Annotated in this window: 367 protein-coding genes, 2 tRNA genes, 1 rRNA gene, 1 other RNA gene and 3 pseudogenes (1 of these 374 cut by a window edge); 196 read left to right on the top strand and 178 right to left on the bottom strand. The window is 60.8% G+C overall.

All coding sequences use genetic code 11. From position 1 onward, the window contains the following. The 4 genes from rrf (at position 1) to F7R20_RS11025 (ending at position 3829) form a co-directional block, all read left to right on the top strand. Positions 1-115 (top strand): 5S ribosomal RNA (gene rrf / locus F7R20_RS11040). A 148-nt stretch (positions 116-263) separates the two neighbouring features. Next, positions 264-923 (top strand): paraquat-inducible protein A, encoded by a 660-nt coding sequence (locus tag F7R20_RS11035; protein WP_003205598.1) that lies wholly within the window; start codon positions 264-266, stop codon positions 921-923. Continuing rightward, positions 910-1533: a paraquat-inducible protein A gene (locus tag F7R20_RS11030; protein ID WP_013694217.1), complete on the top strand. Its 624-nt coding sequence runs from the start codon at positions 910-912 to the stop codon at positions 1531-1533. The genes F7R20_RS11035 and F7R20_RS11030 overlap by 14 nt, the downstream gene beginning before the upstream one ends. Further along, positions 1526-3829 carry a PqiB family protein gene (locus tag F7R20_RS11025; protein ID WP_003205594.1) on the top strand — a complete coding sequence of 768 codons (2304 nt, stop codon included), beginning with the start codon at positions 1526-1528 and terminating at the stop codon, positions 3827-3829. The genes F7R20_RS11030 and F7R20_RS11025 overlap by 8 nt, the downstream gene beginning before the upstream one ends. Positions 3830-4044: 215 nt before the next feature. Here F7R20_RS11025 and mksF read toward each other — a convergent pair whose 3' ends face one another. Genes mksF through mksB form a run of 3 tightly spaced genes read right to left on the bottom strand, consistent with a single transcriptional unit; the run spans position 4045 to position 8853 of the window. Beyond that, complete coding sequence (gene mksF / locus F7R20_RS11020; RefSeq protein WP_003205592.1) at positions 4045-6885, bottom strand: Mks condensin complex protein MksF; 2841 nt, start codon at positions 6883-6885, stop codon at positions 4045-4047. Beyond that, positions 6882-7583, bottom strand: coding sequence for an Mks condensin complex protein MksE (gene mksE / locus F7R20_RS11015; protein WP_003205590.1), 702 nt, complete (start codon positions 7581-7583; stop codon positions 6882-6884). Before mksE ends, mksF begins: the two co-directional genes overlap by 4 nt. Beyond that, positions 7573-8853: an Mks condensin complex protein MksB gene (mksB, locus tag F7R20_RS11010; protein WP_013694216.1), complete on the bottom strand. Its 1281-nt coding sequence runs from the start codon at positions 8851-8853 to the stop codon at positions 7573-7575. Before mksB ends, mksE begins: the two co-directional genes overlap by 11 nt. Before the next feature lie 181 nt (positions 8854-9034). Here mksB and F7R20_RS11005 point away from each other — a divergent pair, with 181 nt between their 5' ends. Both F7R20_RS11005 and rimI read left to right on the top strand, forming a co-directional pair. Then, complete coding sequence (locus F7R20_RS11005; protein ID WP_013694215.1) at positions 9035-9814, top strand: hypothetical protein; 780 nt, start codon at positions 9035-9037, stop codon at positions 9812-9814. Beyond that, entirely contained in the window at positions 9807-10259 is a 453-nt protein-coding gene (rimI, locus tag F7R20_RS11000; RefSeq protein WP_003205585.1) for a ribosomal protein S18-alanine N-acetyltransferase, read from the top strand. The genes F7R20_RS11005 and rimI overlap by 8 nt, the downstream gene beginning before the upstream one ends. Positions 10260-10447: 188 nt before the next feature. Here rimI and F7R20_RS10990 read toward each other — a convergent pair whose 3' ends face one another. Further along, positions 10448-10852 (bottom strand): hypothetical protein, encoded by a 405-nt coding sequence (locus F7R20_RS10990; RefSeq protein WP_003205583.1) that lies wholly within the window; start codon positions 10850-10852, stop codon positions 10448-10450. On the opposite strand from F7R20_RS10990, the gene F7R20_RS32080 reads away from it, so the two are divergent. Further along, complete coding sequence (locus F7R20_RS32080) at positions 10851-10979, top strand: hypothetical protein (protein WP_256365268.1); 129 nt, start codon at positions 10851-10853, stop codon at positions 10977-10979. The genes F7R20_RS10990 and F7R20_RS32080 overlap by 2 nt on opposite strands. A gap of 5 nt (positions 10980-10984) precedes the next feature. Further along, a complete protein-coding gene (gene can / locus F7R20_RS10985; RefSeq protein WP_003205581.1) occupies positions 10985-11629 on the top strand; it encodes a carbonate dehydratase in 645 nt (214 codons plus the stop codon). Positions 11630-11639: 10 nt separating this feature from the next. On the opposite strand, the gene F7R20_RS10980 is transcribed toward can, so the two are convergent. From F7R20_RS10980 to F7R20_RS10970, 3 genes are all read right to left on the bottom strand, one after another. After that, a complete protein-coding gene (locus F7R20_RS10980) occupies positions 11640-12167 on the bottom strand; it encodes an SET domain-containing protein (protein WP_003205579.1) in 528 nt (175 codons plus the stop codon). A gap of 180 nt (positions 12168-12347) precedes the next feature. Continuing rightward, positions 12348-13508, bottom strand: a complete 1161-nt coding sequence (locus F7R20_RS10975) for a hypothetical protein (RefSeq protein WP_003205578.1) — start codon at positions 13506-13508, stop codon at positions 12348-12350. A gap of 112 nt (positions 13509-13620) precedes the next feature. Then, on the bottom strand, positions 13621-15039 hold the full coding sequence (locus F7R20_RS10970; protein WP_003205576.1) for a short-chain fatty acid transporter: 1419 nt from the start codon (positions 15037-15039) through the stop codon (positions 13621-13623). 169 nt (positions 15040-15208) lie between these two features. Here F7R20_RS10970 and F7R20_RS32285 point away from each other — a divergent pair. Both F7R20_RS32285 and F7R20_RS32280 read left to right on the top strand, forming a co-directional pair. Continuing rightward, positions 15209-16030, top strand: a pseudogene (locus F7R20_RS32285) (PAS domain-containing protein); the annotation flags it as partial. A gap of 108 nt (positions 16031-16138) precedes the next feature. Then, positions 16139-16570, top strand: coding sequence for a methyl-accepting chemotaxis protein (locus F7R20_RS32280; protein ID WP_370873836.1), 432 nt, complete (start codon positions 16139-16141; stop codon positions 16568-16570). Positions 16571-16741: 171 nt separating this feature from the next. Here F7R20_RS32280 and ggt read toward each other — a convergent pair whose 3' ends face one another. Then, entirely contained in the window at positions 16742-18598 is a 1857-nt protein-coding gene (ggt, locus tag F7R20_RS10960; protein ID WP_050516631.1) for a gamma-glutamyltransferase, read from the bottom strand. A 1005-nt stretch (positions 18599-19603) separates the two neighbouring features. Between ggt and F7R20_RS10955 the strand changes: the two genes are divergently transcribed. Beyond that, positions 19604-20776, top strand: a complete 1173-nt coding sequence (locus tag F7R20_RS10955; protein ID WP_162276484.1) for an SH3 domain-containing protein — start codon at positions 19604-19606, stop codon at positions 20774-20776. 69 nt (positions 20777-20845) lie between these two features. On the opposite strand, the gene F7R20_RS10950 is transcribed toward F7R20_RS10955, so the two are convergent. The 10 genes from F7R20_RS10950 to F7R20_RS10905 form a co-directional block, all read right to left on the bottom strand. After that, complete coding sequence (locus F7R20_RS10950) at positions 20846-22255, bottom strand: response regulator (protein WP_151180601.1); 1410 nt, start codon at positions 22253-22255, stop codon at positions 20846-20848. Beyond that, positions 22252-23136, bottom strand: a complete 885-nt coding sequence (locus F7R20_RS10945; RefSeq protein ID WP_081352584.1) for an ATP-binding protein — start codon at positions 23134-23136, stop codon at positions 22252-22254. Before F7R20_RS10945 ends, F7R20_RS10950 begins: the two co-directional genes overlap by 4 nt. Further along, positions 23137-24975, bottom strand: a complete 1839-nt coding sequence (locus tag F7R20_RS10940; RefSeq protein ID WP_081352583.1) for an AAA family ATPase — start codon at positions 24973-24975, stop codon at positions 23137-23139. 846 nt (positions 24976-25821) lie between these two features. Next, on the bottom strand, positions 25822-26679 hold the full coding sequence (locus F7R20_RS10935; protein WP_081352582.1) for a hypothetical protein: 858 nt from the start codon (positions 26677-26679) through the stop codon (positions 25822-25824). An 89-nt stretch (positions 26680-26768) separates the two neighbouring features. Continuing rightward, the gene (locus F7R20_RS10930; RefSeq protein ID WP_081352581.1) at positions 26769-29660 is read right to left on the bottom strand and encodes a DUF927 domain-containing protein; all 2892 of its coding nucleotides are present in this window, start codon (positions 29658-29660) and stop codon (positions 26769-26771) included. After that, positions 29657-29926 carry a DUF3077 domain-containing protein gene (locus tag F7R20_RS10925; RefSeq protein ID WP_010457913.1) on the bottom strand — a complete coding sequence of 90 codons (270 nt, stop codon included), beginning with the start codon at positions 29924-29926 and terminating at the stop codon, positions 29657-29659. The genes F7R20_RS10930 and F7R20_RS10925 overlap by 4 nt, the downstream gene beginning before the upstream one ends. Continuing rightward, positions 29923-30213 (bottom strand): hypothetical protein, encoded by a 291-nt coding sequence (locus F7R20_RS10920; RefSeq protein WP_081352580.1) that lies wholly within the window; start codon positions 30211-30213, stop codon positions 29923-29925. The genes F7R20_RS10925 and F7R20_RS10920 overlap by 4 nt, the downstream gene beginning before the upstream one ends. Before the next feature lie 531 nt (positions 30214-30744). After that, the gene (locus F7R20_RS10915) at positions 30745-31050 is read right to left on the bottom strand and encodes a hypothetical protein (RefSeq protein ID WP_009045447.1); all 306 of its coding nucleotides are present in this window, start codon (positions 31048-31050) and stop codon (positions 30745-30747) included. Next, positions 31047-31316, bottom strand: a complete 270-nt coding sequence (locus F7R20_RS10910; RefSeq protein WP_081352579.1) for a helix-turn-helix transcriptional regulator — start codon at positions 31314-31316, stop codon at positions 31047-31049. Before F7R20_RS10910 ends, F7R20_RS10915 begins: the two co-directional genes overlap by 4 nt. Further along, positions 31313-31561: a helix-turn-helix domain-containing protein gene (locus F7R20_RS10905; protein ID WP_081352578.1), complete on the bottom strand. Its 249-nt coding sequence runs from the start codon at positions 31559-31561 to the stop codon at positions 31313-31315. Before F7R20_RS10905 ends, F7R20_RS10910 begins: the two co-directional genes overlap by 4 nt. A 378-nt stretch (positions 31562-31939) precedes the next feature. Here F7R20_RS10905 and F7R20_RS10900 point away from each other — a divergent pair, with 378 nt between their 5' ends. Beyond that, on the top strand, positions 31940-32878 hold the full coding sequence (locus tag F7R20_RS10900) for a hypothetical protein (protein WP_151180600.1): 939 nt from the start codon (positions 31940-31942) through the stop codon (positions 32876-32878). Positions 32879-33087: 209 nt separating this feature from the next. Here the strand turns inward: F7R20_RS10900 and F7R20_RS10895 are convergent, their stop codons facing one another. The 4 genes from F7R20_RS10895 to F7R20_RS10880 form a co-directional block, all read right to left on the bottom strand. Beyond that, complete coding sequence (locus F7R20_RS10895; RefSeq protein WP_081352576.1) at positions 33088-33969, bottom strand: hypothetical protein; 882 nt, start codon at positions 33967-33969, stop codon at positions 33088-33090. A 312-nt stretch (positions 33970-34281) separates the two neighbouring features. Further along, the gene (locus F7R20_RS10890; protein ID WP_081352575.1) at positions 34282-35523 is read right to left on the bottom strand and encodes a tyrosine-type recombinase/integrase; all 1242 of its coding nucleotides are present in this window, start codon (positions 35521-35523) and stop codon (positions 34282-34284) included. Positions 35524-35689: 166 nt separating this feature from the next. Beyond that, a tRNA-Met gene (locus F7R20_RS10885) sits at positions 35690-35766 on the bottom strand. Positions 35767-35869: 103 nt separating this feature from the next. Continuing rightward, positions 35870-37927: a methyl-accepting chemotaxis protein gene (locus F7R20_RS10880; protein WP_013694212.1), complete on the bottom strand. Its 2058-nt coding sequence runs from the start codon at positions 37925-37927 to the stop codon at positions 35870-35872. A gap of 332 nt (positions 37928-38259) precedes the next feature. Between F7R20_RS10880 and F7R20_RS10875 the strand changes: the two genes are divergently transcribed. Then, the gene (locus tag F7R20_RS10875; RefSeq protein ID WP_003205547.1) at positions 38260-39477 is read left to right on the top strand and encodes an MFS transporter; all 1218 of its coding nucleotides are present in this window, start codon (positions 38260-38262) and stop codon (positions 39475-39477) included. Positions 39478-39720: 243 nt separating this feature from the next. On the opposite strand, the gene F7R20_RS10870 is transcribed toward F7R20_RS10875, so the two are convergent. Continuing rightward, the gene (locus tag F7R20_RS10870) at positions 39721-42021 is read right to left on the bottom strand and encodes a hypothetical protein (protein ID WP_003205545.1); all 2301 of its coding nucleotides are present in this window, start codon (positions 42019-42021) and stop codon (positions 39721-39723) included. Between the two features lie 923 nt (positions 42022-42944). Here F7R20_RS10870 and F7R20_RS32275 point away from each other — a divergent pair. From F7R20_RS32275 to F7R20_RS10850, 5 genes and pseudogenes are all read left to right on the top strand, one after another. Beyond that, positions 42945-44207, top strand: a pseudogene (locus F7R20_RS32275) (PDC sensor domain-containing protein); the annotation flags it as partial. Continuing rightward, positions 44202-45107 carry a methyl-accepting chemotaxis protein gene (locus tag F7R20_RS32270; protein WP_374046029.1) on the top strand — a complete coding sequence of 302 codons (906 nt, stop codon included), beginning with the start codon at positions 44202-44204 and terminating at the stop codon, positions 45105-45107. The pseudogene F7R20_RS32275 and the gene F7R20_RS32270, both read left to right, overlap by 6 nt. A 131-nt stretch (positions 45108-45238) precedes the next feature. Next, positions 45239-45673: a DUF3592 domain-containing protein gene (locus F7R20_RS10860; RefSeq protein WP_003205539.1), complete on the top strand. Its 435-nt coding sequence runs from the start codon at positions 45239-45241 to the stop codon at positions 45671-45673. A gap of 14 nt (positions 45674-45687) precedes the next feature. Next, positions 45688-46275: a hypothetical protein gene (locus F7R20_RS10855; protein WP_003205538.1), complete on the top strand. Its 588-nt coding sequence runs from the start codon at positions 45688-45690 to the stop codon at positions 46273-46275. A gap of 106 nt (positions 46276-46381) precedes the next feature. After that, on the top strand, positions 46382-46759 hold the full coding sequence (locus F7R20_RS10850; protein ID WP_003205536.1) for a c-type cytochrome: 378 nt from the start codon (positions 46382-46384) through the stop codon (positions 46757-46759). A 229-nt stretch (positions 46760-46988) separates the two neighbouring features. Here the strand turns inward: F7R20_RS10850 and ychF are convergent, their stop codons facing one another. From ychF to F7R20_RS10805, 8 genes are all read right to left on the bottom strand, one after another. Beyond that, positions 46989-48089 carry a redox-regulated ATPase YchF gene (gene ychF / locus F7R20_RS10840; RefSeq protein ID WP_003205534.1) on the bottom strand — a complete coding sequence of 367 codons (1101 nt, stop codon included), beginning with the start codon at positions 48087-48089 and terminating at the stop codon, positions 46989-46991. Between the two features lie 22 nt (positions 48090-48111). Further along, the gene (gene pth / locus F7R20_RS10835; protein WP_003205533.1) at positions 48112-48696 is read right to left on the bottom strand and encodes an aminoacyl-tRNA hydrolase; all 585 of its coding nucleotides are present in this window, start codon (positions 48694-48696) and stop codon (positions 48112-48114) included. Between the two features lie 166 nt (positions 48697-48862). Then, positions 48863-49465, bottom strand: coding sequence for a 50S ribosomal protein L25/general stress protein Ctc (locus F7R20_RS10830; RefSeq protein ID WP_003205531.1), 603 nt, complete (start codon positions 49463-49465; stop codon positions 48863-48865). Positions 49466-49608: 143 nt separating this feature from the next. Then, positions 49609-50550: a ribose-phosphate pyrophosphokinase gene (locus F7R20_RS10825; protein ID WP_003205529.1), complete on the bottom strand. Its 942-nt coding sequence runs from the start codon at positions 50548-50550 to the stop codon at positions 49609-49611. Positions 50551-50597: 47 nt separating this feature from the next. Next, positions 50598-50672, bottom strand: a tRNA-Gln gene (locus F7R20_RS10820). Positions 50673-50708: 36 nt separating this feature from the next. Continuing rightward, a complete protein-coding gene (ispE, locus tag F7R20_RS10815) occupies positions 50709-51560 on the bottom strand; it encodes a 4-(cytidine 5'-diphospho)-2-C-methyl-D-erythritol kinase (protein ID WP_003205527.1) in 852 nt (283 codons plus the stop codon). A 1-nt stretch (position 51561) separates the two neighbouring features. Further along, complete coding sequence (gene lolB / locus F7R20_RS10810) at positions 51562-52179, bottom strand: lipoprotein insertase outer membrane protein LolB (protein WP_003205525.1); 618 nt, start codon at positions 52177-52179, stop codon at positions 51562-51564. Between the two features lie 4 nt (positions 52180-52183). After that, the gene (locus tag F7R20_RS10805; protein ID WP_003205523.1) at positions 52184-53908 is read right to left on the bottom strand and encodes a tetratricopeptide repeat protein; all 1725 of its coding nucleotides are present in this window, start codon (positions 53906-53908) and stop codon (positions 52184-52186) included. 172 nt (positions 53909-54080) lie between these two features. Here F7R20_RS10805 and hemA point away from each other — a divergent pair, with 172 nt between their 5' ends. The 6 genes from hemA to F7R20_RS10775 all read left to right on the top strand — a co-directional run bounded on the left by hemA (position 54081) and on the right by F7R20_RS10775 (position 59459). After that, positions 54081-55370, top strand: a complete 1290-nt coding sequence (gene hemA, locus F7R20_RS10800; RefSeq protein WP_003205522.1) for a glutamyl-tRNA reductase — start codon at positions 54081-54083, stop codon at positions 55368-55370. Then, on the top strand, positions 55367-56449 hold the full coding sequence (gene prfA / locus F7R20_RS10795; protein WP_003205519.1) for a peptide chain release factor 1: 1083 nt from the start codon (positions 55367-55369) through the stop codon (positions 56447-56449). The genes hemA and prfA overlap by 4 nt, the downstream gene beginning before the upstream one ends. Before the next feature lie 14 nt (positions 56450-56463). Beyond that, complete coding sequence (gene prmC / locus F7R20_RS10790; RefSeq protein ID WP_003205518.1) at positions 56464-57294, top strand: peptide chain release factor N(5)-glutamine methyltransferase; 831 nt, start codon at positions 56464-56466, stop codon at positions 57292-57294. After that, a complete protein-coding gene (locus F7R20_RS10785; protein ID WP_003205517.1) occupies positions 57288-58043 on the top strand; it encodes a molybdopterin-synthase adenylyltransferase MoeB in 756 nt (251 codons plus the stop codon). The genes prmC and F7R20_RS10785 overlap by 7 nt, the downstream gene beginning before the upstream one ends. Then, the gene (murI, locus tag F7R20_RS10780; protein ID WP_003205515.1) at positions 58036-58827 is read left to right on the top strand and encodes a glutamate racemase; all 792 of its coding nucleotides are present in this window, start codon (positions 58036-58038) and stop codon (positions 58825-58827) included. Before F7R20_RS10785 ends, murI begins: the two co-directional genes overlap by 8 nt. 113 nt (positions 58828-58940) lie before the next feature. Next, entirely contained in the window at positions 58941-59459 is a 519-nt protein-coding gene (locus tag F7R20_RS10775) for an acyloxyacyl hydrolase (RefSeq protein ID WP_003205514.1), read from the top strand. Positions 59460-59583: 124 nt separating this feature from the next. Here the strand turns inward: F7R20_RS10775 and F7R20_RS10770 are convergent, their stop codons facing one another. The 6 genes from F7R20_RS10770 to F7R20_RS10745 all read right to left on the bottom strand — a co-directional run bounded on the left by F7R20_RS10770 (position 59584) and on the right by F7R20_RS10745 (position 65347). Then, the gene (locus tag F7R20_RS10770; RefSeq protein WP_003205513.1) at positions 59584-59889 is read right to left on the bottom strand and encodes a YkgJ family cysteine cluster protein; all 306 of its coding nucleotides are present in this window, start codon (positions 59887-59889) and stop codon (positions 59584-59586) included. A gap of 27 nt (positions 59890-59916) precedes the next feature. Further along, complete coding sequence (locus tag F7R20_RS10765; RefSeq protein ID WP_003205512.1) at positions 59917-60690, bottom strand: SDR family NAD(P)-dependent oxidoreductase; 774 nt, start codon at positions 60688-60690, stop codon at positions 59917-59919. Positions 60691-60813: 123 nt separating this feature from the next. Beyond that, positions 60814-62265, bottom strand: coding sequence for a deoxyribodipyrimidine photo-lyase (phrB, locus tag F7R20_RS10760; RefSeq protein ID WP_003205510.1), 1452 nt, complete (start codon positions 62263-62265; stop codon positions 60814-60816). 12 nt (positions 62266-62277) lie between these two features. Further along, entirely contained in the window at positions 62278-63225 is a 948-nt protein-coding gene (locus F7R20_RS10755; protein WP_003205509.1) for a MerR family transcriptional regulator, read from the bottom strand. Next, a complete protein-coding gene (locus F7R20_RS10750) occupies positions 63225-64187 on the bottom strand; it encodes a YbgA family protein (protein WP_003205508.1) in 963 nt (320 codons plus the stop codon). Before F7R20_RS10750 ends, F7R20_RS10755 begins: the two co-directional genes overlap by 1 nt. 173 nt (positions 64188-64360) lie before the next feature. Further along, the gene (locus F7R20_RS10745; RefSeq protein WP_003205507.1) at positions 64361-65347 is read right to left on the bottom strand and encodes an NAD(P)/FAD-dependent oxidoreductase; all 987 of its coding nucleotides are present in this window, start codon (positions 65345-65347) and stop codon (positions 64361-64363) included. A gap of 196 nt (positions 65348-65543) precedes the next feature. Between F7R20_RS10745 and F7R20_RS10740 the strand changes: the two genes are divergently transcribed. Beyond that, a complete protein-coding gene (locus F7R20_RS10740; RefSeq protein WP_003205506.1) occupies positions 65544-66443 on the top strand; it encodes a TIGR01777 family oxidoreductase in 900 nt (299 codons plus the stop codon). Positions 66444-66456: 13 nt separating this feature from the next. Next, positions 66457-67482, top strand: coding sequence for a ferrochelatase (gene hemH / locus F7R20_RS10735; protein WP_003205503.1), 1026 nt, complete (start codon positions 66457-66459; stop codon positions 67480-67482). 124 nt (positions 67483-67606) lie between these two features. On the opposite strand, the gene F7R20_RS10730 is transcribed toward hemH, so the two are convergent. Together F7R20_RS10730 and upp are read right to left on the bottom strand one after the other, a co-directional pair. After that, positions 67607-68881 (bottom strand): uracil-xanthine permease family protein, encoded by a 1275-nt coding sequence (locus tag F7R20_RS10730; RefSeq protein WP_003205502.1) that lies wholly within the window; start codon positions 68879-68881, stop codon positions 67607-67609. 2 nt (positions 68882-68883) lie between these two features. Further along, positions 68884-69522, bottom strand: coding sequence for a uracil phosphoribosyltransferase (upp, locus tag F7R20_RS10725; protein WP_003185330.1), 639 nt, complete (start codon positions 69520-69522; stop codon positions 68884-68886). Positions 69523-69686: 164 nt separating this feature from the next. On the opposite strand from upp, the gene F7R20_RS10720 reads away from it, so the two are divergent. After that, positions 69687-70244, top strand: a complete 558-nt coding sequence (locus F7R20_RS10720) for a hypoxanthine-guanine phosphoribosyltransferase (protein ID WP_003205500.1) — start codon at positions 69687-69689, stop codon at positions 70242-70244. A gap of 3 nt (positions 70245-70247) precedes the next feature. Further along, positions 70248-70721, top strand: coding sequence for a WbuC family cupin fold metalloprotein (locus tag F7R20_RS10715; RefSeq protein WP_003205499.1), 474 nt, complete (start codon positions 70248-70250; stop codon positions 70719-70721). A 165-nt stretch (positions 70722-70886) separates the two neighbouring features. Here F7R20_RS10715 and dauA read toward each other — a convergent pair whose 3' ends face one another. Further along, positions 70887-72629, bottom strand: coding sequence for a C4-dicarboxylic acid transporter DauA (dauA, locus tag F7R20_RS10710; protein ID WP_003205497.1), 1743 nt, complete (start codon positions 72627-72629; stop codon positions 70887-70889). Positions 72630-72832: 203 nt separating this feature from the next. On the opposite strand from dauA, the gene F7R20_RS10705 reads away from it, so the two are divergent. Both F7R20_RS10705 and F7R20_RS10700 read left to right on the top strand, forming a co-directional pair. Continuing rightward, positions 72833-73315, top strand: a complete 483-nt coding sequence (locus tag F7R20_RS10705; protein WP_003205495.1) for a hypothetical protein — start codon at positions 72833-72835, stop codon at positions 73313-73315. Positions 73316-73376: 61 nt separating this feature from the next. Further along, on the top strand, positions 73377-73664 hold the full coding sequence (locus F7R20_RS10700; RefSeq protein WP_003205493.1) for a PA4642 family protein: 288 nt from the start codon (positions 73377-73379) through the stop codon (positions 73662-73664). A gap of 116 nt (positions 73665-73780) precedes the next feature. On the opposite strand, the gene mqo is transcribed toward F7R20_RS10700, so the two are convergent. After that, positions 73781-75289 (bottom strand): malate dehydrogenase (quinone), encoded by a 1509-nt coding sequence (gene mqo / locus F7R20_RS10695; protein WP_003205492.1) that lies wholly within the window; start codon positions 75287-75289, stop codon positions 73781-73783. Between the two features lie 738 nt (positions 75290-76027). Next, entirely contained in the window at positions 76028-76261 is a 234-nt protein-coding gene (locus F7R20_RS10690) for a hypothetical protein (RefSeq protein WP_003205490.1), read from the bottom strand. Between the two features lie 205 nt (positions 76262-76466). On the opposite strand from F7R20_RS10690, the gene F7R20_RS10685 reads away from it, so the two are divergent. Continuing rightward, the gene (locus F7R20_RS10685) at positions 76467-77051 is read left to right on the top strand and encodes a YajG family lipoprotein (RefSeq protein ID WP_003205489.1); all 585 of its coding nucleotides are present in this window, start codon (positions 76467-76469) and stop codon (positions 77049-77051) included. 169 nt (positions 77052-77220) lie between these two features. Here F7R20_RS10685 and F7R20_RS10680 read toward each other — a convergent pair whose 3' ends face one another. Then, positions 77221-77427 carry a hypothetical protein gene (locus tag F7R20_RS10680; RefSeq protein WP_003205487.1) on the bottom strand — a complete coding sequence of 69 codons (207 nt, stop codon included), beginning with the start codon at positions 77425-77427 and terminating at the stop codon, positions 77221-77223. Between the two features lie 231 nt (positions 77428-77658). On the opposite strand from F7R20_RS10680, the gene F7R20_RS10675 reads away from it, so the two are divergent. Further along, positions 77659-77940: a hypothetical protein gene (locus F7R20_RS10675; protein WP_003205486.1), complete on the top strand. Its 282-nt coding sequence runs from the start codon at positions 77659-77661 to the stop codon at positions 77938-77940. Positions 77941-78128: 188 nt separating this feature from the next. On the opposite strand, the gene F7R20_RS10670 is transcribed toward F7R20_RS10675, so the two are convergent. Continuing rightward, positions 78129-79295, bottom strand: a complete 1167-nt coding sequence (locus F7R20_RS10670) for a 1-acyl-sn-glycerol-3-phosphate acyltransferase (protein ID WP_032833016.1) — start codon at positions 79293-79295, stop codon at positions 78129-78131. Between the two features lie 140 nt (positions 79296-79435). Here F7R20_RS10670 and F7R20_RS10665 point away from each other — a divergent pair, with 140 nt between their 5' ends. From F7R20_RS10665 to F7R20_RS10655, 3 genes are read left to right on the top strand one after another with little or no spacing between them, the layout of a single operon-like run. Further along, complete coding sequence (locus F7R20_RS10665; RefSeq protein ID WP_003205483.1) at positions 79436-79618, top strand: CPXCG motif-containing cysteine-rich protein; 183 nt, start codon at positions 79436-79438, stop codon at positions 79616-79618. A gap of 15 nt (positions 79619-79633) precedes the next feature. Next, entirely contained in the window at positions 79634-79894 is a 261-nt protein-coding gene (locus F7R20_RS10660; protein ID WP_003205482.1) for a putative signal transducing protein, read from the top strand. 39 nt (positions 79895-79933) lie between these two features. After that, a complete protein-coding gene (locus F7R20_RS10655; RefSeq protein ID WP_003205480.1) occupies positions 79934-80557 on the top strand; it encodes an SOS response-associated peptidase in 624 nt (207 codons plus the stop codon). Between the two features lie 115 nt (positions 80558-80672). Here the strand turns inward: F7R20_RS10655 and F7R20_RS10650 are convergent, their stop codons facing one another. From F7R20_RS10650 to algW, 3 genes are all read right to left on the bottom strand, one after another. Next, the gene (locus tag F7R20_RS10650; protein WP_003205479.1) at positions 80673-81392 is read right to left on the bottom strand and encodes a DUF4198 domain-containing protein; all 720 of its coding nucleotides are present in this window, start codon (positions 81390-81392) and stop codon (positions 80673-80675) included. A gap of 13 nt (positions 81393-81405) precedes the next feature. Then, positions 81406-83511 (bottom strand): TonB-dependent siderophore receptor, encoded by a 2106-nt coding sequence (locus F7R20_RS10645; protein WP_003205478.1) that lies wholly within the window; start codon positions 83509-83511, stop codon positions 81406-81408. 233 nt (positions 83512-83744) lie between these two features. Continuing rightward, entirely contained in the window at positions 83745-84905 is a 1161-nt protein-coding gene (algW, locus tag F7R20_RS10640; protein WP_003205476.1) for a Do family serine endopeptidase AlgW, read from the bottom strand. 104 nt (positions 84906-85009) lie between these two features. Here algW and F7R20_RS10635 point away from each other — a divergent pair, with 104 nt between their 5' ends. The 3 genes from F7R20_RS10635 to cysN all read left to right on the top strand — a co-directional run bounded on the left by F7R20_RS10635 (position 85010) and on the right by cysN (position 88846). Next, the gene (locus tag F7R20_RS10635) at positions 85010-85768 is read left to right on the top strand and encodes a Nif3-like dinuclear metal center hexameric protein (RefSeq protein ID WP_003205474.1); all 759 of its coding nucleotides are present in this window, start codon (positions 85010-85012) and stop codon (positions 85766-85768) included. 252 nt (positions 85769-86020) lie between these two features. Next, positions 86021-86938, top strand: a complete 918-nt coding sequence (gene cysD, locus F7R20_RS10630; protein WP_003178041.1) for a sulfate adenylyltransferase subunit CysD — start codon at positions 86021-86023, stop codon at positions 86936-86938. 9 nt (positions 86939-86947) lie between these two features. Continuing rightward, positions 86948-88846, top strand: a complete 1899-nt coding sequence (gene cysN / locus F7R20_RS10625) for a sulfate adenylyltransferase subunit CysN (RefSeq protein ID WP_003205472.1) — start codon at positions 86948-86950, stop codon at positions 88844-88846. A 158-nt stretch (positions 88847-89004) separates the two neighbouring features. Here cysN and F7R20_RS10620 read toward each other — a convergent pair whose 3' ends face one another. From F7R20_RS10620 to F7R20_RS10610, 3 genes are read right to left on the bottom strand one after another with little or no spacing between them, the layout of a single operon-like run. Then, complete coding sequence (locus F7R20_RS10620; protein WP_003205471.1) at positions 89005-89913, bottom strand: acyltransferase; 909 nt, start codon at positions 89911-89913, stop codon at positions 89005-89007. Next, a complete protein-coding gene (gene pta / locus F7R20_RS10615) occupies positions 89914-92013 on the bottom strand; it encodes a phosphate acetyltransferase (protein ID WP_003205469.1) in 2100 nt (699 codons plus the stop codon). It lies immediately after the preceding gene. A 54-nt stretch (positions 92014-92067) separates the two neighbouring features. Continuing rightward, positions 92068-92406, bottom strand: coding sequence for a DUF3565 domain-containing protein (locus F7R20_RS10610; RefSeq protein ID WP_013694198.1), 339 nt, complete (start codon positions 92404-92406; stop codon positions 92068-92070). Here F7R20_RS10610 and F7R20_RS10605 point away from each other — a divergent pair. The 3 genes from F7R20_RS10605 to F7R20_RS10595 all read left to right on the top strand — a co-directional run bounded on the left by F7R20_RS10605 (position 92375) and on the right by F7R20_RS10595 (position 94830). Continuing rightward, positions 92375-92860: an FKBP-type peptidyl-prolyl cis-trans isomerase gene (locus F7R20_RS10605; protein ID WP_003205467.1), complete on the top strand. Its 486-nt coding sequence runs from the start codon at positions 92375-92377 to the stop codon at positions 92858-92860. The two genes, F7R20_RS10610 and F7R20_RS10605, sit on opposite strands and share 32 nt — an antisense overlap. A 121-nt stretch (positions 92861-92981) precedes the next feature. Beyond that, entirely contained in the window at positions 92982-93464 is a 483-nt protein-coding gene (locus F7R20_RS10600) for a glutathione peroxidase (RefSeq protein WP_003205465.1), read from the top strand. A gap of 262 nt (positions 93465-93726) precedes the next feature. Next, positions 93727-94830, top strand: a complete 1104-nt coding sequence (locus F7R20_RS10595) for an NADH:flavin oxidoreductase (protein WP_003205464.1) — start codon at positions 93727-93729, stop codon at positions 94828-94830. 118 nt (positions 94831-94948) lie between these two features. On the opposite strand, the gene F7R20_RS10590 is transcribed toward F7R20_RS10595, so the two are convergent. Together F7R20_RS10590 and cysZ are read right to left on the bottom strand one after the other, a co-directional pair. Continuing rightward, positions 94949-96148, bottom strand: a complete 1200-nt coding sequence (locus F7R20_RS10590; protein WP_003205462.1) for a glycosyltransferase family 4 protein — start codon at positions 96146-96148, stop codon at positions 94949-94951. 40 nt (positions 96149-96188) lie between these two features. After that, on the bottom strand, positions 96189-96944 hold the full coding sequence (cysZ, locus tag F7R20_RS10585) for a sulfate transporter CysZ (protein ID WP_003205460.1): 756 nt from the start codon (positions 96942-96944) through the stop codon (positions 96189-96191). 311 nt (positions 96945-97255) lie between these two features. Here cysZ and trxB point away from each other — a divergent pair, with 311 nt between their 5' ends. Further along, positions 97256-98218 carry a thioredoxin-disulfide reductase gene (gene trxB, locus F7R20_RS10575; protein ID WP_003205459.1) on the top strand — a complete coding sequence of 321 codons (963 nt, stop codon included), beginning with the start codon at positions 97256-97258 and terminating at the stop codon, positions 98216-98218. 121 nt (positions 98219-98339) lie between these two features. On the opposite strand, the gene F7R20_RS10570 is transcribed toward trxB, so the two are convergent. The 7 genes from F7R20_RS10570 to F7R20_RS10530 form a co-directional block, all read right to left on the bottom strand. Further along, a complete protein-coding gene (locus F7R20_RS10570) occupies positions 98340-99590 on the bottom strand; it encodes a 2-aminoadipate transaminase (RefSeq protein WP_081352574.1) in 1251 nt (416 codons plus the stop codon). Between the two features lie 275 nt (positions 99591-99865). Next, positions 99866-100204 (bottom strand): HopJ type III effector protein, encoded by a 339-nt coding sequence (locus F7R20_RS10560; RefSeq protein WP_003205456.1) that lies wholly within the window; start codon positions 100202-100204, stop codon positions 99866-99868. Next, positions 100197-100493 carry a DUF1244 domain-containing protein gene (locus F7R20_RS10555; RefSeq protein ID WP_003205454.1) on the bottom strand — a complete coding sequence of 99 codons (297 nt, stop codon included), beginning with the start codon at positions 100491-100493 and terminating at the stop codon, positions 100197-100199. The genes F7R20_RS10560 and F7R20_RS10555 overlap by 8 nt, the downstream gene beginning before the upstream one ends. Before the next feature lie 104 nt (positions 100494-100597). Next, positions 100598-100969, bottom strand: coding sequence for a dihydroneopterin triphosphate 2'-epimerase (gene folX / locus F7R20_RS10550; protein ID WP_003178065.1), 372 nt, complete (start codon positions 100967-100969; stop codon positions 100598-100600). Continuing rightward, the gene (gene folE / locus F7R20_RS10545; protein WP_003205453.1) at positions 100970-101530 is read right to left on the bottom strand and encodes a GTP cyclohydrolase I FolE; all 561 of its coding nucleotides are present in this window, start codon (positions 101528-101530) and stop codon (positions 100970-100972) included. It abuts the gene before it with no gap. A gap of 20 nt (positions 101531-101550) precedes the next feature. Next, a complete protein-coding gene (gene folM / locus F7R20_RS10540) occupies positions 101551-102261 on the bottom strand; it encodes a dihydromonapterin reductase (protein ID WP_003205452.1) in 711 nt (236 codons plus the stop codon). A 210-nt stretch (positions 102262-102471) separates the two neighbouring features. Further along, positions 102472-103032, bottom strand: a complete 561-nt coding sequence (locus tag F7R20_RS10530) for an antibiotic biosynthesis monooxygenase (RefSeq protein WP_003205450.1) — start codon at positions 103030-103032, stop codon at positions 102472-102474. A gap of 220 nt (positions 103033-103252) precedes the next feature. Here F7R20_RS10530 and F7R20_RS10525 point away from each other — a divergent pair, with 220 nt between their 5' ends. Further along, positions 103253-104212, top strand: coding sequence for a MerR family transcriptional regulator (locus tag F7R20_RS10525; RefSeq protein ID WP_003205448.1), 960 nt, complete (start codon positions 103253-103255; stop codon positions 104210-104212). Between the two features lie 54 nt (positions 104213-104266). Here the strand turns inward: F7R20_RS10525 and F7R20_RS10520 are convergent, their stop codons facing one another. Further along, positions 104267-104872, bottom strand: a complete 606-nt coding sequence (locus F7R20_RS10520) for a hypothetical protein (RefSeq protein WP_003205447.1) — start codon at positions 104870-104872, stop codon at positions 104267-104269. 54 nt (positions 104873-104926) lie between these two features. Continuing rightward, a complete protein-coding gene (locus tag F7R20_RS10515) occupies positions 104927-105400 on the bottom strand; it encodes a PAS domain-containing protein (RefSeq protein ID WP_003205446.1) in 474 nt (157 codons plus the stop codon). A 153-nt stretch (positions 105401-105553) separates the two neighbouring features. Between F7R20_RS10515 and F7R20_RS10510 the strand changes: the two genes are divergently transcribed. The 4 genes from F7R20_RS10510 to F7R20_RS10495 all read left to right on the top strand — a co-directional run bounded on the left by F7R20_RS10510 (position 105554) and on the right by F7R20_RS10495 (position 108927). After that, positions 105554-106009 (top strand): flavodoxin, encoded by a 456-nt coding sequence (locus F7R20_RS10510; RefSeq protein WP_003205444.1) that lies wholly within the window; start codon positions 105554-105556, stop codon positions 106007-106009. A gap of 133 nt (positions 106010-106142) precedes the next feature. Continuing rightward, positions 106143-106925, top strand: a complete 783-nt coding sequence (locus tag F7R20_RS10505) for a class II aldolase/adducin family protein (protein WP_003205442.1) — start codon at positions 106143-106145, stop codon at positions 106923-106925. Continuing rightward, a complete protein-coding gene (locus F7R20_RS10500; protein WP_003205441.1) occupies positions 106925-107827 on the top strand; it encodes an alpha/beta fold hydrolase in 903 nt (300 codons plus the stop codon). The genes F7R20_RS10505 and F7R20_RS10500 overlap by 1 nt, the downstream gene beginning before the upstream one ends. Positions 107828-108015: 188 nt before the next feature. Next, a complete protein-coding gene (locus F7R20_RS10495; RefSeq protein WP_003205439.1) occupies positions 108016-108927 on the top strand; it encodes an SDR family oxidoreductase in 912 nt (303 codons plus the stop codon). 44 nt (positions 108928-108971) lie between these two features. On the opposite strand, the gene F7R20_RS10490 is transcribed toward F7R20_RS10495, so the two are convergent. Beyond that, complete coding sequence (locus tag F7R20_RS10490) at positions 108972-109736, bottom strand: N-acetylmuramoyl-L-alanine amidase (protein ID WP_003205438.1); 765 nt, start codon at positions 109734-109736, stop codon at positions 108972-108974. Positions 109737-110392: 656 nt separating this feature from the next. Between F7R20_RS10490 and F7R20_RS10485 the strand changes: the two genes are divergently transcribed. The 5 genes from F7R20_RS10485 (at position 110393) to F7R20_RS10470 (ending at position 117086) form a co-directional block, all read left to right on the top strand. Beyond that, entirely contained in the window at positions 110393-112186 is a 1794-nt protein-coding gene (locus F7R20_RS10485) for a DUF1302 domain-containing protein (protein ID WP_003205436.1), read from the top strand. 22 nt (positions 112187-112208) lie between these two features. Continuing rightward, on the top strand, positions 112209-113576 hold the full coding sequence (locus F7R20_RS10480) for a DUF1329 domain-containing protein (protein ID WP_003205434.1): 1368 nt from the start codon (positions 112209-112211) through the stop codon (positions 113574-113576). Positions 113577-113641: 65 nt separating this feature from the next. Continuing rightward, positions 113642-113809, top strand: a complete 168-nt coding sequence (locus F7R20_RS31620) for a hypothetical protein (RefSeq protein WP_155252599.1) — start codon at positions 113642-113644, stop codon at positions 113807-113809. A gap of 67 nt (positions 113810-113876) precedes the next feature. Continuing rightward, positions 113877-116426, top strand: a complete 2550-nt coding sequence (locus F7R20_RS10475; RefSeq protein ID WP_003205432.1) for a LuxR C-terminal-related transcriptional regulator — start codon at positions 113877-113879, stop codon at positions 116424-116426. 264 nt (positions 116427-116690) lie between these two features. Further along, complete coding sequence (locus tag F7R20_RS10470; RefSeq protein WP_050516632.1) at positions 116691-117086, top strand: hypothetical protein; 396 nt, start codon at positions 116691-116693, stop codon at positions 117084-117086. Here the strand turns inward: F7R20_RS10470 and F7R20_RS10465 are convergent. Then, entirely contained in the window at positions 117051-117872 is an 822-nt protein-coding gene (locus F7R20_RS10465; RefSeq protein ID WP_003205431.1) for an IclR family transcriptional regulator, read from the bottom strand. The two genes, F7R20_RS10470 and F7R20_RS10465, sit on opposite strands and share 36 nt — an antisense overlap. Before the next feature lie 151 nt (positions 117873-118023). On the opposite strand from F7R20_RS10465, the gene hmgA reads away from it, so the two are divergent. The 3 genes from hmgA to maiA are packed head-to-tail and all read left to right on the top strand — an operon-like array spanning position 118024 to position 121285. Further along, a complete protein-coding gene (gene hmgA, locus F7R20_RS10460; protein ID WP_013694190.1) occupies positions 118024-119328 on the top strand; it encodes a homogentisate 1,2-dioxygenase in 1305 nt (434 codons plus the stop codon). Positions 119329-119331: 3 nt separating this feature from the next. Further along, entirely contained in the window at positions 119332-120636 is a 1305-nt protein-coding gene (fahA, locus tag F7R20_RS10455) for a fumarylacetoacetase (protein WP_003205427.1), read from the top strand. Between the two features lie 10 nt (positions 120637-120646). After that, the gene (maiA, locus tag F7R20_RS10450) at positions 120647-121285 is read left to right on the top strand and encodes a maleylacetoacetate isomerase (RefSeq protein WP_003205425.1); all 639 of its coding nucleotides are present in this window, start codon (positions 120647-120649) and stop codon (positions 121283-121285) included. Between the two features lie 140 nt (positions 121286-121425). Here the strand turns inward: maiA and F7R20_RS10445 are convergent, their stop codons facing one another. Continuing rightward, positions 121426-122229, bottom strand: coding sequence for a SirB1 family protein (locus F7R20_RS10445; protein WP_003205424.1), 804 nt, complete (start codon positions 122227-122229; stop codon positions 121426-121428). A 187-nt stretch (positions 122230-122416) separates the two neighbouring features. On the opposite strand from F7R20_RS10445, the gene F7R20_RS10440 reads away from it, so the two are divergent. Next, positions 122417-123436 (top strand): Glu/Leu/Phe/Val dehydrogenase family protein, encoded by a 1020-nt coding sequence (locus tag F7R20_RS10440; protein WP_003205422.1) that lies wholly within the window; start codon positions 122417-122419, stop codon positions 123434-123436. 138 nt (positions 123437-123574) lie between these two features. On the opposite strand, the gene glyA is transcribed toward F7R20_RS10440, so the two are convergent. The 5 genes from glyA to F7R20_RS10410 all read right to left on the bottom strand — a co-directional run bounded on the left by glyA (position 123575) and on the right by F7R20_RS10410 (position 129008). Further along, positions 123575-124813 carry a serine hydroxymethyltransferase gene (glyA, locus tag F7R20_RS10430; protein WP_003205420.1) on the bottom strand — a complete coding sequence of 413 codons (1239 nt, stop codon included), beginning with the start codon at positions 124811-124813 and terminating at the stop codon, positions 123575-123577. 11 nt (positions 124814-124824) lie between these two features. Further along, positions 124825-126078, bottom strand: a complete 1254-nt coding sequence (thrC, locus tag F7R20_RS10425; RefSeq protein WP_003205418.1) for a threonine synthase — start codon at positions 126076-126078, stop codon at positions 124825-124827. 94 nt (positions 126079-126172) lie between these two features. Beyond that, positions 126173-126604, bottom strand: a complete 432-nt coding sequence (locus F7R20_RS10420; RefSeq protein WP_003205417.1) for a Rid family detoxifying hydrolase — start codon at positions 126602-126604, stop codon at positions 126173-126175. 29 nt (positions 126605-126633) lie between these two features. Beyond that, positions 126634-127806, bottom strand: coding sequence for an NAD(P)/FAD-dependent oxidoreductase (locus tag F7R20_RS10415; protein ID WP_003205415.1), 1173 nt, complete (start codon positions 127804-127806; stop codon positions 126634-126636). Then, positions 127803-129008 (bottom strand): benzoate/H(+) symporter BenE family transporter, encoded by a 1206-nt coding sequence (locus F7R20_RS10410; RefSeq protein WP_003205413.1) that lies wholly within the window; start codon positions 129006-129008, stop codon positions 127803-127805. Before F7R20_RS10410 ends, F7R20_RS10415 begins: the two co-directional genes overlap by 4 nt. Positions 129009-129350: 342 nt before the next feature. Here F7R20_RS10410 and F7R20_RS10405 point away from each other — a divergent pair, with 342 nt between their 5' ends. Then, positions 129351-130742: an aminotransferase-like domain-containing protein gene (locus F7R20_RS10405; RefSeq protein WP_003205412.1), complete on the top strand. Its 1392-nt coding sequence runs from the start codon at positions 129351-129353 to the stop codon at positions 130740-130742. 75 nt (positions 130743-130817) lie between these two features. On the opposite strand, the gene F7R20_RS10400 is transcribed toward F7R20_RS10405, so the two are convergent. Further along, on the bottom strand, positions 130818-131078 hold the full coding sequence (locus F7R20_RS10400; protein WP_003205410.1) for a YebG family protein: 261 nt from the start codon (positions 131076-131078) through the stop codon (positions 130818-130820). 322 nt (positions 131079-131400) lie between these two features. On the opposite strand from F7R20_RS10400, the gene F7R20_RS10395 reads away from it, so the two are divergent. Next, positions 131401-131901 carry a phosphate-starvation-inducible protein PsiE gene (locus F7R20_RS10395; protein WP_003205409.1) on the top strand — a complete coding sequence of 167 codons (501 nt, stop codon included), beginning with the start codon at positions 131401-131403 and terminating at the stop codon, positions 131899-131901. On the opposite strand, the gene F7R20_RS10390 is transcribed toward F7R20_RS10395, so the two are convergent. Continuing rightward, a complete protein-coding gene (locus F7R20_RS10390) occupies positions 131898-132215 on the bottom strand; it encodes a DUF3509 domain-containing protein (RefSeq protein WP_003205408.1) in 318 nt (105 codons plus the stop codon). The genes F7R20_RS10395 and F7R20_RS10390 overlap by 4 nt on opposite strands. A gap of 508 nt (positions 132216-132723) precedes the next feature. Between F7R20_RS10390 and F7R20_RS10385 the strand changes: the two genes are divergently transcribed. Further along, a complete protein-coding gene (locus F7R20_RS10385) occupies positions 132724-133134 on the top strand; it encodes an HPF/RaiA family ribosome-associated protein (RefSeq protein WP_003205407.1) in 411 nt (136 codons plus the stop codon). A gap of 135 nt (positions 133135-133269) precedes the next feature. On the opposite strand, the gene F7R20_RS10380 is transcribed toward F7R20_RS10385, so the two are convergent. Then, complete coding sequence (locus tag F7R20_RS10380) at positions 133270-134145, bottom strand: helix-turn-helix domain-containing protein (protein ID WP_003205406.1); 876 nt, start codon at positions 134143-134145, stop codon at positions 133270-133272. Positions 134146-134281: 136 nt separating this feature from the next. Between F7R20_RS10380 and F7R20_RS10375 the strand changes: the two genes are divergently transcribed. Beyond that, on the top strand, positions 134282-135184 hold the full coding sequence (locus F7R20_RS10375; RefSeq protein WP_003205405.1) for a DMT family transporter: 903 nt from the start codon (positions 134282-134284) through the stop codon (positions 135182-135184). A 41-nt stretch (positions 135185-135225) separates the two neighbouring features. On the opposite strand, the gene F7R20_RS10370 is transcribed toward F7R20_RS10375, so the two are convergent. The 5 genes from F7R20_RS10370 to norR all read right to left on the bottom strand — a co-directional run bounded on the left by F7R20_RS10370 (position 135226) and on the right by norR (position 140324). Continuing rightward, positions 135226-136197 carry a 2-hydroxyacid dehydrogenase gene (locus tag F7R20_RS10370; RefSeq protein WP_003205404.1) on the bottom strand — a complete coding sequence of 324 codons (972 nt, stop codon included), beginning with the start codon at positions 136195-136197 and terminating at the stop codon, positions 135226-135228. Between the two features lie 249 nt (positions 136198-136446). After that, positions 136447-137196, bottom strand: a complete 750-nt coding sequence (locus F7R20_RS10365; RefSeq protein ID WP_013694187.1) for a YkgJ family cysteine cluster protein — start codon at positions 137194-137196, stop codon at positions 136447-136449. Positions 137197-137276: 80 nt separating this feature from the next. Continuing rightward, complete coding sequence (locus tag F7R20_RS10360) at positions 137277-137603, bottom strand: hypothetical protein (RefSeq protein WP_003205402.1); 327 nt, start codon at positions 137601-137603, stop codon at positions 137277-137279. Between the two features lie 101 nt (positions 137604-137704). Continuing rightward, complete coding sequence (locus F7R20_RS10355; RefSeq protein WP_003205401.1) at positions 137705-138607, bottom strand: chemotaxis protein CheV; 903 nt, start codon at positions 138605-138607, stop codon at positions 137705-137707. Positions 138608-138767: 160 nt separating this feature from the next. Continuing rightward, on the bottom strand, positions 138768-140324 hold the full coding sequence (gene norR, locus F7R20_RS10350) for a nitric oxide reductase transcriptional regulator NorR (RefSeq protein WP_003205400.1): 1557 nt from the start codon (positions 140322-140324) through the stop codon (positions 138768-138770). A gap of 152 nt (positions 140325-140476) precedes the next feature. On the opposite strand from norR, the gene hmpA reads away from it, so the two are divergent. The 9 genes from hmpA to F7R20_RS10295 all read left to right on the top strand — a co-directional run bounded on the left by hmpA (position 140477) and on the right by F7R20_RS10295 (position 149042). Next, positions 140477-141658 (top strand): NO-inducible flavohemoprotein, encoded by a 1182-nt coding sequence (gene hmpA / locus F7R20_RS10345; protein WP_003205399.1) that lies wholly within the window; start codon positions 140477-140479, stop codon positions 141656-141658. A gap of 456 nt (positions 141659-142114) precedes the next feature. After that, complete coding sequence (locus F7R20_RS10335; protein ID WP_003205398.1) at positions 142115-142624, top strand: disulfide bond formation protein B; 510 nt, start codon at positions 142115-142117, stop codon at positions 142622-142624. Between the two features lie 776 nt (positions 142625-143400). After that, positions 143401-144348 carry a ubiquinol oxidase subunit II gene (cyoA, locus tag F7R20_RS10325; RefSeq protein WP_003205397.1) on the top strand — a complete coding sequence of 316 codons (948 nt, stop codon included), beginning with the start codon at positions 143401-143403 and terminating at the stop codon, positions 144346-144348. Between the two features lie 3 nt (positions 144349-144351). Beyond that, positions 144352-146382 (top strand): cytochrome o ubiquinol oxidase subunit I, encoded by a 2031-nt coding sequence (cyoB, locus tag F7R20_RS10320; RefSeq protein ID WP_003205396.1) that lies wholly within the window; start codon positions 144352-144354, stop codon positions 146380-146382. Positions 146383-146385: 3 nt separating this feature from the next. Continuing rightward, the gene (locus F7R20_RS10315) at positions 146386-147012 is read left to right on the top strand and encodes a cytochrome o ubiquinol oxidase subunit III (protein ID WP_003205395.1); all 627 of its coding nucleotides are present in this window, start codon (positions 146386-146388) and stop codon (positions 147010-147012) included. Next, positions 147013-147348 carry a cytochrome o ubiquinol oxidase subunit IV gene (cyoD, locus tag F7R20_RS10310; protein ID WP_003205394.1) on the top strand — a complete coding sequence of 112 codons (336 nt, stop codon included), beginning with the start codon at positions 147013-147015 and terminating at the stop codon, positions 147346-147348. It abuts the gene before it with no gap. Between the two features lie 11 nt (positions 147349-147359). Next, positions 147360-148247: a heme o synthase gene (gene cyoE, locus F7R20_RS10305; RefSeq protein ID WP_003205393.1), complete on the top strand. Its 888-nt coding sequence runs from the start codon at positions 147360-147362 to the stop codon at positions 148245-148247. Positions 148248-148386: 139 nt separating this feature from the next. Next, positions 148387-148731, top strand: a complete 345-nt coding sequence (locus F7R20_RS10300) for a toxin HigB-2 (protein WP_003205392.1) — start codon at positions 148387-148389, stop codon at positions 148729-148731. After that, complete coding sequence (locus F7R20_RS10295; protein WP_003205391.1) at positions 148728-149042, top strand: helix-turn-helix domain-containing protein; 315 nt, start codon at positions 148728-148730, stop codon at positions 149040-149042. The genes F7R20_RS10300 and F7R20_RS10295 overlap by 4 nt, the downstream gene beginning before the upstream one ends. Before the next feature lie 212 nt (positions 149043-149254). On the opposite strand, the gene F7R20_RS10285 is transcribed toward F7R20_RS10295, so the two are convergent. From F7R20_RS10285 to F7R20_RS10270, 4 genes are all read right to left on the bottom strand, one after another. After that, complete coding sequence (locus F7R20_RS10285) at positions 149255-149959, bottom strand: hypothetical protein (RefSeq protein WP_003205390.1); 705 nt, start codon at positions 149957-149959, stop codon at positions 149255-149257. A 121-nt stretch (positions 149960-150080) separates the two neighbouring features. Continuing rightward, positions 150081-150824: a DUF72 domain-containing protein gene (locus F7R20_RS10280; RefSeq protein ID WP_003205389.1), complete on the bottom strand. Its 744-nt coding sequence runs from the start codon at positions 150822-150824 to the stop codon at positions 150081-150083. A 91-nt stretch (positions 150825-150915) separates the two neighbouring features. Further along, positions 150916-151929: a sensor domain-containing diguanylate cyclase gene (locus F7R20_RS10275; protein WP_003205388.1), complete on the bottom strand. Its 1014-nt coding sequence runs from the start codon at positions 151927-151929 to the stop codon at positions 150916-150918. 149 nt (positions 151930-152078) lie between these two features. Next, positions 152079-152996: a LysR family transcriptional regulator gene (locus F7R20_RS10270; protein WP_003205387.1), complete on the bottom strand. Its 918-nt coding sequence runs from the start codon at positions 152994-152996 to the stop codon at positions 152079-152081. 99 nt (positions 152997-153095) lie between these two features. On the opposite strand from F7R20_RS10270, the gene F7R20_RS10265 reads away from it, so the two are divergent. Together F7R20_RS10265 and F7R20_RS10260 are read left to right on the top strand one after the other, a co-directional pair. Next, entirely contained in the window at positions 153096-154271 is a 1176-nt protein-coding gene (locus tag F7R20_RS10265) for an aspartate aminotransferase family protein (protein WP_003205386.1), read from the top strand. Positions 154272-154423: 152 nt separating this feature from the next. Then, positions 154424-155158, top strand: a complete 735-nt coding sequence (locus F7R20_RS10260; protein ID WP_003205385.1) for an OmpA family protein — start codon at positions 154424-154426, stop codon at positions 155156-155158. A gap of 224 nt (positions 155159-155382) precedes the next feature. Here F7R20_RS10260 and ehuA read toward each other — a convergent pair whose 3' ends face one another. The 4 genes from ehuA to ehuB all read right to left on the bottom strand — a co-directional run bounded on the left by ehuA (position 155383) and on the right by ehuB (position 158503). Next, positions 155383-156177, bottom strand: a complete 795-nt coding sequence (gene ehuA, locus F7R20_RS10255) for an ectoine/hydroxyectoine ABC transporter ATP-binding protein EhuA (RefSeq protein WP_027911433.1) — start codon at positions 156175-156177, stop codon at positions 155383-155385. Positions 156178-156251: 74 nt separating this feature from the next. Further along, positions 156252-156908 carry an ectoine/hydroxyectoine ABC transporter permease subunit EhuD gene (gene ehuD, locus F7R20_RS10250; protein ID WP_003205383.1) on the bottom strand — a complete coding sequence of 219 codons (657 nt, stop codon included), beginning with the start codon at positions 156906-156908 and terminating at the stop codon, positions 156252-156254. After that, positions 156905-157564: an ectoine/hydroxyectoine ABC transporter permease subunit EhuC gene (gene ehuC / locus F7R20_RS10245; protein WP_003205382.1), complete on the bottom strand. Its 660-nt coding sequence runs from the start codon at positions 157562-157564 to the stop codon at positions 156905-156907. Before ehuC ends, ehuD begins: the two co-directional genes overlap by 4 nt. Before the next feature lie 84 nt (positions 157565-157648). Then, positions 157649-158503 (bottom strand): ectoine/hydroxyectoine ABC transporter substrate-binding protein EhuB, encoded by an 855-nt coding sequence (gene ehuB / locus F7R20_RS10240; protein WP_003205381.1) that lies wholly within the window; start codon positions 158501-158503, stop codon positions 157649-157651. A gap of 290 nt (positions 158504-158793) precedes the next feature. Here ehuB and ehuR point away from each other — a divergent pair, with 290 nt between their 5' ends. The 8 genes from ehuR to F7R20_RS10200 all read left to right on the top strand — a co-directional run bounded on the left by ehuR (position 158794) and on the right by F7R20_RS10200 (position 168132). After that, the gene (ehuR, locus tag F7R20_RS10235; protein WP_003205380.1) at positions 158794-160188 is read left to right on the top strand and encodes a MocR-like ectoine utilization transcription factor EhuR; all 1395 of its coding nucleotides are present in this window, start codon (positions 158794-158796) and stop codon (positions 160186-160188) included. Between the two features lie 144 nt (positions 160189-160332). Further along, positions 160333-161304, top strand: a complete 972-nt coding sequence (gene eutB, locus F7R20_RS10230) for a hydroxyectoine utilization dehydratase EutB (RefSeq protein WP_003205379.1) — start codon at positions 160333-160335, stop codon at positions 161302-161304. Between the two features lie 21 nt (positions 161305-161325). Then, complete coding sequence (locus F7R20_RS10225) at positions 161326-162318, top strand: cyclodeaminase (RefSeq protein ID WP_003205378.1); 993 nt, start codon at positions 161326-161328, stop codon at positions 162316-162318. A 42-nt stretch (positions 162319-162360) separates the two neighbouring features. Then, positions 162361-163551: an ectoine hydrolase DoeA gene (gene doeA / locus F7R20_RS10220; RefSeq protein WP_003205377.1), complete on the top strand. Its 1191-nt coding sequence runs from the start codon at positions 162361-162363 to the stop codon at positions 163549-163551. Between the two features lie 3 nt (positions 163552-163554). Further along, positions 163555-164556 (top strand): N(2)-acetyl-L-2,4-diaminobutanoate deacetylase DoeB, encoded by a 1002-nt coding sequence (gene doeB, locus F7R20_RS10215; RefSeq protein WP_003205376.1) that lies wholly within the window; start codon positions 163555-163557, stop codon positions 164554-164556. A 96-nt stretch (positions 164557-164652) separates the two neighbouring features. Then, complete coding sequence (locus F7R20_RS10210; protein WP_003205375.1) at positions 164653-165132, top strand: Lrp/AsnC family transcriptional regulator; 480 nt, start codon at positions 164653-164655, stop codon at positions 165130-165132. Between the two features lie 130 nt (positions 165133-165262). Continuing rightward, positions 165263-166750 carry an NAD-dependent succinate-semialdehyde dehydrogenase gene (locus tag F7R20_RS10205; RefSeq protein WP_003205374.1) on the top strand — a complete coding sequence of 496 codons (1488 nt, stop codon included), beginning with the start codon at positions 165263-165265 and terminating at the stop codon, positions 166748-166750. Beyond that, a complete protein-coding gene (locus F7R20_RS10200) occupies positions 166747-168132 on the top strand; it encodes an aspartate aminotransferase family protein (RefSeq protein WP_003205373.1) in 1386 nt (461 codons plus the stop codon). The genes F7R20_RS10205 and F7R20_RS10200 overlap by 4 nt, the downstream gene beginning before the upstream one ends. Before the next feature lie 177 nt (positions 168133-168309). Here F7R20_RS10200 and F7R20_RS10195 read toward each other — a convergent pair whose 3' ends face one another. Further along, on the bottom strand, positions 168310-168747 hold the full coding sequence (locus F7R20_RS10195; protein WP_003205372.1) for a YhcB family protein: 438 nt from the start codon (positions 168745-168747) through the stop codon (positions 168310-168312). A 147-nt stretch (positions 168748-168894) separates the two neighbouring features. Between F7R20_RS10195 and F7R20_RS10190 the strand changes: the two genes are divergently transcribed. The 3 genes from F7R20_RS10190 (at position 168895) to zapE (ending at position 172101) form a co-directional block, all read left to right on the top strand. Then, positions 168895-169524 (top strand): alpha/beta hydrolase, encoded by a 630-nt coding sequence (locus F7R20_RS10190; protein WP_003205371.1) that lies wholly within the window; start codon positions 168895-168897, stop codon positions 169522-169524. Positions 169525-169548: 24 nt separating this feature from the next. Further along, entirely contained in the window at positions 169549-170904 is a 1356-nt protein-coding gene (locus tag F7R20_RS10185; protein WP_003205370.1) for a tryptophan--tRNA ligase, read from the top strand. Positions 170905-171006: 102 nt separating this feature from the next. After that, the gene (gene zapE, locus F7R20_RS10180; protein WP_003205369.1) at positions 171007-172101 is read left to right on the top strand and encodes a cell division protein ZapE; all 1095 of its coding nucleotides are present in this window, start codon (positions 171007-171009) and stop codon (positions 172099-172101) included. A gap of 184 nt (positions 172102-172285) precedes the next feature. On the opposite strand, the gene F7R20_RS10170 is transcribed toward zapE, so the two are convergent. Beyond that, complete coding sequence (locus tag F7R20_RS10170) at positions 172286-173182, bottom strand: GlxA family transcriptional regulator (RefSeq protein ID WP_172681420.1); 897 nt, start codon at positions 173180-173182, stop codon at positions 172286-172288. 244 nt (positions 173183-173426) lie between these two features. Between F7R20_RS10170 and F7R20_RS10165 the strand changes: the two genes are divergently transcribed. Beyond that, positions 173427-174563, top strand: a complete 1137-nt coding sequence (locus tag F7R20_RS10165) for an acyl-CoA dehydrogenase family protein (RefSeq protein WP_003205367.1) — start codon at positions 173427-173429, stop codon at positions 174561-174563. Between the two features lie 129 nt (positions 174564-174692). Here the strand turns inward: F7R20_RS10165 and F7R20_RS10160 are convergent, their stop codons facing one another. Continuing rightward, the gene (locus F7R20_RS10160) at positions 174693-175733 is read right to left on the bottom strand and encodes an NADP(H)-dependent aldo-keto reductase (RefSeq protein ID WP_003205366.1); all 1041 of its coding nucleotides are present in this window, start codon (positions 175731-175733) and stop codon (positions 174693-174695) included. A gap of 245 nt (positions 175734-175978) precedes the next feature. Here F7R20_RS10160 and rplM point away from each other — a divergent pair, with 245 nt between their 5' ends. From rplM to F7R20_RS10125, 7 genes are all read left to right on the top strand, one after another. After that, complete coding sequence (rplM, locus tag F7R20_RS10155; protein WP_003205365.1) at positions 175979-176407, top strand: 50S ribosomal protein L13; 429 nt, start codon at positions 175979-175981, stop codon at positions 176405-176407. 14 nt (positions 176408-176421) lie between these two features. Further along, on the top strand, positions 176422-176814 hold the full coding sequence (rpsI, locus tag F7R20_RS10150; RefSeq protein ID WP_003205364.1) for a 30S ribosomal protein S9: 393 nt from the start codon (positions 176422-176424) through the stop codon (positions 176812-176814). A gap of 256 nt (positions 176815-177070) precedes the next feature. Further along, on the top strand, positions 177071-177664 hold the full coding sequence (petA, locus tag F7R20_RS10145) for a ubiquinol-cytochrome c reductase iron-sulfur subunit (protein WP_003205363.1): 594 nt from the start codon (positions 177071-177073) through the stop codon (positions 177662-177664). After that, positions 177664-178875 (top strand): cytochrome b, encoded by a 1212-nt coding sequence (locus F7R20_RS10140; protein ID WP_003205362.1) that lies wholly within the window; start codon positions 177664-177666, stop codon positions 178873-178875. Before petA ends, F7R20_RS10140 begins: the two co-directional genes overlap by 1 nt. Beyond that, positions 178875-179657, top strand: a complete 783-nt coding sequence (locus tag F7R20_RS10135; RefSeq protein ID WP_003205361.1) for a cytochrome c1 — start codon at positions 178875-178877, stop codon at positions 179655-179657. Before F7R20_RS10140 ends, F7R20_RS10135 begins: the two co-directional genes overlap by 1 nt. Before the next feature lie 148 nt (positions 179658-179805). Beyond that, on the top strand, positions 179806-180423 hold the full coding sequence (locus F7R20_RS10130) for a glutathione S-transferase N-terminal domain-containing protein (protein ID WP_003178195.1): 618 nt from the start codon (positions 179806-179808) through the stop codon (positions 180421-180423). A gap of 16 nt (positions 180424-180439) precedes the next feature. After that, complete coding sequence (locus tag F7R20_RS10125) at positions 180440-180853, top strand: ClpXP protease specificity-enhancing factor (RefSeq protein WP_003205360.1); 414 nt, start codon at positions 180440-180442, stop codon at positions 180851-180853. Positions 180854-181077: 224 nt separating this feature from the next. On the opposite strand, the gene F7R20_RS10120 is transcribed toward F7R20_RS10125, so the two are convergent. From F7R20_RS10120 to F7R20_RS10105, 4 genes are all read right to left on the bottom strand, one after another. Next, entirely contained in the window at positions 181078-181656 is a 579-nt protein-coding gene (locus F7R20_RS10120) for a BON domain-containing protein (protein ID WP_003178201.1), read from the bottom strand. Then, on the bottom strand, positions 181653-182246 hold the full coding sequence (locus F7R20_RS10115) for a phosphoheptose isomerase (protein ID WP_007928463.1): 594 nt from the start codon (positions 182244-182246) through the stop codon (positions 181653-181655). The genes F7R20_RS10120 and F7R20_RS10115 overlap by 4 nt, the downstream gene beginning before the upstream one ends. A 102-nt stretch (positions 182247-182348) precedes the next feature. Beyond that, positions 182349-182711: a YraN family protein gene (locus F7R20_RS10110; RefSeq protein WP_003205358.1), complete on the bottom strand. Its 363-nt coding sequence runs from the start codon at positions 182709-182711 to the stop codon at positions 182349-182351. After that, positions 182711-184522 carry a penicillin-binding protein activator gene (locus tag F7R20_RS10105; protein ID WP_003205357.1) on the bottom strand — a complete coding sequence of 604 codons (1812 nt, stop codon included), beginning with the start codon at positions 184520-184522 and terminating at the stop codon, positions 182711-182713. The genes F7R20_RS10110 and F7R20_RS10105 overlap by 1 nt, the downstream gene beginning before the upstream one ends. Before the next feature lie 191 nt (positions 184523-184713). On the opposite strand from F7R20_RS10105, the gene rsmI reads away from it, so the two are divergent. The 18 genes from rsmI (at position 184714) to lpxC (ending at position 204192) form a co-directional block, all read left to right on the top strand. Further along, positions 184714-185619, top strand: coding sequence for a 16S rRNA (cytidine(1402)-2'-O)-methyltransferase (gene rsmI, locus F7R20_RS10100; protein WP_080561008.1), 906 nt, complete (start codon positions 184714-184716; stop codon positions 185617-185619). Between the two features lie 74 nt (positions 185620-185693). Beyond that, positions 185694-186047: RNase P RNA component class A (rnpB, locus tag F7R20_RS10095), an RNA gene on the top strand. Between the two features lie 309 nt (positions 186048-186356). Continuing rightward, positions 186357-186812, top strand: coding sequence for a division/cell wall cluster transcriptional repressor MraZ (gene mraZ / locus F7R20_RS10090; RefSeq protein ID WP_003205355.1), 456 nt, complete (start codon positions 186357-186359; stop codon positions 186810-186812). Further along, positions 186809-187756: a 16S rRNA (cytosine(1402)-N(4))-methyltransferase RsmH gene (gene rsmH, locus F7R20_RS10085; protein ID WP_003205354.1), complete on the top strand. Its 948-nt coding sequence runs from the start codon at positions 186809-186811 to the stop codon at positions 187754-187756. The genes mraZ and rsmH overlap by 4 nt, the downstream gene beginning before the upstream one ends. Beyond that, positions 187753-188046 (top strand): cell division protein FtsL, encoded by a 294-nt coding sequence (gene ftsL / locus F7R20_RS10080; protein ID WP_003205353.1) that lies wholly within the window; start codon positions 187753-187755, stop codon positions 188044-188046. The genes rsmH and ftsL overlap by 4 nt, the downstream gene beginning before the upstream one ends. Next, on the top strand, positions 188046-189785 hold the full coding sequence (locus F7R20_RS10075; RefSeq protein WP_162893922.1) for a peptidoglycan D,D-transpeptidase FtsI family protein: 1740 nt from the start codon (positions 188046-188048) through the stop codon (positions 189783-189785). The genes ftsL and F7R20_RS10075 overlap by 1 nt, the downstream gene beginning before the upstream one ends. Continuing rightward, complete coding sequence (locus F7R20_RS10070) at positions 189785-191248, top strand: UDP-N-acetylmuramoyl-L-alanyl-D-glutamate--2,6-diaminopimelate ligase (RefSeq protein ID WP_003205351.1); 1464 nt, start codon at positions 189785-189787, stop codon at positions 191246-191248. Before F7R20_RS10075 ends, F7R20_RS10070 begins: the two co-directional genes overlap by 1 nt. Next, the gene (locus F7R20_RS10065; RefSeq protein WP_003205350.1) at positions 191241-192608 is read left to right on the top strand and encodes a UDP-N-acetylmuramoyl-tripeptide--D-alanyl-D-alanine ligase; all 1368 of its coding nucleotides are present in this window, start codon (positions 191241-191243) and stop codon (positions 192606-192608) included. Before F7R20_RS10070 ends, F7R20_RS10065 begins: the two co-directional genes overlap by 8 nt. Beyond that, on the top strand, positions 192608-193690 hold the full coding sequence (mraY, locus tag F7R20_RS10060) for a phospho-N-acetylmuramoyl-pentapeptide-transferase (protein WP_003205349.1): 1083 nt from the start codon (positions 192608-192610) through the stop codon (positions 193688-193690). The genes F7R20_RS10065 and mraY overlap by 1 nt, the downstream gene beginning before the upstream one ends. A 5-nt stretch (positions 193691-193695) precedes the next feature. Then, positions 193696-195042: a UDP-N-acetylmuramoyl-L-alanine--D-glutamate ligase gene (gene murD / locus F7R20_RS10055; RefSeq protein ID WP_003205348.1), complete on the top strand. Its 1347-nt coding sequence runs from the start codon at positions 193696-193698 to the stop codon at positions 195040-195042. After that, positions 195039-196256 (top strand): putative lipid II flippase FtsW, encoded by a 1218-nt coding sequence (gene ftsW / locus F7R20_RS10050; RefSeq protein ID WP_003205347.1) that lies wholly within the window; start codon positions 195039-195041, stop codon positions 196254-196256. Before murD ends, ftsW begins: the two co-directional genes overlap by 4 nt. Next, positions 196246-197316: an undecaprenyldiphospho-muramoylpentapeptide beta-N-acetylglucosaminyltransferase gene (gene murG / locus F7R20_RS10045; protein ID WP_003205346.1), complete on the top strand. Its 1071-nt coding sequence runs from the start codon at positions 196246-196248 to the stop codon at positions 197314-197316. Before ftsW ends, murG begins: the two co-directional genes overlap by 11 nt. Continuing rightward, positions 197309-198769 (top strand): UDP-N-acetylmuramate--L-alanine ligase, encoded by a 1461-nt coding sequence (gene murC / locus F7R20_RS10040; RefSeq protein ID WP_003205345.1) that lies wholly within the window; start codon positions 197309-197311, stop codon positions 198767-198769. Before murG ends, murC begins: the two co-directional genes overlap by 8 nt. Then, a complete protein-coding gene (locus F7R20_RS10035; RefSeq protein ID WP_003205344.1) occupies positions 198766-199731 on the top strand; it encodes a D-alanine--D-alanine ligase in 966 nt (321 codons plus the stop codon). The genes murC and F7R20_RS10035 overlap by 4 nt, the downstream gene beginning before the upstream one ends. Positions 199732-199734: 3 nt before the next feature. Beyond that, complete coding sequence (locus F7R20_RS10030) at positions 199735-200601, top strand: cell division protein FtsQ/DivIB (RefSeq protein ID WP_013694173.1); 867 nt, start codon at positions 199735-199737, stop codon at positions 200599-200601. Between the two features lie 15 nt (positions 200602-200616). Next, the gene (gene ftsA / locus F7R20_RS10025; protein ID WP_003205342.1) at positions 200617-201876 is read left to right on the top strand and encodes a cell division protein FtsA; all 1260 of its coding nucleotides are present in this window, start codon (positions 200617-200619) and stop codon (positions 201874-201876) included. Positions 201877-201974: 98 nt separating this feature from the next. Next, positions 201975-203168 carry a cell division protein FtsZ gene (gene ftsZ, locus F7R20_RS10020; RefSeq protein ID WP_003205341.1) on the top strand — a complete coding sequence of 398 codons (1194 nt, stop codon included), beginning with the start codon at positions 201975-201977 and terminating at the stop codon, positions 203166-203168. Between the two features lie 112 nt (positions 203169-203280). Further along, positions 203281-204192 (top strand): UDP-3-O-acyl-N-acetylglucosamine deacetylase, encoded by a 912-nt coding sequence (lpxC, locus tag F7R20_RS10015; protein ID WP_003178240.1) that lies wholly within the window; start codon positions 203281-203283, stop codon positions 204190-204192. Between the two features lie 731 nt (positions 204193-204923). Here the strand turns inward: lpxC and F7R20_RS10010 are convergent. From F7R20_RS10010 to F7R20_RS09990, 5 genes are all read right to left on the bottom strand, one after another. Then, the gene (locus F7R20_RS10010; RefSeq protein WP_003205340.1) at positions 204924-206420 is read right to left on the bottom strand and encodes a sensor domain-containing diguanylate cyclase; all 1497 of its coding nucleotides are present in this window, start codon (positions 206418-206420) and stop codon (positions 204924-204926) included. A 231-nt stretch (positions 206421-206651) separates the two neighbouring features. Further along, the gene (locus tag F7R20_RS10005; protein ID WP_003205339.1) at positions 206652-208019 is read right to left on the bottom strand and encodes a heavy metal sensor histidine kinase; all 1368 of its coding nucleotides are present in this window, start codon (positions 208017-208019) and stop codon (positions 206652-206654) included. Continuing rightward, positions 208006-208689, bottom strand: coding sequence for a heavy metal response regulator transcription factor (locus tag F7R20_RS10000; RefSeq protein WP_003205338.1), 684 nt, complete (start codon positions 208687-208689; stop codon positions 208006-208008). Before F7R20_RS10000 ends, F7R20_RS10005 begins: the two co-directional genes overlap by 14 nt. 9 nt (positions 208690-208698) lie before the next feature. After that, positions 208699-211815, bottom strand: a complete 3117-nt coding sequence (locus F7R20_RS09995) for a multidrug efflux RND transporter permease subunit (protein WP_003205337.1) — start codon at positions 211813-211815, stop codon at positions 208699-208701. Next, on the bottom strand, positions 211812-212969 hold the full coding sequence (locus tag F7R20_RS09990) for an efflux RND transporter periplasmic adaptor subunit (protein WP_003205336.1): 1158 nt from the start codon (positions 212967-212969) through the stop codon (positions 211812-211814). The genes F7R20_RS09995 and F7R20_RS09990 overlap by 4 nt, the downstream gene beginning before the upstream one ends. Before the next feature lie 236 nt (positions 212970-213205). Between F7R20_RS09990 and F7R20_RS09985 the strand changes: the two genes are divergently transcribed. Then, on the top strand, positions 213206-213463 hold the full coding sequence (locus F7R20_RS09985; protein WP_003205335.1) for a hypothetical protein: 258 nt from the start codon (positions 213206-213208) through the stop codon (positions 213461-213463). Between the two features lie 27 nt (positions 213464-213490). Here F7R20_RS09985 and F7R20_RS09980 read toward each other — a convergent pair whose 3' ends face one another. After that, entirely contained in the window at positions 213491-214459 is a 969-nt protein-coding gene (locus tag F7R20_RS09980; protein ID WP_003205334.1) for a LysR family transcriptional regulator, read from the bottom strand. A 344-nt stretch (positions 214460-214803) separates the two neighbouring features. Between F7R20_RS09980 and F7R20_RS09975 the strand changes: the two genes are divergently transcribed. The 4 genes from F7R20_RS09975 to F7R20_RS09960 are packed head-to-tail and all read left to right on the top strand — an operon-like array spanning position 214804 to position 219559. Beyond that, positions 214804-216276, top strand: a complete 1473-nt coding sequence (locus F7R20_RS09975; RefSeq protein WP_003205333.1) for an efflux transporter outer membrane subunit — start codon at positions 214804-214806, stop codon at positions 216274-216276. 14 nt (positions 216277-216290) lie between these two features. Next, entirely contained in the window at positions 216291-218495 is a 2205-nt protein-coding gene (locus F7R20_RS09970) for an FUSC family protein (protein ID WP_003205332.1), read from the top strand. After that, a complete protein-coding gene (locus F7R20_RS09965) occupies positions 218485-218685 on the top strand; it encodes a DUF1656 domain-containing protein (protein ID WP_003205331.1) in 201 nt (66 codons plus the stop codon). Before F7R20_RS09970 ends, F7R20_RS09965 begins: the two co-directional genes overlap by 11 nt. 10 nt (positions 218686-218695) lie before the next feature. Then, positions 218696-219559, top strand: coding sequence for an efflux RND transporter periplasmic adaptor subunit (locus F7R20_RS09960; protein ID WP_003205330.1), 864 nt, complete (start codon positions 218696-218698; stop codon positions 219557-219559). 118 nt (positions 219560-219677) lie between these two features. Here the strand turns inward: F7R20_RS09960 and F7R20_RS09950 are convergent, their stop codons facing one another. Next, positions 219678-220502: an SDR family oxidoreductase gene (locus F7R20_RS09950; RefSeq protein WP_003205329.1), complete on the bottom strand. Its 825-nt coding sequence runs from the start codon at positions 220500-220502 to the stop codon at positions 219678-219680. Positions 220503-220538: 36 nt separating this feature from the next. Beyond that, a complete protein-coding gene (locus tag F7R20_RS09945) occupies positions 220539-221003 on the bottom strand; it encodes a hypothetical protein (RefSeq protein WP_003205328.1) in 465 nt (154 codons plus the stop codon). Positions 221004-221171: 168 nt separating this feature from the next. Here F7R20_RS09945 and F7R20_RS09940 point away from each other — a divergent pair, with 168 nt between their 5' ends. Beyond that, a complete protein-coding gene (locus F7R20_RS09940; RefSeq protein ID WP_003205327.1) occupies positions 221172-223889 on the top strand; it encodes an RHS repeat domain-containing protein in 2718 nt (905 codons plus the stop codon). Between the two features lie 71 nt (positions 223890-223960). Here the strand turns inward: F7R20_RS09940 and F7R20_RS09935 are convergent, their stop codons facing one another. From F7R20_RS09935 to F7R20_RS09875, 12 genes are all read right to left on the bottom strand, one after another. Further along, positions 223961-225412 carry a mannose-1-phosphate guanylyltransferase/mannose-6-phosphate isomerase gene (locus F7R20_RS09935; RefSeq protein WP_013694167.1) on the bottom strand — a complete coding sequence of 484 codons (1452 nt, stop codon included), beginning with the start codon at positions 225410-225412 and terminating at the stop codon, positions 223961-223963. A 217-nt stretch (positions 225413-225629) separates the two neighbouring features. Next, complete coding sequence (locus tag F7R20_RS09925) at positions 225630-226295, bottom strand: alginate O-acetyltransferase AlgF (protein WP_003205325.1); 666 nt, start codon at positions 226293-226295, stop codon at positions 225630-225632. 14 nt (positions 226296-226309) lie between these two features. Further along, the gene (locus tag F7R20_RS09920) at positions 226310-227485 is read right to left on the bottom strand and encodes an alginate O-acetyltransferase (RefSeq protein WP_003205324.1); all 1176 of its coding nucleotides are present in this window, start codon (positions 227483-227485) and stop codon (positions 226310-226312) included. Between the two features lie 11 nt (positions 227486-227496). Then, positions 227497-229062 carry an MBOAT family O-acyltransferase gene (locus F7R20_RS09915; RefSeq protein WP_003205323.1) on the bottom strand — a complete coding sequence of 522 codons (1566 nt, stop codon included), beginning with the start codon at positions 229060-229062 and terminating at the stop codon, positions 227497-227499. A 194-nt stretch (positions 229063-229256) separates the two neighbouring features. Continuing rightward, positions 229257-230393 carry a mannuronate-specific alginate lyase gene (locus F7R20_RS09910; RefSeq protein WP_003205322.1) on the bottom strand — a complete coding sequence of 379 codons (1137 nt, stop codon included), beginning with the start codon at positions 230391-230393 and terminating at the stop codon, positions 229257-229259. 11 nt (positions 230394-230404) lie between these two features. Continuing rightward, positions 230405-231853 (bottom strand): alginate O-acetyltransferase, encoded by a 1449-nt coding sequence (locus tag F7R20_RS09905; protein WP_003205321.1) that lies wholly within the window; start codon positions 231851-231853, stop codon positions 230405-230407. A gap of 11 nt (positions 231854-231864) precedes the next feature. Then, positions 231865-233454: a mannuronan 5-epimerase AlgG gene (algG, locus tag F7R20_RS09900; protein ID WP_003205320.1), complete on the bottom strand. Its 1590-nt coding sequence runs from the start codon at positions 233452-233454 to the stop codon at positions 231865-231867. A gap of 26 nt (positions 233455-233480) precedes the next feature. After that, positions 233481-234971, bottom strand: coding sequence for an alginate export family protein (locus F7R20_RS09895; RefSeq protein ID WP_027911418.1), 1491 nt, complete (start codon positions 234969-234971; stop codon positions 233481-233483). Between the two features lie 5 nt (positions 234972-234976). Beyond that, positions 234977-236461: an alginate biosynthesis TPR repeat lipoprotein AlgK gene (gene algK, locus F7R20_RS09890; protein ID WP_003205318.1), complete on the bottom strand. Its 1485-nt coding sequence runs from the start codon at positions 236459-236461 to the stop codon at positions 234977-234979. Positions 236462-236476: 15 nt separating this feature from the next. Beyond that, positions 236477-237646, bottom strand: a complete 1170-nt coding sequence (locus F7R20_RS09885) for an alginate biosynthesis protein Alg44 (protein WP_003205317.1) — start codon at positions 237644-237646, stop codon at positions 236477-236479. A 35-nt stretch (positions 237647-237681) separates the two neighbouring features. Next, entirely contained in the window at positions 237682-239163 is a 1482-nt protein-coding gene (gene alg8, locus F7R20_RS09880; protein WP_003205316.1) for a mannuronan synthase, read from the bottom strand. Positions 239164-239263: 100 nt separating this feature from the next. After that, positions 239264-240580, bottom strand: a complete 1317-nt coding sequence (locus F7R20_RS09875) for a nucleotide sugar dehydrogenase (protein ID WP_003205315.1) — start codon at positions 240578-240580, stop codon at positions 239264-239266. Between the two features lie 471 nt (positions 240581-241051). Here F7R20_RS09875 and F7R20_RS09870 point away from each other — a divergent pair, with 471 nt between their 5' ends. Beyond that, positions 241052-241306, top strand: a complete 255-nt coding sequence (locus F7R20_RS09870) for a hypothetical protein (protein ID WP_146002231.1) — start codon at positions 241052-241054, stop codon at positions 241304-241306. Between the two features lie 84 nt (positions 241307-241390). Here F7R20_RS09870 and yaaA read toward each other — a convergent pair whose 3' ends face one another. Then, the gene (gene yaaA / locus F7R20_RS09865) at positions 241391-242170 is read right to left on the bottom strand and encodes a peroxide stress protein YaaA (protein WP_003205314.1); all 780 of its coding nucleotides are present in this window, start codon (positions 242168-242170) and stop codon (positions 241391-241393) included. Between the two features lie 308 nt (positions 242171-242478). Between yaaA and F7R20_RS09860 the strand changes: the two genes are divergently transcribed. The 6 genes from F7R20_RS09860 (at position 242479) to F7R20_RS09835 (ending at position 247791) form a co-directional block, all read left to right on the top strand. After that, positions 242479-243609, top strand: a complete 1131-nt coding sequence (locus F7R20_RS09860) for a polysaccharide deacetylase family protein (RefSeq protein WP_003205313.1) — start codon at positions 242479-242481, stop codon at positions 243607-243609. 336 nt (positions 243610-243945) lie between these two features. Further along, complete coding sequence (locus F7R20_RS09855) at positions 243946-245340, top strand: PhoH family protein (protein WP_003205312.1); 1395 nt, start codon at positions 243946-243948, stop codon at positions 245338-245340. Positions 245341-245591: 251 nt separating this feature from the next. Then, on the top strand, positions 245592-246065 hold the full coding sequence (gene moaC / locus F7R20_RS09850; RefSeq protein ID WP_003205311.1) for a cyclic pyranopterin monophosphate synthase MoaC: 474 nt from the start codon (positions 245592-245594) through the stop codon (positions 246063-246065). Then, a complete protein-coding gene (locus F7R20_RS09845; RefSeq protein ID WP_003205310.1) occupies positions 246062-246304 on the top strand; it encodes a MoaD/ThiS family protein in 243 nt (80 codons plus the stop codon). Before moaC ends, F7R20_RS09845 begins: the two co-directional genes overlap by 4 nt. A gap of 3 nt (positions 246305-246307) precedes the next feature. Next, on the top strand, positions 246308-246760 hold the full coding sequence (moaE, locus tag F7R20_RS09840) for a molybdopterin synthase catalytic subunit MoaE (protein WP_003205309.1): 453 nt from the start codon (positions 246308-246310) through the stop codon (positions 246758-246760). Positions 246761-247014: 254 nt separating this feature from the next. Beyond that, positions 247015-247791: an ABC transporter substrate-binding protein gene (locus tag F7R20_RS09835; protein WP_003205308.1), complete on the top strand. Its 777-nt coding sequence runs from the start codon at positions 247015-247017 to the stop codon at positions 247789-247791. A gap of 106 nt (positions 247792-247897) precedes the next feature. Here F7R20_RS09835 and F7R20_RS09830 read toward each other — a convergent pair whose 3' ends face one another. From F7R20_RS09830 to F7R20_RS09810, 5 genes are all read right to left on the bottom strand, one after another. Beyond that, complete coding sequence (locus tag F7R20_RS09830; RefSeq protein ID WP_003205307.1) at positions 247898-248524, bottom strand: helix-turn-helix transcriptional regulator; 627 nt, start codon at positions 248522-248524, stop codon at positions 247898-247900. Between the two features lie 89 nt (positions 248525-248613). Then, entirely contained in the window at positions 248614-249741 is a 1128-nt protein-coding gene (locus F7R20_RS09825) for an NAD(P)/FAD-dependent oxidoreductase (RefSeq protein ID WP_003205306.1), read from the bottom strand. Between the two features lie 147 nt (positions 249742-249888). Beyond that, the gene (locus tag F7R20_RS09820; protein ID WP_003205305.1) at positions 249889-250836 is read right to left on the bottom strand and encodes an ornithine cyclodeaminase family protein; all 948 of its coding nucleotides are present in this window, start codon (positions 250834-250836) and stop codon (positions 249889-249891) included. A 163-nt stretch (positions 250837-250999) separates the two neighbouring features. Beyond that, positions 251000-252463: an ATP-dependent RNA helicase RhlB gene (rhlB, locus tag F7R20_RS09815; RefSeq protein WP_003205304.1), complete on the bottom strand. Its 1464-nt coding sequence runs from the start codon at positions 252461-252463 to the stop codon at positions 251000-251002. 98 nt (positions 252464-252561) lie between these two features. Continuing rightward, positions 252562-253218 (bottom strand): alpha/beta hydrolase, encoded by a 657-nt coding sequence (locus F7R20_RS09810; RefSeq protein ID WP_003205303.1) that lies wholly within the window; start codon positions 253216-253218, stop codon positions 252562-252564. Positions 253219-253691: 473 nt separating this feature from the next. Here F7R20_RS09810 and F7R20_RS09805 point away from each other — a divergent pair, with 473 nt between their 5' ends. The 4 genes from F7R20_RS09805 to F7R20_RS09790 all read left to right on the top strand — a co-directional run bounded on the left by F7R20_RS09805 (position 253692) and on the right by F7R20_RS09790 (position 257854). Beyond that, the gene (locus F7R20_RS09805) at positions 253692-254723 is read left to right on the top strand and encodes an amino acid ABC transporter substrate-binding protein (protein ID WP_003205302.1); all 1032 of its coding nucleotides are present in this window, start codon (positions 253692-253694) and stop codon (positions 254721-254723) included. A 65-nt stretch (positions 254724-254788) separates the two neighbouring features. Beyond that, positions 254789-255970 carry an amino acid ABC transporter permease gene (locus tag F7R20_RS09800; RefSeq protein WP_003205301.1) on the top strand — a complete coding sequence of 394 codons (1182 nt, stop codon included), beginning with the start codon at positions 254789-254791 and terminating at the stop codon, positions 255968-255970. A 10-nt stretch (positions 255971-255980) separates the two neighbouring features. Continuing rightward, positions 255981-257078, top strand: coding sequence for an amino acid ABC transporter permease (locus F7R20_RS09795; protein WP_003205300.1), 1098 nt, complete (start codon positions 255981-255983; stop codon positions 257076-257078). Positions 257079-257089: 11 nt separating this feature from the next. Beyond that, positions 257090-257854: an amino acid ABC transporter ATP-binding protein gene (locus tag F7R20_RS09790; protein WP_003205299.1), complete on the top strand. Its 765-nt coding sequence runs from the start codon at positions 257090-257092 to the stop codon at positions 257852-257854. Positions 257855-257921: 67 nt separating this feature from the next. Here F7R20_RS09790 and F7R20_RS09785 read toward each other — a convergent pair whose 3' ends face one another. Together F7R20_RS09785 and F7R20_RS09780 are read right to left on the bottom strand one after the other, a co-directional pair. Further along, complete coding sequence (locus F7R20_RS09785) at positions 257922-258410, bottom strand: type II toxin-antitoxin system MqsA family antitoxin (RefSeq protein ID WP_003205298.1); 489 nt, start codon at positions 258408-258410, stop codon at positions 257922-257924. After that, complete coding sequence (locus F7R20_RS09780; RefSeq protein WP_003205297.1) at positions 258407-258718, bottom strand: type II toxin-antitoxin system MqsR family toxin; 312 nt, start codon at positions 258716-258718, stop codon at positions 258407-258409. The genes F7R20_RS09785 and F7R20_RS09780 overlap by 4 nt, the downstream gene beginning before the upstream one ends. Before the next feature lie 166 nt (positions 258719-258884). Between F7R20_RS09780 and F7R20_RS09775 the strand changes: the two genes are divergently transcribed. The 5 genes from F7R20_RS09775 to F7R20_RS09755 all read left to right on the top strand — a co-directional run bounded on the left by F7R20_RS09775 (position 258885) and on the right by F7R20_RS09755 (position 262822). Continuing rightward, the gene (locus F7R20_RS09775) at positions 258885-259544 is read left to right on the top strand and encodes a FadR/GntR family transcriptional regulator (RefSeq protein WP_003205296.1); all 660 of its coding nucleotides are present in this window, start codon (positions 258885-258887) and stop codon (positions 259542-259544) included. Positions 259545-259580: 36 nt separating this feature from the next. Beyond that, positions 259581-260885, top strand: a complete 1305-nt coding sequence (locus F7R20_RS09770) for a CynX/NimT family MFS transporter (protein ID WP_050516655.1) — start codon at positions 259581-259583, stop codon at positions 260883-260885. Positions 260886-260972: 87 nt separating this feature from the next. After that, positions 260973-261443 carry a nuclear transport factor 2 family protein gene (locus F7R20_RS09765; protein WP_003205294.1) on the top strand — a complete coding sequence of 157 codons (471 nt, stop codon included), beginning with the start codon at positions 260973-260975 and terminating at the stop codon, positions 261441-261443. 40 nt (positions 261444-261483) lie between these two features. Next, positions 261484-261807: a GIY-YIG nuclease family protein gene (locus F7R20_RS09760; protein ID WP_003205293.1), complete on the top strand. Its 324-nt coding sequence runs from the start codon at positions 261484-261486 to the stop codon at positions 261805-261807. A 79-nt stretch (positions 261808-261886) separates the two neighbouring features. Next, positions 261887-262822, top strand: a complete 936-nt coding sequence (locus F7R20_RS09755; RefSeq protein WP_003205292.1) for a glutathione S-transferase family protein — start codon at positions 261887-261889, stop codon at positions 262820-262822. A 187-nt stretch (positions 262823-263009) separates the two neighbouring features. On the opposite strand, the gene F7R20_RS09745 is transcribed toward F7R20_RS09755, so the two are convergent. Both F7R20_RS09745 and yejK read right to left on the bottom strand, forming a co-directional pair. Continuing rightward, on the bottom strand, positions 263010-263369 hold the full coding sequence (locus tag F7R20_RS09745) for a glutaredoxin family protein (protein WP_003205291.1): 360 nt from the start codon (positions 263367-263369) through the stop codon (positions 263010-263012). Continuing rightward, positions 263369-264373, bottom strand: a complete 1005-nt coding sequence (gene yejK, locus F7R20_RS09740) for a nucleoid-associated protein YejK (RefSeq protein WP_003205290.1) — start codon at positions 264371-264373, stop codon at positions 263369-263371. The genes F7R20_RS09745 and yejK overlap by 1 nt, the downstream gene beginning before the upstream one ends. A 396-nt stretch (positions 264374-264769) precedes the next feature. On the opposite strand from yejK, the gene F7R20_RS09735 reads away from it, so the two are divergent. After that, positions 264770-265051, top strand: a complete 282-nt coding sequence (locus F7R20_RS09735) for an HU family DNA-binding protein (RefSeq protein ID WP_003205289.1) — start codon at positions 264770-264772, stop codon at positions 265049-265051. An 81-nt stretch (positions 265052-265132) separates the two neighbouring features. On the opposite strand, the gene rlmF is transcribed toward F7R20_RS09735, so the two are convergent. The 5 genes from rlmF to F7R20_RS09710 all read right to left on the bottom strand — a co-directional run bounded on the left by rlmF (position 265133) and on the right by F7R20_RS09710 (position 271857). Further along, positions 265133-266158, bottom strand: coding sequence for a 23S rRNA (adenine(1618)-N(6))-methyltransferase RlmF (gene rlmF / locus F7R20_RS09730; protein ID WP_003205288.1), 1026 nt, complete (start codon positions 266156-266158; stop codon positions 265133-265135). Between the two features lie 257 nt (positions 266159-266415). After that, on the bottom strand, positions 266416-269262 hold the full coding sequence (locus F7R20_RS09725; protein WP_003205286.1) for a valine--tRNA ligase: 2847 nt from the start codon (positions 269260-269262) through the stop codon (positions 266416-266418). A 241-nt stretch (positions 269263-269503) separates the two neighbouring features. Continuing rightward, positions 269504-269869, bottom strand: a complete 366-nt coding sequence (locus F7R20_RS09720; RefSeq protein ID WP_003205284.1) for a hypothetical protein — start codon at positions 269867-269869, stop codon at positions 269504-269506. Between the two features lie 8 nt (positions 269870-269877). Then, the gene (locus F7R20_RS09715) at positions 269878-270306 is read right to left on the bottom strand and encodes a DNA polymerase III subunit chi (protein WP_003205282.1); all 429 of its coding nucleotides are present in this window, start codon (positions 270304-270306) and stop codon (positions 269878-269880) included. A 60-nt stretch (positions 270307-270366) separates the two neighbouring features. Further along, a complete protein-coding gene (locus F7R20_RS09710; RefSeq protein ID WP_003205280.1) occupies positions 270367-271857 on the bottom strand; it encodes a leucyl aminopeptidase in 1491 nt (496 codons plus the stop codon). Positions 271858-272170: 313 nt separating this feature from the next. On the opposite strand from F7R20_RS09710, the gene lptF reads away from it, so the two are divergent. The 8 genes from lptF to pdxJ all read left to right on the top strand — a co-directional run bounded on the left by lptF (position 272171) and on the right by pdxJ (position 280626). After that, positions 272171-273292 (top strand): LPS export ABC transporter permease LptF, encoded by a 1122-nt coding sequence (gene lptF / locus F7R20_RS09705; RefSeq protein ID WP_003205278.1) that lies wholly within the window; start codon positions 272171-272173, stop codon positions 273290-273292. Beyond that, complete coding sequence (gene lptG, locus F7R20_RS09700) at positions 273285-274346, top strand: LPS export ABC transporter permease LptG (RefSeq protein WP_003205276.1); 1062 nt, start codon at positions 273285-273287, stop codon at positions 274344-274346. Before lptF ends, lptG begins: the two co-directional genes overlap by 8 nt. 198 nt (positions 274347-274544) lie before the next feature. Then, the gene (gene lepA / locus F7R20_RS09690; RefSeq protein ID WP_003205274.1) at positions 274545-276344 is read left to right on the top strand and encodes a translation elongation factor 4; all 1800 of its coding nucleotides are present in this window, start codon (positions 274545-274547) and stop codon (positions 276342-276344) included. Between the two features lie 5 nt (positions 276345-276349). Further along, positions 276350-277204, top strand: a complete 855-nt coding sequence (gene lepB / locus F7R20_RS09685) for a signal peptidase I (RefSeq protein ID WP_003205272.1) — start codon at positions 276350-276352, stop codon at positions 277202-277204. Between the two features lie 183 nt (positions 277205-277387). Continuing rightward, positions 277388-278077 carry a ribonuclease III gene (gene rnc / locus F7R20_RS09680; RefSeq protein WP_003205268.1) on the top strand — a complete coding sequence of 230 codons (690 nt, stop codon included), beginning with the start codon at positions 277388-277390 and terminating at the stop codon, positions 278075-278077. Further along, positions 278070-278972, top strand: a complete 903-nt coding sequence (era, locus tag F7R20_RS09675) for a GTPase Era (RefSeq protein WP_003205264.1) — start codon at positions 278070-278072, stop codon at positions 278970-278972. Before rnc ends, era begins: the two co-directional genes overlap by 8 nt. Before the next feature lie 171 nt (positions 278973-279143). Continuing rightward, positions 279144-279833 carry a DNA repair protein RecO gene (recO, locus tag F7R20_RS09665; RefSeq protein ID WP_003205262.1) on the top strand — a complete coding sequence of 230 codons (690 nt, stop codon included), beginning with the start codon at positions 279144-279146 and terminating at the stop codon, positions 279831-279833. Between the two features lie 49 nt (positions 279834-279882). Further along, positions 279883-280626 carry a pyridoxine 5'-phosphate synthase gene (gene pdxJ / locus F7R20_RS09660; protein ID WP_003205260.1) on the top strand — a complete coding sequence of 248 codons (744 nt, stop codon included), beginning with the start codon at positions 279883-279885 and terminating at the stop codon, positions 280624-280626. A 90-nt stretch (positions 280627-280716) separates the two neighbouring features. On the opposite strand, the gene mltF is transcribed toward pdxJ, so the two are convergent. Further along, positions 280717-282177 carry a membrane-bound lytic murein transglycosylase MltF gene (gene mltF, locus F7R20_RS09655; protein ID WP_003205258.1) on the bottom strand — a complete coding sequence of 487 codons (1461 nt, stop codon included), beginning with the start codon at positions 282175-282177 and terminating at the stop codon, positions 280717-280719. 288 nt (positions 282178-282465) lie between these two features. Between mltF and purL the strand changes: the two genes are divergently transcribed. Both purL and F7R20_RS09645 read left to right on the top strand, forming a co-directional pair. After that, positions 282466-286362 (top strand): phosphoribosylformylglycinamidine synthase, encoded by a 3897-nt coding sequence (gene purL, locus F7R20_RS09650; protein ID WP_003205256.1) that lies wholly within the window; start codon positions 282466-282468, stop codon positions 286360-286362. Positions 286363-286366: 4 nt separating this feature from the next. Further along, complete coding sequence (locus F7R20_RS09645; RefSeq protein WP_003205254.1) at positions 286367-286678, top strand: Nif3-like dinuclear metal center hexameric protein; 312 nt, start codon at positions 286367-286369, stop codon at positions 286676-286678. A 250-nt stretch (positions 286679-286928) separates the two neighbouring features. On the opposite strand, the gene nagE is transcribed toward F7R20_RS09645, so the two are convergent. From nagE to F7R20_RS09620, 5 genes are read right to left on the bottom strand one after another with little or no spacing between them, the layout of a single operon-like run. Then, on the bottom strand, positions 286929-288644 hold the full coding sequence (gene nagE / locus F7R20_RS09640; protein WP_003205252.1) for an N-acetylglucosamine-specific PTS transporter subunit IIBC: 1716 nt from the start codon (positions 288642-288644) through the stop codon (positions 286929-286931). A gap of 33 nt (positions 288645-288677) precedes the next feature. Next, the gene (ptsP, locus tag F7R20_RS09635) at positions 288678-291191 is read right to left on the bottom strand and encodes a phosphoenolpyruvate--protein phosphotransferase (protein WP_003205250.1); all 2514 of its coding nucleotides are present in this window, start codon (positions 291189-291191) and stop codon (positions 288678-288680) included. Positions 291192-291242: 51 nt separating this feature from the next. After that, entirely contained in the window at positions 291243-292265 is a 1023-nt protein-coding gene (locus tag F7R20_RS09630; protein ID WP_003205249.1) for an SIS domain-containing protein, read from the bottom strand. Continuing rightward, positions 292246-293352 carry an N-acetylglucosamine-6-phosphate deacetylase gene (gene nagA / locus F7R20_RS09625; protein WP_003205247.1) on the bottom strand — a complete coding sequence of 369 codons (1107 nt, stop codon included), beginning with the start codon at positions 293350-293352 and terminating at the stop codon, positions 292246-292248. Before nagA ends, F7R20_RS09630 begins: the two co-directional genes overlap by 20 nt. A gap of 17 nt (positions 293353-293369) precedes the next feature. Then, positions 293370-294101, bottom strand: coding sequence for a GntR family transcriptional regulator (locus tag F7R20_RS09620; RefSeq protein ID WP_003205245.1), 732 nt, complete (start codon positions 294099-294101; stop codon positions 293370-293372). 551 nt (positions 294102-294652) lie between these two features. Here F7R20_RS09620 and F7R20_RS09615 point away from each other — a divergent pair. The 3 genes from F7R20_RS09615 to F7R20_RS09605 all read left to right on the top strand — a co-directional run bounded on the left by F7R20_RS09615 (position 294653) and on the right by F7R20_RS09605 (position 296327). Continuing rightward, positions 294653-295291 carry a DUF6036 family nucleotidyltransferase gene (locus tag F7R20_RS09615; protein ID WP_027911407.1) on the top strand — a complete coding sequence of 213 codons (639 nt, stop codon included), beginning with the start codon at positions 294653-294655 and terminating at the stop codon, positions 295289-295291. Further along, positions 295275-295727 carry a hypothetical protein gene (locus F7R20_RS09610; RefSeq protein WP_027911406.1) on the top strand — a complete coding sequence of 151 codons (453 nt, stop codon included), beginning with the start codon at positions 295275-295277 and terminating at the stop codon, positions 295725-295727. The genes F7R20_RS09615 and F7R20_RS09610 overlap by 17 nt, the downstream gene beginning before the upstream one ends. A 243-nt stretch (positions 295728-295970) precedes the next feature. Continuing rightward, positions 295971-296327, top strand: a complete 357-nt coding sequence (locus F7R20_RS09605) for a DUF6124 family protein (RefSeq protein ID WP_003205242.1) — start codon at positions 295971-295973, stop codon at positions 296325-296327. A gap of 201 nt (positions 296328-296528) precedes the next feature. On the opposite strand, the gene F7R20_RS09600 is transcribed toward F7R20_RS09605, so the two are convergent. Beyond that, complete coding sequence (locus tag F7R20_RS09600) at positions 296529-297035, bottom strand: L,D-transpeptidase family protein (protein ID WP_003205240.1); 507 nt, start codon at positions 297033-297035, stop codon at positions 296529-296531. Positions 297036-297076: 41 nt separating this feature from the next. Further along, positions 297077-297628, bottom strand: coding sequence for an NUDIX hydrolase (locus tag F7R20_RS09595; protein ID WP_003205238.1), 552 nt, complete (start codon positions 297626-297628; stop codon positions 297077-297079). A gap of 145 nt (positions 297629-297773) precedes the next feature. Here F7R20_RS09595 and F7R20_RS09590 point away from each other — a divergent pair, with 145 nt between their 5' ends. From F7R20_RS09590 to F7R20_RS09580, 3 genes are read left to right on the top strand one after another with little or no spacing between them, the layout of a single operon-like run. Next, positions 297774-298373, top strand: a complete 600-nt coding sequence (locus tag F7R20_RS09590) for a CoA pyrophosphatase (RefSeq protein ID WP_003205236.1) — start codon at positions 297774-297776, stop codon at positions 298371-298373. 16 nt (positions 298374-298389) lie between these two features. After that, positions 298390-298914, top strand: a complete 525-nt coding sequence (locus tag F7R20_RS09585) for a gamma carbonic anhydrase family protein (protein WP_003205234.1) — start codon at positions 298390-298392, stop codon at positions 298912-298914. Then, positions 298911-299120, top strand: coding sequence for a DUF1289 domain-containing protein (locus tag F7R20_RS09580; protein WP_003205232.1), 210 nt, complete (start codon positions 298911-298913; stop codon positions 299118-299120). Before F7R20_RS09585 ends, F7R20_RS09580 begins: the two co-directional genes overlap by 4 nt. Positions 299121-299282: 162 nt before the next feature. Here F7R20_RS09580 and F7R20_RS09575 read toward each other — a convergent pair whose 3' ends face one another. Together F7R20_RS09575 and F7R20_RS09570 are read right to left on the bottom strand one after the other, a co-directional pair. Next, complete coding sequence (locus tag F7R20_RS09575) at positions 299283-299936, bottom strand: Pr6Pr family membrane protein (protein WP_003205230.1); 654 nt, start codon at positions 299934-299936, stop codon at positions 299283-299285. Positions 299937-299939: 3 nt separating this feature from the next. After that, a complete protein-coding gene (locus tag F7R20_RS09570; RefSeq protein WP_003205228.1) occupies positions 299940-300170 on the bottom strand; it encodes a VF530 family protein in 231 nt (76 codons plus the stop codon). A 498-nt stretch (positions 300171-300668) separates the two neighbouring features. On the opposite strand from F7R20_RS09570, the gene F7R20_RS09560 reads away from it, so the two are divergent. Continuing rightward, on the top strand, positions 300669-303083 hold the full coding sequence (locus tag F7R20_RS09560) for a glucose/quinate/shikimate family membrane-bound PQQ-dependent dehydrogenase (protein ID WP_003205226.1): 2415 nt from the start codon (positions 300669-300671) through the stop codon (positions 303081-303083). A 318-nt stretch (positions 303084-303401) separates the two neighbouring features. On the opposite strand, the gene purT is transcribed toward F7R20_RS09560, so the two are convergent. Continuing rightward, complete coding sequence (purT, locus tag F7R20_RS09555) at positions 303402-304583, bottom strand: formate-dependent phosphoribosylglycinamide formyltransferase (RefSeq protein WP_003205223.1); 1182 nt, start codon at positions 304581-304583, stop codon at positions 303402-303404. Between the two features lie 77 nt (positions 304584-304660). Further along, positions 304661-305137 (bottom strand): preQ0 transporter, encoded by a 477-nt coding sequence (locus F7R20_RS09550; RefSeq protein ID WP_003205220.1) that lies wholly within the window; start codon positions 305135-305137, stop codon positions 304661-304663. A gap of 196 nt (positions 305138-305333) precedes the next feature. On the opposite strand from F7R20_RS09550, the gene F7R20_RS09545 reads away from it, so the two are divergent. Further along, a complete protein-coding gene (locus F7R20_RS09545; protein ID WP_027911404.1) occupies positions 305334-307628 on the top strand; it encodes a hypothetical protein in 2295 nt (764 codons plus the stop codon). A 70-nt stretch (positions 307629-307698) separates the two neighbouring features. On the opposite strand, the gene F7R20_RS09540 is transcribed toward F7R20_RS09545, so the two are convergent. Together F7R20_RS09540 and F7R20_RS09535 are read right to left on the bottom strand one after the other, a co-directional pair. Then, positions 307699-308484 carry a siderophore-interacting protein gene (locus tag F7R20_RS09540; RefSeq protein ID WP_003205217.1) on the bottom strand — a complete coding sequence of 262 codons (786 nt, stop codon included), beginning with the start codon at positions 308482-308484 and terminating at the stop codon, positions 307699-307701. Beyond that, positions 308481-309056 carry a PadR family transcriptional regulator gene (locus F7R20_RS09535; protein ID WP_003205214.1) on the bottom strand — a complete coding sequence of 192 codons (576 nt, stop codon included), beginning with the start codon at positions 309054-309056 and terminating at the stop codon, positions 308481-308483. The genes F7R20_RS09540 and F7R20_RS09535 overlap by 4 nt, the downstream gene beginning before the upstream one ends. Before the next feature lie 433 nt (positions 309057-309489). Between F7R20_RS09535 and F7R20_RS09530 the strand changes: the two genes are divergently transcribed. The 7 genes from F7R20_RS09530 to F7R20_RS09500 all read left to right on the top strand — a co-directional run bounded on the left by F7R20_RS09530 (position 309490) and on the right by F7R20_RS09500 (position 317432). After that, positions 309490-309975, top strand: coding sequence for a CS1 type fimbrial major subunit (locus F7R20_RS09530; protein WP_003205213.1), 486 nt, complete (start codon positions 309490-309492; stop codon positions 309973-309975). A 126-nt stretch (positions 309976-310101) separates the two neighbouring features. Further along, positions 310102-312633 (top strand): CS1-pili formation C-terminal domain-containing protein, encoded by a 2532-nt coding sequence (locus F7R20_RS09525; protein ID WP_003205211.1) that lies wholly within the window; start codon positions 310102-310104, stop codon positions 312631-312633. A gap of 150 nt (positions 312634-312783) precedes the next feature. Beyond that, a complete protein-coding gene (locus F7R20_RS09520; RefSeq protein ID WP_003205209.1) occupies positions 312784-314031 on the top strand; it encodes a hypothetical protein in 1248 nt (415 codons plus the stop codon). A gap of 62 nt (positions 314032-314093) precedes the next feature. Continuing rightward, positions 314094-315326: a hypothetical protein gene (locus F7R20_RS09515; protein ID WP_003205207.1), complete on the top strand. Its 1233-nt coding sequence runs from the start codon at positions 314094-314096 to the stop codon at positions 315324-315326. A 60-nt stretch (positions 315327-315386) separates the two neighbouring features. Further along, the gene (locus tag F7R20_RS09510; RefSeq protein ID WP_028236683.1) at positions 315387-316130 is read left to right on the top strand and encodes a pilus assembly protein; all 744 of its coding nucleotides are present in this window, start codon (positions 315387-315389) and stop codon (positions 316128-316130) included. A 44-nt stretch (positions 316131-316174) separates the two neighbouring features. Continuing rightward, a complete protein-coding gene (locus F7R20_RS09505; protein ID WP_003205202.1) occupies positions 316175-316657 on the top strand; it encodes a CS1 type fimbrial major subunit in 483 nt (160 codons plus the stop codon). 286 nt (positions 316658-316943) lie between these two features. Further along, on the top strand, positions 316944-317432 hold the full coding sequence (locus F7R20_RS09500; RefSeq protein ID WP_003205201.1) for a CS1 type fimbrial major subunit: 489 nt from the start codon (positions 316944-316946) through the stop codon (positions 317430-317432). Between the two features lie 21 nt (positions 317433-317453). On the opposite strand, the gene F7R20_RS09495 is transcribed toward F7R20_RS09500, so the two are convergent. Continuing rightward, complete coding sequence (locus tag F7R20_RS09495) at positions 317454-320561, bottom strand: transglycosylase domain-containing protein (RefSeq protein WP_003205199.1); 3108 nt, start codon at positions 320559-320561, stop codon at positions 317454-317456. A 615-nt stretch (positions 320562-321176) separates the two neighbouring features. On the opposite strand from F7R20_RS09495, the gene F7R20_RS09490 reads away from it, so the two are divergent. Both F7R20_RS09490 and F7R20_RS09485 read left to right on the top strand, forming a co-directional pair. Beyond that, positions 321177-322598, top strand: coding sequence for an amino acid permease (locus tag F7R20_RS09490; protein WP_003205197.1), 1422 nt, complete (start codon positions 321177-321179; stop codon positions 322596-322598). A 199-nt stretch (positions 322599-322797) separates the two neighbouring features. Continuing rightward, positions 322798-324444, top strand: coding sequence for a glycosyltransferase family 39 protein (locus F7R20_RS09485; RefSeq protein ID WP_042956447.1), 1647 nt, complete (start codon positions 322798-322800; stop codon positions 324442-324444). Here the strand turns inward: F7R20_RS09485 and F7R20_RS09480 are convergent. The 6 genes from F7R20_RS09480 to F7R20_RS09450 form a co-directional block, all read right to left on the bottom strand. Beyond that, entirely contained in the window at positions 324365-325984 is a 1620-nt protein-coding gene (locus F7R20_RS09480; RefSeq protein ID WP_003205194.1) for an FMN-binding glutamate synthase family protein, read from the bottom strand. The two genes, F7R20_RS09485 and F7R20_RS09480, sit on opposite strands and share 80 nt — an antisense overlap. Before the next feature lie 239 nt (positions 325985-326223). Next, positions 326224-327630, bottom strand: a complete 1407-nt coding sequence (locus F7R20_RS09470; RefSeq protein ID WP_003205192.1) for an ATP-binding protein — start codon at positions 327628-327630, stop codon at positions 326224-326226. Next, entirely contained in the window at positions 327627-329429 is a 1803-nt protein-coding gene (locus tag F7R20_RS09465) for a DAHL domain-containing protein (protein WP_003205190.1), read from the bottom strand. The genes F7R20_RS09470 and F7R20_RS09465 overlap by 4 nt, the downstream gene beginning before the upstream one ends. Then, positions 329426-330385, bottom strand: coding sequence for a cytochrome-c peroxidase (locus tag F7R20_RS09460; protein WP_003205189.1), 960 nt, complete (start codon positions 330383-330385; stop codon positions 329426-329428). Before F7R20_RS09460 ends, F7R20_RS09465 begins: the two co-directional genes overlap by 4 nt. 42 nt (positions 330386-330427) lie before the next feature. Beyond that, on the bottom strand, positions 330428-332302 hold the full coding sequence (locus tag F7R20_RS09455; RefSeq protein WP_003205186.1) for a putative bifunctional diguanylate cyclase/phosphodiesterase: 1875 nt from the start codon (positions 332300-332302) through the stop codon (positions 330428-330430). Then, positions 332299-334590 (bottom strand): GGDEF/EAL domain-containing response regulator, encoded by a 2292-nt coding sequence (locus F7R20_RS09450; protein WP_003205183.1) that lies wholly within the window; start codon positions 334588-334590, stop codon positions 332299-332301. The genes F7R20_RS09455 and F7R20_RS09450 overlap by 4 nt, the downstream gene beginning before the upstream one ends. A 227-nt stretch (positions 334591-334817) precedes the next feature. Here F7R20_RS09450 and F7R20_RS09445 point away from each other — a divergent pair, with 227 nt between their 5' ends. From F7R20_RS09445 to F7R20_RS09415, 6 genes are all read left to right on the top strand, one after another. Next, entirely contained in the window at positions 334818-336185 is a 1368-nt protein-coding gene (locus F7R20_RS09445) for an HD domain-containing phosphohydrolase (RefSeq protein WP_003205181.1), read from the top strand. A 205-nt stretch (positions 336186-336390) separates the two neighbouring features. Then, positions 336391-336519, top strand: a complete 129-nt coding sequence (locus F7R20_RS32070; protein ID WP_003205178.1) for a hypothetical protein — start codon at positions 336391-336393, stop codon at positions 336517-336519. Between the two features lie 635 nt (positions 336520-337154). Then, positions 337155-337487, top strand: coding sequence for a DUF6124 family protein (locus F7R20_RS09440; protein ID WP_003205177.1), 333 nt, complete (start codon positions 337155-337157; stop codon positions 337485-337487). 542 nt (positions 337488-338029) lie between these two features. Next, positions 338030-338446, top strand: coding sequence for an NUDIX hydrolase (locus tag F7R20_RS09425; protein ID WP_003205175.1), 417 nt, complete (start codon positions 338030-338032; stop codon positions 338444-338446). Between the two features lie 24 nt (positions 338447-338470). Beyond that, a complete protein-coding gene (locus F7R20_RS09420) occupies positions 338471-339109 on the top strand; it encodes a LysE family translocator (protein ID WP_003205173.1) in 639 nt (212 codons plus the stop codon). Between the two features lie 2 nt (positions 339110-339111). Beyond that, entirely contained in the window at positions 339112-339657 is a 546-nt protein-coding gene (locus tag F7R20_RS09415) for a GNAT family N-acetyltransferase (protein ID WP_003205171.1), read from the top strand. A gap of 4 nt (positions 339658-339661) precedes the next feature. On the opposite strand, the gene F7R20_RS09410 is transcribed toward F7R20_RS09415, so the two are convergent. Together F7R20_RS09410 and metR are read right to left on the bottom strand one after the other, a co-directional pair. Next, a complete protein-coding gene (locus F7R20_RS09410) occupies positions 339662-340909 on the bottom strand; it encodes a hypothetical protein (RefSeq protein ID WP_039013834.1) in 1248 nt (415 codons plus the stop codon). Positions 340910-341059: 150 nt separating this feature from the next. After that, positions 341060-341977, bottom strand: a complete 918-nt coding sequence (gene metR, locus F7R20_RS09405; RefSeq protein WP_003205167.1) for a transcriptional regulator MetR — start codon at positions 341975-341977, stop codon at positions 341060-341062. A gap of 109 nt (positions 341978-342086) precedes the next feature. Here metR and metE point away from each other — a divergent pair, with 109 nt between their 5' ends. After that, positions 342087-344399 (top strand): 5-methyltetrahydropteroyltriglutamate--homocysteine S-methyltransferase, encoded by a 2313-nt coding sequence (gene metE, locus F7R20_RS09400; protein ID WP_003205166.1) that lies wholly within the window; start codon positions 342087-342089, stop codon positions 344397-344399. Positions 344400-344653: 254 nt separating this feature from the next. Next, positions 344654-345673, top strand: coding sequence for an alpha/beta fold hydrolase (locus tag F7R20_RS09390; protein ID WP_003205163.1), 1020 nt, complete (start codon positions 344654-344656; stop codon positions 345671-345673). Between the two features lie 133 nt (positions 345674-345806). On the opposite strand, the gene F7R20_RS09385 is transcribed toward F7R20_RS09390, so the two are convergent. Next, on the bottom strand, positions 345807-346715 hold the full coding sequence (locus tag F7R20_RS09385; protein ID WP_003205161.1) for a LysR substrate-binding domain-containing protein: 909 nt from the start codon (positions 346713-346715) through the stop codon (positions 345807-345809). 160 nt (positions 346716-346875) lie between these two features. Between F7R20_RS09385 and F7R20_RS09380 the strand changes: the two genes are divergently transcribed. From F7R20_RS09380 to F7R20_RS09350, 6 genes are all read left to right on the top strand, one after another. Next, positions 346876-348513 (top strand): 5-guanidino-2-oxopentanoate decarboxylase, encoded by a 1638-nt coding sequence (locus F7R20_RS09380; protein ID WP_003205159.1) that lies wholly within the window; start codon positions 346876-346878, stop codon positions 348511-348513. Beyond that, on the top strand, positions 348510-349958 hold the full coding sequence (locus F7R20_RS09375) for an aldehyde dehydrogenase family protein (RefSeq protein WP_003205156.1): 1449 nt from the start codon (positions 348510-348512) through the stop codon (positions 349956-349958). The genes F7R20_RS09380 and F7R20_RS09375 overlap by 4 nt, the downstream gene beginning before the upstream one ends. Positions 349959-350174: 216 nt before the next feature. After that, the gene (locus F7R20_RS09370) at positions 350175-351278 is read left to right on the top strand and encodes an ABC transporter substrate-binding protein (RefSeq protein ID WP_003205153.1); all 1104 of its coding nucleotides are present in this window, start codon (positions 350175-350177) and stop codon (positions 351276-351278) included. Between the two features lie 346 nt (positions 351279-351624). Further along, positions 351625-352533 (top strand): ABC transporter permease, encoded by a 909-nt coding sequence (locus F7R20_RS09360; RefSeq protein WP_003205151.1) that lies wholly within the window; start codon positions 351625-351627, stop codon positions 352531-352533. Continuing rightward, on the top strand, positions 352530-353378 hold the full coding sequence (locus F7R20_RS09355; protein WP_003205149.1) for an ABC transporter permease: 849 nt from the start codon (positions 352530-352532) through the stop codon (positions 353376-353378). The genes F7R20_RS09360 and F7R20_RS09355 overlap by 4 nt, the downstream gene beginning before the upstream one ends. A gap of 15 nt (positions 353379-353393) precedes the next feature. Beyond that, positions 353394-354449: an ABC transporter ATP-binding protein gene (locus tag F7R20_RS09350; RefSeq protein ID WP_003205147.1), complete on the top strand. Its 1056-nt coding sequence runs from the start codon at positions 353394-353396 to the stop codon at positions 354447-354449. A gap of 135 nt (positions 354450-354584) precedes the next feature. On the opposite strand, the gene F7R20_RS09345 is transcribed toward F7R20_RS09350, so the two are convergent. Continuing rightward, the gene (locus F7R20_RS09345) at positions 354585-355514 is read right to left on the bottom strand and encodes an AraC family transcriptional regulator (protein ID WP_003205146.1); all 930 of its coding nucleotides are present in this window, start codon (positions 355512-355514) and stop codon (positions 354585-354587) included. 328 nt (positions 355515-355842) lie between these two features. On the opposite strand from F7R20_RS09345, the gene F7R20_RS09340 reads away from it, so the two are divergent. Beyond that, positions 355843-356196 carry a putative quinol monooxygenase gene (locus F7R20_RS09340; RefSeq protein ID WP_003205143.1) on the top strand — a complete coding sequence of 118 codons (354 nt, stop codon included), beginning with the start codon at positions 355843-355845 and terminating at the stop codon, positions 356194-356196. Positions 356197-356239: 43 nt separating this feature from the next. Next, positions 356240-356485 (top strand): hypothetical protein, encoded by a 246-nt coding sequence (locus F7R20_RS09335; RefSeq protein WP_027912130.1) that lies wholly within the window; start codon positions 356240-356242, stop codon positions 356483-356485. A gap of 102 nt (positions 356486-356587) precedes the next feature. Here F7R20_RS09335 and F7R20_RS09330 read toward each other — a convergent pair whose 3' ends face one another. The 8 genes from F7R20_RS09330 to F7R20_RS09295 all read right to left on the bottom strand — a co-directional run bounded on the left by F7R20_RS09330 (position 356588) and on the right by F7R20_RS09295 (position 372113). Continuing rightward, positions 356588-357208, bottom strand: coding sequence for a flavin reductase family protein (locus F7R20_RS09330; RefSeq protein WP_003205140.1), 621 nt, complete (start codon positions 357206-357208; stop codon positions 356588-356590). Between the two features lie 297 nt (positions 357209-357505). Then, positions 357506-357955: a heme utilization protein gene (locus F7R20_RS09325; protein WP_151180599.1), complete on the bottom strand. Its 450-nt coding sequence runs from the start codon at positions 357953-357955 to the stop codon at positions 357506-357508. A 302-nt stretch (positions 357956-358257) separates the two neighbouring features. Next, on the bottom strand, positions 358258-359577 hold the full coding sequence (locus F7R20_RS09320; protein ID WP_003205137.1) for an MFS transporter: 1320 nt from the start codon (positions 359575-359577) through the stop codon (positions 358258-358260). A gap of 309 nt (positions 359578-359886) precedes the next feature. Further along, the gene (locus F7R20_RS09315; RefSeq protein WP_003205134.1) at positions 359887-361212 is read right to left on the bottom strand and encodes a sigma-54-dependent transcriptional regulator; all 1326 of its coding nucleotides are present in this window, start codon (positions 361210-361212) and stop codon (positions 359887-359889) included. Beyond that, positions 361205-362971, bottom strand: coding sequence for a sensor histidine kinase (locus tag F7R20_RS09310; RefSeq protein ID WP_003205133.1), 1767 nt, complete (start codon positions 362969-362971; stop codon positions 361205-361207). The genes F7R20_RS09315 and F7R20_RS09310 overlap by 8 nt, the downstream gene beginning before the upstream one ends. Positions 362972-363119: 148 nt before the next feature. Beyond that, complete coding sequence (locus F7R20_RS09305; protein WP_042956449.1) at positions 363120-365933, bottom strand: RHS repeat-associated core domain-containing protein; 2814 nt, start codon at positions 365931-365933, stop codon at positions 363120-363122. A gap of 10 nt (positions 365934-365943) precedes the next feature. Further along, positions 365944-370377 carry a SpvB/TcaC N-terminal domain-containing protein gene (locus F7R20_RS09300; RefSeq protein ID WP_003205129.1) on the bottom strand — a complete coding sequence of 1478 codons (4434 nt, stop codon included), beginning with the start codon at positions 370375-370377 and terminating at the stop codon, positions 365944-365946. 212 nt (positions 370378-370589) lie between these two features. Further along, complete coding sequence (locus tag F7R20_RS09295; protein WP_003205127.1) at positions 370590-372113, bottom strand: fumarate hydratase; 1524 nt, start codon at positions 372111-372113, stop codon at positions 370590-370592. A gap of 378 nt (positions 372114-372491) precedes the next feature. Here F7R20_RS09295 and F7R20_RS09290 point away from each other — a divergent pair, with 378 nt between their 5' ends. Genes F7R20_RS09290 through F7R20_RS09280 form a run of 3 tightly spaced genes read left to right on the top strand, consistent with a single transcriptional unit; the run spans position 372492 to position 375304 of the window. Continuing rightward, the gene (locus tag F7R20_RS09290) at positions 372492-373598 is read left to right on the top strand and encodes a GGDEF domain-containing protein (RefSeq protein WP_003205125.1); all 1107 of its coding nucleotides are present in this window, start codon (positions 372492-372494) and stop codon (positions 373596-373598) included. Continuing rightward, entirely contained in the window at positions 373591-374526 is a 936-nt protein-coding gene (locus F7R20_RS09285) for an iron-sulfur-binding ferredoxin reductase (RefSeq protein ID WP_003205121.1), read from the top strand. Before F7R20_RS09290 ends, F7R20_RS09285 begins: the two co-directional genes overlap by 8 nt. 28 nt (positions 374527-374554) lie before the next feature. Next, entirely contained in the window at positions 374555-375304 is a 750-nt protein-coding gene (locus F7R20_RS09280; protein ID WP_003205119.1) for an enoyl-CoA hydratase, read from the top strand. Positions 375305-375515: 211 nt separating this feature from the next. Here the strand turns inward: F7R20_RS09280 and pyk are convergent, their stop codons facing one another. Together pyk and F7R20_RS32065 are read right to left on the bottom strand one after the other, a co-directional pair. Beyond that, on the bottom strand, positions 375516-376967 hold the full coding sequence (pyk, locus tag F7R20_RS09275) for a pyruvate kinase (protein WP_003205118.1): 1452 nt from the start codon (positions 376965-376967) through the stop codon (positions 375516-375518). 55 nt (positions 376968-377022) lie between these two features. After that, complete coding sequence (locus tag F7R20_RS32065; RefSeq protein WP_256212897.1) at positions 377023-377157, bottom strand: hypothetical protein; 135 nt, start codon at positions 377155-377157, stop codon at positions 377023-377025. 120 nt (positions 377158-377277) lie between these two features. Here F7R20_RS32065 and F7R20_RS09270 point away from each other — a divergent pair, with 120 nt between their 5' ends. Both F7R20_RS09270 and F7R20_RS09265 read left to right on the top strand, forming a co-directional pair. Continuing rightward, complete coding sequence (locus tag F7R20_RS09270) at positions 377278-377652, top strand: tetratricopeptide repeat protein (RefSeq protein WP_003205116.1); 375 nt, start codon at positions 377278-377280, stop codon at positions 377650-377652. Positions 377653-377942: 290 nt separating this feature from the next. Beyond that, complete coding sequence (locus F7R20_RS09265) at positions 377943-378302, top strand: PilZ domain-containing protein (RefSeq protein WP_003205114.1); 360 nt, start codon at positions 377943-377945, stop codon at positions 378300-378302. Between the two features lie 138 nt (positions 378303-378440). Here the strand turns inward: F7R20_RS09265 and F7R20_RS09260 are convergent, their stop codons facing one another. Next, a complete protein-coding gene (locus F7R20_RS09260; RefSeq protein ID WP_013694123.1) occupies positions 378441-378809 on the bottom strand; it encodes a DUF6124 family protein in 369 nt (122 codons plus the stop codon). 1238 nt (positions 378810-380047) lie between these two features. Between F7R20_RS09260 and F7R20_RS09255 the strand changes: the two genes are divergently transcribed. From F7R20_RS09255 to F7R20_RS09240, 4 genes are all read left to right on the top strand, one after another. After that, positions 380048-382075 (top strand): hypothetical protein, encoded by a 2028-nt coding sequence (locus tag F7R20_RS09255; RefSeq protein WP_100264208.1) that lies wholly within the window; start codon positions 380048-380050, stop codon positions 382073-382075. Between the two features lie 132 nt (positions 382076-382207). Beyond that, entirely contained in the window at positions 382208-385819 is a 3612-nt protein-coding gene (locus F7R20_RS09250; protein WP_042956451.1) for a Tc toxin subunit A, read from the top strand. After that, entirely contained in the window at positions 385816-389925 is a 4110-nt protein-coding gene (locus tag F7R20_RS09245) for a Tc toxin subunit A-related protein (protein ID WP_033028143.1), read from the top strand. The genes F7R20_RS09250 and F7R20_RS09245 overlap by 4 nt, the downstream gene beginning before the upstream one ends. After that, a complete protein-coding gene (locus F7R20_RS09240; RefSeq protein WP_081352573.1) occupies positions 389918-394384 on the top strand; it encodes an Ig-like domain-containing protein in 4467 nt (1488 codons plus the stop codon). The genes F7R20_RS09245 and F7R20_RS09240 overlap by 8 nt, the downstream gene beginning before the upstream one ends. 9 nt (positions 394385-394393) lie before the next feature. Here the strand turns inward: F7R20_RS09240 and F7R20_RS09235 are convergent, their stop codons facing one another. From F7R20_RS09235 to F7R20_RS09200, 6 genes are all read right to left on the bottom strand, one after another. Beyond that, complete coding sequence (locus F7R20_RS09235) at positions 394394-395725, bottom strand: DUF58 domain-containing protein (protein WP_003205104.1); 1332 nt, start codon at positions 395723-395725, stop codon at positions 394394-394396. 799 nt (positions 395726-396524) lie between these two features. Continuing rightward, the gene (locus F7R20_RS09220) at positions 396525-397529 is read right to left on the bottom strand and encodes an AAA family ATPase (RefSeq protein ID WP_003205102.1); all 1005 of its coding nucleotides are present in this window, start codon (positions 397527-397529) and stop codon (positions 396525-396527) included. Beyond that, positions 397526-398689 (bottom strand): DUF4350 domain-containing protein, encoded by a 1164-nt coding sequence (locus F7R20_RS09215; RefSeq protein WP_003205100.1) that lies wholly within the window; start codon positions 398687-398689, stop codon positions 397526-397528. Before F7R20_RS09215 ends, F7R20_RS09220 begins: the two co-directional genes overlap by 4 nt. Beyond that, positions 398686-400230 carry a DUF4129 domain-containing protein gene (locus F7R20_RS09210; protein ID WP_003205098.1) on the bottom strand — a complete coding sequence of 515 codons (1545 nt, stop codon included), beginning with the start codon at positions 400228-400230 and terminating at the stop codon, positions 398686-398688. The genes F7R20_RS09215 and F7R20_RS09210 overlap by 4 nt, the downstream gene beginning before the upstream one ends. Further along, positions 400217-401191 carry a stage II sporulation protein M gene (locus F7R20_RS09205; protein ID WP_003205097.1) on the bottom strand — a complete coding sequence of 325 codons (975 nt, stop codon included), beginning with the start codon at positions 401189-401191 and terminating at the stop codon, positions 400217-400219. Before F7R20_RS09205 ends, F7R20_RS09210 begins: the two co-directional genes overlap by 14 nt. Further along, a complete protein-coding gene (locus F7R20_RS09200) occupies positions 401188-401913 on the bottom strand; it encodes an RDD family protein (RefSeq protein WP_003205095.1) in 726 nt (241 codons plus the stop codon). Before F7R20_RS09200 ends, F7R20_RS09205 begins: the two co-directional genes overlap by 4 nt. A gap of 331 nt (positions 401914-402244) precedes the next feature. Here F7R20_RS09200 and sbcB point away from each other — a divergent pair, with 331 nt between their 5' ends. Next, a complete protein-coding gene (sbcB, locus tag F7R20_RS09195) occupies positions 402245-403678 on the top strand; it encodes an exodeoxyribonuclease I (RefSeq protein ID WP_013694117.1) in 1434 nt (477 codons plus the stop codon). An 84-nt stretch (positions 403679-403762) separates the two neighbouring features. On the opposite strand, the gene mvaT is transcribed toward sbcB, so the two are convergent. Then, on the bottom strand, positions 403763-404140 hold the full coding sequence (gene mvaT, locus F7R20_RS09190; RefSeq protein ID WP_003205091.1) for a histone-like nucleoid-structuring protein MvaT: 378 nt from the start codon (positions 404138-404140) through the stop codon (positions 403763-403765). A gap of 305 nt (positions 404141-404445) precedes the next feature. Here mvaT and purU point away from each other — a divergent pair, with 305 nt between their 5' ends. Beyond that, a complete protein-coding gene (gene purU, locus F7R20_RS09185; RefSeq protein WP_003205089.1) occupies positions 404446-405294 on the top strand; it encodes a formyltetrahydrofolate deformylase in 849 nt (282 codons plus the stop codon). A 58-nt stretch (positions 405295-405352) separates the two neighbouring features. Beyond that, on the top strand, positions 405353-405526 hold the full coding sequence (locus F7R20_RS31615; RefSeq protein WP_003205087.1) for a hypothetical protein: 174 nt from the start codon (positions 405353-405355) through the stop codon (positions 405524-405526). A gap of 4 nt (positions 405527-405530) precedes the next feature. Here F7R20_RS31615 and F7R20_RS09180 read toward each other — a convergent pair whose 3' ends face one another. The 3 genes from F7R20_RS09180 to F7R20_RS09170 form a co-directional block, all read right to left on the bottom strand. Then, positions 405531-406526 carry a lysylphosphatidylglycerol synthase transmembrane domain-containing protein gene (locus F7R20_RS09180; RefSeq protein WP_003205085.1) on the bottom strand — a complete coding sequence of 332 codons (996 nt, stop codon included), beginning with the start codon at positions 406524-406526 and terminating at the stop codon, positions 405531-405533. Next, positions 406523-407287, bottom strand: coding sequence for a DUF2334 domain-containing protein (locus F7R20_RS09175; RefSeq protein WP_032833067.1), 765 nt, complete (start codon positions 407285-407287; stop codon positions 406523-406525). Before F7R20_RS09175 ends, F7R20_RS09180 begins: the two co-directional genes overlap by 4 nt. A gap of 179 nt (positions 407288-407466) precedes the next feature. Further along, the gene (locus tag F7R20_RS09170; protein WP_003205082.1) at positions 407467-408558 is read right to left on the bottom strand and encodes a glycosyltransferase family 4 protein; all 1092 of its coding nucleotides are present in this window, start codon (positions 408556-408558) and stop codon (positions 407467-407469) included. A 319-nt stretch (positions 408559-408877) separates the two neighbouring features. On the opposite strand from F7R20_RS09170, the gene F7R20_RS09165 reads away from it, so the two are divergent. After that, positions 408878-410365, top strand: coding sequence for a helicase HerA-like domain-containing protein (locus F7R20_RS09165; protein ID WP_003205079.1), 1488 nt, complete (start codon positions 408878-408880; stop codon positions 410363-410365). Between the two features lie 91 nt (positions 410366-410456). Next, positions 410457-410612 (top strand): annotated as a pseudogene (locus F7R20_RS09160) (helicase HerA-like domain-containing protein); the annotation flags it as partial. A gap of 136 nt (positions 410613-410748) precedes the next feature. On the opposite strand, the gene F7R20_RS09155 reads toward F7R20_RS09160, so the two are convergent. Further along, complete coding sequence (locus tag F7R20_RS09155; protein WP_003205074.1) at positions 410749-411204, bottom strand: DUF721 domain-containing protein; 456 nt, start codon at positions 411202-411204, stop codon at positions 410749-410751. A 307-nt stretch (positions 411205-411511) separates the two neighbouring features. Between F7R20_RS09155 and secA the strand changes: the two genes are divergently transcribed. From secA to F7R20_RS09135, 4 genes are all read left to right on the top strand, one after another. Beyond that, entirely contained in the window at positions 411512-414247 is a 2736-nt protein-coding gene (secA, locus tag F7R20_RS09150; RefSeq protein ID WP_003205071.1) for a preprotein translocase subunit SecA, read from the top strand. Positions 414248-414370: 123 nt separating this feature from the next. Next, entirely contained in the window at positions 414371-415588 is a 1218-nt protein-coding gene (gene argJ / locus F7R20_RS09145; protein ID WP_003205069.1) for a bifunctional glutamate N-acetyltransferase/amino-acid acetyltransferase ArgJ, read from the top strand. A gap of 163 nt (positions 415589-415751) precedes the next feature. After that, on the top strand, positions 415752-416384 hold the full coding sequence (locus F7R20_RS09140; RefSeq protein ID WP_003205067.1) for a glutathione S-transferase family protein: 633 nt from the start codon (positions 415752-415754) through the stop codon (positions 416382-416384). Further along, entirely contained in the window at positions 416381-417325 is a 945-nt protein-coding gene (locus F7R20_RS09135) for a Nudix family hydrolase (RefSeq protein ID WP_003205066.1), read from the top strand. Before F7R20_RS09140 ends, F7R20_RS09135 begins: the two co-directional genes overlap by 4 nt. Positions 417326-417460: 135 nt before the next feature. Here F7R20_RS09135 and F7R20_RS09130 read toward each other — a convergent pair whose 3' ends face one another. The 3 genes from F7R20_RS09130 to F7R20_RS09120 are packed head-to-tail and all read right to left on the bottom strand — an operon-like array spanning position 417461 to position 421045. Continuing rightward, complete coding sequence (locus F7R20_RS09130; RefSeq protein ID WP_003205064.1) at positions 417461-418042, bottom strand: cob(I)yrinic acid a,c-diamide adenosyltransferase; 582 nt, start codon at positions 418040-418042, stop codon at positions 417461-417463. 2 nt (positions 418043-418044) lie between these two features. Beyond that, positions 418045-420081 carry a sensor histidine kinase gene (locus F7R20_RS09125; RefSeq protein ID WP_003205062.1) on the bottom strand — a complete coding sequence of 679 codons (2037 nt, stop codon included), beginning with the start codon at positions 420079-420081 and terminating at the stop codon, positions 418045-418047. 46 nt (positions 420082-420127) lie between these two features. Continuing rightward, positions 420128-421045 carry a putative 2-dehydropantoate 2-reductase gene (locus tag F7R20_RS09120; protein ID WP_003205059.1) on the bottom strand — a complete coding sequence of 306 codons (918 nt, stop codon included), beginning with the start codon at positions 421043-421045 and terminating at the stop codon, positions 420128-420130. A gap of 142 nt (positions 421046-421187) precedes the next feature. Here F7R20_RS09120 and F7R20_RS09115 point away from each other — a divergent pair, with 142 nt between their 5' ends. Both F7R20_RS09115 and F7R20_RS09110 read left to right on the top strand, forming a co-directional pair. Continuing rightward, positions 421188-421673, top strand: a complete 486-nt coding sequence (locus tag F7R20_RS09115; protein WP_003205057.1) for a YajQ family cyclic di-GMP-binding protein — start codon at positions 421188-421190, stop codon at positions 421671-421673. A gap of 84 nt (positions 421674-421757) precedes the next feature. Then, positions 421758-422600 carry a mechanosensitive ion channel family protein gene (locus F7R20_RS09110; RefSeq protein WP_003205055.1) on the top strand — a complete coding sequence of 281 codons (843 nt, stop codon included), beginning with the start codon at positions 421758-421760 and terminating at the stop codon, positions 422598-422600. Between the two features lie 163 nt (positions 422601-422763). Here the strand turns inward: F7R20_RS09110 and F7R20_RS09105 are convergent, their stop codons facing one another. Further along, positions 422764-424047: an OprD family porin gene (locus F7R20_RS09105; protein ID WP_003205054.1), complete on the bottom strand. Its 1284-nt coding sequence runs from the start codon at positions 424045-424047 to the stop codon at positions 422764-422766. Between the two features lie 889 nt (positions 424048-424936). On the opposite strand from F7R20_RS09105, the gene F7R20_RS09100 reads away from it, so the two are divergent. Together F7R20_RS09100 and F7R20_RS09095 are read left to right on the top strand one after the other, a co-directional pair. Continuing rightward, positions 424937-425362, top strand: coding sequence for an HIT family protein (locus F7R20_RS09100; protein WP_003205052.1), 426 nt, complete (start codon positions 424937-424939; stop codon positions 425360-425362). 3 nt (positions 425363-425365) lie between these two features. Next, positions 425366-425408, top strand: partial view of a SlyX family protein gene (locus F7R20_RS09095; RefSeq protein ID WP_003205050.1) — the 5' portion only. The gene runs 164 nt beyond the window's last position; only the first 43 of its 207 coding nucleotides appear in the window; it begins with the start codon at positions 425366-425368; the stop codon falls past the right edge of the window.

The raw sequence follows: 425408 nt of genomic DNA, 5'->3' as shown, positions 1-425408 counted from the left end.
TTGACGACCATAGAGCATTGGAACCACCTGATCCCATCCCGAACTCAGCAGTGAAACGATGCATCGCCGATGGTAGTGTGGGGTTTCCCCATGTGAGAGTAGGTCATCGTCAAGATTAAATTCCGAAACCCCTATCTGCTGATGCAGGTAGGGGTTTTGTTTTTGCCCCCAGGAAAGTCTGCGAAAGCTCGTGATAAATTTGCACAGTTATTTCCGAGCCGGAGCACTAGAATAGCCCCACCTTAGCTGAGCCAGAGCTGTTTATGCCCGATCCGTCAGACATTGATAGGTTGTCAGATCTGCCCCTGAGCGATCTGGTGGCGTGTCATGAGTGCGACCTGTTGATGCGCAAGCCTCAGCTGGCCCATGGTGAAAAAGCCGAGTGCCGCCGTTGTGGCTATGAGCTCTATGCTCACCGGCACAATGTAGTTGAACGCAGCCTTGCCTTGGTTATCGCGGCCCTGCTGTTATATGTGCCGGCCAACTTCTTACCCATCATGGAACTCAATCTGCTCGGGCAGTCCTCCCAGGACACCGTTTGGAGTGGGGTGGTCGGGCTGTTTGATACCGGTATGCAAGGCATCGCGGCAGTGGTGTTCCTGTGCAGCATGGGCATTCCACTACTCAAGTTGCTTTGTCAGTTGGTGGTGCTGTTGTCCATTCGCTTGGACTTTGGCCGTAGTTACGGTTTGTTGCTGTATCGCATTTATCACCATCTACGAGACTGGGGGATGCTTGAGGTCTACCTCATGGGGGTGCTGGTGGCCATCGTCAAGTTGGCAGACATGGCGGCCATCACCGTAGGCCTTGGCCTGGTGTGCTTCATCAGTTTGTTGCTGGTCCAGGTCTGGCTGGAGGTGGTGATGTCACCCCATCAGATCTGGCAGGCGTTATCAGGAGAAGATGCCCATGCGGGCGATTGATGCAGGGATTCTGATCTGTACGGAGTGCCACGAGTTGAATCGGCAGGATGCTGAGGCCGATAACCAAACCTGTACTCGCTGCGGCGCGCTGGTTCACCCCCGTCGCCCGAACAGCTTGATGCGGACCTGGGCATTGTTGATCACGGCCGCGATTCTTTATATTCCGGCCAACATGTTGCCGATCATGACTATCAACTCGCTGGGCCAGGGCGCCCCGAGTACCATCATGGCCGGCGTCATCGAGCTGGTTCAACACGGCATGATTCCTATTGCTGCCGTGGTGTTCATCGCCAGCATCGTTGTACCCACTTTCAAACTGGTGGGCATCGCCTTGTTGTTGTTTTCCGTTCAGCGGCATCAGCCTATGTCGGCGCAGCAACGCATCCTTATGTACCGTTTCATCGAGTTCATTGGTCGCTGGTCGATGCTGGATATTTTCGTGATCGCCATTTTGGTGGCCGTGGTGAATTTCGGACGGCTCGCCAGTGTCGAAGCCGGTCTCGGCGCGATCGCTTTTGCCAGCGTAGTGATTTTGACAATGATTGCCGCAGTAACCTTCGATCCCCGACTGATTTGGGATAACACGGAGTCGGATGACGACCATGACTGATTTGCCTACCGCTAAAACTCGACCGGCTTCGAACTGGTCGGCCATCTGGGTCCTGCCGTTGATTGCCTTGATCATCGGCGGCTGGCTCGGCTGGCGGGCTTATAACGAGACCGGAATCGAGATCAATGTGCGCTTTGAGAGCGGAGAAGGCATCCAGGTCAACAAAACCGAAGTCGTCTACAAAGGGATGACGGTCGGCAAAGTGACGGCTCTTACCCTCGATGACGAAGGCAGCTCCAAGGGGGTGGTCGCGACCATCGAGATGAACAAGGACGTCGAGCAGTACCTCAAGACCGGAACACGTTTCTGGCTGGTCAAGCCGAGCGTGAGTCTGGCCGGGATCACTGGCCTGGAAACCCTGGTCTCGGGTAACTATGTGGCTATCAGCCCAGGTGAAGGGGAGTCGGCCCGTAAATTCAAGGCCCTGGCCGAAGAGCCGCCGCTGTCGGATGCCAAGCCGGGGTTGCACTTGACCCTCAAGGCTGATCGGTTGGGTTCGCTGAACCGTGGCAGCCCGGTGTTCTACAAACAGATTCAGGTCGGTCAGGTGAAGAGCTACCTGCTGTCGGAGGATCAGAGCAAGGTCGAGATCAAAATCTTCATCGAGCCGACCTATGCCAGCCTGGTGCGCAAACACACGCGTTTCTGGAATGCCAGTGGCATCAGCATCGATGCCAACCTCTCGGGCGTCAAAGTGCGCAGCGAGTCCCTGGCCAGCATCGTGGCCGGAGGGATTGCCTTCGCCACGCCGGAAAGCCGCAAGGACAGCCCGCCGACGGACCCAAGCCTGCCGTTCCGTCTTTACGAAGACTTTGACGCCGCTGCGGCGGGCATTCGAGTGAAGGTCAAGCTCAGCGATTTCGAAGGGTTGCAGGCCGGTCGTACGCCGGTCATGTACAAAGGCATCCAGGTCGGCAGCCTGAAGAACCTCAAGGTCGATCCGGACCTGGCCAGCGCCACGGCTGAATTGACCCTGGACCCCTTGGCCGAAGATTACCTGGTAACCGGCACGCAGTTCTGGGTCGTCAAGCCATCGATCTCGCTGGCGGGTATCACCGGCCTGGAAGCGTTGGTCAAGGGCAACTACATTGCCGTGCGACCGGGTGACAAGGGCGGCGCGCCGCAACGGGAGTTCGAAGCCCGGGCAAAAGCTCCACCACTGGACTTGCGTTCCCCGGGGCTGCACCTGGTCCTGCTGACCGAAAACCTCGGATCGCTGGAGGTCGGCAGTCCGATCCTCTACAAGCAGGTCAAGGTCGGGTCGGTGCAGAGCTATCAGTTCTCCCGCAAGAAGAAGCAGCTGATCATTGGTGTGCACATCGAGAAGGAGTACGAAGGGCTGGTCAACGGCTCGACACGTTTCTGGAACGCCAGTGGTATCACGCTTACGGGAGGTTTGACGGGCGGGATCCAGGTCAAGAGCGAGTCCCTGCAAAGCCTGATGGCTGGTGGGATTGCCTTCGAAACTCCGGAACCGAATGTGCCGCTGAAAAGACGCATCCCCCGTTTCCGCCTGTTCGCCGATCACGAAGCCGCACAACAGCGAGGCACTGAGGTCACGATCAAGGTCGATCGCGCCGATGGTTTGCGCAGTGGTACGCCGATCCGGTTCAAAGGGTTGGATGTGGGCAAGATCGAGGATGTTGATCTCAGCGCCGATATGCAATCGGTGCTGCTCACGGCGCGTATCACCGAAGTGCCGGAGCGCATCGCCCGGGTCGGGTCCCAGTTCTGGGTGGTCAAGCCGGAGTTGGGGTTGATGAAGACCTCCAACCTGGAAACGCTGGTAACCGGCCAATACATTGAAGTGCAGCCTTCGGCGAAAAACCTCGGGCCGCAGAAAAGCTTCGTGGCCCTGGCCAACCCACCGGAAAGCGCTGTGCCCGAAGCAGGACTGAGCCTGGTGCTGAGCGCGGCCCGCCGTGGTTCGTTGAAGATCGGCGTACCGGTGACCTATCGCGAGATTACGGTGGGCAAGGTCACCGGTTATGAACTGGGCCAGACCGCGGACCGGGTGCTGATCCATATCCTGATCGAGCCCAAGTATGCGCCGCTGGTGCGCAGCGGCACACGTTTCTGGAATAGCAGTGGTTTCGGTCTGGACTTTGGTCTGTTCAAGGGCGCGACGGTGCGCACCGAGTCGCTTGAAACGCTTATCCAGGGCGGCATTGCGTTCGCAACGCCGGATGGCGAACGAATGGGCAATCCGGCTCGACCGGAGCAGACTTTCCCACTGTTCGATAAGTTTGAAGATGAATGGCTGACTTGGGCGCCGAAGATCAGTCTCGGTAAGTGATTGGAGTGGCGTTAGTCTGTTCTGACGCCATCGCGAGCAGGCTCGCTCCCACAATGGATGAATGTCGTACTTGATTGCCATGAACGACGCCAAACCTGTGGGAGCGAGCTTGCTCGCGATGAGGCCATCAGTTGCACTGACGACTCAAAACCAGCGCAATAAAAAAGGCCGCGATCCAATGGATCGCGGCCTTTTTCATGCCCCGGTAATTCACCTCACACCGGATCCAGCTCCGGCTCGTCGGCCTGGACATTCACCGTGGCCTTCACCGCATCGTGACGGCGGATGTACTTCCAGTCCGCTTCGTCGATGTAGATGCCGTTCGGGCCGCTGCCACCTTCCAGGTCAATGGCGACACTGGCGCAGACTTGCGGCTTCACACTGGCCAGGATCGGCACGAAGCCCAGTTGCAGGCTGGTCTCCAGCAGGGCGGCCTGGTTTTTCTCGTCGATGTCCGCGGCTTCGTCCAGGTAGTACGGCAGACGCACGCGGCCGGCCTGTTCGCGGTCCATCAGGTGCAGCAACAAGTACATGTTGGTCAGCGCCTTGATGGTCATGGTGGTGCCGTTGGACGCCGCACCGTCGATGTCGGTGTGGATCACTGGCTGGCCGTTGACCTTGGTGATCTCGAACGCCAGTTCGAACAGGTCCTTGAGGCCGAGCTGGTTGTGGTTCGCCGCCACCAGCCGCGCCAGGTATTCCTTGGCTTCTTCGTTCTTGTTGTCCTGCTCGGCGCTCTGGCTGAGGTCGAACACCGACAGCGTCTCGCCTTCCTCGTACTGGCCGGCACTGTGGATGATCTGGTCGATGTGCTTGAGCGCTTCCTTGTTCGGCGCCAGGACGATCCGGAAGCTCTGCAGGTTGGACACCTGGCGCTTGTTGATCTCGCGGTTGAACAGCGCCAGTTGGTGTTCGAGGCTGTCGTAGTCGCTGCGGATGTTGCGCAGGGTCCGGGCGATGTCGGTCACGGCCGCACGGCGCGCCTTGCCCAGGGTCAGGGCCTCGTCGGTGCGGTGGGCATAGGCGTTGATCAGCAGTTGCAGGCGTCGCTCCATGTCGTCTTCGCTGTCGAACTTGGCCACGCCCTTGAGGCGCACCTGGGCATACAGCGCTTCGATCTGGCCGTCGACCCGCAGCAGCCCTTGCCAGCTGTCCTGGTAGTCATTGAGCAGCGGCAGCAGGTTGTCCATGGAATCGTCGACCGGGTCCATGAATGGCGTGCCGAACGGCAGGTCCGCCGGCAGCAATTGACGACGGCGCAGGGCATCGTCGAGGGTGCGTTGCTTGGCTTCCATGTCGGCGATCTGCCGGCCCACCAACTGCAACTTGGCGGACAGCTGCTGGACACGCTCGGTGAAGGCATCGCTGGAGCGCTTGAGTTCGTCCTGGGCGGCTTCCATCTGCGCCAGTTGCTCGAGCTTCTCGCCTTCTTCGGCACTCAGGGTCTGGCTGCGGCGGAAGTCTTCCAGGGCTTTCTGCGCATCGAGGACCTGCTGGTACAGCGCTTCGGTCTGGGTCTTGCTCGCGGCGCGGTCGGCGGCCACGGCTTGCTGGGTCTTGAGCTGCTTGAGTTCTTTTTCCAGGCGTTCTTTCTGGTCGCGCAGCGCGGCGCGGTCGGCCAGGGCTTGCAGGGCAGGCGGTTCGATGTGGGACAGGTCGATAGACAGGCCCGGCACTTCGAAACGCTCACCTTTGAAGCCGTCGAGGATCAGCTCCATGGATTTGACCCACTCGCCATTCTCGTCCAGCGCGATGCCGTGTTCGCCCAGCGGCAGGCTGAACAGGGCGCTGTTGAACAGGCGCATCAGGCGTTCGACGTCCTGCTGCGAGAACTCTTCCCGCAGGCGGGCATAGCTGTTGTTGTCGGCGTGATCGAGTTGCTGCTTGACCGACTTCAGGCGTTTTTCCAGGTCCCGCAGGCGCTCCTCCAGGTCCTCGGCGCTGAACTGCCGGGACTGGGCCAGGGCGCCGGCCAGTTCGTCGTGGGCGTCCTTGGCGGCGAGCAGTTGCTGCTCCAGGACCTTGACGTCATCCACCAGGGCAAAGCGATGCTTGAGCACCGACAGTTCGCCGAGCCAACGCTGGATGCCGCTGATTTCCCGCTCCAGGCGCATCAGTTCCTGAGTGCCGCCGCGCTGGTCGTTCTGCAGCGAATCCTGTTCGTTGCGGTAGTGTTCGGCCTGGATGGTCAGCTCTTCCTTGCGCGCACTGGCGTAGTCCGACCAGGTGCCGAGCAATGAGTCGAGCAATGGCGACAGGCGATGCAATTTGCCGCGCAGGATATCGCGCTGCTTCACGCCATTGGCCAGGGCTTCCACCAGCGGACCGGCCGCCACCAGGGAGTTGTAGTCCTGCTCCATGCGGCGTACGTCGCGGAAGGCTTCTTCGCACGCGGCGATGTAGTCCACGCTACCGGAACGCAGGCTGTGCTCGAACGCGTCGAGGAACAGTTGCTTGAGTTTGGCTGCGGTGATTTCGCGCATGTGCAGCAGGTTGATGAACAGCGCGCGGAAGGTCTTGAGGCTTTGCTCGCTGGTGGAGCGCAGCGGGATCAGCGTCAGGTCCAGCGGGATCGAGGTGTGGCCACCCACCAGCAGGCGTCGCAGTTCATCCGGCTTGAGTTCGTAGGCTTTCAGGCCTTCGCGCTCCAGGTTGGTGAACAGCTCTTTCTGACGCAGGCAGGTGTCATTTTTCTGATAGTGGGCCAAGTCCAGTTTGCCGGCGTAGGCAAAGAACTGGTGACCGAAACCGCCGCCAGGGCCGCGACCGACCACGCCAATCACGTGTGGGCCGTGGGGCAGGGCGACTTCCACCAGGATGTAGCTGGTGTCCGAGGCAAAGTAGAAACGCCGGGATTGTTCCAGGCTGTACTTGCCGAAGCTCATGTCCGACATGCGCGCCAGGATCGGGAACTGCAAGGCGTTGATCGAGGCGGATTTACCGAGGTTGTTCGCGCCATAGACCGACAGCGGTTCTTCCAGCGGGAACAGACCGAGGCTGTAGCCGGCGGTGTTCAAAAGGGCAAAGCGGCGGATGCCGTAGCGTTCCTTGCTCATGCGTCGGTCTCCTGTTCTTCGGCAATGGCGCGGGCCAGTGCGTCTTCTTCGCTCTCACCTTCAAATTCGCTGAGGTCCAGCGGATCATCGGTCTGCAGCAGTTTTTCGTCGCTGTCTTCGTCGATCAGCACGGGCACCGGCAACGGCAGCACGCTGTGCAGGCTGGCGGCCAGGTCGCGGTCCTGCTGGACCGACAGGCACACGTCGAGGAAGCGATGCATCGGCGGCAGGAAGCGGTACACGCCGTTTTCTTCGCTGGCAAAACCCAGTTGGGTCATGCGTCGCATGATTTTCTCTTCCAGTTCTTCCTGGGTCTGTACTTCGGCCTGGATGAACAGGTCGCGGTACTTTTCCAGCAGCGACGGCAGCTCATCGCGGCCCAGGCTGCCGCCGTCGAGCACGGCAATCGGGTCGCGGCCCTGGTCGGCCAGATGCTCGACCAGGATGAAGGTGAACAGGGCCAGGCGCTGGGCGGTCTTGTTCACCGCCGCGGCGGCCAGGTCCGGCACGAAGTAATAGAAGCCACGGGTATCGCACACCAGTTCGAAGCCCAGGGCCTTGAACAGCGTGCGGTATTGGTCCTGGAAGTTCGACAGTTGTGCGTACAGCTCCGGGTCGCGGCGGCTGACGTGGTAGCCCTTGAACAGCTCGCGGAAGATCGGCGCCAGCTGTGACAGTTCGGATAGATCAAGATGCATGGGGGATGCTCGCAGAATCCTCGGCGGCGGTGTCGCCGGCCGAGAGCAGGGCGAAGGAGCGCAGGCTGACCTGATGCTCGTGAGTGTGATAGTCGCGGCGTTCCAGACGCTCGCGCTTGAAACGTTTTTCCCGCGACAGGCGCGAGAACCAGTACAGCAATTCGTCGGTGGCGCCGTCCGGTTCCTGTTCCAGCAGCCAGCTCATCAGGTCCGGCATCGGCAGGGCGTCTTCGCAACGCTCGACCATCTCGCGCACGGTGCGTGGCGCACGCGGTGCCTCGCCGCCCTTGTGGGTCTTGTGGGACTTGGGGAAGCGCGCCGGTTTCGGCTCGAAACGGGCCAGCGCATAGACATAGGCTTCGACCTGGCTGGCGCTGCCCAGGAACGTGCTTTGCGGCCGGGTAAACATCGGCATGGCGGCCTGCGGCACGGCATCGATGCCTTTGCGACGAATGGCCGCCAGGGCCAAAGCCGCGCCACGGGTCACTGCGTTGTGCCGGCGAGCCTCTTCGCGCAGTGGCAGGAGCAGTTCACGGGCATGCCGCAGGGTCAACTGGGCGCTGGTCTGCATCTCGAGAATGCGCGCGTGGGTGCGCAGCAGCATGTCGTCGTCCACCAGGTGACCGAGGCGCTGCTGTTCGGTGAGCATGCGCAACAGCACGTTCTCGACCTTGCGCACGCCTTGCTCGAAGGCGCCGTCGGCGTTCACCAGTTGGATCATCGGCTCGACGTATTCGTCCCAGGTCGCCAGCACTTCGGCATAGCGTTGGCGCAGCGGGATCTGCCGGTCGCTGGTCTTGGCCCGTTCGGCGACGGCCACCAGGGCCTGTTCGTCGTTGGCGAGTTTCTTGAGCACGTCGCGCACGCGCATGTCCAGCAGGCGCAGTTGGCGGGCCAGGTCGTTACCGTCGCGAATGTCGAAGGCGTCCTGGATGTAGCCGGCCAGGCGCTCGAGGTGGCGCAGGTAGGCTTCGATCTCCAGGCACAGGCCCAGGCGGTGTTCGCGGCGCAGGTAGGCGAGGAAGTCATGGATCTGGGCGTTGAGCTCGAAGCGGTTCGGGCTTTTCGCCACCGGTACGAGGATGTCCAGGCGGATCCACACATCCAGCAGGCTTGTGATGTCCTGAGGCGTGCTGTCCAGTTGTTGGGCGGCCAGCTGTGAACGCAATTCGTTGAGGCTCAGGGTGCCCTGGTCGAAGTGCTCGCACAAAGGTTCCAGCAATGCCCAGTGTTCAGCGAGGGCGCGCAAGACGCGCTTGGGTTCGATCATCGCAATGGCCGTCGGGTTGGCAATTAAAAGCGGCGATTGTACTGCATCGGGCCGGTTGCGATTCACCCCTTGGACGGACTGTCGTTTGCTATCGATCAACTATTGGCTCAACAGGGAAGCGATCCGCCTCGAAGGGCGGTAGAATCCCTCCCACTTTCAGTTATCCACAAGTGGCCGACCCTTGCTTATCGAGTCCCGTCGCCGCGCCTATCTGACCGCCATGCAGGTGGTCAACTGGCTGCCGCGTACCGAATTGCCGTTCGCCGCCCCCTCGCGGCCCGAGCTGCTGGAAACGCCCGAGCCCGAGTACATCGCGCCGGTCGTGACCGCGCCTGAGGCCAAGACGGTTGCCGAGCCGGTGGCGCCCGTGGTCGAACGACCAAAAATCGAAGTGCCGCGTCCGAGCCTGGCCTCGACCCGTACCAATGCCAAGCCGGTGGAAGAAGTTGTCGAGGCGCCGCCCAAGGCGCCCTACGTCGCGCCGCCGCGTTTCGCCCTGCAACTGCTGCGGGCCGGGCGTTGCCTGCTGTTGGTGGAGTTGCCTACGGGGGAGCCGTTTCAAAGCCGCGATCCAGCCTACTTGCTGCTCAAGGACATGCTGCGCGCCGCCGGTCTGCCGGATAGCCCGCAGATCATTGGCGAACCGGTGCGCTGGCCGCTGTTGTCGCGCGGCACCATGGACCAGGGGCCCGAAGCGGCGCGGGATTTTGTCCAGGGGTTCGTTTCGGCGCGCCTCGAAGACGAGCCCTGCGTGTGCCTGTGGCTGATCGGCCTGCCGGCGGTGAAGTTTGCCGGCGAGGCGGATGCCGAAGCGTTCAATCGTGAATTGCAGGTCGAAGGCCTGGGCTCGGCCTGGGCGTTGCCCGGGTTGGAACTGTTAATGGAAACGCCACAGCGCAAGGCTGATGTCTGGCAAGCCATGCGCCGGCTGATGGCGCGCTGGAAAGAATCGAATGAGTGACGCTGTATCGTTCCGCCCGATGACCGAGGCGGACCTCGACGCTGTACTGAAAATCGAATACGCCGCCTACAGCCACCCCTGGACCCGGGGGATATTTCTCGACGGTCTGGGCAAATACCAGATCTGGCTGATGTTCGAAGGCCAGCAGCAAGTGGGCCATGGTGTGGTGCAGATCATCCTGGATGAGGCGCACCTGCTCAATATCACCGTCAAACCGGAAAACCAGGGCCGAGGCCTGGGTTTGCGCCTGTTGGAACATTTGATGTCGATTGCCTACAAGGCCGAGGCCCGGGAGTGTTTCCTGGAAGTGCGCGACAGCAACCGCACGGCGTTCCGGCTGTATGAGCGCTATGGCTTCAATGAAATTGGCCGGCGCCGGGATTACTACCCGGCGGTGGGTGGGCGTGAGGATGCGGTGGTCATGGCTTGTACCTTGGTGGACTGAACTGCCACGCCCCCCTGTGGGAGCGAGCCTGCTCGCGAAGACGGCGGTACATCCAACATTGATGCAAACTGAGCCACGGCTATCGCGAGCAAGCTCGCTCCCACAGGGGCTTGGCGGTGTACATTAAATCCGAGGCCAAACACAAAACCACTGTGGGAGCGAGCTTGCTCGCGATGGCGATTGTCGGGTCAGCGCTTGCCATCCAGCGGATCGATATCCGCCATTTCCGCTTCGTCCAGCCCATCGCCCCCGCCAATATCATTTTCATCCACCACGCTCAGGTCCCAGTCTGCCTGTTCGTCGTCCCCGGTCTCGTGGGCGTCCCGGGCGCCGTCTTCGTGGATGAGGGTTTCCGGGCTCATGTCGTCGTCGGTCGATTCGTGATCATCCGTCGAAGCCCCGGTCATCCCGGCTTCACGGACGCGTTCGCGAGGCATCAGGTGTTCGCGTTCGTTTTCCGGCAGTTCGTCACCGATTTTCGCGCTGGGTTCTTCTTCGTCGAACTCCAGTTCATGCATCGAGCCCATGCGATCCTCATTGTCGTCAATGGGTTCCGGTTGCGTCGCATCGAAGGGGCGTCGTGAATCATTCATGGCAATTCCTCATACTGTGGGCCTTACTGGTGTCGACCGGCAGCGCATCCAGGAATTCCAATGCATCGCCGACGTGACCTCGACCGGCGGTCGTTTGTCACAGTTGCGCACTCTCAATCGAGGCTAGACAGCATGAACGAATTACAAGATCTGATTGATAACAACGCGCGTTGGGCCGATGCGATCAAGCAGGAAGATCCTGACTTCTTCTCCAAGCTGGCTCGTCAGCAAACCCCGGAATACCTGTGGATCGGCTGTTCCGATGCGCGGGTGCCGGCCAACGAGATCGTCGGCATGCTGCCGGGCGATCTGTTCGTACACCGCAACGTGGCCAACGTAGTGCTGCACACGGATCTCAACTGCCTGTCGGTGATCCAGTACGCGGTGGACGTGCTCAAGGTCAAACACATCCTGGTCACAGGCCATTACGGCTGTGGCGGTGTGCGTGCCTCGATGCAGGACCGGCAACTGGGCCTGATCGACGGCTGGCTGCGCTCGATTCGCGACCTGTACTACGAACATCGCGAGGCGTTGGGCCAATTGCCGACCGAGGAGGAACGTGTCGACCGGCTGTGCGAGTTGAACGTGATCCAGCAGGTGGCCAACGTCGGCCATACCAGCATAGTGCAGAACGCCTGGCATCGCGGGCAGAAACTGTCGATCCATGGCTGCATCTACGGCATCAAGGATGGACGCTGGAAGAGCCTGGACACCACGATCAGCGGTTTCGAACAGTTGCCGCCACAGTATCGGCTGCGTCCGGTCGACGCGCCTTGAGTCCGGTTCGTCAGTCGCGGTGACATTGTCGGCGCCAGTGCCGTAGAAACTTCATTCCCTGCTCATTGGGCGGTTCGTCATAGCCGGTAATCCAGCCATGACAGTTGGGTGAACCGCACCGGCAGGCGAACTGTCGATACAGTTTCTGTTCGGTACTGGCGTAGTCCATCGTCAGGCAGTCACCTTCATCGATGTGGGCCAGTGACCACAGCCACAGTTCGCTCATGTCGAGGAAGACATTCGGGTTGCAGGAATGCAGCAGCAATCCGGCGAAGCGCGGGTCATACATGTGGACGTCCGGCAGGATCTGCAGCGTGTGCAGGCGCCGTCGGCTCACCAGCAGCCCCGAAACCCTGCACATCCTCTCCATGGGGGCGAATGATTTTCGGGCGATGATGGCGTTGCCGCGGCCGTCGGTCGTGCGACGCACTTCGAAGTCGTGCACCGAGGGGTAGCCCAGGCGGGTACTGAGTGGTTTTTCCGGGTAGATGCAATCCCGGTGCTGTGAACAGGCGCGATCTGTAATGAACGTGGTCATGACAGTCCTTGTCGGTGCTAAACACTCGACTTTCTGGCGCTGGCGATCCTGCCGGCGGTCGTTGAAAAAAACCTTGATAGCTTCGCCCAAGTCGGGGGCGTCATCTACTGTCGACTCTGACAGGTGCCAAAGGCGCTTCCCCGCGTCAGCGCCAGCCTACGCGGGAAGGCGCCTCAAGGTTTAGACCGCCTCGGCTGGCAGTGGCATGGGCACCTTCAGTTGTGGAAGTTGCGACTTGATCGCCGGTGTTTCGCATTTTTTCGCCGCTTCATCCGGCGTCAAGTTGCGAATGGAGGTGTAGAACAATTCGCAGGTCTTTTCCTTTTGCGTGACTTGCCAGGTTTGCGTGCACTGGTTCAGCAGTGTGCTCGGGTCGGTGCCTGGCTTGCTGCCCATGCCGGCCTGCCAGCATGAAGCACTCAGGTCCTGGCCCATGACTTTCAGGCCGGCGGCATCGGCCTTGGCTTCGTCACCGTCGTAGCTGTCCTTGTCGGCGGCGTACCAGATATAGCTCGGGTGGTTGGAGCCCAGGACCGGAACCTTGACCCCGCTGCCGGTTGTGATGGTCGCCAAGCTGAGCACATTCACGGTCTGGCCGTACTGGGTCTTGATCCAGTTCCGAACGGGCGCTCCGAAGGCCACCATCGGCAATGCGGCGCCGCTGGCGGTTTGGGTGACCTGTGTGACCATGGTGGTTTGGTAATCGTTGAAGTAGCTGTAGAGCCCTTCCAATGTGCTGCCAGCATTGGACGGTGCCGCGATGGGCGCGATGTCGATAATGGTCTGGTAGGCCGGCGTCTGTTCAACCGCAATGCCGTTGACGGTCAGCAGCGTGGCCCAACGGTCGGTGGTGGCCGACTCCAGGTAGTCCTGGGCCTGGGTCAGGGAGTAGTCCGGCGGGAAGTGCAGCAACTCGACACTCTTGCGGTTTTCCAGGGCCATGCCCAGCGGCAGGAACAGATACCAGTTGTAGGACCATTTCTTGTCGCTGTTGAGTTTCGAGGCACCGTTGTACGCCAGGTCACCGGCGTCGAGCAGGGCCTTGAGTGGTTGGCCGTAGCTCTTCGGTACGCCGCTGATGCTGGCATAGACCTTGTCGTTATCGATTTTGACGTGGACCTTGGCCGTGCCGTAGCCGTCGCGCTGCACGCTTTGAGTCAGGTAGTGCTCGACGGTCTGTTCCAGGGTCCAGTCGCGAAAGCAGATGACGTTGCAGTTATTGGGGAAGGCAAAGAGACGGGTGACGCGTTCGGTGCTACCCAGTTGTACGTCAATGTCGGTGGCGTGGGCGGCGGCACTGAAGGCCAGGGCGGCAAAAGAAAGTACGGCGATTTTGGACATGCTCAGATCCTTTTCAGCGTGTGGGCCCCTCGAAACAGGGCGCATCCATACTGAAACAGACCGGGCCGAAGAAGAAGTGGGCCGATGGAAATATCGGCCCTTTTTTATGGCTTTATGGCATCACTGGCGGCAAATAACTCAATGTTGTCCCCAGCGCCCATAGCAGCGCCAGCACCAACGGCGTATGCACCAGCAGCTGCACGAAGGAAAAACCGATCAGGTCCCTGGCCTTCAGCCCCAGGACCCCGAGCAACGGCAGCATGTAGAACGGGTTGATAAGGTTCGGCAGCGCTTCGGCGGCGTTATAGATTTGCACCGCCCAGCCCAGGTGATAGTTCAGGTCGTTGGCCACCTGCATGACGTAGGGCGCTTCAATGATCCACTTGCCGCCGCCAGAAGGAATGAAGAAGCCCAGTACCGCCGAATAGACGCCCATCAACAAGGCGTAGGTGTCATGGGAGGCGATTTGTACGAAAAAGGTCGAGATGTGGTGGGCCAGGGTCTGGGCATCGCTGCCTTTGACCGTGGTCAGCAGCGCGGCGATCGAGCCGTACAACGGAAACTGGATCAACACGCCGGTGGTGGTCGGCACCGCGCGAGCCACGGCGTCGAGAAAACTGCGCGGCCGCCAGTGCAGCAAGGCGCCCAGCATGATGAACAGGAAGTTATAAGTGTTGAGCCCGGAAATGGCACTGATCGCAGGCTTGGTCGAGAACTCGTGGAACAGCCAGCCGGCCGCCAACAGCACCAGGGCGATGATCAGCAGCGGACTGTGCTCCAGCCATTCTCCTGGGCGGGTACGCGGCTGCAACGCCGGCATGCTGAAACTGGGGTCGATACCACAAGCGGCGGCGTCACGGGCGCTGTTCGGCCCAGGGGCGGTGGCGTAGGCGACGATCAGGGAAATCACGATCAGCGCCAGCAACATGACCCCGGACTGCCAGAGAAAAATGGTCTGGGTAAAGGGAATGACGCCGGTAATGGACAGGATCGAGGGCGGCAGGCTGGCCGGGTTGGCCTGCAATTGCGCTGCCGACGAAGACAAGCCCAGGGCCCACACTGCGCCCAGGCCCAGGTAAGCAGCGGCCCCGGCGGCGCGATAGTCCATTTTCAAGTCGGTGCGCCGGGCAAGGGCGCGCACCAGCAAACCGCCAAACACCAACGACAGGCCCCAGTTGAGCAACGACGCGACCATGGAGATCAGCGCCACCCACGCCACAGCGGAGCGGCCGTTGGTCGGAATCCGTGCCAGGCGGTCAATCAATTTGACGGCCGGTGGCGAGCTGGCGACCACGTATCCGCCGATCACCACGAAGGCCATTTGCATGGTGAACGGGATCAGGCTCCAGAAGCCGTCGCCGAACGCCATGGCTGCCGCCGTGGGCGTGGCGCCGATGAATTGTGTCGCCACGGCGACCACCAGCACCGCCAGCGCGGCGAAGACCCAGGAGTCGGGGAACCAGCGCTCGGCGAAACTGGAACAGCGCAAGGCGAAGCGGGCGGAACGGCTGTCTTCGATGTCGGTGGTCACGGCAATTACCTCGTTTTTATGGTTATGGGTATTGATGGCAAAGGCTTCAAAGGTCAGGCGCAACAGTAGAACAATCCAGTGACCATGGGAGGCTTATCGGGTTCGAGGGCGTCCTGGAATATTTTCACCAGGGGCTCGTGGTGCTCTTTAGAAAAAAATCGCCGGGCCGATGGCTAGGGAACAGCATTTAATTCTCCTGCTGTCGGAGCTACCCATGTTCAACAACCGCCTGAAGCAGGAGCTGCTGGCTCTTCGCCAAGAACTGTCCAGCCTTGCGCAAGTCAAGGAAAGCCTGGATCGCGAAATGCTTGGCCTCACCCTGGATGCCGATGGACGGATTCAATCGGTCAATCAGAATTTCCTCGACGAGATGCGCTACAAGAGCCAGGACTTGATCGGCCGGCCAGTGGATGAACTGGTCCCTGCGTATTTGAAATCCAATGAGTTCCAGGTTCGTTTCAAGTCGGCGCTGACCCGTGGCGAGCACTTTTCCGGTGCCGTGCGCTTGCTGCGAGGCAATGGCCAGGAAGCCTGGCTGCGTTCGATCCTCCAGCCTGTACGGGGTGCAGACGGGCGGATCCGCTATTTTTCGATGTATTCCAATGACCTGACCCGCACCATCGAGGCCTCTCGCGAGCATGAAAACCTCATCGGTGCGTTGGTGCGTTCAACGGCGGTGATCGAATTCGATTTGGGTGGTCACGTGCTGACGGCCAATGATCGTTTCCTCAATGCCATGGGTTACAGCCTTGCGCAGATCAAGGGCAAGCATCACCGCACGTTTTGTGAACCCGAGGAATACAACAGTGCGGCCTACCAGCAGTTCTGGAAACGCCTGAACAGCGGTGAATTCGTGGCCGGCCGCTTCAAGCGTCTCGACAGCAACGGTCGTGAGGTCTGGCTGGAAGCCTCCTACAACCCGGTGGTCGATGCCAACGATCGACTGTACAAAGTGGTCAAGTTCGCCACCAACATCACCGACCAGGTCAACCAGGAAAAAGCCGTCGCTGATGCGGCCAGCATCGCCTACAGCACCTCGCTGCAGACCGACAACACCGCCCAGCGCGGCACGACGGTGGTGACCCAGGCCGTGGAGGTGATGCGCGACCTGGCCCGGCACATGCAAACCGCTGGTGAAGGCATCGAGGCGTTGAACGAGCAATCCCTGGTGATTGGTACCATCGTCAAGACCATCAGCGGCATCGCCGAACAAACCAACCTGCTGGCGCTCAACGCCGCGATCGAAGCGGCCCGGGCCGGCGAGCAAGGTCGCGGTTTTGCGGTGGTGGCCGATGAAGTGCGACAACTGGCATCGCGCACCAGCCAGGCGACCGATGAAATCGTTGGCGTGGTCCGCCAGAACCAGGACATGGCCCGCAATGCCGTGGCCCTGATGACCGACGGTCAGCACCAGGCCGAGCACGGCCTGGCCCTGGCCGCCGAGGCGGGCACGGTGATCGTCGAGATCCAGGACGGGGCGAAGAAGGTGGTCGATGCGGTGAGCCAGTTTGCCAACCAGCTATCGACCTGAGGAAAACTGCTGAGCGAGCCGCCACCATCGCGAGCAGGCTCGCTCCCACAGTTCTCCCTGAATAGCCTTGATATTGTGTTCGCCGCCACCTCCTGTGGGAGCGAGCTTGCTCGCGATGGCGGCCACACATTCAACATCCTTGCACGCTGACTCAACCTGATCGGCGAGCGCTCAATCCCCCAGCGCGGCACCTTCGCGCCGCGGGTCCGCGCCGCCGGCCAGCGACGTTTTCCCTTGTGCATCACGCACCCGGACGATCGCCTGGGTGCCGCTGTTCATGTCGATCTCGCTTACCGCATGGCCTTTGTCTTTCAGCGCCTGGATCAGCGTCGGGCTGAACTGCCCCTTTTCCAGTTCGGTGGGGCCGTTGCGGCTGCCGAAGTTGGGGAAGTTGATGGCGGTTTGCGGGTCCAGGTTCCAGTCGAGCAGGCCAATCACTGACTTGGCGACGTATTCGATAATTTGCGAGCCGCCCGGTGAACCAACAGCGGCCAGCAGCTCACCACTTTGACGATCGAAGATCAGCGTCGGCGCCATGGACGAGCGCGGGCGTTTGCCGGGTTCGACGCGGTTGGCGACTTTTTGCCCGTTTTCTTCAGGGATGAACGAGAAGTCAGTCATCTGGTTGTTGAGCATGAAACCCTGGACCATCAAGTGCGAGCCAAACGCCGATTCCACCGTGGTGGTCATGGACACTGCACCGCCCTGGTCATCCACCGCCACCACTTGCGAGGTGGAAATGCGCAGTGGCGAACGGTCCGGCGCATAGGCCACTTGAATGCCCGGCGGTGTCCCGGGCTTGGCGACGCCCATGCTGCGTGCGCCGATCAGGCCTGCGCGGCTGGCCAGATAGCCCGGGTCGACCAGGCCTTTGACCGGCACGGGAACAAAATCCGAGTCGGCGACGTACTGGGCGCGGTCAGCGTAGGCCAGGCGTTCCGCTTCAGCGATCAAGTGCGCCGCCTCGGGCGCGGGCTCGAGGCCGGCGGGTTTTTCGGTCTTGAGTGGTTTCAACGGCGCGAGGGCATTGTGGCTGTCGCGTTGTTCCAGGGCCTGCAATGTCCCGAGGATCTGCGCCAAGGCGATCCCGCCAGAAGAAGGGGGGGCCATGCCGCACACTTGCCAGCGCTTGTAGTCGGAGCACAACGGCGCGCGCTCTCGGGCGGCGTAGCCCTGGAGGTCATTGAGCGAAAGGCTGCCGGGATTGGCGTGACCTCGCACCTTGGCGACCATCTCCTCGGCCACCGGCCCTTTGTACAACGCATCCGGGCCTTCTTTGGCGATGCGCTTGAGCACGCCGGCCAAGGCTGGATTCTTCAGTGTCGTACCGGCGGCTTTCGGGCTGCCATCGGCGTTCAGGAAGTAGGCGGCCATATCCGGCGAGCCCGGCAGGGACGGATCGGTCGCGATCAACGAATGCAGCCTGGGCGAGATTGCAAAACCCTGCTCTGCCAGCGCGATGGCCGGCTCGAACAGTGTCGCCCATTTCAGGCGCCCGTGTTTGCGATGGGCCAGTTCCAGGGCGCGCAGCACCCCCGGCGTACCCACGGAGCGGCCGCCGATCTGAGCGGCGGTAAACGGCATGGGTTTGCCGTCGGCTTGCAGGAAAAGTCTTTCGGTGGCGCCAGCCGGTGCCGTTTCGCGACCGTCGTAGGTGCGCACGGCCTCGCCATCCCACAGCACAATGAACGCGCCGCCGCCGATGCCTGAAGATTGCGGCTCCACCAGCGTCAGTACCGCTTGCATCGCAATCGCCGCGTCGATGGCCGAGCCGCCACGTCGCAACATCTCCCGCCCGGCCTCGGCCGCCAACGGGTTGGCCGCGGCCGCCATGTGCTTGTCGGCGTAACGGGTCTGCACATCGGTGCGGTAGCCTGAGGTGATTTCCGGCGGAGCGGGCAATGCCGGTGTGGCGGAGGAGGAGGGCGGGGCCTTGCAGGCGCTAAGCGTTAGCGCGACAGCCAGCAACGAAACGGCTGAAAGACGATGAAGGTTTGGTTTCAGATCTATAAGCACGTGTCGCTCCATCCGTGGGCCAGGGGTATGGAGATCGACTGTAGCGATGCGAGGCGTGTGGCGCAAATCAACAAGGCCTCTCGCCACAGGGGGGCAACCAAATCCTGAGAGGACAGGCACTTTTCTCGAGGCATAAAAAAACGGCCTATCTTTCGATAGGCCGTTTTTAGTACTTGGTGGTACACATTCATTTGAACTGATATCGTAAGATGCTGTATTCAAATGGATTTTTGTGTTTGTTTTCAGTTGGGCATACATGTAGGCATACACGCCGTATGCTTCTGCCTATTGATATCGTGGTATCCCCGCAAGGTAAAGCCCCACCAGTTGGTTGGTGGTGCGTTGCCATTCTGCCTGGTAGACATTTCTTTGCCCGACCTTCTGCCGACAGTGAGGTGAGGGCAAGGGTGATGAAACCTGCATTCCCATCCAGTATGTCCAGCGCCCCTCGGATGTTCTGTGCCACCTCTGTAGATCCTCTTTGCTCAACCCAGTTCGACATCCTTTGTCAGCGGGTGAGGAGGGGCGGTGGATCAATTGGACGTCGCAAGGCGGAGCATCGGTGGGGGCTGTGACATTTTTGTGAGCGCTTTGCGCTCAGGCGGGAGCAAGCTCCCTCGCCACGGGTTCTTACTGGCCACAGATTCTTCCATGCCAGAGGTTTGGTCGTTGGGGTCGCTTCGCGGCCCAGCGGGGATAAATCCCTTCGCCACAAAAGCGGGTGGGGATTGGTTAGGAACTGCGTTAGCCGCGAAAAGCAACTTTCCTGCAGACGAAAAAAAGACCTTGAATTCAAGGTCTTTCTTTAAGATGGAGCCGAGGGAGACTCGACCATAGCACATAATCCGTGGCGCTCAGGGCCATTTGAACTTCGGGGATACAGTTAGCGATACACGCCTTCAGCTGCTGTGCTGATTCTCAACGTCTATGCATATACTGCTCGAAGTCGCGTCGGCGATGTCAATTTCCGTCCCCGTCTACGACGAAATATTATTAATCGTTAGAGAGAGAAGGCTGATGGCCAGTGAGAGAAAGAGCGGAAAGCAACCTAGCGAGGGGATTCATGCTGAAGCCCCAGGAAAGGTGAGTACCTCTGCGGCCGCGCCAACGGTGTCTTTAAATGCAGATGATCCCAATTGCTATGCGCCACATTGCCAAACACTCGGGATACAACTGTCTGCTCAATCCATCGAAAGATATATAGGCCAGTCAACGGAAATACAGAGGCTTACGGAGAAAATGGAAAAAATGCTTCGGCCCTCGGCGGCTGTCCAAGCCGTTATGGAAGCAACACAAAGGATTAGGCTTCCTTCCTTACAAATGCAATCGTTTTTGGAGGCAACGGATCGTCTGCTTCAGCCCTCTAGGGAACTATCTGCTGCGTTGCTCGCGACTGAGAAGATGCTGAAGCCTTCACGCGAGCTCCAGGAACTGGCTTCGCGGTCCGAAAAGCTTGCCTATTCATTTTCGCAACAAAGCGCTGCATCGCTCCACAGTTTGAATAAAGTAATGTTTCAAGCTGAGTCAGTTAAAGCGGTGACCGCAATGAGGGATGCGCTTAGCTTTTCGGCGTCTCTGAAATCTGTTTTGGGTAGTTTTGAAAACCTTCAACAACTACCAATTTTCGAACGCCTGTCGTCAATTGACCATGCAAGACTTCAAGCTTTGATCGACACGTACGGAGAAGAAGAGGTCTCTTATGATTTAACAGAAAATCCCCCTGATCTAAAGGGCATTGAGGCGGAAGTTGTTCAAGCTCTGGGGGGGAGTGGCAGCCAACAGAGGTTAACTGCACCTGCTGTGGCTCTCCTCTTATTACTTATCGGTAATCTTTACCTGTTATATGAAGGCATAAGCAAGTGGAATGATTTTCGTGAATCGGTCTGCGATATAGAACTGCGACTTCGTGCGTTTGATTCTTTAGCCCAAGCGCTTAAGTTTGTACGTCGTGAGCTATGCGATGTGCCGCCAGCACTTGCAAATAGCATTAGATTGACTAAAGCAGATAAGGTAAATCTTCGAGAAGGCCCAGCAATGAAGAGGGAGGTAATTATTACCCTACCTAAATTCGCTCCACTTGAGGTGGTTGACTCAGATAATCGTGATTGGTTACTCGTAATCTACAAGCATGAAGGAATTGAAATAGAAGGATGGGTGTCAAGAAAATTTGTCCGGCCGATATCCAAGTGAGCATAATACCGCCGCGTGGAATGGATGCCGGGTTCTTGATGCACGTTTATGGCATAGGAAATTAAGTCATCAGGTAGCGTCATACAATTGTTTGACGCCTAGAAGCAGCGCGTTCACTAATGACTGATTGCAGTCTGTATACTTTAGCTGTCGTACTAAATAGCCGTAAGCCACAGCAGAGCGCTCTCTTCGCCCGACTGCCGCTTTTATGGCCCATTCCCGGCAACTGTGGAAAAACTCAGGGGCAGGGCAGAGATCATCAACGTATCCCTCCTGCCCCCATAATAGAGCAGTTTCTTCTGAGGGCCAGTCGCCATCTTTAAATGGCCCGTTAACATGAAAAATAGAGCTTAGCTCTAACGTTATAGGGTCTACACTGCATGCGGATTCTGCGACGTCTCCGTAGTCAATTAGTATCGGTGCTCGGGTCTCACTCACCAATACATTGTAACCATGTAAGTCGCTGTGTGTGCATCCCCAATTAACTTGTATAAGATTTTCTTCAAAGTTTTCTATCCAGGCATGTTGGATCAGTTTGCGAATGTCTGAAAACTTTTCATCACTTATAAAGTGCCGGCGAATGTCTTTTATTGTTAAGCGTCTCTGGTAAGCGGCAGAGCGCCAATTGTTCATTAGCTCTATCGTTGATTCAATAAGCGGCGCCGGCTGATCTAATATGAAAGAAAAGGCATTGCGTGTATAAGCATTCGCTAAGCTGTAGAAGACTCCGGATATATCACGGGCGCCGTAATTCAAAACGTGAAGCTTTCTAGGTGTTGCCCTGGGATCTAAGCGCACAATAAAACGGTCATAGCGATCAACTTCATTTTGAATGGTTGATCGACTTCCAAGCTTTGCTATGGCGTCATGAATCTTCGCACCTTGCCCATCGGTAACCACCAGGCTGAAGACGTGCGCCCCCGACAAGCCGCCCGGGATGTTCTCGACAGCGCAGAAACAGCCGCCAACAGTCTTCGTAAATATTTTGATCAGTCTTGATACAGGGATGGGAAGATTCTGAGATGTATGGAGTTCTATGTCACAAGCATTAACGCATCCATGGATATAGGATGCTATTTTTCCGTCAAGTTGTGTAATGCGATGTTTTTGCTGGAAACCAATGATCTGCAGAGGCTCCCCTTGGCCCCAAATATCTACTTTGCTGTTAAGTTCCCAGATCTCTGGCAAAAAATCTTCCGCAGATGAGCCTGTGAGGATGAATAATGGGGTTCCGGGAGCATTAGCTAGAGAAAAATATAAAACGGCTCTGCCATTTTCTGGATCACTGTCCATGGCATTTTGCAAAGACGGAATGCGTAAATCCAGAAGTATTAAATCAAAGAAATTATTTTGAATTTCAAAAATTGCAGTGTCTTTGCTTGAGGTGATTGTGTATACAGGGTCTCTACAAATTGCCGAAACTCTACGTGTAATATCCTCCACGAAGTCTGGATCGTCTTCTATTATTAAAATGTTCATATACTCAGGCTCCATCTAAGTTCATAAACCGTTCCGCCGCCGCCGGAATTTTGTAAAGACACGCTACCTCGGAGTGTCTCCATAGCTTGCTTCGCAATTCCTAGACCAAATCCAAGATGTCCAGGCTTTGAAGACTCTCCCAATTTAAAAGAGCCCGCGCTTTCTAGAACTCCTGGCCCTGAGTCGGTGACAGTTATCCAATAGTCTCGATCAGTTATACCCCAGCTTAGTGTGATTACCGGGCGACGATGGTCCGCAACTAAGATGGAGGCTTCTATCGCGTTCTTTACGCCATTGCACAATGCAAGTGTTAACAGGCTTCGGTCGCAAAATATGACTAAAGGTTTTCTGCCAAGTAAATAATGATCTATTTCAAAGTTTTCAGTTTCTAGTGAGACCAATTCATCGATAAAATTTGCTAAATCCATTTCCACTGGTCGGGGTGTTGAAGTGGCCTTCTTTAATTGTTCAATGCCGTCAAACGTATCCTGAAGGCTTTCAATCCTGCGTTTGGCAGTAGAGTCTTGATAGTTAGGAACTTCATGCTCGATCGCTCCAGCAAGTAGGCCAAGTTTGGAACCTATTTCGTGTAACAGTAGGCCTGATACCCACTCAATAGCTTCAGATTTTATTTTTAGTTGTAGTTCAAAGGGTATTTTATATTCCTCCTCCTCATTGGGTTGGCTGGCAGGTTCGCGACTGATTTTTTCAATCAGCATTTGAAGTCTTTTGTTTACATAGAAGTCGGTTTCTTTGGACTTGGCTTTCAATAGGTAAGCAACATCGGAAGATAGGGCTAGAGATTCAAGGGTTCTTACTGCCTCGAATCTAGAGTGAGCCGATGCATTTGCAAGTGCTTGAAAGGCCTCATCTCGAGTCATTCAACCGTTACTCCCATAAAATTTCGCCCTGGTCTCAAATGCCTGCGCACCGCCTTCCATCACGGTGCTGATTGCGTTAACAATAGGAATCTCATAAAGTCCACCTGCGGATAGTTTAAATCCTCTACGCCCATCAGACCCCAGGTGAACCACCGTTTCAGCCCCACCTAATACTGGGATATTAGGGTTATGAGTAGAAAGTATGATCTGCCCTTGGCCACCTCTTGCTAATATTACTTTTATAAGCGTGTCTGCTATGAAAGCGTTATCAATATGGTCTTCTGGTTGATCGACTATCAGCATTCTGTTCATATGGGCCAGGACTAGAGGGAGCACTACTGTGCAGCGCTGCCCGGTGGAAAGTTCGCTCACGTCTTTATAATAGCCACCGTCTAGCAATCTAAGCGATACCTCATCTTCAATTGGTGTAGTGGATAAATTACCCATTTCGCAAGTTTTCAGGTGTGACAGTATTCTAGAGGCTCTGTCAGGGGTGATTCCGGTTGATGTAGCGATCAGATTTACATCAAAAGAATCCACTGCCTCTAATAAAGCTCGTGGGCTAATCTGTTTAGCTATCGCGTCAGCAATTTCAGCATACCGCAATCCACTACCTCTTAGAGACTCAGAGATTGCGTTAGCAAAAGTTTTGTGTTGACCATTCTTTATAACTGATATTGCTATGTTTGGTCCGACGAGCCCGTTTAGTTGATTAACAGCTGCTTGGCGCTGATTGAATCGATTGGTTCTTATTGCATCTAGTGCGTCTAGTGTCATAGACCTTTTGTTTGATATTTCTGATAGTATTTTTTTCTTTTCGCTTATGTATGTTTCGGTGGATTGCAATCGTGCTATTTGTTCTCTGAGTTCCTGTGCTTTTCGTAAAACAGTTCCAGCTCCGGTCTGGATTGTCTCGACTTCCTGGCGAAGTTGGCGGGCCATGTCTTCAAGGTGTATCTTGTCGTTTGAAGCAGCGGCAAGCAGTTCGGCTAATAAGTGATATATGCTGATGGCTTCGCTAAGCTCTTTGCTTAGTCTCTCCTTTACTCCGCTAATTCGGTCAAGTATGGGAGCGATTGTTGCTACTCGCATAGGGTCAAGATTGACCGGTAATACGGGGGAGTTGTCAGTGGATCGTTTAATCTCATGAGACCAACCAGCAACCTCGTTTTTTAATCGATCAATTTGCTCGGTGTACACAGCTGTAAGGGAAATCGAAGCTGAATGTGCGTTGAGTAAATTTGTCTTGTTGCTAAGTATTTTGGATGAATTAGCGACCTCTTGTTCCGCTGGCTGTAGGAGATTAAGTTCATTTTGCAATGTCGGTAGGTTGGTTAATCCTTGTTCCAAGTCATCTATTTCGCGGCGCAGCGTTTCTACCTGAAGAGTATAAGCTCTGCAAGCGGATATTAAATCCCTCTCTTCGGTATCGACGCTTGCGGGCTTTGAAACAAAACCATCCACTAGGCGTAGTCTTCCTGCTGCCTCCAGTCCGACAGTTTCAATTTCTGTCTGGGAAAAAATTACCGGTCTGAGAAACGGGGCAGTGGTTCTGGGGGCAGGGTCGTTTGTCGAGCGCGTTACAGTAATTTTTGAATTATTGTTATCTCTCACTGTAACGGTTATTTGACCTGAGCCTAATACAGAGAGTGCATGCTCTTTGCTTCTTTTGTTTGTGTCTGATGTGTTGTTCTCAACGCCGAGGCAGAATCTTATAAGTTCTATAAGGGAGGTTTTTCCTGTGCCTCTAGCTCCAATTATTACGTTTAGCCCTGCTGAGAAGTTAATGTCCGCCCCATCGAGAAAACCCTCTTCAATCTGGACTCTTTCAATGTACATATGTTATGGCTCCATGCTGGAATCTGTATGGCTCTATTTTTTAAGGCGAGTAAATCTTATCGTTAAAATTAGCTCCAATTTTTCGGGTCGGATGAATTCGACCTTAGGAGGATGATCGATCTACAATTTAGCCTATTTTCGGGGGATTTCCTTGACGCGGAGCGTCGTCAGTGGCGATTTCCACGTTCCTGACCGCCGCCGCTGACGACGTCGATTCTTACTTCTTATTTTTATTGCGTCATGACGGACTAAGCCCCGATTACGCTAGGGATGGGGGATTTTCTAATTTAATCAAATAGTTGTCGTTTCGAGTTTTGTTATTTGAACTTTTTTTCCGACAACCTGAATCACCAATATTAGGTTTTTTACAGTGATTTAATCGTCGATGTTGGTTGGGTTCAAAGATAAAAAAAGACAGACATCCTAGGAAAAAACTCAGCTGGAGGAAATTCGCGAGTCTGATAACCCGTGTAGGGGGCGGCCCCTAGGGAGGACCCATGATGCCAGGTTTCGCCAGCTGGCCTGAAGTCGCTTACTAGGTCAGAGCGGATGATCTGGATCACGAGCGAGCCAAAAAAAGACGCGCTACTCCGTGGTGGTGGCGCGTACTCCTCCGCTGAAGGCCACCGCTTGGCATGGGGCACGGGGGCTTTCAGATAGCTGTAAATTGGGTGTTCCGCGTGTTCCATGTGTTCCACCTACGCTGGAAGCACCGGTTTACAAGGGTTTCGCTGGTGGAACACCGAAAATAAAAAACCGGAACACAAGCTAAGTGGTACACGTTTGGTGTTCCGCCTAGGGGCTCCGGTTTTGGAATGTCACCGCTTCAGCGGTGATATGTACGGGTCACGCTACTAGCAATTCCTCGATAGAAAGTGCCTGTGCCATTTCAAGGATTTTGCGATGGGTGATGTGTTTGGGACCCATTGGGGCCTGCAAAGGGACGTTGAGATCCTCCAAGTTGCTATAGCGACGCCCGAGCGCTTTCTCTGTCGCGGTGAACTGCGCGGCGACTTTGGCAAAGTCTTGTGCCGCCTTGTCCAAGCGTTCTGCCCAGAGTAGGCGTGCAGCGTTCAGCTGATCTTGACGATAATCCGCTAGCCGCTGCTTCGCGTCTGAGATCGCAACATCCAACTTCTCGATCTCGGTCGTTAACGTAGCCAGCAGCGTATTGAGTCCACGTTTACCTTGAGCGGCTTGTGTCATTGCTTCCGATGCTTGCTTGAGAGCCTTTTCGGCACGCTCTTCGGCTGCGTCGTCACCGTCGGCCAATGCTGCTGCGTATGCGTCGGCGGCACGTTGTTCAGCGGTTTGAGCTTTTTCGATTTCGCCGCGTTGCTCCCGTTGTGCTTTCTCGAGTTTGGAGGAGATCTTCGTGCGTTTCTCTACCAGCTTCGTCAACTCGCCTTGGGTGTGCATAGCTTCCTTCTGGGCCTTTCTAATATCTGAACTGGCAGATCTGACACCTTCCTCCCAGGAAACTAATTCCCGCAACCGGTTGATTTCCGCGTTGTGTTGATCAATTGCTGCCTTGGCGTTTGTATAGGGGGCTACTAGCTCGTGCGGGAAACGAGGTTTGCCTGCGCGGCTTTTGGAAAAGGTCTGCTCCGCTTCCCTGGCTGTTGCTCTGAGCTGTGGGAGCTGTTTGTTTAGTTCAGCGAGAGCGGCTTGATGTTGCGTAAGTTGTTTCTGATATTCACTCATGTACTTCTCCGTTAAATAGAATTTTGTGGGTCAAGTTCGGGCTGGCCGGGCCCCGATAGGCCAGCGAATCCCCTCTCTCAAAAGGCGCCTCATGCGGCCTCAGCTTCTGAAGCGAGAAGAGCGCTGGCGTGAACCACATAGGCTCTCGTTTTGGATAGGCCGGGTAGGCGTACTGATTGGGCCGCACGACCCTCGGCGCTTGGCTCCAAGATGCCGCGTTCGATCAGCTCACGATTAACTAGGGTCAGGCTCATTCCTTTAAAAACTTCTGCTCTCCAAGCGGTGGGCAGGAAGTAGTAGGTAACGAGCGTGTAAACGCCGTCCCCCATACCGTGTTCAACGGTACGGCGGAACCCGAGTCGGTCCGAGGTGCGTGGCGCGTGGTCATCGGTTTTTGCTGTAATCCCGTCCCAACGGGTGAAACGGCTTTCACCAAATCGCTCAATGATTTGTTGAAGACGACCCACAATTGCATCGCCTTCCATGTTTCCGGCACCGCCGCGCTCATCCAGCCAAGCACTGAGGCACACCTGTGCTGCTGTGGTTGCGGTGCCTTCTGGCCAACCTGTTACGCCTAGCGCCGTGGCAAGCTCCCCAGCGGCGGCGGCTAGGCCGAAACGAGCAGCAGCTCGGTGCGCTTGTCCACTGGCCGAAGCGGGAAGCGCTTTGGCAATAAAACGCTCTACCGTTCGCCGCAGGATGGCAGTCCAACCGAGCATTTCGCCGGGCTTGCATAAGGCAGACAGGAAGGCAGTCAACGGCGTGCCATAGTATTTAGCTACTCGTGCTTTGAGGGCATCCGATAAGGCGGCTGCGTCCTCAAACCCATTCAGCACGTCAAACATGCCTAGCCCCTTGCTTGCATCCGCCGGCACGGCCAACATGCGGATTTCCATCCCCGCTTTAAGCTCTTTGTTGGCGTCGGCCATGTGCTGTGCCAATGTCTTCTCGCCCGTCGAGAGAAACAGCAAGCGCCACTCCTGTACCTGTCGGCCCGCTTGTCCTCGATCATTGGCGCGTGCCTTGCCGGTGCCATTACCGAGCATGTACACCGTTTCACCGATAATGCGCGGGTCGCACATGCCGATTTCATCCAGCACCAGGAGCCCATCCGAATGCGCGGCGGCGATGGACTCCAGGGCGTTGTCTGTCGAGCGCCAAGAACGCACCACACGTGGCCCGCCATAGACGGAGGCGGCGACTTGTAGGTGCGTGGTCTTGCCGCCGGAACTGTCGCCGTAGAGGTGAAACCCGCCCGACTCGTGACCGAGCATATTCAACAGCGGTCCAGCGAAGGCCACGCTGACGACGAACGCCAAACGATGGTTGCCTACGCACATTGCACCGACTTGCCGCTGCCATTGTTCCAATGTCCCGGCTTCGCTAATGGGAGGAAGTTGCGCCCCGGAGTCGCAGAAGAAGAGGTGCTCATGGCTATTTCCAATCTGCTGGTCAGGTAGCAGATATGCAGGTCCATGCCATCCAAGGCGAGTGACCAAGCGGGCCCGTTCCTTGCTGTCGAACCCTTGCAAATAGCTTTGAAGATCGTTGCGTGCATTACGTCCAGAGCGAGTTCCTGGTAAACGCAATCCCATATCCACCAGAGGCCCTAAAACGTCCTTTCCGAAGTCACCGGTCATGTTGCGGGCCGGAATGTTCCAACGTTTTTTCTCACCGTCCGGATCGTCGAATTCGACTAGCAAGCCCCAGTTATGGCCCTTGTCGTCACGGGTGCGTGCGAGGATCTCCAGGGGCGAGCAAACAGGCCGCGCTTCGCCGTCGTCGCCGGAATAAAACACGCCCTCCGGCGTCAGGCGAAAACCACCGGGCAGCAGGTCGTTTTTTGATTTGGCGGGGCGCTTGGTTTTCGGTGGTGTCTTTGTTTCGATTACTCCAGCCGGAGCGGGGGCAGGTGCCGAGCCAAGCAGCTCGCCAGTGTTCTCCAGCTCGACGAGGTGGGCCGATGTCCAGCCCTTGGCGAGTGCGTCGGCTGCATCGTCGCCATCGTCCCATTGACCACCTTTGGCGAAGGTCGGTTTGCCATTCTTTAGCGTGGGCTTGCGTTTGAAGACGTCCAGGGCGATTGCTTGCACTGACGCGGCGCCGATTTCACGCAGCTTTTCCGCGACGGCCTCCATGCAGCTCTGACCGCTGGAGTCATTGTCCGGCCACAACAAGACCGACCGCCCTTTAAGCGGTGTAAGGTCGGCCTTGTGCCAAGAGTGAGAACCGTTCGGCCAGCAGGTCGCTACGTAGCTTGGCATCAGCTCGGCGGCAGCGTCGGCGGCTTTCTCGCCCTCGCACAGTACAACCTGTGCATCGAGCCGTTGCGACAGTTCGTCCAGGCGCAGAAGAGGGCGCGGATCGGGCAAACCTTGCCAACGCCACTGCGTGGTTTGGCCGTCGGCGCGTTGGCACCAGGTCAGCGGTGCAAAGACTTTCCTTGGCTTACCGTCTTCGTCCGGCCCCAGGTCGAAGCGATAAAGCGCCATGAGGGGCTGGCCTTGGGCATCACGATAGATCCATACCTTGGAGGGCGCGCCGTGTTGCCGGTGCTTGGCCGGGCACTTGTTCATGGCCTCGACCGGGATCGGTTGAATGGCGATCCATTCCGGCGCTTTGCTTTTGCTCTGTGTTGGCTTGGACTGTGCGGCGCCTGCCGATACGTGCAGCAGATCCGCCAGCTTGTTGCAGGCTTCGACGTCCGTGCCGCCTTCGAGGTAGCGCACCAAATCGATCAGGTCGCCGCCCTTGTCACCGGTGGCAAAGTCAGCCCATGTGCCTTTGCTCAAATTGACCTTGAGTGATCCGGCACGTTTGTCCGTGCGGGTCGGATTAGGGGCGGTGTATTCCTTGCCGCCATCGACCCGTTTGCCGTTGGGCAGCCAGTGAGACAGCACGCGATCAATGTCCTTGAGTGCGGCGCTTTTCACGTCGGCAAAGCTGGGGCGTTTTATTGGTTTGTTCATGCGCTGGGTCATGTATCGGCCCCCGGCATAAACATGGCATCGTTCACGTCATCGATCAGGGCTTTTGCCATTTCGCCCAGGTAAAGCGCGCACCAGCTGTAGCGCTCGCCCTTATCGCTCATGGCGGCATCGAGGGAGAGTTGATTGGCGTAATGCTGGAGGAGCGAAACCGTTTCGAGCGCGTCCTCAATAGGAATGCCCGCATTCACCCGAAACACTCCCCGGCCGGAAGTTTTATTGAAAAACGACGCTCGGCCTAGTGTGGTGTGAGCGCTCATACGGCACCGCCTTTCTGATCCATTGGAACAGACGTGGTGTCACCGTGCAGGGTCAGGGTTTTGATCAGTCCCAGGGTGCCCCGGACATCCCAAATAACAGCGGCCAGGACGTGATTGGCTAGGCGTGGCCTGTCGCTTTCGCTTTCGAAATGGTCCTCAAGCAACATCAGCACGGACTCTGCGCGGTTAATAGCGCAGGTGATTGCATCAACCGGGACACCCTTCTCGATGTCTTTGCTGACGCAGAGCAGGTCTTCGGGCAAGGCGAAGCTGAGGGAGGAGGTCATTGGGCACCGCCTGCGGCTTCGAGAGCGCGAGCTTTGACCATATGGGCGTTGTAACGGGCAAGACGGGTAGCGAGGCTGGAGTTGGCGTGTAGAGCGGCGAGAGCCATTGCACGGTGTGCAGCGGCGCGAATTTTGGACGGATTGAGGGCGTGCATAGGTGGAGCTCCTTCTTAAATAGGAACTGCCACGATTCGTCGCCAAACGAATTGGGGTGGCAGCTGTGCGCAGGTTGGCGAACCGGGTAAGAAGGAACCCGGCAGACCCGAAGGTCTCCCACGCACAGCCGCCATTAAACAAGAATGCGGGCACAAAAAAAGCGCCTGCAATCGAGATGGGGGCGCCGGTGCGCCTTCTTAAACTCGGGTCGCCAAACCCGGTCGCTGATTTTGCAGCGACGGCCAAAGAGTAACGTCCGTTTTTCGAAAGCGCAACTGTGCGGGTGGCTTGCGGTTTTTTCGGGTGTGGCATAAATTGTTCGGGCATGTAGATTTACCTCAACGCCTCCGGATCGCCCCCGGAGGCGTTTTCGTTTCAGGCATGAAAGTCGAAGCGCAGCGAAAGCAGGGGCAGGAAGCCGCCTTGGAGCATCGAGCGGGCATCCTCATAGGCTTCCGCTTGCTGGCCCTCGTCGACGATCACCGCCCCGGTCTTTTCGCAGTGGAGAGAGAGCGCGCACCAGGTGCCGTCAGCCCAACTGAGCACACTGACCACACGCCCCTGTTTGTCCTGCTGGCTGCGGTAGCGCTCCAGGCGTTGCATGAGGCGGGGTGAAAAGCCGACCTGGCGAAGAATAGAGAACGGGTGCATCAGGGCCTTGTTGGCGATCTTGCGGCTCATGCGGCCACCTGATCACGAGCCTCAATGCGGCTACGTGCCCATGCTTGGACTTCAGACAGAACCCAGGCAACTGGGGCTCCCCGAGCGGTGCTGTTAGTGAGTTTTACGGGTCTCGGAAAGCCACTTTCAGGCTCGTTCATCAGCTTATAAATGGTAGGACGGGCTAGGCCGACAATAGCCATCACCTCACCGATGCGGATGAGAGCCACCGGCGGATCATTCCGGGTGGAATCGTTTGCAGATGAGTGGAAGCGGGGCTTCTTCATTTCCCACTCCTTACGTTTACGGCGGAGCTGTGCGTGCGGCTTTCTAGCCATGTCGATATATCTTCAGGTCGATAGCGCACGCGGCTTCCAACCTTCACGTAAGGGAGCGGGTTTCGGCGCGAACTGCGCCAGGCGGCGAGTGTGCGATGCGACAAGCCGAGAGTGCTCGCTACCTGATCGGGGGTGAGTAAATCAGTGGCGCAGGGTGGAAGAGAGGGGATGGATTGAGTCGGGGTTACAGTCATTTAGCGATTCCTGTAGTCGTGGAGGGATACAGGGCTAACGCTACGTGGGTGGAGGGAAATGAACGGTGGTTCACTTCCTTTATTCGCTAGGTGGCCTCACGGGCTTGACCGCCCAATTGCATCTGAGCCGATTGTGCTTTTGCGTTGGCTTAGCCAGGATGCACGTAACCGTGATTAGTAAGAACCGACTATAAATGACATGGTGACCGGGAAAAGAGCTAGATACGGAAATTTCAGTTCACCGATTGTTGAACGGAAACAGCATTAGACGTAAAGAGGACATTCGACGCGGTTAGACAAGGTCGCGTCCTATAATTTATATTTGCTGCACATTTATTCCGTCAGAAAACTTGTCTCAGCTTAAATTAGGATGTAAGCATGAAAAAAATTATTGGCACACTATCAATTTTACTAGCTGTGGTTTTACCTGCTTTTTTATCCTGTAGTATCGCGACAGCTACTCAGGTGGCCTCTGTCGGAGAAGTAGCAGCCAAGCCTTTGGATGCTAGTCCCCTTGCTCCGCTAGTTTTAAACAATGTCGGCACGACACCAAAAACAAACATGTCGGACGAGACCGAGCTGAAAATTCTCAAGGAAAGAAATCTCCTTGCATCTGAATTTCAGAACTCTATGCTATCAATCATAATATGGTCGCTTAGCGCCATCGTGAGCACCGTGCTTCTGTTGGTCGGTGCAAGCTTATTCACCAGTTTCAAGCTGCATGACAAGGATCTCCAGAGAATTAAAGAAGATTACGACGCCAAAATAAAAATCTTTCAATCAGAGATAGACGCTAGTCTCGCCGTAGCGAGTCGGGATATAGCAGCGGCTCAAGAAATTAGAAGTCAACAGGATCTCGATAGAATGCTAGATCAGGCATCACAGGTTAGATCGCATTTTGAAACGGTTAGGGTGTCGCTCGAAAGTAAGTTTGATGAGGTGCTGAGGGCCACGGCGCGCTCTGACGCGACGGTTAAAGATATAAAGGGTAACGTCGTCAGCATAACTACTGAGTTGCGTAGGGTTGAATCATTGATTTGGGATGTGAAAAAAATACCTACTAACTTTCTAATAAGCTGCTTGCAAGGTCTGGATACTGCGATTCTGTCTGGGAATGATTACGATATTGATGACTTTATTGGACTAATAAAAGAATCTCTTCAGAATAGTTTTATCGATGCAAATCTAGTAGTAGATGAACAGCTATTGGAGTTTTTCGAAAGGCGGCTTGTTAAGCTTGCCGTGGTAAGGCCGGATGACGAGAAAAGTATTCGAATGCTTTTGGCGCAATGTTCTGTGGTACCTAATGTTACTTAAATTTGCGCTAGCATAACTTTGGTTGGGGGACGGCGTCACGTGTTGAGGCTGCGTCTGCAGCTCATGCGCGGGCGTCTGCTATTGGCCTATGCTGTTAAAAATCTGTATAGGACGGTAGCGAAGCATCACTCTAAACGTCTCAGTTTTAATTGTGGATAATGAAATCCACTGTGACCGGCTGGGGGGGACGATAAAAAAGGCGGTCAATTTCAAGCACGATTTTCATTCGAGTGTTGTGCGTGGAAAACTCCGCCCGCAACCAGAATGTTGCGTATCTGTTTGGTGGAAAGTTTGGCGCCGCCGCCGGGCGTTTTTAGCGCAGAGTCCGTGCCGGCAATGATGCCGACAACCTCCCTTTCTGATCGACCATCGCGAATAAGGCGCTTGGCGTGAGAGCAAATGCCCTCGTCGCGGTCTTTTATAGCCTCGCGACGTATGATTGCAGAGCTTTTGCCTGCCTTGCGAGCAGTGGCGCTGATTCGTATTTTATCAGCGGCGCTGATTAAGGGAGAGGCATAGACGCTCGCTAACGTCATGTAGTGCCGAGCTACGCCTATTAAGTCAGCTGCGGCCTCTCGTGCTTCGATTTCAAGATGCGATTGCTCATGGCGTACCTCATTCACAAATTCCGAAAATTCGTTCGATTCAGCCGCAACCAAAGCGGTGAGATTATCAGCGTTCCCGGCGCACAGGTCCATATCGAAGCCACTTAACCACTTCTCTAATGTCTCAACCACACGGCAGGAGCGATCAATTGCCAACGCGGCAATGTATTGACTATCGCTGATCGTTGAGTTCGACGAGTCCCCTATTGTCCAGCGGATGGAGAGTGGGAGGTCGTTGGAGCGCTCAAATTGCTGACGTATGTTGTAGGAGAGTCGCCTCACATTGCCAAGTACACGAACGGAGTCAGCGGACCACTCCCCATCTTTTTGATGGTTCATCCAGTGCTCCTGACCCTCTCGTATGAGTTCGAGCGCATCCTGAATGCGATGCGCAAATTCGTCGTACAGCGTGAATCGTTCAAGCGTCTCGACGATCTCCCAGCCTTCGACGTTGAGGGGATCACTCAAATGGAATTTGTTACTCATCGCTCAACCCCAGCGCCCCGTTGCTGCGACCGGAAAACGCGAGCGATTGCGCCCGGCCCCGCTGGGCAGAAGCCACCAGAGGACAGGAGGGCCGTCTGGAAGCGTTGCTCAAACCGGAACACCATTTGTATGTCTTCGTAGATGTGTTCCGGGTGCTCACTGAAAGTGTTCCGGGTGTCAAAGCCCCAGATATATGGGCGTTCGGCGATTCTGGAACACATGGAACACATGGAACACATGGAACACGCGGAACACGCGGAACACGCGGAACACGCGGAACACATGGTTTTTGCATAGTTAATAATTGCGTGCTCAAGCCGTTTGCCCGAATTGACCTTGTACGACATTCCCTTTCTGCAAGCTATCAAGGTGATCGGCATACCACTGCATCATCTTTATGCGCTGTTCAAGGTACTGGGCTTTGTTGTAAATCCCCCTGACACCTTGTGCCTTGTGACTGAGTTGGGCCTCGATATGGTCAGCGGGGTAACCATGCTCGTTGAGGATGGTGCTGGCGATGTGGCGGAAGCCATGACCGGTCTGGCGGCCTTCGTAACCAAGGCGCCTTAGTGCCATGAGAAATACGGTGTCGCTTCGGGGTTTGGTGCGGTCGCTTCTACCTGGAAACAGGAGAGGGTATGCCCCGGTAAGTTGCCGAAGCTCCAATAGGGCATCTACAGCTTGAGTGCATAGCGGCACCAGATGTTCGCGGCCTTTTTTACGCCCCTTGCGTTCGACAGGAACTGTCCACAGTTTCTTGTCGAAGTCGAACTCTGCCCAATGAGCTTCGCGAAGTTCGCTAGGACGGACTGCCATCAGGGTCAACAGCCGCAGGCCAAGCTGAACATCTTTGGCATGCGGATAGGAGTTTATAGCTCGAAGTAACCCAGGGAGCTCGTCAGGAGAAACATGAGCGTAGTTCTCTGCCTTTCCTGATGACAGAAACTTATGCACGCCCTCCAAGGGATTGTTGACGGCTCTGCCAGTCACGCGAGCCAGGTCATAGATATCTTTGCAGTAAGCCCTCACGCGACTCATCTGTTCCAATATCCCCTGGCGCTCAAGTCCTCTCAATAGCTCCATCCACTCCATAGACATGATCGAGGTATAGGAACGTTTACCGAGCGAAGGGAACACGTGGCGTTCGAGTGCGCCGAGTATCCTTTTGGCAGTCCCGGCATCCCAGCCGCTGAGGCGAGACGTATGCCATTCCCTGGCTAGTGATTCGAAGGTGTCATTGGCTGCGTCAATGTCAGCCGCCTGACGAGCCTTCTTGGAGATAATTGGGTTCTTGCCTTCTGAGGCGTCTGCTCGCAGCTCTGCCGCTTTCTGTCGAGCGAAGGCGCCGCTTACTTCTGGATAGCCGCCGAGACCTAGCCAAGACCATTTGCCGTCCGGTTTCTTGTAGCGCAATTCCCAAGATTTTTGGCCGTTTGGTTTGACTCTGAAATACAGCCCAGGACTATCTAGTTCGCGGTATGCCCCGGCCTCAGGCTCCAGGCTGGAAAGTGTTGTATCAGCGAGAGGACGTCGCTTGATATCGGCGCGCTTCATCCGTGTATGCCTCCAGTTCAATTAGTTCTGAAGCATACACGTGGGCATACACGGTGGGGAAGGGTAGGGGTAGATAGAGGTGGACAGCCAAAAACAAGAAAGCCCGCACTAGGCGGGCTTCTTGAGGTTGTTTAGAGACTCATGGAGACATCTGTAAACAGGTACTTGGTGGCTACACAGGGACTTGAACCCCGGACCCCAGCATTATGAATGCTATGCTCTAACCAACTGAGCTATGTAGCCAAGTGGCGCGCATTATTCGCCGGTAACGAAGATGTGTCAAGCGTAAATCTGAAATATTTCTCTGCGCTTTCAACCGCTTAACAATCCTCGCTGCAAATCGCTATCAACCGAGCTGAAATCTCCCTGTGTTGGCACTCAGGGCCCGGCTTCCCTGGCTCAGGGTATCCGCCGCCAGGTTCACGGCCCTTGCGCCTTCAAGCAAACGCATCGCTGCCTGGTCGACCTGCTGGATATTGCCGCTGACCTCGTCGGCGGTGCTGGCTTGCTCATCCACGGCGGTGGCGATTTGCGCCAGGGTGTCGGTGACGCTTTGCACCGCGCTGGCTATTTCTCCCAGCCGTTCGCCAAGGCCGGTGACTGCTTGGGCGTCGGTCTGGGCCTGGCCGCAGGCGGCTTCCATCAGGCTGACGGCTTCGTTGACCGTGGCGCGCAGGCTGTCGACGGTGGCGGCAATCTGTTGCGTGGAGGATTGGGTGCGTTGCGACAGGCTGCGCACCTCGTCGGCCACCACCGCGAAACCACGGCCCTGTTCCCCGGCGCGAGCGGCTTCGATGGCGGCATTGAGGGCCAAAAGATTGGTCTGCTCGGCCACGCCACGAATGGTATCGACCACCAGTTGGATCTGTTGCCCCTGTTCGCTGACCCGCCCCAATGCGGCGGCGGTTTCGTTGAGGCGCTGGTTGAGCTGCTGGATGCTGGCCGTGGTGCGTTGGCTGTCGCGGCTGCTGTCGGTGGCGATGCGGCGGGTCTGCTGGGCGCTATCGGAGGCCTGTTCACAACTCTTCGCCACGCCCTGGGAGGTGGCGGCCAGTTGTGTTGCGGCGGCAGCGATCTGGCTGATCTGCATCTGCTGGGCTTCGACTTCGCCCAGGGCGCCGCTGGAGTGGGTATTGAGGGTGCGTACGGCGTTGCTCAACTGCAACGTTTCGTGGTCCACCCCCAGCAGGCTGTTGCGCAGCTGCACCACGGCGACGTTGAGGGCGGTGCTGATGGCCGCCAGTTCATCGCGTCCTTGCACTGGCACTTGCAAGCTGAGATTTCCGTCGCGCAGGGCTTCGGCCAGCAGGGTGATGCCGCTGGCGCTGCGCCGGATCGACGCTTGCAGGCAAACAAAAAGATACAGCGCCGCCAGCAGCAGGCAGCCCAGTACCGTTGCTACCAGGGTGAACTGGCGAATCGCCGAACCGTGGTAGTGGTCCAGCCGCGTATCCAGTGCCACCAGTGACTGTTGCCGCAGGGTCGCCAGGTCGACGAGGAGGGCGTCCATGTGTTTCTCGAAGTCTTCGGGCTTGAGATTGATGGAACCGCCGAACACGCCGTCATCCAACACTTTCAGGCCGGCATCCAAGTGCTTGAGGCTGCCCTGGTATTGTCCGGCCCAGGTTTGCAGATCGCTGGGCAGGCGGGTTTCCAGCAGCGCTCCGGTCTTGACCAACTGGTCCCGGGCGTCGCCGATACGGCTGCGCAGGTCCCGCAGTTGCAGGCGACTCTGCAACGTGAACTGGCCTGATACCACGGAAGCTTGTCCAACGCTGGCCAGGCGACCGACCCGTTCGATCAGGTCCGGCGTCTGCTGAGTGGAAATCTGCGTCAGCAAATACGTTTCCAGCCAGGAGGCGAGGGTCAGGCGGTTGTCCATGACCATCTGCTCGCGCAAGGCTTGCAGGGCGCTGAGGGCAGCGGTGAAGCGGTCGTAGCCATCCGGCCACCAGCCCACGCTGCCCAGGCTCTTCGAATCCAGGCCGTTGAGGCTGGTTTGCAGGGCTTGATAGCGGGCGAGGGTATCGGCCTCGGCCCCTTCGGTTTGCAGGGCGTTGCCCAGGTCACTGGCGGCCTGGGTAAGGGCCGGTTGCACTGCGTCATACGCCGCCATGGCGGCCAGCGTCGCGGGTGTCGGCTGCCGATTGGTTTCGGTGGCGCGCCAGCGGGCGGCGCGGTTGCGCTGGGCGGTGAGCAGGTTGTCCAGGTTATCCAGGGCCAGCAATTGGCGCACCCCGGCGCGTTCCCCGGAAATCAGGCTGAGTTTGTCGCGATAGTCCTGGCCGATGAGCCACAGGCTGCCCATGAGCGGCAGGATAAAAAGCAGGAACAGCAATTGGAATTTGCGGGCGAAGCCGAAATGCCCCAACAACCTGATTCCCGGTGATAGAAAAGCCTGCATGCCCATACTCCCCTGAACACCATTGCACTATTTTTGTGCGTTTTCTACACAAGTGCTGAAACAGGTGCCCTTTTAAAAGGCCTCGAAAGTTTGTCCAAATCGGCTCGGTAGGCCAGCTCTGTAGCGAAACTTCCCATTCTCGGTCCCCTTTGTAAGGAGCCGCGTTGTAGGCCATTAACAAGGCAAGATTCAGACCATGGCGTAGGGCTATCACCTTGGATTTCGGCAATTTTTCGAGGTCGATAGCTAGCTAAGGGGATAGCCTTGCTGCACCGAAAAATGGCACATTGACGCACCTGCCCGTGTGCACCCTCTGTCGTATGGAAACTCCCATGGCTATCAGCAATACCCAGGCCGAGACCCCAGCCGTTGCCGCCACTGCGCAAAGCAGCCCGTTGGTCATGCGGATCATCGGTGCCGTGGCGCTGGCGCACCTGATCAATGACTTGATCCAGGCCGTGCTGCCCTCGATTTATCCAATGCTCAAGGATAGCTATGGCCTGACGTTCACGCAGGTTGGCTTGATCACGCTGACGTTCCAGTTGACCGCCTCTTTGTTGCAGCCTTGGGTCGGCTATCACACTGACCGGCACCCCAAGCCCTGGCTGCTGCCGGCTGGGACGGTGTGCACGCTGATCGGCATCGTGATGATGTCCATGGTCGGCAGTTTTGCCTTGATCCTGTTGGCGGCGGCGTTGATCGGGATTGGCTCGTCGACCTTTCATCCGGAAGCGTCGCGGGTGGCGCGATTGGCCTCGGGCGGCCGCTACGGGCTGGCGCAATCGACCTTCCAGGTGGGCGGTAACGCCGGCTCAGCCTTTGGCCCGCTGCTGGCGGCGGCGATCATCATTCCCTATGGGCAAGGCAATGTGGCCTGGTTCGGGTTGTTCGCCCTGTTTGCGCTGTTCGTGCTGTACCGCATCAGCCGTTGGTACGCCAACCACCTGAACCTGTTCAAACTCAAGCAAGGCCAGGCGGCCACGCATGGCCTATCCAAGGGACGGGTCTTGAGTGCGCTGGTGGTGCTGGGGCTGCTGGTGTTTTCCAAGTATTTCTACATGGCCAGTTTCACCAGCTACTTCACGTTCTATCTGATCGAGAAGTTCGACCTGTCGGTGGCCTCTTCGCAGTTGCACCTGTTCCTGTTTCTCGGGGCGGTGGCGGCGGGGACCTTCTTCGGTGGACCGATTGGCGACAGGATCGGGCGCAAGGCGGTGATCTGGTTCTCGATCCTCGGCGTGGCACCGTTCACCCTGATCCTGCCTCATGTCGACCTGTTGTGGACCAGCATCCTCAGCGTGGTCATCGGCTTCATCCTGGCCTCGGCGTTCTCGGCCATCGTGGTGTATGCCCAGGAACTGGTACCGGGCAATGTCGGGATGATCGCCGGTGTGTTCTTCGGGCTGATGTTCGGTTTCGGCGGGATTGGCGCCGCGCTGCTGGGGCACCTGGCGGACATCCGTGGCATCGAGTATGTGTACTGGTTGTGCTCGTTCCTGCCGCTGTTCGGGGTGTTGGCGATTTTCTTGCCGAGGACTCGAAAGGCTTGAGGCGAGAAGATCCATGTAGCTGAGCCGACGCCTTCGCGAGCAAGCCCGCTCCCACATGGGTTGGTGGGTGTTCTCGGCCATCTGCACACGACACAAAAACCTGTGGGAGCGAGCTTGCTCGCGAAGGCGTCGGCACATCCTGTATCAATGCAAACCGACCCAACGCCTTCGGAGCAAGCCCGCCGATCAACACGGCTTTTTCTTCGAGCGGAACTCCCGCTCCTCATGCCTGCGATTCACCCCTCAAGGACGGTAGATACTGGCCTGGATAGCGCCGGGGTATTGCTTGTACCCGCCCGTGTTGCACAGCGGTGTCGACAGTTGGTAATCGCCCGCCGTCGTGGCGTTGGCGGTGCGCACATTACCGGCCGCGAACCCAGAGTAATCCTGAAAGGCATCGAACGAGGCGATTGGCTCGTCGAGGTAGTTGCCACGGGAAGGGTCGAAGATCGAGAGAGTGATCGCTACGCCACCAGGATATGCAGCTTCGGCCTCGATCAATACCGTCTCGTAGGGATACAGGGTTTGTGGGGACGGCCCGGCGGAGGTGGGGGACGGATTGAACACCGTGGCCACCAGCGTGTTCGGGCTCAGGTTGGTAAGCGCGATTACCAGGTAATTGGCGGCGTTGCCGCTGTAGGTGTAGGGCCGTGTCAAGGCGAACGCCCAACCGTTCCTGCTGTTAAAGAAGTCGTCCTTCGAGCCGCCATTGTCCCAGACCTGGGTGAGCGCGATTTCTTCCGGATAGATTGACCAGTCCGTCGAATCGGCGATCCAGTATTTGAAGTAGGTCCCGTCGATCGCGGGTGTGATGTACTGCGCATAGGCGGGCACACCGTCGATGGGGTTGTTATTGACGTCCAGGTATTGGTAGATCTGGTATTTGGCCGGCAGCAGCATCTGCATCACCGACAGCACGTAACCCTGCTTGGCGGCTTTCACCATATTTCCAGTTTCACCGGAGTTCCAGAACAATCCGTCGGGCGCTGTCGAGGCGATCAGCGTATAGGTGATTTTCAGCTTGGCCCAGTCTGTCAGGATGGCGGTTTCCATGGTGTCGAACGTATCCAGCAACCCTTCGAAGGTAGTGCTCAATTGTCCCCACAGGTCGGCATAGGCCACCTGGAACAGGCTGGGAGAAACATTCGAGCTCTGGGCCGCGACCGCCACATTGATGCCGCTCTGGAGAACGTTGGCCGCGACGGCGAAATAATTGATGTCGCCTTCCATCGTTTCAGCCGAGAGCACGGTGTAGATGACGCCCGAGAGCACCGCCAGGATGATGCCGCCGATATTGGTCGAGTCACCGTCCTCGAAGCCGGCATCCAGGCCCAGTTCGGAGAGCAGCGCTCCTTGGTCCACGAATAACAGGGTGTGGAAACTGGTGTAGCAGGCGAACAGGCTGTTGACGGCGCTCGCTGCGCTGAGCTCCAACTTCAACTGCTCCACTACGGGTTGCCAGACTTGCGGTGGGAACGCGCTGTAGTCCAGGCCGAGCATGTCTTGCCGGTAATTGTCCAGAGTGCTGGCGCCGTTGGTGTACTGCTCGCGCAGGATCAAATGGCGCTGATTGTTCATGGCCGCCAGTTTGTTGTTTATCCAGTCATAGACAGCCTGTTGGTCAGGCGTAAAGGCCGGGAAGGCCGGGTCGGACGCCGGCAAGGCCATGATGCTGTCCAGGGGCGTGGTCGGCATGAAGTACCATTGGCTCGAGGTGTCGGTGTCTTGCATCTGTACCGAGCCCCCCGTGATATCGACACTCAGATACTGATTCGAAGCGCTGTTCTGGATGGCCGTGGGGCCGAGCCCCGTTCCCCAGAGCCAGGTCTGCTCGACCGGGACGGGTACACTCTGTGTGGTGTTGATTGGCGTACTGCTGCCGGCATCCTGACCCAACACCAACCCGTCGAGCAGGCGACTGAGCAGCCGTCCATCGGCGGTGACTTGCCAGATCTGGTTGGGCGAATCGGCCACGAAGGGGCTCAACGTCACGCCGTCGGAACTGGCGGTGAGTACAAAGGGCACGCCTTTCTCGGGCGCGACGAGGTGGCTTTGCACATTGACCCAGCGAGTCGGCGGCCAAACCTGATAGTGATTGCTGCTCGAGGCCCAGCAGGCTTGGTTGAGGGTGTTGTACAGCACGAGGTTGCCGTCGGTCTGGACGAGCAGTTCCTGAGGGTCGATGCCGTTGGTGTAGGGCGACCATGCCACGTTGCCGTCGCTGGTACCCAGGACCAGGTTGCCATCGGTCTGGACATCGAAATAGGCACCGTTGTTGGTGCCAGTGGCCCAGATCGCGCTACCGGTGAACGAGCTGTTGGCCGCCACGGGACCTGTGACGACCTGGTACAGCACCAGGTTGCCGTCAGGCTGCAGCAGCAACACATAGCCGTTACCGTCCGCTGCCGCCCACTGGCCGGGCAGCATCCGCGTGTTGGGTGGAATGTTGCCGTTGTCAGCCTGGACCGGATCGCCGAGCGGGACCGTGAGGAAGGTGCTGGGGTTGGTGGATGTTGCCAGCGCTATATCGCTCAGGTTGTTCATGTTGATCTCCTTTTCACGACATTGGGTGGACGCCTTGCGGTTGTTTTCGGACGTGAGAGCGCGCGCAGTGCATGGGCACGGTTGCGCTCCCACGAATCCGGCGCGCCTGTGCCTGCTACGCCGATGCAATTGATCGGGAAGTCTTTTCAAGTGTTGGGTCGCGAACAGGTCCCGGAGCGAATCAACCGCTCCCGGACTTGAGGTAGCCGAGGGAATACTCAGCCAGGAGGGTGCCGTTCAATGTCGCCAGTGGCTGGCAGCACTGCACGAATGGCGGGGGCGGGGGCTGGTCTCTTCGTATATCCGTAGTCTGCGAGACTGTGCATGAGAATCTCCCTATCCATGCGGAAGAAGGCGCTTGAGCGTTGTGCCTTGCAGGACGCGCATGGAGTGTAGCCTGGTGCTCATATCTTGCCCGAGGTCGCCATTGCGGGGTGGCGGCCAGTGCCGTGCAACGAGAGAGTCTCAACTTGAATCTTGTACTTGATAAGTACGTTGCTGTTGCGACCAAAGTACTGGTTTGTATAAGCCTTAAGTGGGTATTTGTATAAGGGTTGGTCGTGTTAATTTGCTGTTGTGGTTAATGGTTAGAAGGGAATCTGCAGCATTATTCAAGGGTGACCCCTGTGGTGACTGGAAAAGCAGGCTTTCACATTCTTTCCACCTATCGCCCTTATTGTCCCGGACATAAGGCCTTCGGTTCTTGGTTTGATGACCTCTTCTGCGCTGCGGGCGGACAGGGGTTGTGCCCCCCACCTGCCATATTGAAATTCTTATAAAGAGCTGTATCGCCAAGTTCTTCCAAGGTGTTTGTCTTGGGGGGCGGCGTAGCAGCCGTGATCGATTGTCATGCCGTGTCGTGCACACGTTAGATGCTGCCGTCTTTTGACGTTGGCCATAAATAGAATCAGGCGGGGAATGATATGAAGTTCAAGTCATTGCAGGCACGCATTTGTGTCACGGCAGGCGTATGCCTGTTTGTTTCATCCATCAGCCTGATTGTCTACGGGCTCTTCAGCGCCCGGGCCAATGAGCAATATGTCTCGACCGAGGTCAGCGCACTGGTTGAGAAATCAACCATCCGGGAAATTCAGAACCTGGCCGAATCCCGGGCCAACGCCATCCAGGCCAAGTTGCAGAATGCGCTGGATGCGGCCCGCACCATGGCCAATGCCTTTGCCGCCAGCAAGGCCTCGCAAAGCCCCCTGGCATTGGGGCGTGAACAGATCAACAGCGTACTGCTCAGCGTCCTCAAGGATAACCCGGACTTCAATGGCACCTATTCCTGCTGGGAACCGAATGCGTTAGACGGGCAGGATCCGGCGTTCCGCAATGCAGAGGATGGCAATAACCCGCTGACCGGACGCTTCACGCCTTACTGGACGCGCAGCGCCGACGGCCATGTCGCGGTGCAACCATTGGTCGAGTATGACTCCCCGGACCGTCATCCCAACGGTGTGCCCAAGGGCGGTTGGTACAGCGGCCCGCGCGACACCCTGAAGGAAAGCGTGCTCGACCCCATTCCTTATGTGGTCCAGGGGAAAAACGTCTGGCTGACCACCTTGTCGGTGCCCATCGTGTCCAACGGCAAGTTCTACGGTGTGGTCGGGGCTGACTTCGATATCGCGTTTATCCAGAAACTCAGCGAGCAGATGTCTGCTGATCTCTACGGCGGCAAAGGCACGGTTTCGATCCTGAGTAACCAGGGCTTGGTGGTCGCGGACAGCCAGCGGACCGACCTGATTGGCCAGCCGATCAAGGCCTTGTTGCCTGAATCCTGGGAAAAAGTGCTCCGCGATATCCAGGCCGGTCGGGGTGATGGCCTGCTCAATGCGCAAACACAGAACATTGAAGTGCTGATGCCCATTGCGCTCGGTCGCACGGGCAAGCCCTGGGCGGTGTTGATTCGCCTGCCCAAGGCTGTGGTCATGAGCCAGGCCATCGCCCTGGAGCAGGAGCTGCAGGCACGCAGCCTCAACAACAGCATCTGGCAAGTGTCGGTAGGGTTGGTCATTTCGTTGTTGGCCCTGGCTGCCCTGTGGTATGCCGCGGCAAAAATCGTTGGGCCGATTCGCGAAGCCGCCGCCTTGGCCGCCACCATCAGCCTGGGAGATTTCTCTCGTCGCCTGGTGCAGAAATCCGAAGACGAAGTCGGGCAGTTGTCTGCGGCCCTCAACGACATGTCTGAAAGCCTGCAACGGCAGGTGCGGGTGGCCGAGCGTATTTCCGAAGGTGACCTGGACCTGGAGGTCCGCTTGTCTTCGCCCCATGACACCCTTGGCAAGTCATTGGAGAAGATGGTCAGCAACCTGAACCAGCTGATTTCCGAGGTTCAGATCAGCGCCACCCAGATCACCGGCAGCTCGGCGCAGGTTACCGACTTGAGTCAGTCACTCTCCGACGGGGCCTCCAATTCCGCCTCGTCCATCACCGAAATCAGCGCGGTGATGACGCAGATGGCCGCCCAGACCCGGGACAACGCCGCCAACGCCAAGAAAGCCGATGAGCAATCCCAGGCCTCGCGGGCCGATGCCGGGGAAAGCGACAAATTGATGAGCGAACTGATTGCCGCCATGGCCGAAATCGACAACTCGGGCAAGGACATCACTGCGATCATCACCACCATCGACAACATTGCCGCACAAACCAACCTGCTGGCCCTGAACGCGGCGATCGAAGCTGCCCGGGCCGGTGAGCTTGGGCGCGGTTTTGCCGTGGTGGCCGATGAAGTACGCAGCCTGGCCGCCCGCAGTGCCGAGGCCGCCCAGCAGACCGCCGCGCTGATCGCCGATTCCTCGAGCAAGACTCAGCGCGGCATGGTCATCGCCGGCCGAACCGCCGAATCGCTGAAGAACATCGTCAGCGGAACCGGCGCGGTGTCGAGCCTGGTTTCGCTGATCTACCAGGCCTCCAGCGAGCAGGCTTCAGGTTTGCAGCAGGCCAGTATCGGGCTTGAGCAGATCGACGAAGTGACGCAGAAAAACCAGTCGAACTCGCAAGAGTGCGCAGTGGCGGCCAAGGACCTTTCAGAGCGAGCCTCGCTGATGCAGCGGGTGTTGGGACGCTTCAAAGTCAAAAGAGGCTAATGGGCGTCCGTGGCGAGGGAGCAAGTTCCCTTGCCACGGCGGTCACAAACCTCGAATGAACAGCATTACGGCATAGCAGGCTTTTTGTTATCCTCGCCGCCTTCTTTCATGGATGAATACCGGGACAAGCTATGGCTAACGACACCCCGTCACGCATCGGGACGATACTGCTGGGCCTGCTTTTTGCGCTGATCGGCATTGGCTTGCTGGGCATTGCCGTCAATCTCACCCTCGACCGTCGCGACTTCCTCGCCCGGGCACAGACCGCCGATGGCATCGTTAGTCGGCTGAACGCCGGTGGTTCTCACCCCGAAATCGCGTTCACCACTGGCAAAGGTGAAAAAATTTCCTACCCCCAGGGTGGCTTCATCTTCGGCTATGAGCCGGGGCAGCCGGTGCGAGTTTATTATTTGCCCGAGCAGCCGGCCGCCAACCCCCTTGTCGTGGATCGAGGTGCACTGTGGGGGACACCAGTGATGTTGGGTGCCATGGGGCTGTTCTTCACCCTGGTCGGGTTGCTGAAAACCATCCGACCAGCGCGGTCGCGGTGCGGTTCATTCACTTAAAGGACTTTGAACGTATGAGCTATAACATCCCACTCCCGGTTAATGAGAGTCGCTGGCAGTACCAGACCGCTAGCGGTGGTGGCCTGACCGTGGTCATGGTGGCTGGCAGTGGCGGTTCGATTATCCTGCGTTCGCCCCAGGGCGAGGACGTCAGTTACCGCTATGGCGGCGTCGGCGTAGGTGTCGGTGTTGGCGCGCGATTGCCGCGCTTTGGCAAGATCAATATTCAGATCAAGGGCAAGGGTGTGTCGGCTGCGGGTGCGGCGGAGTCTTTTTACAGCGTTGGCAGAGTGTTTGTCAGTGACGCCCTGGTCGATCGCGACCTGACCAGTGACGACATCACCGGCCCTTGCATGTATACCGAAGTGGGCGTGGGCCTGGGGATCGGCGGTTCGGCCACAGCGCTGCTGTTCGGGCTCGATCCCAAGTTGCTGGCGTTGTCGGTGGTCCTGAGTTCCAACCCGGCAACCTCGCTCATTGCTTCGACCACAGTCAACCGGCAACTGGCGCGTTCGGCCAAGGGCGCGGTGGTCATGGCCGGGATGAACGCTGGCTTGCAGGCTGGTGGTGGGGCGGCGATCTACATGGGCTACCTGTTCTAGTCAGATTGTGCGAACAGACAACAATCCCGGCATCTAAAACCTGTGGGAATGAGTTTGTTCCCGCAGGGCGTTGCGCCCATAAAAATTGGCATGTGCCGAAAGCATAATGAAAATATTAGTCATCGCTTCGCTAGGGTTTTTATCGCTCATTCAAACATCACTATCCTTTGCGGATAGTGCCAATGGGAAAAATCTCTATTTACAGAGATGTGCCATGTGTCACGGCGCAGATATCAAGGGGACAGGGCCGTTGGCTCATAAAAGCAATCCTCCTACGCCTGACCTTACAACTGCCGCTTTCAAGAAACGACTCAGTGATTATCCGGGTGTGATTGTGTCGTCGATAATACTGCGACCCAATGGGGATTTGATTCCGAGGACCTTGCGAGAGAATGGTGTGAAGCTATCGCCGTATCCTTGGAGTGTTAAGGATTTTCGCGATTTGAATCAGTATATGGGTGGTGTGATTTCGAAGGGCCGATGATTTTTTGGGCTGCTGTTGATCTCTTGAGTGCGATAGAAACGGTTTGGGGTGGTGTGTATATCCGTTTCTGCGGTAAGGACTACTGGCGGTTCCGCTCTTACAGCGGGTCACTTTTGACTGGGCCGGCTTCCGGGCTTCTCAAAAGTGAGCCGCCGTCAGGGCGGAATCCTAAGCAGCCGTTACCTAAATAACGGATATACACACCATCACCCGCAACACCAGCGACAACTTAGACGTTAAAGCGGAAGTGCATCACATCACCGTCCTTGACGATGTATTCCTTGCCTTCCAGACGCCATTTACCGGCTTCCTTGGCACCGGCTTCACCCTTGTACTGGATGAAATCGTCATAGGCGATGACTTCGGCGCGGATGAAGCCTTTTTCGAAGTCGGTATGGATCACGGCCGCGGCTTGTGGCGCGGTAGCCCCGACGCGAACGGTCCAGGCGCGGACTTCTTTTACGCCAGCGGTGAAGTACGTCTGCAGGTTGAGCATTTCATAACCCGCGCGGATCACGCGATTCAGGCCAGGCTCTTCCAGGCCCAGGGCCTCCAGGAACATGTCTTTCTCTTCGCCGTCCTCAAGCTCGGCGATTTCCGCTTCGATCTTGTTGCAGACCGGTACCACGATCGCGCCTTCTTCTTCGGCGATAGCTTTTACCACGTCCAGCAGCGGGTTGTTCTCAAAGCCGTCTTCGGCAACGTTGGCAATGTACATGACCGGCTTGGTGGTCAGCAGGTGGAAGCCACGAACGATCTGCTTCTCATCGGCACCCATGTTCTTGATCAGGCTGCGTGCCGGCTTGCCCAAGGTGAAGTGGGCGATCAACTGCTCGAGCAGGGCTTTCTGGGCGACGGCGTCTTTGTCGCCACCCTTGGCATTGCGAGCGACTTTCTGCAGTTGCTTCTCGCAGCTGTCGAGGTCGGCGAAGATCAGTTCCAGGTCGATGATTTCGATATCGCGTTTCGGGTCGACGCTGTTGGAGACGTGAATCACGTTCTCGTCTTCGAAGCAGCGGACCACGTGGGCGATGGCATCGGTTTCGCGGATGTTGGCCAGGAACTTGTTGCCCAGGCCTTCACCTTTCGAGGCCCCAGCCACCAGGCCGGCGATGTCCACGAACTCCATGGTGGTCGGCAGCACGCGCTCCGGGATCACGATGGCCGCCAGGGCTTCCAGGCGTGGATCGGGCATCGGAACGATGCCGGTGTTCGGCTCGATGGTGCAGAAGGGGAAGTTCTCAGCCGCGATACCGGATTTGGTCAGGGCGTTGAACAGGGTGGACTTGCCGACGTTAGGCAGGCCGACGATGCCGCAATTGAATCCCATGGTGTTTCCCCTCGGATAAGTGTCAGGCCTTCTGGCTGTGCAGGTTTTTCATCGCGCGGTTCCATTCACCGGCGAGGATATCCGGCAGCACGCCGAGGGCAAAGTCGATGCTGGCATCGAGTTTTTCCTGTTCGGCGCGAGGCGCACGACCCAGGACAAAGTTTGAAACCATACTGGCAACGCCCGGGTGGCCGATGCCGAGCCGCAGGCGGTGAAAGGTATTCTGATTACCCAGTTGCGCGATGATGTCGCGCAACCCGTTGTGACCGCCATGGCCGCCGCCTTGCTTGAGCTTGGCAACGCCCGGAGGCAGGTCGAGTTCGTCGTGGGCCACCAGGATTTCTTCAGGCTTGATGCGAAAGAAACCGGCCAATGCCGCCACGGCCTGGCCGCTGCGGTTCATGTAGGTGGTGGGAATCAACAGACGAACATCCTGACCCTGGTGCGAGAAGCGACCGGTCAGGCCGAAATACTTGCGATCGGCTGCCAGGCTGACGCCTTGTGCCTGCGCGATGCGCTCAACAAAAAGGGCCCCTGCGTTATGCCGGGTCTGTTCGTATTCAGCGCCTGGATTTCCCAGGCCAACGATCAGTTTAATGGCAGTCACGATAGGGGCCCTTCCTGGAGTGTGGATAACGATGTCGCAATCAGGCGGTGTTGCGACAGTGGACGATAATGGCGGATTTACCGTTAAGTAAACTTCGCGTTCTCGCCCGCTGTCTCGCTACGTTCCAGTCCGCGATGTTTCCGGTCACTCCGGCGACAGAGTGAAATTACTCTGCAGCGCCTTCTTCAGTGGCTTCTGGAGCAACACGTGGAGCGTGGACGTTGGCAACTGCCTTGTCATCGCCGTGTGCCAGAGCAACAAACTCAACGCCTTTAGGAGCCTTGAGGTCGGACAGGTGAATGATCGTGCCGACTTCGGCGTCAGCCAGGTCGACTTCGATGAATTCAGGCAGGTCTTTCGGCAGGCAGGTCACTTCGATTTCCGAAACAACGTGCGAAATTTCGCCGCCTTTCTTGATCGGAGCAGCTTCGCCAACGAAGTGTACAGGCACGATAGCGGTCAGTTTCTGGCCAGCTACTACGCGTACGAAGTCGGCGTGCATCACGTGGCCTTTGGCCGGGTGACGCTGCAGGGCCTTGATCACGACGTTCTGCTTGGTGCCGCCAATGTTCAGCTCGATGATGTGGCTGTAGGCCGCTTCGTTTTCGAGCAGTTTGGCAACTTCTTTGGCCAGCATGCTGATGGACTCAGGGGCTTTCTCGCCACCGTAGACTACAGCTGGAACCAGGCTTGCGAGACGACGCAGGCGGCGGCTCGCACCTTTCCCCAGGTCGGAACGCACTTCAGCATTCAGAGTAAATTCGTTCATGTTGTATCTCCAAAGTAACCACATTCACCCCAGCGCTTGCGACCAGCGCTTAAGGCGATATGGGCAAAAAAGCCCCGCCCCGACAGGTAATGCCGGGGCGGGGCGCTTTTCGTCAACGAGATGTCCTGGAAAGGGCAGGGCCCTTAGCGGAACATCGCACTGATCGATTCTTCGTTGCTGATGCGGCGAACCGCTTCGGCAACAACCGGTGCGATATCCAGTTGGCGGATACGCACACAGGCTTGTGCTGCAGCGGACAGCGGAATGGTATTGGTGACCACCAGCTCGTCCAGCACGGAATTTTCAATGTTCTCGATCGCTCGACCCGACAGCACAGGGTGTGTGCAGTAGGCAAAGACCTTGGCAGCGCCATGCTCTTTCAGGGCCTTGGCCGCGTGGCACAGGGTGCCGGCGGTATCGACCATGTCATCGACCAGAATACAGGTACGCCCTTCGACGTCGCCGATGATATGCATCACTTCGGAGTGATTGGCTTTCTCACGGCGTTTGTCGATGATACCCAGATCCACGCCCAGGGATTTGGCAACCGCCCGTGCACGCACGACGCCGCCAATGTCCGGGGACACGATCATAAGGTTTTCGAAGCGCTGATCTTCAATATCATCCACCAGGACCGGGGAGCCGTAGATGTTATCCACGGGAATATCGAAGAAACCCTGAATCTGGTCAGCATGCAGATCAACCGTGAGAACACGGTCGATGCCGACTACGGTCAGCATATCAGCCACGACTTTCGCGCTGATTGCCACACGCGCGGAACGCGGACGGCGATCCTGACGGGCATAACCAAAGTAAGGAATAACAGCAGTGATACGAGTAGCCGAGGAGCGACGGAAGGCATCAGCCATCACGACGAGTTCCATCAGGTTATCGTTGGTCGGAGCGCAAGTCGGCTGAATAATGAAGACGTCTTTACCGCGAACGTTTTCATTGATCTCCGCAGTGATTTCACCGTCGGAAAACTTACCGACAGAAATGTCACCGAGAGGGATATGCAGCTGACGTACGACACGCCGAGCCAGATCGGGGTTGGCGTTCCCCGTAAAGACCATCATCTTGGACACGCGCAGTACCTGAAGGCTGAGGGTATACCTGGATGAGTATAGGAAAATGGCAGGGGCGGCTGGATTCGAACCAACGCATGGCAGGATCAAAACCTGCTGCCTTACCGCTTGGCGACGCCCCTGTATCTGTTGCTGCGAGTGCCCAGCACTCGATTCCTTTAGAGCAGGTCTTGCAGCTTGCGATGCAACATCGAAACGTTGCTTCCTTTTGCTACAAACCCTGTAAGGGTCTCTGTCAGAAGGGCCGAGACTTTATCAGCTTCAGCTTTGCTTGGGAAGCCCCCAAACACACAACTTCCAGTTCCGGTGAGTTTTGCTTCGGTAAATTTACCTAACAAATTCAAAGCGTTACGAACATCTGGATAACGCCTTGCTACCACCGGTAAGCAGTCATTTCGACTGTTTCCCTTGGGAACGGGGCGCACTTTAATGGGAGGAGAGTTACGTGTCAACAGTGGATCTGAAAAAATTTCTGCTGTACTTACAGAGACTTGCGGCACCAGCACCAAGTACCAGGGTTCTTCGGGGTCCACCGGGGTGAGTTTTTCCCCTACGCCCTCGGCGAAAGCGGCGTGGCCACGCACGAAAACCGGCACGTCGGCGCCCAGTGTCAGGCCCAGGGCGGCCAGGCGATCCGCGTCCCAGCCCAGTTGCCACAAGTGGTTGAGACCCAGCAGCGTGGTGGCCGCATTCGAGCTGCCGCCACCGATGCCGCCACCCATGGGCAGGATCTTTTCGATCCAGATATCGATGCCCAGCGGACAGCCGGATTGTGCCTGGAGTTTTTTCGCGGCCTTGACGATCAGGTTGCTGTCGTGGGGAACGCCTTCGAATTCGGTGTGCAGGCGAATCACGCCGTCGTCGCGTACGGCAAAGGTGATTTCGTCGCCGTAGTCCAGGAACTGAAAAATCGTCTGCAGCTCGTGGTAGCCGTCCGGGCGACGACCGAGGATGTGCAGCATCAGGTTGAGCTTGGCCGGGGAGGGCAGGGTCAGGCGTGCGGCGCTCATGTCATTGCCCCAGTTTGCGCGGCTGCCATTGCTTGATCACCAGCGTGACGTCGAGGTTGCTGCCATGCAGTTTGATGCGTTCGGGCAGCCAGTAGCCGTTCTGCTGGGCATAGCTGAGGTATTCGATCTGCCAGTCATCCTGTTCCAGGTTGGACAGGCGGCTGTCGGCGTCGAGGGTCAGGCGGCTTTTACTGTCTGGTGCCGGCAGCCCGCGAACCCACCAGGTCAGGTGGGAAACCGGCAGCTTCCAGCCCAGTTGTTCTTCCAGCAGCGCTTCGGGCGTGGGCGCCTCGTAGCGTCCCTGATTGGCAACTTCCAGCGATACCTGGCCCGGTCGGCCGGTCAGGCGGGCCGCACCGCGCCCCAATGGGCCTGACAGGCGAATATCGTAGTAGTCCTGGCGTTGCAGCCAGAACAGCGTGCCACTGCCCGAGTCTTTCGGGGCGCGGATACCGATCTTGCCGTCGATCTGCCAGCCGTCGAGGCCGCTCAGTTGTTGCTTGTGCTCGCGCCATTGGGCCTGGTTGCCCTGGCCCTGGACGGATTCACGGGCGCCGAAGCCCGCGCAACCGGCGAGCAGGGCAATGAAGCTGAAAACGATGAGATGGCGCAAAAACATAATCTTAAAGAGTCTCGGATCCGGTCAGGCGTTTGATGGTGCTGCGCAAGATAGGGCTGTCAGGCTGATCCTTGAGGAATCGGCTCCAGATCTGCCGGGCTTCGCGTTGTTTGCCGTTGGCCCACAGGACCTCGCCCAGGTGAGCGGCGACTTCCTGGTCGGGAAAGCGCTCCAGGGCCTGGCGTAACAGGCGTTCGGCTTCATCGAGATTGCCCAGGCGGAAATTCACCCAGCCAAGGCTGTCGAGCACCGCCGGGTCTTCCGGATTGATCTGGTGGGCCTGTTCGATCAGCAGCTTGGCTTCGTCGTAACGGGTGGTGCGATCCGACAACGTATAGCCCAGGGCGTTGAGGGCCATGGCGTTGTCCGGGTCACGCTGGATGATCAGGCGCAGGTCTTTTTCCATCTGGGCCAGGTCATTGCGTTTCTCCGCCAGCATGGCGCGGGTGTAAAGCAGGTTCAGGTCATCCGGGTACTGCTTCAAGGCTTGTTGCAGCACGTTCCAGGCCTTGTCGCCCTGATTGTTGGCCGCCAGGGTTTCGGCTTCGATCAGGTACAGCTGGATGCCGTAGTCCGGTTGGGAGTCGCGTTGTACGGCGAGGCGGCTCTGGGCATCGGCGGTCTTGCCATTGCCGATCAGGATATCGGCCTGGCGCAACTGCGCCGGCAGATAGTCGTTGCCCGGGCCGACCTGGGCGTACTCGATCAGTGCGCTCTCGGGGTCATTGCGCTCCTCGGCGATGCGACCCAGGTTCAGATGGGCCGAGTCGACGTGGCTTTCCCGGGCGATCAGGTCTTCCAGGTAACCCTTGGCCTCTTCCCAGGCCTTGGCTTCCAGGCAGACCAGCGCCAGGGAATAACGCAACTCGTCGTCTTCCGGGTATTGCTGGACCAGGCTGGAGAACTCCACCTTGGCGTCGTCCATGCGGTTGTTTTCCACCAGCATGCGGGCGTAGGTGAGGCGCAGGCGTTTGTCGTCCGGGTACTTCTTGATGCTTTTTTCCAGCAGCGGCAGCGCTTCGTCGCCGCGGTTCAAGCCTTGCAGCAGGCGTGCGCGCAGCAGGATCGGCGCTACTTCGCCAGCTTCCGGCGGGTTGTCTTCCAGAAGGGTGAGGGCGCCCTGGGTGTCACCATCCTGTTGCAGCAGCAGGGCCTTGCCGAAAATCAGCTGGCCGTTGTTCGGGTGGCGCTGCAACAGGCGATCGAAGCTTTTCATCAGGCCGTTGCGGGTTTCCTGGTCGGTATCGGCAGCGGACAGGGCCAGGAAGTCGAAGTGGGTGTCGCCCTTGCCCAGCAGGACCTTCTCCATATACATCATGGAGTCGTCGTAGCGTCCGGCCCGGGCCAGTTGCACGGCAGCGGCGCGCTGCGCTTCGAGGTCGTCCGGGGCATTCTTGGCCCAGATCAGCGCGGTATCCAGCGCGGGCTGGTCGGCGCCCAGGTATTCGGCAATGCGAAATGCCCGCTCGGAGATCCCCGGGTCCTGGGTATTGATGGCCTGGGTCACGTAGTTGTCCAGCGCAATGTCGAAGCGATTGCGCTGGCCTGCCAGTTCGGCGCTCAACAGGCTGAAGATGGTTTCTTCGCTGAACGAGCCGTAGACCTTGGGTTTTTCAGGTACCTGCACGCTGTCTTCGACCGGCGGCGTACCGTCCGTCGAAACGGGGGCCATGGACTGGCAGCCGCTGAGCAAGGCAAGAGCGAGGAGCAACGCGGAAGATCTATTCATATAGGAAGAGGACGACTAACCTGCGGTCAGATCATCATGACACAAGCCTTCGGTCAAACATAACCGCCCCGTCGATTTACAACCCCGGGCAGGGCGATAGAGATCGAGTGGTTGTTCTGAATCTGACGAAGTAGGACAATTGCCGGCTTCACGTCACTATCAGCGACCTTGAATGGCCTTCCTTGCACTCGGTATTAACCACAAGACTGCGTCAGTAGACGTCCGCGAGCGCGTGGCCTTTACGCCTGAGCAGCTGGTTGAGGCCTTGCAGCAGCTCTGCCGACTCACCGACAGCCGCGAAGCTGCGATCCTCTCCACCTGCAATCGCAGCGAGCTTTATATAGAACAGGATCACGTTTCGGCCGATTCAGTCCTGCGCTGGCTGGCCGACTATCACAAGCTGAGCCTTGAAGAACTGCGCGCCAGTGCCTATGTGCATGAAGATGATGCGGCCGTTCGTCACATGATGCGTGTCGCCTCGGGGCTCGACTCGCTGGTGTTGGGCGAACCGCAGATTCTCGGCCAGATGAAGTCGGCCTACGCCGTGGCCCGCGAGGCCGGCACCGTCGGCCCGCTGCTGGGGCGCCTGTTCCAGGCGACGTTCAACGCCGCCAAGCAGGTACGCACCGACACGGCCATCGGCGAAAACCCGGTGTCCGTGGCGTTTGCCGCTGTCAGCCTGGCGAAACAGATTTTCAGTGATTTGCAACGCAGCCAGGCGCTGCTGATCGGCGCTGGGGAGACCATCACCCTGGTCGCCCGCCATCTCCATGACCTGGGGGTCAAGCGCATAGTCGTCGCCAACCGGACCCTGGAGCGGGCCAGTACCCTGGCCGAGCAGTTCGGTGCCCATGCGGTGTTGCTGTCGGACATTCCCGCGGAACTGGTACACAGCGACATCGTCATCAGTTCCACCGCCAGCCAGTTGCCTATCCTTGGCAAGGGCGCCGTGGAAAGTGCCCTGAAGCTGCGCAAGCACAAGCCGATTTTCATGGTGGACATTGCTGTTCCCCGGGACATCGAGCCAGAAGTCGGCGAGCTGGATGACGTGTATCTCTACAGCGTCGACGACCTGCATGAGGTGGTCGCCGAGAATCTCAAGAGCCGGCAGGGCGCGGCCCAGGCGGCCGAAGAGATGATTAGCGTCGGTGCCGACGACTTCATGGTGCGCCTGCGCGAGCTGGCGGCGGTGGATGTGCTCAAGGCCTATCGTCAGCAGAGCGAACGCCTGCGCGACGAGGAACTGCAAAAAGCCCAGCGCCTGCTGGCCAACGGCGGCAATGCCGAAGAGGTGCTGGTACAACTGGCCCGCGGCCTGACCAACAAATTGCTCCACGCCCCCAGTGTCCAGCTCAAGAAGTTGACCGCCGAAGGCCGCCTCGATGCGCTGGCCATGGCCCAGGAACTCTTCGCCCTCGGTGAGGGCTCACCGGATAGCTTTTCGGATAAAAAACCGCAATGAAAGCGTCACTGCTCAACAAACTGGACATCCTCCAGGACCGTTTCGAAGAACTGACCGCCTTGCTGGGCGATGGCGAAGTCATTTCCGACCAGAACAAATTCCGCACCTATTCCAAGGAATACGCGGAAGTCGAGCCGATTGTCGCCACCTATAAACAGTTGCTCAAAGTGCAGGGTGACCTTGAAGGTGCCCAGGCACTGCTCAAGGACAGCGACCCGGATATGCGCGAAATGGCCGTGGAGGAAGTCCGCGAAGCCAAGGATCAACTGGTTGAACTGGAAAGCAGTCTGCAACGCATGCTGTTGCCCAAGGACCCGAATGACGGGCGCAATGTGTTCCTTGAGATCCGTGCCGGTACCGGCGGCGATGAGGCGGCGATTTTTTCCGGCGACCTGTTTCGCATGTATTCGCGTTACGCCGAACGTCGCGGTTGGCGGGTGGAGATCCTCTCGGAGAACGAAGGCGAACACGGTGGCTATAAAGAAGTCATCGCCCGGGTCGAAGGCGACAACGTCTACGGCAAGCTGAAATTCGAATCCGGCGCCCATCGCGTGCAACGCGTGCCGGCCACCGAGTCCCAAGGGCGGATCCACACCTCGGCTTGCACCGTGGCGGTATTGCCCGAGCCGGACGAGCAGGAAGCCATCGAGATCAACCCGGCAGATCTGCGGGTCGACACTTATCGTTCCTCCGGCGCGGGCGGCCAGCACGTCAACAAGACCGACTCGGCGATCCGCATCACGCACTTGCCCTCGGGCATCGTGGTCGAGTGCCAGGAAGAACGTTCCCAGCACAAGAACCGCGCGCGGGCCATGGCCTGGTTGTCGGCCAAGCTCAACGACCAGCAGACCAGCGCCGCCGCCAATGCCATCGCCAGCGAACGCAAATTGCTGGTGGGCTCGGGCGATCGTTCCGAGCGGATCCGTACCTACAACTTCGCCCAGGGCCGGGTCACCGACCATCGCGTCAACCTGACCCTGTATTCCCTGGACGAGATCCTTGCCGGTGGTGTCGATGCGGTGATCGAGCCGTTACTGGCCGAATACCAGGCCGACCAGTTGGCTGCGATTGGCGAGTAAGCACAGGTGAAAAAATGACCATCATCGCCAGTCTGTTACGCGCGGCCGAGTTGCCGGATTCGCCCACGGCACGGCTGGACGCCGAGTTGTTGCTGGCCGCAGCCTTGGGCAAGTCCCGCAGCTTCCTGCACACCTGGCCCGAGCGGATCGTGCCCAGCGAGGCGGCGTTGCTGTTCTCCGAATACCTGCGGCGGCGGCGCTCTGGCGAGCCGGTGGCGTACATACTCGGACAACAGGGCTTCTGGAAACTCGATCTGGAAGTCGCGCCCCATACCCTGATCCCGCGTCCTGACACCGAGCTTTTGGTGGAAACCGCGCTGGCCTTGCTGCCGGCTACACCGGCCCGGGTCCTGGATCTGGGCACCGGCAGCGGCGCGATTGCCCTGGCACTGGCCAGCGAGCGCCCGGCCTGGAAAGTTACGGCGGTCGACCGGGTGCTGGAGGCTGTGGCCCTGGCCGAGCGCAATCGCCAGCGCCTGGACCTGCACAACGTCACGGTGTTGAGCAGCCACTGGTTCAGTGCGCTGGAAGACACGCGTTTCGAGTTGATCATCAGCAACCCGCCGTACATTGCGGCCAGCGATCCGCACCTGATCGAGGGCGACGTGCGCTTCGAGCCGGCCAGTGCCCTGGTTGCCGGGCCGGACGGGCTCGATGATTTGCGCCAGATCGTTGCCCAGGCACCGGCTCACCTCGAGCCGGGCGGCTGGCTGATGCTCGAGCATGGTTACGATCAGGCCGAGGCGGTGTGCGATTTGCTGCGCACTCAAGGTTTTGTCGAAGTCCACAGCCGCAAGGACCTGGGTGGTCATGAGCGCATCAGCCTGGGGTGCCTGCCGTGCTGAACGATCAGGAGCTGTTGCGCTACAGTCGGCAGATTCTGTTGCAGCACGTCGACATCGACGGCCAATTGCGTCTCAAGCAAAGCCGCGTGCTGATCATCGGCCTTGGCGGTCTCGGCGCCCCGGTGGCGTTGTACCTGGCCGCCGCTGGCGTGGGTGAGATGCACTTGGCGGATTTCGACACCGTCGACCTGACCAACCTGCAACGCCAGATCATCCATGACACCGACAGCGTCGGCCTGAGCAAAGTCGATTCGGCGATGCGACGCCTTGGGGCGATCAACCCCGAGGTTCGGCTGGTGCCTCACCGGGCGGCCATGGACGAAGACAGTCTGGCCGCGGCCGTCGCGGCAGTGGATGTGGTACTCGATTGCTCCGACAATTTTTCGACCCGCGAAGCGGTGAACGCGGCCTGTGTCGCAGCGGGTAAACCGCTGGTCAGCGGCGCGGCGATTCGCCTGGAAGGGCAGTTGTCGGTGTTCGACCCACGCCGCCCCGAAAGCCCTTGCTACCACTGCCTTTATGGCCACGGCAGCGAAGCCGAGCTGACCTGCAGCGAGGCCGGTGTGATCGGACCGCTGGTAGGATTGGTGGGCAGCCTTCAAGCCCTTGAAGCCTTGAAGTTGCTGGCCGGTTTCGGTGAGCCGCTGGTGGGGCGCTTGCTGTTGATCGACGCCCTGGGCACGCGTTTCCGTGAACTGCGGGTCAAGCGTGACCCGGGTTGCAGCGTCTGCGGTGGCCAGCATGAGTGAAGCGCCGATTGGTGTGCTTGACTCGGGTGTCGGCGGGTTGTCGGTGCTGGGGGAAATTCGCCAGCTGCTGCCCAATGAATCGCTGTTGTATGTCGCCGACTGTGGGCATATTCCTTACGGCGAGAAGACCCCGGAATACATCCGACAACGCTGCTCGATCATTGCCGACTTTCTCCTGGGCCAGGGCGCCAAGGCGCTGGTTGTAGCCTGCAACACCGCAACGGTTGCTGCCGTTGCCGATCTACGCCGTGATTTTCCCCATTGGCCCATCGTCGGGATGGAGCCGGCGGTCAAGCCGGCGGCTGCCGCGACCCGTAGCGGTATCGTCGGCGTGCTCGCCACCACCGGCACCTTGCAGAGCGCCAAGTTCGCCGCTTTGCTCGACCGTTTCGCCACCGATGTGCGAGTCATCACGCAACCGTGCCCGGGCCTGGTTGAACTGATCGAAACGGGTGATTTGCACAGTCCGGCCTTGTATCAGTTGCTGCAACATTACGTCGACCCCTTGCTGGCAGCCGGCTGCGATACGCTGATCCTGGGGTGCACGCACTATCCCTTCCTCAAGCCATTGCTCGCGCGGATGATTCCGGAGCACATCAGCCTGATCGACACCGGTGCCGCCGTGGCCCGGCAACTTCAGCGCCTTTTGGCTGAGCGAGAGCTGTTGGCTGAGGGGCCAGCCGGCGAAACGTATTTCTGGACGAGTGCAGACCCGATACATTTAAGAAAAATCCTACCAACGCTATGGCATTCGTCCGGCGTTGTGCGAAGCTTCGATCTGTAAAAAGAATGTGAAAACCGTGTGAAACGGGCTGAACTTCTGTTTGGATGCGGATTTCTATAGCTTTGTCTGTTTGTAACAAAACTAACTAAGTCTGTTCGAAAAGGATGTTTCTAATGAAGCGCTTATTCTGCTTTTCCGCGCTTGCGGCCGCATTGTTGGGGCACACTTACACTGCACAAGCAGCGGGTGTGGAATTTGGGGTTGGCCAGACCAGCGATTCGACCATGACCTATCGCCTGGGCATGCAGTTCGACTGGGACAAGAGTTGGCTGCAAAGTGATGTCGGTCGCCTGACTGGCTACTGGAGCGGCGCCTACACCTATTGGGAAGGGGACGAGACATCCAGCAATCACAGCCTGTCGTTTTCGCCTGTGTTTGTGTATGAGTTTTCCGGCCAGAACGTGAAGCCTTACATCGAGGCGGGTGTCGGTGTGGCGTTGTTCGCCAATACCGAAGTGGAAGACAACAAGCTCGGTACGGCTTTCCAATTTGAAGATCGTATCGGCTTCGGCCTGCGCTTCAACGGTGGGCATGAAGTGGGCATTCGCGCCACTCATTACTCCAACGCCGGTATCAAGTCGACTAACGACGGTGTAGAAAGCTACTCGCTGCACTATACGATGCCGCTGTAACAAAACAGTTTGAGAACAGTGGGAGCGAGCTTGCTCGCGACAGCGATAGACCAGCCAAGATAAAGTTGTCTGACTCACCGCTATCGCGAGCAAGCTCGCTCCCACAATAGATCAGACCACGCCTTTATCGATACGCCGTCGCAATCCCTTGGCGTTCTTCCAGGCACTCCGGTGCGCCCATCTCGAACTCCCGGCAGATCAGCGGACGCTTTTCGTAGATGGTGCACATCATGCTGTCGCGATCCAGGGCCGCGCACCAACCGTCATCCAGCCGCAGCATCACCTCTCCACCCCAATCGTCCGTGTCGATAAAACGCTCCGGAACCCCAGTGTCGGTGATCAACATCACTTCCAACTGGCAGCAGCACGCCGCGCACGTCGAACACGTGACGGCCGGTGCCGGGATTTCATGGACGGGGATGGTTTTCATGGTCCGCAGTGTAAGGCAATCGGCGGCTCAGGGTTGTCCCTTGATCGGATAGCCGTTTTTCGCCTGGGATGAGCCGATATCGGTTGGCAGGGTTTCGGTCGACGAAGGCAAAGGCCAGAGTGCGGTCATGGAGGCAATGGGAAGCGCAACTTCTCGCGGGCGCTCGACCAACTGATCCAGCACATGCCGCGCTGTTTCGTCCGCCGACCAGTGAATCGGGGTTTGGAAGCAATCGTCGGGCCCCAGCAATGGGCCGTCGTAGCCAGGGTGTACCAACGTCACATCGACACCCGCGCACGCCAAGTCTGCCCGAGCCGATTCGAACAGATGACGCATCCCGCTGCCACCCGTTTCTATTTGCGAAGGCGGCAGGTAAGTCGCCGGGCTGGCAATGCCCACCAGATGAGGTTCGGTCCCGGCGCGCAACAAGGGCATGGCCACTTCGAGGCAGAAACTGGCAGCCAGCAGATTGCTGCGCACGATATGCTCGATCAATGTGTGATCAGCCGGCTGCCCGTCAACGTACTCAGCCGTCCCGGCATTGACGATCACCTGATCCAGGGCGCCCCATTGACGGGCGATCTGTTCGCCGATCTCGCGCACGGCCTGGCTGTCGGTCAAATTGCCGGGCACGCTTAGCACTTGTCCTGGATAACGTACCGAAAGGGTTTCGCATGATCGGGTCGAGCGCGAACTGACGGCCAGGTATGCACCTGTCTCCAGTATCGCCTCAGCCAACGAAGCGCCGATTCCGTTGCCAGCCCCGGTGAGCCAATAGCGCCGTGGCAGTCTTAGACCCATTCCCTCCTCCTTTCGATTGGACAGCGCACTGATACGTAGCTTTTCAGTAGAGTCCGTACGACTAGTAAGACTATATGTTATCGGATAAACAATGCATCCCGCTGGCTGGCAATTTCTTGTTCGCTAATCGCCCATCCCCTCAACGGTCGCGTCCTGTCGTGCTGGCAGGTTTCTGAACGCTGCCAGCGCACGCGCCCTGGATTGCCTCAAGTCGACAATCGGTGCCGGATAATCCACGGCGCCAAACAAGCCGCCCTGGGTATTTGGGCTATGGACCTGTTGCTTGTCCAGATCGTTCAGTTCAGGTAGCCAGCGTTTGATGAACAGGCCCTCGCGGTCGAATTTTTCCGACTGGCTCAACGGGTTGAAGATACGGAACCAGGGCGCGGAATCGGTGCCGGTGGAGGCGCTCCACTGCCAGCCGCCATTGTTGGCGGCCAGGTCGCCGTCGATCAGGTGCTGCATGAAAAAGCGCTCGCCTTCGCGCCAATCGATCAACAGGTTCTTGGTCAGGAACATGGCTACGACCATCCGCAAGCGGTTGTGCATCCAACCGGTCTCCAGCAATTGACGCATGGCTGCATCGATAATCGGCAGGCCGGTGCGTGCTTGCTTCCAGGCTTCCAATTCTGCGGGGGCCTTGCGCCATGCCAGCGCCTCGGTTTCCGGGCGAAACGCACGATGGCGCGACACGCGTGGATAGCCCACGAGAATGTGTTTATAAAACTCGCGCCAGAGCAATTCATTGATCCAGGTCACAGCACCGGCACTTCCGCTCTCGAATTCACCTTGGTTGGCTTGCAGCGCGGCGTGCAGGCACTGACGTGGCGACACCACGCCGGCCACCAGATAGGCCGAGAGCTGGCTGGTGCCGGGTCTGGCGGGATAATCCCGTTCGCCTTGGTAATCGTCGATGTGCTGGTCGACAAAGGTGTCCAGGCGCCGACGGGCTTCGGTTTCCCCGGCGGGCCAGAGGGCGCGTAGCGCTTCGCTGGGCGGGGCGAACCCATCGACTTGCGTCGGCACCGGGTCGCGGGCAATGCCGGTGAGGGCCTGCCGGGCCGGCGTGGCGACCAGGCTCGGCAATGAAAAGTGCAGACGGCTGTAGCAGACCTTGCGGAACTGACTGAACACTTGGAAGTAATTGCCGGTCTTGGTCAGTACGCTACCGGGCTTGAACAGCAATTGATCGAGGTGGCTGTGAAATTCAACGCCCTGGTCATTCAACACGCGGGCGACTTCGGCGTCGCGTCGCGTTTCATTCAGGCCGTACTCTTCGTTGACATGCACGGCGCCGACGTTCAGTTCGCGACACAGCTTGAGTAGTACCTGCGGGGCCTGGTGCCAATGCGCAGCGGCGCGGATCAGCAGTGGGATGTTCAATTCGGCCAGGGTCGCACTCAACGCGCCGAGGTTGCGCAGCCAGAAATCGATCTTGCACGGTGCGTCGTCATGGGCGCGCCATTGTTCGGGGCTGGTCAAGTACACCGCCACGCAGGGGCCTTGGGCTGCCGCAGCCGCGAGGGCGGTGTTGTCGTGCAGGCGCAAGTCGCTGCGCAGCCAGATCAGTTGCATGCTGTCTTCCATTTAAAGGAGTTCTCGGCGACTCAGTTCGCGGTGAGCCGATAACGGGTCTTCGGCCCAGGACACGTCAATCATCGACGCGCCTGTGGATAACCTGGCGTGGTGGATCGACGCGGCCGGGCCGGCAATGACGATCGGGCAATCGATTCCACCCAGCAGCCTGGGCAGTTGGGACAGGTTGAGGGCGTGACTGGAATACAGCAGGACGCCGCGGGCCTTGAGGCGCTCGACCGCCAGGGCCAGTTCGCCGGCCGGTAGCGGGCTGTCGAACACTTCCACCGGGCAGTCGGCGCTGCTGGCCAGCCAGGCGGTGAGCCACAGGTGCGGCTCCTGGGGCGAGTCCGAATGATTGACCAGTAACAGTGGCGCGCCGCGCAACTGACGGTTGTTGTGGTAGATCCGGCTGCCGAACTTGCTGCGCAGCCACGAGTAGAGGAAGACCCGTTCCAGCTGCGCACCGAACTGGCCTTGCCAGCGCTGGTGCAGCTCGGCCAGCAACGGCAAGAGCAACTGCTCGCACACGGTCCAGGGCGGGTACAGCGCCATCGCCTGGTTGACCAGGTCATCGATCTGGCGCTCGGCCAGTTGCGTCACCGCCAGCACCAGGGCGTGGCGCTGACGCTGCCAGTCATTCTCCGGCACCTGTGTGGGTTCGGTCGGTGGCTGCGGTGTGTCCAGCAAAGGCTTGATCTTGCTCACCGCAACGCCACGGTCGATCCAGGTGAGAATGCTCAGGATCCGTTGCACATGGTCGGCATTGAACAGCCGGTGCCCCTTGGGCGTGCGGTGCGGCACGATCAGGCCGTAACGGCGTTCCCAGGCTCGCAGCGTGACGGCGTTGACACCGGTTTGCCGGGCGACCTCGCGTATGGGCAGCCAGCCTTGTGCCAAGGCCTTGGCAAAGTCGGCCCCCAGGTCTTCGCTGGCGCTGGAGTCGGGTTCGCTCTTCATCAAATAGCGTTTCGCAAGCTGAGGTTTTCCGGGTGCGGTTGCAGGTAGACCTGCTGCGCCAGGTAAGGATCGGGATGCTGGCGCAAGTGATGCTTGAGCAACGTCAGTGGCACCACCAAGGGCACGATGCCGAGGCGGTATTGCCCGATCAGATGCTGTACTTCCTGCTTGTCCTCGGCGTCGATGGCGCGCTTGAGGTAACCGCTCAGGTGTTGCAGCACGTTGGTGTGGGTGCGGCGGGTGGCGCATTTCTTCAAGGCGGCCATCAATGCGCTGAAGTAGCGTGGGCCCAACTCATTGGGGTCGGCCTTGCCCATGTTGCCCAGCAAATTGCCCAGGGCCTTGTATTGCACCGGGTTGTGGGCCATCAGCAGGTATTTGTAGCGCGAGTGAAATTCGATCAGGTCGCGACGGGTCAGGTCCTGGCGGCGCAAGGGTTGCCAGGCGGCATAGGCAAACACCCGGGTCAGGAAGTTCTCGCGCAGTACCGGGTCGTTGAGACGACCGTCTTCCTCCACCGGCAGGTCGGGGTGGCGTTCGCAGAAGGCCTGGGCATAGATGCCGCGCCCGCCGCCATCCTGGGTCACGCCGTTGTGGTCGTAGACCTTGACCCGCTCCAGTCCGCAGGACGGCGATTTCTGCATGAAGATGTAGCCGCAGATGTCATCCAGTTCCCCGGCCATTTGCTGCCCGTAGTCGGCCAGTGGCCGGGTCACGTTGAGGTCGCGATTCACGGTGCCGAGCGCCTCGGGGTGTTCGGGGTCGCCCACCAGGCGAATCGGCTCCCGGGGGATACCCAGGCCGATGGCGACTTCGGGGCACACCGGCACGAAATCGAAATAGTCGACGAGGGTGCGGCTGCACAACTGCGATTGCTTGTGCCCGCCATTAAAGCGAACTTCAGCACCCATCAGGCAGGCGCTGATGGCGATTCTGGGTTTGGCGATGGCTGTGCTGGGCATAGGCGACCTCTGATTGCTAAATCTTGTACAGTTTTGTATTTCTGTACAATATTTTCATCATAGGTCCGAACGGGCACAAGTCAACCGGATTGTGTGGCGAGGCGACCTCAATCTGTGTCGCAGGCAGGCTGCTGTCTCTTTCGACAGCAGCGGATAGCGATGGGTGACGCGCTTTACTGCAGGCTTGCATGCAGGCGGCGTGCAGCCTCCTGGCCGCTGAGCCATGCGCCTTCGACCCGGCCGGACAGGCACCAGTCGCCGCACACGTACAGGCCCAGGTCGGCATCGGCCAGCGCGCCCCATTCGTGGTTGCCGGCGGGGCGGGCGTAGAGCCAGCGATGGGCCACGCTGAAGCTCGGTGCGGGCATCGCGCTGTGCAGCAGTTCGGCGAAGGCGCCGTGCAGGTGTTCGATCACGGCTTCCTTGGACAGGTCGATGTGTTGCCGGCTCCATTCGCTGGTGGCGTGCAGTATCCAGGTGTCGAGCGTGTTGTCGCGCCCCGGCTTGCTGCGGTTGCGCGCCAGCCAGTCCAGGGGACTGTCCTGTAGGAAGCAGCCTTCCATGGGTGTATCCAGCGGTGTTTCGAAGGCCAGTGCCACGGCCCAGGTCGGGTCCATCTTCACCCCGGCGGCCACTGCGGCCAGCTTCGGTACGGCCGCCAGCAATGCGGTGGCCTGGGGCGCGGGCGTGGCGATCACCACCTGGCCAAAGGGGCCGTGGGTGAAACCTTCGGCGTCCTGCAAATGCCAGTGTTCCTGGCCGCGGTACACCTCGGTGATCCGGCAGGAAAACTGCACCTGCAACTTGTCGAGCAGGGCGCGGGTGATAGCGCTCATGCGCGGCGTGCCGACCCAGCGGGTCTGTTCATCCGGCGATGGGCTCAGTTGTCCGTTCTGGAAGTTGTAGAGTTGCGGGTTCCATTCCGCCGCCCAGCCGTTTGTTTGCCAGCGCTGGACCTCCGTGACAAAACGGCGATCGCGGGCGGTGAAGTATTGCGCGCCCATGTCCAATGCGCCGGCGTCGCTGCGTTTGCTCGACATGCGTCCGCCGCTGCCGTGGCTTTTATCGAAGAGTTGAACGATATGCCCGGCCTCCGTCAGGGCCTGGGCGGCTGAAAGTCCGGCGATGCCGGTGCCGATGATTGCGATAGGTACAGTCATGAGGGCCTCGTTTACCTTTCTGTACAGGCTACGCCGTCGTTTAAACCTGTACAATTCGGGTTTTTGGTATAAGTTTTACCGTTCGCGTTTGGACAGCTTGTCCTATTGTTAAACACAGACCCTGTCCAATACGAAAAATCCCTGCTTATAAAAATAGACTAATGGGCCGGGTAAAACGCGATGCGAGGAACATCTCATGCACATATTGCTGACCGGCGGTACTGGTTTGATCGGACGTCAGCTCTGCCGCCTCTGGTTGGGGCAGGGACATCGCTTGACGGTATGGAGTCGCCGACCCGAAGAAGTGGCGAAAATCTGTGGGGCAGATGTGCGAGGCGTTGCCCGGCTCGATGAAATTGTCGAGCCGGTGGACGCGGTGGTCAACCTCGCGGGAGCGCCGATTGCCGACCGGCCCTGGAGCCACAAACGCAAGATGTTGTTGTGGAGCAGTCGCATCACGTTGACGGAAGTTTTGCTGGCGTGGCTGGAGCGATGCGAGCAGAAACCGCAGGTATTGATTTCCGGTTCCGCGGTGGGCTGGTATGGCGACGGTGGCGAGCGTGAGTTGACCGAGGAATCGGGGCCGGTGAGCGAAGATTTCGCCAGCCAGTTGTGTATCGCCTGGGAAGAAACCGCGCAACGAGCCGAGGCGTTGGGCATACGCGTGGTGCTGGTTCGTACCGGCCTGGTCATGTCTGCCGAGGGCGGCTTTTTGTCGCGGCTGCTGCTGCCGTTCAAACTGGCGCTGGGCGGGCGTATCGGCAATGGTCGGCAGTGGATGCCGTGGATTCATATTGACGATCAAATCGCCCTGATTGATTTTCTTCTGCACCGCTTTGATGCCCGCGGTCCTTATAATGCGTGCGCTCCGAACCCGGTGCGCAACCGCGATTTTGCCAAGGCCCTGGGGCATGTATTGCATCGGCCAGCCGTGGTGCCGATGCCGGAACTTGTGTTGAAAGTCGCGTTGGGGGAGTTGTCATTGCTGTTGCTCGGCGGCCAGCGCGCCACGCCGGCCCGATTGCAGGCGGCGGGTTTCACATTCCGGTTCACTGATTTGCCTGCGGCCCTGGAAGACTTGTCCAGCCGCCTTTGAAATAGGACGTTGCATGACCGATCACGCGTTGCTTCTGGTGAATCTGGGTTCGCCTGCCTCCACTTCGGTGGCCGATGTGCGCCGCTACCTCAATCAATTCCTGATGGATCCGTATGTCATCGACCTGCCATGGCCGGTGCGGCGCTTGCTGGTGTCGCTGATCCTGATCAAGCGTCCCGAGCAGTCGGCCCATGCCTACGCCTCGATCTGGTGGGAGGAGGGTTCGCCGCTGGTGGTGCTCAGCCGCCGGCTGCAACAGGCCATGACCGCGCAGTGGACCCGGGGCCCGGTAGAGCTGGCAATGCGTTATGGCGAGCCGTCCATTGAATCGGCATTGGTGCGGCTGGCGAGCCAGGGTCACAAGAAGATCACGTTGGCGCCGTTGTACCCGCAGTTCGCCGACAGCACCGTGACCACGGTGATCGAGGAGGCCAAGCGGGTCGTGCGGGAAAAGAAACTCGATGTGCAGTTCTCGATTCTCCAACCGTTCTACGATCAGCCCGAATACGTCGACGCCCTGGTGGCCAGCGCCAAGCCGTACCTGATACAGGAACACGATCATCTGTTGTTGAGTTTCCACGGCTTGCCGGAGCGACACCTGACCAAGCTCGACCCTACGGGGTTTCATTGCTTCAAGGATGCCGACTGCTGCAAGAACGCGCCGCCGGAAGTCATGGCGACCTGTTACCGCGCGCAATGCATTCGCACTGCCGAGCTGTTCGCCCAGCGCATGGGGCTCAAGGATGGTCAGTGGTCGGTGTCGTTCCAGTCGCGATTGGGACGGGCCAAGTGGATCGAACCCTACACCGAGGCGCGCTTGGAGGAATTGGCTAAAAGCGGCGTGAAGAAAGTGTTGGTGATGTGCCCGGCGTTCGTGGCCGACTGCATTGAAACCCTGGAGGAAATCGGCGATCGCGGCCGCGAGCAGTTCCGCGAGGCGGGGGGAGAAGAGTTGGTGTTGGTGCCTTGCCTCAATGATGAGGCGCAGTGGGCGCAGGCGTTGAGTACCCTCTGCGAACGGGCGCCGATAGCTCTGTAAACCTCGAAAAGCATCGCGGGCAAGCCTTGCTCCCACAGATTTTGTCTTGACCATTCAAGCATGGTCCACTCAAAACCTGTGGGAGCAAGGCTTGCCCGCGATGACAATAGTGCAGGCGGTGAATCTACAGCAGCGGCTCATCCGCCTGCTTCTGCTTCCAGCTGTCATTGCCCGGCAGCAGCAGGTTCAACGCAATCGCCACCACCGCGCACAGCGCGATGCCTTTGAGGCCGAAGTCGTCCGGCCCAGTGCCGGTGCCCACCAGTACACCGCCGATGCCGAACACCAGCGTGACCGAAACGATCACCAGATTGCGCGCCTCGCCCAGGTCGATCTTGTGGCGGATCAAAGTGTTCATGCCCACCGCCGCAATCGAACCGAACAACAGGCACAGGATCCCGCCCATCACCGGCACCGGGATGCTTTGCAGCAGCGCGCCGAACTTGCCGATGAATGCCAGGCTGATGGCAAAGATCGCCGCCCAGCTCATGATCTTCGGGTTGTAGTTCTTGGTCAGCATCACCGCGCCAGTCACCTCGGCGTAGGTGGTGTTGGGCGGGCCGCCGAACAGGCCGGCGGCGGTGGTGGCAATGCCGTCACCGAGCAGTGTGCGGTGCAGGCCGGGTTTTTTCAGGTAGTCGCGACCGGTCACGCTGCCCACGGCTATCACGCCGCCGATGTGCTCGATGGCCGGTGCCAGCGCTACCGGTACGATGAACAGGATCGCCTGCCAATTGAACTCCGGTGCAGTGAAGTTCGGCAGGGCGAACCACGGCGCGGCGGCGATTTTCGCGGTGTCCACGACGCCGAAGAAAAACGCCATGGCAAAGCCCACCAACACCCCGGAAATGATCGGCACCAGGCGGAAGATGCCTTTGCCGAACACCGCCACGATCAGGGTGGTAAGCAGGGCTGGCATCGAAATCAGCATCGCGGTTTGATAATGAATCAGCTCGGTACCGTCGCCGGCCTTGCCCATCGCCATGTTGGCGGCAATCGGTGCCATGGCCAGGCCGATGGAGATGATCACCGGGCCAATCACCACCGGCGGCAGCAGCCGGTCGATGAACCCGGTGCCCTTGATCTTCACCGCCAGGCCGAGAAAGGTGTAGACGAAACCTGCCGCCATCACGCCGCCCATGGTCGCGGCCAGGCCGAACTGGCCCTTGGCGAGGATGATCGGGGTAATGAAGGCAAAGCTCGAAGCCAGGAACACCGGCACCTGGCGCCCGGTGACGATTTGGAACAGGATCGTTCCCAGGCCGGCCGTGAACAGCGCCACGTTAGGGTCCAGCCCGGTGATCAGCGGCATCAATACCAGCGCGCCGAAGGCGACGAACAGCATCTGCGCGCCGGACAGCACCTGGCGCCAGAGCGGATCGTTGAACTCATCCTGCATGCTCAAGCGTCCTTCTGCTTGGTGCCGAAGATCTTGTCGCCGGCATCGCCCAGGCCCGGGATGATGTAGCCGTGTTCGTTGAGTTTCTGATCGATGGACGCGGTGTAGATGGTCACGTCCGGGTGGGCATCCTGCACGGCCTTGATGCCTTCGGGAGCGGCGACCAGCACCATGGCGCGGATGTCTCGGCAGCCGGCCTTTTTCAACAGGTCGATGGTGGCGACCATGGAGCTGCCGGTGGCGAGCATCGGGTCAATGATCATCGCCAGGCGCTCGTCGATTTCCGGCACCAGTTTTTCCAGGTAGGTGTGCGCCTGTAGGGTCTGCTCGTTGCGAGCCACGCCCACGGCGCTGACCTTGGCCCCCGGGATCAGGCTCAGCACGCCCTCGAGCATGCCGATGCCGGCGCGCAGGATCGGCACCACGGTGATCTTCTTGCCGGCGATTTTCTCGACCTGGACCGTGCCGGCCCAACCGTCGATTTCATAGGACTCCAGCGGCAGGTCCTTGGTGGCCTCGTAAGTGAGCAGGGCACCGACTTCCTGGGCGAGTTCACGGAAGTTCTTCGTGCTAATGTCAGCGCGGCGCATCAGGCCGAGTTTGTGTCTGATCAGCGGATGGCGGATCTCGAGGATGGGCATGGGGAAGGCTCCGGCGGCGGGCAAAAAAACCGGCCTAGATTAATCTATCCGAGGGTGTTGTCCTATAGACAATACAGAACGTTAGTCCACAAACGCTTGATCTGGCCGGGCGGGATGCGTACCTTTGCCGGTTTTTCCGAACCCTGCCACCCTTGGAGAGCGCCATGTCCGCTGATCTCGAGCATATCCGTCAAATCATGCGAGAGGCTGACTGCCTGTACACCGAAGCCGAAGTCGAAGCGGCCATCGCCCGTGTCGGTGCGCAAATCAACGACCAACTGGCTGATGCCAACCCGGTGGTGTTCTGTGTCATGAACGGCGGGCTGATTTTCTCCGGCAAACTGCTGACCTACCTGAACTTCCCCCTGGAAGCGTCCTACTTGCACGCGACGCGTTATCGCAACGAAACCAGCGGCGGCGACCTGTTCTGGAAAGCCAAGCCGGAAGTCTCGTTCATCGACCGCGACGTGCTGATCATCGACGACATCCTCGACGAAGGTCACACCTTGGGCGCGATCATCGACTTCTGCAAACACGCCGGTGCCCGCGCCGTGCACACCGCCGTGCTGATCGACAAGGACCATGACCGCAAGGCGCGTCCTGACTTGAAAGCCGATTTCGTCGGCCTGCCGTGCATCGACCGCTACATCTTCGGCTATGGCATGGACTACAAAGGTTACTGGCGCAACGCCAATGGCATTTTCGCCGTTAAAGGAATGTAATCGATGACCCGGCCAAGCTTTCTGGATCATGCACTGTTCGATGAATTGGCCGAAAAAGCTGCGGCCAGTCCTCGCGGACGGCAGCACCATAACTTCCATGAGATGGATGAGCCGTGCCACCGCATGGCGGTGGGCTTGCAGCCTTCGACCTACATCCCGCCGCACCGCCACCTGAGCGCCGACAAGGCGGAAACCTTGCTGGTGCTCAAGGGCCGGCTGGGGGTGTTGATTTTCGATGAAACCGGTGCGGTGGTGGACAAACGCATCCTGCAGGCCGGTGGCGATTGCCTCGGCGTCGACCTGCCGGCCGGCGTGTATCACGGTTTGGTGGTGCTGGAAGCCGACAGCCTGATGTTCGAATGCAAGGCCGGCCCCTACCGGCCCGTAGGCGAGGGCGAACTGGCCCACTGGGCGCCCCGTGAAGGCGAGCCCGGCGTGGCGCAATACCACGCCTGGATGCGCGCCCAGTTCGACTAGTACTCCGTAGCGAGGAGCTGGTTCCCGAGGGTGGGAACCAGCTTGCTCGCGATAGCGGAGTGTCGGATTACCTGGGTGTCGGACGTACCGCCGTCATCGCGAGCAAGCTCGCTCCCACAGTTTTTGGCATTCGCCCCTGGCGCCAGCCAGCCCCCTCGCCACGGTTCAGGCAAGGCTGGAACGAGCGGTGCTACCAGCAGCCAGCCATTGCTCGCTCTTGACCCGCGCCTGCTCCAGGGTCTGCACATACGCCAATTGCCGCTGCTCGCGATGAATACCGGCACGGCGCAGCTTCAGGCGCACCCTTGGCGCCGTCGCGACCAGGATCAGGCCGATGCCCTGTTTGCGGTAATCCTTCAGGACGTTTTCAAACGCAGCCAGCGCAGTCATGTCCAGCATGGGCACGGCGCTCATTTCCACCACCACCACGCGCACCCCCGGATCGAACTTGCGCAGCACGTCCAGGGCTTTTTCTGCCGCGCCGAAGAACAGCGGCCCACGAATTGCGTAGCAGCGCACATGCTCGGGCATGTCCAGCAGCGCCTGGTGGAAGTGGCGCGGCAGTTCGGCGCTGTCGGTCAGTTCGCTCATGCGCTTGATGAACAGCCCGGCGGCCAGCAGCAGGCCGACGGCGACGGCCATGACCATGTCGAACAGGACGGTCAGGCTAAGGCAGGTCAGCAGCACCAGTACGTCGCTGCGCGGTGCGATGCGCAAGGTATGCAGCACGTGTCCGGCTTCGCTCATGTTCCAGGCCACTATCACCAGTAGCGCCGCCAGGGCAGCCATTGGCAGGTAGCTGAACAAGGGCGCCAGCAGCACCATCGCCAGCAGCACCACAAGGCTGTGAATGATCGCGGCCAGCGGTGAAGAGGCGCCGCTGCGCACATTGGTCGCGCTGCGGGCAATGGCCGCCGTGGCGGTGATACCGCCAAACAGCGGCGCCACGAGATTGCCCAGGCCTTGGCCGATCAGTTCTGCGTTGGGGTCGTGCTTGCTGCCGGTCATGCCATCCGCCACCACGGCGCACAACAGCGACTCGATGGCGCCAAGCATGGCAATGGCGAAGGCCGGGCCCAGCAATTGGCGGATCAGGTCATAGGAAAGCGTCAAGGGATGCCCCTGGCCATCAGGCAGGTTCCATGGCCACTCGAAGCTTGGTAAAAACGGCGGGATACCGGGGTGGCTGATGCCATCGACCACGTAGCTGAAACGCTCACCCAATGTCGCCACCGGCCAACCGCCGCGCTCCAGCGCCAGTCCCAATAGCGCCCCGACCAGCAAGGCAACCAAATGCCCGGGAACCCGCGGTACCCAGCGTGGCCAGGCAATCAACACCGCCAGGCACGTGACGCCGATGATGCCATCGCCGAGCCGGGCACTGGGCAGTGCCATGATCAGTTCGCCCAACTGTTCGATGTAGTGCTTGGCTTGCCCGATGGTGGTCAGCCCCAGCAGATCCTTGAGTTGCAAGGTGGCGATGACCACGCCGATCCCGGCGGTAAAGCCAAGGATCACCGGGTAGGGGATGTATTGGATCAGCCGTCCGGCGCGCATCAATCCCAAGGTGATGAGGATCAGGCCGGCGAGCATGGTGCACAACAACAAGCCGCCGAGGCCGTATTGTTGAGTGATGGGCAGCAGGATCACCACGAACGCCGCCGTCGGCCCGCTGACGTTGAAGCGCGAGCCGCCAGTGAGGGCGATCAAGGGCGCGGCCACCAACACCGTGTACAAGCCATGTTGCGGCGGCACGCCAACGGCAATCGCCAGGGCCATGGCCAGTGGGATGGCGATGATGCCGACGGTCAGCCCGGCCACCAGGTCGCCACGCAGGCGTTCAAGGGTGTAACCGGCGCGCCAGGCCTGACGCCAGGCGGCAAACAACGGTGGGGCGGAGAAAGACATGAATACTCCTTGAAGGTGGGGCTGGCACTGGCCCTATACAGATCATTCCCACGCAGGAGCGTGGGAACGATCATGCGTCGCTAGACCGGGGCTGATGGCTCTTTGAGTATGCCGTGCTCGTTGCGCGGATGTATTGATCTGGATCGTTATTTTTACCGCTTGGGCTCATGCTAGAGTGCCCGGCCAAGACCCCGGAGCTTGTCATGCGTGTATTGATCCGCTGCGCCACTTTGCTGTTGATCTCCAGCCTGCCCTTGGCGGCCGAGGCTGCGCCGATGCACAGTCAGTTCCTGCCGCCTGATGACCTGGTGGTGCGCCAGGAGCAGCCTGAACAGCAGCAGTTGCTGCAAGTCACCGAGTATTCGGTGGTGCTGGGTAACCAGCGTCAGTCCAATCAGCAACCGATTCCAGTCACTTCGCCGCTGCTGGTCCGCCTCAAGGGCAAGCCGATGAACAAGGGGGCGACCCTCAGCCAGGTGATCCTTAACTTCGACGGCGAAAGCAAAAGCCTGAAGAAACCGGTCTTCGACGAGGCAAGCAAGACCCTGACGCTGTCTTATCCACAGGCCCAGTACCGGGTGGTCATCGATCTGCTGCGCAACAACACGGTCTATGTGCAGTTTCTCACTTACGCCAACGGCCATATCTGGGCCGACCTGCACACCGGTGCCGAACGCCCGCGTTGAGCCCCGAGGCCTGCCGGGGGTAAACTGCCCGCCCCGTGAACTGTGCGAGCTGGAGCCGGCAATGCGTAAAGACAAGAAACAAGTGATTGGCGACGAGATTGGCGATGAACAGATCAAGCTGTTCCTCAATTTCGAACCGGTCGATGCCACGTCGCCGTCGCTGCACAAACTGATCAAGGCCTACCGCGGCCTGCGGGTCGACGATTTCGAGCGTTTCCTGACGTTCTTCGTCGCGGCCGGTCATGACCTCAATGGCAAGGATGAACACGGCAACGATTTCGTCGCGCTGGTGCGCGACCAGCGTAATGCCGAGGATTACATCGATTTGATCGAGAAGGCGCGTGGCTGATTGATCCTGGGCCTGCTTCGCAGGCCAGCGGGAGCAAGCTCCCTCGCCACGAAAGCGTCACCCATAAAAAACGCCCCGCTCTCATGGAGAACGGGGCGTTTTTTTATGCGATCAAATCAAGCGTAGCTTTGAGTCTCGCTGCTTTCTTCAACCAGCTCCAGCGCGATGTTGTTCTGCGCATTGATCTTGCGATACAGCGCCGCGTCGGTTTCCAGCACTTTTTCCCGGGCCGGGAAGATCTCTGCGAGCTTGGTAGCCCACTCGCCCTTGGCTTTGTCCGGGAAGCAACGCTCGATCAGTTCCAGCATGATCGACACGGTCACCGAAGCACCCGGCGATGCGCCGAGCAGGGCGGCGAGGCTGCCGTCCTTGGCCGCCACCAGTTCGGTACCGAACTGCAGGACGCCACCTTTCTTCGGGTCTTTCTTGATGATCTGCACCCGCTGGCCGGCCACTTCCAGGCGCCAGTCCTCGGCCTTTGCCTCGGGGTAGAAGCGACGCAGGGATTCCAGGCGCTGTTCCATGGACTGCATCACTTCGCTGATCAGGTACTTGGTCAGGTCCATGTTGTCCCGGGCCACGGCCAGCATCGGGCCGATGTTGCCGGCACGTACCGACAGCGGCAGGTCCATGATCGAGCCGTGCTTGAGGAACTTGGTGGTGAAACCGGCGTATGGCCCGAACAGCAGGGATTTCTTGCCATCGACCACACGGGTGTCCAGGTGCGGCACCGACATCGGCGGCGAGCCCACGGCGGCCTGGCTGTAGACCTTGGCCTGGTGGTGCTTGACCACTTCCGGGTTGTCGCAACGCAGCCACTGGCCACTGACCGGGAAGCCGCCGAAGCCCTTGCTTTCCTCGATGCCCGAGGCTTGCAGCAACGGCAACGCCGCACCGCCGGCACCCAGGAACACGAACTTGGCGTCGACATCGCGGCTGCTGCCGGAATTGACGTCCTTGATGCTCACGGTCCAGCCACTGCCGTTACGCTTGAGGCCGGTGACGCGCTTGCAGTATTTGACCTGGGTGTCCGGGGCGCTGGTCAGGTGCTTGAGCAACTGGTTGGTCAGGGCGCCGAAGTTTACGTCGGTACCGTTCATGACACGGGTGGCGGCGATAACCTCATCGGCCGGCCGACCAGGCATCATCAGCGGCATCCACTCGGCCATCCGGGCCTTGTCCTCGGTGTATTCCATGTCGGCGAAGGCGTGATGCTGGTGCATCAGCTCGAAGCGCTTCTTCAGGAACGACACGCCTTTCTCGCCTTGCACGAAGCTCAGGTGTGGCACCGGGGCGATGAAGGACTTGGAGGAGCCGAACGTGCCTTTTCTGGTCAGGTACGTCCAGAACTGCTTCGACACCTCGAACTGGGTGTTGATGTGCACGGCCTTCTTGATGTCGACATTGCCGTCGGCTGCCTGGGGCGTGTAGTTGAGCTCACACAGCCCGGCGTGGCCGGTACCGGCGTTGTTCCACGGGTTGGAACTCTCCGCGGCACCGGAATCCATCAGCTCGACGACTTCCAGCGAGATCGCGGGGTCGAGCTCCTTGAGCAGTACGGCCAGGGTGGCACTCATGATGCCGGCCCCTACCAGAACTACATCGACTGCTTCGTTATGCGCCATTTAACGCGTCTCCAAAATCTGCAGCACCAAATTGTCGGCATAGCGGCCAAGAGTGGCGGGGCAGGTCAGTTGCGCCCCAGTTATCCATGGCCAGGATCGCCATGTCCGAATCTTCGCAATTTTTCGCACCTACTGCGGATGCATGCAGCCTGGCCTCAAGAGTCACATGAACTCATTTAAGCGCCGGGCAGGCAATTCGACTTATGGCCGAGACATCCGTTCGTGCAACCAAATCCGTAGCGGACAGGCTTCAGGCGCCGGTTCTTGAGCGATATCCGGTCCTGTGTCGTTGGGCTGTTTCAGACGCTAATGGTGCTTGTTCAGACGCAAAACTCTTCATTTGCTCGCCACACTCTCGTGAAGTTGTGAAAACCCGTTTTTTCACGCTCTTTTGAAGACGTGAACCTCAAAAAAGGGCTGTCCCAGCCTGGCACTGCGCCCGGTTTGGTTGCCCCCATGTAATACATGACAGGCAAAACGGGCAGACAGCTCAGTGACCGAGCGTAATGACAGCTCTGCAGATTCGCGAAAAGTGGTGATTTGCCTGGAGGAACAGCAAGCACGCCAGCTTCACTCGATCTGTGTGGGCGGCTCTCTGTGGGCGTTGCGGGGTGCCAATACCAGCGCATCAGCGGTGTTGCGAGGCCCGATCAGGAGACGTCCTTATAATCGGGGGGAGATTGTATCGAAGAAACGCAGGGAAATGGTCGTGTTTAATGACTTTTATTAGCCGTCCGGTCAGATGGTCAACAGCTGCCGGTTACGTGCGCGAGCAGGAAGCGCTTGCACGCGGGCGCTGGCGGGCAGTGGCTGGTGCAGCCAGTTGAGACGGATCTCTTCGATTTCCACCCAGCCTTCGCCCATGGGTTGCAGGCTGCACTGTTTGAACGCCTGGCAACGGCCGTCGCGATCGAGCAAGGCGAAGCTGCGGTGATGAGGACGAGGGGTGAACAGGGAAATAAGGAAGCGCATGATCGGATACCGGGTCAGGGAGCTTGGGATAAGCCTGACAGTGGGCTATGACATGCCGGTGTAAGGACCGTGACAATGGGGTGACAGGAACCGGCAACCATGGCCCGTGTCAGACATTTCAGTATTCATCGTGCGACGCTAGTTCACGGCGATGGCGCACCGCTATACTGCCGGCCTGTTTGTGCCCGATTCTGGAGAGAAGAGCATGTTGCAACGCCTGTTGTTCGGTTTGATCGCTGTGACCAGTCTGACCCTCGTCGGCTGCGCCCACAGCCCGCAACAACTTAACCCGGAGCCCAAGCTCAATGCCCAGCTGGCGCCTGTGGGTCGTGGCCAGCCGGTGGTGGTGCGGGTGGTGGACGGTCGTCCGTCGCCGACGCTCGGCACCCGTGGCGGGCTGTATCCGGAAACCAGTGTGATCACGGTGCAGGGCGCGCAGATCCTGCCCAAGCTGCAGGCCCAGGCTGAAGCCGCCGTGCGTTTGCTGGGCTTCACGCCGACCGCCAATGCCTTGAATGCACCGCAACTGACGGTGACCCTGGCCGAGCTCAAGTACCAGTCGCCCAAGGAAGGCATGTACGTGACCGAAGCGACCATCGGCGCGACCTTCCGCTCCGACGTGCAGAACGCCAACCGTCGCTACAGCGGCCGTTACGGTGCGTCCCTGGACCAGCGCTTCGGCATGGCACCTAACCAGGACACCAACACCAAGCTGGTCAGCGACGTCTTGAGCGATGCCCTGACCCGGCTGTTCAAGGACCCGACCATTGGCCAGGTACTGGCTGAGTAAGGTTTCGGCGGCATGACCCCTGGGCTGCAATGGCCCAGGGGGCGATGAGACTTTTGAAAGCAAGACCTGTGGGAGCAAGGCTTGCCCGCGATAGCGATCTGTCCTTCACAGCATTGTCGAAGGTGCTGCCCTCATCGCGGGCAAGCCTTGCTCCCACAGAGTGAAACCGTCATGCAGCCTCTGAGTACAGTTCCAGCATACTGATCCCGGTCAGCAGGTCTGTCTCCGGAAGATCGGCATGTTGATGGCCGCCCAGGGCGCAATACACCAGCCAATGTCGGTCCTGCACGTTGAAGGACAGGCTGTCGACGAGGTTCTGCTGTTCGTCGCTTGGGCTGATGAGATAGAGGCGGTCCTGGTTTTCGGCGTGCAGCATGACGGGTTCCGTGCAGGTTTGAAGGGCGACAGAGTGGCCTAATCAGATGACGAAACCGTGACGGGTAAAATTAACCCAGGGCGTGCTCCCTCGCCACAGAAGAACCCAGCGTTGCGGCGGGATCGTTACTGGTCGGAAAAAGCGGCGCAGGGCGTCAGGCTTTCGGTAGAATCCGCGCCCTGTTTGTAGGCCACGGACGTACCCTGTCCGTTTTTTCGCTTGAGGTTCGTGATGTCGTCGCATCTGCTTTCGTTGTTCGCCGCCCACCCCGCCAAACTGATCAACCTGCTCGCGTTGCTGTTTGCCTGCCCGGGCGGCTGGGTGCTGCATGCGACGCGCCGCCGTGAACAACGGGCGCGGGCCTGCCTTGAAGCGCGCAATCGCGATAGCAACGAACGATTTGAAGCGCTGCTGGATCTGGCCACTCAGCGGATGAACCGGTTTTTCTACCGGTTTGGCTTTGGCTGCCTGGCGCTGGCGTTGCTGGTGTCGTGGATCAGTACGCAGTTCTGACGCAGTAGCCGTGGAAAGGGCGTTTGCTCCCGCTGGGCAGCGCCCGTAGGAGCTGTGTAGGAGCTGTCGAGTGCAACGAGGCTGCGATCTCTCCCCAGACACTTGAATCTCAAGCGAAAGATCAAAAGATCGCAGCCTTCGGCAGCTCCTACACAAACCCAGCGGGAGCAAGCTCCCTCGTCGTGGCTTTAAAGCGCCAACCCCGCCTTGACCCGATACTGATTTCGCACCGGCGTTGCGTATTGCAGCACCAGGAACGGTCGGTGTTCCGGCGGGCAAGCGTCCAGCCGGCGCTGCCATTCCTGCTCGGCCTTGGCCAGCTCTTCGGCACCGAACACCTCGGCCGCCTTAGGCACCTGCAACTGCGGATCGGCGTCGGCCCATTGGGCGTAAGCCAGGTAATGCACCGGGAACAGGCGGTAGCCGCCGAGAATCTGCCGGTCCATCTCCTGGGCCAATTGCTTGGTGTCCTCGAACAGCTCGGTGATGGGCGCGGCGAAGTTCACGTGGACCCGGCCCTTGTAGCCGGTGATGCCCTTGGCGATGCTCACGTCGTCCTCGCCCGGGGCCTTGGTGTAAGTGCCGGTGGTGGCGCGGATGTACAACTCGCGGGCCTTGGCCTGGTCGCACGGGTCGTATTCGTAGCTGATCGACACCGGCGTAAGGTTCAGTGACTGGATCACCTCGCCGAACGGCTCGTCCTTGCGGCTCATGTGGAACATCTTGAGGATCGCCGATTCGGTCCGGTCGTCACCGTCCTTGGCTCGTCCTTCGGCCTGGGCGATCCAGATCGAGGCGCAGTCGTTGCGGATCGAATGGTTGATGTACGCCGACAACAACTGGTACGCCGCCATTTTTTCTCGCCGCCCGGTGATGGAGCGGTGCACGATGAAGCTCTTGTTCAGGCGCATCAGGTCGCTGACAAAGGGCTTTTGCAGCAGGTTGTCGCCAATGGCGATGCGCGGGGTCGGCAGGCCGGCGTGGTAGACGGCGTAGTTGACGAAGGCCGGGTCCATCACGATATCGCGGTGGTTGGCGATGAACAGGTACGCACTGCCAGACTTGAATTGCTCCACCCCGGTATAGGTCACGCCATCGGTGGCGCGCTCGATGGTGTGGTCGACGTAGAACTCCACCTTGTCCTGCAGCGTGGCGACCGACGTCACACCGGCGAACTCACGACGCAATCTTTGCGCTATAAGAGGTTTGAGCATCCAGCCGAAGGCGCCGGCCAGGCGTGGGAAGCGGAAGTGGGTGAGGATATCTAGAAACGCCTTGTCGCCAAGCAGTCGTGCCAGCACCGCTGGGACTTCGCTGTCGTCGTAAGGTCGGATGGCATCGAATTCGCCCATCATGCTCTCTTGTTGGAAACGGCTAGGGTAAGTAAAAGGTTCTAACGAAAAAACGACAGGGCACGGTCAGGAAGATAAGCCAGACAAAAATAGCCCTGCAAATAGACCGGCGATTATACGCACAAGTCACCTGGGAGACCGCGATGCTGGAAAGCGCTCATTATGAATGTCCCTATTGTGGGGAGGACGTTGAGACATCCCTGGACTTGTCCGGCGGCGACCAGACCTACATCGAGGATTGTCAGGTGTGTTGCCGGCCAATCACCTTTGTGTTGCAGGTCCATGGTGAGGAATGGCATCTCGAGGTCTTCAGAGAAGACGACTGACGGGGGGCAACACCGATGCGGCGAATCTACGAGCTGGAAAGCCTGATGGAAGGCGAGTTGCTGCAAGGCATGCTTGCCAGCGAAGGCATCACGGCGCATCTGGTGGGGCGCGATTTGCTGGGCGGTGCGGGGGAGTTGCCGATGCAGGGCTTGCTGGGACTGGCGGTGGAGGATGACCAGGCGCAATACGCCCGGGAGTTGATCGCCGCGTACAATGCCGCACTGCCGTTGCCCGGCGATGAACCGGACAGCTATCCCGGCACGCTGGTCTGTTAGGCTGGCGGCCGTTTGTTCGATCAAGAGTCGTGTTGCCCCATGTGTGGACGTTATGCCCTGTTTCGCTGGAACCCCACCTTTGCAGCCCTGCCCGGTTTTCCCGCCGATCAGAAGGCTCAATGGAATATTTCGCCCAACGATTCGGTGTTGATCCTGCGGGCCGGCGCCGAGGGCCAGCGCGAACTGGCCCGGGCACGCTGGGGGCTGACGCCGCCATGGCTGACCGACCTGTCCCGCACCCCGGCCCATGCCCGGGCCGAAACCGTGGCCGAGCAGCCGATGTTCCGAGAGGCCTTGCGCCTGCGCCGTTGCCTGCTGCCGGCCAATGGTTTCTATGAGTGGCGCGGCGGCACGCGCAAGCGTCCGTACTGGTTGACGCCGGGGGAGGGTTCGTCGCTGTTTTTCGCCGCGATCTGGGAAGCGTATCCGGTGCAGGAACAGGTGTGGCTGAGCACGGCGGTCATCACCCAACCGGCGGCGGGTCAGCGCCGGCCGTTGATCCTGGACGAAGAAGGCCAGCGCCTGTGGCTCGATCCCGAGACACCGCTGCATGCCTTGCAAGGGCTGCTGGCAAGCGAGCCGACGGTACTGCGCGAGCGAGTGCTGGCCAACATGGTCAATGATCCGAAGCTCAATGGGCCGGAGTGCTTGACTCCGGCTTGAGCTTTGCGGCGCTTGTATTGGCCTTATCGTCGGATCGCCGCCCGGAGCAGGCTCGCTCCCACAATAGGCTGCGGGTGTTCACAAAAAATGTGTTCACCGCCATCCCCCTGTGGCGTTACTCGTGATGCGGTTCACCCAGGAAGGTCAACGAGGTGAACACGCCACGGGTGGCCACGTCCTTGTTGTCCTTGAGTGCAATTTCCATCTGCGCCGCGATCACATTCAAGCCTTCGTTGCGCACCAGCACCTTGGCCCGGCCTTCTGCGTCGGTTTCAGTCGATACGGTGTTCGGCGCGCTGCGGTAGTCACCCACCAGTTTCACACCCGCTGCCGGTTTGCCGTCCAGCAGCACCCGTACCGGCAATGACTGGCCTGGCCCTACGGTCAGCGGGTCGACTTCCGGCAGGATCACGAACTTGATCGGTGCAAGCGTCGGCAGTTTCGCCCCCGGCTCATAGATCGCCAGGCTGTACTTGAACGTGTGGGTCGACTCGATCGCCCCGGGCACTTTGCTGCGGCCTTCGTTGATCCACTTCTTGTCCGCCGTCTGGGACCACATGCCGTTGTCCAGCGCCACGGCCAGCACCGCCGGTGGCTTGAGCGGTTGCAGGCGGGCGTGGTCCGGCAGGCGCTCGACGGTGACGGGGATCATCTTGCCGACCTGATCATAGGCCCAGGCACCGCTGATTTTCTGCGCCTTGAAGGCATTGTCTTCGGCGCCGTGGCCGTAGATCACTTCGATGTTGCCGCGACGCTGTTCGGTCCACAGGCCATGGGCCGAGGCCTGTGTGGCCAGGAGCAGGCCGAGCAGGGCTAAGGTCTTGGGGTATTTCATGCGGATGTTCCTTTTACAGAGCGAGGGTGAGACTGACGGTGAAGTTGCGCGGCTCGCCGGGGGTGACCCAGTAGTTGCTGTAGGCGCGCTCGTAGTACTTTTCATCGAAGACGTTGTTCAGGTTCAGCCCCACGGTGACGTCATCGCTGGCCTTGTAATGGGCCAGCAGATCCACGGTGTGGTAGGCCGGCAGTTCGAAGTCCTTGCCCGCTTCGCCCGAGCGATCGCCGACGTACGTGAACGCCGCGCCAACATCCGAACCGCGCAGGTGCCCGTCCTGGAATTCGTAGACGCCCAGCAGGTTGCCGCTGTGTTTGGCGACGCCAAGGATCCGGCTGCCCGTGGGGATTTGCTCGTCACCCTTGGTCACTTCGGCATCGATGTAGGCGAAGGCGCCAATCACCCGCACGGCGTCGGTCACCTGCCCGGTGACTTGCAGGTCGATGCCCTGGCTGCGGGCCTTGCCCATGGCGCGGCTGAAGTCGGTCCCGGCGACCGGGCTCAGGACGTTTTCCTTCTCTATATGGAACGCCGCCAGGGTGGTGCTCAGGCGATCGTCGAACAATTCGCTCTTGATCCCCACTTCATAGCCGACGCCTTCCTCGGGGTCGAAGGATTTACCGCCGGCATCCAGGCCATTGTTGGGTTTGAACGAGGTGGAGGCGTTGGCGAACAGGCCAACCTCGGGCGTCAGTTGATACAGCAGGCCGGCCCGCTGCGTCAGGGCATCGTGGCGTTGGCGGTTGGTGCGATCGCGGGTGTGATCGTCGATGCTCTGCTCGAAATGCTCATAGCGCACGCCGAGCATGCCCCGCAGTTTGTCGGTGAAGACGATCTGGTCTTGCAGGTTCAGCGCGCGGCTTTGCACATATTCGAAGAAGTCGGTGCCGGTCCGAGTACCATTGGGTTTCGGCTGGCCGTAGATCGGCTGATAGATGTCTATGGGGTAGGTGCTGCCACCGATGGTGGTCACGCGCTCGTTCTTGCGGTAATCCTCATATTCGCTGCCGATCAGCAGTTCGTGTTGCCAGGGGCCGAGGTCGAACAGGCCGCGCAATTCCAGTTGGGTGATGCTGTCGTGCCAATTGTTGTCGCGCTCGCGATAGCGGCGGTTCACCGTGTGGCCATCGGCGTTCAGCGGGCGCGCTTCGGAGGCGAAGCCCCAGAGTTCACCCTGCTTGTAATGGCTGGCCAGGCGCAGTTGCCAGGTGTCGTTGAGCTGATGTTCGAGGGCGGCCTGGAGCATGTTGTTGTGATTGTCGATGTCGCCATCGTTGGGTTCGCCCAAAAAGGTCGAGCGGGAAACGCCGCTCCAGCGATTGTTCGGGGCGACGATGCCACGGTCGAACGTCGAGCTGTGGCGCACGATTTCGCTTTCCACCAGCAACCGGGTGTCGGGGTTCAATTGCCAGCTGATGGAAGGCGCGACGAAGACGCGCTGGCTGTCGACGTGATCGCGAAAGCTGTGGTTGTCCTCGACCGCCAGGTTGACCCGCGACAACAGGTTGCCTTCGGTGTCCAGTGGCCTGTTGACGTCCAGCGCGGTGCGGTAGCGATCCCAGCTGCCGGCGCTGGTTTGCAAGGTGGTGAAGGCTTCGGGCTGGGGTTTCTTGGTGACAATGTTCACCGTACCGCCGGGATCGCCACGGCCATACAGGCTGGCGGCTGGGCCCTTGAGCACTTCGATGCGTTCGATGTTCGCCGCGTCCGGCGTGCTCGGATAGCCACGGTTGGCGCTGAAACCATCCTTGTAGAATTCCGATGTCGTGAAGCCGCGCACGCTGTATTCGTAGAGCGTCAGGCCACCGAAGTTGTTCTGCTTCGATACACCGCCGGCGTATTCCAATGCTCGTTCGACGTTGGTGCTGCCCAGGTCCTTGAGCACGCTGGCGGGAATCACGCTGATCGATTGCGGGATGTCGCGCAGGGCCGTGTCGGTTTTGGTGGCGCTGGCAGAGCGGGTGGCGCGATAGCCCGTGACGGGGCCGGTGGGGGATTCGTAGTCGGACGTCACGTTGACGGCGTCCAGTTCCAGAGGCTGGACTTCTTCGGCGTAGGCGGGATCGGCGAGCAAGCCCAGGGCGAGACTGGCAACGGAAATCCGTTTCAGGGATGACATGTTATGTTGTTCCAATTTTTAGTATTGAAACAATATAACACTACTAATGAGAATTTATGCTATCTGTATTTTCAGGTGAATCAGGATGAGATGACCGTCCCCACGCTCTGCGTGGGAATGCATACCGTGACGCTCTGCGTCACTTCCAGCAGTGGAACGCAGAGCGTCCCAGGCGACATTCCCACGCAGGAGCGTGGGAACGATCGATTCGCGCTAGTCGGCTATGACGCGGCTTACTGCTCTTCCTTGAGCGCCACTGGTGCCGGCGGTGGGCGCAGGCCGATTTCAGCGGTGAGCTTGAGCTCCTTGCCGTTGCGCATGACCTGGATCGTCACCTTGTCAGTGGGCTTGATCCGCGCCACCTGGTTCATCGAGCGGCGGCCATCGCCGGCCGGTTCGCCATCGATGCTCAGGATCACATCGCCCAGTTGCAGGCCGGCCTTCTGCGCCGGGCCGTCGCGGAAAATCCCCGCCACCACGATGCCGGGCCGCCCGGACAAGCCGAAGGACTCCGCCAGTTCCTGGGTCAGCGGCTGGACTTCAATGCCCAGCCAGCCGCGAATCACCTGGCCGTGTTCGATGATGGACTTCATCACCTCCATCGCCAGCTTCACCGGAATGGCGAAACCGATACCCTGGCTGCCGCCGGACTTGGAGAAGATCGCCGTGTTGATCCCAGTCAGGTTGCCGTTGGCATCCACCAGCGCGCCGCCGGAGTTGCCGGGGTTGATCGCAGCGTCGGTCTGGATGAAATCCTCGTAGTTGTTCAGGCCCAACTGATTGCGCCCGGTGGCGCTGATAATGCCCATGGTCACGGTCTGGCCGACGCCGAACGGGTTGCCGATGGCCAGGGCCACGTCGCCGATGCGGATGCTGTCGGAGCGGCCGATGGTGATGGCCGGCAGGTTCTTGAGGTCGATCTTCAGCACCGCGAGGTCGGTTTCCGGGTCGCTGCCGATCACTCGGGCCAGGGTTTCGCGGCCGTCCTTGAGGGCCACCACGATCTGGTCGGCACCACTGGTGACGTGGTTGTTGGTCAAAATATAACCTTCCGGGCTCATGATCACGCCCGACCCCAGGCTCGACTCCATGCGCTTCTGCTTGGGCGAGTTGTCGCCGAAGAAGCGCCGGAATTGCGGGTCTTCGAACAATGGATGGCTGGGTTTGTTGATGACCTTGGTGGTGTACAGGTTCACCACGGCTGGCGCCGCGGTGGTCACGGCGTCGGCATAGGACACCGGCCCCTGTTGCACCGCCTTGGTTTGCGGCGCCTGTTGCAGGTTGACGTCGAGGCTCGGCAGGCCCACCCATTCCGGGTAGCGCTGGATAATCAGTAGAGCGACAAGCACGCCGGCCAACAGCGGCCAGCCGGAAAAACGCAGCGCCTTGAGCATTAAGCACGTCCTACAAAGGTTGCAGGCGGTATGAGACCGCCCATAATGTCGCGCATTATACGAGGCCGCGCGTGCCTCTGAACGGGATATTTAGGAGTCTTTTCATGGCCGTAGCCCTGAACACCCTGGTCGAAGAAGCGGACCGTTACCTGGCCAGCAGCCGGATTGCCGATTATTGCCCCAACGGCCTGCAGGTCGAAGGCGCGCCCCAGGTGATGCGCATCGTCAGTGGCGTCACCGCCAGCCAGGCTTTGCTTGACGCTGCCGTCGAGGCCGAGGCCGACCTGGTGCTGGTGCATCACGGTTATTTCTGGAAGGGCGAGAACCCTTGTATCACCGGCATGAAACAGCGTCGTCTCAAGACGTTGCTCAAGCATGATATCAGCCTGTTGGCCTACCACTTGCCTTTGGACCTGCACCCGGAGGTGGGCAATAACGTGCAGTTGGCCCGCCAATTGGACATCACCGTCGAGGGACCGCTGGATCCGGACAACCCCAAGATCGTCGGCCTGGTCGGCTCCCTGTCCGAACCGATGACGGCCCGGGATTTCGCGCGCAAGGTCCAGGAAGTCATGGGGCGTGAGCCGTTGTTGATCGAAGGCGAGCAGATGATCCGCCGGGTTGGCTGGTGCACGGGCGGTGGCCAGGGCTATATCGATCAGGCGGTGCTGGCCGGGGTTGACCTGTATCTCAGCGGCGAGGCGTCGGAGCAGACGTTCCACAGCGCGCGGGAAAACGGCATCAGCTTCATCGCCGCCGGGCATCATGCCACCGAGCGCTATGGCGTCCAGGCGCTGGGTGATTATCTGGCGCGACGCTTTGCCCTGGAGCACATCTTCATCGATTGCCCGAATCCCATCTGACTGTTTATAACCCCTGTGGGAGCGAGCTTGCTCGCGATAGCGGCGGATCAGCCGACATTAATATGGCTGACACACCGTCATCGCGAGCAAGCTCGCTCCCACAGAAAAGCGTGTGCGGGGCCCGAACCGGCAGGCATATCCATATGCTGTTTCGATCTAGTTGGCGCCCTGATTAGAAGAGGTCGCTGTGCTAGGATTCCCCGCTCGAACACGGCCCGCTGGCCGTTCATAAGAAAGTTTTCGTGAGTAGCCATGGTCGACAAACTGACGCATCTGAAACAGCTGGAGGCGGAAAGCATCCACATCATCCGCGAGGTGGCCGCCGAGTTCGATAACCCGGTGATGCTGTACTCCATCGGTAAAGACTCCGCCGTGATGCTGCACCTGGCACGCAAGGCGTTCTTCCCCGGCAAGCTGCCGTTTCCGGTGATGCATGTCGACACCCGCTGGAAATTCCAGGAAATGTACAAGTTCCGCGATCGCATGGTCGAGGAACTGGGCCTGGACCTGATCACCCATGTGAACCCGGACGGCGTGGCGCAGGGCATCAACCCATTCACCCACGGCAGTGCCAAGCACACCGACATCATGAAGACCGAAGGCCTCAAGCAGGCCTTGGACAAATATGGTTTCGACGCCGCGTTTGGCGGTGCCCGTCGCGATGAAGAGAAATCCCGCGCCAAGGAGCGCGTGTACTCGTTCCGTGACAGCAAGCATCGCTGGGACCCGAAGAACCAGCGCCCGGAGTTGTGGAACGTCTACAACGGCAAGGTCAACAAAGGCGAGTCGATCCGGGTATTCCCGCTGTCGAACTGGACCGAGCTGGACATCTGGCAGTACATCTACCTCGAAGGCATCCCGATCGTGCCGCTGTATTTTGCCGCCGAGCGTGAAGTGATCGAGAAGAACGGCACGCTGATCATGATCGACGACGAGCGCATCCTCGAGCACCTGTCCGACGAAGACAAAGCCCGTATCGTCAAGAAGAAAGTGCGTTTCCGTACCCTTGGCTGCTACCCGTTGACGGGCGCGGTGGAGTCCGAGGCTGAAAGCCTGACGGACATCATCCAGGAAATGCTCCTGACGCGAACTTCCGAGCGCCAGGGCCGGGTCATCGACCACGATGGCGCAGGCTCGATGGAAGATAAAAAACGTCAAGGTTATTTCTAAGGGGCTGTCATGTCGCATCAATCTGATTTGATCAGCGAGGACATCCTCGCCTACCTGGGCCAGCACGAGCGCAAAGAGCTGCTGCGTTTCCTGACCTGCGGTAACGTCGACGACGGCAAGAGCACCCTGATCGGGCGCCTGCTGCACGACTCCAAGATGATCTACGAAGATCATCTGGAAGCCATCACCCGCGATTCGAAGAAAGTCGGCACCACCGGTGACGATATCGACCTGGCGTTGCTGGTCGACGGCCTGCAGGCCGAGCGCGAGCAAGGCATCACCATCGATGTCGCCTACCGCTATTTCTCCACCGCCAAGCGTAAATTCATCATCGCCGATACCCCAGGCCATGAGCAGTACACCCGCAACATGGCTACCGGTGCCTCCACCTGTGACCTGGCGATCATCCTGGTGGACGCGCGCTACGGCGTGCAGACCCAGACCCGTCGCCACAGCTTCATCGCCTCGTTGCTGGGTATCAAGCACATCGTCGTGGCCATCAACAAGATGGACCTCAAGGACTTCGACCAGGGCGTGTTCGAGTCGATCAAGGCCGACTACCTGAAGTTCGCCGAAGGCTTGAAGATGAAGCCCACCAGCATGCACTTCGTGCCGATGTCCGCCCTCAAGGGCGACAACGTGGTGAACAAGTCCGAGCGTTCGCCGTGGTACACCGGCCAGTCGCTGATGGAAATCCTCGAGACGGTGGAAGTGGCGGGCGACCGTAACTTCACCGACCTGCGTTTCCCAGTGCAGTACGTCAACCGTCCGAACCTGAACTTCCGCGGTTTCGCCGGCACCCTCGCCAGCGGCATCGTGCACAAGGGCGACGAAGTGGTGGTGCTGCCCTCGGGCAAGAGCAGCCGCGTGAAATCCATCGTCACCTTCGAAGGCGAGCTGGAACAGGCAGGTCCTGGCCAGGCGGTAACGCTGACCATGGAAGACGAAATCGACATCTCCCGTGGCGACCTGCTGGTGCATGCCGACAACGTGCCGCCGGTCACCGACAGCTTCGAAGCGATGCTGGTGTGGATGGCTGAAGAGCCGATGCTGCCGGGCAAGAAATACGACATCAAGCGCGCCACCAGCTACGTGCCGGGCTCGATTGCCAGCATCGTCAACAAGGTGGATGTGAACACCTTGGAAGAAGGTCCGGCCAGCGCGTTGCAGCTCAACGAAATCGGCAAGGTGAAGATCGCCCTGGATGCGCCGATCGCCCTGGACGGTTACGAGAGCAACCGCACCACCGGCGCGTTCATCATCATCGATCGCCTGACCAATGGCACGGTCGGTGCCGGCATGATCGTCGCCCAGCCGCTGGCTCACGGCAGCAGCACGCACCACGGCAAGCTGGCCCATGTGTCGGTGGAGGAACGCGCCCAGCGTTTCGGCCAGCAGCCAGCCACGGTCCTGTTCAGTGGCCTGTCGGGCGCTGGCAAAAGCACGCTGGCCTATGCGGTCGAGCGCAAGCTGTTCGACTCGGGCCGTGCGGTCTTTGTCCTCGATGGCCAGAACCTGCGTCATGACCTGAACAAGGGCTTGCCGCAGGATCGCTCCGGACGTACCGAGAACTGGCGCCGTGCGGCTCATGTCGCCCGTCAGTTCAACGAAGCCGGCCTGCTGACCCTCGCCGCTTTTGTCGCCCCGGATGCCGAAGGCCGCGAACAGGCCAAGGCGCTGATCGGCAAGGAGCGTCTGCTGACCGTCTACGTCCAGGCCTCGCCAACGGTGTGTGCCCAGCGTGATCCGCAAGGGCTGTATGCCGCCGCTGGCGACAACATCCCGGGCGAATCCTTCCCGTATGACGTGCCGCTGGATGCCGACCTGGTGATCGACACCCAGTCGCTGACCCTGGAAGAGAGCGTCAAGCAGGTGCTCGATCTGCTGCGCAAGCGTGGGGCGATCTAAGGCAAGTCGCTGTAACTAAAAGCCCGCAGATGAGTGATCATCTGCGGGCTTTCTGTTGTCTGGAAGGACGCTATCGCGAGCAAGCTCGCTCCCACAATGGTCAGCGGTGGAGCAAATGTGGGAGCGAGCTTGCTCGCGATGAGGCCAGTGCAGCCACCTCAAGACTTGGCGGGATACTCCCGATGCATCTGCGCAAGCAACGCATCCTTGTCCTGCCACAACTGGTTGATCCAGCCCTGGAACTCCAGGCGATACACGCCATCCTGATCGTAGTTCTTGCCGATGAACTGCGGTGGGATCTTCAGTTCCTGGAAATGCACCACCACCTCTCCAACGTTGCCGCAGAGCAAATCCCAATACCCCGGACGACCGCCTGGATAATGAATGGTCACGTTGATGATCGACTCCAGCTGTTCACCCATGGCATCCAGTACAAACGCGATGCCGCCGGCCTTGGGCTTGAGCAGGTAGCGAAACGGTGACTGCTGCTGGGCGTGCTTGCCGTCGGTGAAGCGCGTGCCTTCGACGAAATTGAAAATGCCCACGGGGTTGTCGCGAAACTTCGCGCAGGTCTTGCGGGTGGTTTCCAGGTCCTTGCCTTTCTTTTCCGGATGCTTTTCCAGGTAAGCCTTGGAGTAGCGCTTCATGAACGGGAACCCCAGCGCCCACCAGGCCAGGCCGATCACCGGCACCCAGATCAGTTCCTGCTTGAGAAAGAACTTCAACGGCCGGATGCGTCGGTTCAGCACGTACTGCAAAACCATGATATCGACCCAGCTCTGGTGGTTGCTGGTGATCAGGTACGAATGCTGGTAGTCCAGGCCCTCCAGGCCGCTGAGGTGCCAGCGGGTACGACGCAGCAGGTTCATCCAGGCCTTGTTGTTGCTGATCCAGGCTTCGTGGATGTGGCCCATCAACCAGTCGGTGAAGCGCTGGGCAGCGGGGAAGGGCAGCAGCAATTTGAAAATCGCCACGATGAACAGCGGCGTGCAGCAGGCGATGGTGTTCAGCGCCAATAGCAGCGAGGCAATGACGCCGCGCAAGGGGGCAGGCAAGAAGTCCAGCATTTAAATGTCCAAAGGTCGGTTGGCGGCTTGGATCGCGGTCAGGGCGATGGTGTACACGATGTCGTCGACCTGGGCGCCGCGCGGCAAGTCATTCACCGGTTTGCGCAAGCCTTGCAGCATCGGCCCGAGGCTGACGCAATCGGCGCTGCGCTGCACGGCCTTGTGAGTGGTGTTGCCGGTGTTGAGGTCCGGGAAGATGAACACCGTCGCCCGGCCGGCCACCTGACTGTTGGGCGCCAATTGCCGTGCCACGGTTTCGTTGGCGGCGGCGTCGTATTGCAGCGGACCATCGATCAACAGACCGTGCTGGGCCTCGTGGGCCAGCAGGGTGGCTTCGCGAACTTTTTCCACTTCTTCGCCACTGGCCGACTCACCGCTGGAGTAGCTGAGCATCGCCACCCGCGGTGTGATGCCGAACGCGGCGGCCGAGTCGGCACTTTGCAGGGCGATTTCCGCCAGCTCCGCAGCGCTGGGGTGAGGGTTCATCACGCAGTCGCCGTAGACCAGCACTTCTTCGGGGAACAGCATGAAAAACACCGAGGACACCAGTGAGCATCCTGGCGCGGTCTTGATCAGTTGCAGGGCCGGACGGATGGTGTTGGCGGTGGAGTGGATGACGCCGGATACCAGCCCGTCCACTTCATCCAGGGCCAGCATCATGGTGCCGATGACCACGGTGTCTTCCAGTTGCTGCTCGGCCATCGGTGCGTTCAGGCTCTTGCTCTTGCGCAACCTCACCATCGGTTCGACGTAGCGTTCGCGAATCGAATCCGGGTCGAGAATCTCCAGGCCCGGCGGCAGTTCGATGCCTTGGGCGCGGGCCACCGCTTCGACGTCGGCCGGTTTTGCCAGCAACACGCAGCGGGCAATGCCCCGGGCCTGGCAAATGGCGGCGGCCTGGACGGTCAACGGTTCGCTGCCCTCGGGCAGCACGATGCGTTTGTTGGCGGCCTGGGCGCGCTGGATCAACTGATAGCGGAACACCGCTGGCGACAGGCGCATTTCCCGTGGCGTGCCGCAGCGCTGGTGCAGCCACTTGGCGTCCAGGTGGCTGGCGACGAAATCGGTGATGATCTCCGCACGTTCGCGGTCATCGATGGGGATTTCCTTGTTCAAGCCGTTGAGCAGGTTGGCGGTGTCGTAGGAACCGGTGCTCACCGACAGCACCGGCAACCCCGCCTGCAAGGCGCCGCGACACAAGTCCATGATGCGCGGGTCGGGCAGGGTGTCGCTGGTCAGCAGCAGGCCGGCCAGCGGCACGCCATTGAGCGCCGCCAGGCTCACGGCCAGGATGATGTCGTCGCGATCGCCGGGGGTCACCACCAGCACGCCGGGCTTGAGCAGTTCCACGGTGTTGCGCATGGTACGGGCGCAAATGATGATGTTGCTCATGCGCCGGCTTTCGTAGTCGCCGGCATTGAGCACCTGCGCGCCCATCAGGTCGGCCACGTCGCGGGTGCGCGGAGCGTTGAGCTCGGGGCGAAACGGGATGCAGCCGAGCAGGCGGAAATCGCCGCTGCGCAGCAAGGGCGAGTGCTCCTTGAGCCGTGCGGAAAACGCCTCCATGCTTTCGTCGGTGCGGACCTTGTTCAGGATCACTCCGAGAACTTTCGGGTCCTTCGGCCCGCCAAACAACTGTGCCTGCAATTCTACCCGGCCAGACAGTTCGGTCAGCACTTCGTTTTCCGGCGCCGACACCAGGATGACCTCGGCGTCCAGGCTCTTGGCCAGGTGCAGGTTGACCCGGGCGGCGTAGCTGGCGTTGCGGGTCGGGACCATGCCTTCGACGACCAGCACGTCCTTGCCGATGGCCGCCTGCTGATAAAGGGTAATGATTTCTTCCAGCAGCTCATCGAGCTGGCCGTCGCCGAGCATGCGCTCGACGTGCGCCAGGCCCAGGGGCTGCGGCGGCTTGAGGCCGTGGGTGCGGGCCACCAGCTCGGTGGAGCGTTCCGGCCCGGTGTCGCCGGGGTGAGGTTGGGCAATGGGTTTGAAAAAGCCGACTTTCAGTCCGGCCCGTTCAAGGGTACGCACCAGCCCGAGGCTGATGGAGGTCAGGCCCACACCAAAATCGGTGGGCGCGATAAAAAAAGTTTGCATGCGAATTCTCTAAGGGGGAATGGCGCGGCCTATGACTGGCCGTCTACCCACAATTCAGTCGTCAAGGTTATCGCTAACCGGGCCTTGAGCGCACCAGCCGCAATCAAAGGGCTGGCCTATTTTTTCAATACGTTGCCCGGGGTCCTGCACCCAGGCCCGGGACTGCCACGGTGGCTGGTGACGCAGATGCTGAGTATGGCCACAAGACAGCTCGGCCACCCAGTGCCCGTCCTCGTCCTGATGGAAACCGGTGACCGTCGGTCTGTTCGGGCAAGTCCGTTTGTCCGGGTTCCGTTCGCTTTCGGGCAAATCCTTGTTTAGACTTGTCCGTTCTTCATTCTTATGCAAAAGGTCTCGCCCCATGCTGATCGCCGCCAATAAGGCTGTCTCCATCGACTATACCCTGACCAACGACGCTGGTGAGGTCATCGACAGCTCTGCCGGCGGCGCTCCGCTGGTCTACCTGCATGGCGCAGGCAACATCATCCAGGGCTTGGAAAAAGCCCTGGAAGGCAAAACGGTCGGTGACGACCTGAACGTTACCGTCGAGCCGGAAGACGCCTATGGCGAATACTCCGCCGAACTGGTCAGCACCCTGAGCCGCAGCATGTTCGAAGGCGTCGATGAGCTGGAAGTGGGCATGCAGTTCCACGCTTCCGCCCCCGATGGCCAGATGCAGATCGTCACCATTCGCGACCTGGAAGGCGACGATGTCACCGTTGACGGCAACCACCCGCTGGCTGGCCAGCGCTTGAACTTCAAAGTCAAGATCGTCGACATCCGTGACGCCAGCCAGGAAGAAATCGCCCATGGTCACGTCCATGGCGAAGGCGGCCATCACCACTGATTTGTGCGCTACGCTCAAATGACCAGTGAACTGGAAAGGCGCCATACGGCGCCTTTTTAGTCGGTTGCTGTTAGCATCAACCACGGCTGTTTCGAAAAGATCCGCAAACCTGGAGTTCGTCATGAGTGCTTTCCACGACCTTAAACTCAAAGCCCTGGATGGTCAGGAGCTTGCTCTGGCGCCGTTCAAGGGGCAAGTCGTGCTGGTGGTCAACGTCGCCTCCAAATGTGGCCTGACGCCTCAATACGCGGCGCTGGAAAATCTCTATCAGCAATACAAGGCCAAGGGGTTCAGCGTGCTGGGCTTGCCCTGCAATCAGTTCGCCGGGCAGGAACCGGGAACCGAGCAGGAAATCCAGGACTTTTGCAGCCTCAACTACGGCGTGACGTTCCCGCTGTCCAGCAAGCTGGACGTGAACGGCCCCGGTCGTCATCAGCTCTATCGCCTGTTGGCGGGCGAGGGCGCCGAGTTTCCCGGAGACATTACCTGGAACTTCGAGAAGTTCCTGGTCGGCAAGGACGGTCGCGTGCTGGTACGTTTCTCACCGCGCACGGCGCCGGATGATCCTGCCGTGATCCAGGCGATCGAAAAAGCGCTGGCTTGATCCTCAAGAAATTGCAGATGTAGGAACTGCCGAAGGCTGCGATCTTTTGATCTTTTGATCTTTTGATCTTTTGATCTTTCGCTTGAGACTCAAGTGTTTGGGGAAAGATCGCAGCCTCGTTGCACTCGACAGCTCCTACACAGCTCCTACTCGGCGCCCTTTTGATCCTTAATCACTCCAATCAATAGTGCTACCGAGCGCCACGGACTCCACATATTATCGTCGTCATATCGACCTGCGACCTTGTCCCGTGGAGTGCCTCATGCCTGCAAAAGCCCTGTTCAAACCTTTCCACCTCGGCGCGCTCGAGTTGCCGACCCGGGTGGTGATGGCGCCAATGACCCGTTCGTTTTCGCCGGGCGGCGTTCCGAACGCCAAGGTCATCGAGTATTACCGTCGCCGCGCGGCGGCCGGGGTCGGCCTGATCATCACCGAGGGCACGACGGTGGGGCACAAGGCTTCCAACGGCTACCCGAACGTGCCGCATTTCTATGGCGACGCCGCGTTGGCCGGCTGGAAGAAAGTGGTTGATGCGGTACACGCCGAAGGCGGCAAGATCGTTCCACAGCTGTGGCATGTGGGCAGTGTGCGACGCATCGGCACCGAGCCGGACGCCAGCGTGCCGGGCTATGGCCCGACCGAAAAGCTCAAGGACGGCCAGGTGGTGGTCCACGGTATGACCCAGGCGGACATTGACGAGGTAATCGCCGCGTTCGCCCAGGCGGCAAAAGACGCTCAAGGCATCGGCATGGACGGGGTGGAAATCCACGGTGCCCACGGCTATCTGGTGGACCAGTTCTTCTGGGAAGGCAGCAACCAGCGCACCGACGGTTACGGCGGCAGCCTGGCCAACCGTTCGCGCTTTGCGATCGAATTGATCCGTGCCGTGCGCGCGGCGGTGGGCGAGGGTTTCCCGATCATTTTCCGCTTCTCCCAATGGAAACAGCAGGACTACACCGCGCGTCTGGTGCAGACCCCTGAAACCCTGGGCGAATTCCTCAAGCCATTGTCTGACGCCGGCGTGGATATTTTCCACTGCTCGACACGGCGCTTCTGGGAGCCGGAGTTTGAAGGCTCCGAGCTGAACCTGGCCGGCTGGACCCGCAAGCTCACCGGCAAGCCCACCATCACCGTTGGCAGCGTCGGCCTGGACGGCGAGTTCCTGCAGTTCATGGTCAACACCGACAAAGTCGCGCAACCGGCCAGCCTGGAAAAACTGCTGGAGCGCCTGAACAACGACGAGTTCGACCTGGTGGCGGTGGGGCGCGCGCTGCTGGTGGATCCGGACTGGGCGCAGAAAGTGCGCGAAGGGCGGGAGCAGGATATCTTGCCGTTCAGTCGCGAGGCGTTGATGACCCTGGTTTAAGCGGCGCCTTGTTGGGCCTCATCGCGGGCAAGCCTTGCTCCCACATTGATCTTCAGCGAACACATTGTGCGTGAACGACTGACAACTCTGTGGGAGCAAGGCTTGCCCGCGATGCTTTTCAGCGCTGCGACACTGCCTGGGGCAGCGACGATTCGACCTGGCAAACCCCCCGCAACTGCGCCTCGAACTGCTCGATCACCGATGCCCAACCCTGGCGACTGGCATGCTGGCGCGCATTGAGCCGCACGCAACGCAAAGTCTCGCGCTCTTCCAGCAGCCAACGGGCGGCATCGCAGAACGCCTCCTCATCCCCCGGCATTGCCAGCACGCCGTTGTAGCCGTGGCGAATGTGTTGGGCCGCCGCAGCCTGATCGTAGGCCACCACGCCCAGCCCGGACGCCAGCGCCTCCAGCACCACATTGCCGAAGGTTTCGGTCAGGCTCGGAAAGACAAACACATCCCCGGACGCATAATGACTGGCCAGCGCCTCGCCGCGTTGCGAGCCACAAAAGATCGCTTCGGGCAGTTCCTGCTCCAGGGCGGAGCGCTGCGGGCCGTCGCCGATCACCACCAATTTCATCCGTCGCCCCGGGAAAGCGCTGCACAGCGTGGCGAAACTGCGCTTGAGCAGCCCGAGGTTTTTCTCCGGAGCCAGGCGTCCGACGTGGATCACGGCGATGTCATCGTCGCCCAGGCCCCACGCCTCACGCAGGCTCGTCGAGCGCTTGACCGGATGAAACAGTTGGCTGTCCACGCCGCGCGAGAGCAGCGCCACGCGCTCGAAATGTCGTCGCTCCAGTTCCAGGCGCTGGCTGAGGCTGGGCACCAGGGTCAGGCTGGAGCGGTTGTGAAACCAGCGCAGGTAATGGGTGAGCACGCGACTCAACAGCCCGAGGCCGTACTGCTGGGTGTATTGCTGGAAATTGGTGTGGAAGCCGCTGACCACCGAGATGCCCAAGCGTCGTGCCGCGCGCAGTGCCGACAAACCCAGCGGCCCTTCGGTGGCGATGTACAGCACGTCTGGACGATGGCGTTTCCAGCGCCTGAGCAGTTTGTGCATCGACGCCTGGCCCCACTGCAAACCTGGATAGCCCGGCAACGGCCAGCCCCGGCACAGTAGCAATTGCCCGTCACTGGCCTGGCGTTGGTCATCGACCTGGCGCGGCCGTATCAGCTCGACCTGATGCCCGCGGGCGCGCAGGCCGTCGTACAGGCGGCCCAGGGTATTGGCCACGCCATTGATTTCCGGCGGGAAGGTTTCGGTGATCAGGGTAATGTGCAGAGGTGTGGTCATGACCCCAGTGTCGACCGGGGCCATTTCGTCATTGTGACGACAAGATGATGGATTTGTGACCGGCTCAGCCCTGGCGGGCCAACGCGGTCTCGGCGCCTTGCTCACGGACCCAGAACAACGTCGCGCCGGCCACCGCTGCCGGCATCATCAGGATGTTGACCACCGGGATCAGCAGCACCAGGTACACGCTGGCGCCAAAGCCCAGGCTCTGCCAGCGTTTTTCCCGCAGCCAGGCGAGCATCTCGTTCCAGCCCAGCTTGTGGTTGTCCGCCGGGTAGTCGATGTACTGGATCGCCATCATCCACACGCCGAACAGCAGCCACAGCGGTGCCGCCACCAGATTGACCACGGGGATGAACGACAGCACGAACAAGCCCAGGGCGCGGGGCAGGAAATAGCCGAGCTTGCGCGCTTCCCGGCCGAGGGTTCGCGGGATCATGGCGATCAACTCGGCCCAACTGAAGGCCGGGAAGTCGTCGGTGCCACGGATGACCACTTCGACTTTTTCCGCAAGAAAGCCGTTGAACGGTGCGGCGATGACGTTGGCGAGCATGGTGAAGGTGAAAAACACCATCAGCACGACGAGCACCACGAACAGCGGCCAGAGCACATAGCTGAGGAAACTGAGCCAGTCCGGCAGCGACGGCATCAGCGTATCGACCCACAGGCTGAACTGATGGCCGGCCAGGTAAATCAATCCGACGAACAGCACCAGGTTGATCGCCAGGGGCAAGAGTACGAACAAGCGCAGGCCCGGGCTCAAGACCAGCTTGAGGCCCTCTCGCAAATATTGCGGGCCGGACAGGACGGGGGCGGGCATAGGTGGCTCCGAGCGAAGGTGAACGCGCCGACCTTACCGGCTTTGCCCCGCCCGGGAAAGCGGCGACATGGCGTGTAACAACGTTTCTTGAGGCGAAGGCACCTATTGAAGGGACCGCTGGGGATAGAGCTCACCTATGAGCTGGATTGTTAAACCGTATTTCCTTAATCTTCGCTCCCTCGATACGCTGCACCCATTCTTTTCCAGGACCGTCGAACCCAAGCCTTCCCCAAGTGCGTCAACGGTCCTTTTTTATTCACGCCGCTCACCCGGCGTTCCGGCCCGCAAGGTCCGGTCAACAGGAGCAGGTCATGTCTGAAGTGCGTCATTCGCGAGTGATTATTCTCGGTTCCGGCCCTGCCGGTTACAGCGCTGCGGTTTATGCGGCCCGTGCCAACCTCAAGCCACTGCTGATCACCGGCATGCAGGCCGGCGGTCAATTGACCACCACCACCGAAGTCGACAACTGGCCGGGCGATGTCCACGGCCTGACTGGCCCGGCCTTGATGGAACGCATGAAGGAGCACGCCGAGCGCTTCGAGACCGAGATCGTTTTCGACCACATCAATGCCGTGGACTTCGCCGCCAAGCCGTACACCCTGACCGGCGACAGCGCGACCTACACCTGCGATGCCCTGATCATCGCCACCGGTGCCAGCGCTCGTTACCTGGGCCTGCCGTCGGAAGAAGCCTTCATGGGCAAAGGTGTTTCCGCCTGCGCCACCTGCGACGGTTTCTTCTACCGCAACAAGCCTGTGGCAGTGGTCGGTGGCGGCAACACCGCGGTCGAGGAAGCATTGTACCTGGCCAACATCGCCAGCACGGTCACCCTGATCCACCGTCGCGAGACTTTCCGCGCCGAGAAGATCCTGATCGACAAGCTCAATGCCCGCGTCGCCGAAGGCAAGATCATCCTCAAGCTCAACGCGACCCTGGACGAAGTGCTGGGCGACAACATGGGCGTGACCGGTGCCCGCCTGAAGAACAACGACGGCAGCTTCGACGAGATCAAGGTTGACGGCGTGTTCATCGCCATCGGCCACACCCCGAACACCTCGCTGTTCGAAGGCCAGCTGGAACTCAAGGACGGCTACCTGGTGGTCAAGGGCGGCCGCGACGGCAACGCCACCGCCACCAGCGTCGAAGGTATCTTCGCGGCCGGCGACGTGGCCGACCACGTCTACCGCCAGGCGATCACCTCGGCCGGTGCCGGTTGCATGGCAGCCCTGGACACCGAGCGCTACCTGGATGGCTTGCAGAACGCTTCGTTCTGATTCGGCGGGTACAAAAAAACCGGCTTCGGCCGGTTTTTTCATGGGTGGATACCTGCCGCTGACCCCCTGTGGGAGCAAGCTCGCTCCCACAGGTTTTTTGTGTGGTCAGAAACAGAGCATTTCAGGTCAGCCTCGCAAGGCACGCCTCCAGGATATCCAGGCCCTCCTCCAACACCGTCGCCTCGGTCGTCAACGGCGCCAGCAGCCGGATGATGTGCCGCGATTTACCACTGGGCATCAGCAGCAACCCCGATTCCCGCGCCAGGGCCAGCAGTTGTGTCAGTTGTGCGGAAGCCGGGGTGCCGTTGGCGTGGGTCAGCTCGATGCCGCGCATCGTGCCGACGCCGGTCAGGCGGCCGAGGTAGGGTGTCAGCCCACGGCTGCGCCAGGATTGGTAGCGGCTGACGATCGCCTCCTCCTGTTGCGAGCCCCAGGTGTGCAGGTTGGCGTCGGTCATTTCATCCAGGGTCGCCAGGGCGGCGGCGCAGGCGATGGGGTTGCCCGAGTAGGTGCCGCCCAGGCCACCCTTGGGCAAGTTGTCCAGCAGCGCCTTGCGTCCCACCACCGCGCCCAAGGGCACGCCGCCGGCAATGCTTTTACCGAGCAGGATCAGGTCCGGTTCGATGCCCAATCGCGAGAAGGCAAAGCGCTGGCCGGTGCGGCCGAAGCCCGATTGGATTTCATCGGCGATCAGCACAATGCCCTTATCGTCGCAGAACTGCCGCAGGGTTTGGGCGAAGGGCACGTCCATCGCCAGGAAGCCGGCTTCGCCCTGCACCGGCTCGACAATGAAACAGGCCACGTCATTCACGTCGATCTCGACGCTGAACAGCCGCTCCATGGCCTTCAAGGCTTCTTCGCCGGTGACGCCGTTGTCCTTGCTGGGGTACGGCAGGTGGTACACCGGCCCGGGCAGAACGCCGACTTTCTGCTTGTAAGGCGCGACCTTGCCGTTGAGGTTGAGGGTCGCCAGGGTGCGGCCGTGAAAGGCGCCATCAAACGCAATCACGGCGGTACGGCCCGTGGCGCCGCGTACGATCTTCAAGGCGTTCTCCGCCGCTTCGGCGCCGCTGTTGGTGAGCATGCCGCTGACCGGATAATCCACCGGGATAAACGCCGCCAGGCGTTCCATCAATTCAATGTACGGCGCATGGGGCGCGGCGTTGAATGCGTAATGGGTCAGCCGGGTGGCCTGTTCACGGATCGCCTCGACGATGCGCGGATGGCAATGGCCGAGGTTCAATACACCGATGCCGCCGACGAAATCGATGTAGCGTTTGCCGTTGGTATCCCAGACCTCGGCATTCTTGCCGTGGCTGAGGCTGACGGGATGCACGATGGAGATCGATTGGCTGATGGTTTCGCTGCTCATGGATGACGGCTCGGACGGTGGAGAAATTTCCATTATCTAAGCCGCGAGCAGAGGGGCCCGGCAAACGAAATAAAGTTGCCGGGTCAATCTTAAAAGTCGGGATGTGGAGCGGGAGGATTTATTTGCGGGAGGAAGACCTGTGGGAGCATGGCTTGCCCGCGATGAACGATAACGCGGTTCAGCTGCTGTTAAACCTCGGCGCGCCCATCGCGGGCAAGCCATGCTCCCACAGATGAATGCCCTCGCCACAGAAGAGGGCTGCAAGAATCTGTGGATCAGCGCCGCTGCAGCGGCTGTGCCTCGAACGTCACACCGGCCAGCCCATGGGCCATCAGCGCGCGGATATTGCCGTGATCGCTGCCTTCGGGCGTGGCCAGCACCGAACGGTAATGTTCGCCGAACGCCAGGAGCGCTTCTTCATCGCTCAAGCCTTCGAGCAGCGCCAGGCCCAGGGTCTTGCACGAACCTTCGTTCTGCCCGGCGGCGTTGTGCACGCCACCGTTGTCGAAGGCCTGGGGCTGGTAGTCGTAACCGGCGGCGATAAAGGCCAGGGTGTCGGCGAAGGCATGTTCGCCGCTCTTGAGGCGGGCACGCAGGGTATTGAGATCAGGCATCGGGTTTTCCTTTGGCGAACGCCGCCTGTTGTTCGGCGCTGGCTTCTTTCTGGTATTGGGCTTTCCACTCGGCGTACGGCATTCCGTAGACCACTTCGCGGGCGTCGTCGAGGCTGACCTCGACCTGGCGTTCATCGGCGGCGGCCTTGTACCACTTGGACAGGCAGTTGCGGCAGAAGCCGGCGAGGTTCATCAGGTCGATGTTCTGCACATCCTTGCGGCTGTCCAGGTGGGCAACCAGCCGACGGAAAGCGGCGGCTTCGAGTTCGAGGCGTTGTTGGTCGTTCATGGTGTTTCCTGACGGGCAGCTGCAAGCGCTGGGCTTCAAGCTGCAAGATGGATTGCGGTGGCCTCAAGCTTACCGCTTCAAGCTCGCCGCTGAAAACGTGCCGCTCAGCGGCTTGCCGCAAGGGTAATCGACACCGACTCGGCAAATCGCAAGGCGTGGGGTTTGTCGACTTCGACTTCGGCATACAGCACCGATTCGTTGGCCATGACCAGGTCGAGCAATTCCTGGGTGAGGCGTTCGAGCAGGGCGAAACGGTTGCCTTCCACGTGGGCGATGATCGCCTTGGTGATGGTGCGGTAGTTCAGCGCGTGGTCGATGTCGTTGTCGCGCACCGCCTCTTGGGCGGCATAGAGGATGGTCAGGTTGATCAACACATCCTGCTTGTTGAGGATTTCATCCTCGTTGATGCCAATGAAGGTACGCAGACGCAGGTCCTTGACCTTGATGCGTGCCATGGCTGGCTGAAGTTGTGGCATTTAATTGCTCCGTCGAATCAATTGCAGGAACTCCTGGCGCGTGGTGCTGGAATCGCGAAAGGCGCCGAGCATCACCGAGGTGTTCATGGTCGAGTTCTGTTTTTCGACACCGCGCATCATCATGCACATGTGCTGGGCCTCGATCACCACCGCCACGCCGGCGGCCTGGGTGACCTGCTGCACCGCGTCGGCGATTTGCCGGGTCAGGTTCTCCTGGATTTGCAGGCGGCGGGCGAACATGTCCACCAGCCGGGCGATTTTCGACAGCCCCAGGACCTTGCCCGTAGGAATATAAGCCACATGGGCCTTGCCGATGAAGGGCAACAGGTGATGTTCGCAGAGTGAATAGAGTTCGATGTCGGCGACGATCACCATTTCATCGCTGTCAGAGGCGAACAGCGCGCCGTTGACGATCTGCTCGACGCTTTGTTCATACCCATGGCAGAGGTACTGCATGGCCTTGGCGGCACGGACCGGGGTATCGAGCAGACCTTCGCGCTCGGGGTTTTCCCCCAGGCCTATAAGGATCTCGCGGTAATTCTGGGGCAGGGATAGCGTCATGGTGCATCCTCGAAACAAGGCTATTTGACGTGCCGCCCGCCGTTGACGGTCAGGGTCGTGCCGGTGACATAAGGGTTGTCCAGCAGATAACGCAGGCTCTGGTAGATCACTTCGCTGCCGGGTTCGATGCCCAGCGCGGACTTGGCCAGGGCCTTGGCGCGGTAAGCCGCGTCGTCTTCGGGGTTGAACAGTAGCAGGGCCGGGGCGATGCCGTTGACCTTGATCGCCGGGGCGAACTTCGCCGCGAACGACAGGGTCAGGCTTTCCAGGCCGGCCTTGGTGGCGCAATAGGCGATATGCCGGGCGCTGCCCTTGCGGGTCACGTCATCGCTGATGTGCACGATATCCGCTGGGGCTGAACGCTGCAGCAGCTCGGCGCAGTGCAGGTTGATCAGGTAAGGCGCAAGCATGTGCACGCCGAACATGGCGTTGAAGGCCGCCGTTTCGCTGCCCGGGTCTTCGGCCAGCCAGGCCGAGGCATTGTGCACAATGGCCCGCAGCCGGTCGGTGTGCTGCTTGAGTTGTTCGATAAAGGTCAGGATCCCCGCTTCGCTGGAGAAGTCGGCAAACAGCACGACCGCGCCCAGGTCCCGCAACGTTTGCACACCGGGGCGTTCGGTTCGGTAGGTCGCGATCACCGGTTGCCCGTCTTCCAGCAATCGCCGGGCGCAATGCAGGCCGACGCGCTGGGCTGCGCCAGTGATCAGGATCGGAGCGGTGGCGCTGGACATAGGACGGCTCGGTTCACGGCAAGAGCAAAACTATAACAGCGACGCGGGGCGCCTCCTATGTCCAAAGGTGAATCCAGAGTTCCCCTGTGGGAGCGAGCTTGCTCGCGATAGCGGACTGACGGCCAACACCTGGTGTGGATATACCGGCCTCATCGCGAGCAAGCTCGCTCCCACAGGTTTTTTGTCGCCCATGAGTCTGGGCTGGCGGCTTCAATGATTCTGCGTAGTCGGCAACGTCCGCTGCGGCGCACTGTTGAGCCAGTTCGCCAGCAGATGGGTCGACATCGGGATAAACAGGTAGACCATCAGCGGCGTCAGCATGAGCGTGCTGATGAGCACGCGGCTCAACAGGCCCAGTTCGCCCAGCAGCGGCCCCAACAGGAAATTGAACAACAGCGAGACGGGAAAGAACGCCAGCCAGATGGCCACGGCCTGTTTCCAGCGTGGAGGACGCTGGCCGACCGCACCGAACCAGCCATCGATGCCACGCACCCGGTGTTCGGAGGGATGGGCGAACAGATCGCTGCCCCGTCCCAGCCAGGCCGTGCGCGAGGCCGAGTGTTCCCAGGCGTGCAGCGTCTGCTCGTCGGCAAAACGGAAGATGATCTGGAATTCATCGTCCTCGGGCGGTGGGGCGAGCACGCCGGAACCCAGGTAGCCGGGAAAGTCGGTTGCCAGTTGTTCGCCTTCGCGCAACCAGGCGATCAGGTCCTGATAGCGTCCATTGGCGACGCGGCGGGCAACCATCAAGGTGACGGGTGAGGTAGACATCATGTATCTCCGTAAGACAGGCGCGGCACTCCGGGTAGGAGGTTCGCGAGGGACGCCCCGGGGTGGTGGGTAGCGTCTGGTCGCCAAAAAACAGGCAAGGATTATTCCCGATTGCGCATAAAACAACAAAACCGCACATCGAGTACGTTTATCCTTGTCATGACATGTCCTGGGAGGGGTAAACTAGGATCCAATTTGCCAGTCGGAATTGCCTGCCAAAATGAGTGTGATCACAGAGGATGGCTTCGTTTTCCAGGCATCAGGTGCCTTGAAGCGGGAAGACCTGTTTCCCATTCGCGAAGTCGCGCGCATGACCGGCGTGAACCCCGTGACCCTGCGCGCCTGGGAGCGGCGCTACGGTTTGATCCAACCTACCCGCACCGAAAGCGGGCATCGCCTGTACTCGTTGGGCGATATTGAAAAAGTGCGCAGCATCCTGGCTTGGATAGAGCGCGGGGTGGCCGTCAGCAAAGTGGGAAAGATCCTGGCGAAGACCGAGTCGGTGCAACCGGTCTCCACGCTGATCTCCTCCGATCTGGTCAGGGCCGATCATGCCCGCTGGCAACAACAGGTGGCGGACGCGGTTAGCAACTTTGACGATGTGGAGCTGGATCGCGTCTACGGGCAGGTCTTTTCCACCTATACCGTGCCAATCGTCTTCCAGGACATCCTGATGCCGCTTTGGCGACAGCTATTGCAACGCCAGCAGACGTTCGGGCAAGCCAGCGAATGGGTGTTTCTTGATGGTTTCCTGCGTTCGCGCATCATCCAGCGGCTCTTGCTCAAGCGCGAAGGTGCGTCGCCGCGTGTTCTGGTCTGCGCGATTGCCGATCATTGCCATGAACTGGAGTTGCTGGTTACAGGGCTGTTCCTGTCCAAGGCGGAAGTCGGCGTCAGGCTGTTGTCGATCGGCCTGCCGTTCGAGGAACTGACCCTGGTGTGCCAGAAGATCCAGCCGGTGGCATTGGTGCTGGTTTCCAATCATGCGCCAGCGGCCGATCTACCTAAACGCTTGGGGAAGTTGGCAATGAGCCTGGATTGCCCGTTGATGCTGGCCGGTGAAGCATCCGATCTGGCACAGGAGAGCCTTGTCGGGTCCTCGATCGGTTGTCTGGGGAGTGAGGGGACAGTGATGCGCCAGCGCCTGCGTCAATTCATTGCGGGCAATCTGGATACCTGAATGGAGTGTCCTGTATCACATTGTCAAAAAGAAACGTATTTGCGAAACAGGACACTAGAGATGCATGGTTGGATGGGTCAGGCGATGTTGCTGCAGGATGTACTGGCGCAGGCGCTCCGTCTCGTCCTGGTCATTCTGGTTCAGGTGGTAGGCAAACAGACCGCGATCGGTTTCCCGTTCGAAGCTGCCTCGCAACGAAATTCTCTCGTAGCCTGATGGGCTGAACCACAAGGCAAACTGCTTCGGCGGTTTGGTCCGACTGCGGTTCTCTACCAATACGCCTTTGCAGGAGACTTCGTGGACCCACAGCGGTCCCGGCTGACCCTTGATATTTTCCAGCGCCACCGGCTCTTCGAGCGCCAGGCGCCATGGGCGTATCTTCGGTCCGTCTTCGTAGATGCTCGGCACACCCAGGCGCAGGTGCATCGCATGGAATTCGTCTTCCACCAGATGCAGCGGAAAGGTCATTTGCTGGTTTTCGAAACTGGCTTGCAGCGTAACCTGCTCATTTGCCGCCAGACGTGTCAGCAAGTCACGGATCTGCGACCCACCGTTTACCAGCAAGCTCGACGTGACATCCCGCTCGTTCAGCTGCGGGTTGTGTTGCATGGTCCGGATGAAATCCAGTTCATCCTGCGTCAGGAGGGCATCGCGCTGCATGATCTGCTCGAAATGATAATTTACGTGTTCACTGGTGATTGTAGTGACTGACCATTAATTCGTGGGTTTGTTTGAACCGTTCGTCGCTTCGAGTCGGGCAATGGTCTCCCGTGCGTCGGCCAGCTCCTTTTCCAGTTGGGCGACGCGTTGTTGAGCCTTGACCTGGGTCGTGACGTCTTTTTGCACACCCACGAAATAGGTATGCCCGTCAGCCTGGTTTTTTACCGTGGACAGTGACAACTCATTCCAGAACGGCGTGCCGTCCTTGCGGTAATTGCGCAGCACCTCACGACAGGCACCACCCTCTTTCAAGGCTTTGCGAATGAGCTCCAGCGAAGGCTGGTCCCGATCACCCGATTGCAGGAATCGGCAATCCTGATAAAGGATTTCGTCGCGGTGATAACCGGTCAATCGTTCGAAGGCCGGGTTCACGTAGATCAGGATATTGTCTTCACCTTCTTTTTCGGCGATGACAATCCCGTCGTTCGAAGCATTGATGACCAGTTGCATCAGTTGAGCGTTGATCATGGGGAGAACCCTTTGAACATCCTTGTAGGATCAGCATTCTAAAAGAAATCGATAGGCTGTCCACTGGCCATTGGGGCCGTTGAGAGCCATTCGCAGCCGGACAGGTGCAACTGTTACTATTCCGGCTCTTTTTTCAGGTTCAGGATCAGATTGATGAAAGTCGCCATTCTTTCCGGCTCGGTGTATGGCACCGCCGAAGAAGTCGCCCGGCACGCCGCCAAACTGCTTCGCGAGGCAGGTTTCGAAGCCTGGCACGACCCGCGTGCGACCCTGGCGGATGTGCAGGCATTCGCACCAGAGGCCGTGCTGGCAGTGACTTCCACCACCGGTATGGGGGAGTTGCCGGACAATCTGATGCCGTTGTATTCGGTCATCCGCGACCAGTTGCCCGGATTCTTTCGCGGTTTGCCTGGCGCGGTGATCGGCCTGGGCGACGCCAGCTATGGGGATACCTTCTGCGCCGGTGGCGAGCAGATGTGCGAGCTGTTCGTCGAATTGGGCGTACGCGAGGTGCTGCCGATGCTGCGTCTGGATGCCAGCGAAAGCGTCACGCCGGAAACCGACGCCGAGCCATGGCTCGCTGAGTTGATCGATACGTTGCGCCCTTGAAGCGGATGCGCTGACTCGTTCGGCCAGTAAGCTGGCTGCCAACGCAACTACCGCCTCTGAAAGAGCTGACTAGACTGATTTTCTTGCGTACGACGTTTCGATCGAGACATATAAGAAACCAGAGGTCAGAGCCGTGAGCGTAGCGCCCATCCAAACGACACTCAGCATCAAGGATCAGGTCAGTGCGGCCGAATGGCAAACCCGGGTGGACCTTGCCGCCTGTTATCGGCTTGTCGCGCTGCATGGTTGGGATGACCTGATCTTCACCCATATTTCCGCAAAGGTTCCCGGTACCGAGGATTTCCTGATCAACCCGTTCGGGATGATGTTCCATGAAATCACCGCCTCGAGCCTGGTCAAGGTCGATCAGGCCGGCAACAAGTTGATGGACAGCCCCTACGAGATCAACCCGGCCGGCTACACCATCCACAGCGCGGTGCATGAGGTGCGCCATGATGTGGCCTGTGTGTTGCACACCCACACGGCAGCCGGGGTGGCGGTATCGGCCCAGAAGCAGGGGATGCTGCCGATCAGCCAGCAATCGCTGTTCGTGCTGTCGAGCCTGGCCTATCACGCCTACGAAGGGGTGGCCTTGAATCACGAAGAAAAGGCTCGCCTGCAGGCGGACCTGGGCGAGAGCAACTTCCTGATGCTGCACAACCATGGCTTGCTGACCTGCGGCGGGACCATCGCCGATACTTTCCTGATGATGTTCACCTTTCAACGGGCCTGTGACATCCAGGTCCTGGCGCAGAGCGGCGGGGCCGAGCTGATTGCCATCGAACCGCAGATCCTGGCTGGCGCCCGGGCGATGATCGCCGGGGTGACCAAAAGCGCCCAGGGCATGGGCGGCGCGTTGGCCTGGCCGGCGTTATTGCGCAAGCTCGATCAACAAGATGCCGGGTATAGAAGTTGATGGCCCTGGCCCAGATTCCCCTGCGTATCTGGCGCCAGCGCAGCCAGATCTTCATGTTCCGTGGTCATGCCATCCGTTACTGGGTGGCCGGGCAGGGCGAGCCGCTGCTGCTGATCCACGGTTTTCCCACCGCCAGTTGGGATTGGCATTACCTATGGCAACCGTTGGCGCAACGCTACCGGGTGATCGCGTGTGACATGCTCGGTTTCGGCGACTCCGCCAAACCGACGGATCACGTCTACAGCCTGCTGGAGCAAGCCGATCTGCAACAGGCCTTGCTGGCGCACCTGAATGTGAGGGGCGCGCTGCATGTGCTGGCCCACGATTACGGTGACAGCGTGGCCCAGGAGCTGCTGGCGCGGCACTACGAAGCGCGCATCCGCCTCGCCAGTTGTGTCTTTCTCAATGGCGGCCTGTTCCCGGAAACCCATCGTCCGGTCTGGGCCCAGAAACTCTTGCTCAGCCCCCTGGGCTGGCTGCTGGGGCGGGCGTTCTCCCGGGAAAGCCTGGTCAGTAGCTTTCGGCGTATTTTCGGTCCCAGGACCGGCCCCACTGAAAGCGAACTGGATGATTTCTGGAGCCTGATAGAAGCCCATCGTGGCCCGCGGATCATGCACAAGCTCATCGCCTATATTCCCGAACGCCGCGTGCAGCGTGATCGTTGGGTGCAGGCGATGCGGCGCGGCGACGTGCCGTTGCGGGTGATTGACGGCGCGGTCGACCCGATTTCCGGTGAACACATGGTGGCGCGCTACGAGGCACTGATCCCGAACCCGGACACGGTGTTGTTGCCCGACATCGGTCATTACCCACACACCGAGGCGCCGGTGCAGGTACTCCAGCATTACCTGGCGTTTCGCGAAGCCATCGTCGCGCCGCGCAGACAAATGGCCTGTTCATGACGACACCCTGTGGGAGCGAGCTTGCTCGCGATAGCGGCGCCGGAAATCGAATGTGCCGCCGTGGCCTGGGCCTGCATCATCCCCTCACCTTATCGGCCACCATTCACTTGCAACCGTGTTGATTGTGACCGGCCAACTTGTGCCGGACACTCGTGCCCATTGTCCTGTCCGCCTGCTGGAGTTCTGCCATGAGTGAGTCTGTGCGCTTCGAAGATAAAGTCGTGATCGTCACGGGAGCCGGCGGGGGCCTGGGCCGCGCCCATGCGCTGCTGTTCGCCAGACAAGGCGCGAAAGTGCTGGTCAACGACCTTGGCGGCTCGGCTCAAGGGGAAGGGGCCAACGCCTCGGCAGCAGACCGGGTGGTCGCCGAAATCCGCAAGGCGGGTGGCATCGCCGAGGCCAACCACGACTCGGTGACCGATGGCGACAAACTGGTACAAAATGCCCTGGACGCGTTCGGTCGCGTCGATGTGGTGGTCAACAACGCCGGGATCCTGCGGGACAAAACGTTCCACAAAATGGACGACGCCGATTGGGACCTGGTCTACCGCGTCCACGTCGAGGGTGCCTACAAGGTGACCCGCGCCGCGTGGCCGCACCTGCGTGAGCAAAACTACGGGCGGGTGATCTTCACCGCTTCCACCTCCGGCATCTACGGCAACTTTGGCCAATCCAACTACGGCATGGCCAAGCTCGGCCTTTATGGCCTGACGCGGACCCTGGCCATCGAAGGCCGCAAGAACAACATCCTGGTCAATGCCATCGCCCCCACCGGCGGCACGCGCATGACCGAAGGCCTGATCCCGCCGCAGGTATTCGAACAACTCAAGCCCGAACTCGTCAGCCCGCTGGTGGTGTACCTGGCCAGTGAGACCTGCCAGGAAACCTCCGGCCTGTTCGAAGTGGGCGGCGGCTGGATGGGCAAGGTGCGCTGGGAGCGCAGCCTGGGGGCGGGCTTCGATCCGCGCAAAGGTTTTTCACCCGAAGACGTCGCCGCCCATTGGCAGCAGATCTGCGACTTCGAAAATGCCGTACACCCGAACGACAACCTGGAAGCGCTGAAGGAAATGATGGCGAATCTGCAACGCCACGCCATTTAGGTTTCATTGCCCGGGCCGGTTGCCGTCAGCCGCGACAACCGTGCTCATGGGCAATACTTTTTCACCAAGGCCGCCAGGTTCGCGGCGGTCTCAATATCCATCACCCCGTCATATCTGGCCGGACGGAAGTGCAACTGGAAGGCGCGCACCAGGCGCTGGAAACCTGTGTCCGTCGTGGCGGCCGACGTGTCATAGCCATACTTCTTGAACAGTCCAAGTTGTTGTTCACGAGTCGGCAATCCGTTGCCTTGATACACCTCCCTGTACGCCTTCTGCGTGGGCTCATCAAACCAGGCGCCGATGCCTTTGGCGTACAACGCCTGCCAGGGAAACATCGGGCCCGGGTCGCTTTTCCTGCCAGCGGCAATGTCCGAATGCCCCACCACATTGACGGGGCTGATGTCGGGATAACGCTTGAGGATGTCCAGCGCCACGACTTCGATCGCCTCGATCTGCCGGGATTGATACGGCGGGAAGCTGAACTGCCCTTGGTTATCGGTGGCGCGATTGACGATTTCAATGCCAATCGAAGTGTCATTCAGATTGGTTCGGCCACCCCAACTGCTCACTCCTGCGTGCCAGGCGCGCTGGTTTTCGTCCACCAGGTTGAAAATCTGTTGGTCGTTGAAACCCGCGTTCAAATAGCTTGGGTCGGTGATGTCCGGAATCAAGTAGTGGGCACTGACGGAGGCGCCGGTCAGCGCGTTGACGGAGGATGAGAAGTTAGCTGCGGTGTAATGGAAAACCAGGAAACGAATTCGGCTGTTGTAGCCTTTTTTTGATCGATAGCTGTTGTAGTTGATTGGCATCGTGGAAACTTCACTAAGTTAAAATCGAAGCAGAATGCTGCGACTGACTTTCAGCCTACCAGTGGATTTTTCATGGGCTTGTAGTGAGTTTCCTGCTTTGTTGTAGGAGCAGGCATTTGGATGTCTAGGAATTGATTGTTCATAGAAGTAAGAAGGTAGAAGCGATTCTTGGATAACTAAACAACCGCCTGAAAAACTCATCCGGGGAAAATAAACCACATAAAAAAGGCCGCTGCAAAAAGCAGCGGCCTAAGCGTGACGTTGCAAAGGAGCTACAAACCAACGTCGGTAAACACGGGATGATGGACCGAGACGCCAATCCATCCGAAGACGGTGTGCCAGGCATGAGGGATGCCATGAGGCTGTGCTTGCAGGCCCGTTACCCTGAAAGCCCGGCCAGCATAGGCATCGAGCCTTGCGGGAAACAGCCCGGATCCGGACATGCACCGTTGCAGGGCGCGTAACAGTCGAATACTGGGCATGAGTATGCGCGGCGCTGATGACCCATCATCCAGTCCATCCATGCACGGCGCAAAGGCCCGTCCCGCATGGGCTGTAATCCTTTTTAGGTACAGCGCGAATACCTCCTTGGTGCGCTTATCGCCCATGGCGCGCGGCAGTAGGGTGAAGCCTCTGTCACTCACCGGGGAAGACGCATGACAACAATAACAATGCGCGCCATCTTCAAGCCGCAGGCGCTGGCCGTCGCGGTGGCCTTGGGTTGCTGTGCCCAGGCGCAGGCCGTTTCATTCAACATTGGCGAGATCGAGGGTCAGTTCGATTCGTCGTTGTCCGTGGGCGCAAGCTGGGGCATGCGCGATGCCGACAAGGACCTGGTTGGCACGGTCAACGGCGGTCGCGGCCAATCCTCCACCGGTGATGATGGGCGGCTGAATTTCAAGAAAGGCGAGACCTTTTCCAAAATCTTCAAAGGCCTGCACGACCTCGAACTCAAGTACGGCGATACCGGCGTGTTCGTGCGCGGCAAGTACTGGTATGACTTCGAGCTAAAGGACGAGAACCGCGAGTTCAAGGACATCAGCGACAGCAATCGCAAGGAAGGCGCCAAGTCCTCAGGGGCGCAGATTCTCGATGCTTTTGTCTATCACAACTATTCCATCGCCGATTTGCCGGGCACCGTGCGCGCCGGCAAGCAGGTGGTCAGTTGGGGGGAAAGTACCTTCATCGGCAACTCGATCAACAGCATCAACCCGGTGGATGTGTCCGCGTTCCGTCGTCCCGGTGCGGAGATCAAGGAAGGCCTGATCCCGGTGAACATGCTGTTCGCCTCCCAGGGCCTGACCGACAAGCTCACCGTCGAAGGTTTCTACCAGTTGGAGTGGGACCAGACGGTTGTGGATAACTGCGGCACCTTCTTCGGCAATGACGTGGTTGCCGATGGTTGCACCAGTGGCTACACCGTGGGCAGCCCGGCGATTGCGCCGTTCGTGCCATTGACCGAGGCATTCGGCCAGGGCATCCAGGTGTCCAGCGAAGGCGTGGTCATTCCCCGTAGTGGCGACCGCGATGCCCGTGACTCCGGCCAGTGGGGTACCGCGTTGCGCTGGCTCGGCGATGATACCGAGTACGGCCTCTACTTCATGAATTACCACAGCCGCACGCCTACTGTTGGCACCATCACCGCAGGTTCCTCTACGCTGGCAGCCTTGCCGGGAATGATCTCGATTGCCAACGTTCTGGCCCCAGGCAGCGGCAGCGGCCTGGCGCAAAGCGTCATGCTGGGACGCGGTCAGTATTACCTTGAATACCCCGAAGACATCCGCCTGTACGGCGCCAGTTTCTCCACCACGCTGCCCACCGGCACCGCCTGGACCGGGGAAATCAGCTACCGCCCCAACGCACCGGTGCAGGTCAATACCAACGACCTGACCCTGGCCCTGGTCAACCCGATTGCCGGTGGCGCGGCGTCGCCCATCGCGACCACGCCGGGTGCGGACAACACCGGCTACCGGCGCAAGGAAATCACTCAGGTCCAGAGCACCCTGACGCATTTTGTCGATCAGGTACTGGGTGCCGATCGCCTGACCCTGGTCGGCGAGGCGGCGGTGGTGCATGTCGGGGGCCTGGAGTCCAAGGACAAGCTGCGTTACGGCCGAGATTCGGTCTATGGCCAATATGGCTTCCGAGGTGACACCGATGGTTTTGTCACTTCGACTTCCTGGGGCTATCGCGCCCGGGCGATTCTCGATTACTCCAACGTGATCGGTGGTGTGAACTTCAAGCCCAATGTGTCCTGGTCCCACGACGTGGCCGGTTATGGCCCTAACGGTTTATTCAACGAAGGCGCCAAGGCTATCAGCGTCGGTGTCGATGCCGACTACCGCAACACCTACACCGCCAGCCTGAGCTACACCGACTTTTTTGGCGGCGATTACAACGTTCTCGAAGACCGCGACTTCCTCGCGTTGAGCTTCGGCGTGAACTTCTGATCTGGCTGACAAGGAAAACCCAATGCGCAAGATGATCCTGCAATGCGGTGCCCTGGCCCTGAGCCTGCTGGCCGCGAACGTGATGGCGGCGGTCTCGCCGGATGAAGCGAATAAACTGGGTACCAGCCTTACGCCGTTGGGCGCGGAAAAAGCCGGCAATGCCGATGGCTCGATTCCGGCCTGGACCGGCGGTATCCCGAAAAACGCCGGTGCCGTGGACAGCAAGGGTTTTTTGGCCGACCCGTTCGCCAATGAAAAACCGCTGTTCACCATCACCGCCGCGACCGTGGACAAGTACAAGGACAAGCTGTCCGAAGGCCAGGTCGCGATGTTCAAGCGCTACCCGGAAACCTACAAGATCCCGGTCTATCCGACCCACCGCAGCGTGGGCCTGCCGCCGGAAATCTACGAGTCGGCCAAGCGCAGCGCCCTCAACGTGAACGCCATCAACGACGGCAATGGCCTGGCCAATTTCACTGGCAACCGCTACTACGCCTTCCCGCTTCCCAAGAGCGGCGTGGAAGTGCTCTGGAACCACGTCACCCGTTACCACGGCGGCAACTTGCGGCGCATCATCACCCAGGCTACGCCGCAGACCAATGGCAGCTTCACGCCGATCCGCTTTGAAGAAGAAATTGCCGTGCCGTTCCTGATCAAGGATGCCGACCCGGAGAAGGCCAGCAACGTATTGACCTATTTCAAGCAGGAGGTGACTGCGCCGGCGCGCCTGGCCGGCAACGTACTGTTGGTGCATGAGACCCTCGACCAAGTGAAGGAACCGCGCCTGGCCTGGATCTACAACGCCGGCCAGCGCCGGGTGCGTCGTGCCCCGCAAGTGGCTTACGACGGCCCGGGCACCGCCGCCGACGGGTTGCGCACCTCCGACAACTTCGACCTGTTTTCCGGTGCGCCGGACCGCTACGACTGGAAGCTGGTCGGCAAAAAGGAAATGTACATCCCGTACAACAGCTACAAGCTCGATTCGCCAAGCCTCAAGTACGACGATGTGATCAAGGCCGGCCACATCAACCAGGACCTGACTCGCTATGAATTGCACCGGGTCTGGGAAGTGGTCGGCACGGTCAAGCCTAGCGAGCGGCACATCTATGCCAAGCGCCACATGTACTTCGACGAGGACAGCTGGCAGGCGGCGCTGGTGGATCACTACGACGGTCGCGGCCAACTGTGGCGGGTGGCCGAAGGTCATGCCCAGTTCTACTACGACCATCAGAACCCGGGCTACACCCTCGAGGCGCTCTACGACATCATCGCCGGCCGCTACATCGCCCTGGGCATGAAGAACGAAGAGAAGCACAGCTACGAGTACGGCTTCGAGGCCAGGGCCGCCGACTACACGCCGGCAGCGCTGCGTTCGACCGGGGTTCGGTAAGGTCTGACTGTTGGAAAGATAACTGTGGCAAAGGGATTTATCTGTCGGAGCAAGGCTTGCCCGCGATGGCCGCACCGCTGTTCGAAAGCTTGCCCGCGTTATCGTTCATCGCGGGCAAGCCTTGCTCCCACAGTGAATCCTTTGCCCACAAGGTTGTGCCTGACTTGATGATCGTGATCGACCGGCAGCGCCCCTGCCGGTCGTTTTTTTATGGGCGCCAATCAGCGCGCTGAATACTTCTCCAAAGCTCGGCGACACAGGACTAGGGTGGTGAGATAACAATAAACAGGATCTGCACACATGACCGCCATGACCCCGTGTCCGGACCGTCCAGGATTGTTGCCTCGCCTGTCCTCGACGCACGTGCCGCGGCGGTCCCTGAGCGAGCCGCTGCTGACGTCCGAAGCGCGAGTAAAACTGCTTTGCGCGCCAGCGGGCAGTGGCAAGAGTGCATTGTTCGCCGAGTGCTTCCTGCAGGCTCCCACCGGGTGTCGGCTGCATTGGTTGCCACTGGGGGGTGCGGCGTTGAGCACGGTGCAAATGTGCGAGCGCCTGGCCCAGGCCCTCGGGCTGCCGATGCTCGATGAAGCGGGACTGCTGGCCCACCTGGCGCGTTTGCAGACACCCACGTGGTTGTTCCTGGATGACTACTGCCGAGTGCCGAATCCCGAACTGGACCAGTTGCTCGACCGTCTGTTGAACACCAGCAGTCCGGCGTTGCACCTGTGGCTGAATAGCCGCCGCCGTCCCCACTGCAACTGGCCGCGACTGTTGCTCGATGACGAGTTGCACGAGTTCGATGCACAGGCATTGTTCTTCACCCCTGACGATGTCCTGCCATTGCTGCGTCATCTGCCCGATCCCCAGGCTGCCCGGACTGCCCACGAGGTGATCCAGCGCAGTGGCGGCTGGTGTGCCGGGGTGCGCATCACGCTGTTGGAGCGTTGCGAATGGGCGCGCAGTCATGCAACGCCGGGACGGCCGGGGACCTTGGTCGACTACCTGGAGTACGAATTGTTCAGCACGCTGACCCCGGATCTGGCGCAGGCCTGGCGTGTGCTGGCGCATCTGCCGCGCTTCAATGCCCGGCTGTGCGAGCATCTGTTCGGCGACACCGTGGGCGCGCAATGCTTGCCCTTGCTACTGGACCTGGGATGTTTCATCGAGCCATGGGAGCAGACGTCGGACTGGTTGCAGATTTTTCCGGCCCTGGCCCGGCTGGTACGTGAAGAACCCTGGCCGCAGGGGCGTTCCTGGCATCGACGGGCCTGCCAGTGGTTTGCTGCCGAGCAGGATTGGCAAATGGCGTTCGAGCAAGCCATGTTGGCCGAGGAGTTCGAGACTGCCGTCAGTTTCTTGCAGCATTTGAGCTTCGAGCACGTCTTGCAGCGTCGCAACGTGGTGCTGTTGCTGGGCCTGCACGATCAACAAGGCGAAGCGCTGACCCTCTGTACGCCGCAATCGGTGGGGTTGGTCACCGCTGCGCTGTTGTTCGCCGGACGCTTCGACCAGGCGTCGACGTGCATCGAGCAACTGGCCAGGTTCATGCCGCAGCCTTCGGCCTGCCAGCAGCGACAGCTGCTGGCCAGGTGGCAGGTCTTGCGAGGCTGGTTGCTGCACCTCTCGGGCGATGGCGAACAGGCGCGCGAGCACTTCCTCCAGGCCCAGGCCAGCCTGGACCCCGAGGCCTGGGCCCAACGGGTGCTGTGCCTGGGTGGGCTCACGCAGCAGGCGCTGCTTGAAGGCGAACTGGCTTCTGCGCATCGGATCAACCGCCAGGCGCTGTGCCTGGCGCGTGCGCAAGGTTCACTGGTATTCGAAGGATTGCTGGAACTGGACCACGCCCAAGTCCTGGAACAACGTGGCGCGCCTCACCGGGCCGATCATCTGCTGGCCGCCGTCCAGGCGCTGCTGGATAAACCAGGCCAGGACTTTTCCCCGCTGTTGGGGCGTATCGCCCTGCGGCGCGGGCGCCTGGCATTGCGCATGGGGTTTGAAGAGCGCGCCGCCGAGCAGTTTCAAACGGGCCTGGAAACGGGCCTGCACAGCCTGGACAAACAAGTGCTCTATGGCTTTCTCGGCAAGGCCAGCCTGGCTGCCAACCAGGGCGACTATGGCGAGGCCTTCATGCAACTGCGCGATGCCGAGCGGATCATGCAGCAGCGGCACATCCCCGACACCGTTTACCGTGGTGTGTTGCTGCAAACCAGCTGCCAGTTCTGGCTGCAACAGGGGCGGGCGGAACTGGCCCATGAAGCCTTGACCCGCGTCTTGCGCCATTTTCACGGGCCGCAGGCCAAGCATGCGCCTCCCGCGACCCTGGAATTGATTGCACGACTTGAATACCTGCTGGTGCTGGCCGAGGTTTACCTGCAGCGGGCACAGGAGCCGCAGGCGCGCCTGCAAGCCATGATCGCCCGGGCACAGCAGAGTGAAATGCACAGCCTGGAAACCGAACTGCAGCTGGTGTTGACGGAGGTTGTCTGGTTGTCCGGCGATCGCTCCCAGGCCCGGATACTCCTGCAAGAAGGGCTCAAGCGAGTCACTTGCTGGCGGGCCCAGCAAGCCTTGTGCGAGCTGCGCTTGCGCCAGCCGGAGCTGGTACGTTGGGCACAATCGGCAGAGCAGGTCGAGCCGCCCGCCAGCGCCGAGGACACCTTGCTCAGTCATCGCGAACTGGAGGTCCTGGAGCTGATTGCGCAAGGTCATTCAAACCAACAGATTGCCGAACGGCTGTTCATTTCGTTGCACACGGTGAAAACCCATGCGCGGCGAATCCACAGCAAGTTGGGCGTGCAGCGGCGTACGCAGGCAGTGGCAAAAGCCAAGGTCATGGGCGTGATGGGTTAGATGCAATGATTCGACACTTCACGCGCGCTTACACTTGCCTTTTTTACAGTCACGCGCTGGCCTGTGTATAACGGCGAGACTGAAGTTCAAGCCTAAGTTGCGTCTTCAGTTGAATCGAGATGCCGCGCTGTTGTATCAGCCGCACAATCAATAACGGCCCGGACAGGAAGTTCGAGGCGATGAAATGACAAGGATGCCTTATGAATACTCCGTTGTTTTCTTCCCACTCTGAAAGACTCCGAGGACCGGGTCAGGACGCTGGACTTGATAGCGTTTGAGACAATCGTCACGGACATTGTTGCAAGTTTGACGGACAAGCCTGCTATGGATTTATCCCCGCGTCCCCTCAGGCCCTTGTCCGTCGAGGATGTGCACGGGGCATTGAAAGTCCACGTGCCCAACGTCGATCCGGATGGCGTGTACGTGACCAGTTTTATTGCGCACGGCCCCGGCAAGCGCATGGTGTCGTCGTCCGAGCAACTGATTGAGTATCTATTGGGCCACTTCAGGAATGATGTGATTCCCTATCACTCCAAGGGCCGTCACCAGGGGATTTATACCGTTCCCTTCAGCGGCGAAGAGCGTTATCTCCATCCGCAACTGATCACCTCTCACCTGAATGATTTAGTGATCAGGATTGTCCCGGATTTGCTGGGCTGATCCCGGACTCGCTTCATACCCCATCCGCCAACTCACGGCCCGGGTCGCCGCCAACAGGCGTTGCGCCGCCGGGCCGTCTTCGTCGGCGTGGAACAGCGAGGTCGGTCCCACGATCGTCATCACCGCTTTCACCTCGCCGACGGCATTGAATACCGGAGCGGACAAGGCATCCACGCCCGGCATCAGCAAGCCATGCACATGGTGCAGGCCGCGACTGCGAATCTGTTCGCACAACGCGGCATAAACGCGATCGTCGGCGAGGGCGTGGTGCTCGGTGCCTTGTACTTCCTGCTCGCGTAAACCGATGGTCTCGCGCTCCGGCAGATAAGCGCTGAACACCAGCCCCGTGGACGAACTGAGCAGTGGCAATACCGAACCCAGTTGCGTCACCACGGTCACGGCCCGCACGGCGGGTTCGATCCGTACCACGGTCGCGCCATGGTTGCCCCACACCGCCAGGAAGCAGGTTTCGTTCAAGTCGTCGCGCAGTTCGGCCAGGGGCAGGGCGGCCACTTGCAGCACGTCCATACCGTTGAGCGCGGCCAGGCCTACGCGCAGGGCCTCGCGGCCCAGGCCATAGTGGTTGGTAGCGGCGTTCTGCTCGGCAAACCCGCTGGCGATCAAGGCCTGCAGATACCGATGAACCTTGCTCGCCGGCATTTGCACGTGTTCGGCCAGCCGCGACAGCGACGTGGAGGGCGACAGTTCGGCCAGGGCCTTGAGGATGTCGGTGCCGACTTCGGCCGAGCGGACTTTCTGTTTACCGTTGCTGAGCGGGGTTTCCATGGAGGCGCAGGGTCCAGAGGCGAATGGGCGTCTTTATAGCTTGACGGTCGCTGTCGAGCAAATTACGTTATGCGTAATCGAATTACGATAAAAATAACCCGGTGCGCCTCAACCACTCCGTTGAGTGACGGGCCGCATTCCTGGAGGCTCCATGAACCTCGATTCCCCAGCGTCGGACCTGGCTTACCAATCAGGCTTGGGCAACGAATTTGCCAGCGAAGCATTGCCCGGCGCACTGCCCGTCGGCCAGAACTCGCCACAGAAAGCCCCGTACGGTCTCTATGCCGAGTTGTTCTCCGGCACGGCGTTCACCATGGCTCGCAGCGAAGCGCGGCGTACCTGGATGTATCGCATCCGGCCGTCGGCCAATCATCCGGCCTTCACCAAGCTCGAACGGCAATTGGCGGGCGGCCCATTGGGCGACGTCACACCCAATCGCCTGCGTTGGAACCCGCTGGAGATCCCCGCCGAGCCCACCGATTTCATCGACGGGCTGGTGTGCATGGCGGCCAATGCCGGTGCGGACAAGCCGGCCGGCATCAGCCTTTATCAGTACCGGGCCAACCGCTCCATGGAGCGGGTATTTTTCAATGCCGACGGTGAATGGCTGATCGTGCCGCAACTGGGACGGCTGCGGATCGCCACCGAGTTGGGCGTGCTGGAACTGGCACCACTGGAAATCGTCGTGCTGCCCCGGGGGCTGAAATTTCGCATTGAACTGCTCGATCCGCAGGCCCGTGGTTACCTCGCCGAAAATCATGGCGCGCCGCTACGCCTGCCGGACCTCGGGCCCATCGGCAGCAATGGCCTGGCGAATCCGCGGGATTTCCTGACTCCGGTCGCCCATTACGAGAACCTCGCGCAACCGACCCCGCTGGTGCAGAAATTCCTCGGTGAGTTGTGGGGGTGCGAGCTGGATCATTCGCCCCTCGACGTGGTGGCCTGGCACGGCAACAACGTGCCGTATAAATATGATCTGCGCCGCTTCAACACCATTGGCACGGTCAGCTTCGATCACCCGGACCCGTCTATTTTCACCGTGTTGACCTCGCCCACCAGCGTCCACGGCCTGGCCAACCTCGATTTCGTGATTTTCCCGCCACGCTGGATGGTGGCAGAGAACACCTTCCGTCCACCGTGGTTCCACCGCAACCTGATGAACGAATTCATGGGCCTGATCCAGGGCGCCTACGATGCCAAGGCCGAAGGTTTCCTACCGGGCGGCGCGTCCTTGCACAGCTGCATGAGTGCCCATGGCCCGGATGGCGAGACCTGTACCAAGGCGATCAACGCCGATCTACAGCCGGCGAAAATCGACAACACCATGGCGTTCATGTTCGAGACCAGCCAGGTGCTGCGTCCAAGTCGTTTCGCCCTGGGCTGCCCGCAACTGCAAACCGACTACGATGCATGTTGGGCCTCGCTGCCTGTCACGTTCGACCCGACCCGGAGATAACCCATGACTCAACTTTCCCCTGCCCGTAGCTGGGTCGCCTGTGCCAACGGCCATGCGGACTTCCCGTTGCAGAACCTGCCATTGGGTATCTTCAGTGTCGATGGCGGTGCCCTGCGCAGCGGCGTGGCGATTGGCGAGCGCATTTTCGATCTGCAGGCGGCGCTGCACGCGGGCTTGTTTGACGGCGCGGCACGCCAGGCTGTCGAAGCCATGGCCGACGGCCAGTTGAATGCATTTTTCGACCTGGGCCGAGGCGCCCGGGTTGCCCTGCGTGAACGACTGCTGGAACTGCTGCGCGAGGACAGCCCCCTGCGTGGCAAGGTCGAAGCCCAGGGCGCGAAACTGCTGCTCCTCGCGGCCGACTGCCAGATGCACCTGCCGGCCAGGATCAACGACTACACCGACTTCTACGTCGGTATCGAGCACGCGCAGAATGTCGGCAAGCTGTTCCGCCCCGACAATCCGTTGCTGCCCAACTACAAATACGTCCCCATCGGTTACCACGGTCGCGCCTCGACCATTCGCCCGTCCGGCACCGACGTGCGCCGCCCCAAGGGCCAGACCCTGCCGGCCGGCCAGAGCGAGCCGACCTTCGGCCCGTGTGCGCGGCTGGACTATGAGCTGGAACTGGGCATCTGGATCGGCAAGGGCAATGCCCTGGGCGAACCGATCCCCATCGGCGATGCCGCCGAACACATTGGCGGGTTCTGCCTGCTCAACGACTGGTCGGCCCGGGATATCCAGGCGTGGGAATACCAGCCACTGGGGCCGTTCCTGTCGAAGAGTTTCCTGACCAGTATTTCGCCATGGGTGGTGACGGCTGAAGCCCTGGAACCGTTCCGTCGCCCGCAACCGGCACGCCCGCAAGGCGATCCGCAACCGCTGCCGTATCTGCTGGACAAGCGTGACCAGGCCGGCGGTGCCTTCGACATCGAGCTGGAAGTCCTGTTGCTCACCGAGGCCATGGGCGAGCAAAACCTGCCGGCCCAGCGCCTGACCCTGAGCAACACCCAGTACATGTACTGGACCGTGGCGCAAATGGTTGCGCACCACAGCGTCAACGGTTGCCAGTTGCAGGCCGGCGACCTGTTTGGCTCGGGCACCCTGTCGGGCCCTGAAAACCATCAATTCGGCAGTCTGCTGGAAATCACCGAAGGCGGTAAAAAACCGATCGAACTGGCGTCTGGCGAAGTGCGCCGATTCCTTGAGGACGGTGACGAAATCATCTTGCGGGCCCGTTGCCGCCGCGAGGGTTTCGCGTCCATCGGCTTCGGCGAGTGCCGGGGCAAGATCCTGCCGGCGCGTTGAGGGGCAGGGCATGGAACTCTATACCTACTATCGCTCCACCTCGTCCTATCGGGTGCGCATTGCACTGGCGCTCAAGGGCCTGGATTACCAGGCCCTGCCGGTCAACCTGATCGCTGCGCCTGGGGGCGAGCATCGCCAGCCGGCCTATCTGGCGATCAACCCCCAGGGCCGGGTGCCGGCGCTGCGCACCGATGAGGGCGCGCTGCTGGTGCAATCGCCGGCCATCATCGAATACCTGGAGGAGCGTTATCCACAGGTGCCGCTGCTCAGCGCCGACCTGGCGATGCGCGCCCACGAACGAGGCGTCGCCGCGCTGATCGGTTGCGACATTCACCCCCTGCACAACGTCAGCGTGCTCAACAAACTGCGGCAGTGGGGCCACGATGAAACGCAGGTGACGGAGTGGATCGGCCACTGGATCAGCCAGGGCTTGGCGGCGGTGGAGCAGTTGATTGGCGACGATGGCTATTGCTTCGGTGCAGCGCCGGGGCTGGCGGATGTATACCTGATCCCGCAGTTGTACGCGGCCGAGCGGTTCAATGTTTCGTTGCTGGCGTATCCGCGGATCCGTCGTGTTGCGGCGTTGGCGGCTGGGCATGTGGCGTTCCAACAGGCGCACCCGGCGAAGCAGCCGGATACCCCGGCCTGACATTGATGTAGGCCGTTGCACCGCTATCGCGAGCAAGCTCGCTCCCACATTGGACTGTGACAAGCACAAAACCTGAGTTCAATGCGATCAACTGTGGGAGCGAGCTTGCTCGCGATAGCGATTTAACCACCTGCAACCGCTCAATGCACAACCGAATTCGGTGGCAAATGCCCCAGCCGCTCCGTCAGTCGGATTCGCTGGATCGGATCGTCGCTGAGCATCAGGGCATGCTCCAGGTCGAAGCGTTCGGCGTTGGGGCAATCGAGTCGCTGATACAGGCTGGCGCGGGCCAGGTAGTCGGCGGCGCTGGCGTTGCCCAGCTCCAGCACCCGTTCGGCGTCGATCAGGGCCGCGATGTAATCGTCGTTCGCCAGATGCAGTTGACGCAGGTTGCGCGACAGGCGCTGCAGCATCTGCATCGGCTCGGCGTTGACCAGGTGTTCAGCCTTGAGCTGCATGTTCGCGCCGTATTGGCGCTGTAGCAGTTCCCGGCAGTCATTGGGGTACAACCGGCGGCCACCGCACGGATCGAGCAGGTGATCGGCGCCGGGCACCTTCAACAGGAAATGCCCGGGGAAATTGACACCGACCATCGGAATTTCCAGGCCTCGGGCCAGTTCCAGGGCGATCAGGCCGAGGGCCAGGGGCTGCCCGCGTTTGCGCGCCAGGACTTTGTCCAGTAACGCCGCTCGCGGTCGCAAAGGCGTGAAGTCGTCCTGGGCGAAACCCAAGTCATTGAGCCGCCGCAGCAAGGGCTGGCCCAGTTCGCTGACAGGCAGCATCGGCAAGCCCTGGCTGACCCGTTGTTGCAGCTCCTTGAAATCCTTCAGCAAGGCCGGTACGTCGACCTCGCGATCATGTTCGGCAGCGATCCACAGCGCCGCTTCGAACAGCGCTGGTGGCGAGCGGTGCAGACAATCAAAAAAGGCTTGGCGCGGTTTCATCAAACTCTCCGGGCTATGCTCCCGTTTTAGCCCTGCCGTGGATTTTCGTCCAGTCTCGGACAGAGGCTGTAACAGGTTATGCCGAAAAGGACTGACCACCCCGGCGACTTATTCCTGCGTGCTCCAGCAAATTTCGACTGCACGCCTATACTGGCGAAACAAACAAAAGTGATTCGGGAGCCTTTCGATGTTTGCTCTCATGCAAAGCTCCCGCCTTGAATCGCTGCACCTAAGCGTAGACCCGGCAACCGGGTTGAAGGCGGTGATTGCCATTCATTGCAGCCGTCCGGGGCCCGCCCTGGGGGGCTGTCGTTATCTTGCCTACCCCGACGACGAAAGTGCCGTGGCCGATGCCGTGCGCCTGGCCCAAGGCATGAGCTACAAGGCGGCACTGGCCGGCTTGCCCGTGGGCGGCGGGGTGGCGGTGATCATGCGCCCGGCCCATGTCGAGAGTCGGGCTGCGTTGTTCGAAGCCTTTGGTCGTTGTATCGAGCAGTTGGACGGTCGCTATATCACGGCCATCGACAGCGGCACGTCGGTGGCCGACATGGATTGCATCGCCCAGCAGACTCGCCATGTCACCAGCACCACGGCCTCGGGAGATCCCGCGCCCCACGCGGCAATGGGGGTCTTTGCCGGTATCCGTGCCACCGCCATGGCCCGCCTGGGCAGCGATAACCTCGAAAGCCTGCGGGTGGCGATCCAGGGCCTGGGCAACGTCGGTTATGCCTTGGCCGAACAACTGCACGCGGCTGGTGCCGAATTGCTGGTCAGCGACATCGACCCTGGCAAGGTGCAATTGGCGATGGAGCAACTGGGCGCCCATCCGATCGCCAACGACGCGTTGCTCAGCACGCCCTGCGACATCCTTGCTCCTTGCGGGTTGGGTGGGGTGCTCAACAGCCAAAGCGTGGCACAACTGCGCTGCTCGGCCGTTGCCGGCTCGGCCCATAATCAGTTGAGCAACCTGCAAGTGGCCGACCAGTTGGAAAGACGTGGAATTCTCTATGCGCCGGACTATGTGATCAACTCCGGTGGCCTGATCTACGTCGCGCTGAAACATCGTGGCGAAGAACTGTCGACGATCACCGCGCACTTGTCGAAAATCGGTGCCCGGCTCACGGAAGTCTTCGCCCACGCCCAGGCGGAGAAGCGCTCACCGGCCCGGGTAGCCGATGAGCTGGCGGAGCGTTTGTTGTACCGCTGAAAATCAAAAGGAAGTAATGGGTAGTAGTGAAGCAGCCTATCTGTGGGAGCAAGGCCTGCCCGCGATGCAGGCGCCGCGACTGTTCAGGCTAATCGAGTCATCGTTCATCGCGAGCAAGCTTTGCTCCCACAGCTGCAATTACCTCAACAGATACACCGGAAAGCATTCGCAAAGATGCATCACTCGGCGCCGGGTGTTGTCCAGGCGTGCTGCGTTGTCCGGCTGTTCCAGCAGGTCGGCGATCAAGTTCGCCACTTCGGCACATTCGGCTTCGCCAAAACCGCGGGTGGTCAGTGCCGGCGTGCCGATGCGAATGCCGCTGGTGATGGCCGGTTTCTGCGGATCGTTGGGAATCGCGTTTTTGTTCAAGGTGATATGGGCGCTTTCCAGCAGCGCCTCGGCGTCTTTGCCGGTGATGTTCATCGAGCGCAGATCGAGCAGGAACATATGGCAATCAGTACCGCCGGACACCACCCGCAAGCCGCGTCGGGTCAGGACGTCGGCCATGACGCGGGCGTTGTCGATCACCCGCTGCTGGTAATGCTTGAACCCATCGCCCAAGGCTTCGTTGAACGCCACGGCCTTGGCGGCGATGACGTGCATCAGCGGGCCGCCCTGGTACACCGGGAAAATCGTCTTGTCGAGCAGGGCGCCATATTGCGCCTTGGCCAGGATCAGACCGCCGCGCGGGCCGCGCAAGGTCTTGTGGGTGGTGGAGGTGATGAAGTCGGCGATGCCAACCGGCGACGGATACACGCCGGCAGCGATCAACCCGGCGTAGTGCGCCATGTCCACCATCAGGTAGGCGCCGATTTCATCGCAGATCTTGCGAAAGCGCTGGAAGTCGATGGTCCGCGAATAGGCCGAGGCCCCGGCGATGATCATCTTCGGCCGGTGTTCCCTGGCCAGGGCTTCCATTTCTTCGTAGTCGAGGGTTTCGGTTTCCGTGTCCAGGCCATAGGAAAATGCCCGGTAGATCTTGCCGGAAAAATTCACCGAGGCGCCGTGGGTCAGGTGGCCGCCATGGGCCAGGGACATGCCCAGGATGGTGTCGCCGGGTTCAAGTACTGCCAGGAAAACCGCCTGGTTGGCCTGGGAGCCGGAGTGCGGTTGCACGTTGACGTATTCGCAGTTGAACAACTTGCGAGCGCGTTCGATGGCCAGGTTCTCGATTTCATCGACGACCTTGCAGCCGCCGTAGTAACGCTTGCCCGGATAGCCTTCGGCGTATTTGTTGGTGAGCACGGAACCCTGGGCCTGGAGCACTTCCTCGCTGACATAGTTTTCCGAAGCGATCAGCTCCAGGTGGGTTTCCTGGCGGTTGCGCTCGCGGTCGATCAGGCGGGCAATGGTGGGGTCGAAATTTTGCAGGCTCATGGTGTGATTCCCTAGATAAGCGCCTCGGCCAGTGGCGCGGTCACGTGATGCGGCAACACCCGTGGCTGGCTTTTGGTCGAGTCGGATAGAAAAATGGAAGTGTCTTTCAAACCGCTGCCGGTGATCAGGATCACGGCGGTTTGCGGTGTGTCGGGGTGTGTTTCGGCATACTTGAGCAGACCGGCGAAGGCACTGGCGGCGCCGGCTTCCGGAAACACGCCGGTGCTGGCGGCCAATCTCGAGGCGGCGGCGACAATGCTCGGGTCGCTGACACAGATGAACTCGCCGCCGCTGGCGGTGACCGCACGCATGGCCTTGAGGCGATCACGCGGCAGCGCCACATTGATGCTGCTGGCCAGGCTGGTGGGGGGACGGCGCTCGGTTTTCTGCATCGAGCGGTCGTCGCGCCAGGCGCGGTACATGAAGTTGCTGTGCTCGGCCTGCACGCCGATCAGGCGTGGGATGCGTTCGATCCAGCCCAATTGCAGCAAGTCGAAAAAGCCCTTGTAGACCGAGCCCAGGATGCAGCCGTTGCCGACGGGCACGAACACCAGGTCCGGCACCTGCCAGTTGAGTTGTTCGCACATCTCGAAGGCGACGGTTTTCTTGCCTTCGCTCATGTACGAGTTGATCCCGGTGGTGCGGTTGTACCAGCCATGTTCTTCGCAGGCGTTGAGGCATTGCTCGAAAGCTTCGTCATATTGCCCGTCGACCAGCACGATCTCGGCGCCGTAGCCCTGCATCTGCGCGAGTTTTTCGCGGGGCGCGCTCTTGGGCAGGTAAATGACATTGTGCAAGCCCAGGCTGGCGCTCATCCCGGCCAATGCCGAAGCGGCATTACCGGTGCTGGCCACTGCCACGGTGCGTGCACCGGATTGCATGGCGTGGGCCACCGCCAGGGCGCTGGCGCGATCCTTCAACGACCCGGTCGGTTGCCGCGATTCGTCTTTTACGAAGACTTTGATCCGGGCGCCTTTGCCGAGCAATTCCGGGCGTGAGTACAGCGGCGTGTTGCCCACCAGTAACGGTGGAATGAATTGCGTCGAGCTCAACGGCATCAAGCGGTCATAGCGCCACATGCCACGGGCGTGGTCATGGGCCAGGCTGTCCCGGGACCATTCGCGCTTGAGTGTCGGGTAATCGTAAAGCGCGTCCAGGGCACCATCGACTTTGCAATGAGGGCAGTAATAGCTGACCTCATGGGGCTGGTAGCTTCGATCGCAAACCAGGCACTGCAATACATACTCTCTGTACGAATTTTTCATGGTCACCCTCTGAAAGTACGCTGTGCTGGTGCTTTCCTTGCCAACGTCGGTCCAGCTCACCGGACCGACGGGCACTCCGCTGACAGAAGGTGTTTCAGATCACCATGATGGCGTCGATGGCAACCAGGGTGTTGCGTGCCAGTGCACTGGCGCCGGCGGTGGTGCGGGCCGGGTAGGGCTTGGTGAAGTACTCTTCCATGACGCGGTTGAGGGTCGGGAACTCACTCAAGTCAGTGATGAACGCCGTGACCTTGACCACGTTCGCCAGAGTGCCACCTGCCGCTTCGGCCATTTGCACCAGGTTGTCGAGGGTCTGGCGCAGTTGGCCTTCGAAATCCTTGGCCAGCACTTCGTTGTTCAGCGCCGAGACCGGGGTCTGTGCCGACAGGTAGATGGTCTGCCCGTGGCTGACCTTGATGCCCTGGGAATAGGTACCCAGCGGCAGTGGTGCCTTATCGGTGAAAATGACGTTCTCTTCGCCCAGGAAAGGTTTGGCGGCGGGCTGGATTTGAGCGGTGGTTTGCATAGTGACGTTCCTTGTTAAGTGGGTGGGGGTTAGTGCAAATCGGCAACCTGCTTGACGGCCAGGCTGGAAAATTCCTCGTCGCGGCAACGGGCCGGGGAAAAATGCTGGTAGTTGAGTTGCAGCGCCGCCAGGTCGTCCGGCATGGCGATGCCCAGCGCCGCATGGCTGCACAGGCGTGCAATGGCGGGCGCGGCCTGGATGCCGTAGCCACCGAGGGCGGCGAGCCAGATAAAACTCTCTTGCTGCGGATCCTGGCCGAGCACCGGCGAGCGGTCGGCGACGAAGGTTCGCAGGCCTGCCCACTTATTGATGATCGAGCGTGGGCGCAGGCGCGTGGTGTTTTGCAGGCGATCCATGGTGATGGCCAGGTCAAGCTCTTCCGGCAGCGCGTCGCAGGGCAACGAAGGGCTTTCATCGCAGGGGGAGACGATCAGCCGCCCGGCTTCAGGCTTGATGAAAATGTCCTCGTCGACCGTGCCCAGGTAGGGCGTGTGGTGCACGTCGCACTGTGGATCGACCGCCAGCACGGTACGCCGCAACGGTCGGACACCGACCTTGGGCACGCCGCAGCGCTCGGCCAATTCATCGGCCCAGGCACCGGCGGCGTTGACCACGATGGCTGCTTGCAATTGCTGGCCGTCCTGGGTGTGCAAGCGCCAGTGCCCGTCGCGATATTCGCCACGCAGCACTTCGGTCTCGCGCTTGATCACACCACCGCGGGCACGCAGCCCACCGAGGTAGGCGCCGTGAATACCGTGCACATCCAAATCGAAGGCGCTGGGCTCGTAGATCCCGGCGCTCCAGGCGCCTTCGGCGAGGTAGGGCACGAGCTCCTGCACTTGCTTGTCGTCGAGCAGCTCGGCCGTGGGCACTTGCCCCAGGACGGCGCTGAAACGCGCTTTGAGTTTGTCCACCCGTGCTGCCTGGGCCACGATCAGCGCGCCCCGGGGCGACCAGAGCGGATGCTCGGCCAGGCCCTCGGGCGGGTTTTCGAAAAAGCGCCGGGACGCGCAGGTCAGTGAGCGGATCTGTTGGTTGCCGTAGCTTTCCATCGAGATCGCGGCTGAGCGCCCCGTGGTGTGATAGGCCAGTTGCTGTTCCTGTTCGAGCAGGCAGACGCTGCCATGGGCTGCCAATTCATAAGCGGCAGACACGCCGGCGATGCCGCCACCCACCACAATGAAGTCGTAACGAGCGGTCATGGTCGGCTGCCCTCGGCGATAACGGCGGCTTTGCGTTCGCGGGTGTAGGTCAGCACGAAGTGCGCCACGAGGCCGAAGATCAAGCCCCAGAATGCGGCGGCCAGGCCGAGGTAACTCATGCCCGAAGCCGTCACCAGGAAAGTGATCAGTGCCGCTTCGCGTTGTTTCTCGTCAGCCATGGCGCCGGTCAGCCCGGCGCTGATTGCGCCAAACAAGGCGAGGCCGGCGAGGGCGGCGATCAATTCTTTCGGCAGTGCGGAGAACACCGAGGCCAGGGTGGCGCCGAAGGTCCCCATCAGAATGTAGAACACCCCGCAGGCAATCCCGGCCATGTAGCGTTTGTCGCGGTCTTCGTGGGCTTCGCGGCCGGTGCAGATCGCTGCGGTAATGGCCGCCAGGTTCAAACCGTGGGAACCGAACGGGGCCATCAGGATCGAGCCAATCGCGGTGACCGAGATGATCGAGCGTGCCGGCGTGTTGTAGCCCGAGGTGCGCAACACCGCCATGCCTGGCACGTACTGGCCGGTCAAGGTCACCAGCGCCAGTGGCAGGCCGATGTTGATGATTGCGTGCCAGTTCCATTCAGGGGCGATGAAGATCGGCTGGGCCACGGCGATGGTGATCGAGGTGCTATTGAGTTCACCGAACGAGGCGGCCACCGCGCAACCGACGATCAGCACCGACAGGATCGCGTAGCGTGGCGAAAAGCGCTTGAAGATCAGGTATGCCGCGATCATCGCCAAGACCAGAGCCGGCTGCAGTTTGATCGACGTGAACAGCTCGGCGCCGAAGCGGAACAGGATCCCGGCGAGCATGGCGGCGGCAATGGCCTTGGGCAAGCGGCTCATCAGCTTGTCGAACGCACCGGACAGGCCGACCAGCGCGATGATCACCGACGCCACCACATAAGCACCGATGGCCTGGGGCAGGGTCACGGTGGGCAGCATCGACACCAGCAACGCTGCACCCGGTGTCGACCATGCGGTGATGACCGGAACACGCAGGCGCCAGCTCAGGAACAGGCCGGTAATCCCGCTGCCAATGGAGATGGCCCAGATCCATGAAGACACCACGTCGTTGGGCAGGTGCGCTTCCTTGGCTGCCTGGAACACGATGATGAGCGGGCCGGCGTAGGAAATGATCACGGCGATGAAGCCCGCGATGATCGCCGACAGAGATAGATCCTTTCTGAATGTGTCCATGATGTCTCGACTTGGCGCGACAGGAGCGCGCAGTGAATGATTGAGTCGATTGCTTCGATTCGAGATCAGTGTATTTGAATGAATTGAGTTGATTCAATAGGGAGCGGGATTGTTACGAGATATTTTTCCGTTGTGACGGGCTATTTTTGCGGATTTAAAGAACTAAATATTTGATTTTAAATGATTTTATTTCTAGTAAAAATTTCTTCACATGACATTGAGAAACGATTCAATAATCGTATCAATCGACTCAATGTGTCGATTGTGTCGAATTATTAGTTGCCTAACCTCCATGTGATATGCTCGGATATTCATCATTTCTACGATGGGCAGTGATCATTCATGTGGGTTCCCCAGCTAAGCGAGTTCAGTCAGCCGATGTATTTGTCGATTGCCGATGCGTTGGCGCGCGATATCAACAACGGCGTGTTGAACGAGGGCGATCGCCTGCCGACCTTGCGGGAGCTGGCCACCACCTTGAATGTCACGCCGGGCACCATCAGTCGGGCCTATAGCGAAGCTCATCGGCGTCGCTTGGTGCAGGGGGAAGTGGGGCGTGGCACCTACGTGCTCAACCAGAAACAGCTGGAGCTGCCGGCCAGCAACAGCGCCTCCGCGCCGCTGAACCTGGGGCAATCCGAACTGCTCGATCTTTCGATCATCAAGCCCTACAGCGAAACCCTGGAGTACTGGTTGCGTGGCGCGCTGGTGGGCATGGCCAAGAGCACCGATTTCGCTCGCGCACTGGATTACGCGCCGGATGGCGGTCACCCGGCGCATCGCGAGGCGGGGGCGCAATGGTTGCGTCATTCATTGCCCGACGCGCAATGGCAGCAAGTGGTGATTACCGCAGGAGCCCAGCATGGCTTGATGGTGGCGATGAGCGCCCTGACCAACGCCGGTGACCTGGTGCTCTGCGAAGCGCTTTGCTACCCGGGCATCATCTCCCTGGCCCATGGTCTTGAGCGGCGCCTGCGTGGCGTGCCGATGGATGACGAGGGCATCATTCCCGAAGCGTTGCGTGAACTGTGCCTGCGAGAGAAGCCGGCGATGCTGGTCTGCGTGGCGACCTGCCAGAACCCGACGGCGGCGATCATGTCGCAGAAGCGTCGGGCCCAGATCGCCGCGCTTGCCGAGGAGTTCGACTTCATCATCCTGGACGATGATATCTATGGCTTCCTGGCCACCGACCCATCGATCAAGCCACTGTCGGCCTTTGCGCCGGACCGTTCGGTGTACCTGACCAGTCTGTCGAAATCGGTCATGCCGGCGCTTCGTGTAGGTTATATCTACAGCCCGCCGAAACTGCTGTCTCGCCTGACCTCGATGGTGCGCAGCAGCGTCTGGATGCCGTCGCCATTGACCGCGCAGTTGGCGAGCAATGTGATTACCGAGGGCCTGGACAAGAAACTGATTCGCATCCAGCGTAACGAGGCGGCGGGGCGACAGGCGATCGCCAGGGAAATCTTTGCCAATTTCGAGCTCAAGACCCAGCCATATTCCTATCACGTCTGGTTGACGCTGCCGGAGCCATGGACCAGCGACGAGTTCACCATGCTCGCCCGGGCCAACGGCGTATTGGTCCTCAGCGGCACCCAATTCCAGGCTGAGCGCTCAGGGACAACCCGCTGTGTACGGCTGGTGTTGATGTCCCCTACCAGCCAGGACGAACTGCGTTTCGCCCTGACCAAGCTGGCGAGCCTGATCGATTCAGATCCACGCCGTTATTACTGAAAAAGATCGCAGCCTTCGGCAGCTCCTGCACGGTTGTTCCATGTGGGAGCTGCCGAAGGCTGCGATCTTTTTTAGTTATTCGTCCGACGGATTGAGCAGTTCGGACAAGGCGTCCGGCTGGCTCTTGAACGCCTTGGCGAACACATCACGATTCTTCGCCATGTAGATCCCGGCTTCCTCGACCTGTTGCTCGCTCAGCGATGGAACGGCTTTTTGCAACACCTCTGCCAGCAATTCGGCGAGTTCCAGCATTTTGTCATGACGGTCAGCTTCGGCTTTATCCATGAACAAGCGCTCCAGATCTCGGCTGCTGCGGTATACCACTTCGACGGCCATTCACCACCTCACATGCCTTCACATTGGTTGTCTTTGTGACTACTGTATTTATATACAGGCAAAAGAATAAGCGAATCCTGTTGCTTTGGATAGTGGCTTTTTAATGTAGACCGGTTTCTGCATGTGAGAGCAAAGCTTGTGGGAGTAAAAGCTTGTGTGGGAGCAAAGCTTGCTCGCGACAAGGCCGCATGACGATCACAAAAGTGCCGGATACCAGCCTATCGCCATCTCACCTTCAGTCGCTGGCCTTTTTTCTGCATGCAGAACAACCGTCACGTCCAACCCGCATCATCCGGTCGAGCCGACCTAAGGAAACTACATCGTGAAAATCAACTGGGCCGAGACCTTGCGCCAGAACGTCCATCAACTGGCCGAGTCCCTGGGAAACCTGTTCGTCGAGACCTTCCATTACCTGGCCCTGTTCGCCATCGGTGCGGTGACCGCGTGGGCGGCGGTAATGGAATTCTTGCAGATGATCGAAGCAGGACACATCAAGATCGATGACATCCTGCTGCTGTTCATCTATCTGGAATTGGGGGCGATGGTCGGGATCTACTTCAAGACCAACCACATGCCGGTGCGGTTTCTGATCTACGTGGCGATCACGGCGCTGACGCGGCTGCTGATTTCCAACGTTTCCCACCACAGCCCGCCAGACCTGGGGATCATCTACCTGTGTGGTGGCATCCTGCTGCTGGCGTTTTCGATCCTGGTGGTGCGCTACGCTTCGTCGCAGTTCCCCTCGGTGAAGATCGAGCACCCGCACCGCAAGGTCGGCGCGGGTTCCAGCGAGCATGCCGAGGTGGAGAAAGGAGAAATCTAGATCCCGGCGGCAGAGGGCGCCGGCCCCTGTGCGTGCGGTGGTGGCAGCTTGATGCTGTCTCCGCCGGTCATGGCTTCGAGGATGGCCACGGCGCTGTGGCCCTGCTCGATGGCGATACCGAACTGAATGCTTTGCACCAGCCGCTTGAGCCGCTCCGGGTCGTTGCGCTGCTGGGCGCTGATCATGCGTTTGGCAACGATGCGCCCGCTCTTGGACAGGGTCAGCATGATGCTGCCGTCCAGGCCCTGAATGCTCAGGTTGATTTGATAATGCGGCGCAAAGGCGTCGGTAATGATCTGAAAAGGGTTGTCCATGATGCGTCACCGCCTGATTGAACGTGCAGTTGTTGACCGGCCATGATCGGGATTAGTTCGCAACACCGGACCACCGGCCATTCCATGATCGTGTTCATCTCGAGATTCCTGGGGCCAGGCAGGCCTCAAGATCAAAAGATCGCAGCCTGCGGCAGCTCCTACAGGGAGTTAGCAAGTGGCATGCCGGAAAAACTGTCGGACAATGATCACGGCGCCTGGGCGCCAAACGCTCTGGAATGCGGCTGTGGCCGCTGCCCGTTTCGGGGCAATAACGCGCGGATGTTCGCTGACGGTGCAGGAGGGGAGGCGATTTATGGTGGGCAGGCAGGGCAGGGGTAACTCCCGACATTAACAGCGCTTTTGGCCGTTGTCTGGCTTTATTTGCATATGAATATTTATCTTTTTTTAGGGGTTGAATTGTTCATCCGCCAGCCCGACTCTGTATTCAAGGGGCCGTTGCATCAACGTCGACGGCCCCCGGCGAGCTAGCTGAAATAAGGGATGAACTATGCAAATCCAAGTCAACAGCGATAACCATATTCAAAGCAGCATCCGACTGGAGGAGTGGGTACGTACTACCATCGAAAGCACGCTCGAACGTTATGAAGAGGACCTGACACGGGTTGAGGTTCATCTGCGGGACGAGAACGGCGATAAGCCTGGTCCCCATGATCTGCGTTGCCAGCTTGAAGCACGGCCAAAGGGCCATCAGCCGATTTCCGTGACGCACAAGGCCGAATCGCTGGAACTGGCGATCGAAGGCGCGGCCACCAAACTTGAAAATGCCCTGGAGCATTTGTTCGGCAAACTGCGCGGCAAGCGCGCCGTCATTGAGGAACCGAGCGAATCCGTAGCCTTGGCCGATGCGATGCTGGAAGAGGAATTCCTGGAAAACGAACGGGCCGCGCTTCACGGCTGAAACCTCGTTCATTTCACTTGCGACTGAAAAACGGGCCTGCAATCGCAGGCCCGTTTTGTTTTTATCGCTTTGCGCTCCTGCATGGATCACATTCTCCTGTGGGAGCGAGCCTGCTCGCGATGGCGATAGCCGGCGCTAGCGCAAGAACGCCTGCCGATACTCCCCAGGCGTCGCACCCAGGGCCTGACGGAATCGATTGGTGAAGTGGCTGGCGCTGGCAAATCCGCAGGCCAGCGCCACGTCGCCCAGCGGTTGTGAGGTGGTGCGCAGCAAATGCCGCGCGCAGGTCAAGCGTCTGGCCAGCACATATTGATGAGGAGGCAGCCCGAAGCTTTCGCGGAACATCCGCGCGAAGTGGTATTCGGACAACGCACACAGCGCCGCCAATTGGCCGAGGCTGATGGCATTGGCCAAGTGGCTGTCGACGTAATCCACCAGCAACCGCCGTTGATGAGCGGCCAGGCCGCCTTTGAGGCGAAGTCCCTGGCGCTGGCCCACCTGGCTGAGCAGCAGGTGATTGAGCAAGTCATGGGCCAGGCTGGTGGTCAGCAGGCGTTCACCGGGTTCGTCCCAGTTCAGCGCGATCAACTGGCGAAAACGCTGTGCTTGTCGCGGGTCGTCGAGGAAGGTCTCCTCGTGCAGTTGCACCTGCCGGGGCTCGCGGTCCAGCAGCGTGACGCAACCAAGGGCAAATTGTTCCGCACTGAAATACAGGTGGGCGAGGCGAATATCGCCGTTGATGACCCAGGCTGATTCATGCCCGGCCGGCAGGATGCAGAGTTTGTCCGGTGCCCCCGTGGTGTCGGGTCGCTCGCGGCGAAACGTACCGGTGCCGCCAGCGATGTAGCACGATAGCGTATGGTGCGTTGGCGCCTCGTAGTCCTGGGCATCGTGGTGATTGCTCCACAAAGCGGCCGCCAGGCCGTCCCCGAGCTCGGCGCTGTGCTCCAGGCGAGCATTGGGTGAGCTGTTGAGGGCTTGAAAGACTTGCAGGGTTTGCAGTGTGGACATGATCGGTTCTCCAACGCTTGCATCCTACTCCGTCGGCCGGTCCGTGCCAGCCTGTCAGCTGACAAAACCGCAAGTTTACGCAAGCGCCGGGTCAATGGCAGCGGGACACTGAACGTCATTGTCAGGAGCCGTCACCATGAACCTCTCGTTGTACCTGCTTACCGTGCTCATCTGGGGCACCACCTGGATTGCCCTGAAACTGCAGTTGGGCGTCGTCGCCATCCCGGTGTCGATTGTCTATCGCTTCGGCCTTGCGGCCCTGATCCTGTTTGCGATGCTCTTGCTCAGCCGGCGCTTGCAGGTGATGAATCGGCGTGGCCATTTGATTTGCGTTGCCCAGGGCCTGTGTCTGTTCTGCATCAACTTCATGTGCTTCCTGACCGCCAGCCAGTGGATTCCCAGTGGGTTGGTCGCCGTGGTGTTTTCCACCGCCACGCTCTGGAATGCCCTCAATGCCCGTGTGTTCTTCGGTCAGCGGATTGCCCGTAACGTGCTGTTGGGTGGCGCCCTGGGGCTGCTGGGGCTGGCGCTGCTGTTCTGGCCGGAGCTGGCCGGTCATAGCGCCAGCCCGCAAACCTTGCTTGGCCTGGCGCTGGCGTTGCTGGGCACCTTGTGTTTCTCGGCAGGCAACATGCTGTCGAGCCTGCAACAGAAGGCCGGCCTCAAGCCGTTGACCACCAACGCCTGGGGCATGGCCTATGGCGCGGCGATGTTGGCGGTGTGGTGCACGTTCAAAGGCATCCCGTTCGACATGGAATGGAACACGCGCTACATCGGCTCACTGTTGTACCTGGTGATCCCGGGTTCGGTGATCGGCTTTACTGCCTATCTGACGCTGGTGGGGCGCATGGGGCCGGAGCGGGCGGCGTATTGCACCGTGTTGTTCCCGGTGGTGGCGTTGAACGTGTCGGCGTTTGTCGAGGGCTACCAGTGGACGGCGCCGGCGTTGGTGGGGCTGGTGTTGGTGATGCTGGGGAACGTGCTGGTGTTTCGCAAGCCTCGGCCACAGCCCATGAAGGCCGCCTTGGGTGCGCGTTGAAATGACTGCGTTGGCCGGCCCGCTCGGGCCGGCCTAAGCGGTTACTTCCAGACTTGCGGGTTGACCAGGTTCTGCGGTCGCTCGCCCAGCAATGCACTGCGCAGGTTATCCACAGCCAGATCGGCCATGGCGGCACGGGTTTCGTGGGTGGCCGAGCCGATGTGGGGCAGGGTGACGGCGTTTTTCAACTGGAACAGCGGCGATTCGGCCAGCGGTTCTTTCTCGTAGACATCCAGCCCGGCGCCGCGGATGCGATTGTTCTGCAGGGCTTCGATCAGCGCCGGTTCATCCACCACCGGGCCCCGGGAAATGTTGACCAGGATGGCGCTCGGTTTCATCAGGCCCAATTCACGCTGGCCGATCAGATGGCGGGTCTTCTCGCTCAATGGCACGACGAGGCAGACGAAGTCCGCTTCGGCCAGCAACTGGTCCAGTTCGCGAAATTGTGCGCCCAATTGGTTTTCCAGTTCGGTCTTGCGGCTGTTGCCGCTGTAGAGGATCGGCATGTTGAACCCCAGCCGGCCACGCCGGGCAATGGCTGCGCCGATGTTGCCCATGCCGACGATACCCAGGGTCTTGCCATGTACATCGCTGCCGAACAGTTGCGGGCCGACTGTCGCCTGCCATTGGCCTGCCTTGGTCCAGGCGTCCAGTTCGGCCACGCGCCGGGCGCTGCTCATCAGCAGGGCGAAGGCCAGGTCGGCGGTGCTTTCGGTGAGTACGTCGGGGGTATTGGTGAGCATGATCCCGCGCTCGTTGAAATAGGCCAGGTCATAGTTGTCGTAGCCCACCGATATGCTGGATACCACTTGCAGGTTCGCGGCGCCTTGCAGTTGCTCGCGCCCGAGTTTGCGACCGACCCCGATCAGCCCGTGGGCGTGGGGCAGGGCTTCGTTGAACTGTGCGTTGATATCGCCCTTGGACGGGCTCGGCACAATCACGTCGAAGTCCTGTTGCAGGCGCTCGACCACCTGGGGTGTGATACGGCTGAAGGCAAGTACGGTTTTTTTCATCGTGCAAGGCTCGTCGGGGAGAAGATACCAAGCACGCTAACATTCCTGGCGAGGGTTAGGCGAGAGGGAGCTGATTGGGAATGTAGCCAACCCCTGTGGGAGCGAGCTTGCTCGCGATAGCCGTAGACCACTCAACATGGATGTCGGCTGACAGTCCGCCATCGCGAGCAAGCTCGCTCCCACAGGGGCCTGCAGTGGACAAGGCATTGGGGCTCACCCCAGGTAGAATGTGGGAGCGAGTCGCTAGGTTTATGCCGCCCGCAGCGAAATAAAGGCGTAATTGATCGGCGCTTCAGTGACCACCCGCGCGCCGCTGGCCAATACCTGGCTGGCCACATCATCGCCAGACAGATGGAACAGCCATTCACTGGTGTGCTGTTGCGCAGGTTGCAGGCGTGCCTGATCGAGGGCGGCCACGAATGCGCTCATCTGCGGCAGATACGCGGTGAACCCGTCACCCTTGAGCGCGGTGGTGCGGATGCCCAGGGCGGCGCAGATGCGGTCCTTGATGGCGATCTCTTCACGGTCGGCCTGGCGTGAACGCTCGATCAACCGGACCAGTTCCTGATCGACCAGTTCACCGCCGAGTATCAGTTGTGGCCCGGTTTCCCACGACTCTGGAGGGCATTCCTTGACGGCGATATTGAGCGGGATGTGCGGGTTGATTTCCATCGGATAGATGCGGCACACCAAGGGGCGGCGCTCATAGATGCGGCACAGGTTTTCATCGTCAAGATTCCGACAACGGCCGACGTTGTAGGCGGCAAAGGTGATCGCCACAAGGGCCTCGATGCTGCCGCTGTGGACCACCGCCGAGCGGCGCTCGGCATGCTCGCGTTGCCCTGCCGGCAGGCCGAGGCCGTTGGGCAGGAAGGCTTCCACCAGGACAATCACCTGGCCGCCGTCGTCCGCCCACATCCGGGCCTCGTCGAGGGTCAGGGGGACGTGGTGATCGGTGCAGCATTTGCCGCACCCTACACAGGAAAACGTTGTGTTCATTGAGCGCCCGGTCGCAGAAAGCTGGGGGACGGCGACAGAAAAACGCCGTGATGGACCGTGCGAAGCAAGTTATGCGCCACTCACCGGTCGGTAGCGGCCTGGCGGATCGAGTCCCACTCGGTCACATAGGCGGTTTTGGTTTTTTTGCGGTAGAGGCACAACTCGGTGCCGATCGCCCCTTTCATGTGTTTCTGCGGATATTGGCCTTGCAGTAACAGCGCGGTGTAGCCGACTCGGTCGTCGAATTGAGCGGCGTTACCCACCGGCTCGGCGCTCTTCAAGCCGCTGGCCTTGATGCAACTGGCCAGCACGGCTTTATCGTGGGCGGCCCAGGCGTCCGGGCTGGAGGCATGGGCCTGGGAGGCCAGGACGGTGAGGCCAAGGAGAGTCAATATGCGGATTTTCATCAGGGAGCCTTGTTCCGGGAAGCCAGGACAAGAGTATGCCTGAGGTTGTCGGACGGTGATCGCTCCCGCGCCGGAACGCAGAAGCGAGCAACCGATATGATTCAGTGACCCTGCTCGGCAACGGCCTTGGCCGCTGTGATCAGGCACTTGGTCAGTTCCGGTGAGGAGAACTTGGTGAGCACGCCGTTGGCACCCGACAGCCGGGCTTTTTCGCTGTTCATGGCGCTGTCCAGCGAGGTGTGCAGCAGCACGTAGAGGTGGGCGAAGTCTGGGGTTTCGCGCAGCGTCCGGGTGAGGGCATAGCCGTCCATCTCCGACATCTCGATGTCGGAGACGATCAGGTTGATCTGTTCGGCCGTGCCTTGCAGGTCCAGCAGGCACTCGATGGCTTCCTTGGCGCTGCGCGCGGTGTGGCATTGCAGGCCCAGGTTGCGCAGGGTGTGCACCGATTGCTGCAGCGCGACCTGGCTGTCATCGACCACAAGGATCCGTGCGTTGCCCAGCACTTCGGCGTCTTCCATGCTCAGTTCGGTCGGCGCGGTTTCGATCTGTGCCGGGGCGATGCCGTGGATGACCTTTTCGATATCCAGCACCTGCACCAGCGTGCCGTCCACCGAGGTCACGCCGGTGATGTAAGAACGCACGCCGCCGGAGCCGTAGGGCGGCGGTTTGATGTCGGTGGTCAGGCAATGCACGATCTTGCTCACCGCCTGCACATGCAAACCCTGTTTGGAACGGCTGACGTCAGTGACGATCAGGCAGCCGCCATCCGGGTCTTCCAGCGGTCGCTCGCCAATGGCGCGGCTCAGGTCGATCACCGACAACGATGTCCCGCGCAGGGTGGCGATGCCTTTGACGTGCGGATGCGACTCCGGCAGCTTGGTCAATGGTGGGCAGGGAATGATTTCACTGACCTTGAGCAGGTTGATTGCCATCAGCTTGCCGCTGCGCAAGGTAAACAGCAGAAGCGAAAGTGAATCTGCGCGGGCTTTGTTGGAAGACATAAAAACCTTCTGTGGAAAAAGGTGGGGCGAACTCGAGGATCGCCAAAACAGCTTTTGATATTGGGTTATCGACTCGTTGGGGACAGGCTTTAGGGCGAAAGCCGTCGGCAACCCAATTCACTTGCTCAAATTTCCTTTGAGTGTGCCAATCCACAGGTCTCTATTTCAGCCCCAACCGCCGGGCCATCCGCCCCAGGTTCGCCCGGTCCAGCCCCAGCTCCCGGGCGGCGCTGGCCCAGTTGTGCTGGTGACGCTCCAGGCAGGCAGAGATCAGCGTGCGCTGGAACTCGTCCACCGCTTCGCGCAAGTCTCCGGTTACGCCCTGCGCGGTCGGTGCCGGGCTGATGGACGAAGGTATGGGGTTGTCCACAGGCGCCTGGGGCAAATCCAGGTCCTGGGCGCTGAGACTGAGGATTTTCGGGCGCGTCGCGCACCGGCCCAAGGCCTTCAAGGCGCTGCGGCCAATCAGGTGTTCCAGTTCGCGCACATTGCCCGGCCAGTCGTAGGCCAGCAGTGCGGCCTGGGCGTCGCTGGTCAGGCGCAGGCTGCCCAGGCCCATGCGTGAACGGTTGTGCTCCAGGAAAAAACCGCTGAGCAGCAGCACGTCCCGCCCGCGATCGCGCAGCGCCGGCACCTGCAGCGGATACACGCTCAAGCGATGGTAGAAGTCGGCCCGATACCGGCCGTTGCGCACTTCTTCGGCCAGGTCGCGATTGGTGGCCGCGATCAGGCGCACATCGACCCGGTGTTCCTTGTCCGAGCCCAGGCGTTGCAGTTGGCCGCTTTGCAGTACCCGCAACAACTTGGCCTGGACGGTCAGGGACAACTCGCCCACTTCGTCGAGGAACAAGGTGCCGCCGTCGGCCAGTTCGAACTTGCCGCGCCGGTCGTTCGTGGCCCCGGTGAAGGCGCCTCGTACATGGCCGAAGAGTTCGCTTTCCACCAGCGTATCGGGCAGGGCGGCGCAATTGAGGCTGATGAGTGGCTGCTCGGCACGTTTCGACGCGGCATGGATGGCCTGGGCGACCAGTTCCTTGCCCACGCCGGTTTCGCCGGTGATCAATACCGTCAGGTCGCTGCTGCCCACCAGCGCGATCTCTTCCACCAGGCGCTTGTGGGCCTTGCTCTGGCCGACCATGTCGCGAGGTTGCTGGCCGCTGGCCTGGCGATAGACCTCGGCGCGGCGGTGCTCGTCCTCGGCCTTCAGGGCCAGGCGCTCGATGCGCTCGGCGGCGCTGACCGTGGCGGCGGCGAGGCTGGCGAAGGCTTGCAGGGCACTCAGGTCGATGGGCTCGAAGCGCTCAGGATCCAGCGAATCCAGGGTCAGCAGGCCCCAGGGCCGTTCGTCGACGAACAGCGGGCAGCCCATGCAGTCATGAACCTCCAGATGTTCGGCGAGCCCCTCGACCAGTCCGTCGTACGGATCGGGCAGGCCGCTGTCGGCGGCGAAGCGGGTGGGCTGTGGGCTGGCCAGCAGCGCTTCGAAGCGCGGGTGTTCGCTGACCCGGAATCGCCGGCCCAGTGTATCGGTGCTCAGGCCATCCACGGCGAGCGGCACCAGGCAGTCGCCGTCCAGGCGCAACAACGCCGCCGCATCGCAGGGCAGCAGGGTTCGCAAGGTGCCGAGCAGGCGACGATAACGTTCGCCTTCAGGCAGTTCGCGGGACAGATCGGCCACCAGTGGCAGCAGGGAGGTCAGCAGGGCGGTTGCGGTCATAATGACTCCATGTAGTCTTAACGACTATAAGGTGGACCGTGTCGGTATGACTACATTGTTTTTAAGTAACTGATATTTAATGAAAAAATTTATGGCATGGAAACTGATAAGACTTACCTAACTGTTATCGGTCATACGCCAGGAGTCACCCTATGCTCAGTCGAGAAGAACGCGCCATCATTCGCTCCACCGTTCCGTTGCTTGAAAGTGGTGGTGAGGCGCTGATCACTCACTTCTATCGCATGATGCTGTCCGAATACCCGCAGGTGCGCCCATTGTTCAACCAGGCTCACCAGGCCAGTGGCGATCAACCGCGGGCCTTGGCCAACGGTGTGTTGATGTATGCGCGGCACATTGACCAGCTCGATCAATTGGGCGACCTGGTGGCGAAGATCGTCAACAAGCACGTTGCCCTGCAGATCCTGCCGGAACATTACCCGATTGTCGGTTCGTGCCTGCTGCGAGCAATCGCCGAAGTGCTGGGCGCAGAGATCGCCACGCCCGAAGTGATTGCGGCGTGGGGCGCAGCCTACAATCAGTTGGCCGATATCCTGATCGGCGCCGAAGCCGGCATGTACGACAAGAAGGCCGAGGCGCCGGGCGGCTGGCGTGGCGAGCGTGAGTTCATCCTGACGGCCAAGGTGCAGGAAAGCTCGGAGATCACTTCGTTTTACTTTGAACCGGCGGACAAGGGCCCGATCCTGCTGGCCGAGCCAGGCCAGTACATCGGCATGAAGCTCATGCTCGATGGCGAGGAAGTACGCCGCAACTATTCACTGTCAGCCCTGGCGGACAACGGTCAATACCGTATCAGCGTCAAGCGCGAGCCGGGCGGGCGGGTGTCCAACCACCTGCATCATCATTTCGACGTCGGCAGCCGCATCCAGTTGTTCCCACCGTCCGGGGATTTCTACCTGACTGCCAGCGACAAACCGCTGGTGCTGATCAGTGGCGGTGTCGGCATCACCCCGACCCTGGCCATGTTGCAGGCGGCGCTGCAAACCGAGCGGCCGGTGCATTTCATTCATTGCGCGCGCAACGGCCGTGCCCATGCCTTCCGCGACTGGATCGACGAGCTGGCCAAGCGGCATCCGCAGCTCAAGCGCTTCTACTGCTACGACGAAGACGACGGCTTGAGCCCAGCGGCCGACAAGGTGGGGCTGTTGAGCCAGGAACAACTGGCGCAATGGCTGCCGCAGCAACGTGACGTGGACGCCTATTTCCTCGGGCCGAAGGGCTTCATGGGCGCCGTCAAGCGCCACCTCAAGGCCTTGGGCGTGCCGGAGCAGCAGAGCCGTTACGAATTCTTCGGCCCGGCGGCGGCACTGGAATAAGGCCGCGCTAAACCGGGAGACCGGGTTGCCTTCATCGCGAGCAGGCTCGCTCCCACAAGGGATCTGCGGTGGACACGATTCCTGTGAACACCACAAAAAAACTGTGGGAGCGGGCTTGCTCGCGATTGCGTCAGTACATTCAACATCAATGCAAGCTGACCCACCGCTATCGCGAGCAAGCTCGCTCCCACCCTGGATCTGTGCGGGTGACAAAATCCGCGTCCGCCACAAATCCCTTGTGGGAGCGAGCCTGCTCGTGATGGCGGCGGCAGGTCCATCCTGGGTCCAACTGACCAGAATTAATCCGTACTTAACCTTCTCAAGGTCTATTCCCCTTCAATGTCGACGCCCGCTGCTCGTTCACTGTCATGGTCTGCGTGTAGACTTCGGGCATCCGACCGCGCGCCCGAGCGTCGCCGTGCCGCGCGTCGATCAATGCAGACAAAGGGAAACGCAATGAGTGAGGAAATGATGCGGTTAGGCCGTGAGCGGCGCTATCTGGTGCTGCTGGGGCTGATCTGCCTGGCGCTGATCGGCGGTGCGCTGTACATGCAGGTGGCCCTCGGCGAGGCGCCGTGCCCGCTGTGTATCTTGCAACGCTATGCGCTGTTGCTGATCGCGATCTTCGCCTTCATCGGTGCCGCCATGCGCACCCGCCGCAGCCTGACGATCTTCGAAGGCCTGGTGGTGCTCAGCGCCCTGGCCGGTGCCGGGGTGGCAGGGCATCACGTGTACACCCAGTTCTTCCCGGCGGTCAGTTGCGGCATCGACGTGTTGCAACCGATTGTCGATGACCTGCCGCTGGCGAAGATCTTTCCGCTGGGGTTCCAGGTCGATGGCTTTTGCTCCACCCCCTACCCACCGATCCTGGGTCTGTCCCTGGCGCAATGGGCACTGGTGGCCTTCGTGTTGACGGTAGTGCTGGTGCCGTTGCTGGTGTCACGTAACCGTAAACAGATTCGCTGAAGCGTCTTCATGAAACGCCCCGGTTTCTCTTCTGGAGAGCCGGGGCGTTTTGCGTTTCACTCTTGAGCCGGACCGTCCTTGATCCGAGGCAAGAATAGCCTGCGACAATGTGCGACATGTTGTCACATATCTTGAGCCGCTCAGCCTTTTCGAGGGCAATTAAGCGCACCTTCCTGTAACAAAAAGCCGTCCGGTTTCGCAAAACGCGCATCACCTGCAGCAGGCATTTTTAACAGCGAAGCGTCGGGCGCCAGAGCCCCCGAAAACTGGGCGCTTGCCGGGCAAAAAAGCTCTTCGTGATCCTGTCGAGCTGTCTAAATCGGGCATAGTAGCCCTACGTTTTTTGGGGTTCTTGTTGAGAATTAATTTCGATAACATACTGGCTTGTTGCAATATCTGCGAAAGATTGTTGCCGGATCGGATAAAAATTATTTCGAGATGAGACATGGTCTACAGCGCCTCAGCTCACTACAATCGCCCGCACCGATTTTCCGACCCGGCTCAAGCTTGAGCACGAGAGTGGTCGAAGGGCGCCAGCGCCCCATGCGACCCCAGGTGTCGGTGCCTCCAAACTACCCGCACCAAATGGAATTGGGCTTGAACTAGGCCTTTGACCAACGAATAAGAACTCACTGCTGGCCCAGGATGTGTCGAACAGCCGCTGACGTTCGACGGGCAGCCCTTATTCAATCCAAGAAAATGCCAACCCTTGGCAGGGTGAAGTGTTGGCGATCAAAACCCAACTGCATTGCGCAAGCTGCTTTAGAGGTCGTGAGATGAGTAAAAACAGGTACCCCCGATTACTAGGCTTGTTGCCGCTGCTCGGCACGTTGCTGCTGGGAGGCTGCAACATGACCTTGCTCGATCCCAAGGGCCAGGTCGGCCTGGATGAACGAAACCTGATCATCACCGCTACGCTGCTGATGTTGCTGGTCGTTGTGCCGGTCATCGTCATGACCTTCCTGTTCGCCTGGAAGTACCGCGCAACCAATACCAATGCCACCTACACGCCGAAGTGGTCGCATTCGACCAAGATCGAAGTGGCGGTGTGGACCATTCCGGTTCTGATCATCATTGCCCTGGGTTACGTCACCTACAAGTCGACCCACGCCCTGGACCCGTATCGTCCGCTGGATTCCGACGTCAAGCCGATCACCATTGAAGTGGTCTCCATGGACTGGAAGTGGTTGTTCATCTATCCGGAACAAGGCATTGCCACGGTCAACAAGATCGTGTTCCCGGCCCACACGCCGATCAATTTCAAGGTCACTTCCGACACCGTGATGAACTCGTTCTTCATCCCGGGCCTGGGCGGCCAGATCTATGCGATGGCGGGCATGCAGACCAAGCTGCACCTGATCGCCAACCAGAACGCCGAACTCGACGGTATCTCCGCCAACTACAGCGGCGCGGGCTTTACCGGTATGAAGTTCAAAGCAATCGCCACGACCCAGGAAGATTTCGACGCTTGGGTCAACGATGTGAAGAAGGCACCTAAACAGCTTGAAAAAGCTGAATACGAAGCCCTTTCCAAGCCGAGCCAGAACAATCCAGTCGAACTCTACTCGTCGGTTACGCCGAACCTGTTCCAGACCATCATCGACAAGTATGAAGGGATGAATCCGGGCAAGCCGATGCACCACGAGAAGAACGAGAAGGAAGTGGCCCACAACATGGAAGGGATGGACATGAGTTCGCATTCAGCTGCCGGGGCAGAGGAGTAAACGATGTTTGGTAAATTAAGTTGGGAAGCGATCCCGTTCCACGAGCCGATTGTCATGGTGACCCTCGCCATCATCGCACTCGGCGGTCTGGCGCTGTTCGCGGGGATCACTTACTTCAAGAAGTGGACCTACCTGTGGACCGAGTGGCTGACATCGGTCGACCACAAGAAAATCGGCGTGATGTACATCGTCGTCGCCATGGTCATGCTGCTGCGTGGTTTTGCCGACGCCATCATGATGCGTACCCAGCTGGCCATGGCCACCGAGGGTTCGCCTGGCTACCTGCCGCCTGAACACTATGACCAGATCTTCACCGCCCACGGTGTGATCATGATCATCTTCATGGCGATGCCATTCTTCACCGGCCTGATGAACCTTGCAGTGCCGCTGCAGATCGGCGCCCGTGACGTCGCCTTCCCGTTCCTGAACTCCCTGAGCTTCTGGTTGCTGGTTTCCGGCGTAGTGCTGATCAACCTGTCCCTGGGCGTTGGCGAATTCGCCAAGACCGGTTGGGTTGCCTATCCACCGCTGTCGGGCCTGCAATACAGTCCGGGCGTGGGGATGGATTACTACATCTGGGCGCTACAGCTATCCGGGTTGGGTACAACGCTGACGGGGGTCAACTTCCTGGCCACCGTGGTCAAAATGCGTACCCCGGGCATGAAGCTGATGGACATGCCGATCTTCACCTGGACCTGCACCTGGGCCAACGTCCTGATCGTCGCTTCCTTCCCGATCCTGACCGCTACCCTGGCTCTGCTGACGCTTGACCGCTACATGGATTTCCACATTTTCACCAATGAACTTGGTGGCAATCCGATGATGTACGTCAACCTGTTCTGGGCCTGGGGTCACCCTGAGGTGTACATCCTGATCCTCCCGGCGTTCGGGATTTTCTCCGAAGTCATCTCGACCTTCTCCGGCAAGAAACTGTTCGGCCACCACTCGATGATCTACGCCAGCGGCGCGATCTCGGTACTGGGCTTCATGGTCTGGCTGCACCACTTCTTCACCATGGGTTCGGGCGCCAGCGTCAACGCCTTCTTCGGCCTGGCGACGATGCTGATTTCGATCCCGACGGGGGTGAAGCTATTCAACTGGCTGTTCACCATCTATCAGGGCCGCCTGCGTTTCACCAGCCACGTGATGTGGACCCTGGGCTTCATGGTGACCTTCGCCATCGGCGGCATGACCGGCGTATTGCTGGCCATCCCGGGTGCTGACTTCGTGCTGCACAACAGCCTGTTCGTGATCGCGCACTTCCACAACGTGATCATCGGTGGCGCCGTGTTTGGCTACATCGCCGGCTTCGCCTTCTACTTCCCGAAAGCGTTCGGCTTCAAGCTGCACGAAGGCTGGGGCAAGGCAGCGTTCTGGTTCTGGATCACCGGCTTCTTCGTCGCGTTCATGCCGCTCTATGTACTGGGCTTCATGGGCATGACCCGTCGCCTGAACACCACCACCAACCCTGAGTGGGTGCCGTACCTGTACGTCGCCATGTTCGGTGCGGTGATGATCGCTGTTGGTATCGCCTGCCAGCTGATCCAGTTGTATGTCAGCGTGCGCGATCGCAACAAGCCAGAGAACATGTGCGACCACGGTGACCCGTGGAATGCCCATACCCTGGAATGGTCGACCTCTTCGCCACCGCCGTTCTACAACTTCGCCGTGCTGCCAAAAGCAGACGTCATCGACCCGTTCACCGAAGCCAAGGAAAACGGCACCGCGTACCCGGTCCCGGCCAAGTACGAGCCGATCCACATGCCCAACAACACCGCTACCGGTGTGGTCATGGGCGCGCTGCTGACCGTGTTCGGTTTCGCGATGATCTGGCACATCTGGTGGCTGGCCATCGCCAGCCTGGTCGGCACCGTGGTGTATTTCGCTATCCATGCTGCCCGTGACGATCAGGGCTACATGGTGCCGGTGGATGTCATCGAGCGCATCGAAGCCGAGCAGCACAAACGTCTGGTAGCGGCCGGGAAAGTCCCTGCCACCGCCACCCGTGTTGAAACCTCGTTGGAACAGGCTTAAACCATGTCGAACTTAGTGACCACTGTTGGACACGCCCATGGTCATGACCATGGGCACGATGACCATCACCACGACTCGGGCGAGATGACCGTATTCGGTTTCTGGCTCTACCTGATGACCGACTGCATTCTGTTTGCGTCGATCTTCGCAGCGTACGCGGTGCTGGTTAACAACGTCGCCGGTGGCCCATCGGGCCACGACATCTTCGAACTGCCGTACGTACTGGGCGAAACCGCGCTGCTGCTGTTCAGCTCGATCACCTACGGCTTCGCCATGCTGGCGTTGTTCAAGGGCAAGAAAACCCAGGTACTGGGCTGGCTGGCCATGACCTTCCTGTTCGGTGCCGGCTTCATCGGCATGGAGATCAACGAGTTCCACATGTTGATCTCCGAGGGCTACGGCCCTAACCGCAGCGGCTTCCTGTCCGGGTTTTTCACCCTGGTCGGCACCCACGGTCTGCACGTGACCAGCGGCCTGATCTGGATGGCGATCATGATGTACCAGGTCCAGAAAAACGGCCTGACCGCCACCAACAAGACGCGCCTGAGCTGCCTGAGCCTGTTCTGGCACTTCCTGGACGTGGTGTGGATCTGCGTATTCACCGTTGTTTATCTGATGGGGACCCTGTAAATGGCTAACGCACATTCCCATGATGGCCACGACGCCGGCCACGGCAGCGTCAAGTCCTACGCCATCGGTTTCATTCTGTCGGTGATCCTGACCGTCATTCCGTTCGGCCTGGTGATGTACCCATCGCTGCCCAAGAGCCTGACCCTGTGGATCGTACTGATCTTCGCCGTGGTCCAGGTACTGGTGCACCTGGTGTACTTCCTGCACCTGGACCGCTCCGCCGCCCAACGTAACAACGTGGTCGCGTTTGTCTTTGCCGCGATCGTGATTGTCCTGCTGGTTGGCCTGTCGTTGTGGATCATGTTCAGCATCCACACCAACATGATGGCGCACTGAGGAAAGTCCGGATGTCCCTGAAGCACTTTATCCAAATCACCAAGCCGGGGATCATTTTCGGTAACGTGCTTTCTGTGGCAGGCGGGTTTTTCCTGGCCTCGAAAGGGCATGTCGATCTGGCCATCTTCCTGGCGGCGATGATCGGCACTTCCCTGGTGGTGGCGTCCGGTTGTGTGTTCAACAACTGCATCGACCGTGACATCGATATCAAGATGGAACGCACCAAGAATCGGGCGCTGGTCCAGGGCCTGATTCCGGTGCAACTGGCCCTGGCGTTCGCCACGGTGCTGGGCGTGGCCGGCGTGGCGCTGTTGTACTCGGTGGCCAACCCGTTGGCTGCGTTGTTCGCGGTGATCGGTTTTGTCATCTACGTCGGCCTCTACAGCCTGTACCTCAAGCGCAAGTCGGTCCACGGCACGCTGGTGGGCAGCCTGTCGGGGGCGATGCCGCCGGTGATCGGCTATGTGGCGGTCAGCAACAGCTTCGACATGGCTGCGCTGACGCTGCTGGTGATGTTCAGCCTCTGGCAGATGCCGCATTCCTACGCCATCGCGATCTTCCGCTTCAACGACTACCTGGCGGCCTCGATTCCGGTGCTACCGGTCAAGCGCGGTATCCGGGTGGCCAAGAAGCACATCCTGCTGTACATCCTGGCCTTCCTCGTGGCGACCTTGATGCTGACCTTCAGTGGCTACGCCGGCATGAGCTACCTCGCCGTCGCCGCCGCCATGGGCATGTACTGGCTGTACATGGCCTGGACCGGCTACAAGGCGGTGGATGACACGGTCTGGGCACGCAAGCTGTTCGTGTTCTCGATCTTCACCATCACCGCCCTGAGCGTCATGATGTCCCTGGACTTCAAGGTGCCGAGTGAGCTGCTGCTGACCTACGCGCCTTAAGCTTCAGACGCCACAAAAAAAGCCCCGCCTTCGAGAGAAGCGCGGGGCTTTTTGTTGAGGTGAGGTGTGGATTGGCTGTCATTCGTCGCAATAGATTATGGTTTGTTGAACTATGCGCAATTTGCCTATAGTTTCTGCCATGCGTACCCTATTTTTTGAAACGACTACATTCACCGACACGGTTGGCCATTACCTGACTGATGATGAGTATCGCCTGCTTCAGTCCTATATGCTGCAGCATCCAGAGGTTGGTGACGTCATACCACGTACCGGCGGCTTTCGTAAGCTGCGCTGGTTCGATGAGCGTCGTGGTAAAGGGAAGCGAGGCGGGTTGCGCGTTATTTACTATTGGCTCATGAACGATCGTCAGTTCTGGATGTTCGCGATTTATGACAAGGACGAGTTGGAAAACCTGACCTCCGAGCAAGAGAAGACGCTCAAACGCGCCATAGAAGCTGAGTTGAAAGTACGAGGTACCTTATGAAAAAGCGCGATCTGTTTGCCGAGATGATGCAAGGCGTCGAGGAGATGGCCGCCCACCGGGAGGGCAAGATTACCCTTCGCCAGATATCGATCGAAGACAAACCGGTTCCCGAGGTGTCTGCCCAAGAAATCGTGGCGTTGCGCGACAAGCTCCACATGTCTCAAGCCGTTTTCGCCAAGAGCATCAGGACCAGTCCAGGTACGCTCAGGAACTGGGAGCAGGAGAAGTCCAAGCCTAACGCCCAGGCGGCTTTGTTGATCAAGCTGGTCGAGAAGTTTCCAGATATGGTCGAACGGCTTGGCGCTGTTTGATCAGCTCATATCCATGAAAACAGCCCCGCCTTCGAGAGAAGCGCGGGGCTTTTTCATGGCCACTGCCTGGAGGATCGCTCCTACGCTCCGCGTGGGAATGCAGCCTGGGACGCTCTGCGTCCCCCAAGAGCCGAACGCGGAGCGTCCGAGGAGTCATTCCCACGCGGAGCGTGGGGACTATCGATCGCGAGCAAGCTCGCTCCCACATGGGCTTATTGCTGGGCGATGCTGTAGCCATCGAACGCTTTCTGCTGTTGCAGGGCGGTGACGATGCTTTTGCGGGTGGCCTGTTGTTCGGTGCCGTCATTGTCCAGGAAGGTTTCGCTTTCCAGCTCGGCTTCGTCGCCTTCGCCTACGAAATTGAAGCCCAGGAACTCGAAGGCCTCGCGGTCGACGTTCGGCTTGGAGCGTGGTGTGCGCAGGGGCAGGGTGACGCTGATGCCATCCTTGCTGATAACAAACACTTCGGCTTCCTTCTTGGCCCGCGAGGCCTTGCCCTTGCTGCCGCTCGGGTTGCTGATGGCCTGGTGGGTCTGGTTCAGTACTTTCAGGGCCAGGCCGTAGACCAGTTCCTGGAACGACGGGTCGTCCTTGTAGCTGGAGAGGATACGGCTGATCGGGAAGCGGCTGCTCAGGTCTTCCAGGGCTGCGAAATCGGCGGCTTCGGCGTCCTTGAGTTGTTTGAGCTGGCCCATGAGTTCATAGGCCTTGTCGTCGTCGAACGCATCGTGAGCCTGGCGGATGGCGTTGCGCAGTTCGCGGATCTGGTCGCTTTCGCGATTCGACTGGAACGCATCGAGGACCATTTCGCTGATGGTTTTGGCCTGGGGCAGATGCTGTGAAAGATTGATGGAGTTTTCGTATTCCGCTTTGGACGACAGGGTGACTAAGGATTCAGCGGTGTTGGAATCGGACATTGAAATTTCACTACTTCTGTTAGCGGGATGAGGCGAGAAAGGCATTGAGCTTTTTTCCGGTCGCCTAATCTATTGGACGCGGGCGGTGTTGTCACGGTCGGACCGGTCACCGGTGTCTATTTCAGTCGCGCAGCAAATCCATCAGCCGCAACGCATCCGGCGTCGCGGCGCCACTGGCGGTGTTGTCGAAGATGCACCATGTCGGCGTGTCGGGGTCGGCTTTCAACGTTCGGGCGAGGTGCTCCAGCCGGGCGTCTTCGTAAGCTGAGTAGTAAATTCGTGGTGAGCCGTGCAAGCGGTAGTAGCGAATGCCGGGCCAGCCTGCGGGTTGATCGCCGCCGGGCAAGGGGGACGGATCGGCGGCGACACGGCCGATGCATTCGTCTTGCAGCATCGCTGCGACCTCGGGCATGAGCCAGCTCGGGTGTCGCGGCTCAAGCACTGCGTAACCCTGATAACGGTCCCGCAAGGCCTTGAAGAACCCCCCGGCCACTGCGGCATCGAAGGCCAGCGACGGTGGCAACTGAATCAACAGGCAACCAAGCTGTTCTCCCAGTTGCGAGCATTGCCCGAGGAATTCATCCACAAGCCCTCCGCAGTCGATCAGTCGCCGTTCATGGGTAATCTGTTTGGGCACTTTGACCGAGAAACGAAAATCCCGGGCCACGCTGGCTGCCCACTTTGCATACGTGGCGGGACGGTGAGGGCGGTAGAACGAGCTGTTGATTTCCACGGCCGGGAATCGGCTGCTATAGCGTTGCAAATGAGTCCCGTCGACAGCAAAGGCCGGCCAGTGCTCCCGGGGCAGCGACCAGCCGGCGCAGCCCAGGTAAAGGCGTGAGAGGGAGGGCGGTCGAGTCGGCAAGGGTGAAAGCCTGATTGCTAGGGATACAGCCTATGACCGTTGGCAGCGCCTCATGTCTGCATTCTTTTTTGCCTTCGGGCCTGGGCTCGGTTCATTCACAAATCACATTCTTGCCCGACATCTTGGAGCGATACAGCGCCTGGTCCGCCCGGTGCAGCAACACGGCGTGCTGTTCATCCTCGAGTCGCTGCACCACGCCAAAACTCATGGTGATCTGGAAGTCGCCCACCGGCAGCAGGTCGGACAGACCCCGGCGAATGCTCTCAGCCAGCAGGCGGGCGTCGGCCAGGGTGGTGTTGGGCAAGATCATGATGAATTCGTCACCGCCCCAGCGAACCAGCAAGTCGCCGCCGCGCTCGCAGCGCTTGACGCTCTGCACCACTTGTATCAACGCTGCGTCGCCAAAGGCGTGGCCGTAGCGATCGTTGATGTCCTTGAAATCATCCACGTCCATGGCGATCAGCGATAACGGCTCGCGAAAACGCTGCGCGCGCTCACAGGCCAGCGGCAGCGCCTGGTCCAGGCGATAACGGTTGGCGACCCGGGTCAGGGCGTCGGTTTCGGCAAGCTTGCGGTTTTCGTCGAGCTGGATCTGCAACTGATGGTTGACCCGGGACAGTTCGCGGGTGCGTTCTTCGATGACGGCTTCCAGGGATTTGTTGCGCCGTTCCAGTTGTTCGAACAGGCGTTTCTTGTCATCGATACTGCGATGGGCGCCGATCATGCGCGCCACCGTGCCGTCCGGGTTACGGGCGATCACGTAGCCGCGATCCTCGATCCAGATGTAGGAACCGTCGTGGGTGCGGCAGCGGTATTCGGCCTGGTAGACGTGGGATCGGTGTTCCAGGTAGTCGTCGAACAACGCCATGACCCGTGGATAGTCATCCGGGTGGATCACGCTCTCCCAGGTCAGCACGGTGTTGTCCAGTGAATGAGGCTGGTAGCCAAGCATCGTGTACCAGCCGGGGTTGCGGTAGACGAAGCCGGTGTTGGCATTCCAGTCCCAGATGCCATCGCTGACCAGTTCCAGGATGGTGTGCAGTACGCCTTCGTCCAGATCGGACAGGTCGAACCGCAGCATATCGATGTTCGAGGCATCTCCCATCGTCGTTCCCTCAATCAGCCTTGATATCAAAATGCTCGTCCAAGGAGGAAGAGTAGCTGATGGGGGGCGGGGTCACTAGCGGGGTAGCGACGTACAGCCAAGCCAGGGCACGCTTTTGTGGCGAGGGGATAAATCCCCTCGCCACAACATCATTCGGCTGGTGTTGGGGGTTTGCCCCATTTCTCCAGCGCGAACTCGACAAAACTGCGCAGCTTCGGCAAACGGTAGCGATCCTGCGCGTACATGAGGCTCATTGGGCGATGGGGCAATTGGTAGCCCTGCAACAACGTCACCAGGTGTCCATCCTTCAGGTCCTGTGCCACCAGCGCATCGGGCAGCATGACCACGCCCATCCCGGCCAGGGCGGCGCGATGCAGGCCCGAGGAACTGTTGATCAGCATCGGCCCGTTCACCGGGACCTTGATCTCGCCCTCCGGCCCGTTGATCGGCCAGTGATCCTGGGCGAAGCGCCATTCGTCTGCTGCCGAATAGGCGAACGACAGGCAGTCGTGCTGCTGCAGGTCCGTGGGTTTTTCCGGTGTGCCGCGCCGAGCCAGGTAGGCAGGGGAGGCGCAGATGGTCAGGGTGTAGTCCATCAATGGCCGGGCAATCAGTTTCGGGTCGGGATGGCCGAGGCGGATGGCGACGTCGAATCCATGTTCGAGCAGGTCCAACCGCTGATTGGTCAGCACCACGTCGAGCTTGACTTGAGCGAAGCGCTGGCTGAATTCGGCCAGCGCCGGTGCGAGGCGCTCGGAGCCGAAGGTCAGTGGCGCGGTGATGCGCAAGGTGCCGGTGGGCTCGCCCTGGGTCTGCTCGGCCAGGCGCTCGGAATCGGCCACCAGCCCGAGCACTTCCAGGCAGCGTTGGTAGTAGGCCGAGCCGAACTCGGTCAGGCGCTGGCGCCGCGTCGTACGGTTGATCAGGCGCACGCCGAGACGTTGCTCCAGTGCACGAAGATGATTGCCCACCATGGTGGTGGACATTTCGCATACCTGGGCCGCCGCCGTCAGGCTTCCGGTTTCTACCACCTTCACGTAAACGGTCATCGCCTGGAACAAGTCCATTATCAAGCTCAGCTTTTAAATGATTGAAGTAAAGCGGAGTTTATCCAGCCTTGGTGGCTAACCATACTGGAAAAAACCAACCAAATGGAGCTTGATGCCATGACCGCTGCCTGCCTGATGACCACTTACCAACCCCTGGCGCTGAGTTTCACCCATGGTTTGGGTACGCGCCTGTGGGACCAGGACGGCCGCGAATACCTTGATGCGGTGGCGGGCGTGGCAGTGACCAATGTCGGCCACTCCCACCCGCGGTTGGTGGCCGCCATCAGCGAGCAAGCCGGCCTGCTGTTGCACACGTCGAACCTGTACAGCATCGATTGGCAACAGCGCCTGGCGCAAAAGCTCACTCAGCTGTCGGGGCTGGAGCGGGCGTTTTTCAACAACTCAGGCGCCGAGGCCAACGAAACCGCACTGAAACTGGCGCGCCTCCATGGTTGGCATAAAGGCATTGAGCAGCCATTGGTGGTGGTCATGGATAATGCGTTCCACGGGCGCACATTGGGCACGATGTCCGCCAGTGACGGTCCGTCCGTGCGGCTGGGCTACAACCGCTTGCCGGGGGATTTCATCAAGGTGCCGTTCGGCGATCTGGCGGCGTTGGAAGCGATCCAGCAGGCTCATGCCGAGCGCATCGTCGCAGTACTGGTGGAACCGATCCAGGGCGAAAGTGGTGTGCAACTCGCCCCGCCGGGTTATCTCAAGGCCCTGCGGGAACTGTGCACCCGGCGCGCCTGGTTGTTGATGCTCGACGAGATCCAGACCGGCATCGGTCGCACTGGCCAATGGTTCGCGTTCCAGCACGAGGGCATCGTGCCGGACGTCATGACCCTCGCCAAAGGCTTGGGCAACGGCGTGCCCATTGGGGCCTGCCTGGCAAGGGGCAAGGCGGCTGAACTGTTTACCCCTGGCAGCCATGGCAGCACCTTTGGCGGTAATCCACTGGCCTGTCGGGTCGGCTGCACGGTGCTGGAGATCATTGAGCAACAAGCGCTGGTGGACAACGCCAGGCATCAGGGCGAACAGTTGCTGAGCCGGCTGCGCACCGAGTTGGCGGACAACCCGAATGTCCTGGCGATTCGCGGCCAGGGGTTGATGATCGGCATCGAACTCAAGCAGCCGGTTCGCGACCTGGCCCTGCGCGCCGCCCGGGACCACGGCCTGCTGATCAATATCACTCGGGGCCAGACCATCCGCCTGCTGCCGCCGTTGACGATCGATGGGCGGGAAGTGGAGATGATTGTCCGGGGTGTAAGCCGCTGTCTGGCGCAGGGGTGAGGGGCGTTCGCCCGGACGCCGGTTTCTTATCGGTCAGCCGGGCGAAGCGCAACGCAGCGCGACGGAATTTTTAACGATTGCCGCGTTCCAACGCCTGCCAGAGTCGATTGCCTACACTTTGGCATTCAGACTGAAAACCCAGGAGCATCTTCATGTTCACCTCGCGTCGCTTGATCGTTGTCGCAACTGCTGTGGCCCTGTTGTCCGGCTGTGCGTCGCCTAACCCCTACGACAACCAGGGCCAGGCCTCTACCGAATCTTCGGGCATGAGCAAAACCGCCAAGTATGGCGGCCTCGGTGCACTGGCGGGGGCGTTGGCCGGTGCGGCCATCGGTCACGATAACCGGGGCAAGGGGGCGTTGATCGGTGCAGCGGTGGTGGGGGCTTCCGCGGCCGGTTACGGCTACTACGCCGACCAGCAGGAAAAGAAGCTGCGTGCGAGCATGGCCAATACCGGCGTTGAAGTGCAGCGCCAGGGCGACCAGATCAAGCTGATCATGCCGGGCAACATCACCTTCGCCACCGACTCGGCGAACATCGCGTCCAGCTTCTACCAGCCGCTGAACAACCTGGCCAACTCCCTCAAGGAGTTCAACCAGAACCAGATTGAAATCGTCGGCTACACCGACAGCACCGGCAGCCGCCAGCACAACATGGACCTGTCCCAGCGTCGTGCGCAGAGCGTGGCGACCTACCTGACGTCCCAGGGCGTGAGCGGTGCCAACCTGTCGGCCCGTGGCGCCGGCCCGGACAACCCGGTGGCCAGCAACGCCGACGTCAATGGCCGTGCGCAAAACCGTCGTGTCGAGGTCAACCTCAAGGCCATTCCCGGCCAGCAGTACCAGGCACCGGCACAGCAGGGCCAGACTTACCAGCAATACCCATAACGGCTGGGCGGCAAATGAAACGGGGGCTCTGGAAACAGGGCCCCCGTTTTTTTATGGTTGTCAGTTTCTATCCGCCTGATGCCGCCACTTGTGGCGAGGGGATTTGTGGGAGCAAAGCTTGCTCGCGAAACAGGCGCCTCGATTTTCTGAAAGACCGCATCGCTTTCATCGCGGGCAAGCCTTGCTCCCACAAGTCTCCTCGCCCAAAGGTGTTCACAAGGGGATCAATTCGCCTCTTTTACCGCACTCAAGAACGCACACGTACGCTCCTGCTGCGGGTTCTCGAAGATCTGCGCCGGGGTGCCCTGTTCGTGGATCTGCCCTTTGTAGAAGAAACACACCCGGTCGGCGAACTCCCGGGCGAAGCCCATCTGGTGGGTCACCATCAGCATCGTCAGGTTGTGTTCGGCCCCCAGTTTGCGGATCACATTCAGCACTTCGCCGCACAGCTCCGGGTCGAGCGCCGAGGTCACTTCGTCAAACAGCATCACCTTGGGCCGCATCGCCAGCGCCCGGGCGATCGCCACCCGCTGTTGCTGGCCGCCGGACAACTGCGACGGGTAATGGTCGAGCTTATTGCCCAGCCCTACCAGCTCCAACAAGTCGGCGGCGCGCTCCCGGGCTTCTTTCGGGTTCATGCCCAGCACCTGCACCGGCGCCTCGATCACGTTCTGCAGCGCGGTCATGTGGGGAAACAGGTTGAAACTCTGGAACACCATGCCGATCTTGCCGCGCACCCGGCGGATGTGTCGGTCGTTGGCCGGCACCAGCACGCCGTTGCGGTTGGGCATGTGGGTCAGGGAGTCATCCTCGACGCGGATCTGGCCTTGGTCGATACCTTCCAGGGTCATCAACACCCGCAGCAGCGTGGACTTGCCCGAGCCGCTGGGGCCGATGATCGCGACCTTTTCACCGGGGGCGACATCCAGGTTCAGATGGTCGAGCACGGTGAAGCTGCCATAGCTTTTGGTCACGTCCTGGAAACTCACGATCGGCCGGGACGTTGTTGGATCTTGCATGGCCGGGGCCTCCTGCTGCGACGCCAGCGTGCTGCGCCGGGACAAGTCGGTGGGCGTGGACAGAGGTAAAGTCATTAGCGTAGCTCCATGCGCGTTTCAAGGCGCCGTACCAGATAAGCCAGGGCAAGGCTCAGGGCGAGGAAGAACAGGCCGACCATGGTGATCGGTTCCAGGTAGCGGAAATTCTCGGAACCGATGTTCTTGGCCTGCTGCATGATTTCCACCACGGTGATCGCCGACAGCACCGGCGTGTCTTTGAGCATTGCCACCAGGTAATTGCCCAGCGGCGGCACGATCGGACGCAGCGCCTGGGGCAGGATGATGTTGCGGTAGGCGTCGTACGGCGCGATGTTCAGTGCCGTCACCGCTTCCCACTGCGCCCGCGGCACCGCATCCAGACCACTGCGATAGACCTCGGCGATGTAGCAGGCGTAGTGCAAGCCGATGCCGAGGATGCCAACCTGCATGGCCGTCAGGCTCAAGCCGTAGTTGGGCAGCACGTAGTAGAGGAAATACACCTGGATCAGCAGCGGTGTGCTGCGGATGAACTCGATCACCGCGGTGGCCGGCCACGATAGCCAGAATTTGCGACTGCGCCGGCCAATCGCCAGGAACAATCCCAGGACAATCGCGATCAGGAAACCGATCAGGGTAATGCCCACGGTGTTGAGGGAGGCGCGCAGCAGGTCCGGCAGGATTTGTGCGGCATAGGACCAGTCGAATAGCGTCATGACAGACCTCCACGCATCCGGCCCCGGCTCAGTCGTCGTTCGATGTGGCGCATGCCGAAGTTGATGGCCTGGGCGAGGATGAAATACATCACCAGGGCCAGGCTGAAGATCTCCAGGGTCTGGAAGGTCGCCTGATCCAACTGCCGCGCCCGGAAACTCAGGTCCGACAAGGTGATCAGCGACACCAGCGAGGTGTTCTTCAGCAGCTCGATCAACAGGTTGGTGCCCGGTGGAATCGCCGCCAGCAACGCCTGCGGCAGGATGATCCGCTTGAAGCGCGTAAAACCGCTGAAGTTCAACGCCGTGCAGGCTTCGTATTGGCCCTTGGCGACCGAACTGATGGCGCCGCGCATCACTTCCGCACCGTAGGCGCCGATGTGCAGGCCCAGGCCGACAATCGCCACGGCGTAAGGGCTCAGCTCAACGTTGAAGGGGGGCAGCGGCAGCACGAAGAACAGCCAGAACAATTGCACCAGCAGCGAGGTGCCACGGAACACTTCGATGTAGGTGATGGAAAACCAGCGCAACGCTCGCCACGGCGAGAGTCGCCCGAGGGCTGCCAGCACCGCCGCGACGATGGCCAGCAGCGAGCCGAAGAAGGTCACCTGGAGCGTGACCCAGGCCCCCTGTATCAATAACGGAAGTAATTCGCCCATGGTTCAACCCAATGTCCGGTGAAGCAGGGAACAGGCATCACGCACCGTGCGTCATGCCCGTTTCGGCACGCCAGTTTTTGGCGACTACTGAGCGCAGAGCTCGGCCGCGGTCTTGCTGGTCACGTTGGATTTGTCGAACCCGAATGGCGCGACCGTCTTGAGATGCTCTTCGGAGCCCAGCCACTTTTTCAGCTCGGCATTGACCGCATCGCGCAAGTCTTTGTCTTCGGGGCGGAAGGCCAGGGCGCCGTAGCCGATGTGGGACGGGTCGTCCTTGAATTCGGTCATCGCTTCCACCTTGTCGCCACCCTTGCTGGCCAGGCCTTTCATGGTCAGTTGGGTGCCGACGGCAGCGTCCGCGCGTCCGGCGCGCACGGCTTGTAATTGTGCGGTGGTGTCGGGCACCTGGAGGATCTGGTCGTCCTTGACCCCGGAGTCGCGGGCATAAGCCAGGTTCACCGTGCCGGCCATGATTGCCAGTTTCACATCCGGTTGCTTGGCGATGTCTTCATAGCTGTGGAGTTTTTTCGGATTGCCCTTGGCCACGAGCAAGGCATCGGGCAACTGGTACTGCGGATCGGTGAACAACACTTGCTTGCAGCGCGCCGGGGTGATGTACATGCCGGCGGCGATGACATCGAAACGGCCGGCCCGCAGGCCTGGAATCAATGAGCCCCATTCGGTGAGCACGCCATTGACCTGCTTGATGCCCATCTTGGCGAAGATGATCTTGGCGATCTCCGGCGACTCACCGGTAACGTTGCCGTCGGTTTCGGTGAAGGCAAACGGGGTTTCGTTGGCGTAGCCGATCCGGATGCTGCTGTTGCTTTTGATCGTATCCAGGGTGGCCGCTTGAACGCTGCCGGCCAGGCCCAGTACGGCACAGGTCAACAAGAGCCGACGCAAGGGCGCACCGGTGCTGGGAAGAAAATTGCTCATCAATAAAATCTCCTGTTTCTTGTGGATCCGTCGTTTGACGGCTCTGTGGTAGGAGGCAGTGTTACAAGAGCAAAGCGTACAGCGGCGGATCCGGGCGTGGCCTGGAATCGGGAACAGCGCCGGTACAGGTCGATCCGGCTTTTTGTCAGGGCGATGAGCCCGCCTGGGTGACGACCTTGGACCGAGCATACAAAAGCCCCGGCATCGATTGTATTGCACTAGGACAATTGCTTTGCCGCGATGGTCGCGCAATGCTGTGCGCACCCCTACACACGCCGGTTGCAGCTGTCATGGATAAGTGGAAGTCAGCCTTGGACCTCGCCCGCAGCGGTGAATCCAAATACAAGATTCTGGTGCAGGCCATTGCCGACGATATCGAACAGGGCACCCTGGCCAATGACCAGCGCCTGCCGCCGCAACGGCAGGTAGCTGACGCCATGGGTATCAGCGTGCAGACCGTCACCAACGCCTATAAGGAGTTGGAGCGCCAGGGACTGGTGCGCTGTGAGGTCGGGCGTGGCAGTTTCGTCTCGCGGCGCATGAGCGACCGGGTGGCGACGTACATTCTCGACAGTCCCGAGCGAGCGCTGGTGGATTTTTCCATCACCCGCATCCTCCACACCCGCGAGCATGACCAGGCCTGGCGTGATACCTGCGCGGCGCTGAGCACTGAAGAGGATCAGCCGTGGATTCATGCGTTTCGCCCCATCGCCGGTTTTGAATCCCATCGCGAAGCGGCGGCGCAGTGGATCGGCCGGCAAGGGCTGAAAGTCGACCGTAACGATGTGCTGATCACCAACGGCGCGGCCCACGGGATTTTCCTGGCTCTCGCTTCGCTGGCGGGCCCTGATGACGTGGTGCTCTGCGAAGGCTTGACCGACCACGGCGTGATCGGCAATTCCCAGGTGCTGGGCTTCACCCTCAAGGGCCTGGAGATGGACCGCTATGGCATCGACCCCGAACATTTCGAAGACATGTGCAGCAACGAGCGCATCACGGCGCTGGTGTGCACGCCGAACCTGAACAACCCCACCACCAGCCTGATGCCCGACGCCCGCCGCCGGGAAATCGCCGAGATTGCCCGGCGCTTCGGTGTGCACATTATTGAAGACGATGTGTACGGCCCGCTGCTGGACGAGCGCCGGGCGCCGCCCATCAGCCATTACCTGCCGGAGCTGTCGTTCTACTGCACGAGCATGACCAAGTCGGTGCTCACGGGCCTGCGCACCGGTTATCTGGTGGTGCCCAAGCGCCTGGCCCTGCGCACCGAGAGCATCCTGCGGGTCAACAGTTGGATGGCCACGCCCATGGTCTCGGAGATCGCCACCCGCTGGATTCGCGATGGACGCGCCGAGTCGCTGGTGCAATTGCAACGTCAACTGCTGGCCGGGCGCCAGGCGATGGTCACCGAGTACATGGGCGAACATCTGCTGGGCCAGCACCCGCATGCCTTGAGTGCCTGGGTCGGTATCCCGTCCCATTGGGAAGTGGACAGCCTGGTGCGGGCGCTGCGGCACAAGCACATCGCCGTGACCTCGCCCGATCCGTTCACCGTCCGCGGCACCCCCAGGCCCCGCGCGGTGCGGGTCTGCGTCGGTGCCGAATGCAGTGACGAAGAAATGCGCCATGCGCTGATCGGCATGCGGCAGATCTTCAACCAGTACCCGCAGATTCATGATTTCTGATGCCCCACACTGCAGTTCCCACAGGGGATTTGTGAGGGGCTTGGGATGGGGGTTCAAGTAATCGATCTAAATTGCCCTAGTACATTCATCACCACAATCCAGCCCTCTTAGACTGCGCCCAACACATCCGCTCGGGACGCAGTCATGACAGGGTTGCAGCTTCAGGACATTTATCTCGCTCGCCAGCGCATCGAGTCGCAGGTCAGGCGTACGCCCATGGAGCATTCCCCGAGTTTGTCGCGGTTGATGGGTGTTGAGGTGTACCTCAAGCTTGAGGCGCTGCAAATCACCGGCAGCTTCAAGCTGCGCGGGGCGAGCAATGCCGTCGCGCAACTTAGTTCCGAGCAAAAGGCCCGAGGCGTGGTCACCGCGTCGACGGGTAATCATGGTCGAGCGCTGGCCCATGCCGCGTCACAGCAGGGCGTCAAGGCGATGGTCTGCCTGTCGAACCTGGTGCCGGCCAACAAGGTGCAGGCGATCCGCGACCTGGGCGCCGAGGTGTGCATCGTCGGCCAGTCCCAGGACGATGCCCAGCGCGAGGCCGAGCGCATCGCCCGGGAGCAGGGCGCGACCTTTTTGCCGCCCTTCGATCACCCGGCGATCATCGCCGGGCAGGGCACCCTCGGCCTGGAGATCCTCGAGCAGCAACCGGAGGTGGCCCAGGTCCTGGTGCCGTTGTCCGGTGGCGGCCTGTTCGCCGGAGTTGCCCTGGCCCTCAAAAGTGCCAACCCAGCGATTCAAGTCCACGGCATCAGCATGGCCCGAGGTGCCGCGATGCACGCCAGCCTCGCCGCCGGGCAGCCCGTGGACATCGAGGAACTGCCGACGCTGGCCGACTCCCTTGGTGGCGGCATCGGCCTGGACAACCGCTACACCTTCGCCATGACCCGGCAACTGAGCGATGACGTACATCTGCTCTCGGAAGCCTCTATCGCCAATGCCATCCGCCACGCCTATCACCACGAACGCCTGGTGCTCGAAGGCGCTGCCGTGGTGGGCATCGCGGCGCTGCTCGACGGCCTGATCGAGCCGCGCGGCCCCATTGTCCTGGTGGTCAGCGGGCGCAACGTCGACACCGAACACCATGCCCGCGTGATCGCTGGCGCCAACGCCTGATAACCCCTAACGGAGCCTGTCATGAGTGAAGTCACCCTATTGAGCGAAGCCGACCTGCGCAGTTGCGTGGCCCTCGATCTGGCCAGCATCGACGCCATCGAACAGGCTTTCGTGCTGCTGGCCACCACCGCCGTGGCGATGCCGCCGATCCTGCGCTTGGACATTCCCGAGCACAACGGTGAAGTGGATGTGAAGACCGCTTACCTGCCGGGCCTGGATCGCTTCGCCATCAAGGTCAGCCCGGGCTTCTTCGATAACCCCACGCTCGGCCTGCCCAGCCTCAACGGCATGATGATGCTGCTCTCGGCACGCACCGGCCTGCTGGAGGCCCTGCTGCTGGACAACGGGTACCTCACCGCTGTGCGCACCGCTGCGGCGGGTGCGGTGGCGGCGCGTTGCCTGTCTCGCGAGGAGAGCCGCAGCGTCGCGCTGATCGGAGCCGGTGAGCAGGCGGCGTTGCAGCTTCAGGCGTTGCGCCTGGTGCGGCCCATCGACGATGTGCGGGTCTGGGCGCGCGATGCGCAAAAGGCCAAGGCGTTCAGTCAGGAGCTGGCGCGTGACACCGGGCTTGCCGTCTCGCCATGCGCCTCCATTGACGATGCCCTGGAAGGCGTGGACATCGCCATCACCTGCACACCCAGTCGCGAGCCGTTGATCCAAGCCCGCCATTTGCATCCTGGCCTGCACATCACGGCGATGGGCTCGGACGCCGAACACAAGAACGAAATTTCCCCGCAAGCCCTGGCGGCCGTCGACTGCTATGTCGCCGATCGCCTGAGCCAGACCCGCGTGCTTGGCGAGCTGCACCACGCCTTGCTGGCCGGCACCGTTCGCGATGAGTTGGCCTTGCTGGAACTGGGCCAGGTGTTGGCGGGGCAACGGGTCGGTCGCACCCGCGAGGCGCAAGTCACCCTGTGCGACCTCACCGGCACCGGTGCCCAGGACACCGCCATCGCCAACCTGGCGTTCGAGCGGGCGCGGGCGGCGGGCAAGGGATTCGCGTTCGGTCGCTAAAGCATTTTTTATTCGTGCGTCATTTGAACAGAGGGCAGATGGATGTCTGAGATCGTCGTCAATCTTCCGTTTAAACGGGAGGAATACACCCAACGCCTGGCGAAGGTTCGCGCCGCCATGCAGGCCCAGGGCCTGGAGCTGCTGTTGGTCACCGACCCGTCGAACATGGCCTGGCTCACCGGCTATGACGGTTGGTCGTTCTATGTGCACCAGTGCGTGCTGCTGGCACTGGAGGGCGAACCCGTGTGGTTCGGTCGTGGCCAGGATGCCAACGGTGCCAAGCGCACGGTGTTCATGCAGGCCGACAACATCGTCGGCTACCCGGACATCTACGTGCAGTCCCGCGAGCGCCACCCCATGGACTACCTGTCCCGCGAGGTGATCATCGCCCGTGGCTGGGGCGCGCTGACCATCGGCGTGGAGATGGACAACTATTACTTCAGCGCCGCCGCGTACCTGTCGCTGCAAAAGCATTTGCCCCAGGCAAAACTGGTTGACGCGGTGGGCCTGGTGAACTGGCAGCGAGCGGTCAAGTCGCCCCAGGAAATCGCCTACATGCGCATCGCCGCGCGCATCGTCGAGAACATGCACAGTCGGATCCTGGAACGCATCGAGCCGGGCATGCGCAAGAACGAACTGGTGGCCGAGATCTACAGCAGCGGCATCCTCGGTGCCGACGGCCATGGCGGCGACTACCCGGCCATCGTGCCGCTGTTGCCCACCGGGGCCGACGCCAGTGCGCCGCACCTGACCTGGGACGATTCACCTTTCGAGAAGGGTGCCGGCACCTTCTTTGAAATCGCCGGTTGCTACAAGCGTTACCACTGCCCGTTGTCGCGCACCATTTACCTGGGCAAGCCGCCGCAACATTTCCTCGACGGCGAAAAAGCCGTGGTCGAGGGCATCGCCGCCGGCCTGGACGCAGCCAAGCCGGGCAACACCACTGGCGACATCGCCGTGGCGTTTTTCAAGGTGCTGGAGAAATTCGGCATTCACAAGGACAGCCGTTGCGGCTACCCCATCGGGATCAGTTATCCGCCGGATTGGGGCGAGCGCACCATGAGCCTGCGCCCCGGCGACAACAGCGTGTTGCAGCCGGGCATGACCTTCCACTTCATGCCGGGGCTGTGGATGGACGATTGGGGCCTGGAAATCACCGAAAGCATCCTGATCACCGAGACCGGCGTCGAGACGCTGTGCGACGTACCTCGTCAATTGTTCGTGAAGGATTGAGCCATGCCCGATCTGCCTAATAATCCCATCAGCGCCACGGTCGACTTCACCCGCGAGGGCGTGCAGCACGGCTTTCTCAAGCTGCCGTATTCGCGGGACGATTCGGCCTGGGGCGCGGTGATGATTCCCATCACGGTCATCCAGCGCGGCAGCGGCCCGACGGCGCTGCTCAGCGGTGGCAACCACGGCGATGAATACGAAGGTCCGGTGGCCCTGAGCAAACTGGCGCAGCAACTGACGGCTGAAGAGGTGAGCGGGAGGGTGATCATCGTGCCGTTCATGAACACCCCGGCCTTCCACGCCGGACGCCGGACTTCGCCCATCGACAAGGGCAACCTGAACCGCAGTTTTCCCGGCAGGCCGGACGGCACCGTTACCGAGAAAATCGCCGACTATTTCAATCGCACCCTGCTGCCCTTGGCCGACATTGTCCTGGACATTCATTCCGGCGGCCGGACCCTGGATTTCCTGCCGTTTGCCGCCTGCCACGTGTTGCCGGACAAACAGCAGCAAGCGCGCTGCGAGGCCGGGATGCTGGCGTTCAACGCGCCGTATTGCATGCGCATGCTGGAGCTGGACGCCGGGGCGATGTACGACACGGCGGCCGAGTCCCAAGGCAAGGTGTTCGTCACCACCGAGTTGGGCGGCGGCGGTTCGTCGACCGCCCGTAGCGTGGCGATTGCCGAGCGTGGGGTACGCAACCTGTTGATCCACGCCGGCATCCTGCGGGGCACGATCGAGTTGCAGCCATCGCTGGTGCTCGACATGCCGGACGCCAGTTGTTTCATCGCCAGCGAACACGACGGCCTGCTGGAAATGTGCCGCGACCTGGGGGAACACGTGACCCGGGGTGAGGTGGTAGCGCGCATCTACGACGCCACCCGCAGCGGCGTCGCCCCGGTCGAATACCGCGCCGCCCGCAGCGGCCTGCTGGCGGCCCGGCACTTTCCCGGGTTGGTGCAGTGTGGCGATACCTTGGCGGTGATTGCGGATGTGTTGGCTTAGGTCAGATGGAACACAGAACCTGTGGCGAGGGGATAAATCCCCTCGCCACAATTGATGTATGTCTGGAAGTTTTATGTAACCACCCGGAGCCCGGCCATGCACAAGCTCGATCGCTACGATCTCAAGATCCTGCAAATCCTCGCCGAGGACGGGCGGATTACCAAGTCGAGCCTGGCCGAGGCCATCAACCTGTCGGTGACGCCGGCCTGGGAACGGGTGCGCAAGCTCGAAGCAGCAGGCCTGATCATCGGCTACCGGGCGCAGATCGATTGGGGCGCGGTGTTCAAGCGTCAGCAGGTGCTGGTGGAAATCACCCTGGCCCGGCACACCGCCCAGGACATGCGCCGTTTCGAGCAACGCATGATCGCCGCGCCAGAAGTGGCGTTCTGTTACGCCACGGGCGGCGGCGTGGATTACCTGGCGATGATCCAGGCGCCGGACGTCGATGCCTACCAGCGTTTCGTCGACCAACTGCTGCTCGAAGACCTTGGCATCGAACGCTACTTCACCTACATCGTCACCAAGACCATCAAGACCGCCGGTGCCTTGCCGGCGGAGCTGGCCGAGCCGTCCTGAGCACCGCAGAAAACCCGGTTTACCGCCCTCGATTCAGAAAAAAACCAGGGTTTGACCCACGGTAAACCCCCAATTCCTCCAGCGCCGCTGCCCTAGCATGGATTCACGCACACGCTCTGGAGTGAACGTCATGCCTTACCAACATCCGCTGCTGTTCAAAGCGCTTTGCTACATCGACGGCCATTGGGTCCACAGCGACAGCGGTCACAGTGTGGCCGTCCACAACCCTGCCACCCGCACAGTCATCGGCCATGTGCCGATGCTGGATCAGCCGCAGATCGTCGCGGCGGTGGACGCGGCGCATCGTGCATTCCCGGCGTGGCGTGAGCAGAGCCTGGAGACCCGGGGCGCGTTGCTGCGGCGCTGGGCGGCATTGATCGTCGAACACAGCGAAGACCTCGCCCACATTCTCAGCCTGGAGCAGGGCAAGCCATTGGCCGAGTCTCGTGGCGAAATCGCCTACGCTGCCAGCTTCATCCCGTGGTTCGCCGAGCAAGCCCGGCGCCTGTACGGTCAGAACATCCCCAGCCATATCCCGAATGCGCACCTGGGTACGATCAAGGAACCGGTGGGCGTCTGCGCGCTGCTCACACCGTGGAATTTCCCGTCGGCGATGATCACCCGCAAGGCCGCCGCTGCCCTGGCCGCCGGTTGCACCGTGGTGATCAAGCCGGCCCACGAAACGCCGTACTCGGCTTTGGCGCTGGCGCAATTGGCCGAGGAAGCCGGTTTTCCCGCCGGGGTCTTCAACGTGGTATTGGGCGAGCCGCAAATGGCCATGGAAACCCTGGTCAAGGATCGTCGCGTACGCTCAGTGAGCTTCACCGGTTCGACCCGGGTGGGCAAGCTGGTGTTGCAGACGGCAGCCCATGACGTGAAGAAAGTCGCACTGGAACTGGGCGGCAACGCGCCGTTCATTGTCTGCGCCGATGCCGACCTGGCCTTGGCGGTAAAAGTCGCCGTGGAGGCGAAATTCCAGACCTCGGGGCAGGACTGCTGTGCGGCTAACCGGATTATGGTGCAGCGCCCGGTGTACCAGGCGTTCCTCAGTCGTTTCGCCGCTGCGGTGCGCGCCTTGCGCGTCGGGCCGGCAATGGTCGATCAACAGGAGCAGGACGTGGAGGTCGGGCCGTTGATGCATCAGGCGGCATTCGATGCGACCGCTGACCGCGTCGCCGATGCCCTGGCCCTTGGCGCTCAACGCCTGGTGGGCGGTGAGGCCCATGCCTTGGGCGGGTTGTTTTATCAACCCACGGTGCTGGCCGACGTAACGCCGCAGATGCGCATCTACCGTGAAGAAAACTTCGCGCCCATTGCCGGGGTGATGCCGTTCGACACCCTGGACGAAGCCATCGAAATGGCCAACGACACCGAGTATGGGTTGGCGGCCTATATTTGTTCCAATCGCCTGGACCTCATTTATCCGCTGATCCGCCGTCTCGACCACGCCATGGTCGCGGTCAACGGCGTCAAGTTCACCGGCCACCCGATTCCCTTCGGTGGCATGAAAGCCTCGGGCCTCGGTCGCGAGGGTGGCAGCGAGGGCTTCGAGCCCTTTGTCGAAACCAAATATTTTTGCCTGCACCATCAAGGCCAGTTCCCAGGAGAGCCCGCATGAGCCAAGAACTCAACACGCTGTTCGAACAAGACCGTGCGCATTTCATGCACCCCTCGACCCACGCCCACGACCACGCCAGCGGCGCGCTCAAGGGCCGGATCATCAAGAGTGCGTCAGGCATTCGCATTCGCGACCATGAAGGCCGTGAGTTCATCGATGCCTTTGCCGGCCTCTACTGCGTGAACATCGGTTACGGCCGCACCGAGGTAGCCGACGCCATCTATAAACAGGCCAAGGAACTGGCCTACTACCACACCTACGTCGGCCATTCGAGCGAGGCGATCATCGAGCTGTCCAGTCGCATCATGGACTGGGCGCCGGAGGGGATGAAGAAGGTCTATTACGGATTGTCCGGCTCCGATGCCAACGAAACCCAGGTCAAGCTGGTGCGCTACTACAACAACGTACTGGGCCGGCCGCTGAAGAAGAAAATCATTTCACGGGACCGTGGCTACCATGGCTCGGGCATCATGACCGGCAGCCTCACAGGGCTTGCGACCTTCCACCAGCATTTCGACCTGCCGGTCGAAGGGGTCAAGCACACCGTGTGCCCACACTGGTATCGCAAGGCCCCGACGGGCATGGATGAAGCGGCCTTCGTCCGGTATTGCGCTGATGAGCTGGAAAAAATGATCCTCGCCGAAGGCCCGGATACCGTGGCGGCGTTCATTGGCGAACCGTTGATGGGCACCGGGGGCATCATCGTTCCCCCTGCCGGTTATTGGGATGCGATCCAGGCCGTGCTGAAAAAATACGACGTGCTGCTGATTGCCGATGAAGTGGTCTGCGCGTTCGGCCGCCTGGGTTCGAAGATGGGCAGCCAGCGCTACGGCATGAAGCCGGACCTGATCACCACCGCCAAAGGCCTGACCAGTGCCTATGCGCCCCTGTCAGCGGTGATCATCGGGGAAAAGGTCTGGAGCGTGATTGAAAAAGCCTCCCAGGCCGAAGGGGCCATGGGCCATGGCTGGACCTATTCCGGGCACCCGATTTGCGCGGCGGCGGCACTGGCGAACCTCGACATTCTTGAACGGGAAAACCTCACGGCCAACGCCGAGGACGTGGGTGGCTACCTGAATCGTCGCCTGCGTGAAACCCTTGAAGGTCATCCGTTGGTGGGAGAGGTGCGTGGTGACGGCATGCTGGCGGCGGTGGAGTTCATGGCTGACCGTGAACAGCGCACGGCATTCGACCCGGCACTGAAAGTCGGCCCGAAGGTCTCGGCCGCCTGCCTGGAACGCGGCATGATCGCCCGCGCCATGCCCCACGGCGACATCCTGGGCTTCGCCCCGCCACTGATCCTGACTCGCGAGGATGCGGACCTGATCGTCGACATCACCAAAGGGGCTATCGATCAGGTGGCGGGTGAGGTGTTGGCTTAAGCCCGCTTTAAATGTGGGAGCGAGCCTGCTCGCGATGGCGGTCTGCCTGAGACGGTAATGTTGGATGTGCTGGCCTCATCGCGAGCAGGCTCGCTCCCACAGGGGGGATTTTCCTGAGGCAATAAAAAAGCCCGCCCGATCATGTGATCGGGCGGGCTTTTGGTTGTGGCTTGGCGATTACTTCTTCAAACCGTAATGCTCATCGAGCATGCCGGGTGAATTCGGGGCCTTGGGGGCGTAGTCCCGCGGCGGTTCCTGGATCCCTTTCGGTGGGGTCAGGCGTTCCCGTGGAGTCTGTGCCGCATCGGCTTGCAGGGCGGCCAGCAGGCGCTGGCGAGTCTGCTCGTCCAGGGCCAGGCGATTGGCACCCTCGGACAAATGATCCTGGACGTCCTGGTAGCTCTGGGTGAGTTTTTTCACCAGAGAAGCGGTGCTGTTGAAGTGAGTGACCACTTCATTCTGATAACTGTCGAAACGTTCCTGGATGTCGTCCAGCTGACGTTGCGTGCTGTTGGGCACCGCGTTGGGCAGCAGTCGGGCAAGCAGGAATCCAATGGCGACACCGGCAACCAGGGCAAGAGTCGGCAACAACCAAACTAAGAGCGAGTGTTCCACGAGTCCTTCCTCTATAAACGGCTTTGCTTTACGTTAACGGCTCGGACCTGCGCTGTATACCGCGAAGAACATCGCAATCATGCCAGGCACAGACTTTAGCTAGACGAGTCGACCCAATTCGAGGTCACGGAGTTCTTTCCCTTGCTTATGCGCGAAACCCCTGTAGTCATCGATGGCCCGGTGGGCCAACTGGAAGCCTTGTACCTGGACAACGAGGCCCCCCGTGGCCTGGCGCTGATCTGCCACCCGAACCCGGTGCAGGGCGGGACCATGCTCAACAAAGTGGTCTCGACCCTGCAACGCACTGCCCGCGATGCTGGCCTGGTTACGTTGCGTTTCAATTATCGTGGCGTGGGGGCCAGTGCCGGCAGTCACGACATGGGCACTGGCGAAGTGGATGACGCCCAGGCGGTCGCCCAATGGCTGCGGGAAAAATACCCGCAATTGCCCCTGACCCTGTTCGGTTTTTCCTTTGGCGGCTTTGTCGCCGCCAGCCTGGGCGGGCGCCTGGAAGCCCAGGGTCAACCGGTCAAGCACCTGTTCATGGTGGCCCCGGCGGTAATGCGCCTGGACGAGCAGTCGCCCTTGCCGATGAGCGGCGAGTTGACGGTGATCCAGCCGGAAACCGACGAAGTGGTCGATCCGCAACTGGTTTACGAATGGTCCGACACGCTCCAACGTCCCCATGAGCTGCTGAAAGTGGCAGAATGCGGACACTTTTTTCATGGCAAGCTGACCGATCTCAAGGATCTGATCCTGCCGCGCCTCTCGAATTGACAGCAGTCTGACAAGCGATAACCCATGACGACGCGTACCCGTATCCTGACCGGCATCACCACCACCGGCACCCCGCACCTGGGCAACTATGCCGGCGCCATCCGTCCGGCGATCCTCGCCAGCCGCGACAGCAACGCCGATTCGTTCTACTTCCTGGCCGACTACCACGCCCTGATCAAGTGCGATGACCCGCTGCGTATCCAGCGTTCGCGCCTGGAAATCGCCGCCACGTGGCTGGCCGGCGGCCTGGATGTGGACCGCGTGACGTTCTATCGCCAGTCCGATATTCCCGAGATCCCGGAGCTGACCTGGCTGCTGACCTGCGTCGCCGCCAAGGGCCTGCTCAACCGTGCCCACGCCTACAAGGCGTCGGTGGACAAGAACGTCGAGGCCGGTGAAGACCCGGACGCCGGCATCACCATGGGGCTGTACAGCTACCCGGTGTTGATGGCCGCCGATATCCTGATGTTCAACGCCCACAAGGTGCCGGTCGGTCGCGACCAGATCCAGCACGTGGAAATGGCCCGCGACATCGGTCAGCGCTTCAATCATCTGTTCGGCCAGGGCAAGGAGTTCTTCACCATGCCCGAGGCGCTGATCGAGGAAAGCGTCGCCACGTTGCCGGGCCTCGATGGCCGCAAGATGTCCAAGAGCTATGACAACACCATCCCGTTGTTCAGCAGCGCCAAGGACATGAAGGACGCGATCTCGCGGATCGTTACCGACTCGCGTGCCCCGGGCGAAGCCAAGGATCCGGACAATTCGCACCTGTTCACCCTGTTCCAGGCCTTCGCCACTGCCGAACAGTCCGCCGAGTTCCGCAGCGAACTGCTGCAAGGCCTGGGTTGGGGCGAAGCCAAGAACCGCCTGTTCCAACTGCTCGACAGCGAGCTGGGTGAAGCGCGCGAGCGTTATCACCAGTTCATCGAGCGTCCATCGGACCTTGAAGACATCCTGCAACTGGGCGCGAAAAAAGCCCGGGCCGTGGCGACGCCGTTCCTCAACGAACTGCGCGAGGCCGTTGGCCTGCGTTCGTTTGTCAGCCAGGTCCAGGTGGCCGCCAGCACCAAGAAAAAAGCCGCCAAGGCAGCACGCTTCGTCAGCTTCCGCGAAGACGACGGCAGTTTCCGCTTCCGTCTACTGGCCGCCGACGGCGAGCAACTGTTGCTGTCGAACAATTTTGCCGACGGCAAGACCGCAGGGCAGGTGACCAAGCAATTGCAGTCCGGCCAGCCCTTGGACTTACGCAGCGACGACCTGAGTTTCAGCGTCTGGCTCGAAGGCGAGTGCGTGGCGAACAGCCCGGCCTTCGCCAACAGCGCCGCCCGGGATGCAGCCATCGATGCGTTGCGCGTTGCCCTGACGCCTGCCCAGGACTGATCCGGGCACGTCACCCGACCATCGGCCCGAATAAGGGCCGATTGCCATTCCTCTGGGCCGTCGCTACAGTGACGGCCCGTTTTTGTTGCCTTGCTAACGAATATGACGCCCCTAGAACGATATCAAGCTGATCTGAAACGCCCGGAGTTCTTCCACGACGCAGCCCAGGAAACGGCGGTGCGGCATTTGCAACGCCTGTACGACGACCTGGTCGCGGCGGCGAACAACAAGCCCGGCCTGTTGGGCAAACTGTTCGGCAAAAAAGACCAGACACCGGTCAAGGGCCTGTATTTCTGGGGCGGCGTGGGCCGTGGCAAGACCTACCTGGTGGACACCTTCTTCGAAGCGTTGCCGTTCAAGGAGAAGACACGGACGCACTTCCACCGCTTCATGAAGCGCGTGCACGAGGAAATGAAGACCCTGGGCGGCGAGAAGAACCCGCTGACCATCATCGCCAAGCGTTTTTCCGACGAGACCCGGGTGATCTGCTTCGATGAGTTCTTCGTTTCCGACATCACCGACGCCATGATCCTCGGCACCTTGATGGAAGAGCTGTTCAAGAACGGCGTGACCCTGGTCGCCACCTCGAACATCGTGCCGGACGGCCTGTACAAGGACGGCCTGCAGCGGGCGCGTTTCCTGCCGGCCATCGCGCTGATCAAGGAACACACTGAAATCGTCAACGTCGACAGCGGCGTCGACTACCGCCTGCGTCACCTCGAACAAGCGGAGCTGTTCCACTTCCCGTTGGATGCCGCTGCCCAGGAGAGCCTGCGCAAGAGCTTCCGCGCCCTGACGCCGGAATGCACCCAGGCTGTGGAAAATGATGTATTGGTCATCGAAAATCGCGAAATCCGCGCTGTGCGTACGTGCGATGACGTGGCCTGGTTCGACTTTCGCGAACTGTGCGACGGCCCTCGCAGCCAGAACGACTACATCGAACTGGGCAAGATCTTCCACGCCGTGCTGCTGAGCAACGTCGAGCAGATGAGCGTCACCACCGACGACATCGCCCGTCGCTTCATCAACATGGTCGACGAGTTCTACGACCGTAACGTGAAGCTGATCATTTCGGCCGAAGTCGAACTCAAGGACCTCTACACCGGCGGTCGCCTGACCTTCGAATTCCAACGGACCTTGAGTCGCTTGCTGGAGATGCAGTCCCACGAATTCCTGGCGCGGGCGCATAAGCCGTAGGGGATTCGGAGCACAAAAAAGGGCCTGCGATTGCGGGCCTTTTTTGTATGTGCATATTCCCCATCTGAGCCTGTGGGAGCGAGCCTGCTCGCGATGGCGTCGTGTCAGTCAACATCAGTGCTGCTGAACCACCGCCATCGCGAGCAAGCTCGCTCCCACAGTGGATCGTTGCCAAGCCCTCGGGCTACGCCGCCTGCTGGAACTGCTGCCGATACTGGTTCGGCGACAGGTCGGTATGTTGCCGGAACAGCCGGGCGAAAAAGCTCGCGTCGTCGTAGCCGACTTCATAGCTGATGGTCTTGATGCTCTTGCGGCTGCCGGAGAGCAGGCCCTTGGCGGTTTCGATCCGCAGCCGTTGCAGGTAATGCAGCGGTTTGTCGCCAGTGGCGGTCTGGAAGCGGCGCATGAAGTTGCGGATGCTCATGCCATGTTCCCGGGCAACGTCCTCGAAGCGGAATTTATCGGCGAAGTGCTCTTCGAGCCATTGCTGGATCTGCAGGATGATCACGTCCTGGTGCAGTTTCTGCCCGCCGAAGCCGATCCGCCCAGGCGAATAGCTGCGTTGCACCTCATACAGGATGTCCCGCGCCACGGCCTGGGCGACGTTGGCGCCACAGAAGCGTTCGATGAGGTAAATGTAGAGGTCGCAGGCTGAGGTCGTGCCGCCGGCGCAGAACAGGTTGTCGGCGTCGGTCAGGTGCTTGTCCTGGTTCAGGTATACCTGGGGGAAGCGCTCCTTGAAGGCATTGAAGAAACGCCAGTAGGTGGTGGCTTCCTTGCCGTCGAGCAGCCCGGCCTCCGCCAGCCAGAACACCCCGGTGGCTTCGCCGCAGAGTACCGCACCGCGCGCGTGTTGTTCGCGCAGCCAAGGCAGGACCTGGGGATAACGTTGGCAGAGGGTGGCGAAATCGTCCCAGAAGGCCGGCAGGATGATGACATCGGTGTTTTCCAGGCCGCCGTCCACCGGCATGATCACATCGCTGAAGCTGTTCACCGGTTTGCCATCGGGGCTGACCAGCCGGGTTTCAAACGCCGGCGTCAGGCCGTGGCCCAGTTGTTTGCCATAGCGCAGGCTGGCCAGGTGGAAAAAATCCTTGGCTTGCATGAGGGTGGAGGCGAAGACCCGGTCGATTGCCAGGATGCTGACGCGCCGCAAGGGCGTGGAGGCGTGCATAGACATAATTCATCTTTATTTTTATAGGGGAAAGTGGTCAACAGACGGCTGGATCGTCTTATTTTTTGTCGGATGTGTCCAGTGTCCTGTCGTACCCTGCAGGCTTAGGCTCTGTCGGATAACCACGCCCAACAATAACCAAAGGTGCGCCATGATCCCAAGAACACTGTTCAGTCCCGAGCACGAGTTGTTTCGCGACAGCGTACGAACCTTCCTTGAAAAAGAAGCCGTGCCGTACCACAGCCAGTGGGAAAAACAGGGGCATGTCGATCGCCAGCTCTGGAACAAGGCAGGGGAGGCGGGCATGTTGTGCTCGCACCTCCCGGAAGCCTATGGGGGGCTGGACGCAGATTTTCTCTACAGCACGGTGGTGATCGAGGAGATCGGCCGCCTGGGGCTGACAGGGATTGGCTTCTCGCTGCATTCCGACATCGTCGCACCGTACATCCTGCATTACGGCAGCGAAGCGTTGAAACATAAGTACCTGCCGAAGCTGGTGTCTGGCGAAATGGTCACGGCCATCGCCATGACCGAGCCGGGCGCCGGTTCCGACCTGCAAGGGGTGAAGACCACGGCGGTGCTGGACGGCGATGAATATGTCATCAATGGCTCGAAGACCTTCATCACCAACGGCTTCCTGGCAGACCTGGTGATCGTGGTCGCCAAGACCGATCCGAAGGCCGGCGCCAAGGGCACCAGCCTGTTCCTGGTGGAGGCGGGTACGCCGGGCTTTGAAAAGGGCAAGCGCCTGGAAAAAGTCGGCATGAAGGCCCAGGACACGTCGGAACTGTTCTTCCAGGATGTCCGCGTGCCGAAGGAGAACCTGCTCGGGCAGGCCGGCATGGGCTTCGCCTACTTGATGCAGGAGCTGCCTCAGGAGCGCCTGACCGTCGCCATCGGCGGCCTGGCTTCGGCCGAAGCGGCGCTGCAATGGACCCTGGACTACACCCGCGAGCGCAAGGCGTTCGGCAAATCCATCGCAGACTTCCAGAACACCCGTTTCAAGCTCGCGGAAATGGCCACCGAAATCCAGATCGGCCGGGTCTTCGTCGACCGTTGCCTGGAATTGCACCTGCAAGGCAAGCTGGACGTGCCGACGGCGGCGATGGCCAAGTATTGGGGCACCGACCTGCAATGCAAGGTGCTCGACGAGTGCGTGCAGTTGCATGGCGGCTACGGCTTCATGTGGGAATACCCGATTGCCCGGGCGTGGGCGGATGCGCGGGTGCAGCGGATCTATGCCGGGACCAATGAGATCATGAAGGAGATCATTGCGCGGTCGCTTTGATGCAGTGGTGAGCTTGGGTCCGCTATCGCGAGCAAGCTCGCTCCCACAGGGGAGTCGTGTCTGATCGCTATTTTGTGATCAACATCGAACCCCTGTGGGAGCGAGCTTGCTCGCGATGAGGCCTACGGATCAAGGCGCCGGGTTCGGCTGATCCTTGTGAATCGCCTCGATCCCCGCCAGCACTTCATCCGACAGTTTCAGGTCGAAGCTGGCGATATTGCTGTCCAGTTGCTCCAGCGTAGTGGCGCCAATGATGTTGCTGGTCACGAACGGCTGCCGGGTGACGAACGCCAGGGCCATCTGCGCCGGGTCCAGGCCATGTTCGCGGGCCAGTGCCACATAACGGCTGCACGCCGCTTCCGATTGCGGGTTGAAGTAACGCATGAAGCGGCTGTACAGCGTCAGGCGGCCCTTGGCTGGCCGTGCGCCGTTTTCGTATTTGCCCGACAGAAAGCCGAACGCCAGCGGCGAATAAGCCAGCAAGCCGCATTGCTCGCGAATGGCGATTTCCGACAGGCCGATCTCGAAGCTGCGGTTGAGCAGGTTGTACGGGTTCTGGATCGACACCGCCCGCGGCCAGCCACGGGCCTCGGCCAGGGCAAGGAACTTCATGGTGCCCCACGGCGTTTCGTTGGACAGGCCGATATGGCGGATCTTGCCGGCGCGAACCTGTTCGTCCAGGGCTTCGAGGGTTTCCTCCAGCGGGGTGAACGTTTCGTCGGCATTGTGCTGGTAGCCCAGTTGACCAAAGAAGTTGGTGCTGCGCTCCGGCCAATGCAGCTGGTAGAGATCGATCCAGTCGGTCTGCAGGCGCTTGAGGCTGGCGTCCACGGCTTCGACGATGTGGCGGCGGTTGTGCTTGAGGTTCTTGTCGCGAATGTAGTCGATGGTGTTGCCGGGGCCGGCGATCTTGCTCGCCAGGATCCAGTCGGCACGATCGCCGCGACTCTTGAAGTAATTGCCGATGTAGCGCTCGGTGGTGGCGTAGGTTTCGGCCTTGGGTGGCACCGGGTACATCTCGGCGGTGTCGATGAAATTGATGCCGGCAGCCTTGGCGCGTTCGATCTGGGCGAAGGCCTCGGCCTCGCTGTTCTGCTCACCCCAGGTCATGGTTCCGAGGCACAGGGCACTCACGTTCAGGTCGGTACGGCCTAGCGGGCGATAGTCCATCGGGAACTCCTTGGGCAAAACAATCATAAAAGCAGGTTGAAATATTTTTCGCAATCTGCATAATTGCGCACCTCTTTCTGCAGTGGAAGTGATGCGCCGCCGCCGAAGAATCTTGCCGTTGAACGGACGCGCCGACCCGAGCCCCCGAAAGCGTCTGTATCCGGCTGCCTTTGACTTGTCAAAGTACGCACTATTCAGTAAGATCCGCCGTCTAATTTACAGGGCGGCCCCTGAGGCTATAAAGAATGAAAACTTTTACTGCTAAACCGGAAACAGTAAAGCGCGACTGGTTTGTCGTCGACGCTGCTGGTCAGACCCTGGGTCGTCTGGCCACCGAAATCGCGAGCCGTCTGCGTGGCAAGCACAAGCCTGAGTACACCCCTCACGTTGACACCGGTGACTACATCGTCGTGATCAACGCTGAGCAAGTACGTGTTACTGGCGCTAAAACCACTGACAAAATGTACTACTCCCACTCCGGTTTTCCTGGCGGCATCAAGTCGATCAACTTTGAAAAGCTGATCGCCAAAGCCCCTGAGCGCGTGATCGAGACCGCGGTTAAAGGCATGCTGCCTAAAAACCCACTGGGTCGCGACATGTATCGTAAGCTGAAGGTTTATGCGGGCGCTGCTCACCCTCATACTGCTCAGCAGCCCCAAGAACTGAAGTTTTAACGGAATAGTTCATTATGTCGGCGACTCAAAATTACGGCACTGGCCGTCGCAAGACTGCAACCGCACGCGTTTTCCTGCGTCCGGGCACTGGTAACATCTCCATCAACAACCGCTCCCTGGATAACTTCTTCGGCCGCGAAACTGCCCGCATGGTAGTTCGTCAGCCGCTGGAACTGACCGAGACCGTCGAAAAATTCGACATCTACGTCACTGTTATCGGTGGTGGTGTAAGTGGTCAGGCTGGCGCAATCCGCCACGGCATCACTCGCGCCCTGATGGATTACGACGAGACTCTGCGTGGTGCTCTGCGCAAAGCCGGCTTCGTAACTCGCGATGCTCGCGAAGTTGAACGTAAGAAAGTCGGTCTGCGTAAAGCGCGTAAGCGTCCGCAGTACTCGAAGCGTTAATTTCGCTTCCGCTTTCAAAAGGCGCCCAGTTCCTCACGGAGCTGGGCGTTTTTTTATGGGCAAAAGAATTGCTCTGTGACAACTTGCCACATTCGTAGAGCCCCTATACTACAAGGCTTGGCGGTTTGGCCGCTTGGTAATTACCTTGTCAGAATTGGGGCTTTTCATTACCATTCGGCAAAATTTTTATAAGTTCAGATTTTTACTTAGTAGACGCCTGATCTAACAGGCCACAAAGCTGATGGGAGAGGACTGAATGAGCAATGACGGCGTGAATGCAGGCCGGCGTCGCTTCCTGGTAGCAGCCACATCCGTGGTGGGTGCTGCAGGAGCGGTGGGGGCTGCGGTCCCGTTCGTGGGGTCATGGTTTCCCAGTGCCAAGGCGAAAGCCGCAGGTGCACCGGTGAAAGTGAATGTCAGCAAGATCGAGCCAGGCCAGCAGATGATTGCTGAGTGGCGCGGCCAGCCGGTGTTCATCGTCCGCCGTACAGAGGAAATCCTGGGGAATCTGAAGAAGATCGAGGGTCAGTTGTCCGACCCTTCCTCCAAGAACTCGGTCCAACCGGAGTACGTCAATCCTGAAACGCGTTCGATCAAGCCAGAGGTTTTGCTGCTGATCGGGATCTGTACGCACCTGGGTTGCTCGCCAACGTTCCGTCCTGAAGTGGCTCCTGCCGATCTGGGCAAGGACTGGGTCGGTGGTTATTTCTGCCCTTGCCACGGCTCCCACTACGACCTGGCTGGTCGCGTCTACAAGTCGCAGCCTGCACCTCTGAACCTGCCAGTTCCCCCGCATTCCTATGAGACCGACGACATCATTGTCATCGGCGTCGATACGGAGAAAGCGTGATGAGCAAATTCATGGATTGGGTTGATGCGCGCTTTCCCGCGACCAAAATGTGGGAAGACCATCTCAGCAAGTATTACGCTCCGAAGAACTTCAACTTCTTCTACTTCTTTGGCTCCCTGGCGCTGCTCGTTCTGGTCAACCAGATCGTTACCGGTGTCTGGCTGACCATGAGCTACACCCCGTCGGCGGAAGAAGCGTTTGCTTCCGTCGAATACATCATGCGCGACGTCGAGTACGGCTCGATCCTGCGTCTGCTGCACTCCACCGGCGCTTCGGCGTTCTTCATCGTGGTCTACCTGCACATGTTCCGTGGCCTGCTCTACGGTTCGTACCAGAAGCCTCGTGAGCTGGTGTGGGTCTTCGGCATGCTGATCTACCTGGCGCTGATGGCCGAGGCCTTCATGGGCTACCTGCTGCCGTGGGGCCAGATGTCCTACTGGGGTGCCCAGGTGATCATCTCGCTGTTCGGTGCGATCCCGGTCATCGGTGACGACCTGACCCAGTGGATTCGTGGTGACTACCTGATCTCGGGCATTACCCTGAACCGCTTCTTCGCCCTGCACGTGGTCGCGCTGCCGATCGTGATCCTCGGCCTGGTGGTGTTGCACATCCTGGCCTTGCACGAAGTTGGCTCGAACAACCCGGATGGCGTGGACATCAAGAAGCACAAGGACGAGAACGGCGTACCGCTGGATGGCATCGCCTTCCACCCGTACTACACCGTGAAAGATATCGTCGGCGTGGTGGTCTTCCTGTTCATCTTCTGCTCCATCGTGTTCTTCTTCCCGGAAATGGGTGGTTACTTCCTCGAGAAGCCGAACTTCGAGCAGGCGAACGCCTTCAAGACCCCTGAGCACATTGCCCCGGTCTGGTACTTCACGCCGTTCTACGCGATTTTGCGGGCGATCCCGGACAAGCTGATGGGCGTTATCGCCATGGGTGCGGCCATCGCAGTGCTGTTTGTCCTGCCTTGGCTGGACCGCAGCCCCGTCAAGTCGATGCGCTACAAAGGCTGGCTGAGCAAGATCTGGCTCGTGGTGTTCTGCATCTCGTTCGTGATCCTGGGCGTGCTGGGCGTATTGGCCCCGACACCGGAGCGTACGTTGCTATCGCAGGTCTGCACCTTCCTGTACTTCGCCTACTTCATTCTGATGCCTTTCTACACCAGGCTCGAGAAGACCAAACCGGTTCCGGAAAGGGTGACTGGCTGATGAAAAAGCTATTTGCTGTACTGATTCTTGCTGCTATGCCTGTACTGTCCTTCGCGGCTGAACACGGTGGTCCAGAGCTGGAAAAAGTCGACATCGACGTTTCCGACAAAGCTGCCATGCAGGACGGCGCACGTACGTTCGCCAACTACTGCATGGGTTGCCACAGTGCCAAGTTCCAGCGCTACGAGCGTGTTGCCGATGACCTGGGCATTCCTCATGAAATGATGCTCGAGAAACTGGTGTTCACCGGTGCCAAACTGGGCGATCACATGACCATTGGCATGCAACCTGCGGACGCCAAGATCTGGTTCGGCGCCGCGCCGCCAGACCTGACCCTGGTGGCGCGTGTGCGTGGTACTGACTGGCTCTACGGTTACCTGCGTTCGTTCTACGAAGATCCTGCGCGTCCATGGGGCGTGAACAACAAGGTCTTCCCGAACGTCGGCATGCCTAACGTACTGGTCGGCCTCCAAGGGCGCCAGGTGGTAGGCTGCAAACAGGTTCAGATCGTTGAGGGCGGTAAAAAGCAATTCGATCCGCTGACCGGCACCGCTTTGACTCATGAAGCCTGCGACCAGCTGACTGTATTGCCGAACACCGGCAGCCTGACTCCGGAGCAGTTCGACGAGAAGGTCAAGAACCTTGTGACCTTCCTGGCCTACTCGGCCAACCCGGTGAAGCTGGAGCATCAGCGCATCGGTACCTATGTATTGCTGTACCTGGCGTTCTTCTTCGTATTCGCTTACCTGCTCAAGCGTGAATACTGGAAAGACGTGCATTGATAAAGCTGTAAGCCGTTGCTGTTAATCGTGCGCGCCCAAGGGCGTCTCTAATGTAACGAGCCTGGCCAGCCAGGTGTTACGGGAGATGCCCTCTGGGCGCGCTCGTTTTTCCGTTTTTCGATAATTTCAACAAGCGAGGAGGATCGCCATGGGCGTGACCAATCGGTTGGCCTGTTACTCCGACCCCGCCGACCACTATTCCCACCGGGTACGCATCGTACTGGCAGAGAAGGGTGTCAGCGCCGAGATCATTTACGTCGAAGCGGGCCGTCAGCCGCCGAAGCTGATCGAGGTGAACCCTTATGGCAGCCTGCCCACACTGGTCGATCGTGACCTGGCGTTGTGGGAGTCGACCGTGGTGATGGAATATCTGGATGAGCGTTATCCGCATCCACCTTTACTGCCGGTGTACCCTGTCGCGCGGGCCAACAGCCGTTTGCTGATCCATCGCATCCAGCGTGACTGGTGCGGGTTGGTGGATCTGATCCTGGATTCTCGGACCAAGGAGCCGGCGCGGGTCGTGGCACGCAAGGAATTGCGTGAAAGCCTGACTGGCGTATCGCCGCTATTCGTCGATAAGCCGTTTTTCCTCAGTGAGGAACAAAGTCTGGTGGATTGCTGCCTATTGCCCATACTCTGGCGTTTGCCGATTCTGGGTATCGAACTGCCGCGGCCTGCCAAGCCGCTGCTTGATTATATGGAGCGCCAATTCGCGCGTGAGGCTTTCCAGGCGAGTTTGTCTGGCGTCGAACGTGACATGCGCTAAGGCTTAGGGAGCCGCTATGAACTCCAGTCGACCTTATCTGGTCCGCGCGCTCTACGAGTGGATTGTGGACAACGATTGCACCCCGCACATGCTGGTCAACGCCGAGTTTCCGTCGGTGCAGGTGCCGCAGGGTTTTGCCAATGACGGGCAAATTGTCTTGAACGTGTCGCCAGCCGCTGTGCGTCACTTGCATATGGATAACGACGCCGTCAGCTTCGAAGGGCGCTTCGGTGGCGTGCCGCACACTTTGTACGTGCCTATTGCTGCGATCCTGGGGATTTATGCTCGGGAGAATGGCCAGGGCATGGTGTTTGAGCTGGAAGCGCCGCTTGATGGCGAAGAAGAGTTCGAGCCGGATGATGACCTGCCGCCACCGGATGACGAGCCGCCGCGTCCTAGCGGGCGGCCGAGTCTGAAAGTGGTGAAGTAGGTAGATATGTGCCAGATACAGGCTGTTTGAAAGCTTGGTGACCTGGTTAAGAAAATGCCCGTATCGTGAGATGTGGGCATTTTTTTTGTGTCATGGTTGGTGTGTATATCCGTTTCTGCGGTAACGGATATACACACCAACCAACCAACCAACCAAAACGAAGCGATAAAAAAACGGCGCCTTCCTTTCCAGGAAAAAGCGCCGTTCTTGTACCTGCATTTATATCAGTCAATGTACTCAAACAACTTGACGATTTTCTGCACCCCGGACACACCCTGCACCAGATTGGTCGCCTGCGCAGCCTCTTTCTTGGTCAACAACCCCAGCAAATAGACAATGCCATTCTCAGTCACAACCTTGATACGCGAGCCGGGAATGCTGGCGTCGGTGAGCATCTGGGTCTTGATCTTGGTGGTCAGCCAGGCGTCGTTCTGGCGCGCCAGCAGCGAGGAGGGTTGCAGGACCTGCAGTTCGTTATGCACGGTCTTGACCCGTTGCACGGCGCTGGCTTCCTGTTCGGCCTTGGCCTTGAGGTCGGCGCGTGGGGTCTGGCCGGCCAGCAGTACGACGCCGTTGAAGCTGGTGACGACGATGTGCGAGTTGTTGTCCAGGTCCGGGTCGGCCTTGGCAATGTTCACGCCGACCTTGGTTTCAATCAGGGAGTCGTCGATCTTGCTGCCGAAGGTGCGGGTGCCGCGATCGTCTTCAATCGGCTTTTCCCGGCTGGCGTTAACCACCGATGTGCAGCCGCTGATGCCGAGGCACAGGGTCAGGGCCAGAAGGCCTAGGCGATTAGGGGTCATTCTTCACTCCCGAACAGTTGGCTGTCGATCAAGTCGCAAAGACAGTGGATCGCCAGCAGGTGGACTTCCTGGATACGTGCGGTGACATTGGCCGGTACGCGGATCTCGACGTCTTCTGGCAATAGCAGGGACGCCATGCCGCCGCCGTCACGACCGGTCAATGCTACGACAATCATTTCGCGATCATGTGCGGCCTGGATCGCTTGAATAATATTGGCCGAGTTACCGCTGGTGGAAATCGCCAGCAGCACATCGCCGGGTTGGCCCAGGGCGCGGATCTGTTTGGAGAATACTTCGTTGTAGCTGTAGTCGTTGGCGATCGAGGTGATCGTCGAGCTGTCTGTGGTCAGGGCGATCGCCGGCAGGCTCGGGCGCTCGCGTTCGAAGCGGTTGAGCAGTTCCGAAGAGAAGTGCTGGGCGTCGCCGGCCGAGCCGCCATTGCCGCACGAAAGCATCTTGCCCTCGTTGAGCAGGGCGTTGACCATCACTTGGCTGGCTTGCTCGATGTGCGGTGCAAGTACGTCCATCGCCTGTTGCTTGGTGTCGATACTGGCCTGAAAAAGCTGGCGAATTCGCGATTGCATGTCCATCTGTGTGACCTTAAGTAGCGCGGCTTATCGGCACAAACATGTGCGGCGCGCAAAGCAAAGAGCAAAAAAGTTAGGTGAAGGTGTCCGGCTCGGCATGGGCGCTCAACTGTCGAAGGCGTTCTGCAGCCAGTTCAACTGGGCGGCGTTGCTGTCGATGGCAACCACGTCGAAGCGGCAGGGATGATCGGCCCAGCGAGGCTCGCGTTGCAGAAAATACTGCGCGGCGAAAACCAGCTTCTGGCGCTTGCGCTCGTCAATGCTGTCGAGCGCGCCACCCCATTGAGTATTTTTTCTGTAGCGGACTTCGACGAATACTACTGTATCGCCGTCAAGCATGACCAGATCAAGCTCGCCGCGTTTGCACAACCAGTTCTGCGCCACCAGCCGCAGGCCTTGTTGCTGGAGATGCGCGAGGGCTTGGCCCTCGGCATCCCGTCCGCTTTGCTGGCGTGATCGGTCGGGCATCAGCGCTGGGTATCCGGCAGGCGCTGCACCTGGCCATTGACGAACTCGGCCCAAGGCAGTTGACGCTGTACGCGCTGGGTTGGAGACACTGCCAGGCTGCCCGACAGGCCTTCGATGCGGCTGTCCGGCAACGTCTTGAGCTGGCCCAGGCGTGGTGCCAGGCGATAGGCGTCTACACCCATCGCGTACAACCGGCCCAGGCTGCTACCCGCCTGTGGCCACTGTGCGGTGACCTGCTTGCGCAGCGGGTCATTGGCGTCGAGCAGCCAAGGGGTTTCGCAGAAGCGGATACCGCTCATGTCGTTGTACTGGTTCTGGTCGCCGCTGGCGCTGAACACTGAAGACGTCGCGTAGACCGGCACATCACCCGCGTACTGGAAGTTCAGGGTCGGCTTGATCTGCTGGGCCTGTTGCGGCGTCGAGGCCAGGAAGATGAACTCGATGTCCTGGCGACGGGACGGCTGGGCCGCGACCGTGGTGCCGACGGTGCTTTGCAGGCTCTTGGCGCGACCTTCGCTCTGGCGCAGTTGGAACATGTCGGCGATCTGCTGGGCCAGTTGCACCGGCTGGTCGACCCGTTCGATTGCGATGATGGTGCCGCCATTGGCCTGCCAGTCCTGGCTGAAGGCTTTCAGGACGCGATCGCCCCATTCACCCTTCGGGACCATGGCGGCGGCGCGATGCAGGCCATCGGCGCGGGCGCGACGGGAGACTTCGCGGGCTTCATCCTCGGGGGCCAGGCCGAACTGGAACAGTTGCGGTGGCCCTTGTTCGCCTTCGCTGTAGTTCAGCGCCAGGGTGGTGATCGGCAGTTGCGGGCGGGTGCTGATCTGCTTGACCAGGGGTTTTTCCAGCGGTCCGACTACCAGTTGCACGCCGTCGGCCTGGGCCTTGCGATAGAACTCGTCCATGGAGGTCAGGCTGGAGCTGTCATAGAACTGGATGCTTGGCGGCTTCTGACCGGCCTGTTGGGCCTGGTAGTGCGCGGCCATGAAGCCCTCACGCAAGGCCTTGGCAACCGCAGCCAACTGGCCATTCTGTGGCAGCAGCAGGGCGATCTTGCTCAGCGGCTGGCTCGCCAGCTCCTTGAGCTTGACCAGGGGTGTCGGCAGTTGCAGGGCGGCAGGGTGCTTCGGGTTCTGTTCGCGCCAGTGGTCGATGGCCGCCTGCTGTTGTTCCAGGGTGCCGGCGGTCTTGACGGCCTGGGCCAGGCTCAGCCAGCCGCCAAGGTCGTCGTTGGAGCTTGGCTGCAACTGGTCGGTGGGCAGCGAGGCGATCAACGACCAGATGGCTTCGTGGTTTTTTGCCGCAGCGTCGTTTTCCAACAGGGGCGCGATGAAAATGCGCTCCTTGGCGGCGGCCAGGGTCTGGCCATCGGCCTCCAGGGCGCGGGCGCGGACGGTACCGGTGCGAACCTGTTGCTCCACCGGCATTTCGCTCAGGTGTTGCAGGCTTGGGTGGCTCAGGGCGGTCAGTGCCGCCTTGGGCTGGTTGCGGGTCATCGCCAGTTCAGCCGACAGCGTGCTGGCGAAAATCTGCTGGCCGGGCTTGAGTTGTTCCATCGGCACTTGTTGCAGGATCTGTGCGGACTGGCCGGCATTGCCCTGACGGTAGGCCAGGTCGGCAGCGCTCAGGCGCAGCAGGGCGGCTTTTTCCGGATTTTTGCTTTGAGTGGCCTGTTCGAGCAACTGCTCGATACTGGCATCCGGGGTGCGTGGAAGTTCGCCAAGGCTGGACGAGGGCGAGCTGGCGCAAGCCGCCAGGAGGGCAGCGAGGCAGAGGGCGGAGAGCAGCCGCAGGCAAGCGATCATGTAAGTGTTCCTGATACGAGATCAAATTAGCGTCGAATTGTACCCAAGCACTGGCCGGGGCGCGATGTTAGTGGTGTGAATCGATCAATTTAGGTATTTCAAAGAGTGCGGGGCAACACAAAAGGCCGTCAGAGCGTCCTGCACTGTCGTCGCTCAAGGACGAACAGCCGAGACCGCCGCTACACGCTACAATGGCGGTTTTTACCGATCATGAGGTATGTGTCTTGACTGCTCCAGGTGCTTTGAATTCCGCTGCCGGCTCGCTTTATGTGGTGGCGACGCCCATCGGCAACCTGGACGATATCAGTGCCCGGGCGCTGAAAATCCTGCAGGAAGTTGCTTTGATCGCAGCCGAAGACACGCGTCACTCCCAGCGCCTGCTGCAGCATTTCGGCATTTCCACGCCGTTGGCGGCCTGTCATGAACACAATGAACGGGATGAAGGCAGTCGTTTCATTACCCGGCTGCTGGCGGGCGATAACGTCGCGCTGATTTCCGATGCCGGTACGCCACTGATTTCCGACCCTGGCTATCATCTGGTGCGCCAGGCCCGGGCGGCGGGCATCAGCGTGGTGCCGGTGCCAGGGGCTTGTGCATTGATCGCAGCGCTGTCGGCGGCGGGTCTGCCGTCGGACCGTTTCATCTTCGAGGGTTTCCTGCCAGCCAAGGCGGTGGGGCGACGGGCGCGCCTGGAGGCTATAAAGGAAGAACCACGCACGCTGATCTTCTATGAGGCGCCGCACCGCATTCTGGAATGCCTGCAAGACATGGAGCTGGTGTTCGGCGCCGAGCGCCCGGCGTTGCTGGCTCGTGAGTTGACCAAGACCTTCGAAACCCTCAAGGGGTTGCCGTTGGCAGAGCTGCGGGCGTTTGTCGAAAGCGACAGCAACCAGCAGCGCGGCGAGTGTGTCGTGCTGGTGGCCGGGTGGACAGCCCCGGAAAGTGAAGACGCTGTCAGCAGCGAAGCGATGCGCATCCTGAACCTGCTACTCGAAGAAATGCCGCTCAAGCGTGCTGCGGCCCTTGCGGCGCAGATCACTGGCGAGCGCAAGAATGTGCTGTACCAGGTCGCACTGGAAAAACAGAAGGATCAGTGAAAGCGGGACGCAGGGCTGGCCCAAGGCTTTTAGCGCTTGTTCTTCAAGCGCTCTACCGTTAACCTTCGCGGCGGAGAGTCGATCGGACAGTCGCTGCCCTCTATGAGAATTAGGGGGGGGAGGAAAGTCCGGGCTCCATAGGGCGAAGTGCCAGGTAATGCCTGGGAGGCGTGAGCCTACGGAAAGTGCCACAGAAAATAACCGCCTAAGCGCTTCGGCGCCGGTAAGGGTGAAAAGGTGCGGTAAGAGCGCACCGCACGTCTGGCAACAGTTCGTGGCTAGGTAAACCCCACTTGGAGCAAGACCAAATAGGGTCCCAAGGCGTGGCCCGCGCTGGGACCGGGTAGGTTGCTAAAGATGTCCAGTGATGGCCATCGTAGACGAATGACTGTTCAAGACAGAACCCGGCTTACAGATCGACTCTCCACCTTTTTCCCTCCCTGCCGGAATCACTGGCAGACGCAGTTCCTAATACCAAAAAAATCTTACTCTTAATAAATCACTTTAACTTGTGCGCGCAGCTTCCTGTGCTCATTCGGGTTGAGGCGAAAATTCCTACGTCAGATTCTTGTTACCCCTCCTGAAACGCTCCTAAATCTCCGATCTATAAGGCTTTTCCTTCAATCCGCGCCTTGACGGTGCGGTGGGCGCATTCCTATAGTGTGCGCAAGTGGCGGAAAGTGGCATGAAGTGGGTTTTTTTGAAGGTAAAACGCCAAAAAGTGGAGAAACGCAGACGTGTTTCGCGGAGCTAACGCTATCAGTCTCGATGCAAAAGGCCGTCTCGCCATGCCGAGCCGGTATCGTGACGAGCTCGTTTCGCGAAGTTCGGGGCAGTTAATCGTCACGATCGACGCCGTTGACCCATGTTTGTGTGTTTACCCTCTTGATGAGTGGGAAATCATCGAAACCAAACTGCGCGCACTGCCTTCGTTGCGTGAAGAAAATCGCCGTCTGCAACGCTTGCTGATCGGTAATGCCGTCGACCTCGAACTCGATGGCAGCGGTCGTTTCCTGGTTCCACCGCGCCTGCGCGAGTACGCCAAGCTGGACAAGCGCGCGATGCTGGTGGGCCAACTGAACAAGTTCCAGCTGTGGGACGAAGATGCCTGGAATGCGGTTTCTGCCGCTGACCTCGCTGCTATTCAACAACCGGGCGCCATGCCTGATGAACTGCGTGATTTGATCCTGTGACTATTGATAGCGGCTTTAACCACATCACCGTACTGCTTGACGAAGCCGTCGAGGCTCTCGCCGTACGTCCTGATGGCTGCTATCTGGACGGTACGTTCGGGCGTGGCGGACACAGCCGGTTGATTCTCAGCAAGCTCGGTCCGGGTGGTCGGTTGCTGGGGTTCGACAAGGATCCTCAAGCGATTGCCACCGGGCAAGCGCTGGCGGCCGAAGACGGCCGCTTTGTCATTGTGCAACGCAGCTTTGCCGAGCTGGCTTCGGAAGTCGCCGAGCGTGGCCTAGCCGGCAAGGTCAGTGGCGTGCTGCTCGACCTGGGCGTGTCTTCGCCGCAGTTGGACGACCCGGAGCGCGGCTTCAGTTTCCTCAATGACGGCCCGCTGGACATGCGCATGGACCCGTCCCGTGGCATCAGCGCCGCCGAATTCGTCAACACTGCTCCGGTGGAAGAAATCGCTCGCGTCTTCAAGGAATACGGTGAAGAGCGTTTCTCCGGCCGTATGGCCCGTGCCGTGGTCGAGCGGCGCGACATCAAGCCATTTGAGCGCACCGGCGACCTGGCCGAGGTGCTGAAAGTTGCCAATCCGGCTTGGGAAAAGGGCAAGAACCCGGCGACCCGTGCGTTCCAGGGCTTGCGCATCCACGTCAATAACGAGCTGGGCGATCTGGAAGTCGGTCTCGAAGCGGCGCTTGAAGCGCTGGAGATTGGCGGTCGGCTGGTGGTGATCAGCTTCCATTCCCTGGAAGACCGCATCGTCAAGCTGTTCATGCGCAAACTCACCAAGGGCGAAGCCGATAACCTGCCGCGCAACCTGCCGGTGCGTTTCGAAGCCTTCGTGCCAAAAATCAAAATCCATGGCAAGGCGCAGTTCGCCTCCGAGGCTGAACTCAAGGCCAACCCACGTGCCCGTAGCGCCGTCATGCGTGTCGCGGAGAAGTTGCGGTGAGCAAGCTCTTCGCCAAGCCACTGCCCGGCGGCAGCTTTTTCATGCTGCTGCTGTTTATCGGCGTGCTCGTGTCGGCCATCGGCGTGTCCTATAGCGCGCACTGGAACCGGCAGCTTCTCAATTCCCTTTACAACGAGCTGAGCGTGCGCGACAAGGCGCAGGCCGAATGGGGCCGGTTGATCCTGGAGCAGAGCACCTGGACCGCCCATAGCCGTATCGAAGTATTGGCCACCGAGCAGCTGAAAATGCGCATTCCCGGCGCCGCCGAAGTGCAGATGGTGGCGCCATGATGAAACTCGAAGGGGCGCTGTTCCCGTGGCGGTTTCGTCTGGTCCTGGGTTTGCTCGGGATCATGGTGGCGGCGATTTCGTGGCGCATCATCGACCTGCAGGTCGTCGACCGTGATTTCCTCAAGGGTCAGGGCGATGCGCGCAGTGTCCGGCATATTCCGATCCCGGCTCACCGAGGCTTGATCACCGACCGCAATGGCGAACCCCTGGCCGTGAGCACCCCGGTGACCACCTTGTGGGCCAACGCCAAGGAAATGCAGCTGGCCAAGGAAAAATGGCCGGCACTGGCCGCGGCCCTCGGGCAGGATCCCAAGGCCCTGGCCGAGCGCCTCGAAGCCCAGGCCAACAAGGAATTCATTTATCTGGTGCGCGGCCTGACGCCCGAGCAGGGCCAGAGCGTGCTCGACCTGAAAGTACCCGGTGTCTACGGCATTGAAGAGTTCCGGCGTTTCTACCCGGCTGGTGAAGTCACGGCCCACATGGTCGGGTTTACCGACATCGATGACCGAGGGCGCGAAGGTGTCGAACTGGCCTATGACGAATGGCTCGCCGGGGTCGCCGGTAAGCGCCAGGTCATCAAGGACCGGCGCGGCAGGCTGATCAAGGATGTCCAAGTCACCAAAAACGCCAAGGCCGGCAAGCCCTTGGCGTTGTCCATTGATCTGCGCCTGCAATACCTGGCCAACCGTGAGCTGCGCAATGCCATCGTCGAGAACGGTGCCAAGGCCGGCAGCCTGGTGATCATGGACGTGAAGACCGGCGAGATCCTGGCGATGGTCAACCAGCCGACCTACAACCCGAACAACCGTCGCAACCTGCAACCGGCGATGATGCGCAACCGCGCGATGATCGACGTGTTCGAGCCCGGTTCGACCATGAAAGCCGTGTCCATGGCCGCCGCCCTGGAAACCGGGCGCTGGAAACCGAGCGACACCGTCGAGGTGTACCCGGGCACCCTGCAGATCGGCAAGTACACCATCCGCGACGTGTCCAAGACCGAAGGCCCGGTGCTCGACCTGACCGGCATCCTGATCAACTCCAGTAACGTGGGCATGAGCAAGATCGCCTTCGATATCGGCGGTGAGACGATTTATCGCCTGGCCCAGAAAATCGGCCTCGGCCAGGACACCGGCCTGGGCTTCCCGGGCGAGCGTGTCGGCAACCTGCCGAACTACCGTGACTGGCGCAAGGCTGAAACCGCCACGTTGTCCTATGGCTATGGTGTTTCCGTGACGGCGATCCAACTGGTCCACGCGTTCTCTGCGCTGGCCAACAATGGCCGTATCGCCCCGCTGACCCTGATCAAGACCGACAAGGCGCCGCAGACCACCCAAGTGATCCCGGAGAACGTCGCCAAGACCATGCAGGGCATGCTGCAACAGGTGATCGAGGCGCCGCGCGGTGTCTATCGCGCCCAGGTGCCGGCCTATCACGTGGCAGGCAAATCGGGTACGGCCCGTAAGACCTCCGTGGGCACCAAAGGCTACGCCGAGAACTCCTACCGTTCGCTGTTTGCCGGCTTCGGCCCGATGAGCGACCCGCGCTATGCCATCGTCGTGGTCATCGATGAACCGAGCAAGGCAGGCTACTTCGGTGGCCTGGTTTCGGCGCCAGTGTTCAGCAAAGTGATGTCCGGCACCCTGCGCCTGATGAACATTACCCCGGATAACCTGCCGCCGACCCAGCAGGCCAATACCGCACCGGTCGTTCCCTTGAAAGCCGAAGGAGGGCGTGGCTGATGTCCCTGAGCCTGAACAAGATTTTTGCCCACGCCGGTCACGATCTGCTGATTCGTGAGCTGGCCCTGGACAGCCGCAATGTCCGCGCCGGGGATTTGTTCCTGGCGGTGCCGGGTGCCCGTTTCGATGGTCGCGACCATATTGCCGATGCCCTGAAGCGTGGCGCGGCTGCCGTGGCTTATGAAGTGCAAGGCGCGACAGTGCTGCCGATCACCGACGTTCCGCTGATTCCGGTCAAGGGCCTGGCGGCGCAGCTGTCGGACATCGCCGGGCGATTCTATGGCGACCCGAGCCGTCACCTGAACCTGGTGGGCGTGACCGGCACCAACGGCAAGACCAGCGTGACCCAACTGGTGGCCCAGGCCCTCGACCTGCTCGGCCAGCATTGCGGCATTGTCGGGACCCTGGGCAACGGCTTCCATGGCGCGCTGGAAAGCGGACTGCACACCACGCCGAACCCGATTGCCGTGCAAGCGACCCTGGCGGACCTGAAAAAGGCTGGTGCCAAGGCCGTTGCGATGGAAGTCTCTTCCCATGGTTTGGACCAGGGCCGTGTGACCGCGCTGGCGTTCGATGTCGCGGTGTTGACCAACCTGTCCCGGGATCACCTGGATTATCACGGCACCATGCAGGCCTACGGTGAAGCCAAGGCCAAGCTGTTTGCCTGGAATGACCTGAAGTGCCGGGTCATCAACCTCGATGACGAATTCGGTCGGCAACTGGCTGCCGAAAAGCGCGAGTCGCGGTTGATCACCTACAGCCTGGAAGATGCCGGCGCCTATCTTTATGTACGCCAGGCGCAATTCAATGACGAAGGCGTGCGCGCCACCTTGGTCACGCCCCAGGGCGAGCACCATTTGCGCAGCACCTTGCTCGGCCGTTTCAACCTGAGCAACGTATTGGCGGCCATCGGTGCCTTGCTCGGCCTGGACTACGCGCTGGACGAAATTCTCAAGGTCTTGCCGAAGCTCGAGGGCCCGGCCGGTCGCATGCAGCGTTTGGGCGGTGGGACTCAACCACTGGTGGTGGTCGATTACGCCCATACCCCCGACGCGTTGGAAAAAGTTCTCACGGCCCTGCGTCCTCACGCCAAGGGCAAGTTGCTGTGCCTGTTCGGCTGCGGTGGCGATCGTGATCGCGGCAAGCGTCCGCTGATGGCCGAGGTGGTGGAGCGGCTGGCAGACGGCGTGCTGGTCACCGACGACAACCCTCGTACCGAAGACCCGCAGCGGATTTTCGACGACATCCGCGCCGGTTTTATGGCTGTGGATAACGTCACCTTCGTGGCTGGTCGCGGCCAGGCTATTGCCCAGTTGATCGCCAGTGCCTCGGCGGACGATGTCATCGTCCTGGCCGGCAAGGGTCATGAGGACTATCAGGAAATCAACGGCGAACGCCATGCTTTCTCCGACCTGGTGGAAGCCGATCATGCCCTGACCGCGTGGGAGGTGGCCCATGCTTAAGGCCCTGAAGCTCAGCGAACTGACCAGCGCTCTGAATGCGCGCCTCATCGCCGCGGACGCCACGTTCGACGGCGTCAGCATCGACAGTCGGGCGATCGCGCCGGGGCAATTGTTCGTCGCCCTGGCTGGGCCGCGCTTCGATGGTCACGATTACTTGAACGAGGTCGCCGCCAAAGGTGCGGTCGCGGCCCTGGTCGAGCGCGAAGTGACCAACAGCACGCTGCCGCAATTGCTCGTCAACGACACCCGCCAGGCCCTGGGCCAGCTCGGTGCGCTGAACCGCGCGGCATATGGCAACCCGGTCGCAGCCATCACCGGCTCCAGCGGCAAGACCACGGTCAAGGAAATGCTGGCCAGCATTCTGCGCACCCGTGGTCCGGTGCTGGCGACTCGCGGCAACCTGAACAATGACCTTGGGGTGCCGCTGACCCTGCTGGAGCTGGCGCCGGAACACAGCGCCGCGGTCATCGAACTGGGCGCTTCGCGGCTCGGCGAGATTGCCTACACCGTGGGCATGACCAAGCCTCATGTGGCGGTGCTCAACAACGCCGGGACTGCTCACGTCGGCGAGTTCGGCGGCCCGGAAAAAATCGTCGAGGCCAAGGGCGAGATCATCGAGGGGCTGGATGCCGATGGCGTCGCCGTGCTGAATCTCGACGACAAGGCCTTCGAAATCTGGAAGACCCGGGCGGGCGAGCGCAAGGTGCTGACCTTTGCCCTGAGCAATCTCGCCGCGAATTTCTACGCCAGCGACCTGGACCGCGATGCTCGCGGTTGCCCGGCCTTCAACCTGCACAGCCCGGATGGCGCCGAGCGGGTGCAGTTGAACCTGCTTGGCACCCATAACGTTGCCAACGCCCTGGCCGCGGCGGCTGCCGCCCATGCGCTGGGCGTGTCGCTGCCGGGCATCGTCGCCGGGTTGAACGCCGTGCAGCCGGTCAAGGGGCGCTCCGTCGCGCAACTGGCCAGCAACGGTATGCGCGTGATCGACGACACCTATAACGCCAACCCGTCGTCCATGTGCGCGGCCGTGGATATCCTCGCCGGTTTCTCCGGCCGTACCGTATTGGTGCTGGGGGATATCGGTGAACTGGGCGAGTGGGCGCAACAGGGGCATCACGACGTCGGTGCCTATGCGCGCGGCAAGGTCGACGCGCTGTATGCGGTCGGCCCGATGATGGCCCATGCGGTCGCCGCGTTTGGCGAGCACGCACGGCATTTCACCACTCAGGCCGAACTGATCCAGGCCCTGGGCGCCGAGCAGGATCCGAACACCACCTTATTGATCAAGGGCTCACGCAGCGCAGCGATGGAAAACATCGTCGCGGCGCTGTGCGGCGCCTCCACGGAGAAACATTAATGCTGCTGCTGCTAGCGGAGTACCTGCAACAGTTCCACAAAGGCTTCGCGGTCTTCCAGTACTTGACCCTGCGCGGGATCCTGGGTGTGCTGACCGCGCTGTCGTTGTCGCTGTTCCTGGGCCCGTGGATGATCCGCACCCTGCAGAACCTGCAAATCGGCCAGTCGGTACGTAACGACGGCCCGCAATCGCACCTGTCCAAATCCGGCACCCCGACCATGGGCGGCGCGCTGATCCTGTCGTCCATCGGCATCAGCACCTTGCTCTGGGCCGACCTGGCGAACCGGTATGTCTGGGTCGTGCTGCTGGTGACCTTGCTCTTTGGCGCCATCGGCTGGGTCGACGACTACCGCAAGGTCATCGAGAAGAACTCCCGTGGGCTGCCAAGCCGCTGGAAGTATTTCTGGCAGTCGGTGTTCGGCCTCGGCGCGGCGATCTTCCTTTATATGACCGCCGCCTCGCCGGTGGAGACCACCCTGATCCTGCCGATGCTCAAGGACTACAGCATCCCGCTGGGCGCAGGTTTCATCGTGCTGACCTACCTGGTGATCGTCGGTTCGAGCAACGCGGTCAACCTCACCGACGGCCTTGATGGCCTCGCGATCATGCCCACGGTCATGGTCGGCGGTGCGCTGGGGATCTTCTGCTACCTGTCGGGTAACGTGAAATTCGCTGAGTACCTGCTGATCCCTTATGTGCCGGGGGCAGGCGAGTTGATCGTGTTCTGCGGTGCGCTGATCGGTGCCGGCCTGGGCTTCCTGTGGTTCAACACCTACCCGGCACAAGTCTTCATGGGCGACGTCGGCGCGCTGGCGCTGGGCGCGGCCCTGGGCACCATCGCTGTCATCGTGCGCCAGGAAATCGTCCTGTTCATCATGGGCGGTGTGTTCGTGATGGAGACCCTGTCAGTCGTCATTCAGGTTGCTTCCTTTAAATTGACCGGCCGCCGCGTATTCCGCATGGCGCCGATCCACCACCACTTTGAACTCAAGGGCTGGCCCGAGCCGCGCGTGATCGTCCGTTTCTGGATCATCACCGTGATTCTGGTGCTGATCGGCCTTGCCACCCTGAAGCTGAGGTAGAACGAGTGTCCCTGATCGCTTCTGACCACTTCCGCATCGTTGTCGGCCTCGGCAAGAGCGGCATGTCCCTGGTTCGCTTCCTGGCGAACCGGGGCGTGTCGTTTGCCGTCGCCGATACGCGGGAAAATCCACCTGAGCTGGCCACGCTGCGCCGTGACTATCCGCAGGTGGACGTGCGTTGTGGCGAGCTGGACGTCGAATTCCTGTGCCGCGCCGACGAGCTCTACGTGAGCCCCGGGCTGGCCCTGGCGACTCCGGCCCTGCAGGCGGCCGCTGCCCGTGGCGTGAAATTGTCCGGCGACATCGAGCTGTTCGCGCGTAACGCCAAGGCGCCGATCATCGCCATCAGCGGTTCCAATGCCAAGAGCACCGTCACCACCCTGGTGGGCGAGATGGCCGCGGCGGCCGGCAAGCGCGTCGCCGTGGGCGGCAACCTTGGTACCCCGGCACTGGACCTGCTCAGTGACGACGTCGAGCTGTACGTGATGGAGCTGTCGAGCTTCCAGCTGGAAACCACCGACCACCTGGGCGCCGAAGTGGCGACCGTCCTCAACGTCAGCGAAGACCACATGGACCGCTACAGCGGCCTGCCGGCTTATCACCTGGCCAAGCACCGGATCTTCCGTGGTGCCCGGCAAGTGGTGTTCAACCGCCAGGACGCCCTGACTCGTCCGTTGTTGGGCGAAGGCATGCCCTGCTGGTCCTTCGGCCTGGGCGTGCCGGACTTCAAAGGCTTCGGGCTGCGCGAAGAGAATGGCGAGAAATACCTGGCCTTCGAATTCCAGAACCTGATGCCGGTGCGCGAACTGAAGATTCGTGGTGCCCATAACCAGGCCAATGCCCTGGCCGCGTTGGCCCTGGGCCATGCGGTCGGCCTGCCGTTCGACGCCATGCTTTCGGCCCTGCGCACTTTCGCGGGTCTTGAGCACCGCTGCCAGTGGGTGCGCGACCTGGACGGCGTGGCCTGGTACAACGACTCCAAGGCCACCAATGTCGGTGCCGCACTGGCGGCCATCGAAGGGCTGGGCGCGGACATCGAAGGCAAGCTCGTGCTGATCGCCGGCGGCGACGGCAAGGGCGCCGACTTCAAGGACCTGCGCGACCCGGTGGCGGCCAACTGCCGTGCCGTGGTGCTGATGGGCCGTGACCGCGAATTGATCGCCCAGGCCCTCGGCGACGCCGTGCCGCTGGTTCGGGTCGGTTCGCTGGACGAGGCGGTGCAGCAATGCCGCGCTCTCGCGCACCCGGGCGATGCGGTGCTGTTGTCACCGGCCTGCGCCAGTTTCGACATGTTCAAGAACTATGAAGAGCGTGGGCAGTTGTTCGCCCGGGCCGCGGAGGACTTGGCATGAGCCTGATGAATATCATCAAGCCGTACCCGTCGCCGCTGATCACCGGGCGCGGCATCGACCTGGATTTCCCGATGCTCGCCGGTTGCCTGGCCTTGCTGGGCCTTGGCCTGGTGATGATCACCTCCGCGTCGTCGGAAGTGGCCGCCGTGCAGTCGGGCAACACGCTTTACCACATGATCCGCCACTTGGTTTACCTGGTGATCGGCCTGGGCGCGTGCATCGTCACCATGATGGTACCGATCGCCACCTGGCAGCGCCTGGGCTGGATGATGCTGCTCGGTGCCTTCGGCCTGTTGGTGATGGTGCTGGTGCCGGGCATTGGCCGCGAGGTCAACGGCTCCATGCGCTGGATCGGCTTCAGTTTCTTCAACGTGCAGCCTTCGGAAATCGCCAAGGTCTTCGTGGTGATTTTTCTCGCCGGTTACCTGGTGCGTCGCCAGAAAGAAGTGCGCGAGAGCTGGATGGGCTTTTTCAAGCCGTTCATCGTGCTGCTGCCGATGGCGGGCCTGCTGCTGATGGAGCCGGACTTCGGCGCCACGGTGGTGATGATGGGCGCGGCGGCGGCGATGCTGTTCCTGGGTGGCGTCGGGCTGTTCCGTTTCATCCTGATGGTGGCATTGGCAGTGGCGGCCGTGACCGTGTTGGTCCAGGCGCAGCCTTATCGGATGGCACGTTTGATCACTTTCACCGACCCGTGGGCCGACCAGTTCGGTTCCGGCTATCAATTGACCCAGGCGCTGATCGCCTTCGGTCGCGGCGAATGGCTGGGCGTAGGCCTGGGCAACAGCGTGCAGAAGCAGTTCTACCTGCCGGAAGCCCACACCGACTTCGTGTTCTCGGTATTGGCCGAAGAGCTGGGCGTGGTGGGGTCCTTGTGCACCGTGGCCTTGTTCGTATTCGTCTGCGTGCGCGGCATGTACATCGGCTTGTGGGCCGAGAAGGCCAAGCAGTTTTTTGCCGCCTACGTGGCGTATGGCTTGTCGTTCCTGTGGATCGGCCAGTTCCTGATCAACATCGGCGTGAACGTCGGCCTGTTGCCGACCAAGGGCCTGACGCTGCCGTTCCTCAGTTATGGCGGCAGCTCCCTGGTGATCTGCTGTGCCTGTCTCGGCCTGTTGCTGCGCATCGAATGGGAGAGTCGAACCCACCTGGGCAGCGAAGAGATGGAATTCCAGGAGAGCGACTTCGCCGAGGAGCCGACTCATGGGCGCTAACGTGCTGATCATGGCGGGCGGTACCGGCGGGCACGTGTTCCCGGCGCTGGCCTGTGCCCGGGAGTTCCAGGCGCGCGGCTACACCGTGCACTGGCTGGGCACGCCACGGGGCATCGAGAACGAACTGGTGCCAGCTGCTGGCCTTGAGCTGCACCGGATCGACGCCAGCGGCCTGCGGGGCAAGGGCAAGTTGTCGTTGCTCAAGGCGCCGCTGATGCTGCTCAAGTCGGTCTGGCAGGCGCGGGCGATCATCCGTCGGTTGCGCCCGGTGTGCGTGGTGGGGTTTGGCGGTTATGTGACCGGTCCCGGCGGTGTTGCGGCGAAATTGGCCGGTGTGCCGGTGATCGTTCACGAGCAGAACGCCGTGGCCGGTACCGCCAATCGGTTACTGGTGCCGTTGGCCGCCCGGGTCTGTGAAGCCTTTCCCGACACCTTTACCCTGTCGGGCAGCCGCCGCACCACCGGTAATCCGGTGCGTACCGAGCTGTTTTTCGATACACCGCGCCCGGCCCTGGCTGGACGCAAGGCGCGTTTGCTGGTCCTGGGCGGAAGCCTGGGGGCCGAACCGTTGAACAAATTGCTGCCCGAAGCCCTGTCGCAGATCGCCCCCGAACTGCGCCCGGAAGTGTTTCACCAGGCCGGCAAAAACCACGATGAAGTGACCGCCGAGCGCTACCGCGCCGCTGGCGTCGAGGCGCAAGTGCAGCCTTTCATCAAAGACATGGCCCAAGCCTATGGCTGGGCCGACCTGGTGGTCTGCCGCGCAGGCGCGCTGACCATCAGTGAACTGGCTGCCGCCGGTCTGCCTTCGATGCTGGTGCCTTTGCCCCACGCCATCGACGATCACCAGACCCGTAATGCCGATTATTTGGCCCGTGAAGGCGCTGCCTTCCTGATGCCGCAAAGAACGACTGGCGCCGCGGATCTTGCCGCCCGCCTGACAGAGGTTTTGATGCAGCCGCAACGACTTGAAGACATGGCCCGCGCCGCCCGCCGCCTGGCCAAACCCGATGCCACGACCCAAGTGGTCGATACCTGCCTGGAGGTGGCCCATGGTTGAGAATCGCAAAGCCATGCCGCAACCGGAAATGCGCCGTATCCGCCGCATCCACTTCGTCGGTATCGGCGGCGTGGGCATGTGCGGGATCGCCGAGGTGCTGCTGAACCTGGGTTACCAGGTCTCGGGTTCCGACCTGAAGGCCTCCCCGGTCACCGAGCGCCTGGAATCCTTCGGCGCGCAGATCTTTATCGGCCACCGTGCCGAGAACGCCGCCAATGCCGACGTGCTGGTGGTTTCCAGTGCCGTGAACACCTCCAACCCGGAAGTCGCCACCGCCCTGGAGCGCCGTATCCCCGTGGTACCACGGGCCGAGATGCTGGCCGAGCTGATGCGCTATCGCCACGGTATCGCCGTCGCCGGTACCCACGGCAAGACCACCACCACCAGCCTGATCGCCTCGGTGTTCGCGGCCGGTGGCCTGGACCCGACTTTCGTGATCGGCGGTCGCCTGAACGCCGCGGGCACCAATGCCCAACTGGGCACCAGCCGCTACCTGATCGCCGAAGCCGACGAGAGCGATGCGAGTTTCCTGCACCTGCAACCGCTGGTGGCGGTGGTCACCAACATCGACGCCGACCACATGGCGACCTACGACGGCGACTTCAACAAACTGAAGAAAACCTTTGTCGAGTTCCTGCACAACCTGCCGTTCTACGGTTTGGCGGTGGTGTGCCTGGACGACCCAGTGGTGCGCGAAATCCTGCCGCTGATCAAGCGTCCGACCATGACCTACGGTTTCGGCGAAGAAGCCGACGTGCGCGCCATCAACGTGCGCCAGCAAGGCATGCAGACGTTCTTCACCGTGCTGCGCCCTGATCGCGAGCCATTGGATGTGTCGGTGAACATGCCCGGCAACCACAACGTGCTCAACGCCTTGGCCACCATTTGCATCGCCACCGACGAAGGCGTCAGTGATGAAGCCATCGTCCAGGGCCTGTCCGGGTTCCAGGGCGTGGGCCGACGTTTCCAGGTCTACGGCGAACTGCCGGTGGACGGCGGCAACGTGATGCTGGTGGACGACTACGGCCACCACCCGACCGAAGTCGCGGCGGTGATCAAGGCCGTGCGCGGTGGCTGGCCGGAACGCCGCCTGGTGATGGTCTACCAGCCACACCGCTACAGCCGCACCCGCGACCTGTATGACGATTTCGTCCAGGTGCTGGCCGACGCCAACGTGTTGCTGTTGATGGAAGTCTACCCGGCCGGTGAAGAGCCGATCCCGGGGGCCGACAGCCGCCAGCTATGCCACAGCATTCGCCAGCGCGGCCAGTTGGACCCGATCTACATCGAACGCGGTGTGGACCTCGCGCCGCTGGTCAAGCCGCTGCTGCGCGCCGGCGACATCCTGCTGTGCCAGGGTGCCGGTGACATTGGGGGCCTGGCTCCGAAACTGTTGAACAGTCCGTTATTCGCCGGGGCAATCGTGGCTTCCAGCGAGGGGAAACTGAAATGACTGCTGCCTACGCCAACCTGGTCTCGACCCTTGATCCGAAAGCCTTCGGCCGCGTTGCCGTGCTGTTCGGCGGCAAGAGCGCCGAGCGCGAGGTGTCCCTCAAGTCCGGCAATGCCGTGCTGCAAGCCCTGCAAAGCGCCGGTGTCGACGCATTCGGCATCGACGTGGGCGACGACTTCCTGCAGCGCCTGCTGAGCGAAAAGATCGACCGCGCATTCATCATCCTTCATGGTCGCGGTGGTGAAGACGGCAGCATGCAAGGTCTGCTCGAATGCCTGGGCATTCCCTACACCGGCAGCGGCATCCTGGCTTCCGCCCTGGCGATGGACAAGCTGCGCACCAAGCAGGTCTGGCACAGTCTCGGCATTCCGACGCCGCGTCACGCCGTGCTGGCATCCGAGGCCGATTGTATTTCGGCGGCCACGGAACTGGGCTTCCCTTTGATCGTCAAACCGGCCCATGAAGGTTCAAGTATCGGCATGGCGAAAGTGAATTCGCTGCCTGAGTTGACCGCGGCATGGAAAGACGCCAGTTCCTACGATTCGCAAGTGTTGGTCGAACAATGGATCACCGGTCCCGAGTTCACCATCGCCACCCTGCGTGACCAGGTATTGCCTCCGATTGCGCTGGGCACGCCCCACACGTTCTATGACTACGACGCCAAGTACGTCGCCAACGATACCCAGTACCGCATTCCCTGCGGGCTGGACGCCGCCAAGGAAAAAGAACTGATGGACCTCACGGCCAAGGCCTGTGAGGCGCTGGGTATCGCCGGTTGGGGCAGGGCAGACGTGATGCAGGACGCCGATGGGCAGTTCTGGTTCCTGGAAGTCAACACCGCGCCTGGCATGACCGACCACAGCCTGGTGCCAATGGCGGCGCGCGCCGCCGGTCTGGATTTCCAGCAACTGGTGGTGTCGATCCTGGCCGCCAGTGTCGGCCATCAAGAGCCAAGAGGTTAAGCCATGCAAGGCGCATCGCTTCGTCATCAGCCATCCGCACCCGGTCGCAAGCCGGTGCCGCGGGGTGCCAGCCGAATGGTGGCCAAAGAGCCGATGTCGGCGCGCTTGCCGAAAGCCAATTTTGGCTTTCTCAAGAGCCTGTTCTGGCCGGTGCTGCTGGTGGCGTTGGGGTTCGGTACGTATGAAGGCGCGCAACGGTTGCTGCCTTATGCCGACCGGCCGATCGCCCGGATCAACGTCCAGGGCGACCTGAGCTACATCAGCCAGCAGGCCGTGCAGCAGCGGATCGCTCCGTTCGTCGCGTCGAGTTTCTTCACCATCGACCTGGCGGGCATGCGCAAGGAACTGGAGCAGATGCCTTGGATCGCCCACGCCGAAGTCCGCCGGGTGTGGCCTGACCAGGTGTCGATCCGCCTGGAAGAGCAATTGCCGGTGGCCCGTTGGGGCGACGAGTCGTTGTTGAACAACCAGGGCCAGGCGTTTACGCCGCGGGAACTGGCCAACTATGAACATTTGCCACAACTGTTCGGCCCACAGCGGGCCCAGCAGCAAGTGATGCAGCAATACCAGGTGTTGAGCCAGATGTTGCGGCCATTGGGCTTCTCCATCGCGCGCCTGGAATTGCGTGAGCGCGGCAGTTGGTTCCTGACCACTGGCGCGGGTAGCTCGGGGCCGGGCATCGAGCTGTTGCTCGGTCGCGGCAACCTGGTGGAAAAGATGCGCCGCTTCATCGCCATCTATGACAAGACGCTTAAAGAACAGATTACGAACATTGCGCGCATCGATCTGCGCTACGCCAACGGCCTGGCTGTTGGCTGGCGGGAACCTGTAGCGCCCACGACGGCCGTACCCGCCGTCGCGAAGAATTAAGAAGAGGCAGGACCCATGGCAAACGTGCAAAGCGGGAAAATGATCGTCGGTCTCGATATCGGCACTTCCAAGGTGGTGGCGCTGGTAGGCGAAGTCGCGGACGACGGCACGCTGGTCATCGTCGGGATCGGTACACACCCGTCCCGTGGCTTGAAAAAAGGCGTGGTGGTGAACATCGAGTCCACCGTGCAATCGATCCAGCGCGCCATCGAAGAGGCGCAGCTGATGGCCGGTTGCCGGATCCACTCGGCGTTCGTCGGCGTGGCGGGCAATCACATCCGCAGCCTGAACTCCCACGGTATCGTGGCCATTCGTGATCGCGAAGTCAGCTCCGCCGACCTTGAGCGCGTGCTCGACGCGGCCCAGGCCGTGGCGATCCCGGCCGACCAGCGTGTGCTGCACACCCTGCCGCAGGATTACGTGATCGATAACCAGGAAGGCGTGCGTGAGCCCCTGGGCATGTCCGGCGTGCGCCTGGAAGCCAAGGTCCACGTGGTGACCTGTGCGGTGAATGCTGCGCAGAACATCGAGAAATGCGTGCGCCGCTGCGGCCTGGAAATCGACGACATCATCCTCGAGCAACTGGCCTCGGCCTACTCGGTGCTGACCGACGACGAGAAAGAGCTGGGCGTGTGCCTGGTGGACATCGGCGGCGGCACCACCGACATCGCGATCTTCACCGAAGGCGCCATTCGCCACACGGCGGTGATCCCGATTGCCGGTGACCAGGTGACCAACGACATCGCCATGGCGTTGCGCACCCCGACCCAGTACGCCGAGGAAATCAAGATCCGTTACGCCTGTGCCCTGGCGAAGCTGGCCGGTGCCGGCGAAACCATCAAGGTGCCAAGCGTTGGCGACCGTCCACCGCGCGAGCTGTCGCGCCAGGCCTTGGCCGAGGTGGTCGAGCCGCGTTACGACGAGCTGTTCACGCTGATCCAGGCCGAACTGCGTCGCAGTGGCTACGAAGACCTGATCCCGGCCGGCATCGTGCTGACCGGCGGTACGTCGAAGATGGAAGGCGCGGTCGAGCTGGCCGAAGAGATTTTCCACATGCCGGTGCGCCTGGGCGTGCCCCATGGCGTCAAGGGCCTGGATGACGTGGTCCGCAACCCGATCTATTCCACCGGCGTGGGCCTGTTGATGTACGGCCTGCAGAAGCAGTCCGACGGGATTTCGTTCTCAGGCATCGGCAGCCGCGACAGCTACAGCAGCGACGAGCCGAAGGCTCCGCTGTTCGAGCGGCTCCAGGCTTGGGTCAAAGGCAACTTTTAAACAGTTTCAAAGCTTCACGCGGCAGGTTTCAGGCTTGGCGCTGGAAGACGCAGCAAACGCAGTAGGCGAAAAAACTAGAGAATGAAAGGAGAGGGAAAATGTTCGAACTCGTAGACAACATCCCCGCTAGCCCGGTTATCAAAGTAATCGGTGTCGGCGGTGGCGGCGGCAACGCTGTCAACCACATGGTCAAGAGCAACATTGAAGGCGTTGAATTCATCTGCGCCAACACTGATGCCCAAGCGCTGAAATCCATCGGCGCGCGGACCATCCTGCAATTGGGCACTGGCGTGACCAAAGGCCTGGGCGCCGGCGCCAACCCGGAAGTCGGTCGTCAGGCCGCTCTTGAAGACCGTGAGCGCATCGCAGAAGTCCTGCAAGGCACCAACATGGTGTTCATCACCACGGGCATGGGCGGCGGCACCGGTACTGGTGCGGCGCCGATCATCGCCGAAGTGGCCAAGGAAATGGGGATCCTCACCGTTGCGGTGGTGACTCGTCCGTTCCCTTTCGAAGGCCGCAAGCGTATGCAGATCGCCGACGAAGGTATCCGTCTGCTGTCTGAAAGCGTCGACTCGTTGATCACCATTCCCAACGAGAAGCTGCTGACCATCCTGGGTAAAGACGCAAGCCTGCTGTCGGCTTTCGCCAAGGCTGACGACGTGCTGGCCGGTGCCGTTCGCGGTATCTCCGACATCATCAAGCGTCCAGGCATGATCAACGTCGACTTTGCCGACGTACGGACTGTCATGAGCGAAATGGGCATGGCGATGATGGGCACTGGCTGCGCCAGCGGTCCGAACCGTGCACGCGAGGCCACCGAAGCGGCCATCCGCAACCCGTTGCTCGAAGACGTGAACCTGCAAGGTGCACGCGGCATCCTGGTGAACATCACCGCCGGTCCTGACCTGTCCCTGGGTGAGTACTCCGACGTGGGTAGCATCATCGAAGCCTTCGCTTCCGAGCACGCGATGGTCAAGGTCGGTACCGTTATCGATCCGGACATGCGCGACGAGTTGCACGTTACCGTGGTTGCCACCGGTCTGGGCGCGAAAATCGAGAAGCCTGTGAAGGTCATCGACAACACCGTTCACACCTCCATGGCTTCGCAACCGCAACAACAAGTGGCTTCGCGTCAGGAAGCGCCTGCGGTGAACTACCGTGACCTGGACCGTCCGACCGTCATGCGCAACCAGGCCCAGGCCGGTACAGCGACTGCCGCGAAGATGAATCCGCAAGACGATCTGGATTACCTGGACATCCCGGCTTTCCTGCGTCGTCAGGCCGATTGATGAAATGTATCAGGGGGATACGGGTGATTGGTGTTCAGCAAAGGTCTGGTCTGCTATCATCGCCAGCCTTTGTTGATACCAGTTCGCAATTTGCGCTGAAGCGGCCCATGCCATGATTAAACAACGCACCCTGAAGAATATTATCCGTGCCACAGGTGTCGGCTTGCACTCCGGCGAGAAGGTCTACCTGACCCTCAAGCCCGCGCCTATCGATACCGGCATTGTGTTTTGTCGTGCCGACCTCGACCCTGTGGTGCAGATTCCTGCTCGCGCGGAAAACGTTGGTGAAACCACTATGTCGACCACTCTGGTCAACGGTGACACCAAAGTGGATACGGTGGAGCATTTGCTCTCGGCCATGGCTGGCCTGGGCATCGATAACGCCTACGTCGAGCTCTCCGCGTCCGAAGTCCCGATCATGGATGGCAGTGCCGGACCCTTCGTATTCCTGATTCAATCGGCAGGCCTGGAAGAGCAGGATGCCGCCAAGAAGTTCATCCGCATCCTGCGGGAAGTGACAGTGGAAGACGGCGACAAGCGCGCCACTTTCGTCCCTTTCGAAGGTTTCAAGGTGAGCTTCGAGATCGATTTCGATCACCCGGTTTTCCGTGACCGCACCCAGAGTGCAAGCGTGGATTTTTCCAGCACTTCGTTCGTAAAAGAAGTCAGCCGCGCCCGTACCTTTGGTTTCATGAGTGACATCGAGTACCTGCGCAAGCACAACCTCGCACTCGGCGGCAGTGTTGAAAACGCGATCGTGGTTGATTCCGATGGTGTATTGAACGAAGACGGCCTTCGCTATGAAGACGAATTCGTCAAACACAAGATTCTCGATGCAATCGGCGACCTCTACCTGCTGGGCAATAGCCTGATTGGTGAGTTCAAGGGCTTCAAGTCCGGCCATGCACTGAACAACCAGCTGCTGCGCAAGTTGATTGAGCAGAAAGATGCTTGGGAAGTCGTGACGTTCGAAGACGCCAGCACCGCACCAATCTCCTACATGCGCCCTGTTGCGGCCGTGTAGGCAAAAAAACCTCTCTAGTTTTTGAAGGCTGCCTTTGGGTGGCCTTTTTTTATGGGCGCTTTCTTGGTGTTTATATCCGTTATTTCGGTAACGGCGGCTTATGGCTCCGCCCTTACGGCGGGTCACTTTTGGAAGAGCCGGGAGCCGGACCAGCCAAAAGTAACCAAAAGCGCTTTGCCCCACCACTCGGCACCTCGCCTAGGCTCGGTGTGCCCGAACGAAGGCATTGCTCCGTGGGTCCGTGTGGTTAACGGGGCGCCCGAGATCAACGTCCACCGCGAGGCGGCCTAACAGCCGACCTGGTTCTCCTGGTCGTACACCTGTCAGATCTGTGGGAGCAAAGCTTGCTCGCGATGAGGCCGGCAAGCCCAGCATCCATGTGACTGAACCACCGCCATCGCGAGCAGGCTCGCTCCCACAGGGGAAACGCGCTCCCCATCAAGAACCAGGTCGGCTGTTAGGCCGCCTCGCGGTGGACGTTGATCTCGGGCGCCCCGTTAGCCGCGCTGGGCCATGGATGGCCCTTCGCGGCGGCCCACGGAGCAATGCCTTCGTTCAGGCATGCCGAGCCTAAGCGAGGCACCAAGTGGTGGGGCATGAGCGTTTTGCTTACTTTTGACTGGGCCGGCTTCCGGGCTTCTCAAAAGTGAGCCGCTGCAAGAGCGGAACCGCCAGTGGCCGTTACCGCAGCAACGGATATACACACTAAGTGAACAGCCACAGGGAAAGCGTCACATCGCACAAACCACACGATTTCGCCCACTGGACTTGGCCTGGTACAGCGCCTTGTCCGCCGCGAACAACAGTTGTTGGAGCTCGCCATACGGCCCGTTTACCCAAGTGGCGATGCCGATACTGACCGTCATCGGCGCTTCCCCCTCGGCCACAGGCAGCAACTGTTCAACTGCTTCGCGAATGTTCTGGGCCATGGTGAACGCGCCAGCGGTGGTGGTCTCGGGCAGCACAACCGAGAACTCTTCACCACCGTAGCGCGCTGCCAGGTCGGCAGGGCGACGGACATGCTTGCTGATCAACTGCGCCAAGGTTCGCAAGGCCTCATCACCCCGTTGATGGCCATGACGGTCGTTGAATGCCTTGAAGTGATCGGCATCGATCATCAGCACAGACAACGGTTGCCCCGAACGTTGGGCACGCAGCCATTCCTGTTGCAACGTCTCGTCCAGTGTTCGTCGGTTGGCCAGTCCTGTAAGGGAGTCGACGGATGCCAGTTGAGCCAATTCCCGTTCAGCTCTGTAGCGGCGTCGCAATTCGCGGCGCAGCAGCCAGGTGAGCCAGAGCAAACCGATGCAGAGTGCGCCAGTGGCGCCACTGACCAGCAATGCCGTGCGTTGCCATGACGCGAACACCTCTTGAGAGGAGAGCGCCACCACGACGATCAATGGCAGGTTGCCCACCTGGGAAAAAGTGTACAGGCGCGGCTTCTGATCCTGGCCGGAAATGCTGGTGAAGCTCCCATTGCCTTCGCGCAGGATTCGCATGAAATTCGGTCGGTGACTGAAGTCCTTGCCTGTCAGGTCTTCGGCCAAGGGGGGCTCTTGTGCCAGCAGGATACCGTCGCGGCTGACCAGGTTGACCGTGCCGCCATGACCAATGTTCAGGCTCTTGAACAATTGGTTGAAGTAGCTAAGGCGCATCGCAGCCTCGGCCACGCCCATGAACTCACCCCGTTCATCGCTCAATCGATAGCTGAAACTGATGCGCCATTCATGCCCATGACTTCTGGAGTGGAACGGGCGGCTGATCATCATGCCCGGGTTCGGATCTTGGATATGGGACTGGAAATACTCCCGATCGGCATAGTTGCCTATACGTGGCGTGATCGAGGCGGAGTCAGCGATCACATCGCCGCGTTTGTCCAGCAGCAGGATGTCGCCTTTGTAGGGGGCGGCGGTGGCGCGGTCGAATAGCGCCAGATGGCGAATCGCCGGCGAAACGTCTTTCAGGTCTTCGCGTTTGGCGGCCGAGACCAAACCTTGCAGCGACAGATCGTAGAGCTCCACGTTACGCAGCACGTCGGCGTCAATCAGTTGCACGATATTGTTCGCCGCACGTGTTGCTGCCTGTTGTGCGGCGGCATGTTCGCGAATCAGCAGGAAAGTCACGATGCTCAGGATGGCAATGACAACCAGCGAACTGGCCAGTACGAGTACCCGTTCTGAACGTATCGAAGGCGGGGTGTTGCCGGGTGTCGCACTGCGCGCGCTCATGGGTCCGATGTCTGCATTGTGATGTGGCTGGGATCCGTCCCAAAGGATTGCAAACCGGCAATGAACCAGATGCTGGCCTTTTGCTGATTGTGCTTGGATCGGTGAGGGCGGGCAATCAGTGTTTGCGCAATAACCGGGTAGGAGCTGCTGAAGGCTGCGATCTGACGATTCTGATCGAGTTGGCTTTCGCCCAGCATTCAATGCTGGAAAAGATCGAACCTTGTGGAGGCCTCAGGCTGGCAAGCGGATCCCGAATGTGTTGGCGCCCTGGTCACTGCGCACGAATACGTCCCCGCCATGCATCAGTGCGATGGCCTTGACGATGGCCAGACCCAGCCCATGGTTGGCGCCACTGTTGCTGCGCGAGGCATCGACGCGATAGAAGCGTTCGAACAGGCGCGGCAGGTGCTCGCCGGCAATCGGTTCGCCGGGGTTGGTGACCGCGAGGGTGATCTGGTCGCCAAGGGCTTCGATGTGCACGTCGATCACTTGCCCGGGCGCGGTGTGCTGTACGGCGTTGCTCAGCAGGTTGATCAGTGCCCGACGCAGATGGGCGATCTCGATGTTGGCCTGGGCATCGCCGCTGACCCGGACCTGGACCTGGGCGTCTTCGAGAATGAAGTCCAGGTAGTCGAGGGTGGTGGCCACTTCGCCGGCCAGGGAGGTGCTGGTCAGTTTGGTGGCCTTGCTGCCTTGGTCGGCGCTGGCCAGGAACAGCATGTCGTTGATGATCGAGCGCAGCCGCTCCAACTCTTCGAGATTCGATTGCAGTACTTCGAAGTAGTGTTCGGCCGAGCGCCCACGGGTCAGTGCTACCTGGGTCTGGCCGATCAGGTTGGTCAGGGGCGAGCGTAATTCATGGGCGACGTCGGCGTTGAACGATTCCAGCCGCGAGTAAGCCTGTTCGACCCGGTCGAGGGTGGCGTTGAAGGAACTGACGAACTGACTCAGCTCCGGCGGCAAGGGCGAAAGCTGCAAGCGCCCGGACAGGCGGGGCGGGGCCAGGCGCCGGGCTTCATCGGACAGCTTTATCAGCGGCTTGAGGCCGATGCGTGCGACCCAGTAGCCCAGCAACGAAGCCAGGAACACACCGACAATCGCCAGGCTCACCAGTGCCACCAGCAGGCGATGCTGGGTCTGGTAGAAGGTCTCGGTGTCGATACCGATCATGAAGCGCAGCGGCGGACGCTGGTCCTTGGCCGGGAATTGGCTCACCAGCACTTTCATCGGGTAGTGTCGTTGGGGCAAGGTCAGGTCGCGCTTACCCAGGGCGCCTTGGGCAAAGGCACGGATCTGCGCATCGGGATTGCCGTATTCAAAGCGCGGATCGTCGCTGACGATCCAGAAATGGATGCGCTTGTCTTCTTCTCCGAGCAATCGCAGCTTGTTGTTGATCTTCACCCAGTGTTCAGGCGTGCCGTAGCGGCCAACGGTGGACTCCAGGACACTGTAGCGGGCATCGAGCTCGGCTTCGGGCAACAGGCCCAGGCCCTTGGCGACCTGCTGGTATAAAGCGCCCCCGATCAACAGGAACACCAGTGCCGCCACCAGCGTGAACATGCCGCTCAAGCGCAGGGCGATGCTGTCAGGGACGGTCATCGCTGCGACTCTCCAGCACATAACCCATGCCGCGAATGGTGTGCAGCAACTTCTGTTCGAACGGCCCATCGAGCTTGGCTCGCAAGCGTTTGATCGCCACTTCCACCACGTTGGCGTCACTGTCGAAGTTGATGTCCCAGACCATTTCGGCAATGGCGGTTTTCGAGAGGATTTCGCCCTGGCGGCGGGCCAGGACACTGAGCAGGGAGAACTCCTTGGCCGTCAGGTCCAGGCGCTGGCCGGCCCGTGTGGCCTTGCGGCTGATCAGGTCGATCCACAGGTCGGCGATGCTCACCTGCACCGGTTCATGGCCGCCGCTGCGACGAGTCAGGGCTTGCAGGCGGGCCACCAGTTCGAGGAAGGAGAAGGGCTTGCCCAGGTAGTCATCGGCGCCGTCGCGCAAGCCCTTGATGCGGTCCTCGACCCGTTCCCGGGCGGTAAGCATGATCACCGGTGTCTGCTTGCGGGCGCGCAGGGCTCGCAGTACGCCGAAGCCGTCCAGGCCCGGTAGCATTACGTCGAGCACGATCACCGCGTAGTCGGTTTCCAGGGCCAGGTGCAGCCCCTCGATGCCGTCCGGCGCCACGTCCACGGTGTAACCCTGTTCGCTCAGGCCGCGGTGCAGATAGTCCGCGGTTTTTTCTTCGTCTTCGATAATCAGAACGCGCATGGCCCTGCCTCAGTGGTCTGTGCTCGCCAGCGCCGCCGTCGGCGCCGACCCTGGCTGATGGGCGGGTCGATGGAACAGTCGCTCCAGCCACAAGTATATGACCGGTGTGGTGAACAGCGTCAGCGCCTGGCTCACCAGCAGGCCGCCCACCACCGCGATGCCCAGGGGTTGGCGCAGCTCCGCGCCGGGACCATAGCCGAGCATCAGCGGCAAGGCGCCGAGCAGGGCGGCCAGGGTGGTCATCATGATCGGCCGGAAGCGTGTCAGGCACGCCTGGAAAATCGCCTCCTGGGGCACCATGCCTTTGTTGCGCTGGGCGTCGAGGGCGAAGTCGATCATCAGGATGCCGTTCTTCTTGACGATCCCGATCAGCAGCACCAGCCCGATCAGCGCCATGATCGAAAAGTCCTGGCCCAGCAGCCAGAGCATGATCAGCGCACCGAGGCCGGCCGAGGGCAGGGTAGAGATGATCGTCAACGGGTGCACGAAACTCTCGTAGAGCACGCCGAGGATGATGTACACAGCCACCAGCGCGGCGAGAATCAGCCATGGCTGGCTGGCCAGGGAGCTCTGGAAGGCCTGGGCCGCGCCCTGGAAGTTGCCGGTAATGGCGGCGGGCATGCCGATCTCGTTCTTCGCCTGGTCGAGCAGGCGCACCGCGTCCCCCAGGGCCACGCCGGGCGCCAGGTTGAATGACAGGTTGGCGGCCGGGAACATGCCATCGTGGGCAATCGACAGCGGGCCGTTGCTCGGCGCATCGAAGCGGGCCAGGGCCGAGAGCGGTACCATTTCCCCACTCAGTGGCGAACGCAGGTAGAAATACGCCAGGCTTTCTGCCTTGCCGCGTTGCTGGGTGTCGAGCTCCAGGATCACGTTGTACTGGTTGGTCTCGGTCTGGAATTCATTGATCTGCCGTTGGCCGAAGGCGTCGTACAGGGCCTGGTCGACATCGGTGGCGGTGAGGCCGAAGCGCGCCGCCGCGCTGCGGTCGATGTTGATGTGGGTGATGCTGCCGCCCAGTTGCAGGTCGTTGGAGATGTCACGGAACGCCGGGTTGCCACGCAGCTTGTCGGTGAGTTTTTGTGTCCAGGCGTTGAGGCTCGGCCCGTCGTTGCTCTTGAGCACGTATTGATATTGGGCGCGGCTGGGGCCGGAGCTGAGGTTGATGTCCTGGCCGGCCCTGAGGTACAGCACCACGCCGGGGATTTTCAGCAATTGCGGGCGGATCCGGTCGATGAAGCCGCTGGCCGACACGTCACGCTCGCCCCGGGGCTTGAGGGCGATCCAGAAGCGGCCGTTGGCGATGGTCTGGTTGTTGCCCGAGACACCGACGGAGTGGGAGAAGGTCTGCACCGCCGGGTCGGCGGCGACGATGTCGGCCAGGGCCTTGTGCTTGGCGACCATGTCCGGGAACGACACATCGGCGGCGGCTTCGCTGGTGCCCAGCACCAGGCCGGTGTCCTGTACCGGGAAGAACCCCTTGGGAATGAACACGTAGCCCACCACCGCCAGCGCCAGGGTCAGGCCGAACACGCCGATCATCAGTTTTTGATGGGCCAGGGCCCGACGCAGGCCGTGCTCGTACCAGCCCAGCAGACGCTCGCCGAATCCCATCTTGCTGTGGGCATGATGTACCGGGGCGCGCATGAACAGCGCGGCCAGGGTCGGCGCCAAGGTGAGCGACACCACCACCGAAATCAGGATGGTCGAGGTGGCGGTCAGGGCAAACTCCTTGAACAGGCGCCCGACCACGCCGCCCATGAACAGCAGTGGGATGAACGCCGCCACCAGCGAGAAGCTGATGGAGACCACGGTGAAGCCGATCTCACCAGCCCCCTTGATCGCCGCTTCGCGCATGCCGTCACCGGCCTCCAGGTGCCGGTGGATGTTCTCCACCACCACAATCGCATCGTCCACCACGAACCCCACCGAGATGACGATCGCCACCAGGGTCAGGTTGTTCAGGCTGAACCCCATCACGTACATCAGGGCGAAACTGGCGGTCAGCGACACCCCCAGCACCGCCGAGACAATCAGGGTCGCCGAGAGCTGACGCAGGAACAGCGCCATCACCGCGACCACCAGCAGCACCGCGATCAGCAAGGTGATCTCCACCTCATGCAACGAGGCGCGGATGGTCTGGGTGCGGTCGATCAGGACCTTGACCTGCACGGCGGCGGGCAACATGGCTTGCAGGGTGGGCAGGGCCGCTTGGATGCGGTCGACGGTCTCGACGATGTTCGCTCCCGGTTGCCGGAAGATCACCAGGTTGACCCCTGGTTCGCTGTCGGACCAGGCCTGGACGTAGGCGTTTTCCGAGCCGTTGACGACCTTGGCGATGTCCTTGAGGTGAACCGGTGCGCCGTCCTTGTAGGACACGATCAGCTCACCGTACTCCTCAGGCTGGAACAGTTGGTCGTTGGTGGACAGGGTGGAAATGCTCGAAGCGCCGTACAGGGCGCCCTTGGCCAGGTTGAGGCTGGCCTGCTGGAGCGCCAGGCGGATGTCCGCCAGGGTCAGGCCGATGGCGGCGAGCCGGTCGGCCGAGGCCTGGACCCGGATCGCCGGACGCTGTTGGCCGGAGATATAGATTTGTCCTACGCCGTCGATCTGGCTGATCTGACGCGAGAGCAGGGTTTCGACGTAGTCGCTCAGCTCGGTGCCGGGCATCAGGGAGGAGCTGATGCTGAGGATCAACACCGGGCTGTCGGCGGGATTGACCTTGCGCCAGGTCGGCAGGTTCGGCATGTCGTTGGGCAGTTTGCCGGCGGCGGTGTTGATCGCTGCCTGCACTTCCTGGGCGGCGGTGTCGATGCTTTTATCGAGGCTGAATTGCAGGATCAGGTTGGTCGAGCCCAGGGCACTGCTGGAGGTCATCTGGGTGATGCCGGGAATGGCACTGAATTGCACTTCCAGCGGCGTCGCCACTGACGAGGCCATGGTTTCGGGACTGGCCCCAGGCAACTGCGCGTTAACCTGGATGGTCGGGAATTCGGCCTCTGGCAACGGCGCGACGGGCAGGCGAGGAAACGCGATCACGCCCAGCAGTACCAGGGCAAACGTAAGCAGCACCGTGGCGATGGGGTGGTCGATACACCACGCCGAAACCGAGCCGCGGCCCTTCACGGTTGCGGCTCCGTGGTCTTGGCCAGGGCGGGCGGATCACTGAGCACCTGGATGTGGCTGCCTGGCTTGAGCCGTGACTGACCGTCGCTCACCAGTTGATCGCCAGCGTTCACCCCCTTGATGATGTGCATGTCGCTGTCCTGGTAAACCATGACCACCGGCACGCTCTCGACCTTGTCGCCCTTGATCCGGTACACGAAGTGTTGCTCCAGCCCACGCTGGACGACGGTGGGAGGTACCACCAGGGCGTCCTTGTCGAGGGCGGTCTGGATCTTCAGCGTCACCAGTTGCCCGGGCCACAGCCGTTGCGCGGCGTTGTTGAATTCAGCCTTGGCCCGCAGGGTTCCGGTGTTGGCGTTGATCTGGTTGTCGATGAGGCTCAGGCGCCCCTCGCCGAGCAGTTCCCCGGTGGCGCCGTCGGCACCGATATAGGCCTTGACCAAGGCTTGCTCGGGCGCCGCGATCAAGCGTTGCAAGGTGGGCAGCATTTGCTGGGGCAGGGAGAACTCCACGGCGATCGGGTCGATCTGGGTCACCGTGAACAGGCCTTCGGTGTCGCTGGTGCGCAGGAAGTTGCCTTCATCTACATTGCGAATGCCGACGCGACCGCTCACCGGGGAGCGGATCTGGGTGTAGGACAGTTGCACCTGCGCCGAGTCGATGGCCGCCTGGTTACCCTGGGCGGTGGCCTTGAGCTGGTTGACCAGCGCCTGTTGCTGGTCGTAGGTCTGCTTCGAGACGCCGTCATCGACGCTCAGCAATTTGTAGCGCTTGAGATTGACCTGGGCCACCGCCAGCTGCGCCTGGCTCTCGCCGAGCTGGGCCCGGGCCTGGTCGAGGCTGGCGCGGATCGAACGATCGTCGATGGTCGCCAGCAGGTCACCTTTCTTGACCAGTTGCCCCTCCTTGACCAGCAGCCGGGTGAGAATGCCGTCGATCTGCGGCCGGATCACCACGCTGTGCAGCGACAGGACCGTACCGATGCCGCTGGCAAAGCGCGGCACATCCTTTTGCACCACGCTGACAACCCGCACCGGAACGGCGGCGGGAGCGCTGGGTTTGGCGGTCACGGGCTTGAGCACAAACCAGAGGGCGAGGGCCGCCAGGGCAGCCAACAACACGACGAGCAGGACGGTTTTCTTCTGGGTGTGCATGGATATGAAGGGCCGGTTCGGGACACAGGAGTTTGAGCTTTCTTATATAGCGTTACGAGCCGGTCAGGAAGGTGACGGCTAACTGACAGGCTTGTCAGTTTTGTCCTGGCTTGCTGTCGGATGAATGGTTGTGCCAGATGAAACTGCCCTGCGCGCTGTGATATCGGGCAGGTATACTGCCGCCTTTCGCGGCTCGCCCTTCGGGCCCGACTTGCATGCATGACCCGGAGCCTTACATGACTTCCCCGACACTTTCGCCTGCGGATGAACTCCCCGGCGGCGAACAGGCCGACTTGTCCGACAGCGATGTTTCCAGCGCCGAGGACGCCAAGGCGGCGATCCCAGCCTTCAAATTCCCGTTCAAACCCGGTGAACTGGCTGCGGCCAAGGGCGCCGGCCAGCAGCCGTGGTACAAGAACGGCGCGAAGAATGGCCATACCAAGACCCCGGGTGCCGCGCCTCCCGGCACGCGTCGTTCGATGGGCAAGCGCTGACATCATCCTTCACGCACGGGGGCGACTTCAGTTCGCGACCCGTGCGCCTGCCAGGCTTCCACTCAATTCGTAAGCCGCCAGCTCAGACTGGTGCGCCGCGAGGATTTCCGGCAACGAGCCTCGCAGGTACTCGACCCAGGTCTTGATCTTCGCATCCAGGTATTGGCGCGACGGATAGATGGCGTAGAGGTTCAGTTCCTGGGAGCGGTAGTTGGGCATGACCCGCACCAACGTGCCGTTGCGCAAGCCTTCGATGGCCGCGTACACCGGCAATACCCCCACGCCCATGCCGCTGGTGATCGCGGTTTTCATCGCATCGGCCGAATTCACCAGGAACGGTGAGCTGTTGATGGTGACCATCTCCTGGCCTTCCGGGCCGTCGAACACCCATTTTTCCAGCGGAATGACCGGGCTGACCAGGCGCAGGCAGGCGTGGTTGAGCAGGTCGCCGGGTTTTTGCGGGCAGCCGCTGGCTTTCACGTAGGCGGGTGATGCGCAGACGATGCTGTAGGTGATCCCCAGGCGCTGGGAGACGAAGCCCGAATCCGGCAACTCGCTGGCGAGCACGATTGAGACGTCGTAGCCCTCGTCGAGGATGTCCGGCACGCGGTTGGCCAGGGTCAGGTCGAAGGTCACATCCGGATGGGTCTTGCGGTAACGGGCGATGGCGTCGATCACGAAATGCTGGCCGATACCGGTCATCGTGTGGACCTTCAACTGCCCGGCCGGTCGCGCATGGGCGTCGCTGGCCTCGGCTTCGGCTTCTTCGACATAAGCCAGGATCTGCTCGCAACGCAACAAGTAGCGTTTACCCGCCTCGGTCAGGGCAATGCGGCGAGTGGTGCGGTTGAGCAGGCGGGTTTGCAGATGGGCTTCCAGGTTGGAAACTGCGCGCGAGATGTTGGCCGTGGTGGTGTCCAGTTGCGCGGCGGCGGCGGTGAAACTGCCAGCTTCGGCAACACAACTGAACGCGCGCATGTTTTGCAAGGTGTCCATGGAGGGCTCTCTTGGGAGGTGGCAAATTGTGACACGAAGTTACAGAGCAGCGGGACCCGACTAATGGATTATCGCGTTAACGGTAACAAAGATTCACAGAAAGATCGGCTTATCGCCGGGTAGGGCGATGCCTAGAATTACCGTCAATCCTGGGTCACTGATTCCTGTGGGAGCCCTTGTGGGAGCCGAGCTTGCTCGCGATGAACGATGACGCGGTCCTGCTGTTAAACCGTGTCGTCCCCATCGCGAGCAAGCTCGGCTCCCACAAAGGCTCGCTCTCACAAGTTTTGCGTTAACAGGCAGCCATCCTCGTCGTCATGCTCCATCTCAGGAATTTTGCGCAAGTGCCGCGTTGCATCAGCAGAGAGCTGAAGACTCTCAGTGTTTGGGTTCTGACATTAACCATCAGCGGTTGCATCGGGACAGGCGGGATAGGGCCGCAAAGCCAGGTCCTGCCTGCCAACCAACTGGCTACCGATGCCGCCATCCGCGAGGCGGCTCGCGACGCCCACTGGCCCACCCGCCGATGGTGGCAAGCCTATGGCGATCAGCAGTTGGATCGCTGGGTCGATCTGGCCATGCAGGACAGCCCGAGCCTGGCCATGGCCGCCGCGCGGGTGCGCCAGGCCAAGGCCATGGCCGGTGTTGCCGAAGCCGCCGAGTCGCTGCAGATCAATGGCGAGGCGACCCTCAAGCGCCATAACTGGCCCACCGATCAGTTCTATGGCCCGGGCGAACTGGCCGACACCACGACCTGGGACAACAATGCCGCCCTGGGCTTGAGCTACGCCCTGGACCTGTGGGGCCGCGAGCGCAATGCCAGCGAACGGGCGGTTGACCTGGCCCATGCCAGTGTCGCTGAGGCGCGCCAGGCGCAACTGGAACTGCAGAGCAACATCGTGCGCGCCTACATCCAGTTTTCGCTGCACTACGCCCAGCGCGATATCGTCGCCGCGACCCTCCACCAACAAGAGCAGATTCTCGACCTGGCGCACAAGCGCCTGGACGGCGGCATCGGCACCCATTTCGAAGTCAGCCAGGCCCAGGCACCACTGCCCGAGACCCACCGCCAACTCGACGCCCTGGACGAAGCCATCGCCTTGAGCCGCAATCAGTTGGCGGCCCTGGCCGGCAAGGGACCGGGAGAGGGCACGCAACTGCAACGCCCGACCCTGGCCCTCGGCGCGCCGTTGAAGCTGCCGTCGGCCTTGCCCGCCGAACTGCTCGGCCAACGTCCGGATGTGGTTGCCGGGCGTTGGCAAGTGGCGGCCCAGGCCCGGGGCATCGATGTGGCCCGGGCCGGGTTTTATCCCAACGTCGACCTGGTGGGTAGCCTTGGCTACATGGCCACCGGTGGTGGGGCGCTGGAGTTCTTGACGGGCAAGAAGCTCACCTACAACGTCGGGCCGGCGATCACGTTGCCGATCTTCGACGGCGGGCGCTTGCGTTCGCAATTGGGCGAGGCGGCGGCGGGTTATGACATCGCCGTGGCGCACTACAACCAGACACTGGTGAACGCCCTCAAGGGCATTTCCGATCAGTTGATCCGCCGCCAATCCATGGACAAGCAGCAGGCCTTCGCCGCCGAATCGGTGGCCGCAGCCCAGCGCACCTACGACATCGCAATGGTGGCGTTCCAGCGTGGGCTTACCGATTACCTCAACGTGCTCAACGCCCAAAGCCTGTTGTTCAAGCAGCAACAGGTGCAACAGCAAGTGCAGGCGGCGCGCCTGAGTGCCCATGCCGACCTAGTGACGGCGTTGGGGGGCGGGCTTGAGGCCGGCAACGACAGTCCTGACTTGGGCCACGTACGGTGAGCCATATTTCCCCTGTGACGTCTTTACTTGCCCCCGCACGCTGGCTGTACCGTCTTGAATGGCGCCGGGGTTTCTTCGACTGGGCCCGCAGCGACGGGGTGACCTGGGTCTATATCTTCAAGGTCCTGTTTGCCGCGTTCCTGACCTTGTGGCTGGCGATGCGCCTGGAGTTGCCGCAACCGCGCACGGCCATGATCACCGTGTTCATCGTCATGCAGCCCCAGAGCGGGCAGGTGTTCGCCAAGAGTTTCTACCGCTTCCTCGGCACCCTGGCCGGTTCGGCGGTGATGGTGGCGCTGATCGCCTTGTTTGCCCAGAACACCGAGCCGTTCCTCGCGTGCCTGGCGGTCTGGGTTGGTCTCTGTTCGGCAGGGGCAGCGCGTTATCGCAACTTCCGGGCCTATGGTTTTGTGCTGGCCGGCTACACCGCGGCGATGATCGGCCTGCCGGCCCTTGCCCATCCGGAAGGCGCGTTCATGGCGGCGGTCTGGCGGGTGCTGGAGATTTCCCTGGGGATTCTCTGCGCCACCCTGGTCAGTGCCGCGATCCTGCCGCAAACCGCCAGTGCCGCCATGCGCAATGCCTTGTACCAGCGCTTTGGGGTATTTGCCCTGTTTGTTACCGATGGCCTGCGTGGGCGCAGCAAGCGGGAGGCATTCGAAGCGCGCAACGTGGGCTTCATTGCCGAGGCGGTGGGCCTGGAAAGCCTGCGCAGCGTGACCGTTTTCGAAGACCCGCACATGCGTCGACGCAACGGCCGGCTCAGTCGCTTGAACAGCGAATTCATGGGTATCACCACCCGCTTTAACGCTTTGCACCAATTGCTGGAGCGCTTGCGCAGCAGTGCGGCGGATCACGTGGTCAATGCCATCAAGCCGGGCTTGCAAACGTTGGCCGAGCTGCTCGACGGTTTCAGTGGCCGCGCCCTGACCGATGCCGATGCGGCCCGTCTGGCGGCGGCGCTGGCCGAGTACAAGGCCGAGCTGCCGGCCCAGGTGCGGCGGCTGCGGGCGTTGTTCCAGGAAACGGCGCCCAGTGATGGGCAGCAACTGGATTTCCATACTGCCTACGAGCTGCTTTATCGATTCGTCGACGACTTGCACGGCTATGCCTTGACCCACGCCTCCCTGGCCGATCATAGCCACGAACGTGAGCGCTGGGACGAACCGTTCGTGCCGCAGACCAACTGGCTGGCCGCTACGGCATCGGGTGTTCGCGCCGCCTTCATCCTGTTGGTGCTGGGGAGTTACTGGGTCGCCACGGCCTGGCCGAGCGGCGCGACCATGACGATGATCGCCGCCGCCACCGTGGGCTTGTCGGCCGCGACGCCGAACCCCAAGCGCATGGCTTTCCAGATGGCCTGCGGCACGTTGTTCGGGGCGTTGATCGGCTTTGTCGAGATGTTCTTCATCTTCCCGTTGATCGACGGCTTCCCTTTGCTCTGCGTGATGCTGGCGCCGGTGATCATGCTCGGTTCGTTCCTCAGCTCGCGGCCGAAATACGCCGGGGTCGGGCTGGGGCTGCTGATCTTTTTCAGCACCGGTTCGGTGCCGGACAACCTGACGGTCTACAACCCCTACGCCTTCATCAACGATTACATCGCGATGATCCTCGGCATGCTGGTGTGTGCCGCGGCCGGGGCAATCATTCTGCCGCCCAACAGCCGCTGGTTGTGGCGCCGGCTCGAACAGGATTTGCGCGAGCAAGTGGTGTTTGCCATCAGTGGCAAGCTCAAGGGCCTGGCATCGAGCTTCGAAAGTGGTACCCGCGACTTGCTGCACCAGGCCTACGGGCTGGCAGCGGGGCAGCCTCGGGTGCAACGGGACTTGCTGCGCTGGATGTTCGTGGTGCTGGAGGTCGGCCACGCGATTATCGAGCTGCGCAAGGAACAGGCGATCCTGCCGGTGCATCCGGCGTATGCCGAAAGCCAGCCGTGGCGCCAGGCGATTCGGGTGATGGGGCGGGCGCTGGTGCGGCTGTTCCGCCAACCGAGCCAGAGCAATCTGGAGCGTGCCCTGGTGGCGGTGGACCACGCCATCGGCCGCGTGCAGGCCACCGACGAACCCTTCGCCCCGCATTTCGACACCTCGGCCCTGCGCCGGGTGAAAAGCTATCTGCATTTCATCCGCACCTCGTTGCTCGACCCGCAATCGCCCTTGGCCGGCTATGCCATGCCGCACGCCACACCGCTTCCCCAGGAACTTGAACATGCCCCGTGAGATCGCCTTCCATGGCGTATACATGCCCACCATGACCTTGATGTTTTTCATCGCTGCCGGCCTGGCCTGGGCCTTGGACCGCTTCCTGTCGGGGCTGGACCTGTACCGCTTCTTCTGGCACCCGGCGTTGCTGCGCCTGAGTCTGTTTACCTGTCTGTTCGGCGCGCTGGCGCTGACGGTCTACCGTTGAGATCGATGCGATGAGAAAGTTTTTCAGCCTGCTGGCGACGCTGTTGGTTCTGGCCCTGGCGCTGTGGATCGGCCGTACGTTGTGGGTCCATTACATGAACGAGCCCTGGACTCGCGATGGCCGGGTGCGGGCCGATATCATCAATGTGGCCGCCGATGTCAGCGGCGAGGTGGTCGAAGTGCCGGTGCGCGACAACCAATCGGTGAAAAAGGGCGACCTATTGATGCGCATCGATCCTGAGCATTACCGCATCGCCGTGAAGCAGGCTCGCTCCCTGGTGGCGTCACGCAAGGCCACTTGGGAGATGCGCAAGGTCAACGCCCATCGGCGTGCCGACCTGGATAGCCTGGTGATCTCCCGGGAAAACCGCGACGACGCCAGCAACATCGCCGACTCGGCCCTGGCCGATTATCAGCAGGCCCAGGCGCAATTGGAAGCCGCGGAGCTGAACCTGTCGCGCACCGAAGTCCGCGCGGCGGTGGATGGCTACGTCACCAACCTCAACGTGCACCGTGGCGACTACGCCCGCATCGGCGAGGCGAAGATGGCCGTGGTGGACATGAATTCGTTCTGGGTCTACGGCTTCTTCGAAGAGACCAAATTGCCCAAGGTGCGGGTCGGCGATTCAGCGCAGTTGCAGTTGATGAGCGGTGAGATGCTCAAGGGGCATGTGGAAAGCATCTCCCGCGGCATCTACGACCGGGACAACCCCGAAAGCCGCGAACTGATCGCCGACGTGAACCCGACCTTCAACTGGGTTCGCCTGGCCCAGCGGGTGCCGGTGCGCATTCATCTGGACGAAGTGCCCGACGGGGTGCTGCTGGCGGCGGGGATGACTTGCACGGTGGTGGTAGAACCCCACGACAAGCGCTGACCCCTTGTGGGAGCGAGCTTGCTCGCGAAAGCGGTGGGTCAGTTTGCAAAGATGTTGACTGTGCCGGTGTCTTCGCGAGCAGGCTCGCTCCCACAGTTTTCGGGGTGGCCGCTATTTATCAAAGCGACCCACCCAACCCAAACCGCTTCATCAACCCTTTTTCCAGCAACCCCTTGGGCAGCAAGCCGGCCATCAATGGCAATGCCCGGCTGCCATTGCCCAGACGCAGCAAGCGGGGTGGCTTGGGTTGTTGAACCGCCTTGAGCAGCGCGGCGGCGAATTCGGGGGCCGGGGTCGGGTTGTCCTGGGAGGCCTTGGCCCGGGCGCGGATGCCGTCGCGCAGAGGCCACCAGGGCGATTGTTCGCTGATCAGTTGTTCGGCTTCATGGCCGGCATTCTTGGCGAAGCTGGAGGCGATGGCGCCGGGTTGGACCTCCATCACGCGGATGCCGAACGGCGCCAGCTCCATGCGCAAGGCATCGCTCAAGGCATGCACCGCCGCCTTCGAGGCGCAGTAGGCTCCGGCAAACGGCGTGACCAGTACCCCGGAAACGCTGCCGATGTTCACCACCAGCCCCTTGGCCCGGCGCAACACCGGGAACAGCGCCCGGGTGACCCCGACGATGGCGAACACGTTGGTTTCGAACTGACGCTGCATGGCCGGCACGCCACCGTCCAGCAACGGGCCCATGGCGCCGTAGCCAGCATTGTTGACCAGCACATCCAGGCCGCCATGCTGCTGGTTGATCCGTTCGTTGAGTTGTTCCAGGGCCTGGCCGTCGTTGACGTCCAGTTGCACGGCGGTGAACCCGGCAGCGCTGAGTGTCGCTACGTCTTCAACCTTGCGCGCCGTGGCCCAGACCTGATAACCCGCAGTCTTGAAGGCGTCGGCGAGGGCGCGGCCAATGCCGCTGGAACATCCGGTAATCAGCGCAACAGGCATGGCGCATTCCTTGTGCAAAAAGTGGGGGGAGAGCAATCAGTTGGAAAAACTACCGTGCAATCGCTCGGCGCGAAACTCCAGGGTCTGCGGGCGATAACCCGGACGCAGGGGCGGCAGCGGCAGGCAGTCTTGCCAGTCAGCGCCGGCCTGCAATTGGCCGGGGCCTCGGTAGCGCGGTGCGTCGTAGGGGGTGTCGGCCAGGTTGATGGTGTCGCCAGGCGCATAGGCCGCGACCCGCCAGCGCAGTTCGATCAGTGGCACGTCATTGGTGTTTTTCAGGTTCAGCGACAGCGGTCGGTCGGCGGGGCATTGCCCGGGGGAATAGGTGATGCGCATTTCCAGGCGCTCCAATTGCCGGGTCTCGCGGTTTTCCTGCCAGAGCACCCACGCAGCGACCAGTCCCAGCCCGATGAACGCCGCCAGGGAAACCGGCAAGGCCCTGGCCGGGTAGCGCAACAGCAGGATGAGCCAGGTGATGACCAGCAAGACGCCGATAAGCATGGTGGAAGCCTCCGTTCCCGTTGCCACATCCTACCGAAGGGAGCGGGCGATGGATATTCACCGATCCTGCACCGTCGGTCGTCACTGTCATATCTGACAGTTGGCAGCCTTGCAGACCCGTTGGTTAGATGGGCCGCGATACCCTGGCACTACACGGGATTCCTACAGATGGGCATGGATTATCGAACGCCGACGTTGATAGCCGTCGACTCGCGAAGCAGGCCGGTTCGTTCGGTCGAATACTGCCGCAGCCTGGAGAACGGCCCGGCGCAGCGGCGTATCAACCGCAGCCTCTTTGACCTCGCCGGCCGCGCGGTGAAACAGTGGGATCCGCGGTTGTGGGCCATGCAGGACCGTGACGAATTGGCCCCCAGCAACCTTTCGGCGATTTATTCGTTGTCCGGCGTCACCCTGCGCACGGACAGCGTCGATGCCGGCCGGCAGACCGATCTGCCGGGGCTCGCCGAGGAAGGACTGCTGGGCTGGGACAGTCGAGGGACACTGCGCGATGTGCTCTATGACGAATCGCTTCGCCCCGTGGCGGTGTTCGAGCAAGGTGGTGGAATGCCGCGTCGGTGTACCGAGCGCATGACCTACGGATATCCGGGCCAGGGCGATCAGAACCAAAATCAGTATGGCCAACTGATCCGTCACGACGACACGACGGGTACGTTGTTACTGGCGTCGTTTGCCTTGACCGGGCAAAACCTCATGCAGGACCGCCGTTACATCCTCGATGCGGCTTTGCCCGATTGGCCGGAGCCGGAACCCGATCGCGAACAACTCCTTGAACCTGGAAGCGGTGCCGTTTCGACGTGGCGCGTCGGCCCGCTGAGCGATGAGCTGGAGCGAGTCGACGCCCGGGGAAATCGCCAACGCCAACGCCTTACGCTCGATGGCCGGCTGTCCGGCAGCCAACTGCTATTGGCGGGGCAGGGCGATTGGCAGACGCTGGTGAGTGATATTCGCTACGATGCCCTTGGACAGATCGAGGGAGAAATAGCCGGCAACGGCGTGAAAACCACCCTTATCTACAGCCCTGAGGACGGGCGCCTGGCGGAGCGCCAAGCCCTGCGTTCCGGCCAGGTACAGCAACACTTGCGCTACGTTTATGACCCGATGGGCAACGTGTTGAGCATCGAGGACGCAGCCCTGGCGGTCCGCTACTTTGCCAACCAGCGCATCGACCCGATCAGCCGCTTTGTCTACGACAGTCTCTATCAACTGATCAAAGCCACCGGTTGGGAGGCGGGCTCTGCAAACCAGGGGCCCGACTCGCTGAGGCAGAACGGCCCGGCGGCGGTCAGCAATTACCAGCAGACCTACCGCTACGACGAAGGCGGCAATCTGTTGACGCTGGTTCACGTCGGGGCACAAAACCATGGTCGGGAAACCCAAGCGGCTCGCTATAGCAATCGCTGCCTTCCGTACCGCAATGGTGTTCCGCCCACGGAGGACGAAATCGCTGCGGCGTTCGATGCGCGGGGCAACTGCTTGGAACTGTACGCGGGACGGTTCCTGGTCTGGGACTCGCGCAACCAGTTGAGTTCGGTCACGTCCATTGAACGCGACTCGGGGCTTGACGACAGTGAAGTGTATGCCTACGACGGCGGTGGGCAACGTGTGCGCAAGCTGCGAACGCTGCAAACCGGCGCCCGTAGCTTGGCCGCCGAGGTGCGTTATTTGCCGGGCCTGGAGCTGCGTGCCGACAGCAGCACCGGAGAGTCACTCCAGGTCATCACCGCCCAGGGTGGGCTCAACAGCGTCCGGATATTGCACTGGGAAAGCCCACCACCTGCGGGGGCCAATGACCTCTATCGATACAGTTTTGCCGACCATTTGGGTTCGACCAGCCTGGAGCTTGGCCAGGACGGGCGAATCATCAGCCGGGAGCACTTCTATCCCTTCGGCGAGACCGCGTACCTGGCGGGGGCTGACGGGGTCGAGGCCAGTTACAAGACGGTTCGTTATTCGGGGAAGGAAAGGGATGCGACGGGGTTCTATTACTACGGCTATCGCTACTACATGCCTGGCTTGCAGCGCTGGCTCAATCCAGACCCCGCGGGAGATATCGATGGGCTGAACCTCTACGCGATGGTGAGCAATAACCCGCTGACTTTTCGGGACGCCGACGGGCTTAACAAGACTGGAAAGTACGAAATTGAAATGGGCGTGAAGAATCGACTCAAGCTCGCAGGGGCAGCGCTTACGAGCCGGGTTAGCGTGTTTAAGCAAGCCACGGGAAAGTACAGTGAAGTGAACGACTTCAAAGTAGTGGAGGTCGGTGCATTCAATGACTATCTGGTGGGAGGAGATGAGGTCAGACAGAATCTTCAACGCTACAAGCAACGCTATAAAACCCTCTCCAGCGAAACAGCGCGTTCGAAGGTCGTTGGGCAGCCTTCAAACTTCGGTCTGGGGGCAAGCATTTCCGGTTATATGTTGCGCAGTGCCAATGACGTATTTGTGGACGAGCCGAACGATCCGGACGCTTTGCACAGACACCCTGACTTCGTCGTTGAGCGGCGCTTTTTCGCAGTCATGAAAAAATCCGACAAGTTGAAATCGCCCGAGGAGCGGCACATTTATGGTCTGGCTGAACTGAACATGTTTACTTCCGAGGGAAAAACGGAAGTGGATGTTGTGCAAGTGGTCGTCCATCCTGAAACCCAGGGTGACGGAACGTTGAAAAAAGAGGCGCTGGCAGAGGCCACCTCAGTGGCGCGACTGCCGATTCTGAAGGGAGTGGGTACATTCTTGACGGTGCGCGCAATCAAGGCGATTTCGAAGGGAGCGGATATCAGAAAAATCAGAACGGACGCTGTCAATCCGCGCTCTGCCAGGATTGCCGAAAAGTTTGATGCCAAGAGAGTGGTCAATCAATAAAAAGCCCCCACCAGCCCGCTGCGGATAGGGGACGCAGTGGGTTGGATGGGGGCTTCTTGTTCTGCTGATCGTTACTGCGCGATGGTCTTCACCGACACGCCGCGTTCGATCGGGGTGGAGCGACCGTAGATGTCTTCGAAACGCTCGATGTCGTCTTCGCCCAGGTAGCTGCCGGACTGCACTTCGATGATTTCCAGTGGGATCTTGCCCGGGTTGCGCAGGCGGTGGACCGACGCGATCGGGATGTAGGTCGACTGGTTTTCGCAGAGCAGGAACACGTTCTCGTCGCAGGTCACTTCGGCGGTGCCGCTGACCACGATCCAGTGTTCGGCGCGGTGGTGGTGCATCTGCAGCGACAGGCACGCGCCCGGCTTGACCGAGATGTGCTTGACCTGGAAACGACCGCCCATGTCCACCGAGTCATAGGAACCCCACGGACGATAGACCTCGCAGTGGTTCTGGGTCTCGCTGCGGCCCTGTGCGTTGAGGGTGTTGACCATCTGCTTGACGCCTTGGACCTTGTCCTTGTGGGCGATCATCATGGCGTCCTTGGTTTCGACCACCACGATGTTGTCCAGGCCGATTACCGACACCAGCTTGCCGTTGCCGTGGATCATGCAGTTGCGGCTGTCCTGGACGACCACGTCGCCTTTGGTGACGTTGCCGTTGGCATCCTTGGGATTGACTTCCCACAGCGACGACCAGCAGCCGACATCGCTCCAACCCGCCGACAGTGGCACCACGCAGGCGCGCTGGGTTTTTTCCATCACGGCGTAGTCGATGGAGTTGTCCGGGCAGCAGGCGAAGGTGGCTTCGTCGAACGTGATGGTGTCGGCCGTCTGCTCACTGCGCTCCAGGGTCAGCAGGCAGGTGTCGTAGATGTCCGGATCGTGCTTTTTCAGCTCTTCGAGGAAACGGCTGGCGCGGAACAGGAACATGCCGCTGTTCCAGAAGTAACCGCCGGCCTCGACGAACTCTGTGGCGCGCTTGACGTCGGGTTTCTCGACGAAGTGCGAAACGCGGCTCACGCCTTCAGGCAGCAGCGCGTCGTTGGTCGATTTGATGTAGCCGTAGCCGGTTTCCGGCTTGGTGGCCGGTACGCCGAACAGCACCATTTCGCCACGCTCGGCGGCCACGGTGGCCAGGGCCAGGGCGCGTTGCAGGGCTTTCTGGTCTTCCAGCACGTGGTCGGCAGGCAGCACCAGCATCAGCTCGTCGCGGCCTTCGTTGACCAGCATCATCGCGGTCAACGCCACGGCCGGTGCGGTGTTGCGCCCGAACGGTTCCATCAGGATGCGCTGGGCTTCGAGCTTACGGTTGGTCAACTGTTCGTTGACGATGAAGCGGTGGTCTTTGTTGCAGACCACGATTGGCGTGTCCATGCCTTCGAACACCAGGCGCTCGAGGGTCTGCTGGAACAGGGTGTGTTCACCGGTCAGGGCCAGGAACTGTTTAGGGAATTGCTTGCGCGAAAGCGGCCAAAGACGTGAGCCACTACCACCTGACAAGATCACCGGAATCATGTTTGTTACTCCTTGAAGCGAAATGGTTGTTAGAGCTACTGCGTTCTGTCGTTTCACTCTCTTGTTCTTGTTCCGTACCCGACTGACACCCCGATTCAGGGTGGGAGCGGGCTTGCTCGCGAAAGTGGTGCTTCAACCAACATCAATGTTGAATGTGAGACCGTATTCGCGAGCAAGCCCGCTCCCACAGGGGTACAACGTCAATCAGGTGAATTCATCAGCGGGTCGACACTGGGCGTTTGACCCACACTGGCGACAGGCTGCTGCCTGAACCGGTGACGTACAGCACGGCTGCTTCACCGCGCTCCAGGGCCACGGGCTTGAGGTCGCCGACTTTCTTGTCGCCTTCGAACAGCGCCAGGGACACTTTCACCGGGTTGATTTCACGCTCGCCACGGCCCTTGGCGGCCACGTTCGGCACCACTTCGGTCTTGCCGTCGGCGGTCTTGAGGGTCAGTGCCTTGTCGCTCAGGTTCTGTACGCGGACCAGGGACTTCTGCTTGTTCTTGAACGGAGGCTCTTCGATCAGTTGCGGCTGGCCGCTGGCGTTGTTGACCAGGGTGTAATAGTGATCGGAAGCCAGTTTCACCGGCACGGTCTGGCTGCCGACCTTGGCGCTGTAGTCGCCACCGGGCATGAAGCTGAAGTCGCTGCTGGCCAAGGGAGCTACGTCGCTGATGTTGGTGCTGCCGACGGTTGCGCTGACTTCGGCGTTGGCGGCGTTGTACACCCGCACGAAGCTCGAGCCTTTTGGTGCGGTCGGGCCGTACAGGGCCGCGTCACCGGCAAAGGCGGACAGTGAGAGGGCGCTCATGCTGGCGACCAGGGCAACGGCCTTGAAGGAGCGAGCAGCGAGACGGCGAGGAGTAGTGTTGAAAGTCATGGTGGACCTCTCTTTCAGTTTTGCGCCCGGTCGGGCGTCTCGGATGGGGTGTTGGCGGCTACGTTCTGTTGGCGCGCGCCGGCTTGCTTGAGCTCTGCGACCCACTGTGGGTCGGCGTCGCCGATTTCGTTGTTCACGGGCAGATAGCGTTCAGGGAACTCCCAGATCAGCACCTGTGGCGGGCTGTTCTTGAAGGCGTCGCTCTTGAGGTAGCTGAGCATCGGCAGAATCGGGCCATGGCCGTCTTCGGCGTAGTTGACGACGTCGCTGTGCAGGGCTTGCTTGAGTGCACCGACGAAGTTCCAGTTGGGGTTGGCGCTGTAGCTGGTGCCGATCAGGGCCACGGGCACCTGGGCGTCGGCGAACAGCGCGTCGTCGCCAGCCGGCTGGTCGTCGGCTTCGCGGGTGTTGCGCTTGACCAGCGGCTCCTGGGCTGGCATCAGGTTTTCGAACAGCGGGTCCAGGGGCAGGAACTGGCGCAGGTCACCCTTGTGGGTGATTTTCTCCGCAGGTTCCGTGACGAAGCGTTGTGGCTCACCGTTGAGCGGTGCGCGTTCGGCAATGGCCTTGGCCAGGTTCTCGGCAGCGACCTGGGCACCTTCCGGAGTCCAGTGGGTGTCGGTGCGCAGGAACACTTGCTGGCCGCCTTGCTTGGCCTGTTGCAGCGGGCCGAGCAGGTCCGGCGCGAGGATCTTGTCGGCCGCCACGCGAGCGTGGAAATCCTGGTAGAGGTTGGCGTGAATGCTCGATGGCTTCACGTCACCCAGGTGCTCGGGGTACAGCCGCGCCTTGGCCGGCACGATCGCCATGACCAGGGTCACGCCTTGTTCCTTGAGCTTCTGGCGCACGCCTTCGACCAGCGCGTAGTTGCCTTGCAGGTTCAGCTCTTCGTTGACGATCGGGTTGAACTCTTCGTCGCTGTACAGCCACTGGTCGCGGCCCAGGACCACGCCTTTGCGGCCTTCGTTGAACAGCTTGTAGTCCAGCGCAGCCCAGATGTTGGTGCCCAGGCGCTTGATCGGGAACTCGTCGTCGTAGTGCGTTTCCACGGCCTTGGCCCAGCGCCCGTTGAGCACGGTGGCGTCCGGGTTGGTGCTGAAGCCGAAGAAACTGCGCATCGACCACAGGCCCAATGCTGTCAGGATCAGCATGAACAGTGCGATGTAAAAGATGCGTAATGAGCGGGTCATGTTCAGATCCCTCAGAACTGGAAGTAAAGGAACGGCGAGAAGCTTTGCGCCGAGAGTTTGAGAATCGAGGCGATGAACAGCAGCAGCACCAGGGCGCGCATCACGTAGCGTGACCAGTCCACGGTCCAGTAGGCCGGTTGCACCTGGGCTTCGACACCCACGGTGTAGCCTGGTTCATGGATCGTCGATGGGTTGTCACCCGGTACGGCCTTGATCATTCCCGGTTGTGCGGTGGCCGGGCCGTTGGCCTCGGTATTGACCTCAGGCTTGGTCTTGACCGGCGGACGGTTGGTGTAGAAGTCCCGCAGGCCGAAGAAGGCGAGGGTGATATAGGCCACCACCAGCGTGGCGATCTGCAGGCCGGTGAGGTTGGCGCGGGTCAGTTCCGACAGCGACCAGTCGCCGAAGCTGAACATGGCGCTGTACATGCGACCGGCCACGTGCAGGTTCTCGGAGCGGAAAATCACCCAGCCCATCACCACCAGCAGGAAGGTCAGCGCCCAGCGGATCGGGTTGATGCTGCGTGGCGTGGTGTTGATGCCCACGGCTTTTTCGATGGCCAGCCACATGCCGTGCCAGGCACCCCAGATGATGTAGGTGAAGTTCGCGCCGTGCCACAGACCACCGAGCAGCATGGTCAGGAACAGGTTGCGATAGGTCATCAGCGTGCCTTTGCGGTTACCGCCCAGGGTGATGTAGAGGTAGTCGCGCAGCCAGGTGGACAGGCTGATGTGCCAGCGACGCCAGAACTCGGTGATCGACTGGCTGATGTAGGGCTGCTTGAAGTTTTCCATGAAGCGGAAACCCATCATCAGGCCCAGGCCGATGGCCATGTCGCTGTAGCCGGAGAAGTCGAAGTACAGCTGCGCGGTATAGGCCAGGGCGCCGAGCCAGGCATCGCCCGTGGTCGGGTTCTGCAAGGCGAAGCAATGGTCGGCCACCACCGCCAGGGTGTCGGCGATGAACACTTTCTTGATGAAGCCCTGCATGAAGCGCGTGCAGCCTTCGGAGAACTTGTCCAGCGTGTGGGTACGGTTGTTGAACTGGTCGGCCAGGTCGCGGAAACGCAACACGGGGCCGGCGATCAGGTGCGGGAAAATCGCCACGAACGCCGCGAAGTCGATCAGGTTGCGGGTCGCCGGGGTGTCACCGCGATAGACGTCGATGATGTAGCTGATGGACTCGAAGATGTAGAACGAGATCCCGATCGGCAACAGCACGTGGGTCAGGATGAACGGTTCGAGACCGAAGCTGGTCATGATCGCGTTGAGGCTGTCCACGCCGAAGTTGGCGTACTTGAAGTAACCCAGGATGCACAAGTCCACCGCCACGCCGAGCAACAGCCAACGCTGGGCCGGTTTGGTGCGCACACCGGCGGCGCCAACTTTCAGGCCGATCCAGTAGTTCCACAGGGTGACGCCGGCGAACAGCGCCAGGAAGTCCACCCGCCACCAGGCATAGAACACGTAGCTGGCGATCAGCAGCAGCAGGTTGCGATAGCGTTGCCCGCTTAAGTAGTACAAGCCGAGAAAGATCGGCAAGAACAGAAACAGGAACACATTGGATGAAAATACCATCCCGATCTCTCCATGTTGAATCAACAGTCAAGGGCCAGAGCCCCCCCAAACCCCCCCAATGAAAAAGAGGGGTGATGATCGTTCCCACGCTCTGCGTGGGAATGCCTCTACGGACGCTCCGCGTTCGGCTTTGTGGGACGCAGAGCGTCCCGGGCTGCATTCCCACGCAGAGCGTGGGAACGATCAGCGGTGAATCAGCTTCCTTTTTCGCCTTTCTCCCGCGAAGGGTCGTACACCCGGGTCAAGTCACCGCCGAGGCGGAAGGTCTTGAACGGTTGCATCTCATGCTTGCGCTCCAGCACATCCTCGCTGCAGGTGTAGAGGCTGCAGAACGGTTCGAGCCAGGCGAATTTCGAGTCGACCTTCAGGTCCTTCATGTCCTGCTTGTCGCCGTTCTTCTCTTCGAAGATGTCTGGGTCTTCGACCCCGGCCAGCACCCGGTCACCCAAGCGCTTGAGGGCGCCGTTGTTTTCCTGGCGCAGGTCCACACCATTGACCTGGGCGAAACTGGCGATCATCGCCAGTGGCGGCAGGGCATAGTTGTGGTAGGACAGGGCGCGTTGCTTGCGCTTGAGTTCGTTGGGCAGGAAACCGTCGGCATCGACCTGGTTGACGCCGACCTTGTATTCCTTGACGGCCCAATCGAACAGGTCGCGGCGGTTGGTTGCCACGGAGGTGGCCATCACCGACCAGGCGGCCCAGTAGGAGTGGTTGTTGGTCTTGTCCAGCGGCAGGTTGTCCCAGTCGCTGACCACCTGATCGGCCATCCGGCTGAACCAGCCTTCGATCAGTTGCGCCTGCTCCGGGTGATTGGCCAGTGGGCGGGACTCGGAAAACTTCAGGCGCACATAGGCCGAAGCCATGCTACCCAGTGCCCATTTGCGCATGGACTTGCCGGTGTGGTTGAAGTCCTTGGACATCAGCGCATCGGCCTGGGCCCACGCGGTCAGCCAGTTGAGGGTGCATTCCAATTGTTCGGGACGGCCGTCACGCATGAATTGCATCACTTGCTTGCTGACGCCACGCTCGATCTTGGTGATGTCGGCGGTGCTGTCGCGGAAGGCTTTTTCCGATTGCACGTTCAGGGTCGCACGGGCCTTGTCGGAGCCCTCGTACTTGCTGCGAAATTGCAGGGAGCCGGTGTAGGGCGTCGGTGTGGCGTCGCAGCCTTGGGCCGCTTCGCCGGCCTTGACCTTTTCGATCGGGGCGAAGTAACCCTGTGGCGGGCGCAGCGGGGCCGCCGCCTGCGTGGCCCCGGCGAACATCGCCAGGGTCAGCAGGGAAGGCGCCAGCAGCGTTTTCAACGTTCGGGTGCGCGTGGTACTGGTCATGAGACGAGACCTCATTGTCCGATTTGAGCCGTTTGTTCGGCTTGCGGAGATGCGTTGCGTTTACAGATTTTCGCTTCGATCTGCTGCGGCTCTTTACCGGCTTCGGGGCCCTGGACTTCGACAGCCAGAAGGTTTTGCGAAGCCCAGTCCTCGTCGGTGCGCAGCTGGAAGGCGAAACGTCCGTCGGTTTCGGAGGTATCCGGTTTTTCGATCTTGATATCCTCGTGGCGCCCATTCATGTACCAGAGGGTGGCTTGCAAGGTTTTCACCGAGGTGTCGGCGAAGCGGATGTCGACCTGGTGGCTGCCGTTACGCAGATCCATGTTCTTGCTATTGACCATCAATTCGTTCTTGCCTGGCTTGAGCGCGGTCTTGCTGCTCATCAATGCCGGCTTGCCTTCGCAACCGTTGTTGTCCAGCAGCGCCATCATCTGGCGATAGATGGTTTCCTGGTCCAGGCGATACAGCGGCGAGAATTCCCAGATGAGGATTTTCGGCGGATTCTTCTGGAACTCTTCGCTGCCCAGGTACTGGATCATCGCGCCCTCGAAACCGCCGCCGGGGAAGGCTACGTTGAGGATGTCGGCGCCGATGGCCTCTTCCAGGAAGCCGGCGAAGTTGTAGTTCTTGCCACTGTGACTGGTGCCCACGAGGGTGATCTGCGGGTTGCCGGAATCGCTGAACAGGTCGCCGTCGCCAGCCTCGCCCTTAGGCTCGGTGGTGAACTGGTCCATGTACTGGATCGCATAGCTGGTGCCGCACAGCTGCCCGGCCATGTTGTGCAGGGTACCGGTCTTGCCCATGCGACCGGACTTCTTGGTCTCGAACTCACGCTTGGGAATGTCGGCGAAGGCCGGGATCTGCTTGACCTTCTCGGCGACGATCTTGGCCGTGCGCTGGGCGCCGTATGGCGTCCAGTGCTGGTCGCCACGGAAATAGAAATCGTGGGCCGGCAGGGTTTCGGGCAGGCTTTCGTTGGTCAGCGGCGACAGGTCTGGCACCACGTAACCCATCTGGGCGAAACGGCCGAGCATGGATTTGTAGTTGGTCAGGGCTTTCTCGTAGTCGAAAGCGGCCTTTTCCTGTGGGTTGAGCTTGTTGCGGTTCACCAGGCCCCGGGTTGGCTGGTAGACGAGCACCAGTTCGACGCCTTTTGCCTTGAACGCATCGTGCAACTGCTGCAGGCGCTTGTAGCCGGCCGGGGTGGTGTTGAATTCGGTCCGCAGGTCTTCCTGGGTCCGGAACAACCAGTCGCCCTGGGCCTGCACCAGCGTGGTGAAGTTCTGCTGGTAGCGCGTGGTGTAGTTCTTCGCGTCGTGGGCTTCAGGGCACAGGTTGCAGCATGGCTCGGCCGTGAAGCTCGGGGCCTTGGTTTCATCGGCGCGGGCGCCGCTTGCAGCGGCGAGAATGCCGGCAGTCAGGGCGGACAGGCCCAGGAGTTTGATCATCTTTGGGTTCATAAAGGTCATCCTCAGTCCCGCATTTCGGTCTGGCGTTCGACGGGGTCGATCAGCACGGCTTTCTGCTGGCGCACCAGCAGGTCGAGAATTTCATCCTGGCGCTCGCCGAGGATTCCCGAGAAGCTGATGCCGCTGGATTTGGTCGGTGCGAGCATGGACACGCGGTACAGCTCGACGCTCAACGGCGAGTCGATGGACAGCGGGCCGCTGCCGTTGGCAGCCAGTTCGCCGCCGACCACGATCAGCGAGACTTCGGCGTCGAACGGGTCGAGCTTGATGTCACGGTCGGTGTCGGACAGGTCTTTGATGTGGCCGTAGAGGCCGGTCAGGCCGTTGGCCATGGACACGTTTTCGTAGAGGCGGATGTTCACGCTGTTACGAATCCGGATGCCGTGGCGGCGGTTGCTGATCACTTTGTTGCCCCACAGCAGGTTGTCAGCACTCTCATAGAGCGTGATGCCGTCGGTGTGGTTCTTGTAGATCTCGTTGTAGGCGATCAGGTTGTTCACGCTGTTACGGTCGATCACCAGGCCCGAGAGTTTGTTGTCATAGCTGCGGTTGTTGAAAATGAAGCTGTCGTTGACTTCACGGGAAATAATGATCCCGTGCTTCTTCTTGGTCCCGTAGACGGTGTTGTCGGCAATGATCAGCCGATGGGAACGGTCGTGGGGGTCGATGCCGTAGACAATGTTGTCTTTGTAGGTATTGCCCTTGACCACGAAGTCGCGGGTTTCATAGCAGTAGAAGCCGTACCACATGTCCGAGAACTCGGAACCGATGATCCAGCCGGTCGGTTCCGGGCGCTTGAGGACCTTGGCCATGTTCGGCGTGTACTGGGAAATACTCACCCCGTACGACTTACTGTTGGAGTAGCCGAAACTGGCCATCTTGGTGTTGACGATGTAGGTCTCGGTGCCACCCCAGGCCAGCAGGAACGGACGGAATTCCTTGGGTGAACGGAAGGTCGCAGGGCCGTTTTCCTTTTCACGCCAGCCGGTGACCTTGGTGTCGCGGATGAACATATGGCCATCGTTGACCAGGAACGCGCCGCCTTCCTGGGACAGGCGCAGTTCCTGGGTCTGTTTGTCGATTTCCAGGATGCCTTTCTGGCCGACCACGATCGGAATCTTCGCCAGGTAGACACCTGGCGAAGTTTCGATGATGTACTTGGGCAACTTCTTGGCCAGGTCCTTGAGGTTCATGTAGCCATCGTCGACGAAGATGGCCTGTGGGATGCCGTGCTGACGCACGACCCACTCGGCCATCTTGTTGTCACCGCCGATGAAGTCCTTCAAGGCGTTTTCCTGCATCATCCGCCGCACGCTGATCTTGCCGGGCTTGCTGCGCACGATCTTGGCCGCGACCGCTTCGGCCGTATAGCCTTTGAGGTCGGGCAGGGTCGGCGTGGCCAGCTCCAGTGGTGCGATCGGCGCGCTGCTGACGGTGTAGGTCTTGGCTTGTTGCAGACCTTTGACCACGTTGCCCGGCTTGACCACCGGTTCAACGTTGGCGAACGCCGGCGAGCCGGCCAGCAGCATCGCTGCGACCAACAGGCTGATCGAACCTTTCATCGCCTGGCTGTTCCTGAGGTAGCGGTTCATTTCGGGCACTCCCATGGCCATTCGCATCAGAAGCGCCAGATCACGTCGACAAAGGCGCGATGCATGTACGAATCGACCTCTTTGCCGTAGGCGTCGCCTGGCTTGAACACGCCGCCACGAAAGCGCACCAGCGCCGACGGCTCATCAATGGATTGACTCAGCGCGGCCGGTAGCAGGCCTTGCTTGAAGTACTTGGTGACGACCAGATCGACTTCCTGGCCCAGGTCCTTTTCGCCGTCATTCAGCGGCAGGGACGAGGTGGACAGAATCGCGCCGGTCACGTCGTCGGTGTTGTTTTCCACGGCGTTGATGCCGTTGCTGCCCACTGGCTTGTTGCCGTCCACGCGCCAGAACTTGTGATACACAAGGCTGGCGTCGTATTCGTCACGCAGTTGCCAGGAACCGAACAGGCTGGCGCTCTGGGTGTTGGCCATTTCGCCACGGAACGCTTCGCCGAAACGGTGCACGCGCGAGCGGGTGCCGGTGAAGTTCGAGCGGTTGCTTTGCAGGCCGTTCTGTTGGTACTCATCGCTGGCGCGGGCATAGGCCGCACCGACTTGCCATTGCGGGTCCAGACGCAGGCGGATACCCAGGTCAGTGGCCCAGCCGTCCACGTCATCGCTGTGCTTGGCTTCTGTCGGGCGCGTGCCGTCGGCGTTGAGCGGGTTGACGGTGTCGCGCTCGCCGCTCATGCCGGTGAGGCTGGCCCAGTAGTTGACGGTGTTGGTGTTGCGCCAGTTGTAGGCGTCGCTGTTGGCTTCCAGGCCGAGCCAGGAGATGTCGCCGTTCTGGGTCTTGTCCAGGGTGTCGGTGGCTTCGCCCGGGGTCGGGTAATCGAGGCTGCCATTGTCATGGGAGTGGTGGGCGCGGATACCGGCCCACTGGCCTGGCATCCACTGGTAGCCCACGTCGCCATAGACGTGCAGGCGGTCCTTGTCCTTGGGGGACAATTCCTTGAGGTCGGTACGGTACTCGCTGAACCGTTCGGCCACGCCGAGGTTGGCCCGCAGCAAGGTGGTATCGAAGGTCCAGTTCAAGGCTTCGATGTTGGTGTCGCGCCATTGGCCGTCGTCGTTGCGCAGGCGCTGGCGACCGAACTTCAACTGCTCGCCCGGGTAGGGGGTCAGGCCGCGGTAGCCAATCCAGAACTCGCGCATGGCCAGGTAGCTTTTCTTGGCTTCGCGGTCACCGCTGTCGGTTTGCTGGGTGCTGCCATCGGACTGTTGCAGGGTGTCGGTCTCGATGATGTCGCTGGAGGTCACGGCCTGGGCCATGGCGTAGGCGCTCCAGGCGCCGCTTTCGCTTTCACCGTAGACCCATGGACGCAGGTCCAGGCCGACACCGTTGACGTCGCCACCGCTCTGGGTGCCGAGGTCACGGTCATCTTCGGACTGCCCGGTGATCTTCACTTCCAGGCCGAAATTCTTGCTATCGGTCAGTGCCGCCAGGGTCGGACAGGACCACAGCAGGGCAAACGACAGGCCAATACCAGCCTGCACAAAAGGGTTGAGCTTCAAAAGCTTCATAGAGGTTCCTCGCCGTCATCTTCTTTTAGGGCTTGCAGTTCAAGCGTATCGGGGCTCATAGCGCCGCGAATGGCCTGCTCTTGTTGTAGCAGGCGTTGGGCTTGTGCAAGTTGTTCCGGCGGTAATTGTGCTTCGAGGGTTTGGGCAAGCTCGGTGGCTTGCGGGGTGTTCTGCACCTTGGCCAACTGGCTGAACACATAGGCGTTGACCGGGTTGGGCTTGGTGCCCTTGCCCTGGGAGAACAGCTGGGCAATGGCAAAGTCGGCGCTGTTCTGGCCGTTGCGGGCGGCCTTGAGCAGGTGGTCCAGGGCTTTTTGCGAGTACACCTGGCCCAGGTAACCGCGGCGATAGATCTGGCCGAGGTAGTAGTCGGCGGCCACTTCGCGGCCCACGGCTTTCTGGAAATGTGCCTCGGCGACCTTGGCATCGGCCGGGACCCACTTGCCTTCGTAGTAAAGCTTGCCCAGCAACAGCTCGGCGCGCGGCTGGTCGGCGGCGCGGCCGTTTTCCAGGTACTGCATCATCTTGTCGACGTCACCCAGTTCCGGGAAGTCGTAGAGCAGTTGCGCCAGGCTGACCCAGGCAGCGGGGTAGCCAGGGGCGATGCCTTCGAGCAACGACTGGGCGGTCTTTTCATCGGTCTTGCCCAGGCTGGCGTCGGCCAGGACACGGGCGACGCTGTCCACGCGCTGGGCGGATACGACGCCACGGGCGTGACCGTCCTGCATCTGCTTGAGCAGTGCGGCCTGCTGTTCCGGCTGGCCGCGTTTCTGATAGACCGTGGCCAGTTCGACGTAGCAGATGTCCGTGGTCGCCAGCGCGGCCTTGCAGACCTTCTCGACTTCGTCCAGGTGCTGGTCGTAGGTGCCCTGGGTGCGGTAGAGCAGAATCTGCGCCAGGCCCGCTTCCGGATAACCGGCGCTGCGCCATTGGCTGATCTGCTGTTGGGCGTTGACGTTCGGGAAGCTGTGGGGATATTGCAGGTACAGCATCGCCAGCGGGATCAGGGTGTTGCCTTCTCCGTTGGCGAAAGCTTTCTTCAACAGGCCTTCGGCTTCGTGTTTTTCCGCTTCGGTAGAACCGGGCTTGGCCACCAGCAGGCGACCCAGGCGAGCCTGGGCCCGTGGCGAGATATCGGCGGCGGCGCGGTAAGTCGCCTCGGCTTTTTTCATCTGCTCGGGGTCGTGGCTATCCACCTGGATGTCAGCCAGGCCCACCTGGGCCTCGCTGTAGCCCAGGTCGGCCAGCTGCTGGTAGTTCTGCTGCGCCAGCGCCGTGTCGCCGCGCTTGAGGGCTTCATTGGCCAGGCGTTGATCGGGCAGGCCGGCACAACCGGCCAGGCTGACGGCCAGTGCCAGGGCACACAGAGTTCCCATGTGGGAACGAGTTTGCGGCATAGCATCCTGACCGCGTTGATCCTTTCGCGAGCAAGCTCGCTCCCACAGGGTCTGTGGGGTGTTCAGGATTTTTATAATGGTCACGGGCATATCCTCGACTTAAATACCGACGGCCATGGCTTTGTCGATCAGCCAGTTCAGGTTCGGGCCACGGTCGCTGGTGACTTCTACCGGACGGCCGGCCAGCGAGCTGTCCAGGGGTTCGTCAGGTTGGATCAGCACACGGATATCGGAGGACAGGTCGGCACTTTTCAGGCTGGTGCTGCTGACGATCTTGCCGGTACGGGTGGTGTCTTCGCCGGCGACCTGGAAGTTGACTGGCGTACCTGGGCGCACGTCGCCGAACTGGCGATAGGAGAAGCGCGCTTCGACGTTGGCCTCGGTGCCCCGTGGGACCAGTTGGAAGATCACGTCACCCTTGCTTGCGTACTGGCCGTTGGCGACCAGTTGCTGGGACACGATGCAGTCGCACGGCGACGTCAGGGTGCCGGTCATTTGCTTGCCGAACAGTTCCTCGACCTTGGCCGGCTGCAACTGGTTGTCGTCCAGGTGACCCTTGAGCACGTCGAGCATGCTGGTGCTGAAGGTCGCCAGCGGGGCGCCCTTGGCGGCCGCGCCGTCGGCCTTGACCAGGCTCTGCACGGTGCCGTCGCGCGGCATGGTGATGGCCATGCCCGGTACATTCACCAGACCGGCCTGGGCATGGCTGACGAAGTACATGCCGTACACAGACTTGAAGATGAAACCGAACGCCGCGAGGCCAACGACAAAGACGCCCAGGCTGAAGGTCACGGCGCGCAGGCGACCCAAGGCACTCATGCCACCGTTTTCGTCTTTCTGCTTGCGAGCCTTGGTGAAGTTATCGCGCTGCAGGGTCGCCAGCACATCGCCGACACCGACGATGTCGCCGGCCAGGTGCGAGGTAATGATGTGACGCAGTGTCGAGATGTCCCGAGGCTCCAGGTTCTGGAACTGGCAACCGGTGCGGCCGGTCTGGCGGTCGTAGGAACGGATCTGCAATTCCACGTCCATGGCCAGGCCAAGGTTGTCGATGACGAACTGCAGGCGACCTTTGTAGGACTCCCCGGTCTTGAGAGGCATCTGGCCGGCGTTGAAGCTCAGGCCGCCGGCGGACAGGTCCAGGACCTTGACTTCCATCGGCGTACGGTCAGGACCGAAGAAGCGCAGCTTGGCCGGGATTTTGACCCTGGCGTGTTGGCGCTGGGCTTCGGATTCATGCACTACGTTGACATTCACGGCGGTGTTCATAGGGGCGATTTCCTAGTTAATTCATTCAAGTCCGGTCAGACCATCGTCAGCAGCACGGCGACAAAAATGCTGCCGGCGGAGAAGGTCATGGTCCGAGACGACCAAGTGTTGAACCAACGTTGAAAGCTGGCGAGATCACGGGTCAGGTGGGTGGGCTGGCGGGTCCAGGACTGTTGATCGAGGCGGAAGAACACGTAGATCTTCACCAGGGCACCGACGATCTGGTTGTAATAGAGAATCGCCGGGTAGGCAGGGCCGATCCGGTGTCCGGAGCACGACAGCAACAGTGTCAGGATCAACCGCGTGATGCCGATCCACAGCAGGTACACCAGGATGAACGCGGTGCCGTACTTGAAGCTGGCGATCAGTGCCACGGTCAGGCCCAGCAGCGAGGTCCACATCGACACACGCTGGTCGAACAGCACCACCGAGGTGAACAGGCCCAGACGGCGCAGACCCAGGCCCAGTGCCCGGGAGTTCTGCCGCAGGTTGTTGCCGTACCAGCGGAACATCAGTTTTCGGCTGGCCTTGATGAAGCTCTTCTCCGGCGGGTGTTCAACGGTGTTGATCGCCGCATCGGGCACGTAGAAGGTGTCGTAACCCAGGCGCATCAGGCTGAACCAGCTCGACTTGTCATCGCCGGTCAGGAACTTGAAGCGGCCCAGGCGCCAGTGTTGCAGCGAGTCGCTTTCCACGTCGGCGATGAAGTCCGGGTTGGTGACCACGGTGGCGCGGAACACCGACATGCGGCCGGTCATGGTCAGCACGCGCTTGGACAAGGCCATGGAGCACATGTTGATGTGACGCTGGGCGAAACGCAGCTTGTGCCATTCGCTCATGATGTAGCCGCCGCGCACTTCGCAGAACTCGTTGGTGGTCAGGCCGCCGACGTTGCCGAACAGTTGGAACCACGGCACGGTCTTGCGCACGACGCCTTCGGCGAGCACGGTGTCGCCGTCGATCACCGCTACTACGGCGCGGTCGTCCGGCAAGTGGCGGGAGATGGCGCGGAAACCGTAGGCCAGGCCGTCGCGCTTGCCGGTGCCAGGGATACGCACGAAGTCCAGCTTGACCCGCGCTGGTGGGTTCATGCGGGCCCAGAGGCTCTTGACCAGCAGTTCGTCGGACATTTCCACGATGGAGCAGACCACGGTGGTGGGCAGCCCGCATTCGATGGCCTCGCGAATCACCGAGCCATACACCTGGGCGGTGGTCAGCGCATCGATCCGGAAGCTGGTGACCATCAGGTACACATGGGACGGATCCGCCGCCTTGCCCAGCTTGCGTACCTTGCGGCGCAGGTGCGGGTAGACGATGTACAGGAAGATCATGCCGCGCACGAAATGCGTTGCTCCCATGGAGTAACGCCAGATGCCCACGGCGCCGATCAGGAAGATGAAGTCCTTGGATTCGGAGTCGAACGTGGACGTGGGCAGCGCCATGGCGATGCCCATCAATAAACTCAAGTAAAACAGCCAACCGGCGGCCTGAAGCAGGCCGTGCTTTAGCCTGTGCATAATCTGCATCCGTCTCTATCTCGGGCGGGCCTTGTGGGCGGCCCGATGGGTTAAGGCAGGCGAAAGGCCGGCCGGGGCATGCCCCGGCCGGCAAACAGACTTACCAGCAGATGCCTTCGGTCCGGCCACTCGGGTTGGTGGCCTTGGACATGAAGCCGACCAGGTCGATGACCTGCTTGCCTTCCGGTACGTTCTCGGTCAGCGCGCGGAACTTCTCATCGCGGTTACCCAGGATGATGATGTCGGAGCTGTCGATCACCGAGTCGAAGTCGGAGTTGAGCAAGGACGAGACGTGAGGGATCTTCGACTCGATGTAATCCTTGTTCGCACCGTGGACGCGGGCGTATTCGACGTTGCTGTCGTAGATCTTCAGGTCGAAACCCTTGCCGATCAGCATCTCCGCCAGTTCTACCAGTGGGCTTTCACGCAGGTCGTCGGTACCGGCCTTGAAGCTCAGGCCCAGCAGGGCGACTTTGCGCTTGTCGTGGCTGGAAACGATGTCGAAGGCGTTCTGCACCTGGGATTCGTTGCTGCGCATCAGCGAGTTGAGCAGCGGCGCTTCCACGTCCAGGGAACCGGCGCGGTAGGTCAGGGCGCGAACGTCCTTGGGCAGGCAGGAGCCGCCGAAGGCGAAGCCTGGACGCATGTAGTACTGGGACAGGTTCAGGGTCTTGTCCTGGCAGACCACATCCATCACTTCACGACCATCGACGCCGACAGCCTTGGCGATGTTGCCGATCTCGTTGGCGAAGGTCACCTTGGTGGCGTGCCACACGTTGCAGGTGTACTTGATCATCTCGGCAACGGCGATGTCCTTGCGGATGATCGGCGCGTCGAGCTCTTCGTACAGCGATTGCAGAACGTCGCCAGAGGCTTTGTCGAACTCACCGATAACGGTCATCGGCGGCTGGTCGTAGTCTTTGATCGCGGTGCTTTCGCGCAGGAATTCAGGGTTGACTGCGACACCGAAATCGACGCCGGCTTTCTTGCCGGAGCAGTCTTCCAGGATCGGGATGACGACGTTTGCCACAGTGCCCGGCAATACGGTGCTACGAACCACGATGGTGTGGCGGGTGGTCTTGTCACGCAGGACAAAACCGATCTCGCGGCACACGGCTTCGATGTAGTTCAGTTCCAGGTCGCCGTTCTTTTTGCTTGGTGTACCGACACAAATCATCGACAGGTCAGTATCGCGAATGGCTTCGGCGAAGTTGGTGGTACCACGCAGCCGGCCTGTTTGAATGCCTTGCGCCAATAGCTCGCCAAGACCCGGTTCAACGATTGGCGATTTGCCAGCGTTGATCATGTCGATTTTGTCTTTGGCGACATCTACGCCAACTACATCATGGCCCCGTGCAGACAGGCAACCGGCACATACTGCACCGACGTAACCCAAACCAAATATGCTAATGCGCATCGCATTTCCCTCTGTTTTTCACGCCATTAAATGGCCGGAGTTAATAGTGTTCAGCGGTCATAGTGCACTCGGAAGTGTGGAATGCAGGCGCCACAATGCCGTGTGCAGGCATACTAAGTTCCGAGTGTCTAAATAAATGCACTCAAGTTGTGCGCAATGTGGCCTAGTTGTTATGACCTGCCCTGTTATGCAGCCAGTCCTCGTTATCGGGAACGCTCGTGCAAAGGTCCTTCACTTTCGATCCCTGGCAAAAAGCCCACAAAATCAAAAGTTTGTGTGCTCGGGTGAGCACGTTATAGGGGCGCAGCCTTGGCCTTGTAGGGGATAGTAATGGTGCTTTATCTCCCATCCTTTAAGGGTGGATCCAATTAGACGACCGTTTGACTAAGTTGTCGTGACAACTTGGTTAATCCGTTCGTCGTCCTTTGTAAGTTATCTCGTACACGCTCGCCGAGAATCGTTACGGATGGTATGAGCCATGCAATTTCACATAGTTCCGATCCGCTCATCGCGATTTTCGAAATTTTTCGAAATATTATCGAAGATGGCACTGGCCTCAATATGATGGCACTTACCGTTTCGCCCTTTATTAATGGGGAGTTAGAAGGGGTAGATAGTTTTGTGCCACTACCGATGAAAAAAATCGGTGCCACTACGCAAAAAACTGACGAGTGTCGAGTGAAAGAAAAGTTAGCGCAGGGGTGGGGCGATTTATTGGCGCCATGAAAATGGCGAGGTGGGCGAGGAACTAAGATGACAAGTAGGCAGATGATCGAAGCCCCCGATCAGGGGGCGGTATAAGGTTATGCCTTATTCAGGGGCGTGATCGCGCAGGAAAACCAGTTTGTCCCGGCTCGACTGTTGGGCGTTGAAGCGGTAGCCCTGTACATCGAATTGGCTGAGTGCCGCAGGGTCGTTGATCCTTTCCTGAATCACGAAACGACTCATCAGGCCCCGGGCTTTCTTGGCGTAGAAGCTGATGATTTTGTACTGGCCATTTTTTAGGTCGCGGAATTCGGTATCGATGACGCGCGCTTTCAGTGCGCTGCGCTTGACCGCCGAGAAGTATTCATTGGAAGCCAGGTTCAGCAGTACGTCGTCGCCCTGGTCGGCGAGGGCTTCGTTCAACCATTCGCTGATGCGCGTGCCCCAGAAAGCATAAAGGTCCTTGCCCCGGGCATTGGCCAGCTTAGTGCCCATTTCCAGGCGATAGGGTTGCATCAGGTCCAGTGGCCGCAGCAGGCCATAGAGGCCAGAAAGCATGCGCAGATGTTGCTGGGCGTAGTCGAAGTCGGCGTCGCCAAAGCTCTGCGCATCGAGGCCCGTGTACACGTCGCCCTTGAAGGCCAGCAGCGCCTGCTTGGCATTGGTTGGGGTGAACGCCGGTGTCCAACTGCCAAATCGCGCGGCATTGAGGCCGCCGATCTTGTCGGAGACATGCATCAGCTCGCTGATCTGTGCCGGGGAGAGTTCGCGCAGTTGCTCGATCAGTTCCTGGGAATGATCCAGGTACTGCGGCTGGGTAAAACGCGCGGTGGCCGGCGGTGTTTCGTAATCGAGGGTCTTGGCGGGGGAAATCACCATCAGCATGAAATCGTCTCCTTGAGGGTGCGGCGATTCTAGGGGGTTGTCCGGGTGGACTCCAGCTATTGGGGTGATAGGTGATGGATGGGCGAGTATTGACGGGCATTTGTGGTGAGGGAGCTGTGGGAGCTAAGTCTGTGGGAGCAAAGCTTGCTCGCGATGAACGATGACGCAATCTTGCAGATGGACCTTGTCGCCTGCATCGCGAGCAAGCTTTGCTCCCACAGGTCTGCTCCCCAAGTCCTCTGATCACAAGGGTATTGCGCCAGGATCGGCTATGATGCCGCGCGGGTTTCGTTATGGAGACATCCCTTTTGCGTATCGCTCTTCTGTTATCGGCCTGGCTGTTGAGCCTGGGTGCAATTGCCGCGCCCGCGCTCAACGACGTCGCGACCCTGGACCGCAGCACCTGGCCGGAACAACTCACCAGCCCGACGCTGTTCGACGTGGCCTCGCGGGCCGAGATCCTGATGTTCGCCCGGGTCCTGCTGGACGTCGATGCCATGGACGAAATTGCGCTCAAGCAGTACCTGGGGCTGCGTTCGGTCAATATGGTTGCTATCGACGCGCTTCGCGCCCGGCTGTGGCAGCGGTTGTTGGCCAACTACAACTTTGCCCAACGCAGTTGCGATCAGGACGCTTCCTTCTGTTACCTGGTCGAGGACATGGCGACCCTGCGCGAAGAGGCACGCAGATTCCATCTGGATGACAATTCCTACTACATCAAGTGGGCCGCGCCGAGCCAGATCTTTCATACCCAATACCGCGACGAACTGTTGCGTAAAGCCGCGCTTTTTCCGCAAACCAGCAGCGAAATCGAACGTTTCGGCGATTACGAACGCAACGGCGAAGGCATGAACGACCGCCTGTTCCTGCTGACCTTCGACAGCGCCGCCAACGTTGTGCCGGACAACACCCCGTGGTTGGCCGAATACCTGCGCAAGGCGAACATCAATGGCACCTTCTTCGTGCTGGGCAAGGATATCCAGGCGCGGTTGCAAGAGGGCTCGGTCAACAATCTCCAGGCGTTGTATTCGAGACAATGCGTGGGCGTGCAGGGCTGGGAGTTCCGCTCCCACAGTTATTGGCAGGACTGGCAAGACTCGGTCCGGCGCAGTGTCGAGCTGGTCAAGGGCAAGCTGCCCGAAAATTTCGTGCCGCTGTTCCGTCCGCCCCAAGGCCAGCGTCGCGGCGATGCGCAAGCGTTCTTCCAGCAGCAGGGCTTGCAAGTGGCGCTGTGGGACATCGATCCCCAGGACAGCAACAATCGACTCAAGCCTGAGCAAAGCGCCCAGCGTGTACTGACCCTGATGCTGCTGTGGCGTCACGGGGTGATCAATTTCAATGCCAAGCAGGATGGGGTGAAAACGGCGATGCCCTGGTTGATGACGCAGACGGCGCAAAGCGGGATCGGTTGGGCGGACTGCCAGGAAGCGTTTCGCTGAAACCTGAAAAGGCCCGGAAACATTGGGGGACGAGAAAAAACCGGCGCACATTCATGACAACCGGACTTCCGACTTTAACGGCGCAATGGCGGTACGCCAAGGGTTATTCGTCACTCTGAAAAATAAACTTCAAAAAAGCGTCAAAGTGCTTTTTCCTGTCATGGTTTTTGGAGTATCAAGAAGACAGACCGCCGAAACCTGCAACACAGGTGGCGTCTTCCAAGACCCAGATTGTGTGCAGTTCACCTGAATCGTCGCGGGTGAATTCGGTGGCTACCTCGAGGCGCAGCACTGTCACGGTATTGCGTCGAATGGCCCCCACATAGGTGACCGAGTATGGATGACCACGGACGCAGCCTTTCCTCCAACCAGCCAATCCTCTATGTACTCGATACCAACGTATTGATCCACGATCCAAACGCCCTGCTGAACTTCGAAGAACACCACGTTGCCATCCCGATGACCGTGCTTGAGGAGCTGGACAAGCTCAAGAGCGGACACCACAGCGTTGCGGCCGAATGCCGGCAGGCGATCCGCCTGATCGACAAGACCCTGGGTGACGCCTCTCCGGAGGACGTTGAGCTCGGCGTGCCGATCCAGCGCGGCAAAAGTGGCCCCAAGGGCCTGCTTTCGATCTTGATGAGCAAGCGCACCGAACCCAACCTGGTGCTGCCTGAACACCTGAACGACAACATCATCATCAACCAGTTGATCGACCTGCACGCGCGCACCAAGGACCAGGCCGTGGTGCTGGTGACCAAAGACATCAACATGCGCCTCAAGGCCCGCGCCTGCGGGATCGCGGCGGAGGACTACAGCACCGACCAACTGGTCGACGACGTCTCGCTGTTGCCCAATGGCTACCACAACATGACCGGCTCCTTCTGGGACCGTGTGAGCAAGGTCGAGACCCGCCAGGACCACGGCCGCACCTGGCACCAGGTGCAGTTGATCGACAACCTGCCGGCGGTGCACATCAACGAGTTCATCATCGACGAACAAGGCTTCGTCGGCTGGATCAAGGAAATCCATGTCGACAAGCTGCTGATCCTCGACCTGCACCAGGAACCTTTGCTGCATCAGGAAGCCTGGGGCCTCAAGCCCCGTGACATCTATCAGAGCCTGGCGCTGTTCGCTTTGCTTGATCCGGATATCCACCTGGTCAACCTGTCCGGCGCCGCCGGTTCCGGCAAGACCATTCTGGCCCTGGCCGCTGCCATCGAGCAGACCATGGTCAGCAAGCGCTACCGGCGCATCATCGCCACCCGCAGCGTGCAGGGCCTGGACCAGGAAATCGGCTTCCTGCCCGGTACCGAAGCGGAGAAAATGGAGCCGTGGCTGGGGGCGATAACCGACAACCTCGAAGCCTTGCACATGGATGACGAAAGCACCCATGGCAGCGTCGACTACATCCTCAGCAAAGTGCCGTTGCAGTTCAAATCCCTCAACTACATTAGGGGGCGCAGCTTCCAGCAGAGCCTGATCCTGATCGACGAATGCCAGAACCTGACCCCGCACCAGATGAAAACCATTATCACCCGTGCCGGTGCCGGTTCCAAAGTGGTGTGCCTGGGTAACCTGGCGCAGATCGACACCCCTTACCTGTCCGCGACCAGCTCCGGGCTGACCTACCTGACCGAACGCTTCAAGGACTTCCCCAACGGGGTCCACATCACCCTGCAGGGCGTACCGCGCTCGATCCTGGCCGAATACGCCGAATCCCACCTGTAACCCCAGCCAAACCGGGCGACCCTATGGTCGCCCGGTTTTTTTTTCTGCCTGACATATAACCCCTGTGGGAGCGAGCTTGCTCGCGATGGCGGTGTGTCAGATAAAAATAGGTGCCTGACACACCCTCATCGCGAGCAAGCTCGCTCCCACAAGGGATCTCCGGTGTTTTGCAAATTGCAGGTGCGACAATCAAGCCTGCCGGAATTTGACCCACGGGTTTACAATCGACACTCCCGATCAGGAGTAACCCTGTGCTGACTCATCTCGATTCCCAAGGTCGCGCCAACATGGTCGACGTGACCGACAAGGCCGTGACGTTCCGTGAAGCCACGGCCGAGGCCTTTGTGCGCATGTTGCCCGACACGCTGCAGATGATCGTCAGCGGCGGTCACCCCAAGGGCGATGTGTTCGCCGTCGCACGCATTGCTGGCATCCAGGCGGCCAAGAAAACCAGTGACCTGATTCCGCTCTGCCACCCGCTGCTGCTCACCAGCGTCAAGGTCGAGCTCAATGCCGAAGGCGAGGACCGGGTGCGCATCGTCGCCCGTTGCAAACTGTCGGGGCAGACCGGCGTGGAAATGGAGGCGCTCACCGCCGCCAGCGTCGCCGCACTGACTATCTACGACATGTGCAAGGCCGTCGACCGTGGCATGACCATCGAAGGCGTGCGGGTGTTGGAAAAACTCGGCGGCAAGAGCGGCCATTTCCAGGCGGATGCGTCATGAAAATCAACGTGAAGTTCTTTGCCCGTTACCGTGAAGCGCTTGGCGTGGATTCGGTAAAGGTGGAAGGCGATTTCGCCACGGTCGACGATGTGCGCGTGCTGCTTGCCCTGCGTGACGGGGCCGAGGTGCTGAAGGAACAAAACCTGATGTGCGCGCGCAATGAAGACCTGTGCCAGCTCGACGAACCGCTGGCGGACGGCGACGAAGTGGCGTTTTTCCCCACCGTGACCGGAGGCTGAACCATGGCGATTCGTGTGCAGGTCGAACCGTTCGACGCAGGGGGCGAAGTCAACGCGATGCACGCGGCCAATGTCGGCGTGGGGGCGGTGGTGAGTTTTGTCGGCTACGTGCGTGACTTCAATGACGGCCTCGATGTGTCCGGGATGTTCTTGGAGCATTACCCAGGCATGACAGAAAAAGCCTTGGGCAAGATCGCCACCGAGGCCGAGCAGCGCTGGCCGTTGCTCAAGCTGGAGGTGCTGCACCGGATCGGTGCCCTGGAACCGGGCGAGCCGATCGTCTTCGTCGGTGCCGCCAGTGCCCATCGCCAGGCGGCGTTCGACGCCTGCGCCTTTGTCATGGACTACCTCAAGACCCGAGCGCCGTTCTGGAAAAAGGAAAACACTGTCGATGGCCCGCGCTGGGTTGAAGGGCGGGACAGTGATCATGCGGCGGCGGATCGCTGGAAGCAGTAAGCAACCTGTTGTTTTTTCGCAAGCCATAAGTCGCCATCGCGAGCAAGCTCGCTCCCACAGTGGATCTTCGTTGTACACAAGGTCCCTTGTGGGAGCGAGCTTGCTCGCGATGAGGCCATCAACCTCCCATCACATTCCCCTGCCTACCGATTGACGGTGTGTACATTAAAGTCCAATATGGATTTATAAGTACATATAAAGTCATCGCCCCACCTTTCTCTGCCAAACCAACAACAACCCGCGAGAGATCGATCATGAAAAAACTCCCCCTCATCACCGGCCTGGCCTTGAGCCTGTTGGCCTCCAGCAGCCTGTTCGCCGCTGAGAAAACCTTGCGCATCGGCATCGAGGCGGCATATCCGCCGTTTGCTTCCAAGACCTCGGAAGGGAAGATCGAGGGGTTCGACTACGACATCGGCAATGCCCTGTGCGCGCAGATGCAGGTCAAGTGCGAGTGGATCGAGGGTGAGTTCGACGGGCTGATTCCGGCGCTCAAGGTGAAGAAGATCGATCTGGCGTTGTCGTCCATGACCATTACCGAAGAGCGCAAGAAATCGGTGGATTTCACCCACAAGTACTACTTCACCTCATCGCGCCTGGTCATGAAGGAAGGGGCGGTGGTCGATGACCAGTACGCCAGCCTCAAGGGCAAGACCGTCGGTGTGCAGCGGGCCACCACCACTGACCGCTACGCCACTGAAGTCCTCGAACCCAAGGGTGTGATCGTCAAGCGCTATAGCAACAACGAAGAAATCTACATGGACCTGGCGTCCGGTCGGCTCGACGCGATTTTCGCCGACACCATCCCGCTGGAAGACTTCCTGTCGATGCCTCGTGGCAAGGGCTACGCCTTTGTCGGCCCCGAGCTCAAGGACCCCAAATACGTCGGCGAAGGCGCCGGTATCGCGGTGCGCAAGGGCAATACCCAACTGGTGGCGGATTTGAACAAGGCCATCGATGGGATTCGGGCCAATGGGGAGTATCAGAAGATCCAGGGCAAGTATTTCAAGTCGGATATCTATGGCGACTGATTGACCGCCATCGCGAGCAAGCTCGCTCCCACAGGGGACCTGGGTACAAAGATCCAGTGTGGGAGCGAGCTTGCTCGCGAAGGCGGCAGACCTGGCAAAGCAGATTTCAGCCCTTCAGCTCCTTCAAATGCTTGTACACCGTCGCCCGCCCCATATTCAGCACATTGGCCACGTAGTTGGACGCGCTCTTGCCCTTGAATGCGCCTTCGGCATGCAGCGCCAGCACCAGCTCGCGTTTGTGGTCGCGGGTCAGCAGGTTCAGGCTCAACTGACGCTCGCGCATCCAGGCATGCAGGAAGGTGTTGATCCGTTCCTGCCAGTCATCGCGAAACAGTGAGTCGGGCTGGGGGATCAACTTGCTCGGCGACAGGAACAGATCCAGCGCGGCCTTGGCATTCTCGAACAGCGAAATATTCAGGTTGATGCACAGCACCGCCAGCGGATGACCGTCGGCGTCGCGCAGTACGCTGCTGAGGCTGCGAATCTTCTGTCCGTCCCAGTTCAGCTTTTCGTAGGGCCCGATATTACGTTCGCTGACGTCCTCGCTGAGCATGTCTTCCAGGGACGAGTCATCGCCAATTTCGCGCTTGGACAGGTTATTGGCGATGTAATCGACTTTCTGGGTGCGCAGGTCGTGCAGCACCACTTCGGCGTGGGGGTAGAACAGCGTGGCGATGGCGTCGGCGATGGTGCGGAAGTTTTCCAGCGCCGGATCGGGTGGCGAGGCAGTCATGACAGGGCTCCAGGCAGCGTCAGCGCCCCGTGGAACAGGGGCGCGGGGGAGTGTGCCGCAATCGTGGCGATGCGTCACCTCAAGGTGGCTCAGCCCAGGCGTTCGGGTGACAGCATGGCGCTGTTCAGGCCGAAACGGGCCAGGGCCTCGGGCAGCGGTTCGCCACGCACCAGCGCCGCGCTGGCCTGGCCCATGGCCGGTGAGGTCTGGATGCCGTAGCCACCCTGGGCTGCGACCCAATACAGCCCGGGCAGCTGCGGATCGAAACCGGACAGCAGGTCACCGTCGGGCACGAAACTGCGCAAGCCGGCCCAGGTGCGGGTCGGGCGGCGGATGGTCAGGGTAGTGGCTTCTTCGATCTGGTAGATGCCCATGGCGATGTCCAGCTCTTCCGGCTGCACGTCATGGGGTTCCACCGGGTCGGCGTTGGCTGGCGAGCCGAGGAACATGCCGGCGTCAGGCTTCATATAGAAGGATTCGTCCAGGCTCACCAGCATCGGCCAGTCATGGATGTCCACGCCCTCGGGCCCGGCAAAAATGAACGCTGCGCGCCGCTTGGGCTGCAACCCCAGCTTCCGGGCGCCGGCCATTTCGGCAATGTGATCGGCCCATGCGCCGCCAGCATTGATCAGGATCGGTGCGGTGAACGTCTGGTTGGCGGTCTTCACCTGCCACAGCCCCTGATCATCGCGGCTCAATTGCTGGACTTCGCTGTCGGTGTGCACTTCACCGCCATTGCGACGAATACCGCGCAGGTAGCCTTGGTGCAGTGCATCGGTGTCGATGTCGCAGGCCGTGGGGTCGTAGATCGCTCCGTGGACTTTCTCCCGTCGCAGGATCGGCAGCCGCACACAGGCTTCGTCGGCGCTGAGCAGTTGCATCTGCGGCACCGTGGCCTTGGCGCTGAGGTATTGGTTGTTCAACTCGGCCGGGTCACCGGTGAAGTCCACGGTCATTTCGCCCCGAGGGGTCAGCAAGGCGTGTTCGCAGAAACCGGTCGGCGGGGCGTCGAAAAAATCCCGGCTGGCCTGGGTCAGCGCCCGCACCTGAGGGGTGCCGTAGGCGGCGGTATACAGCGCCGCCGAGCGTCCGGTGGAGTGGTAGGCCGGATGGGATTCGCGTTCGAGCACAATCACACGGCCGTGGGGGGCGAGCCAGTAACCGGTGGATGCACCGGCAATGCCGCCGCCGATGATGATGAAATCTGCTTGTTTCATGAATTCTCCTGCGAAGAATGTGCCCGGGAACTCGAAGACCCCTGTGGGAGCGAGCTTGCTCGCGAAGGCGGCCTGACAGTCGATATTGAAGGTGACTGACCCACCGCCATCGCGAGCAAGCTCGCTCCCACAAGGGAATGGTGGGTGTCAGTTGTGAAGTCGATACAGGGCATTCGCCAGCGCAACATCTTCCAGGCCCAGACCAATGGAGCGGAAGAACACGTGGCGTTGGTAGTCGGGACGCGCCACGTGTTCGCTGAGTAATTCGGGCAAATCGCCGACGATGCTCGACGCCTCCCAGCCATGCTCTTCGCCGGCGATCAGCATTTCACCGGCCGAGCCTGGGGTGGTCTGACGATAGTCGCAGAACACGTCCATGTCGTTGAGGCTTTGAGGGGGGACTTCATGGGCGCGTGGGGCGTTGGTGCTGATGGAGGTGATCAGCGCCGGTTTGCCCAAGGCCTGCGGGTCGAGTACCGCTTTGGCGGACGAGGTGCAGAGCATCACCACATCAGCGTCGTGCAGCGCCGCTTCAAGGCTGTCGGCGATGTGCAGGCGCGGGTCCAGGTCGGTGATGGAGGCAAGTTCTTGTGCCGACTTGGTCTTCAGGCCTGGCGAATATAGGCTGATAGCTTGCCAGTCCCGCAGGCCCTTGACGTATTGCACGTGTGCCCGCGCCACCGCACCGCTACCGATGACCGCCAGGCGCCGGGCGGTGTGCGGGGCGAGGGCATCGACGGCAACAGCCGTGGTGGCAGCGGTGCGAGCGGTGGTCAACTCGGCGGCATCGCACAGTAGTAGCGGCTGGCCGGTCTGCATCGACATCAACAAGGTCCAGGCGGTCACCAGCGGACCTTGCTCGCGCACGATGTAGGGCGAGGTCTTGACCCCGTAGACCTGGTCTTCAGCCAGCACACCCAGATAGTTGATGAAGTCCCCGGCGCCCTGTGGAAACACCACCAGTTGCTGGGGTGGCTGCACCGCTTGTCCAGCGGCGAGATCACGGAACAGCTTGCGCAGGATGTGCGGCACGTCGATTTGCCCGAGCAGTTCTCGGGCCTGGGCTTGGGTCATCACATGGGGCGTGCTGGACATGGGGGCTCCGGATGCTTGCGTAAACTAATTTGTCCATTATGGACTTTTAGTTTAATCGAGCAATATCCCCAGGCAAAAAAAAGCGCAGCCTGTCTTGGCTGCGCTGATCATTCCCACGCTCTGCGTGGGAATGCCTCATGGACGCTCTGCGTCCGTCTCGATGCTAAGGGCGCTTGCGCTCGACCGGTCGCAACAGATGCGTCGGCGGAGTTTCGCAATTAATCTTTTTCCCCAGCAACGCCTCAATCGACGGCAACTGGTAGGAGTCATCCTCACCGGCGAAGCTGATCGAAACCCCCGCGGCCCCGGCACGACCGGTACGGCCGATGCGATGCACGTAGTCGTCCGGCACTTCCGGCAGGGTGAAATTGATCACGTGGCTGATGCCGTCGATGTGGATACCACGACCGGCCACGTCGGTGGCCACCAGCACGCGAATCTTGCCTTCACGGAAACCTTCGAGGGTCTTGATGCGCTTGTGTTGCGGCACGTCGCCCGAGAGCTGGGCCGCGTTGACGCCATCGCGCACCAGGCGTTCCTCGATGCGGCGCACTTCGTCCTTGCGGTTGGCGAACACCATCACCCGCTCCCAACCGTTGTCGTTGACCAGGTTGTAGAGCAGCTTGTACTTGTCGGCCCCGGCGACTGCGTAGATATGTTGCTCGACGTTTTCGCTGGCGACGTTCTCGGCTTCGATCTCGACGATGGCAGGGTCGGTGGTCCACTGCTTGGCCAGGTTCATCACGTCCTCGGTGAAGGTGGCGGAGAACAGCAGGGTCTGGCGTTCGCTTTTCGGTGGAGTCTGGCGAATGATCTGGCGCACTTGCGGGATGAAGCCCATGTCGAGCATGCGGTCGGCTTCGTCCAGCACCATCACTTCGACCATGTCCAGGTGCACGTCGCCGCGCTGGTTGAAGTCCAGCAGGCGGCCCGGCGTGGCGACCAGGATGTCGCAGTGACGGGCTTCGAGGTGCTTGAGCTGCTTGTCGAAATCCATGCCACCCACGAACGTCATGACGTTCAGGCCGGTGTACTTGGTCAGGTCGGCGGCGTCCTTGGCGATCTGCACCACCAGCTCGCGGGTCGGCGCGATGATCAGCGCCCGCGGTTCGCCCATGTAGCGTTCCTTGGGCGGTGGGGTCTGGAGCAGCTGGGTGATGATGGAAATCAGGAATGCGGCGGTCTTGCCGGTGCCGGTCTGAGCGCGACCGATGGCGTCTTTGCCGGCGAGGGTGTAACCGAGCACTTGCGCCTGGATCGGCGTGCAATACGGGAAACCCAGGTCCTGGATGGCATGCATCAGTTCCGGGGCGAGCTTGAAATCGTGGAAGCGGGTCTTGCCTTCCTGGGGTTCTACGACGAAGTCCTCGAGCTTCCAGGCGACGACCGGCGGTTTCGGTGCGCGTTCGCGCCGTGGCCTGGGGGTTTCGTTGCGTGGTTTCTCGGGCTCGGGGGCCGTAACAGGCTGGGCGACGGGTTCTTTTGTTGCCTGTGCAACAGGTGCCGCCCGGCGCGGTTGTTGCGCATCGGTACGGCTCGGGCCGTGGGTCGGCGCAGTGGAGCCAGGCGCGAGTTGCTCGGCCTCGCTTTTACCGAACATCTTCTTGAGTGCTTTGAGCACGGTCATCTCATCGATTGGTTAAGGAATGTACGCCGGCCAGTGTAATGCAAGAAACGGGCGCGGCGTAGTGTGATCGTCAAAGGACCGGCGTGGCGATCAGCCTCTTAGCGCAACCGCTCGGCCAGCCAGGTGCCGATGTCGCGAATCTCCTCGGGTAACACTTCGTGGCCCATTGGGTATTCTTGCCATGTCACGGTGACACCATGCTGCTTCAAATACTCTTTTGCGGTCCGACCCATGGGGTTGAGTACCACTTCGTCGTATTGCCCGTGCAGCGCCAGGACTGGAATACGTTGCTGGCTGGCCGACAATTGCAACTCATCGCTGAAAGTCGGTGCATAAGTAGACAGCGCGACCACGCCGCCCAGCGGGCCCTGCCATTTCACGAATGCCGTGTGATAGACCACCGCGCCGCCCTGGGAGAAACCCGCCAGGAAAATCCGCGAGGCGTCTATTCCGCTGGCTCGCTGGGTTTCGATCAGGTCGATGACCCGTTGTGCCGAGGCTTCGAGCTGCTGTTCGTCAATGGCCCGCGCCGGGCTCAAGGCCCGGATGTCGTACCAACTGGGCATGGCGTAGCCGCCGTTAATCGTTACTGGTTGGGTCGGTGCCTGGGGTAGAACGAAACGTGTGGTGAGCAAACTTTGTTGCAACATTTCAGCGACTGGCAGGAAATCAAAACGATCGGCGCCCAGGCCGTGAAGCCAGATAACGCACGCGTCGGCAGTGCCGCTGGGCTCGAGAATCAGGGGGTCGGTCATGGTTGTGCTCCAAATCTGTGCGGGCGCGCCCAATCAGTGCGTGATTACAGTGCGTGTCCGGTGTCTCAGTTAATTAGATGTCGCAAAGTTGAAAGTTTTTGTCTTGACGTGTTTTACAAGGGCTAAGCGCAGCGGTCTGGTACGGGCTTTGCTATGGGTGTACCCGAGTGATGATTCTTACGCTGTGCGGTAACACTATCAGTTCACCGCGACGCATGGGATATCAGAAATCCGGTGATGAATGTTCGCCAGTAGCCGCTACGGGCTTCGCGAACGTGAAGGGCTACAGCCCGTTCGGCCGATTGGTGAGAGATGGGCATGACCACTGTTTACGGACATCCTCATTATTAGACTCATAGCGAAGGTCCAGACGTCGGTTGACCCTAAAAAAAGCCAACAAGGGTCGGCAATGCCCCAAAAGGGTGCGACAGGACTCGAGCTCCGACACAACAAGAGCAAAACTGGAGGTTTGAATGAAGTTACTGAAATCCACCCTGGCCGTCATGACTGCAGCAGCAGTCCTTGGTGTCAGCGGGTTCGCTCAGGCGGGTGCAACTCTGGATGCCGTGCAGAAAAAAGGTTTTGTGCAATGTGGTGTGAGTGATGGCCTGCCGGGTTTCTCGGTGCCTGATTCGACCGGCAAGATCGTCGGTATCGACGCTGATTTCTGCCGTGCCGTGGCCGCTGCTGTATTTGGCGATGCGACCAAGGTCAAGTTCAGCCAGTTGAACGCCAAGGAGCGCTTCACCGCGCTGCAATCGGGCGAAATCGACATGCTCTCGCGCAACTCCACCATGACCAGCTCCCGTGACGCGGGCATGGGCTTGAAATTCCCAGGCTTCATCACCTACTACGACGGCATCGGCTTCCTGGCCAACAACAAGCTGGGTGTCAAAAGCGCCAAGGAACTGGACGGTGCAACCATCTGCATCCAGGCCGGTACCACCACCGAGCTGAACGTTTCCGACTACTTCCGCGCCAACGGCCTGAAGTACACCCCGATCACTTTTGACACCTCCGATGAAAGCGCCAAGTCGCTGGAATCCGGTCGTTGCGACGTGCTGACCTCGGACAAATCCCAGCTGTTCGCCCAGCGCAGCAAGCTGGCTTCGCCAAAGGACTACGTGGTTCTGCCGGAAACCATTTCCAAGGAGCCCCTGGGCCCAGTCGTGCGTAACGGCGACGACGAGTGGCTGGCCATTGTCCGTTGGACTGGCTACGCCTTGCTCAACGCTGAAGAAGCTGGTGTGACCTCGAAGAACGTCGAGGCCGAAGCCAAGTCCACCAAGAACCCTGATGTCGCTCGTATGCTGGGCGCTGATGGTGAATACGGCAAAGACCTGAAACTGCCGAAAGACTGGGTTGTGCAGATCGTCAAGCAGGTCGGCAACTACGGTGAAATGTTCGAGCGCAACCTCGGCAAGGGCACTCCGCTGGAAATCGACCGCGGCCTGAACGCTCTGTGGAACGCCGGCGGCATTCAATACGCACCACCAGTGCGCTGATGGTTCTATCACCCGGTGGGCCAACCACCGGGTGATGTTCTGTTCCATTCTTTGCGGGGCACTTCATGCAAAATTCAATCGGCGCACCTAAGCAGAGGCTCAGCCTCAGCGATCCACGAGTGCGTGCGTGGGTATTTCAAATCGTCACTGTCGTGGCGGTTATCGCGCTGGGCTGGTTTCTGTTCGATAACACACAAACCAATCTTCAGCACCGAGGCATCACCTCCGGTTTCGGCTTCCTGGAACGCAGTGCCGGTTTCGGCATCGCCCAACACCTGATCGACTACACCGAAGCGGACAGCTATGCCCGGGTCTTTGTCATCGGGTTGCTCAACACGCTGCTGGTCACGTTCATTGGCGTGATCCTGGCAACTATCCTGGGGTTCATCATCGGTGTGGCACGGCTGTCGCAGAATTGGATCATTTCCAAGCTGGCAACCGTTTATGTCGAGGTTTTCCGTAATATCCCGCCACTGCTGCAAATCCTGTTCTGGTACTTCGCGGTATTCCTGAGCATGCCAGGACCGCGGGCCGCCCATAACTTCGGCGACACCTTCTTTGTCAGCAGCCGGGGCCTGAACATGCCTGCCGCGCTGATGGCCGAAGGGTTCTGGCCGTTCGTGATCAGTGTTGTGCTGGCGATCGTCGCCATCGTGCTGATGACGCGTTGGGCCAACAAGCGTTTCGAAGCGACTGGCGAGCCGTTTCATAAATTCTGGGTCGGCCTGGCGCTGTTCCTGGTGATCCCGGCGTTGAGCGCGCTGCTTTTTGGTGCGCCGGTGCATTGGGAAATGCCGGAGCTCAAGGGCTTCAACTTCGTCGGTGGCTGGGTGCTGATCCCGGAACTGCTGGCCTTGACCCTGGCCTTGACCGTGTACACCGCGGCGTTCATCGCCGAGATCGTACGCTCGGGCATCAAGTCGGTCAGCCACGGCCAGACCGAAGCCGCCCGTTCCCTGGGGCTGCGCAACGGTCCGACCCTGCGCAAAGTGATCATCCCGCAGGCCCTGCGCGTGATCATTCCACCGTTGACCAGCCAATACCTGAACCTGGCGAAAAACTCCTCCCTGGCGGCCGGTATCGGCTACCCGGAAATGGTTTCGCTGTTTGCCGGCACAGTGTTGAACCAGACGGGCCAGGCCATCGAGGTGATTGCGATCACCATGAGTGTGTACCTGGCGATCAGTATCAGCATTTCGTTGCTGATGAACTGGTACAACAAGCGCATTGCGCTGATCGAGCGGTGAGGAAACGCGCATGACGACTCATACTTTCAAACCAGACATGCCCCCGCCGGGCAGCAGCATCGGCGTGGTGGCGTGGATGCGCGCCAACATGTTCTCCAGCTGGATCAACACGCTGCTGACCCTGTTTGCGTTCTACCTGATCTACCTGATCGTTCCACCGCTGTTGCACTGGGCGATCCTCGATGCCAACTGGGTCGGTACCACCCGCGCCGACTGCACCAAGGAAGGCGCCTGCTGGGTGTTCATCCAGCAGCGTTTCGGTCAGTTCATGTACGGCTATTACCCGACGGATCTGCGCTGGCGCGTCGACCTGACCGTATGGCTGGCAGTGATCGGTGTGGCGCCGTTGTTCATCTCGCGCTTCCCGCGCAAGGCGATCTACGGCCTGAGTTTCCTGGTGCTGTATCCGATCATCGCCTGGTGCCTGCTGCACGGCGGCGTGTTCGGCCTGGACGCCGTGGCGACCAGCCAATGGGGCGGCCTGATGCTGACCCTGGTGATCGCTACCGTCGGTATCGTCGGTGCACTGCCGCTAGGCATCGTCCTGGCGTTGGGCCGTCGTTCGAACATGCCGGCGATTCGCGTGGTCTGCGTGACCTTCATCGAGTTCTGGCGCGGCGTGCCATTGATCACGGTGCTGTTCATGTCCTCGGTGATGCTGCCGCTGTTCCTGCCTGAAGGCATGAACTTCGACAAGCTGCTGCGGGCGTTGATCGGGGTGATCCTGTTCCAGTCGGCCTACATTGCCGAAGTGGTGCGTGGTGGCCTGCAAGCCATTCCCAAGGGCCAGTACGAAGCGGCCGCGGCGATGGGCCTGGGTTACTGGCGCAGCATGGGCCTGGTGATTCTGCCGCAAGCCCTGAAGCTGGTGATCCCGGGTATCGTCAACACCTTTATTGCGTTGTTCAAGGACACGAGCCTGGTGATCATCATCGGCCTGTTCGACCTGCTCAACAGCGTGAAACAAGCTGCCGCCGACCCGAAATGGCTGGGCATGGCCACTGAAGGCTATGTGTTCGCCGCCCTGGTGTTCTGGATTTTCTGTTTTGGTATGTCCCGCTATTCCATGCATTTGGAACGCAAGCTGGACACTGGCCACAAGCGTTAGGAGCGTAGTTTATGAGTGAAGCGATCAAACAGCCTGTGAGCCCTGAAGGCATTATTCAGATGCAGGGCGTCAACAAGTGGTACGGCCAGTTCCACGTGTTGAAAGACATCAACCTGAACGTCAAGCAGGGCGAGCGTATCGTGCTGTGCGGCCCGTCGGGCTCCGGCAAGTCCACCACCATCCGCTGCCTCAACCGCCTGGAAGAGCACCAGCAGGGCCGCATCGTGGTCGACGGCGTGGAGCTGACCAACGACCTCAAGCAGATCGAAGCGATCCGCCGTGAAGTCGGCATGGTGTTCCAGCACTTCAACCTGTTCCCGCACCTGACCATCCTGCAGAACTGCACCCTGGCGCCGATGTGGGTACGCAAGATGCCCAAGCGCAAGGCCGAGGAAATCGCCATGCATTACCTGGAGCGCGTGCGCATTCCAGAGCAGGCGAACAAGTACCCGGGCCAGCTCTCCGGCGGTCAGCAACAGCGCGTGGCCATCGCTCGTGCCCTGTGCATGAAACCGAAAATCATGCTGTTCGACGAGCCGACCTCGGCCCTCGACCCGGAAATGGTGAAAGAAGTGCTGGACACCATGATCGGCCTGGCCGAAGACGGCATGACCATGCTCTGCGTGACCCACGAAATGGGTTTCGCCCGCACCGTGGCCAACCGCGTGATCTTCATGGACAAGGGTGAAATCGTCGAACAGGCCGCGCCGAACGACTTCTTCGACAACCCGCAGAATGACCGCACCAAGCTGTTCCTGAGCCAGATCCTGCATTGATCCGGCCTTAGGCAGTGAAATAAGCCCGGACTTGTCCGGGTTTATTTTTGCCTGCGTTTTCTTCGCCTCAGGAGCTGAGCACGGTTTCGCGCTCGGGGTGGCGGTCAAGCAACAACTGCCGCAGGTCGGTGCCTTCGTCCAGGATCTGGATCTCGGCCATCAGGTGCGGATGACGATCCAGCAGGCGCATCAGCATGAACAGCGGTTGAGGTGGGGGGATCTCGCCTCGCTCATAGCGGGAAAAGGCATTGTGCCCACCGCCGGACAGTAACTTCACGGCTTCTTTCTGGGTTAGATGCAGTTTGCGACGGATGCGCTTGATCTCTGCGCCCATGGCTTGAAGACAGTCTTCGAGCAGCTGGTCGCTTGCCTTGGAGTAGCGCTCGGCGCTGTCGGTATCGTGATCGAATTCTATTTCGCCACAGACCTGGCACTCCCACCCGGCGATGTCGTGCACCGGTCGGGCTACCCGCTTGTAGTCGACTGAGAAGCTGCGATTCTTGAAGTGATGCATCGCCTTGTCTGTGCCACAGCTGACACATTGCTGTGTTTTCATTGGTTTTTCTCTTTGAAGGAGATCACCGGATGCCCACCGCCGGGGCGGTAAGTCACTTTGATGTAGATCTCCCGATCCTGAAATGTTGTGTGATAGACGTCTTGCCAGATTCGGTGATCGGCATAGGTGGTCATCGATTTGTGCAGCATCCTGTACTCCAGCAGGTGAACGATCCGCAGCATCTGGGCAAGACTTAACGTCATCCTCCGTCCGCCTTCCCGCGCGCTCATCGTGAAAGCCTTGCTTCCCAACCTGCGAACCTCGGCCTTGACCTCTGCCAGCTCGTAATGGGGCGTGCTCTTTTCCATAAGAAGTCATTTACCTTGTCTCTAAAATTACCCTCAAAGGGTAATTTTGACTAATCGAAAATCTCGCTCTTTATCTGCCCTTAAACCCTAGGCGCTTGTTCTCTGGGATGAAGCTGACTAACATGTCAGAAAATTCATCCTATGATTGGATGAAAGGGCGGACTCCATGTCAGATATTTCTCCATTAATAAAGCGCTCCCTAGTCGATCAGGCCTTGGAGCAATTGCGCCGACGTATCAGCGATGGTGTGTGGGCCGTCGGCCAGCGCTTGCCCACCGAGCCGGAGTTGGTGGCGGAACTGGGTATCAGCCGCAACACCGTGCGCGAAGCCATGCGCGTGCTGGCGTTTTCCGGGCTGATCGAGATCCGCCAGGGCGACGGCAGTTACGTGCGGGCAGTGGTTGATCCGCTGGATACGCTCAAGGTGCTGTCCCGCTGTTCGTTGGAACAGGCCCGGGAAACCCGGCATATCCTGGAGGTAGAGGCCATTGGCCTGGCGGCGCTGCGGCGCACCGATGAGGATCTGCTTGCCTTGCGCCGGGCGCTGCAAGACAGCGGCGAGCATTATCACGGCGACCTGGAGCACTACATCGCCTGCGACCTGGTGTTCCACCGCCTCCTGGTGGATGCCGCGCACAACCCTGCGCTCAGTGAACTCTATCGCTACTTCTCCAGCGTCATCGGCGCACAGCTGCGCCAGAGCCTCAACATCACCCCGCGCCATCAACATGTGTTCGACCTGCATGTCGAAATCCTTGAAGCCGTCGAGCAACAGGATCCGCAACGGGCCAAGTCCCTGTGCCGCCAATTGATCAATGAACCCTGAGTGCTTGAAACCCTGAGCCCCGAACCCGAGTTTTCCATGTCCCGCGATCTGCTTGACCCTGCCACTTCGACGGCGCCCAAACGCGCCGCCGAACTCGAAGAACTGTTGATCGACGCCGAGGCCGACGATGAGCAGGCCCAGCAGCACCATCCGTTGGTGCGCCGCCCCTGGCTGTTGCTGCTCGGGTTGATCCTGGTGGCGCTGAACTTGCGTCCGGCGTTGTCGAGCATGGCGCCGTTGCTCAGCGAAGTGTCAAGAAGCCTCGGCCTGTCGGCTGCCCAGGCCGGTTTGCTGACCACATTGCCTGTGCTTTGCCTGGGCCTGTTCGCGCCGCTGGCGCCGGTGCTGGCGCGGCGCTTCGGTGCCGAGCGCGTGGTGCTGGGGATCTTGTTGACGCTGGCGGGCGGGATTGTCTTGCGCAGCGCCTTCGGTCAGGTCGGGCTGTTTGTCGGCAGCATCCTGGCCGGCGCGAGTATCGGTGTGATCGGCGTGCTGCTGCCGGGCATCGTCAAGCGCGACTTCGCCAAACAGGCCGGCACCATGACCGGTGTCTACACCATGGCTTTGTGCCTGGGCGCGGCGATGGCGGCCGGGGCGACCGTGCCGCTGAGCGAGCAGCTTGGCCACAGCTGGGCCTTGGGCCTGGGCTTCTGGGTGGTCCCGGCGCTGCTGGCCGCGGTGTTCTGGTTACCGCAAGTGGGCGGGAAACACGGAGCCCACCAAGTGGCTTATCGGGTCCGCGGCTTGCTGCGTGATCCCCTGGCCTGGCAAGTGACGTTGTACATGGGGCTGCAATCGTCCCTGGCCTACATCGTCTTTGGCTGGCTGCCGTCGATCCTGATTGGCCGTGGCCTGACCCCGACCCAGGCCGGGCTCGTGCTGTCCGGTTCGGTCATCGTGCAGTTGATCAGTTCCCTCGCGGCGCCCTGGTTGGCAACGCGCGGCAAGGACCAGCGCCTGGCCATCGTGATCGTCATGCTCATGGTCCTGGGTGGCTTGTTCGGTTGCCTCTACGCGCCGCTCGATGGCTTGTGGGGCTGGGCGATCCTGCTGGGCTTGGGGCAGGGCGGATCATTCAGCCTGGCGCTCACGCTGATCGTGTTGCGTTCGCGGGACGCCCACGTGGCCGCCAACCTTTCCAGCATGGCCCAGGGGTTCGGCTATACGCTGGCGTCGCTGGGGCCGTTCGCGGTGGGTGTGGTCCACGACTTGACCGGCGGCTGGAATGCCCTGGGCTGGATCTTCGGCCTGGTTGGCCTGGGGGCGATCATCGCCGGCATCGGCGCAGGCCGGACGTTGTACGTCGGGGTCAGCAGCGAAAGGGTCACTGACCTTCGTTGATATCATTTTCATGGCGAATGACGATAGTCTTCCCTGCGGCGGAAGATTATCGTACTGGCCTACTGAAACGTTTTTCGGAGCCTGTCCATGAGTGATGCCCACAACGCCTTGATCAGCCGTTTTTATCAGGCCTTCCAACGCCTGGACGCCGAAGCCATGAGCGCTTGCTACACCGACGACGTGCTGTTCAGCGACCCGGCGTTCGGCGAGCTGCGCGGGCGCGATGCCGGCGACATGTGGCGCATGCTGACGACCCGGGCCAAGGACTTTTCCCTGACCTTCGATAACGTGCGCAGCGATGAGCGTACCGGTGGTGCCCATTGGGTGGCGACGTACTTGTTCAGCCAGACCGGCAACATTGTGATCAATGACATTCAGGCGCGCTTCGTTTTTCGCGACGGCAAGATCTGCGAGCACCACGACAACTTCGATCTGTGGCGCTGGTCTCGCCAGGCATTGGGTGCCAAGGGCCTGTTGCTGGGCTGGACACCGCTGGTACGCAACGCCGTCAGGGCCCAGGCCCTCAAGGGGCTGCGGGCGTTCCAGGCCAGTCGCTGATAAGATCGCGGCTTGTCTTTACCGACCTGTTGAACATCTAGTGACGACCGCCACCCTCTCTCCCGATCTGCCTGCACAAGGTCCCACCGAAGCGGACAAACCCTGGTTTGTCTACCTGGTGCGGGCCGCCAACGGTTCGCTGTACTGCGGCGTCAGTGATGACCCGGTGCGGCGTTTCGCCAAGCATCAAAGCGGCAAGGGGGCACGCTTCTTCCTTTCCAGCCCGGCAGTGGCTCTGGTGTACACCGAGGCTTGTCGCGACAAGGGCGAGGCCCTGCGCCAGGAGCGGCTGATCAAAAAGCTCAAGAAAAGCGCCAAGGAATGCCTGGTGGCCAGTGCGCTGTCGCTCAATCAGCCGGGCTGATAGGCCTTTATCAGGCCGGTAGGCTGTCCCGATCAGGCGCGCTAAGCTGTAAGACTTCATTCCTGCAGTGGCTAATCTCATGTCAGAGCTGATCCTTCATCATTACCCAACGTCTCCTTTCGCGGAAAAAGCCCGGCTGCTGCTGGGCTTCAAGGGGCTGTCCTGGCGTTCGGTGAACATCCCGCCGATGATGCCCAAGCCTGACCTGACGGCGTTGACGGGTGGCTATCGCAAGACGCCGGTGTTGCAGGTCGGCGCGGATGTCTATTGCGATACGTCGCTGATGGCTCGCCGCCTGGAGCAGGAAAAAGCTTCGCCGGTGCTGTTCCCCGAAGGCCGGGAAATGCTTGCCGCGTCCTTTGCAGCGTGGGCCGATTCGGTGGTGTTCCAGCATGCGGTGAGCCTGGTGTTCCAGCCGGAGTCGGTGGCGGCACGGTTCGCCAAGCTATCGCCCGAAGCGATCAAGGCGTTCATCAGCGACCGTGCCGGGCTGTTCAGTGGCGGCACGACTACGCGCTTGGCCGCCGAGCAGGCCAAGCACCAATGGCCGACGATCATGGCGCGTCTCGAACAACAGTTGCAGCGCGAGGAGGGCGATTTCCTGTTGGGTGATCCGTCGATTGCCGACTTCGCCATGGCCCATCCGCTGTGGTTCCTCAAGGGCACTCCGGTTACCTCGCCGCTGGTGGATGCTTATCCGGCTGTCTCGGCCTGGTTGGCGCGGGTGTTGGGTTTCGGCCATGGTGCCTCGAGCCAGATGAGTGCCGAAGAAGCCTTGGACGTTGCCCGCAACGCTACGCCGGCAGCGCTGCCGGATGAGGTATTCGACGAGCCGAACGGGTTCACGGCAGGGCAGCAGGTGAGCATCGCCGCGACCGACTATGGCGTCGATCCGGTGGCCGGGGAGTTGGTGTTTGCCGGGAGCGAAGAATTGATTCTGCGTCGCGAAGACGAGCGGGGCGGGGTGGTGCATGTGCACTTTCCGCGGTTTGGCTTCCGGATCGAGGCTCGATGAACAACGAATGACCTTGTGGGAGCGAGCTTGCTCGCGATGGCGCCAGATCAGTCGATATTGATGTTGAATGTTGGTCCGCTATCGCGAGCAAGCTCGCTCCCACAGGATAGGTGTGTGGTTCACAGGATCTGCGTTTGCCGCCGATCACTGTGTGGGAGCGAGCTTGCTCGCGATGAGGCCCTCAAACCTATATCGCGGACAACGCCTTGAGAATATTCTCCGGCTCATACCCACGAATCAACGTACCGTTCACATCCAGGATCGGAATCCCCCGGCCACCCAGCGCCTCATAAGTCTTGCGCGCCTCGGTGTCCTTCTCGATATCGAACTCGCGAAACGGCACGCCTTTCTCATCCAGGAACCGCCGGGTTGCCTTGCAGTAGCCGCACCAGTCGGTGGCATACAGCACGACGCGGGCGTTGCTGCGGATCTGCTCGGAAACCATCTGTGACGGGTTGAACACCCGCTCGATCTTGCCCCAGTTCTGATAGGCCACCACCACCACCAGCAGAATCAGCAGGAATTTCTTCAGCACCCCACCAAACATCAATTGCGACGCTTGAGCTGGTCGGTCAGCGACGTGGGCAGGCCCTTGATGATCAGCGTGCCGGCCTCTTCGTCGTACTCGATCTTGGAGCCCAGCAAGTGCGCTTCGAAGCTGATGGACAAGCCTTCGGCGCGACCGGTGAAGCGACGGAACTGGTTGAGAGTGCGTTTATCCGCCGGGATTTCCGGCGACAACCCGTAGTCCTTGTTGCGGATATGGTCGTAGAAGGCTTTCGGGCGATCTTCGTCGATCAGTTCGGACAGTTCTTCCAGGCCCATCGGCTCGCCGAGCTTGGCCTGGCTGCTGGCGTAGTCGACCAGGGTCTTGGTTTTTTCCCGGGCATCCTCTTCCGGCAGGTCTTCGCTTTCGACGAAGTCACTGAAGGCCTTGAGCAGGGTGCGAGTCTCGCCGGGGCCGTCGACACCTTCCTGGCAGCCGATGAAATCACGGAAATACTCCGAGACCTTCTTGCCGTTCTTGCCCTTGATGAACGAGATGTACTGCTTCGATTGCTTGTTGTTCTGCCATTCCGACACGTTGATCCGCGCCGCCAGGTGCAACTGGCCCAGATCCAGATGGCGGGACGGGGTCACGTCCAGCTCATCGGTCACCGCCACGCCTTCGCTGTGGTGCAGCAGGGCGATGGCCAGGTAGTCGGTCATGCCTTGCTGGTAGTGAGCGAACAGCACGTGGCCGCCCACCGACAGGTTGGACTCTTCCATCAGCTTTTGCAGGTGTTCCACCGCCACGCGACTGAAGGCGGTGAAGTCCTTGCCGCCGTCCAGGTACTCCTTCAGCCAGCCGCTGAACGGATGCGCCCCGGACTCGGCATGGAAAAAGCCCCAGGCCTTGCCTTGCTTGGCGTTATAGCTTTCGTTGAGGTCGGCGAGCATGTTCTCGATGGCCGTGGACTCTGCCAGTTCGGAGTCGCGGGCATGGAGCACAGCTGGGGTGCCGTCGGGTTTTTTGTCGATCAGGTGGACGATGCAATGACGGATCGGCATGGATTTCTCGGCTGATGAAAGAGAGGAGGGCGCGCTCCCCGAAAAAGGCCCCAGTGTACCGCAATCACTGGTTTTGGAACCCGGCAAAGGCCCTTTCAGACCCGTCCGACACCCTATATGCATTTTTTTAACGTTTTAGCGCAAGAAAGCTGACCAAATGGGTAGCTAGAGGCGGATATTTCAGAGGCGTTGTGCTAGTTTTGCCCGGTCTTACGCGAAGTCACTGCGTTAAGCGTGCATTCAGCATCTGTCAGGTCGAACCAATCCCGGTTTTCGGCATCTATTACCCCGATCCGTCGCGGTGATTGCCGAGGGTGCCTGATCAAGAGAGATCGGGCTCGATGGCTGACACTGCACTCTGCAATCCATATGAATTTGATAGGGAAGGAACACTACATGGCTCTTACTAAAGACCAACTGATCGCTGATTTGGCTGAATCTGTAGACGCACCAAAAGCTACCGTGCGTTCGCTGCTGGACCAACTGGGCCAAGTCGTTGCCGATCAGCTGGAAAATGGCGGCGAAATCACTCTGCCAGGTGTTGGCAAGCTGAAAGTCACCGAGCGTCCTGCCCGTACCGGCCGCAACCCTTCGACTGGCGCTGCCATCGAAATCGCTGCCAAGAAAGTGATCAAGCTGGTTGTGGCCAAAGGCCTGACCGACGCGGTCAACAAGTAAGACCGCAGTAAAAAAAACCGTGCCTCGGAGCGATCCGGGCACGGTTTTTTATTGCCTTGAAAACCACCCGTAGGTGTCTTTCTAATCCTTGCGAACCCAACGCGACTGGCGCCAAGCCTGTTGCTGGGCCTGGGTCTGGAAGGTCCAGGCCACGAAACGACTCTGCTTCTGGCCCTGGGACATCTCCACCACCTGGCTGTGCAGCGCCCCGGCCTTTTTCAGCGCGGTTTGAATCGCCGGCAGGTTCGACGCCTTCGACACCAGGGTGCTGAACCACAGCACTTGCCCGGCCAGCTGCGCGCTTTCGCCGATCAGTTGCGTCACGAACCGGGCTTCCCCACCCTCGCACCACAACTCCGCAGCCTGACCGCCGAAATTCAGCACCGGCAGCTTGCGCTTCGGATCGGCCTTGCCCAGTGCCCGCCACTTGCGCTGGCTGCCCTTGGTGGCTTCCTCCAGGGAGGCATGGAACGGTGGGTTGCACATCGTCAGGTCGAAACGTTCGGTGTCGTCCAGCAGGCCCTGGAGAATCTGCTTGCGGTTGGCTTGCTGGCGCAACTGGATGGCTTTGTTCAACCCATTGGACTGGACGATGGCCTTGGCCGAGGCGATGGCCGTTGGATCGATCTCCGAACCGAGGAAGTGCCAGCGGTAGTCGCTGTAGCCGATCAATGGATAAACGCAGTTGGCGCCGGTGCCGATGTCCAGCACCTTGACCGCCGCCCCACGGGGGATTTCACCTTCGTTGTGGCTGGCGAGCAAATCGGCGAGGAAATGTACATAGTCCGCCCGCCCTGGCACCGGTGGGCACAGGTAGTCGGCCGGGATATCCCAGTGGGCGATGCCATAGAAAGCTTTGAGCAGCGCCCGGTTGAATACCCGCACGGCCTCAGGGCTGGCAAAGTCGATGCTTTCCTTGCCGTAGGGGTTGATGATCACGAACTTTGCCAGTTCCGGCGTGCTCTTGATCAACGCTGGGAAGTCGTAGCGGCCCTGGTGGCGGTTGCGCGGATGCAGGCTGGCTTTTTCACGCGGCGCCACGGTTTTAGCCTCCGGGGCGGACTTGGGCTTCTGGCGGGCAGGTTTGGGTGTGCGGGGGGCGGTCATGGGCGAGTCGATTCGGGGATGGCTCAAAAAGTGGCGGGCATTGTCCCACATCCGGCCCGGTCTTGATGACTGCGTGGTTTAAATGTGGGAGCGAGCTTGCTCGCGATAGCAGTGTGTCAGTTGGCATATGGGTTGGCTGATCCGCCGCTATCGCGAGCAAGCTCGCTCCCACATGGGTTTTGCGATACCTGAAAAGGAAAGTGACAGGCATGAAAAAGGAGGTCCAACTGGACCTCCTTTTTCATTGCGAACCGCTGTTACAGGCTGGCGATCCGCGCGTGCTGCTCGGCCAGCTTGCCCAAGGCCTGTTCCGCCTCGGCCAGTTTGGCCCGTTCCTTCTCGATGACTTCGGCCGGCGCCTTGTCGACGAAGCCGGCGTTGGACAGCTTGCCGCCGACCCGCTGCACTTCGCCTTTGAGACGCAGGATTTCCTTGTCCAGGCGCGCCAGTTCCGCGGCCTTGTCGATCAGGCCCGCCATTGGCACCAGCACTTCCATCTCGCCAACCAGGGCGGTGGCCGACAGTGGTGCTTCTTCGCCGGCTGCCAGGACCGTCACCGATTCAAGCTTCGCCAGTTTCTTGAGCAACGCCTCGTTTTCGTTGAGGCGGCGCAGGTCTTCGGCGCTGGCGTTCTTCAGGAACAGGGCCAGTGGCTTGCCCGGACCGATGTTCATTTCGGCGCGGATGTTACGCAGGCCCAGCATGAAGGTCTTGAGCCACTCGATGTCGTCTTCAGCCGCCGGATCGATGCGGCTTTCGTTGGCCACCGGCCAAGGTTGCAGCATGATCGTCTTGCCTTGGGCGCCTGCCAGCGGTGCGATGCGCTGCCAGATTTCCTCGGTGATGAACGGCATGAACGGATGCGCCAGGCGCAGGGCCACTTCCAGCACGCGCACCAGGGTGCGACGGGTGCCGCGCTGGCGTTCGACCGGGGCGTTTTCGTCCCACAGCACAGGCTTGGACAGTTCCAGGTACCAGTCGCAATACTGGTTCCAGATGAACTCGTACAAGGCTTGCGCGGCCAGGTCGAAACGGAACTGGTCCAACTGGCGAGTCACTTCGGCCTCGGTGCGCTGCAACTGCGAAATGATCCAGCGATCGGCCAGGGTCAGTTCAAAGGCTTCGCCGTTCTGGCCGCAGTCTTCGCCTTTATCCAGCACGTAGCGCGCAGCGTTCCAGATCTTGTTGCAGAAGTTGCGATAGCCTTCGACGCGGCCCATGTCGAACTTGATGTCGCGACCGGTGGACGCCAGCGAGCAGAAGGTGAAACGCAGGGCGTCGGTGCCGTAGCTGGCGATGCCCTCGGCGAATTCTTCGCGGGTGGCTTTCTCGATCTGCTTTGCCAGTTTCGGCTGCATCAGGCCGGAGGTGCGTTTCTGCACCAGGGTTTCCAGGTCGATGCCGTCGATGATGTCCAGCGGGTCCAGGACGTTGCCCTTGGACTTGGACATCTTCTGGCCCTGGCCGTCGCGCACCAGGCCGTGGACGTAGACGGTCTTGAACGGCACTTGCGGCGTGCCGTCTTCGTTCTTCACCAGGTGCATGGTCAACATGATCATCCGGGCGACCCAGAAGAAAATGATGTCGAAGCCGGTGACCAGGACGTCGGTGGAGTGGAATTTCTTCAGGAATTCGGTCTGCTGCGGCCAGCCCAGGGTGGAGAAGGTCCACAGGCCGGAGCTGAACCAGGTGTCGAGGACGTCGTTGTCCTGTTGCAGCGCCACGTCCGGGCCGAGGTTGTGCTTGGCGCGGACTTCGGCTTCATCACGGCCGACATAGACCTTGCCCGACTCGTCGTACCAGGCCGGAATGCGATGGCCCCACCACAGTTGACGGCTGATGCACCAATCCTGGATGTCGCGCATCCACGAGAAATACATGTTTTCGTATTGCTTGGGCACGAACTGGATGCGGCCGTCTTCGACAGCGGCAATCGCAGGCTCAGCCAGCGGCTTGGTGGACACGTACCACTGGTCGGTCAACCACGGTTCGATGATGGTGCCCGAGCGGTCGCCTTTCGGGACTTTCAGGGCATGGTCGTCGACGCTGACCAGCAGGCCGGCGGCATCGAACGCCGCGACGATCTGCTTGCGTGCTTCGAAGCGGTCCAGGCCGGCATATTCGGCCGGGATCTGGCCGTCGACGCTTTCGTTCAGCGTGCCGTCGAGGTTGAATGCCTGGGCTGCCGGCAATATGTTGGCGTTCTTGTCGAAGATGTTCAGCAGCGGCAGGTTGTGGCGTTTGCCGACTTCGTAGTCGTTGAAGTCGTGGGCCGGGGTGATTTTCACGCAGCCGGTGCCGAATTCAGGGTCGCAGTAGTCGTCGCCGATGATCGGGATACGACGGCCAACCAGGGGCAGTTCGACGAACTTGCCGATCAGCGCCTGGTAGCGTTCATCGTTCGGGTTCACCGCCACGGCGGAGTCGCCCAGCATGGTTTCCGGACGCGTGGTGGCGACGATCAGGTAATCCTTGCCTTCGGCGGTCTTGGCGCCGTCGGCCAGTGGGTACTTCAGGTTCCACAGGAAACCTTTCTCGTCGTGGTTCTCCACTTCGAGGTCGGAAATGGCCGTGTGCAACTTGGTGTCCCAGTTGACCAGGCGCTTGCCGCGATAGATCAGCCCGTCCTCATGCAGGCGCACGAAGGCTTCCTTCACCGCTTCCGAAAGACCGTCGTCCATGGTGAAGCGCTCGCGGCTCCAGTCCACGGACGAGCCGAGGCGACGGATCTGGCGGCTGATGTTGCCGCCGGACTCGTCTTTCCATTCCCAGACTTTCTCGAGGAATTTCTCGCGGCCCAGGTCATGGCGATTCTGGCCCTGGGCTTCGAGGCGGCGCTCCACCAGCATCTGCGTGGCGATACCGGCGTGGTCGGTGCCCGGCTGCCACAAGGTGTTGCGACCTTGCATGCGCCGGAAACGGATCAGCGCATCCATGATCGCGTTGTTGAAACCGTGGCCCATGTGCAGGCTGCCGGTGACGTTCGGCGGCGGGATCATGATGGTGTAGGAATCGCCCGCGCCTTGCGGAGCGAAATAATTCTCGGACTCCCAGGTGTTGTACCAGGAAGTTTCAATGGCGTGCGGCTGGTAGGTCTTATCCATGCGCGGCGGGACCCTATTGGCATTTATTCAGGAAAAGCCGGGAAGTATAGCGGGCGGGGCTGGTGCAAGCCACATGCAGCAAGCTGGAAGCTTGGCAGATGGCTTGTGGGCGCAACCGAACAATGTGGGAGCGAGCTTGCTCGCGATAGCGGTAGATCAGCAACATTGATGTTGACTGACACACTGCTATCGCGAGCAAGCTCGCTCCCACAAGGTGTTCGGTAGTCAGTAAATCTCGGGGTTACTCGTACTGGCTCAGCAACCGCTCCATCCGCGCATCCAGCCGGCGCTTGATCTCGGTCTCGATGTGCGGGGCGAAGTCGTCGATGACGTCTTGCATGATCAACTGCGCCGCAGCGCGCAGTTCGCGGTCCAGGTGCAGCAGGGCGTCGGGCCCTTTGACTTCGGTCTTGGCGGCAGGCTTGGGTTCCGGCTGGCCGTTGATCGGGTCGAACAGCAGGGGGATCTGTTCATCATGCACCGGCTCGTGCACGACCGTGTCGGTCAGCAGCGGCGGTTGCAGGTTGTCGTCGCCGAGCAGTTGGCGGATCGACTCGAGGTCATCCAGCAGGTGCGCGGGTTTTTGTGGCGGTTTTGGAGTGTCCATCGTAGGGCTCAGAGTCGCTGTAAACGGTGGTCTTGCAGAGGATAGCCCTGTTCGCGGTAGAAACGGAAACTCTCCCGCGCGGCTTGTCGGATGGCCGGGTCTTCGACCACCACTTCCGCCACACGGGCGAAGCGCTGGGCAAAGGCCGGTACTTTCAGGTCGAGGTTTACCAGCAGGTCCTGGTGCTGGCCGCAGTCATCCCCCAGCCCCAGCACGATCAACCCTTCGGGTTCGCTCTCGGCCGGGCCGTGGGGCACGAAGCTCTCGCCCTTGAAGGCCCACAGGCGTGCGTCCAGGTCCTCGCGCTGGGCGGCATCGCTGCAATGCAGGTAGATGCGGTGCCCCATGCGCCAGGCTTTTTCAACGAGCTTGCAGGCAAAATCCAGCCGCGCCGACGGGTCGGCGCTGGGCAGGATATAGAAATCGACTTTGGTCATTGCGGTTCCTGAGCCGCCGCTGGCGCCACCCGAGGGTGACGCCAGCGACGGTCATTGGTGTCAGGCCTTGGCGCGGTCCAGCAGGTACTGGGTCAGCAGGGGCACCGGACGACCGGTGGCACCCTTGTCCTTACCGCCGCTGGTCCATGCCGTGCCAGCGATGTCCAGGTGCGCCCAGTTCAGGTTCTTGGTAAAGCGCGACAGGAAGCAGGCTGCGGTGATGGTCCCGGCTTTCGGGCCGCCGATGTTGGCGATGTCGGCGAACGGGCTGTCCAGTTGTTCCTGGTACTCGTCGAACAGTGGCAACTGCCAGGCGCGGTCGTCGGCCTGTTGGCCGGCGCTGAGCAGTTGGCCGATCAGCTCGTCGTTGTTGCCCAGCAGGCCCGAGGTGTGGGAACCGAGGGCGACGATGCAGGCGCCGGTCAGGGTCGCGATGTCGATCACCGCTTGCGGCTTGAAGCGCTCGGAGTAGGTGAGGGCATCGCACAGCACCAGGCGGCCTTCGGCGTCGGTGTTGAGGATTTCCACGGTCTGGCCGCTCATGGTGGTGACGATGTCGCCCGGACGCGAGGCCGTACCGCTGGGCATGTTCTCGGCGCAGGCCAGGATGCACACCAGGTTGATCGGCAGTTGCAGTTCGAGCACCGCGCGCAGGGTGCCGAACACGCTTGCGGCGCCGCCCATGTCGTACTTCATCTCATCCATGCCCGCGCCCGGCTTGAGGCTGATGCCGCCGGTGTCGAAGGTGATGCCCTTGCCGACCAGTGCGTACGGCTTCTCGGATTTCTTGCCACCGTTGTATTGCATCACGATCAGGCGTGGCGGCTGGGCGCTGCCCTGGCCGACGGAATAGAACGAACCCATGCCCAGGTCCTTGATCTTCTTCTCGTCGAAGACTTCGACCTTCAGGCCCTTGAACTCCTTGCCCAGTGCCTTGGCTTGTTCGCCGAGGAACGTTGGGTGGCAGATGTTCGGCGGCAGGTTGCCCAGGTCGCGGGTGAACGCCATGCCGTTGGCAATCGCGGTGGCGTGGGTCACGGCACGCTGGACTTCAGCCTGGGCAGCCTTGATGGTCAGTACGGTGATTTTTTTCAGGGCGCGGGGTTCGGCTTTCTGGCTCTTGAACTGGTCGAACTGGTATTCGCCGTCCACCAGGGTTTCGGCCAGCAAGCGGTTCTTGCCGTAGCTGTCGCGGCCCTTGATCACCAACTCGTCCAGCGCCAGGGTGGCATCAGCGCCGCCAAGGCCCTTGAGGGTACCCAGCACGCCAGCAATGATTTTACGGAATGGACGGTCGCCCAGTTCAGCGTCCTTGCCCACGCCCACCAGCAGCACGCGGTCGGCCTTGAGGTTGGGCAGGTTTTGCAGCAACAGGCTCTGGCCGACCTTGCCGGCCAGGTCGCCGCGCTTGAGTACGGCGCTGATGGCCCCGCCGCTCAGGGTATCGAGCTGGGTGGCGACCACGCCAAGCTTGCGGTTTTCACCGACGGCGACTACCAGTGTGGCGGTTTTCAACGTTTCTGGGCTGACGCTTTTTACAACCAGTTCCATGTCCGGATCCCTGAGTCAATGGTCAAGAGGCCAGGCGCCGAGACGGTGGCGCGCTGAGCGAGCTTCTTCTATATAAAAGAAGCGCCGGTGCTTGCCGGCGACAAAGGCCGCAGTTTGAACCCCGGCGCCCGAGCCTGACAACCCTCGACGGCGCTAACTTTTGGCTTTAAGCACCGGCTTAAAGCGTGCGAAGTGACAGGCGCCTCCAATCACAGGATAATGCGGCTCTTTTTTCGGCGGCTCGCGTTGGCGCGCCGACTCGATACGTTTGCTTGTTTGGCCGCCTTAGCCTGACAACCCTGGAGTGTCTGGTTTGATCGTCTTTCGTTATCTATCCCGCGAAGTCTTATTGACCTTGAGTGCCGTCAGCGCCGTGCTGCTGGTCATCATCATGAGCGGACGCTTCATCAAATACCTCGCCCAAGCGGCCTCCGGTGCCCTGGACCCGGGCTCGCTGTTCCTGATCATGGGGTTCCGCCTGCCGGGCTTCCTGCAATTGATCCTGCCGCTGGGGTTGTTCCTCGGTATCCTGCTGGCCTACGGACGCTTGTACCTGGACAGCGAAATGACCGTGCTGTCGGCCACCGGCATGAGCCAACAACGGCTGTTTCGCATGACGCTGTTCCCGGCCACGTTGGTGGCGCTGGTGGTGGCCTGGCTGAGCCTGAGCCTGGCACCCCAGGGTGCCACCCAGTTCCAGTTGCTGATCAACCAGCAAGACGCCATGACCGAGTTCGACACCCTGGTGCCAGGGCGTTTCCAGGCCCTGCGCGACGGTACGCGGGTGACCTACACCGAACAGCTCTCGGACGACCGGATCGACCTGGGCGGCGTCTTCATTACACAAAAGAACCTGTCTTCGGATGCCAAGAAGGACCGTGGCATCTCCGTGCTGGTGGCCGAGAAGGGCCGGCAGGAAATCAACCCCGACGGCAACCGCTACCTGATCCTGGAAAACGGCTATCGCTATGACGGCAAGCCGGGGCAGGCCGATTACCGGGCCATCAAGTACGACACCTATGGCGTGCTGTTGCCCAAGCCCGAGGTCAGCGACGAAGTCACTGACCGCGACGCAATGCCCACCGCCAGCCTGCTGGGCAACGACGACATTCGTGCCCGTACCGAGCTGCAATGGCGCCTGTCCTTGCCGCTGCTGGTATTCATCGTGACCCTCATGGCGGTCCCGCTGTCGCGGGTCAACCCGCGCCAAGGGCGTTTCCTCAAGCTGCTGCCGGCGATTCTTCTCTATATGGCTTACCTGACCATCCTGATTTCCGCCCGCGGTGCGTTGGAGAAAGGCAAGATCCCGCCAGCCCTGGGCCTGTGGTGGGTGCACTCGATCTTCCTGGCCATCGGCCTGGGGTTGCTCTATTGGGAGCCGCTGCGCCTGAAGCTGGCCAGTCGTCGCAGCGCGCTGGAGGTGGCCCGTGGTTAAACTCGATCGCTACATCGGCAGCAGTGTGTTCATGGCGATCCTTGCGGTACTGGGGATCATTCTCGGCCTGGCGACCCTGTTTGCCTTCATCGATGAAATGAGCGACGTCAGCGACACCTACACGCTGACGGACGTGGCGAGCTACGTGCTGCTGACGGCACCACGGCGTTTGTACGACATGCTGCCGATGGCCGCGCTGATCGGTTGCCTGATCGGCCTGGGCAGCCTGGCCAGCAATAGCGAGCTGACCATCATGCGCGCCGCCGGCGTGTCCATTGGTCGGATCGTCTGGGCGGTGATGAAGCCCATGCTGGTGTTGATGCTGGTGGGTGTGTTGATCGGCGAGTACATCGCCCCAGCCACCGAAAATACTGCCCAGGCCAACCGTTCCCTGGCCCAGGGCGGCGGCGATGCGCAAAGCGCCAAGCACGGCCTGTGGCACCGTCAGGGCGACGAGTTCATTCACATCAACTCGGTCCAGCCCAATGGCATTCTCTATGGCGTGACCCGGTATCGCTTCGACGACCAACGGCACATGCTGTCGTCGAGCTTTGCCAAGCGCGCCAATTTCTCCGAGGACCACTGGCAGCTGAGCGATGTCACGACCACTTTGTTCCATGACAAGCGCACCGAGGTGGTCGCCGCCCCGCAGGAACGTTGGGACGTGTCGATCAGCCCGCAGTTGCTCAGCACCGTGGTGATGGCGCCTGAATCGCTGTCGATTACCGGCTTGTGGGGGTATATCCACTACCTTGCGGACCAGGGCTTGAATAACGGTCGCTACTGGCTGGCTTTTTGGGTCAAGGTGTTGCAACCGTTGGTCACCGCCGCCCTGGTATTGATGGCGATTTCCTTCATTTTCGGCCCGCTGCGTTCGGTGACCCTTGGCCAGCGGGTGTTTACCGGCGTGCTGGTGGGCTTCACTTTCCGCATTGCCCAGGATCTGCTGGGGCCGTCGAGCCTGGTGTTCGGCTTCTCGCCGTTGTTTGCGGTGCTGGTGCCGGCCGGTATCTGCGCGTTGGCCGGGCTCTGGCTGTTGCGTCGGGCCGGTTGATTGCTCGTGTAGCGAGGGGGCTGTGGGAGCAAGGCTGTGTGGGAGCAAGGCTTGCCCGCGATGAAGGCCCTGTGGTCTTTCATAGATCGAGGTGGCTGTTTCGCGAGCAAGCTTTGCTCCCACTTGCGCGGTGTATCAGGTACAATTCCCGGCTATTTTTCGGCGGGCTATGCCTGCAGCCTTTTTGAGTGTTGATCCGTGAGTGATTTGAGTCATATCCGCAATTTCTCCATCATCGCCCACATTGACCATGGCAAGTCGACGCTGGCCGATCGCTTCATCCAGATGTGCGGCGGCCTGGCCGAGCGTGAAATGGAAGCCCAGGTCCTGGACTCCATGGACCTGGAGCGTGAACGCGGGATCACCATCAAGGCCCACAGCGTTACCCTCTACTACAAGGCCCGTGACGGCATCACCTATCAGCTGAACTTCATCGATACCCCGGGTCACGTCGACTTCACCTATGAAGTCAGCCGGTCGCTGGCGGCCTGCGAAGGTGCGCTGCTGGTGGTCGATGCTGGCCAGGGCGTCGAAGCCCAGTCGGTTGCCAACTGCTATACGGCCATCGAGCAGGGCCTGGAAGTCATGCCGGTGCTGAACAAGATCGACCTGCCCCAGGCCGATCCGGACCGCGTGAAGGAAGAAATCGAAAAAATCATCGGCATCGACGCTACCGACGCGGTCACCTGCAGTGCCAAGACCGGCCTGGGCGTGGACGAAGTGCTCGAGCGCCTGGTGCACACCATTCCCGCGCCGACCGGCAACATCGAGGATCCGCTGCAAGCGTTGATCATCGACTCCTGGTTCGACAACTACCTGGGTGTGGTTTCCCTGGTTCGCGTGCGCCATGGCCGCGTGAAGAAAGGCGACAAGATCCTGGTCAAGTCCACCGGCAAGATCCACCTGGTGGACAGCGTCGGTGTATTCAACCCGAAACACACCGCCACCGTAGACCTGAAGGCCGGTGAAGTGGGCTTCATCATCGCCGGCATCAAGGACATCCACGGGGCGCCGGTCGGCGACACCCTGACCTTGAGCTCTACCCCCGACGTCGATGTGCTGCCAGGTTTCAAACGCATCCAGCCGCAGGTCTATGCCGGCCTGTTCCCGGTCAGCTCCGACGATTTCGAGGATTTCCGCGAAGCCCTGCAAAAGCTGACCCTGAACGACTCGTCCCTGCAATACACCCCGGAAAGCTCCGATGCCCTGGGCTTCGGCTTCCGTTGCGGGTTCCTGGGCATGTTGCACATGGAAATCATCCAGGAGCGCCTGGAGCGCGAGTACGACCTGGACCTGATCACCACGGCGCCGACGGTTATTTTCGAGCTGTTGCTCAAGAACGGCGAGACCATCTACGTCGACAACCCGTCCAAGCTGCCGGACCTGTCGGCCATCGAAGACATGCGCGAGCCGATCGTGCGGGCCAACATCCTTGTGCCTCAGGAGCACCTGGGCAACGTCATTACGTTGTGCATCGAGAAGCGTGGCGTACAACACGACATGCTGTTCCTCGGCACGCAGGTCCAGGTGACCTACGACCTGCCGATGAACGAGGTGGTACTGGACTTCTTCGACCGCCTCAAATCCACCAGTCGCGGCTATGCTTCGCTGGACTATCATTTCGATCGTTACCAATCGGCTAATCTGGTGAAGCTGGATGTGCTGATCAACGGTGAGAAAGTCGATGCCCTGGCATTGATCGTGCACCGTGACAACGCGCACTACAAAGGTCGTGCATTGACCGAGAAGATGAAGGAACTGATTCCGCGGCAGATGTTCGATGTGGCAATCCAGGCCGCCATTGGCGGGCAGATTGTGGCGCGTACAACCGTCAAGGCGCTCAGAAAGAACGTATTGGCCAAATGCTACGGTGGCGACGTCAGCCGTAAGCGCAAGCTGTTGGAAAAGCAGAAGGCCGGTAAAAAACGCATGAAGCAGGTCGGTAACGTGGAAATTCCACAAGAAGCCTTCCTTGCGGTGCTCAGGTTGGATAGTTAGGTCCTATGTCGCTAAATTTCCCGCTGTTGCTGGTTATCGCCGTGTTTGTCTGCGGCCTGTTGGCGTTGCTTGATCTGTTGTTCCTGGCGCCTCGGCGCCGGGCGGCCATCGCCTCTTATCAGGGCAGCGTCAGCCAGCCTGATGGTGTGGTGGTCGAAAAGCTCAACAAGGAACCGCTGCTGGTCGAGTACGGCAAGTCGTTCTTCCCGGTGTTGTTCATCGTGCTGGTGCTGCGCTCGTTCCTGGTAGAGCCGTTCCAGATCCCGTCAGGCTCGATGAAGCCGACCCTGGACGTGGGCGATTTCATCCTGGTGAACAAGTTTTCCTACGGGATCCGCCTGCCGGTGATCGACAAGAAAGTCATCGAAGTCGGTGACCCGCAACGCGGCGATGTCATGGTGTTCCGCTTCCCGAGCGACCCGAACGTCAACTACATCAAGCGTGTGGTCGGCCTGCCGGGCGACACGGTTCGCTACACCGCCGACAAGCGCCTGTTCGTCAATGGCGAATCGGTGGCCGAACAGTTGCTCGGTTCCGAGCCGGGTACGCTGGGCAGTGCCGAGCTCTACCGGGAAAAACTCGGCGAGGCCGAGCACCTGATCCGCAAGGAAATGAGCCGCTACCGCGCAACGCCGGACCATTCGTGGACCGTGCCGGCGGGGCACTACTTCATGATGGGCGACAACCGCGACAACTCCAACGACAGCCGGTACTGGGATGATCCGAACATTCCCAAGGACCTGCTGGGCATGGTCCCGGACCGGAACATCGTCGGCAAGGCCTTTGCGGTCTGGATGAGCTGGCCGGAACCCAAACTCAGTCACCTGCCGAATTTCTCGCGGGTTGGCCTGATCAAGTAATCACACACGGCGCTGTTGAACACAGCGCCGAATGCTTTTCTGGAGCCTGCGCAAGGTTGCCCGAAGGCATGAAGCCAACGATAGTCAGGACGTATTTTTGAACACAGCGTTAATTGTCCCAAGCCAACGGCGCCTTGCCGCCGTGGCGGTGGAATCCAGCCACGAACTCAGCGTGGGTAAACCGTGAGCGTTTCTCTAAGCCGTCTCGAGCGTCAGCTCGGCTACACCTTCAAGGACCAGGACCTCATGCTCCTGGCCCTCACTCACCGCAGTTTTGCCGGGCGCAACAACGAACGCCTGGAATTCCTCGGTGATGCCATCCTCAACTTCGTGGCCGGTGAGGCGCTGTTCGAGCGTTTCCCGCTGGCCCGCGAAGGCCAGTTGTCGCGTTTGCGCGCACGATTGGTAAAAGGTGAGACCCTGGCCGTATTGGCCCGTGGTTTCGACCTGGGCGACTATCTGCGCCTGGGCTCTGGTGAGTTGAAAAGCGGCGGTTTCCGTCGCGAGTCGATCCTGGCCGATGCCCTGGAAGCGTTGATTGGTGCGATCTACCTGGATGCGGGCATGGAAATGGCGCGCGAACGCGTGCTGGCCTGGCTGACCTCCGAGATCGACAGCCTGACGCTGGTGGACACCAACAAGGACCCGAAGACCCGTTTGCAGGAATTCCTGCAATCGCGCAGTTGCGAGCTACCGCGCTACGAAGTCGTGGATATCCAGGGTGAGCCGCATTGCCGTACCTTCTTCGTCGAATGCGAAGTGGTCCTATTGAATGAAAAAAGCCGGGGTCAGGGTGTGAGTCGTCGTATTGCCGAACAGGTAGCGGCCGCCGCAGCACTGATTGCCCTGGGTGTGGAGAATGGCAATGACTGATACAACCGTCACCCGCTGCGGCTATGTCGCCATTGTCGGTCGGCCGAACGTGGGCAAGTCCACGCTGCTGAACCACATCCTGGGCCAGAAGCTGGCGATCACCTCGCGCAAGCCCCAGACCACCCGTCACAACATGCTGGGCATCAAGACCGAAGGCGCCGTGCAGGCGATCTACGTCGACACCCCGGGCATGCACAAGGGCGGCGAAAAGGCCCTGAACCGCTACATGAACAAGACTGCCTCGGCGGCGTTGAAAGACGTCGACGTGGTGATCTTCGTGGTCGACCGCACCAAGTGGACCGAAGAAGACCAGATGGTCCTGGAACGCGTTCAGTACGTGACGGGTCCCTTGATCGTGGCGCTGAACAAGACCGATCGCATCGAAGACAAGGCTGAGCTGATGCCGCACCTGACCTGGTTGCAGGAACAGTTGCCGAACGCCCAGATCATCCCGATCTCTGCCCAGCACGGCCATAACCTCGACGCGCTGGAGCGGGTGATTGCCGAACACCTGCCGGAAAACGATCATTTCTTCCCCGAAGACCAGATCACCGACCGCAGCAGCCGTTTCCTCGCCGCCGAGCTGGTGCGTGAGAAAATCATGCGTCAGATGGGTGCCGAGCTGCCCTACCAGATCACGGTCGAGATCGAAGAGTTCAAGCAACAGGGGAAGACCCTGCACATTCATGCGTTGATCCTCGTCGAACGTGACGGCCAGAAGAAAATCATCATTGGCGACAAGGGCGAGCGCATCAAGCGCATCGGCACCGAGGCGCGCAAGGACATGGAGCTGCTGTTCGACTCCAAGATCATGCTCAACCTGTGGGTCAAGGTGAAGGGTGGCTGGTCCGATGACGAGCGGGCGTTGCGTTCGTTGGGTTACGGCGACCTCTGATCAGCTGACTGGATATACCGAGAACCATTGTGGGAGCGAGCTTGCTCGCGATGAGGGCCTGATGTTCAACATGGATGTTGACTGACAGACCGCTATCGCGAGCAAGCTCGCTCCCACATTGGTTTGGGGCTGTTTAAAAACTCTGTTTGTCCATTGAGAACTCTGATTCCCATGCCCCCAACCCAACCCACCGGCCAATCCGCCTACGTCCTCCACAGTCGCGCCTACCGCGAAAGCAGCGCCCTGGTGGACTTCCTCACGCCGCAAGGGCGGCTGCGGGCGGTGTTGCGTGGGGCGCGGGGCAAGGCCGGGACGTTGGCGCGGCCGTTCGTGCCGCTGGAAGTCGAGTTCCGTGGCCGGGGCGAGTTGAAAAATGTCGGGCGCATGGAAAGCAATGGCGTTGCGGCGTGGCTCAATGGTGAGGCGCTGTTCAGCGGCCTGTACCTCAATGAACTGCTGATCCGCCTGCTGCCCGCCGAAGATCCCCACCCGGCCGTCTTCGACCACTACGCCGCCACGCTGCTGGCGCTGGCTGAAGGCCGGCCGCTGGAGCCGCTGCTGCGCTCCTTCGAATGGCGACTGCTGGATGACCTGGGCTATGGCTTCGCCCTGAACACTGACCTGCACGGCGAACCCATCGCCGCCGATGGCCTGTACCGCTTGCAGGTGGATGCCGGCCTGGAGCAGGTCTACCTGCTGCAACCGGGGTTGTTCAACGGTGCCGAGCTGCTGGCCATGGCCGAGGCCGACTGGAGTGCGCCGGGCGCCTTGTCGGCAGCCAAGCGGCTGATGCGCCAGGCCCTGGCTGTGCATCTGGGCGGACGGCCACTGGTCAGTCGCGAGTTGTTTCGCAAGCCCTGATCAACCCGTATGCTGTGGGCCGACCATTTGCCCATTCAGGAGCCTTTTCGTGAGCACCAGCAATCGCATTCTTCTCGGCGTGAACATCGACCATGTCGCCACCCTGCGTCAGGCCCGCGGTACGCGTTACCCGGATCCGGTCAAGGCCGCACTGGACGCGGAAGAGGCGGGCGCCGACGGCATCACCGTTCACCTGCGTGAAGACCGTCGTCACATCCAGGAGCGGGACGTGCTGCTGCTCAAGGATGTGCTGCAAACCCGCATGAACTTCGAGATGGGCGTGACCGAAGAAATGATGGCGTTCGCCGAGCGCATCCGCCCGGCGCACATCTGCCTGGTGCCGGAGACGCGCCAGGAGCTGACCACCGAAGGCGGCCTCGACGTGGCGGGGCAGGAGGCGCGGATCAGCATGGCGGTGGAACGCCTGTCGAAGATCGGCGCCGAGGTGTCGCTGTTCATTGATGCCGACGAACGGCAGATCGAGGCGTCCAAGCGTGTTGGCGCGCCGGCCATCGAACTGCACACCGGCCGTTACGCCGATGCCCAGACCCCCACGGATGTGGCCGATGAGCTGCAACGGGTCGCCGATGGCGTCGCCTGTGGCCTGGCCCAGGGCCTGATCGTCAACGCCGGCCATGGCCTGCACTACCATAACGTCGAAGCCGTCGCGGCCATCAAGGGCATCAACGAGCTGAACATCGGCCACGCGCTGGTGGCCCATGCGTTGTTCGTCGGGTTCAAGTCGGCGGTAGCGGAAATGAAAGCGTTGATCCTGGCTGCCGCCAAACCCTGACCCTGCCACCACATCCTGCGGGAGCAAGCTTTGCTCCCACAGGCACCTGTTCCCACAGGTCCCCCCCAGATTAAGGGTTGTGTCTGGCTGTCAGAGCTGCGGGGATTCCTGGCTAGGCTTGCTCTTGTCGACACCCGGCACGTGCAAGTTGCCCTCGGCCACCTGGTTGCCTTCAAGCTGTGGCTGCGTCACCCAGGTCAGGATGTCGTAGTAGCGACGGATGTTCGCCACGAAATGCACCGGCTCGCCACCGCGGGCGTAGCCATAGCGGGTCTTGCTGTACCACTGTTTCTGCGACAGGCGCGGCAGGATTTTTTTCACATCCAGCCACTTGTTCGGGTTCAGCCCTTCCTTGGCCGCCAGTTTGCGGGCGTCGTCCAGATGACCGCTGCCCACGTTATAGGCGGCGAGGGCGAACCAGGTGCGGTCGGGCTCTTCGATGCTTTCGTCCAGTTGGTCCTTCATGTACGCCAGGTACTTGGCACCGCCCATGATGCTCTGCTTCGGATCCAGGCGGTTGGACACGCCCATGGCCTGGGCCGTGTTCTGGGTCAGCATCATCAGGCCGCGCACGCCGGTCTTGGACGTGACCGCCGGTTGCCACAGCGATTCCTGATAGCCGATCGCGGCCAACAGGCGCCAATCGACTTTCTCTTGCTTGGCGTAGGCCTTGAAGTGCTGTTCGTATTTGGGCAGCCGTTGCTGCAAATGCTGGGCGAATGTGGTGGCGCCCATGTAGCCGAGGACATCGACGTGCCCGTAATAGCGGTCTTTGAGGCGCTGCAAGGTGCCGTTCTTCTGCACCTTTTCCAGGTAGCTGTTGATCTCGTTGAGCAGGCTGTTGTCCTCGCCGGGGGCGACCGCCCAACTCTGACTGCGGGCATCGCCCAGGTCGAAAGCCACGCGCACGTTGGGGAAGTACACCTGGTTCATCGCCACTTCGTTGGAGTCCACCAGGGTCAGGTCGATCTGGCCCTCGTCGACCATGCGCAACAGGTCGACCACTTCGACCGCGTCGGATTCTTCGTATTCGATGCCCGGATACTGCTGCTTCAACTGTGCCAGCTGTTCGGCGTGGGTGCTGCCCTTGAGCACCATGATTTTCTTGCCGGCCAGGGCGGCGGCGTCGGTCGGGCGTGACTGGCCGTTGCGGTAGATGATCTGCGGGGTGACTTCCAGATAGGAGCGGGAAAACCGCACCTGCTTCTTGCGCTGTTCGCTGCTGACCAGGCCCGCGGCGGCCAATACCGGACCGTTGGGCTTGCCGATCTGGCTGAAGAGGTCGTCGAGGTTGTCGGCGGTCTCTATCTTCAGTTCCACCCCCAAATCGTCGGCGAAGCGCTTCACCAGCTCGTATTCGAAGCCGGTTTCACCGTTACGATCCTCAAAGTAGGTGGCGGGGCTGTTTCGGGTAACCACCCGCAGCACGCCATCCTCCTTTACGCGCTCCAGTGTGTTGGGTTTCTCAACACAACCACTGAGCACCAGGAAGAGTCCGGTTGCGATCAGCCATCTGGCATATCGCGGACGCAAAGCCGTTGGGGAAAACATCTGCGCAGTATACGCAAACGGCCCCTACCGCCATATCTCGACAGCAAATGGCCAGTCTGCTAGCCATTGCAAAACATGTCCGCAGCACCGGCCGGCCGGGGTGCGCAGGGCTTTGCGTCGCTGAAAAATAACTCTGCGAAAACCTTGGCGCGGGTGTCCAATTGCGCCGTGTGCGCAAAGACCGACATTCGGCCAGCACCGCGCGTGCCGTTTCGGGTGCCGTTGGCGGCGGTTTAGGCTAGAATGCACGGCCTCAAAGCACACCCCCTTCCCGAGGCTGTCCCGAAGATGTTGATCCTGCGCGGCGCTCCTGCCCTTTCTGCCTTTCGCCACAGCAAACTCCTTGAGCAACTGAGCCAGAAGGTTCCGGCTGTCAGTGGCTTGTATGCTGAATTCGCTCACTTCGCCGAAGTCACCGGCGGTTTGACCGGCGACGAACAGCAGGTGCTTGCGCGCCTTCTGAAGTACGGTCCCAGTGTTCCTGTCCAGGAGCCGGCCGGTCGCCTGTTTCTGGTGCTGCCGCGTTTCGGCACCATTTCGCCATGGTCGAGCAAGGCCAGCGATATCGCCCGCAACTGCGGCCTGGCGAAAGTCCAGCGTCTGGAGCGCGGTATTGCCTTTTATGTCGCCGGTGAGTTCAGCGAGGCCGAGGCCCAACTGATCGCCGACGGTCTGCATGACCGCATGACCCAGGTCGTCCTGGGCAACCTGGAGCAGGCCGCCGGCCTGTTCAGCCACGCCGAACCCAAGCCACTGACCGCCATCGATGTACTGGGCGGCGGCCGTGCCGCGCTGGAAAAAGCCAACGTCGAGCTGGGCCTGGCCCTGGCTGAAGACGAGATCGATTACCTGGTCAACGCCTTCCAGGGCTTGAAGCGCAACCCGCACGACATCGAACTGATGATGTTCGCCCAGGCCAACTCCGAGCACTGTCGCCACAAGATCTTCAACGCCAGTTGGGACATTGATGGCCAGGACCAGGAAAAAAGCCTGTTCGGCATGATCAAGAACACCTACCAGATGCACAACGAAGGTGTGCTGTCGGCCTACAAGGACAACGCGGCGGTGATCGTCGGCAACGTTGCCGGTCGCTTCTACCCGAACCCTGAGACCCGCCAGTACGGTGCGGTCCAGGAACCGGTGCACATCCTCATGAAGGTCGAGACCCACAACCACCCGACGGCGATTGCCCCGTTCCCGGGCGCGTCCACCGGTTCCGGTGGCGAGATCCGCGACGAAGGCGCCACCGGGCGCGGTGCCAAGCCCAAGGCCGGCCTGACCGGCTTCACCGTGTCGAACCTGCAGATCCCGGGCTTCGAACAGCCGTGGGAAAAGCCGTACGGCAAGCCTGAGCGCATCGTCAACGCCCTGGACATCATGATCGAAGGTCCCCTGGGGGGCGCGGCGTTCAACAACGAATTCGGCCGTCCGGCCCTGACCGGCTATTTCCGTACCTTCGAACAGTCCATCACCACCCCGCGTGGTGAGGAAGTCCGTGGTTACCACAAGCCGATCATGTTGGCTGGTGGCATGGGCAACATCCGCGCCGAACACGTGCAGAAAGGCGAGATCCTGGTCGGCTCCAAGCTGATCGTCCTCGGTGGCCCGGCCATGCTCATCGGCCTGGGCGGCGGCGCCGCTTCCTCCATGGCCACCGGCACCAGCTCGGCGGACCTGGACTTCGCTTCGGTCCAACGGGAAAACCCGGAAATGGAACGCCGTTGCCAGGAAGTCATCGACCGTTGCTGGCAGTTGGGTGACCACAACCCCATCAGCTTCATCCACGACGTCGGCGCGGGCGGCCTGTCCAACGCCTTCCCGGAACTGGTCAACGACGGTGGCCGCGGTGGCCGCTTTGAACTGCGCAACATTCCAAACGACGAGCCGGGCATGGCCCCGCACGAAATCTGGAGCAACGAATCGCAGGAACGTTACGTCCTGGCGGTCGGCCCGGCGGACTTCGAGCGCTTCAAGGCTATTTGCGAGCGCGAGCGCTGCCCGTTCGCGGTAGTGGGTGAAGCCACCGCCGAGCCGCAACTGACCGTCACCGACAGCCATTTCGGCAACAGCCCGGTGGACATGCCGCTGGAAGTGCTGCTGGGCAAGGCCCCGCGCATGCACCGTTCGGCCGTTCGCGAAGCCGAGCTGGGCGACGATTTCGATCCGTCGACCCTCGACCTCGCCGAGTCCATCGAGCGCGTGCTGCATCACCCGGCCGTGGCGAGCAAGAGCTTTTTGATCACCATCGGCGACCGCACCATCACCGGCCTCGTGGCCCGTGACCAGATGGTCGGCCCGTGGCAGGTGCCGGTGGCTGACGTGGCCGTGACCGCCACCAGCTTCGACGTCTACACCGGTGAAGCCATGGCGATGGGCGAGCGCACACCGCTGGCACTGCTGGACGCCCCGGCGTCGGGCCGCATGGCGATTGGCGAGACCCTGACCAACATCGCGGCTTCGCGCATCGGCAAGATTTCCGACATCAAGCTGTCGGCCAACTGGATGTCCGCCGCCGGTCACCCGGGTGAAGACGCCCGCCTGTACGACACGGTCAAGGCTGTCGGCATGGAGCTGTGCCCTGAGCTGGGTATCACCATTCCGGTGGGCAAGGACTCCATGTCCATGGCCACGCGCTGGAACGACGAAGGCGTGGACAAGAGCGTGACTTCGCCGCTGTCGCTGATCGTGACCGGTTTCGCCCCGGTCACCGACATCCGCCAGACCCTGACCCCGCAACTGCGCATGGACAAGGGCACCACCGATCTGATCCTGATCGACCTGGGCCGTGGCCAGAACCGCATGGGCGCCTCGATCCTGGCCCAGGTGCACGGCAAGCTCGGCTCGCAAGCGCCGGACGTCGATGATGCCGAAGACCTGAAGGCATTCTTCGCCGTCATCCAGGGTCTCAACGCCGACGGTCACCTGCTGGCCTACCACGACCGTTCCGACGGCGGTTTGCTGACCACCGTGGTGGAAATGGCCTTTGCCGGCCACTGCGGCCTGAGCCTGACCCTCGACAGCGTTGCCGAGTCCAAGGCCGAAATCCCGGCCATCCTGTTCAACGAAGAGTTGGGCGCGGTGATCCAGGTTCGCCAGGACGCCACCCCGGACATCCTCGCCCAGTTCAGCGCAGCTGGCCTGGCCGACTGCGTCTCGGTGATCGGCCAGCCGATCAACAACGCCCACATCAACATCACCTTCAATGGCGACACCGTCTTTGAAGGCCAGCGCAGCCTGTTGCAGCGCCAGTGGGCGGAAACCAGCTACCAGATCCAGCGCCTGCGCGACAACGCCGATTGCGCCGAGCAGGAATTTGACGCGCTGCTGGAAGAAGACAACCCGGGCCTGAGCGCCAAGCTCAGCTACGACGTCAACCACGACGTGGCCGCGCCCTACATCAAGAAAGGCATTCGCCCACAAGTGGCGGTCCTGCGCGAGCAGGGCGTCAACGGCCAGGTGGAGATGGCGGCGGCATTCGACCGCGCCGGTTTCAACGCCATCGACGTGCACATGAGCGACATCCTGGCTGGCCGTGTCGACCTGAACGACTTCAAGGGCATGGTCGCTTGCGGCGGTTTCTCCTACGGTGACGTGCTGGGTGCCGGTGAAGGCTGGGCCAAGTCGGCGCTGTTCAACAGCCGTGCTCGCGATGCGTTCCAGGGTTTCTTCGAACGCACCGACAGTTTCACCCTCGGCGTGTGCAACGGTTGCCAGATGATGTCCAACCTGCACGAGCTGATCCCGGGCAGCGAGTTCTGGCCGCACTTCGTGCGTAACCGTTCCGAGCAGTTCGAAGCCCGCGTGGCGATGGTCCAGGTCCAGGAGTCGAATTCGATCTTCCTGCAGGGCATGGCCGGTTCGCGCATGCCGATCGCCATCGCCCACGGCGAAGGCCACGCGGAATTCGAAAGCGAAGAAGCGTTGCTCGAGGCCGACTTGTCTGGTTGCGTGTCGCTGCGCTTCGTTGACAACCACGGCAAGGTCACCGAAACCTACCCGGCCAACCCGAACGGCTCGCCGCGCGGGATCACCGGCCTGACCAGCCGCGACGGCCGCGTCACGATCATGATGCCGCACCCCGAGCGTGTATTCCGCGCGGTGCAGAACTCGTGGCGTTCGGACGACTGGAACGAAGACGCGCCATGGATGCGCATGTTCCGCAACGCCCGCGTCTGGGTGAACTAAGGCGGTGTACAAGCTCTGCTTCTTCGTTCCGGCCAGCCATCTGGACGTGGTCAAAAACGCCGTATTCGCTGCCGGTGGCGGGCGAATCGGCGACTATGACCACTGCGCCTGGCAAGTGTTGGGCCTGGGCCAGTTTCGCCCGTTGGACGGCAGCCAGCCGTTCATTGGCGAAGCAGGGCAGGTCGAGCAGGTCGAGGAGTGGAAGGTGGAACTGGTGGTGGCCGATGAGTTGATCCGCCCAGTGGTGGAGGCGCTGAAGCACAGCCATCCCTACGAGACACCGGCGTATGAAGTGTGGCGGTTGGAGGATTTCTGATCCTCTGGCGCTTGAAATGAAAAACCCGCTGATGGATTCAGCGGGTTTTTTATTGCCCGTGATTCTGTGTACATGAACCCTCGCCACGGGGATTGCGCTGTGTCAGATATAGTTGTGGGGTGTGTACAGGCCCCATCGCGAGCAAGCTCGCTCCCACAGTGGATGGGTGTTGTTCACAAAACAAGTGATCGACACCGAACCCTGTGGGAGCGAGCTTGCTCGCGATGGCGTACTTTCAGGCAACGAAAACTCAGGCTTTGACACCCGCCTGACGACTCGGCACCACCGCCTCCAACGCCCGCCACAACCCTGGCGCTTTTTCCCCTAGCAACAAGTGCCACACACCATCCTCCAGCGAACTGACCCCCTGGCAACCCAGCGCCTTGAGCTGGCCTTCCGACAACCCTTTGCCATCGGCCAGTTGCACGCGCAAACGGCTCATCGCCACGCAATCGAGCTGCACCACATTCCCGCCACCGCCCAGGGCCGCGAGCCATTGTTGCGCTTCGGCTTCGGAGACGACAGCCGGTGGGGCAGACGCAACCACTTCGGCCACGGATGCGCTGGCTGGCCGTTCGGAAGAGGGCAACGCCAAGCGGATTTCATCGGCGATGCTGTCGGCCATCGGCCCCACCACCACCTGCAGGCTGCCGCCGTGGCCGGGGCGGACCACGGCCATGGCGCCGAGGGCCTTGAGCTGGGCGTCGGACACCTTGTTGCGATCCATCAGGTCCAGTCGCAGGCGCGTGGTGCAGGCGCCGAGGGTGATCAGGTTGTCAGCGCCGCCCAACGCTTGGATGTAGGCAGCGGCCCGCTGGTTTTCAGCGATGGCCGGTTTGTCGCCCGCCGGTACCTCTTCGCGCCCCGGCGTCTTCAGGTCGAAGCGGCGGATGCAGAAGTCGAACACCAGGTAATAGATCGCCGCGTAGGCCAGGCCCACCGGGACGACCAGCCAGCCGTTAGTGGATTCGCCCCAGCCCAGGACCATGTCGATGAAACCGCCGGAGAAGGTAAAGCCCAAGTGGATGTTCAATAGATTAGTCACCGCCATCGACAGGCCGGTGAGCAGCGCGTGGACCAGGTACAACAGCGGCGCAAGGAACATGAAGGCGAATTCGATCGGTTCGGTGACACCGGTCAGAAACGAGGTCAGCGCCATGGACAGCAGGATCCCGCCCATGACCTTACGTCGCTGGGGCAGGGCGTTGCGGTACATCGCCAGGCACGCCGCGGGCAGACCGAAGAGCATCACCGGGAACATCCCGGTCATGAACTGGCCGCCCTTGGGGTCGCCGGCGAAATAACGGGTCAGGTCCCCGGTGACCACCGCCCCGGTCGTCGGGTCGGTAAAGCTGCCGAAGATGAACCAGGCCATGTTGTTGAGGATGTGGTGCAAGCCGGTGACGATCAGCAACCGATTGAATACACCGAAGACGAACGCGCCGAAGCTGCCGCTGGCCATCAGCAGCTCGCCGAAGCTGTTGATGCCGTGCTGGATCGGCGGCCAGATCAGGCCGAACACGACGCCGAGACCGACGGCGCTGAAGCCGGTGACAATCGGCACGAAGCGTCGGCCGCCAAAGAACGCCAGGTACTCCGGCAGCTTGATGTCCTTGAAGCGGTTGTACAGCGCGCCGGCCAGCAGACCACTGATGATCCCGGCGAGCATGCCCATGTTGATGCTGGCGTCGAGCACCTTCAGCGTCGCGATCATCACCAGGTAACCGATGGCCCCGGCCAGCCCCGCCGTGCCGTTGTTGTCCCGGGCGAACCCCACAGAGATGCCGATGGCGAAGATCATCGGCAGGTTGGCGAAAATCGCTTCGCCGGCATCGTGGATGATCGCGATATTCAACAGGTCCGTGTCACCCAGGCGCAGCAGCAGGCCGGCTATCGGCAGGATCGCGATGGGCAACATCAGCGCCCGGCCGAGGCGTTGCAGCCCTTCAATGAAATGCTGGTACATGGCGTCTCTCCTTTTATTGTTGTCCGACGTGGCTCAGCCCAGGGGCCAGTGTTGATGGCAGGCCTGGCGCACGGCGGCGGCACTGGCCAGGTTCAGCAAATCGGTACTGACGCGGCGGCACTGGGCGGCATCGAGGTGACGCACGCGGTCCTTGATTTCGCCGACCTGCGGCGGGCTGACCGACAGCTCCCGTACGCCCAGGCCTATCAGCACCGGTGTGGCCAGGGGATCGGAAGCCAAGGCCCCGCATACGCCAACCCAGCGCCCATGCTTGGCGGCGCCAGCGCAGGTCTGGGCGATCAGTCGCAACAGCGCCGGGTGCAAGGCATCGACCCGGGCGGCGAGGCCGGCGTGGTCGCGGTCCATGGCGAGGGTGTACTGGGACAGGTCGTTGGTGCCAATGGACAGGAAGTCCGCGTGCTCGGCCAGTTGCTCGGCCAGCAGGGCGGCGGCTGGTACTTCGATCATCACCCCCAGTTGCGGGCGTTCGCTCAGGCCGAGTTCGGCACCCAAGGCGTCGAGACGCTGGCGGATGTGCAGCAGTTCGTCAACCTCGGTAACCATCGGCAACAAAATCCGGCAGCGGTGCAGTGGGCGAGTCTGCAGCAGGGCTCGCAATTGCTGATCCAGCAGTTCCGGGCGCACCTGGGCCAGGCGAATGCCCCGCAGGCCGAGCACCGGGTTGGCTTCGGCCGGCAGCGGCAGGTAATCCAATTGTTTGTCGCCACCGACGTCGATGGTGCGGATGATCACTGGCCTGTCGCCCATGGCATCGAGCACGGCCTGATAGGCCTGGCGTTGCTCTTCGTCGTCGGGGGCAGTGTGGCGGTCGACGAAGAGAAACTCGGTGCGCAGCAAGCCAACGCCATCGGCGCCGTTGGCAAAGGCCTGGCTGGCTTCGGCGCTGGAGGCGACGTTAGCGGCAACTTCAACCTCCACCCCATCGACGGTTCGCGCCGGCGTGTGGGCGAGGGTCTGTTGCTGGGCGCGCAGGGCTGTGCGTCGGGTCTGTGCTTGCTGCACCTGCGCCAGGCGCTCGGCGGTTGGGGTGAGTTCGAGGCGGCCGCCGTCGGCGTCCAGCACCACCGATTGCCCCGGTGCCTGTGCAAGCAGTGCCTCGCCCAATGCCACCAGGCAGGGCAGGCCTTTGCCACGGGCCAGGATCGCCACGTGGGACGTCGCGCCGCCCTCGGCCATGCACACACCGGCCACGCCTTGGGCGCTGAGTTGCAACAGGTCCGATGGGGTCAGTTCCTGCGCGACGACAATGGCGCCCGCCGGTACGTCGAATTGCCAGGCTTCCCCCAACAGCACCCGCAAGACCCGCTGGCGCAAGTCGTGCAAATCATTGGCGCGCTCGGCCAGCAGCGTGCTTTGCAGTTGCCGCAGCACTTGGCACTGCTCGTCGATGGAGCGGCTCCAAGCGTGGGGCGCGGCGCAACCTTGTTCGATCGACAGGTCGGCGGCGTCCAGCAGGACCGGATCTTCCAACAATGCCAAGTGGGCGCTGAAGATCGCTTGCTCATCGACGTGGCGCCGGGCCTTGGCGTTTTCCAGGGTCAATTGGATCTCGCGACTGACCTGCGCCAAGGCATCGCGAAGCCGTTGCCGTTGTTCTGCGACGTCGTGACCCCCGACATCCTCGGGCAACTGAATGCCTTCCAGGTGGACCAGCGCTCCACTGACCAGGCCGGGCGCGGCGCATACGCCGTGCAGCACACCGTCTTCGGCGCTACGGCTGGGCGCCTTGGCCGGCGGTGCCTCGGCATGGGCCTCTTCGGCCAGGGCTGTGGATAATGTTTTCAGCAGCGCTTGCAACGCCGCCTCGGCATCGCTGCCACGGCAACTGACGTGCACTTCGGCCTGTTCGGTGATCGCCAGGCCCATCATGCCCATCACACTGTCGCAGGACGCCGATCGACCGCTGAAGTGCAGGTGCGAGCGACTCTTGAAGCCTTGGGCGGTCTGGCGAACCAAGGCGGCCGGCCGCGCGTGCAGGCCGCCTCGATGAGCGATGCGGATCTGGCCGAACACTTCGATGCCGACGTCCGCTTCATCGTCGCGTGTTTCACCCGGTGTCTTGCTGACGATGTGCAGCAACGGCTCGCCGACCTTGACCCCTTTGAGGGTAATCGGCCGAGCCTGGAAGTGCTCGCCATTGGTGATGATCAGCAGGCTGACCAGGCTTTTGCAGCGCTGTGCCACGCTGTCCAGGTCATAACGCAGCAGCGCCTGGCCGTTGCTGACCCGCGTGCCCTCCTTGACCAGCATGGAAAAACCGTCGCCCTGCAATTCGACAGTGTCCAGCCCCAGATGCAGCAGCAGTTCGGCGCCGTTGTCGGCCCGCAGGGTCACGGCGTGGCCGGTGCGAGCGACGTGGATCACCTCGCCGTCACAGGGGGCGTAGAGGGTGTCGTTCAGCGGATCGATGGCGATCCCGTCGCCCATGGCGCCGCTGGCGAACACCGCGTCCGGGACGTTGGCGAGGGTGAGCACCGGCCCGCTGAGCGGGGCGCTGAGGGTCAGCTCTTTATTGTTGTTGGGCATGGGCTCGCTCTCTTTGTAATTTCGTTGACCTTGCGTTAAAGGATTGTCGGTTCAGTGGGTCCGGGTGACCTTGCTCAAGTGCCGTGGCTGGTCCGGGTCCAGGCCTCGGGCCTCAGCCAGGCTGGCGGCCATGCGGTAAAAGCTCTGGATCGCCAGGATCGGGTCCAGGGCCGGGTGTTCGGCACGGGACAGCGTCAGGTTGCGCTCGGCGATGTCATCGGGCGCGGCCAGTAGCACCCGGGCGCCGCGTTGGCGCATGTCGGCGGCCAGGCTCAACACACCAGCCTGCTCGGCGCCGCGCGGGGCGAACACCAACAGCGGGTAATCTGCATCGATCAGTGCCATCGGCCCGTGGCGGACCTCGGCGCTGCTGAAGGCTTCGGCCTGGATCGCTGAGGTTTCCTTGAATTTGAGCGCGGCTTCCTGGGCGATGGCGAACCCGGCGCCACGGCCGATGACCATCAAGCGCTGGCCGTCACGCAGGGCCTCGACGGCGGCGCTCCAATCCTGGCTCGCGGCATCGCGCAGGCCTTCGGGCAGCGCGGTGCCGGCTTCGAGCAATTCTGCATCGTCTTTCCAATGGGCCACCAGACGCGCGCTGGCGCTGAGAGTGGCGATGAAACTCTTGGTCGCGGCGACACTGCTTTCGATGCCGGCGCACAAGGGCACGCTGAATTCACAGGCCGCCTCCAGCGGAGAGTCCTCTGCGTTGACCATCGCCACACTCAACGCGCCGCGCTTGCGCAACAGGCGCAGGCTGTTCACCAGGTCCGGGCTTTGCCCCGATTGGGAGAATGCGAACGCCACCTGGCCGCTGACCTTCAGCGGCGCCTGCTGCATGGTCACCACCGACATCGGCAGCGACGCCACCGGCAACCCCAGTTGTTGCATGGTCAGGTAGGCAAAGTAGCTGGCGGCGTGGTCGGAGCTGCCACGGGCCACGGTCATCGCCACTTGCGGCGGTTGGCGGCGCAGACGCCCGGCAATTTCCTGCAGGGCGGGGTCCAATAGCCGCAATTGGCGCTCGACGGCGGCGGACGAGGCCAGGGCCTCTTCAAGCATTTTGGAAGTCAATGGCTTCTCCTTCGACCATCACGTCGATCAGGTTCAGGGCACGATCAAGGCGCACACAGTCAGCCCAGGCGCCGGGTTGCAGGCGTCCGCGCTCGGGCAGGCCGAGGTAGTCGGCGGGGAATTGCGACAGGCGTTGCGAGGCTTCGGCGAGGGGCAGGCCGATCTTCACCAGGTTGCGCAGGGCCTGGTCCATGGTCAGGGTGCTGCCGGCCAGCGTGCCGTCGGCCAGGCGCACACCGCCGAGGCATTTGGTCACGGTGTGGCTGCCCAGCTTGTATTCGCCGTCGGGCATTCCGGCGGCGGCGGTGGAGTCGGTGACGCAATACAGGCACGGGATCGCACGCAAGGCCACGCGCATGGCACCGGGGTGCACGTGCAGCAAATCGGGAATCAACTCGGCATATCGGGCATGGGCCAGAGCCGCGCCGACGATGCCCGGTTCGCGGTGATGCAACGGGCTCATGGCGTTGTACAAATGGGTGAAACTGCTGGCCCCGGCCGCCAGTGCCGCGACGCCTTCTTCGTAACTGCCCAGGGTATGGCCGATCTGCATGCGCACGCCCCGGGCGCTGAGCGCGCGAATCAAGGCGTCGTGCCCGGCGATTTCCGGTGCGATGGTAATCACCCGGATCGGTGCCAGGGCCAGGTAGGCCTCCACTTCGGCCATCAACGCGGTGTGGGCGAAATTCGGTTGGGCACCGAGTTTGCCGGGGTTGATATAGGGGCCTTCCAAATGCACCCCCAGCACGCGTGCGCTGCCGCTGGGCCGCTGTTCGCAGAACTCACCGAGGGCCTTGAGTACGCTGGCGATTTCTTCGCTCGGCGCGGTCATGGTGGTGGCGAGCAGCGCCGTGGTGCCGAAGCGCACGTGGGTGCGGGCAATGGTTTCGAACGCTGGCGCGCCTTCCATGATGTCTTTGCCGCCGCCGCCGTGCACATGCAGGTCGATGAAGCCGGGCAGCAGGTAGGGCAGGTCGTTGCTCGCCGGGTCGCAGGGCTGGCCTTCGACGGACACGACCTTGCCGTGTTCGTGGACCAGGCGGCCGCGTATCCAGCCGTTGGCGGTGAGGATGTTGTCTTCGGACATTGGGATTCTCTGGTCGTCTAGCGCCGCAGCTCTGCGACAAAGTCGTAGTAGTCGTTGCGGCAATAGGTGTCGGTGACTTCGATGGGCGTGTTGTCTTCCAGGTAGCCGACCCGGGTCATCAGTAGCATTGCGGTGCCGGGGGCAATGCCCACCAGGGCGGCGAACTCGTCCGAGGCGTTGATGGCCTGGATGTGTTGCAGGGCGCGCACCACCGGTTTGCCGATGCCATCGAGGAATTCATAAAGCGAATCGCCCACCGCCTGTGGCTTGGGAATGATTGATGCGGGCAGGGTGCTCATCTCGATGGCCATGACCGTGTTGTCGGCCTTGCGCAGCCGTTTGAGCCGGGCGACTTTGTCAGTGGGTGACAGGCCCAGGCGAATCAGTTCTTCGTGGGTTGGCGGGGTAATTTCCCGCTCCAGCCACTGGGAGCCGGGCACGAAGCCTTTGAGCCGGAGCATTTCGCTGAACCCGCTGAGGCGCGAGAGCGGTTGTTCGAGGCGCGGGGTGATGAACGTTCCCGAGCCTTGGTTGCGGCGGATCAGGCCTTGTTCGAACAGCACTTCCAGCGCTTTGCGGGCGGTGACCCGGGAAATGCCCAGTTGCTCGCTCAAGCTGCGTTCGGAGGGCATTGCTTGCTCGGCTTTCCACTGGCCGGCGTGGATAGCGGCCTCCAGGTTGCGGGCCAGTTGCAGGTAGAGCGGGGTGGGTTGGGTGTCGTCGGGGCGCAGGGCCAGGATGTCGTTCATGTGGTGTGTCCGATGCGGTTGTAGGAGTTTTCGCTCGGTGATGGGGATCGAAGCTAATACCACTTGAATACCATGTCAACGCTGCTTTTGGCGGGTTGTCTAGATTTTCTGGGGGGCTTAAAGGTGGCTAGCTTTAAGTGGTATTAGGGTGGTGTGGATAGATCGTGGGGTTACTGCGTTGGGTTGGGGGGATTAGAGGTCAGTGGTATGCATGGAGGGCGGGTTTTGAAATTTGATGTTTATTTTCGTGGTGGCCGGTGGTGGGTTGTTTATTTGGTCGGTGTGAATATCCGTTACCGCAGCAATGGATATGTACCCAATTCAATCCAAAAAAAGCCTATCTGAAATTTGTGCGAAACATCCCCGATCAGATGGCTGATCTGTCAGACGCCCTGAAGTTTCCGACATGTTTTTAAGGTTGTCCCTCAGAAACGGGGGCTCTAGTTTTCGGGGCCTACATCTCCAAACGCAGGGATCGCTCACTGGTCTTTGGCAAGGCCAAGTGGCAGATCCCAGTTTCAAGGAGCAACATCAGCCTCTGAGGTTCAAACATGGAAATGCCGGATACGATCGCCCCCCGCCTCAATACAAGTACCGCGCTGGGACAGGCTTTGGTTTCAATGTTCAAGTCCGTCGAAGCGGAGCTGACTTCTGAGAATGCAGTGCCTGGGGTGGTCAAAGTCATCGTTTTTGGTGGGTGTGCAGTGCACCTTTATACAAACCATCGTGTCTCCACGGACGTTGACGCCGAAATTTATGAGGCTAGCCTTCCAGAAGGCTTTCATCTTCGAACGTTACTTGCGGAAGTGCCTGAGCAATTTGTCGACGAAAAGTCCGGCCGATTGATGGAACTCAACTACGACCTCCAATACAACACCAGCTTTGGTCCGATTCACGAGGACTATTGGGCTCGAAGCCTCCCTCTTGAAGAGTTCCCGGTAGAGTCTCCTCTACACGTTCACGTTGCTGCCCCTGTAGATATTGCGATTTCAAAGTTGGGCAGAGCAACGGATCAGGATATTGGCGACATCATGGCGCTCCTAAGGGCCGGCTTCATATTGACCACTGAGCTGCGTCGACTGGCATTGCAGGCAATTGATGTATATGTTGGCAACAAAGAGCCTCCAATTTCTGTTCTTACTCAAATTTTGCAAGATTATTTGGAGAATACAGATGGCGAAGCCTGCTAACCGCCACGTCCTCTCAGCCGCTCTGGACACATTGGTCAAAAGCCCGTTGGATCATGCAGATGATGCTGCACTCGTGAGCGCGGCCAAGGCTGTCTGGTATTCCAACTCGGACTTGATAAGCGCAGCTCAAGCTTTTCTGAGCCAACACACGGATGAGGTCGAGTTGCGTCGTGCAGGCTATTTGCTCGAACGGCTCACCCGATTTTCGTGTGTCACGGACAGCCGTGCGTTGGAAGTCTTCAAAGCCCTTGAGCTATTTTTACGCTCGACACCCAAGCAAGCCATAACCTCACAAACCGCTGTTGCGCTTCGCAAACGCCGTGATGAACTCGCTCTCTCTTGGGGATTGAATGAAGGTCTTGGCTTGAAGGTGCAAACCCTCTTGCCTTTCCAGACCCGGCATTATGAGGCTGAGCAGCGCGCAGCGTTTGTGTAAGCCCAAATGCCATCCTCGAAAACCGGCTTCGGCCGGTTTTTTGTTGTGTGAATGATCACTCCTTGGTCTGTCAGACGGACCGAAGTTTCCGACATGTTTTTAAGGTTGTCCCTCGGAAGCAAGGGCTCTAGCCTTTGGGTGTCGCTGCCAATTCAGCGACCGGGTTTGACCGTCCGAAAAAAATCAAGGGGCAACAGGCCCGGACGTTTTGTCCTGGGCTCCATTAATTTAAAGGAGCTTCAATTGAAAAATAATTCTGACATGCCAAAACCCGCCTCCACCTTCCCCTACGGCGACTACGCCCCCGACAAGCTGAAAGAAGCCGCCGACCGCGCGATGGACCATTACCTCAAACCCGACGGCAGCGAACCAGACCCCCAACCCTCGGTGCAGTTGTTCAGCGTATCGGACAACGTTGACACCGAAACCTTACTAGCCAACCTCAGCGAAACCCTGGCCTCGGCCAATGCGGTGCTTAGCGACCTCCTGTTTGACTTGGACGGTTCGCGGCGGCATGTGGCGTTGGGTGTGGCGCAGATGATCGATCTGGGAACGTTGTTGGCAAACAAGGCCTTGGACCGGGTAGAGCTTCGGACTTGATGCCACGTAACCTGTGGTGAGGGAGCAATCTCGCGCGGGGCTCTGTAGGAGCTGGCGAAGCCTGCGATCTTTTGATCTTTCGCTTGAGACTCAAGTGCCTGGGGCAAGATCGCAGCCTCGTTGCACTCGACAGCTCCTACAGGCGCAGCCCAGCGGGGACTCCCTCGCCACAAGAAGCTCCTGCCGCAGGAGGGGGAGGCGCTACGGCCGGATTTCGATCATCGTGCCATCCGGCACCAGGTTCCAGACCTCGCGCATGTCCACATTGCGCATGGCGATGCAGCCGTCGGTCCAGTCCAGCGTATGGAACAACTGCTCAGGGTTCTCTTCCGAATCAGGCGTGCCGTGGATCATGATCATGCCCCCCGGCTCAACGCCTTCGCGGCGGGCGCGGGCGGCGTCGCTGATGTTGGGGTAGGAAATATGCATCGACAGGTAGTAGTTCTCGCTGGTCTTGCGCCAGTCGATCCAGTAGAAACCTTCAGGGGTGCGCTTGTCGCCCTCGATCAGCTTGGGGCCTTTTTTGGCGCCCCTGCCCAGTGAGATGCGATAGGTCTTGAGCGGCTTGCCGTCGTTGATCAATTGCAATTGATGGGCGGACTTGAGCACCAGCACTTTTTCGATGACCTTGCCGTTGTAGGTTCCCACCGCAGAGGCCTGGGACATCGCAGTGAACGACAAGCAGAACAAGACAAGCAACCAGCGCATTGAAACGATATCCCTAGAGGTGTTGTGGCTATATTGGTTTTTTATGTATTGGCAGGCTGAGCCAGCGGTGGGATCGATTCGGACCGCACAGGGTAATCTTCGGCCCGGCGGTCCGCGTAGAAATATTCCAGGGTACGGCCCACTGTGCGGAAAGCCAGTTCGTCCCAGGGAATGTCCGCTTCTTCGAACAGCTTCACCTCCAGGCTCTCGGGCCCGGCGGCGAAATCCTCATCCACCAGTTCGGCGCGGAAGAATACATGTACCTGGCTGATATGCGGTACGTCAATCAGCGTATAGATGCTCAAATTTCGCACCCGGGCGCAGGCTTCTTCGGCGGTTTCGCGTACGGCGGCCTGTTCGACCGTTTCGCCGTTCTCCATGAAGCCCGCCGGCAGCGTCCAGTAACCGCGCCGCGGCTCGATGGCGCGCCGGCACAACAGGACTTTACTGCCCCAGGTCGGTACGCAACCGGCCACGATGTTGGGGTTCTGGTAATGGATGGTATGGCAGGCGTCGCAGACAAAACGCAGGCGCGAGTCGCCTTCGGGTATGCGCTGGGTCACCGGGTTACCGCACTGGCTGCAGAATTTCATGCTTGGATTCCTGAATGCTGCGCCTATCTTGGCGGCGCGGGCCGGTGTCGGCAAGTTGTCCTTTCGCGACACGACGCGGTGCGGGGGTTGGGCCGCTTGAACGATTGGTGCATGATGCAAGGTAGCGAATAAATCGAGAAGTCTCATGCTGGACGAGCTACTGCATCGAGTAAGCAACCATACCCCGCACGATCTGCAGGCTGACCAACGTTTCCCTGAAGCCGCGGTGCTGGTGCCGATTACCCGCAGCGATGAACCGGAGCTGGTACTGACCCTGCGCGCCAGCGGGCTCTCGACCCATGGCGGCGAGGTGGCGTTCCCCGGCGGGCGCCGCGACCCGGAAGACCCGGACCTGATCTTCACTGCCCTGCGCGAAGCCGAGGAAGAAATCGGCCTGCCGCCCGGCCTGGTGGAAGTGATCGGCCCCCTCAGCCCGCTGATCTCGCTGCACGGCATCAAGGTCACGCCTTATGTCGGAGTGATTCCGGACTACGTCGAATACCAGGCCAACGATGCCGAGATCGCTGCGGTGTTCAGCGTACCGCTGGAGTTTTTCCGCAAGGATCCGCGCGAACACACGCACCGGATCGATTACCAGGGCCGCAGTTGGTACGTGCCCAGCTATCGGTTTGGCGAATTCAAGATCTGGGGCCTGACGGCGATCATGGTCGTGGAGTTGGTCAACCTGCTGTACGACGCCGAGATCGACCTGCATAAACCGCCCAAGAGTTTCATCAATACCTGACGCCCCGAGGACTCTCATGAAATACCGCCTGGGCGATGCCCGTGTCGAAACCCACCCACAGAGCTGGGTCGCGCCCAACGCCACGCTGGTGGGCAAGGTCCGCCTCGAAGAGGGCGCCAATGTCTGGTTCAACGCCGTGCTGCGCGGTGACAACGAACTGATCCTGATCGGCAAGAACAGCAATGTGCAGGACGGCACGGTGATGCACACCGACATGGGCTATCCGCTGACCATCGGCACCGGCGTGACCATCGGCCACAACGCCATGCTCCATGGCTGTACGGTGGGCGACTACAGCCTCATCGGCATCAACGCGGTGATTCTCAACGGCGCGAAGATCGGCAAGAACTGCATCATCGGCGCCAACTCGCTGATCGGCGAGGGCAAGGAAATTCCCGACGGTTCGCTGGTGATGGGCTCGCCCGGCAAGGTGGTGCGTGAACTGACCGAGGCCCAGAAAAAAATGCTCGAGGCCAGCGCGGCGCACTATGTGCACAATGCCCAGCGCTACGCCCGCGACCTGGTCGAGCAGGAACCATGAGCGCCCCTGAACGCCCGGTGCCTTCGCCCTGCGTGAACATCTGTGCGCTGGACGATGACGACATCTGCACCGGTTGCCAGCGCACCGTGGCGGAGATCACCCGTTGGAGCCGGATGGACAACGACGAGCGGCGCAGTGTGTTGGCGCTGTGTCATGAGCGGGCCAAGGCCAGTGGGTTGGTGTGGATGTTGCCAGCAAGGCGCTGATGCCGGATATGGAACACAAACCCCTGTGGGATACCTATCTGTGGGAGCAAAGCTTGCTCGCGATGCAGGCGCCCTGGTCTTCAGGTAAACCGCGTGATCTTCATCGCGGGCAAGCCTTGCTCCCACAGGTTTGACTCACACTGCTATGTGCTCTGCAGGCCTCTATTTCAACGATGCCAACCGATCCAACCCCACCACCCCCAACGCAATCGCGATAAACCCCAGCAATATCCCCCCGGCATTGATGAACACCTGTGGATAACCCAGGTTCGCCACATCGATGAAAGGGTAGGGGTAAGCCGCCAATAGATCCCCGCGCAGCAGGACATAGGCGAAATACACCAAGGGGTAGATCACCCACAGCCCGATGTGGCCCAGGCGCAATGTGCCTTTGGGTACCCACAGCCACCAATAGGCGATGTGCAGCAAGGGCACCACGTCGTGCAGTAGTTCGTCGGCCACGAACTGCCAGCCTTCGGGTTGCCAGAGGTGGCGCAGCAGCAGGTTGTAGGCCAGGCTGACCAGGGCGATGCTCACTGCGACGCCGCTGCGCACGCTGGGCAGCAGGAACCAGCGCCGGGCCGCCGACTCGCGAGCGGTCAGTTCCCAGGTCAGCACCACGGCCACCAGGGTGTTGGTCAGGACCGTGAAGAAACTGAAGAAACTCACCAGCCCGCCCAGCAGGCTCGCGTCCAGTTTCCAGCGACCAAGCAGGATCAGATACAGCTGGATGCTCAATCCCACCCAGCCCAGCAGTGCCGTCACGCAGACAAAACGCTGTCGCAGCGTGAGGTGACGACCCTGATTACTCCCCACGACTCAGACCGGCCGCTTGGTGCGCATCAACTTGATGTACAGGCGCTCGACTTTCTCCCGCGCCCATGGCGTCTTGCGCAGGAAGGTCAGGCTCGACTTGATGCTCGGGTCGCTCTTGAAGCAACGGATGTCGATGCGTTCGGCCAGGCCCGACCATTCATAGTGCTGCACGAGGGCGTTGAGGATCTGCTCCAGCGTCACGCCGTGCAGTGGATTGTTGTTGGGTTCGGTCATGGGAGGCCTTCGCGCTAAAGGTGTAAAACCGCGCACCTTAGCCGAGGTGCCCTTAGGGTGGAAGCATAGCCTTCATCATGGCCGCCCAGCGCCAGGCGCACTGTTACCGAATCCGAGATGATTCATGTCAACAAAAGCCCTTTCTCTATTGAGAACGGGACATTATCCTTGCGCCGCCTGCTGAAACGCTTCTTCTGGCGTGCCGAAGCCTCTGCGTCCAGCTCGATCCTGCTGAAAGATTAAAAAACGCCCAGTGTCCAGACGCTGAAAGACAGCGCTGTCTCGGCGAGTTCCTGTGGGATCGAGCTTGCTCGCGATAACGATTGCACATTCAACCTTGAAGCCAACTGACACGCCGCCATCGCGAGCAAGCTCGCTCCCACAAGGGATCGCGGCAACCGAATTTGCCTTTTTTCAACTGAACCATGCCCCCGCAAGATCGTCATCTACAGTGACTACTTGCGCGGGACTCCTTAAAACGTCACGGAGAAACACACTATGAGCACTGAGGGTGCTTTGAGTCGAAGCCGTCTGCTACCGAGTTTGCTCGGCATTCTGCTTCTATTGATGGGCCTGGTCCTGTTGGCCGGGGGAGTCAAGCTGAGCACGCTTGGCGGCTCGTTGTATTACCTGTTGGCCGGTATCGGCCTGGCGCTGACCGGCGTGTTGCTGATCATGGCCCGTCGCGCGGCCCTGGGCCTGTACGCGCTGGTGCTGTTCGCCAGCACCGTGTGGGCGTTGTGGGAAGTGGGCCTGGACTGGTGGCAACTGGTGCCGCGCCTGGCAATGCTGTTTGCCCTGGGCATCGTCATGTTGCTGCCGTGGTTCCGCCGCCCGCTGTTGACCGCCGAAGCCTCGGCCATGGGCACCCGCGCATTGGGCGCCGCCGTGGTCATCGCCGGTATCGCCGCGCTCGCCAGCCAGTTCACCAACCCGGGTGAGATCAAGGGCCAACTGGACCGCGACAGCGTGCCGGGCATGGCCAACACCGCACCGGCCATGCCGGACGGCGACTGGAACTCCTACGGGCGCAGTGCCCATGGCGACCGCTATTCGCCGCTGGCACAGATCACCCCCGAGAACGTCAGCAAACTGGTGCCGGCCTGGACCTATCGCACCGGCGACCTGCCAGGGCCGAACGACCCGGGTGAAACCACTGCCGAAAACACCCCGCTGAAGGCCAACGGCATGCTCTACGTGTGCACGCCTCACAGCCAGGTGATCGCCCTGGAGCCTGACACCGGCAAGGAAATCTGGCGTTTCGATCCGAAGCTTTCCACGCAAAAAGCGGAAAACTTCAAGGGTTGGGCCCACATGACCTGCCGTGGCGTGACCTATCACGATGACGCCGCGTACGCCTCTGCCGAGCAGAGCCCGACGGGTGCCGCCAGCTCCACGCCGGCCAGCACCGTCTGCCCACGGCGGATCTTCCTGCCGACCGCCGACACCCGTCTGATCGCCCTCAACGCCGACACCGGCAAGATGTGCGAAGACTTCGGCGACAAGGGCCAGGTCGACCTGACCGCCAACATCGGCGGTTTCACGGCCGGCGGTTACTACTCCACGTCGCCACCGGCGGTTACCCAGAACCTGGTGGTGATCGGCGGCCACGTCACCGATAACGTCTCCACCGACGAGCCTAGCGGCGTCATCCGTGCCTACGACGTGCACACCGGCAAGCTGGTGTGGAACTGGGACAGTGGCAAGCCGGACGACACCACACCGATTGCCGAAGGCCAGACCTACACCCGCAACTCGCCGAACATGTGGTCCATGTTCAGCGTCGATGAAAAACTCGGCATGCTCTACCTGCCGATGGGCAACCAGACTCCCGACCAGTTCGGTGGCCTGCGCACGCCGGAGTCGGAAAAATATTCCGCCGGTCTGACCGCCCTGGACATCGCCACCGGCAAGGTGCGCTGGTACTTCCAGTTCACTCACCATGACCTGTGGGACATGGACGTCGGCGGTCAACCGACCCTGATGGACATGAAGACCGCCGATGGTGTGAAACCGGCTGTACTGGCTTCCACCAAGCAGGGCAGCATCTACGTGCTGGACCGCAGCAATGGCCAGCCGATCATCCCGATCAAGGAAATCCCGGTGCCCCAAGGCGCGGTGGAAGGTGACCACACCTCGCCGACCCAACCGATGTCCGACCTGAACTTCGTGCCGCCGGTCCTCAAGGAACGCGACATGTGGGGCGTGACCCCGTTCGACCAGATGCTCTGCCGGATCGACTTCAAGTCGCTGCGCTATGACGGCATGTACACGCCGCCATCGCTGCAAGGCTCGATCGTTTACCCGGGTAACTTCGGCGTGTTCGACTGGGGTGGCATTTCGGTGGACCCGGTGCGCCAGATCGCCTTCGTCAACCCGAGCTACATGGCGTTCAAGTCGAAACTGGTGCCGGCGGCCGAAGTGGCTGGTGGCCCGGGGCGCAAGAGCGAAACCGAAGGCGTGCAGCCGAACAAGGGCGCGCCATATGGTGTGATCCTCGAAGCGCTGCTCTCGCCAATGGGCCTGCCTTGCCAGGCGCCTGCATGGGGTTATGTCGCGGCCGTGGACCTGACCAACAACAAAACCCTGTGGAAGCACAAGAACGGCACCGTGCGTGACAGCTCGCCGGTACCGATCCCGCTGAGCATGGGCGTTCCGAGCCTGGGTGGCACGTTCACCACCGCCAGCGGCCTGGCGTTCCTGAGCGGCACCCTCGACCAGTACCTGCGTGCCTATGACGTGAAAAACGGCAAGCAACTGTGGGAAGGCCGCCTGCCAGCCGGCGCCCAGACCACGCCGATGACCTACACCGGCAAGGACGGCAAGCAATATGTGCTGGTTGTTGCCGGTGGCCACGGTTCCCTGGGCACCAAGCAGGGCGATTATGTGATCGCCTACAAACTGCCGGATTAAGCGGGAGTGATCGTTCCCACGCTCCTGCGTGGGAATGCATCCGGTGACGCTCTGCGTCATCCTCTCCACAAGCGGAACGCGGAGCGTCCCTGGCGGCGTTCCCACGCAGGAGCGTGGGAACGATCTGGGATAAAACAGGCGCTTATGAAAAAGGCGATACCTTTGCGGGTATCGCCTTTTTTTATTATCGATGTCTCCCAGTTAACTGTGGGAGCAAAGCTTGCTCGCGAAACAGGCGACTCGACTTCGGAAAGACCGCATCGCCTTTATCGCGGGCAAGCCTTGCTCCCACAGGTCACCATGGGCAAGCGATATTGGTTACAGTTCGATCCTGACGGCCTGGGAAGCGCGGGTCGCCTTGGCGCGGGCGGCTTCGATGGATTCGTCGCGGGCCAGGGCCACGCCCAGGCGGCGCTGGCCGTTGACTTCCGGTTTGCCGAACAGGCGCAGGGCGGTGTCCGGTTCGCTGAGGGCCGCGCCCAGATTGGCGAAAGCGGTCTGGGTCGATTGGCCTTCCACCAGGATCACCGCCGAGGCCGAAGGGCCGAACTGGCGGATCAGCGGGATCGGCAGGCCGAGAATGGCGCGGGCATGCAAGGCGAACTGCGACAGGTCCTGGGAGATCAGCGTCACCAGGCCAGTGTCGTGCGGGCGCGGCGAGACTTCGCTGAACCACACCTGGTCACCCTTGATGAACAGCTCGACGCCAAACAGGCCGCGACCACCCAGGGCCTCGGTCACCGCCTTGGCGACGCGTTCGGATTCGGCCAGGGCCACCGGGCTCATGGCTTGTGGCTGCCAGGATTCCTGATAGTCGCCCTTTTCCTGACGGTGGCCGACCGGTGCGCAGAAGGTGGTGCCGCCGACGTGGCGCACGGTGAGCAAGGTGATTTCGTAGTCGAAATCGATGAACCCTTCGATGATCACTCGGCCCTTGCCGGCACGGCCGCCTTCCTGGGCGTAGTCCCAGGCTTTTTGCACGTCATCGGTACTGCGCAGCAGGCTCTGGCCCTTGCCCGAGGAACTCATCACCGGCTTGACCACGCACGGGAAACCCAGGGTTTCCACGGCCTTGCGGTAGTCTTCCACGGTGTCGGCGAAGAAGTACGGCGAGGTCGGCAGGCCCAGCTCTTCGGCGGCCAGGCGACGAATGCCTTCACGGTTCATGGTCAACTGCGCGGCACGGGCGGTGGGGATCACGGTGAAGCCTTCGGCCTCCAGTTCCACCAAGGTGGCGGTGGCGATGGCTTCGATTTCCGGCACGATGAAATGCGGCTTCTCGGCCTCGATCACCGCACGCAGGGCAGCACCGTCGAGCATGTTGATCACATGGCTGCGGTGGGCCACTTGCATGGCCGGCGCGTTGGCGTAGCGGTCCACGGCAATCACCTCGACGCCCAGGCGCTGCAGTTCGATTACCACTTCCTTGCCCAGCTCACCGCTGCCACACAACAAAACGCGGGTCGCGGTGGGCGACAATGGGGTTCCGATACGGGTCATCTGAAGGTCCTCAAACAGGAGCGGATCATCGCGGGTTGCGCGCCGGGCGAGCTTCCCATGGGAGAAAGCGCGGCATTTTACATGAACCGCCCGGCGATGGCCTGTTTGCGTAAACGCCAGGCCATGATCAGCCAGACGGCGGTGACCCCGGCGAATTTCGAGAGCAGGGCGGTGATCACCACAGCAGGCGTCAGGGCGTCGATCAAACCGAAGAAGATGAACGTGTCCAGGGGAATGCTCAGGGCCGAACTGATCCACAACCGGTCATGGAGTGGGCGCTTGGTGATCGTGAACACCAGCCAGTCGATGCACTCGGACACCGCGAATGCCGTGGCGCTCGCCAGGGCGATGGTCGGGTCCGAGGTGACATAGGACAACACCAGCGCCACCAGCATCGCCGCGATGGCACCGTGGCCGAAGCGGGTCTGCACCATGTCCCGCAGGATAAACACCAGGCCGCCCCAGGCCGACCAAATAATGTCCAGGTGCGGTGCGGCGGAAAACGCGAAGTTGATCAGCACGACACTGCTGATGTAGGCGAGCAGGAAAAGCATGGGGCGGGGTACCTGAATGGAATGTCGGCAGAACAATTGATTATCTGGCCGGGATCCGCAAGGTGATATTCAAATCCCCCGCCCAACCGCTCGTCTAAAACCTGTTCGGATCTGTCAACTCTGACAGTAGGCCCCCACGCGCATTCGAGCTCTGATAGAGCCTCGGTATATCTGTTCCATTCCGTGGGGATTACTCATGACCGACTCATCGAAAACGGCTGATTCCACCATACTTGACCTGTACCCGCCCAGCTTACCCGGCGCCACCCAGCCCGTGGCAGGCGCCGACTATGGTGTCCCCATCCACCTTTATGTGCCGCTGCCCTTCGGCTGCGAAGTGTTGGTGCAGGCTTATTGGGGCCAGCAGCCAAACGACAACGTTTCGATCAACCTCAATGGTGAGGAGGCGCTGGATAGCAAACAGACTCAGGGCCTCGATGATGATGTCACGTTGTACATTCCACATGGCAAATTGTTGCCCGGCCTGGTCAATCGACTGACGTACACCGTGAAACGCCCCGGTATGAACGATCAAACCTCGACCCCTCCGCTGGAGATCCTGTACAACAGCATCCGGCCGGGCAACCAGGACAGGTCACCGGGTGAGCCCGGGCATTCGGAACTGGTGTTGCTATTGCCGGACGAAATCAAGAACGGTGTGGGCCCAGGTTTCGTCAGTGCGACGGTCTGCGTGGAATACCCCTACTGCCGGGCCTATGACGAAATCCGGCTCAATTGTAATGGCCATGACGTATTTCACAAGGTGGATGCAACCCAGGCCCCCGCCCCGCCAAACCACGGCTCGGCGACGCCTACCCGGATATGTTTCGACGTCACCAGCGCCGATCTGGTCGACGATCCTGAATTCATGTTTTCCTTCACTGTCAGAGACCAACTCTTTAACAGCCCGGATCTCGACAACGTTTGGTCAGCCGTGCAAATAGTGGAGGTGGACAAGGCCGGGCAAAGACTGTTGGCGCCGATTCCACGGGAAATCCTGAGCGAAGCGGGCGATGACCCAAGCATCATCGATCTCGACAAACTGGGTGCCAACCCGCTGTCGTTGATCATCCTGACCAGCGACCCGCGTTTTATGCCTGGGGACCTCATCGAGGCAACTTATACGGCCAAAGTCATGGGCCAGCCGGAGGTCGTGGTGCCCGTGACGGGCATTGTCGAGGTGGATGAGTTGGGGCAGAAAAAGGCCTGCGTGCTTCAGATCCCTAACGACAAGGTCTTCCCGGACAGTACCGTGCACGTGTCATACAGGTTGTTGAGGGGCACCACACCCATAGGTTCTTCAAAAACCGCAATTGCGACGGTCATCGGCACGGCACTGGGGTTGCCGCCACCCGAAATCGAAGAGGCCACTGGTAGCGTGCTCGATCCTATCAAGGCCGCCAGCACACTGACCGCGCTGGTGCCGCATTACCAAGGCATGCTGAGCACGGACAAGGTGAGCGTGACCTGGGCCGGGCACGGCACGCCGGAGGGGGGCTCGCACACCACCACGCCGCAAGAGGTGGGGACGGTGGGTGAGAAACCGATCGATCTGCCACCCGAGGTCGTGGCCTACAGTCTGGGCAAGTCGGTGACGGTCATCTACACCGTGACGCGCGACGTGACCTGGCCACCGTCGCCGCCCCTGACATTGACTGTGCTGGAGCTTTCCGCGCTGCCCAGACCCTTGATCGTGGATGCCGCCAATGGCGGTGCGGGCACTGAGTTCAACATCGACAGCTTCGCCGGAGACTCCCGCGTCGACGTGGAGCCCTGGCCGCTGATCGCCGCAGGTCAGTGCGTGTGGTTGCGTGCTGAAGGGACTGACTTGAACGGCCTGGATTTCAGTATTGATCTGTACACCGCGAGACCGGTGAGCCCCGGGGAAGTGACCGCGGGCCTGTCGGTGGTGCTGCCGCGGACCCAGATCAATCGCTTGCGCAACGGCTCGGACCTCAAGCTTATCCTGGATGTGACCTTCAATCGCAGCGTTGATAAAAGCCAGGCCACCGCCTTTCCAATACGAACTTATCTGGTAACCCCGTTGCCCCTGGATGACGTGTCCAGATTTGAAAACACTAACTGGAATGGATGGCGTGCTGGACCGGCGGCGCAGGATCCGCGGGATTGGAATTTTAGTCAGGGCGAAGGCGGACGCACATACCTGGGCAATGGAACCTATACCGATAGTTCGGCCGGGATTGTGCTATGGAAGGGCTACATAGGTCTGAGGGTAGGCGCACGCTACGAATTCAGTCTCGATGCACGACGCCACGCCAACACGTCCGATGCGGTGCCCAGCCTGTCGCTTGCGACGAAAACCCATGGACGTATCAGTGAGGTTGTCACCTTGGCAACGACCACCTGGCAAGTGCTCAGGGGTGAATTTGTCGCGACTGAGCGGGAAATCGAGCTGCATGTCAACAGTCACCAAGCCAGTGGCGTGGGCAATGACTACTACGTGACCGACATCCGTCTGCGCATGCTGTAGCCAAGGTTACGCTGTCATGAGCGAGTGATGGGAGACGATGCCCGTGGCGCAGGGGCCAGTGAACGGCCCCTCATTCTTCGTCGCTACCCTCCGCCTTCCAATACCCCACCGCCTTCACGAAATCCTGGGCCAGGCCTTTCTCCTCCAGCAACACCTTGCGAATCTGCCGCGACACCTTGCTTTCGGTCGCGACCCAGGCGTACAGCTTGCCGCCGGGCATTTCCAGCTGTTGCACGGTGCGCAGCAGGTTGTCCTGGCGGCCTTCGCGCAGCACCCAGATCACGTGCACCTGCGCCGGGCTTTGGAGCACTTGCTGTTCGGCGCCGTTTTCCACTTCCACCACCACCAGGGCACGCCGGTTGGACGCCAGGCCTTCGAGGCGGCGGGCGATGGCGGGCAGGGCGGTTTCGTCGCCGATCAGCAGGTAGCTGTCGAAGATGTCCGGCACGATCATCGAGCCCCGTGGCCCGGCTATGTGGAGGTATTGCCCTGGCGCCGCCTGGGCCGCCCAGGTAGATGCCGGGCCGTCGCCGTGAAGCACGAAATCGATGTCCATCTCCAGGGTGTCCAGGTCATAGCGGCGCGGGGTGTAGTCGCGCATCTCGGGCATTGGCCCCTGAGCCTTGCCGGCGCCGGGGTTGAAGTTTTCCAGGGCGGCATGTTCCTCGGCGTTCTGCGGGAACAGCAACTTCACGTGATCGTCGGTGCCCAGGCTGACGAACCCGGCCAGTTCCGGCCCGCCGACGGTGATGCGGCGCATGCGTGGGGTCAGGTCCTGCACCCGCAACACCTGCAGGCGACGGCGTTTGATCTCGTGGGTGACGCGGTGAATGGCATTTGGATCGACTTCAGTCATTGGCTTGACTCCGAGACAGGTGGACGGTCGGGGCCGTCGATGATGGCTTTGGCGGTGTCGTTGAGCAGGTCGCGCACCCGCCGGATTTCTTCCGGGCTCCAGTGGCCAGGATGCTTTTGCAGCGCATGCCGCAGGTTATACACCGCTTCCTGGATTTCCGGGGGACGATCATGGCCGCGCAGCGTGCGCTTGCTGATTTCAATGCGCGTGCGCACCTCATCCAACGCTTGGGCCTGGTCCTCAAGTAATAGACGTCCGGCATCGGTCACGCTGTAGCATTTTTTTCCATCATCGACGCCACAGGTGACCATTGCGCTCATTTCCAGGAAGGACAGGGTCGGGTAGATCACGCCGGGGCTGGGGCTGTAGGCGCCGTCGAACATGTTTTCGATCCGGCGGATCAGGTCATAACCGTGGCAAGGTTGTTCGGCAATCAGCGCCAGTGACAGCAACTTCAGGTCACCGGCGGCAAAGACCCGTGGGGCGCGACTGTTACGTTCACGGCGCGCCGAGTGTCGTTCGAAACCGTCGTGTTCGTATTCGCGTTTGAAATGGGAATAAGGATCTGTCATATGCGTTCTCCGTTCTGCATAAGATAGGGCTGAGATATAACTTTGCCGTGAGATATATCTTTAAGGATGGATATAACTAGGAACTAAGATATATCGAGTTTCGTTGCCCGCTACTTCTGATGAAACAAGACCTTACCTGAATACGATATGGCAGTGGATGATGGGATTTTGCGGCGGTTTTTCTTGACTTTGAAGGGCGCGGCGATACTGCTGGGCGTGTGGGCCGTTTCTGACATACAAACTTAAATTTTATAAAGAATCGGGTATTTTTCGCCCATTCGTGTGCCGGTTTTACTACACGCTTGTGGGAATCTGCCTGCTTTTTTTTAATTGCAAAGAGCCGATCATGCCCCGGCGTTGGAGGAGCAGATCAAGTTGTTGTTGAACTGCCACTTCAACCTTTCTCTTTATGCCAAGAACAGGTGTTAACAACATGCTCAAACAATTCGTAACCGCTGCTTCCCTGACTGCCGCTGCCTTGGGCGCTTCGCAGGTATTCGCGCTCGATGATGCACGCTCCGCTATCCACATCACCGCGAACATCCCGACCCAGCAGTTCCACGTGCAGCCACGTGACCCGAACTTCGGTAAGGATGAAATCATGAGCTACAACACGGTCAGTGGCACCCTGACTTCGCTGCGCCAGACCTTCGACGTGAAGAACACCGAAGGTTCGGTCCATGCCTACATCGAGGGTGGCCCGGCGGCGCTGTACAACGGCAGTGACTCCATTGCCCTGACCACCAACTTCAATGGCGTCACCCTGACCGCCATCGCTCAGGAAGTGGTGGATGATGCGACGTCCACTCCAGGCACCCAGGCTGACATGACCATTGTCGCGGCCAAGCCTCTGGATACCCAGAACGGTCTGTACACCGCCGACATGACCGTGATCTTCGACGCCGTGCCGCGCCCGTGATCCTGTTCGATGCCCGGTGAGTTCCAGCTCACTGCACGGGCATCGCCGCAGGCCGTCCGGCGCTCCCCAGCCGGGCGGCCAGCACCTGAAACGCCTTGATCGCTCGCAGATTATGAGAATCCGTTGATGTTTCCGATGACACCCATCGCGGGTGCGCTCGCGCTATTGTTGTGCGCGAATGCATGGGCCGCGCCGACTGCCCCCGGTACGACACCGAGAAGCCTGTTGTCCCAGGCCAAGGGCCTGCCGGCGGAGTTTGAATCGCACTTCTTCGATGTGCCTCTGGCGGTTCGTATTGAACTCAATCAACAGTACCTCGGCGAAGCCATGGTGGTCTTGTCGCGGGACGATCGTATAACCCTGCTCGAATTCACCGACACGCACGACAGCACGATAAAAGCTGTCGAGCGCGACCAATGGGCGCAGCATCTCAAGCAAGGACAAGTACTGGGCGCCTGTGAAGGCAGCTGTCCGTCAGGGCTGCTGGCCGTGCACTACAGCCTTGAAAATTCATTGGTGTCGATACTGACCCGGGATGTCGAGCGAGGCACCGAAGCCAAGCGCTATTACGATCAACCGGAAGGCGGCAGCCTCGGCCTGATCTTCAACAACCAACTGAACATCAACGGTGGCCAGGAGCAGGACACGGGCGGGCGTTATGGCCTCAATGCCAGTTCCAGCGTGGGCAACTGGAGCCAGTCGCTGGACCTTCAGCTTTCGCGTCTTGGCGGGCCGGACGACAAGCTGTACCACGCTGTCCATGAGCTCCATACCCAACGAGAAATGGAGGGGACTTTTTTCCGCCTGGGCTATTTCACGCCCAGCTCCGATGGTTTGAATCGGCAGATCCGTTCGTTCGGCGCCAACCCGGACACCGCGTTGGGGGTGATGTACGGCAGCTCCGACAGCCTGGCGATCGAAAATCCCAAACCCAGCGTCTACCCCATTTACGTCACCGCCAGCCGCCAGGCGTCGGTGGAAATTTATCGCAGCGGCTTGCTGATCAACACTCAGGCGGTCAGCGCCGGCTTGCAGAGCCTGGACACCCGGCCCTTGCCCGGCGGTATCTATGAAGTGGAAGTGCGGCTGATCGAGGACGGGCAAACCACCGCCACCAGCCAGGAGCTGGTCTACAAGCCCAATAACTGGAGCGACGCGGAGGACCGCTGGCGCTACAACCTGTTCGCCGGGCGCGAGACCAGGCTCTGGAGCAACTGGGAAGACCAGCCCTCGGGGTTCACGACAGCGGGCGTCGGCCTCAACTACCTGCTGCATCCGCGGGTGATCCTGGGCGCCTCCACGCGCCAGGTGCAGGACAAGTTGCAAGTGGGCACCTCGGTGGATTGGACGCTGGCGACCAACACCAGCCTGTACGCCAACGTCTATCAGACCCAGCAGTACGGCACCGGCATGGACGTGCAAGGCTTGTACAGCTATGGCCATGGCAGCGTGGTGGCCAGCCACAACCGCAGTTGGCTGGACACCCGCAACACCTATGAAACCCTGGCGGACGGCACTCGTATTCGCCAGCGCAACGTGTTCGTCGGCCATACCAGCAACTCGTCGCTGTCGGTCAACCATCGCTTGAGCAACAAGACCTCCGTCAACGGACGGCTGGCCTACAGCGAAGGCAATGTCCAGGGCACCGGCCTGGACCTGGGCTGGACCCAGCGCGGCAAGCTGCGTGGCAGCGATGCCAACTGGCGGCTGTCGGTGTTCGACCGCCCCGGCACCTCGAGTACCGCCGACCGGCGCAATCGCGGCGTCGACCTGAGCGTCAGCGTCGCCCTGGGCGGGCCGGGCGAGTACTGGTCGGGCAGCATCGGCACCCGTACCTCGCGGGACGGCGATCGCGACCACAATGCCTCGCTGACCTATCGCCGGGACCTGGAAGATCACGTGTTGCAAAGCGTCTCCGCCACGGCGCTGGCCGACACCTATGGCGTGGGCCTGTCCGGCATCGCCAGTTTCATGACCGATTCGCTTTACGGCGACGGTTTCGTCCAGCGCTCGTCCTATAACGACAACCTCACCGGCGGCCTGAACCTGAGCAGCACCGTGGCCGTGGGCGGCCAGAAGGCCGCCTTCACCGGCCTGCCCCAGGGGCGCGGCGCGGGCATGATCGTCGACGTGGAGACCGATCTGGACAATGTCGCCCTGCGCGCCGATGACCTGACCGGTGGCAGCACGGCGTTGCGTCCGGGCCGTAACTTCGTCCCCATCACCGCCTACAAAAACAGCATGGTGACCTTCGACTTCGATGGCGTGCATCCGCCGGCGGCGAACATCGAGCCGTCGCGCACCCGTTATCACCTGAACAAGGGTGGGGTCGACTACCGCAAGATCCATGTGATGAAAACCGTGACCGTGCTCGGGCGTTTGCTGGACGGGCAGGGCCAGCCGCTTCGGGGCCATCACGTGATCAACCACGCCAGTCGCGGCATCAGCGAGGTGGACGGGTTCTTCTCCATGGAAATGAATGCCGGCTCGCCCACCCTGGAAGTGCGCTACGGCAATGAGTTGTTCTGCCGGTTCCGCCTCGACCCGGACAACGCCGGCCGCGAAGGCGATGTGCTGATGATCGGTGACTTGCGCTGCACGCCGGACACCCTGGCCGATACGACGCTGGCCGAGGCCGGGACGAAGCAGCGCTCATGAGAACCGTGGGAGCAAAGCTTGCTCGCGATGAACGATAACGCCGTTCACCTGAAGACCCGGGCGCCTGCATCGCGGGCAAGCCTTGCTCCCACAGGTGAGTTGCTCACCACCTATTTGCAATGATTTGTCTTGATGTATGAGGTTGTATAAATGAAACCCTTATCGGTTGCAGTGCGCAGCGTGGTCTCGGTGTTGTTGTTTGCGTGTGTGCCTACGGCCAATGCCTTGACCCAGGACATTAGCGCACTGTTCAGGCCTGACTCATCGAAACCCAACGAAAATACCTTTCTCAATACCACGCCTGTTAGCGGTTACTGCGCACAATATCCGTCGGAATGCAGGGCAACAAAGATGTTCAGCATTCGGTTGCCCTTTATCTTCAGTTCGACCAGTCCTATTCAAGCCAACCATGGGGATGCTCGACAGGGCGCGATGTTTAAACTCCCTACTACTTGGCGCACGACACAGGTGACCCATTCAGTGACGGGTGAAACCGAGGTCGTTGAAGTGCGCTGGTCCGGTATAGGTTCGACATACCGACTCTCTGGTAACGTCATCGACTTGGTAGGTGGCGGCGTGTCGCTCTTGATCGCCCATCAACGATTATGGAACGGCCTTAGTTGGGTATATGCCCCATCGCCTTGTAGATACAGCGGTATAGGGTTGTATACCAATACCGACTACACCTTCTTCTGGAAAACCCCGGTAGAGGGGGTATGTGCAAAAGGGGCCAATTATTTGATCCCTGGCTTTTCTTACCGCTATCTGGACTTTGCCTACGAACTGCGCACCCCCAACCCACTGAAAATGTCGTCCGGCCAATACACCGGGTCGCTGACTTATAGCGTCGGGCCGGGGCAGGACATTGACATGGGCGATGTCATGCTCCCCACCGATTCGGCGCTCACGCTCAATTTCAATCTTGAAGTCCAACACACCCTCCAGGTGGAAGTCCCCCCCGGCGGCAACCGCGTGGAACTGGTCCCCCAGGAAGGCTGGCAATCCTGGCTGAACAGCGGTCGCAAACCAACGCGGTTGTTTCGTGACCAGCGCTTCCATATCTCCGCTTCCTCACGTTTCAAGATGGCGCTCGAATGCCAAATCATCAGTGGCAATACCTGCGCGATCTCCGAAGCCGGCACCGGTCATGCCGTGCCGGTGGATGTCAGCGTCAGCTTGCCCGATGGCTTGACCGACGCCGCCGGGCAACCGGTCAACCGCCGCCGGTTACTGCGTGACGGCAGCGGCACCGAACTGTTCCAGCCAGGTTTCTATGTCGATCGCCGGCCGGGCACTCTGCACTTTGAAGTGGCCCGCACCAGCGTCGAAGAGATGCTCGACAGCGGCGCCAAGGCCTACACCGGCAACGTCACCGTTATTTGGGATTCGGAAGTTTAAAAAGGAGTGGCTTGGGCGGTCCGGGCCGATTTGAGGGTGAGGTAGAGATGAAGCAGTTACCAATGGCAGTGCAAGGCATGGTATCGGTGGTGGTGTTGACGTGCGCATCGACGGCTGATGCCGTGAGCAAGGATATCAGCGCGATCTTCAGGCCCGATCCCTCGAAGCCCAACCAAAACACCTTTCTCAATACCACCCCGGTCTCGGGTTATTGCGCACTGTATCCGGCGGTATGCGATGCGGAAAAAATGTTCAGCATCCAGCTGCCCATTGTCTTCGACTCCACCGGTCCCATTCAGGCCAATCATGGGGATTCCCGGCAAGGGGCAATGTTCGATGTACCGGCCACTTGGCGTCTGGCACAGGTGACCCATACGGGTACGGGCGAAACTGAAATTGTTCAAGTTCGCATCTCCGGCATAGGTTCGCGTTACCAACTTCCTGTCAGCGTAATCAGCCTGGTGGGCGGCGGTGTGGATCTCTCAACCGCTCATACCAGGTTATGGAGCGGTTCCAGCTGGAGGTATGCGCCTTCGCCCTGTCGATCCAGTAATTTTGCGACCATGAACGAGTGGATCTATAACTTTTTCTGGAAGACACCGACCGAGGGGGTGTGTGCCAAAAGGGCCAGCTACTTGATCCCCAGCATGTCCTACCGCCACTTGGATTTCGCCTACGAACTGCGCACCCCCAACCCATTGAGGATGTCGTCCGGCCAATACACCGGTTCAGTGAGCTATGGCGTTGGGCCGGGACAAGACTTCGACATGGGCGACGTCATGCTCCCCAGTGACTCGGTGATCACCCTCAATTTCAAACTCGATATCGAGCACACCCTCCAGGTCGAAGTGCCCCCCGGCGGCAACCGCGTGGAACTGGTGCCGCCGCAAGGCTGGCAAGCCTGGCTGAACAGCGGGCGAAAACCGGCGCAGCTGTTTCGCGACCAACGTTTCCATATCTCGGCCTCGTCACGTTTCAAGATGGCCATCGAATGCCAGCACACCAGCGGCAACACCTGCGCGATTGCCGAAACCGGCACCGGTCATGCCGTGCCGGTGGACGTCAGCGTGACCCTGCCCGACGGGTTGACCGACGCCGCCGGGCAATCGATCAACCGCCGCCGATTACTGCGTGACGGCAGTGGCACCGAGCTGTTCCAGCCGGGTTTTTACATCGATCGCCGGCCGGGCACTCTGCATTTTGAAGTAGCCCGCACCAGCGTCGAAGAGATGCTCGACAGCGGCGCCAAGGCTTATGCCGGCAACGTCACGGTGATCTGGGATTCGGAAGTCTGAGAGCCCTTAGGGCCAGCCATATTCAGTGAATTACGTTTAATGCATGAGGTTGAAAAAGTGATGAAACATCTATGGGCATGGGTTGGGTTTTATCTGTTTTGCGGCATGGCCCAGGCCGGGCCGCAGATTGGTGTCGGGGTGGTCTACGACTACCTTGATGGCGACAAAAGCACCTACATGAAACGGGTGTTCAACGGCGGGACGTCCACGGCATTCGTCAAGGTCAACATTCTGGAAATCATCTACAACGAGGACGGCACCTATCAGGAAGTGCCGCTGCAGAACCAGGCCAGTGCCATGGCCAAGGACGGCCTGATGGCCAGCCCGGCGCGGCTGATCGTGCCGGCCAACGGCATGCAGGGCACACGCTTGCTGTTCATGGGCAACCGTGACAAGGAGCGTTACTTCCGGGTGCGTTTCGTGCCGGTGGTGCCGGAAGCGGAGGACGAATTTGCCGTCAGTGCGCAGGAGCGCGAAGAGTACAAGAAAGAACGCGTGGCGGCGGGGGTCAAGGTCCTGGCGGGCTACGGCACGGTGTTCTTTGTGCGTCCCAAGGACACCCGTTTCGAGACGGTGATCGATGACAGCGCCAGTCGCTACGTTATGCGCAACAACGGCAACAGCGTCCTGGTGCTCGATGAGTTCAAGGATTGTGCGGTGAAGAAAGAAAACGACTGCCGGCCGACCACCAAACACCACGTCATGGCCGGTCGCGCGTTTTCGTTCGACAAGGAGGCGGGGCGTGAATATCGCTTCACGCTGATCGAGGGCGGCCAGAGCAAGACCGTCGAGATCAAGGGTTGACGGTTGCCGTCGCCGAACCGTCGTTGACGCCACAGGTAATCAAAATGTTCAAGACACTGCTAAGTCCCCTCGCATTGACCGCTCTGATGTTGCCCTGGAGCCCGGCCTGGGGCGCGGTCGAACGGGAAACCTTCGAACTCTACGTGACCATCCCGACGCTGGATTTCTATGTGCTGCCCCTCGATCCGCAGTTGGTCCAGCGTGAACAACGCTTGCCCTTCAGCACCATCACCAACGAGCTCAGCCCGTTGCGGGCGACCTATGAGGTGAAGAACAGCAACGGTGCTATCGGCGCGCGCCTGGCCGAAGAGGCGTACCTATCCAACGGTCGTGAGCGCATCGACCTGCGGGTACGGTTCAACAACGTCGAGTTGACCCTGGATTCGAACCACGTGGTGTCAGCTATCGAGGCCCGGCCCGGACGCCAGGTGCCGCTGGAAATCGCCGCCATCAAACCCGCCGACGAATACAAGCCCGGCGATTACTACGGCACGGTGCACATGGTGTTCGATGCCATTGCGCCGTGAGAAACAAAGGTGTGGGTTGGAATACGGGCTACGAGCGTCTCGGTTCTGTAGGCGCTGGCGAAGCCTGCGATCTTTTGATCTCGATCGTTCCCACGCTCCTGCGTGGGAATGTCGCCAGGGACGCTCCGCGTTCCGCTTCTGGAAGGTGACGCAGAGCGTCACGGGATGCGTTCCCACGCAGAGCGTGGGAACGATCAAAAGGTGTGGGTTGGAACCCGGCGGGAGCAAGCGCCCTCGCCACAAGGTGGTCTCCACTTCGTTTCATTACTCTGAAAAGGTATCAAGCATGTTTAGAAAAGTGATGTTCATGACGACCCTTGCAATCCTGAGTCCTTCACTGGTGCTGGCGGCTGATGATGCACGCACCGCCATCCATATCACCGCGAACATTCCCAACAAGCAGTTCCATGTGCAGCCGCGCAATCCGGACTTCGGCAAGGATGAGGTCATGCATTTCGACCCGGTGAACAGCCAACTGAGCCCGCTGCGCCAGACCTTCGATGTGAAGCACACCGATGGCTCGGTCCACGCCTATCTCGAGGGCGGCCGGGCGTGGTTGACCAACGGCAGTGACGCCATTCCCCTGCTTGTCAGGTTCAACAATATCCGCCTGACCGGTGTGTCCCAGGAAGTGGTGGATGACGCAACGTCCACGCCAGGCACCCAGGCGGACATGCACATCATGGCCTCGGACAAGGTCTACGATGGTCAGCACGGCCTGTACACCGCCGACTTGACCGTGATCTTCGACGCGGTGCCTCGCGTAACCCCTTGACCCACACCACGTCGCTGACCATCAGTGGCTTGCCACCAAGGGCTTGCATTGGGTGTGGCTGCCCGGTTGCAAGTAGGGCGAGAGGAACGGCGCCATGCCCTTGAGCACCTGCACTGGCAAGGCCGAGGTGAACTTGAAGTTCTGCGCCGAGGCGCCTGGCACGAAGGCGGTCAGGGTGCCGAAATGGCTGTCGCCGATGTAGAAGACGAAGGTGGCGGTGCGGTTGATCGACTTGGAACTGATCACTCGCCCGCCGGAGCCGACGGCTTCGATGCGGTTGTCACCGGTACCGGTCTTGCCGCCCATGGCCAACGGTGTGCCATCGGCCAGTTTGAAACTGCCGGCCACGCGTTTCGCGGTGCCGGCATCCACCACCTGGGACAGCGCACCGCGCAAGGCCTGGGCCACTTCCGCCGGCATCACGCGCTTGCCGTTATCCGGATTGCTCACCAGGCGTGTCTCGTAAGGCGTACCGACGGCAAAATCCAGGCTGTCGACGCGCAGCGCGGGCTTGCGGATGCCATCGTTGAGGATAGTGCCCACCAGTTCCGCCAGCGCGGCGGGGCGGTCGCCGGAGCTGCCGATGGCGGTGGCCAGCGACGGTACCAGGTGGTCGAAAGGGTAGCCGACTTGTTGCCAGCGCTGATGGATATCCAGGAAGGCTTCGATCTCCAGCATGGTGCGGATGCGACTGTCGCGGGCGCTCTTGTGCCGGCTCTTGAACAGCCAGCTGTAGACTTCCTGGCGCTCGAACTCACTGGCCTTGACGATCTGGCTGAACTTGGCGTCGGGGTTGTTCAGCAGGTAACCCATCAACCACAGGTCCAGCGGGTGGACCTTGGCGATGAAGCCTTGGTCCGGCAGGTCATAGGCGCCGGGGCCGTAGCTCTGGTAGAGCCGTTCCAGGCGTTCGTCGGTGAGTTTTTCGGCTCCCTTGGCCGACTTCAAGTGCGCGCGCACGAAGCGGTTGAAGCTCTCCTGGCTGTCGTTGGGAAAGAAATAACGGTGCACGGCGGCCAGGCGGATCGCCGTAGGGCGCATGCCGTCGAGGAAGGTTTCCAGGCGTTGGCCGGTGTCCTTTTTCTGATACTTCTTCCAGAACCTGAGCAGGAACGAGGTGCCTTCGCGGTCTGCGAACTGGGCCAGGTATTCCTGGCGGCGCGGGTCCTTGTCGTCCTTGAGCAGTTCGGAACTGTTATTGGGGCCGGCATAGGTGGCGTAACGCACCAGGTCGCGCATCAGGCGGATGAAAGGCAGGTTGATCGATTCACGCAGGGCGTCGCGCAGCGTGGGGATGCGGCCGTTGTCCTCGTTACGGAAGTTGTGGAAGGTGTGCAGCCCGCCACCGGTAAAGAACGCTTCTCCGGGGCTGGCTGAATAGGTGCGGTCCAGCGCGGCTTCGAGCATTTTCGGCAGGCTGCGGTCGGTGTTCTGGATCAGGTAGTCCACGGCCCAGCGGGAGAGGCGGTCCGGCTCGGCGATGTCGACTTTCTTCAATGCCGCCGGGGTTTGCTGGGCATAGCGCTCGTGCAGCTCGGCGATGATCTGCAGATACGTGGTGAGCACCCGCAACTTGGCGGTGGAGCCCAGTTCCAGCTTGCTGCCTTCGTTGATGTCGAAGGGCTGGTCGGTGCTGTCGGTCTGCACCCGCACGCGCGAGCCGTCGGGGGTCAGTTCCAGCAGGGTGAAGCTGTAGCGCACCTGGGTGGTGCTGGTGGGGGTCAGCAGGCGTTCGCCCATCAGGCCGATCTCGGTCGCGAAGGCCGGGTCGGCCAAGCGCTTGAGGTAGTCGGTGGCCTGGGCCTGCAAGTCGCTTTGCAAGGTGCTGGTGGCGGAGAGGTCGAGGCGATCGAGGTCGTACAGCGGACGATTGAGCAGGGCGGCGAGGCGACTGCGGGCGGCGCTGATGCCTTTGTTGGTTTCGTTGGGCTGGACGGTCGGGTCCTGGACCCAGTCGCGATAACTGACCTGGCTCGCCAGGGCTGCCTCGGACAGTGCCGCATCGATCACGCCGTTCTGCGCCAACAGCCGGATGTGGCTGTCGGTCAGGCGCGCCAGTTCATCGTGACCCTTGGACAGGTAATGGGAGGGGCGGCGCTGGGCGATCATCAACGACAGCATTTCCCGCAGGGCCAAGCCTTTTCCCGCCAGGCTCTTGGGGTCGGTGGCGGTACTGAACAGCTGTTCATTGGCCCGCTTGAAATCGGCGCCGTACCAGACCCGCAAGCCTTCAGCCATGCCATGGACTTCACCATGCCCGGGCACGGCGGAGAGCGGCACGCTGTTGAGGTAGTCGCGGATGATCCGCTGCCGCGCCTCGAGGGTTTGCGGGCCGGCCTGATAAGCCCGCACGCTGGCGGAAATCATCTGGCGGATTTTCTCCGCGCCGGACACGGTCAGGCCCTCAGGCGAGTGACGGTACTTCTCCAATTGTGTCGCCAGCGTGCTGCCCCCAGCGGATTGTCCCGGCAGGCTCAACAGCTTGGCGACCTGCGACCAGGCCGCCATGCCGAAGCGCGGCCAGTCCACTGCCGGGTTGGCCAAAGGTTGCTTGGGGTCGAGCAGGAAGCGGTTCTCGATAAACAACAGGCTCTGCACCACCACGGGCGGGATCGCTTCGAAGTTCGCATACAGTTGCTGCGGGTACTTGAACTGATAGACCGGCGCGGCGCGGCAGTCGGTGATTGTCAGGCCGGCCTGGATCTTTTCCGCATAGGGTACGAACAGGCCTTTTTCGACGTAGTCCATCAAGGCCGGCGAGAACCGCGCCTGGGCCTGGATCACGTAGTCGCGCTTGAGCAGGCGCGGCAGGAATTCCCCCAGCGCGCTGTAGCCCAAGCGCCGGTCGAACGGGCCTGCACCCGGGTAAACGATGGCATCGCTGGGCCCCGGCTGCACCGCATAGCTCAGGGACGCAGCGTATTTGCTGATCTCCCGGGCCTGAAACCGCGAGGTGCGCATTTCCTTGGCCACCGCCAGGCCGACCACCACCACGATAATCAGCAGCAGTAACCAGAATGCCCGCCAGCCGTGCCGTGCGCGGCGTTTTTTTTGAGGTAAAGGCGCTTCTTCCATACGTTCAGTCGGGACCACAGGTTCATTCGAATCGGTTTGCCACAAAGCGCCCATAGTCGACTGATCCATTCACGCAGATTGATCGGACTTGCTTGAAGCTTAGACGGTGGTTGGCGTGGGGGGAGGGGAAATTGTCTGCCCTCGTCTGTCAGGAGGCTCCAGTGGTGCCGCTCTGTCGGTGTGATCGTTCCCCACGCTCTGCGTGGGAATGCATCCCGTGACGCTCTGCGTCACCTTCCAGAACCGGAACGCGGAGCGTCCCTGGCGACATTCCCACGCAGGAGCGTGGGAACGATCAAAAACTGCGGGCGCTGCGAAACGGGGAGTTGTCCGAAAGCCCTGCGCTAGAGCCATCTACCCATGCCAAAACATGACGCTGCACCAATGCTGTGCAATACTCGGCGCCGTTTCCGTATGACCTGAAATCCCAGACAACGCCTCTCCAAAAGCCACTTCCGACGCAGGCTTATCCCTGAATTTCCCAGGTTTTACAGTGAAACTCTCTATCCCTGGCTTTTTATACTGCATGGCCCGCTGATCCTGAGGTTGTCGTTCCACAGGACGGTCTGCCCACAAGACAGACCCGGTTTCGGCAAGGCGGCAGGCTCACCGGCCTGTCGCTTTGGACACTCGGTGGCTAATCCAATAACAAGACGAGGTTGTATCCCTATGCCTGTCGGCAATCATCTGCCCCATGGCGAGACCACCCAGGGTGGTCCGCTCAAACGTGAACTCGGTGAGCGGCATATCCGCCTGATGGCGCTCGGCGCCTGCATCGGTGTCGGGTTGTTCCTCGGCTCGGCCAAGGCTATTGAAATGGCCGGTCCGGCGATCATGCTGTCCTACATCATTGGCGGCCTGGCGATCCTGGTGATCATGCGCGCCCTCGGCGAAATGGCCGTGCACAACCCGGTGGCCGGTTCGTTCAGCCGCTATGCCCAGGACTACCTCGGCCCGCTGGCAGGCTTCCTGACCGGTTGGAACTACTGGTTCCTGTGGCTGGTGACCTGCGTGGCGGAAATCACCGCGGTAGCGGTGTACATGGGCATCTGGTTCCCTGATGTGCCCCGCTGGATCTGGGCCCTGGCGGCGCTGGTCAGCATGGGGTCGATCAACCTGATCGCGGTCAAGGCCTTCGGTGAGTTCGAATTCTGGTTCGCCCTGATCAAGATCGTCACCATCATCGCCATGGTCATCGGTGGTGTCGGCATCATCGCCTTCGGCTTCGGCAACGACGGCGTGGCCCTGGGCATTTCCAACCTCTGGGCCCACGGCGGCTTCATGCCCAACGGCGTGTCTGGCGTGTTGATGTCCCTGCAAATGGTGATGTTCGCGTATCTGGGCGTGGAGATGATCGGCCTGACCGCCGGTGAGGCGAAGAACCCGCAGAAAACCATTCCCAACGCCATCGGCTCGGTGTTCTGGCGAATCCTGCTGTTCTACGTCGGCGCGCTGTTCGTGATCCTGTCGATCTACCCGTGGAACGAGATCGGCACCCAGGGCAGCCCGTTCGTGATGACCTTCGAGCGCCTGGGCATCAAGACCGCCGCCGGCATCATCAATTTCGTGGTGATCACCGCCGCGCTGTCGTCCTGCAACGGCGGGATCTTCAGCACCGGGCGGATGCTCTACAGCCTGGCGCAGAATGGCCAGGCCCCGGCCGGTTTCGCCAAGACCTCGGCCAACGGCGTACCGCGCCGCGCATTGCTGCTGTCCATCGCCGCATTGCTGCTGGGCGTGCTGCTCAACTACCTGGTGCCGGAGAAAGTCTTCGTCTGGGTGACGTCGATTGCCACGTTCGGCGCGATCTGGACCTGGGTGATGATCCTGCTGGCCCAGCTCAAGTTCCGCAAAAGCCTCAGCGCTTCAGAGCGTGCGGCCCTGAAATACCGCATGTGGCTGTACCCGGTCAGCTCGTACCTGGCGCTGGCCTTCCTGGTGCTGGTGGTGGGCCTGATGGCGTACTTCCCGGACACCCGCGTGGCGTTGTATGTCGGCCCGGCGTTCCTGGTGCTGCTGACGGGGCTGTTTTATACCTTCAAGTTGCAGCCGACAGGTGATGTGCAGGGTTCGGTGCGTTCAGCTTCGTAGGTTAACCGCGATGTAAACAGAGCCTCGGTCGGATGATCGGGGCTTTTTTGTTGAGGCCTTCGAAACCTCCCCAATTGTTCATGAGCTTTTGTGCCTGCGGCGCAGTCAAACTCCTGTTAGTTCTTACAGTAGACCCAGTGCAGGCACAGAACATAGATTGAACGGCGCCAGGCAAGGGCCTGCTGGGTCGGGAGCACCCGTGAAAACGTTATCGAGCGGTTTTCTCAGCAACTCACTGATTGGGCTGGACCGCTCAGCGTTGGTCGCTGTGACGGTTCTTGCGCTAGCCGTGCGATTTCACGGAATCACGCTGCCTGCCATCTGGTATGACGAAGCTTTCAGCGTACTGCTTGCCAGACATGAGCCGTGGCAGATCTGGTCTATTACGGCGCGAGATGTTCACCCGCCTCTTTATTACCTTGTGCTGCACTATTGGATGATTCTGTTTGGCGATGGAGCCTTGGCCGTAAGGTCGCTTAGTGTGATAGCAGACGTGGGTACGGTCTTGCTGAGCATCAAGTTGATGAGTCTGGTTGCCACGCGAAGAGCTACCTGGATGGCTGCGTTGCTATTGGCGTTGCTGCCGATCTCGGTCCGTTACAGCCAGGAAGCGCGCATGTACACCTTGCTCGGGTTTTGGCTGATGGGGGCAACCGTCGCATTGGTGTGCTGGGTTAAAGATCCGGAAAAAAAGCGTTTCCCGATTATCTATGTGCTGTTGATGACGGCCGCTTTCTATACTCACTACTTTGCTGCGCTGTGCGTGCTCGTTCATTGGTTTTATTGGTGGTGGGGACGTCCGGGGAAATACCAAACCGTGCTACCTGTGCGGTCCTGGATGTTGGTCAATGGTCTCATCGTGATGCTATTCCTGCCTTGGCTACCTCATTTCACCGATCAGCTATATGCCAGGTATGTGCTCAATTGGATACCGCCCATCACAATGCAGGCGTTGCTGAGTCTCGTTTGGCAGTTCATTTTGATGAACGGGTGGCAGGCGCAATCGTTGCTTGTGTGTGCGCTACCTTTGATAGGAGTTGCATTATGTGCGGCAATGTTGGTTTGGAACGATAAGGCCCAGCTTCGTTTCAGCGGCTTATTGGCTGGCTATTTTTTTATCCCTACTGTCATTCTTGCGCTGGTGGCACTAGTTATTCCGATGTTTGTTCCTCGCTATCTGGTATTTGCGGCGGTTGGAATGCCTTTCGTCGTCGCTGTAGCGCTGGATAGATTGGCACGACGACCTGAGGTTTTGGTTTTGGCCGGAATGATTGTGCTGGCAGCGGAAGTACTGGGTTTGCAATCGGTACATAGACAAGAGGATGGCTTGAATGGTACCGATTTGCGGAGGGATTTCAGGCTCGATGTACTGGCCGCTAAACTCCAGGAAGCCGTTCGACCAGGCGACGAAATCGTGCTGGAGTCTTTGATCTGGTACTTGCCATTCAGTTATTACAATCAGACCGGCATACGACCGAAGCTTTACATTCGCTTACCTCCCAGCACTGCTCTAGAAGTTTTTGACCGTAGTGGCTATGCCCTGATTTCTGAGGGTTCCAGGTGGGTTTATTTCAACAATCCTCAGGTACTTAAATGTCATGGAAACAGGGTCTGGTGGGTGGCGGCGAAATCTTTATCTGACATCAGGCCGCTATTGGAAAAAGATTGGGAAAACACCCTTACTCTTAGGGATGGGGCGATGGTTGCTTCCCTGTTTACCCTTAAAACGACACCAGCCCCAGATGAGGCTGGCAATCCAGTGACCATTACGCAGCCACCACCTCCCGCGGCTCAAAACTGTCCGCCCGCGCCATCTGCCACATCCGCGAATAAAATGCCCCATTGACCTCTCCGGTCAGCAATTCCCCCGGCTTCAAGAAGACGTGTAGTTGGGAGAACAACTTCACCTCAGTGGCCGACATACGCCGTACCAGGTGCTTGGGCTGCAACTGTGACGGATGCTCAAGCCCGGCGGCGGCGAGCATTTCGGCCAGGGCCTTGAGGGTGTTGCGGTGGAAGTTGTAGACCCGCTGGGCTTTATCCGGGACGACCAGGGCGCGCTGGCGCAGGGTGTCCTGGGTGGCGACGCCGGTGGGGCATTTGTTGGTGTGGCAGCTTTGCGACTGGATGCAGCCGATGGCGAACATGAAGCCACGCGCGGCGTTGGCCCAGTCGGCACCGATGGCCAGGACGCTGGCGATGTCGAAGGCGCTGACGATCTTGCCGCTGGCGCCGAGCTTGATCTTGTCCCGCAGGTTCAGGCCCACCAGGGTGTTGTGCACGAACAAAAGGCCCTCGCGCAACGGCACACCGATGTGGTCGGTGAATTCCACTGGCGCCGCGCCCGTGCCGCCTTCCTTGCCGTCCACCACGATGAAGTCGGGCAGGATCCCGGTTTCCAGCATGGCCTTGGCGATACCCATGAACTCCCAGGGGTGACCCAGGCAGAACTTGAAGCCCACCGGTTTGCCGCCGGACAGTTCGCGCAGTTGCTGGACGAATTGCATCAGTTCGATCGGGGTGGAAAACGCGCTGTGACGTGACGGCGAAACACAATCCTCGCCCATGAGGATGCCTCGGGTCTCGGCGATTTCCCGGGTGACCTTGTGCTTGGGCAAGATCCCGCCATGGCCGGGTTTGGCGCCCTGGCTCATCTTGATTTCAATCATCCGCACCTGCGGGTTCTGCGCCTGGGCGGCGAAGCGCTCCGGGTCGAAGCGTCCGTCGGGGGTGCGACAGCCGAAATAACCGCTGCCCAGTTCCCAGGTCAGGTCGCCACCGTGTTCGCGGTGGTAGGGGCTGATGCTGCCTTCACCGGTGTCGTGGGCGAAATTGCCGAGCTTGGCCCCCTGGTTCAACGCCCGGATGGCGTTGGCGCTAAGGGAACCGAAGCTCATGGCCGAGATGTTGAACACCGACGCCGAGTACGGCTGGGTGCATTGCGGGCCGCCGACCGCCACGCGAAAACCGCTGGGATCGCTCAACGGTGCCGGGCGCATGGAATGGCCGATGAATTCGAAGCCGGTCTGGTAGACGTCGATCAAGGTGCCGAACGGCTTGTCGGCGCTTTCGTTCTTGGCCCGGGAATACACCAGCGAGCGCTGGGCCCGGGAGAAGGGCAGGGCATCGCTGTCGGATTCGAGCAGGTACTGGCGGATCTCCGGGCGGATGCCTTCGACCAGGTAGCGGATGTTGCCCAGGATCGGGTAGTTGCGCCGTACGGCATGGCGGCTTTGCAGCAAGTCGAACAACCCCAGCAGGCTCAACAGCCCGGTCACCAGCGTGATCGGCCAAAGCCAGTCGTGTTGCAGGAACGGCAGGCTGGCGAGGGTGAAGATGATACAGCCGGCAAAGAAGGCGTAACGACTCAGCAGAGACAGGCTCATACGGTTTCCTTGGGAGGGAGGGTAGCGCAGGCATTCTGCGCCGGCGACGAAACGGCGGGCAACCCTGTGGCGAGGGGATTGTTGTGGGAGCAAGGGTATGTGGGATTAAAGCTGTGGCATTAAAGCTGTGGGAGCAAAGCTTGCTCGCGATACAGGCGCCTCGGTTTCTGCAATACCGAGTCGTCCCCATCGCGGGCAAGCCTTGCTCCCACAGATTCACAGATTCACAGAGGCGTTGCTCAGCTCGCTTGCTTCATCTGCCGCACCGGCAATTCCACGCGGAAGGTGGTGCCGACGCCGACTTCGCTGCGTACCGTGATCTCGCCGTTGTGTTTTTTCACGATGCCGTAGGACAACGACAGCCCGAGCCCTGTGCCCTGGCCGATGGGTTTGGTGGTGAAGAACGGGTCGAAGATTTTCTGCAGGGTATCGGGGGGGATGCCCGAGCCGTTGTCGGCGACTTCGATCCATACGGTTTCATCACCGACGCCGTTGCGCAGGGTGATGGTGCCGCGCTCGGGGCCGATGGCCTGGGCGGCGTTGACGATCAGGTTCATGATCACCTGGTTGATCTGCGACGGCAGGCATTCCACCTCCGGCAACGGCGTGTACTCCTTGACCACGTCGGCCTTGTACTTGATTTCATTGGCGACGATGTTCAATGTCGAATCCATGCCCTGCTGCAAATTGGCCATCTGCCATTCCTGGCTGGAATCGACGCGAGAGAAGTCCTTCAGGTCCTTGACGATTTGTCCGACGCGGCCGATGCCATCCTTGGACTCCTTGATCAGCAACGGGATGTCCTCGACGAGAAAGTCCAGCTCCACCTGTTCGCGCAGCTTGCGCAATTGCACCACCAGCTCCGGCGAGGCGATGGCCCCCTCGGCGCTGCCGTAGGCGCTGAGCATTTCCTGGAGTTTGCCGAAGTAGCCGTCCAATGCCCCCAGGTTGGAAGAAATGAAGCCGATCGGGTTGTTGATTTCGTGGGCCACCCCAGCCGCCAACTGGCCCAGCGAGGCGAGCTTTTCCGATTGCACCAGTTGGGTTTCCAACATCTTGCGTTCGTCGATTTCCATTTGCAGCAGCTCGCTGGCCTGTTTGAACGCCTGGGTGCGTTGTTCCACCAGGTCTTCGAGCTTGTTCATTTTCAGTTGCGCACGGGAGGTCATTTCCCATTTGGTGGTCAGGGTGTTGGCCATCTGCTGGACTTCGATGTTGTCGAACGGCTTTTTCAGGATCAGCAAACGGTCGTGGCCGTTCAGGCGGTCGAGCAGTTCATCCCAGGAATAATCCGAATACGCGGTGCAGACCACCACTTGCAACTGCGGGTCGCGCTTCCAGAGTTCTTCGATGGTCTTGGCGCCATCCCAACCTTCGGGCATGCGCATGTCGACAAAGGCCAGGGCATAAGGTCGCCCTTTTGCCGTTGCCTCCAGCAATTTGTTCAAGCCTTCCTGCCCGCCATAGGCCGAGTCGAGTTCGAACACGGTGGCGGCAGGTTTTGGCGCATCGCCGAACAGCGCGCTTTCCATGTCCAGCAAGTCAGCGTTGCTGTCATCCTCCGGGGTGAGGATCTTGCGGAAATCTTCATGAATGGCGGGTGTATCGTCGATCAACAGGATGCGGCGGTTACTCATGCTATTCATGGCTCACCTTCTGCAAGTTTCAGGGGCAGTTGCAGTTGGAACGTCGCCCCCCTGCCTGGCCCCTCACTGTGGGCGGTGAGGCGGCCTTCCATTTCAATGGCCGCCAATGCGCAGCTGTGCAGGCCAAAGCCGTGGCCTTCCTTACGCGTGGTAAAACCGTGGGCGAAGATGCGCGTCATGTTTTCCTCCGGGATACCTTCGCCTTCGTCCTTGACGCTGATTTGCAGGGTCTGGCCATCGATGACGGCGGCCTTCAGGGTCATGTTACGCGCATGATTGGAAACCCCCGCCATGGCGTATTTGGCATTACTGATCAGGTTGATCAGGATCAACAGCAAGCGGTGCTTGTCGCCCATGATCCGCGGCACTTCGCCGTATTCCTTGATCACCGTAACATGGTGACGGGTCAGGGCGCCCGAGTTCATGCGCAGGGCATCTTCAAGCAGCTCGCTGACCACCAAGGGTTCCAGCAGGCTGTTGGCCCCGGCATAGGATTGCTGGGTGGAGACGATGTCCTTGATGTGGTCCACGCTCTTGCTCAACTGGGCCAGTTCGTCGGTCAGGCCCTGTTGCTCGAGCGCGATGGCCTCGACCAGTTGGTTGAGGTAACCGGGCAGCAGCTTGCCTTTGGCGTCTTCGGTGAGAAAGTGCCCGAGGTCATCGGCGTGTTCGTTGATCAGTTGCATCGCCTTGCCCAGCCCCTGGGCCTTGCTGCTGCGCAGTTTGCGGCTGACCAGGTCGGCGGAGATGTTCACGCTGTTGAGCACGTTACCGACGTTGTGCAGCACGTTGGTCGCGATTTCCGCCATGCCGGCCTGGCGGGCAGTGTCCATCAATTCGCTCTGGGTGTCCTTGAGCTGGCGGGTCCGTTCTTCAACCCGCTGTTCCAGTTCATCGTTGGCGCTTTGCAGGGCGTTGTTGACCCTTTTGATCTCGGCGAAGCTGCGTACCAGCCGGATCGCCAGCCAGATCAGTATCAATACCAGGAACGTGGCGAATACCAGCAGGTAGATGTGGTTACGTTCGTATTTGGCCGCGGCTTTGCTCTGGTCTTTCTCCAACAGGTCGGTAATGGTGTCCAGGTGCCTGGCCACGGGGATCGCTTCGATGGCCTGTAACAACTCATTGACCCGCGGTTGTTCGCGCAGGATCAGCGCGATGTGCCTGCTCAGAATGTCAACGGGGCCTTGAAGCCCCTGGGGCATGCGCTCCTTGTTGACGTCCAGCCGGTTCAGGCCCAGCAGCACCTCGGCGGCTACCTCGCTGGTGCTCAGTTGGGCGAACTCCATGCTGCTGAGCAACAGGTCATAGGTGTCGATGGCGACGTTTTGCAGCTGCAGCCGCTCGGTGTCAGCCAGCCGGGCGAATTGGGACTGGATGTCGTCTTCGGCGGCGGGCAGGAAGGCCATGGAGTTGCGCAGCACCGCGTTGTGGGACTTGAACTGTTCCACCAGCCGGGTTTTTTCCTTGATCGCCTTGAGGTACTCGTCGCGCTGGGCTTCCCAGAGCGACGGTTTGTGGCGCCCGGGCTCCGATTCGATGGCGTCGAGACGCTGCCACAGGCGCGACATTTCGTGCAGGGGCGAGACCAGGGGATCGTAGTTGTGGGTCAGGGCGATCCGCGACTTGAGCACCTCGTTGTCCCAAATGGCGTCTTGCTGTTTGAGCAGGCGGATCAGATCCCGGGACTCAATGTACGAGGCGGCCTGCTGGGCCCCCGAATTGACGTACATGAACAGCAGGACCGAAGCCAGTAGCAGACCGATGAATGCAAGACCGAGGCGACGGAGAGTGGTCATAGAGGCTTGCCCTCCGATTCGCCGGTCAGGGTCTTGAGGAACTCGACGATCAGGGTCGTATCGTTTTTCAGAGGCTCGCGGCCCAGTTGGTACTTGAACATGACCTCCACCGCGCGTTCCAGGGTCGGTGCCGACGCGTCATGGAAATACGGGGCGGTGACGGCCACGTTGCGCAGGCTGGGCACCTTGAAGACCTGGCGGTCGGCTTCGTCGCCGGTAATGTTGTAGCGTCCTTCGTCGGCTCGGGTGGGGTTGCCCCGGTCCTTGATGTAGTCGCCCATGACCCCGAACTTCTGGAACATGTTGCCGCCGATGTTCACGCCTTGGTGGCAGGCGATGCAGCCGTACTCCTTGAAGCGCTGGTAACCGAACTTTTCCCGGGGCGTGAGGATGTCGGTATTGCCCAGCAGGTATTGGTCGAAGCGCGAATTGGGTGTCTGCAAGGTGCGCTCGTAATCGGCCAGTGCGCCCTGGATATTAGGCTTGGTCACGCCATCGGGGTACGCGTCCTTGAAGTCCTTGGCATAGCCGGGGTCATCGGCGATGCGCTTGACGACCGATTCCCAGGTGCTGCCCATTTCCACCGGGCTGGTCACGACCGCGTTGACCTGTTCTTCCAACGTGTCGACGCGGCCATCCCAGAACTGGTGGAAGTTCAGGCCGGCATTGAACACGGTGGGCGTGTTGACCTCCACCGGCTTGCCATCGAAGCCTAAGGAAAACGGCTTGTCGTCGGCGCCGCCTCTGTCCAGGCGATGGCAACTGGCGCAGGACAGGGTGTTGTTGACCGACAGCCGCGGGTCATTGAACAGCCGTAGCCCCAGTTGGACGTGCTTGGGGTCCAGGGCCGGAGCCGGTGGCAGGGGTTTGAGGGGTTCGTCCAGTGGCTCGGCGTGAGCGGTCACGCTTGATCCCACGAGCAGGCCGAGAGCCAGAATCAGTCCATGTGACGCCATGGGATGCTTTCCTTGAAACTTTGGTTGATAACACTCAGGTGTTCACGAAAACGGGTTCTGGCGTTTTTCCCACTCGGTCATCCAGTCGGCGAAGGCCTGCGGTTCGACGGCCTTGCTGAAGTAATAACCCTGGACCTCCTCGCATTGGTGCTTCTTGAGAAATTCCAACTGCTCGAGGGTTTCCACACCTTCGGCAATGATGTGCAGGTTCAGGCTCTTGCCCAGGCTGATAATGGTGCTCACCAGCTTGGCGTCGTTGCTGTCGATGCTCAGGTCACCGACGAACGACTGGTCGATCTTCAACACATCCACCGGAAATTTCTGCAGGTAGCTCAGGCTCGAATAGCCGGTGCCGAAGTCGTCGATGGCCAGGCGAATCCCCAGCTGCTTGATGGCCTTGAGGATGGCGACCGTGGTGTCGACGTTCTGCATCAGGACGCTTTCGGTGATCTCCAGTTCCAACTGTGTCGGAGCCAGGCCGGTTTCCTTGAGGGTGCGGGCGATGCCTTCGACGAAGCCGCGCTGGCGAAAGTCGATGGCCGAGACGTTCACCGACAGGTACAGCGGGCGCATGCCCTGGGCTTGCCAGCGGCAGGCCTGCTGGCAGGCTTCCTGCAACACCCATTGGCTCAGCGGAACGATCAGGCCGCTGTCCTCGGCCACTGGAATGAAATCCGAGGGATAGACCAGGCCATGATCCGGTCTGTCCCAGCGTACCAGCGCCTCGACACCGACCACCTTGCCGCTCTTGAGGTCGAGCTTGGGTTGGTAATGCAGCACGAATTCCTTGCGTTGCAGGCCCAGGCGCAGGCCGGATTCGATGGTCTGTTGCTGTCGGGCCCGGCGGTTCATGTCTTCGGTGAAAAACCGGTAGTCGTTGGGGCCGGTTTCCTTGACGTTGCGCATCGCTGTCTCGGCTTTCTTGATCAGCGCCACGGCGTCGAAACCGTCGGTGGGGTACACGCTGATGCCCAGGCTCGCGGTGACGCTCAGGTCATGGCCGTCGATGGGTTGCGGGGAACTGATAGCCGCCAGCAGTTTGTCGGCCACGCCTTTGGTCTGTTGCGGGTCGACGACATCTCCCAGTACCACCACGAACTCATCGGAACCGTAGCGAAACACCGAATCGGATTCACGCACCACGGTCGCCAGTGCCCGGGCCACTCGCTTGAGCATTTCATCGCCCACGGGATGACCCAGCGCGTTATTGATGCGCTTGAAGCGGTCCAGGCCGATGAACATCACCGCTAGTTGCCGGTCGTGCCGGCGGCACTGGGCCATGGCCTGGGTCAGGCGGTCGCCGAGCAACATGCTGTTGGGCAACTCGGTGAGCACGTCGTATTGCAGCAGGTGGGACACCTTGAGCAATTCCTGGACGCGCTCTTCGATCGTGCGTTCCAGGCTGCGCATTTTTCTTGCCGCATCCTGGGCCAACTGCCATTTCCAGGTCATGGCGCTGGCCATCTGGCGGATTTCCAGGGTGTCGAAGGGTTTCTTGAGGATCAGCAACTGATCGTCGAACTCGATCCGTTCGGACATGGTTTCCCAGGAGTAGTCCGAGAACGCCGTGCACAGGGCGATTTGCAGGCGCGGGTCGGCCTCCCACAGCGCCTCGATGGTTTGCAGGCCGTCCCAGCCCGGAGGCATGCGCATGTCGGCGAACACCAGCGCATAGGGCTGGCCTTCGGCCTGGGCGCGCTTGACCAGTTCCAGCGCCTCCTCGCCCTGGTAGGCCGAGTCGATCTGGAATTGCAGCCGGCTGACCTGCGGGGTGCCGAACAGCAGGCTCTCGGTGTCGTCCAGTGAGTCATCGCTGCCGGCGCTGGGGCTGAGGATCTTGCGAAAGTCCTGGTGGATCGCGGGCGTGTCGTCCACCACCAGGATTCGCCGGTTGGCAGGTACCGACATTGGATTCATGGATTGCTCTCCGATAGCTGGCTCGCCGGTCGGGTCCAGTGGTCTGTCGCCGGAATGATGGTGCCGGCCTTGAGCAGTTCGGCGGCCTGGTCGCTGTCGACCACGGTGCTGAAGTAATGCCCTTGGGCCTGCATCTCCCCGCCGCTGGACATCAGCGTGGTGCGTTGCTCCTGGGTCTCGACGCCCTCGGCAATGATCCCGATGCCCACGTCCCGGGCGAAGTTGATGATCGCCCGCAACGTCGTGGCGTTTTCGGGGTCGGCGTTGGCGCTGTCGAGGAAACGCTGGGCAAGCTTGAGGTGATTGACCCGGTAGGTCTTGAGGTAATCGAACGAGGAGTACTCGGTGCCGAAATCATCGATGGCGATCTGCACGCCCAATTCGCAGAGGCGCGGCAGCACGTCGTTGTGGGTCCACTTGGTCTGGGCCAGGGTGGCTTCGGTGACGTCGAAGCGCAGGTCCCAAGGCGCCAGTTCCCAGCGCGCGGTGGTGCGCAGCACGTCGTAGATCAGTTCCGGCCCGGTCTTGAGCTGGGTCAGGGACAGGTCGATGGCGATCACCGGGGGCGCCATGCCCTGGTCGCGCCACTGGCGCATTTGTTGGCAGGCCTGGTCCAGCACCCAGTGCCCCAGGCCAATGATGATCCCGGTTTTCTCGGCGGCGGGCATGAAGACCGCCGGTTCCAGCCAGCCACGTTGGGGATGGTTCCAGCGTACTTGCACGCCCATGCCGAGGATCTTGCCGCTGCCGAGGTCGACTTCCGGCAGGTAGTGCAGGTGCAGTTCGTTGTTTTCAATGGCTTGGCGCAGGTCGTTGGCGAGGGCGACCCGGTCGGTGACTTCCTGGTTAATTTCCTCGTTATGGAAATGGTACTGGTTGCGGCCCTTTTCCTTGGAGCGGTACAGGGCCATGTCGGACTGCGCCATCAGGCTGTCGGCACTCAGGCTCTGCGGGGTGTACAGGGCGATGCCGATGCTCACCGAAATCCGCACGTCGTTGCCGTCCAGGGAATAGGGCGCCACGAGCGTATCGCGGATCTTGCCCGCCAGCGCGGCGCAATGGGTCGCTTCATGGACGTCCAGTTGCAGGATGGCGAACTCGTCGCCCCCCAGGCGTGCCACCACGTCGTTTTCCCGGGTGCAGCCCTTGATCCGCTTGGCAACTTCCTGCAACAACAGGTCGCCGATGGGGTGACCCAGGGTGTCGTTGATCCGTTTGAAGTGGTCCAGGTCCAGGTAGAACATCGCAAACGGCGCCGCACCCCGACGAGCGGCGGCGAAGGCCTGGTGCAGGCGCTCGATCATGGTGGCGCGGTTGGCCAGTCCGGTCAGGCCGTCGGTGCGGGCCAGCAGGGCGATTTTCTCTTCGGCCAGCTTGCGCTCGGTAATGTCGAGGATGATGCCTTCTATTTCCAGCAACAGGCCTTGCTCGTTGCGCACCGGGATGTAGCGGTTTTCTACCCAGCGGTACGTGTCGTCGCCGGTGCGCATGCGGAACTCGATGGACGCCCCTGCGGTGTCGCGGTCCAGGACACGGACCATGGCCTCATGGACCTTCTCCTGGTCGTCGGGGTGGATCAGGGTTTGCGCCCAGTCCGGAGAATTGGTCAGTTGCGCTGCGGAATGGCCGAACTTGGTGATGTTGTGGGAGATGTACATCAATGCGAACGGCGGCTCGCCCCGCAGGCGATAGAGAATGGTCGGGCTGTTCTGCACGATGATGTTGGCGTCGGCCAGTTCGCGAGTGCGTTCCTCGACCGCGCGCTCGAGCATGTCCATTTTCAGCGCCGCGTCTTCGGTCATCTGCCATTTGACAGTCAAGGTGCTGGCCATCTGGCGGATCTCGATGGCGTCGAAGGGTTTTTTCAGGATGAGCAGGCGATCGCCCAGTTCAAGGCGATCGGCGATGTCTTCCCAGGAATAATCCGAGTAAGCGGTGCACAGGGCCACCTGCAGCTTGGGATCGGCGCGCCACAGCCGTTCGATGGTTTCCAGGCCGTCCCAGCCCGGCGGCATGCGCATGTCGATGAACGCCATGGCGAAGGGTTGCCCCTGGGCCAGTGCCGTTTCGACCTTGTTCAAGGCTTCCATGCCCTGGAATGCCGAATCGAGCACGAAACTCATGCAGGAAACCGCCACAGGCGAGCCGAACAGGGCTTGTTCGGCGCTGCTCAGGCTGTCCTGGGTGTTCGCCTCGGGGCTGAGGATCTTGCGAAAATCCTCATGGATAGTCGGCGTGTCGTCGACGATCAGGATTCGCCGATTGGTTTTATCCAACGGCAGGCTCATGGCCGTGCACCGTTTTGATGCTGACTATAGAACCCTGGAAACATCTGATATCCCTTTCGCTGGCATGAGTATTCGGCCTGTACTTGGCCCTTCATGGGATACAGCATAGTCGCCTCATCGGGATACGCTCGGTCAGTGATGGCAAATGTGTCTAAATGTTCTCAATCTACTAGCCTGTATTTCGGGGGTAAGGTAGAACGGTTGTCGTGAATAGGAGGGGGTTTCAAATGGAAGATCAATCGCCGGATGTTCCGGTAAGAAAGCCAGCGGTGCTGTTGGTCGATGACGAAGAGTCGATCCTCAATAGCCTGCGTCGGTTATTGCGCAGCCAGCCGTACGAGATCCTGCTGGCCGACAGTGGCGCCAAGGCCCTGGAAATTCTCAAGGAGCGGCCGGTCGACCTGGTGATGACCGATGCGCGCATGCCGAACATGGATGGCGCCACATTGCTGGCCGAGATCCGCAAGCTGTACCCATCGACCTTGCGCATCCTGCTCACCGGTTATGCCGATGTGGATATGATGACCAAGGCCATCAACGAGGGGCAGCTCTATCGCTACCTCAGCAAGCCCTGGAACGATGAGGAACTGGTGCAGGCCTTGCGCCAGGCCCTGTCCCACCAGCATTCCGAAAGCGAGCGCCAGCGCCTCGAAGCGCTGAACCGCGAGCAGAACCAGCAACTCAAGACTCTTAACGCCACCCTGGAAAAACGCGTGGCGTCGCGCACCTCCGAGCTGCAGCAGACCGCCGACATGCTCGATTTGGCCTATGACGAGCTCAAGCGCAGTTATGTGACCAGCACCGAAGTGTTTTCGCTGATCGCCAACCTGCGCCTGCCCAAGGCCAAGCAGACCAACCGGCAGATCATCGAGTTGATCAGGGTCTATAGCCGGCTGCATTTCCTCGATGAGTCCACCGACCGCGACCTGACCATGGCCGCGGCGCTCTACAACATCGGCAAGCTGAGCTGGACCGACAACATGATGGTCACGCCCGCCGACTTGCTGCACCACAACGAACTGGATCTCTATCGGGCCTATCCGAAGCAGAGTGAGTCGCTGCTGATGACCCTGGACCCGATGAAGGACGCGGCGCGGATCATTCGCCATCACCAGGAGCGTTGGGACGGCAGCGGCTTCCCCGAGCACCTCAGGGGCGAGGCCATTCCGTTCGGTGCGCGGCTGTTGAAACTGGCGGTGGACTTCATCGAGCTGCAGCGCGGGTTGATCCTGGAGCGGCAGATGAACAGCGACGAAGCGCTGGTCTACATTCGCAAGTACGCTGGCAAGCTGTATGACCCGGATATGATCGAGGATTTCATCAAGGCGTGTGCCGAATACCTGGAAGACGTGACCCTGTCGGACCCGACGGTACAAGTCTCCACCACGCGCGAGTTGACCGCGGGGATGATCCTGGCGCGCAACCTCAATGCCGACAACGGTATGTTGCTGCTCAACGCCGGCAAAATCCTGAGCGGGCCGTTGATCGAAAAACTCATTGCCTTCGAATCGATGGAGGGTGCGCGGTACAGCGTGTTCGTCAAGATCCCCGAAGAGCAGGCCGACCCTGCGGCGCCGAAGCCGATTTTGGGGTGACTGGGGTCTGGGTTGGATTGGATTGGGTTGGGTACATATCCGTTGCTGCGGTAACGGCGGCTTAGGGTTCCGCCCTGACGGCGGGTCACTTTCGAAAAGCGCGAAAGTAACCAAAGCGCTCCTGCCCCACCACTCGGTGCCTCGCCTAGGCTCGGCATGCCCTCACTCCGGCATTGCTCCGTGGGCCCGCCGCGAAGGGCCATCCATGGCCCAGCGCGGCTATCCCGGCATCCATGCCGGGATGCCCACTCCACAATGCCTGCGTTCGGCCATCGTGGTTAACGGGGCGCCCGAGATCAAGATCAAGATCAAGATCAAAAGCGAGGCGGCCTGACAGCCGACCTGGCTCTCCTGGTCGTACACCTGTCAGATCTGTGGGAGCAAAGCTTGCTCGCGAGGCGGCCTAGTAGCCGACCTGGCTCTCCTGGTCGTACACCTGTCAGATCTGTGGGAGCAAAGCTTGCTCGCGAGGCGGCCTAGTAGCCGACCTGGCTCTCTTGGTCGTACACCTGTCAGATCTGTGGGAGCAAAGCTTGCTCGCGAGGCGGCCTGACAGCCGACCTGATTCTTCCGGTCGTACCCCCGATCCCATTGTGGGAGCTTGCTCGCGATGGCGGCCTGACAGCCGACCAGGATTGTGGGAATGGTCGGACAATCCTCCGGGTTGCAGCAGATTTTTCCGACGAACTCTGGCGGTTGCCGGGTGGGAAGGGCTGTCGCTAGTCTTTTCCCGTCGCTGCAAATTCAGCGGCCGGGCTTGGAAATCCGATAAGTAGACGGCGCGAAAGCGCCCTTCATGACGTATGCTTGCGGTCGTTTTTTGACCATGCTTTCGTTATGGCAGCTGTGCGCGGGAGACCTTCGGGTCTGTCGGGCTCGTTTACCCCGGTTTTCCAACCTGCGTACGGCTGCCACCCCTCGCTTGGAAACGAACGTGGCAGCTCCAACCTGTAGACGGAGTGTCACCCTATGTTCAAAGCCACACCCAATCCCCCCGAAACCGATCCCCAAGAACTCGATGAAGCCGCCAAGCGCGCCATCGACCATTATCTCGACCCCAAGCCTCAAGCCAAAAAGAAAAAGCCCTCAGGTCAACTGTTCACCGTCGTGGACGGTGTCGACACCGAAAGCCTGCTGGCCAACCTCAGCGAAACTTTGGCCTCAGCCGATGCCATGGTCAGCGACCTTGCCTTCGACCTTAAAGGCTCGCGACGCCATGTTGCCCTTGGCATTCAGCAACTGATCGAGCTGGGCGCTTTATTGGCGAATCGGATGCTGGACAACGTCAATACACAACCCTGACCACACCGCGCGCAGAAGCGAGAAGGCTCGCTTCCACAATTGGACCGGGGTACGACCGGGAGAGCCAGGTCGGCTGTCAGGCCCCCTCGCGAGCAAGCTTTGCTCCCACAGATCTGATGGTTCCCACAGATCTGATGAGGTGTACGACCGCAAGAGCCAGGCCGGCTACTAGGCCGCCTCGCGGCGGACGTTGATCTCGGCGCCCCGTTAACCGCGCTGGGCCATGGATGGCCCTTCGCGGTGGGCCCACGGAGCAATGCCTTCGTTCAGGCACACCGAGCCTAGGCGAGGCACCGAGTGGTGGGGCAGGAGCGCTTTGGTTACTTTTGACTGGGTCGGCTTCCGGGCTTTTCAAAAGTGACCCGCCGTCAGGGCGGAACCCTAAGTCGCCGTGACCGCAGCAACGGATATACACACCAACCCCAATCGGTCGAAACTGACCACAGGAACTGCACTGATTTTTAGTCCAGCACCAGGCTTTGCTCCCACCCCTACGCGTTGTAATCTCCCCGTCACTTTCCCGGCCAAGGCTTCGATCACCCATGACCACTTCCCTCATCCGCATCGCCGCCGCCCTGTTGCTCGGGCCGGATGGTCGAACCCTGCTGGTGCGCAAGCGCGGCACCCGGGCCTTCATGCAGCCGGGCGGCAAGATCGAGGCCCATGAACAGCCCGTGCAGGCGCTGGCCCGTGAGCTGGAGGAGGAGCTCGGGCTGCAGATCGACCCGGCACAGGCCCGTTACCTGGGCGTATTCAGCGCTCCGGCGGCCAACGAGCCGGGGTTTGTCGTGCAGGCCGAGGTGTTTTTGCTGAGCATCGACGCCCCGGTTTCGCCGGCTGCCGAAATTGAAGAGGTGTGCTGGATCGACCCGGCCGGCGACAGCAATCTTTTGCTGGCACCGTTGACAGGCGAGGTGATCCTGCCGTTTTATCGAGCGACACTTCTCGCTACCTGCTGATTCACGCCTCAAGGACTGACGCTCATGATTCCATTGCCGGACCTGTTGATTTTCGCCGCCGCCGCGTTGCTGATGGTACTGACGCCCGGCCCGAACATGATCTACCTGATCTCCCGTTCGATCTGCCAGGGCCGCAAGGCCGGCGTCACCTCCTTGCTGGGGGTGGTGGCGGGGTTCTTCGTGCACATGTTCGCCGCGGCCGCCGGGTTGACGGCGGTGTTCCTGGCGGTGCCTGTGGCCTATGAAGTATTGAAGTGGGCCGGTGCGCTGTACCTGTTGTGGCTCGCCTGGCAGGCCGTGAAGCCGGGCGCGCGTTCGCCCTTCGAGGCCCAGCAGTTGCCAGCGGACTCGACACGCAAGTTGATCACCATGGGTTTTCTCACCAGCGCCCTGAACCCCAAGATCGCGGTGTTCTATTTGTCGGTGTTTCCGCAGTTCATCAGCCCGGAACACGGTTCGCTGTTCACCCAGAGCATTATCCTGGGCCTGACCCAGATCAGCGTCAGTTTCAGCGTCAACCTGCTGATCGCCCTGTTCGCTGCAGGCATTGCCTCATGGTTCGTCCACAACCCGACCTGGCTGGCGGCGCAGCGCTACTTCATGGGGTTTGTCCTCGGTGCGCTGGCGTTGCGACTGATGCTTGAACAACGCAGGACGGCGTGAGCATGTGGATCGAACGGTTGGATGCCAGTCATGCCCTGGCCTACCGCGAGCTGATGCTTGAAGCCTACGATTGCCATCCGCAGGCGTTCACCTCCAGTGTGCGGGAGCGGGCAATGATGCCGTTGAGTTGGTGGGAGGGGCGATTGACCAGCAAGCTCGATGTGCTGCTGGGCGCGTTCGAAGCAGGCAAGTTGGCCGGCATCGTTGGCCTGGCCTTCGAAGCGCGGGAAAAGGCTCGCCACAAGGCAACACTGTTTGGCATGTATGTGTCGGCCGATTTTCGTCAGCACGGTTGGGGTCATGAGCTGGTGCAAGCAGCACTGGCCGAGGCGCAAAACCATCCTGCACTGAAACTCATCCAGCTCACCGTTACCGCCGGCAATGAGGCCGCCTTCAAGTTGTACCAGCGCTGCGGCTTCATCCAGTTCGGACTTGAACCTTTAGCGGTGCGGGTGGGCGAGGATTACTTCGACAAAATCCACATGTGGCGCCAGATATCGATGCCTGAGATCAAGTGCGAAGAGGTCGATTCGCCCCTGTCCCGATAATCGGTCAAGGGTATTTGATCTCTGGCCGTGGACCGGTATAGACGGGCAAATCGGATTCCTGCGCAGGCGCACTCATGCTTCCTGCTCCACTGTTCAATCGCACGATTCTTATGTTTCGTATGCCGAAATCGTTACCGTTACTGCCATCCTGGTCATTGTTTATATACATTCGTACCGTCCCTCTTTCGATGATGGTGAATACGATTGAAAACACGTACCAGACTCCATCCTTGGGGACATGGCGGGGAACGCCACGCCATTGCGGCATGCCGGTATCTGGGTAAAGGATCGGGTTGACCAGCCCCGGAATGTGGCTGTTGTCGGCAACATGGGTTCCTTCGAACGTGAATTGGTATTGCCCGGGAATGAACAGGAAGTCTTGATAGAGGATGACCCCGGCGAAGCCGTATGGGGTGCCTTGGTCGGTGAAGTTGAAAAACGCGTTTACTAATTGATGGTTCATGACGTGCTGACGGATAGATCCGGAACGAGCCGCCAGATAGGGAATCCAGCCGTTATAAGCGTCCGCCAGTGAAGTGTAGTGATCCTCCCATTCCACCGGTGCCGTGCCGATGATGATGGAGCTCGTCGTCGATACATTACTGTTGCCCAATTGATCAACTATCCGGGCGCTCACCGGATGCGTGCCGTCGCCGATCTGCTGAAGGTCAGCGGCCGTCAACGTGTAAGTGATTGGGTTGGCGGGATGAACATAGGGAATCGTTTTACTCCAAGTCCCCACGGTCAGTGTCACCCCATCATATTCGCGCGGGTAGCTGCGGGTTAACGTAAACGTGCCTGGCTGTGCGGGGTTGGCGCTGGCCGGATGGCTGACGGTGATCTCGGATGGCGGGTAATGAAACAGCAGGTCCAGGATCGGGAGCGAGTCATCGTGATTCTGGCTGACCCGAGTCACTCGGTAAAACATTGTATTTGCGCCGTTCACCAGCCATCCCCATGGCAATTCCATGTCTATGCGGTCGTTCTCCTCGCCCACCTTGATGATCTTGATCACTGATGTCGGTTGGCCATTGACCCACAGCTCCACGGAATCATCGATGGCCAGTGGTTTAGAGAGTGTCTTGAGCGGATCAATCACCATGTACAGGCGGATGGACGGCGAGTGAATGGTCAGGGGAATGCCGCCGTGGTAGGTCCCTGTCGGCAGTACGGGTGTCTTCCATCCTGGAATGTACATGGGCCACAGCTCAAGAGCTGCGTCGGCCTGCGATGAGTTGCGGAGGCTGTTCATCTTTTTCTCCTCGGCTGCGGTGCCTGAACTGATTCGGGACAGACACCATCAGAGCGCGAAAGGAGAAGAGTGTCGCCTGTCAGATCTGACAGGCGAGTGCGAGATCAAGACGGATGGTCATTTTGCACACCGAGTGAAACCCCCTGTGCTTCAGCGCACGGCACTGACGCCGTCGAGTGTGGAGAACGACGTGTCCTTGGCCGTCAGCAAAAAGTCGCGCATGTACGGCGCGTCGAGCATGTCGGTGCGCACCGCCGCATACAACGTGGCAAACAAGCCTTTCTCCCCCAGCCGCTTGGCCTTCACGTAGCCCCGCGAGCTGTATTCATGCAGGGCCCAGTGCGGCATGCCGCAGACGCCGCGACCGCTGGCCACCAGTTGCATCATCATCACCGTCAGTTCAGAGGTGCGCACCTGGGCCGGTTCAATGTCGGCTGGCTCCAGGAAGCGGGTGAAGATGTCCAGCCGATCACGCTCCACCGGGTAGGTGATCAGGGTTTCGCTGATCAGGTCCTCGGGGACGATGTACGCCTTGCCCGCCAGTCGATGCTGGTTGGCCACGGCGAGCATCGCTTCGTAGGTGAACAACGGCACGTAGGTGATGCCGGCCAGCTCCAGCGGGTCGGAGGTCACCACCAGGTCGAGGTCGCCCCGGGCCAGGGCTGGCAACGGCGCGAAGGCGAAGCCCGAGGCCAGGTCCAGTTCGACTTCCGGCCAGGCATCGCGGAACTGGTCGATGGTCGGCATCAACCACTGGAAGCAGCTATGGCACTCGATGGCCATGTGCAGCCGTCCGGCGGTGCCGCCCGCCAGGCGGGCGATGTCCCGTTCGGCGCCGCGCAGCAAGGGCAGGGCGGCATCGGCCAGTTGCAACAGGCGCAGGCCGGCGCTGGTGAAGCGTACTGGCTTGGTCTTGCGCACGAACAACTGCATGCCCAGGCGCTCCTCCAGTTCCTTGAACTGGTGGGAGAGGGCGGACTGGGTCAGGTGCAGCCGTTCGGCGGCTTCGACCAGACTGTCGGCTTCGCGCAGGGCGTGCAGGGTCTTGAGGTGACGGAGTTCAAGCACCGGAGTAGCTCCATGAGTAAAACTTGTGATCAACACGAAAAGGTTGAGTTTGTCTCATGTAGGGTCAGCTGTCGACAATGGCGCCATCTTTTACAGGAGGACGCACACCATGGCCCTGGCCCACACCCTCGGTTTCCCGCGCATCGGCGCCGACCGCGAACTGAAAAAAGCCCTCGAAGCCTACTGGAAGAGCGACCTGGCCCCGGCCGCGCTGCAAGCGGTGGGGCGCGAACTACGGGCCCGGCACTGGCAACTGCAGAAAGACGCCGGCATCGACCTGCTGCCCGTCGGCGACTTTGCCTGGTACGACCAGGTGCTCACTCACTCCTTGACCCTGGGCGCGGTTCCACAGCGTTTCCACAGTACCTTGAATGCCCAGGGCCGGCCGACCCTCGACACCCTGTTCGCCATGGCCCGTGGCGCCACGGCCAGTTGCTGCGGTGCCGACCACGGTCAGGCGCAATACGCCCAGGAGCTGACCAAGTGGTTCGACACCAACTACCATTACCTGGTCCCGGAGTTTTCCGCCGACCAGACCTTCGCCCTGAGCTGGGAACAGTTGTTCGATGAAGTGGACGAGGCTCATGCCTTGGGCCATCAGGTCAAACCGGTGATCATCGGCCCGTTGACCTACTTGTGGCTGGGCAAGGCCAAGGGCGAGGCGTTCGACAAGCTCGACCTGCTGGAGCGCCTGCTGCCGGTCTACGGTGAAATCCTCAACCGCCTCAAGGCCCAGGGCGTGGAATGGGTGCAGATCGACGAACCGATCCTTACCCTCGATCTGCCTCAAGCCTGGAAGAGCGCTTTCGAGCGGGCTTATCACATCCTCCAGTACTCGCCGCTGAAAAAACTCGTGGCCACCTATTTCAGTGGCCTGCAAGACAACCTCGGCCTGGCGGTGAGCCTGCCGGTGGACGGCTTGCACATCGACGCGGTACGTGACCCGGAACAACTGGGCCAGGTGCTGGACCGCCTGCCGACCTACAAGATTCTCTCGGTGGGCCTGGTCAACGGGCGCAACGTCTGGCGCTGCGAACTGGAACAGGCGCTGGCGCAGTTGCAACCGGCCCAGGAGCGCTTTGGCGACAACCTCTGGGTCAGCACCTCGTGCTCGCTGCTGCACAGCCCGGTGGACCTGGAGCGTGAAGACCGCCTCGATCCGGAACTCAAGAGCTGGCTCGCCTTTGCCGTGCAGAAGTGCGGTGAAGTCGCGGTGCTGCGCGATGCCCTGAACGATCCCCAGGCCCACGCTGTGCAGCAGGCCTTGGCCGACAGCCGCCAGGTGCAGGCCAGTCGCGCCAGCTCGGCACGCATTCACAAACCCGCGGTCCAGGCGCGCCTGGCGGCAATCGGGCCACAGGACAGCCAGCGGCGTTCACCGTTTGCCAAACGCATCGAAGGCCAGCGCGCCCGACTGAAACTGCCGGCCTTTCCCACCACCACCATCGGTTCCTTCCCGCAGACCCCGGCCATTCGCCTGGCACGCCAGGCCTACAAGCAAGGCAAGTTGTCGGCCAACGACTATCAGGACGCCATGCACACCGAGATCCGCCATGCCGTGCAGATCCAGGAGCGCCTGGGCCTGGACGTGCTGGTGCACGGTGAAGCCGAGCGCAACGACATGGTGGAATACTTTGCCGAGCAACTGGACGGCTACGTCTTCACCCGTTTCGGTTGGGTGCAGAGCTACGGTTCGCGCTGCGTGAAACCGGCGATCATCTATGGCGACATCAGTCGGCCGAGCGCCATGACCGTCGACTGGATCCGCTACGCGCAAAGCCTGACCGACAAGGTCATGAAAGGCATGCTCACCGGCCCCGTGACCATGCTGATGTGGTCGTTCCCCCGCGAAGACGTGTCGCGCCAGGTCCAGGCGCAACAACTGGCCCTGGCCCTGCGGGACGAAGTGCTGGACCTGGAAAAGGCCGGGATCAAGATTGTGCAGATCGACGAGGCGGCGTTCCGCGAAGGGTTGCCGCTGCGTCGCGGGCAATGGCAGGAGTACCTGGATTGGGCGGTTGACGCGTTCCGTTTGTGCGCGTCGGGGGTGGGCGACGAAACCCAGATCCATACCCACATGTGCTACAGCGAATTCAATGATGTGATCAAGGCCATCGCCGACATGGACGCCGATGTCATCACCATCGAGACTTCGCGTTCGGACATGGAGTTGTTGGAGGCTTTCGAGGCGTTCGACTACCCGAACGACATCGGCCCGGGCGTCTACGACATCCACTCGCCACGGGTGCCGGACACGGCTGAGATGGTTGCGCTGATGAGCAAGGCGGTAAAACGGATCGCCGCCGAGCGGCTGTGGATCAACCCCGACTGCGGGTTGAAAACCCGGGGCTGGCCGGAAACGGAAGCGGCACTGGTGAACATGGTGGCGGCGGCGCGGCAGTTGCGTAGCCAGCTGGCCTGAAGCTGACGCCTGGGCGGGTACCTGTGGGAGCAAAGCTTGCTCGCGATGAAGCCAGCGCGATTTCTCTGGAATCGAGGTGCCTGTATCGCGAGCAAGCTTTGCTCCCACAGATACATCCTTACCCACAGATATATCCTTCGCGCAGGCAACCATTCGGCAATCTTCATCAAACTGTCACGCAACTGTGGCAGCGCGCTTGAACAAACTTCATCAGACTCGCGCTCTACTGGGGTTCTGCGTTTCGGTGTTTCTTCATGCGTGTATTCATTTTCCTGGCCGCGTTGTTTTTCGGCCTGCCGTCGATGGCGGCTTCTCGGTGTGACATCAATGTTGCGACCCAACGGGTCGATCTGGATCAGGTGAGCCTGGCCTACCAGAGCGTTGGCCGTGCTTCGGATCCGGCGCTGTTGCTGGTGATGGGCCTGGGTGGGCAGTTGATCCATTGGCCGGACGAAGTGGTGGTCGCCCTGTGCGAGCAGGGTTTCCGGGTGATTCGCTACGACAACCGCGACGTCGGCCTGTCCACCTGGCGCCAGGCTCCCGGCAGCGCCAACCTGACCTTCGAAGCCCTGCGCTACAAACTCGGCTTGCCCGTGGCCGCGCCTTATACCTTGACCGACATGGCCGATGATGGGCTGGGGCTGATGGACGCCTTGCAGGTGCAAAGCTTCCATGTGTTGGGCGTGAGCATGGGCGGGATGATCGCCCAGCACATGGCCGCCATGGCGCCGCAGCGGGTCGAAAGCTTGACCCTGATCATGACCAGTTCCGGTGCCGAAGGCTTGCCCGCACCCAGCGCCGCGCTGGTGCAGTTGCTGTCGCGGCGCAGTGCGCCGAATCGCGAAGCGGCCCTGCAGCAGCAGGCCGATCTGCTGGCCGCGTTGGGCAGCCCGATGGTGGTGGATGATCGCCAGGCATTGCTGCATCAGGCCGCCGTGGCCTATGACCGGGCCTTCAACCCCGAAGGCGTGAAGCGCCAGATCATGGCGATCATGGCCGAGCCGAGTCGGGTTACGCTGCTCAATCAACTGCGGGTGCCGACCCTGGTGGTCCACGGCACCGCCGACCCTTTGCTGCCGGTGATGCACGGCGTGCATCTGGCGGCGCACATCCAAGGCAGCCAGTTGAAGTTGATCCCGGGCCTGGCCCATCGTTTCCAGGAGGCATTCAAGGCGCCGTTGCTGGGGGCCGTGTTGCCGTATCTGCAGCAGCACCGTGAAGACACGTCGCACTGGGCGCAGATCGAGCCGGTGCAGGCGCCTAATCTGCTCTGATCTTGATCGTTCCCACGCTCTGCGTGGGAATGCATCCCGTGACGCTCCGCGTCACCTTCCAGAAGCGGAACGCGGAGCGTCCCTGGCGGCATTCCCACGCAGGAGCGTGGGAATGATCAAGACCGCGTCGCCTTCATCGCGGGCAAGCCTTGCTCCCACAGGACCGCGCCTGGGCCTGCTCCACCAACCACCCCATCAATTCCTGCAACGGCCCCGACACTTGGGGTTTGTGCGGGTGCACCAGGTGATAACCCAGGCCGGTCTTGACCTTCAGCTCGAACGGCATCACCAGCCGGCCGGCGCTCAGGTCGTCGCCGATCAGCGACCAGTCGCCAATCGCCACGCCAGTGCCTTGGGAAGCCATGGACATCGCCAGGTCCAGGGTTTCGAAATGCTGGCCCTTGCTGACATTGCTCAAGTGCACATCGGCCGCCGCCAGCCAGGCGTTCCAGTCGCGCTCGTCACGGGTGGGGTGCAACAGCAGGTGTTGTTGCAGGTCGGCGGGTTCACGCAGCGGCACCGGGCCTTCCAGGATCGGGCGAGAGCAGACGGGCGTCAGTTGTTCATCGAACAGATGCACGCACGCCAGCGAGGCGTCAGGTGGTGGGCCATAGACCACCGCGGCGTCGAAGGCTTCGCGCTGGAAGTCCACGCCGTGCCTGACCGTGGTGGTCAGTTCCACCGGCACGTCCGGCCGTTCCTTCTGCCATTGCAACAGGCGCGGCAGCAGCCAGCGCATCACGCAGGTCGGAGCCTTGAGTTGCAGGGTCTGGCGTTTTTCGCCGACCTGCTCGACCGCTTCGCCGATCAGGCTGAACACCTGCTGCACTCGGGGTAGCCAGGCCTGGCCTTCGGCGGTCAGGCTCAGGCCGCGTGCCTGGCGCTGGAACAGCGCATAACCCAGATGATCTTCCAGCCCGGCGATCTGCCGGCTCACCGCGCCCTGGGTGATGTGCAGTTGTTCGGCGGCCCGGGTGAAGTTGCAGCATTGGGCCGTGATCAGAAACGTGTGCAGCGCCGGCAGCGGGGGAAGTCGTTTCATTTCGGATCCAAGCCATGACGTGAGGACATGGCTAGTATGACTTTTTATCCATTGTTGCCGCTATGGTCGGACCGTTCCAATAACGCCATTCCCAAGACAAAAAAGGGTCCCGCCGCAGGCTGTGCGAGGCCCTTTACACGACAAGAAAAAGGCAATGGCAATGGCGACGTGCGGCGAAGTATTGGTCAAGTTACTCCAAGCGTATGGCGTGGAGCAGGTGTTCGGCATTCCTGGCGTGCACACCGTCGAGTTGTACCGCGGGCTGGCCCGTTCCAGCATCCGCCATGTGACCCCGCGTCATGAACAGGGCGCAGGCTTCATGGCCGATGGTTACGCCCGGGTCAGCGGCAAGCCCGGCGTGTGTTTCATCATCACCGGCCCCGGCATGACCAACATCACCACCGCCATGGGCCAGGCCTACGCCGATTCGATCCCGATGCTGGTGATCTCCAGCGTGCAGTCGCGCAGCCAGTTGGGCGGCGGGCGCGGCAAGTTGCATGAACTGCCGAACCAGGCTGCATTGGTGGGTGGGGTGGCGGCGTTTTCCCACACGCTGATGTCCGCCGCTGAATTGCCCGGCGTGCTGGCTCGGGCGTTCGCCGTGTTCCAGGCTGGACGCCCGCGGCCGGTGCACATCGAAATTCCGTTGGACGTGCTGGTCGAAGACGCCGATGCCCTGCTCGCCAGCGTGCCGGTGAACATCAACCGCGCCGGAGCTGCGCCGAGTGCCGTGGCGCAAATGGCGGCAACGCTGGCATCGGCCAAGCGGCCATTGATCCTGGCCGGCGGCGGAGCCCTCGACGCGGCGGCCGAATTGACCGAACTGGCCGAACGCCTCGGCGCGCCAGTGGCGTTGACCATCAATGCCAAGGGCCTGTTGCCGGCCCGCCATCCGTTGCTGATCGGCTCCACCCAGAGCCTGGTCGCCACCCGCGCGTTGGTGGCCGAGGCGGATGTGGTGCTGGCCATCGGCACCGAGCTGGCCGAGACCGACTACGACATTACCTTCGCCGGCGGCTTCGAGATCCCCGGTGCGCTGCTGCGCATCGACATCGACCCGGACCAGACCGTGCGCAACTACCCGCCGCACCTGGCGCTGGTGGCCGACGCCCGCGTCGCCGCCCGGGCCGTGCTCGACGCCTTGAGCCAGCACCCCTTGGCCGAGCGCCGTGACGATTGGGGCGCGACGCGTGCCGCCCGGTTGCGCGCGGATCTTCAAGGCAGTTGGGACGCGGCGACCCGTGCCCAGACCTTGTTTCTCGACACCGTCTTGCAAGCGCTGCCGGAGGCGGTGTTCGTCGGCGATTCGACCCAACCGGTGTACACCGGCAACCTGACCTTCAACCCGGAGCAGCCACGCCGCTGGTTCAATTCATCCACCGGCTACGGCACCCTCGGCTACGCCTTGCCAGCGGCCATTGGTGCCTGGCTAGGTGGCAAGGACCGGGGCCACGGTCGCCCGCCGGTGGTGTGTTTGATTGGCGACGGCGGGTTGCAGTTCACCCTGCCGGAACTGGCCAGCGCCGTGGAGGCGCGCACGCCGGTGATCGTGCTGCTGTGGAATAACCAGGGCTACGAAGAGATCAAGAAATACATGGTCAACCGCGCCATCGAACCGGTGGGCGTGGACATCTACACCCCGGATTTCATCGGCGTCGCCAAGGCCTTGGGCTGCGCTGCCGAAGCCATCGACGGCGTGGCGCAACTGCACGCCGCGTTGCTCACCGCTTGCGACCGGCAGGGCCCGACGCTGATCGAGATCGACCAGGCAACCTGGATGGCGCAGGTGTCGAAATGAATTTTCCTACGACGCAAGACGGGCTGTACATCGACGGTGAGTGGTTGGCCGGCGATCAACCGCTGCGGGTGATCAACCCGGCGACCGAAGCGCTGCTGACCACCGTTTATGGCGGCGATGAGGGCGCTGTCGATCAGGCGTTGAACGCGGCGACCCAGGCTTTCACGCACTGGTCGAACACCACCGGCGCCGAGCGTGGCGCGATTCTGCGCCGGATTGCCGCTGGCGTGCGGGACGCTCGTGAACGGTTGATGCACCTGCAATCGAGCAACAACGGCAAACCGCTGTTCGAAGCGGCCATCGATGTCGACGATGTGGTCGCCACCTTCGAGTATTACGCCGAGTTGGCCGAAGGCCTGGACGCCCGGCAAGACAGCCCGCTGGCATTGCCCAGTGCTGATTTCAGCGCACGCCTGCGCCGCGAACCCTGCGGCGTGGTCGGCCTGATCGTGCCGTGGAATTTCCCGATGGTCACCACGGCCTGGAAACTCGCCCCGGCGTTGGCTGCCGGCTGCTGCGTGGTGCTCAAGCCGTCGGAGGTCACGCCGTTGCCGGAGCTGGAACTAGCGTCGATCATCGCCGAATGCGGGTTGCCCGACGGCGTGTTCAACCTGGTCTGCGGCACGGGCCTGGCAGTTGGGGCGCCATTGGCGGCGGACCCGCGCGTGGCAAAGATTTCCTTCACCGGCAGCAATGCGGTGGGTGTGCAGGTGATGCAACGGGCGGCGGAAACGGTGAAGGGCGTGAGCCTGGAACTGGGCGGCAAATCGTCCCTGCTGGTGCTGGCCGATGCCGACCTGGACCTGGCGGTGGAGCTGGCCTGCGGTGGTGGTTTCTTCAATGCCGGGCAGATGTGTTCGGCCACCAGTCGTGTGTTGGTCGCCGATGAACTGGCCGATGAATTCCTGCAACGGCTCAAGACCCGCGCCGAGGCGATCCGCGTGGCCGACCCGTTCGACCCGGATGTGGAGATGGGCGCGCTGGTGAACCAGGCGCAATACCAGCGGGTGCTGGGGCACATCGACCGTGGCTTGAGCGCCGCAGCGACGCTGGTGTGCGGTGGGCAGCGACCCGCGCATCTGCCGCGCGGCTTTTTTTTACAGCCGACAATCTTTACCGACGTGCCCCTGGACAGTGCGTTGTGGTGCGAAGAGATCTTCGGGCCTGTGTTGTGCGTACGCCGTTTCAGCACCCCGGCGCAGGCGATCGCCCTGGCCAACGACAGCCGTTTCGGCCTGGTGGCCAGCGTGGTCAGCCGTGATACGGCGGCTGCCGAAGAGGTGGCCAACGCTTTGCAGGCAGGGCTGGTGTGGATCAACGCGCCGCAGGTGATTTTCCCCCAGGCGGCGTGGGGCGGTTACAAACAGAGCAGTCTCGGCCGCGAATTGGGGCCCTGGGGATTGGCCGCGTTTCAGGAAATCAAGCATGTGATCCGGGCGGTCTGACGGCACGTTATCAGGTCACGCATGCCTCGAAAAAAGGCATGCGCCAGGAACATGGCTCCAATGAGTTTTTTTCGATAGTCAGGGATTTTGCACAACCTCAGGATGGCCGCAGACGGCGGTGAAGCCCTTGTTGTACGGGGCTTTGCTCGACGTCGAACGGTGCGGGCGCAACGGTTTTTACCCACCTCATACTTAAAAGAATAAAGGGAGTCCTCCATGGGCGAGCATGATCTGAACAGACGTCAATTCATCAAGACTGCAAGTGTGGTTTCGGTAGCGGCGGCCGCCATGAGCGTGCCCTTCATCAGCGCCCGGGCCAGCGATACGCGGTTCGTCGGCAAGACCCTGCGCCTGCTCACCTGGTCCGATGACACCGGGCTGGCGGCGTTGCGCAACATCGCCGCCACCTTCGAGGCCAAGACCGGGGCCAAGGTCATTGCCGACCGCACCGGAAGTACCTCGGAAATGGTCGCCAAGCTCAAGGCCGGTGGCGACCGGCCGCAGTACGACATCATCACCCTGGCCGGCGTCGGCGCCGAGGGCCTGGCCGCCGCCGGGCTGCTGGAAAAGCCCGACCTCAACCGCATTCCCAACCTGGCCGATGTGCCGGCGCAATACCGCACCGGCGCCGGCGGCCATGGCATCGGTTATTTGCTGTGGTGCAACAGCCTGGTCTACAGCACCCGGACCTTGAGTCAGGCGCCGGACAGTTACGCCGCGCTTTGGGATGCGGAGCTGGCACCGAACATCTTCCTGCCGCCGCCGAACTGGACCGAGGCCATGGACCTGATCATCATCGCCGCCAAGCTGGCCGGTGGTGACGAACACAACATCGAGCCCGGTTTCAAGAAACTCGCCGAGCTCAAGGACCGGGTGGTGACTCTGGGGGAAAACCCGAACCAGATCGCCGAGTTGTTTCGCACCGGCTCCCTGGACATGGGCGGCTTGTATGCGCCAGCGTTTTTTCCCAAGCAGATCCGCGACCCGGCCTACAGCCTGGGGGCGACGTTCGGCATGAAGGAAGGTTTCTATACCGACCTGATGCTCTCGGTCATGCCGAAAAACCGCCCGGGCGACACCGACCTGGCCTACGCCTTCATCGACCACTCCCTCGACCCGCTGGTGCAGGGCAAGATGGCCGAAGACATCTTCAACGGCCCGGTCAACGCCAAGGCCATCATCTCCAGCGAAGCGCGCAAGAGCCCCTACATCCTCACCCCGGAGCAAATCGCCGACAAAGCGATCATGCACGACAACGCCTTCCTGGCGACGGTGCATGACCAATGGATCCGCCGGTACACGGAAATTTTCTCTTCCTGAAACGCATGCCAGACACCGGCTGCCCAGCAATGCGGCCTCTGTGACCGCCCGAGAACCAGTGTGGGAGCGGGCTTGCTCGCGATAGCGGTGAGTCAGTTGCTGGAGATGCTGACTGTGCCGTCGCCATCGCGAGCAAGCTCGCTCCCACAGGGGCATTGGGGTGTGCATTGGTCTTGCGGCCCAGCCGAGAACCAGTGTGGGAGCGAGCTTGCTCGCGATAGCGGTGGTTCAGTTGATGGAGATGCTGACTGTGCTGTCGCCTTCGCGAGCAGGCTCGCTCCCACAGGGGATTGGGTTGTTTTGAGATTGTGTTTGTTCTGTCGTTTTCCACTGACGAGATCTTGCCATGGAACACCTACCGTTAACCCATCACCAGAGTGTCGCGCCCATGCGTCCACCCCGGGAGATTTCCCCCACCCGCCGAGCCTGGCTGTTCCTGTCGCCGTCGATGTTGTTTCTCGGCGTGCTGATCGCTGCCAGCCTGTTGGTGCTGCGCATGAGCGTCGGCACCAAGGGTGCGGAGTGGAGTGGGTTCAGCCTCGCCAGCTACGGGCAGTTGCTGGAGCCTTATTACCTCAAGTCCCTGCTGCTGACCTTGCGCCTTGCGTTGATCAGTGCGGTGATCGCCGTGCTGCTGGCGATCCCTGTGGCCTACACCATGTCGCGCCTGGCCTCGCCGTTGTTGCGGCGGGTGTTCCTGGCGGCGGTGCTGTTACCGCTGTTGGTCAACCTGCTGCTGCAAAGCTATGGCTGGCTGGTGATCCTCGGCCCTGCCGGCATGCTCAATCAGGCGCTCATGGGCCTGGGCCTTATCAAGCGGCCGATCATGCTGCTGTACAACCAGAATGGTGTGTTGATGGGCCTGGTCCAGACGGCCTTCCCGCTGGCCGTGCTGCCCATCGCCAGCGCCATGCGTGGCGTTGCCCGCAGTTATGAAGAGGCCGCCGCCACCCTCGGCGCGAGCCGCTTCCAGGTGTTTCGCCAAGTGGTGCTGCCCATGAGCCTGCCAGGGATCATTACCGGCGCGACGCTGGTGTTTGCCTACAACGCCAGCAGCTTTGTCGTGCCGCTGCTGTTGGGTGGGCGGCGGGTGCCGATGTTGGCGGTGATGGTCCACGACCAGATTGCCCCGTTGATGAACTGGCCCGCCGCGTCCGCTGCAGGGGTGGTGCTGATTGTCACCACGCTGATGATCATGACCCTGTCCGAATATTTCACCGGCCGTCGTCGACGGATGCTGGAGGCTTCTCAATGACCGCGTTGAGCAAAAAACGCCAGTCGCTGTTGCCCGGTGAAACCGGGCGCGCAGTGGGGCTGCTGTCGGGTTTCATCCTGTTGCTGGCGGTGCTGCCGATCCTGACCATGATCGTCATGTCCTTCAGCGGCGCGGCGAACCTGGACTTTCCGCCGAGCAGCTACAGCCTGCAATGGTATCGGGCGGCGTGGCACACCTTCGTATCGCCGGATGCCAGCGACGTGCTGAGCCTGGGCCAGGCCATGGGCACCAGTTTGTTGGTGGCCTGCCTGACGATGATTTTCGCTACGCTGATCGCGGTGCCGGCGGCCTACGCGCTGACCCGTTGCGAGTTCCGTGGCAAGGCCGTGGCGTTGCAACTGATGTCGCTGCCGCTGGTGTTTCCCATGGTGGTGCTGGGGTTGGCGCTGCTGCTGGTGTTCGACAGCCTGCCATTCCAGATGACCACCTCGCGACTGGTCATTGCCCACGTGATCCTCGCCTTGCCGTTCGTGGTGAAAAACTGCACCGCCGCCATGCTCGGTATCGGCAGTGAAGTCGAAGAAGCCGCGCGAATGCTCGGGGCGACACCACGGCGGGCCATCGTCGATGTGGTGGTGCCGTTGATGAAGTCGGGGATTCTCGCCGGGATGCTGCTGGCGTTCATTGTCTCGTTCAACGAATTCACCGTGACCTATTTCCTCTACACCATCGATGTCATGACCGTGCCGATCTGGATGTACAGCCGCACCGTGTCGTCGCTGGACCCCACCGTTTTCTCGTTTGCCGTGCTCATCGTGCTGATCGATTTCGTGTTGATCTGGGCGTTGGAGAAGCTGGTGGGCGAGGGCGGCGTTTCCTTTTGATTTCGAGGTGAAGACATGACTGGACTGATACTGGAAAACGTCGAGAAGCATTACGGCTCGGCCTGCGCGGTCACGGACGTGAACCTGCATTTGCCCGAGGGCAAACTGGTGTGTTTCCTCGGGCCTTCGGGCTGTGGCAAGACCACCTTGCTACGCATGATCGCCGGCCTGGAAAGCCTCAGCGGCGGCGAAATCCGCCTGGATGGCCAAGACATCGGCCACACCCCGGCGCACCTGCGCAACTTCGGCATGGTGTTTCAATCGCTGGCCCTGTTTCCCCACATGACCGTCGGCGAGAACATCGCCTATCCGCTGAAGCTGCGGGGCGTGGGCAAGGTCGAGCAACAGGCGCGGGTGGTGGAGTTGCTGGAACTGATCCAGCTCCAGGCGATGATCGACCGGCCCGTGGCGAAACTGTCCGGCGGCCAGCGCCAGCGCGTGGCGATTGCCCGGGCCATTGCCGCCCGGCCGAAAATCCTCCTGCTGGACGAACCGCTGTCGGCTCTGGACGCGAAGTTGCGCGAGTCGATGCAAGTGGAAATCCGCCAACTGCAACAGCGGTTGAACATCACTACCATTTTGGTGACCCACGATCAGCGCGAAGCCATGACGATGGCTGACATCGTCGTGGTGCTGGGGGAGCATCGGGTGCAACAGGTCGGTACGCCGATCGAGATCTACCGGCACCCCGCCAATGAGTTCGTCGCCGACTTCATCGGCTCAGGCAACATTTTTCCGGCGACCACCCTGGGCAACGGACGGGTCGGGCTGCCGGGCGGGGACACGCTGGACGTGCCGGCCAGCCATAGCGTCATCGCTGGCGAGAAGATCAAGTTGCTGGTGCGCCCCGAAGACCTGCAACTGTCCTCGCCCCAGGCCTCGGCGGGTAACCGGTTGCTGGGCAAGGTGACGTTCGTGCGGGACATTGGCGCGACCGTCGAGACCACGGTGGAGTGTTCCGGGATCTCGTTCACGGCGCTGAACACGCCTTGCCAGGGCATGGACCTGGGCATTGGGCATGCGGTGTCGGTGACCATACCGGCGCAGGCGTGTCGGTTGCTCGGTGCCTGAGTTCAAGAAATGAGGTGCTTTTACTGGCCTCATCGCGAGCAAGCTCGCTCCCACAGTTGATTGTTGTGAACAGCGAACCCCTGTGGGAGCGAGCTTGCTCGCGATGGGGCCGGCCCAGTCAACACAAACCCCAGGTCAAACAGTCATCCGCAACCGCGCCAGATCCCGCAACGGCGGCGCGCCGAACAACCGGCTGTACTCGCGGCTGAACTGCGAAGGGCTTTCATAACCCACCCGATACCCCGCCGCCGAGGCTTCCAGCCCTTCGGCGAGCATCAGCCTGCGGGCTTCCTGCAGGCGCAGTTGCTTCTGGTATTGCAGCGGGCTCATGGCAGTCATGGCCTTGAAGCGGTGATGCAGGGTCGAGACGCTGAGGTTCACTTCCCGGGCCAGGTCATCGATGCGCAGCGGCTGTTCGAAATGGCCGTTGAGCCACTTGATCGCCTGGCTGATGCGATGGCTCTGGCTGTTGGCGATGGCGATTTCGTACAACCGATAACCCTGGGGACTGCGCAGCAGGCGATAGAGGATTTCCCGGCGCACCAGCGGCGCGAGCATGGCGATGTCTTTCGGTGTATCGAGCAACCGCGCCAGGCGCAGCACGGCGTCGAGCGTCGGCGTGTCCAGGCGTTCGACATACAGCCCCCGTCCGGCGGGGCGGGTCGGAACACCCAGGGGGCCTGCGTCGGCGATCAGTGCGGTAATTTCCGCCGGGTCGATGTCCAGGCGCAGGGCGAGGATCGGCTCTTGCGGCGAAACGTCCGCGATGCAACCACTCAACGGCATCGACACCGAGACCACCAGGTAATGGAGCGGGTCATAGTTGAAGAGCTCATCCGCCAGGCGCACCTGTTTGCTGCCCTGGGCCATGATGCACAGCGCCGGTTGGGCCAGCACCGGAGCGAACTTTTGAGGCTTGCTGTGGCGCGACAGGTTCAGCGAGCCGATGGCCGTGGCATAGCTGCCGTCTTCGCTGGTGTTGCGGTCGATGATCGACGCCAATTCGGCGCGCTGTTGTTCCAAGTGCGTGTCCAGCGGGACGTGGGCGTGGTCGAGTGGCGACATGCCGGGATCCTCAGGCGATAGGGAGCGATGAACAAAAGCTTATGTTTGTGCAAGGCGCAGCGGTAGCAACATCCTGTTGAAAGCTTGCCTGATCCTGCACGGCGCAAGGGGCCATGACGCTGCAATGCTGTGGAAACTTGCTTGAAACCTTTTGTTTCAACTTCCCTGGTTTCGACCGGATCGATGGCAAATTTTGTGATACCGATGCGCAGGATTGTGCAATGGGTCGGCAGGAATCGACTAACGAAACTGGCGTCGTGGCGCTTAACCTTTGATCCTGTCGCAGCCTGTCCCCGGCTGCACAACGGATTACCTGGGAGGGTTGAACATGACTACACAGATCCCCGTCAGCCACATGGCTTTCGTCCGGGCCCGTGCCGGTTGCTCCAGGCAACTGGGGGCGCGCCTGAGTACGCTGATCGCGCCCTCGCGCCTGGCTCCCGGTTGCTTGCACTTTGCCTTGCAGCAATCGCAATGCGACGCTGATTTGTGGCTGGTGTCCGGGCTCTGGGTCAATCAGCCGTCGATGGATGCCTACTTCAATTCACCGGCCATGGCGATTTTCGCCGAGCTGGTGCAGGACCTGGTGGTGAGCAGCCTGGATTTTCATACCTTCAGGGAAGTCTCCGCCGCCCAGGCGACCGAAGGGTGCCGGGCGCAGGTACACAAACTGGCCGGTTGAAGGTTTAATGAGCGTCATTTTCCACCGCCAGGATGCACAAGACATGGCACGCAAAGCCTTTGAAACCTTTGAAGCTGTTTCCGCCGTCGTTCCCAAGGAAGGCGGCGGCTACCATGCCGCCATCGCCACCAAGGCCATCGGCGGCTCAGGTGCGCCGCGTTTCAACAAGATCCTTGAAGAGCAGACCTTCGAGACCGCCGTCAAAGCCGATGAAGCGGCAGCCCTGCAACTGACCCACCTCAAGGGCGTCGACGACGAGGGCGGGTTGCTCTGGAACCCACGAGATTAACGCTGTGGGAGCAAGGCTTGCCCGCGATGAAGGCAACGCGGTCGGTCTTGGGAACCGAGGGGCCTGCATCGCGGGCAAGCCTTGCTCTCACAGTGCAGCCTTCTATCGAGGGCGATGCATCTTGAACAACGCCTCAGGCCCCAACTGGAAATAATCCGCCGGCCCGCCACCGCGCAAGATCGGCTCGGCGGCGGCGGTATCGTATACCCCATCCTTCAACAGCCACTTGGCGATATGCACGGCGACCACTTCGCCGAGGATCAGCCAGCTTGGCACCAGCCCTTTGTCCGCCCGCTGCAGTTGAATGATCTGCGTGACCTTGCATTCGAAGGACACCGGGCTTTCGGCGACGCGCGGAACCTGGATTACCCGTGACGACGCTGTCGTCAAACCCGCCAGTTCGAACTCATTGACCTCTGGCGCGACCATCGCGCAGCTCTGGTTCATCTGCTCGGCCAGCGGGCGCGTGGCCAGGTTCCAGGCGAATTCGCCGGTCTGTTCGATGTTGTTCAGGCTGTCTTTGCGCCCGACGCTGGAGAACCCAATGATCGGCGGAATGTAGTTGAAGGCGTTGAAGAAACTGTAGGGTGCCAGGTTCAGGCGGCCTTCGGCATCCTGGGAAGAAATCCAGCCGATGGGGCGCGGGCCAACAATGGCGTTGAACGGGTCATGGGGCAGGCCGTGGCCGTTGGCGGGTTCGTAGAAATGGATATCGTCGGGCATCGGCCGGGTCCTGAATGGTTTGAAAACGAAGGGATAGTGCAAGGGTTGGTGAGTTATTTCCAGCCGAGCAAGCAAAACCTGAGCGCCCGATACCTCTGTGGGAGCGAGCCTGCTCGCGATAGCTGTTTACGACGCGCAACCGTTGCCGCGTCGGATGATGTCATCGCGAGCAGGCTCGCTCCCACATTAGTTCTTCAGTGATTTTCACTTTGTGCTCGACTAAGACTGCCCGTTTTCCTGTGACCCATAAATAACTAAGCCCGGCCGAAGCCGGGCTGTGAGGGTGTCGTTCTCGGATTAGCTGATGGCAGCAGTGTTAGTGCGGTCGAAGCCATCTTCAGCGACGGTAGCGCCGCCAGTGCGGTCGAAGCCATCTTCAGCGACGGTAGCGCCGCCAGTGCGGTCGAAGCCATCTTCAGCGACGGTAGCGCCGCCAGTGCGGTCGAAGCCATCTTCAGCGACGGTGGCGCCGTTAGTGCGGTCGAAGCCATCTTCAGCAACGGTGGCGCCGTTAGTGCGGTCGAAGCCATCTTCAGCGACGGTGGCGCCGTTAGTACGGTCGAAGCCATCTTCAGCGACGGTGGCGCCGTTAGTACGGTCGAAGCCATCAGCAGCAACGGTGGCAGCGCTAGTACGGTCATAACCGTCGGCGGCGATGGCCGAGCTGGTGCGGTCGAAGCCGTCGGCAGCGAAGGTGTTGGCGGCCAGTACGGACAGGGTCAGGGCGATGATCAGTTTGGTTTTCATGGTCGTGCTCCAGAATGTTTTGGCGTTAGCGCCTTGGGTGTGGAGTTCATATTACGCTCGTTAATTTGATTAAAAAGCGCAAAAAAGTGCTTAAATAAATCGATTTAATCGATGTGTTGTCCGTCAGCGCAAAACAGTCAATGAGGCTCGTCATCGGCGTTGCGAACTGCGTTCTGTTGAGAGTGAGGATGGAAGCCAGGCATTAACCAGAGATTAATGTCAGATAAATCTTTGGATATGTGGAACGAGAAAAGGGGCGAACCTGTTCAGGTGCGCCCCTTTCTGTTTGTCCGACGTGGCTGTCAGTCGGTAACGATCCGCGAGTGCTTGCGGGTGTCTTTCATGGTGATGTACACCAGCAGCGACACGGCGATGCACGCCGTCACGTACCAGTAGTAGCCGGTTTCCATGCCGATGCTCTTGAACCACAGGGCGATGTATTCAGCGGTGCCGCCGAAGATCGACACGGTCAGTGCGTACGGCAGGCCGACGCCCAGGGCACGGATTTCGGTGGGGAACAGCTCGGCTTTCACCACGGCGTTGATCGAGGTGTAGCCGCTGACGATGATCAGCGCAGCCATGATCAGGAAGAACGCGCCCCACCAGGTCTGGATGGTGTGCAAGGTGGTGAGGATCGGCACGGTGAACAGCGTGCCGAGGATGCCGAAGGCGATCAGGATCGGCCGGCGGCCAATCTTGTCCGACAGCCCGCCGATCACCGGTTGCAGGCACATGAACAGGAACAATGTGGCGGCAGAAATGGTGGTGGAGTCGGAGATACTCATGCCGACGGTGTTCACCAGGTATTTCTGCATATAGGTGGTGTAGGTGTAGAACGCCAGGGTGCCGCCCATGGTCAGGCCGACCACGGTCATCAGTTCCTTGGGATGGCGCATCAAGGTGCGCATCGCGCTTTCCTTGGCTTTTTCCTTTTTGGTGAACGACTCGGTTTCTTCCATGCCGCGTCGCAGGTACAGCGCCACGACAGCGCACAGCGCGCCGATGGCGAACGGGACGCGCCAGCCCCAGGCATACAGCTGTTCGGTGGTGAGGGTCTGTTGCAGCACGATCAGCACGCCCAGGGCGATGAGCTGGCCGGAGATCAGGGTCACGTACTGGAAGCTGGAGAAGAAGCCGCGACGTTCCTTGGTCGCCATCTCGCTCAGGTAGGTGGCCGAGGTGCCGTACTCGCCACCCACTGACAGGCCTTGGAGCAAGCGGGCAAAGACCAGCAGGATCGGTGCGCCGACGCCGATGGTTTCGTAGCTCGGGCTCAGGGCAATGATCAGCGAGCCGAAGCACATCAGGTACACCGACGCCATCAGCGCACGTTTGCGACCGGCACGGTCGGCGTACAGGCCCATCAACCACCCGCCGATCGGACGCATCAGGAAGCCCACGGCGAAGATCGCGGCGGTGTTGAGCAATTGGGCGGTGGTGTCGCCCTTGGGGAAGAAGACTTTGGCGAAGTACAACGAGAATGCGGCGTAGACGTACCAGTCATACCACTCGACCATGTTGCCGACCGAGCCGCTGAAGATCGATTTGATCCGGCTGGCGGTGGTTCTTTCACGGGCGGGCACGGCAGCCGACCCAAGGGGCAGGGCGTTGGAGTTGTCCATTGAAGGATCCCTTCGTTTAATTGTTTTTGTGGAGCGCGTGGGAACGCAGCCTGACAGGGCTATAGCAGGAGCTGTGCCAGGTGGCAGAAGGCCGGTTTAGAGGGGGGCATGGCGCTAGGTGAGCGGAAAATCGCTCATTGTGGCTGGGGGTGTGGGCGGGAATCCGCTTATGCAGGGAGAGGGTTGTTGTCTGTACTGGCCCCATCGCGAGCAAGCTCGCTCCCACATTTCGTCCGGCTTACACATGCCCCTGTGGGAGCGAGCTTGCTCGCGATGAGGCCGGTACAGACCCAGAGAATTCAGCGGGCCTTACAAAAACATCTCCCGACTCAACCCATGCCGCTGCATCTTTTCATTGAAGGTGCGGCGCGGCAGTTGCAGTTCCTCAAGCACGGCTTTCACATCGCCTTTGTGCCGGGTCAGGGCGGCGCGCAGGCATTGGGCTTCGAAGGCTTCCTGTTGGGCCGCGAGGGATTGGCCCGGCTCCGTCTCCAGGACGGGCAGTTGATCAAGCCCCAACACCTGGCGTTCGGCGACGTTGGCCAGCTCACGCACGTTGCCCGGCCAGTCGTGGCTGAGCAGATGGCTCAACTGCGGGCCGCTCAGGGGCGCGGCGGAGCGGCCCAGGCGTTCGGCGGCGCTGTGGGTGAAGTGTTCGAACAGCAGGGGAATGTCCTCGCGCCGTTCGCGCAGCGGTGGCAGGCGCAGTTCGGCGATGTTCAGGCGATAGGCCAGGTCTTCGCGAAAACGTCCGGCCCGGGCTTCGTCCAGCAGGTCGGGCTTGGTGGCGGCGATGATGCGCAGGTCCACCTGGATGCTCTGGTTGGAGCCCAGGCGTTCGAGTTTCTGTTCCTGCAACACCCGCAGCAACTTGACCTGCTGGGCCAGGGGCATGCTCTCGATTTCGTCGAGAAACAGCGTGCCGCCATCGGCGTATTCGAGCTTGCCGATGCGCTTGCCCTGGGCGCCGGTGAAGGCGCCGCTTTCGTGGCCGAACAGCTCCGCTTCGAACAGCGCCTCGGGAATGGCCGCGCAGTTCAACGCGACGAAGGGCTTGCTCGCCCTCGGGCCGAAGTCGTGCAGGCAGCGGGCGACCAGTTCCTTGCCGCTGCCGGTTTCGCCGCGGATCAACACGTTGACCGGCAGTGCGGCCAGGTCCAGCACCTGGCGCCGCAGGTTTTGCAACGCACGGGAAACGCCCAGCAGCGTGCCATCGAGGCGGACCCGGGCGTCGGCCTGTTCATGCAAGCGACGGTTTTCCAGGACCAGGGTGCGTTTGTCCAGGGCCCGGCGCAGGCTGCCGAGCAGGGCTTCGGGGCTGAAGGGTTTTTCCAGGAAGTCGTAGGCTCCGTCGCGCATGGCCTCCACGGCCATCGGCACGTCGCCGTGGCCGGTCAACAGAATCACCGGCAGGTCCGGATCGCGGCGGCGCACTTCGGCCAACAGCTCCAGGCCACTGAGGCCGGGCATGCGCACATCGCTGAGGATCACTCCAGGGAAATGCTCCGGCAACCGGGCCAGGCATTCATCGGCGCGGCTGAACAACTGCACCTGAAACCCCGACAGGCTCAACCATTGCTCGACGGCGCTGCGAATGCTGCCTTCGTCATCAACGACCATGACTGAATCAAGCATTCAGTTGCGCCTCCTTATCAATGGGCAAGGTCACGCAGAATACCGCGCCGTGCTCATGGTTGTCCGCCGTCAGTCGTCCACCGGATTCATGGATGATTGCAAACGAAACCGCCAGCCCCAGACCCAGGCCATCGCCCACCGCCTTGGTGGTGAAGAATGGATCGAACACCTGGGCCAGGTGTTCCTCGGCGATCCCGGTGCCGCTGTCGCTGACGGTCAGGCGCCACAATTGCTCATCGGCTTCCAGGCGCACTTCCAGGCGCTTGATGGGTTGGTCGGCCATGGCGTCGAGGGCGTTGCGCAGCAGGTTGATCAATACCTGTTCGAGGCGGATCGCATCGCCGCGCACCCAGGCCGGTCGAGTCAGGTGCAGCACGGTGCTGATCTGTTCGTCGCGCAGGCGCGTGTCCAGCAATTGCAGCGCCTGGTCGACCACCGCCGCCAGGTCCAGGCGTTCGCGCAGGCCACTGGGGCTTTTGCGGGCGAAGGTCTTCAGGTGACCGGTGAGGGCGGCCATGCGGGTCAGCATGTCGTCCACCGGCTTGAGGGCCTTGTAGGCGTCATCGACCCGACCATGATCGAGCAGCAAACGCAGGGTCGCCAATTGCATGCGTTGGGCGGTCAAGGGCTGGTTGATTTCATGGGCCAGGGCCGCCGACATCTGCCCCAGTGCCGCCAGCTTGGCCGATTGCACCAGCCCGTCCTGGGCCGTGTGCAGATCCCGGGTACGTTCTTCGACCAACCGTTCAAGCTCTTCGCGGCTGCGCTGGCGCAACTTTGCCAGGCGCCAGCGCTGGTTGAGAAACAGCAGCAGGAACACCAGCGCCAGCCACGACCCGGCGGCCGCGAGCCCGGCGTTGCGACGGTCTTCGAAGGCGATCTGCGGACGGCGCAGCAAGTGCAGCGTCCAGCCTTCGGCGGTCAGCGGCAAGGATTCCCACAGGTAGTGCGCCGAGCCATCGGGCGTCTCGACCCGGACCAGATGGCTATTGTCGTCAAAGCGCCGCAGGGGTTCATAGGCCAGCGGTTGCAACGGTTGTTTGTCGTATTGACGGGTGGCCTTGAGTTCGGCGCGGGCGCTGTCGCTCAGCGGCTGCAAGTGGCGATAACGCCAGCCCGGGCGATTGGCAATGAAGATAATCCCCCGCGCGTCGCTGACCAACAGCGTGTCGCTGCCCTGGCGCCACTCGCGCTCAAGCTCCGGAAACTCCAACTTCACCACCATCGCGCCGAGGAAGTCACCATTGTCGCCGGTCACCGCACTGGATAAGAAATAACCCGGAATACCGCTGGTCACGCCCACTGCATAAAACCGCCCGGTGCCCTGGGTGCGAGTCTGGATGAAGTAGGGGCGGAAACCATAATTGTGCCCGACGTAGCTGCTGGGCAGACGCCAGTTACTGGCCGCCACGGCGAGGCCTGTATGGTCGAGCAATTCAAGCGTGGACGATTGTGCGGCGCCGTTGATTTTTTCCAGTTTGCGATTCAATGCATCCTGTTGCGTCGCGCTCAGCGAGCCCTTGAGGGCATCACGCAACTGCGGGTCCAGCGCCAGCACGGCGGGCAGGGCGCGGTAGCGTTCGATCAGGGTGTGGAGGGAATTGGCGTACAGCGCCAGTTGCTGGCTCGCACGGCTAGCGTCTTCCTCCAGGGCTGCGCGCTCGGCATGGCGCACGGCGAGGACGGCGGCAAGGGCTGCGCCGGCGAGGATCAGGACGATGGCAAGGAGCAGGCGCAAGGGGCGCGGCATTGCGGGCATTTGATTGTTTCAAGGGCAGGGCAGGGATGGGCACGATAGCACGCCGAATTAGCGGCTGAATCGCCGCTATCGAGAGCCAGTTCGTAAAGAGGTTCACATTCGGCGTTGAAGCAAGCCGATCCGCCGCTTTCGCTTCAAGACAAACCGGCTATCTGAGCATGCTTTGGGTCTTCTTCAGTTGAACGATCGTGGCTTTCATCTGAAGTCTCAGGTTTTGAGGCGTGTCGCCACTGGATTCTCCGAATAGCTTTTCCAGCGGCTGGTAGGTATTGGTAGCGCCGAGTTCCGCCTTATTGAACAGCTTGTCGATGTAGTCCATTTGTGCGTTCAGCACCTCGATCATGCCATTGATGTACTCGTCGGCCCGGGCGATTTTTTCCTCGGAAAGTTCACGGTTGGCGCCGCGGATTTCGTGAATGATCTCGATTGTCCCGAGCACTGTACCCACCGCGGCCCCGATTTCGCTGGCGGTCACGTTTCCGCTGGCTTTCAGCGCGATTTTGGTGCCGGTGACAGCCGCTTCCTTGCCGGCTTTCAAGACGTTTCGGGTGGTGGGCGCGGTCACGGCATGGAGCAGGTCCTGACCTTTCGCCTTGGCATACTCGTCCAGATTGAGGTGCTTGTATTCGCCTCTCTTCACGATGCGATTCGGGTCCAGTTTGCGGGTCTTGAAGTTGACCGCTGCGCTCAGGCTCAATCGCTCCAGTGCATAGTCAAGGCCAATGCTCACGCCTTTGCTGGTCGTGAACCCCAGCGCGGCCCCCAGGATGATACCGGGTGGGCCCGCAACGCTGCCCAGTGCCGCCGCCCCCATGCCCACCGCGATGCCCGCGCCATAACTGATGACCTGCGCTCCAACATGAGCGCCGACACGTACCGCGGCGGACTGGGCGTGAGCCGCTACCGAGCGATGGCTTTCCAGTTGGGTCTGCGCTTCGCGGGCCCTGCGTGAAGTCAGCTTCAGGATGTCCTTGAACTTGGCTATCTCCCGGTTCAGTTTGTGTTTTTTCTTCCGCCCTTCATGGTCGGCCGCGGCCTGCGCTTTCCTGTCATCTCTCTCTGCCTGTGTCTCCAGGATCAAGCCTTGGTCGTCGGTCAGCGTCATCGGGTTGTTGCCGACGAATCCATACAGGTTCAACCCGTCGACAGTGCCCGCCGGGTCCGGGCTCAACCAGCGCTGCAACCACGGCGGGTAATAACGCGCACCGTAGTAATACAGGCCACTGGCATCCAGCTCCTTGCCCGAATACCGCAAAGTCTTGTAGTCGACTTCTATTCTCGAACGGGCGGCCTGCCAGCTGGTACCACCGAACGGATAGTAATGCTCAAGGCTGATCAAGGCGCCCTCGCGGTCCAGCTCCAATGTGCTGGAGCCCAGGTGGTCGTCGAGGTTGTAGCGCAGTTGGTCGGCTTCGATGCCGTCCGGTTGGCCGGCTTCCCAATGCAGGCAACGGACGCTGCCGTGGGCCAACGCAAATGTGATGATGTGCAATTGCTCCCCGTGGCTGCTCGTGCGGATTTCAAGGTCCGGCAAATAACGGGTTTCGTGGCGGGTACTGGCGGTGATGTGGGTCTTGCTGACCCGCTCGCCCAGGCTGTAAAGGTAGGTTTCGTCATCGTCGGCCATGCCGTTGTCGCGCTTGAGCAATGTCACTCTGCTGAGCTGGTCGCGGGCATTCCATACCAGTGGCTGGGCACCGCGTTGCAAATACAATGGGTTACCGTGGGCATCGAACAGCGCGTCGAAATCCGGTTCCGGGTCGTCTACTGTCCAGCGCACGCCCCGGTTGCTGTGGGGGGCGATGCGCAGTGCCTGGGTGTGATTGTTGCCTTCGCGAACATGCCGCAGTTGGGTCAGGTTGTGGCCGCTGTCGTAGGTGTAGAGCTGGGTATAGTTGAAACGGACGGAGGGGTCGATGGGAACGACCGGGGCCGGTAAACCGGGCAGCAGGTGTGGTGTGTCTCCCTCCAGGCCGGTGGCGCTGGTCAGGCGATAGAGCGAGTCGTAGGTGAACTCACGGTGACCGTCCATGCGCTGATTGGCAAAGTACAGGGTGCTCACTGTCTGGTCCTCGATGCGCAGCACATTGCCCACGGGGTCATAGAAATAGGCCAGGTCCTGGCGCAGGGCCTCACCGGCTTTTCCTGTCTTGAGGGTGCTCATCCGACCATCCGCCGGATCACGTGTCCAGCGGCTGGTCACGCCGTTGGCGGTGTCCTGGCGCTCGATCTGGCCGGCTGCGTTATAGAGGGTGTCCAGCAAAATCGGTTGTGATGCCTCATGGTCCTTGAGTTTCAGGTCCGCTTGTCTGAGTTGCCCGCAAACGTCCAGGCGTAAATCATATCGGTGGCCGCCGGCGTCAGTCTGGCTTACCAGTGCGCCGAGGGCGTCCCGGGTTTGTGTACTGGTATAGGGGATAGCGTCGGCAAAACTGCGTACCTGGCGCAACGATTCACCCAACATACTGTAACGGTCGAGGCGCAAGGTGCCCGAGGTGTCGGTCTGCTCCAGCAACCGCCCACGCAGGTTATCTACGGTGTCTTCAGTGGCGTCGGCGTAGGTGAACGTTTCGGCATTCGCCTGGCCATTCTCCTCCAGGGCTAGCGGGCGCAGCTGGTTGTCATACTGCGTGCGCCAATGGTTGCCGCGCGCATTCCATACCTGCAAGGTTTCACCCGCCAACCCCGGCAAGGCCAGGCGCCATCCAGCGTCGACGCTGTCGGTCTGCAGGGGGCTGGCCAGGAGGTTGTAGACCGTGGCCTGATTGGGTTTAGGGGCATGGTCGAACAGCCGTGGGTCCCATTGCTCGGTCAAATGGCCGGTTACGTTGAACCGTTGACGAGTGATCAGCGCGGCTGCGGGGGCCTTGGCCTGGCTTCGCAGATAAGTGATCTGCCGCACCGGCAGGCCACGGCCGTCGACGGCAACGATAGCCGGGGTTCGGGAGTGAACACTGTTCATGTCAGCCCTTCTACGATGAACCATCGAGTGGCGCGGTATCGTTGTAATCGTGATCGCACTGGTACCACGGGTGATAGACATGCCAGGCCTCATGCCCCTTGGCATTGACGACTTTGACCAGCCGCCCTGGCGGGTCGTAGAACTGCCGGTCGTGGTAGCCGTGTTCACGCAGCGACGCGTCGTTGATGTAACGCCAGGCATCGGCGAAGTAAGGGCGGTAGACCCGCGTGACCAGGCCTTTGTTGTTGTACTCGACCCGTTCGCTGACGCGCCAGCGCGGGTTGGCATCATGTTGGATCGGCCGCCCATCGTCGCCCAATCTCAGCGAGCCGTCCTCGGCCACGGCATAGGCTTGCCCAGGCTCGACCAATTGCTTGCTTTGCAGCGGGCGACCAAAACCGTCGACGGCGCTGACGGCGATGCGGATCTGTCGCAGTCGATCATCCGGATAGCGATCGGCGCTCAACACGACGCTGTGGGCCGGTTCCCGGGTTGTGGACTGGATCAGCATCCAGAGTAGTTCCTCGCCGGCGCTCCGCGTCTTGAGCCGGGCCAGGCGAATGCGCGCCGAGGCGCGAATGTGGCCGCTGGGCAGCACGTAGCGGGCGCTGATCCATTCATCGCGCTGCTCCGGCAACACCAGCGCCAGGTCGAGCGTGCCCATCCAGCTCAAATCTTCGATCCGTACGGCGCTGGCCATGTCGCCCAAGGTGTCCGCCGGATTTTCAATGGCGTGAGCGGGAGACAGGTCTTCGGGCGGCTCATAAGTATCGATGGAATCGAAACCCGCCGGAGCGCCATTCTCGGTGCCGTGAAAGGTGATAGCCAAGGGCACGCCGTCCGGGCCATAAAGCGCCTCTTGGATATTGTCGTTGGCGTCGATGATTTTTCGTGGCAGCAGCGAGTGATAGTTGTATTCGATGTGGGTTGCGCAGCCGTCCGGTAGGGTTACGGCGATGGGCATCAGGTGATAGGCGTCATAGTCGGTCGTGGTAACGCCATGGCTCTGGGTTTCCTGCAACGCACTGGCATGGAAGAAACCTTCCAGCGGCAGGTACGTGGTGAAACCGAGTTTCCTTGACCACAGTTCCTGCGCAGCGTCCTTGCCTGGGTCTTCAGGCAGGAACAGCCTCATGGGTTCGAAGCCAATCGTTTCCAATTGCTGGCGAATGTCGAACGGGTCTGGCACGGCGTCATAGGCGTCCAGCGCCTGCTTGTCGAACTCGGCCACTTCCAACGGACCGGGCAAGGCCTGGAACAGGATAGTGTTCGATTCATCGCGCAGGTAGGTTTGTTCGTCAAGACTGATCAACACCCGGGCAGCTGTCCACTCAGCCGAATCCTGATGTTCCAGGAAGCATTCATAGCTGACCTGTTGCGGGTTCAATCCTTCGGGGAGGTTTCCCTTGGGGCGTCGCAACCCGTTGGTGCGAGCGCGCCAAGGGAGGCCGAGCTTTATGCGCAGTCCGGTCTCGTCGGACAGGTCCAGTGATTCGGATCGGCTCTCGATGATATGGAAGATCTGTTGCTGATCGTCATGGGCATCGCGCCACCAAGTGTTCTCGTCTTCGTCTTCGAAGGGGGGATTATCATTTGCGATCAGGCGTCGGGCGTAATGAACGACGAAACTGTGCACCGGCTGGCCGTAGTGATTCCAATTCAGGGAGATGCCGTGCTGGGCTTGTGGGTCGTTGATAAACCCATCGTATTGAAGGCTGACTGTTTCCAGTGCCAGTACCAATAAGCTTTTATGGCCCGCATGAGGTTGACGCAACAGGTAGCGTTGTTGCGTCACGGTGTAGGGTTGGAGCATGGCGATGGATTCGGCGTGGTGGGTCTCGCTGCGCAATACATGGCCAGCCAAGGCGTAGGCCATTTCCCGGGCGGTCTCGGGGTCGGGCGTGATGATCTGGTCGGCTCCGTCCTGTTCGTGGAAACGAGTCAGCAATGTTGGGCCCAGCACTGGCGCGTCGTTGTCGGCTTCGAAACAATCCTTGAGGGGCTGGTCGACGCTACGACCGGTGTGAAACCAGGTCTTGACCAGTGCCGGCGCGGTAAAACCGCTGTCCAAGTCTGCAGCGGGGGTTTCGCTGTCGAGCTGATACAGCCGGGCGAAGCCTCGGAATTCTCGCTGAAAGCTGTCGTAGTCGCCCTCGAAATACGTGAAGCGCTGGGTCAGGCAATTTCCAGTGATTTCGTCCAATTGTTGCTGGCTGGCTACCAGCGGCAAAGCCATGGGTAGATGGCAGACCGGCGGCTGGGAGCGTTTCAGGATCTGCTGTTTTTCGTCCAGCCAGAACTGCGCGCTGCTGCGGTAGGCCAGGCTACTGCTGCAGCCCATGTTGTTGTTCGTGGCGCTGAGCAGGTAGGGCCGTGTCGCGACGAAGTCGTAGCGCCAATGGCGCGGTTTCAGATCCGGCGTGTGATGGGGAACACTCAGGATCAAGCTGGCACAACCCAAGCCTTGCAGATCGGCCAGGGTGACTTGGCAGAGGCGGTCATAGCGCAGGCCGTCGGGCCACTGGACCCGCAGGGGTGTTTGCTCCAAGCCATTGCCGCCGCGGTTGAAGTAGATCTCGAAACAATCGCTTTGCAGATAAATCAACGCAGGTGCCCCGGAGCCATCCAGATCGGCGATCCGCACCCGCTCGGCATCGAACTCGCTATAGGTGAAGGGTAGGGCACTCACGACGAAGCCCTCCCCGAAATGTCCATGGCCCAGGTTCGGCCAACACTTGATTTCATTGCAGCGAATACGGCACAGCTCGGTGCTGTCGCTGCCGAGCATATTGCCAAACAACACCAACTCGCTGCGCACGTCGCTGAACAGGGGCAGGTCGCTGTCCGGTTCATGGGGAACGTCCACGCCGGGGGCGAAACCCTCTTCCCGCAGATTGGCGTAGAGCCGCACGCTTTTCGGGCCGATCAGGGCCAATGAGCGCAAGCCGTCGCCGGACAAGTCGCCCAGTTGGGCGGCGGGATGCAGGAATTCGCTGGGGAAGCGCTTGAAGTCGGTAAAGGTCGACCAACTGCGGTCGGGGTTGAGGGTATAAAAGCCACTCATGCCGGGTTGGGCGATGACCCAATTGAGACGACCGCTGCCGGTGAGGTCCGTCAGTATCTGCATCACCGCCGAGTTATCGGTGGCGATCGGGATGCTGGGCAGCATTGACCAGGGACCATAGCTGATTTCGTCATGATCTTCGCTCTCGCCGCGCTCAGGCTCGCGGTAGTACCAACTATCGGCATGGCGGCACAAGAAACCCGGAATGCCTTCGCCGTAGAGGTCGACACACTGGTAGCGACGACCGTCTTCCAGGGCGGGCATGGTTTCCAAGGCAAAAAATTCCGCTGGCTCAAGGTTCGGCTCGAAGTCGGTGTATCGGAGTTCCACCGGAGGGCTGTATCCGACCCGACCCTCGGCATTCCAGTCTTGATAATGGGCGGCGGTCAACAGGCTGTAGCCCAACTCGGTCGGGGTGTATTCCAACAGCAACCGACGCAGCAGCGCGGGTTCGTTGTCGGCTCCGGCAGGGAATTGGTGAAACATCAGCACCTGATGGCACAGGCGCCGGGTGCCCACCTCGAAGCCGTACCGGTAAGCGTGGATAGGATCGCTGCGTAGTTGCCAGGCGTTTTCGTCGAGGGCGGTCCAGGCGGGTTTTTCCTCGAGTTCGAGGGGGCGTTGGCCGTAATCGAATATCAGGTGAAAGTGCCAGGCCAGTTCGGTCGGATCTTCAACTTCAAAGCAATACAAGGTTTCGCTGGCCGTGGCGTTGCCATAACACAACCGTTGCAGGTAACGCTGGGCGCTATAGTCGTGGGGGCCGTCAGGGGGACAGGGGTCGGCCTTGTACTCGTAATAGATGTGCTCGCCCAGCGGGCTGACTTCTTCCAGCAGCAGCCATTGGGCAATGCGCGACGGGACCTGCGGGTCGGCAATACGTGACGTCGTGCTTTTCCCATAGCAATACACGTGGCCGTTGCTGCCCTGTACTCGCCAGAACGGATGGCCATCGATGGAGGTCCAGAGTTCATAAATGTCGAAGGTGCTCTCGACCCTCGGGTAATAGCGCACCACCGCGAAAATACGCTCGCCCATCTTGCGGCTGGTCTGCCGCTCAAGATCTGGCCAGCGATCCACCCCATCGGGGCCGACCATGACGTCGTCTTCCCCGTAGTGCGGGACGCCATTACTGGTCTTGCGGCTGATGCTGGGGACCGACAACTGCATGCCGATGCCGAACAGGCCATTGCCGTTTTGGCTGTTGTATTGCAGAGCCAGGTCCGGCGTCAGATGCCGGGCGCTCGACACGGGCAGCGGCAACTCGAACGAGGCGGCGCCCCTTGTGCCTACCGGGCCGAGGCTGTTGCCGAGGGTCGCGATTGACGCGCCGCCGGCAATGGTGGGCGTGATGATCTGGAGGGGGGCTTGCTCTGCCATTGAAGGTTCATCCCTTTGATCCGCGCCAGGGTTGATCCCCGGCCAGGGTGAGGATGCCAAGAGAGAGCAGGGGTGTAACCTGTCAGATCTGACAGGTGGGTGGGTGCAGCCGATGAATGGCTGTGCTCGCTCCCACAGGTTTTTGGTTGAGACATGAAAAAGGCCGGTGGGCTTGTCGCTCACCGGCCTTCGTCACAACGCTTGCGTGCGGGTTACTGCACTTCCACCGCCAGGCTTTCGCTGATCTTCTGCTGCCAGATCGCTGGGCCTGTGATGTGCACCGACTCGCCTTTGCTGTCCACGGCGACGGTCACCGGCATGTCCTTGACCTCGAACTCGTAGATCGCTTCCATGCCCAGTTCGGCGAACGCCAGGACCTTGGATTTCTTGATCGCCTGGGCCACCAGGTAAGCGGCGCCGCCGACGGCCATGAGGTATACAGCCTTGTTGTCCTTGATCGCTTCGATAGCGGTCGGGCCGCGCTCGGATTTGCCGATCATGCCCAACAGGCCGGTCTGCTCGAGGATCTGGCGGGTGAACTTGTCCATCCGCGTGGCCGTGGTCGGGCCGGCCGGACCGACGACTTCGTCGCCTACCGGGTCGACCGGGCCGACGTAGTAGATGAAGCGGCCCTTGAGGTCCACCGGCAAGGTTTCACCCTTGTTAAGCATCTCGACCATGCGCTTGTGCGCGGCATCGCGACCGGTGAGCATCTTGCCGTTGAGCAGCACGGTTTCGCCCGGTTTCCAGCTCTGCACGTCCTCCGGAGTCAGGGTGTCGAGATTGACGCGACGGGCCGACGGGCCGGCTTCCCAGACGATTTCCGGGTAGGCGTCCAGCGGTGGCGCTTCCAGCGACGCCGGGCCGCTGCCGTCGAGCACGAAGTGGGCGTGACGGGTGGCGGCGCAGTTGGGGATCATACACACCGGCAGGGAGGCGGCGTGGGTCGGGTAGTCCATGATCTTCACGTCGAGCACGGTGGTCAGGCCACCCAGGCCCTGGGCGCCGATGCCCAGTTGGTTGACCTTCTCGAACAGCTCCAGGCGCATCTCTTCGATACGGTTCTGCGGGCCGCGAGCCTTGAGCTCATGGATGTCGATGGATTCCATCAACACTTCCTTGGCCATGACCGCGGCTTTCTCGGCGGTGCCGCCGATGCCGATACCGAGCATGCCCGGTGGGCACCAGCCGGCACCCATGGTCGGAACGGTTTTCAGCACCCAGTCGACGATGGAGTCGGACGGGTTGAGCATGGCCATCTTCGACTTGTTCTCGGAGCCGCCGCCTTTGGCCGCCACGTCCACTTCCACGGTGTTGCCCGGGACGATGGAGTAGTGGATGACCGCCGGGGTGTTGTCCTTGGTGTTTTTACGTGCGCCTGCCGGGTCGGCGAGGATGGAAGCACGCAGGACGTTTTCCGGCAGGTTGTAGGCGCGACGCACGCCCTCGTTGATCATGTCGTCCAGGCTCATGGTCGCGCCATCCCAACGCACGTCCATGCCCACGCGCACGAACACGGTCACGATGCCGGTGTCCTGGCAGATCGGCCGATGGCCGGTGGCGCACATGCGCGAGTTGATCAGGATCTGCGCCATGGAGTCGCGGGCTGCCGGCGATTCTTCGCGCAGGTAGGCCTCGTGCATCGCCTGGATGAAATCCACGGGGTGGTAGTAGGAAATGAACTGCAGGGCGTCGGCAACGCTCTGTATCAGGTCATCTTGCTTGATCACGGTCATGAGTCGCGCTCCTCTCTAAAGACGGGAACATTCAATAAGGTGCCGGCCGCTGGGTGCATCGGTCGACGGGCGGCACCTCTATAAGGCACGCCGGGCATGCTGGCGCGACGCTAAAAAGGCGCGGCAGTATATCGCAGGCTAGCCCCCCTGTGGGAGCAAGCCTTGCTCCCACAGAAGCTTTGCTCCCACAGCCCAACAGAGCGGTGCACAGGTGACGTGTCAGGCACCAAACCACTGCGTCAATATAGGCCATTGCTTTGACGCCATTTTTCTGCTCCAGAATTGAATGGTCATTTGTCCTACACGCCACTAAAGTGGCGTCTGGCCTGTAGCGTAGGACGCCTCCTGTCAGTTTCCTTTCCCATGGTGAGTCAACGATTGACCCATAACGCCATTCAACGTCTTTTGCTGAAACGCTTCGCTTTGGCGGCCGCGACGTACGCGCTGGCACTGGTTTTGTTGTGGCTGGCATTTTTCAGTGGTCATTACCTCGATTCGTTGCGCGGTGTCATCATCGGCAGCGTGTTGGTCGTGCTGTGCCAGGCCGGGTTGTTCGCGCTGTTTATCACCGACCGTAACCTGCGCTTCGCCGACCCCAGCCTCACCGAAGCGCAGGTGCTGATCGGCCTGGGCTGGCAGACCTGGATGATGGCGCACCTGGACCAGGCCCGGGGCGTGTTCCTGGTGTTTTATGTATTGATCCTGTTGTTCGGGCTGTTCCACCTGTCGCGCCGGGCCTTTGTGCGCTGCGCGTCGCTGGTGTTCATCAGCTTCACTGCGATTACCCTATGGGACGGTTACTTCTTCAGGCTGCCCGATCCCACCTTGGCCGGGTTGCAGGTGGCCGTGCTGTTTCTCGTGCTGGTGTGGCTGGTGTTTTACGCCCGCTACGTCCAGATATCACGCCAGCGCATGCGCCAGCGGCGGTTTGCCTTGCAGGCGCACCAGGACACCTTGCGCGGGATGATGCGCCAGCTCGAAGACCTGGTGGCCACCGATGAGCTGACCGGGCTGTTCAATCGCCGGCACTTCCTGCGCCTCGCTTCCCGCGAGCTCAACACCCTCAGGCCCGGCATCGCCCATGGCCTGGCCCTGATCGATCTCGACCATTTCAAGCGCATCAACGACCTGCACGGCCACGCTGCGGGCGACCAGGTGCTGCAGGCCTTTGCCGCGGTCGCCACCGCGTGCCTGCGCGAGGGCGATGTATTGGCCCGTTATGGCGGCGAGGAATTTGTCATGCTGCTGCCCGCCTGCGACCCCCAGCGCCTGACGGCCTGCTGCGAGCGGCTGCGGCTGGCGTTCACTGAAGTCGAGCTGATCGGTCTGCAGGTCGGCGCCCTCAGCTTGTCGGCGGGCATGACGATGCTGGAAATGGGGGATGACCTGGACAACGCGTTGCAGCGTGCCGACCAGGCCCTGTACCGTGCCAAGCGAGACGGCCGCAATCGGTGCGCTGCCGGCTGGGAGAACACCGATGCCTGAACTGACAGTCGCCGGTCGGCAATGGACGGTGGCGGCGGGCAGTAACCTGCTGGACGCGTTGAACGGCGCCGGTGTAGCGGTGCCCTACAGTTGTCGCGCCGGCAGCTGCCACGCTTGCCTGGTGCAGTGCGTGGGCGGCGATGTGCGCGACAGCCGCCCCGACGCCCTGAGCCCGACGCAGCGCGACCAGGGGTGGCGGCTGGCCTGCCAATGCCAGGTGGTCGAGGATGTGCAGATCCACACCTTCGACCCGCAACGCGACGGCCAGGCCGCTCACGTGGCTGCAGTGGATTGGCTCGGTGGCGAGGTGCTGCGCCTGCGCATCACCCCCGAGCGGTCGCTGCGTTATCAGGCCGGGCAGCACCTGGTGCTGTGGGCCGGTGACGTGGCCCGGCCGTATTCCCTGGCGAGCCTGCCCGAGGAAGACCGTTTCCTGGAGTTCCACCTCGATTGCCGCGAGCCCGGCCAATTCATCGAGGCGGCCCGGCAGATGAAGGCCGGCGACCCGATCCGCCTGGGCGAACTGCGTGGCGGTGCCTTGCATTACGACCCCGACTGGCACGACCGGCCGCTGTGGCTGCTCGCCGCTGGCACCGGCCTGGCGCCGTTGTTTGGCTTGCTGCGCGAAGCTTTGCGCCAGCATCACCAAGGCGCGATTCGCCTTATTCACGTGGCCCATGATGGAGCCGGGCATTACCTGGCCAAACCCCTGGCGGCGCTGGCGGCCAAGCATCAAAACCTCAGCGTGGAGCTGCTGACCGCGGCCGAGGCGCCGTCCGCCTTGGCGCAACTGCGGCTTGTTTCGCGGCAAACCCAGGCCTTACTCTGCGGCCATCCCGACCGGGTCGAGGCCTTCGCCAAGCGCTTGTACCTGGCCGGCTTGCCGCGCAATCAACTGCTGGCCGACGTCTTCCTGCCCCGTGGTTGAGCGCTGATCTTCAGACGCGAGACCGACCATGACCGAAACCCTGTTGCTCGACCGAGAACGCGGCCTGCTGACGGTGCGCTTGAACCGTGCGGAAAAGAAAAACGCCCTGACCCGGGCCATGTACAGTCAACTGGCCCAAGCCCTGGCGATGGCCGATACCGACCCGCAGATTCGCGCAGTGCTGCTCACCGGCTCCAGTGACTGCTTCACCGCCGGCAACGACATCATCGACTTCCTCGAACAACCACCGAACGACCTCGATAACCCGGTGTTCCAGTTCATGCTCAGTCTGCTCGATTGCCGCAAACCGGTGATCGCCGCCGTGGCCGGGCCGGCGGTGGGCATCGGCACCACATTGCTGCTGCACTGCGACCTGGTCTACGTCAGCCGGGACGCGCGGCTGCGTATGCCGTTCGTCAACCTGGGACTGTGTCCGGAGTTCGGCTCCAGCCTGATCCTGCCGCGGCTGCTGGGCCAGGCCCGGGCTGCGCAATTGTTGCTGTTGGGCGAGGGCTTCAGTGGTGAACAGGCGGTCGCCTGGGGCATTGCCACCGAGGCGCTGGACAGTGGCGAGGCGGCCTTGGCCAAGGCTCGGGAAGTGGCGTTGCGCTTCGAATCGCTGCCGGCTGAAGCGGTGAACATCAGCAAGCAACTGATGAAAGCGCCCGACCGGGAGCAACTGCTCAGGGTGATCGAAGAAGAGGGCAGGCTGTTCACCCAACGCCTGCGCTCGCCCGAGGCGGTAGCGGCGTTGTCGGGGTTTATCAACAGGCATTGAGTTTTGCAGCGCCTGGACTGGCCCTATCGCGAGCAAGCTCGCTCCCACAGGGGGTTGGGGGCGAGCGGAAAGTCTCGGAACACCACAGAACCATTGTGGGAGCGAGCTTGCTCGCGATGACGGCAGTTCAGGCACTGCATTCTCCGAGAGCAAAAACCAAAAAGCCCCGCCATTCACATGGCAGGGCTTTTGTTTTTCAGCGCTCGGTCACTCAGACCATCGGGTCGCCAACGTGCAGGATTTTCATCCCGTTGGTGCCGCCGATGGTGTGGTAGCTGTCGCCCTTGGTCAGGATGACCCAGTCGCCAGTCTGCACCACGCCACGCTTGACCAGTTCATCCACCGCCGCCTGGCTGACTTCGCCCGGTTGCAGGGCGGCCGGGTCGAACGGCACGGTGTAGACGCCACGGAACATGGACGCGCGAGCCTGGGTTTCGCGGTGCGGGGAGAACGCGTAGATCGGCACCGAGGAGCGAATGCGCGACATGATCAGCGGTGTGTAGCCACTTTCGGTCAGGGCGATGATCGCCTTCACGCCCGGGAAGTGGTTGGCGGTGTACATCGTCGCCAGGGCGATGCTTTCGTCACAGCGCTCGAAGGTCTTGCCGATGCGGTGGCTGGAAGTCTTGCTGGTCGGATGCTTTTCAGCGCCGATGCAGATACGCGCCATGGCCTGCACCGCTTCAAGCGGGTAGAGGCCGGCGGCGCTTTCGGCCGAGAGCATCACGGCGTCGGTGTAGTCGAGCACGGCGTTGGCTACGTCGGACACTTCGGCGCGGGTCGGCATCGGGTTCTGGATCATCGACTCCATCATCTGGGTCGCGACGATCACCGCTTTGTTATGGCGGCGTGCGTGCAGAATGATCTTCTTCTGGATGCCCACCAGCTCGGCGTCGCCGATTTCCACGCCCAGGTCACCACGGGCCACCATCACGGCGTCGGACGCCTTGATCAGGCCATCGAGGGTTTCGTCGTCGGCCACGGCTTCGGCGCGTTCGATCTTGGCCACCAGCCAGGCAGTGCCGCCGGCTTCGTCGCGCAGTTGACGGGCGTATTCCATATCGGCGGCGTCACGCGGGAAGGACACGGCCAGGTAGTCGACTTCCATTTCCGCGGCCAGCTTGATGTCGGCCTTATCTTTTTCGGTCAGGGCCGGTGCGGTCAGGCCACCACCGCGACGGTTGATGCCTTTGTGGTCCGACAGCGGGCCGCCGATGGTCACGATGCAGTTCAGTTCGGTGGCGGTGGCGGTTTCGACGCGCATCACCACGCGACCGTCGTCGAGCAGCAGCTCGTCGCCCACGCCGCAGTCCTTGACCAGGTCCGGGTAGTCGATGCCGACCACTTGCTGGTTGCCTTCGGTCAGCGGATGGCTGGTGGAGAAGGTGAAGGCGTCACCGATCTTCAGCTCGATGCGCTTGTTGGCGAATTTGGCGATACGGATCTTCGGGCCTTGCAGGTCACCCAGCAGGGCAACGAAGCGACCGTGCTTGGCGGCGAGGTCGCGCACCAGCTTGGCACGAGCCTTGTGCTCGTCGGGGGTACCGTGGGAGAAATTCAGGCGGGCAACGTCCAGGCCAGCCAGAATCAGCTGTTCGAGAACTTCCGGCGAATTACTGGCCGGGCCAAGGGTAGCGACGATTTTGGTGCGACGGACGGACATGCAAGACTCCTCAAGTTCAAGCGCCAGCGAAGGCTACTATGCTCTTTGGGTGTAGTCATTGTTCATATGCACTACTTTTTCGTTTGTTTTTCGAAATGAACATTCCTGAAAATTTTTGCGCCTTGGATGAGCTTTCAAGTACAGCTTGGTGGTGAGCTGGAATGATCTGTGGGAGCAAGGCTTCATTCATGTCACTGTGCCTCCATCACTGATCATCCTCCTTATCAGAAGGACAAAGCCCAGTTCCATTTTTCAGGCTGAAGATTTTCCCACCCAGGTCGATACAGAGCTCAAGACAGGAGAACCTCCCATGCGATTCGTGCTTTTCGTTGCCCTGGCCCTGAGCGTCACGGGCTGCACCCGTTGGTCGATGAACCACCACATGAACCTGGCCTACAAGGCCTATGACCGCGGCAATTGCGAGCAGGTCATGCTCGAACTGTCCCAGGTCGACCGCGCCAGCCGTGCCCGCCGCTACATGCAGCCGGAAGTCTCGATGCTGCGCGGCCAGTGCCTGGAACGGCAGAAGCTGTTTATCGATGCGGCGCAGACCTACCAGTTCATCATCACCCAATACCCTGACAGCGAATACGCCTTCCGCGCCCGCGCCCGGCTCGAGACCCTGCAGAGCCTAGGCCATTATCCGACCCGCAGCGCGTCGGCGATGCGCCCGACGGCGTCCTGACAGGCTCATCAAGCCATGGCCGGGGCGATCCCTGGCCACAAGCGCCTGGCGTGTTTTTGTTTATGAAAGGTGTACGGACGGACTGGCTGCCACACGACCATGAGCTATATTTGTACAAATCGTCATTAGAGCTAAATCTCTAACTTCAAGCGGCACCTGTGACCGGCGGCAGTAGGGCCTGGACGCTTGCGAGCGTCTGGCACCGGGATCGGGGAGAGCGAGCTGGCGTGTGCTCGTTCCGAAGTATTAGGTTGCCCCGATTCGGGGTCGTTCAAAAAGCGATACAGGACATGTACAAAAAGCGGCGAATCGAACGGCAGCAGTTGCCGTGTTTCCTGAGAGTGTTCAATGGCGTCAACGGCAAGCCCATCGGTTTCTTGGGCAACGTTTCTGCAGATGGCTTGATGCTGATCAGCCATTTACCGTTGATGGTCGGCGCGGACTTTGACCTGCACCTGAAGATCCCTTCCGATGAGGGACCGCAGCAGAACATTGTGCTCAGAGCCAATTGCCTGTGGTGCCGCGAAGACGTGACGCCGCAGCATTTCGACGCCGGTTTCAGCCTGAAATGGGCGCCGCCGGAGTACGGGCAACTGATCAGCGCGTTGCAGCAATATTTCAGTTTTTATCCGTTGCCGGAGTCGGCCTGAGCCCCGGTCACTTTTGTTGGCGCAACACTTTGTGGGAGCGAGCTTGCTCGCGAAGGCGGCAGCACATTCAGCATTGATGCAAGCTGACCCACCGCTATCGCGAGCAAGCTCGCTCCCACAGGTTTTTCATACGCCTCTTCAGCGCCGAACCTTCGCCTCGTTATCCAGCATCTTCTCCAGCAACAACACCCCCATCTCGCCCATCTGGTGAATCGCCAGGGCCAGGTTGCGCGGGGCGCCTTCCAGGTCTTCCGATAAATCCAGAATCAGCGTGCTCACCGAGCAGAAGGTTTCATAGGTGTGGGCGAGCATGCCTTCGGGGTCGGCGTCGGGCGCGACGATGAAGTAATCCGGTGGTTTGACAGTCTTCTTGTCGGGTTGGCCGTGGTTGGGTTTGAGGTAGTAGTCCAGGGCTTTTTGGGCGGCCTGGTCGAGTTTTTCGGGGTCGAGGGTTTCGTGGGGGGATAGCGGGTCGGTGTGGGGCGGATTTGGAGTTGGTTTGATCATATTCACTTTTCCATGATGGGGCTGCCACCCGGTTCGCGACTAAACGAAGGGAGGCGGCTGGACGCAGGTTAGTCGACCGGTGGAAAAGTGAAGCCCGGCGCGCCCGAGGGCGCCCTGCGAACAGCCACCATCAAGTGCGGGCAGGGAGCCCGACTGGATGACGCTTGTACACATCACTTTTGCCTCCGGGCGACTAAACCCGATCACTGGTTATCAGCGACGCGAATCAAGTTACGGGGCAAGGCCAAGGCGCACAAGCCGGCGGATTCTGGCGGATCTGTAGTCCGTTGCGCAAGACGCTGTAGTCACCCGGATATTTCCTTGCACCAGGCCCCGCCACTCGTCGGCACTGTCAGAACTAACAGGTGTTTAGAGTCGCCAGATGGATATTCAATGAGTCCACGAACTATCCGGTCATATCGCCAGCCTGTTAGCCAGAGACTACGGAGTGCGTCATGGACACTGACGACGATATTGAAAAAAACGAGTCTGGTGAAAACATAAAGGACATGGAGATTCGTGATCCTGAGTTTCAAATCTTATCTCCCTCGGGTTATATCCCAGAATCAACATTTCTTGTTTCAGGTGTCGGCGCCAGACCTGGCATTGCCGTAATGATTCTGGATGCCAGCACTGCCCAGAGCCTGGGCGCGAGTTACGATGTCAATAGTGACGGTAGCTGGACGGTGGACGCCACTATGCGAAACGAGTCAGACCTAAGGTACGTTGCCGTCCAAAGTGGACATGGACCAACGCGGCCGAGGACGGTCGTAAGGCGTCCAACCACGCTCACCACGCCCCCCTCGAATGGTTTAGTCGCTCCGGGTCAGGTTGTTTTCGGTGGGGAGTGCTTTCCAGGTGAAACTTCAACTGATCCAGGCATGCGTATCCGAGTACTTGACGGCACCACTGAATTGGCTTCGGTGATTGCCGTAGGGCCAGGAACAACATGGGAAGCCACATCAACTGCGGCACTGTCTGGAAAAATCTATACCGTGCGGGCTGAATACAAAGTTGAGAGCAGTCCAGTTCCAAGTTACACAAATGATTTATCTTTCGAGGTGTTAAGCCTAAGCCCACCGACCATCACCGCGCCCACCACCCATCAGGAGATGAATTTCACTGTATTCGGAACACACGGGAGGTCGGGCGCCAGTGTCGAAGTGAGGCTCGATGTCATCGGCAGACCGGTCGGTCCTCCAGTTGGGGTAGGGTCGAGCGGTTCCTGGAATGCCGACGTGCAAGTGCCGCCAGGGACGGTTTCGTTGGTGGCGGAACAAACCTATCAAACCTTCCCGTCGGGGCTTAGTGCTCCTCAAGCGTTCAAAATCCGCCCACCGGCATTGACCGCCGTCACCGTCACCACCCCGACCGACACCTCAGTGAAATTCGAAGGCGACGGCTATACCGGCTCAACCGTCGAGATCACGGTCGTCAGCGGCCCCAACGCCACGGCGCCGGCCCCTGCGCCGGTAAACGGAGGCCGCTGGAACACAACCGCGACAAACTGGCCATTTGGCTCGTACAGCCTGCGGGCGATCCAGCGGTTTCCCGACGGTGCCAATGGCTGGATTGACTCGCAGCCATACACCTTCCCCGTCAACCTGATACTTCCAGACCCGACCGATATCACCTACACACCGGTCTACCAGCCCGTATTCTCGGGTAAAGGGTTCAACGGTGCGACGGTGATGCTGTTCAATCCCGGTGGTGCGTCGAAGGTGGCGCCGGATGCTGGCGTGTCGTCCGGTCAGTGGCAGAGCAGGGCATCAGAGGTTTGGGGGCCGACATTCAAACGGAAAGTCCATATCAGGCAATACCTGAATGGAGCACCGTCGCCGACCTGGCAGGAAATCGAGGTCACCATCCCACCGCTGGCACCGGTCATGAACGTGCCCGTGGAAAATGGCCTCTCGCCCAACCTCAATGGCACCTGCTGGCCGGACGCGGTGCTGACACTCACATTCAGTGACAGCACCACCGAACACCCCGTCGAGAATAACAACGGCACCTGGAATTTCCGCCGCACCGAGCCGTTTGCACCCGAGGTCATCCACACCGCGACGCTGATCCAGACCGCCGCCCAGCAACCCTCACCTGCAGCATCCAGAACCTTCACGGTCGTTCTGCCCATGCGCCAGCCAGTGATCACTGACCCCATCCCCAATGCTGAGGTCGGTCGCGAGCTGATCGTCCGCGGGCGTGAGGGCATGGCCGAGGCATCGATGCAAGTGCGCGACGCCCAATTTCAAACGGATCTGGGCGAGCCCAAGGTGCTGACTGCCGATGGCGAATGGTCTGTCGAGCTGCCCGTGCTGGCCTTTCGTCGCTACACCATCGACGCGCAACAGACCCTGCGTGGGGTGCCTTCCGAGCGCAGTGAGACGGTGACATTCGAGGTGGTGGTATTGCCACCGGTGTTTGACGTGCCGCAGCCAGGCAGCGACCTGCCGCGCACCATGGTGTTGTCTGGCACAGGCATGCCGGGCGGGCGGGTCGATGTCTGGCTGCTGGGCGCCAGTGAGCCGTTGATCGAGGATGTTTTTGTGGGCGCCGAAGGCTGGAAAGCTGAAGTGACGCTGCCGGTGGGCGAGACCACGATTCTGGCCCGGCAACGCTTCGAAGGACGGACCTCCAAGGACACTGCGCCGTTGACCTTCAACGTCGTCCCGGCTGCCCCGTTCATTGAAACCCCGGCCACCGACGAGCACATCGGCCGGCGGGTGGTGGTGTCGGGTTTCGGCGTACCGGGGGATACGGTGACGGTGAAACTGGGTGACGCTGCGCTGACGGTGTTGGGCGATAGCCCGGTGCTGGAGGATCGTACCTGGTCGGTGACGGTGGCGTTCGATCACCCCGGCGGCCTCTACGACCTGATGGCCGTGGCGTCGAGCGAAGGTTTTCATTCTGCCGATTCACCGCCGCGGCCGGTGGTGCTGGGCACCTATCGACCTTCCATCGACGTGCCCGTGGCCGGAGGCTGGGTCGACAACCCGGTCAACTTCGAAGGTCAGGGCCGGCCGGGCGTCGGCCAGGTGGTGAGCTGGTTCAACCCTGATCAGGTGTGGGCGACGGGTCTCCCCGTCGCTGCCAGTGGTTGGGAAGGCGGGGCGTCGCAGGCGCTCTCGGCTGGCGGTAACTGGTGCCGGTTCAGGCAGACCATCACTGACACGGTGGACGGCGCGACGGCTTCCGATTGGGTTGAGAGCCGGCGCTTCGAAGTCCTGCTACCCACCCGCCCGACCCAGGTGCCCAACTCCCGATAGACGGTCATAAAACCTGTCGGTTCTGACAGTAGACGGCTTGGGCCCTTAAGCGCCAAATCACGTTTACCAGACGCTCGGCCTGACGGCTTCGTCGGACCGCTGCGGGCCGTTATCGAACTCGAGGTCTCGTCCATGGCTGACTCCCGCCCTGCTTTACAGCTGCTGACTCAGGTGTTCAGTGACCAGCAACTCACAGCCTACGCGACGCTGCAAACGTACCTTGAAGAGGGCGGTTCGATCTTTACGCTGGTGGAAAAGGGCGTACAGGGATTGGTGAGAGACTTTGGCGTGAGCCCCGATGACGCCCGTCAGTTGTTACGGCGCTTCAACAGCATGGCCATTTACCTGCGGCGTCAGTTCATCGAGCACAACCTGTACGATTCTGCAAAAGAGCAGCGGCGAGCAAGCAGTGGCTTGCTGTCGATGGTTCGAGGCCCCAGTTTTGAGCTGCTGTTTAATCCCCGGTTCGACAGTTTGTGTCCACCCCAGGCCCTGGAATCTGTTGCGTCACCCGTGGCGTATTTGATTGAGTTGATGAGGTGGATCGAGCAACGCATCGAAGCTGCGTCCAACGATATGTTCAAGCTGCCATTGCATGATCGGCGCAAAGACCTGAAGCCGCTGAGCGTCGATTTCAACGCGGTGCATCGATCCGTGTCATCGGTGGACATCATCGTCCCGGTGCTGGAAAGGTTTATCGATATGGCGCCAGAGGCCCTTGAGCAAGCCATGATCGAGGCGCGCTATCCCAATGGGCTTCCTTACTTCCAGCATTGGGTCACGGTGGATACGGTCGCCCGTCACCATGGCCTGTCGGTGGGCAGTTTTGTCCAAAGCGTGAGCCCGTCCTTTCCGTATTTTTTTCAGGCTCAGGCCTGGTACAACGATGCGGGACCGGCCCTGGCCCATGCGTCGAGATTGGGACCTTATCAGCGGCGGTTGCTCACGGAGGAGGCTGCCAAGCTCGCCGACCGCGACGTATTTTATGCGCACAACTTTGGCACCGATGACTTGACATGGCAGGACCTCGAAGAGATGCCATTCTTCGGCGAACGGACCAAACTCGACACCCGGGGGCTCGAGGTCTTGCTGTCGGTACGCGGCTTTGCGCCAGTGCGTTCGGCCAATGTGACCTACTCGTCGCAAACGGAGTCCGACGTGCCGGAAAGCGGGCGCTCGGGGTCGGTTTATCTCAACGCCAACGACCACCCGGGTGTCAGTATTGTGGGTAGCGCAGATGGCCCTGCGTTCCTCCACAGGCTGTCAGTAAGCCCTGGCGACGCCGCAGGACTTGCGCGTTACGACCGAATGAATCGCAAGTTGCGCCTGGATCAATGGCTGGCACTGCCGAGTGAACAGGTGGATGCGCTGCTGGTGGCAGCCATCAAGGCTGAAGTGCGCGGTGATGCAGCCACCAGTGCCTGGTGGATCACCGAACAGGTCGTGCATGCACTGGGGCTGTTTCAGTCGTTGCGCGAGCGCTATGAATGTCCCGTGAACGACTTTGCCGTGTTTATCGACGAGTTGTCGATTTACGGTCGCGGTGAAGCACTCTCCCAATTCGATCAGGTCTTCAATAACCAGGGCGATTATCGTGAGCCCTTGAAGCTCGACAACGGACCGTTTCCGATCGTGCCGGCACCTGAGGTGCCCGATCTGACCGTCAGCCAACTGTGCAGCGCGTTGGGCATCGACCTGCAGACCTACAACTACCTGGCCTTGGCGATTGCCAATGCCCATGGCGTCGACGGAGAGAGTCTGTCGCGTAACCTGGCGATCATGTCCAGTTTCTACCGCATGGTGAAGCTGCCCCGGCTGTTGGGCATCACCCCGGTCGAAGGCGTGTTGATGCTGACGATGCTGGGGGGGGAGCTTTGGCTCGACGGCCTGGCGGGTGTGCCCCTGATCAATTCCACCGCAAGCGATAGCCCGGATGTGCTGAACCTCATCCAGGCCATGCAATTGTGTGTGGACTGGTGTGCCGATCGCGACCTGCCGGTGCTCTGGATGGTGCGGCAGGTCTCCCAGCCCTCGGTGTTGGACACCTCCCTGGACGCCGAAGGGCGGTTTTTTGAACAGGTGCTCAACCTGTTGCCCGGCGCACTGCTCACCCACTCGGCGATCCTGATGGCGGGTGTGCCAGCGATGGCGGGGGCCAGCTGGCTGGAGCTGCTGGGGATGCAAACGACACTGGTCGAGTTCGATGGGCTGGTGATGTCGCGCACGGGAACCGAGGCTCAATACCTGGCCTTTGCGCGAGAACAGCTTGAGCACGCCGTGGAAATCGGCCTCGGGGAACAATATGAGCTGGAGCGCCCCGCCATTGTCGAGAGAATGCTCACCGTGGTGTTGGAAGCCAGGGACGCCCAGGTGTCGGTGGTCAAGGAATGCCTGGCGGTTTACACGGGTATCGGTACCGAGCAAGCGCTCGAGGTGCTGGCGTGGGCCAATTCAACGGTGAGCCGGCTGCTGCGCCAGGTGCTCGAACGCGACCTTTCGAGTCTTGAAGGCCTGGTGAAGGGCCGCAACGCATTGACTGACCCATTGCTTGCGCTGTTGGCCGATGTGCGCCGTCGCAGTGCGGTGGTGGCGAAACTGGAGCTGGGCGCCGAGGTGTTGCGCGACTATCTGGATTACGGCCATAAAGCCTGGCTGGACCAGGACGACAAGCACGCGTTCACGGTGCGCACGCTTTACTACCTGAGCACCCTCACCCGTGCGTTTGAGCTGAGCGACCAGCCGGCGCAGACGTTGCTCGACTACCTGCGCGAGGTCAATGCGCTGCCTTCTCCTATAGGGGGGCACGCAGTGCATTTGGCCGAACAAGCGGCGTCCATCCGGCTGGCCGGTTTTTTTGACTGGAGCGTGCAAGAGGTGCGCGAGTGCGTCAGCCGCATCGAATCCGAGCACAAGATCCTGAAAAACCTGCCCCAACTGGATCTGTTGATGCGGGTTCGGGTGCTGGCGGCGCGCACCGGCATGGATGCCTTGACGATTTTCCTGCTGGGCGGGTTGCCGGAAGAGATCGACAAAGCCGCCTACAAGGAAGCCGCCGAGCATGCCTTGCTGAGCCTGTCCGAATCCGATAGGCCGCCGGCGACCTTCACCGGGGATCTGAAACAGCTCGTTACCGTGACATGCGTCCCGGACAATACCGTGGTGGTGGCGGCGCCTGGGAAAAAAATCACCTTCACCGTCACCCTTATGGACAGCAATGGGGAACCGTTGAGCGGAGTCAACGTTTACTGGAGCGCCGAGCTGGGAACCATTGAAACCCAGGCGACGAATACAGACGGGGTAGTTGAGGCCGAGTACATACCGGGCAAGGTGTTGGGGCGGGACACGCCGCAATTCTGGCTCGATCTGTTTGAGCGCGAGTATGCCCCTACCGTCGAGGTCATTTTCGATAAGCTCAACCTGGACGTCCCAAGAGCGTACATGTCGCCAGTACCTCTGGGAACGGTGCCCTTCGGTCAGGAAGTCGAACTCTACGCCACCATTATGGACCGTCATGGAAACCTTGCGACAAACCATCCGACACGCTGGCTAACCACGGATATGGGAGGGGGGGAAGGCCGGGTGGTTTATCGACCGGACCAGTCCTACACCAACCAGGAGGGTCTGGCCCGGACATTTGCTTCCAGCCCTACCGGCGGAAGGCTCAAGATCACCATCACTCCCGACGGTGACGCGTTCGCTGATTTCCCGCCCATCAGCTTTGAAAGCGAGGAGCAAGCATCATGACAGGGAACACAATGGGTGACTTGCTCGAAAAACGCCGGACCGCCCTGATCGAATACAGTCTCGGGCACGTTGGTAAAAGTGGCGAGAATCCACCCTACAAATTCCTGCGTACCCCAGCGGACCTGTTTGAACTGCTGCGTCTGGATCCTCTGGACAGTTACCCGGTGCAGAGCTCCTGGGTCGCTGAAGCGACCAGCTGCGCCCAGCAGTTCATCCACGCCGCCTACCGCAAACTGGAACCCGGCTATGCCGACACCGAGTTCGACAAGCGGGACCTGGCCACCTGGGAACTCTACAACAACTACCCGGATTGGTCGGCGCTGCAAATGATCGGCCTTTACCCGGAAAACTTCATCAATCCCTTCGTGCGGCAGCGCAAGACCAGCCTGTTCAAGACCCTTGAAAACAACCTCAACCAGGCACACTTGAACAGCGATTCGGTTCAGGTTGCCTTGCAGGAGTACCTGCAAACGTTCGAGCAAACCTGCAACCTGGACGTGCTCAGCAGCTACATGGACAGCGTCTCGCCGGCCCGGGCCGACTACTACTTTGTCGGACGCCAGCGGGTGCCGCCTTACCAGTATTTCTGGCGCAAGGCCGAGGTCGAGCTTTCCCCCAGTAGCACCGCCATTAATCCGGCGGCCTGGAGTGAATGGCTGCCGGTGGATACGCCCACGGGCGTGACGGTGATGGACATCCGGCCGGTGTTCTGGAGTGGGCGACTGTGCCTGGTGTGGGCCGAGTGGCAGTACAAGGTCGGAAGCGAAGACGAGGACGAGGAGGCCAACGTAAGCCTGCCGCACCGGCTGGACATCAAAGTGGCGTTCAAGGCCCAGAACGGCCGGTGGTCGGCGCCGCTGAGCCTGCACAGCAGCGTGCATGACAGCGACCTTTCCCAAGGCGCCCGGTTGATTGCGACTGTGTGGGCCGACCCTTACAACCCCAAGGGCAAGCTGGGCGTTTTTTTAACCAACGACGAGGCTTCCCTCAAGGTGTTTGCGGTGCGCGATGTGCTGTTCCGCCCCCTGGCCTGGGACGATGGTGGCTGGTTGGAGCAGGCGGCGCTCAAGCGTTTTGTCACGGCTGAGACGGTTCAACACCCGCTGATGAATCAGCCGGCCATGGTCACTGTCGTGGACAGGCCGGGCACGATGACACCCTACCTGGGTCTGCAGGCTGCGGTGTTTCGCGTCGATGGCTTCGATGAACTGGTGGTCTGCGGCTACTGCCGGCCAACGGGTTTGACCGGACTCCCTGTCCTCATGGACTTGAGGTTGGTCGGTCGCGCCGACGGAGACCCAGAGGATCTCTTGGGGGCTTCTTTTCCCATTGTCGGTGGCTGGAGTACCCCATGGAAGGTTTATAGACGGGCGAGCGGTTCGTGGCCGCAGCCGACCACGTTTACGTTGGGTGGCTCCTTGGGTGTGGGCCCCCAGGGCCAAAATCAGTTTCAACTGACCATTATCAATGTGACGGATTTCCCCCCCGTCTCACTGCTCAAGAACAGCTTCGATGCGGCGCAGTTCCTCTCCCTCAACCAGGCCGATCTCACCCTTGAATACGCCCGGCTGAATTCGCTGTTCGGCCCAGAGTTGGTACAGCGTTCCAATATCTCCGTCGATGCGGTGCTGGATTGGGACACGCAGTTTCTGCCGGAGCCGCCCCCGGAATCGAAAACGATCAGTGAGCCCAACGGGGCCTTCGACGGTGCTAACGGTCTGTTCTTCTGGGAACTGTTTTTCCACCTGCCGCACCTGGTGGCCACACGCTTGCGCACCGAGGACCGCTTCCTGGAAGCGCAGAACTGGTCGCATTACCTGTTCGACCCGCAAGCGCCGGCCGACCCCGACAACGGCCAGTACCTCAATCCAAAACCGGCGTATTGGCGCTGCCGCCCCTTGAGTAGCGCCGGCAACCTGGGCTGTGAAACCCGGGCGCCCACCGACCCCGACGCCATCGGCTATTCGGCGCCCCGGCACTTCCAGATTCTGGTGTTCTCGGAGTACGTCAAGAACCTGATGGCCTGGGGCGACTGGTATTACCGCCAACTCACCCGTGACAGCCTGGTAGCGGCCAAGCTGTGTTACGTGCAGGCCGAATTCCTGATGGGCAAGGCGCCGGCGGTGCGAACGGTCAACCGCTGGGAAACCGACACGGTGGACAGCTTGATGAACAAAAGCATGTCGCGACCGGCCCTTGAACAATTTGAACAAAACCTTGCGTTCAGCCTGGCGGACTTTCCTGCCGCCGCCGAGGCGCCGCCGCTGCTGGGGCTGTTGGCCAACGAGCCCTTCAAGGCACCGATCAATGAACAGTTGCTCGCGCTGTACGATTTGCCTGGCCAGCGCCTGCATAACCTGCGCAACAACCTCACCCTGGACGGCAAGCCACTGGAGCTCGCGCTGTTCAGCCCGCCCACCGATCCCAACGCGTTGCTGAGCGACCTGGCGGCCGGTGGTTCCGGTGCGCCAAGACCCATGGGCGGGCGGTTGGTGGTGGGGGCTTTCCGCTGGCGCACGACGTTCGAGGTGGCATTGCGCGCCGTGCAGGCGCTCCAGGAACACGGCACCCAGGTGCTGCGATTACTCGAACAACGGGACCTGATCGAACAGCAGGAACTGCAGCAGAACCATTTGGTGGAACTGGGTATCTACGCCCGGACTGTGCAGGAACAGAACATCACTCAGCTACAGGCGAGCAAGAGCGCGCTGGAGCAAAGCCGGGCCGTGGCAGAGGAGCGGGCAATCGCTTATGCGCTTCTCTATGACGAGAATGTGTCGAAGGTTGAGTACGAGGTCATGGAGAGCTTGCAGATCTCCAAAATCCTGGCGCTGACCTCGGCAAGCATCAAACCTGCGGGCGCCGTGATTGCCTCGCTCCCCACTATTTTTGGTTTGGCCAACGGTGGGCATCGTATCGACAAAATGGTCGACGCGGTTTGTTTCGGCCTGGATATAGCGTCGTCGACGATGCAGATAGACGCGGACAAACAGGCCACCACCGAAAGTTACCGTCGCCGCCGCGAAGAGTGGCTACTGCAGCGTAATCAGGCACTGGCGGAGGTGCGTGCGCTCGATGCACAAATCACCGCCCAGACCCATGCGGTGAGCGCCGCTCAAACCACACTGGATCAAACCCTCCTGGCCAACAACCAGGCCTTGACGGTGTACAACTTCATCAAAAAGCGCGCAACCAACGCCGAGCTGTACGGCTGGCTGCTGGGCCAGTTCAAGGCGTTGCACTACCAGGCCTACGATGCCGTCGTCAGTCTGTGCCTCAGCGCCCAGGCCTCGCTGAGTGCCGAAACCGGTGATTATGATTCGCAGATCCCCTTGCCCCAGGTCTGGCTGGACAATCGCCACGGCCTGACGGCAGGCGAACACCTGCGCGGGCATTTGCTGCGCATGGAGCGCGAGTACCTGCAACGCTATGAACGGCGGCTGGAGCTGGTCAAGACCCTTTCCTTGCGCCAGTTGTTCGATGACGCGAGCGACCCGCAGGCGGGCACCAACAGCAGTTGGGCCAACGCACTGGATCAGTTGCGTACCAAAGGAACGCTGGAGTTCAAACTCTCGCAATTGCTGTTCGACCGCGACCATCCGGGGCATTACTGTCGGCAAATCAGCTCGGTCGAGGTCGACCTGCCTGTGCTGATCGGGCCTTATGAACATGTACGTGCCACCTTGCTGCAGATCAGCAGCATGACGGCTACCAAGGCCACCATTCCGGCGGTGGAGTACTTGCATGATCCCGCGGGGCGCGTGGCGCCTTCCGATGTGCAGATCAACCTGCGCAGCGGTCAGCAGATCGCCTTGTCGATGGGGCTTGGCGACCACGGCATGGTGGCGATGAAATTCGATGACAGCCTGCTCAATCCCTTCGAAAACACCGGGGTGGTTTCACGCTGGCTGTTGAGCTTCCCAAGGCCGGAAAAGGAACCGCAGAAGAGCATGCTGCTGTCCTTGACGGACATCATCGTGCGTATCCGTTACATGGCCAGGGCCGGAGAGCCGCCTTTCGTGCGAGCCGTCGAAGATCAGATCACCAAGACCGAAAGCAAACTGTCCCCCTTCTCAACCGTCGAAGGAGCAGGTCGCCATGAATAAACCGATTATCCTGGCCAATGAAAATCTGGTGCTCAATGGCGACTTCGAAAAGTGGATCGATCACTGGATACAGGAACCGGCTTCGGGTTACTTGGGGACTGCGAGCGATTGGTATGAAGAGGAGGGCCAGCACGTTCGTTTTCTGACCGCCGGCAATGGGGCTTCGGTCAATCAGGCGCTGACGGCGCCCAAGGATCCGGGCGCTCAAGCTCGCTACGTCCTCACGTTCCTGTGCGAGACGAGGCACACCGAACCGGGCAGGCTGCTCATTAGCAGCGATAAACAGCCGCAGGAGCAGGAAATCCTGTTGCCGCCGGGTCCGGCCCGGGATGCGCAGGAGGATCAGGCGCGACGCAGGGACGGTCAGCCGCGGGAGTACAGACCCATTCCCTACAACGTCCCGTTGGACCTGCCGTTCAACGCTCAAGACATCCTCACGGTGAGTATTCATAGCCCGCGAAACGTTCCCGGTGACGTTTTCTCGGATGTCCGCATCACGCGTATCAACCTCCAGTTGCACCTTGAGCCAGCGCTGATGCAAGCACTCAAGCTTGATGAGCAAACACGGCCGGCAACCGGGCGCTTGTACGTGTGCCTGGGGGCCTCGGGTGACTTGGCCCACCAGCTAGAGTTCGTTCCCGACCCGGGCAATGCCTGGGTCGGCACCCAAGCGGCGTTGACCAGCGACGACAATCCCCAGGAGGCGCTGATGGCGACCCCGGCCTGGGGCGTGGATCACCCATTGGATTCGGCCTGGACCCTGGACTGCCCGGCAATCGGTGAAGACGGGCCGTATTCGTTCTCCATGGACCTGGTCAACCAGTACGCCGCTGAGGTCTATCCGGTGCAGGTGTCCCTGGGTCATCATCGATTGGCTTTTCGTGAAGTGCTCGAGGCGGCGTATTACCCGGTGCTGGAATACGACCAAAGTGTGCGCTTGGGGGTGCAGGTCACTTCTTATTACACCGGGCAACCCTTGAGCGACCGCACCGTGAACTGGACTTCCACGACCGGGCAGGTCGCCAGCGTTGCCATCACCCGAACTGACGGCTGGGCCTACTTTGATTTTCAGCCGACGCAGGCCGGTGATGTCGAGATCCAGGCGTCGGTCGAGAGCCTTTACTACGCCTCTGGCGTGTTGACTCAAACCTTGATGGTGCGGGTGTTGGCGACGGATCCGTGGAAGGATGTGCGAACGGTGGTCGAGGGGGTTGAGTCGCCTTGGGAGGAAAAAACCGGTTACCCCAACCGCGGCTCGGATTATCCCCTCGACGTGAAACTGCCCGCCGCCAGTCCCTTGCAGGGGACGCAGCTGTCGTTGCACTGGAGCGGTGATTCCCACGAGCAACTGGGGGTTGTCGTCAATCCGGCCCTTGAAGCGGCGGTGCCGGTCACCGGTGCCGAGCTGGCCTGGACCCTGACCAGCGAAGATCGTTATGACGGTCGCTTCGAGCTGCAACTGGCCTGCTCGAAACTGTTACTGCCTTCACCGAAAAAAACCATGTCGCTGGCGCGCAATCTGGTCCGGGTGGGAGACGTCCGAGAGGCCAACAAATTTCCCGTGGTGGACGAAAACGAAAGCGTGCTGTTGCGGGTGCAGGTGGTGCACTTCGTGGCCAGCGGCGACGGCGATCCGGTCATCAATGCCCAGGTCGAATGGAAGGCTGGCGCCGAGTCGATTTCCACCGTCACCACGGGCGCCGGTGGTTGGGCCAGTGTGTTGTACACGCCGCAGAGCGCGGGGGACAAGGTGGTCATCGCCAGCATCAAGGCCCACGAGCAAGCCGTTGCGGTGGAGCAGCCTTTCGATGTGACGGCGATTGCGACCAGCCCCTGGAAAAGCGAAGTCAGTATTCTGCTTGATGGCGAGGTGGTCCAGCGCAATACGCTCGGTGTGCTCTGTCGACGCGGGCAGACCCACACACTGAAAGTCGTGCCCAACGCCGGCAGCCTGTGGATCGATAAAAACATCAGTTTGCATTGGCGAGGGGCCGCGCCGGATATTGGGCTGTTGCCCAGTGACCTTGGAACGCCCAAGCGGTTGGAGGCGGCTGGCGCCCAATGGACGCTCGCCTCACAGGTCAATAGCAGTACCAGCAGCCTGTTTGAGCTGGAGTTGCGTCTTGAGAGCGTTTCAGTCGTTCGCGAGCTGACGGGGCGATTGGTGTCCGAGGACCTGGCGGAAGAAGTCAGCCTGAGACTCGACCAGATTGCCGCAGCACTGGACGCCCAGGCGCTTTATCCGTGCCTGGGGGCGCTTCATCGGTTTAGCGTTTTGCCCAATGCGCTGAGCCCGCTGGTGGGGTTGGAATCAACGCTGGCATGGTCCGGGACATCCGCCGAGGAGTTGGGGGCAACGGTTCGTCCGGTGTTGAATCTTGCGCAACCGATCAACGACGGCGGCGCGATCTGGATGCTGGATTTTACCGCCAGTGAGCAACCGGGCGAGTTTGCCCTGGCGTGGGCAGTGCCTGCGCTGGACTTCGTCGCCACCGCCAAGCCGATGACGCTGGCGCATAACAAAGTCAGGATCCAGGGCTGGCGCGAATCGCCGGTCGACCCGGTGGTCGGGCAGGATCCTGCGTGGCTGTGGGTCCAAGTGGCTTCTCATTTCACAGGGCTTGCCGTGAATCAGGTTCCGGTGACCTGGACAGCGGGCAGGTCAAGCGCGCAACCCACCGACGCCGAAGGCTGGTCCGGTTTTCCCGTGGCGCCGGCCGCCGCCGGAACCCAGGCAGTGAAGGCCTCCGTGAGCAGTCGTTACGACGGCTACGAAGAGGAGCGCCCCTTTGAAGTCACGGCGCTGGCAAGTGATCCCTGGGCCGGGCTGACGGTCAGCTTTGATGGCGCCGCGGCACAGCCCTGGGGCGAAAAAACCTACTTCCCACGCCGCAAGGGCGAACATGTTTTTGAGCTGATGGCTCCCGAGAACAGTCCTCTGTTTGAGCGCGAGCTGACGCTTGGCATGACCGGAACCGGGCCGAGCGAACTGGGCATCAGCTTTTTGCCTGACCCCCTGGGAATGCCTCGCGAGTTTCCCAGCGATGGCCTGCGTTTCACGCTAAAGGCCGGCGATCTGAAGGACGGGGGCTTTGCTTTGCGCCTGGCGTCCCAGCGGCTGGCCAGCCTCTCCCCGGCGAACGCGATGTCGTTGGGCGAGGGCGAGCAAGTGCTGGAGATCCGCTGGGACAGCGGTGTTCACCAGACACTGGACTGGGAGCAGGAACTGGTCGAACAGGTCACCGTGGTCTCTTCCATCAGCGGCAAGCCGATTGCCGGGGTGACCGTGATCTGGCGTGGTGATGACCTGGGGGAAGTGACCACCGTGACCGATTATTACGGGGTGGCGCGCGTGCGCTATGTTCCCACCACGCCCGGCGCCGCGCAGTTGACTGCGACGGTGGGGCAAGGGCAGTACGCGTCATCGGTGGCGCTGTCGTACTTTTTACACGAGCCCCGGGAAATCCAGTCGCTCACCAGCGACAAACCCAACGGTCACCTAGGGGAGCTGGTTTCAGCGGTCGTGACCGTGGTGTCGGCCATGACTGGCGAACCTCTGGAGGACGTCGAGGTGCGATGGGAGTATCCCCAGATCACGATTGCAGCGACCAGAACAAATGTCGATGGGCAAGCCGAGGTGCAATTCAGGCTGCCCGGAGTCAGGAAGGGGGTTCTATACGCCATTGTCACGGGGGGGTATGCGGGATGGGAGATGGCAGCTCTCAGCTTTGAGCTGCTGCCCAATGACATGACATGGTTGCAGGACTTCAGACCTTACGTTGATGGCAGGCCCGTAGAGTGGTCTGAAGTCAAGTTGAATGTATTCGCAGGACAGGTTTGCACGCTGAAGTTGGATTATGGGGGCAGTTGGCTGATTGGCGAGCCGGATGCCCAGATTTGTCTGCAATTCAAGCCGGGCGAAGAGGTGCAGGGTCTGGTGTTCGATCCGCCTTTGGGGCAATTGGTTGCGATGGAGCAGGGCAGTACTTCTTTGAGTTGGACTATTTTTACCGACCAGGCGCAAAACAGGCCTTTTGTTCTGGAATTCGATATTCCCTTGATAACCGAAATGCCACCGTCGCCTCCTTTGCCAGGGATTACTCGCGATGAAGATAGCTGGCTGGAGGAGTTCACCTTCTACCTGAACAGTCAGGAATTCGATCTGGCCCATAGAAAGCTCAGCCTGAAAGATGGAACCAATAACACCTGGGAGTTGCGAGCCAAGGAAGATAGCGCCCTGATAAACGCCACGAGTGTCGCTTTGTGGATGTCGGGAGGAGACGCGCTTCAGTTGGTTTTCGAACCGCCGTTGTTTCAACCACAGCCCGTGACCACAGCCCCCTTGAGTTGGTCGATTCTGACCAAAGCATCACATTGGGGTTCTTTCACGTTGGAGTTAAGAAGTCCGCACCTGCCCACGCGGTCAATCGACGCCGAGGTGAATGTTCATGGGACCTGACAACATCGCCTACAAATCCCCCGCTTTCTTCCACCCCAAATACAACGTCACCAGCTCGGCCCCCAATTCCCCGGGCCGGGCTTGCAGCACAGCGATCCCATGGGCGCTCAGCCGTTCATGCAGCGTCGCCCGGGCATTCAGATATTCCACCGCCCCGCAATACGCCAGCGCCTCGGGCAGAGTTTGCACCGGCGCCTGGCGCAGCCGGTCCAGCGCCTCTTCCCGCAGGCTCGCCACCAATACCCGATGCCGTTGGCCCAGCCGTTTGACGGCGGTCAGCAGTTCTTCATCGTCTTCGTCCCGCAGGTTGGTCACCAACACCACCAAGGCCCGGCGTTTCTGCCGGGCCAGCAGTTGGGTGACAGCGGCCTGGTAGTCGGCGGGGTGCTGGCTGCTGTCGAGGTCGTAGACGGTGTTGAGCAACACATTGAGCTGCCCCGTGCCTTTGACCGGCGCGAGGTAGCGCGACTGTTCGCTGGCGAAAGTACTCAGGCCCACGGCATCGCCCTGGCGCAGCGCGGTGTAACTGAGCAGCAGGCAGGCGTTGAGGGCGTGGTCGAAGTGCGACAGCTCGCCGTCCTGGCTGCGCATGCGCCGGCCGCAGTCGAGCATGAAGATGATCTGTTGGTCGCGTTCGTCTTCGTATTCCCGGGCAATCGGCGTGCGATGGCGGGCCGTGGCCTTCCAGTCGATCTGGCGCAGGCTGTCGCCCTCGCGGAATTCGCGCAGTTGATGGAATTCCTGGCCCTGGCCGCGCCGTTGCCGCTGGCGGATGCCGAGCTGGCTCAGCCAGTTGTCCACCGCCAGCAGTTGACCGTCGTAGAGCCTGGCGAAATCCGGGTAGACCCGAGTCTCATCGAGCGCATCCAGCAGACGCTTGTCGGTCCACAGGCCCAACGGGCTCGGCAGGTTGATTTCGCAATGTTCGAAGGCGAAGTGCCCGCGCTTGAGCGGGCGCAGGCGGTAGCCGACCTGGCTGCGTTGGTCGGGTTGCAGCTCGACGGACAGTGGCAGGTTTTCGAAGTCCAGGCCGTCGGGTACGTGATCGAAGACCTGCACGTGCAGCGCTTGGGCAAAGTCATGGCTGATCTCCAGGCGGACTTCACCCCAGCGACCGAGGGCCAGGCTTCCAGGCATTTGCCGTTGCACCCGGGGCGAAGGCAGGCGCCTGACGCGCACCGCGTCGAGCAGCGCCAGGGCCAGCAAGGCCAACAGCAGCCCCCAGTTGATCGACAGCAGTGTCGATGGCAGCGCGATGCCCAGCGCCCGCAGTGTGCCCAACACGATGCCGAGGGCCAGCAGAAGCGCAAGCCAGGTCAATAGCAGGCGCGAGGGTTTCATTGACACATACCCTTTGGGAGAAATGCAGAGCGAGCTTTTGTGGAGAGGGGGCTCATGTGGGAGCAAAGCTTGCTCGCGAAACAGGCGTCTCGATTTCTGCGAGACCGCGTCGCTTTCATCGCGGGCAAGCCTTGCTCCCACAGACAAGCGGGATGGTGCTGGTGGGAGCAAAGCTTGCTCGCGAAACGGGCATCTCGATTTCTGCAAGACCGCGTCGCTTCCATCGCGGGCAAACCTTGCTCCCACAGACAAGCGGGATGGTGCTGGTGGGAGCAAAGCTTGCTCGCGAAACAGGCGTCTCGATTTCTGCGAGACCGAGTCGCTTTCATCGCGGGCAAGCCTTGCTCCCACAGACAAGCGGGATGGTGCTTGTGGGAGCAAAGCTTGCTCGCGAAACAGGCGCCTCGATTTCTGCGAGACCGCGTCGCTTCCATCGCGGGCAAGCCTTGCTCCCACAGACAAGCGGGATGGTGCTGGTGGGAGCAAAGCTTGCTCGCGAAACGGGCATCTCGATTTCTGCGAGACCGCGTCGCTTCCATCGCGGGCAAGCCTTGCTCCCACAGACAAGCGGGATGGTGCTGGTGGGAGCAAAGCTTGCTCGCGAAACGGGCATCTCGATTTCTGCGAGACCGCGTCGCTTCCATCGCGGGCAAGCCTTGCTCCCACAGACAAGCGGGATGGTGCTTGTGGGAGCAAAGCTTGCTCGCGAAACAGGCGCCTCGATTTCTGCGAGACCGCGTCGCTTTCATCGCGGGCAAGCCTTGCTCCCACATAAATCCCCTCGCCATGTTGGTGTTACTCACAACCGCGGCGCCGGCACTTGATCGAGCAGTTGCCCCAGCACCTGGTCTACCGACAGCCCTTCGATGTCCAGTTCCGGCGCCAGGCGTACGCGATGGCGCAGCACGGCCAGGGCGCAGCCCTTGATGTCATCCGGCACCACGAACTCGCCCCCGCGCAACAACGCCCGGGCCCGGGCGCAACGTACCAGCGCAATCGAGGCGCGCGGGCCGGCGCCGAGGGTCAAGCCCGGCCAGCTGCGGGTAGTACGGGCCAGGCGCACGGCGTAGTCGAGTACCTGGTCGTCCATCGGCAGGTCACTGGCAATGCGTTGCAGCGCTTGCACGTCCTTGGCCTGCAACACTATGCGCAGCGGCTGCACGTCGAGCATGTCGGCGCGGGTCGAGCGGCTGACCTGGCGCACCATGTCCAGCTCCTGGTCGGCGTCCGGGTAGTCCATGCGCACCTTGAGCATGAAGCGGTCGAGCTCGGCTTCCGGCAGCGGGTAGGTGCCTTCCTGTTCGATGGGGTTCTGGGTGGCGAGGACCATGAACGGCTGGCTGATGGGCAGGGCACGGCCTTCGAGGGTGACCTGGCGTTCCTGCATGGCTTCGAGCAGCGCGGCCTGGGTCTTGGCCGGTGCGCGGTTGATCTCGTCGGCCAGCAGCAGGTTGGTGAACACCGGGCCCTTGCGCAGCTTGAACTGCTCGGTCTGCAAGTCGTACACCGCGTGCCCGGTGACGTCGCTGGGCATCAGGTCGGGGGTGAACTGGATACGCGCGAACTCGCCGTTGAAACAGCGAGCCAGGGCTCGCACCAGCAAAGTCTTGCCCAGCCCGGGAACACCCTCGAGCAGCACGTGCCCGCCGGCGATCAGTGCCGTGAGCACATCGTCGATCACCGCGCTCTGGCCGACCACCGCTTTACGCAGTTCCGTGCGGATGGCTTGGGCCAACTGACTGGCGCGCTGGCGCTGTTGGGCGGCGTGGGCCTGGCCGTCGACAGGTTCGTTCTGTTCAGTCATAAGGCATTCCTGAGGGTTTGCAAATGGGCGACCTGGCGGCAGAAGTCAGCGCGGGAGAGGCGCTGTTTCGGCCGGGGGCTCAAGGCCTGGCTGATGGCTCGCGTCGGTTGTCGGGTCAGGCGGGCGAGTACCTGCCATTGTTCGGCGACGGCCAGTTGTTCGAAGCCTGGGTGAAGATGACGGGCCCGGCGCAGCACGTCTTGTTGCAAGGCATGCAACAGGTACTCCTGGCCGTTGTGCCGCAGGTGGAAACCGGCGCTGGCCTGCACATGCTCTTCCAACTGACGCCGCGCCTTGGAGGCCGGTTGCTGCAGTGGGCCATGGCGCACCGCTGAACGCCAGAACCACAGGGCAATCAAGGCCAGCAGTGCCACCAGTGCCTGAGGGAAATAACGCAGCAGCAGGGTCAGCAAGTTGTCGTGGTCGCTGTTGAACAACAGCGTGACGTCCGTGTCGGCGCTCAAGTACCAGAGCAGCCAGGCATTGTCGTACTGCTCGATGGAGTCGTTCTTCCACAGCTCGGCGTCGGTGATCACGGTGATCGAGCCCAGACCGAGGTTCAACTGCATCATGTGGGTCGACAGCGCGCTGTTGGCCCAGGCCTGGGCCAGGTTATGCGGGTCTTCGAGGTGGAAGTCGGTGTCGAAGCCGATATACGCCGGCGCCTCTTCGTCTTCCAGGTAGAGTTTGGTCAGTTCCGGGTAACGGTCCTTGATCAATTCAGGGGCCGGCTCCTTGAGGTCCTTGCTCAAAAGTTGCCGCAGGCGTACGCGGTCGAGCAGCAGATCGCCGCTGCTGCCGGTACTGTCGTCCCACAAGGCTTCGGCAACGAAGAGCAAGCGCCCGCCGGCCCGGGTCCAGTTCATCAATTGTTCGACTTCCCGTGGCGTCATGTGGGTTCGCTCGCCCAGCAACAGCAGGCTGTGTTGGCGAGGTTCCAGGGTGGGCAGCACGTCCAGGCTGTTGGCGTGCTCGACGTTGATACCCCGCTGGCGCAGGAAAAGTTCGGCGGCCAGGTAAGGATTGGCCTGGGCTTCAGGGGAGGGGCCGTGCTCGACGACCTCTTCATAGGGCTCGGCCTTGGTGTAGAGGTAGAGGCCGAATGCGCACACCAGCGCGGCCAGCACGGCGCCGATCAGCCACCCTGCGTGCCGGCTCATCGAGACGCTCCCGGACCGAACAGCTCGCGCCAGCCGTCACACAGTTCCTGTTGCAGGTGTGGCGGCGGTGGACGATGCCCATAGGCAATGTTCTGCCAATGCAGGGTCAGGTTTTTGCTGAAGCTCAGCAGGTTGCCCTGCTTGAGCTGTTCGACACGTTCCAGCACCTGGCCTTCGGTGTCGGCCGGTTTCAAGGGGATCTTGAAGTCATGATGCAATCGGCTGAGCAACGCCCGGTACAGCAGGCCCAGGGCTTCACGGGGTTGCGTGGCCCACAGTTGTTCGACGCTGGCGGCCACGTCGGCGGGCAGGCTCTCTTCGCGAATATCCAGGCCAAACATGCGCGCAGGTACGGCGCGTTCCACCGGCAGGCGCTGCGTCGGTCGGCGATTGACCAGGGCCTTGAGTCTTTCACGGTAGCGCCAGGCCAGCCAGACGATCGCCGCCACCAGGCAGGCCCACAGCACCACCTGGATCAGTGCGGCGGCGATGTCGAAACGTTGGCTGCCGAGCCATTTGAACAGGGTCTTGAGCCAGTTCGATTTCGCCTCGGTCTCGGTCTCGGGGGATTCGGCCGTTTCTTCGCCGAAACGATAACGGATGACGGTCTCGGGGTTCTTGAACGGCGGGGCGTCGAGGATTGCCTTGATACCGTCCCGGGAGGCCTCGCTGGTGAGGGGCTGGTTGAGTAGCCGCGGGCTGTCGGGGGCGTCGCTGTCTTCGGCGGCAAACGTCGGGGGCGCCAGCGGCAGCAGCATGAACACCAGCAGCATCAGCACTGGGGCCACGCCGCTCAGGCGCTGGCGCAGGCGCCGGAATACCAGTTCGATGTCCCACGCCTCGAGGATCGTGCGCCGGTTCAGGTAGAGGCTGAAGCCGCAGGCGACATACACCGGCTCCCACAGGATCAGTAGCAGTGGATAGAGGAAGTTGACCAGGTGTTCGAACCACAACCAGTCGTGCTCGGCCGCTGACACCAGCGTTTCCCAATCCCATTGCAGTTCGACTTGTTGCGGCACGAACAGATAGAACAGGGCCGTCAGGCCGAACCACAAGGCGGTTTCCAGGTGCATGCCGATGATGGTCAACCATTGCGCCGCGCCGCGGTTGCGTTGTTGCAATATCCGCAAGCGCTGCGCTCGCGCCTCACCGGCGAGGCCCTCGAGTTGCACAACCGGCATCACGAAGCTGCGGCTCAGGCTCAGCCGGCGCCAGGTCAGGCTGGCCAGCAACTGCGGCTTGAGCAGCGCAGGCCACTGGCGCAACGCCTGCCGCAAGGTGGGGGTTTCGCCAAACAGTGCCTTGGACAGAATGTACAGTGGCAGCCGGTCGAAGGCCGGCTTCAACCACCAGAACAGCATCACCACCAGTGACGGTGAGTCCCACAGCAGCAGGGTCAGCAACAGGTACACCGGCAGCGTGATGATCGCCCAACTGGTCATCAGCAGGCGTCGATGCTGCTGGCTCATCAACACCCCAAGGTCCATGGCTTCCCAGGTGGTGCGTGGGCGGATGACGACGGTGGCGTCACTCAGGCGCATGGCGGACCCGTCCGGCAAGCGACAGATAGCTGATCACCAACAGCCACAACAAGGCGCCCACCGTGTATTTGGTGGCCGGTGTCACGGCGCTGGAAGACCAGTAGGCCTCGATGAACGCGGCCATGAGCAAAAACAGCATCACACCGCCGATCATCAGCACGCTTTTGCCCGCCGCGAGCCGCAAGGCCTCGCCCCGGGTCAGGCGCCCCGGCGCGATCAACGCCCAGCCCAGTTGCAGGCCTGCGGCCCCGGCCAGGGCGATGGCGGTGAGTTCGAAGGCGCCGTGGCCGATCACGAACGACCAGAACGTCCCCCCGGAGCCGATCTGGGTCAGGTGCCCGGCCACCGCGCCAATGGTCAGGCCATTGAAAAACAGGAAAAACGCGCTCCCCAGCCCAAACATCAAGCCACTGGCAAAGGTCTGAAAGGCAATGCCGATGTTGTGCATGATGTAGTAACCGAACATGACCCAGTCCTCGCTGGCGGCCCGCTCGACCGAGCGCCCCAGATGCCCGGACGCCGGGTCATACATGCTGCGGATCTGGCTGATTTCGTCGGCGCCGAGCACGCTGTAGACCAGCTCCGGGAACAGATAGACCAGCAGCCCGATGCCCACCAGGCTGCCCAGGAACATCAGGCTGGCGGCCAGCACGAATCGCCATTGTTCACGCACCAGTCGGGGAAAGCCGGCGAGGATAAACGCCGAGAGGCTGGCCGAGGGTCGGCTGCGGTCCCGGTAGAGTTGCTGGTGACCGCGCAGCGCCAGTTGTTGCAGCGTATCGACCAGTAAGCTGCTGTAGCCTCGGGCCTGGGCCAGTGCCAGGTGATGGCAAAGCCGTCGGTAGGTAGCGGGGAAGTCGCTGCTCTGGGGCGCGCTGCGGCTGCGCTCCAGTTGGTCCAGTTGCCGGGTCAGGTGCTCCCATTCCCCTTGGTGACGGCTTTCGAACAGGCTTTGCTTCATGTTGGCCCCAGCAGGCCGCGGGCGACGCCATTGAGTTCGGCCGCGGCATTTGGTACCTGGACGTTCAGTGGCGCGGCCAGGATGGCAGCCAGTTCGTTGACCCGCGCTTGGGAAAGTTCTGCCTGGCGTTCGGCGAAGCCCAGCACGGCGCGTTGCTCATGCAGGCTGAGGGTGAAAGGTGTTCGTATCGGCGCTGCCATTGGCAAGGCGGGGCGTTTGACCGGTTGTTCGCGATACACCACCAGCGTGCCGGCCGCGAGGTCGCCCAGGCGCTTGAACGCCGGATGTTGCAGGCAACTGATGGCCCCGAAGGTGTAGCCGAAGGGCAGCATGTCGACGAAACGCAGCAGGTTGCGGATCAACGACGCCGACCAGCCGATGGGCCGGCCATCGTCCTGCACCACGCGCAGCCCCATGATCTGCTTGCCGGGAGAGCGCCCCTGGTTGAGCACCTCGAACAGCACCATGTACCACCAACTGACGACAAACAGCAGGATGGAGCCCAGGCCGATCCCCAGTTCGCCGAAAAACGCCAGGACCAGGAAGAAAAGCCCCAGGACCAGCCCGCGTATGCCCAGGTCGATGGCGAAGGCGATGGCTCGCGACATCAATCCCGCCGGGCGCAGCGGCAGGTCGATGCCTTCGGGCGTTTCAACCTGATAGCGCGTGTCCAGGGGCGCGGGCAGCGTCGCGTTCCTTTGCAGTGCTGGTGTCTCGAGCATGGGCAACCTGTGATGGGCCAGACCGAATGTTCAATCTCGGCCCAGATGCTAGCAGTCTTCGTGCGGGCAAACGATAGAACTGTGCAGGTCATTTCATGGTTTGCAACAAGATTCGTGGGTACCGCAGATCAACTGTGGGAGCGAGCTTGCTCGCGATGACATCAGTCTATTCAACATTGATGCAAGCTGAACCACCGCTATCGCGAGCGAGCTCGCTCCCACATGGGGTGGGTGGTGGAGCGGCGCATTAGTCTTCAAAAGTTACAGGACTGCTGGTCGCAGGCGGGTTCGAGCGCCTAGACTTCGCCAGTCTTCAGTTCAGGAACAGCCCGTGACTTCCATTTTCTGGTACGACTACGAAACCACCGGCATCAACCCGCGTTGCGACCGACCCTTGCAGGTGGCGGGTATCCGTACCGATTTCGAGCTCAATGAAATCGACGAACCGGTGAACCTGTATTGCCGGCCCAGCGATGACATCCTGCCTCATCCGGCGGCCTGTGCGATTACCGGTATCACCCCGACATGCCTGGCCGAAAAAGGCTTGAGCGAAGCCGATTTCATGACCCGTGTCCACGGGCAACTGGCCGCGCCCGGTACCTGTGGCGCCGGCTACAACACCCTGCGCTTCGACGATGAAATGACCCGCTACAGCCTCTATCGAAATTTCTTCGACCCGTACGCGCGGGAATGGCAGGGCGGCAATAGTCGCTGGGATTTGATCGACCTTGTGCGCGCGGCCTATGCGTTGCGCCCGCAAGGCATTGTCTGGCCGCAAGAGGACGGTCGCGTGACCCTCAAGCTCGAGCGCCTGACCGCCGCCAATGGCATCGACCATGGCCAGGCCCACGATGCGTTGTCGGACGTGCGCGCGACCATTGCCCTGGCTCGGCTGATCCGTCAGCAGCAACCCCGGCTCTACGACTGGCTGTTCCAGTTGCGCAGCAAACAGAAGGTAATGGACCAGATCCGCCTGTTGCAGCCGATGGTGCATATTTCCGGTCGCTTCTCGGCGGCGCGCAACTACATCGGCGTGGTCTTGCCGCTGGCCTGGCACCCGAAGAACCGCAACGCCCTGATCGTCTGCGACCTGCACCTGGACCCCCAGGGCCTGCTGGACCACGATGCCGAAAGCCTGCGCCAGCGTTTGTATACCCGCCGTGAAGAACTGCTCGAAGGTGAGTTGCCGGTGCCGCTCAAGCTTATCCATATCAACAAATGCCCGGTGATCGCGCCGTTGTCGGTGCTGCGTGCCGAGGACCAGCAGCGACTGGAACTGGACATGGAGGGCTATCAGCAACGGGCATTGCGGCTAACTGACGCACAGAAAGTTTGGCAGGATAAACTTCAGGCTATTTATGGTCGGGAGGATTTCACCGCCAGCGAGGATCCCGAGCAACAGTTATACGCGGGCTTCCTGGGGGATCGCGATCGACGTTTATGTGAACAAGTCCGTATGGCGGATCCGCTGCAATTGACCCAAGAACGCTGGCCTTTTGATGATGAGCGTTTGCCGGAACTATTGTTCCGATATCGCGCGCGCAACTTTCCAGACACGTTGAATCCCGAAGAGCACGGGCGTTGGAGACTTTTCTGTCAACAACGGCTGTCATCCCCGGAATGGGGAGCGCCTAATACCTTGGAAAGTTTTGATGCGGCGATGAGGGAGTGGATGGCCCTGTCTACACCAGTACAGCAAGAAGTACTCAGGGAGTGGCAGGGTTACAGTCAGCAATTGCGCAAACGTTTAAGCCTTGAGCCGTGATGAAGTGAAAAGATGACAGGCAAAAAAAACGCCAGCAATCGCTGGCGTTTTTTGTTCGCTAAGAACGGTGCGAACCGGTGAGGCTTAACCCAGCAGGGTTGCCCAGCCTTCAACCACGTCACCGCCCCACTTGGCTTTCCACTCTTTCAGAGTCTTGTGGTTGCCACCTTTGGTTTCGATGACTTCGCCGTTGTGCGGGTTCTTGTATTGCTTAACTTTGCGAGCGCGTTTGGTGCCGGTAGTTTTGACGGCGCCGCGTGGGGCTTTGCTCGACTTGGCTTCTGGATCCAGCAGGGCAATGATGTCGCGCAGCGACTTGGAGTATTCGCCCATCAGCGTGCGCAGTTTGCCTTCGAATTCAAGCTCGGTTTGCAGTTTGTCGTCTTGGGACAGGTTTTTCAGGCGAGCTTGCAGTTCTTTGATGGCTTCTTCTGTGGCACGGTATTCATTGATCAAGGACATGTGGACTACCTTATGTAGGACGCGGGTGACAAGGAGACAGTGTGGCAATAGTAATCAGACAGTTTCATCAAGTAAACATTTAACCGGTGTTTTATTTAATTAATTAGTGCTGTGCCACAAAAACGCCTGTTGCAGTTAAATACTGCGGCAGAGTCTTCACATCTGTTCACACATATAATCCGCCTTCCCGACCCTCGCAGGCTGTGACCTGGGCTGTCGCCCATGATTCGGCGCGTCATCGATACTGCAGTTTTGCCGCGCAATGGCTAGAATGGCCGCCTTTGCGAAGTTCTGGAGTTTCCCTAATGCGCACTTTTCGTCTGGTGATTGCTTGTCCGGACCGCGTCGGCATCGTTGCTAAAGTCAGTAACTTTCTGGCGTCCCATAACGGCTGGATCACCGAAGCGAGCCATCACTCGGACAATCAAAGCGGTTGGTTTTTCATGCGTCACGAGATTCGTGCCGACTCGCTGCCCTTTGGTATCGAAGCCTTTCGTGAAGCATTCGCTCCCATTGCCGAAGAGTTCTCGATGGACTGGCGTATCACCGACACCGCGCAGAAAAAACGCGTGGTGCTGATGGCCAGCCGCGAGTCTCATTGCCTGGCTGACCTGCTGCACCGCTGGCACAGCGATGAGCTCGATTGCGACATCGCCTGTGTGATTTCCAACCATGACGACTTGCGCAGCATGGTGGAATGGCACGGCATCCCTTACTACCATGTGCCGGTCAACCCGCAGGACAAGCAGCCGGCGTTCGCCGAAGTCTCGCGGCTGGTCAAGCAGCATGATGCCGAGGTGGTGGTGCTGGCCCGCTACATGCAGATCCTGCCGCCGGCGTTGTGCCGCGAATACGCCCATAAGGTCATCAACATCCACCACAGCTTCCTGCCATCGTTCGTCGGTGCCAAGCCGTACCACCAGGCGTCGATGCGCGGTGTGAAGCTGATTGGCGCCACCTGTCACTACGTGACCGAAGAGCTGGATGCCGGCCCGATCATCGAGCAGGACGTGGTGCGCGTCAGCCACAGCGACAGCATCGAAGACATGGTGCGTTTCGGCCGTGACGTAGAGAAGATGGTGTTGGCCCGGGGCCTGCGTTATCACCTGGAAGACCGGGTGCTGGTGCACGGCAACAAGACCGTGGTGTTCTGACTACACTGCAAAGGGCCTGGAGGAGCGATCGCCAGGCCCTTTTTTCATGAGGTTCGCCATGACCGATCCATTGGACAAAGCCACCTCCAAGGCGCCGGCGACCCTGGGCGAGGGCTGCCTCAGCCGCTATGACCCAGATGCGTTGGGCCCGGAGGACGGCACTGAGTTTCCCGATGCCGCGCAATTGTGGGAGCAACTGCATCCCCAGGACGAGCCCGAACAGAAGCCGTGATGCGTCAGGCCTGTCTGAGCCTGACCAGTTTCTTGAGCAACGGTCGCCCGACCATCAGGAAGAACACCGGCCCGCCGGCCACCAGATAAAAGTAATAGGTCACCGCCCGCCAGATCAGAATCGCCGCCGCTGCGGTGGATTTGCCCACCATGGGGGCCAGCAGCGCCGCCGAAGTCAATTCGGCCGCCCCGGCACCGCCCGGCAGCAGGCTGAACTGTCCCGCACTCAAGGACAGCATCTGGATCAGGAAACTCCAGGCCCACTGCAGATCCGCTCCCAGCCCCTTCAACGCCAGGTACAACACGCTGTAGCGCAGCGCCCAATGCAGGCAGGTCAGGCCGAAGACCTGGAACAGTGTCTGTTTTGGCAGTTTCAAGGTGTCGGTGAACGCCGCCAGGAAGCTCAGGATCTTGCGCGCCCAGCGTCGACGGGTAACGGCTTTTACGCGCAGGTGGCGAAGCAGTCGAGCGCCCAGCAGAATCAATCTGCGGTGATAGCGGGCCACCAACACGCAGCCAAACAGCCCGCCAAACAATGAAATCGCACTTAACGCCAACATCCATTCCATGCGCTGGCTGAGGTTCTGGAACAGCGCGTAAAACAGAATGCCGACCAAGGCGCAGAGGAAGAACAGCAAGTCGCTCAATTGATCCATGGCAAACACCGCGCTGCCATGGGCCGGGCGCACGCCGTTGCGCGCCAGCAGGGCCATCAGCGTCAGTGGGCCGCCACTGCCACCGGGCGTCGCGCACATGGCGAACTCGGTGGACATCACCACGCCGATGCTTTTCAGCCCGCCGATGCGCCCACGGTGTTCCCCCAGCAGCAGGCGCAAGCGCACGGAGTTCAAGCCCCAGCACAGCACGATCATGCCGAGCATGGCCAGCAGTAGCGACAACGGAAAGCGCTGCACCCGTGACCACATTTCCCCGCCGCCGACCAGCAGCGGCACCAGTAGCGCCGTGAGCAGGGCGGCGCCCAGCCAGATCAGCCGTTTCATGCGGCGCTGCTGACCCGCAGCCCCTGGGTCGCCAGCCAGCCGACTTTGGTCATGGGTACACGACCGTCGTTGAGCAGGCGTTCGAGGGTGCGCAGCCAATAGTCCCGGGAAAAGGTATGGCGCATGTCCACTGGGTGCAGGCCCAGGCGAATCACCGGGGCCTGGCGCCAGCGCTGTTCGCGTTGGTCGCTGATGACTTTCGACAGGCCACGGCGCCAGGCGCTGCGGGCACTCCAGACCAGCCCCGGCGCGTCGATGGCAGTGAAGTCGGGCAGGCGATAAAGGTGTTGGGTGTCACTGGTGTAGCTTAGCGGCAACTGGCGCAAGGCCTGGCGCGTGCCTTCGCTCATCAACCAGGCGGGGGCGACGAAACCCTCCAGCGGCCAGTGGTAGCGTTCAAAGGTGTCGATCCCGGCGCGCAGGCGGGCGAGGGCGGCGGCCTCGGACAGGTTGTAGAACTCACCTTCGTGGGTATAGACCCGGCGCATGAACCAGTCCTTGGGGTGACGGGCAACAGGACCGTCGTCGCAATGGTAGTAGCCATGCAACACCAGTTCGTCGCCGCGCTCGACCCGGCTGTCGAGCAGGCGCCGAAAGCCAGGATGAGCCTCCAAGGCATTGTGGCGATGAAAGTCCGGCACCACCAACCAGGTCATCGGTACCTGGCCGAGGGCATCAACGGCTTCGACGAAGGGCTGGTAGTCGGGCCAGGTTTGCGGTGCCACGTCGTGTAGCACCAGGAGGACGCTAGTGTCCTGTATCACAAATACTGTTCCTTTTTGACGGTGTCTGTTGTCGTCATGCTGCGTTGCCGCTCCTCGCCATAGCGGGCTATGACTCGTCGCGGCGCCTTGCCTGACGACAACAGCCACTCGCCAAGAAAGAAACGTATTTGCGAAACAGGACACTGGACGATTGATTCATCGACACGGACCTCGCCTCAACCATTGGCCAGCAGTGGCATCTGCTCGCCGAGCACGGCGTAGTAGTGCCCCAGCAAGCTGTTGACCACGGTATCCCAGGCGTAATGACGCTCCACGTGCCGGCGTGCCAATACCCCCCGGCGCTGACAGCCTTCGGAAAACAGTTGGCGCACGGCGTTGGCCATGGCCTGTGGGTTGTTGGGCATGCACAGCAGGCCGCAGTCTTCGTCGACGATTTCGGTGAAGGCCCCGGCCGCCACCGCCACCACGGGAATGCCACTGGCCATGGCTTCGAGGATCACCAGGCCGAAGGTTTCCTGGTCACCGGCGTGCAGCAGGGCATCGGCGCTGGCCATGAGCCGGGCGACTTGCGGCGCCGGGCAGAATTCATCGATCACCGTGACGTTGTCCGGCACCAAGGCGGGCATCGACGAGCCCACCAACAGCAGGTGGTAGCGCTCGCCCAGGCGTTTCATGCACTTGAGCAGCACCGGCAGGTTTTTTTCCTTGGAGCCGCGACCAGCGAAAATCAGCAGGCGCGCGTCTTCGGCGATGCCCAGCTCTGCGCGCAACTCCGGGTCACGGGCGGCCGGGTTGAAGGTTTGCAGGTCGACGCCCAACGGTTGCACGTAGACGTTCTTGACCCCCAACCCGGTCAGTTTGTCGGCCATGACCTGGCTCGGCGCCAGGACCCGGTCGAAATTGCCGTACAACTTGCTGACATAAGCTTCGATGTTGGGGGTGAACCAGTTGCCCATGCGGTTGCTGACCAGCAGTGGCAGGTCGGAGTGATAGAAACCGATGACGGGCACGTCGAGCTGGCGACGGGCATCCAGCGCGGCCCAGGCCGTGAGGTAGGGATCGCCGACTTCAATCAGATCGGGCTGTAGATCGCGCAGGACATTGCGCCAGGGGGCCAGGCGAAGGGGGAAGCGATAGCCCTTGCCGAACGGCAGTGCAGGGGCCGGAACCTTGTAGATCCCATCGTGCTCGCTCAAATGCGCGCCGGGGATCAACAGACTGTGGCGAATACCGGGCCGATCGCCCAGGCGCCGGTGCTTGGCATCCAGATAAGTGCGCACGCCTCCGCTGGCGGGGGCGTAGAACATGGTTATGTCCGCTATATGCACGATGAACGTCCCTCCGGTCAGTGTTCTCCTGTGTTGACCTTTAGTAAGAATAGATGTTCGGTTGAGGTTGTGGGGTTGGGGTGTCAGTGGAGTATTGCCGGGTTTGAGAGGGCCTCATCGCGAGCAAGCTCGCTCCCACAGGAGAGGCACAGATCCCATGTGGGAGCGAGCTTGCTCGCGATAGGGCCAGTCCGGGTTCGCAGGCTATTATTCCTGACGCCAGGAGCTTAATGCGCCAGGCATGCTTTTATATAAGCGTGCAAAATGGCGTCACATCGCAAACACCACGGGTGACCACATGCCTGACTCATCGCAACTCGTTATCGGGGCCGACCTTAGCGGCCAGCCCATCGCCCAGGCCATGCGCCTGGCGAACCGTCATGGTCTGGTGGCGGGTGCCACCGGTACCGGCAAGACCGTCACCTTGCAGCGCCTGGCCGAAATGTTCAGCGACGCCGGCGTGGCGGTGTTCGCGGCGGACATCAAGGGTGACCTGTGCGGCCTCGGCGCGGCGGGCAACCCCCAGGGCAAGATCGCCGAGCGCATCGCCGGCATGCCTTGGCTCAATCACAAGCCCCAGGCTTATCCGGTGACCTTGTGGGATATCCACGGCCAGTCCGGTCATCCGCTGCGCACCACCTTGAGTGAAATGGGTCCGTTGTTGATCGGCAGTCTGCTGGAACTGACGGACAGCCAGCAGTCGGCGCTCTACGCCGCGTTCAAGGTGGCCGACCGCGAAGGGCTGTTGCTACTGGACCTCAAGGACCTGAAGGCGCTGCTCAACCATCTCAAGGACAACCCCGAGTTGCTGGGGGACGACGCGGCCCTGATGACCACCGGCTCCAGCCAGGCGTTGTTGCGACGTTTGTCCACCCTGGAACAGCAGGGCGCGGACGCGTTGTTCGGCGAGCCGGCGTTGCAGCTCGAAGACATCCTGCAACCGGCCAGTGATGGCCGTGGTCGCATTCACTTGCTCGACGCCAGCCGTCTGGTCCATGAGGCGCCGAAGGTCTACGCGACGTTCCTGTTGTGGCTGCTGGCCGAGCTGTTCGAGCAGTTACCCGAGCGCGGCGATGCGGACAAACCGCTGTTGGCGCTGTTCTTCGACGAGGCGCATTTGCTTTTTGCCGGCACTCCCAAGGCCTTGCAGGAACGCCTGGAGCAAGTGGTGCGGCTGATCCGTTCCAAGGGTGTGGGGGTGTATTTCGTGACCCAGTCGCCGGGCGACTTGCCGGACGACGTGCTGGCGCAGTTGGGCTTGCGCATCCAGCACGGGTTGCGGGCCTTCACTGCCAAGGAGCAGAAATCCCTGCGGGCGGTGGCCGACGGCTTCCGGCCCAACCCGCAGTTCGATGCCCTGGCGGTGCTGACCGAGCTGGGCATCGGTGAAGCCCTGGTGGGCACCTTGCAGGAAAAAGGTACGCCGGAAGTGGTCCAGCGGGTGTTGGTGGCGCCACCGCAATCGCGCATCGGGCCGCTGAGCGAAGCCGAGCGCGCCGGGTTGATCGCCAGTTCGCCGTTGCAAGGGCGCTATGACAAACCCATAGATCGCGAATCGGCCTATGAAGTGCTGATGGGCCGCAAAGGGCTGGAACCGCAGGCCGAAGAGGCGCCGGGCAAGCCGACGGCGGAAGAACCGAGCTTCACCGAAAAGGCCGGCGAGTTTCTCGGCACCGCGGCCGGCCAGGCATTGAAATCGGCCATGCGCCAGGCGGCCAATCAGTTGGGCCGGCAATTGGTGCGTGGGTTGATGGGGTCGTTGCTCGGTGGCAGCAAGCGCCGGTAGTCAGGGCCGAGTCGCCGCCTTCGCGAGCAGGCTCGCTCCCACAAGGATTGGCGTCGTACACGAAATAGGTGTCCGCCGCAGATCCCCTGTGGGAGAACCGAGCTTCACCGAAAAGGCCGGCGAGTTTCTCGGCACCGCGGCCGGCCAGGCATTGAAATCGGCCATGCGCCAGGCGGCCAATCAGTTGGGCCGGCAATTGGTGCGTGGGTTGATGGGGTCGTTGCTCGGTGGCAGCAAGCGCCGGTAGTCAGGACCGAGTCGCCGCCTTCGCGAGCAGGCTCGCTCCCACAAGGATTGGCGTCGTACACGAAATAGGTGTCCGCCGCAGATCCCCTGTGGGAGCGAGCTTGCTCGCGATAGCTATCCAACCGGCGCCGAAAGTCTCAATCCTTTGGCCGCGCATGCGCCGCCAACCGCTCCAGCGCCGCCCGCAGGTTGGGATCGGTGATGCCATCCGCCGTGGCCTGAATGGTCGCGGCGGCGTCGGTGGACAAATCCAGCGTGTGCCCCTTGGCGCCGACCTGGACGGTGGGCGGTTGCACCTTGAACAGGATTCGCGTCAGGTTGGCGAATTCTTCGAACGCCTGGAGTTGGCGCAGCAGGCGTTTTTGCTGGTAGCGCAGGCGCGTGGCCCAGTGGCCGTCGGTGACGATCAGCAGCAAGCTGCCTTCGCGCCAGGAGGCCACGTGGCAATGCTCGCGCGCGGCCGGTTGCAACTGGCTGTCGAGCAGGCGTTGCAAGTGGCCCAGGCGTTTGGCGTGGCCAAAGATGGCTTTCAGCGGCTTGGCTTCGCGCAGCAGAACGGCGGGTGCCTTGGCTGGAAGAGGGCGAAAGGCCATGAATGAATACCGCAAGTGACAGAGGCGCCATGGTAGCAGAAAGCGCCGGATGCGCCTCGACCCTCTCGCCCAGCGGCTTTTGGCTGCACAATCAATGATTAACTTCTGCGCTGGGTGGGTTGAAGTTCGCGCAAAAGCCCTTATTTTATGCAAGCCCCGTCACAGCGCTGTGCCAGCATCGTGGAATAACGCCACTTTCCTCTCCATCGTTTCCGGGTAGAATGCTCGTTCGCATGCGGCCATGAGGGCTGCACGGGCGACTCACGGGGCCGCCCTCCATCCCTTTAGTGTGGAAGATCCTGCCGATATGTTTGCGCCTTTGTTAAAGAAACTTTTTGGAAGCAAGAACGAGCGTGAAGTCAAGCGCATGCTCAAGACGGTACAGACTGTCAATGCCTTCGAAGAGCAAATGGTGGCCCTTTCGGACGATCAGTTACGCGCCAAGACTGCCGAATTCAAGGACCGCATCGCCAAGGGGGAAACCCTCGACCAGCTCCTGCCTGAAGCCTTTGCGGTCGCCCGTGAAGCCGGCAAGCGGATCATGGGCATGCGCCACTTCGACGTTCAGTTGATCGGCGGCATGACCTTGCACGAAGGCAAGATCGCCGAAATGCGTACCGGTGAGGGCAAGACCCTCGTGGCGACCTTGGGTGTGTACCTCAACGCGCTGTCCGGCAAGGGCGTGCACGTCGTGACGGTCAACGACTACCTGGCCCGCCGCGACGCCAACTGGATGCGCCCGCTCTACGAATTCCTCGGCCTGACTGTCGGCGTCGTCACGCCGTTCCAGCCGCCGGAAGAGAAGCGCGCCGCCTACGCCGCCGACATCACCTACGGCACCAACAACGAATTCGGGTTCGACTACCTGCGCGACAACATGGCGTTCAGCATGGAAGAAAAATTCCAGCGTGAACTCAATTTTGCCGTGATCGACGAAGTCGACTCCATCCTCATCGACGAAGCCCGTACCCCGCTGATCATTTCCGGTCAGGCCGAGGACAGCTCCAAGCTGTACATCGAGATCAACAAGCTGATCCCGCAGCTCAAGTTGCACGTCGAGGAAGTCGAAGGCGAAGTGACCCAGGCTGGGCACTACACCGTTGACGAGAAGACCCGTCAGGTCGAGCTCAACGAAGCGGGTCACCAGTTCGTCGAGGAAATGCTCACCCGTGTTGGTTTGCTGGCCGAAGGCGAGAGCCTGTACTCGGCCCACAACCTGGGCCTGCTGACCCACGTTTATGCTGGCCTGCGTGCGCACAAGCTGTTCCATCGCAACGTCGAATACATCGTGCAGGACGGCCAGGTCGTACTGGTGGACGAACACACCGGCCGTACCATGCCGGGTCGTCGCCTGTCCGAAGGCCTGCACCAGGCCATCGAAGCGAAGGAAGGCCTGAATATCCAGGCCGAGAGCCAGACCCTGGCCTCGACCACCTTCCAGAACTACTTCCGCCTGTACAACAAGCTGTCCGGCATGACCGGTACCGCTGATACCGAAGCGTTCGAGTTCCACCAGATCTACGGCCTGCAAGTGGTGGTGATTCCGCCGAACAAGCCGCTGGCCCGTAAAGACTACAACGACCTGGTGTTCCTGACCGCCGAAGAGAAGTACGCGGCGATCATCAACGACATCAAGGACGGCATGGCCCAGGGCCGTCCGATCCTGGTGGGTACCGCCACCATCGAGACTTCCGAGCACATGTCCGCCCTGCTCAACAAGGAAGGCATCGAGCACAAGGTCCTCAACGCCAAGTTCCACGAGAAGGAAGCCGAGATCATCGCCCAGGCCGGTCGCCCGGGTGCGCTGACCATCGCCACCAACATGGCTGGCCGTGGTACCGACATTCTCTTGGGCGGCAACTGGGAAGTGGAAGTCGCCAGCCTGGAAAGCCCGACCCCAGAGCAGATCGCGCAGATCAAGGCCGACTGGCAGAAACGTCACCAGCAGGTGCTGGAGTCCGGCGGTTTGCAGGTGATCGCTTCCGAGCGTCACGAGTCGCGTCGTATCGACAACCAGCTGCGTGGCCGTGCCGGTCGCCAGGGTGACGCCGGTTCCAGCCGTTTCTACCTATCCCTGGAAGACAGCCTGATGCGCATCTTCGCCTCTGACCGGGTGAAGAACTTCATGAAGGCCCTGGGCATGCAACCGGGCGAGGCGATCGAGCACCGCATGGTGACCAACGCCATCGAGAAGGCCCAGCGCAAGGTCGAAGGTCGCAACTTCGATATCCGCAAGCAATTGCTCGAGTTCGATGACGTCAACAACGAACAGCGTAAAGTGATCTATCACATGCGTAACAGTTTGTTGGCCGCCGACAACATTGGCGAAACCATCGCCGATTTCCGCCAGGACGTGCTCAACGCAACCGTCAGCGCCCACATCCCGCCGCAGTCGCTGCCGGAGCAGTGGGACGTCGCCGGCCTGGAAGCCGCCCTGCAGAGCGACTTCGGCGTGGCATTGCCGATCCAGCAATGGCTCGACGAAGACGATCACCTGTATGAAGAAACCCTGCGCGAGAAACTGCTGGCCGAACTGATCGCTGCCTACAACGAGAAGGAAGACCAGGCGGGCGCCGAGGCGCTGCGTTCCTTCGAGAAGCAGATTGTGCTGCGGGTACTGGACGACTTGTGGAAAGACCACCTGTCGACCATGGACCACCTGCGTCACGGTATCCATTTGCGCGGTTACGCCCAGAAGAACCCGAAGCAGGAGTACAAACGCGAGTCCTACACGCTGTTCTCCGAGTTGCTCGATTCGATCAAGCGCGACTCGATCCGTGTGCTGTCCCACGTTCAGGTTCGCCGCGAAGACCCGGCCGAAGAAGAAGCCCGCCTGCGTCAGGAAGCCGAAGCCCTGGCTGCGCGCATGCAGTTCGAACACGCCGAAGCCCCGGGTCTGGAAGTGGTCGCCGAAGAGGGCGTCGATGTGGATGTCGCCTTGGCGACCGCACCGGTGCGCAACGAGCAGAAGCTGGGCCGTAACGAACTGTGCTATTGCGGTTCGGGCAAGAAATACAAGCATTGCCACGGGCAGATCCAATAATCCCGTTTCAACGCTGAACGACCCGCGCCGCGACCGGCTTCCAGCCGTCGCGGCGTTTTGCCATTTGATCTACCGTCCCGATGGAGACGGTGCCGATATACATCTCATTTAAGGAGCGCATTCATGGCTGTTGGTCTTGGTCCGTTGCCAACGTTGCACCCGGTTGCCGGTTTTGAACTCGGTATTGCCTCGGCGGGCATCAAGCGCCCCGGGCGCAAGGACGTCGTGGTCATGCGTTGCGCCGAAGGCTCGACGGTCGCTGGCGTGTTCACCCTCAATGCCTTTTGCGCCGCGCCGGTCATCCTGGCCAAGCAGCGCGTGCAGGGGCCGGTGCGTTACCTGCTGACCAACACCGGTAACGCCAACGCCGGCACCGGCGCGCCAGGCCTGGCCGCTGCCGAGCGCACCTGCGCAAAGTTGGCGCAACTGACCGGTGTCGATGCCAGCCAGGTGCTGCCGTATTCCACCGGCGTGATCGGCGAGCCGTTGCCGGTCGAGAAGATCGAAGGCGCGTTGCAAGCCGCTCTCGATGATCTGTCGGAAAACAACTGGGCAGCAGCCGCCACCGGCATCATGACCACCGACACCTTGCCCAAGGGCGCGAGCCGCCAGTTCGAGCATGATGGCGTGATCATCACCGTCACCGGTATCAGCAAAGGCGCCGGCATGATCCGCCCGAACATGGCGACCATGCTCGGCTACATCGCCACCGACGCCAAAGTCTCGCGCCAGGTGCTGCAAGACCTGATGCTTGACGGTGCCAACAAATCGTTCAACCGCATCACCATCGACGGTGATACCTCCACCAACGACTGCTGCATGCTGATCGCCACCGGCAAGGCCAGCCTGCCGGAAATCACCGAAGCCAGCGGCCCGCTGTTCGCGGCCCTGAAGCAGGCGGTGTTCGAAGTGTGCATGGAAGTGGCCCAGGCCATCGTCCGTGACGGCGAAGGCGCGACCAAGTTCGTGACCGTGCAGGTCAATGGCGGTGGCAATCATCAGGAATGCCTGGATGTCGGCTACACCGTGGCCCACTCGCCGCTGATCAAGACCGCGCTGTTCGCCTCCGACCCGAACTGGGGCCGGATCCTCGCTGCCGTTGGCCGTGCCGGCGTGCCTGAGCTGGACGTGAGCAAGATCGACGTGTTCCTCGGTGAAGTCTGCATCGCCAGCCAAGGCGCTCGCGCTGCGACCTACACCGAAGCCCAGGGCGCGGCTGTGATGCAGCAGGAAGAAATCACCATCCGTATCGAGCTGGGACGTGGGGATTGCAGCGAAACGATCTGGACCACCGACCTGTCCCACGAGTACGTCAAGATCAACGCTGAGTACCGGACTTAACAGGCCCGGGACCGAGCTGCTCCAATCGCGAGCAAGCTCGCTCCCACAGGGATTTGTTGAGTGGCATCGATAGTGGTCTCAACACAAATCCACTGTGGGAGCGAGCTTGCTCGCGATGGCGTCAGAACAGACACCCTCAGAACCACAAGAAAGGAATCCAGACATGAGCCTGCACCTGATCATCGGCGACAAAGATCTATCTTCCTGGTCCCTGCGCGGCGCGTTGGCCCTGGCGCTGACCGGCGCAAAGTACACCGAAGAGCTGGTCAGGCTCGACCAACCCGACACCCGCGAGAAGCTGCTCAAGTATTCGGCCACGGCCAAGGTCCCGTTGCTCAAGACCGAGTTCGGCGTGATCGCCGATTCCCTGGCGATTGCCGAATACCTGGCTGAACAGTTCCCGGATGCCGGCCTCTGGCCAAAGGATGTGGCCGCCCGGGCCCAGGCGCGGTCGGCCTGTGCACAAATGCACAGCGGTTTCTTCGCCATCCGCAGCAACATGCCCTTTGACCTGCTGCACGATGCACCGCTGTCGCCCATGCCGGCTGACGTCCAGGCGGAAATCGAGCGGGTGCTGGCGCTGTGGGCCGAATGCCGTGCCGCGGCGACCGAAACCGGTCCCTACCTGTTTGGCCGCGTGAGCCTGGTCGATGCGTTTTTTGCCCCTGTTGCCGTGCGCTTGCGCACTTATCAGGTGAAACTGTCGGAGGTCGATGAGGCCTACGTCGAAACCCTTTATCAATGGCCGGCGTTCAAGGCGTGGCAACAAGCTGGCCTGGAGGACACTGCGCGGTGAAACGAGTCCATGTGGCGGCAGCGGTCATTCGCGATGCCGCCGGTAAAATCCTGATCGCCCGACGGGCCGACACCCAGCACCAGGGTGGCCTGTGGGAGTTCCCCGGTGGCAAGGTCGAGGCCGATGAATCCGTCGAAACCGCCCTGGCCCGCGAACTTCATGAAGAGCTGGGTATTGTCGTCGATGCCGCCCGGCCGTTGATCAAGGTGCGTCACGACTACCCGGACAAACAGGTGTTGCTGGATGTCTGGGAAGTCTCGGCGTTCACCGGCGAGCCCCACGGCGCCGAAGGGCAGCCGTTGGCCTGGGTGACGGCCCGCGACCTGACGAACTATGAGTTCCCGGCGGCCAATCAGCCGATCGTCGCTGCGGCCCGTTTGCCGGGTCAGTACCTGATCACGCCTGACGGCCTTGAGACGCCGGCCTTGCTGCGCGGCATGCAGAAGGCGATTGCCGGCGGGATCAAGTTGGTCCAGCTACGTGCCCCCGGTGGTTACGACCCGAAATACCGCGATCTGGCGGTGGATGCGGCGGGGCTGTGTGCCGGCAAGGCCCAGCTGATGCTCAAGGGGCCGTTCGAATGGCTGGGAGATTTTCCTTCCGCCGGCTGGCACATTACCGCCGCGCAGTTGCGCAAGCATGCAGCGGCCGGTCGACCGTTTGGCAAGGACCGCTGGCTGGCGGCCTCCTGCCATAGCGCCGAGGAACTGTCCCTGGCGCAGCAGATGGACGTGGACTTCGTGACGCTCTCGCCGGTGCAGCCGACCCAGACCCACCCTGACGCACAGCCGTTGGGGTGGGCCGAGGCCGCACGCTTGATCGAGGGCTTCAACAGGCCGGTTTATCTGTTGGGTGGGGTCGGGCCTGGCGAGCGGCAAAAAGCCTGGGAGGCCGGGGCGCAAGGTGTGGCGGGGATTCGGGCGTTTTGGCCTGAGGCTTGAAGCTGCAGTGAACTGATCGTTCCCACGCTCCGCGTGGGAATGCCTCAACGGACGCTCCGCGTTCGGCTCTGGAGGGACGCGGAGCGTCCCGGGCTGCGTTCCCACGCAGAGCGTGGGGAACGATCATGCAGGTGATCAGCCCTCAGGCTTGGCCGCCGCCACCCAAAGCACCTCTGCCACCCCTTGCCGCCGGGCAATGACCCGCGCGGCCACGAACAGCAGATCCGATAACCGATTGATATAGGCCAGCCCCGGCCCGGCCAGCGGTTCCACCGCGTTCAGTTGCTGACAACGGCGCTCGGCGCTGCGGGCCAGGCTGCGGCAGACGTGGGCCTGAGCCACCAGCGCCGAGCCACCGGGCAGGATGAAGTTTTCCAGGGGGCCCAACTCCTCGTTCCACCCATCGATCGCCGCTTCCAGTCGCTCGATTTCCGCCACGTTCAAGGCCTGATAAGCCGGCATCGCCAGTTCCCCGCCGAGGTCGAACAGACGGTGCTGACAAGGCGCCAGCACGTCACTGACCTCCTTCAGCCCCGGATGTCGGGTCGTTTCAGTGGCGAGCCCGGCCAGCAACAACCCCAGCTGGCTATTCAGTGTATCCACTTCGCCGATGGCCTCGACCCGTGGGTGGTCCTTTGCCACGCGGCGACCATCGCCCAACCCGGTTTCACCTTTGTCGCCGGTGCGGGTGTAAATCTTCGACAGGCGAAAAACCATGCTCAGCGCTCCAGTTGTCTGTTTTCCTGCGGCACCATCGAAGTGCCCGCCAGGGGCAGGCGCAAGGTGAAGCAGGTGCCTTGACCCGGCGCCGACTGCACTTCCATCTGGCCCTTGTGGTTGTTGGTGATGATGAAATACGAGACCGACAGCCCGAGGCCCGTGCCCTGGCCGATCTCCTTGGTGGTGAAGAAAGGTTCGAAGGTACGTTTGCGCACGTTCTCGCTCATGCCGATGCCATTGTCCTCGACCTGGATTTCCGCCCACGGTGGATTCAACCGCGTGCGCAGGATGATGCGCCCCGGTTCGCTGTCGTCCTGACGTTGATGGATCGCCTGGGCGGCGTTTTTCAGCAGGTTGAGCAGCACCTGTTCCAGCTCGTTGGCCGTGCCGGGCACTGGGCCCAGGTTCGGATCGAACTGACGGGTGATCGCCTGGCCCTTGAAGTCGAAACCGATTGCCAGGTCGAAGTCGTTGCCGGCGATTTCCACTGCCTGGTCGATCAGCGCGGGCAGGTCGCAAGGCGCCATTTGCCGGGTACTGCGACGACTGAAACTGAGCATGTGGGTGACGATTTTTGCCGCCCGGGCGCCGGCTTGCTGGATACCGTCGAGCAACTGCGGGATCTCCCGACCCTGGAGATAACGATTGACCTCCTCTAACGGGATACCCAGCAGCTCGGCCTGTTCGAGGTTCTTGGGCAGCTCCGGCGACAGGCGGCGGCGGATGTTCTGCACGTTGTGCAGGATCGCCCCCAACGGGTTGTTGATTTCATGGGCCATGCCCGCCGCGAGGCCGCCGACCGAGAGCATTTTCTCCGATTGCACCATCATTTCTTCCAGCGACAGGCGCTGGGTGATGTCATCGATCCGGATGACCACGCCACGCCCGGCTCCACCCATCAGTGGGTAGAAGGTGAGGGCGTAGTGCCGGGCTTCGTCGTCCTTGGTCCAGGTGACGCGTTCGATCTTGGCCACCGTGTGTTGCTCGACGGTCTGCTTGAGCTGCGGCAGGTAGGGTTTGAGCGGTTCGAAGGCGAGGAAAATCGGCTGGTTCAGCGCCTCGTCCAGCCGTGTGCCGGAGAGGGCGCTGGCTTCCTGGTTCCATTGGGTGACGTAGAGTTGCTCGTCGAGGGCGATCAGCGCCGACGGCATCGAGTCGATGATGCTGTTGAGGTAATTCTGGAAACCGGTGAGCTTTTTCTCGATCTTGCTGCGCACCTGGACTTCCAGCTCCAGCTTGCGATTGGTATGACGGGTTTCTTCCGCCAAACCCTGGGCCTGGTCGTAGGCGGCCTGGGAGTCGTCCCGCGCGCGCTTGAGTTGCTGCTCCCGGGCTTCGATCCGCGACAACATGGTGTTGAACGCCTCGGCCAGGCTGCCGATCTCATCGTGGTTGCCGCGTGCGGCACGCAGGGCGTAGTTCTCTTCGCGGGTGACCTGGCGTGACAGTTCTTCGAGTTGATGAATCGGCTGGGTGATCAGGCGCTTGATCTGCTGGGCAATGATCAGCCACAGCAACACGCTGAAAATCAGGATGCCGAGGCTGGCGGTCAGGGTGCCGGTGTAGAACGCGGTCGGCAATTCGCTGCTGGCTACCAGCAACAGATGACCGGGCAGCGTGCCGGGGCGGGGCAGGGTAATGACCTGGTTGCTGCGGAATTCACCGGCCTGCCAAGCCTGCATATTGCGGTAATGGTCCGGCAGCTTGAGTTTTTCGGCATGTTGCAGCTGCGCCAGGCGTTCGCCCTGGCCGTCGTACAGTGCCGCCGCCCTCAGCGGTGCGTAGCTGTTGAGCTCGTCGAGCAAGCGTTGGGCGCTTTGTGGCGACTGCAGGGCGTCGGAGATCAGGCTTGGATTGGCCACCAGCCGGCCAATGGTCTGCAGGGCCTGGGGTGCCATGCTTTCCTGGGAAATGTAGTAGGCGGCGCTGATAAAGGTCAGGTTGGCCACCAGCAGGACAGTGGTCAACAACACCAACAGGGCGGCCAGCAGTTTCTGGCCGACCGGGAGGTTTTCAAGGCGCTGGCGCAATGGCATCAGACTCGTCGCTAAAAAGGAATACGAGGGCCAGCGTAGCCGCTGCTCAGTCGCTGGGCAATCCGAGGTTGTGCAAGTGGGCAATCAGTCGCTGCCGCAGTTGTTCCAGGTGCGGCACGGTCAGTTCATGGCGTTGGGCGACCTTGCAGGCGTAACCGAGCAAGTAGCTGATTTCGGTGCGGCGCCGATTGGCGACATCCTGGTACATCGAGGAGTAATTGGCGGCCGTGGCCTGGATCACTCGTTCAACTTCCGGTTGCAAATCTTCGGCCGCCGCGGGCTGGCCACAACGTTCGAGCAGGTCGGTGAGCTCTGCGCACAGGGTCGCCACTTCGCAGCGGTGTTCCTGCAAGCCGCCGTTCTTGCAGTGGTGCAGCACGGTCAGCGGGTTGATTGCGCAGTTGAGCGCCAGCTTGCGCCAGAGCCGGGTGAGGATGTCGGCGCTCCATTCGTGGGGAATGCCGGCGGCGGCCAGGTCGTCGAGCCAGAACGGCGCCACTGGGTGAGCAGGATCGCCCAGCCAGGTGTAGCCGTGGCCGGCGAACACCACGCGCCAGTCACCGTCGCGGAACGCGCCTTCGGTGCTGGAGGCGCTGATGCAACGGGCTTGGGGTACGCAATTGGCCACCGCGTCCTGGCTGCCGAGGCCGTTCTGCAACAGGATCAGTTCCGATTCGGCGTCCAGGCGATGGGCCACCGAGGCCACGGCCGCTTCCGCGTCGTAGGCTTTGCAGGCCAATAGCAGGCGCCTGATCGGTTCCGGGCTGTCCGCCGTTTCGCCAGGTATCGGGTAGCTCTGCGCCTGTCCCTGTTCCACCAACGTCAGGCCGCCGGCGCTTCGGTAGGCCTGCAGGCGGGCTTCGTTGCGCAGCACCAGCCGCACCGGCAACCCGGCCCGGGCCAGGCGCGTGGCCCACAATGTGCCGAGACTGCCGGCCCCTAGGACATGCCAGGTGGTAGACATCAGTTTTTTACTCGGATTGGCGCAAGCATCTGAGGGCTCGCCGTGTCGGCAGGAAAAGAGCCGTTATAATGAGCCCGATTTTAACCATAAGCCAAGCGCGCGCCGTTGATACTGGCGCGCCTTTTTATTTGGAGAACACTACATGCCGTCATTCGACGTGGTATCCGAACTGGACAAACACGAAGTCACCAACGCGGTTGAAAACGCCGTCAAGGAACTCGACCGTCGTTATGACCTCAAGGGCAAGGGCAGTTTCGAGTTCAAGGAAAAAGACCTGACCGTGAACCTGACCGCCGAGGCCGATTTCCAGCTCGAGGCGATGATCGAGATCCTCAAGCTGGCGCTGGTCAAGCGCAAGATCGACGTGCAGTGCCTTGAGGTCAAGGACGCCTATGCCTCGGGCAAGCTGATGAAACAGGAAGCTGTGCTCAAGGAAGGCATCGACAAGGAGCTGGCGAAGAAGATCGTCGCTCATATCAAGGACGCCAAGCTCAAGGTGCAAGCCGCCATCCAGGGCGAGCAGGTGCGGGTCACCGGCAAAAAACGTGACGACTTGCAAGAAGCCATTGCGGCACTGCGCGGCAAGGAATTCGGTATGCCGCTGCAATTCAACAACTTCCGCGACTGATACTGGGTTGTATTAAACATTGTGGCGAGGGGATAAATCCCCCTCGCTACAAAATGCTGCGTGCAACAGGAATAGGAGAGAAAGATGGATTTGAATGCTGAAGTGGACAACCTGGTCAAGGCTTCCCAGACCTGGATCCCCATGATCATGGAATACGGCAGCCGCGTGTTGCTGGCCGTCATCACCCTGGCCATCGGCTGGTGGTTGATCAACAAAGTGACGCAGAAACTCGGCGCGCTGCTGGCCTTGCGTAACGCCGACCTGGCGCTGCAAGGGTTTATCAGTACCCTGGCCAACATCATCCTGAAGATATTGCTGATCGTCAGCGTCGCTTCGATGATCGGCGTGGAAACCACCTCATTCGTCGCCGCCATCGGTGCCGCCGGCCTGGCGATTGGCCTGGCCTTGCAAGGCAGCCTGGCGAACTTCGCCGGTGGCGTGCTGATCCTGCTGTTCCGCCCGTTCCGCATTGGTGACTGGATCGAAGCCCAGGGTGTGGCCGGTACGGTCGACAGCATCCAGATCTTCCACACCGTGATTCGCACCGGTGACAACAAGACTGTCATCGTGCCAAACGGCAATCTTTCGAACGGCATCATCACCAATACCAATCGCCAGCCGACCCGCAAGGTCGTGTTCGATGTAGGCGTGGATTATCAGGCTGACCTGCAAAAAGCCCGGGAAGTGTTGTTGGCGTTGGCCAAGGATGAGCGCGTGCTGGCTGATCCAGCGCCTGAAGCGGTGATTTCCACCTTGGGCGACAGTTCCATCACGGTGTCGCTGCGCATTTGGGTCAAGACGGCGGATTATTGGAACGTGATGTTCATGCTCAATGAGCAGGCGCGGGATCGCTTGAAGGACGCGGGTATTGATATTCCGTTTCCACAGCGAGTGATTCGGGTCGTTCAGGAAGGGCCAGCGCAATAATGATTCGACTATAACCTGGCGCTGGGGTCAGGTTATGTTTAGTTAGCTTGCTAATTAAGAAGTTGTATAAAGACTGAATGCAGTCGAAATAAAAAAACCGCTCACCTGGATCAGGTGAGCGGTTTTTGTTTGTTGCGGGTGCAGCTATCGAATTAGCACTGAATTACAAGATGCTCAGTGGGTATTCGACGATTACGCGGAAGTCGTTAACGTCGCCAGTGACGTTAGAGGACGCACGATAGAACGCCTGACGTACACGGAACGAGAGGTCTTTGGCTGGACCGCTCTGCAGTACGTATTTGGTTTCGATGTCCCATTCGTGTTCTTTACCTTCACCGGTATCGGTGGAGATGTTGTCACCCTTAACGTAACGGGTCATGAAGCTCAGACCTGGTACGCCGTAGGTTTTCATGTTCAGGTCATAACGAGCCTGCCACGAACGCTCGTCGGCGAAGTTAAAGTCGGAGTATTGGATGGAGTTGGCCAGGAAAATCGTGCCGCCACCGTCTACGCCGTAAACGTAACCAGTGTCACCGCTAGAGCGCTGATGCGCCAGGGTGAACTTGTGAGCGCCGAGGCTGTACGCAGCTGCAAGGGACCAGATGCGGTTGTCGACATCGCCTGCCAGCTCTTGACCTTGGCTCTTGCTCTTATAGCCGTTGAAGTCGAAGTTCAGCGCTTGCGAATCGTCGATCGGCAGGGTGTAGTTCAGGTTGACGTATTGCTTCTTGAAGTAGTCATCGACATCGGAAGCCGCAACGCCAGCCACGAAATTGTCGGTGAACTGGTAGGTTGCGCCAGCGATGTCAGCGGAAGTCAGGCCTTTAGAATGTGCGCCATTGATGCTGTCGTGGCCCATGTTCTGCTGCCCGCTCATCGCGGTGAAGTGACCAGCGCTCAGCTCCAGGCCTTTGATTTCCTTGCTGGTGATCAAAGTACCGGTAGCAAATTCTGGCAACAAACGGCTGTCATCGGTGGAGAAGACCGGGCTTTCAGTTTGTTGGGTGCCGTATTTCAAGACGGTGTCGGAAAGACGGAATTTAACAGCAGCGCCGGCTTTCGATTGTGTGTGTTCAGGCTTGCCTTCGTCGTCGGAAGCAAACAGGTTGTTGCCCTGACGGCCTTCGCCACCGTCCAGACGTGCGGTGCCGCCTGCGAATGCGTCAACACCGACACCGATAGTGCCTTGTGTGAAGCCGGATTTGTAAATGAGCAGCTCACTAATACCGGTATCTTCACGGTAGCCATTTTTGAAGCCGCCACCTGGCAGAGCAATGTTGCCGCCGCCGTTACGTTGGTCGCGGTTCATGTACTCAAGACGAGTTTTTGCGGTCAGGCTTTGGTCTTCAATGAAACCTTTAGATTCCTCTTGGGAGGACGCCATTGCGAACTGCGAGGTACCGGCCGATACAGCCAGTGCGATCATGCTCCACTTCATCACGCGCATCGTGATTTGCTCCTTTGGTTTTTAGAAGAGTACTGCCGTCCCACCTGTTTTTTTATCTGGGCGGCTCTTTCTTTTTGTGTCGGCGCAAACTTATATCACGACGACATTATTGGCGATACTTGCCCATTCAACCTTTCAGCTTCTTTACGACCATGTCGCCAATGGCTCGATCCATGTCGTATTTCAGCTATTCCGACGCAACCGTATTCACAACTTTAATGTCGTTTTCTTTTTCCGGCATCGGTGTAAAGAGTCCGTCATTACCGCGCTTGAAGCTCCTGAGGGCAGCCTTGCCACTTTAATTTTGTATGTCGGCAGGTTCCCGCGTCCGGCGGGACCTTTGGACAGTGCGGGGATGAATGCAACAAGCATGCTCAAACCCGATTTTCGTTTACATTTTTTTCACATTTTATCGATTGACGCGGTGAAACCTCATGAAACCGGGCTCCAAAGGCCTTGTTTTAAATAGGGTTGACTCGTGTGCGGCTCTCGTGTTTGACGCCAGCAAACGTGGCAAGACAATCAAAAACGTTACCGGTTCACCCTACCCAGTGAGTAAATCACGGATACTTTGTGCACTGAGCGTAGACGCACTGTGCTGTTTTGGTGCAAAAAAATTTCAGGTTGTACGAAAATCTTACAGCGTCGAGGCTTTGCCTGGGCTCTGGCATGGTCCTGTCAGGACCTTACCGTGCCGCTTGCGCTGTGTTGGTGCGTCAGGTTGCACAGGTTGATGCCGTATGTTGAAAAAAATCATTCGAAGGCCGGGCATCAGCACGGTACGCAGTGATCGATCCGGCGTTCGCGGGTATGCTGCGCATCTGAGTCCTATGCAGGCCTGCGGGCCGCCAAACCGGGCAGAACCAATAACGAGCGAGGAGTACACGCGGTGTTCGCTTTAGATCCACGACTGCAACAAGACACATTGCCCATCGGTGATTTCCCGTTGTGCCGGTTGCTCTTGTCCAACGATTCGAACTACCCGTGGTTCATCCTCGTACCGCGGCGGGAAGATATCAGCGAATTGTTTCAATTGGATGACGCTGATCAACAACAGCTGTGGAAAGAAACCACGGCGCTGGCCGAAACCCTCAAGGATTCGTTCGATGCCGACAAGATGAACGTTGCAACCCTGGGTAACGTCGTCAGTCAATTGCACATGCACGTCATCGTGCGCAAGCGTGATGATGCCGCCTGGCCTGCGCCGGTCTGGGGCAAACACCCAGCCCAGCCTTATAATGCAGGGCAGGTCGCGGCCATTCGTGAACGGTTGCGAGTGGCCTTGACCGATGATTTCAAGTTTCTGGAGGGCTGAACCATGAACCTTGAAGACCGCGTAACCGATCTGGAAAGCCGTCTGG

The sequence above is a fragment of the Pseudomonas brassicacearum subsp. brassicacearum genome (assembly GCF_008801605.1).
Taxonomy (GTDB): Bacteria; Pseudomonadota; Gammaproteobacteria; order Pseudomonadales; family Pseudomonadaceae; genus Aquipseudomonas; species Aquipseudomonas brassicacearum.
Note: the sequence above shows the minus strand (reverse complement) of the source record. Positions and strands in the feature narration are given on the sequence as shown.

Coding starts and splice junctions, on each gene's coding strand:
- F7R20_RS11035 (WP_003205598.1), top strand. CDS start 264: ATGCCCGATCCGTCAGACATTGATAGGTTGTCAGATCTGCCCCTGAGC.
- F7R20_RS11030 (WP_013694217.1), top strand. CDS start 910: ATGCGGGCGATTGATGCAGGGATTCTGATCTGTACGGAGTGCCACGAG.
- F7R20_RS11025 (WP_003205594.1), top strand. CDS start 1,526: ATGACTGATTTGCCTACCGCTAAAACTCGACCGGCTTCGAACTGGTCG.
- mksF (WP_003205592.1), bottom strand. CDS start 6,885: ATGAGCAAGGAACGCTACGGCATCCGCCGCTTTGCCCTTTTGAACACC.
- mksE (WP_003205590.1), bottom strand. CDS start 7,583: ATGCATCTTGATCTATCCGAACTGTCACAGCTGGCGCCGATCTTCCGC.
- mksB (WP_013694216.1), bottom strand. CDS start 8,853: ATGATCGAACCCAAGCGCGTCTTGCGCGCCCTCGCTGAACACTGGGCA.
- rimI (WP_003205585.1), top strand. CDS start 9,807: ATGAGTGACGCTGTATCGTTCCGCCCGATGACCGAGGCGGACCTCGAC.
- F7R20_RS32080 (WP_256365268.1), top strand. CDS start 10,851: ATGGCAATTCCTCATACTGTGGGCCTTACTGGTGTCGACCGGCAGCGC.
- F7R20_RS10990 (WP_003205583.1), bottom strand. CDS start 10,852: ATGAATGATTCACGACGCCCCTTCGATGCGACGCAACCGGAACCCATT.
- can (WP_003205581.1), top strand. CDS start 10,985: ATGAACGAATTACAAGATCTGATTGATAACAACGCGCGTTGGGCCGAT.
- F7R20_RS10980 (WP_003205579.1), bottom strand. CDS start 12,167: ATGACCACGTTCATTACAGATCGCGCCTGTTCACAGCACCGGGATTGC.
- F7R20_RS10975 (WP_003205578.1), bottom strand. CDS start 13,508: ATGTCCAAAATCGCCGTACTTTCTTTTGCCGCCCTGGCCTTCAGTGCC.
- F7R20_RS32280 (WP_370873836.1), top strand. CDS start 16,139: ATGCGCGACCTGGCCCGGCACATGCAAACCGCTGGTGAAGGCATCGAG.
- ggt (WP_050516631.1), bottom strand. CDS start 18,598: ATGGAGCGACACGTGCTTATAGATCTGAAACCAAACCTTCATCGTCTT.
- F7R20_RS10955 (WP_162276484.1), top strand. CDS start 19,604: ATGGCCAGTGAGAGAAAGAGCGGAAAGCAACCTAGCGAGGGGATTCAT.
- F7R20_RS10950 (WP_151180601.1), bottom strand. CDS start 22,255: ATGAACATTTTAATAATAGAAGACGATCCAGACTTCGTGGAGGATATT.
- F7R20_RS10945 (WP_081352584.1), bottom strand. CDS start 23,136: ATGACTCGAGATGAGGCCTTTCAAGCACTTGCAAATGCATCGGCTCAC.
- F7R20_RS10940 (WP_081352583.1), bottom strand. CDS start 24,975: ATGTACATTGAAAGAGTCCAGATTGAAGAGGGTTTTCTCGATGGGGCG.
- F7R20_RS10935 (WP_081352582.1), bottom strand. CDS start 26,679: ATGAGTGAATATCAGAAACAACTTACGCAACATCAAGCCGCTCTCGCT.
- F7R20_RS10930 (WP_081352581.1), bottom strand. CDS start 29,660: ATGACCCAGCGCATGAACAAACCAATAAAACGCCCCAGCTTTGCCGAC.
- F7R20_RS10925 (WP_010457913.1), bottom strand. CDS start 29,926: ATGAGCGCTCACACCACACTAGGCCGAGCGTCGTTTTTCAATAAAACT.
- F7R20_RS10920 (WP_081352580.1), bottom strand. CDS start 30,213: ATGACCTCCTCCCTCAGCTTCGCCTTGCCCGAAGACCTGCTCTGCGTC.
- F7R20_RS10915 (WP_009045447.1), bottom strand. CDS start 31,050: ATGAGCCGCAAGATCGCCAACAAGGCCCTGATGCACCCGTTCTCTATT.
- F7R20_RS10910 (WP_081352579.1), bottom strand. CDS start 31,316: ATGAAGAAGCCCCGCTTCCACTCATCTGCAAACGATTCCACCCGGAAT.
- F7R20_RS10905 (WP_081352578.1), bottom strand. CDS start 31,561: ATGACTGTAACCCCGACTCAATCCATCCCCTCTCTTCCACCCTGCGCC.
- F7R20_RS10900 (WP_151180600.1), top strand. CDS start 31,940: ATGAAAAAAATTATTGGCACACTATCAATTTTACTAGCTGTGGTTTTA.
- F7R20_RS10895 (WP_081352576.1), bottom strand. CDS start 33,969: ATGAGTAACAAATTCCATTTGAGTGATCCCCTCAACGTCGAAGGCTGG.
- F7R20_RS10890 (WP_081352575.1), bottom strand. CDS start 35,523: ATGAAGCGCGCCGATATCAAGCGACGTCCTCTCGCTGATACAACACTT.
- F7R20_RS10880 (WP_013694212.1), bottom strand. CDS start 37,927: ATGCAGGCTTTTCTATCACCGGGAATCAGGTTGTTGGGGCATTTCGGC.
- F7R20_RS10875 (WP_003205547.1), top strand. CDS start 38,260: ATGGCTATCAGCAATACCCAGGCCGAGACCCCAGCCGTTGCCGCCACT.
- F7R20_RS10870 (WP_003205545.1), bottom strand. CDS start 42,021: ATGAACAACCTGAGCGATATAGCGCTGGCAACATCCACCAACCCCAGC.
- F7R20_RS32270 (WP_374046029.1), top strand. CDS start 44,202: ATGTCTGAAAGCCTGCAACGGCAGGTGCGGGTGGCCGAGCGTATTTCC.
- F7R20_RS10860 (WP_003205539.1), top strand. CDS start 45,239: ATGGCTAACGACACCCCGTCACGCATCGGGACGATACTGCTGGGCCTG.
- F7R20_RS10855 (WP_003205538.1), top strand. CDS start 45,688: ATGAGCTATAACATCCCACTCCCGGTTAATGAGAGTCGCTGGCAGTAC.
- F7R20_RS10850 (WP_003205536.1), top strand. CDS start 46,382: ATGAAAATATTAGTCATCGCTTCGCTAGGGTTTTTATCGCTCATTCAA.
- ychF (WP_003205534.1), bottom strand. CDS start 48,089: ATGGGATTCAATTGCGGCATCGTCGGCCTGCCTAACGTCGGCAAGTCC.
- F7R20_RS10830 (WP_003205531.1), bottom strand. CDS start 49,465: ATGAACGAATTTACTCTGAATGCTGAAGTGCGTTCCGACCTGGGGAAA.
- ispE (WP_003205527.1), bottom strand. CDS start 51,560: ATGAGCGCCGCACGCCTGACCCTGCCCTCCCCGGCCAAGCTCAACCTG.
- lolB (WP_003205525.1), bottom strand. CDS start 52,179: ATGTTTTTGCGCCATCTCATCGTTTTCAGCTTCATTGCCCTGCTCGCC.
- F7R20_RS10805 (WP_003205523.1), bottom strand. CDS start 53,908: ATGAATAGATCTTCCGCGTTGCTCCTCGCTCTTGCCTTGCTCAGCGGC.
- hemA (WP_003205522.1), top strand. CDS start 54,081: ATGGCCTTCCTTGCACTCGGTATTAACCACAAGACTGCGTCAGTAGAC.
- prfA (WP_003205519.1), top strand. CDS start 55,367: ATGAAAGCGTCACTGCTCAACAAACTGGACATCCTCCAGGACCGTTTC.
- prmC (WP_003205518.1), top strand. CDS start 56,464: ATGACCATCATCGCCAGTCTGTTACGCGCGGCCGAGTTGCCGGATTCG.
- murI (WP_003205515.1), top strand. CDS start 58,036: ATGAGTGAAGCGCCGATTGGTGTGCTTGACTCGGGTGTCGGCGGGTTG.
- F7R20_RS10775 (WP_003205514.1), top strand. CDS start 58,941: ATGAAGCGCTTATTCTGCTTTTCCGCGCTTGCGGCCGCATTGTTGGGG.
- F7R20_RS10770 (WP_003205513.1), bottom strand. CDS start 59,889: ATGAAAACCATCCCCGTCCATGAAATCCCGGCACCGGCCGTCACGTGT.
- F7R20_RS10765 (WP_003205512.1), bottom strand. CDS start 60,690: ATGGGTCTAAGACTGCCACGGCGCTATTGGCTCACCGGGGCTGGCAAC.
- phrB (WP_003205510.1), bottom strand. CDS start 62,265: ATGCAACTGATCTGGCTGCGCAGCGACTTGCGCCTGCACGACAACACC.
- F7R20_RS10755 (WP_003205509.1), bottom strand. CDS start 63,225: ATGAAGAGCGAACCCGACTCCAGCGCCAGCGAAGACCTGGGGGCCGAC.
- F7R20_RS10750 (WP_003205508.1), bottom strand. CDS start 64,187: ATGCCCAGCACAGCCATCGCCAAACCCAGAATCGCCATCAGCGCCTGC.
- F7R20_RS10745 (WP_003205507.1), bottom strand. CDS start 65,347: ATGACTGTACCTATCGCAATCATCGGCACCGGCATCGCCGGACTTTCA.
- F7R20_RS10740 (WP_003205506.1), top strand. CDS start 65,544: ATGCACATATTGCTGACCGGCGGTACTGGTTTGATCGGACGTCAGCTC.
- hemH (WP_003205503.1), top strand. CDS start 66,457: ATGACCGATCACGCGTTGCTTCTGGTGAATCTGGGTTCGCCTGCCTCC.
- F7R20_RS10730 (WP_003205502.1), bottom strand. CDS start 68,881: ATGCAGGATGAGTTCAACGATCCGCTCTGGCGCCAGGTGCTGTCCGGC.
- upp (WP_003185330.1), bottom strand. CDS start 69,522: ATGCCCATCCTCGAGATCCGCCATCCGCTGATCAGACACAAACTCGGC.
- F7R20_RS10720 (WP_003205500.1), top strand. CDS start 69,687: ATGTCCGCTGATCTCGAGCATATCCGTCAAATCATGCGAGAGGCTGAC.
- F7R20_RS10715 (WP_003205499.1), top strand. CDS start 70,248: ATGACCCGGCCAAGCTTTCTGGATCATGCACTGTTCGATGAATTGGCC.
- dauA (WP_003205497.1), bottom strand. CDS start 72,629: ATGTCTTTCTCCGCCCCACCGTTGTTTGCCGCCTGGCGTCAGGCCTGG.
- F7R20_RS10705 (WP_003205495.1), top strand. CDS start 72,833: ATGCGTGTATTGATCCGCTGCGCCACTTTGCTGTTGATCTCCAGCCTG.
- F7R20_RS10700 (WP_003205493.1), top strand. CDS start 73,377: ATGCGTAAAGACAAGAAACAAGTGATTGGCGACGAGATTGGCGATGAA.
- mqo (WP_003205492.1), bottom strand. CDS start 75,289: ATGGCGCATAACGAAGCAGTCGATGTAGTTCTGGTAGGGGCCGGCATC.
- F7R20_RS10690 (WP_003205490.1), bottom strand. CDS start 76,261: ATGCGCTTCCTTATTTCCCTGTTCACCCCTCGTCCTCATCACCGCAGC.
- F7R20_RS10685 (WP_003205489.1), top strand. CDS start 76,467: ATGTTGCAACGCCTGTTGTTCGGTTTGATCGCTGTGACCAGTCTGACC.
- F7R20_RS10680 (WP_003205487.1), bottom strand. CDS start 77,427: ATGCTGCACGCCGAAAACCAGGACCGCCTCTATCTCATCAGCCCAAGC.
- F7R20_RS10675 (WP_003205486.1), top strand. CDS start 77,659: ATGTCGTCGCATCTGCTTTCGTTGTTCGCCGCCCACCCCGCCAAACTG.
- F7R20_RS10670 (WP_032833016.1), bottom strand. CDS start 79,295: ATGATGGGCGAATTCGATGCCATCCGACCTTACGACGACAGCGAAGTC.
- F7R20_RS10665 (WP_003205483.1), top strand. CDS start 79,436: ATGCTGGAAAGCGCTCATTATGAATGTCCCTATTGTGGGGAGGACGTT.
- F7R20_RS10660 (WP_003205482.1), top strand. CDS start 79,634: ATGCGGCGAATCTACGAGCTGGAAAGCCTGATGGAAGGCGAGTTGCTG.
- F7R20_RS10655 (WP_003205480.1), top strand. CDS start 79,934: ATGTGTGGACGTTATGCCCTGTTTCGCTGGAACCCCACCTTTGCAGCC.
- F7R20_RS10650 (WP_003205479.1), bottom strand. CDS start 81,392: ATGAAATACCCCAAGACCTTAGCCCTGCTCGGCCTGCTCCTGGCCACA.
- F7R20_RS10645 (WP_003205478.1), bottom strand. CDS start 83,511: ATGTCATCCCTGAAACGGATTTCCGTTGCCAGTCTCGCCCTGGGCTTG.
- algW (WP_003205476.1), bottom strand. CDS start 84,905: ATGCTCAAGGCGCTGCGTTTTTCCGGCTGGCCGCTGTTGGCCGGCGTG.
- F7R20_RS10635 (WP_003205474.1), top strand. CDS start 85,010: ATGGCCGTAGCCCTGAACACCCTGGTCGAAGAAGCGGACCGTTACCTG.
- cysD (WP_003178041.1), top strand. CDS start 86,021: ATGGTCGACAAACTGACGCATCTGAAACAGCTGGAGGCGGAAAGCATC.
- cysN (WP_003205472.1), top strand. CDS start 86,948: ATGTCGCATCAATCTGATTTGATCAGCGAGGACATCCTCGCCTACCTG.
- F7R20_RS10620 (WP_003205471.1), bottom strand. CDS start 89,913: ATGCTGGACTTCTTGCCTGCCCCCTTGCGCGGCGTCATTGCCTCGCTG.
- pta (WP_003205469.1), bottom strand. CDS start 92,013: ATGCAAACTTTTTTTATCGCGCCCACCGATTTTGGTGTGGGCCTGACC.
- F7R20_RS10605 (WP_003205467.1), top strand. CDS start 92,375: ATGCTGATCGCCGCCAATAAGGCTGTCTCCATCGACTATACCCTGACC.
- F7R20_RS10610 (WP_013694198.1), bottom strand. CDS start 92,406: ATGGAGACAGCCTTATTGGCGGCGATCAGCATGGGGCGAGACCTTTTG.
- F7R20_RS10600 (WP_003205465.1), top strand. CDS start 92,982: ATGAGTGCTTTCCACGACCTTAAACTCAAAGCCCTGGATGGTCAGGAG.
- F7R20_RS10595 (WP_003205464.1), top strand. CDS start 93,727: ATGCCTGCAAAAGCCCTGTTCAAACCTTTCCACCTCGGCGCGCTCGAG.
- F7R20_RS10590 (WP_003205462.1), bottom strand. CDS start 96,148: ATGGCCCCGGTCGACACTGGGGTCATGACCACACCTCTGCACATTACC.
- cysZ (WP_003205460.1), bottom strand. CDS start 96,944: ATGCCCGCCCCCGTCCTGTCCGGCCCGCAATATTTGCGAGAGGGCCTC.
- trxB (WP_003205459.1), top strand. CDS start 97,256: ATGTCTGAAGTGCGTCATTCGCGAGTGATTATTCTCGGTTCCGGCCCT.
- F7R20_RS10570 (WP_081352574.1), bottom strand. CDS start 99,590: ATGAGCAGCGAAACCATCAGCCAATCGATCTCCATCGTGCATCCCGTC.
- F7R20_RS10560 (WP_003205456.1), bottom strand. CDS start 100,204: ATGCCTGATCTCAATACCCTGCGTGCCCGCCTCAAGAGCGGCGAACAT.
- F7R20_RS10555 (WP_003205454.1), bottom strand. CDS start 100,493: ATGAACGACCAACAACGCCTCGAACTCGAAGCCGCCGCTTTCCGTCGG.
- folX (WP_003178065.1), bottom strand. CDS start 100,969: ATGCCACAACTTCAGCCAGCCATGGCACGCATCAAGGTCAAGGACCTG.
- folE (WP_003205453.1), bottom strand. CDS start 101,530: ATGACGCTATCCCTGCCCCAGAATTACCGCGAGATCCTTATAGGCCTG.
- folM (WP_003205452.1), bottom strand. CDS start 102,261: ATGTCCAGCGCCACCGCTCCGATCCTGATCACTGGCGCAGCCCAGCGC.
- F7R20_RS10530 (WP_003205450.1), bottom strand. CDS start 103,032: ATGTCTACCTCACCCGTCACCTTGATGGTTGCCCGCCGCGTCGCCAAT.
- F7R20_RS10525 (WP_003205448.1), top strand. CDS start 103,253: ATGAGTGTGATCACAGAGGATGGCTTCGTTTTCCAGGCATCAGGTGCC.
- F7R20_RS10520 (WP_003205447.1), bottom strand. CDS start 104,872: ATGCAGCGCGATGCCCTCCTGACGCAGGATGAACTGGATTTCATCCGG.
- F7R20_RS10515 (WP_003205446.1), bottom strand. CDS start 105,400: ATGATCAACGCTCAACTGATGCAACTGGTCATCAATGCTTCGAACGAC.
- F7R20_RS10510 (WP_003205444.1), top strand. CDS start 105,554: ATGAAAGTCGCCATTCTTTCCGGCTCGGTGTATGGCACCGCCGAAGAA.
- F7R20_RS10500 (WP_003205441.1), top strand. CDS start 106,925: ATGGCCCTGGCCCAGATTCCCCTGCGTATCTGGCGCCAGCGCAGCCAG.
- F7R20_RS10495 (WP_003205439.1), top strand. CDS start 108,016: ATGAGTGAGTCTGTGCGCTTCGAAGATAAAGTCGTGATCGTCACGGGA.
- F7R20_RS10490 (WP_003205438.1), bottom strand. CDS start 109,736: ATGCCAATCAACTACAACAGCTATCGATCAAAAAAAGGCTACAACAGC.
- F7R20_RS10485 (WP_003205436.1), top strand. CDS start 110,393: ATGACAACAATAACAATGCGCGCCATCTTCAAGCCGCAGGCGCTGGCC.
- F7R20_RS10480 (WP_003205434.1), top strand. CDS start 112,209: ATGCGCAAGATGATCCTGCAATGCGGTGCCCTGGCCCTGAGCCTGCTG.
- F7R20_RS31620 (WP_155252599.1), top strand. CDS start 113,642: ATGGCCGCACCGCTGTTCGAAAGCTTGCCCGCGTTATCGTTCATCGCG.
- F7R20_RS10475 (WP_003205432.1), top strand. CDS start 113,877: ATGACCGCCATGACCCCGTGTCCGGACCGTCCAGGATTGTTGCCTCGC.
- F7R20_RS10465 (WP_003205431.1), bottom strand. CDS start 117,872: ATGGAAACCCCGCTCAGCAACGGTAAACAGAAAGTCCGCTCGGCCGAA.
- hmgA (WP_013694190.1), top strand. CDS start 118,024: ATGAACCTCGATTCCCCAGCGTCGGACCTGGCTTACCAATCAGGCTTG.
- fahA (WP_003205427.1), top strand. CDS start 119,332: ATGACTCAACTTTCCCCTGCCCGTAGCTGGGTCGCCTGTGCCAACGGC.
- maiA (WP_003205425.1), top strand. CDS start 120,647: ATGGAACTCTATACCTACTATCGCTCCACCTCGTCCTATCGGGTGCGC.
- F7R20_RS10445 (WP_003205424.1), bottom strand. CDS start 122,229: ATGAAACCGCGCCAAGCCTTTTTTGATTGTCTGCACCGCTCGCCACCA.
- F7R20_RS10440 (WP_003205422.1), top strand. CDS start 122,417: ATGTTTGCTCTCATGCAAAGCTCCCGCCTTGAATCGCTGCACCTAAGC.
- glyA (WP_003205420.1), bottom strand. CDS start 124,813: ATGAGCCTGCAAAATTTCGACCCCACCATTGCCCGCCTGATCGACCGC.
- thrC (WP_003205418.1), bottom strand. CDS start 126,078: ATGAAAAATTCGTACAGAGAGTATGTATTGCAGTGCCTGGTTTGCGAT.
- F7R20_RS10420 (WP_003205417.1), bottom strand. CDS start 126,604: ATGCAAACCACCGCTCAAATCCAGCCCGCCGCCAAACCTTTCCTGGGC.
- F7R20_RS10415 (WP_003205415.1), bottom strand. CDS start 127,806: ATGACCGCTCGTTACGACTTCATTGTGGTGGGTGGCGGCATCGCCGGC.
- F7R20_RS10410 (WP_003205413.1), bottom strand. CDS start 129,008: ATGGACACATTCAGAAAGGATCTATCTCTGTCGGCGATCATCGCGGGC.
- F7R20_RS10405 (WP_003205412.1), top strand. CDS start 129,351: ATGTGGGTTCCCCAGCTAAGCGAGTTCAGTCAGCCGATGTATTTGTCG.
- F7R20_RS10400 (WP_003205410.1), bottom strand. CDS start 131,078: ATGGCCGTCGAAGTGGTATACCGCAGCAGCCGAGATCTGGAGCGCTTG.
- F7R20_RS10390 (WP_003205408.1), bottom strand. CDS start 132,215: ATGGACAACCCTTTTCAGATCATTACCGACGCCTTTGCGCCGCATTAT.
- F7R20_RS10385 (WP_003205407.1), top strand. CDS start 132,724: ATGCAAATCCAAGTCAACAGCGATAACCATATTCAAAGCAGCATCCGA.
- F7R20_RS10380 (WP_003205406.1), bottom strand. CDS start 134,145: ATGTCCACACTGCAAACCCTGCAAGTCTTTCAAGCCCTCAACAGCTCA.
- F7R20_RS10375 (WP_003205405.1), top strand. CDS start 134,282: ATGAACCTCTCGTTGTACCTGCTTACCGTGCTCATCTGGGGCACCACC.
- F7R20_RS10370 (WP_003205404.1), bottom strand. CDS start 136,197: ATGAAAAAAACCGTACTTGCCTTCAGCCGTATCACACCCCAGGTGGTC.
- F7R20_RS10365 (WP_013694187.1), bottom strand. CDS start 137,196: ATGAACACAACGTTTTCCTGTGTAGGGTGCGGCAAATGCTGCACCGAT.
- F7R20_RS10360 (WP_003205402.1), bottom strand. CDS start 137,603: ATGAAAATCCGCATATTGACTCTCCTTGGCCTCACCGTCCTGGCCTCC.
- F7R20_RS10355 (WP_003205401.1), bottom strand. CDS start 138,607: ATGTCTTCCAACAAAGCCCGCGCAGATTCACTTTCGCTTCTGCTGTTT.
- norR (WP_003205400.1), bottom strand. CDS start 140,324: ATGACCGCAACCGCCCTGCTGACCTCCCTGCTGCCACTGGTGGCCGAT.
- hmpA (WP_003205399.1), top strand. CDS start 140,477: ATGCTCAGTCGAGAAGAACGCGCCATCATTCGCTCCACCGTTCCGTTG.
- F7R20_RS10335 (WP_003205398.1), top strand. CDS start 142,115: ATGAGTGAGGAAATGATGCGGTTAGGCCGTGAGCGGCGCTATCTGGTG.
- cyoA (WP_003205397.1), top strand. CDS start 143,401: ATGAGTAAAAACAGGTACCCCCGATTACTAGGCTTGTTGCCGCTGCTC.
- cyoB (WP_003205396.1), top strand. CDS start 144,352: ATGTTTGGTAAATTAAGTTGGGAAGCGATCCCGTTCCACGAGCCGATT.
- F7R20_RS10315 (WP_003205395.1), top strand. CDS start 146,386: ATGTCGAACTTAGTGACCACTGTTGGACACGCCCATGGTCATGACCAT.
- cyoD (WP_003205394.1), top strand. CDS start 147,013: ATGGCTAACGCACATTCCCATGATGGCCACGACGCCGGCCACGGCAGC.
- cyoE (WP_003205393.1), top strand. CDS start 147,360: ATGTCCCTGAAGCACTTTATCCAAATCACCAAGCCGGGGATCATTTTC.
- F7R20_RS10300 (WP_003205392.1), top strand. CDS start 148,387: ATGCGTACCCTATTTTTTGAAACGACTACATTCACCGACACGGTTGGC.
- F7R20_RS10295 (WP_003205391.1), top strand. CDS start 148,728: ATGAAAAAGCGCGATCTGTTTGCCGAGATGATGCAAGGCGTCGAGGAG.
- F7R20_RS10285 (WP_003205390.1), bottom strand. CDS start 149,959: ATGTCCGATTCCAACACCGCTGAATCCTTAGTCACCCTGTCGTCCAAA.
- F7R20_RS10275 (WP_003205388.1), bottom strand. CDS start 151,929: ATGGGAGATGCCTCGAACATCGATATGCTGCGGTTCGACCTGTCCGAT.
- F7R20_RS10270 (WP_003205387.1), bottom strand. CDS start 152,996: ATGGACTTGTTCCAGGCGATGACCGTTTACGTGAAGGTGGTAGAAACC.
- F7R20_RS10265 (WP_003205386.1), top strand. CDS start 153,096: ATGACCGCTGCCTGCCTGATGACCACTTACCAACCCCTGGCGCTGAGT.
- F7R20_RS10260 (WP_003205385.1), top strand. CDS start 154,424: ATGTTCACCTCGCGTCGCTTGATCGTTGTCGCAACTGCTGTGGCCCTG.
- ehuA (WP_027911433.1), bottom strand. CDS start 156,177: ATGCAAGATCCAACAACGTCCCGGCCGATCGTGAGTTTCCAGGACGTG.
- ehuD (WP_003205383.1), bottom strand. CDS start 156,908: ATGACGCTATTCGACTGGTCCTATGCCGCACAAATCCTGCCGGACCTG.
- ehuC (WP_003205382.1), bottom strand. CDS start 157,564: ATGGGCGAATTACTTCCGTTATTGATACAGGGGGCCTGGGTCACGCTC.
- ehuB (WP_003205381.1), bottom strand. CDS start 158,503: ATGAGCAATTTTCTTCCCAGCACCGGTGCGCCCTTGCGTCGGCTCTTG.
- ehuR (WP_003205380.1), top strand. CDS start 158,794: ATGGATAAGTGGAAGTCAGCCTTGGACCTCGCCCGCAGCGGTGAATCC.
- eutB (WP_003205379.1), top strand. CDS start 160,333: ATGACAGGGTTGCAGCTTCAGGACATTTATCTCGCTCGCCAGCGCATC.
- F7R20_RS10225 (WP_003205378.1), top strand. CDS start 161,326: ATGAGTGAAGTCACCCTATTGAGCGAAGCCGACCTGCGCAGTTGCGTG.
- doeA (WP_003205377.1), top strand. CDS start 162,361: ATGTCTGAGATCGTCGTCAATCTTCCGTTTAAACGGGAGGAATACACC.
- doeB (WP_003205376.1), top strand. CDS start 163,555: ATGCCCGATCTGCCTAATAATCCCATCAGCGCCACGGTCGACTTCACC.
- F7R20_RS10210 (WP_003205375.1), top strand. CDS start 164,653: ATGCACAAGCTCGATCGCTACGATCTCAAGATCCTGCAAATCCTCGCC.
- F7R20_RS10205 (WP_003205374.1), top strand. CDS start 165,263: ATGCCTTACCAACATCCGCTGCTGTTCAAAGCGCTTTGCTACATCGAC.
- F7R20_RS10200 (WP_003205373.1), top strand. CDS start 166,747: ATGAGCCAAGAACTCAACACGCTGTTCGAACAAGACCGTGCGCATTTC.
- F7R20_RS10190 (WP_003205371.1), top strand. CDS start 168,895: ATGCGCGAAACCCCTGTAGTCATCGATGGCCCGGTGGGCCAACTGGAA.
- F7R20_RS10185 (WP_003205370.1), top strand. CDS start 169,549: ATGACGACGCGTACCCGTATCCTGACCGGCATCACCACCACCGGCACC.
- zapE (WP_003205369.1), top strand. CDS start 171,007: ATGACGCCCCTAGAACGATATCAAGCTGATCTGAAACGCCCGGAGTTC.
- F7R20_RS10165 (WP_003205367.1), top strand. CDS start 173,427: ATGATCCCAAGAACACTGTTCAGTCCCGAGCACGAGTTGTTTCGCGAC.
- F7R20_RS10160 (WP_003205366.1), bottom strand. CDS start 175,733: ATGGACTATCGCCCGCTAGGCCGTACCGACCTGAACGTGAGTGCCCTG.
- rplM (WP_003205365.1), top strand. CDS start 175,979: ATGAAAACTTTTACTGCTAAACCGGAAACAGTAAAGCGCGACTGGTTT.
- rpsI (WP_003205364.1), top strand. CDS start 176,422: ATGTCGGCGACTCAAAATTACGGCACTGGCCGTCGCAAGACTGCAACC.
- petA (WP_003205363.1), top strand. CDS start 177,071: ATGAGCAATGACGGCGTGAATGCAGGCCGGCGTCGCTTCCTGGTAGCA.
- F7R20_RS10140 (WP_003205362.1), top strand. CDS start 177,664: ATGAGCAAATTCATGGATTGGGTTGATGCGCGCTTTCCCGCGACCAAA.
- F7R20_RS10135 (WP_003205361.1), top strand. CDS start 178,875: ATGAAAAAGCTATTTGCTGTACTGATTCTTGCTGCTATGCCTGTACTG.
- F7R20_RS10130 (WP_003178195.1), top strand. CDS start 179,806: ATGGGCGTGACCAATCGGTTGGCCTGTTACTCCGACCCCGCCGACCAC.
- F7R20_RS10125 (WP_003205360.1), top strand. CDS start 180,440: ATGAACTCCAGTCGACCTTATCTGGTCCGCGCGCTCTACGAGTGGATT.
- F7R20_RS10120 (WP_003178201.1), bottom strand. CDS start 181,656: ATGACCCCTAATCGCCTAGGCCTTCTGGCCCTGACCCTGTGCCTCGGC.
- F7R20_RS10115 (WP_007928463.1), bottom strand. CDS start 182,246: ATGGACATGCAATCGCGAATTCGCCAGCTTTTTCAGGCCAGTATCGAC.
- F7R20_RS10110 (WP_003205358.1), bottom strand. CDS start 182,711: ATGCCCGACCGATCACGCCAGCAAAGCGGACGGGATGCCGAGGGCCAA.
- F7R20_RS10105 (WP_003205357.1), bottom strand. CDS start 184,522: ATGATCGCTTGCCTGCGGCTGCTCTCCGCCCTCTGCCTCGCTGCCCTC.
- rsmI (WP_080561008.1), top strand. CDS start 184,714: ATGGCGGTTTTTACCGATCATGAGGTATGTGTCTTGACTGCTCCAGGT.
- F7R20_RS10075 (WP_162893922.1), top strand. CDS start 188,046: ATGAAACTCGAAGGGGCGCTGTTCCCGTGGCGGTTTCGTCTGGTCCTG.
- F7R20_RS10070 (WP_003205351.1), top strand. CDS start 189,785: ATGTCCCTGAGCCTGAACAAGATTTTTGCCCACGCCGGTCACGATCTG.
- F7R20_RS10065 (WP_003205350.1), top strand. CDS start 191,241: ATGCTTAAGGCCCTGAAGCTCAGCGAACTGACCAGCGCTCTGAATGCG.
- mraY (WP_003205349.1), top strand. CDS start 192,608: ATGCTGCTGCTGCTAGCGGAGTACCTGCAACAGTTCCACAAAGGCTTC.
- ftsW (WP_003205347.1), top strand. CDS start 195,039: ATGAGCCTGATGAATATCATCAAGCCGTACCCGTCGCCGCTGATCACC.
- murG (WP_003205346.1), top strand. CDS start 196,246: ATGGGCGCTAACGTGCTGATCATGGCGGGCGGTACCGGCGGGCACGTG.
- murC (WP_003205345.1), top strand. CDS start 197,309: ATGGTTGAGAATCGCAAAGCCATGCCGCAACCGGAAATGCGCCGTATC.
- F7R20_RS10035 (WP_003205344.1), top strand. CDS start 198,766: ATGACTGCTGCCTACGCCAACCTGGTCTCGACCCTTGATCCGAAAGCC.
- F7R20_RS10030 (WP_013694173.1), top strand. CDS start 199,735: ATGCAAGGCGCATCGCTTCGTCATCAGCCATCCGCACCCGGTCGCAAG.
- ftsA (WP_003205342.1), top strand. CDS start 200,617: ATGGCAAACGTGCAAAGCGGGAAAATGATCGTCGGTCTCGATATCGGC.
- ftsZ (WP_003205341.1), top strand. CDS start 201,975: ATGTTCGAACTCGTAGACAACATCCCCGCTAGCCCGGTTATCAAAGTA.
- lpxC (WP_003178240.1), top strand. CDS start 203,281: ATGATTAAACAACGCACCCTGAAGAATATTATCCGTGCCACAGGTGTC.
- F7R20_RS10010 (WP_003205340.1), bottom strand. CDS start 206,420: ATGAGCGCGCGCAGTGCGACACCCGGCAACACCCCGCCTTCGATACGT.
- F7R20_RS10005 (WP_003205339.1), bottom strand. CDS start 208,019: ATGACCGTCCCTGACAGCATCGCCCTGCGCTTGAGCGGCATGTTCACG.
- F7R20_RS10000 (WP_003205338.1), bottom strand. CDS start 208,689: ATGCGCGTTCTGATTATCGAAGACGAAGAAAAAACCGCGGACTATCTG.
- F7R20_RS09990 (WP_003205336.1), bottom strand. CDS start 212,969: ATGCACACCCAGAAGAAAACCGTCCTGCTCGTCGTGTTGTTGGCTGCC.
- F7R20_RS09985 (WP_003205335.1), top strand. CDS start 213,206: ATGACTTCCCCGACACTTTCGCCTGCGGATGAACTCCCCGGCGGCGAA.
- F7R20_RS09980 (WP_003205334.1), bottom strand. CDS start 214,459: ATGGACACCTTGCAAAACATGCGCGCGTTCAGTTGTGTTGCCGAAGCT.
- F7R20_RS09965 (WP_003205331.1), top strand. CDS start 218,485: ATGCCCCGTGAGATCGCCTTCCATGGCGTATACATGCCCACCATGACC.
- F7R20_RS09960 (WP_003205330.1), top strand. CDS start 218,696: ATGAGAAAGTTTTTCAGCCTGCTGGCGACGCTGTTGGTTCTGGCCCTG.
- F7R20_RS09950 (WP_003205329.1), bottom strand. CDS start 220,502: ATGCCTGTTGCGCTGATTACCGGATGTTCCAGCGGCATTGGCCGCGCC.
- F7R20_RS09945 (WP_003205328.1), bottom strand. CDS start 221,003: ATGCTTATCGGCGTCTTGCTGGTCATCACCTGGCTCATCCTGCTGTTG.
- F7R20_RS09940 (WP_003205327.1), top strand. CDS start 221,172: ATGGGCATGGATTATCGAACGCCGACGTTGATAGCCGTCGACTCGCGA.
- F7R20_RS09935 (WP_013694167.1), bottom strand. CDS start 225,412: ATGATTCCGGTGATCTTGTCAGGTGGTAGTGGCTCACGTCTTTGGCCG.
- F7R20_RS09925 (WP_003205325.1), bottom strand. CDS start 226,295: ATGACTTTCAACACTACTCCTCGCCGTCTCGCTGCTCGCTCCTTCAAG.
- F7R20_RS09920 (WP_003205324.1), bottom strand. CDS start 227,485: ATGACCCGCTCATTACGCATCTTTTACATCGCACTGTTCATGCTGATC.
- F7R20_RS09915 (WP_003205323.1), bottom strand. CDS start 229,062: ATGGTATTTTCATCCAATGTGTTCCTGTTTCTGTTCTTGCCGATCTTT.
- F7R20_RS09910 (WP_003205322.1), bottom strand. CDS start 230,393: ATGACCAGTACCACGCGCACCCGAACGTTGAAAACGCTGCTGGCGCCT.
- F7R20_RS09905 (WP_003205321.1), bottom strand. CDS start 231,853: ATGAACCCAAAGATGATCAAACTCCTGGGCCTGTCCGCCCTGACTGCC.
- algG (WP_003205320.1), bottom strand. CDS start 233,454: ATGAACCGCTACCTCAGGAACAGCCAGGCGATGAAAGGTTCGATCAGC.
- F7R20_RS09885 (WP_003205317.1), bottom strand. CDS start 237,646: ATGAACACCGCCGTGAATGTCAACGTAGTGCATGAATCCGAAGCCCAG.
- alg8 (WP_003205316.1), bottom strand. CDS start 239,163: ATGCACAGGCTAAAGCACGGCCTGCTTCAGGCCGCCGGTTGGCTGTTT.
- F7R20_RS09875 (WP_003205315.1), bottom strand. CDS start 240,580: ATGCGCATTAGCATATTTGGTTTGGGTTACGTCGGTGCAGTATGTGCC.
- F7R20_RS09870 (WP_146002231.1), top strand. CDS start 241,052: ATGAGCCATGCAATTTCACATAGTTCCGATCCGCTCATCGCGATTTTC.
- yaaA (WP_003205314.1), bottom strand. CDS start 242,170: ATGCTGATGGTGATTTCCCCCGCCAAGACCCTCGATTACGAAACACCG.
- F7R20_RS09855 (WP_003205312.1), top strand. CDS start 243,946: ATGGATGACCACGGACGCAGCCTTTCCTCCAACCAGCCAATCCTCTAT.
- F7R20_RS09845 (WP_003205310.1), top strand. CDS start 246,062: ATGAAAATCAACGTGAAGTTCTTTGCCCGTTACCGTGAAGCGCTTGGC.
- moaE (WP_003205309.1), top strand. CDS start 246,308: ATGGCGATTCGTGTGCAGGTCGAACCGTTCGACGCAGGGGGCGAAGTC.
- F7R20_RS09835 (WP_003205308.1), top strand. CDS start 247,015: ATGAAAAAACTCCCCCTCATCACCGGCCTGGCCTTGAGCCTGTTGGCC.
- F7R20_RS09830 (WP_003205307.1), bottom strand. CDS start 248,524: ATGACTGCCTCGCCACCCGATCCGGCGCTGGAAAACTTCCGCACCATC.
- F7R20_RS09825 (WP_003205306.1), bottom strand. CDS start 249,741: ATGAAACAAGCAGATTTCATCATCATCGGCGGCGGCATTGCCGGTGCA.
- F7R20_RS09820 (WP_003205305.1), bottom strand. CDS start 250,836: ATGTCCAGCACGCCCCATGTGATGACCCAAGCCCAGGCCCGAGAACTG.
- rhlB (WP_003205304.1), bottom strand. CDS start 252,463: ATGACCGTGCTCAAAGCACTCAAGAAGATGTTCGGTAAAAGCGAGGCC.
- F7R20_RS09810 (WP_003205303.1), bottom strand. CDS start 253,218: ATGACCGACCCCCTGATTCTCGAGCCCAGCGGCACTGCCGACGCGTGC.
- F7R20_RS09805 (WP_003205302.1), top strand. CDS start 253,692: ATGAAGTTACTGAAATCCACCCTGGCCGTCATGACTGCAGCAGCAGTC.
- F7R20_RS09800 (WP_003205301.1), top strand. CDS start 254,789: ATGCAAAATTCAATCGGCGCACCTAAGCAGAGGCTCAGCCTCAGCGAT.
- F7R20_RS09795 (WP_003205300.1), top strand. CDS start 255,981: ATGACGACTCATACTTTCAAACCAGACATGCCCCCGCCGGGCAGCAGC.
- F7R20_RS09790 (WP_003205299.1), top strand. CDS start 257,090: ATGAGTGAAGCGATCAAACAGCCTGTGAGCCCTGAAGGCATTATTCAG.
- F7R20_RS09785 (WP_003205298.1), bottom strand. CDS start 258,410: ATGAAAACACAGCAATGTGTCAGCTGTGGCACAGACAAGGCGATGCAT.
- F7R20_RS09780 (WP_003205297.1), bottom strand. CDS start 258,718: ATGGAAAAGAGCACGCCCCATTACGAGCTGGCAGAGGTCAAGGCCGAG.
- F7R20_RS09775 (WP_003205296.1), top strand. CDS start 258,885: ATGTCAGATATTTCTCCATTAATAAAGCGCTCCCTAGTCGATCAGGCC.
- F7R20_RS09770 (WP_050516655.1), top strand. CDS start 259,581: ATGTCCCGCGATCTGCTTGACCCTGCCACTTCGACGGCGCCCAAACGC.
- F7R20_RS09765 (WP_003205294.1), top strand. CDS start 260,973: ATGAGTGATGCCCACAACGCCTTGATCAGCCGTTTTTATCAGGCCTTC.
- F7R20_RS09755 (WP_003205292.1), top strand. CDS start 261,887: ATGTCAGAGCTGATCCTTCATCATTACCCAACGTCTCCTTTCGCGGAA.
- F7R20_RS09745 (WP_003205291.1), bottom strand. CDS start 263,369: ATGTTTGGTGGGGTGCTGAAGAAATTCCTGCTGATTCTGCTGGTGGTG.
- yejK (WP_003205290.1), bottom strand. CDS start 264,373: ATGCCGATCCGTCATTGCATCGTCCACCTGATCGACAAAAAACCCGAC.
- F7R20_RS09735 (WP_003205289.1), top strand. CDS start 264,770: ATGGCTCTTACTAAAGACCAACTGATCGCTGATTTGGCTGAATCTGTA.
- rlmF (WP_003205288.1), bottom strand. CDS start 266,158: ATGACCGCCCCCCGCACACCCAAACCTGCCCGCCAGAAGCCCAAGTCC.
- F7R20_RS09725 (WP_003205286.1), bottom strand. CDS start 269,262: ATGGATAAGACCTACCAGCCGCACGCCATTGAAACTTCCTGGTACAAC.
- F7R20_RS09720 (WP_003205284.1), bottom strand. CDS start 269,869: ATGGACACTCCAAAACCGCCACAAAAACCCGCGCACCTGCTGGATGAC.
- F7R20_RS09715 (WP_003205282.1), bottom strand. CDS start 270,306: ATGACCAAAGTCGATTTCTATATCCTGCCCAGCGCCGACCCGTCGGCG.
- F7R20_RS09710 (WP_003205280.1), bottom strand. CDS start 271,857: ATGGAACTGGTTGTAAAAAGCGTCAGCCCAGAAACGTTGAAAACCGCC.
- lepB (WP_003205272.1), top strand. CDS start 276,350: ATGTCGCTAAATTTCCCGCTGTTGCTGGTTATCGCCGTGTTTGTCTGC.
- era (WP_003205264.1), top strand. CDS start 278,070: ATGACTGATACAACCGTCACCCGCTGCGGCTATGTCGCCATTGTCGGT.
- recO (WP_003205262.1), top strand. CDS start 279,144: ATGCCCCCAACCCAACCCACCGGCCAATCCGCCTACGTCCTCCACAGT.
- mltF (WP_003205258.1), bottom strand. CDS start 282,177: ATGTTTTCCCCAACGGCTTTGCGTCCGCGATATGCCAGATGGCTGATC.
- purL (WP_003205256.1), top strand. CDS start 282,466: ATGTTGATCCTGCGCGGCGCTCCTGCCCTTTCTGCCTTTCGCCACAGC.
- nagE (WP_003205252.1), bottom strand. CDS start 288,644: ATGTACCAGCATTTCATTGAAGGGCTGCAACGCCTCGGCCGGGCGCTG.
- ptsP (WP_003205250.1), bottom strand. CDS start 291,191: ATGCCCAACAACAATAAAGAGCTGACCCTCAGCGCCCCGCTCAGCGGG.
- nagA (WP_003205247.1), bottom strand. CDS start 293,352: ATGTCCGAAGACAACATCCTCACCGCCAACGGCTGGATACGCGGCCGC.
- F7R20_RS09620 (WP_003205245.1), bottom strand. CDS start 294,101: ATGAACGACATCCTGGCCCTGCGCCCCGACGACACCCAACCCACCCCG.
- F7R20_RS09615 (WP_027911407.1), top strand. CDS start 294,653: ATGGAAATGCCGGATACGATCGCCCCCCGCCTCAATACAAGTACCGCG.
- F7R20_RS09610 (WP_027911406.1), top strand. CDS start 295,275: ATGGCGAAGCCTGCTAACCGCCACGTCCTCTCAGCCGCTCTGGACACA.
- F7R20_RS09600 (WP_003205240.1), bottom strand. CDS start 297,035: ATGCGCTGGTTGCTTGTCTTGTTCTGCTTGTCGTTCACTGCGATGTCC.
- F7R20_RS09595 (WP_003205238.1), bottom strand. CDS start 297,628: ATGAAATTCTGCAGCCAGTGCGGTAACCCGGTGACCCAGCGCATACCC.
- F7R20_RS09590 (WP_003205236.1), top strand. CDS start 297,774: ATGCTGGACGAGCTACTGCATCGAGTAAGCAACCATACCCCGCACGAT.
- F7R20_RS09585 (WP_003205234.1), top strand. CDS start 298,390: ATGAAATACCGCCTGGGCGATGCCCGTGTCGAAACCCACCCACAGAGC.
- F7R20_RS09580 (WP_003205232.1), top strand. CDS start 298,911: ATGAGCGCCCCTGAACGCCCGGTGCCTTCGCCCTGCGTGAACATCTGT.
- F7R20_RS09570 (WP_003205228.1), bottom strand. CDS start 300,170: ATGACCGAACCCAACAACAATCCACTGCACGGCGTGACGCTGGAGCAG.
- F7R20_RS09560 (WP_003205226.1), top strand. CDS start 300,669: ATGAGCACTGAGGGTGCTTTGAGTCGAAGCCGTCTGCTACCGAGTTTG.
- purT (WP_003205223.1), bottom strand. CDS start 304,583: ATGACCCGTATCGGAACCCCATTGTCGCCCACCGCGACCCGCGTTTTG.
- F7R20_RS09550 (WP_003205220.1), bottom strand. CDS start 305,137: ATGCTTTTCCTGCTCGCCTACATCAGCAGTGTCGTGCTGATCAACTTC.
- F7R20_RS09545 (WP_027911404.1), top strand. CDS start 305,334: ATGACCGACTCATCGAAAACGGCTGATTCCACCATACTTGACCTGTAC.
- F7R20_RS09540 (WP_003205217.1), bottom strand. CDS start 308,484: ATGACTGAAGTCGATCCAAATGCCATTCACCGCGTCACCCACGAGATC.
- F7R20_RS09535 (WP_003205214.1), bottom strand. CDS start 309,056: ATGACAGATCCTTATTCCCATTTCAAACGCGAATACGAACACGACGGT.
- F7R20_RS09530 (WP_003205213.1), top strand. CDS start 309,490: ATGCTCAAACAATTCGTAACCGCTGCTTCCCTGACTGCCGCTGCCTTG.
- F7R20_RS09525 (WP_003205211.1), top strand. CDS start 310,102: ATGTTTCCGATGACACCCATCGCGGGTGCGCTCGCGCTATTGTTGTGC.
- F7R20_RS09520 (WP_003205209.1), top strand. CDS start 312,784: ATGAAACCCTTATCGGTTGCAGTGCGCAGCGTGGTCTCGGTGTTGTTG.
- F7R20_RS09515 (WP_003205207.1), top strand. CDS start 314,094: ATGGCAGTGCAAGGCATGGTATCGGTGGTGGTGTTGACGTGCGCATCG.
- F7R20_RS09510 (WP_028236683.1), top strand. CDS start 315,387: ATGAAACATCTATGGGCATGGGTTGGGTTTTATCTGTTTTGCGGCATG.
- F7R20_RS09505 (WP_003205202.1), top strand. CDS start 316,175: ATGTTCAAGACACTGCTAAGTCCCCTCGCATTGACCGCTCTGATGTTG.
- F7R20_RS09500 (WP_003205201.1), top strand. CDS start 316,944: ATGTTTAGAAAAGTGATGTTCATGACGACCCTTGCAATCCTGAGTCCT.
- F7R20_RS09495 (WP_003205199.1), bottom strand. CDS start 320,561: ATGGGCGCTTTGTGGCAAACCGATTCGAATGAACCTGTGGTCCCGACT.
- F7R20_RS09490 (WP_003205197.1), top strand. CDS start 321,177: ATGCCTGTCGGCAATCATCTGCCCCATGGCGAGACCACCCAGGGTGGT.
- F7R20_RS09480 (WP_003205194.1), bottom strand. CDS start 325,984: ATGAGCCTGTCTCTGCTGAGTCGTTACGCCTTCTTTGCCGGCTGTATC.
- F7R20_RS09470 (WP_003205192.1), bottom strand. CDS start 327,630: ATGAATAGCATGAGTAACCGCCGCATCCTGTTGATCGACGATACACCC.
- F7R20_RS09465 (WP_003205190.1), bottom strand. CDS start 329,429: ATGACCACTCTCCGTCGCCTCGGTCTTGCATTCATCGGTCTGCTACTG.
- F7R20_RS09460 (WP_003205189.1), bottom strand. CDS start 330,385: ATGGCGTCACATGGACTGATTCTGGCTCTCGGCCTGCTCGTGGGATCA.
- F7R20_RS09455 (WP_003205186.1), bottom strand. CDS start 332,302: ATGAATCCAATGTCGGTACCTGCCAACCGGCGAATCCTGGTGGTGGAC.
- F7R20_RS09450 (WP_003205183.1), bottom strand. CDS start 334,590: ATGAGCCTGCCGTTGGATAAAACCAATCGGCGAATCCTGATCGTCGAC.
- F7R20_RS09445 (WP_003205181.1), top strand. CDS start 334,818: ATGGAAGATCAATCGCCGGATGTTCCGGTAAGAAAGCCAGCGGTGCTG.
- F7R20_RS32070 (WP_003205178.1), top strand. CDS start 336,391: ATGGCCCAGCGCGGCTATCCCGGCATCCATGCCGGGATGCCCACTCCA.
- F7R20_RS09440 (WP_003205177.1), top strand. CDS start 337,155: ATGTTCAAAGCCACACCCAATCCCCCCGAAACCGATCCCCAAGAACTC.
- F7R20_RS09425 (WP_003205175.1), top strand. CDS start 338,030: ATGACCACTTCCCTCATCCGCATCGCCGCCGCCCTGTTGCTCGGGCCG.
- F7R20_RS09420 (WP_003205173.1), top strand. CDS start 338,471: ATGATTCCATTGCCGGACCTGTTGATTTTCGCCGCCGCCGCGTTGCTG.
- F7R20_RS09415 (WP_003205171.1), top strand. CDS start 339,112: ATGTGGATCGAACGGTTGGATGCCAGTCATGCCCTGGCCTACCGCGAG.
- F7R20_RS09410 (WP_039013834.1), bottom strand. CDS start 340,909: ATGAACAGCCTCCGCAACTCATCGCAGGCCGACGCAGCTCTTGAGCTG.
- metE (WP_003205166.1), top strand. CDS start 342,087: ATGGCCCTGGCCCACACCCTCGGTTTCCCGCGCATCGGCGCCGACCGC.
- F7R20_RS09390 (WP_003205163.1), top strand. CDS start 344,654: ATGCGTGTATTCATTTTCCTGGCCGCGTTGTTTTTCGGCCTGCCGTCG.
- F7R20_RS09385 (WP_003205161.1), bottom strand. CDS start 346,715: ATGAAACGACTTCCCCCGCTGCCGGCGCTGCACACGTTTCTGATCACG.
- F7R20_RS09380 (WP_003205159.1), top strand. CDS start 346,876: ATGGCGACGTGCGGCGAAGTATTGGTCAAGTTACTCCAAGCGTATGGC.
- F7R20_RS09375 (WP_003205156.1), top strand. CDS start 348,510: ATGAATTTTCCTACGACGCAAGACGGGCTGTACATCGACGGTGAGTGG.
- F7R20_RS09370 (WP_003205153.1), top strand. CDS start 350,175: ATGGGCGAGCATGATCTGAACAGACGTCAATTCATCAAGACTGCAAGT.
- F7R20_RS09360 (WP_003205151.1), top strand. CDS start 351,625: ATGGAACACCTACCGTTAACCCATCACCAGAGTGTCGCGCCCATGCGT.
- F7R20_RS09355 (WP_003205149.1), top strand. CDS start 352,530: ATGACCGCGTTGAGCAAAAAACGCCAGTCGCTGTTGCCCGGTGAAACC.
- F7R20_RS09350 (WP_003205147.1), top strand. CDS start 353,394: ATGACTGGACTGATACTGGAAAACGTCGAGAAGCATTACGGCTCGGCC.
- F7R20_RS09345 (WP_003205146.1), bottom strand. CDS start 355,514: ATGTCGCCACTCGACCACGCCCACGTCCCGCTGGACACGCACTTGGAA.
- F7R20_RS09340 (WP_003205143.1), top strand. CDS start 355,843: ATGACTACACAGATCCCCGTCAGCCACATGGCTTTCGTCCGGGCCCGT.
- F7R20_RS09335 (WP_027912130.1), top strand. CDS start 356,240: ATGGCACGCAAAGCCTTTGAAACCTTTGAAGCTGTTTCCGCCGTCGTT.
- F7R20_RS09330 (WP_003205140.1), bottom strand. CDS start 357,208: ATGCCCGACGATATCCATTTCTACGAACCCGCCAACGGCCACGGCCTG.
- F7R20_RS09325 (WP_151180599.1), bottom strand. CDS start 357,955: ATGAAAACCAAACTGATCATCGCCCTGACCCTGTCCGTACTGGCCGCC.
- F7R20_RS09320 (WP_003205137.1), bottom strand. CDS start 359,577: ATGGACAACTCCAACGCCCTGCCCCTTGGGTCGGCTGCCGTGCCCGCC.
- F7R20_RS09315 (WP_003205134.1), bottom strand. CDS start 361,212: ATGCTTGATTCAGTCATGGTCGTTGATGACGAAGGCAGCATTCGCAGC.
- F7R20_RS09310 (WP_003205133.1), bottom strand. CDS start 362,971: ATGCCCGCAATGCCGCGCCCCTTGCGCCTGCTCCTTGCCATCGTCCTG.
- F7R20_RS09305 (WP_042956449.1), bottom strand. CDS start 365,933: ATGAACAGTGTTCACTCCCGAACCCCGGCTATCGTTGCCGTCGACGGC.
- F7R20_RS09300 (WP_003205129.1), bottom strand. CDS start 370,377: ATGGCAGAGCAAGCCCCCCTCCAGATCATCACGCCCACCATTGCCGGC.
- F7R20_RS09295 (WP_003205127.1), bottom strand. CDS start 372,113: ATGACCGTGATCAAGCAAGATGACCTGATACAGAGCGTTGCCGACGCC.
- F7R20_RS09285 (WP_003205121.1), top strand. CDS start 373,591: ATGCCTGAACTGACAGTCGCCGGTCGGCAATGGACGGTGGCGGCGGGC.
- F7R20_RS09280 (WP_003205119.1), top strand. CDS start 374,555: ATGACCGAAACCCTGTTGCTCGACCGAGAACGCGGCCTGCTGACGGTG.
- pyk (WP_003205118.1), bottom strand. CDS start 376,967: ATGTCCGTCCGTCGCACCAAAATCGTCGCTACCCTTGGCCCGGCCAGT.
- F7R20_RS32065 (WP_256212897.1), bottom strand. CDS start 377,157: ATGAATGAAGCCTTGCTCCCACAGATCATTCCAGCTCACCACCAAGCT.
- F7R20_RS09270 (WP_003205116.1), top strand. CDS start 377,278: ATGCGATTCGTGCTTTTCGTTGCCCTGGCCCTGAGCGTCACGGGCTGC.
- F7R20_RS09265 (WP_003205114.1), top strand. CDS start 377,943: ATGTACAAAAAGCGGCGAATCGAACGGCAGCAGTTGCCGTGTTTCCTG.
- F7R20_RS09260 (WP_013694123.1), bottom strand. CDS start 378,809: ATGATCAAACCAACTCCAAATCCGCCCCACACCGACCCGCTATCCCCC.
- F7R20_RS09250 (WP_042956451.1), top strand. CDS start 382,208: ATGGCTGACTCCCGCCCTGCTTTACAGCTGCTGACTCAGGTGTTCAGT.
- F7R20_RS09245 (WP_033028143.1), top strand. CDS start 385,816: ATGACAGGGAACACAATGGGTGACTTGCTCGAAAAACGCCGGACCGCC.
- F7R20_RS09240 (WP_081352573.1), top strand. CDS start 389,918: ATGAATAAACCGATTATCCTGGCCAATGAAAATCTGGTGCTCAATGGC.
- F7R20_RS09235 (WP_003205104.1), bottom strand. CDS start 395,725: ATGAAACCCTCGCGCCTGCTATTGACCTGGCTTGCGCTTCTGCTGGCC.
- F7R20_RS09220 (WP_003205102.1), bottom strand. CDS start 397,529: ATGACTGAACAGAACGAACCTGTCGACGGCCAGGCCCACGCCGCCCAA.
- F7R20_RS09215 (WP_003205100.1), bottom strand. CDS start 398,689: ATGAGCCGGCACGCAGGGTGGCTGATCGGCGCCGTGCTGGCCGCGCTG.
- F7R20_RS09210 (WP_003205098.1), bottom strand. CDS start 400,230: ATGCGCCTGAGTGACGCCACCGTCGTCATCCGCCCACGCACCACCTGG.
- F7R20_RS09205 (WP_003205097.1), bottom strand. CDS start 401,191: ATGAAGCAAAGCCTGTTCGAAAGCCGTCACCAAGGGGAATGGGAGCAC.
- F7R20_RS09200 (WP_003205095.1), bottom strand. CDS start 401,913: ATGCTCGAGACACCAGCACTGCAAAGGAACGCGACGCTGCCCGCGCCC.
- mvaT (WP_003205091.1), bottom strand. CDS start 404,140: ATGTCCTTGATCAATGAATACCGTGCCACAGAAGAAGCCATCAAAGAA.
- purU (WP_003205089.1), top strand. CDS start 404,446: ATGCGCACTTTTCGTCTGGTGATTGCTTGTCCGGACCGCGTCGGCATC.
- F7R20_RS31615 (WP_003205087.1), top strand. CDS start 405,353: ATGACCGATCCATTGGACAAAGCCACCTCCAAGGCGCCGGCGACCCTG.
- F7R20_RS09180 (WP_003205085.1), bottom strand. CDS start 406,526: ATGAAACGGCTGATCTGGCTGGGCGCCGCCCTGCTCACGGCGCTACTG.
- F7R20_RS09170 (WP_003205082.1), bottom strand. CDS start 408,558: ATGTTCTACGCCCCCGCCAGCGGAGGCGTGCGCACTTATCTGGATGCC.
- F7R20_RS09165 (WP_003205079.1), top strand. CDS start 408,878: ATGCCTGACTCATCGCAACTCGTTATCGGGGCCGACCTTAGCGGCCAG.
- F7R20_RS09155 (WP_003205074.1), bottom strand. CDS start 411,204: ATGGCCTTTCGCCCTCTTCCAGCCAAGGCACCCGCCGTTCTGCTGCGC.
- secA (WP_003205071.1), top strand. CDS start 411,512: ATGTTTGCGCCTTTGTTAAAGAAACTTTTTGGAAGCAAGAACGAGCGT.
- argJ (WP_003205069.1), top strand. CDS start 414,371: ATGGCTGTTGGTCTTGGTCCGTTGCCAACGTTGCACCCGGTTGCCGGT.
- F7R20_RS09140 (WP_003205067.1), top strand. CDS start 415,752: ATGAGCCTGCACCTGATCATCGGCGACAAAGATCTATCTTCCTGGTCC.
- F7R20_RS09130 (WP_003205064.1), bottom strand. CDS start 418,042: ATGGTTTTTCGCCTGTCGAAGATTTACACCCGCACCGGCGACAAAGGT.
- F7R20_RS09125 (WP_003205062.1), bottom strand. CDS start 420,081: ATGCCATTGCGCCAGCGCCTTGAAAACCTCCCGGTCGGCCAGAAACTG.
- F7R20_RS09120 (WP_003205059.1), bottom strand. CDS start 421,045: ATGTCTACCACCTGGCATGTCCTAGGGGCCGGCAGTCTCGGCACATTG.
- F7R20_RS09115 (WP_003205057.1), top strand. CDS start 421,188: ATGCCGTCATTCGACGTGGTATCCGAACTGGACAAACACGAAGTCACC.
- F7R20_RS09110 (WP_003205055.1), top strand. CDS start 421,758: ATGGATTTGAATGCTGAAGTGGACAACCTGGTCAAGGCTTCCCAGACC.
- F7R20_RS09105 (WP_003205054.1), bottom strand. CDS start 424,047: ATGCGCGTGATGAAGTGGAGCATGATCGCACTGGCTGTATCGGCCGGT.